This is a genomic window from Rhizobium pisi (assembly GCF_003938655.1).
GTDB classification, from domain to species: domain Bacteria; phylum Pseudomonadota; class Alphaproteobacteria; order Rhizobiales; family Rhizobiaceae; genus Rhizobium; species Rhizobium pisi.
Genome location: NZ_RJJT01000001.1, coordinates 53843 through 509519, shown reverse-complemented (window position 1 = coordinate 509519; position 455677 = coordinate 53843). Strand labels below are relative to the sequence as shown.

434 protein-coding genes, 5 tRNA genes, 13 pseudogenes and 1 riboswitch (2 of these 453 cut by a window edge) are annotated in these 455677 nt (G+C 61.4%); of the genes and pseudogenes, 212 read left to right on the top strand and 240 right to left on the bottom strand.

Going from position 1 to position 455677, the window contains the following annotated elements; translation table 11 throughout:
* Positions 1–623, top strand: partial view of an AsmA family protein gene (locus EFD55_RS02575; RefSeq protein ID WP_125842667.1) — the 3' portion only. Its footprint begins 1267 nt before the window's first position; 623 of the gene's 1890 nt are visible here — the last part of the coding sequence; the start codon falls outside the window, past its left edge; its stop codon occupies positions 621–623.
* 105 nt (positions 624–728) lie between these two features.
* Here the strand turns inward: EFD55_RS02575 and EFD55_RS02570 are convergent, their stop codons facing one another.
* The 5 genes from EFD55_RS02570 to EFD55_RS02550 all read right to left on the bottom strand — a co-directional run bounded on the left by EFD55_RS02570 (position 729) and on the right by EFD55_RS02550 (position 6334).
* Positions 729–1547: an ABC transporter permease gene (locus tag EFD55_RS02570; protein WP_125842665.1), complete on the bottom strand. Its 819-nt coding sequence runs from the start codon at positions 1545–1547 to the stop codon at positions 729–731.
* 3 nt (positions 1548–1550) lie between these two features.
* Positions 1551–2462, bottom strand: a complete 912-nt coding sequence (locus EFD55_RS02565) for an ABC transporter permease subunit (RefSeq protein ID WP_125842663.1) — start codon at positions 2460–2462, stop codon at positions 1551–1553.
* A 4-nt stretch (positions 2463–2466) separates the two neighbouring features.
* Positions 2467–3609 carry an ABC transporter ATP-binding protein gene (locus EFD55_RS02560; protein WP_125842661.1) on the bottom strand — a complete coding sequence of 381 codons (1143 nt, stop codon included), beginning with the start codon at positions 3607–3609 and terminating at the stop codon, positions 2467–2469.
* Positions 3610–3700: 91 nt separating this feature from the next.
* On the bottom strand, positions 3701–4798 hold the full coding sequence (locus tag EFD55_RS02555) for a polyamine ABC transporter substrate-binding protein (RefSeq protein WP_125842659.1): 1098 nt from the start codon (positions 4796–4798) through the stop codon (positions 3701–3703).
* A 126-nt stretch (positions 4799–4924) separates the two neighbouring features.
* Positions 4925–6334 (bottom strand): helix-turn-helix domain-containing protein, encoded by a 1410-nt coding sequence (locus EFD55_RS02550; protein WP_125842657.1) that lies wholly within the window; start codon positions 6332–6334, stop codon positions 4925–4927.
* A 190-nt stretch (positions 6335–6524) separates the two neighbouring features.
* Between EFD55_RS02550 and aceA the strand changes: the two genes are divergently transcribed.
* The 3 genes from aceA to EFD55_RS02535 all read left to right on the top strand — a co-directional run bounded on the left by aceA (position 6525) and on the right by EFD55_RS02535 (position 9342).
* Positions 6525–7814: an isocitrate lyase gene (aceA, locus tag EFD55_RS02545; RefSeq protein WP_125842655.1), complete on the top strand. Its 1290-nt coding sequence runs from the start codon at positions 6525–6527 to the stop codon at positions 7812–7814.
* Between the two features lie 21 nt (positions 7815–7835).
* Positions 7836–8072, top strand: a complete 237-nt coding sequence (locus EFD55_RS02540) for an SMc00767 family acetate metabolism repressor (protein WP_039617955.1) — start codon at positions 7836–7838, stop codon at positions 8070–8072.
* A 166-nt stretch (positions 8073–8238) separates the two neighbouring features.
* Positions 8239–9342: a helix-turn-helix transcriptional regulator gene (locus EFD55_RS02535; RefSeq protein WP_125842653.1), complete on the top strand. Its 1104-nt coding sequence runs from the start codon at positions 8239–8241 to the stop codon at positions 9340–9342.
* Between the two features lie 16 nt (positions 9343–9358).
* Here the strand turns inward: EFD55_RS02535 and EFD55_RS02530 are convergent, their stop codons facing one another.
* The gene (locus tag EFD55_RS02530; protein ID WP_125842651.1) at positions 9359–10228 is read right to left on the bottom strand and encodes a LysR family transcriptional regulator; all 870 of its coding nucleotides are present in this window, start codon (positions 10226–10228) and stop codon (positions 9359–9361) included.
* A gap of 89 nt (positions 10229–10317) precedes the next feature.
* On the opposite strand from EFD55_RS02530, the gene EFD55_RS33585 reads away from it, so the two are divergent.
* Positions 10318–10551: a hypothetical protein gene (locus EFD55_RS33585; RefSeq protein WP_164737617.1), complete on the top strand. Its 234-nt coding sequence runs from the start codon at positions 10318–10320 to the stop codon at positions 10549–10551.
* On the opposite strand, the gene EFD55_RS02520 is transcribed toward EFD55_RS33585, so the two are convergent.
* The 4 genes and pseudogenes from EFD55_RS02520 to EFD55_RS02510 form a co-directional block, all read right to left on the bottom strand.
* Positions 10524–12371, bottom strand: coding sequence for a methyl-accepting chemotaxis protein (locus tag EFD55_RS02520; protein ID WP_125842649.1), 1848 nt, complete (start codon positions 12369–12371; stop codon positions 10524–10526). The genes EFD55_RS33585 and EFD55_RS02520 overlap by 28 nt on opposite strands.
* Positions 12372–12606: 235 nt before the next feature.
* Positions 12607–15138 carry a methyl-accepting chemotaxis protein gene (locus EFD55_RS02515; protein WP_125842647.1) on the bottom strand — a complete coding sequence of 844 codons (2532 nt, stop codon included), beginning with the start codon at positions 15136–15138 and terminating at the stop codon, positions 12607–12609.
* 309 nt (positions 15139–15447) lie between these two features.
* Positions 15448–15591: a hypothetical protein gene (locus EFD55_RS33000; protein ID WP_164737618.1), complete on the bottom strand. Its 144-nt coding sequence runs from the start codon at positions 15589–15591 to the stop codon at positions 15448–15450.
* Positions 15592–15788: 197 nt separating this feature from the next.
* Positions 15789–17010: pseudogene (locus EFD55_RS02510) on the bottom strand (BaiN/RdsA family NAD(P)/FAD-dependent oxidoreductase).
* Between the two features lie 88 nt (positions 17011–17098).
* Here EFD55_RS02510 and EFD55_RS02505 point away from each other — a divergent pair.
* The 5 genes from EFD55_RS02505 (at position 17099) to edd (ending at position 24053) form a co-directional block, all read left to right on the top strand.
* Positions 17099–18535 (top strand): glutamine synthetase family protein, encoded by a 1437-nt coding sequence (locus EFD55_RS02505; RefSeq protein ID WP_125842643.1) that lies wholly within the window; start codon positions 17099–17101, stop codon positions 18533–18535.
* Positions 18536–18545: 10 nt separating this feature from the next.
* Positions 18546–19844, top strand: coding sequence for an NAD(P)/FAD-dependent oxidoreductase (locus EFD55_RS02500; protein WP_125842641.1), 1299 nt, complete (start codon positions 18546–18548; stop codon positions 19842–19844).
* A gap of 135 nt (positions 19845–19979) precedes the next feature.
* Complete coding sequence (gene zwf / locus EFD55_RS02495) at positions 19980–21455, top strand: glucose-6-phosphate dehydrogenase (RefSeq protein WP_125842639.1); 1476 nt, start codon at positions 19980–19982, stop codon at positions 21453–21455.
* A gap of 10 nt (positions 21456–21465) precedes the next feature.
* Positions 21466–22164 (top strand): 6-phosphogluconolactonase, encoded by a 699-nt coding sequence (gene pgl / locus EFD55_RS02490; protein ID WP_125842636.1) that lies wholly within the window; start codon positions 21466–21468, stop codon positions 22162–22164.
* A 68-nt stretch (positions 22165–22232) separates the two neighbouring features.
* Entirely contained in the window at positions 22233–24053 is a 1821-nt protein-coding gene (gene edd / locus EFD55_RS02485; protein ID WP_125842634.1) for a phosphogluconate dehydratase, read from the top strand.
* A gap of 85 nt (positions 24054–24138) precedes the next feature.
* Here the strand turns inward: edd and EFD55_RS02480 are convergent, their stop codons facing one another.
* From EFD55_RS02480 to EFD55_RS02455, 6 genes are all read right to left on the bottom strand, one after another.
* A complete protein-coding gene (locus EFD55_RS02480) occupies positions 24139–24492 on the bottom strand; it encodes a hypothetical protein (protein ID WP_008523602.1) in 354 nt (117 codons plus the stop codon).
* Between the two features lie 176 nt (positions 24493–24668).
* Positions 24669–25757 carry an ABC transporter ATP-binding protein gene (locus tag EFD55_RS02475; protein WP_125842632.1) on the bottom strand — a complete coding sequence of 363 codons (1089 nt, stop codon included), beginning with the start codon at positions 25755–25757 and terminating at the stop codon, positions 24669–24671.
* Positions 25758–25806: 49 nt separating this feature from the next.
* The gene (gene bglA, locus EFD55_RS02470) at positions 25807–27459 is read right to left on the bottom strand and encodes a beta-galactosidase BglA (RefSeq protein WP_125842630.1); all 1653 of its coding nucleotides are present in this window, start codon (positions 27457–27459) and stop codon (positions 25807–25809) included.
* A 34-nt stretch (positions 27460–27493) separates the two neighbouring features.
* On the bottom strand, positions 27494–28657 hold the full coding sequence (locus EFD55_RS02465) for a carbohydrate ABC transporter permease (protein WP_125842628.1): 1164 nt from the start codon (positions 28655–28657) through the stop codon (positions 27494–27496).
* A 1-nt stretch (position 28658) separates the two neighbouring features.
* The gene (locus tag EFD55_RS02460; RefSeq protein ID WP_125842626.1) at positions 28659–29672 is read right to left on the bottom strand and encodes a carbohydrate ABC transporter permease; all 1014 of its coding nucleotides are present in this window, start codon (positions 29670–29672) and stop codon (positions 28659–28661) included.
* Between the two features lie 186 nt (positions 29673–29858).
* The gene (locus tag EFD55_RS02455) at positions 29859–31220 is read right to left on the bottom strand and encodes an ABC transporter substrate-binding protein (protein ID WP_125842624.1); all 1362 of its coding nucleotides are present in this window, start codon (positions 31218–31220) and stop codon (positions 29859–29861) included.
* 390 nt (positions 31221–31610) lie between these two features.
* On the opposite strand from EFD55_RS02455, the gene EFD55_RS02450 reads away from it, so the two are divergent.
* A complete protein-coding gene (locus EFD55_RS02450) occupies positions 31611–32639 on the top strand; it encodes a LacI family DNA-binding transcriptional regulator (protein WP_125842622.1) in 1029 nt (342 codons plus the stop codon).
* On the opposite strand, the gene folD is transcribed toward EFD55_RS02450, so the two are convergent.
* The 26 genes from folD to EFD55_RS02315 all read right to left on the bottom strand — a co-directional run bounded on the left by folD (position 32640) and on the right by EFD55_RS02315 (position 58223).
* Positions 32640–33539: a bifunctional methylenetetrahydrofolate dehydrogenase/methenyltetrahydrofolate cyclohydrolase FolD gene (gene folD / locus EFD55_RS02445; protein WP_125842620.1), complete on the bottom strand. Its 900-nt coding sequence runs from the start codon at positions 33537–33539 to the stop codon at positions 32640–32642.
* Between the two features lie 120 nt (positions 33540–33659).
* Positions 33660–35426: a GumC domain-containing protein gene (locus EFD55_RS02440; protein ID WP_125842618.1), complete on the bottom strand. Its 1767-nt coding sequence runs from the start codon at positions 35424–35426 to the stop codon at positions 33660–33662.
* A 249-nt stretch (positions 35427–35675) separates the two neighbouring features.
* Positions 35676–36518, bottom strand: coding sequence for a WecB/TagA/CpsF family glycosyltransferase (locus EFD55_RS02435; RefSeq protein ID WP_125842615.1), 843 nt, complete (start codon positions 36516–36518; stop codon positions 35676–35678).
* A gap of 384 nt (positions 36519–36902) precedes the next feature.
* Positions 36903–37442, bottom strand: coding sequence for a hypothetical protein (locus EFD55_RS02425; protein WP_125842613.1), 540 nt, complete (start codon positions 37440–37442; stop codon positions 36903–36905).
* On the bottom strand, positions 37442–37807 hold the full coding sequence (locus tag EFD55_RS02420) for a hypothetical protein (protein WP_097619885.1): 366 nt from the start codon (positions 37805–37807) through the stop codon (positions 37442–37444). The genes EFD55_RS02425 and EFD55_RS02420 overlap by 1 nt, the downstream gene beginning before the upstream one ends.
* 11 nt (positions 37808–37818) lie before the next feature.
* Positions 37819–38382, bottom strand: coding sequence for a rod-binding protein (locus tag EFD55_RS02415; protein ID WP_125842611.1), 564 nt, complete (start codon positions 38380–38382; stop codon positions 37819–37821).
* 31 nt (positions 38383–38413) lie between these two features.
* Positions 38414–38827 carry a hypothetical protein gene (locus EFD55_RS02410; protein WP_125842609.1) on the bottom strand — a complete coding sequence of 138 codons (414 nt, stop codon included), beginning with the start codon at positions 38825–38827 and terminating at the stop codon, positions 38414–38416.
* Between the two features lie 7 nt (positions 38828–38834).
* Positions 38835–39587, bottom strand: a complete 753-nt coding sequence (gene fliR / locus EFD55_RS02405) for a flagellar biosynthetic protein FliR (RefSeq protein ID WP_125842607.1) — start codon at positions 39585–39587, stop codon at positions 38835–38837.
* The gene (gene flhA / locus EFD55_RS02400) at positions 39584–41671 is read right to left on the bottom strand and encodes a flagellar biosynthesis protein FlhA (protein ID WP_125842605.1); all 2088 of its coding nucleotides are present in this window, start codon (positions 41669–41671) and stop codon (positions 39584–39586) included. Before flhA ends, fliR begins: the two co-directional genes overlap by 4 nt.
* A gap of 89 nt (positions 41672–41760) precedes the next feature.
* Positions 41761–42027, bottom strand: coding sequence for a flagellar biosynthesis protein FliQ (gene fliQ, locus EFD55_RS02395; RefSeq protein WP_125842603.1), 267 nt, complete (start codon positions 42025–42027; stop codon positions 41761–41763).
* Between the two features lie 90 nt (positions 42028–42117).
* The gene (gene flgD, locus EFD55_RS02390; RefSeq protein WP_125842601.1) at positions 42118–42546 is read right to left on the bottom strand and encodes a flagellar hook assembly protein FlgD; all 429 of its coding nucleotides are present in this window, start codon (positions 42544–42546) and stop codon (positions 42118–42120) included.
* Positions 42537–42986, bottom strand: a complete 450-nt coding sequence (gene flbT, locus EFD55_RS02385; protein WP_012482697.1) for a flagellar biosynthesis repressor FlbT — start codon at positions 42984–42986, stop codon at positions 42537–42539. The genes flgD and flbT overlap by 10 nt, the downstream gene beginning before the upstream one ends.
* Entirely contained in the window at positions 42983–43330 is a 348-nt protein-coding gene (gene flaF / locus EFD55_RS02380; protein ID WP_125842599.1) for a flagellar biosynthesis regulator FlaF, read from the bottom strand. Before flaF ends, flbT begins: the two co-directional genes overlap by 4 nt.
* Positions 43331–43366: 36 nt before the next feature.
* Complete coding sequence (locus EFD55_RS02375) at positions 43367–44413, bottom strand: flagellar hook-associated family protein (RefSeq protein ID WP_125842597.1); 1047 nt, start codon at positions 44411–44413, stop codon at positions 43367–43369.
* A gap of 3 nt (positions 44414–44416) precedes the next feature.
* Positions 44417–45901: a flagellar hook-associated protein FlgK gene (flgK, locus tag EFD55_RS02370; RefSeq protein WP_125842595.1), complete on the bottom strand. Its 1485-nt coding sequence runs from the start codon at positions 45899–45901 to the stop codon at positions 44417–44419.
* Positions 45902–45920: 19 nt separating this feature from the next.
* A complete protein-coding gene (locus EFD55_RS02365) occupies positions 45921–47225 on the bottom strand; it encodes a flagellar hook protein FlgE (protein WP_125842593.1) in 1305 nt (434 codons plus the stop codon).
* A 127-nt stretch (positions 47226–47352) separates the two neighbouring features.
* The gene (gene rem, locus EFD55_RS02360) at positions 47353–48024 is read right to left on the bottom strand and encodes a transcriptional activator Rem (RefSeq protein ID WP_125842591.1); all 672 of its coding nucleotides are present in this window, start codon (positions 48022–48024) and stop codon (positions 47353–47355) included.
* Positions 48025–48304: 280 nt separating this feature from the next.
* Positions 48305–48868: a lytic transglycosylase domain-containing protein gene (locus EFD55_RS02355; RefSeq protein WP_125842589.1), complete on the bottom strand. Its 564-nt coding sequence runs from the start codon at positions 48866–48868 to the stop codon at positions 48305–48307.
* Positions 48810–50255 carry a flagellar hook-length control protein FliK gene (fliK, locus tag EFD55_RS02350; RefSeq protein ID WP_125842587.1) on the bottom strand — a complete coding sequence of 482 codons (1446 nt, stop codon included), beginning with the start codon at positions 50253–50255 and terminating at the stop codon, positions 48810–48812. The genes EFD55_RS02355 and fliK overlap by 59 nt, the downstream gene beginning before the upstream one ends.
* A 1-nt stretch (position 50256) precedes the next feature.
* Complete coding sequence (gene motC / locus EFD55_RS02345; RefSeq protein ID WP_125842585.1) at positions 50257–51546, bottom strand: chemotaxis protein MotC; 1290 nt, start codon at positions 51544–51546, stop codon at positions 50257–50259.
* Positions 51547–51550: 4 nt separating this feature from the next.
* Positions 51551–52879 (bottom strand): MotB family protein, encoded by a 1329-nt coding sequence (locus EFD55_RS02340; protein WP_125842583.1) that lies wholly within the window; start codon positions 52877–52879, stop codon positions 51551–51553.
* A complete protein-coding gene (locus EFD55_RS02335) occupies positions 52876–53505 on the bottom strand; it encodes a hypothetical protein (RefSeq protein WP_125842581.1) in 630 nt (209 codons plus the stop codon). Before EFD55_RS02335 ends, EFD55_RS02340 begins: the two co-directional genes overlap by 4 nt.
* 201 nt (positions 53506–53706) lie before the next feature.
* Positions 53707–54669, bottom strand: coding sequence for a flagellin N-terminal helical domain-containing protein (locus EFD55_RS02330; RefSeq protein WP_125842579.1), 963 nt, complete (start codon positions 54667–54669; stop codon positions 53707–53709).
* Between the two features lie 299 nt (positions 54670–54968).
* On the bottom strand, positions 54969–55880 hold the full coding sequence (locus EFD55_RS02325; protein ID WP_125842577.1) for a flagellin N-terminal helical domain-containing protein: 912 nt from the start codon (positions 55878–55880) through the stop codon (positions 54969–54971).
* A 247-nt stretch (positions 55881–56127) separates the two neighbouring features.
* Complete coding sequence (locus EFD55_RS02320; protein ID WP_125842575.1) at positions 56128–57036, bottom strand: flagellin N-terminal helical domain-containing protein; 909 nt, start codon at positions 57034–57036, stop codon at positions 56128–56130.
* 281 nt (positions 57037–57317) lie between these two features.
* Positions 57318–58223 carry a flagellin N-terminal helical domain-containing protein gene (locus tag EFD55_RS02315; protein ID WP_125842573.1) on the bottom strand — a complete coding sequence of 302 codons (906 nt, stop codon included), beginning with the start codon at positions 58221–58223 and terminating at the stop codon, positions 57318–57320.
* Between the two features lie 389 nt (positions 58224–58612).
* On the opposite strand from EFD55_RS02315, the gene EFD55_RS02305 reads away from it, so the two are divergent.
* Positions 58613–60586, top strand: a complete 1974-nt coding sequence (locus EFD55_RS02305; protein WP_183605224.1) for an O-linked N-acetylglucosamine transferase, SPINDLY family protein — start codon at positions 58613–58615, stop codon at positions 60584–60586.
* A 189-nt stretch (positions 60587–60775) separates the two neighbouring features.
* On the opposite strand, the gene fliP is transcribed toward EFD55_RS02305, so the two are convergent.
* The 13 genes from fliP to flgF all read right to left on the bottom strand — a co-directional run bounded on the left by fliP (position 60776) and on the right by flgF (position 69788).
* Positions 60776–61513, bottom strand: coding sequence for a flagellar type III secretion system pore protein FliP (fliP, locus tag EFD55_RS02300; protein WP_125842569.1), 738 nt, complete (start codon positions 61511–61513; stop codon positions 60776–60778).
* A complete protein-coding gene (locus EFD55_RS02295) occupies positions 61510–62013 on the bottom strand; it encodes a flagellar basal body-associated FliL family protein (RefSeq protein WP_125842567.1) in 504 nt (167 codons plus the stop codon). The genes fliP and EFD55_RS02295 overlap by 4 nt, the downstream gene beginning before the upstream one ends.
* 12 nt (positions 62014–62025) lie before the next feature.
* Positions 62026–62742, bottom strand: a complete 717-nt coding sequence (flgH, locus tag EFD55_RS02290) for a flagellar basal body L-ring protein FlgH (RefSeq protein WP_125842565.1) — start codon at positions 62740–62742, stop codon at positions 62026–62028.
* Entirely contained in the window at positions 62739–63278 is a 540-nt protein-coding gene (locus EFD55_RS02285; protein ID WP_125842563.1) for a MotE family protein, read from the bottom strand. The genes flgH and EFD55_RS02285 overlap by 4 nt, the downstream gene beginning before the upstream one ends.
* Positions 63275–64396, bottom strand: coding sequence for a flagellar basal body P-ring protein FlgI (locus tag EFD55_RS02280; protein ID WP_125842561.1), 1122 nt, complete (start codon positions 64394–64396; stop codon positions 63275–63277). The genes EFD55_RS02285 and EFD55_RS02280 overlap by 4 nt, the downstream gene beginning before the upstream one ends.
* A complete protein-coding gene (flgA, locus tag EFD55_RS02275; protein ID WP_125842559.1) occupies positions 64393–64875 on the bottom strand; it encodes a flagellar basal body P-ring formation chaperone FlgA in 483 nt (160 codons plus the stop codon). The genes EFD55_RS02280 and flgA overlap by 4 nt, the downstream gene beginning before the upstream one ends.
* Positions 64876–64891: 16 nt before the next feature.
* A complete protein-coding gene (gene flgG, locus EFD55_RS02270) occupies positions 64892–65680 on the bottom strand; it encodes a flagellar basal-body rod protein FlgG (protein ID WP_125842557.1) in 789 nt (262 codons plus the stop codon).
* 19 nt (positions 65681–65699) lie between these two features.
* Positions 65700–66041: a flagellar hook-basal body complex protein FliE gene (gene fliE / locus EFD55_RS02265; protein WP_125842555.1), complete on the bottom strand. Its 342-nt coding sequence runs from the start codon at positions 66039–66041 to the stop codon at positions 65700–65702.
* Between the two features lie 3 nt (positions 66042–66044).
* On the bottom strand, positions 66045–66461 hold the full coding sequence (gene flgC, locus EFD55_RS02260) for a flagellar basal body rod protein FlgC (protein ID WP_125842553.1): 417 nt from the start codon (positions 66459–66461) through the stop codon (positions 66045–66047).
* Positions 66462–66466: 5 nt separating this feature from the next.
* On the bottom strand, positions 66467–66859 hold the full coding sequence (gene flgB / locus EFD55_RS02255) for a flagellar basal body rod protein FlgB (RefSeq protein ID WP_125842551.1): 393 nt from the start codon (positions 66857–66859) through the stop codon (positions 66467–66469).
* A 172-nt stretch (positions 66860–67031) separates the two neighbouring features.
* Complete coding sequence (locus tag EFD55_RS02250; protein ID WP_125842550.1) at positions 67032–67571, bottom strand: flagellar protein; 540 nt, start codon at positions 67569–67571, stop codon at positions 67032–67034.
* A gap of 2 nt (positions 67572–67573) precedes the next feature.
* Positions 67574–68971 (bottom strand): flagellar protein export ATPase FliI, encoded by a 1398-nt coding sequence (gene fliI / locus EFD55_RS02245; RefSeq protein ID WP_125842548.1) that lies wholly within the window; start codon positions 68969–68971, stop codon positions 67574–67576.
* Between the two features lie 82 nt (positions 68972–69053).
* Positions 69054–69788, bottom strand: a complete 735-nt coding sequence (flgF, locus tag EFD55_RS02240; protein ID WP_125842546.1) for a flagellar basal-body rod protein FlgF — start codon at positions 69786–69788, stop codon at positions 69054–69056.
* 252 nt (positions 69789–70040) lie between these two features.
* On the opposite strand from flgF, the gene motA reads away from it, so the two are divergent.
* From motA to EFD55_RS02210, 6 genes are all read left to right on the top strand, one after another.
* Positions 70041–70913 (top strand): flagellar motor stator protein MotA, encoded by an 873-nt coding sequence (gene motA, locus EFD55_RS02235; protein ID WP_125842544.1) that lies wholly within the window; start codon positions 70041–70043, stop codon positions 70911–70913.
* Positions 70914–71864, top strand: a complete 951-nt coding sequence (locus EFD55_RS02230) for a FliM/FliN family flagellar motor switch protein (RefSeq protein ID WP_125842542.1) — start codon at positions 70914–70916, stop codon at positions 71862–71864.
* A 65-nt stretch (positions 71865–71929) separates the two neighbouring features.
* Complete coding sequence (gene fliN, locus EFD55_RS02225) at positions 71930–72517, top strand: flagellar motor switch protein FliN (RefSeq protein WP_125842540.1); 588 nt, start codon at positions 71930–71932, stop codon at positions 72515–72517.
* A 28-nt stretch (positions 72518–72545) separates the two neighbouring features.
* The gene (fliG, locus tag EFD55_RS02220; protein WP_125842538.1) at positions 72546–73586 is read left to right on the top strand and encodes a flagellar motor switch protein FliG; all 1041 of its coding nucleotides are present in this window, start codon (positions 72546–72548) and stop codon (positions 73584–73586) included.
* A gap of 227 nt (positions 73587–73813) precedes the next feature.
* Positions 73814–74893 (top strand): flagellar biosynthesis protein FlhB, encoded by a 1080-nt coding sequence (gene flhB / locus EFD55_RS02215; RefSeq protein ID WP_125842536.1) that lies wholly within the window; start codon positions 73814–73816, stop codon positions 74891–74893.
* A gap of 5 nt (positions 74894–74898) precedes the next feature.
* The gene (locus EFD55_RS02210; protein WP_125842534.1) at positions 74899–75342 is read left to right on the top strand and encodes a BspJ family T4SS effector nucleomodulin; all 444 of its coding nucleotides are present in this window, start codon (positions 74899–74901) and stop codon (positions 75340–75342) included.
* Between the two features lie 59 nt (positions 75343–75401).
* On the opposite strand, the gene visR is transcribed toward EFD55_RS02210, so the two are convergent.
* The 13 genes from visR to EFD55_RS02145 form a co-directional block, all read right to left on the bottom strand.
* A complete protein-coding gene (visR, locus tag EFD55_RS02205; RefSeq protein ID WP_125842532.1) occupies positions 75402–76148 on the bottom strand; it encodes a transcriptional regulator VisR in 747 nt (248 codons plus the stop codon).
* A 9-nt stretch (positions 76149–76157) separates the two neighbouring features.
* Complete coding sequence (visN, locus tag EFD55_RS02200; RefSeq protein WP_125842530.1) at positions 76158–76904, bottom strand: transcriptional regulator VisN; 747 nt, start codon at positions 76902–76904, stop codon at positions 76158–76160.
* A 570-nt stretch (positions 76905–77474) separates the two neighbouring features.
* Positions 77475–79163 carry a flagellar basal-body MS-ring/collar protein FliF gene (gene fliF, locus EFD55_RS02195; protein WP_125842528.1) on the bottom strand — a complete coding sequence of 563 codons (1689 nt, stop codon included), beginning with the start codon at positions 79161–79163 and terminating at the stop codon, positions 77475–77477.
* A gap of 108 nt (positions 79164–79271) precedes the next feature.
* The gene (cheT, locus tag EFD55_RS02190) at positions 79272–79664 is read right to left on the bottom strand and encodes a chemotaxis protein CheT (RefSeq protein ID WP_008523780.1); all 393 of its coding nucleotides are present in this window, start codon (positions 79662–79664) and stop codon (positions 79272–79274) included.
* Between the two features lie 16 nt (positions 79665–79680).
* Complete coding sequence (gene cheD, locus EFD55_RS02185; RefSeq protein ID WP_125842526.1) at positions 79681–80235, bottom strand: chemoreceptor glutamine deamidase CheD; 555 nt, start codon at positions 80233–80235, stop codon at positions 79681–79683.
* Entirely contained in the window at positions 80232–80621 is a 390-nt protein-coding gene (locus EFD55_RS02180; RefSeq protein WP_003556488.1) for a response regulator, read from the bottom strand. Before EFD55_RS02180 ends, cheD begins: the two co-directional genes overlap by 4 nt.
* A complete protein-coding gene (gene cheB, locus EFD55_RS02175) occupies positions 80621–81664 on the bottom strand; it encodes a protein-glutamate O-methylesterase CheB (protein WP_125842524.1) in 1044 nt (347 codons plus the stop codon). The genes EFD55_RS02180 and cheB overlap by 1 nt, the downstream gene beginning before the upstream one ends.
* Positions 81661–82569 (bottom strand): protein-glutamate O-methyltransferase CheR, encoded by a 909-nt coding sequence (cheR, locus tag EFD55_RS02170; RefSeq protein ID WP_125842522.1) that lies wholly within the window; start codon positions 82567–82569, stop codon positions 81661–81663. Before cheR ends, cheB begins: the two co-directional genes overlap by 4 nt.
* Entirely contained in the window at positions 82566–83033 is a 468-nt protein-coding gene (locus EFD55_RS02165; protein WP_125842520.1) for a chemotaxis protein CheW, read from the bottom strand. Before EFD55_RS02165 ends, cheR begins: the two co-directional genes overlap by 4 nt.
* A gap of 4 nt (positions 83034–83037) precedes the next feature.
* A complete protein-coding gene (locus EFD55_RS02160; RefSeq protein ID WP_125842518.1) occupies positions 83038–85338 on the bottom strand; it encodes a chemotaxis protein CheA in 2301 nt (766 codons plus the stop codon).
* Positions 85339–85355: 17 nt separating this feature from the next.
* On the bottom strand, positions 85356–85721 hold the full coding sequence (gene cheY1, locus EFD55_RS02155; protein ID WP_003570362.1) for a chemotaxis response regulator CheY1: 366 nt from the start codon (positions 85719–85721) through the stop codon (positions 85356–85358).
* Entirely contained in the window at positions 85718–86014 is a 297-nt protein-coding gene (locus EFD55_RS02150; RefSeq protein WP_088680415.1) for an STAS domain-containing protein, read from the bottom strand. The genes cheY1 and EFD55_RS02150 overlap by 4 nt, the downstream gene beginning before the upstream one ends.
* 63 nt (positions 86015–86077) lie before the next feature.
* Positions 86078–87712 (bottom strand): globin-coupled sensor protein, encoded by a 1635-nt coding sequence (locus tag EFD55_RS02145; RefSeq protein ID WP_125842516.1) that lies wholly within the window; start codon positions 87710–87712, stop codon positions 86078–86080.
* Between the two features lie 636 nt (positions 87713–88348).
* Between EFD55_RS02145 and EFD55_RS02140 the strand changes: the two genes are divergently transcribed.
* The gene (locus EFD55_RS02140; protein ID WP_125842514.1) at positions 88349–89770 is read left to right on the top strand and encodes an ArnT family glycosyltransferase; all 1422 of its coding nucleotides are present in this window, start codon (positions 88349–88351) and stop codon (positions 89768–89770) included.
* 6 nt (positions 89771–89776) lie between these two features.
* On the opposite strand, the gene EFD55_RS02135 is transcribed toward EFD55_RS02140, so the two are convergent.
* Positions 89777–90037, bottom strand: coding sequence for a helix-turn-helix domain-containing protein (locus EFD55_RS02135; protein WP_125842512.1), 261 nt, complete (start codon positions 90035–90037; stop codon positions 89777–89779).
* Positions 90038–90116: 79 nt separating this feature from the next.
* On the opposite strand from EFD55_RS02135, the gene ybaL reads away from it, so the two are divergent.
* The 4 genes from ybaL to EFD55_RS02115 all read left to right on the top strand — a co-directional run bounded on the left by ybaL (position 90117) and on the right by EFD55_RS02115 (position 95810).
* Positions 90117–91937, top strand: a complete 1821-nt coding sequence (gene ybaL / locus EFD55_RS02130) for a YbaL family putative K(+) efflux transporter (protein ID WP_125842511.1) — start codon at positions 90117–90119, stop codon at positions 91935–91937.
* Between the two features lie 54 nt (positions 91938–91991).
* Positions 91992–92372: a hypothetical protein gene (locus EFD55_RS02125; RefSeq protein WP_125842509.1), complete on the top strand. Its 381-nt coding sequence runs from the start codon at positions 91992–91994 to the stop codon at positions 92370–92372.
* 84 nt (positions 92373–92456) lie between these two features.
* Positions 92457–95000, top strand: coding sequence for a protein translocase subunit SecD (secD, locus tag EFD55_RS02120; RefSeq protein ID WP_125842507.1), 2544 nt, complete (start codon positions 92457–92459; stop codon positions 94998–95000).
* Positions 95001–95093: 93 nt separating this feature from the next.
* Positions 95094–95810 (top strand): sensor histidine kinase, encoded by a 717-nt coding sequence (locus EFD55_RS02115; protein ID WP_125842505.1) that lies wholly within the window; start codon positions 95094–95096, stop codon positions 95808–95810.
* A 49-nt stretch (positions 95811–95859) separates the two neighbouring features.
* Here EFD55_RS02115 and EFD55_RS02110 read toward each other — a convergent pair whose 3' ends face one another.
* From EFD55_RS02110 to EFD55_RS02100, 3 genes are all read right to left on the bottom strand, one after another.
* Positions 95860–96297 (bottom strand): response regulator, encoded by a 438-nt coding sequence (locus EFD55_RS02110; protein ID WP_125842503.1) that lies wholly within the window; start codon positions 96295–96297, stop codon positions 95860–95862.
* Positions 96298–96328: 31 nt separating this feature from the next.
* Entirely contained in the window at positions 96329–97033 is a 705-nt protein-coding gene (locus EFD55_RS02105) for a helix-turn-helix transcriptional regulator (protein ID WP_125842501.1), read from the bottom strand.
* Between the two features lie 480 nt (positions 97034–97513).
* Entirely contained in the window at positions 97514–97891 is a 378-nt protein-coding gene (locus EFD55_RS02100; RefSeq protein ID WP_125842499.1) for a response regulator, read from the bottom strand.
* Positions 97892–98053: 162 nt separating this feature from the next.
* Here EFD55_RS02100 and EFD55_RS02095 point away from each other — a divergent pair, with 162 nt between their 5' ends.
* Genes EFD55_RS02095 through EFD55_RS02080 form a run of 4 tightly spaced genes read left to right on the top strand, consistent with a single transcriptional unit; the run spans position 98054 to position 103878 of the window.
* Complete coding sequence (locus EFD55_RS02095; protein WP_210276027.1) at positions 98054–100228, top strand: PAS domain S-box protein; 2175 nt, start codon at positions 98054–98056, stop codon at positions 100226–100228.
* On the top strand, positions 100215–100640 hold the full coding sequence (locus EFD55_RS02090; RefSeq protein ID WP_125842497.1) for a response regulator: 426 nt from the start codon (positions 100215–100217) through the stop codon (positions 100638–100640). Before EFD55_RS02095 ends, EFD55_RS02090 begins: the two co-directional genes overlap by 14 nt.
* 4 nt (positions 100641–100644) lie before the next feature.
* A complete protein-coding gene (locus tag EFD55_RS02085; RefSeq protein ID WP_125842495.1) occupies positions 100645–102240 on the top strand; it encodes a response regulator in 1596 nt (531 codons plus the stop codon).
* Between the two features lie 21 nt (positions 102241–102261).
* Positions 102262–103878, top strand: coding sequence for a VOC family protein (locus EFD55_RS02080; protein ID WP_183736645.1), 1617 nt, complete (start codon positions 102262–102264; stop codon positions 103876–103878).
* A gap of 31 nt (positions 103879–103909) precedes the next feature.
* Here the strand turns inward: EFD55_RS02080 and EFD55_RS02075 are convergent, their stop codons facing one another.
* The 3 genes from EFD55_RS02075 to EFD55_RS02065 all read right to left on the bottom strand — a co-directional run bounded on the left by EFD55_RS02075 (position 103910) and on the right by EFD55_RS02065 (position 106893).
* Positions 103910–104815, bottom strand: coding sequence for a DMT family transporter (locus tag EFD55_RS02075; RefSeq protein WP_125842491.1), 906 nt, complete (start codon positions 104813–104815; stop codon positions 103910–103912).
* Positions 104816–104924: 109 nt separating this feature from the next.
* Entirely contained in the window at positions 104925–106409 is a 1485-nt protein-coding gene (locus EFD55_RS02070) for an FAD/NAD(P)-binding protein (protein ID WP_125842489.1), read from the bottom strand.
* Positions 106410–106464: 55 nt separating this feature from the next.
* Entirely contained in the window at positions 106465–106893 is a 429-nt protein-coding gene (locus EFD55_RS02065) for an OsmC family protein (protein ID WP_125842487.1), read from the bottom strand.
* Positions 106894–107038: 145 nt separating this feature from the next.
* On the opposite strand from EFD55_RS02065, the gene EFD55_RS02060 reads away from it, so the two are divergent.
* Genes EFD55_RS02060 through ligD form a run of 4 tightly spaced genes read left to right on the top strand, consistent with a single transcriptional unit; the run spans position 107039 to position 110918 of the window.
* The gene (locus tag EFD55_RS02060; protein ID WP_125842485.1) at positions 107039–107299 is read left to right on the top strand and encodes a hypothetical protein; all 261 of its coding nucleotides are present in this window, start codon (positions 107039–107041) and stop codon (positions 107297–107299) included.
* Between the two features lie 15 nt (positions 107300–107314).
* The gene (locus EFD55_RS02055; RefSeq protein ID WP_125842483.1) at positions 107315–107545 is read left to right on the top strand and encodes a DUF2188 domain-containing protein; all 231 of its coding nucleotides are present in this window, start codon (positions 107315–107317) and stop codon (positions 107543–107545) included.
* A gap of 18 nt (positions 107546–107563) precedes the next feature.
* A complete protein-coding gene (gene ku / locus EFD55_RS02050; protein ID WP_125842481.1) occupies positions 107564–108400 on the top strand; it encodes a non-homologous end joining protein Ku in 837 nt (278 codons plus the stop codon).
* A 1-nt stretch (position 108401) separates the two neighbouring features.
* Positions 108402–110918 carry a DNA ligase D gene (ligD, locus tag EFD55_RS02045; protein WP_125842479.1) on the top strand — a complete coding sequence of 839 codons (2517 nt, stop codon included), beginning with the start codon at positions 108402–108404 and terminating at the stop codon, positions 110916–110918.
* A 5-nt stretch (positions 110919–110923) separates the two neighbouring features.
* Here ligD and ku (EFD55_RS02040) read toward each other — a convergent pair whose 3' ends face one another.
* The gene (ku, locus tag EFD55_RS02040) at positions 110924–111727 is read right to left on the bottom strand and encodes a non-homologous end joining protein Ku (RefSeq protein WP_125842477.1); all 804 of its coding nucleotides are present in this window, start codon (positions 111725–111727) and stop codon (positions 110924–110926) included.
* A 272-nt stretch (positions 111728–111999) separates the two neighbouring features.
* On the opposite strand from ku (EFD55_RS02040), the gene EFD55_RS02035 reads away from it, so the two are divergent.
* Positions 112000–112197, top strand: a complete 198-nt coding sequence (locus tag EFD55_RS02035) for a hypothetical protein (RefSeq protein WP_125842475.1) — start codon at positions 112000–112002, stop codon at positions 112195–112197.
* A gap of 20 nt (positions 112198–112217) precedes the next feature.
* Here the strand turns inward: EFD55_RS02035 and EFD55_RS02030 are convergent, their stop codons facing one another.
* Together EFD55_RS02030 and EFD55_RS02025 are read right to left on the bottom strand one after the other, a co-directional pair.
* Positions 112218–113363, bottom strand: a complete 1146-nt coding sequence (locus tag EFD55_RS02030; RefSeq protein ID WP_125842473.1) for a right-handed parallel beta-helix repeat-containing protein — start codon at positions 113361–113363, stop codon at positions 112218–112220.
* Between the two features lie 221 nt (positions 113364–113584).
* Positions 113585–114646: an AraC family transcriptional regulator gene (locus EFD55_RS02025; protein WP_125842471.1), complete on the bottom strand. Its 1062-nt coding sequence runs from the start codon at positions 114644–114646 to the stop codon at positions 113585–113587.
* Positions 114647–114874: 228 nt separating this feature from the next.
* Here EFD55_RS02025 and EFD55_RS02020 point away from each other — a divergent pair, with 228 nt between their 5' ends.
* Both EFD55_RS02020 and EFD55_RS02015 read left to right on the top strand, forming a co-directional pair.
* Positions 114875–116026: an ROK family transcriptional regulator gene (locus EFD55_RS02020; protein WP_125842470.1), complete on the top strand. Its 1152-nt coding sequence runs from the start codon at positions 114875–114877 to the stop codon at positions 116024–116026.
* 435 nt (positions 116027–116461) lie between these two features.
* Complete coding sequence (locus EFD55_RS02015; protein WP_125842468.1) at positions 116462–118507, top strand: SPFH domain-containing protein; 2046 nt, start codon at positions 116462–116464, stop codon at positions 118505–118507.
* A 48-nt stretch (positions 118508–118555) separates the two neighbouring features.
* On the opposite strand, the gene EFD55_RS02010 is transcribed toward EFD55_RS02015, so the two are convergent.
* From EFD55_RS02010 to EFD55_RS01985, 6 genes are all read right to left on the bottom strand, one after another.
* Complete coding sequence (locus tag EFD55_RS02010) at positions 118556–119488, bottom strand: ribokinase (protein ID WP_125842466.1); 933 nt, start codon at positions 119486–119488, stop codon at positions 118556–118558.
* Entirely contained in the window at positions 119485–119946 is a 462-nt protein-coding gene (locus EFD55_RS02005; protein ID WP_125842464.1) for an RbsD/FucU family protein, read from the bottom strand. The genes EFD55_RS02010 and EFD55_RS02005 overlap by 4 nt, the downstream gene beginning before the upstream one ends.
* A gap of 55 nt (positions 119947–120001) precedes the next feature.
* The gene (locus tag EFD55_RS02000) at positions 120002–121018 is read right to left on the bottom strand and encodes a LacI family DNA-binding transcriptional regulator (protein ID WP_125842462.1); all 1017 of its coding nucleotides are present in this window, start codon (positions 121016–121018) and stop codon (positions 120002–120004) included.
* 17 nt (positions 121019–121035) lie between these two features.
* Positions 121036–121947: a carbohydrate ABC transporter permease gene (locus EFD55_RS01995; RefSeq protein WP_125842460.1), complete on the bottom strand. Its 912-nt coding sequence runs from the start codon at positions 121945–121947 to the stop codon at positions 121036–121038.
* Positions 121947–123065 (bottom strand): carbohydrate ABC transporter permease, encoded by a 1119-nt coding sequence (locus EFD55_RS01990; protein ID WP_125842458.1) that lies wholly within the window; start codon positions 123063–123065, stop codon positions 121947–121949. Before EFD55_RS01990 ends, EFD55_RS01995 begins: the two co-directional genes overlap by 1 nt.
* A gap of 72 nt (positions 123066–123137) precedes the next feature.
* The gene (locus tag EFD55_RS01985) at positions 123138–124778 is read right to left on the bottom strand and encodes an extracellular solute-binding protein (protein WP_125842456.1); all 1641 of its coding nucleotides are present in this window, start codon (positions 124776–124778) and stop codon (positions 123138–123140) included.
* A 335-nt stretch (positions 124779–125113) separates the two neighbouring features.
* On the opposite strand from EFD55_RS01985, the gene EFD55_RS01980 reads away from it, so the two are divergent.
* A complete protein-coding gene (locus EFD55_RS01980) occupies positions 125114–126181 on the top strand; it encodes an ABC transporter ATP-binding protein (protein WP_125842454.1) in 1068 nt (355 codons plus the stop codon).
* Between the two features lie 193 nt (positions 126182–126374).
* Here EFD55_RS01980 and EFD55_RS01975 read toward each other — a convergent pair whose 3' ends face one another.
* From EFD55_RS01975 to msuE, 8 genes are all read right to left on the bottom strand, one after another.
* Positions 126375–127613, bottom strand: coding sequence for an SfnB family sulfur acquisition oxidoreductase (locus tag EFD55_RS01975; protein WP_125842451.1), 1239 nt, complete (start codon positions 127611–127613; stop codon positions 126375–126377).
* 36 nt (positions 127614–127649) lie between these two features.
* On the bottom strand, positions 127650–128429 hold the full coding sequence (locus tag EFD55_RS01970; RefSeq protein ID WP_125842449.1) for an ABC transporter ATP-binding protein: 780 nt from the start codon (positions 128427–128429) through the stop codon (positions 127650–127652).
* Between the two features lie 108 nt (positions 128430–128537).
* Positions 128538–129881 (bottom strand): ABC transporter substrate-binding protein, encoded by a 1344-nt coding sequence (locus EFD55_RS01965; RefSeq protein ID WP_125842447.1) that lies wholly within the window; start codon positions 129879–129881, stop codon positions 128538–128540.
* 70 nt (positions 129882–129951) lie between these two features.
* Positions 129952–130998 (bottom strand): branched-chain amino acid ABC transporter permease, encoded by a 1047-nt coding sequence (locus tag EFD55_RS01960; RefSeq protein WP_125842445.1) that lies wholly within the window; start codon positions 130996–130998, stop codon positions 129952–129954.
* 3 nt (positions 130999–131001) lie between these two features.
* Complete coding sequence (locus EFD55_RS01955) at positions 131002–131898, bottom strand: branched-chain amino acid ABC transporter permease (protein WP_125842443.1); 897 nt, start codon at positions 131896–131898, stop codon at positions 131002–131004.
* The gene (locus tag EFD55_RS01950; RefSeq protein ID WP_125842440.1) at positions 131898–132809 is read right to left on the bottom strand and encodes an ABC transporter ATP-binding protein; all 912 of its coding nucleotides are present in this window, start codon (positions 132807–132809) and stop codon (positions 131898–131900) included. The genes EFD55_RS01955 and EFD55_RS01950 overlap by 1 nt, the downstream gene beginning before the upstream one ends.
* Positions 132810–132919: 110 nt before the next feature.
* Positions 132920–134029 carry a dimethylsulfone monooxygenase SfnG gene (sfnG, locus tag EFD55_RS01945; RefSeq protein WP_125842438.1) on the bottom strand — a complete coding sequence of 370 codons (1110 nt, stop codon included), beginning with the start codon at positions 134027–134029 and terminating at the stop codon, positions 132920–132922.
* Between the two features lie 27 nt (positions 134030–134056).
* Positions 134057–134641 carry an FMN reductase gene (gene msuE / locus EFD55_RS01940; protein WP_125842436.1) on the bottom strand — a complete coding sequence of 195 codons (585 nt, stop codon included), beginning with the start codon at positions 134639–134641 and terminating at the stop codon, positions 134057–134059.
* Positions 134642–135104: 463 nt separating this feature from the next.
* Here msuE and EFD55_RS01935 point away from each other — a divergent pair, with 463 nt between their 5' ends.
* The gene (locus EFD55_RS01935; protein WP_245438371.1) at positions 135105–136379 is read left to right on the top strand and encodes an epoxide hydrolase family protein; all 1275 of its coding nucleotides are present in this window, start codon (positions 135105–135107) and stop codon (positions 136377–136379) included.
* 140 nt (positions 136380–136519) lie between these two features.
* Here the strand turns inward: EFD55_RS01935 and EFD55_RS01930 are convergent, their stop codons facing one another.
* The 3 genes and pseudogenes from EFD55_RS01930 to EFD55_RS01920 form a co-directional block, all read right to left on the bottom strand.
* Positions 136520–137497, bottom strand: a complete 978-nt coding sequence (locus tag EFD55_RS01930; RefSeq protein ID WP_125842434.1) for a phosphodiester glycosidase family protein — start codon at positions 137495–137497, stop codon at positions 136520–136522.
* A gap of 96 nt (positions 137498–137593) precedes the next feature.
* Positions 137594–138751 (bottom strand): annotated as a pseudogene (locus EFD55_RS01925) (CaiB/BaiF CoA transferase family protein).
* Positions 138751–139974, bottom strand: a complete 1224-nt coding sequence (locus tag EFD55_RS01920) for an acyl-CoA dehydrogenase (RefSeq protein WP_125842432.1) — start codon at positions 139972–139974, stop codon at positions 138751–138753. Before EFD55_RS01920 ends, EFD55_RS01925 begins: the two are co-directional and overlap by 1 nt.
* Before the next feature lie 108 nt (positions 139975–140082).
* On the opposite strand from EFD55_RS01920, the gene EFD55_RS01915 reads away from it, so the two are divergent.
* Positions 140083–140979, top strand: a complete 897-nt coding sequence (locus EFD55_RS01915) for a LysR family transcriptional regulator (protein WP_165504782.1) — start codon at positions 140083–140085, stop codon at positions 140977–140979.
* A 28-nt stretch (positions 140980–141007) separates the two neighbouring features.
* Here EFD55_RS01915 and EFD55_RS33580 read toward each other — a convergent pair.
* A pseudogene (locus tag EFD55_RS33580) lies at positions 141008–141166 on the bottom strand (4-aminobutyrate--2-oxoglutarate transaminase); the annotation flags it as partial.
* Positions 141167–141261: 95 nt separating this feature from the next.
* Positions 141262–142194, bottom strand: coding sequence for a VOC family protein (locus tag EFD55_RS01905; protein WP_125842426.1), 933 nt, complete (start codon positions 142192–142194; stop codon positions 141262–141264).
* Positions 142195–142308: 114 nt separating this feature from the next.
* Between EFD55_RS01905 and EFD55_RS01900 the strand changes: the two genes are divergently transcribed.
* On the top strand, positions 142309–143208 hold the full coding sequence (locus EFD55_RS01900; RefSeq protein WP_125842424.1) for a LysR family transcriptional regulator: 900 nt from the start codon (positions 142309–142311) through the stop codon (positions 143206–143208).
* A 9-nt stretch (positions 143209–143217) separates the two neighbouring features.
* On the opposite strand, the gene EFD55_RS01895 is transcribed toward EFD55_RS01900, so the two are convergent.
* The gene (locus EFD55_RS01895) at positions 143218–143934 is read right to left on the bottom strand and encodes a gamma-glutamylcyclotransferase (protein ID WP_125842701.1); all 717 of its coding nucleotides are present in this window, start codon (positions 143932–143934) and stop codon (positions 143218–143220) included.
* 77 nt (positions 143935–144011) lie between these two features.
* Positions 144012–144848, bottom strand: coding sequence for an alpha/beta fold hydrolase (locus tag EFD55_RS01890; protein WP_125842422.1), 837 nt, complete (start codon positions 144846–144848; stop codon positions 144012–144014).
* A 422-nt stretch (positions 144849–145270) separates the two neighbouring features.
* Here EFD55_RS01890 and EFD55_RS01885 point away from each other — a divergent pair, with 422 nt between their 5' ends.
* A complete protein-coding gene (locus EFD55_RS01885) occupies positions 145271–146455 on the top strand; it encodes an MFS transporter (RefSeq protein WP_125842420.1) in 1185 nt (394 codons plus the stop codon).
* 58 nt (positions 146456–146513) lie between these two features.
* On the opposite strand, the gene EFD55_RS01880 is transcribed toward EFD55_RS01885, so the two are convergent.
* Positions 146514–147536 (bottom strand): class I SAM-dependent methyltransferase, encoded by a 1023-nt coding sequence (locus tag EFD55_RS01880; RefSeq protein ID WP_125842418.1) that lies wholly within the window; start codon positions 147534–147536, stop codon positions 146514–146516.
* Positions 147537–148039: 503 nt separating this feature from the next.
* Between EFD55_RS01880 and EFD55_RS33575 the strand changes: the two genes are divergently transcribed.
* The 3 genes from EFD55_RS33575 (at position 148040) to EFD55_RS01860 (ending at position 151867) form a co-directional block, all read left to right on the top strand.
* Complete coding sequence (locus EFD55_RS33575) at positions 148040–148303, top strand: hypothetical protein (protein ID WP_245438367.1); 264 nt, start codon at positions 148040–148042, stop codon at positions 148301–148303.
* A 355-nt stretch (positions 148304–148658) separates the two neighbouring features.
* On the top strand, positions 148659–149891 hold the full coding sequence (locus EFD55_RS01865) for an HlyD family secretion protein (protein WP_125842414.1): 1233 nt from the start codon (positions 148659–148661) through the stop codon (positions 149889–149891).
* Positions 149873–151867, top strand: coding sequence for a glycosyltransferase (locus tag EFD55_RS01860; RefSeq protein WP_125842412.1), 1995 nt, complete (start codon positions 149873–149875; stop codon positions 151865–151867). Before EFD55_RS01865 ends, EFD55_RS01860 begins: the two co-directional genes overlap by 19 nt.
* A gap of 18 nt (positions 151868–151885) precedes the next feature.
* On the opposite strand, the gene EFD55_RS01855 is transcribed toward EFD55_RS01860, so the two are convergent.
* The 6 genes from EFD55_RS01855 to EFD55_RS01830 all read right to left on the bottom strand — a co-directional run bounded on the left by EFD55_RS01855 (position 151886) and on the right by EFD55_RS01830 (position 158360).
* Positions 151886–152635, bottom strand: a complete 750-nt coding sequence (locus EFD55_RS01855; RefSeq protein ID WP_125842410.1) for a ribonuclease activity regulator RraA — start codon at positions 152633–152635, stop codon at positions 151886–151888.
* 21 nt (positions 152636–152656) lie between these two features.
* Positions 152657–153820, bottom strand: a complete 1164-nt coding sequence (locus EFD55_RS01850; RefSeq protein WP_125842409.1) for a mandelate racemase/muconate lactonizing enzyme family protein — start codon at positions 153818–153820, stop codon at positions 152657–152659.
* Between the two features lie 33 nt (positions 153821–153853).
* Positions 153854–154951 carry an ABC transporter ATP-binding protein gene (locus tag EFD55_RS01845; RefSeq protein ID WP_125842406.1) on the bottom strand — a complete coding sequence of 366 codons (1098 nt, stop codon included), beginning with the start codon at positions 154949–154951 and terminating at the stop codon, positions 153854–153856.
* Between the two features lie 10 nt (positions 154952–154961).
* Positions 154962–155852: a carbohydrate ABC transporter permease gene (locus EFD55_RS01840; RefSeq protein WP_125842405.1), complete on the bottom strand. Its 891-nt coding sequence runs from the start codon at positions 155850–155852 to the stop codon at positions 154962–154964.
* Positions 155849–156808 (bottom strand): carbohydrate ABC transporter permease, encoded by a 960-nt coding sequence (locus tag EFD55_RS01835; protein ID WP_125842403.1) that lies wholly within the window; start codon positions 156806–156808, stop codon positions 155849–155851. The genes EFD55_RS01840 and EFD55_RS01835 overlap by 4 nt, the downstream gene beginning before the upstream one ends.
* Positions 156809–156881: 73 nt before the next feature.
* Positions 156882–158360: an ABC transporter substrate-binding protein gene (locus tag EFD55_RS01830; protein ID WP_125842401.1), complete on the bottom strand. Its 1479-nt coding sequence runs from the start codon at positions 158358–158360 to the stop codon at positions 156882–156884.
* Positions 158361–158568: 208 nt separating this feature from the next.
* On the opposite strand from EFD55_RS01830, the gene EFD55_RS01825 reads away from it, so the two are divergent.
* From EFD55_RS01825 to EFD55_RS01800, 6 genes are all read left to right on the top strand, one after another.
* Positions 158569–159279 (top strand): GntR family transcriptional regulator, encoded by a 711-nt coding sequence (locus EFD55_RS01825; RefSeq protein WP_125842399.1) that lies wholly within the window; start codon positions 158569–158571, stop codon positions 159277–159279.
* A gap of 53 nt (positions 159280–159332) precedes the next feature.
* Entirely contained in the window at positions 159333–160499 is a 1167-nt protein-coding gene (locus EFD55_RS01820) for a mandelate racemase/muconate lactonizing enzyme family protein (protein WP_125842397.1), read from the top strand.
* A gap of 64 nt (positions 160500–160563) precedes the next feature.
* Positions 160564–161925, top strand: a complete 1362-nt coding sequence (locus EFD55_RS01815; RefSeq protein ID WP_125842395.1) for a mandelate racemase/muconate lactonizing enzyme family protein — start codon at positions 160564–160566, stop codon at positions 161923–161925.
* A gap of 17 nt (positions 161926–161942) precedes the next feature.
* Positions 161943–163142: a mandelate racemase/muconate lactonizing enzyme family protein gene (locus EFD55_RS01810; protein ID WP_125842393.1), complete on the top strand. Its 1200-nt coding sequence runs from the start codon at positions 161943–161945 to the stop codon at positions 163140–163142.
* 205 nt (positions 163143–163347) lie between these two features.
* Positions 163348–164766, top strand: a complete 1419-nt coding sequence (locus EFD55_RS01805) for an NfeD family protein (RefSeq protein WP_125842699.1) — start codon at positions 163348–163350, stop codon at positions 164764–164766.
* Positions 164763–165536 carry a slipin family protein gene (locus EFD55_RS01800; RefSeq protein WP_125842392.1) on the top strand — a complete coding sequence of 258 codons (774 nt, stop codon included), beginning with the start codon at positions 164763–164765 and terminating at the stop codon, positions 165534–165536. The genes EFD55_RS01805 and EFD55_RS01800 overlap by 4 nt, the downstream gene beginning before the upstream one ends.
* An 83-nt stretch (positions 165537–165619) precedes the next feature.
* Here EFD55_RS01800 and EFD55_RS01795 read toward each other — a convergent pair.
* Positions 165620–166156, bottom strand: a pseudogene (locus EFD55_RS01795) (hypothetical protein).
* Here EFD55_RS01795 and EFD55_RS33570 point away from each other — a divergent pair.
* The gene (locus EFD55_RS33570) at positions 166038–166361 is read left to right on the top strand and encodes a hypothetical protein (RefSeq protein ID WP_245438241.1); all 324 of its coding nucleotides are present in this window, start codon (positions 166038–166040) and stop codon (positions 166359–166361) included. The pseudogene EFD55_RS01795 and the gene EFD55_RS33570 overlap by 119 nt on opposite strands.
* Positions 166362–166784: 423 nt before the next feature.
* On the opposite strand, the gene EFD55_RS01790 is transcribed toward EFD55_RS33570, so the two are convergent.
* Complete coding sequence (locus EFD55_RS01790) at positions 166785–167459, bottom strand: GntR family transcriptional regulator (RefSeq protein WP_125842390.1); 675 nt, start codon at positions 167457–167459, stop codon at positions 166785–166787.
* A 338-nt stretch (positions 167460–167797) separates the two neighbouring features.
* On the opposite strand from EFD55_RS01790, the gene EFD55_RS01785 reads away from it, so the two are divergent.
* Genes EFD55_RS01785 through EFD55_RS01750 form a run of 8 tightly spaced genes read left to right on the top strand, consistent with a single transcriptional unit; the run spans position 167798 to position 175305 of the window.
* Entirely contained in the window at positions 167798–168925 is a 1128-nt protein-coding gene (locus tag EFD55_RS01785) for a BMP family ABC transporter substrate-binding protein (protein WP_125842388.1), read from the top strand.
* Between the two features lie 20 nt (positions 168926–168945).
* Positions 168946–170076 (top strand): ABC transporter permease, encoded by a 1131-nt coding sequence (locus EFD55_RS01780; protein ID WP_125842386.1) that lies wholly within the window; start codon positions 168946–168948, stop codon positions 170074–170076.
* Positions 170076–171002, top strand: a complete 927-nt coding sequence (locus EFD55_RS01775) for an ABC transporter permease (protein ID WP_125842384.1) — start codon at positions 170076–170078, stop codon at positions 171000–171002. Before EFD55_RS01780 ends, EFD55_RS01775 begins: the two co-directional genes overlap by 1 nt.
* Before the next feature lie 12 nt (positions 171003–171014).
* Entirely contained in the window at positions 171015–172031 is a 1017-nt protein-coding gene (locus EFD55_RS01770; RefSeq protein ID WP_125842382.1) for a formamidase, read from the top strand.
* An 11-nt stretch (positions 172032–172042) separates the two neighbouring features.
* Entirely contained in the window at positions 172043–172744 is a 702-nt protein-coding gene (gene biuH / locus EFD55_RS01765) for a biuret amidohydrolase (RefSeq protein ID WP_125842697.1), read from the top strand.
* On the top strand, positions 172741–174291 hold the full coding sequence (locus EFD55_RS01760; protein WP_125842379.1) for an ABC transporter ATP-binding protein: 1551 nt from the start codon (positions 172741–172743) through the stop codon (positions 174289–174291). The genes biuH and EFD55_RS01760 overlap by 4 nt, the downstream gene beginning before the upstream one ends.
* Positions 174291–174959 carry a cysteine hydrolase family protein gene (locus EFD55_RS01755; RefSeq protein WP_125842377.1) on the top strand — a complete coding sequence of 223 codons (669 nt, stop codon included), beginning with the start codon at positions 174291–174293 and terminating at the stop codon, positions 174957–174959. The genes EFD55_RS01760 and EFD55_RS01755 overlap by 1 nt, the downstream gene beginning before the upstream one ends.
* Positions 174952–175305, top strand: a complete 354-nt coding sequence (locus EFD55_RS01750) for a cupin domain-containing protein (RefSeq protein ID WP_125842375.1) — start codon at positions 174952–174954, stop codon at positions 175303–175305. Before EFD55_RS01755 ends, EFD55_RS01750 begins: the two co-directional genes overlap by 8 nt.
* Before the next feature lie 51 nt (positions 175306–175356).
* Here EFD55_RS01750 and EFD55_RS01745 read toward each other — a convergent pair.
* A pseudogene (locus EFD55_RS01745) lies at positions 175357–175918 on the bottom strand (ATP-binding cassette domain-containing protein); the annotation flags it as partial.
* On the opposite strand from EFD55_RS01745, the pseudogene EFD55_RS01740 reads away from it, so the two are divergent.
* The 15 genes and pseudogenes from EFD55_RS01740 to nuoG form a co-directional block, all read left to right on the top strand.
* A pseudogene (locus EFD55_RS01740) lies at positions 175919–176165 on the top strand (nucleotidyltransferase domain-containing protein); the annotation flags it as partial.
* 185 nt (positions 176166–176350) lie between these two features.
* Complete coding sequence (locus EFD55_RS01735; RefSeq protein WP_125842373.1) at positions 176351–176851, top strand: NADH-quinone oxidoreductase subunit J; 501 nt, start codon at positions 176351–176353, stop codon at positions 176849–176851.
* Positions 176851–177153: an NADH-quinone oxidoreductase subunit NuoK gene (nuoK, locus tag EFD55_RS01730; RefSeq protein WP_007819572.1), complete on the top strand. Its 303-nt coding sequence runs from the start codon at positions 176851–176853 to the stop codon at positions 177151–177153. Before EFD55_RS01735 ends, nuoK begins: the two co-directional genes overlap by 1 nt.
* Positions 177154–177158: 5 nt before the next feature.
* Positions 177159–178622 carry a monovalent cation/H+ antiporter subunit D family protein gene (locus EFD55_RS01725; RefSeq protein WP_125842371.1) on the top strand — a complete coding sequence of 488 codons (1464 nt, stop codon included), beginning with the start codon at positions 177159–177161 and terminating at the stop codon, positions 178620–178622.
* A complete protein-coding gene (locus EFD55_RS01720; RefSeq protein WP_125842369.1) occupies positions 178619–178873 on the top strand; it encodes a hypothetical protein in 255 nt (84 codons plus the stop codon). The genes EFD55_RS01725 and EFD55_RS01720 overlap by 4 nt, the downstream gene beginning before the upstream one ends.
* The gene (locus tag EFD55_RS01715) at positions 178866–180641 is read left to right on the top strand and encodes a Na(+)/H(+) antiporter subunit D (RefSeq protein WP_125842367.1); all 1776 of its coding nucleotides are present in this window, start codon (positions 178866–178868) and stop codon (positions 180639–180641) included. The genes EFD55_RS01720 and EFD55_RS01715 overlap by 8 nt, the downstream gene beginning before the upstream one ends.
* 9 nt (positions 180642–180650) lie before the next feature.
* Complete coding sequence (locus EFD55_RS01710) at positions 180651–182126, top strand: NADH-quinone oxidoreductase subunit M (RefSeq protein WP_125842365.1); 1476 nt, start codon at positions 180651–180653, stop codon at positions 182124–182126.
* Complete coding sequence (locus tag EFD55_RS01705; protein WP_125842363.1) at positions 182123–183562, top strand: NADH-quinone oxidoreductase subunit N; 1440 nt, start codon at positions 182123–182125, stop codon at positions 183560–183562. Before EFD55_RS01710 ends, EFD55_RS01705 begins: the two co-directional genes overlap by 4 nt.
* Before the next feature lie 128 nt (positions 183563–183690).
* Positions 183691–184056 (top strand): NADH-quinone oxidoreductase subunit A, encoded by a 366-nt coding sequence (locus tag EFD55_RS01700; protein WP_125842694.1) that lies wholly within the window; start codon positions 183691–183693, stop codon positions 184054–184056.
* Positions 184044–184547, top strand: a complete 504-nt coding sequence (nuoB, locus tag EFD55_RS01695) for an NADH-quinone oxidoreductase subunit NuoB (protein ID WP_125842361.1) — start codon at positions 184044–184046, stop codon at positions 184545–184547. Before EFD55_RS01700 ends, nuoB begins: the two co-directional genes overlap by 13 nt.
* Positions 184544–185080: an NADH-quinone oxidoreductase subunit C gene (locus EFD55_RS01690; protein ID WP_125842359.1), complete on the top strand. Its 537-nt coding sequence runs from the start codon at positions 184544–184546 to the stop codon at positions 185078–185080. The genes nuoB and EFD55_RS01690 overlap by 4 nt, the downstream gene beginning before the upstream one ends.
* A 29-nt stretch (positions 185081–185109) precedes the next feature.
* Positions 185110–186324 (top strand): NADH dehydrogenase (quinone) subunit D, encoded by a 1215-nt coding sequence (gene nuoD, locus EFD55_RS01685; protein ID WP_125842357.1) that lies wholly within the window; start codon positions 185110–185112, stop codon positions 186322–186324.
* 16 nt (positions 186325–186340) lie between these two features.
* Positions 186341–186850: an NADH-quinone oxidoreductase subunit NuoE gene (gene nuoE, locus EFD55_RS01680; RefSeq protein WP_125842355.1), complete on the top strand. Its 510-nt coding sequence runs from the start codon at positions 186341–186343 to the stop codon at positions 186848–186850.
* A 4-nt stretch (positions 186851–186854) separates the two neighbouring features.
* Positions 186855–188120 carry an NADH-quinone oxidoreductase subunit NuoF gene (gene nuoF, locus EFD55_RS01675; protein ID WP_125842353.1) on the top strand — a complete coding sequence of 422 codons (1266 nt, stop codon included), beginning with the start codon at positions 186855–186857 and terminating at the stop codon, positions 188118–188120.
* Between the two features lie 32 nt (positions 188121–188152).
* The gene (nuoG, locus tag EFD55_RS01670) at positions 188153–190732 is read left to right on the top strand and encodes an NADH-quinone oxidoreductase subunit NuoG (RefSeq protein ID WP_125842351.1); all 2580 of its coding nucleotides are present in this window, start codon (positions 188153–188155) and stop codon (positions 190730–190732) included.
* A 72-nt stretch (positions 190733–190804) separates the two neighbouring features.
* Here the strand turns inward: nuoG and EFD55_RS01665 are convergent, their stop codons facing one another.
* From EFD55_RS01665 to EFD55_RS01605, 13 genes are all read right to left on the bottom strand, one after another.
* Positions 190805–191245: a CBS domain-containing protein gene (locus tag EFD55_RS01665; RefSeq protein ID WP_125842349.1), complete on the bottom strand. Its 441-nt coding sequence runs from the start codon at positions 191243–191245 to the stop codon at positions 190805–190807.
* A gap of 45 nt (positions 191246–191290) precedes the next feature.
* A complete protein-coding gene (locus EFD55_RS01660) occupies positions 191291–191857 on the bottom strand; it encodes an NADH-quinone oxidoreductase subunit I (RefSeq protein WP_125842347.1) in 567 nt (188 codons plus the stop codon).
* A 10-nt stretch (positions 191858–191867) separates the two neighbouring features.
* A complete protein-coding gene (nuoH, locus tag EFD55_RS01655; RefSeq protein WP_125842345.1) occupies positions 191868–192869 on the bottom strand; it encodes an NADH-quinone oxidoreductase subunit NuoH in 1002 nt (333 codons plus the stop codon).
* Positions 192870–193606: 737 nt separating this feature from the next.
* Positions 193607–193682: transfer RNA gene (locus EFD55_RS01650), tRNA-Phe, on the bottom strand.
* 281 nt (positions 193683–193963) lie between these two features.
* Positions 193964–194176: a DNA gyrase inhibitor YacG gene (yacG, locus tag EFD55_RS01645; RefSeq protein WP_125842343.1), complete on the bottom strand. Its 213-nt coding sequence runs from the start codon at positions 194174–194176 to the stop codon at positions 193964–193966.
* A 31-nt stretch (positions 194177–194207) separates the two neighbouring features.
* The gene (locus tag EFD55_RS01640; RefSeq protein WP_125842341.1) at positions 194208–194828 is read right to left on the bottom strand and encodes a Maf-like protein; all 621 of its coding nucleotides are present in this window, start codon (positions 194826–194828) and stop codon (positions 194208–194210) included.
* Positions 194829–194883: 55 nt separating this feature from the next.
* Positions 194884–195102 (bottom strand): translation initiation factor IF-1, encoded by a 219-nt coding sequence (gene infA, locus EFD55_RS01635; protein ID WP_003545338.1) that lies wholly within the window; start codon positions 195100–195102, stop codon positions 194884–194886.
* 124 nt (positions 195103–195226) lie between these two features.
* Positions 195227–195703: an arsenate-mycothiol transferase ArsC gene (locus EFD55_RS01630; protein WP_125842339.1), complete on the bottom strand. Its 477-nt coding sequence runs from the start codon at positions 195701–195703 to the stop codon at positions 195227–195229.
* Between the two features lie 5 nt (positions 195704–195708).
* Positions 195709–196182: a UPF0262 family protein gene (locus tag EFD55_RS01625; RefSeq protein ID WP_125842337.1), complete on the bottom strand. Its 474-nt coding sequence runs from the start codon at positions 196180–196182 to the stop codon at positions 195709–195711.
* Positions 196183–196186: 4 nt separating this feature from the next.
* Positions 196187–197485, bottom strand: coding sequence for a histidinol dehydrogenase (hisD, locus tag EFD55_RS01620; protein ID WP_125842335.1), 1299 nt, complete (start codon positions 197483–197485; stop codon positions 196187–196189).
* A gap of 59 nt (positions 197486–197544) precedes the next feature.
* Positions 197545–197976 (bottom strand): DUF2948 family protein, encoded by a 432-nt coding sequence (locus EFD55_RS01615; RefSeq protein WP_125842333.1) that lies wholly within the window; start codon positions 197974–197976, stop codon positions 197545–197547.
* Between the two features lie 109 nt (positions 197977–198085).
* Positions 198086–199378: a UDP-N-acetylglucosamine 1-carboxyvinyltransferase gene (gene murA, locus EFD55_RS01610; protein WP_125842331.1), complete on the bottom strand. Its 1293-nt coding sequence runs from the start codon at positions 199376–199378 to the stop codon at positions 198086–198088.
* Positions 199379–199485: 107 nt separating this feature from the next.
* Positions 199486–199680: a hypothetical protein gene (locus EFD55_RS01605; protein ID WP_125842329.1), complete on the bottom strand. Its 195-nt coding sequence runs from the start codon at positions 199678–199680 to the stop codon at positions 199486–199488.
* 155 nt (positions 199681–199835) lie between these two features.
* On the opposite strand from EFD55_RS01605, the gene EFD55_RS01600 reads away from it, so the two are divergent.
* The 3 genes from EFD55_RS01600 to EFD55_RS01590 all read left to right on the top strand — a co-directional run bounded on the left by EFD55_RS01600 (position 199836) and on the right by EFD55_RS01590 (position 201723).
* Positions 199836–199910: transfer RNA gene (locus tag EFD55_RS01600), tRNA-Thr, on the top strand.
* Between the two features lie 229 nt (positions 199911–200139).
* On the top strand, positions 200140–201237 hold the full coding sequence (locus EFD55_RS01595; protein WP_125842327.1) for an acyltransferase family protein: 1098 nt from the start codon (positions 200140–200142) through the stop codon (positions 201235–201237).
* A 243-nt stretch (positions 201238–201480) separates the two neighbouring features.
* On the top strand, positions 201481–201723 hold the full coding sequence (locus tag EFD55_RS01590; RefSeq protein WP_125842325.1) for a DUF982 domain-containing protein: 243 nt from the start codon (positions 201481–201483) through the stop codon (positions 201721–201723).
* 240 nt (positions 201724–201963) lie between these two features.
* Here the strand turns inward: EFD55_RS01590 and EFD55_RS01585 are convergent, their stop codons facing one another.
* The gene (locus EFD55_RS01585; protein WP_125842323.1) at positions 201964–202227 is read right to left on the bottom strand and encodes a hypothetical protein; all 264 of its coding nucleotides are present in this window, start codon (positions 202225–202227) and stop codon (positions 201964–201966) included.
* 113 nt (positions 202228–202340) lie between these two features.
* On the bottom strand, positions 202341–202601 hold the full coding sequence (locus tag EFD55_RS01580) for a BON domain-containing protein (RefSeq protein WP_125842692.1): 261 nt from the start codon (positions 202599–202601) through the stop codon (positions 202341–202343).
* Positions 202602–202734: 133 nt separating this feature from the next.
* Between EFD55_RS01580 and EFD55_RS01575 the strand changes: the two genes are divergently transcribed.
* Positions 202735–203001: a hypothetical protein gene (locus EFD55_RS01575; protein ID WP_125842321.1), complete on the top strand. Its 267-nt coding sequence runs from the start codon at positions 202735–202737 to the stop codon at positions 202999–203001.
* 97 nt (positions 203002–203098) lie between these two features.
* Positions 203099–205159, top strand: coding sequence for an ATP-dependent helicase (locus tag EFD55_RS01570; protein WP_125842319.1), 2061 nt, complete (start codon positions 203099–203101; stop codon positions 205157–205159).
* Between the two features lie 11 nt (positions 205160–205170).
* Here EFD55_RS01570 and EFD55_RS01565 read toward each other — a convergent pair whose 3' ends face one another.
* The 5 genes from EFD55_RS01565 to mscL form a co-directional block, all read right to left on the bottom strand.
* Positions 205171–206235 carry an enoyl-CoA hydratase/isomerase family protein gene (locus tag EFD55_RS01565; protein ID WP_125842317.1) on the bottom strand — a complete coding sequence of 355 codons (1065 nt, stop codon included), beginning with the start codon at positions 206233–206235 and terminating at the stop codon, positions 205171–205173.
* An 82-nt stretch (positions 206236–206317) separates the two neighbouring features.
* Positions 206318–208279: a putative bifunctional diguanylate cyclase/phosphodiesterase gene (locus EFD55_RS01560; protein WP_125842315.1), complete on the bottom strand. Its 1962-nt coding sequence runs from the start codon at positions 208277–208279 to the stop codon at positions 206318–206320.
* Between the two features lie 119 nt (positions 208280–208398).
* Positions 208399–209433: a UDP-glucose 4-epimerase GalE gene (gene galE, locus EFD55_RS01555; protein ID WP_125842313.1), complete on the bottom strand. Its 1035-nt coding sequence runs from the start codon at positions 209431–209433 to the stop codon at positions 208399–208401.
* A gap of 219 nt (positions 209434–209652) precedes the next feature.
* Entirely contained in the window at positions 209653–210819 is a 1167-nt protein-coding gene (locus EFD55_RS01550; RefSeq protein ID WP_125842311.1) for a pyridoxal phosphate-dependent aminotransferase, read from the bottom strand.
* 97 nt (positions 210820–210916) lie between these two features.
* Entirely contained in the window at positions 210917–211354 is a 438-nt protein-coding gene (gene mscL, locus EFD55_RS01545; RefSeq protein WP_125842309.1) for a large conductance mechanosensitive channel protein MscL, read from the bottom strand.
* A 218-nt stretch (positions 211355–211572) separates the two neighbouring features.
* Here mscL and EFD55_RS01540 point away from each other — a divergent pair, with 218 nt between their 5' ends.
* Positions 211573–215091: a PAS domain-containing hybrid sensor histidine kinase/response regulator gene (locus tag EFD55_RS01540; protein ID WP_125842306.1), complete on the top strand. Its 3519-nt coding sequence runs from the start codon at positions 211573–211575 to the stop codon at positions 215089–215091.
* Positions 215092–215100: 9 nt separating this feature from the next.
* Here EFD55_RS01540 and EFD55_RS01535 read toward each other — a convergent pair whose 3' ends face one another.
* The gene (locus tag EFD55_RS01535) at positions 215101–215658 is read right to left on the bottom strand and encodes a TetR/AcrR family transcriptional regulator (RefSeq protein ID WP_125842304.1); all 558 of its coding nucleotides are present in this window, start codon (positions 215656–215658) and stop codon (positions 215101–215103) included.
* A gap of 252 nt (positions 215659–215910) precedes the next feature.
* Here EFD55_RS01535 and EFD55_RS01530 point away from each other — a divergent pair, with 252 nt between their 5' ends.
* On the top strand, positions 215911–217113 hold the full coding sequence (locus tag EFD55_RS01530; protein WP_125842302.1) for an MFS transporter: 1203 nt from the start codon (positions 215911–215913) through the stop codon (positions 217111–217113).
* 13 nt (positions 217114–217126) lie between these two features.
* On the opposite strand, the gene EFD55_RS01525 is transcribed toward EFD55_RS01530, so the two are convergent.
* Both EFD55_RS01525 and EFD55_RS01520 read right to left on the bottom strand, forming a co-directional pair.
* The gene (locus EFD55_RS01525) at positions 217127–217570 is read right to left on the bottom strand and encodes a YybH family protein (RefSeq protein WP_125842300.1); all 444 of its coding nucleotides are present in this window, start codon (positions 217568–217570) and stop codon (positions 217127–217129) included.
* Positions 217571–217691: 121 nt separating this feature from the next.
* On the bottom strand, positions 217692–218096 hold the full coding sequence (locus tag EFD55_RS01520) for a GFA family protein (protein WP_125842298.1): 405 nt from the start codon (positions 218094–218096) through the stop codon (positions 217692–217694).
* 58 nt (positions 218097–218154) lie between these two features.
* Here EFD55_RS01520 and EFD55_RS01515 point away from each other — a divergent pair, with 58 nt between their 5' ends.
* Entirely contained in the window at positions 218155–218655 is a 501-nt protein-coding gene (locus EFD55_RS01515) for a MarR family winged helix-turn-helix transcriptional regulator (protein WP_125842296.1), read from the top strand.
* A gap of 158 nt (positions 218656–218813) precedes the next feature.
* On the opposite strand, the gene EFD55_RS01510 is transcribed toward EFD55_RS01515, so the two are convergent.
* The 5 genes from EFD55_RS01510 to EFD55_RS01490 all read right to left on the bottom strand — a co-directional run bounded on the left by EFD55_RS01510 (position 218814) and on the right by EFD55_RS01490 (position 225128).
* Positions 218814–219023 (bottom strand): cold-shock protein, encoded by a 210-nt coding sequence (locus EFD55_RS01510; RefSeq protein WP_003545273.1) that lies wholly within the window; start codon positions 219021–219023, stop codon positions 218814–218816.
* A gap of 281 nt (positions 219024–219304) precedes the next feature.
* The gene (locus tag EFD55_RS01505; protein WP_125842294.1) at positions 219305–221515 is read right to left on the bottom strand and encodes a 3-hydroxyacyl-CoA dehydrogenase NAD-binding domain-containing protein; all 2211 of its coding nucleotides are present in this window, start codon (positions 221513–221515) and stop codon (positions 219305–219307) included.
* 16 nt (positions 221516–221531) lie between these two features.
* On the bottom strand, positions 221532–221915 hold the full coding sequence (locus EFD55_RS01500) for a cupin domain-containing protein (protein ID WP_125842292.1): 384 nt from the start codon (positions 221913–221915) through the stop codon (positions 221532–221534).
* A gap of 2 nt (positions 221916–221917) precedes the next feature.
* Positions 221918–223126 (bottom strand): acetyl-CoA C-acetyltransferase, encoded by a 1209-nt coding sequence (locus tag EFD55_RS01495; RefSeq protein WP_125842290.1) that lies wholly within the window; start codon positions 223124–223126, stop codon positions 221918–221920.
* Between the two features lie 205 nt (positions 223127–223331).
* On the bottom strand, positions 223332–225128 hold the full coding sequence (locus EFD55_RS01490; protein WP_125842288.1) for an acyl-CoA dehydrogenase C-terminal domain-containing protein: 1797 nt from the start codon (positions 225126–225128) through the stop codon (positions 223332–223334).
* A gap of 251 nt (positions 225129–225379) precedes the next feature.
* Here EFD55_RS01490 and EFD55_RS01485 point away from each other — a divergent pair, with 251 nt between their 5' ends.
* The 7 genes from EFD55_RS01485 (at position 225380) to EFD55_RS01455 (ending at position 234150) form a co-directional block, all read left to right on the top strand.
* On the top strand, positions 225380–226063 hold the full coding sequence (locus tag EFD55_RS01485) for a DNA-3-methyladenine glycosylase I (RefSeq protein WP_125842286.1): 684 nt from the start codon (positions 225380–225382) through the stop codon (positions 226061–226063).
* Positions 226064–226135: 72 nt separating this feature from the next.
* Positions 226136–226837 carry an SDR family NAD(P)-dependent oxidoreductase gene (locus EFD55_RS01480; RefSeq protein ID WP_125842284.1) on the top strand — a complete coding sequence of 234 codons (702 nt, stop codon included), beginning with the start codon at positions 226136–226138 and terminating at the stop codon, positions 226835–226837.
* Between the two features lie 78 nt (positions 226838–226915).
* The gene (locus EFD55_RS01475) at positions 226916–227281 is read left to right on the top strand and encodes a VOC family protein (protein ID WP_125842282.1); all 366 of its coding nucleotides are present in this window, start codon (positions 226916–226918) and stop codon (positions 227279–227281) included.
* 310 nt (positions 227282–227591) lie between these two features.
* Positions 227592–231377: a peptidoglycan-binding protein gene (locus EFD55_RS01470; protein WP_125842280.1), complete on the top strand. Its 3786-nt coding sequence runs from the start codon at positions 227592–227594 to the stop codon at positions 231375–231377.
* Positions 231378–231623: 246 nt separating this feature from the next.
* Positions 231624–232547 (top strand): sulfite exporter TauE/SafE family protein, encoded by a 924-nt coding sequence (locus EFD55_RS01465; RefSeq protein WP_125842278.1) that lies wholly within the window; start codon positions 231624–231626, stop codon positions 232545–232547.
* Positions 232547–233347, top strand: a complete 801-nt coding sequence (locus tag EFD55_RS01460; protein ID WP_125842276.1) for a TIGR02186 family protein — start codon at positions 232547–232549, stop codon at positions 233345–233347. Before EFD55_RS01465 ends, EFD55_RS01460 begins: the two co-directional genes overlap by 1 nt.
* Before the next feature lie 221 nt (positions 233348–233568).
* Positions 233569–234150, top strand: coding sequence for a transglycosylase SLT domain-containing protein (locus EFD55_RS01455; RefSeq protein WP_125842274.1), 582 nt, complete (start codon positions 233569–233571; stop codon positions 234148–234150).
* 46 nt (positions 234151–234196) lie between these two features.
* Here the strand turns inward: EFD55_RS01455 and pdeM are convergent, their stop codons facing one another.
* The 3 genes from pdeM to EFD55_RS01440 are packed head-to-tail and all read right to left on the bottom strand — an operon-like array spanning position 234197 to position 238139.
* Complete coding sequence (pdeM, locus tag EFD55_RS01450) at positions 234197–234922, bottom strand: ligase-associated DNA damage response endonuclease PdeM (protein WP_125842690.1); 726 nt, start codon at positions 234920–234922, stop codon at positions 234197–234199.
* A 25-nt stretch (positions 234923–234947) separates the two neighbouring features.
* A complete protein-coding gene (locus tag EFD55_RS01445) occupies positions 234948–237458 on the bottom strand; it encodes a ligase-associated DNA damage response DEXH box helicase (RefSeq protein WP_125842271.1) in 2511 nt (836 codons plus the stop codon).
* Positions 237459–237506: 48 nt separating this feature from the next.
* Positions 237507–238139: a YitT family protein gene (locus EFD55_RS01440; RefSeq protein WP_125842269.1), complete on the bottom strand. Its 633-nt coding sequence runs from the start codon at positions 238137–238139 to the stop codon at positions 237507–237509.
* 134 nt (positions 238140–238273) lie between these two features.
* Here EFD55_RS01440 and EFD55_RS01435 point away from each other — a divergent pair, with 134 nt between their 5' ends.
* Entirely contained in the window at positions 238274–238774 is a 501-nt protein-coding gene (locus EFD55_RS01435; protein ID WP_125842267.1) for an RrF2 family transcriptional regulator, read from the top strand.
* Positions 238775–238796: 22 nt separating this feature from the next.
* A complete protein-coding gene (locus tag EFD55_RS01430; protein WP_125842265.1) occupies positions 238797–239258 on the top strand; it encodes a carboxymuconolactone decarboxylase family protein in 462 nt (153 codons plus the stop codon).
* Between the two features lie 341 nt (positions 239259–239599).
* On the opposite strand, the gene EFD55_RS01425 is transcribed toward EFD55_RS01430, so the two are convergent.
* Together EFD55_RS01425 and EFD55_RS01420 are read right to left on the bottom strand one after the other, a co-directional pair.
* The gene (locus EFD55_RS01425) at positions 239600–240235 is read right to left on the bottom strand and encodes a YitT family protein (protein WP_125842263.1); all 636 of its coding nucleotides are present in this window, start codon (positions 240233–240235) and stop codon (positions 239600–239602) included.
* Between the two features lie 207 nt (positions 240236–240442).
* Positions 240443–241375: a class I SAM-dependent DNA methyltransferase gene (locus EFD55_RS01420; protein WP_125842261.1), complete on the bottom strand. Its 933-nt coding sequence runs from the start codon at positions 241373–241375 to the stop codon at positions 240443–240445.
* A 141-nt stretch (positions 241376–241516) separates the two neighbouring features.
* Between EFD55_RS01420 and EFD55_RS01415 the strand changes: the two genes are divergently transcribed.
* The 3 genes and pseudogenes from EFD55_RS01415 to EFD55_RS01405 all read left to right on the top strand — a co-directional run bounded on the left by EFD55_RS01415 (position 241517) and on the right by EFD55_RS01405 (position 243656).
* On the top strand, positions 241517–241783 hold the full coding sequence (locus tag EFD55_RS01415) for a DUF6460 domain-containing protein (RefSeq protein ID WP_125842259.1): 267 nt from the start codon (positions 241517–241519) through the stop codon (positions 241781–241783).
* 1 nt (position 241784) lies between these two features.
* Positions 241785–242303, top strand: a complete 519-nt coding sequence (locus tag EFD55_RS01410) for a CAP domain-containing protein (protein ID WP_125842257.1) — start codon at positions 241785–241787, stop codon at positions 242301–242303.
* A gap of 7 nt (positions 242304–242310) precedes the next feature.
* Positions 242311–243656: pseudogene (locus EFD55_RS01405) on the top strand (MATE family efflux transporter).
* Here EFD55_RS01405 and EFD55_RS01400 read toward each other — a convergent pair.
* Positions 243632–244720, bottom strand: a complete 1089-nt coding sequence (locus EFD55_RS01400; RefSeq protein WP_125842255.1) for a quinone-dependent dihydroorotate dehydrogenase — start codon at positions 244718–244720, stop codon at positions 243632–243634. The pseudogene EFD55_RS01405 and the gene EFD55_RS01400 sit on opposite strands and share 25 nt — an antisense overlap.
* Positions 244717–245070, bottom strand: a complete 354-nt coding sequence (locus EFD55_RS01395; RefSeq protein ID WP_125842253.1) for a DUF952 domain-containing protein — start codon at positions 245068–245070, stop codon at positions 244717–244719. The genes EFD55_RS01400 and EFD55_RS01395 overlap by 4 nt, the downstream gene beginning before the upstream one ends.
* Before the next feature lie 118 nt (positions 245071–245188).
* On the opposite strand from EFD55_RS01395, the gene EFD55_RS01390 reads away from it, so the two are divergent.
* The 5 genes from EFD55_RS01390 to EFD55_RS01370 all read left to right on the top strand — a co-directional run bounded on the left by EFD55_RS01390 (position 245189) and on the right by EFD55_RS01370 (position 248334).
* Positions 245189–245584 carry a hypothetical protein gene (locus EFD55_RS01390; RefSeq protein WP_125842251.1) on the top strand — a complete coding sequence of 132 codons (396 nt, stop codon included), beginning with the start codon at positions 245189–245191 and terminating at the stop codon, positions 245582–245584.
* A 90-nt stretch (positions 245585–245674) separates the two neighbouring features.
* Positions 245675–246322, top strand: a complete 648-nt coding sequence (locus EFD55_RS01385) for a response regulator (RefSeq protein WP_125842249.1) — start codon at positions 245675–245677, stop codon at positions 246320–246322.
* 120 nt (positions 246323–246442) lie between these two features.
* Complete coding sequence (locus tag EFD55_RS01380) at positions 246443–247108, top strand: S24 family peptidase (protein ID WP_125842247.1); 666 nt, start codon at positions 246443–246445, stop codon at positions 247106–247108.
* Positions 247109–247119: 11 nt separating this feature from the next.
* Entirely contained in the window at positions 247120–247872 is a 753-nt protein-coding gene (locus tag EFD55_RS01375; RefSeq protein ID WP_125842245.1) for a thermonuclease family protein, read from the top strand.
* A 48-nt stretch (positions 247873–247920) separates the two neighbouring features.
* Entirely contained in the window at positions 247921–248334 is a 414-nt protein-coding gene (locus EFD55_RS01370; protein ID WP_008524223.1) for a tellurite resistance TerB family protein, read from the top strand.
* Between the two features lie 15 nt (positions 248335–248349).
* On the opposite strand, the gene EFD55_RS01365 is transcribed toward EFD55_RS01370, so the two are convergent.
* Complete coding sequence (locus EFD55_RS01365) at positions 248350–249225, bottom strand: transporter substrate-binding domain-containing protein (protein WP_125842243.1); 876 nt, start codon at positions 249223–249225, stop codon at positions 248350–248352.
* A 418-nt stretch (positions 249226–249643) separates the two neighbouring features.
* Here EFD55_RS01365 and EFD55_RS01360 point away from each other — a divergent pair, with 418 nt between their 5' ends.
* Positions 249644–251647 carry a methyl-accepting chemotaxis protein gene (locus EFD55_RS01360; RefSeq protein ID WP_125842241.1) on the top strand — a complete coding sequence of 668 codons (2004 nt, stop codon included), beginning with the start codon at positions 249644–249646 and terminating at the stop codon, positions 251645–251647.
* 45 nt (positions 251648–251692) lie between these two features.
* Here EFD55_RS01360 and EFD55_RS01355 read toward each other — a convergent pair whose 3' ends face one another.
* Complete coding sequence (locus tag EFD55_RS01355) at positions 251693–252085, bottom strand: VOC family protein (RefSeq protein WP_125842239.1); 393 nt, start codon at positions 252083–252085, stop codon at positions 251693–251695.
* 426 nt (positions 252086–252511) lie between these two features.
* Here EFD55_RS01355 and EFD55_RS01345 point away from each other — a divergent pair, with 426 nt between their 5' ends.
* A complete protein-coding gene (locus EFD55_RS01345) occupies positions 252512–252790 on the top strand; it encodes a hypothetical protein (protein ID WP_125842236.1) in 279 nt (92 codons plus the stop codon).
* 22 nt (positions 252791–252812) lie between these two features.
* On the opposite strand, the gene EFD55_RS01340 is transcribed toward EFD55_RS01345, so the two are convergent.
* Together EFD55_RS01340 and EFD55_RS01335 are read right to left on the bottom strand one after the other, a co-directional pair.
* A tRNA-Gly gene (locus EFD55_RS01340) sits at positions 252813–252886 on the bottom strand.
* 59 nt (positions 252887–252945) lie between these two features.
* Positions 252946–254040: a 2'-deoxycytidine 5'-triphosphate deaminase gene (locus EFD55_RS01335; RefSeq protein ID WP_164737521.1), complete on the bottom strand. Its 1095-nt coding sequence runs from the start codon at positions 254038–254040 to the stop codon at positions 252946–252948.
* Positions 254041–254113: 73 nt separating this feature from the next.
* Positions 254114–254192: riboswitch (SAM riboswitch) on the top strand.
* 43 nt (positions 254193–254235) lie between these two features.
* Between EFD55_RS01335 and EFD55_RS01330 the strand changes: the two genes are divergently transcribed.
* The gene (locus tag EFD55_RS01330) at positions 254236–255420 is read left to right on the top strand and encodes an O-succinylhomoserine sulfhydrylase (protein ID WP_125842234.1); all 1185 of its coding nucleotides are present in this window, start codon (positions 254236–254238) and stop codon (positions 255418–255420) included.
* A gap of 278 nt (positions 255421–255698) precedes the next feature.
* The gene (apaG, locus tag EFD55_RS01325; RefSeq protein WP_125842686.1) at positions 255699–256091 is read left to right on the top strand and encodes a Co2+/Mg2+ efflux facilitator ApaG/CorD; all 393 of its coding nucleotides are present in this window, start codon (positions 255699–255701) and stop codon (positions 256089–256091) included.
* A 100-nt stretch (positions 256092–256191) separates the two neighbouring features.
* On the opposite strand, the gene EFD55_RS01320 is transcribed toward apaG, so the two are convergent.
* The 3 genes from EFD55_RS01320 to EFD55_RS01310 all read right to left on the bottom strand — a co-directional run bounded on the left by EFD55_RS01320 (position 256192) and on the right by EFD55_RS01310 (position 259441).
* Positions 256192–257193 carry an Hsp33 family molecular chaperone gene (locus EFD55_RS01320; RefSeq protein ID WP_125842232.1) on the bottom strand — a complete coding sequence of 334 codons (1002 nt, stop codon included), beginning with the start codon at positions 257191–257193 and terminating at the stop codon, positions 256192–256194.
* A gap of 91 nt (positions 257194–257284) precedes the next feature.
* Complete coding sequence (argF, locus tag EFD55_RS01315) at positions 257285–258199, bottom strand: ornithine carbamoyltransferase (protein WP_028756221.1); 915 nt, start codon at positions 258197–258199, stop codon at positions 257285–257287.
* 42 nt (positions 258200–258241) lie between these two features.
* On the bottom strand, positions 258242–259441 hold the full coding sequence (locus EFD55_RS01310) for an aspartate aminotransferase family protein (protein WP_125842230.1): 1200 nt from the start codon (positions 259439–259441) through the stop codon (positions 258242–258244).
* Between the two features lie 424 nt (positions 259442–259865).
* On the opposite strand from EFD55_RS01310, the gene EFD55_RS01305 reads away from it, so the two are divergent.
* Entirely contained in the window at positions 259866–260399 is a 534-nt protein-coding gene (locus tag EFD55_RS01305) for a GcrA family cell cycle regulator (protein ID WP_125842228.1), read from the top strand.
* A gap of 70 nt (positions 260400–260469) precedes the next feature.
* On the opposite strand, the gene phoB is transcribed toward EFD55_RS01305, so the two are convergent.
* The 7 genes from phoB to phoR form a co-directional block, all read right to left on the bottom strand.
* Complete coding sequence (gene phoB, locus EFD55_RS01300) at positions 260470–261153, bottom strand: phosphate regulon transcriptional regulator PhoB (protein WP_003570612.1); 684 nt, start codon at positions 261151–261153, stop codon at positions 260470–260472.
* A gap of 135 nt (positions 261154–261288) precedes the next feature.
* Complete coding sequence (gene phoU, locus EFD55_RS01295) at positions 261289–262002, bottom strand: phosphate signaling complex protein PhoU (RefSeq protein ID WP_062944924.1); 714 nt, start codon at positions 262000–262002, stop codon at positions 261289–261291.
* Between the two features lie 44 nt (positions 262003–262046).
* The gene (gene pstB, locus EFD55_RS01290) at positions 262047–262862 is read right to left on the bottom strand and encodes a phosphate ABC transporter ATP-binding protein PstB (RefSeq protein WP_125842226.1); all 816 of its coding nucleotides are present in this window, start codon (positions 262860–262862) and stop codon (positions 262047–262049) included.
* A 15-nt stretch (positions 262863–262877) separates the two neighbouring features.
* Positions 262878–264197: a phosphate ABC transporter permease PstA gene (pstA, locus tag EFD55_RS01285; protein ID WP_125842224.1), complete on the bottom strand. Its 1320-nt coding sequence runs from the start codon at positions 264195–264197 to the stop codon at positions 262878–262880.
* Entirely contained in the window at positions 264194–265675 is a 1482-nt protein-coding gene (pstC, locus tag EFD55_RS01280; protein ID WP_125842222.1) for a phosphate ABC transporter permease subunit PstC, read from the bottom strand. Before pstC ends, pstA begins: the two co-directional genes overlap by 4 nt.
* 162 nt (positions 265676–265837) lie before the next feature.
* A complete protein-coding gene (locus tag EFD55_RS01275; RefSeq protein ID WP_125842219.1) occupies positions 265838–266872 on the bottom strand; it encodes a substrate-binding domain-containing protein in 1035 nt (344 codons plus the stop codon).
* 281 nt (positions 266873–267153) lie between these two features.
* Positions 267154–268377 (bottom strand): phosphate regulon sensor histidine kinase PhoR, encoded by a 1224-nt coding sequence (gene phoR / locus EFD55_RS01270; protein WP_125842217.1) that lies wholly within the window; start codon positions 268375–268377, stop codon positions 267154–267156.
* Between the two features lie 242 nt (positions 268378–268619).
* On the opposite strand from phoR, the gene ppk2 reads away from it, so the two are divergent.
* On the top strand, positions 268620–269501 hold the full coding sequence (gene ppk2 / locus EFD55_RS01265) for a polyphosphate kinase 2 (RefSeq protein ID WP_125842215.1): 882 nt from the start codon (positions 268620–268622) through the stop codon (positions 269499–269501).
* Between the two features lie 40 nt (positions 269502–269541).
* Here the strand turns inward: ppk2 and EFD55_RS01260 are convergent, their stop codons facing one another.
* The gene (locus EFD55_RS01260) at positions 269542–270744 is read right to left on the bottom strand and encodes a regulator (RefSeq protein WP_125842213.1); all 1203 of its coding nucleotides are present in this window, start codon (positions 270742–270744) and stop codon (positions 269542–269544) included.
* Between the two features lie 287 nt (positions 270745–271031).
* On the opposite strand from EFD55_RS01260, the gene EFD55_RS01255 reads away from it, so the two are divergent.
* From EFD55_RS01255 to EFD55_RS01245, 3 genes are all read left to right on the top strand, one after another.
* Positions 271032–271991 (top strand): NAD(P)H-dependent flavin oxidoreductase, encoded by a 960-nt coding sequence (locus EFD55_RS01255; RefSeq protein ID WP_125842211.1) that lies wholly within the window; start codon positions 271032–271034, stop codon positions 271989–271991.
* A gap of 119 nt (positions 271992–272110) precedes the next feature.
* Positions 272111–272186: transfer RNA gene (locus EFD55_RS01250), tRNA-Thr, on the top strand.
* An 842-nt stretch (positions 272187–273028) separates the two neighbouring features.
* Positions 273029–273664, top strand: a complete 636-nt coding sequence (locus EFD55_RS01245) for a hypothetical protein (RefSeq protein WP_125842209.1) — start codon at positions 273029–273031, stop codon at positions 273662–273664.
* A 309-nt stretch (positions 273665–273973) separates the two neighbouring features.
* On the opposite strand, the gene EFD55_RS01240 is transcribed toward EFD55_RS01245, so the two are convergent.
* A complete protein-coding gene (locus EFD55_RS01240) occupies positions 273974–274480 on the bottom strand; it encodes a hypothetical protein (RefSeq protein WP_125842207.1) in 507 nt (168 codons plus the stop codon).
* Positions 274481–275026: 546 nt separating this feature from the next.
* Between EFD55_RS01240 and EFD55_RS01230 the strand changes: the two genes are divergently transcribed.
* Together EFD55_RS01230 and EFD55_RS01225 are read left to right on the top strand one after the other, a co-directional pair.
* A complete protein-coding gene (locus tag EFD55_RS01230) occupies positions 275027–275392 on the top strand; it encodes a hypothetical protein (RefSeq protein ID WP_125842205.1) in 366 nt (121 codons plus the stop codon).
* Positions 275393–275626: 234 nt separating this feature from the next.
* Positions 275627–277120 (top strand): MDR family MFS transporter, encoded by a 1494-nt coding sequence (locus EFD55_RS01225; protein ID WP_125842203.1) that lies wholly within the window; start codon positions 275627–275629, stop codon positions 277118–277120.
* A gap of 187 nt (positions 277121–277307) precedes the next feature.
* Here the strand turns inward: EFD55_RS01225 and EFD55_RS01220 are convergent, their stop codons facing one another.
* Positions 277308–278054, bottom strand: a complete 747-nt coding sequence (locus EFD55_RS01220) for a glucose 1-dehydrogenase (protein WP_125842200.1) — start codon at positions 278052–278054, stop codon at positions 277308–277310.
* Positions 278055–278161: 107 nt separating this feature from the next.
* On the opposite strand from EFD55_RS01220, the gene EFD55_RS01215 reads away from it, so the two are divergent.
* Positions 278162–278503, top strand: coding sequence for an ArsR/SmtB family transcription factor (locus tag EFD55_RS01215; protein ID WP_125842684.1), 342 nt, complete (start codon positions 278162–278164; stop codon positions 278501–278503).
* 9 nt (positions 278504–278512) lie between these two features.
* Here the strand turns inward: EFD55_RS01215 and EFD55_RS01210 are convergent, their stop codons facing one another.
* A complete protein-coding gene (locus EFD55_RS01210) occupies positions 278513–279409 on the bottom strand; it encodes a GntR family transcriptional regulator (RefSeq protein ID WP_125842198.1) in 897 nt (298 codons plus the stop codon).
* A gap of 237 nt (positions 279410–279646) precedes the next feature.
* Between EFD55_RS01210 and EFD55_RS01205 the strand changes: the two genes are divergently transcribed.
* From EFD55_RS01205 to EFD55_RS01175, 7 genes are all read left to right on the top strand, one after another.
* Positions 279647–281149: a UxaA family hydrolase gene (locus EFD55_RS01205; protein ID WP_125842196.1), complete on the top strand. Its 1503-nt coding sequence runs from the start codon at positions 279647–279649 to the stop codon at positions 281147–281149.
* A 93-nt stretch (positions 281150–281242) separates the two neighbouring features.
* Entirely contained in the window at positions 281243–282262 is a 1020-nt protein-coding gene (locus tag EFD55_RS01200) for an aldo/keto reductase (protein WP_125842194.1), read from the top strand.
* 9 nt (positions 282263–282271) lie between these two features.
* Positions 282272–282718, top strand: coding sequence for an RbsD/FucU family protein (locus EFD55_RS01195; RefSeq protein ID WP_125842192.1), 447 nt, complete (start codon positions 282272–282274; stop codon positions 282716–282718).
* A 210-nt stretch (positions 282719–282928) separates the two neighbouring features.
* Entirely contained in the window at positions 282929–283918 is a 990-nt protein-coding gene (locus EFD55_RS01190) for an ABC transporter substrate-binding protein (RefSeq protein ID WP_125842190.1), read from the top strand.
* Between the two features lie 104 nt (positions 283919–284022).
* Entirely contained in the window at positions 284023–285576 is a 1554-nt protein-coding gene (locus EFD55_RS01185; protein WP_125842188.1) for a sugar ABC transporter ATP-binding protein, read from the top strand.
* Positions 285577–285603: 27 nt separating this feature from the next.
* Positions 285604–286578, top strand: a complete 975-nt coding sequence (locus EFD55_RS01180) for an ABC transporter permease (RefSeq protein ID WP_125842186.1) — start codon at positions 285604–285606, stop codon at positions 286576–286578.
* Positions 286579–286645: 67 nt separating this feature from the next.
* Positions 286646–287662: a zinc-binding alcohol dehydrogenase family protein gene (locus EFD55_RS01175; RefSeq protein WP_125842184.1), complete on the top strand. Its 1017-nt coding sequence runs from the start codon at positions 286646–286648 to the stop codon at positions 287660–287662.
* Here the strand turns inward: EFD55_RS01175 and EFD55_RS01170 are convergent.
* Together EFD55_RS01170 and EFD55_RS01165 are read right to left on the bottom strand one after the other, a co-directional pair.
* Positions 287659–288384, bottom strand: coding sequence for a copper homeostasis protein CutC (locus EFD55_RS01170; protein WP_125842182.1), 726 nt, complete (start codon positions 288382–288384; stop codon positions 287659–287661). The genes EFD55_RS01175 and EFD55_RS01170 overlap by 4 nt on opposite strands.
* A 50-nt stretch (positions 288385–288434) precedes the next feature.
* Entirely contained in the window at positions 288435–289640 is a 1206-nt protein-coding gene (locus tag EFD55_RS01165; RefSeq protein WP_125842682.1) for a LysR family transcriptional regulator, read from the bottom strand.
* A gap of 49 nt (positions 289641–289689) precedes the next feature.
* Between EFD55_RS01165 and EFD55_RS01160 the strand changes: the two genes are divergently transcribed.
* The 7 genes from EFD55_RS01160 (at position 289690) to EFD55_RS01130 (ending at position 296897) form a co-directional block, all read left to right on the top strand.
* Complete coding sequence (locus EFD55_RS01160; RefSeq protein WP_125842180.1) at positions 289690–289962, top strand: hypothetical protein; 273 nt, start codon at positions 289690–289692, stop codon at positions 289960–289962.
* Positions 289963–290158: 196 nt separating this feature from the next.
* Positions 290159–291067 carry a glycine betaine ABC transporter substrate-binding protein OsmF gene (gene osmF / locus EFD55_RS01155; RefSeq protein ID WP_125842178.1) on the top strand — a complete coding sequence of 303 codons (909 nt, stop codon included), beginning with the start codon at positions 290159–290161 and terminating at the stop codon, positions 291065–291067.
* Positions 291068–291136: 69 nt separating this feature from the next.
* Positions 291137–292303 (top strand): ABC transporter permease, encoded by a 1167-nt coding sequence (locus EFD55_RS01150; protein ID WP_125842176.1) that lies wholly within the window; start codon positions 291137–291139, stop codon positions 292301–292303.
* Positions 292300–293244, top strand: coding sequence for an ABC transporter ATP-binding protein (locus EFD55_RS01145; RefSeq protein ID WP_125842174.1), 945 nt, complete (start codon positions 292300–292302; stop codon positions 293242–293244). Before EFD55_RS01150 ends, EFD55_RS01145 begins: the two co-directional genes overlap by 4 nt.
* Positions 293241–293990, top strand: coding sequence for an ABC transporter permease (locus EFD55_RS01140; RefSeq protein ID WP_125842172.1), 750 nt, complete (start codon positions 293241–293243; stop codon positions 293988–293990). The genes EFD55_RS01145 and EFD55_RS01140 overlap by 4 nt, the downstream gene beginning before the upstream one ends.
* Before the next feature lie 47 nt (positions 293991–294037).
* A complete protein-coding gene (locus EFD55_RS01135) occupies positions 294038–294433 on the top strand; it encodes a VOC family protein (RefSeq protein WP_125842170.1) in 396 nt (131 codons plus the stop codon).
* Positions 294434–294443: 10 nt separating this feature from the next.
* Complete coding sequence (locus tag EFD55_RS01130; protein WP_125842168.1) at positions 294444–296897, top strand: glycoside hydrolase family 2 protein; 2454 nt, start codon at positions 294444–294446, stop codon at positions 296895–296897.
* A gap of 51 nt (positions 296898–296948) precedes the next feature.
* Here the strand turns inward: EFD55_RS01130 and EFD55_RS01125 are convergent, their stop codons facing one another.
* Positions 296949–297341 carry a PRC-barrel domain-containing protein gene (locus tag EFD55_RS01125; RefSeq protein WP_125842166.1) on the bottom strand — a complete coding sequence of 131 codons (393 nt, stop codon included), beginning with the start codon at positions 297339–297341 and terminating at the stop codon, positions 296949–296951.
* Between the two features lie 250 nt (positions 297342–297591).
* Here EFD55_RS01125 and EFD55_RS01120 point away from each other — a divergent pair, with 250 nt between their 5' ends.
* Positions 297592–299292, top strand: a complete 1701-nt coding sequence (locus tag EFD55_RS01120; RefSeq protein ID WP_125842164.1) for a long-chain fatty acid--CoA ligase — start codon at positions 297592–297594, stop codon at positions 299290–299292.
* A 140-nt stretch (positions 299293–299432) separates the two neighbouring features.
* On the top strand, positions 299433–301058 hold the full coding sequence (gene pgi, locus EFD55_RS01115) for a glucose-6-phosphate isomerase (RefSeq protein WP_125842162.1): 1626 nt from the start codon (positions 299433–299435) through the stop codon (positions 301056–301058).
* A gap of 212 nt (positions 301059–301270) precedes the next feature.
* Here pgi and EFD55_RS01110 read toward each other — a convergent pair whose 3' ends face one another.
* The 3 genes from EFD55_RS01110 to EFD55_RS01100 form a co-directional block, all read right to left on the bottom strand.
* Positions 301271–302197, bottom strand: a complete 927-nt coding sequence (locus EFD55_RS01110) for a carbohydrate kinase family protein (protein WP_125842160.1) — start codon at positions 302195–302197, stop codon at positions 301271–301273.
* A 62-nt stretch (positions 302198–302259) separates the two neighbouring features.
* Positions 302260–302955, bottom strand: coding sequence for an orotate phosphoribosyltransferase (locus EFD55_RS01105; protein ID WP_125842158.1), 696 nt, complete (start codon positions 302953–302955; stop codon positions 302260–302262).
* 73 nt (positions 302956–303028) lie between these two features.
* The gene (locus tag EFD55_RS01100; protein WP_125842156.1) at positions 303029–303682 is read right to left on the bottom strand and encodes a TetR/AcrR family transcriptional regulator; all 654 of its coding nucleotides are present in this window, start codon (positions 303680–303682) and stop codon (positions 303029–303031) included.
* A gap of 101 nt (positions 303683–303783) precedes the next feature.
* Here EFD55_RS01100 and EFD55_RS01095 point away from each other — a divergent pair, with 101 nt between their 5' ends.
* Together EFD55_RS01095 and EFD55_RS01090 are read left to right on the top strand one after the other, a co-directional pair.
* Positions 303784–304608 carry an NmrA family NAD(P)-binding protein gene (locus tag EFD55_RS01095; RefSeq protein ID WP_125842154.1) on the top strand — a complete coding sequence of 275 codons (825 nt, stop codon included), beginning with the start codon at positions 303784–303786 and terminating at the stop codon, positions 304606–304608.
* Entirely contained in the window at positions 304596–305093 is a 498-nt protein-coding gene (locus tag EFD55_RS01090; RefSeq protein ID WP_376774084.1) for an anthrone oxygenase family protein, read from the top strand. The genes EFD55_RS01095 and EFD55_RS01090 overlap by 13 nt, the downstream gene beginning before the upstream one ends.
* Positions 305094–305180: 87 nt before the next feature.
* On the opposite strand, the gene EFD55_RS01085 is transcribed toward EFD55_RS01090, so the two are convergent.
* The 7 genes from EFD55_RS01085 to EFD55_RS01055 all read right to left on the bottom strand — a co-directional run bounded on the left by EFD55_RS01085 (position 305181) and on the right by EFD55_RS01055 (position 312169).
* Positions 305181–305717 (bottom strand): glyoxalase superfamily protein, encoded by a 537-nt coding sequence (locus tag EFD55_RS01085; RefSeq protein WP_125842150.1) that lies wholly within the window; start codon positions 305715–305717, stop codon positions 305181–305183.
* Positions 305718–305906: 189 nt separating this feature from the next.
* Positions 305907–307085 (bottom strand): GGDEF domain-containing protein, encoded by a 1179-nt coding sequence (locus tag EFD55_RS01080; RefSeq protein WP_125842148.1) that lies wholly within the window; start codon positions 307083–307085, stop codon positions 305907–305909.
* 216 nt (positions 307086–307301) lie between these two features.
* Positions 307302–308342 (bottom strand): dihydroorotase, encoded by a 1041-nt coding sequence (pyrC, locus tag EFD55_RS01075; RefSeq protein WP_125842145.1) that lies wholly within the window; start codon positions 308340–308342, stop codon positions 307302–307304.
* A gap of 176 nt (positions 308343–308518) precedes the next feature.
* Positions 308519–309151, bottom strand: a complete 633-nt coding sequence (locus tag EFD55_RS01070; RefSeq protein ID WP_125842143.1) for a nucleoside triphosphate hydrolase — start codon at positions 309149–309151, stop codon at positions 308519–308521.
* Positions 309148–309930, bottom strand: a complete 783-nt coding sequence (locus EFD55_RS01065) for an ATP-binding cassette domain-containing protein (RefSeq protein ID WP_125842141.1) — start codon at positions 309928–309930, stop codon at positions 309148–309150. Before EFD55_RS01065 ends, EFD55_RS01070 begins: the two co-directional genes overlap by 4 nt.
* Positions 309931–309932: 2 nt before the next feature.
* Positions 309933–310997 (bottom strand): ABC transporter permease, encoded by a 1065-nt coding sequence (locus EFD55_RS01060; RefSeq protein WP_125842139.1) that lies wholly within the window; start codon positions 310995–310997, stop codon positions 309933–309935.
* 152 nt (positions 310998–311149) lie between these two features.
* Positions 311150–312169: a sugar ABC transporter substrate-binding protein gene (locus tag EFD55_RS01055; RefSeq protein ID WP_125842137.1), complete on the bottom strand. Its 1020-nt coding sequence runs from the start codon at positions 312167–312169 to the stop codon at positions 311150–311152.
* Between the two features lie 228 nt (positions 312170–312397).
* On the opposite strand from EFD55_RS01055, the gene EFD55_RS01050 reads away from it, so the two are divergent.
* The 5 genes and pseudogenes from EFD55_RS01050 (at position 312398) to EFD55_RS01030 (ending at position 315690) form a co-directional block, all read left to right on the top strand.
* On the top strand, positions 312398–313645 hold the full coding sequence (locus EFD55_RS01050) for an ROK family transcriptional regulator (protein ID WP_125842135.1): 1248 nt from the start codon (positions 312398–312400) through the stop codon (positions 313643–313645).
* Entirely contained in the window at positions 313629–314096 is a 468-nt protein-coding gene (locus EFD55_RS01045; RefSeq protein ID WP_125842133.1) for an RbsD/FucU family protein, read from the top strand. The genes EFD55_RS01050 and EFD55_RS01045 overlap by 17 nt, the downstream gene beginning before the upstream one ends.
* A gap of 281 nt (positions 314097–314377) precedes the next feature.
* Positions 314378–314959: a TetR/AcrR family transcriptional regulator gene (locus EFD55_RS01040; protein ID WP_125842131.1), complete on the top strand. Its 582-nt coding sequence runs from the start codon at positions 314378–314380 to the stop codon at positions 314957–314959.
* Positions 314956–315318 carry a nuclear transport factor 2 family protein gene (locus tag EFD55_RS01035; protein ID WP_125842129.1) on the top strand — a complete coding sequence of 121 codons (363 nt, stop codon included), beginning with the start codon at positions 314956–314958 and terminating at the stop codon, positions 315316–315318. The genes EFD55_RS01040 and EFD55_RS01035 overlap by 4 nt, the downstream gene beginning before the upstream one ends.
* A pseudogene (locus EFD55_RS01030) lies at positions 315311–315690 on the top strand (TfoX/Sxy family protein). Before EFD55_RS01035 ends, EFD55_RS01030 begins: the two are co-directional and overlap by 8 nt.
* Positions 315691–315731: 41 nt before the next feature.
* Here the strand turns inward: EFD55_RS01030 and EFD55_RS01025 are convergent.
* The 9 genes from EFD55_RS01025 to EFD55_RS00985 form a co-directional block, all read right to left on the bottom strand.
* A complete protein-coding gene (locus tag EFD55_RS01025) occupies positions 315732–316769 on the bottom strand; it encodes a 4-hydroxyproline epimerase (protein ID WP_125842125.1) in 1038 nt (345 codons plus the stop codon).
* Between the two features lie 60 nt (positions 316770–316829).
* Positions 316830–318080: an NAD(P)/FAD-dependent oxidoreductase gene (locus EFD55_RS01020; RefSeq protein ID WP_125842123.1), complete on the bottom strand. Its 1251-nt coding sequence runs from the start codon at positions 318078–318080 to the stop codon at positions 316830–316832.
* Between the two features lie 79 nt (positions 318081–318159).
* Positions 318160–319437: an alpha/beta hydrolase gene (locus tag EFD55_RS01015; protein ID WP_125842121.1), complete on the bottom strand. Its 1278-nt coding sequence runs from the start codon at positions 319435–319437 to the stop codon at positions 318160–318162.
* A 503-nt stretch (positions 319438–319940) separates the two neighbouring features.
* A complete protein-coding gene (locus EFD55_RS01010; RefSeq protein WP_125842119.1) occupies positions 319941–320822 on the bottom strand; it encodes an aldo/keto reductase in 882 nt (293 codons plus the stop codon).
* Positions 320823–321133: 311 nt separating this feature from the next.
* On the bottom strand, positions 321134–321769 hold the full coding sequence (locus tag EFD55_RS01005; protein WP_125842117.1) for a TetR family transcriptional regulator: 636 nt from the start codon (positions 321767–321769) through the stop codon (positions 321134–321136).
* A 19-nt stretch (positions 321770–321788) separates the two neighbouring features.
* Positions 321789–322460, bottom strand: coding sequence for a class I SAM-dependent methyltransferase (locus EFD55_RS01000; RefSeq protein WP_125842115.1), 672 nt, complete (start codon positions 322458–322460; stop codon positions 321789–321791).
* Between the two features lie 381 nt (positions 322461–322841).
* On the bottom strand, positions 322842–323147 hold the full coding sequence (locus EFD55_RS00995) for a hypothetical protein (RefSeq protein ID WP_125842113.1): 306 nt from the start codon (positions 323145–323147) through the stop codon (positions 322842–322844).
* Positions 323148–323301: 154 nt separating this feature from the next.
* Positions 323302–323673: a cell surface protein gene (locus EFD55_RS00990; protein ID WP_125842111.1), complete on the bottom strand. Its 372-nt coding sequence runs from the start codon at positions 323671–323673 to the stop codon at positions 323302–323304.
* A gap of 201 nt (positions 323674–323874) precedes the next feature.
* Positions 323875–324195, bottom strand: a complete 321-nt coding sequence (locus EFD55_RS00985; RefSeq protein ID WP_125842109.1) for a hypothetical protein — start codon at positions 324193–324195, stop codon at positions 323875–323877.
* Between the two features lie 220 nt (positions 324196–324415).
* Between EFD55_RS00985 and EFD55_RS00980 the strand changes: the two genes are divergently transcribed.
* Positions 324416–324955, top strand: a complete 540-nt coding sequence (locus EFD55_RS00980; RefSeq protein ID WP_125842107.1) for a hypothetical protein — start codon at positions 324416–324418, stop codon at positions 324953–324955.
* 230 nt (positions 324956–325185) lie between these two features.
* On the opposite strand, the gene EFD55_RS00975 is transcribed toward EFD55_RS00980, so the two are convergent.
* From EFD55_RS00975 to EFD55_RS00965, 3 genes are all read right to left on the bottom strand, one after another.
* Positions 325186–325262 (bottom strand) — tRNA-Arg (locus tag EFD55_RS00975).
* A 124-nt stretch (positions 325263–325386) separates the two neighbouring features.
* Positions 325387–326907 carry an ATP-binding protein gene (locus tag EFD55_RS00970; RefSeq protein WP_125842105.1) on the bottom strand — a complete coding sequence of 507 codons (1521 nt, stop codon included), beginning with the start codon at positions 326905–326907 and terminating at the stop codon, positions 325387–325389.
* A gap of 159 nt (positions 326908–327066) precedes the next feature.
* The gene (locus EFD55_RS00965) at positions 327067–329061 is read right to left on the bottom strand and encodes a methyl-accepting chemotaxis protein (RefSeq protein WP_125842103.1); all 1995 of its coding nucleotides are present in this window, start codon (positions 329059–329061) and stop codon (positions 327067–327069) included.
* Positions 329062–329493: 432 nt separating this feature from the next.
* Between EFD55_RS00965 and rpmH the strand changes: the two genes are divergently transcribed.
* The 7 genes from rpmH to EFD55_RS00930 all read left to right on the top strand — a co-directional run bounded on the left by rpmH (position 329494) and on the right by EFD55_RS00930 (position 334912).
* Complete coding sequence (gene rpmH, locus EFD55_RS00960; RefSeq protein WP_008524438.1) at positions 329494–329628, top strand: 50S ribosomal protein L34; 135 nt, start codon at positions 329494–329496, stop codon at positions 329626–329628.
* Positions 329629–329649: 21 nt separating this feature from the next.
* Positions 329650–330051: a ribonuclease P protein component gene (gene rnpA / locus EFD55_RS00955; protein ID WP_125842101.1), complete on the top strand. Its 402-nt coding sequence runs from the start codon at positions 329650–329652 to the stop codon at positions 330049–330051.
* A complete protein-coding gene (yidC, locus tag EFD55_RS00950) occupies positions 330051–331844 on the top strand; it encodes a membrane protein insertase YidC (RefSeq protein ID WP_125842099.1) in 1794 nt (597 codons plus the stop codon). The genes rnpA and yidC overlap by 1 nt, the downstream gene beginning before the upstream one ends.
* Positions 331845–332002: 158 nt before the next feature.
* A complete protein-coding gene (gene yihA, locus EFD55_RS00945) occupies positions 332003–332656 on the top strand; it encodes a ribosome biogenesis GTP-binding protein YihA/YsxC (protein WP_125842097.1) in 654 nt (217 codons plus the stop codon).
* Between the two features lie 314 nt (positions 332657–332970).
* Positions 332971–333180, top strand: a complete 210-nt coding sequence (locus tag EFD55_RS00940) for a cold-shock protein (protein WP_164737522.1) — start codon at positions 332971–332973, stop codon at positions 333178–333180.
* Between the two features lie 237 nt (positions 333181–333417).
* Positions 333418–333693, top strand: coding sequence for a hypothetical protein (locus EFD55_RS00935; protein ID WP_125842093.1), 276 nt, complete (start codon positions 333418–333420; stop codon positions 333691–333693).
* Positions 333694–333835: 142 nt separating this feature from the next.
* The gene (locus EFD55_RS00930; protein WP_125842091.1) at positions 333836–334912 is read left to right on the top strand and encodes a sensor histidine kinase; all 1077 of its coding nucleotides are present in this window, start codon (positions 333836–333838) and stop codon (positions 334910–334912) included.
* 117 nt (positions 334913–335029) lie between these two features.
* On the opposite strand, the gene EFD55_RS00925 is transcribed toward EFD55_RS00930, so the two are convergent.
* From EFD55_RS00925 to EFD55_RS00915, 3 genes are all read right to left on the bottom strand, one after another.
* Positions 335030–335587, bottom strand: coding sequence for a fasciclin domain-containing protein (locus EFD55_RS00925; protein WP_125842089.1), 558 nt, complete (start codon positions 335585–335587; stop codon positions 335030–335032).
* A gap of 128 nt (positions 335588–335715) precedes the next feature.
* On the bottom strand, positions 335716–336435 hold the full coding sequence (locus EFD55_RS00920) for an anti-sigma factor (RefSeq protein ID WP_125842087.1): 720 nt from the start codon (positions 336433–336435) through the stop codon (positions 335716–335718).
* A complete protein-coding gene (locus EFD55_RS00915; RefSeq protein ID WP_125842085.1) occupies positions 336432–336971 on the bottom strand; it encodes a sigma-70 family RNA polymerase sigma factor in 540 nt (179 codons plus the stop codon). The genes EFD55_RS00920 and EFD55_RS00915 overlap by 4 nt, the downstream gene beginning before the upstream one ends.
* A gap of 145 nt (positions 336972–337116) precedes the next feature.
* Between EFD55_RS00915 and argB the strand changes: the two genes are divergently transcribed.
* Positions 337117–338004, top strand: coding sequence for an acetylglutamate kinase (gene argB, locus EFD55_RS00910; protein ID WP_125842083.1), 888 nt, complete (start codon positions 337117–337119; stop codon positions 338002–338004).
* A gap of 70 nt (positions 338005–338074) precedes the next feature.
* Here argB and EFD55_RS00905 read toward each other — a convergent pair whose 3' ends face one another.
* Both EFD55_RS00905 and EFD55_RS00900 read right to left on the bottom strand, forming a co-directional pair.
* A complete protein-coding gene (locus EFD55_RS00905; RefSeq protein ID WP_125842081.1) occupies positions 338075–338845 on the bottom strand; it encodes an isocitrate lyase/PEP mutase family protein in 771 nt (256 codons plus the stop codon).
* On the bottom strand, positions 338842–339915 hold the full coding sequence (locus EFD55_RS00900; RefSeq protein WP_125842079.1) for a bifunctional transcriptional activator/DNA repair enzyme AdaA: 1074 nt from the start codon (positions 339913–339915) through the stop codon (positions 338842–338844). The genes EFD55_RS00905 and EFD55_RS00900 overlap by 4 nt, the downstream gene beginning before the upstream one ends.
* Positions 339916–340017: 102 nt before the next feature.
* On the opposite strand from EFD55_RS00900, the gene EFD55_RS00895 reads away from it, so the two are divergent.
* A complete protein-coding gene (locus EFD55_RS00895; RefSeq protein ID WP_125842077.1) occupies positions 340018–340725 on the top strand; it encodes a pyrimidine 5'-nucleotidase in 708 nt (235 codons plus the stop codon).
* Between the two features lie 104 nt (positions 340726–340829).
* A complete protein-coding gene (locus tag EFD55_RS00890) occupies positions 340830–341456 on the top strand; it encodes an EF-hand domain-containing protein (protein WP_125842075.1) in 627 nt (208 codons plus the stop codon).
* A gap of 93 nt (positions 341457–341549) precedes the next feature.
* Here the strand turns inward: EFD55_RS00890 and EFD55_RS00885 are convergent, their stop codons facing one another.
* Positions 341550–342416, bottom strand: a complete 867-nt coding sequence (locus EFD55_RS00885) for an LOG family protein (RefSeq protein WP_125842073.1) — start codon at positions 342414–342416, stop codon at positions 341550–341552.
* Positions 342417–342607: 191 nt separating this feature from the next.
* On the opposite strand from EFD55_RS00885, the gene dapD reads away from it, so the two are divergent.
* From dapD to EFD55_RS00870, 3 genes are all read left to right on the top strand, one after another.
* Positions 342608–343468 (top strand): 2,3,4,5-tetrahydropyridine-2,6-dicarboxylate N-succinyltransferase, encoded by an 861-nt coding sequence (gene dapD, locus EFD55_RS00880; protein WP_125842072.1) that lies wholly within the window; start codon positions 342608–342610, stop codon positions 343466–343468.
* Positions 343469–343570: 102 nt separating this feature from the next.
* Positions 343571–344764 (top strand): succinyl-diaminopimelate desuccinylase, encoded by a 1194-nt coding sequence (gene dapE, locus EFD55_RS00875; RefSeq protein WP_125842070.1) that lies wholly within the window; start codon positions 343571–343573, stop codon positions 344762–344764.
* Positions 344751–345347, top strand: a complete 597-nt coding sequence (locus EFD55_RS00870) for a hypothetical protein (RefSeq protein WP_125842069.1) — start codon at positions 344751–344753, stop codon at positions 345345–345347. Before dapE ends, EFD55_RS00870 begins: the two co-directional genes overlap by 14 nt.
* 5 nt (positions 345348–345352) lie before the next feature.
* Here the strand turns inward: EFD55_RS00870 and truA are convergent, their stop codons facing one another.
* The 6 genes from truA to EFD55_RS00840 form a co-directional block, all read right to left on the bottom strand.
* A complete protein-coding gene (truA, locus tag EFD55_RS00865) occupies positions 345353–346165 on the bottom strand; it encodes a tRNA pseudouridine(38-40) synthase TruA (RefSeq protein WP_125842067.1) in 813 nt (270 codons plus the stop codon).
* Entirely contained in the window at positions 346165–347100 is a 936-nt protein-coding gene (gene fmt, locus EFD55_RS00860; protein WP_125842065.1) for a methionyl-tRNA formyltransferase, read from the bottom strand. The genes truA and fmt overlap by 1 nt, the downstream gene beginning before the upstream one ends.
* 20 nt (positions 347101–347120) lie before the next feature.
* Positions 347121–347540: a type II toxin-antitoxin system VapC family toxin gene (locus EFD55_RS00855; protein ID WP_125842063.1), complete on the bottom strand. Its 420-nt coding sequence runs from the start codon at positions 347538–347540 to the stop codon at positions 347121–347123.
* A complete protein-coding gene (locus EFD55_RS00850; RefSeq protein ID WP_125842061.1) occupies positions 347537–347797 on the bottom strand; it encodes a FitA-like ribbon-helix-helix domain-containing protein in 261 nt (86 codons plus the stop codon). The genes EFD55_RS00855 and EFD55_RS00850 overlap by 4 nt, the downstream gene beginning before the upstream one ends.
* A 64-nt stretch (positions 347798–347861) precedes the next feature.
* The gene (def, locus tag EFD55_RS00845; protein ID WP_125842059.1) at positions 347862–348377 is read right to left on the bottom strand and encodes a peptide deformylase; all 516 of its coding nucleotides are present in this window, start codon (positions 348375–348377) and stop codon (positions 347862–347864) included.
* A 96-nt stretch (positions 348378–348473) separates the two neighbouring features.
* On the bottom strand, positions 348474–349970 hold the full coding sequence (locus EFD55_RS00840; protein WP_125842057.1) for a globin-coupled sensor protein: 1497 nt from the start codon (positions 349968–349970) through the stop codon (positions 348474–348476).
* Positions 349971–350173: 203 nt separating this feature from the next.
* On the opposite strand from EFD55_RS00840, the gene EFD55_RS00835 reads away from it, so the two are divergent.
* The 3 genes from EFD55_RS00835 to EFD55_RS00825 all read left to right on the top strand — a co-directional run bounded on the left by EFD55_RS00835 (position 350174) and on the right by EFD55_RS00825 (position 354962).
* Positions 350174–351394, top strand: a complete 1221-nt coding sequence (locus tag EFD55_RS00835; protein ID WP_125842055.1) for a DNA recombination protein RmuC — start codon at positions 350174–350176, stop codon at positions 351392–351394.
* Between the two features lie 85 nt (positions 351395–351479).
* On the top strand, positions 351480–352379 hold the full coding sequence (locus tag EFD55_RS00830) for a ribokinase (RefSeq protein ID WP_125842053.1): 900 nt from the start codon (positions 351480–351482) through the stop codon (positions 352377–352379).
* A gap of 243 nt (positions 352380–352622) precedes the next feature.
* Positions 352623–354962 (top strand): methyl-accepting chemotaxis protein, encoded by a 2340-nt coding sequence (locus tag EFD55_RS00825; protein WP_125842051.1) that lies wholly within the window; start codon positions 352623–352625, stop codon positions 354960–354962.
* Between the two features lie 112 nt (positions 354963–355074).
* Here EFD55_RS00825 and ptsN read toward each other — a convergent pair whose 3' ends face one another.
* From ptsN to lptC, 7 genes are all read right to left on the bottom strand, one after another.
* On the bottom strand, positions 355075–355539 hold the full coding sequence (gene ptsN / locus EFD55_RS00820) for a PTS IIA-like nitrogen regulatory protein PtsN (protein WP_125842049.1): 465 nt from the start codon (positions 355537–355539) through the stop codon (positions 355075–355077).
* A 70-nt stretch (positions 355540–355609) separates the two neighbouring features.
* The gene (gene hpf / locus EFD55_RS00815; RefSeq protein WP_003570772.1) at positions 355610–356185 is read right to left on the bottom strand and encodes a ribosome hibernation-promoting factor, HPF/YfiA family; all 576 of its coding nucleotides are present in this window, start codon (positions 356183–356185) and stop codon (positions 355610–355612) included.
* Positions 356186–356415: 230 nt separating this feature from the next.
* Positions 356416–357339, bottom strand: coding sequence for a DMT family transporter (locus tag EFD55_RS00810; protein WP_125842047.1), 924 nt, complete (start codon positions 357337–357339; stop codon positions 356416–356418).
* An 88-nt stretch (positions 357340–357427) separates the two neighbouring features.
* Positions 357428–358987 (bottom strand): RNA polymerase factor sigma-54, encoded by a 1560-nt coding sequence (rpoN, locus tag EFD55_RS00805; protein ID WP_125842045.1) that lies wholly within the window; start codon positions 358985–358987, stop codon positions 357428–357430.
* A gap of 258 nt (positions 358988–359245) precedes the next feature.
* On the bottom strand, positions 359246–360022 hold the full coding sequence (gene lptB, locus EFD55_RS00800) for an LPS export ABC transporter ATP-binding protein (RefSeq protein WP_008524521.1): 777 nt from the start codon (positions 360020–360022) through the stop codon (positions 359246–359248).
* Between the two features lie 40 nt (positions 360023–360062).
* Positions 360063–360704, bottom strand: coding sequence for an LptA/OstA family protein (locus tag EFD55_RS00795; RefSeq protein ID WP_125842043.1), 642 nt, complete (start codon positions 360702–360704; stop codon positions 360063–360065).
* Positions 360705–360719: 15 nt separating this feature from the next.
* A complete protein-coding gene (gene lptC / locus EFD55_RS00790; RefSeq protein WP_125842041.1) occupies positions 360720–361385 on the bottom strand; it encodes an LPS export ABC transporter periplasmic protein LptC in 666 nt (221 codons plus the stop codon).
* A 228-nt stretch (positions 361386–361613) separates the two neighbouring features.
* On the opposite strand from lptC, the gene sppA reads away from it, so the two are divergent.
* The 3 genes from sppA (at position 361614) to EFD55_RS00775 (ending at position 363442) form a co-directional block, all read left to right on the top strand.
* The gene (gene sppA, locus EFD55_RS00785; RefSeq protein WP_125842039.1) at positions 361614–362564 is read left to right on the top strand and encodes a signal peptide peptidase SppA; all 951 of its coding nucleotides are present in this window, start codon (positions 361614–361616) and stop codon (positions 362562–362564) included.
* Between the two features lie 29 nt (positions 362565–362593).
* On the top strand, positions 362594–362893 hold the full coding sequence (locus EFD55_RS00780; protein WP_003544934.1) for an integration host factor subunit beta: 300 nt from the start codon (positions 362594–362596) through the stop codon (positions 362891–362893).
* 216 nt (positions 362894–363109) lie between these two features.
* Positions 363110–363442 (top strand): LapA family protein, encoded by a 333-nt coding sequence (locus tag EFD55_RS00775; RefSeq protein ID WP_125842037.1) that lies wholly within the window; start codon positions 363110–363112, stop codon positions 363440–363442.
* Positions 363443–363481: 39 nt separating this feature from the next.
* On the opposite strand, the gene EFD55_RS00770 is transcribed toward EFD55_RS00775, so the two are convergent.
* Together EFD55_RS00770 and EFD55_RS00765 are read right to left on the bottom strand one after the other, a co-directional pair.
* Positions 363482–363916, bottom strand: a complete 435-nt coding sequence (locus tag EFD55_RS00770; RefSeq protein WP_125842035.1) for a GNAT family N-acetyltransferase — start codon at positions 363914–363916, stop codon at positions 363482–363484.
* 61 nt (positions 363917–363977) lie between these two features.
* Entirely contained in the window at positions 363978–364433 is a 456-nt protein-coding gene (locus EFD55_RS00765; protein ID WP_125842034.1) for an SRPBCC family protein, read from the bottom strand.
* A gap of 109 nt (positions 364434–364542) precedes the next feature.
* On the opposite strand from EFD55_RS00765, the gene EFD55_RS00760 reads away from it, so the two are divergent.
* The 6 genes from EFD55_RS00760 to olsB all read left to right on the top strand — a co-directional run bounded on the left by EFD55_RS00760 (position 364543) and on the right by olsB (position 371038).
* Positions 364543–365133, top strand: a complete 591-nt coding sequence (locus EFD55_RS00760) for an NUDIX hydrolase (RefSeq protein WP_125842032.1) — start codon at positions 364543–364545, stop codon at positions 365131–365133.
* A gap of 124 nt (positions 365134–365257) precedes the next feature.
* Entirely contained in the window at positions 365258–366355 is a 1098-nt protein-coding gene (locus EFD55_RS00755) for a class I SAM-dependent methyltransferase (protein WP_125842030.1), read from the top strand.
* Positions 366352–367212, top strand: a complete 861-nt coding sequence (locus EFD55_RS00750) for a TrmH family RNA methyltransferase (RefSeq protein WP_125842028.1) — start codon at positions 366352–366354, stop codon at positions 367210–367212. The genes EFD55_RS00755 and EFD55_RS00750 overlap by 4 nt, the downstream gene beginning before the upstream one ends.
* Positions 367209–367712 (top strand): signal peptidase II, encoded by a 504-nt coding sequence (gene lspA, locus EFD55_RS00745; protein WP_125842026.1) that lies wholly within the window; start codon positions 367209–367211, stop codon positions 367710–367712. The genes EFD55_RS00750 and lspA overlap by 4 nt, the downstream gene beginning before the upstream one ends.
* A 55-nt stretch (positions 367713–367767) precedes the next feature.
* Positions 367768–370050 carry a PAS domain-containing hybrid sensor histidine kinase/response regulator gene (locus tag EFD55_RS00740; protein ID WP_125842025.1) on the top strand — a complete coding sequence of 761 codons (2283 nt, stop codon included), beginning with the start codon at positions 367768–367770 and terminating at the stop codon, positions 370048–370050.
* A gap of 109 nt (positions 370051–370159) precedes the next feature.
* Complete coding sequence (gene olsB / locus EFD55_RS00735; protein WP_125842023.1) at positions 370160–371038, top strand: l-ornithine N(alpha)-acyltransferase; 879 nt, start codon at positions 370160–370162, stop codon at positions 371036–371038.
* A 69-nt stretch (positions 371039–371107) separates the two neighbouring features.
* Here olsB and EFD55_RS00730 read toward each other — a convergent pair.
* Positions 371108–371897, bottom strand: a pseudogene (locus tag EFD55_RS00730) (cupin domain-containing protein).
* Between the two features lie 324 nt (positions 371898–372221).
* Entirely contained in the window at positions 372222–374507 is a 2286-nt protein-coding gene (locus EFD55_RS00725; protein WP_125842021.1) for an NADP-dependent malic enzyme, read from the bottom strand.
* 113 nt (positions 374508–374620) lie between these two features.
* Between EFD55_RS00725 and mutS the strand changes: the two genes are divergently transcribed.
* From mutS to murJ, 4 genes are all read left to right on the top strand, one after another.
* Positions 374621–377347: a DNA mismatch repair protein MutS gene (gene mutS / locus EFD55_RS00720; RefSeq protein WP_125842019.1), complete on the top strand. Its 2727-nt coding sequence runs from the start codon at positions 374621–374623 to the stop codon at positions 377345–377347.
* An 11-nt stretch (positions 377348–377358) separates the two neighbouring features.
* Entirely contained in the window at positions 377359–377634 is a 276-nt protein-coding gene (locus tag EFD55_RS00715) for a hypothetical protein (RefSeq protein ID WP_125842017.1), read from the top strand.
* 125 nt (positions 377635–377759) lie between these two features.
* On the top strand, positions 377760–380666 hold the full coding sequence (locus tag EFD55_RS00710; protein ID WP_125842015.1) for a [protein-PII] uridylyltransferase: 2907 nt from the start codon (positions 377760–377762) through the stop codon (positions 380664–380666).
* Positions 380667–380676: 10 nt separating this feature from the next.
* Entirely contained in the window at positions 380677–382257 is a 1581-nt protein-coding gene (gene murJ / locus EFD55_RS00705) for a murein biosynthesis integral membrane protein MurJ (protein WP_125842013.1), read from the top strand.
* A 3-nt stretch (positions 382258–382260) separates the two neighbouring features.
* Here the strand turns inward: murJ and EFD55_RS00700 are convergent, their stop codons facing one another.
* Positions 382261–382689 carry a YcbK family protein gene (locus EFD55_RS00700; protein WP_125842011.1) on the bottom strand — a complete coding sequence of 143 codons (429 nt, stop codon included), beginning with the start codon at positions 382687–382689 and terminating at the stop codon, positions 382261–382263.
* Positions 382690–382876: 187 nt separating this feature from the next.
* Between EFD55_RS00700 and EFD55_RS00695 the strand changes: the two genes are divergently transcribed.
* The 16 genes from EFD55_RS00695 (at position 382877) to trmB (ending at position 397016) form a co-directional block, all read left to right on the top strand.
* Entirely contained in the window at positions 382877–383275 is a 399-nt protein-coding gene (locus EFD55_RS00695) for a VOC family protein (protein ID WP_125842009.1), read from the top strand.
* Positions 383276–383468: 193 nt separating this feature from the next.
* Positions 383469–384533 (top strand): tryptophan--tRNA ligase, encoded by a 1065-nt coding sequence (trpS, locus tag EFD55_RS00690; RefSeq protein WP_125842007.1) that lies wholly within the window; start codon positions 383469–383471, stop codon positions 384531–384533.
* Positions 384534–384618: 85 nt separating this feature from the next.
* A complete protein-coding gene (locus EFD55_RS00685) occupies positions 384619–385110 on the top strand; it encodes a universal stress protein (RefSeq protein ID WP_125842005.1) in 492 nt (163 codons plus the stop codon).
* A gap of 220 nt (positions 385111–385330) precedes the next feature.
* Positions 385331–385897, top strand: coding sequence for a NifU family protein (locus EFD55_RS00680; protein ID WP_125842003.1), 567 nt, complete (start codon positions 385331–385333; stop codon positions 385895–385897).
* Positions 385898–385986: 89 nt separating this feature from the next.
* The gene (gene tsaB, locus EFD55_RS00675; protein WP_125842001.1) at positions 385987–386649 is read left to right on the top strand and encodes a tRNA (adenosine(37)-N6)-threonylcarbamoyltransferase complex dimerization subunit type 1 TsaB; all 663 of its coding nucleotides are present in this window, start codon (positions 385987–385989) and stop codon (positions 386647–386649) included.
* Positions 386646–387146 carry a GNAT family N-acetyltransferase gene (locus tag EFD55_RS00670; RefSeq protein WP_183604887.1) on the top strand — a complete coding sequence of 167 codons (501 nt, stop codon included), beginning with the start codon at positions 386646–386648 and terminating at the stop codon, positions 387144–387146. The genes tsaB and EFD55_RS00670 overlap by 4 nt, the downstream gene beginning before the upstream one ends.
* Positions 387147–387185: 39 nt before the next feature.
* A complete protein-coding gene (locus EFD55_RS00665) occupies positions 387186–387614 on the top strand; it encodes a Fur family transcriptional regulator (protein ID WP_125841997.1) in 429 nt (142 codons plus the stop codon).
* 27 nt (positions 387615–387641) lie between these two features.
* On the top strand, positions 387642–388439 hold the full coding sequence (olsA, locus tag EFD55_RS00660) for a lyso-ornithine lipid O-acyltransferase (RefSeq protein ID WP_125841996.1): 798 nt from the start codon (positions 387642–387644) through the stop codon (positions 388437–388439).
* Positions 388440–388488: 49 nt separating this feature from the next.
* Positions 388489–389922: a tRNA (N6-isopentenyl adenosine(37)-C2)-methylthiotransferase MiaB gene (miaB, locus tag EFD55_RS00655; protein WP_125841994.1), complete on the top strand. Its 1434-nt coding sequence runs from the start codon at positions 388489–388491 to the stop codon at positions 389920–389922.
* 18 nt (positions 389923–389940) lie between these two features.
* Positions 389941–390987 carry a PhoH family protein gene (locus EFD55_RS00650; protein WP_125841993.1) on the top strand — a complete coding sequence of 349 codons (1047 nt, stop codon included), beginning with the start codon at positions 389941–389943 and terminating at the stop codon, positions 390985–390987.
* Positions 390987–391502, top strand: coding sequence for an rRNA maturation RNase YbeY (ybeY, locus tag EFD55_RS00645; RefSeq protein ID WP_125841991.1), 516 nt, complete (start codon positions 390987–390989; stop codon positions 391500–391502). Before EFD55_RS00650 ends, ybeY begins: the two co-directional genes overlap by 1 nt.
* The gene (locus EFD55_RS00640; RefSeq protein ID WP_125841989.1) at positions 391499–392644 is read left to right on the top strand and encodes a hemolysin family protein; all 1146 of its coding nucleotides are present in this window, start codon (positions 391499–391501) and stop codon (positions 392642–392644) included. The genes ybeY and EFD55_RS00640 overlap by 4 nt, the downstream gene beginning before the upstream one ends.
* 66 nt (positions 392645–392710) lie before the next feature.
* The gene (gene lnt, locus EFD55_RS00635; RefSeq protein ID WP_125841987.1) at positions 392711–394315 is read left to right on the top strand and encodes an apolipoprotein N-acyltransferase; all 1605 of its coding nucleotides are present in this window, start codon (positions 392711–392713) and stop codon (positions 394313–394315) included.
* A gap of 151 nt (positions 394316–394466) precedes the next feature.
* Positions 394467–394886: a helix-turn-helix domain-containing protein gene (locus tag EFD55_RS00630; RefSeq protein WP_125841985.1), complete on the top strand. Its 420-nt coding sequence runs from the start codon at positions 394467–394469 to the stop codon at positions 394884–394886.
* Positions 394887–395064: 178 nt separating this feature from the next.
* Entirely contained in the window at positions 395065–396318 is a 1254-nt protein-coding gene (gene metK, locus EFD55_RS00625; RefSeq protein ID WP_125841983.1) for a methionine adenosyltransferase, read from the top strand.
* The gene (gene trmB, locus EFD55_RS00620) at positions 396315–397016 is read left to right on the top strand and encodes a tRNA (guanine(46)-N(7))-methyltransferase TrmB (RefSeq protein WP_125841981.1); all 702 of its coding nucleotides are present in this window, start codon (positions 396315–396317) and stop codon (positions 397014–397016) included. The genes metK and trmB overlap by 4 nt, the downstream gene beginning before the upstream one ends.
* A 166-nt stretch (positions 397017–397182) precedes the next feature.
* On the opposite strand, the gene EFD55_RS00615 is transcribed toward trmB, so the two are convergent.
* Together EFD55_RS00615 and EFD55_RS00610 are read right to left on the bottom strand one after the other, a co-directional pair.
* Complete coding sequence (locus EFD55_RS00615) at positions 397183–397440, bottom strand: BQ00720 family protein (RefSeq protein WP_008524631.1); 258 nt, start codon at positions 397438–397440, stop codon at positions 397183–397185.
* Positions 397441–397487: 47 nt separating this feature from the next.
* Complete coding sequence (locus EFD55_RS00610; RefSeq protein ID WP_125841979.1) at positions 397488–397913, bottom strand: Hsp20 family protein; 426 nt, start codon at positions 397911–397913, stop codon at positions 397488–397490.
* Between the two features lie 280 nt (positions 397914–398193).
* On the opposite strand from EFD55_RS00610, the gene EFD55_RS00605 reads away from it, so the two are divergent.
* Entirely contained in the window at positions 398194–399138 is a 945-nt protein-coding gene (locus EFD55_RS00605; protein ID WP_125841977.1) for a nucleoside hydrolase, read from the top strand.
* A 37-nt stretch (positions 399139–399175) separates the two neighbouring features.
* On the opposite strand, the gene grpE is transcribed toward EFD55_RS00605, so the two are convergent.
* Positions 399176–399811, bottom strand: coding sequence for a nucleotide exchange factor GrpE (grpE, locus tag EFD55_RS00600; protein WP_125841975.1), 636 nt, complete (start codon positions 399809–399811; stop codon positions 399176–399178).
* Positions 399812–399922: 111 nt separating this feature from the next.
* Positions 399923–401011, bottom strand: a complete 1089-nt coding sequence (gene hrcA / locus EFD55_RS00595) for a heat-inducible transcriptional repressor HrcA (RefSeq protein WP_125841973.1) — start codon at positions 401009–401011, stop codon at positions 399923–399925.
* Between the two features lie 126 nt (positions 401012–401137).
* Between hrcA and rph the strand changes: the two genes are divergently transcribed.
* The 4 genes from rph to hemW are packed head-to-tail and all read left to right on the top strand — an operon-like array spanning position 401138 to position 404136.
* Positions 401138–401857: a ribonuclease PH gene (rph, locus tag EFD55_RS00590; RefSeq protein ID WP_125841971.1), complete on the top strand. Its 720-nt coding sequence runs from the start codon at positions 401138–401140 to the stop codon at positions 401855–401857.
* Positions 401854–402279 carry a VOC family protein gene (locus tag EFD55_RS00585; protein WP_125841969.1) on the top strand — a complete coding sequence of 142 codons (426 nt, stop codon included), beginning with the start codon at positions 401854–401856 and terminating at the stop codon, positions 402277–402279. The genes rph and EFD55_RS00585 overlap by 4 nt, the downstream gene beginning before the upstream one ends.
* Positions 402280–402924: an RdgB/HAM1 family non-canonical purine NTP pyrophosphatase gene (gene rdgB / locus EFD55_RS00580; protein WP_125841967.1), complete on the top strand. Its 645-nt coding sequence runs from the start codon at positions 402280–402282 to the stop codon at positions 402922–402924.
* Positions 402925–402948: 24 nt separating this feature from the next.
* Complete coding sequence (hemW, locus tag EFD55_RS00575) at positions 402949–404136, top strand: radical SAM family heme chaperone HemW (protein WP_210276029.1); 1188 nt, start codon at positions 402949–402951, stop codon at positions 404134–404136.
* 66 nt (positions 404137–404202) lie between these two features.
* On the opposite strand, the gene EFD55_RS00570 is transcribed toward hemW, so the two are convergent.
* The 5 genes from EFD55_RS00570 to mutM form a co-directional block, all read right to left on the bottom strand.
* A complete protein-coding gene (locus EFD55_RS00570) occupies positions 404203–405285 on the bottom strand; it encodes a saccharopine dehydrogenase family protein (protein WP_125841963.1) in 1083 nt (360 codons plus the stop codon).
* Between the two features lie 179 nt (positions 405286–405464).
* The gene (gene dnaA, locus EFD55_RS00565; protein WP_125841961.1) at positions 405465–407015 is read right to left on the bottom strand and encodes a chromosomal replication initiator protein DnaA; all 1551 of its coding nucleotides are present in this window, start codon (positions 407013–407015) and stop codon (positions 405465–405467) included.
* Between the two features lie 855 nt (positions 407016–407870).
* Positions 407871–408149 (bottom strand): 30S ribosomal protein S20, encoded by a 279-nt coding sequence (rpsT, locus tag EFD55_RS00560; protein ID WP_125841958.1) that lies wholly within the window; start codon positions 408147–408149, stop codon positions 407871–407873.
* A 191-nt stretch (positions 408150–408340) separates the two neighbouring features.
* Positions 408341–409114, bottom strand: coding sequence for an enoyl-CoA hydratase (locus tag EFD55_RS00555; protein WP_125841956.1), 774 nt, complete (start codon positions 409112–409114; stop codon positions 408341–408343).
* Positions 409115–409136: 22 nt separating this feature from the next.
* Positions 409137–410027 (bottom strand): bifunctional DNA-formamidopyrimidine glycosylase/DNA-(apurinic or apyrimidinic site) lyase, encoded by an 891-nt coding sequence (mutM, locus tag EFD55_RS00550; protein ID WP_125841954.1) that lies wholly within the window; start codon positions 410025–410027, stop codon positions 409137–409139.
* A 149-nt stretch (positions 410028–410176) separates the two neighbouring features.
* On the opposite strand from mutM, the gene ubiE reads away from it, so the two are divergent.
* The 8 genes from ubiE to ertB all read left to right on the top strand — a co-directional run bounded on the left by ubiE (position 410177) and on the right by ertB (position 420151).
* Complete coding sequence (gene ubiE, locus EFD55_RS00545) at positions 410177–410953, top strand: bifunctional demethylmenaquinone methyltransferase/2-methoxy-6-polyprenyl-1,4-benzoquinol methylase UbiE (RefSeq protein ID WP_125841952.1); 777 nt, start codon at positions 410177–410179, stop codon at positions 410951–410953.
* A 62-nt stretch (positions 410954–411015) separates the two neighbouring features.
* Complete coding sequence (ubiB, locus tag EFD55_RS00540; RefSeq protein WP_125841950.1) at positions 411016–412590, top strand: 2-polyprenylphenol 6-hydroxylase; 1575 nt, start codon at positions 411016–411018, stop codon at positions 412588–412590.
* Positions 412591–412792: 202 nt separating this feature from the next.
* Positions 412793–414379, top strand: a complete 1587-nt coding sequence (locus tag EFD55_RS00535; protein ID WP_125841948.1) for an aromatic amino acid lyase — start codon at positions 412793–412795, stop codon at positions 414377–414379.
* Positions 414380–414398: 19 nt separating this feature from the next.
* Complete coding sequence (gene ertD / locus EFD55_RS00530) at positions 414399–415778, top strand: hydantoin-5-propionate amidohydrolase (protein WP_125841946.1); 1380 nt, start codon at positions 414399–414401, stop codon at positions 415776–415778.
* The gene (locus EFD55_RS00525) at positions 415775–417055 is read left to right on the top strand and encodes a Zn-dependent hydrolase (RefSeq protein ID WP_125841944.1); all 1281 of its coding nucleotides are present in this window, start codon (positions 415775–415777) and stop codon (positions 417053–417055) included. The genes ertD and EFD55_RS00525 overlap by 4 nt, the downstream gene beginning before the upstream one ends.
* Entirely contained in the window at positions 417036–418133 is a 1098-nt protein-coding gene (gene ertC / locus EFD55_RS00520; protein ID WP_125841942.1) for a thiohydantoin desulfurase, read from the top strand. Before EFD55_RS00525 ends, ertC begins: the two co-directional genes overlap by 20 nt.
* A gap of 3 nt (positions 418134–418136) precedes the next feature.
* Positions 418137–418466, top strand: coding sequence for a TfoX/Sxy family protein (locus EFD55_RS00515; protein WP_125841940.1), 330 nt, complete (start codon positions 418137–418139; stop codon positions 418464–418466).
* Positions 418467–418489: 23 nt separating this feature from the next.
* Positions 418490–420151, top strand: a complete 1662-nt coding sequence (ertB, locus tag EFD55_RS00510) for a thiourocanate hydratase (protein WP_125841938.1) — start codon at positions 418490–418492, stop codon at positions 420149–420151.
* 24 nt (positions 420152–420175) lie between these two features.
* Here ertB and EFD55_RS00505 read toward each other — a convergent pair whose 3' ends face one another.
* The 6 genes and pseudogenes from EFD55_RS00505 to EFD55_RS00480 all read right to left on the bottom strand — a co-directional run bounded on the left by EFD55_RS00505 (position 420176) and on the right by EFD55_RS00480 (position 422987).
* Positions 420176–420577, bottom strand: coding sequence for a GFA family protein (locus EFD55_RS00505; RefSeq protein ID WP_125841936.1), 402 nt, complete (start codon positions 420575–420577; stop codon positions 420176–420178).
* A complete protein-coding gene (locus tag EFD55_RS00500; RefSeq protein WP_125841934.1) occupies positions 420577–421062 on the bottom strand; it encodes an SRPBCC family protein in 486 nt (161 codons plus the stop codon). Before EFD55_RS00500 ends, EFD55_RS00505 begins: the two co-directional genes overlap by 1 nt.
* Entirely contained in the window at positions 421046–421396 is a 351-nt protein-coding gene (locus EFD55_RS00495; protein ID WP_125841932.1) for an ArsR/SmtB family transcription factor, read from the bottom strand. Before EFD55_RS00495 ends, EFD55_RS00500 begins: the two co-directional genes overlap by 17 nt.
* A 91-nt stretch (positions 421397–421487) precedes the next feature.
* Positions 421488–421874 (bottom strand): VOC family protein, encoded by a 387-nt coding sequence (locus tag EFD55_RS00490; protein WP_125841930.1) that lies wholly within the window; start codon positions 421872–421874, stop codon positions 421488–421490.
* Positions 421871–422011, bottom strand: a pseudogene (locus EFD55_RS00485) (MFS transporter); the annotation flags it as partial. The pseudogene EFD55_RS00485 and the gene EFD55_RS00490, both read right to left, overlap by 4 nt.
* A 70-nt stretch (positions 422012–422081) precedes the next feature.
* Positions 422082–422987, bottom strand: a complete 906-nt coding sequence (locus EFD55_RS00480; RefSeq protein ID WP_125841928.1) for a LysR family transcriptional regulator — start codon at positions 422985–422987, stop codon at positions 422082–422084.
* 126 nt (positions 422988–423113) lie between these two features.
* On the opposite strand from EFD55_RS00480, the gene EFD55_RS00475 reads away from it, so the two are divergent.
* The 3 genes from EFD55_RS00475 (at position 423114) to coaBC (ending at position 426045) form a co-directional block, all read left to right on the top strand.
* A complete protein-coding gene (locus EFD55_RS00475; RefSeq protein ID WP_125841926.1) occupies positions 423114–423878 on the top strand; it encodes an SDR family oxidoreductase in 765 nt (254 codons plus the stop codon).
* 75 nt (positions 423879–423953) lie between these two features.
* A complete protein-coding gene (locus EFD55_RS00470) occupies positions 423954–424703 on the top strand; it encodes an SDR family oxidoreductase (protein ID WP_125841924.1) in 750 nt (249 codons plus the stop codon).
* Between the two features lie 136 nt (positions 424704–424839).
* The gene (gene coaBC / locus EFD55_RS00465; RefSeq protein ID WP_125841922.1) at positions 424840–426045 is read left to right on the top strand and encodes a bifunctional phosphopantothenoylcysteine decarboxylase/phosphopantothenate--cysteine ligase CoaBC; all 1206 of its coding nucleotides are present in this window, start codon (positions 424840–424842) and stop codon (positions 426043–426045) included.
* 30 nt (positions 426046–426075) lie between these two features.
* On the opposite strand, the gene EFD55_RS00460 is transcribed toward coaBC, so the two are convergent.
* On the bottom strand, positions 426076–426888 hold the full coding sequence (locus EFD55_RS00460) for a class II glutamine amidotransferase (protein ID WP_125841920.1): 813 nt from the start codon (positions 426886–426888) through the stop codon (positions 426076–426078).
* A 257-nt stretch (positions 426889–427145) separates the two neighbouring features.
* On the opposite strand from EFD55_RS00460, the gene EFD55_RS00455 reads away from it, so the two are divergent.
* The 5 genes from EFD55_RS00455 to EFD55_RS00435 all read left to right on the top strand — a co-directional run bounded on the left by EFD55_RS00455 (position 427146) and on the right by EFD55_RS00435 (position 432411).
* Positions 427146–428057 (top strand): pirin family protein, encoded by a 912-nt coding sequence (locus tag EFD55_RS00455; protein WP_125841918.1) that lies wholly within the window; start codon positions 427146–427148, stop codon positions 428055–428057.
* Between the two features lie 317 nt (positions 428058–428374).
* Positions 428375–429052: a FadR/GntR family transcriptional regulator gene (locus EFD55_RS00450; protein WP_125841916.1), complete on the top strand. Its 678-nt coding sequence runs from the start codon at positions 428375–428377 to the stop codon at positions 429050–429052.
* Complete coding sequence (locus EFD55_RS00445; RefSeq protein WP_125841914.1) at positions 429049–430332, top strand: CynX/NimT family MFS transporter; 1284 nt, start codon at positions 429049–429051, stop codon at positions 430330–430332. The genes EFD55_RS00450 and EFD55_RS00445 overlap by 4 nt, the downstream gene beginning before the upstream one ends.
* 134 nt (positions 430333–430466) lie before the next feature.
* On the top strand, positions 430467–431999 hold the full coding sequence (locus tag EFD55_RS00440; protein ID WP_125841913.1) for a S10 family peptidase: 1533 nt from the start codon (positions 430467–430469) through the stop codon (positions 431997–431999).
* Between the two features lie 10 nt (positions 432000–432009).
* A complete protein-coding gene (locus EFD55_RS00435; protein ID WP_125841911.1) occupies positions 432010–432411 on the top strand; it encodes a GFA family protein in 402 nt (133 codons plus the stop codon).
* Between the two features lie 47 nt (positions 432412–432458).
* Here the strand turns inward: EFD55_RS00435 and EFD55_RS00430 are convergent, their stop codons facing one another.
* A complete protein-coding gene (locus EFD55_RS00430) occupies positions 432459–432986 on the bottom strand; it encodes an Lrp/AsnC family transcriptional regulator (protein WP_125841909.1) in 528 nt (175 codons plus the stop codon).
* An 83-nt stretch (positions 432987–433069) separates the two neighbouring features.
* On the opposite strand from EFD55_RS00430, the pseudogene EFD55_RS00425 reads away from it, so the two are divergent.
* Positions 433070–433455, top strand: a pseudogene (locus tag EFD55_RS00425) (RidA family protein).
* 46 nt (positions 433456–433501) lie between these two features.
* On the opposite strand, the gene EFD55_RS00420 reads toward EFD55_RS00425, so the two are convergent.
* Complete coding sequence (locus tag EFD55_RS00420) at positions 433502–434209, bottom strand: glutathione S-transferase family protein (protein WP_125841907.1); 708 nt, start codon at positions 434207–434209, stop codon at positions 433502–433504.
* Between the two features lie 114 nt (positions 434210–434323).
* Here EFD55_RS00420 and EFD55_RS00415 point away from each other — a divergent pair, with 114 nt between their 5' ends.
* Positions 434324–435220 carry a LysR substrate-binding domain-containing protein gene (locus EFD55_RS00415; protein ID WP_125841905.1) on the top strand — a complete coding sequence of 299 codons (897 nt, stop codon included), beginning with the start codon at positions 434324–434326 and terminating at the stop codon, positions 435218–435220.
* On the opposite strand, the gene EFD55_RS00410 is transcribed toward EFD55_RS00415, so the two are convergent.
* Entirely contained in the window at positions 435221–436804 is a 1584-nt protein-coding gene (locus tag EFD55_RS00410; RefSeq protein WP_125841903.1) for a peptide chain release factor 3, read from the bottom strand.
* A gap of 90 nt (positions 436805–436894) precedes the next feature.
* On the opposite strand from EFD55_RS00410, the gene dut reads away from it, so the two are divergent.
* Complete coding sequence (dut, locus tag EFD55_RS00405) at positions 436895–437365, top strand: dUTP diphosphatase (protein WP_125841901.1); 471 nt, start codon at positions 436895–436897, stop codon at positions 437363–437365.
* A 95-nt stretch (positions 437366–437460) separates the two neighbouring features.
* Here dut and EFD55_RS00400 read toward each other — a convergent pair whose 3' ends face one another.
* On the bottom strand, positions 437461–437925 hold the full coding sequence (locus EFD55_RS00400) for an Lrp/AsnC family transcriptional regulator (RefSeq protein ID WP_125841899.1): 465 nt from the start codon (positions 437923–437925) through the stop codon (positions 437461–437463).
* Positions 437926–438037: 112 nt separating this feature from the next.
* Here EFD55_RS00400 and EFD55_RS00395 point away from each other — a divergent pair, with 112 nt between their 5' ends.
* Entirely contained in the window at positions 438038–438937 is a 900-nt protein-coding gene (locus EFD55_RS00395) for a DMT family transporter (protein WP_125841897.1), read from the top strand.
* A gap of 34 nt (positions 438938–438971) precedes the next feature.
* On the opposite strand, the gene EFD55_RS00390 is transcribed toward EFD55_RS00395, so the two are convergent.
* A complete protein-coding gene (locus tag EFD55_RS00390) occupies positions 438972–439490 on the bottom strand; it encodes a Dps family protein (RefSeq protein WP_125841895.1) in 519 nt (172 codons plus the stop codon).
* 227 nt (positions 439491–439717) lie between these two features.
* Here EFD55_RS00390 and EFD55_RS00385 point away from each other — a divergent pair, with 227 nt between their 5' ends.
* On the top strand, positions 439718–440335 hold the full coding sequence (locus tag EFD55_RS00385; protein ID WP_125841893.1) for a LysE family translocator: 618 nt from the start codon (positions 439718–439720) through the stop codon (positions 440333–440335).
* A gap of 144 nt (positions 440336–440479) precedes the next feature.
* Positions 440480–441442 (top strand): cysteine synthase A, encoded by a 963-nt coding sequence (gene cysK, locus EFD55_RS00380; protein ID WP_125841891.1) that lies wholly within the window; start codon positions 440480–440482, stop codon positions 441440–441442.
* A 200-nt stretch (positions 441443–441642) separates the two neighbouring features.
* Here the strand turns inward: cysK and EFD55_RS00375 are convergent.
* From EFD55_RS00375 to EFD55_RS00355, 5 genes and pseudogenes are all read right to left on the bottom strand, one after another.
* Positions 441643–443170 (bottom strand): annotated as a pseudogene (locus EFD55_RS00375) (YifB family Mg chelatase-like AAA ATPase).
* A 167-nt stretch (positions 443171–443337) separates the two neighbouring features.
* A complete protein-coding gene (gene gshB / locus EFD55_RS00370) occupies positions 443338–444285 on the bottom strand; it encodes a glutathione synthase (protein ID WP_125841889.1) in 948 nt (315 codons plus the stop codon).
* Positions 444286–444440: 155 nt separating this feature from the next.
* Positions 444441–445463: an ABC transporter permease gene (locus EFD55_RS00365; protein ID WP_125841887.1), complete on the bottom strand. Its 1023-nt coding sequence runs from the start codon at positions 445461–445463 to the stop codon at positions 444441–444443.
* Positions 445447–446982, bottom strand: coding sequence for a sugar ABC transporter ATP-binding protein (locus EFD55_RS00360; RefSeq protein WP_125841885.1), 1536 nt, complete (start codon positions 446980–446982; stop codon positions 445447–445449). Before EFD55_RS00360 ends, EFD55_RS00365 begins: the two co-directional genes overlap by 17 nt.
* Before the next feature lie 167 nt (positions 446983–447149).
* Positions 447150–448136, bottom strand: coding sequence for a sugar ABC transporter substrate-binding protein (locus tag EFD55_RS00355; RefSeq protein WP_125841883.1), 987 nt, complete (start codon positions 448134–448136; stop codon positions 447150–447152).
* A gap of 337 nt (positions 448137–448473) precedes the next feature.
* On the opposite strand from EFD55_RS00355, the gene EFD55_RS00350 reads away from it, so the two are divergent.
* A complete protein-coding gene (locus EFD55_RS00350) occupies positions 448474–449484 on the top strand; it encodes a LacI family DNA-binding transcriptional regulator (RefSeq protein ID WP_125841881.1) in 1011 nt (336 codons plus the stop codon).
* A gap of 29 nt (positions 449485–449513) precedes the next feature.
* Here EFD55_RS00350 and EFD55_RS00345 read toward each other — a convergent pair whose 3' ends face one another.
* The 3 genes and pseudogenes from EFD55_RS00345 to rsmI form a co-directional block, all read right to left on the bottom strand.
* On the bottom strand, positions 449514–450017 hold the full coding sequence (locus EFD55_RS00345; RefSeq protein WP_125841879.1) for a cupin domain-containing protein: 504 nt from the start codon (positions 450015–450017) through the stop codon (positions 449514–449516).
* A 117-nt stretch (positions 450018–450134) separates the two neighbouring features.
* A pseudogene (locus EFD55_RS00340) lies at positions 450135–450502 on the bottom strand (YraN family protein).
* Positions 450492–451409, bottom strand: coding sequence for a 16S rRNA (cytidine(1402)-2'-O)-methyltransferase (gene rsmI, locus EFD55_RS00335; RefSeq protein WP_125841876.1), 918 nt, complete (start codon positions 451407–451409; stop codon positions 450492–450494). The pseudogene EFD55_RS00340 and the gene rsmI overlap by 11 nt, the downstream one beginning before the upstream one ends.
* 261 nt (positions 451410–451670) lie before the next feature.
* Here rsmI and dnaN point away from each other — a divergent pair, with 261 nt between their 5' ends.
* The 6 genes from dnaN to EFD55_RS00300 all read left to right on the top strand — a co-directional run.
* Positions 451671–452789: a DNA polymerase III subunit beta gene (gene dnaN / locus EFD55_RS00325; protein ID WP_125841872.1), complete on the top strand. Its 1119-nt coding sequence runs from the start codon at positions 451671–451673 to the stop codon at positions 452787–452789.
* Between the two features lie 191 nt (positions 452790–452980).
* Positions 452981–453580 carry a phospholipid N-methyltransferase PmtA gene (gene pmtA, locus EFD55_RS00320; RefSeq protein WP_125841821.1) on the top strand — a complete coding sequence of 200 codons (600 nt, stop codon included), beginning with the start codon at positions 452981–452983 and terminating at the stop codon, positions 453578–453580.
* 1 nt (position 453581) lies between these two features.
* Positions 453582–454163, top strand: a complete 582-nt coding sequence (locus EFD55_RS00315; RefSeq protein WP_125841819.1) for a histidine phosphatase family protein — start codon at positions 453582–453584, stop codon at positions 454161–454163.
* Between the two features lie 6 nt (positions 454164–454169).
* Complete coding sequence (gene pyrF, locus EFD55_RS00310; protein WP_125841817.1) at positions 454170–454877, top strand: orotidine-5'-phosphate decarboxylase; 708 nt, start codon at positions 454170–454172, stop codon at positions 454875–454877.
* A gap of 24 nt (positions 454878–454901) precedes the next feature.
* Positions 454902–455189 carry a DUF1330 domain-containing protein gene (locus EFD55_RS00305; RefSeq protein ID WP_125841815.1) on the top strand — a complete coding sequence of 96 codons (288 nt, stop codon included), beginning with the start codon at positions 454902–454904 and terminating at the stop codon, positions 455187–455189.
* Between the two features lie 112 nt (positions 455190–455301).
* Positions 455302–455677 carry the 5' portion of a complex I NDUFA9 subunit family protein gene (locus EFD55_RS00300; protein WP_125841813.1) on the top strand. The gene runs 605 nt beyond the window's last position, so only the first 376 of its 981 coding nucleotides appear in the window; its start codon is at positions 455302–455304; the stop codon falls past the right edge of the window.

Here is a 455677-nt window from a genome sequence, read left to right as displayed (position 1 = left end):
AATTCGACATTGGCGACAGCCAGTTTGAGGGCGGCGAGATGACCGCGCATCTGGAGGCGACAAAGCGTAACTTCGACGGCGGCGGCAAGCTGCAGCTGTCGATCCGCGATGCCGATTTCGCAGCGCTCGCCGAGCGCCTGCACCTCAAGGGACCGCTGCCGCTTGCGACAGGATCGCTCGATCTCGACCTGCAATCGTCGAAGGCGATCTGGACGGCCGGTCTCGGCGACGTCACGGGCAAGCTGCGTTTCTGGACCAGGGAGGGCACGATTCCTGGCATCGATGCGGGAGCGCTGCGGACCCAAGCAGCCGAAAAGCCGTTCTTTCCGCTGAGCGCGGCGGCAAGCGGCGCCTTCAGCTTCGACAGGCTAAACCTTCAAGCCAATTTCGCCAACGGTTCCGCCGAAATCCACGACGCTCATATTACCGGCGCAACGCAGACGTTGACGCTTTCCGGCGTGATCACCTATCAGTCGAACGGGCTGGCGCTTTCCGGATCGCTGGAGGCAACCGATCCGGCCAAGGCGGCGGAGCTGCCGCCCTTGCCATTCTTCGTCGGCGGCTCCTGGCCGAACCCCGTCATCTCCCCGGTTCCGCTGCTCAACGCACCGGCGAAACCCTAAAGCGCATCGCGATCTTTCGGATTCGCCTGCCACGCTTTAGGTCTTTGGTTGTCCGCAGGATATCATCCGAAAACCGCTCACGCTTTTCGCCTACATGCCGTGACCTCAAGCGGTCGCAGCCGCGGCCCGCTCGTCCCGCTCGCGCTGCACTTCGCGGCGCTTGGTGACGAGAGATGCGCAGATGACGCCGATCGCCACGATGGCGATCAGAATGGTGCAGACTGCGTTGATCTCAGGCGTCACGCCGAGACGCACTTGGCTATAGATCTTCATCGGCAGCGTGGTTGCGCCCGGTCCTGATGTGAAGCTCGCAATCACGAGGTCGTCGAGCGACAGGGTGAAGGCGAGGATCCAGCCGGAAAATACGGCAGGTGAGATGATCGGCAGCGTCACCTCGAAGAAGGTCCTGACCGGCGGGGCGCCGAGATCCTGAGCTGCCTCCTCGATCGACTGGTCGAAGCTCAGAAGCCGCGACTGCACGACGACGGCCACGAAGCACATGGTCAGCGTCGTATGCGCCAGCGTGATGGTCCAGAAGCCGCGGTCAAGGCCGATGGCCACGAAGAGGAGCAGCAGCGACAGGCCGGTGATGACTTCAGGCATGACGAGCGGCGCATAGACCAGCCCGGAAAAGATGATGCGGCCACGGAAGCGCGTGAAGCGCACCAGGGTGATCGCCGCCATGGTCCCGAGGATTGTCGCGAATGTCGCCGACAGCAGGCCGACGCGGACCGTCACCCAGGCCGCATCGAGCAGGGCCTGATTGGAGAGCAGCGAGACATACCATTTCGTCGAGAAGCCGCCCCAGACGGTGACGAGCTTCGATTCATTGAAAGAGAAGATCACCAGAAGCACGATCGGCAGGTAGAGAAAGGCGAAGCCGAGCACGACGGAGGTGATGTTAAAACGGGTCCATCTCAGCATGGCTTATTTCCCTGCCTCATCGGCTTTCGCCTGCACATTCTGGAAGAAGACGATCGGGATCACGAGAATGAGAAGCAGGATCGTCGCCACCGCCGAAGAAACGGGCCAGTCACGATTGGAATTGAATTCGTTCCAGATCGTCTTGCCGATCATCAGCGTCTGCGAACCGCCAAGCAGGTCGGGGATAACGAATTCGCCGACGGCAGGAATGAAGACCAGCATGCAGCCGGCGATGACGCCCGGAATCGACAGCGGGAAGGTGACGCGCCAGAAAGCCCGGATCGGCGTGCAGCCGAGATCCTGCGCCGCCTCGATCAGCGTGCCATCCATCTTCTCCAGTGCCGAATAGAGGGGCAGTACCATGAAGGGCAGATAGGAATAGACGATGCCGATATAGACGGCGGTATTGGTGTTGAGGATGATCAGCGGGCTATCGATAAGATGCAGCGACAGGAGAAGCTGGTTCAGCAACCCTTCTGGCTTCAGGATGGCAATCCACGCATAGACGCGAATCAAGAAGCTCGTCCAGAAGGGCAGGATCACCAGCATCAGCAAGGTCGGGCGGACGCTGCGAGGCGCCTGCGCCATGCCATAGGCGATCGGATAGGCGATCAGAAGCGTCAGGAAAGTGGAGAGCCCGGCGATCACCACACTCGAGATATAGGCGTTGAAATAGAGCGGATCGTCGGTCAGGTAGCCGTAATTGTCGAGGGAGAAGCTCGAGACCTTATCCCAGAAACCGCCCCAGCCATCGGCGAGAGCGAAGACCGGCTCATAAGGCGGCATGGCGATCGCCGTCGCCGATAGCGAGATGCGGAAGACGATGAAGAACGGCGCCAGGAAAAAGAGCAGCAGCCAAGCATAAGGAATGATGATGACGAGGCGATTGTAGAAGCGTGAAGCCAAGGTTCCCATGGTTTCAATCCCTCAGCAGCACGCCGCTGTCCTCGTCGAAAGAGACCCAGACTTCCTGATCGTAGGTGAAGGGGTCATCGACGGTGCGCTGTGCGTTGAGGGAAGACGCCTTGACGACATTGCCGTTCGGCAGTCTGACGTGGAAAACTGTCATGTCGCCGAGATAGCCGATGTCCCAGAGCTCGCCCTTGGTGGCATTGATCGAGGCATTCGCGGGTGCCGCGCGGGTGACGCGGAGCTTTTCCGGGCGGATCGCGAAACCGAGCGCGCTACCAACGGCCGGCGCGCCTGATGAGGCCGTGCGGACCGTGAAGCCGCTGTCGACGGCGATTTCGACCGCGCCATTTGAGGCCGTTGTCACCTTGCCGTCGAAAATGTTCACGTCGCCGATGAAATCCGCGACGAAGCGGCAATTCGGCGCCTCGTAGATCTCGGCCGGTGTTGCCACCTGCACCACCTTGCCGTGGCTCATGACGGCGATGCGGTCGGCCATGGTCATCGCTTCTTCCTGGTCGTGGGTGACGACGACGAAGGTCAAACCGAGGCTCTGCTGCAGGTCCATCAGTTCGAACTGGGTTTCCTCGCGCAGCTTCTTGTCGAGCGCGCCGAGCGGCTCGTCGAGCAGCAGCACCTTGGGGCGCTTGGCGAGGGAACGGGCAAGCGCCACGCGCTGGCGCTGACCGCCGGAAAGCTGGTTGGGCTTGCGGGAAGCGAACTGTTCGAGCTTCACGAGCTTCAGCATCTGCGAGACACGCTCGACCATTTCGTCCTTCGGCATGCCATCCTGCTTGAGGCCGAAGGCAATGTTCTTCTCGACCGTCATGTGCGGGAAAAGAGCGTAGGACTGGAACATCATGTTAACAGGCCGCTTGTAGGGCGGTGTGCCCGAGAGATCGGTGCCGTCGAGAATAATTTCGCCCGATGTCGGCTGTTCGAAACCAGCCAGCATGCGCAAGAGCGTGGACTTGCCGCAGCCGGACGCGCCGAGCAGCGCGAAGAATTCGCGGTGATAGATATTCAGCGACAGATCGTTGACGGCGGTAAAATGGCCGAAGCGCTTGGTGACATTCTTGAAGGCAATGAATGGTTTTGCTGACGGATCGGACCAAGGTGCGAATGCGCGGCGGATATTGCCAAGAGATTTCATATTATTCCCCGAAAATATAAGGTTTCAGCCAGCCTCCACCCGGGCCGGAAATGGAAAGGCCCGGACGTTTCCGTCCGGGCCGAAATCTCGATTACTGGCCGGTGACGACCTTGGTCCAGATTCGTGTCACCAGACGCTGCGTCTTCGGATCGAGCGGCGGCACCGTGAAGAGCTTGGCCATGATCTCCGGCGTCGGATAGATCGCCGTGTCGTCGATCACGTCCTTGTTGAGAAACTGCTGCGAGGCCTTGTTGCCGTTTGCGTAGAAGACGAAGTTGGATGCTTTGGCGACGACCTCCGGCTTCATCATGTAGTTGATGAATTCATGCGCCTCCGCGACATGCGGCGCATCCTTCGGAATGCCGAAGACATCGAAGAAGATCTGCGCGCCCTGGCTCGGAACCGAATAGTCGACATTGACGCCGGCCTTTGCCTCTGTTGCGCGATCCCGCGCCTGGAAGACGTCGCCCGAAAAGCCGAGTGCGATGCAAATATCGCCGTTGGCAAGCGCGCTGATATATTCAGAGGAATGGAACTTGCGAACGAAGGGACGAACGGCAAGCAGGACCTCTTGCGCCTTGTTCAGGTCGTCCGGCTTCTTGCTGTTCGGATCGAGGCCGAGATAGGCAAGAACGGACGGAATGACGTCCGTCGGTGAATCCAGCATATAGATGCCGCAATCCTTGAGCTTGGCAGCCTTGGCCGGATCGAAAAGCGCATCCCAATTCGGCTTTTCATCCGTGCCGAGTGCAGCCTTCACCTTGTCGACGTTATAGCCGATCCCTGTTGTGCCCCACATGTAGTCGACGGAGTATTCGTTGCCCGGATCGAAGGTGGCGACGCCCTTCATCACGATGTCCCACATGTTCGACAGGTTCGGCAGCTTGGACTTGTCGAGCTTCTGATAAACGCCGGCTGCGATCTGGCGCTGCATGAAGGACACGGTGGGAACGACGACGTCATAACCTGTGCCGCCGGCAAGCAGCTTGGTTTCCAAAGTCTCGTTGGAATCGAAGGTGTCGTAGACGACCTTGATGCCGGTTTCCTTGGTGAAGTCCTCGAGAATGGAACTGTCGATATAATCCGACCAGTTGTAGACGTTGACCACTCGCTCCTGCGCAAAAGCCGGCGCGGCAGCAAGGAGTGCGGTAACGGCGGCCGCCGTCACACCTAGGATGGTTGACCTCATGACTTCTCCTGTTTGTTCAAAGATTCCGCACCCCCGGACATCTTTTCCCTCTGGTTTTTCACGCAGACTAAGAAGGATTTTAACAGCCCACAAGCGCAAAATCCTGCGCCCTCAATGATTTCACAATCACTGGAAGTCGAAGGCGCTGAGCCCCGCCACCATCTCGTCGAGCGCCAGCGGTCTCGTCACCGGCGGCTCGGCACGGGAAAGACAGCCACGCCGCTCGCAGAGGCGACAGGCCGGACCGACCGCAACCGGATCGAGCGCCGTCGCCTGCCCATAGACAAGGCCTTCGCCAACAGCGGCGTCACAACCGATTAGAATCGCGGTGCGCCTTATCCGTTCGCCGAATTCGACGCTCGGCCCCTCCAGGGTGCGGGCGATCGTCAGGAAGGATGCGCCGTCCGGCATGACGACCGTTTCGGCGAGGATCTGGCCCGGCTGCAGGAAGGCGGCGTGGATGTTGAGCTTCGGGCAGCCGCCGCCGAAACGGGCCTGCGGGAAGCCCTGCGCGCCCACCCTGCGCAGCCGGTGGCCGGCAGTATCGATCTCGATCAGGAAGAAGGGGATGGCCGCCGCCCCGGGGCGCTGCAGCATGGCAAGACGCGCGGCCGCGTGGCCGAAGGAGACGCCGAAGCGCGCACGAAGAATATCGATGTCGTAGCGCGTCGATTTTGCCGCCGACAGGAAGGCCTCGTAGGGCATTGCAAGCGCCAGCGCGGCGACACGGGCAAGCTCGAAACGGGCGATGCGGCGCGCCTCGGCGGAAGATAGCGAGAGATCGTCGAGTTCGGCATCGATGGCCGGCAGCAGCGCGAGCGTTGCGGCCTCGATGGCGATCTCATGCGCCCGGTCGGCCTGCGACAGGCGTTCCGAGATGAAAAGCCGCATCGAATGACGATCGAAACGGCGGCGCAGATCCGGCATGACATGCACGGGAAGCACACGCACGGCGATGCCGCGCTCGGCGCGCAGCCAGTCCTTGAGCCCGGCGGCAAGATCGAGACCGCCGGAAAGCGTCGCGGCGAAGGCTTCCGCCGCCGTCTCGATCCGTGCGAAATAGGCGGATCTGCGCTCCAGCGTCTCGCGCACCTCGTCCAGCGGCAAACGGCCGGCGGCGACTGGCGCATGCCCTTCGGCAGCCATCAGCGCCGTCAGATCGGAAAGCCTTGCCGCCTGCTCACTATAGGCGCGGTAGAGCTTGATCATGCCGCTTGCGGCATTGGGGGCGGCCTCCGCGACCTCCACCAGTTCCTGATCGCCGGGCAACTCGCCCGAAAGCAGCGGATCGGCAAAGACTTCCTTGAGCTGGCCGAGACTGCCGCCGGTCTGGCCCCGCAGCTCCTCGAGATCGACCCTGTAGACGGCCGCAAGCTTGAGCAGGAGCTGCACCGTCAAAGGCCGCTGGTTGCGCTCAATGAGGTTGAGATAGGAGGGAGAGATTTCCAGCGCCTCGGCCATGGCGGTCTGCGTCAGCGACAGCGCATTGCGGATGCGCCTCACTTTCGGGCCTGCGAATATCTTCCGTTCCGCCATGTCACACCCTTTGACAAGCAAGGCGGGCTATATTTACAATAATTTACAATTTCACAGCGCCGCTCTGTCAATCCTCCTCATCTTAACTCCTTTCTGGCCCCGAAATCAAAGGTTTTTCTGGTCATTCCGCGCGATATTGTCAATCTTGTCATGGAGCATTTTGAAACAGACTTCCAGTGAGGAGAGCAGCATGACCGATTTTTACAAACTAGTCCCAAACGCACCCACGGACCGTTTCGACGGCATCGAGAGGCCCTACTCGGCCGATGATGTGGCCCGGCTCAGGGGCTCGGTCGCGCTACGCCATACGCTTGCCGAAATGGGAGCAGATCGGTTGTGGCGGCTTCTGCACCAGGAGGATTTCGTCAATGCGCTCGGTGCGCTTTCCGGCAACCAGGCCATGCAGATGGTGCGCGCCGGGCTGAAGGCGATCTACCTCTCCGGCTGGCAGGTGGCGGCCGACGCCAACACGGCATCGGCGATGTATCCCGATCAGTCTCTCTATCCGGCCAATGCCGGGCCGGAGCTTGCCAAGCGTATCAATCGCACGCTGCAGCGCGCCGATCAGATCGAGACGTCGGAAGGCCAGGGACTTTCCGTCGACACCTGGTTCGCGCCGATCGTCGCCGATGCGGAGGCCGGCTTCGGCGGGCCGCTCAATGCCTTCGAGATCATGAAGGCCTATATCGAGGCGGGTGCTGCCGGCGTCCACTTCGAGGACCAGCTTGCCTCGGAGAAGAAATGCGGCCATCTCGGCGGCAAGGTGCTGATCCCGACGGCCGCCCATATCCGCAATCTCGACGCCGCCCGGCTGGCCGCCGACGTCATGGGCGTTGCGACGCTCGTCATCGCCCGCACCGATGCGGAGGCGGCAAAGCTCCTGACATCCGATATCGACGAGCGCGACCAACCTTTCGTCGATTATGATGCTGGGCGCACCGTCGAAGGCTTCTACCAGGTCAGAAACGGCATCGAGCCGTGTATCGCTAGGGCCGTGGCCTATGCGCCGCATTGCGATCTCATTTGGTGCGAGACCTCGAAGCCGGATCTGGAACAGGCGCGGCGCTTTGCCGAAGGCGTGCACAAGATCCATCCCGGCAAGCTGCTCGCCTATAATTGCTCGCCTTCCTTCAACTGGAAGAAGAACCTCGACGAGGCGACGATTGCAAAGTTCCAGCGCGAGCTCGGCGCGATGGGCTACAAGTTCCAGTTCATTACGCTCGCCGGCTTCCATCAGCTGAACTACGGCATGTACGAACTGGCGCGCGGCTACCGGCAGCGGCAGATGTCGGCCTATTCCGAGCTGCAGCAGGCGGAATTCGCCGCCGAGGCCAACGGCTATACCGCCACCAAGCATCAGCGCGAGGTCGGCACCGGCTATTTCGACGCAGTGTCGCTCGCCATCACCGGCGGTCGGTCTTCGACCACGGCGATGCACGATTCCACCGAACATGCGCAGTTCAAGCCGGCTGCGGAATAACCCGAAGAGGAGGAGAAGACCATGGCATCCATTTCACGCGTCAGAGAACGGGCCGAGGAGCAGACATCAAGCATGAGCGAGGATCAGCAGACGACGATCCGCATGCTTGCCAACGACCTGCATCGGCTGAACCAATCGGTAATGAAAGCCGTCGAGGCCGGCGTCTCGGTCGAGCTGGTCCGTTCGGCCCGCCATCATGGTGGCGACGGCAACTGGGGCGATCTGCTCATTCCAGTCGTCGTCACCAACCGGCATTGACGAAAGGCGGTCGACGATTTCGGCCCTGTTCCCAATCAGGGCACCCGCGCATCCCAGAAGATGCGCGGGCGCCCTATCCGCGCGCGACGCACGGCCGTCACATTTGCCGCAATTGTCAGTGCCGCGAAGCCGAGCCATAATGGGTCATCTTCGAACGGAATTGCCCATGCCCGGCGCGCCGCACCCCAGACTCGAAGCCTTGACCGATCTGATCTACGCCGCGCTCTTCGGTGAGACGACATGGCAGGCTTTTCTCGACGCGCTGAACGAGACGATGCCGGATGGGAAATCCACGCTGTTCTTTCATGATTCTATCGCTCGCACCGGTGGCCTGTCACTTGCCTCCGGCATTCAGGATGCGGAAGTCGAGGCCTACAATCGCTACTATGCAAAGATCAATCCCTGGATGCCCAAAGCCGCTGTCCGGCCGGTCGGGCTCGGCGTCATCGCCGAACAGATGCTGCCGCGCAGCGACCTCCTCAAGACCGAATTCTACAACGACTTCATCCGCACGATCGGCTGCGAAAGCAGCGTCGGCGTCACCATCATGCGGGAGAACGGCCGGTCCTTCAACCTGTCGACGCTGACCTCTTCGGCCGATCCCGATCGCAACCGGGCGAATGCCGATCTGCTGAGCGATCTTGCGCCGCATCTCAAGCGCGCCTTCGAGTTCGTTCGACGCGACCGTCGCGATTCCCAGAACGATGAAAGCCGGCTGGTGCTCTTCGACGCCATCGGCGTCGGCATCGTTTACCTCGGCGAGGACCGGCAGATCCGCTCGTTTAACAAGGCCGCGGAACGGATGCTTGCCGAGGGTGTCGGGATCGGCATCGGCGTGTCCGGACGGATCGTCATCGGCGATACGGCGCTGAGCGCCCAGTTCGACATGCTGAGCCACCATCATGCGTTGGCCAGCGCGCCGCCGTCGTCGTCGCTCGTCAAGACGAAAGACGGCAGCGTCAAATGCACGCTCGTCAGGCTGCAATCGGATTTCATCACCACCTTCCTGGAAGGCCCGACGATAGCGCTCATCATCGAGCGGACAGGCGCGGCGCTAAGGGCCGATATCAATGAAGCGCTGACACGCGACAAACAACTGACGGCCGCCGAGATGCGCATCGCGTCTGCGATCGCCGACGGGCTTTCCCTGCGGGAGGCGGCCACGACACACGATGTCAGCTATGAGACGGCCCGCTCGCACCTGAAGAGCATCTATTCCAAGCTGGGAGTGAACAGCCAGGTGGCGCTGGTGCGCCGGCTGATGCCGTAGCTTTTGCTGGAATTGCCTAACCGCGGCGCGGTCGTTTTCCGGCGAAGAGATCGGCATAACTTCTGATGAGCTTGGTCATGCGGTCGGCGACGGTGCGGATCTCCGGGCGATGACGGTCTTCGGCATTCATGACGATCCATTGCCGGTGGCGCAATTCCGGCAGATCGCCGCCCTGCCGCTGCAATTCCGGATGGAGATCGCCGACGAAACAGGGAAGTACTGTTTTGCCGGCGCCGGCGCGCACGAGATCCGGCAGCGAACGCGGTCGGTTGACGGTGGCGACGATGCCTGCCGCGGCGTTGGCGTGCGGCCAGCGCAGATAGGCCGATATCGCCTCCTCCTCAGCGACCGCAATCCAGCGGTCGTCGGTCTCGGCGGCATTGCGTCTGGTATAGACGGCGTAGGCCACGTCTCCGAGCAGACGGGCTGCAAGATTGGTTTCCTCCGGCTCGAAGGCGCGAATGCCGATATCGCTCTCGCGATAGGCAAGGCTTGCGCGCGCTTCGCCGATGGTCAGCGAAATGGCGAAAGCATCGCCCGGCATGCGGATCGCGGCAAAATTCTCCGTCAGCAGCCAGGCGACCCAGGTACCGGCGGCGATCCTGACGGTCGCGCCGCCCTCACCGGATTGCCGCCACGCCTCCACCTTACGGGCGGCGGCTTCCATCTCATGAAGATGATCGAGCAGCGCCTGGCCGTCCGGCGTCAGACGGTAGCCGGTCTGGCTGCGCGAAAACAATCCGCGGCCGATCTCCTGTTCGAGATCGAGCATGCGCCGGCCGACCGTTGCCGGGCTGAGCCCGCTTGCGGTGCTTGCCCCCGTCAATCCGCCGAGCCGGGCGACCTGCAGGAAAAGCTGATAGGAATCCCAATTCGCGTTTTTCATCAATGAAAAACATAGCGGGGTTTTGTCCGTTTATGAAGAGAAATTCGATGCCTACATCAGTGATGTCTTCTACAGGAAAGGACATTACCATGATCGACATGATCACCCTCGCAGGTGTCCAGGGATATCGGCACTATCGCCCGCCATGCGCCAGCAAGGCGGCGGAGGATAGATTCTATGCCGAGTTCGGAGATAGCAGCCTCATTCGCTTCGCCGCCTGGCTGACATCGCCCAAGTTCAACTGGGGAAAGCGCCCCACAGCGGCGCGCTTTCGCGGCAGTTGCAACTGTGGGGCTCAGGCGACTTTTCTGCTTCCGAGATGAGAAGGTGCCGATTCTGCGACGATGCGGAAGCGCTCGATCAGCGCCATCAGCGTATCGGCTTCGCCGGCGAGCAGGCGGCTTGCCTGCGTCGTCTCGGCGACCATCGATGCGTTCTTCTGGGTCATCTGGTCCATCGCGTTGACCGAACCGTTGACCTCCTGCAACGCGGCCGACTGATCCCGGCTTGCGGTCGCGATGGTCTCGACATGGCCGCTGATCGCGATGATCTCGTGGCTGATCGAGGCAAGGACGCTGCCGGTCTTCTGGACCAGCTCGGAGCCTGCCGTCACCTCGCGGCTGGATGTCTCGATCAGCGACTTGATCTCACGCGCGGCGTCGGCTGAACGTTGGGCGAGTTCGCGGACCTCCTGGGCGACGACGGCAAAACCCTTGCCCGCCTCGCCGGCGCGCGCCGCCTCGATGCCGGCGTTGAGCGCCAGGAGATTGGTCTGGAAGGCGATGTCGTCGATCACTTCGATGATCTGCTCGATGCGCTGCGAAGCCTGCTCGATACGCTCCATGGCGGCGACGGCATCGCCGACGACGGCGCCGGAATTGTCGGCCGTGCGCTTGGTCGCAGCCACGACATTGTTCGCCTCGCGTGCACGTTCCGCCGAGGAGCGCACCGTCACGGTAATCTGCTCAACCGCAGCCGCGGTCTCTTCAAGGCTGGCGGCCTGCGCCTCGGTGCGTTTGGAAAGCTCACCGGTGGAGGCCGAGACGGCGCCGCTGTTGCGCTGGATCGTCGAGGCGCTGTCGCGGATACCGGAGAGCGTATCCTGGAGCCGCAGGAGGGAGGCGTTGAAATCAACGCGCAACTGCTCGAGCCTGCCGACGAAGGGCGTGCCGATCGTCTGAGAGACATCGCCCTGCGACAGGCGCCCGAGGCCGGCCGCAAGCTGGTTGACGGCAAAGTCGATCTGGCTGTCGAGCGAGCGCTTGTCGGCATCGTTTCTTGCGCGTTCGGCATCGCTCAAAGCACGCTGTTCGGCGGCCTGCATTTCCAGGTCGCGCCTGGCGCGGGCGCTGTCACTGAAAAGCGCCAGGGCTCGGCCGATGTCGCCAAACTCGTTCTTCTTATCGACACAAGGGATCGCCCCCTCCAGATCGCCCGAGGAAATCGAGCGGACGCTCGCCGTCAACGCCTGCAAAGGCTTCACCGACAAGCGGATCGCATAGAAGGCGAGAACCCCGACGATGAGCATGACGATGAGGCCGGCGCCGAGAACCAGCATCTGCAGATGATACATGTGCTGGTAATAGACCTCCATCGGAATGCCGATGAAAAGAATGCCGACATTGGCGCTCGATGCGTTCTTGATGGAGAAATAGCCGGTCATGAACTTGCGGCCGAAGAGCTCCGCCGGACCATAATAGGCCTCCCCCCTGGCGAGAACCGGTTGGGCGGGGTGATCTGCCACGAGCTTGGTGCCGACGGCGCGATCACCGTTTTCCTTCTTGACGTTTGTAGAGATGCGGACGTAGTCGCCGCCCTGTTTCTGGAAGATGGTCGCAACACCCGCGATCGACTGAGCAGTCCGGTCGACCAGCGAATGATCGGCCAGAGTCGGAATGGCGTCTTCCGTGACGGTGGAGAGCTGGTTGTCCTTCAGCTCGATCTTTGCAGCCTGATCGGCCGCCGCATAAAGGACGGCCATGGAGCGGGTGGCGTCCCTCGCGTCGGAGACGGCCCCGTCCATGACGTAGCGGCTCAGATTGTAGTAGGTCACGCCGACGATGGCGGCTGTGCTGATCGCCAGCAGAAACAGCGTGATCGCAACGATCTGGCGTACGATCGACGAAGAGAAAAGGCGCAGCATCAAAACCCCCGGAGATAAATCGAGGCTAAATTAAGCCAAAAGCATTAAGGAAAATTTTCCGTAAATCAGGGTCGCCCGAGATATTACTCCGTGTCATTTCCATGCAATGGATGCCCGGCATTCGGCCGATCCCTCCACCGCTCCAATCTCCTCCATCTTCGCGTTCTTGCACGATAAACAAAAACGGCCCCGGAAAACCTGGGGCCGTTCGAAGGAAGACAGGATCGATCGACGATCAGGCGGCGCGGTAGACCGGCGCTTCGCTTGCCTCGCCGTCGATCTTGAACTGCTGGATGAGACGGCGCAATGAATCCGCCTCGTCGGCGAGTTCGCGGCTGGCGGCGGTTGTCTCCTCCACCATGGCGGCGTTCTGCTGGGTCATCTGGTCCATCTGGTTGACGGTCGCGTTGACGCTCTGGAGCGCATTGGACTGGTCGTGGCTGGCGCGGGCGATCATCTCGACATGCTGGCTGATCGTGACGATCTGGGCGCTGATCTTGGCAAGCACCGTGCCGGTTTCCTGCACGAACTGCGAGCCGGAGCTGACCTCGTTGGTCGACTTGTTGATCAGCCCCTTGATCTCCTGCGCCGCGGCTGCGGAGCGCTGGGCAAGTTCGCGGACTTCCATGGCGACGACCGCAAAGCCCTTGCCGGCTTCGCCGGCGCGCGCCGCCTCGATGCCGGCATTCAGCGCCAAGAGGTTGGTCTGGAAGGCAATCTCGTCGATGACGCCGATGATCTGCTCGATCTGGCGCGCGGCGTCCTCGATGCGGCCCATCGCGTCGATCGCGTTGCTGACGACGACGGCGGAATCGTCGGCGCTGCGCTTGGCCTGGCGGACGATCTGGTCGGCATCCTTGGCGCGTTCTGCCGACGAGCGGACCGTGACGGTGATCTCGTCGACGGCTGCCGCAGTCTCTTCAAGCGAGGCGGCCTGCTGTTCGGTGCGCTTGGAAAGATCTTCGGCCGATTGGGCCATCTGGTTGCCGTTGCCCTGGATCAGTTCGACATTGTCGCGGATCTGGCTCATCGTGGCCTGCAGGCGCATCATCGAACCGTTGAAATCCTGGCGCAGCTGTTCGAGACGGCCGATGAAGGGCGTTTCGATGGTCGTCGAGATATCACCCTGCGACATCCGCTCGAGGCCGGCGGCAAGCTGATTGACCGCGAATTCGATCTGACGATCCATCTCGCGCTTTTCGGCGTCGTTGCGCTGGCGCTCGTGTTCGGCGGCGGCGCGCTCCTCGTCGCTTTGCTCCTCGATGCGGATCTTCGAGATGGCATTTTCCTTGAAGATGCCGAGCGCGCGGGCCATGTCGCCGATTTCGTCGTAGCGCTGTTCGCCGGTGATGCTGGTATCCAGCGCGCCTTCCGCGATGCGGCGCATGGCGCCGGTGATCTGGCTGATCGGGCGCTGCAGCGTCAACACCAAGGCGATACCGCCGAGGATCGACAGGAGAATGCCGAGACCAGTGGTCATTACAGAGATGCTGTTTGCCTGGGTCCGCTCAGTGCCGGCCGTCTGTTTCTGCAACTCGGCGAAATCGGTGAGTTTCGTCCAGATTTGATCGAGCTCCTGGCGGGCGGCTGCATAGGCCGTGACGCGCTCGCCGATCGTCTCCACGATCTTCGAGCCACCGCCGGAGATGGCGTCAAGCGCCGGCTGGATCGCACCTGATATGCCTTCGGCGAAGCCCATGCCCTTGGCGCTGGTGGTCAGCACCTGCATGTCCTTGCCAAGCGTGCCGGTCTGCTGCTGCAGGCGAACGAGATTGTCCTTGCTGGAATTGGCGAGGAAATCAGAAAGGACGATCTGCAGCGAGTAGACGGAATTTTCGAGACGCCGGGTATCCTGAAGTACTGAGTTGGTCTGGGCGATACGGCCCTCGAGTTCGGCAAAGCGCTGCGTCGCCTCGCGCATTTTCTGCGTTGCAGTCAGCTGCGTATAGGTCGAGGTCTGGCGGAAGCGCGAAACGAGGCGGCCGAGTTCGGCGATGTTATCGTCGGTCGGGCTGGGCATCTGGGCGATCGCCTTGATGCTGTCGATGGTCGCTGCCAGCGCGTCGATGACGTTCTTCTGATTGGTTGGAACCGAAATGGCGATGAGGCGCTGGGATTTGATGATCTCAGGCATCTGTTCGTTGATGAAGGCGATCTTGTCTTGCGGCGTCTGCGGCTTGCTGTAGCCGCTGGCGACGGTGCCGAGGAAATCGCCGCCCTTCAGCAGGCGGTCGGCGGTGCGAAGGGTGATGGTGGCGTCGCCTTCGTCGCGCTGGAGCGCGGTCTGCAGTTCCTCGGCCTGATAGGAGACCGTGAAACGGGTGCTGATCAGGCTCTTCTGCGCCGCATCGATCTGCTGGTGCAGCGCCTGCTCCTGCTCATGCAGAGCCCAGAGCTTGTCGACGACGCCCGATATGTCCTTGGTGCGGCTGGACGCTTCGGCAAGGCTGTCGCGGCCGGCTGCCTCATCACCGACCTGATGCAGCGTCGCATCGAGCACGCCTTGCTGGGTCTTCAGATCGGCGGTCAGCTTGTCGCGCGCCTCAGGACTGGTGACGCGCAGGAAATCGTCCATCGAGCCGTAAAGATCTTTGAAGCCGCTCAGCGACTGCAGCACGCTGTTGGAGATTTCCATGCGGCCCTGCAGAAGTCCCGAAGCGTAGAGGCCCGTGAGGCCCACTGCCGAAATGGTGACCACGAAGGGCAGAACGAAGATCAGGACTTTCGTCTTGATCCTGAAGCGGGAAAGAATCTTGTCAATCAACATTGCGTTCCGGGCCTTTCATACACCACTCCTCCCGCAGGCGGCCACATGGCGCCAGCCGGGTGCACATCGAGCTGTTCTTGATTACATTGGGAAACCCGGAGGCCAGGCGGCAGTCATTGCCAGTTCATTTCCAAACAACTTGGAGATGCCCAAATATTCGCGGACAATTGTGTCAGATTAGATATTAATTTTCGGATAAGCAGAGATGGCGGCTTAAGCCAAGGTGGTGAAATAGTTGTAAATTGTGGGGCGCAGCACTGCTATGCGACAATCACATCCGTCAGGGACGTCACCGGTCTCGGGAAAGGATCAGATGAAGTGCGACAGCAGCAATGCGAGGCTGGCGGCGGTGGCGCCGGCGGCAAGCATCAGATAACGCAGGGCGACCATCCTGGCATTCGGCTTTGCCTGCGCAATTGCGATGGCACGGGCGCGTCGTGTGTTTCTGGTCATCGTCGAAACCTCACTTCTAACTGACACAACAATCCAACAAAACGGCTTGCTGGTAAAGCTTAATCTAGGAAGACCTTTGCAAACCGCCAATTGAGACAGGATGGCGCACCTCTATTAAGAAGTCTTGAATCGCTATTGCTAATACATGCCCCATGGAAGGGTACTGCCCTCCTGAATAACGGCTGAGGTAAGGAGCGTCAGGCGTATTCACCGGCGGCAAATCCCGATGCCCATGCCCATTGGAAATTATAGCCGCCGAGCCAGCCGGTGACGTCGACGCATTCGCCGATGAAATAGAGGCCGGGCACGGCTTTTGCTTCCATACTGCGCGAGTCGAGTGCAGCCGTATCGATACCGCCGAGCGTCACTTCGGCTGTGCGGTAGCCTTCCGAGCCAGAAGGCTTGATCGACCAGCTCTGCGCTGCGGCGGCAAGGCGCAGCAGCGCCTTGTCGGGCAGGTCGGCCATGTTGCCGGCGATTTTTTCGCGTTCCGCCAGAAATTGCGCCAGCCGTTTCGGCAGGATCTCGCCGAGTGCCGTCTGTGGCGACTGGCGGCCGCTGCGCTGCTTTGCCGACTTCAGATGCGCCGCGATGTCGATATCCGGTTCGATCGCCACGGCGATCTCGTCACCTTCGCGCCAATAGGAGGAGATCTGCAGGATGGCGGGTCCGCTCAATCCCCGATGGGTAAAAAGCAAAGCCTCGCGGAACGCGTTCCTGCCGTGGCGGATTTCGGCCGGGGCGGAAATGCCGGCAAGCGGCGCGATGCTTTCGAGCAGGCCGGGATCAAGCGTCAGCGGCACGAGGCCGGGGCGGGTTTCGAGCACGGCCAGGCCGAACTGCTCCGCAAGGCGATAGGCAAAGCCGGTGGCGCCCATTTTCGGGATCGACTTGCCGCCGGTCGCAACGATCAGCGAGGTCGCTTCGTAGACGCCCTGGCCGGTGGAGACGCGGAAGCCCTCGCCTGCCCTTTCGACGCCTGATATCTCGGTGCCGAGATGCAGCACCGCGCCGGCTGTGCGCATCTCCTCCAGCAGCATGCGGATGATGTCTTTGGCGCTATCGTCGCAGAAAAGCTGGCCCAGCGTCTTTTCGTGCCAGGCAATACCGTGGCGATCGACCATCGCGATGAAGTCGGCCGGCGTAAAACGGGCGAGCGCGGATTTGCAGAAATGCGGATTGGCGGAAAGGAAGCTCTTCGGCCCTGCATGGATATTGGTGAAATTGCAACGCCCGCCGCCGGATATGCGGATCTTCTCGCCGGGCGCCCTTGCATGGTCGAGGACCACGACTGAGCGGCCGCGCTTTCCCGCGCGGATGGCCGCCATCATGCCTGCCGCCCCGGCGCCGATGACGATGACGTCGCTTTTGCGCTGCAAACCCGTTTCCCCGATGAAAAATCGCGTCTTCTTTTTCCATCAAAGGGCGAAAGTCAACGTGTGCCACCCCTCGCCAATTGGCAAAGTCTGGTTATGATGGCGCCACGATCAACGCAAACCGGTGTGTCATGTCCCCAAAAAAGACGACGCTGAAGCCTGCCAGAAACGTACCCGCCTCGACGAAAGCTCCCCCGGACCCCGGATCCCTGCGCGGCGTTGCGAACTGGAAGGAAGCAGCGCGGTGGCTGCGGGACAGGGGCATCGAAGACATCGAATGCATCACGCCGGACCTTGCCGGCGTTCCGCGCGGCAAGATGATGCCGAGCTCGAAATTCACCTCGAACACCTCGCTGGCGCTGCCTTCGGCGATCTACCGGCATACGATTTCGGGTGAATATCCCGACGAGACGGAAAGCTTCCGATACGAGCCGCGCGACAGCGACCTGAAGCTGATGCCGGACCTTTCGACGCTGTCGGTCGTGCCCTGGGAAACCGACCCGACGGCGCAGGTGATCTGCGACATCGTCGATTCGGACGGCGGAGAAGTGCCCTATACGCCGCGTAACGTGCTGAAGCGCATCATGAGCCTCTATCATGACCGCGGCTGGAAGCCGATCGTCGCGCCCGAGATCGAATTCTACCTGGTCGCCAAAAACGACGATCCAGACTATCCGCTGCACCCGCCGAAAGGCCGGTCCGGCCGCTCGATCCTTGGGGGCCAGGGCTATTCGATCGCCGGCATCAACGAATTCGACGAATTGATCGACGACATTTACCATTTCTCGGAGAAGCAGGGGCTGGAGATCGATACGCTGATCCATGAAGAGGGACCGGCGCAGCTCGAGATCAACCTGCGCCACGGCAATCCGATCGAGCTTGCCGACCAGGTGTTCCTGTTCAAGCGCACGATCCGCGAGGCGGCGCTGAAGCACGATATCTACGCCACCTTCATGGCCAAGCCGATGCAGGGCCAGCCGGGTTCGGCGATGCATATCCACCAGTCGGTGGTGAACATCGACACGGGCAAGAACGTCTTCTCCAATGCGGATGGTTCGGCTTCGAAGGAGTTCTTCCATTTCATCGGCGGCATGCAGAAATACGTGCCGAGCGCGCTTGCGATGCTCGCCCCCTACGTGAATTCCTATCGCCGCCTGCAGCCGGATATGTCCTGCCCAGTCAACAATGCCTGGGGTTACGACAATCGCACGACGGCCTTCCGCGTTCCGGTTTCCGATCCGCAGGCGCGGCGCGTGGAAAACCGGCTGCCGAGCTCGGACGCCAATCCGTATCTGGCGCTCGCCGCTTCGCTTGCTGCCGGTCTGCTCGGCATCATGAAGGAGATCGAACCGACCGCGCCGACCGAGGATTCGGCCAATGAAGGCTCGATCGACCTGCCGCGCGGCCTGCTGGAAGCGGTGGCGCTGCTGGAAGACGAGCCTGCCTTCGAGGAAATCTTCGGCGCGCAGTTCATCGGCCTTTATGCCGGTGTCAAACGCGGCGAGTTCGAGACTTTCATGCAGGTGATCAGCCCCTGGGAGCGGGAATTCCTTCTGCTCAACGTGTGAGGGGATTGTCATGGCATCGAACGAGATGTGGCAGAGCCCGATCGCGCCGGGATTATCCTGGTATCAGGCAACCGTCGGCGAGCGGCCCACCTATCCCGCTCTCGACGGTTCTAGGACATGCGATGTCGCCATCGTCGGCGGCGGATATACCGGCCTGCAGGCCGCCTACAATCTGGCCAGATCAGGTGTCTCGGTAGTCCTGATCGAGGCCTGCCGCTTCGGCGACGGGGCCTCAGGTCGCAATGGCGGCCAACTCGGCACCGGCCAGCGATGGTGGCCGGAAGAACTCGAAAGGAAGATTGGCTACGAACGCTCGAGAGCGCTGTTCGATCTTGCCGAGGCGGCCAAGCGCCATCTCATCGATTTCTCCCGCGAGCATCAGATCGAGATTGACTATGTGCCCGGTCAGCTCAACGTCGCGCACAAGGCGAGCTACAAACGCGACTATTACGAAAATGCCGAGATTGCGGCACTGCGCTACGGCTATCCGCACATCAGTTTCATGGACGAGAAGGAAACGCAGGATAGGCTGGGTTCGAAGCGTTTCCACTGCGGCGTGCGTGACGTCGGCACCGGCCATATCCATCCGCTGAAGCTGCTGGTCGGGCTGGCGCGGGTCGCCGCCAACGCCGGTGCCGCGATCTTCGAGATGAGCAAGGCAACGGCGATCCGCCAGAGCGGCGGCAAGGTGACGATCGAAACCGAAAGAGGGACGATCACCGCCGAGCGCGCGCTGATCGCCTGCGACGGCTATATCGATGGCCTCGAACCGGTGACGGCAAGCCATGTCATGCCGATCCGCTCCTTCATCGGCGCGACCGCCCCACTCGACGGCCATCCCGATGTACTGCCGGGCAGCGAGGCCGTGGCCGATTCGCGCTTCGTCGTGCGCTATTTCCGCAAATTCGGAGACGGCCGCCTGCTGTTCGGCGGACGGGAGGCCTATACCGCAGACAATCCGCGAGACATTTCGCAGCACATCCGCCGGCAGATCGCCGAGATCTATCCCGCACTCGAGAATATCGAAATCACCCATGCGTGGGGCGGCAGCGTCGGCATCACCATGCCGCGCCAGCCTTTCGTGCGCGAGGTCATGCCGGGTGTCACCTCAATCGGCGGTTATTCCGGCCATGGCGTCATGCTGTCAAACTACTGTGGCAAGCTCTATGCGGAAGCGGTGCTTGGAAAGTCCGGCGATCTCGATCTTTTCAAGTCGCTCGATATTCCGGCCTTTCCAGGCGGTGCCCGAATGCGGGCGCCGTTGCTTTTCCTTGCCTTGTCGTGGTTTGCGCTTCGCGACAAGTTTTAGTCCGTTTGCGGATTTCCTCTTCCGGAAATTCGCTCTAAAACCGGTGCCTGACAGATTCATTGCACTGCACACTGGCTTTTTTAAATCGATTAGATTAAAAGAGCCGTCAACCAAGCCTGATTGAGAGACAAGCTCATGAGCAGCCAAATCATTCCCGTTGAGCCTTTTGATTACGTCGTCTTCGGCGGCAGCGGCGACCTTGCAGAACGCAAGTTGCTGCCCGCCCTCTATCATCGCCAGATCGAAGGCCAGTTCGGCGAACCGACCCGCGTGATCGGCGCCTCTCGCAGCCCGCTGACAGACGAGGAATACCGCAAATTCGCCCGTGATGCGCTGAAGGAACACCTGAAGAAGGGCGAATATGACGACAAGGAAGTGGAGAAGTTCTGCGCCCGTCTCTACTACGTCTCGGTCGATGCCCGCACCGACAGCGGCTGGGATCAGCTGAAGAAGCTGCTCGATGAAGGCAAGGATCGCGTGCGCGCCTTTTATCTCGCCGTCGCGCCCGGCATCTTCGGCGATATCTCGCAGAAGATCCACGAGCACAAGCTGATCACCAAGTCGACCCGCATCGTCGTCGAAAAGCCGATCGGCCGCGACCTTGCTTCGGCGCTGCAGCTCAACGACACGATCGGCCGTGTTTTCAAGGAAGAGCAGATCTTCCGTATCGACCACTATCTCGGCAAGGAAACCGTGCAGAACCTGATGGCCCTGCGCTTTGCCAATGCGCTCTATGAGCCGCTGTGGAACGCCAATTACATCGACCACGTGCAGATTACCGTGGCTGAATCGGTCGGCCTCGAGGGCCGCGCAGGCTATTACGATACCGCCGGCGCGCTGCGCGACATGGTGCAGAACCACATCCTGCAGCTGCTCTGCCTAACAGCGATGGAGGTGCCCTCGTCGATGGATTCGGAAGCGGTGCGCGACGAGAAGCTGAAGGTGCTGCGCGCGCTGAAGCCGCTCGACGCCTCCAATGTCGAGCAGGCGACGGTCCGCGGCCAGTATCGCGCCGGCGCATCGGGCAGCGGGCCGGTCAAGGGCTACCTTGAAGAGCTCGAAGGCGGCGTCTCGAACACCGAAACCTTCGTCGCCATCAAGGCCGAGATCAACAACTGGCGCTGGGCGGGCGTTCCCTTCTACATCAGAACCGGCAAGCGCCTTGCCGGGCGCATGTCGGAGATCGTCATTACCTTCAAGCCGATCCCGCATGCGATCTTCGACCAGGCGGCCGGGCGCATCGTCGCCAACCAGCTGATCATCCGCCTGCAGCCGGATGAGGGCGTCAAGCAGTCGCTGATGATCAAGGATCCAGGCCCGGGCGGGATGCGCCTGCGCAACGTGTCGCTCGACATGAGCTTCGCCCAGGCCTTCAACGTCCGCAATCCCGACGCCTACGAGCGCCTGCTGATGGACGTGATCCGCTCCAACCAGACGTTGTTCATGCGTCGCGACGAAGTGGAGGCGGCATGGAGATGGGTCGACCCGATCCTCAAGGGTTGGGAAACGACCGGCCAGCAGGTACAGGGCTATACGGCCGGTACCTGGGGCCCGAGCCAGGCCATCGCGCTGATCGAGCGTGACGGCCGCACCTGGCATGACGATATCTAGGAGGAAATCGATGGCATCGACCCTGCATTCCTTCGCCAGCGCCGCAGACCTCGCCGACAGCCTCGCCGACAAGGTCGCCACCACGCTTTCGGCAGCGATTGCCGCCCGCGGAGCTGCATCCATCGCCGTTTCCGGCGGCTCCACGCCGAAAGTCTTCTTCCAGGTGCTGTCGACACACGACATCGCCTGGGACAAGGTGACGATCACCCTTGTCGACGAACGCTTCGTTCCGGCCGACAATGCGCGCTCGAACCACCTGCTGGTCGATGCCAATCTGTTGCAGAACAAGGCGAAGGCGGCGCGTTTTGTGCCGCTTTACCAGCCAGCGGCCTCTGTCGAGGAGGCCGCACGGCTTGCGACGGTAAAGAGCGCAGAGATTGGCATCCCCTTCGACGTGGTCATCCTCGGCATGGGCGGCGACGGCCACACCGCCTCGTTCTTTCCCGGCGGCAGCAATCTTGCCGAGGCGCTCGACGCTTCGACGCCGCGTGGCATCATCACCATGGAAGCGGAGGGGGCCGGCGAGCCGCGCCTGACCTTCACCTTCTCCAGTCTTCAGGATGCCGCACTCCTGGTTCTCCATATTGAGGGCGAAGGCAAAAAAGACGTTCTCGCCAAGGCGGAAGGCAGCGGTGACGAGGCAGAAATGCCGATCCGCGCCATCCTGCGCCGGGCCACTTCCCCGGTCGAGATTTACTGGGCTCCCTGATACGGCCTGACAGGCCGCCGGAGCCGGCGAACAAACAGAGACGAACCAGAACAAGGCAGGGATATTCCATGTCCGCTCACGCACGCATTGCTGCGATCACCAACCGCATTGTCGAACGCTCGAAGCCCACTCGCGAGCGCTATCTGGAACGCCTGCGCGCCGCGGCGTCCAAGGGTGTCGCGCGCTCTGTGCTCGGCTGCGCCAACCTGGCCCATGGTTTTGCGGTCTGTTCCCCCACCGAGAAGGATGCGCTCGCCGGCGACCGCATACCCAATCTCGGCATCATCACCGCCTATAACGACATGCTCTCGGCTCACCAGCCGTTCGAGACCTATCCTGCGATCATCCGCGAGGCGGCCGCCAAGGCCGGCGGCGTCGCGCAGGTGGCAGGTGGCGTGCCTGCCATGTGCGACGGCGTCACCCAGGGACAGCCGGGCATGGAGCTGTCGCTCTTCTCGCGCGACCTGATTGCAATGTCTGCGGGCGTCGGCCTGTCGCACAACATGTTCGATGCCGCCCTCTTCCTCGGCGTCTGCGACAAGATCGTGCCGGGCCTCGTCATCGCGGCGCTCTCCTTCGGGCACCTGCCGTCGATCTTCGTTCCGGCCGGTCCGATGACGACAGGCCTACCGAACGACGAGAAGTCGCGCGTGCGCCAGCTCTTTGCCGAGGGCAAGGTCGGCCGCGACGAACTGCTGGAGGCGGAATCGAAATCCTATCACGGCCCAGGCACCTGCACCTTCTACGGCACTGCCAATTCCAACCAGATGCTGATGGAGATCATGGGCTTCCATATGCCCGGCTCCTCTTTCATCAATCCAGGCACGCCCTTACGCGAGGCACTGACACGGGAGGCCGCCAAACGGGCGCTGGCGATCACCGCGCTCGGCAATGAATTCACCCCGGCGGGCGAGATGATCGACGAGCGTTCGATCGTCAACGGCGTCGTCGGCCTGCATGCCACCGGCGGCTCGACCAACCACACGCTGCACCTTGTCGCCATGGCGCGGGCAGCCGGCATCCAGCTCACCTGGCAGGACATCGCCGAGCTTTCAGAGATCGTTCCGCTGCTGGCCCGTGTCTATCCGAACGGACTTGCAGACGTGAACCATTTCCAGGCCGCCGGCGGGATGGGCTTCCTCATCAAGGAACTCCTGAAGCACGGCCTCGTGCATGACGACGTCCGCACCGTCTTCGGCCAAGGTCTCGAAGCCTATACAATCGATGCCCTGCTCGGCGACAACGGTGCGGTCATGCGCCAGCGCTCGCCGGAAAAGAGCCACGATCCGAAGGTGCTCTCCAGCATCGAGACGCCCTTCCAGGCGAATGGCGGGCTGAAGATGCTGCGCGGCAACCTCGGCAAGGCCGTCATCAAGATTTCTGCCGTCAAGCCGGAACGCCACGTGATCGAGGCGCCAGCGATCATCTTCCACAGCCAGCAGGAACTGCAGGACGCCTTCAAGGAAGGCAAGCTCAACCGCGATTTCGTCGCCGTCGTGCGCTTCCAGGGCCCGAAGGCGAACGGCATGCCGGAACTTCACAAGCTGACCCCGCCGCTCGGCGTGCTGCAGGACCGCGGTTTCCGCGTGGCGCTCCTGACCGACGGGCGCATGTCCGGCGCATCAGGCAAGGTGCCGGCGGCGATCCACGTCACGCCGGAGGCAGTCGACGGCGGCCCGATCGCCCGCATCAAGGACGGCGACATCATTCGCCTGGACGCGATCAAGGGCACGCTAGAAGTGCTCGTCGATGCGGCCGACATGGCCGAGCGTGAACCGGTGACGATCGATCTTTCCGACAATGAATTCGGCATGGGCCGCGAACTCTTCGCGCCGTTCCGCCGCGCCGTTGGAGCTTCGGATCAGGGCGCCAGCGTGCTCTTCCACTGAGCCCAGACGCTCGGGGCAAATGAAAAACCGCGGCGCGCGCGAAGCACCCCGCGGTTTTTTAATTTCGTCGGTCCGGTGCTATCCGTCAGGCGCGGATATCGAGGACGTAGTCGCGATGCGCCGGATGGGTGCTGTAGACGAAGATCTTGTTCAGTTCCTTCTGCGTCAGCAGGCGCAGGAAGCGAACTTCCACGGTATTGTTGGCGTTGACCTTCATCAGCAGGCAACCGACCTTGGTGATGCGAGCATCCGGAATATCCAGATAGAACTGCTTCGGCAGGTTGAACTGGGTCAGAATCGCGAGCGTCGCGCTGCTCATCGAGATCCGGACGATATCGCAGCGGCGCGAAGCCGCGTGCATAACGCCCTTTTCCGTATATTCGATGCGCGCGGCGTTCATGGTGTCCTCCATCTTGAACCGCGCCTCGCGGTCATACATGAAGGATTCTTCCTTGCTCAGGAAATGAGATTTTGGCTGTGACGGATTGGAAGCGGCCACTTGCTTATCCCCCTCATAAATTGACTGGGAAAAGGTAGCAGCCGATCTTTAACAGAAAGTGAGAATTCGGCCCGTCCCGCACAATTTCTGGTATTATTACCCCAAAAATGGCTGCCTCATTTCCGATAGGTGTGGCCGCTTGCATCAAAGAGATGCAGCTTCTGCCTGTCGGCGGCAAATCGCATCCTCTGGCCCTTCTTCACATCATAGATGCCGGGCAGCTTGACGACGATGGGCTCACCGGGAACTAGACCCTCGATATAGAGCAGCGTCACTTCGCCGAGCGCTTCGACGATGGAGACTTCGCCCTCGAAAACATAGTCGGCGCCATCGGCGATCCTGAGATCTTCAGGACGAACGCCGAAGCTCGCCTGCTTGCCCTTCTCGGACGCGTTGGTCGCCACATCGAGCGTCACCGACATGCCGCCGGTCAGCGTCACCGTCGTCTCGCTCCCGGTTCCGACGATCGTCGCGGGGATGATGTTCATGGCCGGCGAGCCGATGAATTTCGCGACGAAGAGGTTGGCGGGGCGTTCGTAGAGCTCCAGCGGCGCGCCGACCTGCTCGATGTTGCCGGCGGAGAGAACGACGATGCGGTCGGCGAGCGTCATCGCCTCGACCTGGTCGTGGGTCACGTAGATCATCGTCGTATCGGCCATCTGCTCGTTCAGGCGGGCAATCTCGATGCGGGTCGCGACGCGCAGCGCGGCATCGAGGTTGGACAGCGGCTCGTCGAACAGGAAGACCTTCGGATCGCGGCAGATGGCGCGGCCGATCGCCACGCGCTGGCGCTGGCCGCCGGAAAGCGCCTTCGGCAGACGGTCGAGATATTTGGTCAACTGCAGGCTCTCGGCCGCCGCCCGGACGCGGCGATCGATTTCCTGCTTGCTTTCGCCGGCGATCTTCATGCCGAAAGCCATATTGTCGAACACGGTCATGTGCGGGTAGAGGGCGTAGGACTGGAAGACCATGGCGATGCCGCGCTTGGAGGGCGGCACGTCGTTGACGAGATGGCCGTCGATATACATCTCGCCGCCGGTGATCGCCTCAAGACCGGCGATCATGCGCAGAAGTGTGGACTTGCCGCAGCCGGACGGACCGACGAAGACGATGAATTCACCTTGCTTGATATCGAGGTCTATCCCATGGAGAACGTCCACGGAACCGTAGGATTTGCGGATATCCTTCAGCGTCAGTCCAGTCATTTCTCTCTCCCTGTGTTCCCTGGGCCTGTATTCCCTAGGCCTGCGTTCCTTAGGCAAGACGGGCGAAATACGCCCCCCAGGCCGGAATATCGATCTTGTCGCCATAGTTGTTGCTGGTAAAGCCATGGCCCGTCAATGCCTGCCATTCTCCTGCAGGCAGCGTGACGCCGGCTTCGACCGGGCTCATGTTGAAGATGCAGAGCAGCTTCTCATTGCCGTATTCGCGGGTGAAGACCAGGGTATCGCCCTGCTGCTCCTCGAATTCGATCTCGCCCTTGGCAAAAGCCGGATGCAGCTTGCGGAAGGCGATGAAGCGACGATAGTGCTCCAGCACCGAAGTCTCGTCACCCTGCTGGACGCTGACGGCGCGCAGGATATGCTCGACCGGCACCGGCAGCCACGGCTTGACGCTGGAGAAGCCGCCCTGGGCGACCTGGCTGTCCCAGACCATCGGCGTGCGGCAGCCGTCGCGGCCCTTGAATTCCGGCCAGAACTGGATGCCGTAAGGGTCCTGGAGATCCTGATAGGCGAGATCAGCCTCGGTGAGGCCCAGTTCCTCGCCCTGATAGAGGCAGACGGAGCCGCGCAGCGTCATCAGCAGCGAAGCATAGAGCTTGGCGAAGGCGTCGTGATCGGCGACCAGCCCACCCCAGCGGCTGACATGGCGTACCACATCGTGGTTGGAGAAGGCCCAGCAGGCCCAGCCATCGGGTGCTGCGGCTTCAAAATCCTGCATGACTTCCTCGACGCGCTCCGGCGACAGCGGATCGGGCGCCAGGAACTCGAAGGCATAACACATGTGCATCTTGTCGTTGCCGGAGGTGTATTCGCCGACGATTTCAAGACCGCGCTGGCTGTCGCCAACCTCACCGACGGCGGCGATTGCCGGGAATTCCTCGAGAACGGCGCGGAAGCGCTTCAGGAAGGCGAGGTTTTCGGGGCGGTTCTTGTCGTAGAGATGTTCCTGGAAATTATAGGGATTGACCGCCGGCGCCGTCGAAGCGTTGCGCCGTTCGGGCGCGAGCGCCGGATTGTCGCGCAGCAGCGGGTCGTGGAAATAGAAGTTGATGGTATCGAGGCGGAAGCCGTCGACCCCGCGATTGAGCCAGAAGCGCACGACATCCAGCAGACGGTCCTGCACTTCCCGGTTATGCAGGTTCATATCCGGCTGCGAGGTCAGGAAATTGTGCAGGTAATATTGCATACGCGTCGGATCCCACGCCCATGCCGAGCCGCCGAAGATCGACAGCCAGTTGTTCGGCGGCGTGCCGTCCGGCTTGGCATCGGCCCAGACATACCAGTCGGCCTTGGCGTTGGTCTTGCTGGAACGGCTCTGGACGAACCAGGGATGCTGGTCCGAGCTGTGGGAGATGACGAGGTCGATCATCACACGGATGCCGAGGCGATGGGCTTCGGCGATCAGCGTGTCGAAATCCACCAGCGTACCGAAGATGGAATCGACATTCTCATAGTCGGAGACGTCATAACCGAAATCGCGCATCGGCGAGGTGAAGAAGGGCGAGATCCAGATCGCATCGGCGCCGAGGCTTGCCACATGCGGCAGGCGGGCGGTGATGCCCTTGAGGTCGCCGATGCCGTCGCCGTTCGAGTCCTGGTAGGAGCGCGGATAGATCTGGTAGATCACCGCGCCACGCCACCAGTCCTTGTCAACTGTCGAGATCGATGGGGAAGCCACGTTCATGGAATATCCTGTCTGAAGTCACGTTCGAAAATGGTCAGCCTCCCTTGACCGAGCCCGCCAGCAGACCGCGCACCAGATAACGCTGAAGGCCGAAGAAGACGAGCAGCGGCACGACGATAGTGACGAAGGCCGACGCCGTCAAAATCTCCCAGTTGCCGCCGCGCGAACCGAGCAGCGCGTTCAGGCTGCCGGTCAGCACGAGGTGATCCTTGTCGGTGCCGAGGAAGACCATGGCGACGAGCAGGTCGTTCCACACCCACAGGAACTGGAAGATGGCGAAGGAGGCGAGTGCTGGAAAGGACAGAGGCAAAACGATGCGGACGAAGATCTCGAAATCGCTCGCGCCATCGACGCGGGCGGATTCGATGATCTCCTTCGGCAGGCCGGCAATGTAGGCCCGCAAGAGGTAGATGGCGAGCGGCATGCCGAAGGCGGTATGGGCCAGCCAGATGCCGGGATAGGTCTTTGACGGTTGACCCAGCAGGTTGCCGATCTCGTTGTAAAGGCGCAGCAGCGGGATCAGCGACATCTGCAATGGCACGACGATGAGGCCGACGACAAGCGCGATCATCAGCGCACGGCCGGGGAATTCCATCCAGCTCAAGGCGTAGGCGGCGAAAGCGGCGATCAGGATCGGGATGATCGTCGCCGGGATCGTCACCGTCAGCGAGTTGATGAAGGACTGGCCGATGCCCTCGCCTGTTAGAACCGTGTTGTAGTTCTGCATCGTGAATTGAGGCGGCGCGGAGACGGATGCATAGATGCGCTTCGGGCGTTCGTCGGGCGAGAAGGCCGCGTTTTTCATGTAGCGGTAGCTGCCATCGCTGTTGATCTGCAGCGTTTCCCCGTCGCCGAGATCGGCAGTCTCGCCGGCCTTGAAGGCCGCCGGCTGCTGCACGCGGTTGCCGAAGGCCTTCACAGAGCGGCCGGTCTGGCCTTCCAGCACATTGCCTGAAATGACGTAGGTGACGCCTTCCTGTTGCTGCTGATCTGAAGTGCCGAGGCGGACGGCGACGGTCTGCGTCGAACCGACGAAGGCTGTCCACCAGCCGGACACGACGATCTGGTCCTTGTCGCGCAGCGCGCTGACGAAGATGCCGAGCGTCGGGATCAGCCAGAGGATGACGATCAGCAGGACGGCGGCGTGAACGAAGAGACGGGCGGGGCCGATCTTGAAGTAGCTTCCGACAGCAGTCATCTCAATGCCCCTTCAGTTCGCGATTGGCGCGGCGCACGTTCCACACCATGATCGGCGTGACGGCGAGCATGATGATGATGGCGATAACGGCGCTTCGGCCGGAATCGCCGCCGCCGCGGAACAACCAGTTGAACATCAGGTTCGCCAGCACCATCGTCTGCCACTGGCCGTTTGTCATGGTCAGCACGATATCGAAGACCTTGAGGACGAGAATGGTGATCGTCGTCCAGACGACGGCGATGGTGCCCCAGACCTGCGGCACCATGATGCGCCAGAAGATCTGCCAGCCATTGGCGCCGTCGATGACGGCGGCTTCGATCGTCTCCTCGGGAATGCCGCGAAGTGCAGCCGACAGGATGACCATGGCAAAACCGGTCTGGATCCAGATCAGGATGATCATCAGGAAGAAGTTGTTCCAGAAGGGAACGGAGATCCACACCTCGGGCGTACCGCCGAAAAGCTGGACGATGGCGTTCAGCAGGCCGATCTGGACGTCGTTGCCGCCGCGATATTCATAGATGAATTTCCAGATGACCGAGGCGCCGACGAAGGAGATCGCCATCGGCATGAAGACGATGCTCTTGGCGATATTGCCCCACCAGATGCGGTCGGTCATCACGGCGATGACGAGGCCGAAGAAGGTGCAGGCGGCCGGAACGACGGCGAGCCAAAGGATGTTGTTGAAGATCGACTGGCGGAATTCGCGGTCGCCGAGCGCCCATTGATAATTGGCGAGGCCGACGAACTGCAGGCCCGACCGGTCGTAGAAGGAAAGGACGACGGTCGCGATAACGGGATAGACGAGGTAGACGATGAGAAGAAAGAGCGCCGGACCGACAAACAGCCAGGGCCGGACGAGCGCACGACGGTTGAGATTGCGCGATGCGGCACGAATGTCGCCATCCTTCACCGGCAGAGCGAGATCCAGAATCTTGTTCGAAAAATAGAAATAGGCCGAGCACGCGATAACGGCCCCGACCACGACGCCCAAAGCGGACACAATCTGCAACAGCATTTCGTCCCTCCCCTGCTTCCCCTGATCTTATTCCGACCGGTTCTTATTCTGACGGGTCAACGCCGGTCATCGTCAATCTCTTTGTATTGCCCGACCACAATATATCCTGCGATGGCCGGGCTGTTTGCGAGCCCGGCCAGTCATGCAAGCCATGCCGCCGGCAAGCCGGCGGCATAATTTGAAGGATTACTTGATGCCATCCCAGGCGCTCTGGATCTCGCCAGCAGCATCTTGTGCAGACTTGCCGCCGACGAAATCGACCATGCCCGTCCAGAAGGCGCCGGCGCCGATCTTGCCCGGCATCAGGTCGGAGCCGTCGAAGCGGAAGGTCGTGGCCGAAGTCAGGATTTCGCCTTCCTTCTTCATCTGCGGGTTGGCATAGGCATCGACGTTGACGCCCTTATAAGGCGTCAGGAAGCTCGACTGCGCCATCCAGACTTCATGCGCGATCGGCGTCTTCAGGAAGTCGATGAAGGCACGAGCCGCCTTCGAGTCCTTGGTGATCGAGACGAGCGTACCGGCGCCGAGCACCGGCTTGCCGAGTTCGGGATGCGAAGCATAGGTCGGCATGTAGAAGAAGTCGGCATCCTGACCGAGCTTCGTGCCTTCAGGGAAGAAGGACGGGATGAACGAGGCCTGATGGTGCATGTAGCACTTCGGCGGAACCGAGAAGAGCCCCTTCGGGCTGTCGCGGAAGTCGGTCGATGCCACAGCCGCGACACCGCCATTGACGTATTTCTCGTTCTTGGCGAACTTGCCGAATTCGTCGATCGCGGCAACGACGGCCGGGTCGGTGAACTTCAGCTCGTTGGTCGTCCACTTGTCATAGGCTTCCGGCGGCTGGGTCCGCAGCATGATGTCTTCGACCCAGTCCGTCGCCGGCCAGCCGGTGGCGCCGCCCGAACCGAGGCCGATGCACCAGGGAACGCCACCATCCTTAACGATCTGGTCGGTCAGGGCATGCAGCTCTTCCATGGTCGTCGGGATCTTGTAGCCGGCTTCCTCGAAATTCTCCGGAACGTACCAGACGAGCGACTTCACGTCGGCCTTGAAGGGGAAAGCGTAGAAGGCGTCCTTGCCGTCCTTGCCCTTGTAGGTGCCGTAACCGACCCAGCTGTCGCCGGCGCCGTAATTGTCCTTGAGCCACTTGGAGTTTTCATCGCCGAGCGGCGTCAGGAAACCCTTGCTGGCGAGGTCGGCAAGGAGGCCAGGCTGCGGCAGAACGGCGATATTCGGCGGCGAGCCGGCCTGCGTGTCGATGACGATCTGCTGTTCGTAGTTTTCGGAAGAGGAATATTTGGCGTCGACGCCGGTCGCTTCGGTGAAATAGGCGAGAACACTCAGGAAGAAGGCCTCGTCCTCGCCGCGCCACGGCCCGAAGATCGCCAGCGGCTGACCCTTCAGATCGGCATGGGCAGCCTTGAATTCGTCATAGCTCTTCCAGTTGAATTTGGCATCCTGTCCCGGCGCAAATTTCAGATCGGCGGCGGACGCAGCACCTGCAAAAAGCGCCGCCACGGCAACGCCCATTAAAAATGACTTTTTCATGTGATCAACCTCCCATCACAATCCCAACCCACGCCGAATTCCTTCAAACGGAATTTCAAAGCGCTTTGACAGCTTCACTCATTCCACTTTCGGTGGAATGGAGTCAAGTCATTTCATGAAAACTCGATATAAACATGCAGCTCAGAGCGCCCCGCATCCTCCCGGACGCACAAAGAACGCTCTAACTCCTTGAATCTACGCACCGGGGCTTCCGAAAATCGAATTCGATTTTCAGATCGATGCGCCAGCACCGCTGAGCAGCGCCTATTGGGGAATATGGAGCGATTTTTCTTGAGTCAAGCGCACCAAATGATACATAATTGAAAGCGCTTTGGGCACTGGGAGGCAGCTGGCCCCCAAGCTCAGGCGAGCCGGGAGGAAGCATAGCAGGTGAATCTCAAACAGCTATCGGAATTGCTGGGACTGTCGCAGACGACGGTGAGCCGGGCGCTCAACGGCTATCCCGAGGTCAATGAGGCGACCCGCGAGCGTGTGCTCCAGGCCGTCAAGGAGACCGGGTACCGGCCGAACAAGGCTGCGCAGCGGCTTGCGACCGGCAAGGCAGGCTCGATCGGCCTCGTCATGCCGACAGCGCCCGGCCACCAGTCCGACGTGCATTTCGGCGAATTTCTGGCCGGGCTCGGCGAGGAGGCCGTGCGCCACGACTTCCACTTCGTCATCATGCCGGCCGATCCCGACGACGAAGTGGCCGCGCTCCGGCGCCTCGCCGTCAGCGGCAATGTCGACGCGCTGTTCGTCGCCTATATGCGTGGCCACGACCCCCGGCTCGCCATGCTGAAATCGCTTTCCATGCCCTATGTCGTGCATGGCCGCTCCTTCGGGTCGGAGCCGGACTATCCCTTTCTCGACATCGACAATGAGGGGGCCTTCTACGATGCGACGCGGCTGCTGCTGCAGCTCGGCCATAAGCGCTTTGCGCTGATGAATGGGCCAATGCATCTCGATTTCGCTATCCGCAGGAGGAACGGCGTCATGTCAGCCCTTGCCGAACGTGGACTGGCGCTCGACGAGGACTGCGCGAGCCACGCGCTGATGACCGATGAGCAAGGCCTGCTGGCGATGGAACGCTTCCTGCAGCTGCCGGACCGGCCGACGGCGATCCTCTGCTCCAGCACCGTGCTGGCGCTCGGCGCAATCCGCGCCGTCAACCAGGCGGGATTGCGGCTCGGAGAGGATATTTCTCTGATTGCCCACGACGACGTGCTGCCCCTGCTGAAGCCGGAAAACTTCTCCGTGCCGTTGACGACGACGCGCTCTTCCTTGCGGGCGGCAGGTGTGCGCATCGCCCAGCGGCTGATCGGAACGGTGAAACAGGCCGGGCCCTTCCCCGACCAGGAGCTCTGGAAGACCGAGCTGATCGTCAGGGCCTCGACCGGCCCTGCCCCGCAGCAGCGATAATCAAAACTTCGGCGGCACCTGCCCTGCGGTGCGGTGAGCGGCGATGACGGTGTTGGCCATCAGCATGGCGATGGTCATCGGTCCGACACCGCCGGGAACCGGGGTGATGGTGCTGGCGACCGCAGAGACCTCGGCGAAGGCGACGTCGCCGACCAGCCGGGTCTTGCCCTCGCCCCGCTCGGGTGCTGCAATACGGTTGATGCCGACGTCGATGACCGTCGCACCCGGCTTGACCCAATCGGCCTTCACCATCTCCGGCCGGCCGACGGCAGCCACCAGAATATCGGCATTGCGGCAGACCTCGGCGAGGTTCTTGGTCCTGGAGTGAGCGATCGTCACCGTCGCATTGGCATTGAGCAGCAGCTGCGCCATCGGCTTGCCGAACAGGTTGGAGCGGCCGATGACGACGGCACTGAGGCCGGAGAGATCCTCGCCGTGGGTGCGGCGGACGAAGACCATGGCGCCGGCCGGCGTGCAGGACACCAGCCCGGTCTTCAGATCGCCGGTGGCAAGCTTGCCGGCATTGACGACGCTCAAGCCGTCGACATCCTTCTCCGGCAGGATCGACTGGATGATCGGCTCGCTGTCGAGCGGCTTCGGCAACGGCAGCTGCACCAGGATGCCGTGGATCGACGGATCGGCGTTGAGGCTGGCGACGAGGGCAGCCAGTTCCTCCTGCTTCGTCTCGGCCGGCAGCGTGTGCTGGACCGACTTGAAGCCGCATTCCTTGGCCATACGGCTCTTGGAGCCGACATAGGCGTGGCTTGCCGGATCATCGCCGACGATGATGACCGCAAGACCAGTGGTGACGCCGCTGCTTTTCTCCAGCGCGGCCGTCGCAGCCTTCACTGTCTCGATTACGGATGCGGCTACGTTCTTGCCATCGATTACTGTCGTCACGCGTCTCTCCGCCCTGTTTCGCGTCAATCTATGAATAGTCGGCGAGCGTCAATTGCTCACCAACGCCCTATCTTGTCCGAAAGCGGCAACGCAATAGCAAACTTGCAAGGAAATGTTCGGTCAGCGCAGCGGCTGCCGCGCTTCGAGCGCATGGACACGCAGCCGGTCACGCAGACCGGAGATTTCGGAGCGCAACACCTCCATCTCATCGACCGGCGCGGGATCCTGCGCAGGCATCGATGGCAACGGCGCCTGCGGCCGCGATAGCGGCACCTCTCCTCGTACCGGAGCGGCGACAGGCCTGCGCAGCCGCAGCAGGAAAGCCCCGGCAAGGCCTATCGCAAGGCCCACCGCTGCGCCGGCCAGCGAGCGGCCGGTCAAGCCATCCGTTTCCGTTACCCCGGTCGCCAGCGCGGGCTTCAGAAGAACGATGCGACCGTCAGTGGCTGTTCCCGCTGATGCGGACGTCGCGTCTTCCAGGCGCGAGCGGGCGGCATTCGCCTTTTCACGCAGCTCAGTCAGTCGTGACAAATCGACGCCGGTATCCCGGCTCTGGGCGATCAGCGTGTTACGACGATCATTGAGGCCCTTGCGTGCATCGACGGAGGTCTTGGCGGCGGTATTGGCGGCCTGGGCAAGACGGACAAGCTCCTTGCCCATATTTTCCTTCAAGCCGTCGGCTTCGGCCTGCTGCTGCAGCAGGCGCGGATGGCGCGGGCCGAGTTCGGCGGAAAGTTGCGCAAGCGCCGTCTTGGCGACGGCATATTTGTCGCGCCAGTCCTGCAGCGCCGGCGACAGCATATCGGAGGGCAGCGAACCGTCGAGCACATCGGCGAGTTTTGCGGCCTTCAGCCGGTCCGCCTGCGTCTTGGCAGTGAGGATGTTCTGGTCAGCCTCTTTGAGATCGGCATCGAGCCCGTCGATCTGGCGGCGTAGATCGATCGCCACCTTGACGTTGCCCTCGCCGCTTTTTGCCGTGAAGGCGGCAAGCTCGGCCTTGGCGTCGTCGTAGGTCTTGCGCAAGGCGCCGCCGGTTTCAGCGCTCCCGCCAGGCCCATCCCCTGCGGCAACCGCTTCGGCCAGCCTTGCGGCGATACGCATGGACTTGCCGCTCTCGCCGGTTGTCACCCTCACGAGGATCGTGCCGGCGGCTGCATCGGGCAATATCTCCACCGCGTGCTTCAGCGTCGCCTCAGCATGGGAAGCGGGATCGGCGGCAGCACCTGTCGCCGAAAGCAGGTCAAGCGCGACGCCAAGCGCATTGGCGCCGGCACCGGCAAATTCGGCATCGCGATCGAGCTTCAGGGCGGCGACCGTCGAAGCGACCACCCGCGCCGACAGCAATCCCTTCGCCGCAACCTGGGTGAAGGCCGCACGGCTTGCAGCATCCGTCTTTATCGCGAGCGTCGTCTCCGCGCGGTAGAGAGCCGGCGAAGCCGGCATCAAAATCGGTAAGCCGGCGCCGACGATCGTCGCCACGGAGACCATTGCCACAAGACCGATCCCGCGCGCGCTGCGCTGCGACGCTGCGGGCCCGCGCGGGGCGGGTTCTTGATGAATTGCGGCCAGCGGTTCGATCGCCGGTTCAGCGGCTGGTGCGATCAGCTCTTCATTCCGCAGGGGCTCCGGCGAAAGACGAGAACCGATATCGTTGGCAGCGAGCAGGCGATTGCCGAGGATGGTTTCGATACGGTCGACCAGCGGCGCCGTGCGCGCTGCCTTTTCGCGTTGCTCTTCCAGCGCGCGGCCGATGGCGCGCAGCAGTTCGGCCTCGGGCAGCGCGACATCAGGCCGGTTCGATCGGGGCAATCGATCGGAATCGCCAAGGGTGCGCGGCGCCGCGGCTGCGCGATGGTGAAAGCTGCTTCTGGCCCTGATATCGTACATTTGCGCCACATCTCATGCACATGATGGCCGGGTTCGCTCATCCGCACGACGCAGATGATTAAGCGACTTTAAATATTCATGGCAAAGAAATGGTTAACCGCGGCCGGCAAGAAACTGCTACGCCGCGCGTCTTTTCAGGCGCAGCGGACGCTGTGGCACTTCAATCGTCACATGGCGCGTTCCGAAAATAGATCCCGATTTTTCGACCGGTCGCAAACGCTGCACGCTTTTGCGCAACATACGTCGGGATCAGCTTGCCTTCTTACGATCCGCCCGCGGCGGCTGCAGCGCGGCGGTGTGCTCTTCGGGATGGCTGAGCATCCTTTCGCGCCGGCGGAAGCGATAGCGCAGGACATGATAGAGGAAGACCGGGATACCGATGATGTAACGGCGCCAGAGGCGCGTCGGCTCCTGCATCAGACGATAGGCCCATTCCATGCGCATCATCCGCACCGTCTTCGGGGCGCGGGGAACGGCGCCCGAGACGAAGTCGAAGAGCGCGCCTACCGTCAGCACCAGGCGCGCATGGTCGGCGCGGATGTTGTCGTGGACCCATTTCTCCTGAAGCGGCGTTCCCATGCCGACAATCAGGATATCAAGCTTCTGGCGCTCTATCTCTTCGACGACGGGGGCGGAGTTGACCTTGTCGAAGTAACCGTCGGATACGACGACGAATTCGTGCCAGGGCGTGTGCTTGCGAAAACTTTCCGCAGCCGCTTCGACGACCGAACGCGTGCCGCCGATAAGGCCGATGCGGCGCGGAGCCTCCATGAAGGTGAGGAAGGCCGGCACGAAATCGGTGCCGTTCAGGTTGGCGGGAAACGGCCCGCCATGGGCGATCTGCGATGCGATGTTGAGGCCGATACCGTCAGGCAGCACCAGATTGTGCGACATGATCCGGTAATATTCATCGTCGCGCAGCGCCGTCAGCATATTGTGGGCGTTGACGAAGCAAACCACGGTTTGGCCGACCGGGATGGAGGCCAACTCGTTGATAAAAACGAGGGCGTCGTCCCAGCCGAGGTCGCAGACCGGCAGATCGAAAATCGTCCGCCGCGATGCGAGCACCGCGAAGTTAGCAATCAGATTCATTCCAACCTCCTGCCGTGGGTGCTTCATGCCCCGACATCCCGGAAAACGAGCCCATATTTCCGCACCGGAGGTCTCGAAAGGACCGGTCGCGTCGCGCCGGGACGGCGCCGCTCCGATCCCCGGATGCGGCACATGCCCAGCTGTGAGGCCGGTTATATCAGGCGGGTTTCAAACAACCCTTAGGAAAATAATTTGAATTTCAATGCTCGTATAAGTGGTTTATTAACCACACGCGCCCACGACAAACGGCGCCCTCTGGCGCCGTTTGTCATCCTAACTCGCCGAAAGCGTCGCGATCTTTCAGAGTCGCTTGCCACGCTTCAGGTTTTTGATTGCTCGTATGTCGTGATCGCAAAATTGCTACGCACTTTTGCGCGACATGCCTTAATGGGCGGCTGGCACCGGCGCTTCGCCGGCCGGTACGGTCTCGACGATCTTGACCGGCGTGCCCACCTTCGTCGGCTTGCCGGAGGAGTTTTCCTTGACGTCTTCCTTGGAGAGATAGTCGAGCTGCTCCAGCATCACTTCGGCGACGTATTCACCGCCGAGGCGCTCGTTCATGCCCTTCTTGACCTCCTCGCGGAAAGCCTTCGGGTCGAAGGCTTTGACGTGGGCGATATCGACCATCTTGTTGCCGACGAGCAGGCTGAAGAGTTCGTCCGTCGTCATCTCGGCGAGCGGCAGCGTCACACCTTTCAGCATGTCCTTGTTCATCATGAAGGAAACGCGGCCGAGGAAATAACCGGTGACCGCACCGTCGCCGATAATCGGCACCGTGATCGTTTCACCCTTCACCAGTTCGAGCGCGCCCTGCTTGGAGTCCGTTGCCGCAGGCGCCGGCGCGGTCGCCAGGTACACCGAAAAATAGACCGACGCCAAGGTGATGGCACATACCCAGATACCGGTGAGGACGAGCTTGATCATCAGTTTCCACGCGAGGCGAATTGTTCCTGGGAATAAGTGCCGTCGGCATCGGCGTCCTGAACCGCATTCTTCAGGAGGTCGGCCACGGCGCGAACCGCTTCGAGATGCGCCTCGACGCGGCGGGCATTGAGAACCAGCTTCTTCTTCAAGCCATGCAGCTGATCGAGATGAGCAGCGGCAAGCTCGGCCGGATCGGTGTCGCGAAACAGCATCGACAGCTCGTAGAGGCAGCGGCTCTTGTGCGCGTTGGACACCTTCAGATCGAACTGCGGATCGCTGCCGATCCGGGTGTTCTCATTGTCGATGATCATTTCGAGGCGTCCGAGAACGGATTTGATCCTGTATTCGTTCGAAACTATTTCCATTGTACCCTCGGTTATGCGTCGCTTGCGGACTTGGCTTCGGCGGTCGGCGTGCCAAAGGTCTTGCGCTGGAAGTCGTCGATCATGCTGAGCGCCGTGTTACGGTCGCGATCATCAGTCGAAGCGTTGACGATCTTGCCTTCCTGCCGGCGCAGCTGCTCACTGTACATCTGCTTGGCGATGCCGATGCCGTCACCCTTGGACATGACGTTGCCGAGCTGCTCGGCCATCATGCCCTTCCAGATATCACCGGTCGCGCCCTTGCCGTAGACGTCGTCGCTTTCGCTTGGCAGCATGGACTTGACGAAATTCTGCAGAACCATGGCCTCGAACTTCCGGTAGCTTTCCGGAACGTCCTCGGTCTTGGTGCGGTTCTGGATGTTGGAGAGGCCGCTCTTCTGGCCGATATGGTCGAGAACATCGACCGTATTGGAGAAGCCCTTGCCATTCTCGGCGAGGCTCGTTGCGGCAAAGGCCGCACGATTTGCCTTCAATTTTTCCTGGGCCGCCTGAACCTCTGTGGGGTCGGCAGCTTTGACAACGTCCAGGACCAGATCACTGGGGGGCGAAATAGCCACGTTACAATCCTCTAAATTAAGATCGTAGCGACTATGGTTTTTGAAGCTTGCTGGAGGCTGGCGTTGCGAATTGTTGATCGATCACATCGTAGACGGCATTGTCGTCGGCCTCGCGACGCTCGGCCTCCAGGGCGTCTTTCATGCCTTCTTCCAGGCGATCAGCCTTGGCGCGCTCGCGCATCAGCCGCATCTCGTGAACCTGCTGCATGCCGGTCAGCTGCTGGTCCTTGATGGTGAGTCTGCCGAATCGATCGGCGTAATTCTGCGAGAAGGCATGATGGACGGGATCCATCGAGCCGAGCGCGAGGATGACGTCGTCCATCGCCACATTGACTTCGGCGCGCTGGCGGCTGGTTTCGGCCAGATCGTTCTCGGCCATCCTTTCGATATGCCGCTGCACCGAAAGGATACGCTTGAGTTTCTGAGAGCGGTTCTTCTCGATCATATCTGCCTCATCGCCCGATATAGATCGAATCGAAGGATTGAGCGAACTGGCTGACCATCGCCGCTATCGAGAAATAGATCAGGAAAAGCCCGCCGAGCAGCAGATAAGGCGTGGAAATGAAGTAGACCGGGATCTGCGGCGCCAGCTTGTTGATGAAGCCGATCGAGACGTTGAAGATCAGGCCGTAAATCAGGAAGGGGCTCGACAGCCGCAGCATGATGTAGGTGGTCTGTTCCAGCGTGTCGGTGAAGGAGATCAGTGTCGAGCGCATATGCACGAGGCCACCGAAGGGCATGGTGGTGTAGGAATCGATCAGCGCGCGAAAGACGATGTGATGAAAATCCATGATGAAGAGAATCATGATGCCGGCGAAGGTGACAAAGCTCGAAAGGCTGGTCTCCGGCGTGTCTTCGATGATGTCGGCTGAGCCCGGCTGGGTGTAGCCGACCATCGTGGCCAAGATCGAAGCGGCGAACTGCATGCCGAGCGTATAGATTCTCGCCAGCATCCCGTACATCACGCCGATCAGTGATTCGCTGAAGATCAGGCCGATATAAGTTCCGGCGCCCGTATGGACGGCCGGGTAGACGGTATCCCAGAGCAGCGGCATGACGGCGATCGAGAGAGCGGCGGCGATGAAGACGCGCAGCTGTTCGGGCACGCGCGCCGAGGAAAAACCCGGAAGAGCCAGCACACAGCCGCCGATCCGGCAGAAAACCAGAAACAGCGCGAGAACGGTCCCTTGCGGGTCTGTTATCATGAAATGGAGCCCAAAATCTTTATCTCGATGCCCTTGGCCAGTTCGACATGCGACAGGACCGGCAGCGTGGCGAACAGCCGTTCGATGATCATGCGCACATAGGAACGTGTTTCCGGCGACGTGACAAGGGCGAATGGCAGGCCGCGATCCATGAACTCACGGATAACTTTGGTCGCCTGCTCGCTGAACTCCTCCAGGCTGCGGGGATCGATGTCGAATTCGATCACCTCGCCCTTGGCGTCGCGCTTCAGCGCCTGATGGAAGGCAAGATCCCACTTGCTGCCGAGTCTCAGCACGCGCAGCACGCCGTTGTCGGCGAGGTCCCCGCACAGCTGCTGGGCCATGCGGATGCGAACGTGTTCGACGATCTGCTCGGTCTTCCTGACATGCGGAGCGAGTTCGGCCACTGCTTCGAGAATGAGGTGCAGGTTGCGGATCGAGACGCGCTCGGCAAGCAAGAGCTTCAGCACCGCCTGCAGGCCGGAATAGGACATGTGCGACGAGCAGATCTCGTCGGCGAGCTTCTTGTATTCGGGGTCGAGGCGATCGATCAGCACCTTGACGTCTTTGTAGGACAGAAGCTGCGGCAGGTTGTTGCGGATGACCTCGCTCATATGGGTAAGCACAACGGAAACGTTGTCGATCGGTTGGAAGCCTTCGCGCTTCAGATCGTCGGCGAAGTTTTCGAGGATCGAGACGGCAGGCATGCCGAAAGCGGGTTCGCGTATTTCATCTCCTGGAATGCTCGGCCGACGGCCGGCGCCGGTGACGACGAGGACTTCGCCGACGCGCAGCAGGTTGGAGGCGACCGTCGTGCCGTGGATGCGGATCTGGTAGGACTTCTCGGCGATGGCGATGTCGTCTGTCACCTTGATTTCGGGCACGACGAAACCGTATTGCGTGGCGAATTTCTTGCGCATCTTGCCGACGCGGAAGGCGAGTTCCTGATGGGCGCCGAGCAGGCGCGTCGAAACCATCTTGCCGAGCGCAAGCTCGATCTCCGAGGTGCGGAGCACCGATTTGACCGAGTCCTTCTCCAGCTCCTTGCTCTGGACGACCTTCTTTTCCTCCTGTTCGCGGCGAAGCTTGTTTTCAGCTTCGACCTGACGCGGGATGAACCAGGCGCCGAAGGCGAGAAGACCGCCGAGGAACACGAAGGGGACAAATGGCAGACCCGGCATCAAGCCGAGAACGAACATCAGCACGGCCGAGACGGAGAGCGCGCGGGGATAGCCGCTCAACTGGTTGACAACGGCCTGGTCGGTGGAGCCGAGCGTGCCGCCGCGCGAGACGAGAAGGCCGGCGGCGAGCGAGACGATGAGGGCCGGCATCTGCGAGACAAGGCCATCGCCGACGGAGAGCTTGACGAAGACGTCGGCCGCTTCGCCGATCGGCATGCCGTGGCGGAAATAGCCGATGATGATGCCGCCGAAAATGTTGATGCAGGTGATGATGAGGCCGGCCACGGCATCGCCGCGGACGAACTTCGACGCACCGTCCATCGCACCGAAGAAGGAGCTTTCCTCTTCGAGTTCCTTGCGCCGGCGCTGGGCTTCCTTCTCGTCGATGATGCCGGCCGAAAGATCGGCGTCGATCGACATCTGCTTACCGGGGATGGCATCCAGGGTGAAGCGCGCGCCGACTTCGGCAATACGCGTGGCGCCCTTGGTGATGACGATGAAGTTGATGGTGATGAGGATCAGGAAGACGATCAGACCGATGACGAAATCGCCGGACATGACAAGACTTGCGAAGCCGGCGATGACGCCGCCCGCCGCATCGTGGCCTTCATTGCCGTGGGACAGGATGACGCGCGTCGTCGCGATGTTCAGCGCCAGGCGGGTCATCGTCGCGATCAGCAGAATGGTCGGAAAGGACGAGAAATCGAGCGGCTTCTGGATCCACAGCGCGACCATCAGGATCAGCACCGAAAGGGCGATCGAAAAGGCCAGTCCCATATCGATAAGGAACGGCGGGATCGGCAGGAAGAGAATGCAGATGATGACGATGATGCCGAGAGCAAAACCGACATCGCGCAGACTCGGGGCGACTTTAGGAAGGGGTAGTGCAGGTGGTTGCGCCATAACGATTCCGTCTCTTCATGAGAGGAGGCGGACATGAATCCGCCCAATTCGGATCGAGGGTTAAATGGCGAAGCTTGCGCGAAGGTGGCTCAGAAGCCTGACTGGATGCGCGAGAAGACCAGATTTGTAAAAATCGAGATCTGCGAGCCTACAAAGGGGGCGGTGACACCGACCGTGATCAGCACCGCGACGATCTTCGGCACGAAGGTCAGCGTTGCTTCCTGCACCTGGGTCAGTGCCTGGATCAGGGCAATAACGAGGCCGACCACCATCGCGGCGACGACGGCAGGACCGGTGGCGACCAGGACGGTCCAGATCGCGGCCTGGAACAGATCCAATGCATCAGCTTCATTCATCCGAAGGCAACCTCATATCGCCTTGAAGCAGCCCCGCTACAGCCGGGCCGCAATTGGTTGACATCAAACCGGCGCGCCGCGCCGTTCGCATCAGGAGCTGCCGCTCGGAGCCTTGTCGGCGACGGTGATTCCCGTCTGCACGAGTATCTTATCGCCATTCGCGGTCGTCGCAATAATGCCGTCGGAATAAACCTTGACGGAATCGATAACGCCTTTGACGGTGCCGTCGGCGCTTTCCATGTACTTCCCGACGTAGCTGCTGGCCTGGGTGAGGCTCGAGTTTGCCAGAAGCGTGTCCAACTTGGTGTTGGTCTGAATCGTCTGCTCGACCTGCGAGAAGGTCGCAAGCTGCGCCACCTGCTGGCTGGCATCCATCGGAGAGGTCGGATCCTGGTTCTTCATCTGCGCGATGAGCAGCTTGAGGAAGTTGTCGTAGTTCAGCGTCGCCTTTTTCTGGGACGAGCTTGTCGAATCTGTCGAGGTCGACGTGGTCACCTTCGACGTTGCATCTACCGCCATGGTGCGATCTCCCTGCGAATCTGCTCGACCATCGTCGGCGGCAGTTCGTGGTTGTTGAGGATATTGTCTTCGATCGCGTAGAGGCCGCGAATGGCCTTGAGCGCGTCAAAGGCGCGGCCGGTCGAAACGAGCGCATCGATGCGCTTCAGTTCAGCGAGGATCTCTTCATTCTTGAAGCAGGTGAGCAGCATGGTGATCGACTTGCGGAACATCGCCGTCGAGTGATCCTTGCCCTCGGGGTTGATGAGGATCATCTGCGCGATGAAATAGAGCTGTCGAAGCGGCGTCGTGGCGCCTTCCGGCTGGAGCACATGGTTTTCGAGAAGGAACGTCACATCATTCAGGAATTCCAGCGCGACCTTGCGATCGACGCGCAGGACGGCGCCGTTGATGAAGATTCTTTCTCCGGCTTTCAGAGAAATGCGAAGTGTACTTTTCATTTAAGTCCATCCCTGATGATGGTGGTAACGTCGATGATGCCCTGGTAGTTGTTAGACAGACGTTTTCTGATCCTGTCGCATTCCTTCAAGATCCAGATTGCGATCGAGATGAGGTTGGCCCTAAGCTCAATCTCCAGCTGGTTGTCGGGATTTTTCAGATCCTCGATGAAGCTGATCCATACCCGGCGCGTATAAAACAGGGCTTCAATGGCTTCCCGGCCGTATTTTTCCTTGTCGCGCGCCAACGACAGCAGGTCTATGGACCGGTCAAGGACCTGCCATTCCCGCTCTTTCGCGTCGGCCACCGAGTCCTGCATGACTTCGGCATACGAGAACTGATACATTCATGCATCCTTCTTTATATTGCGCGCCTTTGCTCATCAAAGGTAGTTTACGAGACTCAACTGCTGGATCTTCGAAACGATCGTGTAAGCGGTTTCAAGCTGCGTTTCCAAAGTCTTGACGAGGGTCGAAGCTTCATAAGGGTCGACGCCCTGGAGATCGACGAGCTTGTTCTTGATGATGTTAGACTGAGCATCGAGAGCGTCGTTGGATTTCTTGACGCGCTCCTGCGAAAGGCCGAGCTGGCTTGCCTGTGTTACCAGGCCGGTGGTCGCCTTCGTCGTGTAGCTGATCGCCTTGCTGGAGACCTTGCTCATCGCGTCGGCGCTGAGATTCTGCCCGAGCAGTGCCGAGGTCATGACCGAGGCGAGAGCGAAATAGCGCATGCCTTCGGAATTGGCGTTGGTCGAGGATTCGATCACTTCCGAGTTGCTGATGCGGCTCGTCATGTTCTGGTTCGACGCCTGCGACCAGCCGGTCGTCGGGTCGGTCCAGTTGGCCTGGCTGAACATCGGCTCGACCTGCGTGGTGATGAAGGTGTCCATTTCGGCGCCGGTCAACTGGTTGACCGGCTTCGTCAGGCCTGCCGCATAGGCATTCAGCTTCGTCACGATGTCCGCGCTTGTCGCGGCCGTCTTGTCGGTCAGCGGCTGCACATCTGTATTGATACCGGAGAAGAGATATTCGCCGTTCACCATGGTGTTGGCCGTATCCATCATGGTGGACAGGGCGCTGGTCGCCGACTGGATGGCGACGGTGATGCTGCCGGGATCCTTGCTGCCCTGAAGCGCCGTCAGCTTCGAAACGAGGCCGTCGCCGACGTCCTTCATTTTGGAAAGCCCGAGCTGCGAGGACTCCATGCGCGCGTTGACGAGCGAATTGCTTGATTTGATCGAGTCTATCCTGTCGACCTCGCGATTGAAGTCCACGCTCCTGGCAGCGTTGCCGCCAAGGGAGACACCGATATCCGCGTAGACCCCCGTCGTCGCTTCCGTCGAGGCCTTCGTCATCTGGTTCTGCGCCTGACGGATCGTCAACCGCATTGCATTCTGGATGGCCGAACTTGAAATAAATGAGCTCTTCATGGCTTAACTCGCAATATCCAGCAATGACTTTAACATCTCGTCGACGGCGTTCAGGATCTTGGTCGCCGCCTTGTAGGACTGCTCGATGTCGAGAAGCAGGGTCAGTTCCTCGTCAAGGTTGACGCCCGTCTCGTTGGAATAAGCCTCGTCGGAACGCGACAGCGCCGCCGAGGTATTCTCCGCCGCCGTCGTGGCGTTGCTGCGGTACTGCTCGAGCCAACCCAAGGAATTGGTGGCGTATTCCATGATGCTGACGTTGGAATCGATGCCCGTCGAGGCGTCGAAGCCAACCACCGGCGCCGCCGGATCGAAGTCGATGTCGGAACCCAATGCAGTATAGAGACGATCGAGGTCCGTCGTATACCCGCTAAGGTGGGTGGGATTGTTGACGACGCCGGTGGCGTTGACGCCGCCATCACGCAAGCGCATCGGGTCACCGCCCTGCGAGGTGATCACGCTGCTGCTGACGGTGATGGTCGCCGCCATACCGGCAACGGCGGTGGCACCGGTATTGACAGTGCCGCCGCTCCAGGTGAAGAGGCCGGGCACATAGGCCGGACCGGCTGCCGTGTTCTGCTCCTTGAAGAGCGAGACCAGGCCGCGGGCGATTTCGTCGAGCTGCTTCTGGAAATTGGGGGCGATCTCGTCGCGGACCTGGAGGAGCGATTGAAGGCTCCCCTGCCCTGTCGTCGTCGATCCGCTGCCGCGCGGAAGCGCCACGCCGTCGACATAGACCGAATTGCCGGTAATGGTGGCATTGTAAACGTCTTGAGACTTGAACGTCACCTTGCGCGGGACCGTCTCGAAGAGGATCGTCCCGTCAGATGTGCTCAGCACCATGTCGTTGTTGGCGCGTGTCGTCGTGTTGACGCCGACGATCTGCGAAATCTGCTTGAGGGCCTTCTCACGCTCATCGAGAGCGCTCGACGCGTCCGCGCCCGAAGCCGTGGCGGTCTTCACCGCATTGTTGGCATTTTCGAACTGGCTGAGGAGCGTATTCAGGCTATCGACCGCCGTGGCGATCTGCTTGTCGGCGCTAGCGCGAACGTCCTGAACAGAATTCGATGCGTTGTTCAGGGAGTTGGCGACATCCTGGGCGGCGGTGATGGCGCCCTGAGCCGCGACCGTGCTGCCCGGCGAGGTTCTGAAAGCCTGCAGTTTTTGCTGGAAAACACCGAGATAGGTGGACGGCGCCGTTTCATAGTCGTTGCCGCCCATGATCGACTTCAGATCCCCGAGACCGCTCAGCAGCGTCTGTTGGGCGCTGTCCTGCGAGGACGACTTCAGATATTGGCGCAGCAGGGCATCTTCCTGCGCCCGGTCTATCTTGACGACCTGCGCGCCATTCAGGGACGTGGTGAGCATCGCCTGCCGGCGCACATAATCTTTGTTGCCGGCATTGGAAATATTGTTCGATACAACACTGCTCTGAGTGCCGGTATTGTTGAATATTCCCTGCGCGGTATTAAGTGCGGATGTGAGCGACATGGCTTACCCGTTACCCTACTTATCTCTTGAGATTGACGAGAACGTCCATGATGTCGGAACCCGTCTGGAACACCTTGGAATTGGCGGTATAGCTGCGTTGCGCTTCGATCATCTCGGTCAGCTCGCCGGCAAGATCGACGTTCGAACCTTCGAGAGCGCCCGATTTGATCGTGCCGAGGCCGTTGGTCTGCGGGAAGCCGGTGACAGTGACGCCCGACTGACCGTTGGCGCTGTAGACATTGCCGCTCATCAGCGTCAGCTTGTCAGGGCTTGCGACGTTGGCGAGCGGAATACGGTAGAGCGGCTTGGTGCTGCCGTCTTCATACTTGGCATAGACGATGCCATCGCCATTGATCGTGACATCCTGGACCGGGGTCGCCGCCTGGCCGTTCGGCGTGCCGGTACCGGAGAAGGCGGCGCCGAGCTGCGTGAAGCCAGAGAAGTCCATGGCGATCGTCTGGCCAGTCACCCCATCAGTGATGTTGATGGCACCTGTCGAAGTCATCTTACCGTTGGCGTCGAAGGTGAGCGATCCCGTGCCGACCGCGCCACCAGCGCTATAGGGGAACGAGGTGGTGCCGCCCGTCGCTGCATTGGCGTTGCGGAACATCGCCACTTCCCAGGTAGCCGCAGTGGCGGGAGGCGCCGGCGGCGGCGCTGCCGCGACGGCGGTTTTCGTAAAGTAGAAGTCGTACATCACCTTGTTGCCGAGGCGGTCGTAGGCAACCATCGAGACCTTTTTGGTATCGGTCGTCGTGGTGGCCAGGTTGGCGCTCGGCAACGTCGCGGGAGCGACCGGAGCCACTTTAGCGTTCGAATCTAGGTTGCCTTTGAAGGACCCGGATGTCGAAGCGATGGCGGTCAGGCCATCCTGGCTGACGTTGACCGGAACGAGACCGTCGAAGCCGTTGACGACGACAGCAGGCGCGCCGGAGTTGTAGGAATAGCCCATCAGCTGGAAACCGGCGGAATTGACGAGGTTGCCTAGGTCATCCTTGGTGAAGTCGCCGGCGCGGGTCAGGACCGGCGTGCCGTCAGGACCCTGGACGATGAAGAAGCCGTCGCCCGAGATCGCAAGGTCGGTGCCCGATGTGGTGTAGGAAATGTCGCCCTGGTCGGAGACGGCCTGGCGGACGGAGGTCTGAACGCCGCCGGAATTGTAGTTACCGCCCGAGGAGGGCAGAACCAGCGACGAAAAGCTCGTCGACACGGCCTTGTAGCCGGTGGTGTTCACGTTGGCAATGTTGTCGCCGACGGTGCTGAGGCGGTTCGCCTGTGCGTTCATCCCCGATACTGCCGTCTTCATGCTGCCGAAAATGCTCATCTGAAAACCTCGTTCTACCTGTTATGCTCGAGAGTATTTGGCGGGCCTTGCGTGAAGCTGTCTGTGATGGCGAGTTGCGAGGCCGAATATCCAGGTTCAGCCGAGCGCTTCCGCCCGGCTGAGAAAATCAAGCCCAATCAATGCAGTACCCAAGGAAGCGTTTGGAATCGACCGGATCGACGCCGAGTTTCTTGCGCAGCTTCTTGCGCAGCTTCGAGATGTGGCTTTCGACGACGTTTTCCTCGACCTCTTCATCGAAGATGCCGTAGATGGCGTTGAAGATCTGGGTCTTGGTGACCCGGCGGCCGCGATTGGCGATCAAATATTCGAGGATGCGGCGCTCTCGCCGGGGAAGCGCGAAGACCTCGCCGTTGATCTCGGGATCGCGACCATCCGAGAAGACGCGGATCGCGCCGACATCGGTGTAGTTAGTAATCGCCTTCAGCCGGCGCCGGATCGCAGCCGCCCTTGCGAGGATTTCGCGAGGATGAACCGGCTTGCGCACCACGTCGTCGACACCGCAATCGAAAAGCGCAAGGGTGTTTTCGAGCGAGGGCTGATCGCTGACCGCAATCACCGGCGCCATCGACCGATCCCGGATCGCCCGGGGCAGTTCCAGATTGCGCTGGCCCTGGCCGATCAGAAAAGCCTCGACTGCCGCAATATCGGAATCCGCGGCGGTCTGTACCCACTCGCCGAATTCCGCAGGATCAAAGCCGGTAGAGGGAATGCCCTCACGGCCAAACAGAGATGTGTATCCATCTTTCACGAGCTCACGCTCATCAACCACTACGATCATTCGTCCGCCTCCGAATCAGTGTGGCACTTCGATGATCTATGGGTACGAATCGCGCGAATCGGCGACAACTCGTTAAAGTTAATGGCAGAAACTAATAATTGATTAAGATCCGGGTGGCGATTTGATCTACATCTAGTAGCCACCCCTGATTATGCACACAAAAATTTCGTGGAAAAGTTAACAGTCTCTTAATTATGACTTGCGCAGGGGATTCATGCCGGATTCCTGCCATATTGTGACACAGTTTCGTCACAATATGCCGCCTCAATTTTTGATTGTATCAATTTCCACAAAAGTTACTCGCATTAGGAGTCCACTTGCCGTAGCCCGTGGCGACCAGATTGGCGATGACGCGACAGACATATTGCTTTTGTGCGGGGTCGTTGTTCGGGCCAGCATGGTATCTGGCTACCGCCATCGTCCACGTCTCATGACGGTCATGCAGATTGCGGAGGAACTTCGCCGCATATTCCACGTTGCGATGCGGGTCAAACATGTCCTCGGCGGAGCTGAAATTTTCGCCGTGATAATAGTGGTTGATCTGCATGCATCCGATGTCGATGAGCTTCGCGCCGCTTCTGCGGGCGACATCGAACTGTTTCATGGCGTCCTGTTCAGAAGGCGGAAAGATCGCTTTGCCTTCGACATTCATGGCGTAAGGATAGAGCGAACCCTTGCGGCCGGTCTCCGTCAGACCGACCGAATAGAGGATACCTTCCGGAATTCCATATTTGGCGGCCGCCGACTGAATTTCGCGCTCACAAGCGCCTGTGGAGGCTGATGCCTCAGAGGTAAACCCCGCCAGCACTACCGCTACCAGTCCTGCCAGCAGAAGCGTCTTCAATACCGGTCTCGCCTGCGCCATTGATGCCTCCATTCGTCCGCTGCGCCGTCTGATTGTGGCGCTCCCGCGCCTCGCCGCCCTGTCCTTGCTGGGCGAGCGACTGCTGCTGGGAGGTCTGGCTCTGGCTGCCTGCCTGGTTGCCTGCGTCGGAATGGTCGACCGGCGCCATGCTGATAGTGACGTTGTCGACCGCGTAGCCCTGACTGCGCAGCGCTTCGAGAATCTTGCCGTGATCCTCCTTCAATTGCCGGTAGGCCGCGCCGGTTTCGACCTTGAGGTCGACGTTCAGCGCGTCGCCCGACAGGCGCATGGTCGCCGTCACGAGGCCGAGATCGATCGGGTTCATCTGGATCTTCAGCGTATTGACCACCTTGCCGGTGCTCGTCCATTCCGCGGCGTTAGAGAGCGCCGAGCTCGGCTCCATGGCGCGCGCCCATTCGGAATCGCCGGAGAGAGCAGCGGTGACGGCAGCGGAATTCGAATTCTGCGCCAGGCCGATATAGCGGCGTGATTCGAGCACCGAGACATTTTCGACATCGGCCTTCTTCGAGCCTTCCTTCGGCCCAGCCTGATCGGCACCGATGTGAACGTCCATCGACACGCCGCGGCCATCGGCACGGCTGATCCTGAACGTCTTGCCGTCGGCGGCGTCGACATTCTCCGTTCCGGGAACCGTGACATCGTCGGGCTTGCCGCTGACGGCCGCCAGGGCATCGGACGCATTGCCGCCCGCCTTGGCGTTGACGCCATCGACTTTCTTGTCGGCCGTTTGCGCCTCACCAGTCTTGGCGGAGGCGAGATGGGTGGCTGCCGCTGCCGGCAAGGCTGCAGTCCCGTCGGCGGGCCCTTGCTTCAGCAGGCCGAGCACATCGGAAACTCCGCCGTCATCGTCCTTGCTGTCTTCCTTGTCGGTGTGGGTTTCCAATGCGTCGGTCTTGGCGTGCTTGACGCCTTTGGCTGCCTGCGCGACCTCCTCAGTGGAGCGGTCCTTCGGATCAAATTTCCCGAAACCGAGATCGGCCGGCATCTTTACCTGATTCTTTGCGGGCTTCCCGGCGACCTTCTCAGCATTCGCGAGATCGGCGATGGTTTCCGGCTGTGCGTCTGCCTGCGCCTTCAACGTGGCATCGCTGAGATCGATCAGTGGTTTCGCGCGGTTGCGGAGCGCCCGCGCCGACTTCTCGGCGCCGTTTTCGACAATCCCGCCCTGACCCGGCTGCCCATCATCGGCCTCGTCGTTGGCGGTGGCGCCGCCCGCCTTGGCGAGCGCATCGAAGAACTCGTTCTTTTGACCGGCGGCATCACCGTTTCCAGTCTGACGTGCCGATTTTGCAACCGCAGCCGTCTCCGCACCAGAGGCTCCGCCCGAGACGCTCATATCCATCATTTTAGTTGCCTTCTTGCGCCAGAAGACCGTCGATCTCGTCGAGCTTGGACCGATTGGTCGTCACAAATGCGTTGAATGAGGGGTCGGTATCCTGGCCCTGGCCAGCCGATGCCACACCTCTCGGAACAGGCTCGGGAAGCGCACCTGGCGCTCCCGGTTGCATGGCTATCGCCGCGGCCTTTTCAGAAGTGATTTCTTGATGATCAGTGTTAGGATTGGAGGCTTGCGTCAGGCTTGCCGGATCGGGAGCGCGCAGGATTTGATCGGCGACGGATCTCGCCGCCTCCTGCAACGCCTGATCCCGCGGCGAAAGCACATTACCGTCGATGCCGCTGACATTCTTCGCCGCCTGGTCGATATTCTCTGTGGGAAGACCGGCCATGCCGCCATAGAAATCCGCGAGCGGGCCGAAGGCATTGTCTGTGCCGGCGCCGAGAGACCGCACGCGTTCGACCGCCATGCGCGCCAACTCCGGCTTGCCGGCGATTGCGGCCGCGCGCGCGATGCGCAGATAGACCTCGCGCTGGCGCGGCGCGTCCATGAAAGACAGGATGTCGACGACATCCTGCGGCTTCACGTCGTGATCGTGACCGACGACGAGCTTGACGAAGAGATCGGCGAACTGGCTGGCATAAGGCGAATGCAGGAAGCGCCTGATATAACGCTGCGAATAGGCCATCCCCCTATCGAGCATGCCCTTGTCGAGGCAGATGGCGACGGAGCGACGCAACGCCGCCTCTTCGACGATTGTGCCCGGCGCGGCGAGCCGCGCCTGGTCGTAGAGATCGAGCGCGTCCGTCGGCTTCGTCGCGATCAGCACGTTGCCGCCGATCAGCGCCAGATAGGGGCCGATCTTCTTGTCGCGATATTCGCTGGCCGTTTCCACCAGCGTCTTTGCGACGAGAAGACCCTTGCCGCTCAGATATTTGCGCAGCACATCGGTGACGCGGTTGTCGAAATAGCCGTTGACGTCGTGAGCAACCAGATATTCGAGCGTCTGGGGATTGCCGCCGCTCATCGCATAGATCAGTGCCGCATCGACGTTGCGGTCGTCGTCGAAAATCGAGGGATCGACGGTGCGCAGCCGCTCGTCGATGGTGCCCAGCATGAAGCGCTGCATCTCACCGGCCGAATGATCGCCGGTTACGACGGAATCCTGCACGAATTGCAGCGACCGCAACATCTTGTACGGCGCGAGGTCGTCCGGATCCTGCGCATTGCCTGCAGCAGGCGAAAGCATCGCCATGCCGAGGGCCACAAATCTGACGTAGCGATGCTGCCGACGCGCCATCCGACTATCCTTGATCCGCCTGCACCAGGATCTCGATCCGGCGGTTGGCCGCGTTGAACGGATCGGACGGCAGCTTCAGCCGGCGGTCGGCGAAGCCTGAGACCTGGGAAATACGGTTTTCATCAAGCCCACCGTGTACGAGCATGTAATAGGCGCTCTGGGCGCGGTCCATCGAAAGCCGCCAGTTCTCATTCTGCGCACCCTTGTACTGGCGCCCATCCGTATGGCCGCGAATGGCGACCGCCCCGCCCCTCTCCTTGAGGATCGCGCCGATCTTTTCCATGGCGAGCACCATCTCCTGGCGCGGCACCGCAGAGCCGACATTGAACATCGAATCGTCGTTCTGGTCTGATATGCTGACCAGCAACCCGCCTTCCGATGCCGTCACGGTCAGACCCTCGGCGAGCTTGCCGGCAACGCCGCCGATCTGCTGAGCGATCTGCTGCTGCAACTGCTCCGCCTCTTTCTTCTGCTGCTGCTCGGCTTCCTTCTGCTGCTCTTCGGTCTTGTCCGCATCCTTCTGATGATCGGCGTCCTTCTGAGCTTCGGCTTTCTTTTCGTCAGGCGATTTGCCGGCCGCCACCTTGCCATCCTTGGCCTCGACCGCGCCCTTGGTTTCCTTGGCGGTTTTCTGCTCGGTGGGCAGCGGCTTGATATCCTCGGGCTTCACATTCTCTGCCTTGGCGATCTCGGTCGTCTCGCTCTCCGCCGGCTGGTCGCTCTTGCCCGGAGGCTGCGCTTTGCCCGCAGTCGTGACCTCAACCTGCTTCGTCCAGAAATCCGGATCGAAAGGATCACGATAGGCCTCGCCGCCATCGGCACCCGTGGCCGGTCCGGAATCGGCGGCGCCGCCATCGCCCTTGGCGCTGACATTGGCCTGCTGGCCGACTTCCTGGGCGATCTCGGCGAGAACCGAATAGGGGTTCTCGAAGAAATCAGCTTCGGAATAATTGGTGTGATCGCCTGAAGTCGAAGTCTGGTCGTCACCATCCGCAGCGGATTTGCCCTCAGTCGGATTTTCTTCCTTCTGCTTCGACTTTTCCTTCTTCTCCTCGCCCTCCGCACTGTCGACGGGCTTCTTCACGCCCTTCTCGGTCGGTTTTTCGTCGGCAAGCTTGATCGGGTTGAAATAGGTCGCGACCGAGGCCTTGGTCTCCTCGTTGGCGGCATTGACCAGCCACATGACGAGGAAGAACGCCATCATCGCCGTCATGAAGTCGGCGTAGGCAATTTTCCACGCACCGCCATGGGCGCCATCGTGATCACCACCGCCATGCCTTTTGACGATGATGATCTCGTTCTTGCCGTGGTGATGGTTTTCGCCTTCGCTCATTCGAGAACTTTCTTCAAGCTGGCCGCCCAGGCAGACATACGGGTGACGATCACGGATTCATCGATTTCGACGGCAAGATCGATATCGTCGGTCTCAAAGTGGCGAACCGCGTCGGCATGTTCGCCGAGCTCGGCTTTCAATCTGTCGAAGAGCCGCGCCGGCCCCCTGACGACGATCGGTGCGGCCGCGCCTTCGAGGATGGCGTCGCGCAACAGAGCGGCGAGGCTTTCGGTAGCCTTGGCGGCAAGCGCTTCCGTCATGACGGGTGCGATGACCGCGGCTGCGCCGGCGCTGACCAGCGCGGCGACCTCTTCGGCGATATCATGGATGCGGGATGCAATGACCGACGCCGCCTCGACTTCGTAGCGAAGCTTCAGCTCCTCGATCTCGCGCGTATGGACCTCAGTCAGCATCTGCGACTCGAGTTCGTATTTCTCGGTCAATTCCGCGGTCGCTGCGGCATGGCCTCGCACATAGGCTTCACGGCGCTCCGCCTCGACGTCGATTGCCGGTTCGCTCGAGATTTCGGGAAAACCATCGCCGGCAAAATCATCCATGTCGATCATCGGTGCCGATGGTTCCGGCTCACCGAAATCCTTCAAATACCGGGAAAGCGAAATGCTCATAAAAACCATCCAGTATTCGGGGACATGCAACATGCCCGCCCCGCTCAAAACGACCTTGCGCTCCGGCATGCCCTTTCGAATCGCGCAAGGGCTTGACCTTGCGCCGGCACGGATTCGGGCGATGCCTTCATGCCGGAAACTAGGAAGTCAAACTTGCGCGAGGATGAATGGCGCCGCCGCCATTCGTGATCGCGCCCACCTTTACTCCAGCAGAATGAGGATCTTGCTTGAAGCCGTGTTGAGGATCGAGATTGCTTCGACGGCCATCTGCTTCTGGGTCTCGATCGCCTTCTGGCGGATGGAAGCCTCGTCCATGTCGGTATCGACCAGGGCGCCGACGCTCTTGTCGATCGAATCCGACAGATCGGCGGTGTAGTCGATCTGACCGTCGATACGCGCTTTCATCACACCGATGGAAGCGGCCGTCGTCGTCAGCGAGGAGAGCAGCGAGTCGGTCACATCGAGCATGTCCGTGAGCTGGGCATCGGTCGTATTCTTGCCGATGGCAACCTCCGTACCCGTCGCCGGCGTGGTCGAGTTGGCGTTCAGCAGGTAATAGTTGCGCGGGCCCGTACCGCTCTTGTTGATCGCCTGGGCATCGACCGATTTGGTCAACAGGCCGCCGCTGGCATTGTTCTTATCGATAAGGATGGTCTGCGACGACGGGAAATCGATGGTCCGCGCCTGGTACTCCCCTGTCGGAACGCGCACGAAGCTTGATATGACCGACCATGTCGGCGGCACGGCGGCGTCACCATTCAACAGCCAGTTCTCGCCTGCAAAGGACGTCGACTCGACGACCGTCTGCAGCTGCTGCTTGTATTGGCTGATCTCGGCGTTGACCTTGTCCTTGTCGGTGCCGGGCTCTTTTGCCGAAACCAGCTTGGTGCGGATCTGGGTAATGAGATCGATCGCCGAGGTCATCGCCGTATAGGTCGCATCCACCTTGGCGGCGCCGAGGCCGAGCGCATCTCCGATGGTGCCGAGATTGGTGCTGTCCGAGCGCATGACGGTCGCGATCGACCAGTAGGACGCATCGTCGGCGGCCGTCTCGATACGATATCCCGAGGAAACTTGCTGTTGGGTCTGGTTGGCTTCTTTATTGATGCTGCGCAACACTGCAAGCGCACTCACCGCGGCCGCGCTGGTAATCTTTACGGTCATCGACAGGGTCTCGGAAAGGTGAAAGGGCAGGCCGGATTGCCGGCGGCGACTGAAGTGGCGTCATGCCTCCGGCGATTTCCGCCGGCGCGTCGCAAAAAAAGCAAATCAACTCAATGCAAGGTTAACTCGATATCAACCTTTTGGGCAAGAGCGGAGGAGCGAGCATCGCACGGCAGGCATAGAACCGATCAAGCCATTGATATAAAAAGAAGAACCGCGCCGTTTCGGGCGCGGTCCGGGAGGCTTTTCGGTTGCTGGTGGACGATGACGCAAGATTCGGTCCAGCTTCAACGCCTGATTTAGCTGCGGAAGAGCGTCAGGATGTTCTGGGCGCTGGAGTTGGCAATGGACAGCGACTGGATGGCCAACTGCTGCTGTGTTTGCAACGCCGTCAGCTTGCTCGATTCCTCTTCCATGTTGGCATCCACGAGGCGCCCGACACCTGAGTCAATGGAATCGCTTAGCGAACCGACGAAATTTTCCTGGAGTTCGATGCGGGTCGAAATCGAACCAAGCTGGGATGCCGCCTTGGTCATCGCCTCCAGTCCGGCCTCGATTGACGTCAGCGCCATAGAGATCTCAGGCGAACCGAAGGTGCTGATGTTCATCGAATAGATCGAGCCGATGGTGCCGTTGGAGGTGCCGATGATGCCGGAGGTCGTCTCGATTGCACCGACCGAAGTCATGCCAAAGAGGACGTTGCCCATGGAGCCCGTGCTCAGGACGTAGTCCGTCGTCTTGACCGAGACATTGCCGTTGCCGTCGCGGACGAAGGTTGAAACGACGCTCTTGGTGCCGTCAGCGCCGGCAACCCAGTTTTCGCCGGAGAAGGAAGCCGATTGAGCAATGCTCAAGAGCTGCTGCTGGAGTTGGCCGATTTCTTCCTGAATTTTGGTCTTGTCGACACCCTTTTCCGTGGCGGCGACGATCTTTGCCTTGATTTCGCTGATGACGTTGATGGCGCTGTCCATGGCCGAGTAAGCGGTGTCGACCTTAGCGGCGCCGAGGCCGAGAGCGTCCGAAACGGCCGAGAGGGCCTTATTGTCCGAGCGCATGGTCGTCGCGATCGACCAGTAGGCAGCGTTGTCGGAAGCCTTTTCGACGCGGTAACCCGACGATACGCGGTTCTGCGTGTCCTCAAGGCTATTGTTGATGCCGCGGAGTGTCTGAAGAGCGGCCATCGCCGCGACATTCGTCAAAATGCTGGTCATGAAATGATTGCCCCTAGTTGGCAGATGGAAAAAAGGGACATTCCGGAAGGCTACCGGGAACGGGAAATCAGCCTCATGCCTGTTAACCGGTTTTTAAATTTGGTTAACTCGCCGTCTCGTTAGCGGCAGAAGACAGCATTATGGTTAATCAACAGTTAACGAAAATAAAAAAGCCGCGCTCCATCGGACCGCGGCTCGATTCCTGGATGCCCGCCGGAGGCCGGCGGGCCGATGTTTGCGCGGGCTATTAGCCGCGGAACAGCGTGAGGATGGTCTGCGAAGAGGAATTCGCAATCGACAGCGACTGGACCGCCAGCTGCTGCTGGGTCTGCAGGGCGCTGAGCTTGGAGGATTCTTCTTCCATGTTGGCGTCGACGAGACGGCCGACACCGGAGTCGATCGAGTCGCTAAGAGCGTTGACGAAGTCTTCCTGCAGTTCGATGCGCTTGGAGATCGAGCCGAGAGCGGCGCCGGCACTCGTCATGGACTTCAGAGCCGATTCAACGTTGGTCAGAGCCGTCTGGATCTGGCCGAGCGTGAAGGTGGTGATGTTCATCGAGAAGACAGAGCCGACCGTACCGTTCGAGGTGCCGAGGATACCCGTGGAGGTTTCAACCGCGCCGCCGCTCATGCCGAACAGGACGTTGCCCATGGAGCCGTTCGAGAGAACGTAGTCGGTCATCACGACCGACACGGCGTTAGAACCGTCGCGAACGAAGGAGGCAACGACGTTCTTCGTGCCGGAAGCGCCGGCAACCCAGTTTTCGCCGGAGAAGGACGCCGACTGAGCGACGCTCAGGAGCTGCTGCTGCAGCTGGCCGATTTCTTCCTGGACCTTGGCCTTGTCGACACCGTTTTCAGTCGCGGCAACCAGCTTGGCCTTGATGTCGCCGACGACGTCGATGGCGCTGGACATGGCGGAGTAGGCGGTATCGACCTTAGCGGCGCCGAGGCCGAGAGCGTCGGAAACGGCGGAAAGTGCCTTGTTGTCCGAACGCATGGTCGTCGCGATCGACCAGTAAGCAGCGTTGTCGGATGCCTTGCCGACGCGGAAACCAGAAGAAACATGAGCCTGAGTCGTCTGGAGACCCTGGTTGATGCCACGGAGAGTCTGGAGGGCTGCCATTGCAGCGTTATTGGTGTTGATGCTCGTCATAGTTTTCTTGCCCCTTGTTGGCAGATTTTAAACAGGGACATTCCGGATTTTCGGCCGGCCCACAGCGATCAGCATCATGCCTGTTAACCATCTCTGTTAAGGTTAACTCGCCGTTTCGATGGGCCTAGAAAACAGCAAGATGGTTAAGGAAGGCTAAATTCGAAATGGAAATAGTGTAAAAATATCCGACACTTAGAGCCGTTTTTGTTAACCTTATTTTAAAACATTTCGCGGCCGGGGATGACCCGGCCGCGAAACTTGGAAGACTGTAGTGACTGGTCTTAGCGGAACAGCGACAGGATGTTCTGCGAAGAGGAGTTCGCGATCGACAGCGACTGGATCGCCAGCTGCTGCTGGGTCTGCAGGGCGCTGAGCTTGGAGGATTCTTCTTCCATGTTGGCGTCGACGAGACGGCCGATACCGGAGTCGATCGAGTCGCTCAGAGCGTTGACGAAGTCGTCCTGGTTGTCGATGCGCTTGGAGAGCGAACCGAGAGCCGCGCCGGCGCTGGTCATGGACTTCAGAGCCGATTCAACGTTGGTCAGAGCCGTCTGGATCTGGCCGGCGGTGAAGTTGGTGATGCTCATCGAGAAGATCGAACCGACCGTACCGTTCGAGGTGCCGAGGATACCCGTGGAGGTTTCAACCTGGCCACCGCTCATGCCGAACAGGACGTTGCCCATGGAGCCGCTGGAGAGAACATAGTCGGTCGTGGTGACCGAAACGGCGTTGGAGCCGTCACGGACGAAGGAGGAGACGACGCTCTTGGTGCCGGTAGCGCCAGCAACCCAGTTTTCGCCGTTGAAGGAAGCGGACTGAGCGATGCTCAGGAGCTGCTGCTGCAGCTGGCCGATTTCTTCCTGCACCTTGGCCTTGTCAACCCCGTTTTCAGTGGCGGCAACGAGCTTGGCCTTGATGTCGCCGACGACGTCGATGGCGCTGGACATGGCGGTGTAAGCGGTGTCGACCTTGGCAGCGCCTACGCCGAGAGCGTCGGAGACAGCCGAGAGAGCCTTGTTATCAGAACGCATGGTCGTTGCGATCGACCAGTAAGCCGCGTTGTCGGAAGCCTTTTCAACGCGGTAACCCGAAGAAACGTGGTTCTGCGTCTGGTTGAGGCCCTGGTTAACGCTGCGCAGCGTCTGGAGAGCGGCCTGTGCGGAAGTGTTCGTGTTAATGCTTGTCATAAGTCTGTCCCCTGGAAACTAGATACAAAAAAGGAGGACATACCGGACTGTAATACCGGCGATGACGGACCAGCTTCATGCTACTCGGCGCCCGCTTGTTTTGGCCCAAACCCGTCATGTCCAGGGCAATCTCGCAGCCAATGCTTGCCAACTCCTTAAAAATACAGGCCCTTTGGCGGCCCCTCACCTCGCATAGTTAATGCCTCCTCACAGTGCATAGTTAATGTTTTCCCTCGCATTCAAATTCGGCGGAAAAAGCGAGCTTTCAAGCTGCCCCGGAGAGCAGACTTCAGCGAGCCACCGGTTTCAAGCAAGCTTCGAATGCCAGTGTGGCAGGAGCCGGGATAGCATCTTCGGGCCGATCCACCCATTTTCGGGAAGGACGGCCCGTGCGCGCGTCGGCGATCGATAGTTATGCCAGAACATTTCCTTCACGGAGTTGGGTTTTGAACAGCAAAGTTTCGTTCTCTGCGGCGTCCAAGGATTACCAGATGGGCCGCTACACACAGTCCCTGGCGACGCTCAACCAGCTCATGGATATCCAGCAGGACGCCAAGACTTACGCGCTGCTCGCCAAGAACCTCGTGCAGCTCGGCTTCAAGAGCGATGCGGCGAAGGCCTATGGCCTCGCCGCCGGCTGCGAAGGGCCCAACTCCTACGAATACGCCAAGCAGGCAGCTAAGCTGCATTACGAGACCGGCAACGAGGACGACGCGCTGCTGATCGGCATGCGAAACCTTGCCAAGGCCCAGGAAGATGCTGACCTCGCCTTCATCATCACGGCAATCTATCTGAAGCGCCAGCAGCGCGATATCATTCGCCCGTTCAAGACGGTGCTGTCGCAGAGCATGAATCCCGATCATCTCAGGCTGGCGGCCATGCTGCTCAGCGACGATCTCAACGACGCAACCAACCAGAAGCTCGCGCGTAACCTCTTCAAGCGCTTTCCGGGCAATCTCGCTTTCCGTTTCCTCCACCTGGTCTTCGCCCGCGAATTCAACGAGTTCGACGAAGCGAGCAAACATCAAGCAATCATCGACGACACGCTTGCTAAAGGCGATATCGAGATCCTGCACAAGGATAACCCGTTCTATCATTTGCATTGGTGCGGCAATGAGGATTTCAACCGGTATGCCACGATCGGCACGACGCCGCTCAACCACGAACGCGTGGCCTTCCGCCGCAACCAGCCGCACAGTTGGTCGGACAAGATTCGGATTGGCTACATGTCGTCGGACTTCTGGGACCGCCACGCGACCATGAAGCTCCTGCAGCGCATCCTCGAACTGCACGACAAGAACCGGTTTGAGGTCACGCTCTTCTGCCATACGGGCCCGGAATTCCTGAAACACAACAATACGGACCGCAGCAGCTGGGGCAGGATCGTCGATGTTCACGGCTTCTCCGACCAGGCGATACTGGAAGCGGTGCGAGAGCACAATATCGACATCATGGTCGACCTGAAGGGCCATACCTCGGGCAGCCGCGCGACGGCCTTCAACCTGCCCCTTGCACCGGTGCATGTCGCCTGGCTCGGCTTTCCCGGTAGCACCGTCAACATCGACCTCGACTACGTCATCGGCGACCACTACGTCCTGCCCGATGTGGCAAAGCCCTTTTACCACGAGAAATTCTGCCGGCTACCGGAGAGCTACCAGCCGAACGACCCGATGCATCGCCCAAAGCCGCGTCCTGTCACGCGCGAAAAGCTCGGACTGCCGGAGGATGCGTTCATCTTCGCCTCGTTCAACGGTAACCGCAAGATTACGCCGGAAACGATCGACAGCTGGTGCCGGATCCTCAAGCGGGCGCCGAACAGCGTACTCTGGCTGATGGCGAATTCTCCTCGCAACCAGGCGAACCTCTTGAAGCAGTTCCAGGCGGCAGGCATTTCCCCGAAGCGGATCATCTTCTGCCCGCGCGCGCCCTACGAGGAACATATCGACCGCCAGCAGGCAGCCGACCTCGGCATCGACACCTTCCCCGTCAACGGCCACACGACCACCTCGGAGCAGCTCTGGGGTGGCCTGCCGGTCCTGACCGTCAAGGGCACCAACTTCGCCTCACGCGTCAGCGAGAGCCTGCTACGCGCGATCGACCTGCCCGATCTCGTCGCGGCCGATCTGCAGGCCTATGAGGATATGGCCGTCGAGCTCGCACAGAACCCCGCACGGATTGCCGAATACAAGGCGCACCTGAAGGAGAAGCGCTATATCGCGCCGCTCTTCGACGCCGAACGCTTCTGCCACCATCTGGAACAGGCCTATGAAATCATGGCCGAGCGCGCCAAACAACGTCTCGCACCCGACCATATGGACATTGCGGCGCTGCCGCCGCGCGCTGAGCCCTTCGCGGCCGAGTGAGGCTGTCACCCCGCATACAAAAAACCATCGAAGCGATCCGGCGGTTTTTCTTATTGGGCAAAGGGTGGAGGGCAGCTAAAGCGCGTCGCGATCTTTCAGATTCGCTCGCGACGCTTCAGGTCTCTGCCGTTGCGATCACAAAACTGCTGCGCACTTTGCGCGATATGCTCAAGCGCATCCGCGCTTTCATCAGCTGAACGAACGCACCAGGCTGCCGACGAGCAGATTCCAGCCGTCGATCAGCACGAAGAAGAGAATCTTGAAAGGCAGCGAGATCGAGGTCGGCGGCAGCATCATCATGCCCATCGCCATAGTGATGGTCGCGACGATGAGGTCGATGACGAGGAACGGCAGCACGACGAGAAAGCCGATCTCGAAGCCTCGGCGAATCTCGGAAATCATGAAGGCCGGGATCAGCACACGATAATCGATCGGATTGGTCGTCTGGATGGTCTGCCCGCGTTCACGCGCCAGATCGACAAAGAGCGCCAGGTCCTTGTCGCGAGTATTGGCCGACATGAAGGTGCGGAAGGGTTCGGCGATGCGCTGGACGGCCTCGGTCTCGTTGATCTGGTTGGCAAGCAGCGGCTGCACGCCGTTCTGCCAGGCCTGATCGAAGGTCGGAGACATGACGTAGAAGGTCATGAACAGCGACAGCGACAGGAGGATCATGTTGGAGGGCGTCGAGGACAGGCCCATGCCCGAACGCAGGATCGAGAAGGCGATGATGAAACGAGGAAAACTCGTCACCATCATCAGGATGCCCGGCGCGACCGAAAGAACGGTCAGCAGGCCGAAAGTGCGGATGATCCAGGCGGCGACCGAGCCATCGACCGGCACGTTCAATAAATTGGTCGGCAGCTGCTGGGCGACCGCCAGCTCCGGTACCGCCATCATGACGGCAAGGAAAACTATGAATCGAATCATTCGATGACAAATGTCCTGAACATCACCTTCGATACTCGCCCTTTCGAGCGAAGGTCAACACGTTCCTGTATGTCATCCTTGAGATATTGAAAGCCCCGCGGCCCCTCGATCTGCTGAAGGGAAACGGTTCTGATATAGGCGAGGATATCCTGATGAATGTCCTCGGAAATCTTGACATCCGGCGGCCCGTTGAAAAGCAGCGCGACTTCGAGTCGGACCCAGTTCTCTGAGGGATAGGCGAGGTTCGAGGTGATCGGCTCGAGCTGGACGACGTTGTTCTCCTTGGTCGAGATACGCGCCAGGCCTTCCTCGGCCTTCTTCTTGGCTTCAGCGTCCTTGGCCTGCTCGGCCTCCTTGGCACCCTTGATGCTGGGCGCGACGATCGTGCCGACCGCCCAGCCTCCGCCGGCGCCGACGAGGGTTAGCACCGCGATGCCGATGATGGTCATCAGCGAGCCGGATTTCTTCGTTTGACCTGCGGCTGCGTCTAGATCTGCCATCGTCGTTCAGCCTCAAAGCGGCGAGAAAAGATCGACGGCCTGTTGGCCGCGCGGAGGCTGCTGCACTTCCATCAGGCGGCCGCGGCCGCCGTAGGAGATGCGGGCTTCGGCGATCTTGTCGTAGGAGATCTGGTTCTCGGCGTTGACGTCCTGCGGACGCACGATGCCGGCAACGTTCAGGATGCGCAGTTCCTGGTTCAGGCGCACTTCCTGCGAGCCCGAGATGACCAGGTTGCCGTTTTCGAGAATGCCGGTAACGACGGCCGCGACCAGAAGGGTCAGCTTATCGGTGCGCTCGATCTTGCCCTTGCCGTCGGTGCTGGTGTCGGAGCCATAGGTCAGGTCGGTCTTGGACTGGGGCGTCCAACCGAAGATCTGGGCGTTGACGTCCCAGTTCATGCCACTCGAATTCTTGCGGCTGCGGTTGGTCTCGTTGTCGAAGGAGCCTTTGTCGTTGATCTGGATATCGACGGTCAGGATGTCGCCCACGTTGAGAGCGCGCGCGTCCTTGAAGAGAGCGGCCTGAGAATCGCTCCACAGCGAATAACCTTGCGCGACAGCGCGCGGCTGCTTCGGATAAAGCGCCATCTGCGGCGTCTGGCCGTAGGCAAGGCCGCTGCCGATCGGGCTCATGGCGGGCGCGCGGCCGATCTCGCTGACTGCCGTCGGAGTCTGGCAGCCTGCAAGGAGTGCGAGGGCGGCGATCGCGGCCGGGAAACGCATATTCATGAAGGATCCTTCGACGTATTGGGATCGGACGCACTGGCGATGACACTGGCGATGGCCGCCGCCTTCTGCGGGTCCATCTCGTTGAGGATGAGGCTCGACTGGCGCGGGCCGAGACGCATGATCACGGCGGAGGCTACCTCGATCTTCATGTCCTGCAGCTGGATTGCGGCCGCGTCCGGCTTCATCTTCCTGTAGATCTCGGTGAGGCCGGCTTCCGCTTGCTTCAGGAAATCGTCGCGCCGCTTCAGCCAGTCCTGGTATTCGGCCTTGCGCTTGTCCATCTCGGCCATGCGGGCGTCGATATCGGCGCGAAGCTTTTCCAGCTCCTGCTTCTGCAGGAGGTAACGCTGGTCGCGGGCGGGATCGGCGATATTGGTGCAGAACTGCTTGATCTCGTCCTGGGACGTGATGTCGCCCTCCGGGTGCTCCTGCGCGAAGGCGCCGGGGATCGACAGCAGGACAAGGCCTGCCGCCGGCAGCGCCAGCCGGCGCAGGAATTTCAGGACCGTCATATCTGCATTCATGATCGTCTTCATTGCAGTACAAGCTCCGCCTGCAGGGCGCCCGCCGACTTGATGCCCTGCAGAATGGCGATGATCCCATCCGGTTTCACGCCGATGTTGTTGAGACCGGCGACGAGGGTCCTGAGGTCGGGACCGTCTATGATGGCGACGCGCCCTCCGGTCTGCTGGGCCGCGATATCGGTCTGCGGCTGGACGGCGGTCCTGCCTTGCGAGAAGGGTTCGGGCTGGATGATCTGCGGTGTCTCGGTGACCTGGACCGTCAGGGTGCCGTAGCTGACGGCGACCGGCGAAACGCGGACGTCCGAGCCGATGACGATCGTTCCCGTGCGCTCGTTGATGACAACCTTGGCCGGGGTGTCGGTTTCGACGATGAGATTTTCGATATCGGCCATCAGCCGGGTGAGATCGGCCGTGCGCGGCTTCTGGATCACCACCTCCTGCGAATCCTTGGCTTCAGCGACCGGTCCGCCGAAACGCTGCGAGGCGTAACCGTTGACGATGTCGGCAATGCGGGTCGCCGTGGAGAAATCGGGATTGCGCAGTTGCAGGACGAGATTGACCGAGTCCTTGAAGCGGGACGGCAGTTCACGTTCGATGATCGCGCCGCCAGGCACCCGGCCGGCGGTGGTGACACCTTCGGTCACGGTCGCCGCCTGGCCCTGCGCCTGAAAACCGGAAACGATGGCGGCTCCCTGCGCAACGGCATAGATCTGGCCGTCGGCGCCCGAGAGCGAGGTCATGACGAGCGTGCCGCCGCGCAGCGACGTCGCATCGCCGAGCGAGCTCACGGTCACGTCGATACGGCTGCCGGGGCTTGCGAAAGGCGGCAGGTTGGCGGTGACCATCACGGCCGCCGTGTTCTTGGCGTTGGATTGGCCGCCCTGGGTCGAGATGCCGAGATTCTGCAACATCGCCCGCATCGACTGCTCGGTGAAGGGCGAGGAGCGGAAGCCATCGCCGGTCCCTTGCAGGCCGACGATGAGACCGTAGCCGATCAGCTGGTTGTCGCGGCCGGCCTGAAGGGAAGCGATATCCTTGATGCGGGAGGTCAGCGCCCAGGCGGGCGCGACATCAGCCAAACTCATGGCGAGAACCGCGACAAGGGTCAAGAAACGGAAGAACAATTTCATTTTGCCCTCACATGGACCGTGCCGTCCGCAAGCACCGTGCCGCTGACGATGACACCGGAATCCATATTGCGCGCGCGGATGAGCTGCCCCGTCGCGCCGTCTTCAAGCGGTGTGCCGGCCGCCGAGATCGTCATTGGGCCAAGAGAGACGACCAGGCGAATCGAGGAGCCGCGCGTCACCGTATAGGGCTCGCGCAAGGCCGAGACATCAATCGTGCGGCCCGGCAGCAGCGTGCGCTTGGAGACGAGGCCTTCGACCTGCGAAATCGATTTGGCGTAATCTCCGGCAAGGTTGGGGTTGGTGACCTCGACCTCCTGAAGCTGGCTGCCCGACAATGTGTCGCCGGGGTAGATGATCGTCGTCGGGACGACGGCATAGCCCATGCCGGCGTCCGCGCCCGCGGGCAAAACAATGCCCGCGATTGCGATCGTGGCTGCCGCCACCCATCCTGAGATGCGTCCTGCCCGGCAAAACATCATGTTTCGGCCCTTCCCTTTACTTCAGGTTCTTGCTGACGATGGAGGCCATTTCATCAGCGGTGGTGATCACCTTGGAATTCATTTCGTAAGCGCGCTGGGCCGATATCAGCTCGGTGATTTCCTTCACCGGGTCGACGTTCGAGGATTCCAGGTAACCCTGCTTCATGTAGGCGAAGCCTTCCTCATCAGGGTTGCCGATGACGGCCTCACCGGATGCCGGGGTCTGCTGGAAAAGGTTGTCGCCGATCGGCTGGAGACCCGCCTCGTTGACGAAGTCGGCAACCGTCAGCTGGCCGAGCGTGGTCGGAGTGGTCTGGCCGGGCAGCTTGGCGGACACCTGGCCGGAGCGGCTGATCGTCAGTTCGGTGGAGCCCTGCGGGATGGTAATACCTGGAAGGACTTCATAGCCGTCGATGGTGACGAGCTGGCCCTTGTCGTTCTTGTTGAAGGCGCCGGCGCGGGTATAGAGCGTGGTGCCATCGGTCGACTGGATCTGGAAGAAGCCCTTGCCGATCAGCGCCACGTCGAGGTCGTTGCCGGTCTGGGTGAGTTCGCCCTGGAGATGCAGGTTGCGGACCGCCGCGGTCTGGACGCCGAGGCCGATATTGGCGCCTTCCGGAACGACGGCCTGGTTGGCGCGGTTGGCGACGCCCTTGGCGCGTTCGGTCTGGTAGAGAAGGTCGGTGAACTCGGCGCGGGCGCGTTTGAAGCCCGTCGTATTGATGTTCGCGATGTTGTTCGCGATGACTTCCAGATTGGTCTGCTGGGCATCCATGCCCGTTGCTGCGATGGCGAGCGCTCTCATGTGTTCGTCCTCAAATCAGTTACATCTGCATCTTGGTGACATCGAGAAAGGCCGAGACGACCTTGTCGCGGATGGCGATCGCGGTCTGCAGCGTCTGCTCGGCCTGGAGCATGGAATCAACGACTTCTCGCGTCGTCGCCGTGCCCTTGATGCCGGCAAAGGACATGCTTTCCGCGCCTTTCAGGCTGTTGACCGCGTCGGTCGCCATGTTGCCCATGACCGAGGCGAAGCTCAGGCCGTTCGTGGCGCCCGCCGTGCCCGGCATGGTGGCCGCAGACGACGAGGCGGAATTTTCGGTGTCGACGGCGCCAAGCGCACGGGTCATCGAAAGATTGCTGACATTCTGGACGCTGCTGATCATTTATTATTGGCTCTTCAGAAGATCGATGGTGGACGAAATGAGGTCGCGGGTCTGCTTGATGGTCTGCAGGTTGGCGTCATACGAGCGGTTGGCCTCGCGCATGTCGGCCATCTCCACCAGGATGTTGACGTTCGGCAGCTTGACGACGCCCTTTTCGTTCGCGGCCGGATTGCTGGGGTCGAATTCGGTGCTGAATTCGCCTTCGTCGACGCCGACCTTCTTGACGTCGACGGTCTCGACGCCGCTCGTGCGGTCCATCTGCTGGCCGAAGGTGATCGTCTTGCGGCGATAGGGATCGGCGCCGGGCGTGTCGCCGGTCGAGCGGGCGTTGGCGATGTTTTCCGAGACGATGCGCAGGCGCGTCGATTGCGCCTCAAGCCCCGAACCGGCGATTTTCATAGCTGCTGAAAGCGGATCCATGACAATTACTTCCTGACGGTCATCAACATCATTCGATTGAAGGAACTGACCAGCGAGGTGTTGAGATCGTACTGGCGCTTGATATCACCCGACTTGGAGAGCTCTTCGGCCACACCGACCGTGTTGCCGGATTCCTGGATGCCGATTTCCTGGTCGAGGGCAGCGTCCTTGACGTCGATATCGCCGCTCTCGCTGAAATCGTTGCCGCTGAGATGGGCCGGATTGGTGCGCGCCATGGTGATGTCGGACTTGTCGAGCACCGCGTCGAAGGGCGTGACATCCTTGGCATGGAACTTCGGGGTATTGGCATTCGCGATGTTGCCGGCAACAACCTGCTGACGGATCGTCAGCCATTCCGCCTGCCGCGAAGCCAAGTCGAAAAGTTGGATCGGTTGCATGAGAACTCTCCGTTTTTACTGTCCCGAACCTAGTGAGGTAATCTTGCGTGGGACTTACGGGAATTCAGGCTTTGAGACGCTTTTCGGCGAATGCCGCAGACCGCTAAAAAAACCGGGGGCTCCAGCCGGTTCGCGGCGGAGCCCCTGTGGTCTTCGTTACCTGCGAGCAGGTTCAATTGTTCTGGTAGGTGTCGCCCTTGGAGGTAACGATCACCCATTTTCCGTCGCGTTGCTCAAGAGCCGCAAGGCGGCTTTCGTCGGGCAGGATCGAGCCGATGCGGACCACATACATGCCCGAGGGATCCTCGATCAGCGCCCGGCCATTGGAGACGTGCAGCAGGCGGAAGGGAGACTTGCCCGGGAAGGGCTGATCTTCTATCGCGCCGCCGTCGCGCTCCTTGCCGAGATCGGAGACCGTCGCGGTCGTCAGCGGATCGATCGGTGGAGCCTTTTTGTCTCCTTCGTTCTTGTTGACCATGGCAAGCGGCGAGACGCTGAAGACGTTGCGGGCCGGCCAATCCGGCAATTCGCGCGAATTGCCGCTCGCGGCGACATGGATGCCGAACTTGTCCTCGTTGAAGAAGACGTACCAGGGGAAGAAGGCGGAGGCGCCGGCGAGCGCCAGGCCTGCAAAGGTCAGAAACCGATCCAGCACGGCAGTCTTCCTGCGCTGCTTCAGGGAAGCGATGCGTTCGTCGTCGAATTCAGCCACGTCTATCTCCTCTGGATGGGTCCGCCCGGATTGCCCATACCGGCTGCGGCCTTGAGCGCGCCGGCGAGATCGGCAAAGGCATCGGGCGCGTCGCGGTCGCCCGGCGACTGTTTCAGGACGTCGTAAATGATCGGCACCTGCTTGATCGCCATGTCGAGATCGGGATCGGCGCCCTGGCGGTACCCGCCGATCATGCGCAGGTCACGCGTTTCCTCGAAGCGGTGGATCAGCACCTTTAGCCGCGACACCAGTTTTTCCTGATCCGGTGTCCAGGCCTTGCGGGCAAGACGCGAGATCGAGGCGAGCGGATCGATCGGCGGATAACGCCCTTCTTCGGCGAGACTGCGCTGCAGGACGATATGACCATCGAGAATGCCGCGCGTCGAATCGGCGATCGGATCGTTGTGGTTGTCGCCGTCGACGAGGATCGAGATGATCGCCGTGATGGTGCCGGCACCCTCGGGACCAGGACCTGCGCGTTCCAGAAGACGCGGCAGCTCGGTGAAGACAGAAGCGGGATAACCGCGCGCGATCGGCGGCTCGCCGGAGGCGGTCGCCACTTCGCGGATCGCATGGGCGAAACGCGTGACGCTGTCGACGATGAAGAGGACGTTTTCGCCCTTGTCGCGGAAATGCTCGGCGATGGTGACGGCCGTCAGCGGCGCCATCTTGCGCAGCATCGGGCTCTCGTCGCTGGTGGCGACGACGGCGATCGCCTTCTTCATGTTGCTGCCGAGCGTGTCCTCGATGAATTCGCGCACCTCGCGGCCGCGTTCGCCGACAAGGGCGATCACCACCTTGTCGAAGGCATCGGCACGGGCGAGCATGGACAACAGCGTCGACTTGCCGACCCCGGAACCGGCGAAGATGCCGAGGCGCTGCCCGAGGCAGAGCGGCGAGAAGATGTCGATTGCGCGCACGCCGGTCTTGAAGCCGGTCTCGACCCGCTTGCGGGTCATCGAGGGCGGCGCGGTATTGGAAATCGAGCGGCGATCGAGCCCCTCGGTGATAGGACCCAGCCCGTCGATCGGCTCGCAGAGCGAGTTGAGGGTGCGTCCGCACCAGCTATCCGACGGTGAAATGCGGAAGGCGCCCTTACGAATGACCGTATCGTGGATGCCGATCGGCTCGCCCGGCTCGATCGGGCAGACATAGATCAATTCCGGCTCGACGCGTACGACTTCGCCGAGATGGATGCCGGTGGCCGATTTATGAGCCACGAACTCTCCGAGGCGAACGTGGCGGGATAGGCCGCGGACGGTATAGTGACCGGCGGCGATGGTCTGCACGCGGCCGCCATGGGCAACGGCAAACTCCGGTGAGACGTATCGGTCGACGAGGTCTGCCAGATGCGCGAGCTTCGGGGAAAGGCTATCCTCGGACAGCAGCGTGGTGTTCATGCTTCAAATCCCGCCCTAAACACATCGCGTGCGGCATCATGCCGTTCTCGCAAACCCGCCGGACATTTTTGGGCGAGATGCATTAGCGGCTGCCCCCGAGCGTCTGGACGGCTTCCTTGAATGAATCCTCGCTATCACGCATCAGCGACGAGACGCTTTCGAAGGCGCGGTTGACTTCGATCAGCTGGGTGATCTCCCGCATCGCGTTGACGTTCGAATTTTCGAGATAGCCCTGTTCGACACCGACATTGAAGCGGTCGACCACGGCCCGCGGCTGCTCGGTGGTCATGATGCCGCTGTTTTCGTAACGCAGGTAACCCTTGCTGACATCCGCTTCGAACAGGCCGAGGGAGGCGACCTGACGGCCGTCCTGATAGATGATGCCGTCGGTGCCGACGGCCGGTTCGCCACCTTTGGTGTTGAGCTGAATAGGCGCGCCGCCGGCGTCGAGAACGGGATATCCCCTGATCGAGACGAGCTCGCCGGTGTCCTTGAGCGTGAAGCGGCCGTCCCGCGTCAGTACCTGGCCGGCTGGCGTATCGAGCGAAAACCAGGCATCGCCCTTGATGGCGAAATCGAGCATGTTGCCGGTGTGCTGCAGTTCGCCGTTCTGCTCGTTGAGGTAGTCGTTGCCCTGCGAAACGAAAGCGACCTTGGTGTTCAGCTTGTTCTTGGTGTTTGCCACCATCTCGTCGAACTTCACCTCGGTGGCGCGAAATCCGGTCGTGTTCACGTTCGCCATGTTGTCTGCGATGGTGTTCAGGCGCTTTTCCAGAGCCATCTGCGACGACAGAGAAACATAAAGACCGGATTGCATGTCGGTAAGCTCCAAGCATTGGCGATGAACGGAACGAAAAGCCGGGCTCGTTTGTCTGGTTCGGCCGGAATTTCGCTGAGGCGGCATCTCAGAAACGGGCGCGGACGCCCATTCGTCTCCTTTAGACTGACGGCAGATGCTTGCGCGAAGCTGGCACGGGCAAATGCCCCGCGACCGGCCTTTTCATCAGCCTCACGCAAGGCAGAAACCTTATCCGTCTCAAAGAAAAGCAACGTTCGGATTGGGCTGACGATGAATATTATTATCGGATTTATTGTTGTCTGCGGCTGTATCGTCGGCAGCTTCATGGCAATGGGCGGCGAGGTGAACGCGCTGTTCCAGCCCTTCGAATTCCTCATCATCGGCGGCGCTGGTCTCGGCAGCTTCATCATGGCGAACCCGATGAAGGTCGTGAAGGACTCCGGCAAGGCGCTCGGCGAAGCCTTCAAGCACGCCGTGCCGAAGGAACGCAATTATCTCGATACGCTCGGCGTGCTCTATTCGCTGATGCGCGACCTGCGCACCAAGTCACGAAACGAAATCGAAGCCCATATCGACAATCCGGCCGAATCGACCATCTTTCAGCTGGCTCCGACCGTTCTGAAGAACAAGGAACTGACCGCGTTCATTTGCGACTACGTGCGCCTGATAATCATCGGCAACGCCCGCAGCCATGAGATCGAGGCGCTGATGGACGAAGAGCTCAACACCATCATGCACGACAAGATGAAGCCCTATCACGCGATCCAGATCATGGGCGATTCCTTCCCGGCGATCGGTATCGTCGCGGCCGTTCTCGGCGTCATCAAGGCGATGGCTCATATCAACGATTCGCCCGAAGTGCTCGGCCACCTGATCGGCTCGGCGCTCGTCGGCACCTTCCTCGGTATTCTCTTGTCTTACTGCGTCTGCTCGCCGCTGGTCTCCCAGATCAAGGTCGTGCGCGGCAAGCAGCATCGCCTTTACGTCATCGTCAAACAGACGCTGCTTGCCTACATGAATGGGTCGGTGCCGCAGGTCGCTCTCGAATACGGCCGCAAGACGATCTCGGCTTACGAGCGTCCTTCCATCGATGCTGTCGAACAGGAAATGATGAACCCAGGCGGCGAAAACAAGGCGGCTTAAATGACCATGAGCAAAGCTTCGCACGACAAACCGGCAATGGATCCTGCCCTTCTCGCCAAGCTGACGGGCGGTCTCGGCGACAGAGGCAGGGTCGCCAAGATCTGCAGTTCCTTCGGCGATATCTACAGCGAATTCTTTCCCGACGTCATCAAGAGCGAAACCGGGCTCGACGTGACGGTCAACTATATCGGCTGCGAGATCGGCTACAAAAACCACTTGATCGACGACCTCAGCCCGAACGTCACGCTCGTCGATGCGACGCTGCGCAACTGGTCGCAGAACATCACCGTCGCCTGCGGCAACGGTTTCGTCATCACGCTGATGGAGCATCTGCTCGGCGCCACAGCCGATACGATCGAGGAGCCGGCCGACCGGCTGCTGTCGATCATCGAACTCGACCTGGCGGTCATGGTCTTCGACAAGATCGCCAAGGTGCTGCGCTCGGCCGTCAACGCGCCTGGCGGTTTCGAACCGAGCCTTTCGGCCCCGCACGCCCATGAGGCACGCACCCGACCGCCGGAAGACCGTCCGGACGAATTCGCCGCTGCCATCAACATGTCGATCACGCTTGCCGGCATCGTTTCGGAATTTTCCCTGATCGTTCCGCAGACGGCGCTGCTCAAGACGACGGTGACGCCGCCGAAGCCGAAGCGCCAAGCCAGCGGCAAATCACAGGAATGGACCGAACAGCTCGGCGACCAGGTCCGCCGCTCGCATGTCACGCTGGAAGCCAAGATCAGGCTGCAGGATCTGACGCTGCGCACGATATCGAAGCTGATGGTCGGCGATGTCATTCCGTTCCGCGACCGCGGCGACGTGCGCGTCGAGGTCAGCGCCAACAGCAAGGAATTGTATGTGTGCGAGTTCGGGCGTTCAGGCGAAAACTACATGGTCCGCGTCAAGGATACGATGAACTCGGATGACGAACTCATCCGTCATTTAATGAATTAATCGGTTCTCTGGCTTTCGGGCTGCAAAGGCAGTTTGAGGCAAGTTTCAACTGGAATAGTGATTTCATGGCTACGAAGAAAACACAGCAGAACAGTGACTTCCCCCTGGACGTTCCGGGCAGCGAGGCCGATCTCGACCAGGCGATCGACGATCTGCGCGGCGTCCTGAAGAAGGATGTCGACGGCGACCTGCCGCAGTTTGGCGACGACCTGCAGAACGACGCCTTCGCAGCAGGAACGGACCTGTCGCCGTTCGGCGGCGATACCTCGGAAAGCCCTTTCGGCAGCGACGATTTCGGCGGCGATTTCGGCGGCGGCGATCCCAGCCCGGCTGCGGGCATGGATTTCGGCAGCAGCCCCTCCTTCGAGGCCTCGCCGGCTCCGCTCGGCAGCGCCCTGACCTCCAATCTCGACCTGATCATGGACATCCCGATCGATGTCCAGATCATGCTCGGCACCAGCCGCATGCAGGTCTCCGGCCTGATGAATCTCAATGAAGGGGCGACGATCGCCCTCGACAAGAAGATCGGCGAACCGGTCGAGATCATGGTGAACGGCCGCAGGATTGCACGCGGCGAGATTACGGTGCTTGATAACGATGACACCCGATTCGGTGTGAAACTGATAGAAGTTTTGAGTACGAAAAAAGCCTGATCCCTGTGTGGGACGGAGAGGTTAGACCATGATGGACTTTGACGATTTCGGCGGCGCGCTAGCCGGGAAACCGTTGACCCAGGCTGAAAAGGCGGCGGCTGTTCTTCTCGCGATGGGAAAGGGAGTCGCCGGCCGGCTGTTGAAATATTTCACCCAGGCCGAACTGCAGACCATTATCTCATCCGCCCAGTCGCTGCGCGCCATTCCCCCGGACGAACTCCTGTCGCTCGTCGGCGAGTTCGAGGACCTCTTCACCGAGGGCGCCGGCCTGATGGACAACGCCAAGGCGATCGAAGCCATTCTGGAAGAAGGCCTGACGCCTGACGAGGTCGACAGCCTGCTTGGCCGCCGCACCGCATTCCAGGCCTACGAGACCTCGATCTGGGATCGCCTCAGCGAGGCGGAGCCGGCATTCGTCGCCCAGTTCCTGCTGCGCGAACACCCGCAGACCGTTGCCTATATTCTTTCGATGATGCCCTCGTCCTTCGGCGCCAAGGTGCTGCTGCAGCTTCCCGACAATCGTCGCGCCGACATCATGAACCGTACGGTCAACATGAAGACCGTCAGCCCGAAGGCCGCGCAGATCATCGAGAACCAGGTCATGACGCTGCTTGCCGAAGTCGAGGCAGAGCGCAACGCGGCCGGCTCGACGAAGGTCGCCGACCTCATGAACGAGCTCGACAAGCCGCAGGTCGACACGCTGCTCACCTCGCTCGAATCGATCAGCCGCGAATCGGTCAACAAGGTCCGCCCGAAGATCTTCCTCTTCGAGGACCTCATGTACATGCCGCAGCGCAGCCGCGTCATGCTGCTCAACGACATCTCGACGGATGTGCTCACCGTCGCGTTGCGCGGTGCGCCTGCCGAGATCCGCGAATCGGTTCTCTCCGCCATCAGTCCTCGCCAGCGCCGCATGATCGAATCGGATCTGCAGAACGGCATGGGCGGCATCAATCCGCGCGAGATCGCCATTGCGCGGCGCGCCGTGGCACAGGAAGCCATTCGCCTGGCCAATTCAGGCCAGATCGAGCTTAAGGAGAAGGCCGGCGACGCCTCGGCGGCGGCCTAATTCTCCGAGACTGTTGACAAATCAGGCCCGGCGAAAGGCAGCGGTTGATCGCCGTCCGACAGGCGACTACCCTTCTCATAATAGGCTGCGCTCTAGAGCGCGTCGCATGGAACTCGGTTCCGCGACGCGCTTTAGGTTTTTGTTTTGATGCATGTCGCCCAAAACCGCTGCATATTTTGGGCGACATGCATTAGCTGCCGCCTCTTTCTTTGACGGAGGGCCGCGACTTGGCAGATGATGACAAGGACAGCAAAACAGAAGCCCCGACCGCGAAAAAGCGAACCGATGCTGCTGAGAAAGGCAACACCCCGTTTTCGCGCGAACTGTCGATCTTCGCGACCATCCTCGCCACATTCATCTATCTGGTGTTCTTCCTTCCGGAGAGCGTCGGGCGCATGACCGAGACGCTGCGCGATATCTTCGAGCAGCCCGACCAGTGGAAGATCGAAACGGGGCCGGATATTCTGGCGCTCTTCGTTCGGCTCGGCTGGGCAAGTGCGGCGCTGCTTGCGCCTGCCTTCATCCTGTTCATGGTGTTCGGCATCGCCTCCTCCGTCTTCCAGAACCTGCCGACGCCGGTGCTCGAACGCATCCGGCCGCAGGCCTCGCGCATCTCTCCGGTCAAGGGCTGGACGCGGCTATTCAGCCTGCCCGGCCTCATCGAATTCGCAAAATCGCTGTTCAAGGTCGTCGTCGTCGGGGTTATCCTGTTCTTCGTGCTGAGGAGCGAATATTTCAGCTCGATCGATGCGATGTTCTCCGATCCGCAGACGATCCTCGTGCGGATGATGACGGCGATGCGCAAGATCATCATCGTCATGCTGATCGCCACCGCGATCGTCGCCATCGCCGATCTTTTCTGGACGCGCCATCACTGGTTCACCGAGCTGAAGATGACGCGGCACGAGGTGAAGGAAGAAAACAAGCAGGCGCAGGGCGATCCCTTCGTCAAGAGCCGGCAGCGCTCGCTGATGCGCGACCGCGCACGACGGCGCATGATCGCCAACGTGCACCGCGCGACGCTCGTCATCGCCAACCCGACGCACTATGCGGTGGCGCTGCGCTACGCGCGCGAAGAAAACGACGCACCTGTCGTGCTGGCCAAGGGGCAGGACCTGATTGCGCTCAAGATCAGGGAGATCGCCGAGCAAAACGGCATACCGGTGTTCGAGGATCCGCCGCTCGCGCGCTCCATGTTTGCGCAAGTCTCGGTCGATAGTGTCATACCGTCAGTCTTCTATAAGGCCGTTGCGGAGCTGATCCATCGGGTCTACGCCGCAGACGCCAAGAACAAACGGGTAAGATAAGCCTAATGAAAAAATGCCCTCACTCTACCCAGCGTGAAAAGATCCTCGCAGATGCGATCAGCCCGGTCGCCACGGAACTGCGCCTTCTGGATGCCTCTGACCTTATTTCGCTGCTGCGCTTCGAGTATTACGGCAATCTTTCCGATCTCGTCGCTTCGGCCGCCGAACTTTTCTTTCACCCGGGCACCGTGAATTTCGGTCTGGGCGGAAACTATACGCTGGAATGGGGCGGCAAGCCCGAAGTCGTTCTCGATCTCGAAATCAAGCCGCGCGGCGTCACCATCTATGCGCAGCTCACCCTTGCCGAAGATCACGCCGGCATCGAGATCAACCACATCGCCTTCCAGGATCCCTCGGCCGATCCCGACGCAAATACCGTCTTCCTGGAAAAGAGCCTTCGGGAATCACGCTACAGTTTGAACCAGCCGCCGCAGGCGCTGGCGGGCTGACCTTCTTTCACGACAATGAAAATTTGTGCGCCCTTCGACAACGGAGGACGCACATGGTTTCAGCTGATATAGCCGAGCCGGATCGCCTTGGCGATCGCCTGGATGCGATTGACGGAATCGAGCTTGATGGTCGCCGAGCCGAGATAGGCGTTCACGGTGTGCACGGACAAGCCGAGCTTGTCGGCGATTTCTTCGCTGATGCGGCCGTCGCCGGCAAGCTGCAGACAGGCGATCTCGCGTTCGCTGAGCGCCTCGGCGGCAGCCGCGCGGCGCTCGTCGAGCGAGAGCAGATCCATCATGATGTGACAGCAGCGGCCGTGCAGCTCGACGATCGTATCGCTCGAGGGATCGAGATCATCGCCGGTAAAAAGGATGAAACCGTTGCCGACGGCACCGAGCCGCACTGGAAAGGCGAGGCCGGAGAAAGGCAGGATGCCATCCTTCAGCCGCGTCATGAACGGCGAGAAGTCCGCCGGGCCGGGTGCGGCACGGTCGTAACCGCCGGCCCATGAAAGCGGCAGCAGCGATTTTTCGATATGGTCGAGGAGGATATCGCCATAGGCATCCGTGAAGGCCTTGCCGAAACCGGCATTGGACGAACCCCAGTTCTCGAGCTCGCAGACCAGGCGCTGCTTTGCCGGCAGGCCGGAGCCGCTGACACGATAGATCGCGAACCCCTGAGCATCGGCGAGCTTCTGCATCGCGATCAGCCGCGGAAAGAGATCGGACCGGCTGGAAATCCTGTTCACACGCACCATGCGCAGCTGCTCCGCACCGCTCATCGTCCTGGCTGATGGATGCGCCATGGATCCTCCTTATACGAGATTGTTGCGGACGGCGAAGGCAATGGCCTCGGACCGGGTCTTGGTCGCCGTCTTGCGCATCACGCTGGTGATGTAGTTGTTGATCGTATTGCGGGAGATTCCGAGGATCATCGCGATCTCGTCGCTGGTCTTGCCCTCGGCGATCCAGAACAGGCATTCGAGCTCGCGGTCCGTCAATTCGAAATCGCGGTCGACCTTTGTGCCGCCGCAGCGAAGGAAGCTCGCGACATAGCCTGCCAACAGGCCCACATCCCGCAGACGCTCCGGCGAAAGGATGAACCCCTCACCGAACAGGAACATCAGGGCGAGCCGCGACCGGCCGACATTGAAGGTCAACGAACAATATTGGCGGCTGGCACCATCGGGCACCTCGGCATTGTCGGGCAGAAGACCGAAATTCGGCTGGAAGACCTGCATGCATTTTTCCAGCTCGGTGGAACGAGCATAGCCGCTGACCAGTTCGTTGGCGATGTCCTTGACCAGATCGAAGGGCCAGTCCGAGGAAACGATGAAGTCGAGACCGCTTTCCTGGATCAGGTCGCAGCGCGCCAGCAGGTAGTGAGAAGCACCGACATATTCCGTCAATGCCCGCAGCCCGGACTGCAACCTGCCAGTGTCGGCGACACCGTGCAGGCGCTGGATCAGCTCATCGCGCGGCAATAGAGCCGGCGCTGCCACGCTCATAAAATTCGCCATTTGCCCCTCGCCCCTGCTCGCCTGAAATATGTTCATATCCATTGGCAATTTCCTGCGACTGAGGAACGATCTAACTCGGTGCAACAGCAGTTTTTGTGTAAAGGAATTCAAGTCCCGCTCGAATCCTACTTCGAATCACCTAAGGGTAAGCCAGCCGATGTAAATCACCATCTCCGACTTCTAGGGATTTACTTTCGCTGCTGCCCATGCATTGATTCGAGCACCAATTGCGCCCCTCAAGATACAGGGGAGGCTAAGATGATTCTGGCTGTACCGCAACTTGATTCGCGTTTTACGCGAGTGCCCCTCAACAAGCTTATCCGTCTTTTCTACAGCGCAACGTCAATGCAACTGACATTATATTCCTATTCATGTTCCCGGCATTGGCTATATCGGAAGAGAGCCGTGTAATGTCGCCACGATGTGGCCTCGGCATTTTTCCCGACAATGCGGAACCGCAGTTTTCAACTGGGCAATACTCGTGACTGCGCGACAGACTTTGCATCTATATTCTCGGGACTTCGATTGGGGCAACGCGATGGGTCCTGCTTGCTTCACGGAGGCCGATAACATTCTCGTGACATGAAAAAAGGCCGGTTGCCCGGCCTTTTCTTATGCTGCGTCGTCGATCGCCCATTTCCTGAGGATTTTCGCGGCGCGTTCCTCGTTGATCTCAACCATGCGGGCAAGCTTGCGTTCCGGGCCTTCCTTGACGCGACGGTTGAAGTTGCCGTCGTCGTCGCCGAGACTGAGAAGATCCTCGGTGCTGTCGAAGCCGAAGTCGGAGCCGAAGCCATCCATGAGAGCCCCTCCGGGCACCCCGGCCGCTGGCGCAAAGTCGGGAAGCTCGAGGCCGGCCGCTTCCGGCGTGGCGTCGCCGAGAACCGCAGTGGAGTTGCCGTTGACGCTGCGAACCAGAGGCCGCAGCCCCATCCAGACGACCACGAAGGCGACCGCGACGAAGGCAAGCGAATTGATGATGCCGGCAAGGTTGCGGCTCAGCATATCCATGACATGGACGCCGCCGCTGGCCTCTTCGAGCAGCTGGTTCTCGAGGAAGTCCATCGCCGTGACGGTGACGACGTCGCCGCGCTTGGCGTCGATGCCTGCCGCCGAAGCGACGATCTTCTGCATTTCAGCAAGATAGGCGTCGATCTTGGCCTGGTCGGCAGGTTCGCCGACCATCTTGGCGATACGGCCCTTGTTGACAACCACCGCGATCGAAAGCTTCTCGACCTTGTAGCTGTTGCGGGTCGTCGCCGTCGTCTTGCTGTTAATTTCGTAGTTGGTCTGCTCTTCGCGCTTGTCGGACTTATCCTGCGATTCGGGTCCTGCTGAGCCACCGGCCTGGGGAGCCGCCTGCGGAATGTTCTGCTCGACGGTCGTCGCGCTGTCGGACTGTTTCTGCTGGGACTGCTGGGCTTCTTTGGTCGAGCGGACCGAGCGTTCGACCTTGGATTCCGGATCGTAGGTGGTTTCCTGGATCTGCTGGGCGTCGGTGTTGAGATTGGCGGTGACGCTGGAGCGGAAGTTGTCCATGCCGAGGAAGGGTGCGAGCGCCTTGTCGATGTTGGATTCGACTTCCTGCTGGACGTTCTGGACGATGTTGAGCGAGCGGTTCAGCGAGCTGTTGCTCGCATCGTCGCCGGAAGCGAGCAGCTGACCGGCGGAATCGAGGATCGTCACGTCATCGACGTCAAGCCCCGGCACGGCCGAGGCGACGAGGTGGCGGATCGAGGTGGCGGCGCTGCGGCCGGTGGCCGCGCTTGCGCGAATCATCACCGAGGCGGTCGGCTTCTGCTCCGCCTTCCGGAAGTTTCCGACCTCCGGCATGACGATATGGACGCGGGCGGCTGTGATGCCCGAGATCGACTGGATGGTGCGTGCGATTTCGCCTTCCAGCGCCCGAACCCGCGTCACCTCTTGCATGAAGGAGGTCAGGCCGAGGGAACCGACATTGTCGAAGAGTTCGTAACCGGCGTTGGCGCTGTTCGGCAGGCCGCGCTCGGCAAGCATCAGGCGGGCCTTGCCCGTCATCCCCGCGGGAACGGTGATGCTTGAGCCATCCGTGCCGACCTGAAAATTGATGTTGGCTTCCGCAAGCGCCATGCTGATCTGGTTCAGATCAGGGTTATCAAGACCGACATAAAGCGTTTCTTGCGCCGGTTTGTTGACGAAAAGGGCAGCCGCAAGGACGATTGCGATGGAAACGGCGCCGACGCCTCCCAGAATCATCAGGCGTGTTCGGCCTAGGGCGCCAAAGTTCTTAAAAATCTGAACTAATTGATTTAACAGATTCATTCTGTTCTCGCACGATCCGTCAAAGACAAAGCAGGCTTATTGCCCATCTGACGAATAATCGGCGAAACTTGTGCGAGCGTTTCGTGAAGAGTGCGGAGCGAAAAGCTCCTAGAAGAAATCGAAGTCGCCGGCGGCCTTGCTCAGCGGCTGTGAATGGCCGTGGCGCGTGGCGCCGCCCAGCGCCTTCTGCATCTCCGCCAGCTTGACAAGGCTGAGGGCGGTGGCGACGTCCACCGTCCAGCCGTGCGGGATTTCGCCGGTAATGGTGTCGATGAATTCGGCAAGGCCGCGCGACTTCTGCACAGCCAGATCGATACCCTGCATCACCTTCATGGCATCCGGCGAATTCAGCACGTCGGCGCCGCCGCCGAGTTCGAGAAGCTGCGGCTCGATACGCTCGATGAGGTAGGCGACGTCGTGCAGTTCGGAAACGATGCGCATCAGGATATCGCTCAGCGCTTCGACAGGCGCCGGCGGCTCCATCACAGGGGTAAATGTCATATGAAAATCCTCGCCATCAAAAAAATTCGATACTGGTTTCGACGGGCTTCTGCGGAGCGGCGGGACGCTGCTCGAGAGCGACGGTTCTCTGTGTTTCGGCGCCGGTCAGGGGGTATTGCCGGGCACGACCGGAGACCGGCCAATATTCAAGCTTGCGTCCATGCTCGCCGCCGGTGGAGGAGCCGACCACCGGAATGCCTTCATCCCTGAGGAACTGCACGGCGAAGGCCGCGTTCTGCTCACCGACATTGGAGAATGTCGAGATCGTCTTCGCCCCGCCGAAGATCTTTGCCTCCAGCCGGTCGCGCCGGGCGCCCTGCTTCAGGAGACCGTTGATCAGCAGTTCCATCAGATGCACGCCGTAGCGCGTGGCATCGCCGCCGGTCATCGGCGAGTTCGCCGTACCGGGCAGCAGGAAGTGGTTCATACCGCCGACGCCGGCGATGGGATCTCGGAGGCACGCAGCCACGCACGAGCCGAGAATGGTCGAGAGCACCGCATTCGGATCGCTCAGAACCTTGTACTCGCCCTGAATGATGTGCACGCGGCGGGCTGCCCCCTCAGTGATCATTTCAAGGCTCCAAACACGGCTTCGATAGCAGCTTTCATCTTTTCGATCGTGAACGGCTTTGCCAGCACGTTGTTGGCGCCGAGCTGGGCCGCCTTCTGCACCAGCGCGCGGTCACCCTGGGCGGTGAGGATGATGAACGCCGCTTTCTTGGTGTTCGGATTGGTGCGCACGGCCTGAAGGAAGCCGATGCCATCCATCTTCGGCATGTTGAAGTCCGAGATCACCAGGTGGTGCGGTTGCTCGGCCATGATCTTCATGCCCTGCTCGCCGTCGCCTGCGGACGTGATCTGCTTGAAACCGAGCTGGGTCAGCGCATCGCTGAGCAGCAACCGGCTCGTTACCTGATCATCAACGATCAGAACTTTGATTTTCTCCGCGATCGACATTATTCGGTCCCTTCCTTTCGGGCGGCTGTCATTTTCAATATTTCTTCACCGATGGCAGACAGTGGCAGCTGCTGCTCAACGGCGCCAAGTTCGTGGGCAACCCTTGGCATTCCGTAAACGACACAGGTTTTTTCGTTCTGGCCGAGTGTTCTGGCGCCGGCGTGGCGCATTTTCAACAATCCGGCCGCACCATCGCGGCCCATTCCAGTCAGGATCACGCCGACGGCGTTGCGGCCGGCCAGTTCCGCGACCGAATCAAACAGCACATCGACCGACGGACGATGACCGTTGACCGGAGGGCGGTCGACGAGACGGCAACAGGGTGCGGAGGCGCTGCTGACCTGAAGATGACGTTCGCCGCCGGGCGCCAGATAGATCTTGCCGATTTCGAGACGGGCGCCATCGGTCGCTTCCTGCACCACGGGCGCGCAGAGGCGGTTCAGCCGCTCGGCGAAGCTCTTGGTGAAAGTCGGCGGCATATGCTGGGTGATGACGGTTGGCGGGCAATTCGCCGGAAACTTCTGCAGCACGGCGATCAGCGCCTCGACGCCGCCGGTCGACGAGCCGATCGCGACGATCTTGCGGCCGACGCGGAAGTCGGCGACGGCGGGCGGCGGCGCGGGGGCGGCCACGCGTTGGGAGAACTGGCGCTGCGTGCGCGCGGCGGCCTTCACCTTCTCTGCGAGGTCGCCGAAGGGCCTGGGTTCGCCCGGCGTCGGCTTGCCGACGCAGTCAAAGGCGCCGATCTCAAGCGCCGCAAGCGTCGCCTCGGCGCCGCGATGCGTCATGGTGGAAACCATGATCACCGGCATCGGACGCAGCGTCATGATCTTTTCGAGGAAATCGAGACCGTTCATATTCGGCATCTCGATGTCGAGCGTCACGACGTCCGGGTTCAGCCGCTTGATCGCCTCGCGCGCTTCCAGCGCATCGCCGGCCTGGCCGATGACGTTGACTTCGGGGTCCGAACTCAGGACGGCAGTGATCAGGCCGCGCATCGTCGGCGAGTCGTCAACAACAAGAACCCTTGCCGGCGCGCTCATGCCTTCCTCCCGGGACCCTTGGCGGTGTAGCGATAGGTCGTGATGCCGATATTGTCGAAGACGTGTTTCGCCTCGCCCGAAACACGCTCGGAATGGCCGATATAGAGATGGCCGCCTTCCGGCAGCAGGCCGGCGAAACGTTGCCATATCTTCATCTGCGTCGGCTCGTCGAAATAGATGACGACGTTGCGGCAGAAGATGACGTCGAACTTGCCCTTGAACGGCCACTGCGCCATCAGGTTCAGCTCGTTATAGGTGATCAGCCGCTTGACGCGGTCGTCGACCTGGAACTTCCGGCGCCCCTGCACCTCGACTTCGCTGAACCATTGCTTGCGCATGGCGGGCGACACGGTTTCCAGCGCGCTTTCGTCATAGGCACCGGCCCGGGCGATCGCGAGGATCTTCGGATCGATGTCGGTCGCCAGGATCTTGAAGTCGTAATCGGCGACATTCGGCATCAGGGACAGCACGGTCAGCGCGATCGAATAGGGTTCCTGCCCGTCGGAGGAGGCAGCCGACCAGATGCGCACCCTGCCGCCCGATCTCGCGCGCTGCAGGAGCTCGGGCAGGACATGATCGCGCAGATGATCGAAATGATGATTTTCGCGAAAGAAGCGGGTGAAATTGGTGGTCAGATGCGAAAGCATTTCGCGGCGCGCCGCAGCACCGGCCGGCGAAGCGACGAGGGCACAATACTCCCGGAAGCCGGACAGGCCGAGATTGCGGATATGTTTCGACAGGCGCGAATAGACGAGCGAAGCCTTCGTCTCGTTGAGGAAGATGCCGGCATCTGAATAGATCATCGCGGCGATCTCCGTGAGGTCGCGGCGCGTCAGCGGGTATTCCCCGCTCGCCAGGACCTCGTCGGCGCCCTGCCTCTGATCTTTTGCGCCCATTGCATTCATGCGGCTTCGCTTTCGGTTTCGGAAATGAGGGCTTCAAGTTCGATCAGGCAGATCATGCGCTTCTCGATGGCGAGGATGCCGCGGGCAAACTGACGCTCGAGCTCGGAGGAGATCTCGGGCGTCGGCTGAACAACCTCGTCGGTGACCGTCAGGATGTCGGAAACGGCATCGACCAGCAGGCCGACGACCTTACGCCGGACCTGGGCGACGATGATGACATGACGGGCGGTCGGATCGGCCGGCTTCATGCCGAGCCGGGCCGAGAGGTCGATGATCGGCAACACCGCGCCGCGCAAGTTGATGACACCTAGCATATAGGTCGGCGAGTGCGGCATCGCGGTCGCCGGGGTCCAGCCCCGGATTTCGCGAACCGACATGATGTTCACGCAAAATTCCTGATCCCCGATGCGGAACGCGATCAGCTCGCGATCCCCCTGGTTCAGATTTTTTACAGTGTACGACATTGCCTTATCCCACCGCTGCTAACGACATTTCCGCTTTCAGCGATTGGCCGCGCGAGGCGCCGACAACCGCGTCGACATCGAGGATGAGAGCCACGCGGCCGTCGCCGAGAATGGTGGCGGCGGCTATGCCCGGCACGTGGGTGTAGTTCGCTTCCAGGCTCTTGATGACGACCTGACGCTGACCCTGAATGGCATCGACCATCAGGGCGCGCTGGCCACCGCCTTCGGATTCCACCAGAAGCGCGACACCTTCGACCGGATTGGCCTGGGTCGCACGGAAGTTCAGAATGCGGCCGACATCAACCAGCGGGCAGAAGCTGTTGCGGATCGAGATCAGCCGGTGGTTCGCACCGAAGGAGTGGATCGCGGAGGCTTCCGGTTGCAAGGTTTCGACGATCGCGGTCAACGGCACAACCAGCGTCTGGCCGGCGACAGTGACCACCATGCCGTCGAGGACGGCGAGCGTCAACGGCAGGCTCATGGTGAAGACCGAGCCGTGACCCGGCTTGGAGGTGATGTTGATGCGTCCGCCGAGCGCCTGGATCGAGCGCTTGACGACGTCCATGCCGACGCCGCGGCCGGAGATGTCAGAGATCTTGTCGGCTGTCGAGAAGCCCGGCAGGAAGATCAGGTTGTCGATCTCCTCGTCCGACAGGTTGGAGTCGGCCGGGATGAGGTCGTTGTCGATCGCCTTCTGGCGTACTTTCTCGCGGTTGATGCCGGCGCCGTCGTCGGCAAGCTCGATCAGGATGCGGCCCGAACGATGCTTGGCGGTGAGGCGAACCGTGCCTTCCGTGTTCTTGCCGGCAGCGGCGCGCTTTTCGGGCGTTTCGATGCCGTGGTCGACGGCATTGCGGATCATGTGGGTCAGCGGCTCGGCGAGCTTGTCGATAACAGTCTTGTCGACTTCGGTGTTTTCACCTTCCGTGATCAGGCGGATCGACTTGCCGGTCATGTCGGCGATTTCGCGGACGATACGCGACATGCGCTGGAAGACCGGCTTCACCGGCTGAGCGCGGATTGCCATGACCGAGTCCTGGATCTCGCGGGTGAGCTGCTGCAGCTCTTCCAGACCCATGTTGATCGAGGAGGTGCCGGTCGTGTCGTTTTCAATGACGCTCTGCGACAGCATCGCCTGGTTGATGACCAGTTCGCCGACGAGGTTGATGAGGCGGTCAACACGGTCGAGATCGACGCGGATCGTCTGGCCGGCACCGGCGGCATTGTTCTGGGCGGCAGCGTTTGCGGCTGCTGCCGCTGCTGCTGCGGCTGCCGATTCCTTCTTTTCAACACGGGCTGCGGCTGCGGCCATCTGCGTGACGTTGGAGGCGGTCTCGGCGGCGGCAACGGCTGCGGCCGTCTCGTTGGCCCTGTTGCCGGCGGAGCTCACTTCGGCTGCGCCCGTTTCATCCAGGATCGACAGGTCGAAGGGAACCGGCACCATCGGCAGTTCCTCGTTGGCGCTTGTATTACCAGCCGCTTCGTCGACCGGTTTCACCGTCAGGTCGCAATCCCACTCGGCGAATTCGAAGACGGTGCGGATGGCGTCTTCACCCTTGTCCGTCCTGATCGTCACGTTCCAGAAGAAATAGGCCCCTTCAGGATCGATCTCCTCGAGGCCCGGCAGGGCGTCTGTATTGCAATAGATTGTCATCTCGCCAAGACGCGAGAGGTCGCGCAGAAGCAGAGTGGCGTCGTTGCCCTTGGAATAGAGCTCGAAACGCGGTTTGAAGATGACTTCATAGGCCGGCAGGCCGGAGCCGACATCGCCCTCGCCGCCGAAATCGTCAAAAGAAAAAGGAACCGGCTGGAAGCCGCTGTCGTCGGTCGGCTTGGGAGTGGCAGCAGGCGCAGCCGATGCTGCCGGCTTTGCGGCGGCCTTCGGCGCAGGGGCTTCGGCGGCTGCGGAAGGAGACGGCAGTTCGCCGTTGGCCAGCGCTTCGAGCTCCTTGACGAGACCGCGGCTGCGGCTTTCATCGACGCTGCCGCCGTCGCGCGCAGCATTCGTCAGGTCGGCGAGCACGTCAGCCGACTTCAGCATGACCTTCAGGACGTCCTGGGTCGGCTCAAGCTTGTTGGAACGAACGCAATCGAGAGTGGTCTCGAAAACATGGGCGAAGGCTACCAGATCGTCAAGGCCGAAGGCGCCGGCGCCACCCTTGATCGAATGCACGGCACGGAACACCGCGTTGACGGTTTCCGGATCGCGATCGCCATCATTCATTTTCAGAAGACCGGATTCCAGCTCGGCGAGCTGTTCCTCGCACTCCTGGAAAAAGATCTCTTTGATTTCGTTCATATCCATAGGAGAAAATCCTGGGTTTAAGCGGTTACACGCTCAATGGCATCGATCAGTTTGGCCGGGTCGAAAGGCTTGACGATCCAGCCCGTGGCGCCGGCCTGGCGGGCGCGATTCTTTTTTTCCGCGTCGCTTTCGGTGGTCAGGACCAGGATCGGGATCGCCCGATATTTCTCGTTGCGGCGGACGCCTTCGATGAAACCGAAGCCGTCGAGACGCGGCATGTTGATGTCGGTCACGATGACGTCGGGATTGGACTCTTCGAGAACCTCGAGGCCCTCGACGCCATCCTCGGCCTGGATCGTCTCGAAGCCGGCATTGTTCAGCGTCACCAGAAGCATGTTCCGGATGGTGCGCGAGTCATCCACGGTAAGCACTTTTTTCTTCATTGCCGAATCTCCTTGGCGAGCAGGTGGTCAATATTGACGCCAACCAGCTGCATGGTTTTCTGAAATGCATCGGACACCTTGGAAAAGGTGAACGGCTGCTTGTCCTGCTCCCAGGTCTTCTCGGCGGACATCAGAACCTGAGCGCAAAGAGCACCAATCCGTTCGACGCCCGATGCGTCGATAGAAAGACCACTGCCCCGCAACGAGAGGAGTTTGTCGCGCAAGGCGGAAGCCTCGTTGAGGTCGAGCACCGCTGTCAAATTCAGCGTCTTGCCACTCTTCTTTGCTACCATCAGCTTTTCCTTGTCCCCTTGTCGCCGGCCCGAGAAGACGAGCTGAGGCGATAATCCGATAGGTTAGTAAACATTCCGCCCACCTCCGATGCTCGCGAGGGGCTGCGGAAAGCCAAAATCGTCATTTTCATAGTCGTCCTCGACCGCGGCCGGACGGGCAGCCGCCTCGATGGCGCGCGACGGCGGCACGCGAACCGGCGCCGGGCGGCCGGCATGGGCGTTTTCCCGGGCGATGCGGAATTCGCGAATCGTCTGGCCGAGTTCGAGAATGACCGTGTGGAGATGGTCGGCGCCTTGCGCCGAGCGCTCGGCAAGACCGGCGCTATCGGCCACCTCGGCGCCCAGGCCCTTGACGTCTAATGTGACGCCATCAAGGCTTGCGGCGTGCTCGCCGGTCTTTGTGGCGATGCCGGCGATGGCGGCGTTGATGTCGGTGACCTGGCGCACGATACTGCCGATCGAATCCTGTGTCCGGCCGACCATCTGCACGCCGGCGTCGACCTGCGCCTTGGTCGTCGTCACCAGCGTCTTGATTTCGCGGGCGGCTTCGGCCGAGCGCTGAGCAAGGGCGCGCACTTCCTGGGCAACGACGGCGAAACCACGGCCGGATTCGCCGGCGCGAGCAGCTTCGATGCCGGCATTCAGCGCGAGAAGATTGGTCTGGAAGGCGATCTCGTCGATCGCCCCGATGATCTGGCCGATCTTTTCGGCCGATTGCTCGATATCGGCCATGGCGCTGATCGCCCGGCCGACGACCTCGCCACTTTCCTCGACGGCGGCGCGCGTCGAAGCGGCCGCCTGTTCGGCGGCACGGCTCTCGGCCGCACCGTCGCGCACGCTGCCGGCGATGCCGGCAAGGGCAGCGGCGGAAAGCTGCAGCCGGTCGGCCTGGCCGGAAGCGGTGCCGGCAAACTGCCGCGACAGGCCGGCAAGCGAGCCGGTCGCCGCCTCGGCCTTGTCAGTGCGCTCGGTGATGGCGGTGAATTCGGCCTGCAGGCCATCCAGTGCACCGTTCAGCGCAGCGGCGATCCCGGCATAGGCGCCATCGCCTTCGACGGGCGCGCGCCGCGTCAGGTCGCGAGCAGAAAGGCCTTCGATGACATCGCCGAAGATCCTGGCGATCTCGGCTTCGCTGTCGGCGCGCTGATCGGCGAGCGCGCGGCTCTGGGTGGCGCGCAGCGCATTGAAGCGGAGCGAGACAGCGATTTCCACATCGACCATGACGATGCGGATGATCGCCGTCATCAGGTCGGAGATTTCGCGCGCGCGGCGCTTGGCCGACGGCAGCAAGGGACGGCCGGCGATCTCTTGCGCGAGGCCGGAAACCACATGCTCGAGCATGACGCCGTGACCGGCCACGTGCCAGCGCGGGTCGAGCCCCATCTTGCTTTCGGTATCGGAGAGAACCTTGACGCGCTCGGCATAGAGGCTGTCGAACCGCGCATCCGTCAGCACATCCCAATGCGAGGACTGCAGATCATGCAGGCGGTCGACCTGGCGCTCGCTCTCGAAATTGCGCGCGGCGTCGGGAAAGGACTGGAACCTGTGGAAGAGGTCGCGCAGGCCGGCTTTCAAATGCGCTTCAAGGGCCGGCCGGTTGCGGCGGACCAGTTCGCACTGGTCGGCATCGAGACCGGCAAAGCGCAGGCGGTCGCGCAAGCTGCCTGCCTGCGCTCCACGAGCCTGATCTGATGGCATATCCTGCCTCAACGCCTGTCCCCAACCACGTTCCGGGCGAATGCCCGGCCAAAAACTTTCGCAGCATCCGATGGACACAAAGCGTGGAGACCGTTCTCACCGCCAGTGACAACCGGCGGATCGAAGCCCCCTGATCAGCTATGTTTCGGAGCTGTCTGAAGAGATGGATACCGGATCAACCCGGTACGGCGGTACGGCGTCATGCCTGGTGGGAACGAGTGCATCTTCCCATTCCGACGTGTAAACCAATGTTTATGGTTAATTCCTTGCCTGAAGGTTAATAAGCCTTTCGCAGTGCGGGTTTTTGAAGCAATTCAAGGCAGTTCGCGAGAAATACTGCCGCGCAGTTGCATGGCTGCTACAAGGCACACGCAAGCTCCGTGTTATAGGCCGGTCGACAACCAAGACATGACGTCGACAAGGACAGAGCAATGATTGTTCTCGCATTGGGTTCCTGCTTGATCGCAATGACGGTGCTCGCAGCCGTCGCCCGCCTCGATTCCATCGCCGCAAACCGCGACATCCGCGCGCTTCGGGTGTTCTAAAAGGCGGCTCATCTCTCCCCTCCCCCGTTGGCAGTCCGGCACCTTTGGTGTATCGCACTCGCGCCTTTCATGTCAGCGGAACTATCGGTTCATGTCCCCCAGATCTGGTCTCCTCATCGTTCTTGGCTTCACGCTCTGGCGGGTCGTCACGCTTCATTTCGATGCGACGGACCTTTTCGTCGACGAGGCACAGTACTGGTTCTGGTCGCAGAACCTCGATCTCGGCTATTACTCGAAGCCGCCGATGATCGCCTGGGTGATCCGGGCGATGACCGAGCTTTCCGGCTCCAACGCCATCTATTGGATCAGGCTGCTCGGACCGCTGATCCACATGGCGGCGGCACTGGTGCTGATGAAGACGGCAAAGCGTTTCGTCGGGCCGGAGATCGAAGGGTGGACGGGAGTCACCTACATCACGCTTCCAGGTGTTGCGCTTTCCTCGGTGTTCTTCTCGACCGATGTGATCCTGCTGTTCTTCATCGCAATCGCCCTGCTTGCCTATTTCGGCCTGACGCAGCGACGCTCGGTCGGGCTGGCGCTTATCATGGGGCTCGGCGTCGGCCTTGCCTTCCTCACGAAATATGCGGTGCTCTTCGTCGTTCCCGGCGGTGCGCTTGCACTCCTGCTCATTCCGGCGGCGCGCATCGCCATTCGGGATTTTGTCATCGCGGTCGCGGTATCGGCGGTCGTCGCCCTGCCGAACCTCTGGTGGAACCTCAGGCACGACAATACGACGGTGCGGCATACGCAGGACATCGCCCATTGGAGCGAACCCGGCGTCAATATCCGCGGCGGGCTTGAATTCTTCGCCGCTCAGTTCGGCGTCGTCGGGCCAATCATCTTTTTCTCAATCCTCTGGGCGGTCTATCGCATGATCAAGGGCCGGAGCGACGACCGGGAAAAGATGCTGGTCTGGTTGTCGATGCCGGTGGTCCTGCTCATCACCCTGCAGGCAACGATCGCCAAGGCCTATGCCAATTGGGCCGTGACCGCCTATGTCGCGGGGACTGTCCTTGCCGTCTGGCTGCTCTATCGGCTGTGGCCGAAGGGGCTCAGGCTGTCGTTCACCATCAACGGCATCGCAAGCCTGCTCTTTCCGCTGGCGACGATTTTCCCGCAGCAGGTGCTGCTGCCGAACGGCGACGAGCTGATGAAGCGTTATCTCGGCCGCGCCGAGGTCAGCCGCGAGGCCGCGGCGCTTACAGGCCAGGCCGGCACCGACGTCATCGTCACCAACGATCGCGACATGGTCGCCGACCTGTTCTATACGCTGCGCGATGCACCCTACAGGATCTATGCGCGGGCTCCGGCGGGGCTTCCCGAAAGCTATTACGAGCAGGAATTCGCCCTGCCCGCCGATATCACCGGCAAGGTGCTTTTCCTGACCGACAGCCCCTTCACCTGCGCCACCGAAACGCCTGAGGTGCTAAAGAACTGGCGGCCGACAGAGGGCTATTACAAGGGCAAGGCGCTCTATATCTACAAGGTTTCCGCCGCCTGCCTGGCGCCCTGAGTAAGATCAATCCATCCGCTTGGGGAGGCAGAGACCGGTGCCGGCCCCTTCGATCTCCACGAATTTGACGCCGCCCTCCTCGAAGGCCAGGCGCAGCTGCGCCTCGGTCGCACGGTGGATGTCGTGGTGGCGTCCCTCGTAATCGCGGATCGTGCTGCGTGAGACGGCGGCCCTCTCGGCAAGGTCCGTCTGGGTCCAATCGAGCAGGCCACGTGCGGCCCGGCAGAGAGCGGGGCTCAGAATTGTTTCCCTGGCGGCTTGACCCATGATTTCAAGTTACCCATATTGGTCGATATAGACCATATATGTCATATTACGAACGGGATTTCCAGATCGGGAGACAGCGATGCCACACGATACGCCCTTGATTTCCACGATCGTCGGCGGCCTCGTGCTGGCTTTCATCTTCGGCGCCATCGCCCACCGGCTGCGCATGCCGCCGCTGGTGGGCTATCTGATCGCCGGCGTGCTGGTCGGCCCGCACACGCCGGGATACGTGGCAGACCAGAGCCTTGCGCCGGAGCTTGCCGAAATCGGCGTTATCCTGCTGATGTTCGGCGTCGGGCTGCATTTCTCCCTGAAGGATCTTCTGTCGGTGCGCGGCATTGCGGTACCTGGCGCGATCGTACAGATCGCCTTTGCCACACTGCTCGGCTGGGGGCTCGGCGCCTTCATGGGATGGCCGACCGGCGGCAGCCTGGTCTTCGGCCTGGCCTTGTCCGTCGCCTCCACCGTCGTGCTCCTGAAGGCGCTGCAGGAACGGCGGCTCGTCGAGACCGAGCGCGGCAGGATCGCCGTCGGCTGGCTGATCGTCGAGGATCTCGCCATGGTGCTGGCGCTGGTGCTGATCCCGGCCGCAGCCAGCATCGGCGGTGAAGGCCACGGCCCCGTCGAGCCGCTTTCGGCGGGGCTGAACCGCCTGCTCGGCCTCGATCTCGGCGTCGGCGGCATGATCGCCATGACCCTGGTGAAGGTGGTGCTGTTCGTGGCGCTGATGCTGGTCTTCGGCCGCAAGCTCATTCCCTGGACGATGCACCGAATCGCCCATACCGGCTCGCGCGAACTTTTCCGGCTGGGCGTGCTCGCGATCGCGCTCGGCGTCGCCTTCGGGGCGGCGAAGCTCTTCGGCGTATCGCTGGCGCTCGGCGCCTTCTTCGCCGGCATGGTGCTTGCCGAAAGCGAGCTCAGCCATCGCGCCGCGCAGGAAAGCCTGCCGCTGCGCGATGCCTTCGCCGTACTCTTCTTCGTCTCGGTCGGCATGCTGTTCGATCCGAACATCCTGATCGACAAGCCGCTGCCGATCCTTGCCACCATCTTCATCATCGTCATCGGCAAGTCCGTCGCCGCCCTTCTGATCGTACTCGCCTTCAAGAAGCCGCTCGGCACGGCGCTGACGATTTCAGCAAGCCTCGGCCAGATCGGCGAATTCTCCTTCATCCTCGCCGCCCTCGGCGTCGAACTCGGGTTGTTGCCGGAGGAGGGCCGCGATCTCATCCTTGCCGGCGCCATCATCTCGATCGTTCTCAATCCGCTGCTGTTCTTCCTCTGCGATCGTCTACGGCCGCTTCTCGAAGGGACAAAACGCGAGGAAGCCACAGCCGAGCCCGCTCCCGCGACGGATGCAGCCATCGCTCAGCAGCAACTGCCCGCCGAAGACGACGACGTGCATCCGACCGCCCTCAACGGCCACGCCATCCTCATCGGCTATGGGCGCGTCGGCAAGATCGTCGGGCAGAACCTCAAATCATCGGGTACGCCCTTCCTCGTCATCGAGGATTCCGACAAGCGCATCGGCGAGTTGAAGGCGCAGGGCATCGAAGCTTTCATGGGCAATGCGGTGGCGAGAGAAACGCTCGATCTTGCCAATCTTTCGACTGCGCGCAGCCTTGCCATCGCTATCCCGAACGCCTTCGAGGCCTGCCGCATCGCCGAGCAGGCGCGTAGCGTCAACCCGTCGATCCTCATCGTCGCCCGCGCCCATTCCGACGCCGAGGTCGACGAGTTGAAGCAATATGGCGCCGACACCGTCATCATGGGCGAACGTGAAATTGCGCTTGGCATGGTTGACCGGCTGGCTCAAGTGCATCATGAGAGTGTGCCCTATGAAGACAGACATGAGCCTGATACAATTATCCCGACGGGCACTGCTCCGCCGGAAAAAGAATGAGAGATTGGCGCGCTTTTGAGCCGATACGGGAGTGACATCGCCGGGACGGAGGAGATGGAGCTGGACCAGCACCGTCTGACCAATCGTGTCGCCGCTTCCCTGCTCGTCGCCATCCTTGCCTATCTCGGCCTGCTCTTCGGCGGCAATTTGCTCATTTCGCCTGCCGTCGCCGTCAACACGCTTTCTTCTTCCGGCCGGGATCCGCAGTCGCCGCAACTGACGGCGCGCGATGCCGTGCGGGGCGTGCTGGCCGCCGAGCGCAGGCTTGCGCCGAAACAGGCGGCGCACGACGTCGGAACGCCTGCCCTTGCCGCCGCCCCGGTTCTCGATTTCGCCGGCTGGAACATATCAGCCCCTCTTCCGGCATTCGAAGCGCCGCTTCATGCCGCAAATTTCAGGACCCATCAGCCGCGCGCACCGCCAGCCGCTGCCTGACGCCTGCGCCGAGCGGCGCTTCCTGCCATTGACGATATGCCGCCAGCGCCCGAGCGCCGGCCCCCGATTATCAAGGAATACAACATGCGTACTTCACCATGGCTGGTGTTCACCTATACGGTGATCATCGTGATCGGCCTATTGATCGCCCTGCCGAACGCCCTGCCGCAATCCGTCCTCCAGCGCGTGCCGGCATGGCTGCCGCATGACCAGGTGTCGCTCGGCCTCGACCTGCGCGGCGGCTCGCACCTCGTTCTGGAAGTCGACGAAGCCGATCTCACCAAGGAGCGGCTGCAATCGCTGCTTCAGGACGCGCGTCGCGTGCTGCGCGAAAAGGGCATCCAGCCGAAGGCCGTCGTCCGCAGCCAGAACCAGATCGTCGTGACGCTCGCCGATGCCTCGCAGAGCGATGCGGCCGTCACCGACCTCAAGACGCTCGCCAACCCGATCAGCACCGGCATCAGCGCCGGCCAGACGGATCTCGACGTCACGGCGAACGGAGCCACCATCACCGTCGGCTTCTCGCCGGCCGGAATCTCCGCCAATGTCGACAATGCCGTCCAGCAGAGCCTTGAAGTCATCCGCCAGCGCGTCGACCAGGTCGGCGTCTCCGAGCCGACCATTCAGCGCATCGGCGGCAATCGCGTGCTCGTCCAGCTTCCGGGCGCGCAGGATCCGTCGCGCCTGCGTGAACTTCTCGGCTCCACGGCGAAGATGTCGTTCCACATGCTTTCGCCGAACAACGCCCCTGGGCCCGGCGTCACCATGATGAACGACGCCGAGGGCAGGACCTATCCGGTCCTCGACCGCGTCGAGATCTCAGGTGACCGCCTCTCGGATGCCCGCGTCAGCTTCGACCCGAACACGCACGAGCCGGTCGTCAGCTTCCGCTTCGACAGCGCCGGCGCCACCCGCTTTGCCGAGATCACCCGCCAGAACGTCGGCAATCCCTTCGCCATCGTCCTCGACGACAAGGTGCTGAGCGCGCCCGTCATCCGCGAGCCGATCACCGGTGGCTCGGGCCAGATCTCCGGCAGCTTCTCAGCCGACAGCGCAACGACGCTTGCCGCCATGCTGCGCGCTGGCGCCCTGCCTGCCAAGCTGACGGTCATCGAAGAACGCACCGTGGGCGCCGACCTCGGCGCCGATGCCATCAAGATGGGCATCTATTCCGGCATCGTCGGCTTTATCCTGGTTGCAGCCTTCATTTTCGTTCTCTACGGCACCTGGGGTATCCTGGCGAACGTGGCGCTGCTGATCCACACGTTCCTGACCTTCTCGGCCCTGACGCTGGTCGGCGCAACGTTGACGCTGCCGGGCATCGCCGGCGTCGTTCTCGGTATCGGCCTTGCGGTCGACGCGAACGTTCTCATCAACGAGCGCATCCGCGAAGAAACGCGCAAGGGCAAGAGCGCCTTCGCCGCCATCGATACCGGCTTCCGCCGCGCTTATTCGACCATCATCGACGGCAACATGACGGCTCTGATCGCAGCAGCCATCCTGTTCTATTTCGGCTCGGGTCCGGTTCGCGGCTTTGCCGTGACCATGGCGCTCGGCCTCATCATCTCGATGTTCACCTCCGTCGCCTTCGTCCGCGTCGCGATGATCGAGATCACCCGCCGCCGCAAGCTCAAGGTGCTGAACATCCGGCCGCTGATCCCCTTCAGCCCCTATGACAAGCACATCCAGTTCATGAAGGCGCGCTTCTTCGGCGTCACCGTTTCGGCGCTGCTTTCGATCGCCTCCGTCGTGCTCTTCATCCATCCCGGCCTCAACTACGGCGTCGACTTCCGCGGCGGCATTCAGATGTCCGTCAGGACCCAGGGCGCGGCCGATCTTGCGAAGTTCCGCGAGGGCCTTGATAGTCTCGGTCTCGGCGAAATCACACTCCAGTCCTTCGGCGACAACAACAGCATTCTCGTTCGCGCCCAGCGGCAGGAAGGCGGCGAAGAGGCGCAGACGGCAGCAGTAACCAAGCTGAAGGCCGAAGTCGCCAAGATCGATCCGAGCGCAACGGTCGAAGGTACCGACGTCATCGGCCCGAAGGTCAGCGGCGAGCTTGCCTCGGCCGGTATCCTGTCGGTCGTGATCGCAAGCTTCGCGATGCTCATCTATATCTGGGCTCGGTTCGAATGGCCGTTCGCCGTCGGCGCCATCGTCACCCTGGTGCTCGACGTCACCAAAGCGATCGGCTTCTTCGCGATCACCGGCCTCGACTTCAACCTGACGGCCATCGCCGCCATCCTGACGCTCGTCGGTTACTCCGTGAACGACAAGGTCGTCGTCTACGACCGCATGCGCGAAAACATGCGGCTCTACAAGTCGATGCCGTTGCGCGAGATCATCGACAAATCGATCAACGAGACCCTGGCGCGAAGCCTCTACACCAATGCGACGGCCTTCCTCGCCCTGGTGCCGATGGCGATCTGGGGCGGCAGCGCCGTGTCGAGCTTCGCGATCCCGATGGTCTTCGGCATTCTCGTGGCCGGCGCCTCGTCGATCTTCATCGCAGCTCCGATCCTGCTCTTCCTCGGCGACTGGCGCCGCCGCCATGCCAAGGCGGCTCCGGCTAGCGATGTCGAAATCATCCCGCCGGAACAGGGTCGCCCGCGCAAGTCCGCGAGCTAACTGCGGTTGTTAACGCATCATTGTGGAGGGCGCCGGTTGCAGAACCTGCGCCCTTTTTCTATTGTCGGCTATCAGGATCGGGGAATTTGCCAAATGTCATCCAACCCGACGAGTCTGTCAGACAGCAATGCGGCCAGCGAGAGCGAGGAGCGGATCAAACGTTTTCTCGCGACAGCCTCGCACGACTTGCAATCGCCGCTGCGCCACATCGCGATGTATGCCGAGCTGCTTCTGGACGACCTGGAGGAGACGCTCGACGGCGAACAGCTTCAAAGTCTCAGGATGATCATGGAGAAGGCGCAGACGGCCCAGCGCCTCACCAAGTCATTGATGAGCCTTGCCGGCGGAGCACCTCAGGTGACGCCCGAAGAAGTCGATCTGCAGGCGCTGACCGAGACGATCTGGGGTGAACTCACAGATGAAACCGCGGTGCACGATGCCACGCTCGCGAGTGAAGGCCTGCCCTTGATCCGCACCGACCCCGCCCTGCTCAGCCTGGCGCTGCGGCATCTCCTGTCTAACGCGCTGACCTATCGTAGCGAATCGCCGCCGCAGGTGATCATGACGGCAGAGCGCGAGGGGGCGGACTGGTTTATCCGGATTTCCGACAACGGAACGGGTATCGATCCCGCTTATCGGGAACGGATATTCGAGCCTTTCTGGAAATTGCCGAAGGCAGGCGCCGTCCCCGGCGCCGGACTGGGGCTGACGACTGCGCGGGAGTTTCTCACGGCGCTTGGCGGCGATGTCAGCCTCGAGCATTCGGATGAAAGCGGCAGCCGCTTCACCATTCGCCTTCCCGTCGCCTGATAGTTATAACAGGATACCGAGGATCGCGACGCGCTTTTGCCGGAATCGCTTAGATGCTGTAGTCGTCCTTCCAGAAATCCGGAACGGCGTAGGTCACATATTCGCGGATGATATGCTGCAGCGCCTGGACGTCAATTTCGTCCTTACCGATGCGGAAATCGACGCCGTAATTCGGGAATTCCTGGAAATAGCCGCCTGAAATATCGGTCGAAACGACGCCGATCGGGCCGGTGTAGCCGATGCCGCGCAACTCCGGTACCGTGTCGCGGAAATCGGCATTGGGCATAAGGCGATTGTCGAGCAGGATGAGATCGAAGCGCGCCGCCCGGACCTTTTCCAAGGCGTCGCCGATCGATTGCGAATATTCGAGTTCGACGACAGGCTCCGAGAGATCGGCAATCTTCTTCTTGAGCGCGCGGAATTCAATGAATTCGTCGTCGACAAAGAGAACCTTTACTTGACCCTTTCGCGTTGCTTCGGCGATCATCGTCTTAATTTCCCCAATCCCGAAACCAATTTCACGAAACCAAGCCGTTTCTCAAGGCGATCGCCACCATATGAACGCGGTTCACGGCGTCAAGTTTACGCGCTGCCGCAGTGATGTGCGAATTGACCGTATGTTCAGACAGACCGAGGATGATGGCGATCTCAGCCGACGTCTTGCCTTCGCTCGTCCATTTGACGATTTCCGATTCGCGCTGGGTCAGCCGCCCCGACATTTCCGGCGTCAGGATCTCCTCGTAAAGCTTGTCGAAGATGCGCATGGCGTCGAGCAGCATGTCGGCGATCTCGCTCTGGTCGGGCTCCTGACGCTCGCCGCTGAGCACGAGGCAATATCGCCGCCCTTCCGGCGTGAACAACGGGATGAAGAGAAAGACGCCGCTGCGGAACTCGTTGAAAACGCGATCGGACGTAAAGCCTTCCGGCTGGGCGCTCCGGCCATGGACCGGCGTCGCCAGGAACTGGGCGGACTTTGCCCGCGCGGTTCCGAGCGCTTCCTTCAAACTCGTGATGAAAAGGCTGACGCGCCGCTCGGCGACATTGGTGATGACGATATCGCGTTCGCCGAAGGGAGCCGAAGCTTCGGAAATGCGGGCAAGCGCGAAATTTTCAAATTTATAGTGCTGCGCCGCCGCCTTCAGCAGACGGAAAAAATCGGTGCGGTTGATGGCCCGGCTGAGTTCCGGTCCGGCATGAAAGGGAATTGCCGGGGCATTGTTCATTCCCACTCTATCCTCTCCTCCCGCCAATCCCTCCGATCCCGAAATCTTGGGATATACGTCTTAAACGCGAAGAGCTACAAAAATTGCGAGACGGTTGATGACAAGTATCGAAACGGGGACTTTCGATATGCAAGGCGGATATCATCAATTATCTCAACTACAGGTGATGCACGGGCAGTTTTACTGAGGGCAGTAGTTCTTACCTGGGTATCGTAAATCTTCCTGCATTCAACATCCATGAATGCGAGAAGGCAGTGCCAGACGTAAGCGCGAGAGAGCCGATAGGCCCATTCAGCTAAGGGGTTGGCTGATGTTCGTGGCGGCGAACGCGGGTGGATCGGTTCTCTCAGCGCTTATTTTTGCGTTCCCTTGTCTTCGCTTCGGTTGCATCTTGGGATGCGTCCTCGACCTTGTCAATTGCGGTTTCTCGTATGACTCAGGCGAACGGCGGAGAATAGGCCTCGAAGCGTCCGCCGCTTCCTACACTTCAAGATTGAGAATAATGGCGGCAAGGTCAAGCGGCTTTTCCAGATAGAAATCGGCACCAGCCTCGAGCGCACGCGCGCGGTCCTCGTCGGCATCCGATCCGCTGCAGATGGCAAGCCGCATCGCCTCGAAGCGATTATCCCGGCGCAGCCGGTTCATCAGCTCTATGCCGCTGTCCAGCGGCATATAGAGATCGGCGATCAGCAGCTCGGGCACGGCCTTGTCGTCCGCCACGCGCCGCTCCAGCGCCTCGAACGCTGCCTCGGCGGCCGAAAAACAGAATAGATCGACGTCTATCTGCTGCTTCCTGCTGATATAGTCGAGATAGAAGAGGTCATCCCTGCTGTCGTCGACGTAAAATAAAGTAGGCATCCAGCACCGCAACCTAGATATTGTTCAGATGATCCTCGCTGTCCTTCTACATCACGATAACGCCGTTTTGCTAAAATTCGATATACCTCAGCGTGAATCACTTCGCAAAAAGCACGGCACGGCCTCCGCTTGCCTATTGAGTATTCCTCGATTTCGGAAAAAATGGCCGCGCGAACCGAGGAGGATACGCGGGTGCAGGATGGGAGCGATTTGAACCTGCAGGACCAGCCAAGGCGGTGGCGCTACCATGCCTTCGCGATTGCCGTCGGCTGCCTGATGGTTCTTCTCGGCGCAACCGTTCTTGCCGGCTGGCTGCTGCAGATCAAGCTGATCATTTCGGTCGTTCCAGACTTTCCCTCGATGGCCTTCAACACGGCGCTCTGCTTTATGCTTTCCGGCGCGGGGCTCGTCGCATCGACGCTCGCCGCCCGCCGCTTTCTGGCGACGGCGGCGATCACGACGGGATTGGCGGCGGCGATCGCCGCGGCACGGCTTGTCGAGATCATTACCCTCGGGCGGACCTTCCACAATGTCGATGTCTTGGTGTCGCAGTTCCTGATCCCGCCCGACTTCATGGCGCAGATCGGCGGCGGCATGGGACCGAATACGGCGCTGATCTTCCTGATCGCCAATCTTTCGCTGCTGCTCTCGCTTCGGGCCGGAAGGTCGAAAAGCCAGGTGGTGCAGGAGCTGACGAGCTACATCGTCATCACACTCGGCATGATCGCGCTGGCCGGCTATGTCACCGATGCCGAACAAGGCTATCGCTGGGGCGTCTATGCGGCGATGGCATTGCACACGGCGGTCGGCGTGGTCGCTTTCGGCTCGGGGCTTCTGGCAAGGTCCTGGCTGATGCAGCCGGCGAACCGGGCGCAGATCCCGCTCTGGGTCCCGGCTGCGGTCTGCTTCACCGGCCTTCTCGTCGATCTCTATACGCCGCTGGGTGTTGCCAACGGTATTCTCTACGTGCCGCTGGTGCTGACGGCGCTGTGGTTCGGCAACAGGAACGCGCCGCTTTTCTTCGCCTTTGCCTGCACCGTGCTGCTGATGCTCGGCTTCTTCGCCGTCAAGCACGACGAAGCGGCGTTCTGGCAGGAGATCGCCAACCGCGCCATCACGGCTGCCACGCTTTGGCTGATCGCCATTCTCATCTTTTACTTCATGCGCAACACCCATCACCTGGAAAACGAGCGCGTCCGCTTCGGCGCGCTGGTGCGCAGCACGCCCGATGCCGTCATCGTCATCGACGAGCGTGGAACGATCGCAAGCTTCAATCCAGCGGCCGAGAGCATGTTCGGTTATTCGCCGCAGGAGACGATCGGCCGAAACATCAAGATGCTGATGCCCGAACCCTACCATTCCGAGCATGACGGCTATCTCACCCATTACCTGCAAACCGGCGAGGAGCGAATCATCGGAAAGACGCGCATGGTCTCCGGACGACGCAAGAACGGCATCGTCTTTCCGATCGATGTTTCCATCAGCGCTGTCATCACCGGCTACACCAAGACCTTCGTCGGCATCGTGCGCGATATCAGCGAGCGTGTTCGGCAGGAAGAACGGATGAAGACGACGCTTGCCCAGCTCGAGGCCTATACGGCCGATCTCGAGCGCAGCAACCACGACCTCGACGAATTCGCCTATATCGCCTCGCATGATCTCAAGGAACCGCTACGCGGCCTGCACAATCACTCCCGTTTCCTGCTCGAAGACTACGAAGACAAGCTCGACCCGGACGGCGTGCGACGGCTGAACCGGCTCGTGCGCCTCAGCCAGCGCATGGAGAAGCTCGTCAACGACCTCCTCTATTTCTCCCGCCTCGGGCGGCAGCAGCTGGCGGTCAAACGCACCGATATCAGCCTGATCGTCAAGGACGTCGTCGCGACGATGGAGCTTCTGCTGGAGGAACGGCATGCCAAGGTCATCATCGACGGCCGACTGCCGGAGGTGATCTGTGACGCGCCGCGGCTGACCGAAGTGTTCCGCAACCTCATCACCAACGCGATCAAATACAACGACAAGCCTGCGCCGCTCGTCTCCATCGGCTATCTCGACCGGTATGTCGGCGAGGACGGCACGGTTGCCCGCAACGTGTTTTTCGTTAAGGATAACGGCAAGGGCATTCCGGAAGAATTCCACGAGGATATTTTCCGCATTTTCAAGCGCCTCGAAAAGTCGCAGGATTCCGAAGACGGAACCGGAGCAGGCCTCACCTTCGTCCGCAAGATCATCGCCCGGCACAATGGCGATATCTGGCTGGAATCGGAGGTCGGCGCCGGTACCACATTCTATTTCACCTTGGGGAAAAAGCGTGAGGGACAGAATGCAGCAGCGTGACACGCAACCGATCCTGATCGTCGAAGACAGCGAAGACGATTTCGAAGCGACGATGCGTGCGTTCAAACGCACCAATCTGCGCAACTCGATCCGCTGGGCGGCCTCCGGCCAGGAAGCGCTCGACATGCTCGGCACGATGGTGCCGAAGCCGGGGTTGATCCTGCTCGATCTCAACATGCCGGGCCTCGACGGCCGCAAAACGCTGGAGGCGATCAAATCGAACGACGGCTGGCGCAAGATCCCCGTCGTCATCCTCACAACCTCTGACGACGAGCGCGATATCGAAGGCTGTTATGCGCTCGGCGCCAATACCTATGTGCAGAAGCCGGTCGATCTCGACGGGCTGTTTGCCGCAATCCAGCGGCTGAAGGAATACTGGTTCGAAATCGCGATCCTGCCGCTCGAGGACTGACAGATTGGCGGAAGACTGCTGCATCCTCATCATCGACGACAATATCGACGATCGCGAGGTCTATCGCCGCATACTCGGGCGCGTCTCGAGCACGGCTTACAGGGTGGTCGAGGCTGAGACGGGCGAAGAAGGCCTTGCGCTGAACCACCGGAAACGGCCGAACTGCATCCTGCTCGACTATTCCCTGCCGGGGCGCGACGGGCTCGGCGTTCTTGCCGACATCCTGGAGGATGATCCCGCCGCCAACGTCATCATGCTGACCGGACAGGGCAGCGAAACCGTCGCCGTCGAGGTGATGAAGAGTGGCGCGCGCGACTATCTGACCAAGGATTCGCTGTCGCCTGAAACACTGCATCGCTGCATCCAGAACGCCATCATGCACGGCGTGCTGGAGGCAAAGCTGGAGCAGAAGCGCCAATCACTTGAAATCTTCACGCGCGCCATGGCCCACGATCTGAAGGAGCCGCTGCGGACGATCAAATCCTTCAGCCGCATCCTGCACGGTTCCGCAGCGCTTCCCGCCGAGGACCGGGAACTGCTCGACTATGTGCTGAGCGCTGCCGACCATATGGAAGACCTGATCGTCAAGGTCTCGGGCTTCACCAAGCTCGAGGCCTCCGGCGGGCCGCAGCTGAAGCCGGTGTCGCTGTCTGATGTGCTCAACCAGGTAGAGGACAATCTGCGCCAGCAGACCGAAAGCCGCGGCGCCGTCATCATCCGCGGGACGCTGCCCGAAGTCATGGGCGATGCGACGCTCCTGACCCAGCTCCTGCAGAACCTCGTGTCGAACGCCATCCGCTATTGCGAGCAGAAGGTCCCCGAGGTGACGATCTCGGGCGAACCGCAGGGCGATGTCTGTCGCCTCGGTGTGCGCGACAACGGGCCGGGCATCGATCCCCAGCACCGTGAGCTGATCTTCCAGCCGTTCAAGCGCCTTGTCGGCCGCGGCATCGAAGGCACCGGCCTCGGCCTTGCCATCTGCCGCCGTATCGCGCAGCTGCATGGCGGCTCGATCTGGTGCGAAGCAGAGGATGGGCCCGGGGCCACCTTCATCGTCGAAGTGCCGCTCGCCGAAGCGAGATCCGCACCGCCCGCCGCGTCAACTGTCTCGCACAGCGCCAAATCGGCCGAGCATTCCGGCGACGGCGCAGGCAGGCTCGCCGAAGTGCTGCTCGTGGAAGACAGCCCGGCGGACATCCAGATTCTGAAGATCAAGCTGATGCGGCGGGAGAAAGTGAACTTCAACCTGCATGTCGCGACCAACGGGCGCGAGGCGATGCGGCTGCTCGAAGAACGCGCCGGCATCGCCGATGTGCCGCAGATCGACCTGATGCTGCTCGACATCAACATGCCAATCATGGATGGTTTCGAGGTACTGCACGCGCTTTCGGCCGATGCCCGCCTCAAGCGGATTCCCGTCTGCATCCTCAGCACATCGAGCGACGAGACCGACATGCGGCGGGCCCGGGATCTCGGCGCGCTTGCCTATATGGTCAAGCCACCCACGCTTCAGCAGCTGGAAGAGGCGCTCGAAGATGTCGACCATCTGGAATTGCTGCAGCGCGGCGATTCGCTTGCGCTTTGTGCGGAACAAAACTAAGCGATGGTCATTGGCAACGGTATGACTGTCGCAGCTCTCATACTCGCGCTCCTGACGCCGCTTCAATCAGGACTGCTTACGATGGTATCCGGCATACACCACATCACCGCCGTCACCCGCAAAGTTCAGGCGAACGCGGACTTTTATGCGGGCTTTCTCGGCATGCGGCTCGTCAAGCAGACGGCCGGTTACGAGGATGCGACGCAGCTTCACCTCTTCTACGGCGATGCAGCGGGGACGCCGGGTTCGCTTCTCACCTTCCTCGTCTGGGAAGATGGTTCGCCCGGCCGGCCCGGCTACGGCCAGATCAGCGAAATATCGCTGTCAATCAACCCCGCAAGCATCGGCTATTGGCTGACGCGCGCCATGAGCTTCGGCCTGCGTTCCGAGGGACCGGCCGACGAATTCGGCGAGCCCGTCCTCCGGCTGAAGGACCCCGACAACATCATCCTCAAGCTCGCGGGCGCCAAGGATCTCACATCGCCGGCGGCCTGGGACGGTGCCTCGATCCCTATCGAGCATGCCGTCCAGCGTGTGCGCGGCGCAACCATGCTGACGGAGAAGCCCGCCGAAAGCCGCAGTTTCCTCGAGAACCATTTCGGTTATCGCTTCCAGGCGAGCCGTGGGACGATCGACAGACTGGTTTCGCAATCCGGCGACATCATCGACGTGCGCGACGCGCGCGGCTTCTGGTCCGGCGCGCCGGGCACCGGCACGATCGATCATGTCGCCTTCCGCGCCGCCGACGAGGAGACGCTGCTTTCCGTGCGCAAGGCGCTGGAGACGACCGAGGCGTTGCCGACCAACATGCATGACCGCAAATATTTCCGTTCGCTCTACGCCCGAGAGCCCGGCGGCACGCTTGTAGAGCTTGCGACCGACAAGCCGGGCATGATCGTGGACGAGGAGCAGGCAGCGCTCGGGAAGAAGCTTTTCGCGCCGCCCGACGCCATCACCAACCTTCACGACCTGAAAGTGGTACTGCCGCAGTTTTCGATGCCCGGCCAGCCGCGAATCAATTACCGCGAGCTGCCGTTCGTCCATCGCTTCTATACGCCCCCGGACCCCGACGGCAGCGTCTTCGTGCTGCTGCACGGCTCCGGCGGCAATGAGACGACGCTGATGCCGCTCTTGAACAGGGTAGCGCCGCGGGCGACGCTGCTTGGCGTACGCGGCCGGGCGACGGAGGAGGGTTTTCCCCGCTGGTACAAGCGCATTACCCCCTTCTCCTTCGACCAGAATGACATCAAGACCGAGGCGGGGGCTTTTGCAGCCTTCATCGAGGGCGCCGTCAAATCCTACGGGCTCGATCCCCAGAAGGTCGTCTATGTCGGCTATTCCAACGGCGCCAACCTCTTGAACTCGCTGCTGTACCTGCACCCGAACCTCGTACACAAGGCGGTTCTGCTGCGCTCGATGCCCGTTCTCAGCGACTATCCGCATGCCGATCTGAAGGGCACGGACCTCCTCGTCATCAGCGGCAAGACGGATGCCTACGGCAAATATGCGAGCGAGTTGGAAGAGAGGCTGAAGAGTTCGGGCGCCACCGTCGATTCCGACGTCATCCCCGGCGGCCACGATCTCGGCGATGCCGATGTGCCGATCATCCAGAAATGGCTTCTGCAGGAAAATCGCTGAGGATCAGCAGCACCCAAAGCGCATCTCTGCTCTATGTCTGAACGCGGGATGTCCGGGCAACCATGATGCCGGCAAGTACGACGGCGCCACCCAGCGCCTGCATCGTGCCGATCGCTTCGTTAAGCAGCGCCCAGGCCAAGATCGCGGCGACAACCGGCTGCAGCAGCAGCGTCAGCGAGGAAAAGGCCGGCGCCAGATAGGCGAGCGCATAGGTGATCGCCACCTGCCCGCCGGCATGGCTGATGAAGGCGAGGCCAAAGACCATCGACCAGCCGTAGACGGTCATCGGCAGCATGTGGCCCTCAAAGAAGAAGGCAACCGGAAAGATGCAGACAGCAGCGGACGCCGTGCTCCACAGCATGATTCGCATCGTATCGAAGCGGCTGCGCAGCCTGCCGAGCGCAAGGATGTAGCAGGCATAGAAGAAGGCGGCGATCATCGCCAGGCCGTCGCCGCGGAGGTCGCCATCGGCCAAGGCGGCTGGCCCGCCCTTCAGGATGACGACGCCGACGAGCGCCAGGGCAAGTCCAAGCATGAAGACACGGCTGATCTGCGCCTTGAAAAAGAGGAAGGCGATCACGGTGACGAAAACAGGCGCAAGATTGGCAAGCAGCGTCGCATTGGCGACCGAGGTCATGGTGATCGAAAGGTGCCAGGCGGCAAGGTCGAGCGACAGCATGACGCCCGGAAGGATCAGCATGCTGTAGTCGAAAAGGCTTTGCGGCTTTTGCCCCGCATCCTTCTTCAGCATCGAGACGATGAAGATCGGGATCAATGCCAGCGCCACGCGCCAGAAGGCGGTGGCCATCGGGCCGACCTCGGAGAGCCTGACGAAAATCGGCGAACCGCCGATCGCCGCGCCGCCGAGAAGGAGCACCGCAAGCGGGAAACGATTGGAAGGCGAAGCTTCGGAAACGGTAGAGGCAGCCTGCGACATGATCCTGATATTTTCTGCTCGGCTGAAAACCCGGGCGGTGGGATGCCGCCGGGTGATTATCAGAAGTCGGTCGCCCCCGACAGCCGGAGAACGACATTCGGATGGAAAATCAGGCCGGATGCGTAATTGTCGCGGGTGCATGCAGCTTCCCGGCGATTTCGGTCGCGACGAAGAAGGCATGCTCGGTCACCTGCGGCAGCCCCATCAGTTCACCGAAAGTGCCGCGCGCCAGCGGACCGGAGATCAGCAGTGAAGGGTCTGCCGTTCCGGATGAACCGATCGCCTCCGAACGCTCGGTGCAGGCAAGGCCGAGGCCGGTCGGATCGAGCATCAGGTGGCCGTTTGCCGCAAGGGCTGCGAGCCAGGGCTGGGTTTCGAGAATGCCGCCATGCGCCGGGCCGGTGGTGACGACGACAGCGTCATAGCGTTCCTCCAGCGGTTCGCGTTGATGACGCGGCTGCAGAGTGCAAAGGATGCGCTCGCCGTCGATGCGCGCATCGGCGACCGAGCCCGCAAGGATATTGAGGCGGCCCGTAGCAATCGCCTCGTCGAGAACGGCCTCGACCTGCGGCGCGATCCGGAAGCGGTGCACGTCCCAGTAGGGTCTGAGATGGCGCACGAGACGACGTCGTTCGGCAACCGGCAGCGCCTGCCAGAGATCATGTCCCTGTGCCCGCACCTGGTCGATCACGCCGTGCCAGCTGATCCCTTGCGCTTTCGCCGCCTCTATGGCGGTGCGGACCCTTGCCAGTAGAAAACCGGCGGAATGCGCCGCATCTAAACCGAAATCGCCGAATAGCGGCTGCGGCACCGGCGCATGCCCACGCGAACGCAAGCCCCGGCGCGAAATGGCGGTCATAGGCCCGACATGCCCGCGTTGCGCCAGCGAGGCGATGACATCGGCAGCCGTCAGGCCGTTGCCGATGACCAATACCCGGTCATGCGGACGGATGACGTTGAGCGCGCCCGGTTTCGTGGTATCGGCAACGAACCGCGGATGGGCTGCAAGGCTTGCTGCAAGCCGGCCGGGCGCTGCCGGCGGCGGATGGCTGGTGGCGATCGCAACGATATCGGCTTCGGTCACGCCGCCTTTATCATCCAGGATCGACCAGCGGCCGGCATGGCGCTCGACACCGGTTACCGTGGCGCGGCAATGACGCACGGTGCCATCTTCCAGCAGCGGTTTCAGCAGGGAGGCAACATAATCGCCGAAAAGCCGGCGCCGGGGGAAGAGCATGCCGTCGGACCGATTTGCCTCAGGATCGTCGGCGACGGCGTCGCGCGCCTCGATCCAGGCCTGGAATTCGCCCACATCGTCCGGCTGCAGGCTCATCTTGGCGGCAGGAACGTTGATGCGATGGGCTGGATCTGCCGTGTCATATGCAAGGCCGCGGCCGAGTTCGGCGCGAGGTTCGAAGACCATGATGACAGGGTGCTCGCGGCAATTCGCACTGGCAAGATGATAGGCAACGCCCGCGCCGGAAACGCCGCCGCCGATGATGGCGACGACGGGCCGCTTGGAATTCGAGATAGACTTGGATTGCATCATGGCCGGATCATTGCTTTCGATGCTCCGAGCATAGAAGCCGGGCATTGCCCGCGCAATCCTCCGCCCCCAATTGTCTATAATTATTATGGATATCTCAACGCTATCCCGATATTGTCGTCGAGAAATCGGGATTGCCGCGGATGGTGTTGCTGACGGTGCAGATCTCGTCTTCGGCGGCGTGGACGATTTTCCGGCGGGTTTCCTCGTCGATATCGCCCTTGATCGAGAAGGCGATATTGAACTTCCCAACACGCGAAAGCCCCTCCGTCGCCTTCTCGCCGGTGACGTCGGCGGTGATCTCGCTGATCCTGTCGAGAATGCCCATCTGGCTGGCGGCAATGCGGGCGCTGAGCACGAGGCAGGCCGAGAGCGAGGCATAGAGCAGATCGAGCGGGCTGAAACCCGGATGCGACGGTGCGGTGACGATGTCGAGTTCGCCCTTCGTGGTGGAGGTGACATGCGGAAAGCCGGTGCGGCCGAGAACCGCGGTGGCGCCGGTCGGACGGGGGCGAGCCTTGAGATCGGCCATGATGAAATCCTCTGACGAATATCCCTGCAGATGGTGATTTTCGTCCATAGCCGCAACAGGCGCGAGCGCCTATCGGATTCGGAACCTTTCCATCCGTCATCAGTTGATTACACCTGAACGAAATCAGTGACAAAGGTGTATTGGGATGCCTGATGTCCGCAGCATGGATCGCCGGGGCCGGCGGATGGATGCCCGCGATCGGCTGATCGTCGCGCTCTATGCGCAACTGAAAGCCGAGCGGGAAACGCGCGAGACACTGGAATGGGCAATCCGCAACGGCGCCATCTCTCAGGAAGTGCTGGAGGCGATCGCAGCCGATCCTGTTCCTGTCGTCACCAGCGAGGACATCGCCTCCCTGGAAAAGATCATCGCGCTCGATGCCAGGCGCAAACCAAATCGGAACTGAAAGAGGAGATCCGAAATGGCCGATATCACGTATCAGGTTGTGCCCCATGACAATGGCTGGGCCTATAAGCTTGGCAACACGCTTTCGGAAACCTATCCGACGGCGGATGAAGCGATCGTCCACGCCAAGGACGCTGCCTCGCGCCAGAAGATCGGCGACGGCGATGCGTTGCTTGCCTATCCTGCGCCCGACGGCGGCTGGGCATTCCAGGAGCTTGAAACCGACAAGAGCAACAGTCGGCTGTGATCTGCGACGGAGGATGGAATGGCCGCTCGGGCAAGCTGGAAAGGTCATCTGAGGGTGGGCGACCTTGCCTGCGCCGTCGGGCTCTATACCGCCGTTTCCTCTTCTGACCGCCTCTCCTTCAACATTATCAACCGCAGAACCGGCCATCGGGTGGAGCGGCAATTCGTAGATAGCGAAACCGGCAAACCGGTCGAGCGGGACGACCAGGTCAAGGGCTACCAGCTGGAGAATGGCGAGTACATCGTCATCGAGGGCGACGAGATCGCCGAAATCATGCCGGAAAGCGACAAGCTGCTGAATATCAAGGCTTTCATCGCCTACGACGACATCGACAAGCTCTATTTCGATCGGCCTTACTATCTCTCGCCCGTCGACGCGCATGACGAGGAGGCGCTGTCGCTGATCGCCAGGGGCATGCGCGACGGCAAGGTCGCAGCACTTGCCGAAGCCGTGCTTTTTCGACGTAACCGGCCGCTGCTGATCCGCCCCCATGACGACTGCATCGTCGCGACGATGCTGAATTTCGACTACGAGGTGCGCTCGGCCGATACGGTGTTCAAGGATATTCCCGACATCAAGTTTGACAAGGAGATGCTCGAACTCGCAGGCCATATCATCGGGACCAAGCACGGCAGCTTCGAACCCAGCGAATACAAAGATCGCTACGAGGCCGCCCTGGTCGAGCTGGTGAAGGCAAAGATCGAAGGCCGCGCACTGCCGAAGAAGAAACCGCTCCAGGAACGCAAGGTCGTCGACCTGATGGAGGCGCTGCGCCAGAGCGCGAAGATGGGCGGCAAGCCGCCTGCGAAGAAGACGCCGGCGCGCAGCGACAGCCGCGGGATGAAGGCAAGCTGAAATGGCCCTCGAAACCTATCAGGCGATGCGCAATTTCAAGCTGACCCCCGAGCCGCGCGGACGAAAAGGCACCAGCAGCGGCAACAGCTTTGTCATCCAGAAGCATGATGCGACCCGGCTGCACTACGATTTCCGGCTGGAGATGGACGGCGTGCTGAAGAGCTGGGCGGTGACGAAAGGTCCGAGCCTCAACCCGGAGGACAAGCGGCTCGCCGTGCACGTCGAGGATCACCCGCTTTCCTACGGGGATTTCGAGGGCATCATCCCCAAGGGACAATATGGCGGCGGCACTGTCATCGTCTGGGATCGCGGCACCTGGACGCCGCATGGCGATGCCCGCAAGGCCTATAAAAAAGGCCATATGGAATTCGAACTCGATGGCGAGAAGCTGAAAGGCCGCTGGCATCTGGTGCGCATGCACGGCCGGCCCGGCGAAAAACGAGAGAACTGGCTGCTGATCAAGGGAGATGACGCCGAGGCCCGTCATCATGGCGACATCCTCAAGGAGCGGCCGGAATCGGCCAAAACAGGCAGACAGCTCAAAGAGGTGGCGAAACACCCCGATGCGACCTGGAATTCCAACTCGAAGGACGGCAAGGCGGCTTCCGCTGACAAGCCGGCGCGAAAAACGAAAATCCAAGCCCCCCGGGAACGTGACTGGCCAAAAGGTGCGCGCAAGGCCGCGATGCCCGATTTCATCGAGCCGGCCCTCGCCAAGCTGAAGCCAAAGCCGCCGGCCGGCGATCACTGGATCCATGAGATCAAGTTCGACGGCTATCGCCTGCAGGTCAGGGTGGAGGACGGCGCAATCACGATGCTGACCCGCAGCGGGCTCGACTGGACGGCGAAATTCGGCAAGGAGGTGCTCGATGCCTTTGCAGCCCTACCGGTGCGATCGGCGGTAATCGACGGCGAAATCGTCGTCGAGCGCGATACCGGCGCCTCGGACTTCTCGGCGCTGCAGCACGATCTGAGCGAGGGCCGCGACGATCGTTTCGTCTTTTACGCCTTCGATCTGCTTTACCTCGACGGGCACAGTCTCCTGAACGTGACGCTCATCGACCGCAAGCATCTGCTTGAGACGCTGCTGCCCCGCGGTAACGATAAGCTGCGCTATAGCGTGCATTTCAACGAAAGCGGTGGATTGGTGCTCGACCATGCCTGCCGCCTCAGCCTCGAAGGCGTGATTTCCAAGCAGCGCGACAGCCAATACACCTCCGGGCGAAATGGCGATTGGATCAAATCGAAATGCTCGCATCGGCAGGAATTCGTCATCGGCGGCTATGTTCCGTCGACATCGATGAAGAATGCGATCGGCTCGCTGGCGATGGGTTATTACGAAAAGGGCAAGCTCAGGCTTGTCGGCCGCGTCGGCACCGGCTACACGGCGGCAACGGCCCAGATGCTCTACGAGAGACTGATGCAGCTGACGCAGACCAAGACATCGTTCGACGACAAGCTGACATCAGAGGAGCGGCGCGGGCTGATCTATGTGAAACCGCAATTGGTCGCCGAGGTGGAATTCAGCGCCTGGTCGGCCGACGGCAATCTGCGCCATGCCGCCTTTCGCGGCCTGCGCGAGGACAAGCCCGCGAAGGAGGTGACGCGCGAGACGGAAAAGACGACGGCGCGCAGCCTGCCGACATCGGCGGTGGCGCTCACCCATCCAGACCGTATCTACTGGCCTGATGAGGGAGTGACCAAAGAGGGGCTGGCGAACTACTACGCCGAGGTGTGGCCCTTCATGGCGCCTTATGTCGTCAACCGGCCTCTAGCACTGCTGCGCCTGCCCGACGGCATCAACGGACGTCAGCGATTCTTCCAGAAACACGCCTGGAAGGGCATGAACTCGCATATCGGGGAGATCATCGACCCGAAGGACAAGCAGGGAGAGAAGCTGCTGCGCATTACCGATTACGACGGCGTCGTGGCGCTGGTGCAATCGGCCGTGCTGGAAATCCATCCCTGGGGGGCGACGACCGACAACTGGGAAAAGCCCGATATGATCACCATGGATCTCGACCCCGGCGAGGGCGTGGAATGGGAGAATGTGATCGCCGCCGCTTACGAATTGAAGGAGCGGCTGGAAGCTGAAGGCCTCGCCGCCTTCGTCAAGACGACGGGCGGCAAAGGGTTGCATGTGGTGACGCCGCTGACCCCGAAGGCCAGCTGGGTAGGGGTGAAGGCCTTTGCTAAATGGCTTGCCGGCAGCATGTCGGCCGATGATCCCGACCGCTATCTTGCGACGGCGACGAAGGCCAAACGAGGGGGCAGAATTTTCATTGATTATCTTCGCAATGGCCGCGGCAATACGGCGGTCGCACCCTATTCGACACGGGCAAGGCCGGGAGCCGCGGTCTCGATGCCGCTGGAATGGAGCGAGCTCAGTGCCGATATCGGACCGGCCTATTTCACAGTGGACAATACGCCGACACGGCTCACTGCCTTGCCGAGAGATCCCTGGAACGAGTTCTTCGCGGCGGCGAAGCCGTTGGAAAAGAAGAAGGGGAAAGGATAGGGACCTTAACGCTGCTTCCCCCCACCTTCCCCAGCGAGGCTCTTTTTCAACGCATCCATGATATTGATGACATTGCCGGTCGATTTCACCGGCGCCTGTTTTTGAGCGGGTGCGGTCTTCTTCAAGCTCCTCTGCCTGCTGCGGATCATCGACTTCAGGCGTTTCTGGATCGGGTCCTGCACCATTTCAGGGCTCCAATCCTTCGTTTCCTCCTTCACCAGTTGTTTCATCAGCGTCAGCAGCTGGCTGTCGACCTCCGCCTTGCTGTCGAGTTCGGCCACCGGTTCGCGCACCTCGTCGCCAAACCGCAGTGTCCAGAGGATGATGCCTTTACCCAGTGGCTCCAGCAGCACGGCGCGCTCCCGACGATAGAGAACCAGGCGGGCAATGCCGACCACGTCGTTCGCCTTCATGGCCTCACGGATGACGCAGAAGGCTTCCACTCCGACCTTGTCCTCAGGCGCCAGAAAGTGCGGCTTGTCGTACCAGATCCAGTCGATCGAACCGCACGGCACGAAACTGTCGATGTCGATGGTGCGGGTGCTTTCGAGCCCGACCTCCTCGATTTCCTCGTCTTCGAGAAGAACATAGTCGTCCTCGCCGCGCGGATAACCCTTCACCTGGTCTCGTTCGGCGACCGGTTTATGGGTGACGCTGTCGACATAGCGGCTTTCGACGCGGTTCTTTGTCTGGCGATTGAGGACGTGGAAACGGACCTTGTTGCTTTCGGTCGTCGCCGGTGTCAGCGACACTGCCGCGGTGACGAGCGAAAGCTTGAGATAACCTTTCCAAAATGTCTGACGTGCCATATGCGTCTGCCGCCGGGTCGTTTTCCAGACATGGTCCAAGATATGGCAATCAACGGAAGGGGCCGCCTTTGGTTCCAGGTCCCGATACTTTTCCGGGGAAGCCCCCGGACGGACGCCGCCGTGATCCCGGAGCAATTCAAGGTTCTGCGAAGGTTTCACCTGGCGCCGCCCGATCGACAGTTCGCAGCCGCCACCTTCTTGACAAAATTGCATACCAAATGGTTCTGTAATTCTTCAGCGATGATGCAGAGCTCGTGGATATGGAGCGCCCAATGAAAAAAGAAGACGTGAGGCGGGCAACGCGCATCGCTTTTGGGCTCGTAATCGTTTTTGGCCTTATGGTCTCCTATGCGAAATTCGCAGGCTTTTTCCTGCCTCAAAGCTCACAAAACGAGTATGGCCCGCCGGGATGGTTTTCGAGCTTCGATCCGGGCCCGCCGCCACGGCTTCCGGGTGTCCAAGACGGGTGACGGGTCGCGGGCCACATTACTTAAATCGAGAGATAGCGCTTCTGCCAGGGCAGCATTTTCTCCTGCCAGGCGCGTGGCATGAACTGGTCATAGGCGGTCTCGGCGATCGCGATCATCCAATTCTGCTCCTTACGCGCCAGCAGGACGCATGACAATTCCATTCCGGGCTCGACCGCAATGGAGGGCCGATTGGCGCCGGGGATGTCGATCCCCTTGTTACGCCACTGGATGCGGATCTCGTCGGGTTCAGATGTCCATTCCCCGGAGGCCACGGATGCTTTTCCGTCGGGTCTGAAGCGAAGCGGCGGCGGGGTGACACTCAGGAAACTGCCGTCATTGACGTAGTTGTCCTCGACCTCTCCTGCAGTTGCCTCGCCCTTTGCCCTCAGGACGATGTCCTGCTTGCACCTCAGGAATATGTTGCGCCGAAAACTCCCCGACCATGGCCGATTGGCGAAGAACGCAATGTCGCATTCCTTGATCACATTGTCGTGGATGTCGACGTCTTTGCGAAAAGCCAGTCCTTGGTCCGAGAAACCGCTGAGGCTGACGCCACGATTGCTGTTTTCGATCCAGTTGTCGTAGACATGATGCCCGGCGTGATCGACCTTGTCGCCAATGCCGTAGCCGAAAGAATAGTCATTCATCCTGCCGTCGCGCATGATGTTGCTGCGCACCACGGCATCGTCGCCGACCGACGAGAAAGAGAAATTCTTCCCACCGATGTAGTTGTATTCAACGAGGTATTTTTGAGTTTTGTCGCAGACCAGGGCGCCCTTGTTCGATGTGCTGTCCGGCGACTGAAGGAAGAGATTGCCCCGGATGACGACATCGGAACTGATATTGTTGTCCTTGTTTTGATAGGCGAACTGGCAGCAGTCGGCGCCTTCTCCCGGTGCCGCCCCGACGCGGTTATTCTCCAGCAGCACGTTCGACGTCTTCGTCAAGTAGATGCCGTCGCCCACCACATTCTCGGTCTCGCAGCGCCTCACGACAAGGTTCTTGCCATTGTGAAATTTGAAGCCACGAGGAGAATTCTTGACAACGACATCCTCTACCACCGCGTCGGAGAACACCTGATAGGCAACGCCAATATCCGCGGCGCCGTCGACGACTTCTCCGCGTGTGGAAACGCCGTGAGCTTTCTTTCGCACGATTGCGGGCATCGGATCTCCATTCGAACGGTGGCAGCGCAAGAATTAATGAAGGACGTGTGGCAGGAATTTGACGATCTGAGCTTAGCCGAGCGCGCAGAGGTCGTCCCCCCGATCTTCATCCCATCCGTCAAGACCAAGGTCTTCAAGGCCCGCGGTCGAGACTTGGGAACCTCGTTATGTCAGAAGTTTTTCAGTGTTATGTGAAAAATGGGACGCATTCGCGGCCGGCATCACATTGACGCGCTGAGAGCGTGTGCCGTTACAGCGGAGCTGAAGGAAGCTCGCAAGCGCGTATCCCTCGGGCTTTCCCCAAAAGCGCTGCGGTAGATCGCAGAGAACCTGCCAGCATGGAAGAAGCCCCACGTGGTGCAGATGTCGCGAAGCGTTTGCTGGTTAAAGGGATCACGCAACTGGTCGTGAACGGCTTTCAGCCTGATCGTGCGTAGGTAAGCGCCCGGTGACGTTCCCCTGAAGGTCTTGAAGCCCGTTTGTAGCGCGCGGAGCGAAATTCCGACTTCATCCGCCACCATCGACATGGTGAAAGGCTCAGCAATGTTAGCGTGCATATAGTCGATGGCGCGCCGGACATGCCAAGGAGCGACCGCCGACACCTTCGTTTTTTGAAAATGGCAGGAAAGGCGATGCTGGGCAAATCGGATCACGAGATCAGCAAGCGTTTCGCTCATCGTCGATACGGCAAGCGGCGAGGACAGAAGCGGACCGCAATTGCGCATGCCCTGCACGATCGTCTGCGCCAGGTTGCCGATAAGCCGGCCGGACGGTGTTGCGAGATCCACGACGGGCTCGAGGTCAAGCGACTCCAGGGTCGGCGTTTCCAGCAGCGAAAAAAGCGTTCGCCTCACCACTTTCCAATCCAGGCAAAGCGCGTCCGAACAGTGGGGGTCACCCTGGACCAGTCGATCGCCAACCTCATGATTGTTGACCATGAGAATTCGTCCCGCGACACCTTCGACCGTTCTTTTGCCAACGGTCACTTGAACGGATCCCCTCTGCGGAATGTAGAACGCAAGGTGTTGCGGGGTCTCGTCGAGCGTTTGAACTTTCCAGGAGCTCTGAAAAACCGAATGAACCGCGGTCAGCGTCCCACTCGTTCTCAAATCTGCTGCCCAGGCAAAGGCCCGATCATCGCCCAGCGGCTTTGCACCAAAGGGGCCATAGCCTGCCGTAAAGGCTTGCACCATCGACTCGAAGTTGTCGCCTTCGTGCGTCGGTGCGAAGCCATAGTCACGCTCGCGAGTGCGCGCCGAACTCTGAGATCTCAACCATACCATGTTGCTCGGTTCTTTCTGCCTTCTACAACCCGCAGGTCTAACCGCCCTCTCCCATCCTGCACTCGGCCGGTCCCCTCGTCCCTGCGAAGCCCTCATCTCGGCTGGATTGGCCAGTCTCCATGAGATAAGCAGGACCTACAGGTCGGGGATCGATCCTTGATTTGACAGAAAGCAAAGCACTCCCTAAGCAGGTTTCACACCTGCAGTGTAAATCAAAACGATCGAGAAATGAAGTACGTTCCATTAGACCACGTTGCGACGCATTTCTTGCGAGAATTTCAACCTGCGCGAGTGGCTTCCCGCAATGAACGGGACCTTTTGCGGCTGATCTGGAAATCCCCGGGGATCGAACGCTCCGACCTGACAGAGCCGCTCGATCTCACCCAGCAATCGCTGCACAGGATCGTCCGGCAGCTTCACGATCGGGGAATGATTGTTTTTTCCACATCGGAAACCCGTCGCCCGGGACCGCCCAGCCCCGAACTCACACTTTGCAAGGATTGGTGTTTGACGCTCGGCATTTCCGTGAACGTCGGCTCGATCGGCCTCTGCCTCATGGGTTTCGGAGAGCCTTTGGAAAACATGGAAATTCCGCAGGAGGGATCCTCGCTCACCCTGGAGATGGAGCGGATTGATGTCGCCGTCGAAGAGCTTCTTGCCCGCCGCGGGGCCGAGCGGCGCGATGTGCTCGGGGTCGGCCTCGCAGTCAGTGGCCATCGCATGCTGGAAACGGCCTTCAACTGCCCTCTGCCGCTCGCCCATTGGTCATTGATCGATCTGGCGCCTCTGCTTGGGAAGCAACTAGGCCTACCGGTCTGGGCGGACAATGTGGCCAGAACCGCCGCTTTGGCCGAAGCCATTTTCGGTGTCGGCCGCGATGTCGCGGATTTCGCCTATATCGCCCATCTTCACGGATATGGCGGCGGCCTCGTCTGCGGAGGCATGCCGTTTCGCGGCAGTTTCGGCAATGCCGGTGAATACTCCGTTCTCTTCGGGCGCCAGGATTACGACGACCGCCCTGCCCTCAGCCTTCTGCTTCAACATCTTCGTGCCAAGGGGCGCGTGGACCTGACGCTGAAGGACTTGAAAAACGAAGCGCTGGCGGATTGGGACGGCGTTGCGGAGTGGGTCGATCGCGTGGCGCCGGCACACAATCGCGCCATCAATGCGATCTGCGCGGTCTTCGACCCGGCATTGATCGTGCTTGGCGGCGAGCTTCCGCATTCACTGGCAAGAATGCTCATCGAACGGACCGAGTTCAACAATCTGCCTCGACATGGCGTCCTGCGTGACGTCCCCGGCCTTACCGTGGCTCAGATCGTCGATGCCCCCGGTGCAATTGGCGCGGCTTTGATCCCGCTTTTCGAGACCGTTCTCTGAGGCCATCGGAAGATCACGAACTTCGATAGCAGACGCGCTGTCCGGGCTTGCGCGAATGACTGGCAAAGTAACGCTTGCCAAAACAATCGAGCGAAAAGACATAATTCAGTAGAATTGAATGCTCGAAATATCGAAATCGTTGGAAGTACTTGTCCGATTTCCGCATCACACATCTTTAAACCTATAGGCGCAATCCTTACGTCGTTCGTCGTCATGTCTATCAAGGCAACTCCGATGTGAGACACACACGACCACGCCGTCCCTCGGTGGGGACCAGGGACGCGCGGTCATTTTCCCAGACAATGAGCAGCCCAGGCGTTCGCGACCGACTTCGTGCGTCGTACGCATAGGCGCGCAATCTCCCCGTCTTATCAACCAGCAACCGACCGGGCGGCCGTCGGGTGGACGAACCCATGCGCCCATAGGAGAGAAAATATGGATACCGTACAATATCTGAGTCCGATGGAATGGCGGGCGATCGAATTCGCCGCCTTCATCATCGTATTGGCAATTCTGTTCTGGTGGAGCGGCGTCATCCGCTACATCCCGAACGACAGGCTCGGCATCCTCGAGAAGCTATGGAGCTTCCGTGGCTCCGTCGACAATGGCTTCATCGCGCTGAACGGCGAAGCAGGTTTCCAGCCGGAAGTCGTGCGCGGCGGCCTGCATTTCTTCATGCCGTTCCAATATTCGATGCATCGCGCCAACTTGGTGACCATTCCGCAGGGCCAGATCGGCTATGTCTTCGCCCGCGATGGCAACCCGCTGCCGCCCACCCAGACCTTAGCCTCAAATACCGAGGCTGGCGATTTCCAGGACGTGCGCGCCTTTTTGGAAAAGGGCGGCCAAAAGGGTCCGCAGCGCAAGATCCTGCGCGAAGGCACTTATGCCATCAATCTCGCGCAATTCATCGTGCTCACTGCGCAGTCGACCTATGCCGTGGCGCTCGGCGCCTCCGAACAGAAACTGTTTTCGGAAATGTCGCAGATGATCGCGGAGCGGGATGGTTTCGAGCCGGTCGTCATTCGTGACGCCGATGACATGATCGGCATCGTCACCGTCCATGATGGCCCGGCCCTGCCGGACGGCGAGATCATTGCGCCGACGGTCGCCAATGATCCCAGGGACCCGAACTTTCACAACAATTTCCAGGACCCCGAGAAATTCCTCAATGCCGGCGGCTATCGGGGCCGGCAGCTGCAGGTTCTCGCCGACGGCAGCTACTTCCTCAATCGCATTTTCGCGACCATCGAACTCGTGGAAAAGACGATCATCGACGTCGGCACCGTGGGTGTGGTCGTCTCCTATACCGGCCGCCGCAGCGCTGACATATCCGGCCAGTCCTACAGGCACGGCGAACTGGTCGAACGGGGTTCGCGCGGCGTCTGGTCGACACCGCTTCTGCCAGGCAAATACGCCTTCAACACCTATGCAGGCGGCATCGTTATCGTGCCGACGACCAACTTCGTGCTCAAGTGGACCAAGGAACAGTTCGGTGAACATCGCCTTGATGAGAACCTTTCGGAAGTGTCGTTGATCACCAGGGACGCATTCGAACCGGTTCTGCCGCTCTCGGTCGTCGTGCATATCGACTATATGAAGGCGCCGCTGGTGGTGCAGCGCTTCGGCGATATCAAGCGGCTCGTCGAGCAGACACTCGATCCGATGGTCTCGGCCTATTTCAAGAATATCGCCCAGACCAAGACCCTGATCGAACTGCTGCAGGAGCGCAGCGAAATCCAGCGCAAATCCGGCGACGAAATGCGCGAGAAGTTCGCCTCCTACAGTCTCGAACTGCAGGAGGTGCTGATCGGCACGCCGCGCGCCGCCAATGGCCAGAACAGCATCGAGCAGATCCTGATCCAGTTGCGCGAACGCCAGATCGCGGTCGAAAAGGTTGAGACCTACAAGCTGCAGGAAGCCGCGGCGGTCCAGGAGCGGACACTGCGCGAGAAGGAAGCGCTGGCCGAGCAACAGGCCAAGATCACAACGTCGGCGCTCGCCATCGAGATCAGCGAGAACGATGGTAAGGCACAGCTCGCCCGCACCCGCCAGCAGGCCGAGACCATTCAGGTCACCGCCAAGGCCGAAGCGGAAAAGGTCCGGCTCGCCGGCCTTGGCGAGGCCGACCGGATCAAGGCGATCGCACTTGCCGATGCAGAGCGTATCAAGGCGACCGGTCTTGCCGATGCCCAGAAGGTGCGCGCCATCGGTCTGGCGGAAGCCGAAGCCACCGAGAAGAAGGTGGCTGCCTTCGGCGGTCCGGACTACCAGCTCAATTCGCAGGTGCTGATGCGCTTTGCCGAAGCGATCGAGAACGGCAGGCTGCCGCTCGTGCCGCAGATCCAGGTCGGCGGTGGCGGCGGCGAGAAGGGCGGTGCAAACGGTCTGGTGGAAATGATGCTGTCGATGCTGGTCGCCGACCGGCTGGGACGGCAGGGTTCGCCGGCTGCGATACCGGCGCCGGTCGAGCAGAATTGATTGAGGATGGGCCGGCTCTGCCGGCCCATTTTGCATCTTGCCTATGCGCTACCGAGAGGAGCGCAGCAAGGCGGCAATCTCGGCGCGCGACGGCATGGCCGGGGCCGTACCCGGGCGTGTCACGGCGATTGCAGCGGTCGCGCAACCGAAACCGATGGCCTCGATCGGCGGCTGTCCTTCAGAAATCGCCGTCGCGAAACCGCCGAGGAAGGCGTCGCCGGCCCCGGTTGTGTCGACGACGCTACCCGCCGAAAACGCGGGTACGAATTCGCTCTGCCCGGCAGTGTGATAAAATGCGCCGCGTGCGCCGAGCGTGATGATCGCCGCTCGCGCTCCTCGATCCAGCAGCGTGCGGCCCGCCGCGCGGACCTGCTCATCGGTTTCGATCGCATGGCCCACCAATTCGGCCGCTTCCACCTCATTGGGTACGATGAAATCGCACAAGCCGTAGATGCTGTCCGGAATGGCGCGGGCAGGCGCAGGGTTGAAGATCGTCGTGGCCCCTGCCCTTTTCGCCATCGAAAGGCCGTGCATGGCCGCCTCGAGCGGTTGCTCGAGCTGGGTCATGAAAATGGCGGCGCTTTCGATCTCCGCCCGGTTCGCATCGACATCTTCGATGCCGATAAGGCCTGCAGCGCCGGGCGCGACGATGATGGCATTGTCGCCGCTCACTTCGTCGACGAAGATGAAGGCGGCGCCGGTGGAAACGCCCTCCATCGTCATCACATTGGCTTTGACGCCTGCCGCCGCATAGGCCGCAAGGGCCATCTCGCCGAACGGGTCATTGCCGACCCGAGAGATAAAGGTCACCTTGCCGCCGGCCTTGGCCGCGGCAATTGCCTGGTTGGAGCCCTTGCCTCCCGGCCCAAGCGTGAAGCCCGACCCCATCAGCGTCTCGGCAATATGGGGCAGGCGCTTTGCCTTGTAGGCGGTGTCGGCGGCAAAAATGCCCAGAATGACGATCCCGCTCCTCGCGCTCATCTCACAGCGTCCTCCGCCGGAATGACACCCTTGGTCAGAAGGAAGCATCCGTAGAACCGCAGCTCTCCCGTTGCGATGACGCAATAGGCCTTCTTGGCAATGTCATAAAACGCCATGCGTTCGACGGAATACATGGGCGATGGCTTGCCTTCGGCGCGGTCGACAATGGCCTGGACTTCTTGTTGGATCGGCGGAATTTCATCCGGCTTGCCAATCACTTCCATGCGACCCGCCGAAGGCTGGATTGGTGTATCCAGTGGGAAGACGGAAAGGATCGCATCGATCGCCTGCGGCGCGGAAATGTTTTCCATGGTCAGCAGCCTACCCAGGCGGGTCTGACGGGCTATCGAATCCGACGGAAAATTCGTGTCGGAAATGACGAGATAGTCACCGTGCCCCATGTTGCAAAGGGCTTGAAGAATGTCGCCGTTGAGTTCGGCTCTAATCCCCTTGAGCATTGATCTTCCATCCTTTTCTCGTGGCCGGAGCACCGGCCGTGCTTCAATTATTATATCAGGCGCGATCCGCCTTGGGTTGCGGACACGGGCCGCTGGAACCGCGCACGATCAGCGACCCATCAACCATTTCGTCTCCCGTGCCCGGTGGTTCACTGAGGAGAAGGGCGACCGCGCGCCGTGCCAGCATGTCGGCCGGCTGGCGTATGGTCGTCAGCCGCGGCACGACGAGATTGGCGAGCGAAATGTCATCGAAACCTGTGACCGACAGCTTTCGCGGCACGTCGATCTTGAGGTCGCGGGCAGCGCGCAGCGCGCCGATCGCCTGCTGGTCACTGGCTGCCGCAATGGCCGTAGGCCGGTCCTGTGGCGGGCGTGAAAGCAGCTCGCGGGCAATTCGTTCACCAGACTCGTAGTCGAACCTGCCATAGGCAATTTCCAGTTCAACCGGTTCGCCGGTCTCGGCGAACCGGTCGATGCGGCTGACGAAACCTTCCTTGCGCATGCGCCCCGCCTCGGTGTCGGGCGGTCCTGCGATATAGGCGATGCGGCGGTGCCCGAGCGCATGGAGATGATCGGCAATCAGCGCGGCCGCCTGCGCATGGTTGGTCGACACCAGCGGAAAGGTGCCAAAGCGCCGGTCCAGCGAGATGATCGGGACCGCCGCCTCCAGATGGAGGCCCGAACCGTCGCTTGAAGCCACCACGATGATGCCGCGCACCGACCGGTCGAGAAAGGCTGAAACGTGGCTCTGCTCCGCCGCCCGATCATCATGCGAACTTGCCAGCATCAGGCTATGCCCGCATTCGAGCGCGGCGTGCTCGACGCTTGCCGCAAGCTGCGCGAAGAATGGATTGGTAATGTCGGGAACGACGAGGCCGATGACATCGGTTCTGCTGGTGCGCAGCGCTCTCGCGGTCACATTGGGCCGGTAACCGAGCGCCGATATGGCATCGTTGACCTTTTCACGCAGCGCGGTCTTGACCGCGGCTTCACCCGACAGCACCCGCGAAACGGTGCCCACAGAGACGCCCGCATATTGGGCGACATCCTTGACTGTAGGCATCTTTGACATTTTTTGATATCCCGCAGCTACTTCACCGCGCCTGCGGTCATTCCGGCGATGATGTGTTTTTCCAGTACGACGCCGACGACAACAAGCGGAAGGATACCGGCGGTGGAAAGGGCAGCCATCGACCACCAATTGATGCCCTGGCTGCCTGTCTGGCTGGCAATCATCACCGGCAGCGTGTTGGTGTTGGTGGAGGTCAGCAGTGCCGCGAAGAAATATTCGTTCCAGCACAGGATCAGCGCCAGGAGGAACGCGGCAACCATGCCCGGCAGAACGAGCGGCACGATGATGCGGGCAAACGCGCCCCAGATCGACAGACCGTCGACGAGCGCAGCCTCCTCGAGCTCTACCGGTATGGTGGCGAACTGGTCGCGCATGATCCAGACGACAATCGGCAGGACCATCAGCGTATAGACCGCGATCATCCCCACATAAGTGTCCAGCAGCGCCAGCTCCTTGTAGAGAACCAAGAACGGCAGGGCGAGGACGACGGGCGGCATAATGAGCTGCGACAGGAAGAAAAAGGAAATGTCGGCGTTCCGCATATGGCCGAACTTATAGGAAAAGCGGCTGAGGCCATAGGCCGCGAGCGATCCGAGTAGGACCGCAAGGGCGGATGCCGTGACGGAAATGATGACGCTGTTCCAGAGCCTGCGCATGAACTCGTCACGCACCGTCGATATCTGAGAAATCGTATCCGGAGAGAGCCCCAGCGAACGCCATCCGAGCCAGTTGGGCGCAAAGTTGAACCAGGGGACCAGGTTGCCGCGCATGACATCCGCGGCGGTTTTGAACGAGGTCGAAACCGTCCAGAACAGCGGGAAGATGCAGACGAATGCCCAGATGACGAGCAGGCTGTAGACGGCGAAGCGCATGGCCCACCAGCGAATGCGCTGGCCGCGCGCGTATTTATCGAAATCGATCCGAACCATCAGAGCCTTCCTGTCATCCGCTTCACGATACGGTCGGAAATCTTCATCAGCACCGTCATACCAAGGACGATGATGACCAGATAGACAAGCGCGAGCAGGGTCCCATATCCGACATTCGAACGGTCGCGGTATTCGCGATAAATGAAACTAGTGACGGAATCGGTTGCCCCGCCGGGGCCGCCCGATGTCACCGTGATGATGATGTCGGCAAGCTTGAGCTTGAAGATGATGCGGATCATCACCGCCGTTACCGACACCGGTAGCATGAGCGGGAAGATCACCTGCCAAAAGCGTTGCCACTTGGTGGCGCCGTCGACTTCGGCCGCCTCCAGCACCTCCTTGGACAAGGCCTGCAATCCGGCAAGCAGCATGATCATCATGAAGGGAATGAAGGTCCAGGCATCCATGATCATGATCGAGAGCCGCGCCGTCAGCGGATCGCCGAAGAAGGAGGGATTTTCCCAGCCGAGCCAGCGGGCGAAGCGGGCGACCGGGCCGAAACGGGTCTCCATCATCGACTTGCCGACCATCCAGCTCACCGCCACCGGCGACAGCATCAAGGGCACCAGGAAGGTGACGCGCCAGAACTTGCGGGCAAGGATTTCCTGATTGAGCAGCAAGGCCAGACCGAAGGCGATCGCATATTCGACCACGATCGCCAGGCAATACAGGATCATATTGAGCAGGGCGTTGGCATAGAACGGGTCCGCGATCATCCGGCGAACATTGTCGAGGCCGTTGAACCGCCGTCCGGTCGAGGAGGCGAGGTTCCAATCGGAAAAGCCGATCCAGAGCGCGAAGAGCAGCGGAAATACCACCATCGACACGACGAAAAGCGCAGCCGGCAGAACAAAAAGCGCCTTCTTGCCCGTCTCGCCATAAATGACGACGCGGGTGACGCAAAGAACTACGGCCCAGAGAAAATAGGCATAAAGAACCGGACGCCAGTTCGCGAAGCCCCAATCGATCCAGGCCAGTTCATGGGCGCCCTGCAATCCAAACGATGTTATGAACCATATGGCGCTCAACCACAGAGCTAAGCGGCCCCAAAAACGACGGCTCGCGGAAATGGAGCCGGCTTCGACGGTGTGGAGCAGGTCGCCTTCGACTGTCGACATGATATTCCTCGCCCGGACAGAATGGACGCTGGCGGAATCGCTTCCGACCCGCCAGCGCGTTTAATCAAGTGATCAGAGCCCGAGGCTCGCCCGATAGAGTTTCAGCTGGCTATCGCGGCCAATCTGGTCGGTGATCTTTTCCCAGGCGGCCGCAATTGCATCTGCGGTTTCCTGTGCCGATTTGTACTGTCCGGCAAAACCCTTCGCCAGCTCATCCTCCGCAACGGAATAATATTGGAAGATACCGGGTATGCGCGGTTCGATGGCAGCGTTCGGATGGTTGTAGCTGTCGGCGTTCGAACCGAGATAGTCCTCGATATAGGCGCGGTCGTAACCTGCCTTTTCCCATTCGTCGTAGTTGAAGTTGGACTGGCGGTAGGGCTGGAAGCCGGAGGGATAGGCCGACGTCCAAAGAGACAGATCCTTGCCGCCGAGATGGGCGGCAGCAGACCAGGCCGCCTTGCGCTTCTTCTCGTCGCCGGAGACCTGCTTGGTGACATAGATGCCCCAGCCGAGATAGGCCATGTTGGGGGCTTCGTTATACTTGTCTTCCCATTGACCGGTCTTGCGGTTGTAGACGCGATTGGAACCGCGGTTGATGCCGAAGCCGACCACATCGCCCACGACCGAGGTATCAGAGGTGCGCGCGCTGGAGCCGACATCGCCCCACCACATCAGCATTGCACCGGTGCCCGCCAGGAATTGGGAAAAGGCCGTGGTGCCAGGGTCGGCATTGATCTGGTCGGCCGGATAGGCCTTGGCTGCGATCAGATCCAGGACGTCCTGGATCGCCTGGACCCAGGCGGGGTTGTTGACCAGCGGCTTCATGTTGTCAGGATCGAACAGCCAGGCCGGATCACCGGGATATTTGGCATAGGCCGTCGCGCGGTTTTCGATGAAATAGAAACCGAACCCGCCCCAGCCCTTGAGCGGGTCGAGATAGCCGTAGGCCGGCTGGCCGGTCAGCGGATCGGTCTTGCCGATCAAGGCCTTGGAAGCTTCGTTGACTTCCTGCCAGGTCTTCGGCGGCTCGGCCATGCCGCTGATCGAACCTGCGCCGAAGTAATCCTTGCGATAGGCGAAGGTGTGGCAGTCGCCATCGATTGTCACGCGATAGGTCTTGCCGCCCCAGGTGCCGACCGGCGGCTTCAGGTAGCTCACCAGATCGTCGGCCTCGATCTGCTTTGCCACCCAATCAGGCATCTCGTCCAGCAGTCCGCGCCCGGCGGTGTCGCCTTCGAAAGGAGCGCCCATTTCCAGGATGTCGAAATCAACCGTGCCGGTCGCGATCGACTGCTGAAGGCGGGCATTGTAGTCGGCCTGGGCAAGGTCGATCCAGTTGATCTTGGCGCCCGTATAGGCTTCCCACGGCTTCAGGAAACCGCGGAACAGGAAGTTATGCAGATTCTGGTTGTTGAGCCCCATGAAGGTCAGCTCGACACCAGCCAATTCGCCCTGCTTGACATTGGCCTTGGTCGGACCGAGGCAGAGCTCGCCCACCTTCTGCCAGTCTGCGTCCGTGGGCGAGCCCTTCCCTACCCCGGGAATTTTCAGGATCTGGGCGCGCAGATCATCGGCGGCAAATGCCATGCCGGGAATTCCGCCCATTGCGCCGGACAGGCCGAGCAGAGCCGCAGCGCTCGCCGTTCCGCGCAAGACATCACGGCGGCTTGCCTGACGGCGCATCAGTGCATCGTATATTTCGACTTTCATGGATTCCTCCTCCACGTTTGTTGCGCTGTGCCCAACCGGTCCTGCCGGGCTTACTCCAGTCCGATTTTAAAACTGGCCTGGTGCAAAACTATCTGGTAAACACGGAAATGAAACGTTTCATATCCTGCTTGAAACCGCTCCTCCCGGTCTCGTTTTCGAACATCAGGCGGCCAGCGGAAAAAGTCAACAAGAAATGAAACGTTTCATGGAGGAGGTTTGCCGGGTGCTTTCGAGCAGGCGCAAAGGGCGGTTTGCCCGACCGTAGGCTCGAAAATAGACGGCAAGACATGATGACCCCGAGACGGCTCGGGCGCTTTAAAGCAAGTGGGAGGCACATGGCTGAAGTCAATATTTCAGAGGCACGGAAGGCCTATGGCACCTTAAGTGTCCTGCATGGCGTAGATATCGAAATTCGCGATGGCGAGTTTGTGGTGCTTGTTGGGCCGTCCGGTTGCGGCAAGTCGACCCTCTTGCGCATGGTCGCGGGGCTCGAAAGCATCACGGGCGGCACCATTTCGATCGGCGGAAAGGTCGTTAACAATCTGCCGCCGAAGGACCGCGACATCGCGATGGTCTTCCAGAGCTATGCGCTCTATCCGCACAAGACCGTCGCCGAAAACATGGTCTTTGCACTGCGCCTCCAGAAGCAGCCGGCCGACGTCATCAAACAGCGCCTGCAGGCGGCGGCCGAGACACTCGACCTCGTGCCCTATCTGGACCGCTATCCGCGCCAGCTATCCGGTGGTCAGCGCCAGCGCGTCGCGATGGGTCGAGCCATCGTCAGATCGCCGCAAGTGTTCCTGTTCGACGAACCCCTGTCAAACCTCGATGCCAAGCTCCGCGTGCAGATGCGCAAGGAGATCAAGGAGCTGCACCAGCGGCTGAGGACCACGACTATCTATGTCACCCACGACCAGGTCGAAGCCATGACCATGGCTGACAAGATCGTGGTGATGCAGGGCGGCAAGACCGAACAAGTTGGCACGCCTCTGGAACTCTACGACCGCCCTAGCAACACGTTCGTGGCAACGTTCATCGGTTCGCCGTCGATGAATTTGCTGAAAGGCCGCTACAAGGCCGAAGGCGCGATCTTCGTCACGGAGACCGGCGACGAGATTGCGCTCGGTTTCACGCCAGAGGTCTCGGACGGGCAGCCCGTGCTCCTGGGCGTTCGGCCTGAACACCTGTCTCTCGCCGAAAGCGGGCTCAAGGCGACTGTCAACGTCACCGAACCCACCGGCCATGAGACGATGGTGTTCCTGCGCTACGGGCCTGGCGAGCTTGTCGCGGTGTTTTCCGAACGGCACGATTTTGAGCCGGGACAGGTCGTGACGATCGCCGCTCGGCCGGGGAAGCTTCATCTTTTTGATGCGGTATCGGGCAAGACCTTGCGACCGGATTAAGCCCTGCCTCTCGCCGATTGAAAGGTTTTGCGCCCAAAGCTTCGGCGGGCTTTCGACGGCGTTAAGCTCGACGACATCGGAAACATAGAACTCCGTTTCCGATCTCGGCATCGAGAACACCGAAATAGCAGGCAGTGGCGATCTCTCTCGCCACTCCTGTATCCCGGTTTCGGCGCCGAACGGCGGCCCCGCTTTAGCTCCAGGCGTGCAGCGGCGGCTTCTCTCCATTGAGGAAGTATTTGCCGAGGATCGAGTATTTCCACCGCACCGGATCGTGCAGCGTATGCGTCCGGGCATTGCGCCAATGTCGGTCGAGATTGTGCTCGGCAAGCGTCGAGCGCGTGCCCGCCAGTTCGAACAGCTTGTTGGTCGCCTCGATAGCGATCTCGGTCGAGAGGATCTTGGCCTCGGCGGTGAACACCTGGGCTTCCGCCACGGTGTCGGCATTGGGACTGGCAACCGCCCGGTCGATCGCATGTCCGGCTTTGTCGAGCAGTGCCTGCGCCGCGTGCAGGCGAAGCTGGAGGGCGCCGACCGCCTGGATCGTGTAAGGATCATCCCAGGCGTGGTCGAGACCACTGTCCACCCAGGCGCGGGACTTGGTCCGGACGAAGTCGATCGTCTCCTTGATCGCTGCCGATGCAATGCCGGTATCGACGGCAACCTGGATGATCTGGAAGATGGCGCCGTCCGCCGTCGGCTTGTCGTAGCCCTTGTATCCTGGCACCAGCCAGGCCTTTTCGACTTTGACGTTGTCGAGGATGACAGTGCCCGAGAGCGTGGTTCGCTGGCCGAAGCTCGACCAGTCGTCGATGACGGTCAAGCCCGGCGCATCGCGATCGGCGATCGCGTACCAGGCGCGGCCCTCGTCATCGAGCGCCACGATCGGTACCTTATGGGCAAGCAAGGCGCCGGACGAATAAAATTTCCGACCGGTCACCACGACGTGGTCGCCACGGTCGACAAACCTGGTTTCAAAATCGACCGCGCGTTTGGAACCGAATTCCGAAAAAGCATTGCCGAAGCGGGTGCCCTTGAGGATTTCGCCAAACAACAGTTCCTGTTGCGCTTTGTCTGAAACCGTACGGATTGCCGCTACGACGCCGAGATGATTCTGCGAGATCTGTCCGATCGACGAATCCGCCTCGGAGATGATCTCGACCACCTTTGCAAGCGTGACGTAGGAGACCTCCGGTCCGCCGAATGCCTTGGGCACATTGATCGACCAGAGCCCGCTCTGCGAGAAGGCATCCAGCTCTTCCGCCGGCCAGATCCGCTCGCGATCACGATCCGCGGAACCTTTGACGAACTCCGCGGCGAGCCGGTGGGCGACAGCGATCGCTTCTGCGTCGTCCTTGATGATGTGCGCAGGCTTTTCCGGCCGCTTGACGCCGGGTACGGCAACCCTGTCTGTTTTGGCAATGACGTTCATTCTGGTCTCCCTTCTGGGTGATGGATGTGAGTGGGATCAGGCCGCCGGCCTGTCATGGGCGAAGGCCGCGCCTTCGCCGAGATAAAAAGCCTTGATGTCGTCACGGCTGCGCAATTCGGCGGCGGAACCCGACAGCACGGCGAGGCCGTTTTCGATGACGGTGGCGTGGTCGGCGTATTGAAGCGCCACCGTCGAATTCTGTTCGGCAACCAGGATGGAAAGCCCGTCCTCGCGGTTCAGCGCCTTGAGCGAGTGAAAGATATCCTTGATCACGAGGGGTGCCAGACCCATAGAGGGCTCGTCGAGAACAAGCAGCCGTGGCCGCGACATCAGCGCGCGGCCGATCGCCGTCATCTGCTGCTCGCCGCCCGAAGTCAGCCCTGACGCCGTACGACGCTTCTCCTTGAGTCTGGGGAAAATGACATAGATCCGCTCGAGGTCGGCAGCGATCTCGCGCCTGGATGACGAACGCCCGAGGCCGCCGGAGACGAGATTTTCCTCGACCGACAGGCTCTTGAAGCAGTGCCGCCCTTCGAGCACCTGAACCAGGCCTGATCGAACCAGATTGGCAGGCTTCTCGCTCAGCACATCGCGGCCTTCGAAACGGATCGTGCCCGACGTCACCTGGCCTCGTTCGGCAGGCAGCAGGTTCGAGATGGCCTTCAGGGCCGTCGTCTTGCCCGCACCATTCGACCCGAGAAGGGCGAGGATTTCTCCGCGCCGCAACTGAAAGCTCACGCCATTCAGGGCCTTGATGGTCTTGCTGTAGACGGCATGCACGGACTTGATATCGAGAAGGATCGTTTCGTCGGACATGTCACTCGTTCCAAAATCAATCAGCAAGAGAGGCGCGGCGCAGGCAACCGGATCTGCCGCACCGGGTTATGGGATGAGGGATGGCGGCTTGCGCCATCCCTCAACTCGTCAGTTCGTGGTCGCAATGCCTTCAGCATCGGCCGCCGTGCGCAGCTTGATGCCCTTTTCCTTGGCGTAGGCTTCCGAGGATTTTTCGATGATCGGGCGCAGCAGCTTCCAGTCCGGCGCGATCCAGTCGGAGACGACGTTCCACTTCTTGCCGTCCCATTGCTGGAAGGTCACGTAACCATCGCCTTCGTGGTTGTCCCACGTGACGTTGATGGAGTGGAACAGGTCCTTGGCGCCGAGGGCTGCGACCTTGGCCTCGTCGAGCTTCAGGTGCTCGAAGCCCCAGCGCACTTCGTCGCCGGTTAGCGTACGCTTACCGAACTTTTCCTGTGCGGTGCGGATCGCCTCGACATTCAGGATGCCATTGACGATGCCGAGGTTGTGGTAGACCGAGCCGATGCGCTTCTTGTCTTCCAGATTGCCCTTGCCGTGATCGTAGAGTGTCTTCACAACTTCCTGCAGGACAGGATACTGCTCGCCCGAAGCCTGGGTGGTAATCGCGGTATAGCCGATCGCCGCCTCGCCTGCGGGGATGACGTCCTCTTCCGAATTCGACCAGACATTGCCGACGATCTTGGAGGCGGGGAAGCCGACTTTGGCCGCCGTCTTCAGCGCCACCGGGTTCATCACGCCCCAGCCGCGCAGAACGACATAATCCGGCTTGGCGCGGCGGATCGTCAGCCACTGCGACTGCTGCTCGTTGCCGGGATGGGGGACTTCGATCTGCTGAACGGTGAAGCCATACTTCTCGGCCAGCAATTCATAGATCGGAATGGTCTCCTTGCCATAAGGCGAACCGTGATAGAGGACGACGATCTTCTTGCCCTTGAGCTTGTCGAGGCCACCTTCCTTAGAGGCAAGGTAGTTCACGATGCCCGAGGTTTCCGAATAGGGGTTGAGTAGCAGCGGGAAGACATAGGGGAAGACGCGCCCGTCGGTGGAGTCGGTGCGGCCATGGTTCACCGTGATCAGTGGCACCTTGTCGCCGGTGATGCGGTCGATCATGGCGTAGGCGATGCCGACTGAAAGCGGATTCCACGCCGCCGCATTTGGATGGCTCTTCTGGCGCTCGTAGCATTCGACGCCGCGCTCGACCTCATACTGGGTTTCGCATTCGTCCCAGGTGAGCTTGACGCCGTTCACGCCGCCGTCGCGAGTGTTAATCAGGTTCAGGTAGTCGATGAAACCACCGAAAAAACCGGTGCCGCCAGCGGCATAAGGTCCGACGCGATAGCTCTGCAGCGGGAAATATTGCTCATCGGCATGGGCAGGCATCAAGCCGGCTCCACCGATGATGGCAAGCGCTGCGACCGCCGCCTTGAATGTGGTTTTCAGACTTTTCATTGGACAAACTCCCTCTGTTGACCGGCTCTGCCGGCGTCCCAATGCATTTTGAAGATGATGATGTGGCTGCTCAGCCGACGGGTTCGGGGATGCTGCGCCTGAACCGTCTGGTCAGCCGCCTTCCGAGCGCCGCGAGCCCATCGGGTTCGAGGATCAGGAAGGCGATGATGAGTGCGCCGATGACGATGCGCTGGCTCATGTCGAGCACGCCGGAATCGAACAGATCGCCCAGGAGGAACGATCCGACCCGCGACAGCACAACCGGAAAGACCACCATCAGCGCCGCGCCCAGGAAGGCGCCGCGGATCGTCGCCAGCCCGCCGATGATGACGATGAACAGGATCTGGAACGACCGGTCGAGATTGAAGCCGGCCGGCTCCACCGTGCGCAGGTAGGCAAAGGCCCAGAGCGCACCGGCGACCCCGATGATGAAGGACGAGAGCGCGAAGGCGAGCAGCTTGGTGCGCAGCACCGGCACCCCGATGATCCGGGCCGCCGTCTCATTGTCGCGAATGGCGATGAAATTGCGGCCGGTCTGCGAGGACGCGACGCGCCAGGCAAAGAGGGTGAGCGCGGTGACGATGATCAGCGAGAAATAGTAGCGCCCAATCGAACTGTCGAAATCGATGCCGGCGATGGTGAGCTTCGGCGCGTCGATCACGCCGGACGGGTTGTCGTTGGAGAACCAGCCGAACTTCGTCAGTGCCCATTGCACGAAGAACTGTGCTGCAAGCGTGGAAACCGCGAGATAGAAGCCGCGCAGGCGCAGGCTTGGCAGGCCGAAGACGATGCCGACCGCAGCCGCGATACCGCCGGCGAGCGCGATGGAGACGAGAAGTGGCAGACCTTCGAGACGCAGATTGAAATTGAAGGCGGCGAAGGCGCCGACCGCCATGAAGGCAGCACTGCCGAGCGATACCTGCCCGGCATAGCCGGTGAGCAGGTTGAGGCCGACGCCGGCCAGCGACAATGCCAGGAACGGCAGCAGCAGCGCTTCGTTCAGATAGCTCGAGCCGATTAAGGGCACAATGGCGAAGGCGATGATGAGGATGGCAAGCGGCGCGATCCAGGCTGGGAGGCTTGCCGAAGCAACGGGTTGGGTGGTGATGGCAGCCATGGCTCAGACCCTTTCCACTAGCTTCCGGCCGAACAGGCCGGAGGGGCGGATGAGCAGGAAGACCAGCGCAATCGTATAGGCGAACCAGCCCTCGATGCCGCCGCCGAAATATTCGCCGATATAGACTTCGGCGAGCTTTTCCGAGGCGCCGATCAGCAGGCCGCCGATGATGGCGCCGGCGATCGAATCGAAACCGCCGAGCACGAGCACCGGCAAGGCCTTCAGGACCACCAACGAGAGCGAGAACTGCACGCCGCTGCGCGCACCCCAGAGAAGGCCTGCGACCAGTGCGACGAGCCCCGAGGTTGCCCAAACCGTGGCCCAGATGCGCGGCAGGCGAAGCCCGACGGCGAGTGCCGCGAACTGGTCGTCCGCCACGGCGCGGAAGGTCAGGCCGACCCGGGTGTAACGAAAGAAGAGCGTCAGCCCGATGACCATGAGCGCTGCGACCGCCGAAGCGAAGAGATCGAACTGCGAGATGAAGACACCATAAAATTCGAAGGGCACGTCCTCGATGCCGAGTTCCAGGGCATGGACCTGCGTGCCCCAGAGAAGCTGGGCAGCTCCCTCGATGACGTAGGAAAGCCCGAGCGTCGCCATGAACAGCGTGATCGGCGGTTTGTTGACGAGCGGCCGGAGCACTGCGCGTTCGATACCGATGCCCAGCAGAACCATGATAGCGAAGGTGAGCACAAGCGCGAGATAGAAAGGCACTCCGCGCTCGACCAGCGAAACGAATGTGAGAGCAGCAAACAGGAGCAATGCGCCTTGCGCAAAATTCAAGACACCCGAGGTCTTGTAGATCAGCACGAAACCGATCGCGACGAGCGAATACATGACGCCGGACAGCAATCCGCCAGTCAGCACCTCGAAGAAGAAGAGGTAGTCGAAGCTTTCCATCAGACGTCCGCCTCTTCCTGGTCCTCGCGGGCAACGCCAAGATAGGCATCGATGACGGCCTGGTCGGCGCGCACTTCGGCCGGCGTGCCGTCGGCGATCTTGCGGCCGTAGTCGAGCACGGCGATCCGGTCGGAAAGTCCCATGACCACGCCGATATCGTGTTCGATCAGGATGATCGTCGTGCCGTAACCCTCCCGTGCAGCGCGGACGAAGCCTGCCATTTCCTGCTTTTCGGTGGCGGTCATGCCGGCCATCGGTTCGTCGAGCAGCAGGATCTGCGGATCGGGTACTAGCGCCCGGGCAAGTTCGACGCGCTTCTGCAGGCCATAGGGCAGCGAGCCGGCAAGCCGGTCATGGACATGGCCGAGATGCAGGAAGTCGATGACCTGCCGCGCCCGTTCACGCGCCTCGCGCTCCTCACGGCGGGCGCGGGGCGAACCGAACACCTGGCCGATGAAAGTCGAGCGGCGCTGGAATGTCAGGCCGGTCATGACGTTTTCAAGAACCGTCAGTCCCTTGAACAGGGCAAGGTTCTGGAAGGTGCGGGCGATGCCCAGCCGCGCGGCTTTCTGCGCCGGCACCTGCGCATAGGTCTTGCCATTGAGGCTGACATGGCCGGCATCCGGCCGGTATTGCCCTGAAATCACGTTGATCAGAGAGCTTTTGCCGGCGCCGTTCGGGCCGATGATCGCGCGGATCTCGCCTGGCTGGACCGCAAGATCGACATTGGCAATCGCCGTGACGCCGCCGAAGGAGAGCGTGATGCCCGAGAGCGCCAATATCGGCGGATGGCTCAGCGCATTGCTGTCGACATCCGCCGCCCGACGGCTCGATGGACCGGACACCGGCAGCGGGGAATATTCCCTCACCGTAGAGGTCTCATCGAGTGCCGTGTAATGCGCATTCACCATTGTCTGCTCCGTTGTGCGCGGGGACCGCAGGCCTTGCCTGAAGACACACGCCACCATCCGGCTCCCCTAGAATGGGGAGCCGTTCGCTTTTCAGTTTGGGAAGGAAGCCGTTACTCGGCGGCTTCCAGCCGCTGGTCTTCGATCGCTTCGAGTTCACGGACGATCGGCAGGACGTGCTTGCCGAAATATTCCACCTCTTCCTGGAAATGCAGGAAGCCGAGCAGAATGAGGTCCGCGCCCGCCCGTTTGTGACCGATGATGCGTTCGGCCACCTGTTCCGGCGTGCCGATCAGGTTTGAACGGAAACCGTCATTGTATTGCACCAGATCCTGGAAGGTGGATTTCGCCCAGTTGCCTTCGCGCTCCGGCGAGGAATTCCCGGCATTCTGAACCTCGTGGTGGAAACCCTTGACCGCCTCGGGGATGGCCTTGTCGAGGATCTCCTGGAGGACCTCCTGCGCTTCCTTCTCCGAAGAGCGGACGATGCCGAAGGCATTCATGCCGATCTTCGTGCGCCAGGTCTTGCCGAAAGCCTTTTCCTTGGTGCGGATGTCATCGACCTGGGCCTTCAGACCTTCCGGCGTGTTGCCATTGGTGAAGTACCAATCGGACACGCGGGCCGCCATGTCACGAGCCGCGCGCGAGGAACCGCCCTGGAACACCTGTGGAATGCCGCCGATCGGCTTCGGCTTCATCGAATAATCCGTGAAGCGATAGAAATCGCCGCGCAGGTTATAGACGTCTTCCGTCCAGATGCCGCGGATCGCACGGATGAACTCCTCGGAGCGGCGATAGCGTTCGTCATGGTCGAGCCAAGGCTCGCCAATGGCGGCTAACTCGCCGCGGAACCAGCCGGAGACGATGTTGACGTCGACACGGCCGTTGGTGAGGTGGCTGATGGTGGCGATCTGCTTGGCAAGCAGCGCCGGGTTCCACGGCCCGGGCAGGACGGCGGCAATGACACGGAGCTTCTCAGTGGCCGCAAGAAGGGCGTGGGAAAAGGAGACCGACTCGTGCTGGTTGTCGGCGCCATATCCGGCCGTGAAGCGAATCTGGCTCAAGGCAAACTCAAATCCCGACCGTTCAGCGATCTGGGCGAGCTTGCGATTGTAGTCGATGCCCCAATCGGTACGTTGCTCAACCGAGCTGATGACCAGACCGCCCGATACGTTCGGCACCCAGTAGGCAAACTTCAAAGGTTCTTTCTTCGATTGTGACATCGGTCTCTCCATGCTTATTCGTGTTTGTCAGGCGATCAGCCGCGATTGTTCTTCGGCACGGGCCAAGGCGAGTGCCCTGGCGTGCGGAACGATCAGTTCCAGTTCGCGCACGGCTGCCCTGATCCGTTTCTGGATGTCCGGACTTGCAACGGCGTATGAGTCGAACTCGCTTTCGAGCGCATAGACCGACGTCGGCAGCGGCAGCGCCTTGAAGAAGCTGAACAGCGGACGGAGCTGATGGTCGATCATCAAACCGTGCAATGGCGTTCCGCCCGTTGCGGCGAGAATCACGGGTTTGCCGATTAGTGACTCGTAGTGAACCAGGTCGAACAGGTGCTTGAGTGCTCCGCTATACGAAGCGCGATAAACCGGGGAACCGACGACCAGGACATCCGCGCTCTCTACCGAGCGCACGATCTCCGCGCCTTCCTCATCCAGCTGGTCGGCCCGCAAGGCTCGAAAGAGCGCCGGTGCAGATACAGCCAAATCGATGTGCCGCCCGGGCAAGCCAAGCTCGGACTCGATACGGCGAAGGACGGACGCGACCAGCGCCGATGTTCGGGACGGAGCCTTCACGTTTCCAGATATTCCAATGACACGCAGTTCCTGCATGGGCTCCTCCAATTTATATAAACCCTATAAATTAAGTAGATTACATGCAATGAGCGCGCCGTCCGATTTGACCCATGAATGGAACATCAAATTCCAAAGAACACCCATTTTAGAAAATATTTTCATCCGCCCGAACAGATGCTGCTCAGGTCATCGCCGAAAGCTTGCGCGCCACAGATCGCGCTACCTCGACGCCCCAATCCGGCTCCACAGGCGCAATCGCCAAATCGATCGCCGCACTGGCGGACGCTCCACCGTGCGCCCGCTGGAGTCAATGACCGGCAAAGCGAGCCTGCTAATACCCTCCTACGTTTTGATACACTTCCGGCAATTCTCCAAACATCTCAGATACATCGCCGCCATAACCTCCTTTGCGCAAACAGAGCGTAAGCAAAGGAGAGTACCTATGACTGAGACCGCAAAGGCTTCCCCGCAGAAATACGGCCGCTTCATCGCCGTGACGATGGTCGCCATTACCCTCGCTCCCGGCGGATATGTCGTTCAGGCAAACGCCGCCGACGTCGTTTCGGCCCCATCGTTGAATACGACCGATCGCGACGAGAGCATCCGCCCGTTCCAGGTTCACGTGCCACAATCTCAGCTAGACGATCTGCGCAGGCGCATTGCGGAGACGCGCTGGCCCGATAAGGAAACCGTTGGCGATTCATCCCAGGGCATTCAACTGGCGCAAGTCCAGGAGTTGGTGCGCTATTGGGGAACCGATTACGATTGGCGAAAGGCCGAGACGCAACTCAATGCGCTGCCGGAATTCATCACGACGATCGACGGCGTCGATATCCAGTTCATCCACGTTCGCTCTCGCCACCCCGATGCTCTCCCCATCATCCTGACACACGGCTGGCCCGGCTCGACATTCGAGTTCCTCAAGACGATCGGGCCTCTTACCGACCCCACGGCTTACGGCGGGCGGGCTCAGGATGCATTCGATGTCGTCGTCCCTTCCATCCCCGGCTACGGCTTTTCGGGGAAGCCCACGGATCTCGGCTGGGGGCCTGAGCGCACGGCGCGGGCGTGGGACACCCTGATGAAACGCCTTGGATATCAGCACTATGTTTCACAGGGCGGGGATCACGGCTCAGTCATCTCCGATGCGCTTGCTCGCCAGGCACCAAAGGGGCTTCTGGCAATACATCTCAATATGCCAGCGACAATCCCCGGCGACTTGACCAAGGCCATCAACAGCGGCGACCCCGCGCCGTCAAACCTGACGCCTCCCGAGCGGCAAGCCTTCCAGTCGCTCAGCACGTTTTTCGGACGAAATGCCGCCTACGGCGCCCTGATGGTGACGCGACCGCAGACGATCGGTTATTCGCTATCTGATTCGCCGGCCGGTCTTGCGGCATGGATGTATGAAAAGTTCGCGCAGTGGAGCGACAGCGATGGCGTCCCCGAGCGCGTTCTCTCCAGAGACGAAATGCTCAACGACATCACACTCTACTGGCTGACGAACACGGGAGCATCGTCCTCGCGTTTCTATTGGGAAAACAACAACAACAATTTCAGTGCCGAGACGCAGCACACCAAAGACATCAAGGTCCCCGTCGCCATCTCCGTATTCCCAAAGGAGATTTATCAAGCGCCCGAAAGCTGGAGCAAGCAGGCCTATCCGAGCCTGTTCTACTATAATCAAGTCGCGAGAGGCGGCCACTTTGCGGCATGGGAACAGCCTCAGCTTTTCACCGAAGAGCTTCGTGCGGCTTTCAAATCTGTCCGCTGATGAAAACGAATGCATGAATCGGCGGGGCGGCGCGGTGAACGCCGGCCCGCCATTGAGAACGCCTCGAAAGGATTCGAACTTGACACTCGCGACCAGAATGCCGGCGGAGTTCTCTCATCTCTGACTTGCTGTTCCTTTCGCTATCTATGCTCGACCGTCAAAACCATTGGCATGGCCCAGGTGGCCTGTGGAATCGGCCAGCGCAGCAATTTGACGTTGTCGTCGTCGACCTGCGCCTCCCATCGAGCATAGAACTTTTGACTATATCCGTTCAGTCGGACGCTGCGGCATGCGATGGGTCCGCCGTCGAGGTTGAGGGCAACCTTGAGATCCAGCGGAGACGCCTTGAGAAACTCCGCCAACCGATCGAGGGAAAAGAACGCTTCCTTTGTGGTGCCGATTACAATACGGCCGGAACCGTCCTTGGCAACAAAGGTGCGATTGGCCAGCCAGCGACTTTTCACGTTCACATGGGTTTTGCCATCGTCACCGATCAGGAGCGGATAGGAAACCATGGCATTCGTCGAAGCGGCAAAGGCGCTCTGCCAATCTTGATGGGTCAGGTCACGTATGTCGGCAGAGTTTGCATCCGCAATGAAGGCCCCGGCCTTCGCATCATACTGCTGGGGACCCAGCGCAATGCCCTCACTGATGAAGGGCGTGTCGGGCCGACCATGCGTATCGTAATAGCTGCCGTTGACGATCAGCACAGCCTTGGGCAAGGCATATTCCCACTCGTCAATACCCGTATCACCCTTGGGTGCATTATGGACGACGAAGCGGAAGCGCGCCGGATCAATCCTGCTCAGAAAAATGCGATCGACTTCGCGACCATCGGCTAGCACCGGCAGCTCCGCCACCTCGAAGCCAGGCTCCGGCTGTTGCCATGCCAGCGGCCCCGGCTGCACGGACGGGACAGGGCTCTTCAACGCCAATTGCATCGAGTCGGATAGCCGCTCGTCGTCAGGCTTCACGGTGATCCAATAGGTTCCGCCGCGACGCAATATCGAGTTGAACCCATAGGCGCCCGCGACTTGCCAGAGCCAACCAGCGCCTGCAACAATCACAATGACCAACGCTGCAGTCAGCCCGAGTAGGAGCTTGCGAACTACTGACATCAAAAAATCTCTAAAAGAAAATAGCTAGGTTCGGTATGCCGCGCGATGCGCTCGCCCTGCGCAAATGCAATTTCAAGTGAGGCTTTTCTACGACGGTCACCTTGAGGAAAAACTCCAATGTCCGTCACCCAATGTCGGTGAGGCTTTGTCGAGCGTCAGGGGGCTGCGCGACAAGCCGATCGGCGTTCTCAAACCCGGCAGGCCTTCCGGCGCGATCCTCAGCCCGCGTGCCTTGATCTGCGGCTCGTCGATAGCCTCGGCCACGCTGTTGATCGGCCCGCCCGGAACGCCTGCCCTCTCGAGGTCGGCAATCAGCGCCGCCTTTGGCCTGAGGCTGGTCTTTTCCGCTATCAAGGCGCAAAGCGTCTCGCGGTTCTCCACCCGTGCCGGATTGGTGGCAAAGGCCGGGTTGTCCGCAACCCCGTGAAGGCCCAGCAGGCTGCAGAGAGCTACGAATTGCCGGTCGTTGCCACAGGCGATGATGAGATGGCCGTCGGAGGCCGGAAAGACCTGGTAAGGCACGATATTGGGATGCGCATTGCCCATGCGCCGAGGTACGTTGCCGCCTGCGAGGTAGTTCATCGCCTGATTGGCCAGCACAGCGACGCCGACGTCGAAGAGCGCCAGATCGACCTGCTGGCCGAGGCCGGAGCGTTCGCGCTCTGCAAGTGCGGCCTAAATGCCGATGACACCGTAGAGCCCGGTGAAGACATCAATCCAAGCGACACCGACTTTTTGCGGCTCGCCGTCGGGCTCGCCGGTCAAGTCCATGATCCCGCACATGCCCTGTATCAGAAAATCGTAGCCCGGCTGTTGCGCGCGCGGACCAGTCTGGCCGAAGCCCGTGACGGATACATAGACAATGCGCGGATTGATCGCGGCGACGCTTTCATGGTCGAGCCCGAATTTCTTCAATCCGCCGACTTTGAAGTTTTCGACCACGACATCCGCTTGGCAGATCAAGGCCCTGACGCGGGCAAGATCCTCCGGATCGGCGAAATCGCAGGTGATTGAGGTCTTGCCCCTATTTGCCGCGTGAAAATAGGCTGCCACCTTCTCGGTACCGCCTTTGCCGTCCGGCCATTCGATGAAGGGTGGACCCCAGCTGCGGGTATCGTCGCCTTGCGGGCTTTCGATCTTGATGACCTCGGCACCGAGATCGGCAAGCGTCTGGCCGATCCAGGGGCCTGCCAGAATGCGGGCGAGTTCCACCACGTTCAGGCTGGCAAGCGGCGCGCTGTTTAGGCCGGCCATCAGAAGAACGCCTGGAGTCCGGTCTGTGCGCGGCCAAGGATCAGCGCATGGACGTCGTGCGTGCCCTCATAGGTGTTGACCGTTTCGAGGTTCTGGGCATGGCGCATGACATGATATTCGATCTGGATGCCATTGCCGCCGTGCATGTCGCGAGCGTGCCTGGCGATCTCGAGCGCCTTGCCGCAATTGTTGCGCTTGACGATCGAAACCATTTCAGGCGCGAACCGGCCCGCATCCATCAGGCGGCCGACGCGGAGGCTGCCTTGCAGCCCGAGCGCGATCTCCGTCTGCATGTCGGCGAGCTTCTTCTGGAAAAGCTGGGTACCGGCGAGCGGCTTGCCGAACTGAATACGATCGAGCCCATATTGCCGGGAGCGGAACCAGCAATCCTCAGCGGCGCCGAGCACACCCCAGGAAATGCCGTAGCGCGCGCAGTTAAGGCAGCCGAACGGTCCCTTGAGGCCCGCAACACTAGGCAGCAGCGCATCCTCGCCGACCTCAACGCCGTCGAGCACGATCTCACCAGTGATCGAAGCGCGCAGCGACAGCTTGCCGCCGATCTTCGGCGCGGACAGGCCTTTCATTCCCTTTTCGAGGATGAAGCCGCGAATCTGGCCACCATGCGCTTCCGATTTCGCCCAGACGACGAAGACATCGGCGATCGGCGCATTGGAGATCCACATCTTCGAGCCGCGCAAGCGGTAGCCGCCGTCGATCTTCTCTGCGCGGGTCTTCATGCCACCTGGATCGGAACCGGCATCCGGCTCGGTCAGGCCGAAGCAGCCGATCAATTCACCGGAAACGAGCCCCGGCAGGTATTTGTCCCGCTGCTCTTCGGAGCCGTAGGCATAGATCGGATAGATCACCAGCGAGGACTGCACGCTCATCATCGAGCGATAGCCGGAATCGATACGCTCGACTTCCCGGGCGACCAGACCGTAAGCAACATAATTGGCGCCGGCAGCACCATATTTCTCCGGCAAGGTCACGCCGAGAAGCCCGGCCTTGCCCATCAACCGGAACAACGCGGGATCGGTATGTTCGTCGAGGTAGGCATCCTGAACACGCGGCAGCAACTCGGCTTCGGAAAAAGCCCTGGCCGCATCGCGAATCATGCGTTCCTCTTCGGAAAGCTGGTCGTCGAGAAGGAAGGGATCGTCCCAGGCGAAGGCACTCGTTTGGGATGAAGCTTTGAAGGCGGTTGCGGTCCTATCGGCAGTCACGGATTTCCCCTCGAAATGGCGAAGCGGCTTCCTATGTAGATAACGATTGCGATAAGGGAGAAAAAACCCTATTTAGGCCTAACTTCATTCATGGAGTGCATAGGCTGTATGCGTCCGCGCCGCTTTTTGCCCTCGATAAGTCTCCTATCGGCTTTCGACGCCGTCCTTCGGACGGGTTCGACCACAGCGGCGGCGCGCGAACTCGACCTGACGCAGAGCACAGTGAGCCGCCTGGTCCAGAATCTGGAACAACAGCTCGGCCGTCCGCTTTTCGAACGGCACAGGCAGAAGCTTATCCCCACGCAAGCCGCCCATGCCTACGGGCGGGACGTGAGCCGGGCGCTCGATCTCATTCAGCGCAGCAGCATGGAATTTTCCGCCAATCCGAGCGGCGGTGCCCTGTCGCTCGCGATCCTGCCGGCCTTCGGCACGCGTTGGCTGGCGCCGCGGCTGGGCGAATTTCTCGTCAAACATCCCGGCATCACGATCAACCTGGCAACGCGGCTCAAACGCTTCAATTTCGCGGCCGAAGGTTTCGATGCCGCCATTCATTTCGGCGCGGACGATTGGCGCGATGCCGATCACATGCGACTGTTCGAGGAACGGCTGACGGCCTGCATTTCACCAGCGCTGCTTGCCGAACATCCAATCGCTTCGGCCGGCGACATGGCCGGCCTTCCGCTTCTGCAGCTGGAAACCAGGCCGAATGCGTGGAGACTGTGGTTTGCCGCCCAAGGCTCGGAACCAGCAATTGTGACGGGCATGCTCTTCGATCAGTTCGCGACGATGACACAGGCGGCGATTTCGGGGCTCGGCGTCGCCCTTCTTCCGAATTATCTCGCCGACAGTGAAATCGCCGAAGGACGGCTGGTGCCGGTCTTGAAGAGATCGGTGCCGGGGTCGGGATCCTACTGGCTGGTCTGGCCGCAATCGCGTGCCGATTACCCGCCGCTGGAGGCTTTCCGCGCCTGGCTCGGCGCGGAACTGCGTTCCGGAGTCTCCTGAGTTCTCAGGACAGTTCTCGCTTGCGAAGCTATACCGCCGCGGTGTCGGACGGCAGGGAAAATGCCGCCTCGATGGCCGCCTCCAGGATATCCAGGCCTTCCGAGAGGACGTCCCATTCAATCGTCAGGGGCGGTAGCAGACGGATCACGTTCAGGCGCGTGCCACATGAGAGAAGGATGAGGCCGCGCGCCTCGGCTTCGGCGACACGGCTGCCTGCATCAGGCAGCCGTGTCGAAAGGCAAGGACGTGTTTGATCTGGTGATGAGGTTAGAAACCTCAATCTTAGGCTGCGAGCGACTCGAGATTGGCCTCGATCTGTTCGCGGAAGTTTTCGTAGCGGCTCGGCAACTTGAGTGCTTCGCCGAGGTGAGCGGTATCCTCGTCCCGATCGAAACCTGGCTCGTTGGTGGCGATTTCGAACAGGATCCCGCCCGGCGTGCGGAAGTAGATCGCCCAGAAATAATCGCGGTCGATGACCGGGGTGACCTGATAGCCGGTATCCATCAGCGCCTTGCGCACCTCGAGCTGTTTTTCGCGGTTTTCTACGGCAAAGGCGATGTGATGGACAGACCCGGCACCCTGGCGGGCAAACGGCGTCTTCGGGAGCAAAGCCAGATCGATCGTGTCGGCGCCATTGCCACCTGGAATGATGAACCGGGTGACGTCGCCTTCGGCCTCTGCGCGTTCATAGCCCATGAAGCGAAGGAGTTCTTCGGTGGCTGCTGTGTCATGAAGGTTGAAGCGCGCTCCCGAAAAGCCGCGGATGGCAACATCTTCTGACATACCCTCGCCGATCCAGGCCGCGCGGTTATCATCGGCGGTCTCGACCAATGCGAAACCATCGCCGTCAGGACCGATGAAGCGCAGGCGTTTAGCGCCGAATACCGTGTCGGCTTCTACCCCGCCGACGCCCTGTATAGCGAAGCGGTCCTTCCAAAAAGAAAGCGCACCCTTGGGAATGGCGAACTGGGTTTCGCCGACTTCACCGACGCCCGGGCGGCCAAGCATCATGTTGGGAAAGGGGAAGTAGGTCATGACGGTGCCAGGCGTGCCGTTTTCATCGCCGTAGTAGAGGTGGTAGACGCTCGGGTCATCGAAGTTGACGGTCTTCTTGACGCGGCGCAGGCCGAGCGTGTCGGTGAAGAACCTGTTGTTCTGCTTTGCATCCGACGCCATGGAGGTGACGTGATGCAGTCCCTTGATATCCTTAATCATGACCTGTGCCTTTCTGCTCTGGCCTTGTTCGTTACGTTCGATTTAACCGGGTTGATCGCATCGCGAAATTGCAATATTTCTTTCGAATGAATTGCCGTTTTTGAAATAATCGAGATGAATGACTATAAAGCCCTGAAAACCTTCCTGCTGGCGGCCGAGAAGCGGAATTTCGCCCAGGTCGCGCGCGAGCTCGACATGACCCCGGCTGCTGTAACGAGAGCGATTGCGGCCCTTGAAGACGATCTCGGGGTTCAGCTGTTCGTGCGCACGACGCGCCAGGTGTCGCTGACGACCGATGGTGCGGTCTTTGCCGCACAGATACAGCCGGCCGTCGATGCACTCGAAAACGCCCGCAAGGATGTCCGGAACGCACATAAGGCCGATCAGGGACGCCTGAGGATTAGTGCGCCGACCTGGTTCGGCAAGGCAGTCCTGCCGCCAATCCTTTCGGGCTTCCGGGAACTCTATCCGAAGATGAGCTTCGAGATCTCGCTCTCAGACGGACTCGTGAATATCGTCGGTGACGATTACGACCTTGCCATACGCATCTCGTCCCAACCATCGGACAAGTTCACGATCTGGCGCAAGATCCGTGTCGTTCCGCGCATTCTCGTTGCGGCACCCGGCAGCCGGTTCGCCGAGATGCAGCACCCGAGCGAGCTCACACCCGACGATTGCCTTGCCTATAGCGGCGAAAGCCGACGGGAGAACTGGGTGCTGTCGGATGGCGGATCGACCATGACGATCTCGGCCGGCCGGGCGTTCAGCGCCAACAATGGCGAAGTGCTTGCCGACATGGCCGCCGATGGCGCCGGCGTTGCGATGCTGCCTGGATTTCATATCGCAGAACATTTGAGAGCCGGACGCCTCGTCCACGTCCTGCGGGGGTGGTCGCCGCCGGATCTCTGGCTGACGCTCTATTACCCGCCCTATCAGACCCTGCCACCCCGCATCGCTTCGTTCTCGAAATTCTTCGAAGAGCAGGTCGTATCCCATATGGTGATGCTCGACTGAGTACCAAATTCACTGATCGGCGGGCGGAGTGCTCGCCAGCGTGCCGCCCAGCATGTTCTGGCGGCCGATGATTTCCGCAGCAACCAGAGCCTGCAAACGCCACAAATTGCGGTCACGGATACCCTCCGCGTCCAGATCGACAATCGTATTGTGCAGATACTCGGCGCAGGATCCGCCTTGGCCACAGGCTCCTGCGATCAGCGAAGATGCCTGCTCGGGGGGCAGTGGTGTCGTGAGCCCAGACCGCTTGGTGCTTGCCCAAAATGTCAGAGCCTTGCGAACACCGTTTTGGGTTCGCACGGGAAGCCACCGCACCATGTCGATGACCTCGCGATACTTGATCTCGCGAGCAACGAGGGCGCGAAGATCTTGACGCCGCCGATCGGCCGATAGCTCGAAAACAATACCGTCGCACTGGCCACCCCGCTCAAGGGCCATCATCAGACCCGGCTGGTCGCTGGTGGCCCGCCAACGCTTGATTTTCAGGGAAAAGGACCTGTGCCAACCGTGAGCGGTGGCACGCTGGCGGCTGACTGGTTGAAATTCCGGATTCCAGATCAGGGACCCGTAGGCAAAGACAAAAACGGGATCGCTGCCCGCATCGCTTTCGATCCTGTCGACGAGACGATCGAGCTCTGCTTCCGAAAGCAGTGTCCAGCCCGGCTCCGGACCGTCGTCGCAGACGTCTCTGATGGTCAGGGCAACAAGTTCGGGCGTTAACAGCATCATCGTCTCAATCAGTGTTTCGTCGAGGATTTGGCCGAGCGGCCACGGCAGGGTTCCGCCGCGGCCACCCATTTGGGTCAAGACTGAACGAATGCGAGAAGATCGGCGTTCAGCACGTCGGCATTGACAGTCAGCATGCCGTGCGAGAAACCGGGATAAGTCTTCAGCGAGCCGTTCTTCAAGAGCTTGACCGACTTCAGCGCCGAGTCAGCGATCGGCACGATCTGGTCGTCTTCGCCGTGCAGAACCAGCGTCGGAACGGTGATTGCCTGCAGGTCTTCCGTCTGGTCGGTTTCAGAGAAAGCCTTGATACCGTCGTAATGAGCCTTGGCGCCGCCCATCATGCCCTGGCGCCACCAATTCTGGATCACGCCTTCCTGAACCTTGGCACCGTCGCGGTTGAAGCCGTAAAACGGACCGGCCGGAACATCGCGGAAGAACTGTGCGCGGTTGGCAGCAAGCGCAGAACGGAAACCATCGAAGACGCCGATCGGCAGGCCTTCCGGGTTGCTATCTGTTTTCAGCATCAGCGGCGGGACGGCGGAAACGAGAACAGCCTTGGCGACGCGGCCGGCCGGCTGGCCATACTTGGCCACATAGCGAGCGACTTCCCCGCCGCCGGTGGAGTGGCCAATATGGATGGCGTTCTTCAGATCGAGGTGTTCGACGACGGCGAAGGCGTCGGCAGCGTAGTGATCCATATCATGACCGTCTGCGACCTGGGCGGAACGGCCATGGCCACGGCGGTCATGGGCGACGACGCGATAGCCCTTGGACAGGAAGAAAAGCATCTGCGCGTCCCAGTCGTCCGAAGACAGTGGCCAGCCGTGATGGAAGACGATCGGCTGGCCGTCTTTCGGACCCCAGTCCTTGTAGAAGATTTCGACGCCGTCCTTAGTGGTGACAATATTCATAGTCTTGTTTCCTTCGATTGAATTGGCGGTGGAAGAGGAGTTAGCTGCAAAGCTCAAAAGGGGTAGAGAGCGCCATCGTTGTGACGACGGCTCCGGAGAGCAGTGACGCGGCGTGTCAAAAAGAAAGAATTGGTCATGTTCGCGCCCTGCGACCTTCGTTGTTTCGTCTTCAGCCGACGCTGTGTTCGTCTGATGAAGAGAAGTTGCCATCACTGGGCCACGACAACAATTGCATCAATTATTTCGATTTAATTGCTGCTTTTGCAACAATGCGCAATGAGGCGTGATTTGGGTCTGGTGGCGGGCGGTTGGAAGAGGCCCGCCCTCAGAAACAAGTTTTGATCTCCGGGCCCCGTGAGGTATTCATCACAGATTCAAAAGCGCGTGTTCTGCTTCGACGCGTCAATCCCCGGAGTTACATCATGAAAATTGCGCAGCAGCAGCGGATCTATGTCTGCTTCTTTCTCTTCGCCGTGTCGCTAGGGGCGCTGCTGTCGAGGATGCCGGATTTGCAGGTTGCGCTTGGCGTCGATAAGTCCGAGCTTGGGTTGACCTTGATAGGTGCTGCGATCGGCGCCTTGATTTCGTTGACTTTGTCTTCACCCTTGATCGCCCGGCTCGGCGCGCGGACGACGGCGTTCATAACAGTTCTCGGCACGTCTGCGCTGCTGTCGCTTGTGCCATGGATCGGTGCTGCGCCGGCCGTGTTCTGTTTGCTTTTCGTCGAGGGGCTGCTCGCCGGGGCGCTGGAGATCAATCTCAATGTCGAGATCGACCGCATCGAAGCGCAGCTGGGACGTGGCGTGATGAACAGGGCCCATGGTTTCTGGAGCCTCGGCTTCTTCGTAACGGCGCTTGTTTCCTCGGTTGTCCGCCAAGCCGGTATTTCAATGCAGCTACATCTCGCCGTCACCTTTGTCACGGTCCTTGTCATAGGCATCTGGACGATCGCCGGGATGCGCAATGCGCCGGCGCGGATCACATTGGATGAAGGCAAGGCGCCGCCGGTAGCGCTTCCTACCTGGGGGCTAATGCCGCTCTGCGTAATCGGCATCGCCGCCTTTCTCGTCGAAGGTGCCGGGATCGATTGGTCGGCGATCTATATGCGCGACGTGTTTTCAGTCGAGCCCTTCATCGGCGGACTCGGATTGACATTCTTTACCTTTTGCATGGCGCTGGCGCGCCTGTTCGTCGATCCGCTGGTCGATCGGTTTGGCGCGCGGGCCGTCGCCACGATGCTGCTTGTGCTTTCGGCAATCGGCATCTGCGCCGTCTGGGGCGCACCGCATGCCTATGTCGCACTGGCCGGCTTCGCCTTGATGGGCGCCGGCTGCAGCGCGGTCTATCCTCTCGCCGTCTCGGCAGCAGCCCAGCGCACTGATCGCGCGGCGTATCTCAACGTCGCCGCTCTCGGCCAGATGACCTTCGTCGTCTTCTTCCTGGCGCCGCCGCTACTCGGTTTAATTGCCGAACATGCAGGCATCAGGACATCCTATCTCGCCTGCCTTCCGCTGATTATCTACGCGCTCTTTTCGGTCAAGGCGCTCGCCACGCGCCGGGCTGCCGGCGGCGGTAGCGTTGCAACTGTTCGGAGCGTCAACGGATGACGGCTTGATGGTCTAACCAACCCGGTGTCAGCCAGGCGACGCAGCGACGGCCGGTCGGCTATTCAAAGACAATGAGGCTTGCCGGAGTTGGCGGCATCGGTTTGACCATGACGCCGGAAAGGCCAGCCAGTCTTGCCATCTCAGTCAACTCACTTTGGGTATAAGCCTGTCCCGCCGGCGTGCTGGCGAGCATCTCCCAGGAGAAGGCCGCGGGAAAAGGTGGCGACACGCCATCTTCGTCCGGCACGAAATCGACCGCGACGATCCGACCATCCTTTGCAAGGCTCGCGATGATCTTTCGTAACAGCTGGGCACATGTCGGCAAATCGAAGTGGTGCAGAAAATTCGGAAGCAGCACGAGATCATAACCCGTGCCCCAATCCACATCAAAGGCACTACCGGCGATCGTCCGGTACCGGTCAACCACGCCGGCTTTTTCCGCATTCTGCCTCGATAGCTCCAATACGGCGGCCCAGTCGACGGCGACGATCTCCGCCAACGGAAGGGCCTTCGCAATTTCGATCCCGAAAACGCCTGGACCTGCAGCGATGTCCAAGACCCTTTTGGGAGACCTCGGCCAGCCGGAGATCTCGCCGGCCAGTATCTTGGCACTGAGCCCAGTAAAGGAGCCCATGCCGCGGGCAAATTTCAACCAGACGGGATTGTCTGCAGACATGTTGGCAAGCCCGGCCGAGCCGCCGTTTCGCACGATGGCGGCCGGATCACGCAGAAAATTATCCAATATCTCGGGTGCGGCGACGAACTCGACGGCAGAGCCCATATAGGCGGGCGAATTGCGATCGAGGAACATTCTGGTCGAGGGCGTCATTCGGTACCGTCCACTCTCCTTTGTCAGGAAACCATGGACCACGAGGTAGTCGCAAAGGATGCGCACCCCTCGCTCCGAGGCGCGTGTTGCCGACGCCAGCAATGTTGCCGTTTCGCCGTCGCCGATGTGAGTAAAGAGATCAAGCTCGATGGCCGCCCTGATTGCCGCCGTCTTTCGGCATGCAAACAGTGCATCGACCACGAGTTCGGGTGACACGACGCCGGCAGGAGCGTCCTCGACGATTGTTTCCATGGTATCCCCGGGGCTCTCGGCCGTTTTTGCCGGGCAGCGCCAGACGCGGAAATTATTCTATATTCGCATATTCTACAATACGCACCGCGCTAACCCTATCGGATGCCTCGCCTCAATGCCCGCGCGCTGTCCTGCCGCCCGCCGCCGACGCAATTCGAGTTGTTCCACCTCGCCGGCAGACTGCAGATCGAACCGCCCTCTCGGCGTTATCCTACGGGATGGTCTCGCCTTGCGGCAATTTTGGAAGGAAACCCGCCCATTGGATTTCAAAAACCGACGGGTGACGCCGCCAGTTAGTTGACTATGCTGGTGCGCGGGCCTTGCCGATAATGCGGCGCGGCGGATCGCTCTGACGACGATTGCTGCGGCTGTGCTTGGTTATCTCGCCTTCTGGGAAACGGTTTGGATACGACGATCAAATATCTGACGATCTTCGCCCACTTCTTACCCTTCTTTATCTGCCGCGGATTCGCTTGCCCGTATGGCTAGGCCGTTTGGTAACAATGATCGCAGTCTCTGCCTTCCCCATCTACCTGCTGCATCGCTTTGTACAGGAACTGCTGATGGCGCCGGCAGCTGGCGCCTTGCCAGTCCCAGCGTTTCACCTGCTGGCAATCGCCGGCGGCCTGGCGATTGGCATCGTGCCCAACAAAATGGTGGCAGATTTCCGCAACCTGCTTGGTGGAATGGCAACATCCCCAGACACCGATTTTCCCGAGCCGGCCCTGTTGCTGCAGCGACCGTTCGTCATGCGGCGTAATCGTTGATTGCGACCGAAGCAACGGTCGCTTTGCTTCGGTTAGAAAGACCAGCCGGCAGCCAGGATCGATTTTGAGGTGAATGATTGTCGCAGGCGGGATCACGTTCTGAGCCGCCCCCCTTCAGGTTCGTAGCCTCCCGCTGCAGGGCATACACTCTGTTGGCCGGAACAAGCCCCTGATCGAACAGGCGCTGTAGGCCTTCAAAGCGGTGCTTCGTCCAGGGCTGACCGGTTTCTCCCGAACATACGACCATCACTTGTCTATTAGTTTTTGCTGCATTAGATTATGCAATATTTAGTTGCATTCGTTGTATCAGATCGACAGGTCAATGGACACTAAAGCGATACCTTCGGATGACACCATGATCTGGAACCATCGCATCACACGCATTACCGTTGGTTTGCTGCTGCTGGCAATCATCGCTGTCGTCTCATTGCCAGCGATAACCGGCTTTACGAGCCTTGATGGCATCGTCAATGCGCGGTTCGCTATTGTTAATGCTCCTATCGACGGCACGATTGCGGAAGAACCCCTCAAGGTCGGTAGCCCGGTCAGAGAGGGACAATCCCTCGCGGAAATCAGAAATACGCGCGTTAATCGCGCAATTCTCGCTTCGCTCGAGGCAGATCGCAACACGGCGCTCGACCGCGTCGCGGCACTTAAAAAGGAACGGGAGGAGCTTTCCGCGCTTCGCGAAGAATTATCTGCCAGATTGGAAGTCTACAAGCAGACGACCATTGCCAATCTCGAACGCGAAGTCGAAATCCTGCGGAAGAAAGTCGAGGTGTCGCAAGCGCAGGATCTGGTCGCACAGGTCGACCTGAACCGTCGGATGGAGCTCGAGTCAAAAGGCATACTTACGCAGAAGCTGGTTGAGGCCGCGCGCGCCGCGGGAGCTGCGACCGGCGGCGAAGTCGAAATCAGCAATCTAACCGTCGATCAATTGCAACAAAGGCTCAATGCGGTCCGCCAGGGAATTTTTGTCTTCGGCGACGGACAGAATGACGTGCCTTATTCGCGACAGCGCGAGGACGAGGTTGTCGTTCGCATCAACGACTTGAACTCACGCATAGCGGAAAATGAGACAAAAGCTACTGAAGTTCAAAAGCAGTTGGTCGAAGAGGGAAACCGTGTCGGCAGCCTTGAATCCGCAACTGCGATAGCGCCGTTCGACGGCGTTGTTTGGAGCAGGAGTATCGTCCACGGTTCGAACGTCGTGCTGAACGACGAGCTGATGCGCCTCCTCGACTGTCGAGAGCTGTTTGTGGATATCCTTGTTCCCGAGGTCAATTATGACGAGATCTATCCTGGGCTTGTCGCGCAGGTGCGCTTGTTCGGCCGCAGCGATGTCTTCAAGGGCACGGTCACTTCTGTCAGAGGCAGTTCGGCTTCGGTCGAGACCGATTCCTTTGCCGCCAGTTTGCCGCCGTCGACACAGCGCAATGCCCGTATTCGGGTTCGCCTTGATCTATCCGTCATGAACGACGATTTTGCGAATTCCTGCCAAGTGGGGCGTACAGTGCAGGTACGGTTCTCGAAGCATGGGATCGACGTGTCCAACTGGGTCAAAAGCCTGTGGTTCAGTATCTTGTAGCGCTGGTTCCGACTTTCCTCGTTTTAGCCTTCTTTTTCCTGGGGCCATTCAATTGGTCGCGCCAGCACACCTGGACACGGGCGGTGACCTGCGCGTTTGTCGCAGTAGTCGCATTGCGATACATGTTCTGGCGCTTGACGGAGACAGTGCTCCCCTATCCCAACGACGGTGCGAGTTTCTACTGGGTTTGGATCCTCTTCGTCGTGGAGATTCTGGCGTGCTTCGAGGTCATCCTTTTTCTGGTATTGATGAGCCGCTACGTCGACCGGAGCGCAGAAGCGGACAGGCTGGCTCGCGTTTTCTTTGCGCAAGAGCAGTCTGAACTTCCGACTGTCGATGTTTTCATTCCCACCTATAATGAGCCGCTCGACGTGCTCGAGCGAACCATCATCGGCGCGCTCTCGCTGGATTATCCTTCCGACAAGTTGAAGGTGTATGTGCTCGACGATCAACGCCGAGACTGGCTGAAGGCCTATTGCGAAGAGAAGAACGCCATCCACGTCACTCGCGGCGACAACACACACGCCAAAGCAGGCAATATGAACAATGGGCTGCAGGTCAGTTCGGGCGAGTTTGTTGCAGTCTTCGACGCCGATTTCGTTCCCTATCGACATTTCCTTCGCCGGACTCTGCCCTTCTTCAGCGATGAAAGCATCGGCATCGTCCAGACACCTCAACATTTCTTCAATGTCGATCCGGTGCAATCGAACCTGGGTTTGGAGAATATCTGGCCGGACGAACAGCGCTTGTTCTTCGACGAGATCGCGCCCAGCAGAGACGCCTGGGACGTCAGCTTCTGCTGCGGGTCATGCTCGATTGCCCGCCGCAAGGCCGTTGACGCGATAGGAGGGTTTCCGACGGAGTCGATCACGGAAGACCTGCTGACAACTCTTTCAATGCTCAACAAAGGCTACAAAACGCGCTACCTGAACGAACGGCTGTCGATGGGATTGGCTGCCGAAAACCTGACCGGTTATTTTGTGCAGCGCGAACGGTGGTGTCAGGGAGGAATTCAAACCCTTTACCTTTATAATGGCCCGCTGCGCGGCCCGGGATTGACGCTCTTTCAACGGATCATGTTCCTGCCAGCATCATGGCTCGTGCAATATCTGGTCCGCTTCATGATATTGCTCGTTCCCATCGTCTATCTCTGGCTCGGGCTGATCCCGCTTTATTTCACCGATATAGCCGATTATGTGGCCCATCAGGTGCCGCTGCTGGCGGCGTATTTTCTGCTTATGCTGTGGATCACCCCGACGCGCTATCTGCCTGTGATTTCCAGTGCAGTCGGGACCTTTGCGACATTTCGCATGTTGCCTACTGTGGTCTCCAGCCTCGTGCGGCCATTTGGCAAGCCGTTCAGGGTGACGCCAAAGGGCAGTGGCAACGAGTCGAACCAGTTCGACCGTTACAGCTTAGCCTGGATCGCAAGCATGATTGCGGTCACCGTCCTTGGTCTGGTGGTCAACATCGTGCCGGAAACGTCGCACGTACAAGGCCAGTTTTCACCGGTCGCGGCCTGGTGGTCAGGTATCAATATCGTCGTCTTGCTCATCGCGTCACTCATCTGCTTTGAGAAACCCCGGCGCCTGTTTCATGCGTTCAAGCTCGATGAACCCGCAATCGTAGACGATGTCCCTGGCCAAATCGTAAGTTTGGCACTGGACAAGGCGGTCGTTGCAGTCCCCACCATGGCCCGATTTCAATCCAAATCCGTCGTGCTTAAACTGCCCGGCTTTGCTCCGTTCAAATCAGAGCTAAGACAGGTCACCCAACGACGCAGGAGCATAAGTCGCGTCGGTGACAAGCAATCTTACTACCTGCATCTGTATTTCGAACTCAGTGGCTCCGCTCGCGACAGCATGATTGTGAAACTCTACACAGGTCAATATTCGCAGGACATTCGCGACATCGATAAAGTCGCGGTCTCTCTTAATCTTCTTCTGCGGTCGTTCGGGCGGACACGCACGTTGTAGCCTCGGGTAACCCATAGGCTAACTTCGGTTCCCCAAGCGGTTTGTTTTGCGCCACTCTTCGTACTCTCCGCGGGCATCGTCATGCAGCGGATAGTAGCGCTGCAACGACCCGCCCTCCATAAGCTTCGCTCGCGAGAACTCCTCCCAATCGTGATGCTTTTGCGACTCTTCGATTACCTTTGAGGCCATTGCGACTGGAAGCACCACCACCCCGTCGTCGTCGGCGACGATGATGTCGCCGGGGATTACCGTGACACCGCCGCAGGCAATCGGAACGTTGACGGCATTGGGATAGATGCTGGTCTGCACATGGTAGTTGGGCGTCCAGCCACGCAGCCATAAGGGGAGATCTAGCTTCTCGACATTGGGCCGATCGCGCATGCACCCGTCGACTACGATGCCAGCGCCGCCTCTGCCTTTGAAATAGGTCGACATCATATCGCCGAAGACGCCCGAGCTCATGTCGCCGCGCGCGTCGACCACGACCACATCGCCCTCCTGCGCGTGATAGAGCACGTGCCGGTGCAACTGCGTCTCCGGATCAGCATATTCTCCCTCGGTGAAGAGATCCGGCCGCTGCGGCAGGAATTGAAGCGTCAGCGCCGGCCCGACGATCGATTTCCCACGATTCTGCGCCACGGGACCGACCATGTGCGGATTGCGGAAGCCCATGTGGCCAAGTGTGCCGGAAACCGTAGCGGCGCCGATTTCCTTCAGTGCGTCGATCAGCTCTTTGGGCGGTCGCGTAATGTCGGGCGTGTGCGTCATTTTAGGCTCCGGTGAATGAAACTACCAGTTTGTGACAGAACCGTCGCGGCGCTTCAGGTGAGGCGCTTCCCAGAAACGAAAGCTCTCCGCCTTAACCGCCTCTTCGTTGACCTCGACGCCGAGCCCCGGCAGATCGCTGACCGGATAGTCGGGACCGTCGAGCCGTGGTTGTACGGGGAAGAAGTCGGAATTATCGAAGCCCAGCTTTGCTTCGGGCGCCCTTGTCTCGAGCCAAGCGAAATTCGGCGCCGCCGCGGCGAGATGGATGGTCGCGGCCGTGCAGACTGGGCCGAGGGGATTGTGCGGCATCAGGTCCACATAATGCGCCTCGCTCCAGCCAGCCACCTTCATCGCTTCAGTGAGCCCGCCAACATTGCAAACATCGAGCCGGTTGAACTGATGGATGCCGCGCTCGATGTAGGGCAGGAACTGCCATTTGCTGGCAAATTCCTCGCCGATCGCGAACGGGATGTCGGTCATCGTTCGCAGGGATTCGTAGGCCTCGGGTGTCTCGTCTCGTATCGGCTCCTCGAGGAAATCAAGCACGCCACGGCCGAGCTTGTTGCAGAAGCTCGCCGCCTCTGCCACCGACAGCCGATGATGATAGTCGATGCCGAGGACGACGTCGTCGTCCAGCGCTTCACGCGCCTTGTTCAGCATTCGTGCGGTCGGCCCGATCGATTCCCGCGGCTCAAAGATATCCCTGCTGTTTTGCCCGATGGGGAAGAAGCGGATCGCCTGCCACCCTTGTGCGCGTAGTTCGCGGGCCCGTTCGATGGCAACATCGCCCTCGGCCTCGTCACCGGTCGAGGCGAAGGTCGGAATGCGGTCGCGCTGCTTGCCGCCCAACAGATCGTAGGCCGGCACCCCCAGCGCCTTGCCCTTGATGTCGTGAAGGGCAATGTCGATCGCGGAAATCGCCGCCTGCAGAACGCGCCCGCCTTCGAAGTATTGGCTGCGATAAACTTCTTGCCAGATCCGACCAATCTGCATCGGGTCGCGGCCGATGAGAAATTCGCGATAGTGCTCGATCGCGCCCGCCACGGCCTTCTCGCGCCCGCTCAAGCCGCTCTCACCCCAGCCGAAGATGCCATCGTCGGTCTCGACCTTGACCAGCATCTGGTTGCGGGTTCCTACCCATACTGGATAGGGCTTGATCGCCGTGATCTTAAGCTTTGCAGTCATCCACGCCCTCGTTTCACACGCATCCGCCTGGTCTTAGTTGGCCTTGAGTGCCATTTCTGTTTCGCCGTCGAACAGATGCATCCGCTCCTGATCGAACTCGAGCCAAATTTGTTCGTCGGGCGCCACGGCAATGGTCGGCGGCACGCTGACATTGACGATGGCGCCTGACAGGAACGCCTGCACGAAAGTGACGTCTCCGGTCGGCTCCACCGTGTAGGCCTTGGCAGGGACGCTTCCAGGTATCGCACTCTTATGCAGCCTGATCGTCGAGTGTCGTGCGCCGAGCACGACTTTCCTGGTTGTTGCCCTCGAGACCTTCTGAGCGTTTTCTGGCGAGAGTTCGAGGCGCCAGCCCTCCGCGCTCGTCAACACAGTGCTGCCGTTTGCCGTTGATGCCTCCAGCGGAACAAGGCTCATCGCCGGGCTGCCGACGAAGCTGGCGACGAACATGTTCACAGGATGGGCAAAGACCTGCGCCGGCGTATCGTATTGCTGCAGGTAGCCGCCGTTCATCACCGCCATCCTGTCGGCCATGGTTACCGCTTCGAGCTGGTCGTGCGTCACGTAGATGATCGTCGCGTTGAGGTCCTGGTGGAAACGCTTGATCTCCGACCGCATCTGCACGCGCAGCTTTGCGTCGAGGTTGGAGAGTGGTTCATCCATCAGGAAGACCGCCGGATCTCGAACGAGGGCACGGCCCAGCGCCACGCGCTGCTGTTGCCCGCCCGAAAGTTCACGCGGCTTGCGCTCGAGCAGCTGCGTCATGTCGAGCACGCGCGCTGCTTCCTTGACCTTCCTGTCGATCTCGTCCCTTGGCAGTTTGCGCATCTGCAGCGGGAACGCCAGATTTTTGTAGACCGATTTCTGCGGATAGAGCGCGTAGTTCTGGAACACCATTGCGATGTCCCGGTCCTTGGGGTCGAGGTCGTTGACCACCCTGTCGCCGATGACGATGTCGCCAGATGTGATGGGGATGAGCCCCGCCACTAGATTGAGCGTGGTTGTCTTGCCGCAGCCTGAAGGGCCGACGAGTGCAACGAATTCGCCGTCGTTGACCGTCAGCGAAACATTGTTGACAGCTTTGAAGCTGCCATAGGTCTTGACCAGATCTTTGAGGACCACGTGGGCCACCGGCAGCTCCCTAGTGCTTGACTGCGCCTTCCGTAAGGGCGCGTACGAAGTATCGTTGCAGGACGAGGAACAGGACCACGACGGGCACACTCATCATGAAGCTCGCCGCCATCAGCCCTGGAAAGTCCGTCGTGTTTTCCGAGAAGAAGCGCTGGATGCCGACCGGCAGCGTCAACTGCTCGTTCTTGGAGAGGAAGGTGTAGGCATAGATGTACTCGTTCCACGCGCCGATGAAGGAATAGATCGCCGTGGCGATGATCCCCGGCGCCGAGAGCGGCATTACGATCAGGATAAAGGCCTGGAACCGTGTTGCTCCGTCGATGCGTGCGGCCTGCTCGAGTTGCACCGGGATGTTGTCGTAGAAGCCCTTGAGCAGCCAGATTGCCAGCGGCAGGCCGAATGTGAGGTAGGTGAGGACGAGCGACCCATGCGTGTTCACCAGCCCGATCGCGCGCATCAGGATGAAGAGCGGCACGAGAAAGATCACCGCCGGGAACATGTTGCGAAGCAGGACGGCAAAGAACAGAAAGTTACGGCCCGGGAAGGTGAAGCGCGAAAACGCGTAGGCCGCAGGAACTGCCACGATCACCGAAAGGATGGTGGTGGCAGTGGAGACGAAAAGGCTGTTCCAGAAGAAGCGCAGGAAGTCCTGACCGACGCTGTTTTGCGGATCGAGCAGCTTCTGGTAACTGGCGAGGGTGGGTTGGTCCGGCCACCATTGCGGTGGGAATTGCATGGCCGCGAAGCCGGACTTGATCGAGGTGATCAGCATCCAGATCATCGGTAATGCGGTGTAAAGCAGCATGAACACAAGGAAGATGCGTCCACCCCACCGCCATCCATCGATGCGGGTACGGCGACGCGCTTGGCTTCGACGAGCAGTCTCGGCAATCGCGCTCATTCGTTTCCATCCTTCCGTTCATTGCCGCTCAACGCACGGACGTAGAAATAGCCGAGCGACATCAGGATCAGGAACAGCAGCACCGAATAGGCTGATGCCACGCCCCAGCGCTGGCGGCCGAAGGCGAGTTCATAAATGTGGGTGATCCAGATATGCGATGCGTTCGACGGCCCGCCGCCGGTCATGATCCAGGGGATGATGAAAGAATTGAAGTTTGCCACTGCCAGCAGAAGGATCGTCACCGTCGAGACGTTTCTCAAGTGCGGAAAGGTGACGTGCCAGAACCGCTGCCATGCATTGGCTCCGTCGACCTTTGCGGCGCGCAGCAACTGATCGGGAACCGTTTGCAGCCCAGCCATCATCATGATCATGGCAAACGGAAACTCTCGCCAAATATTGACGACGATCAGCGAGGGCAGCACCGTGCTGACGCTGTCGATGAAATTCGGCGGCCGGTCGGCCAATCCGAGGCCGACCAACACCGCGCCGATGATCCCAAAGTCCGAATGGTAGATCCACTTCCAGATATAAGACGCGGCGACCGCGCTGATGACCCAGGGAATGATAAGGATGGCCCGCAGGATGCCGCGGCCGATAAAGTCTCGATGGAGCGCCAAGGCGCAGGCAAATCCCAGGACAAATGAGACAAAAGTGGATGCCAGTGTCCAGATAAGAGTATTCGAGGTGACCCTCCAGAACACCGGACTTGTGAGGATGGCGATGTAGTTGTCGAGGCCGACGAAAATCTTGTCCCGGAGTTGTAGGCCAGGCGGTGTATTAAAGAACGACAGCTCGATCGTGTAGTAGATCGGATAGGCAATGACGATGAGCATCACGGCGATCGCAGGAAGCACGTATGCGTAGTCAGCGCGATGCTCCCAAATCCTTCGCAGCACGCCGGACCTATCGGGTTGCAGTCTTCGGCGTGCCTCGGCCTTGCCACTCAAGATTGTCACTGTGCCCTGCCCTTATTCTTCGGGAGAAACCGGCTGCAATCGAGGCGCAGCCGGTCAGATCGGCAGGCTTGGACTAGAGTCCGCCGTCCGTCAGGTCTTTTACCTTCTTGGCTGCGTCGTCCGCTGCTTGGTCGACGGTCATGGCTCCAGTCAGGGCATTCTGCAGCATGTCGGGGACGATGATGTTCATGATCTCGGGCGCCTGTGGCAGCGCCGGGAACGGGATGCCGTACGGCAGCATCGAGGTCGTGACATCAAGGAACTTGATGTTATCAAGACGTTCCTTCATCCATTTGGTCTTGAAGCCGTTAAGGTTTCCCGGGTTCGAGCCGGCATAGGCCATCTTCAGCGACCATTCGGGGCTCGTCCACATGCAGATGATAGCCTTTGCAGCCGGCTCGTCTACCTTGCCGCCCTCCACATATTCGGGCTTCAGGATGTGAATGTTGGAGCCGCCAAACACGACGGCACGTTTGCCGTCGGGGCCGGTCGGAATCAGACCGTAGCGCATGTTGTCGATGACGGTCTGCGCCTTGTCCTTGTCGCTGCCCGTCGTCTTCTTCTGGAGGTCGAGCATGACGTTGTAGTCGGACGGGTGCGAGATCATCATGCCGAGCTGGCCAGCGAGGAAGAGGGGCTGGTTGTCGGCCTGCTGGTTGGTGAGCGCCGAAACGGGAACCGACTTGTCGCGAACATACATATCGTAGGAGGCTTGCAATGCCGCCTTGCTCTGCGGGCTATTGAGCTCGACCTTCTTATAGGTCGGGTTGGCGGTGGCTTCATCGAAGACGCCGCCGCCATAGGCCCACAGCTGCGGCATGAAGCGGTACGGCGTATTGCCGGCATTCTTGCGAGCCACGAGGCCGTAACCGGCAATGCCGAGTTTGTCGTGGATCTGCTTGGAATACTTGACGACGTCGTCCCAGGTTGCCGGAGCCTTTTCCGGATCGAGGCCTGCACGCTTAAAGATGTCGGCGTTCCAGATAAACGCCATCGTCTCATTGTTGGTGGGAATGCCGTAGGTCACCCCCTCCCAGGTTACAGCCTTCATTGCGCCGGGCCAGAAATCCTCGGTCGAATACCCTACATCCTCGGGTTTGAGCGGCTGCAAATAGCCCTTTGAGGCGAACTCGGTGCCGCCCAGGATCTGCAGGCGGACCGCCATGGGCGCTGCATTGCCAAGGAGTGCGGTCCGGAACTTATCCAGCAGGTCGTTATAGGTGAGGGCTTGTTCCTCAAGCTGGATGTTTGGATAGGTTTTGCGGAAGGTCTCGAAGAACTCCTTGTAATATTGGCGCAGGAGGTCGGGGTCGCCCTCGAACACGCCCTGATACCAGAAAGTCAGTCGCCCCTTGTAGTCGAGCGGCGTGACCTTGGCGCAATCGGCCGCGGTGTCAAAATCCTGTGTGCCGGCAATGGAGCGCACATATTGCGGCGACCACTTGCTCAAGTCGACCGGCGCACCCAGCGCAGACGCGGACATCAACGATACCATCAAAACAGTGGAGACAGTGCCGCGCAGGACGGCACCACCGAGTGAAATCCTCGTCATAGGTATCCTCCAGGTTCTCTCCCATGCCGCTCTGCGTCGAGGCGAGCGGTCTTTGCTCGTGGCCGCGGGACGTTTCCGGCCAAATGTATTTTTTCGAGCTCATCATACGTTTTCAGATCAGAGATTGCCTGTCAACTAGCAAAATCGTACATTGTTTGTAGCAACATCGCGTGATATCCGAGCAATATGTGTATTCATGGGGACAGCCTTGGCCGAAACAAGCGATTTTAAAGCACAGCCACCCGAAGGGATCGACGCTATCGGGGCCTCCAGCGAGGGTGCCTCGCTTTATCAACTGATCAGGGAAGACATCATTGAAGGGCGGCTCGCTGCCAACGAACGGCTTGTGGTCACCGATCTCGCCCGGCGCCATGGCACTTCGACCAACCCCGTGCGCGAGGCTCTGCAACTGTTGCGCGGGGAGGGCTTTGTCACCCTCGTTCCCAACCGCGGAGCGCGCGTCCGGCCCATCGATCAGGATTTCGTTCGGGACATCTACGAGATCGGAGTCTTGATCGAGCCGGCACTGACCCGATGGTTCGTGAATATGGCCACCGTCGAGGACATTGCTGAACTCGAACGCATCCAAGGCCTGATTGAAGAGAACGACTTCGTCGACACGTTGAGGCACAGCGAGCTGGACACCGCCTTTCACACCGTCATGTATCAAAAGCACTACAACCGCCATGCCGCCGAGCTTTGGTGGAAGCATCGCGAAGTGCTTCGAGCCGTGAGCCGGCGCTTCAACTTCACGCTCGCCCGGCGTGCCGCGATCCTGAGCGAGCATCGCGAGCTCATCGCGCATGTAAAAGCTGGAAATGCGAACGAGGCTGCCGAACTCATTGCACGCCATGTCGAAGGCTCCGGCCGGCACATCCTCGAACACATGCGTGCGCGTAACGCCGCTCGGGCAGGATAGAATACAGGACCTGGAATACCGTTATCCCGACCACTTCAGATAAGGCAGTTGAGATGAAAATCACCAGCGTTCGGCCGTGGCTCATCAAATCCGATGCTTCTTATTGGGGAGAGTATCTGTTCGTTGAGGTGACAACCGACGAGGGGCTGAGCGGCTGGGGAGAGATCACCACCACGACAAGGCTCGCCAATCGCGCGCTCTGCACGATCCTGCGGCAGATCGGTGCCGCTGTGACAGGCGAGGACCCGGCGCGTATCGAGTATCTGTGGCACAAGATATTCCGCAGCTTCACCTACATGGGCAGTCGCGGCGCCGCAGTCGAATGCGTGAGCGCCATCGACATAGCCCTTTGGGACATCCGAGGCAAAGTCCTTGGCAAGCCAATTTACGAGCTGTTGGGTGGACCGGTACGCGATGAAATTGCGCTCTACACCCACCCCAACCAGGCCAAGTTTACCAGCAAGGAGGCTGTGGTCCGGGAAATTCGAGACATCGTCGAGTCAGGCCACACTGCGCTCAAGTTCGATCCTTTCCCCTACCAAGGCCACACCGCGGATGGTCAACCTCGCGAACAGCGGGACGGTTACCTCGATGGCAGCATGAGCCGCAAGGATGAGCGCGAAGCTGCCGAACTGACGGCTCTGATCCGCGAAACGGCAGGCCCTGATGTCGACATCCTCATCGATGCGCATGGCCGGTTTGACGTTCCCACTGCCATTCGCCTTTGTCGAAGCCTCGAGGAGGCTGGTCAGATCGACTGGTTCGAGGAGCCCTGTCCACCGGAGAGCCTCAGCGCTCTCAGACAGGTCCGTGAGAAGGTCAGCGCCGCGATCTCATGGGGCGAGCGTGGCCACACGAAGTGGGATTTCGTGCCGGTGCTCGAAAACAGGCTCGCCGACTACATCATGCCTGATGTCACCTGGACCGGCGGCATTACCGAACTCAAGAAGATTTCCGCCTTATGCGAAGCCTACTACATCCCGGTCTCGCCGCACGACGCCGCAGGACCGATCAACGTGGTTGCGGGAGCGCAGGTGATGATGACCGTTCCTAACTTCTACAAACTCGAAACGTCAGAGTGGAACCTGGGCAAATACGATCACCTCATCGACAGGCCGCTCGATGTTTCGAACGGCAGCCTCAAGCTTACGCCCAAGCCTGGTCTGGGCGTCGAAATGAACCGCGACTACCTTCAAAGCCACGAGATAGAGTTGGACTAGCAACGCTCCATGCCGCCGCAGCCGTGCGCGGCGACGAACCCCGCCGACAGAACGAGGATAAATCATGCCAGAAGCAGAGGAAGCCGACGAGGCGCTCAATCGGGTGAACACGCATTCCAAGCCGTCCGACCTTCGCATTACCGACATGCGGGTCGCCGAAATTGTCGGCGCGCCGTTCACCTCGGTGCTGCTCAAGATTTACACGAACCAGGGCATCGTCGGACTTGGCGAGGTGCGCGACGGCGCCAGCGCCACCTACGCGCTAATGCTGAAAAGTCGGTTGCTCGGCGAGAATCCTTGCAACATCGACCGCCTGTTTCGCCGGATCAAGCAGTTCGGCGGGCACGGCCGGCAAGGCGGCGGCGTATCGGCGGTCGAAATCGCGTTGTGGGATCTTGCCGGCAAGGCCTATGGTGTCCCTATCTACCAGATGCTCGGCGGCCGGTTTCGGGAGAAAGTGCGCGTCTACTGTGATACCGACGCCACCGTGCCGAGCGGTACCGAGACCGGCAAGCGCCTCAAGCAGCGCATGGAGCTAGGATTCACCTTCCTCAAGATGGATCTGGGATTGATGCAGATCGCGGATGTGCCCGGCGCGGTCGTGTTTCCTGCCGGCTCACTGGAAGGGTACCGGGACAGTCCGGGCCGCGGACCGCTGAAGACCCTTGAAGAGCGGCGCGTCCGCAACGCTGCCTACGATTTGCATAATGTCCCGCACCCGTTTACCGGCCTGCACTTTTCCGACAAGGGCCTCGACCTGCTTGAGCAATACATCGCCGAGGTTCGTGAGGTCATCGGCATGGATGTGCCGCTGGCGATCGACCATATCGGCCATATCTCCATGCAGAACGGCATTCGCCTTGCCAGGCGAATTGAAAAATACGTCCCGGCCTGGCTCGAGGATGTGATCCCCTGGCAGTATACCGAGCAGTACCGACAACTGCAGGACGCCACCACGGTGCCGATCTGCACTGGCGAGGACATATACCTCAAGGAGGGCTTCGAGCCTCTGCTGAAGAGTGGCGGCGTCTCGGTTATCCATCCGGACCTGCTTACCAGCGGGGGCATCCTCGAGACCAAGAAGATCGGCGATATGGCGCAGGACCATGGTGTCGCCATGGCCATCCACATGGCAGAAAGTCCAATCGCCGCAATGGCCGCCGCACACGTGGCGACCGCGACCGAAAATTTCATGGCGCTCGAATACCATTCCGCCGATGTCGACTGGTGGGACGATATCGTCACCGGCCTTCCCAAGCCGCTGGTGAAGGACGGCTTCATCACTGTTCCGGACAAGCCTGGCCTGGGGATTGACGACGTCGTCGACGAGGTGATCGCGCAACATCTGCAGCCGGGTGTCACCGGCATCTGGCGCCCCACGGATCACTGGGACGATGAATATTCCTGGGATCGCACCTGGAGCTGAGGCGAAAAGGAACAAAGATGAAGATCACCGATCTGCGCTGCGCCGTTATCGGCAAACACCCGATCGTGCGCATCGTCACGGACGAGGGCCTCTATGGCTTGGGCGAAGTCGAGTTCACCAAGTCCTACCTCAAGCCCTTTGTGCTGCATTTCCGCGAGGCGCTGATCGGCGAAGACCCGACCGACGTCGAGAGAGTCATGCTGAAGATCCGCCAACGCGGCTCTTTCAAGCCGTACGGCGCGGCAGTGAGCGCTATTGAGCATGCGCTGTGGGATATTGCCGGCAAGGCCGCGGGCGTGCCCGTCTATAAGCTGCTCGGCGGGAAGGTGCGGGACAAGGTGCGGGTCTACAACGGCTCGATCCGCCGGAAACGCACGGGCGACCGGCCGGAAGATTACGCGGCTGACGCCAAATGGATGATGGAGCAGCCGCAGAACTTCTTCATGGTCAAGCAAGGAATCTCGTTCCACTCCAACATGAAGGACACCATCGAGGACTTCCACTACGGCGTGACGCAGAAGAAGGCCGGCTATCACGGCGCCATGGATCAGGGCGTGATCAGCGAGCGCGGTTTCAATCACATGCTCGACTGCGTGATCGCGATGAAGGAAGTGCTGGGCGACAAAGTCAGCCTGGCGCTCGACTGCGGCCCGGGCTGGATGCTGCCCGATGCGATCAAGTTCGCTCGCGCGGTCGAGAAGTACAATTTGATGTGGCTCGAGGACATGCTGACTGGCGACTACGTGCCGTGGGTCAATCCGCAGGCCTATCGGGAACTGACCATCTCCACGTCCACGCCAATCCACACTGGCGAGCAGATCTACCTGCGGCACAATTTCAAGGAACTGATCGAGACGCAGGCGGTGCGCGTCATCGGCCCCGATCCGGCCGATATTGGCGGTATTGCCGAACTCAAATGGGTCTCCGAGCACGCCTACATGCACTCGATCCTGATGGCGCCGCACGGGACCGCCAACGGCCTGCTAGGCCTCGGCGCGTTGATCAATGTCTGCGCCACCTTGCCTGCAAATTACATCGCGTTCGAATATCCGAGCGCCTCCGACCCCTGGTGGGAGGATCTGGTAGTCGGCTTGCCGCCGCAGATCGTGAAGGACAGTATGGTGGACCTGCTGGAAGCGCCGGGGCTCGGCCTCGATATCGACACCGCAGCGGCCAGGCGATATCTCAGGGAAGAGGATGCGGGCTTCTTCGACTGAACCCATTAAGGGGCTATTGCCCCACGGGCCGCATGATGTCCGCAATGTCCTTGCCACCCACATTCTGAAGCAGACCGGTTCGTATGAACAGGCGAGCTACGCGATCCAAGATACGCGGGCAACGCGGGTCCTGCCAACCCCATGGAAACGAAGCGCCAGAAACTTCTGCCTTATCTTTTGGCAAATCTGGCGTATATTTGAGTGTATGAATATAGATCGGGTGACCGTGCGGCCCCGGAGGTATTGCCGAGAGGCAATCCGTATTTTCGCTTTGGCATTGGTCTGGGGTTCAGCATTCCTGTTTTCCGTCGCCCCGACAGCGGGCTCGGAACGCGTCGCTTTACTGCTGCGATTGAATGGCGCCGTCAGCCCGGCGTCCGCCGACTATCTGATACGCGGCATCCAGCTTGCCAACGAACGTAAAGTGGCGTTGGTCGTCCTGCAAATGGATACGCCCGGCGGTCTCGATACGTCGATGCGGGACATCGTTCGCGCAATCCTTGCCTCGTCTGTGCCGGTCGCGAGCTACGTGGCTCCAAGCGGCGCCCGTGCGGCCAGCGCCGGCACATACATCCTCTATGCCAGTCATATCGCCGCCATGGCGCCGGGGACTAATCTGGGCGCCGCAACGCCCATTGCTCTCGGTGGGAGCGGACAAGACAACGGCCAGAACGGCGACAGCAAGGAGCGACAGTCGCCCAACGCTGCAGAGGCAAAGGCAGTGAACGACGCGGCTGCCTATCTTCGGGGGCTGGCCGAGTTACGCAATCGCAACGCCGACTGGGCGGAAAAGGCGGTACGGGACGCAGCCAGCCTCTCATCGACTGCGGCCGAACGCGAAAAGGTCATCGATTTCGTCGCGCTCTCCGTCGACGAGCTGATGGCGAAAGCCAATGGTCGCACGGTACGGGCAGGAGGAGTGGACATCCGGCTTGATACGACGGGCCTCGCTGTCCAGAGCATCGAGCCTGACTGGAGAACACGCCTGCTTTCGGTCATCGCCGACCCGAATGTCGCTCTCATGCTGATGGTCATCGGCATTTACGGCCTGATATTCGAGTTTCTCACGCCCGGAGCGGTTATCCCGGGAACAGTCGGCGGCATATGCCTGCTGCTCGGTCTCTACGCCCTGGCACTGCTACCGGTCAGCTATGCCGGCGTCGGCCTTATCGTGCTTGCGGTTGCTCTCTTTGTCGTGGAGGCGCATGCACCGACATTCGGCATCCTCGGCCTTAGCGGTGCGGTCGCCCTCGTCCTGGGCGCAACCATTCTCTTCGATACGGATGTGCCCGATCTGGAAGTGAGCCGGCAGGTCCTGGTTGGTATCGGTGTTTCGGCCCTCGCCTTCAGCCTCATTGTCGTTCGCCTTGCATTCGGCGCGCGCCGGCGTGCCGTGGCGACCGGTGCGGAGCAGATGATCGGCATTTCGGGGAAAGTCTCCAGTTGGACGGGCACGACCGGCTACATTGTCACGCATGGAGAGCGCTGGAGCGCCGCCTCCGCCGAACCGCTCACGGACGGAGACGACGTGACGGTCATTGCGAGAGATGGGTTAACCCTCGAGGTCACCCGTGATCCCCACAAGAATAGGGGACCTCAAGAAAGCAAGGAGAAGCGCAGATGACCATGATTGGAGGTTTCATCTTCTATATCGTCGCAGTCGTCCTGTTGCTGATCACCCTGGCGAGCGCGATCAAGATCTTGCGCGAGTATCAGCGGGCCGTCGTCTTTACACTTGGCCGATTTACCGGCGTGAAAGGCCCCGGATTGATCCTGCTTGTTCCCTACGTACAACAAATGGTGCGGGTCGACCTGCGCACGCGCGTGCTCGACGTACCCAGCCAGGACGTCATCTCCCATGACAACGTTTCGGTTCGAGTCAGCGCGGTGATTTACTTCAGGGTCATCGATCCGGAGAAGTCAGTGATTCAGGTCGAGGATTTCATGGCAGCCACGAGCCAGCTTGCCCAAACGACGCTGCGCTCGGTGCTCGGCAAGCACGATCTCGACGAGATGCTCGCGGAACGCGACAGGCTCAACGAAGATATCCAGAGAATGCTCGACGCCCAAACGGATGCGTGGGGCATCAAGGTGGCCAATGTTGAGATCAAGCATGTTGACATCAACGAGTCGATGATCCGTGCGATTGCAAGGCAAGCTGAGGCAGAACGCGAGCGGCGTGCAAAAATCATAAACGCCGAGGGCGAGCAGCAGGCTGCGGCAAAGCTGGTGGAAGCGGCTGAAATGCTGGCCAGACAACCGTTGTCAATGCAACTGCGCTACCTGAGCACGCTGAACGTTATTGCCGGGGAAAACAGTTCGACGATCATATTCCCGTTCCCCATGGAACTCATCCATCTCCTGGGCGGCAAAGCAGACAAGCCAACTGAATGAGCAACGGCATGTCCTCGGCGACAAGCCGGAGGCATTGTGTTGCCTGCCTAGCCGTTTACTTGCTCAAACGCTTCGGCGAAGATTCACAACGCGTCCTGCGGTGACGGGACATCGACGCGAATGGCCCGCGAGAAATTCGGCGAAAGACCGTCGTCGTGCGCCCTTGCAGCGATGTGTGCGGCTGAGCGCAGTTGCGACAGGGGAACCGAGATGTCCAGCGCGCCCCGGGTCATAGGCGTATTCCGGCAGGTATCCGTTGACGACGAGGCGCCAGTCTGTCGGCACGGCGTCGCCTGCGACGCGCATCATCTTGACGATGGTCATCGTGGAGTTGGTCGTCAGCGAATTGTAGAAGACGGGCGTGGCCGCTGACGAGCGACGTCCGGAGCCCACGCGCCATTTGCCGGCGGTTCGATCGTGCTCCACCAGACGAGGACAAGGACGAACGCGGCCGCAAACGCGAGGACTGCACGAAAGCGCCTTCTGCCAAAGAGGGCCACGATGACCCAGGCGCCAAAAAGCCCGAACAAGATGGCGCTGGCGTGCCTGCCGATCTCGGGCAACGGCAAGCGGTACCAAAGCGCGAGCGACGACCAGGCCAATGCAAAGGCGACAAGCAACAGGAGCACTGCAATGATGATCGCACGGATCGGTCAAACCATTTTTGCTTTTCCAAACGAGTTTGAAGCATCTGTCCTGATCATTGGACCCTATCGGTTTCCCGACTCGAAGCCCAGAACCTATCCGAGGCGACGGGGCACCGGATCCTCCATTTTGGTATGGCTGGAATTCCGTTGGCGTGACCGACGTTGCCAACAGGCGTGACAAGACCGAGAATTCCTCCGCGACCCTATTCCTCTCCCTTCAGAGCGTCGGGGGACTAAGGGAAAGGCCGCCAACACGACGAATTCTCGCAGCTATCCGTCTTCGAATTTTCAATGTGGGGTGCGGCCGCCATCAACTGGCCGGCCCGGTTTGTCTCCAGCTTGGATCCGGCTAAACGCTGCTTTTCTTTGATTTTCTCCGGAAGAAAAGGAAGGCCACTATAATGACACACGTGAACCTGGATATCGCGCTGATCTTCCGGCCCTACCTCGATGAGGCGTAGCGCGCTTCTCCTATTTGCATCCCAAGGTGACCGTCACCACCACGGAGGGCGCCGTCGAGGTGAGCAGTTCCGACGCGAAACGACGGGGCGTTCTTCGTAAGAGGGTTAGTGGGGCCTGATTTTAGGCGTCTCGCATCCCTCTACTCTCCGGCCGTTGCAAATACCGCGCTGGCATCGCTGACAATTTCCACATGAGAATATGCCGCCTGCCCCGCGGCCGCGGCGTCCGCGCGCATGATCGCAGTCACGATCCGGCCGTGCTCCTCATAGGATTTTGCCAGACGCCCGGGCAAACGGAATTGTGCCCGCCGAAAAGGTGCCAGTCGCGCCCGCGTCTGCATCACCATCTCGAATACATGATCATTATGCGCGCCGCGATAAAGCCGGGTGTGGAATTCGGTATTGTGAGCAGAGTATTCCTCTTCGGCCCCGGCATGCACCAGCCTCATCGATGCCCGATGCTCCAACTCCAGCGCGCGCCGCTCGTCGACCGTCATGCGCTCGGCCGAGAGCCTGGCGCAGATTGCTTCAAGCTCCGCCATCGCCTCAAACATCGAATGCAGGTAGGACTCGGTGACATTGGTAACGAGGGCACTGCGGTTTGGCTCACGCACGACCAATCCCATGGCGCCCAGCTCACGCAAGGCCTCGCGTACCGGCGTGCGCGAAACGTCGAAACGAACCGCAAGCGATACCTCGTCCAGCTTCGCGCCCGGCAGGATCTCGCCTGTGACGATCATGTCGGAAATCGCCCGCACCATCTGTTCGACGGTGGTTCCGGTGCGGATCACTTCTCTGCGTCTGGTCTGCTTCACAATACGAATCTGCTCACATCAACACTCTGCATACAGATGCAGCTCGAGGTCCGATAAGTCAAATAAGGAGTGAAGCTGTTGTTAAATTTCCGCTTTCTGATGAATAAGGGAGCTTTAGTAGCACAGTGTAGCAGCAATTACGCGGACAATATGAGCAAAAAATACCTGTTGCTTACTTTTTACTCAACTGATCAGACAATCTGCATGCACTTTTGCAGTGCGCGAGTTTTGCAAATAAAATAAATAATAAAAAACAATAGATTGGTTTATGGCACGCTCATTGCATGCACTTTTCTGTACTCGTTCACAACCGGCCCAACGCCGCAAGGAGCATTCCGATGACCAAACTCCTTTCCATGAACCGCCGCAATTTCCTCCAGGCTTCCGCTGCCGGTGCGCTCGCCGGCGCCATGCCGGGCCTTATCGGCTCTCCCGCTGCAGCCCAGACCGCGCTGACCGTCGGCTTCATCTATGTCGGCCCCAAGGACGACTACGGCTACAACCAAGCGCATGCGGAAGGTGCCGCCGTGGTCAAGGCGCTGCCGGGCGTGACCCTGGTCGAAGAAGAGAATGTTCCTGAAACCGTCGATGTCCAGAAGACGATGGAGTCGATGATCAATCTCGATGGCGCGACCCTGCTGTTTCCGACCTCCTTCGGCTATTTCGATCCCCACATGCTGGCCATGGCCGCCAAATATCCCGATATCCAGTTCCGCCATTGCGGCGGCCTCTGGCAGGAAGGCAAGAATCCCGCCAATACTGGGTCCTATTTCGGCTATATCTTCCAGGGCCAGTATCTGAACGGCATCGCCGCTGGTCATGCGACGAAGAGCAAGAAGATCGGCTTCGTCGCCGCCAAGCCGATCCCGCAAGTTCTGCAGAACATCAACGCCTTCCTGCTTGGCGCGCGCACAGTGGATCCTGGTATCACCTGCCAGGTGATCTTCACCGGTGAATGGTCGCTCGCCGTCAAGGAGGCCGAAGCCACCAATGCGCTGGTCGACCAGGGCGCCGACGTCATCACCTGCCACGTCGATAGTCCCAAAGTGGTCGTCGAGACGGCGGCCGGCCGCGGCGCCTTCGTCTGCGGTTATCACGCCAACCAGAGCCCGCTTGCTCCCGAAAAGTACCTCACCGGCGCCGAATGGGCCTGGGGCAACGTCTACAGCGGCTTCGTCAAGAAGGCGCAGGCCGGCGAAAAGCTCGGCAACTTCGTGCGCGGCGGCCTGAAGGACGGCTTCGTCAAGATGAGCACGCTTGGCCCCGCCGTGTCCGCCGAGGGCCGCAAGGCTTTCGAAGTCACGCAGGCGGAGATGATGAAGGGCGGCTTCTCGGTCTTCAAGGGACCGTTGAAGGACAATAAGGGCGACACTGTCGTTGCCGCCGACAAGAGCTACGCCGAAGACGCGATCGAGCTCGAAAGCATGAATTATCTGGTTGAGGGCGTCGTCGGGTCCACGGCGTAAACCGCGAAGGGAGAAGCGCCATGACCATCGAGGCCAATGATCCCGCACTATCGATCGCTTCGGAAAAGCCTACTTCGCTACGCCCCATCCTCGAATGGATCGCGCGGCGCGCCGAACCTGTTGTCATCGCCCTTGCGGCCATCCTGATCGGTCTTGCGCTCTTCTCCCTCTTCATCCTGGCGGTCGGTAAGTCGCCGGTCACCCTCTTCCAACTGATGTATACCGGCGGCTTCGGCAGCTGGTTTTCGGTGCAGAACAGCTTAAGCCGCGCCGCACCCCTTCTCCTGACGGCGCTCTGCGTCGCCCTGCCCGCCCGTCTCGGCCTCGTCATCATCGGCGGGGAAGGAGCGGTCGTGCTGGGCGGCGTTGCTGCCGCAGCCATGGCTCTGCCGCTCGCCGGCACTGCGCCCGTTTTCCTCACCCTCATTCTGATGGCGATCGCTGCCATGGCGGTCGGCGGCATCTGGATCGGCCTTGCCGGCTTCCTGCGCCACTATCGCGGCGTCAACGAAACCATATCATCGCTGCTGCTCTCCTATATCGCCATTGCCCTGATGAACCAGTTCGTCGAAGGGATGCTCCGCGATCCTGCAAGCCTCAACAAGCCGTCGACCAGGCCGCTGCCGGCGGAATATATGCTTGGCAAGATTCCCGGCATGGACGTGCATTGGGGTCTCGTCATCGGCATCCTCGCCTGCATTGTGTCCTGGATCTTGATGGAGGCGACGAGCTACGGTTTTGCCGCCCGCATTGCCGGCGGCAACGTGCGCGCCGCCCAGATCCAGGGACTGCCTGTGGGAAAACTGATCGCGGGATTTACGGCACTCGCCGGCAGCTTTGCCGGTCTGGCGGGCATGATTGAAGTGGCGGCGGTGCAGGGAAGCGCAAATGCCTCGCTTGCCGCCGGCTACGGTTATACCGGCATCCTCGTCGCCTTCCTCGCCAGGCACAATCCGCTGGCGATCATTCCGGTCGCGATCCTGCTCGGTGGCATCGACGCCTCGGGCGGCCTCATCCAGCGGCGCATGGGCCTGCCGGATGCGACCGTTCTGGTGCTGCAGGGGACTCTTTTCATCGTCATTCTGTTCTGCGAGACCTTCTACGGCCGCTTCAAGATCTTCAATCCCGACCTCTGGAAAAGGAGCCTCTGATGGAAGAGACAGGCATCGGCATCTGGGGCGTGCCGCTGGCGATCTTCGCGGGCGCCATCCGCGTTTCCACCCCATTCATCTTCGTCAGCCTCGGCGAGACGATCACCGAACGCTCCGGTCGAATCAATCTCGGCCTGGAAGGCACGCTGGTCTTCGGCGCCATGACGGCCTATGCGGTGGCCGTCATGACCGGCTCGCCGACCCTCGGCGTGCTGGCTGCCATGATGGCCGGCGCAGTCTTCGGCCTCATCCACGGCTGGATCTGCAAATTCCCCAAGGTCAACGACATCGCCATCGGCATCGCCATGATGCAGTTCGGTCTCGGCATGGCGTTTTTCCTCGGCAAATCCTTCATCCAGCCGGTGGCGCCGAAACTGCCCTCGATCCCGCTCGGTGGCTGGTCGAGCACTCCGCAGATCCAGGCGGCGCTGAATATCAACGTGCTGTTCTTCATCGGCGCAGCCCTTGCCCTCTTCCTGTTCTGGGCCTTCAAGAACACCCGCATCGGCCTGATCCTGCGCGTTGTCGGCGACAGTACCGACGCGGCCCGGGCCATGGGCGTCCACCCGGACCGGGTTCGCCTGCTGGCGACGGCCGCCGGCGGCTCGCTGGCGGCGATCGGCGGCGCTTACCTCTCGCTCTACTATCCGGGCTCGTGGAACGAAGGCATCTCGTCGGGCCAGGGCCTGATGGCCGTGGCTCTCGTGATCTTCGCTCGCTGGAACCCGATCGGCTGCTTTCTCGCTGCCCTGCTTTTCGGCGGTGCCGGCGCGCTCGGCCCGGCGCTGCAGTCGGTCGGCGTCACGCAAGGCTACTACCTCTTCTACGCCGCTCCTTACGTCCTCACCCTCGTCATCCTGATCGCCACGTCCTCGCCCACCCGCTCGCTCGCCGGTGCGCCGGGTGCCCTGTCGCTCACGAAGTAACGGAGCTTGCCGATGAATGGACTTGGCGGTCTCAACAAATCCGAACATGGCGTCGGCATCGGCCTGGTACAGCTCCAACTGCCGGTGACCCTCACCAAAGCGGATCTGGCAAAACAGACGCATGTGATCGTCGATCTGGTGGCCAAAGCACGGCGCAACCAGCCGGGCATGGACCTGGTCGTCTTTCCCGAGTATGCGCTGCACGGCCTCTCCATGGACATCAATCCGGAGATCATGTGCAAGCTCGACGGGCCGGAGGTCGCGGCCTTCAGGAGGGCCTGCAGGGACAACGCGATCTGGGGCTGCTTCTCGATCATGGAGCTGAACCCTGGCGGCATGCCCTACAATTCCGGCATCGTCATCGACGACCAAGGCGAGTTGAAGCTCTATTATCGCAAGATGCATCCCTGGATCCCCGTCGAGCCCTGGGAGCCCGGCGATCTTGGCATCCCTGTCATCGAAGGCCCGCGAGGCGCCAAGCTCGCACTGATCATCTGCCATGACGGCATGTTCCCGGAGATGGCGCGCGAATGCGCCTATAAGGGCGCCGAAATCATGATTCGTACAGCCGGCTACACGGCGCCGATCCGCGATGCCTGGCGTTTTACCAACCAGGCCAATGCCTTCTGTAATCTGATGGTCACGGCCAACGTTTGCATGTGCGGCTCGGACGGAACGTTCGATTCCATGGGTGAAGGCATGATCTGCAATTTCGACGGCACGATCATCGCCCACGGCACCTCCGGCCGCGTCAACGAGATCATCAACGCCGAGGTGCGTCCCGACTTAGTGCGCGAGGCCCGGCTCGGCTGGGGCGTGGAGAACAATATCTATCAGTTCGGCCATCGCGGCTATGTCGCCGTCGCCGGCGGCGCGCAGGATGCGCCCTACACCTACATGCACGACCTCGTCGCCGGCAAATACCGCCTACCTTGGGAAGACGAGATAAAGGTCAAGGACGGCACGTCCTGCGGATTTGACAAGCCAATGCGCCGTTACGGCGAACCCCTCAAACCTGCCGCGGAATAGGAGAGAGAATGATGGACGCGATGGTCGAAAGCGAAGGGCATTTTATCGACGCCGATCCCTATCCGTGGCCCTATAACGGCGCTCTGAGACCGGACAATACCGCCCTCATCATCATCGACATGCAGACCGATTTCTGCGGCAAGGGCGGTTATGTCGACCATATGGGCTACGACCTGTCGCTGGTGCAGGCGCCGATCGAACCCATCAAACGTGTGCTTGCCGCCATGCGGGCCAAGGGCTACCACATCATCCACACCCGCGAGGGCCATCGCCCCGATCTTGCCGATCTGCCGGCCAACAAACGCTGGCGCTCGCAGCGGATCGGCGCCGGCATCGGCGATCCCGGCCCCTGCGGTCGCATCCTGACGCGGGGCGAACCTGGCTGGGACATCATCCCCGAACTCTACCCGATCGAAGGCGAGACGATCATCGACAAGCCCGGCAAGGGTTCGTTCTGTGCCACCGACTTCGAACTCATCCTCAACCAGAAGCGCATCGAGAACATCATCCTCACCGGGATCACCACCGATGTCTGCGTTTCGACGACGATGCGCGAGGCAAACGACCGCGGCTACGAATGCCTGCTTCTGGAGGACTGCTGCGGTGCGACCGACTACGGAAACCACCTCGCCGCCATCAAGATGGTGAAGATGCAGGGTGGCGTATTCGGTTCCGTCTCCAATTCCGAAACCTTTGTGAGCCAGTTGCCATGAGTACCGTTCGCGACACGCCCCTCCCCAAGACCGGCAAGGCGGTCGGCATCGATACGCTCGGGATGACCATGCGCTTCGGCTCGTTCACTGCGCTCGACAACGTCTCGCTTGCCGTTCCGGCCGGCTCCTTTCACGCGCTTCTCGGCGAAAACGGCGCCGGCAAGTCGACGCTCGTCAAATGCATCATGGGCTTCTATCACGCCACGTCAGGCTCGCTGTCGGTCGACGGCCGCGAGGTGTCGGTCGCCTCCCCCAAGGACGCCGCCACCTATGGGCTCGGCATGGTCTACCAGCATTTCACCCTGGTTCCCTCTCTAACCGGTGCGGAAAACCTGGTCATCAGCCGCACCGAGGTCCCCGCGGTGATCAACTGGGCCAGGGAACGCAAGGATCTAGCGGATTTCATGGAGCGCATGCCGTTCAAGATCCCGCTCGACAGGCCGGTAAGCGAGCTTGCCGCCGGCGAAAAGCAGAAGCTCGAAATCGTCAAGCAGCTCTATCTCGGCCGCTCCTTCCTCGTGCTCGACGAGCCGACCTCGGTGCTGACGCCGGCCGAAGCCGACGAGATGCTCGGCATCGTGCGCGGAATGACCGAGCGCGGCGAACTCACCGTGCTGATGATTTCCCACAAGTTCCATGAGGTGACGAAGTTCGCCGATGCCGTCTCGATCCTGCGGCGCGGCAAGCTGGTCGGTACCGGCAAGGTTGGCGAACTCTCCACTGTCGAGATGGCGGCGATGATGATCGGCGACGTCAAGCTCGCCGAGCTCGACAGCCGTCTGCCGGTGGCCGAAGCGGCAAGACCGGTGTTGACCGTAAGCCAAGTAAAGGCCCCCGATCGCTCCGGCCTGAAGACGATCGAGATCGACGCGCTGACAGTCCGCTCCGGCGAGATCGTCGGCATCGCCGGCATATCGGGCAACGGCCAGAAGGAGCTGACGGAGATTCTCGCCGGCCAGCGCCCGACCGATGCCGGTAAGGTCATGGTCAATGGCGAGGCTTACGGCGCCACCCGCGATGAGACGCGCAAGAACAAGGTGCGTTTCATTCCCGAAGAACCGTTGCAGAATGCCTGCGCGCCCAAGATGACCGTGAGCGAGAACCTTGCGTTCCGCACCTTCGACTTGAAGTCGGACGGCAAGGACGCGATCTGGCTGAACAAGGGCAGTATGAAGAAGCGTGCCTCGGCGCTGATCTCCGACTTCAAGGTCAAGACCGCCTCTTCCTCCTCGCCGATCGCAGCGCTTTCGGGCGGCAACGTGCAGCGGGCGGTGCTCGCCCGCGAACTGACCGGCGATGTCGATCTGCTGATCGTATCGAACCCCTGTTTCGGTCTCGATTTCTCGGCCGTTGCCGAAATCCGTGCCCGTATCATGAAGGCGCGCAATTTGGGTGCCGCCGTGTTGCTGCTGTCGGAAGACCTCGACGAACTGCTCGAGATGTCCGACCGCATCATGGTCATTTCGGAAGGCAAGCTAGTTTACGAGACACCGGCACGCTCGGCCGATATCGGCGTGATCGGCGCCCACATGGCGGGACATCATTGATGGCGAAGATCAAAGCCGAACCTTTCGCCTTTCCGGTGAAGCATGATGAACTTGCCCTCATCGTCATCGACATGCAGCGCGATTTCGCCGAGCCCGGCGGCTTCGGTGCAAGCCTCGGCAATGATGTCAGCCGCATCACCAGGATCGTGCCTGATGTCAAACGCCTCATCCAAGGCTTCCGCAATGCCGGTCTGCCTGTGATCCATACGATGGAGTGCCATCGGCCGGACCTTTCTGACCTGCCACCGGCAAAACGCGACCGCGGCAATCCTTCGCTCAGGATCGGCGACGAAGGCCCGATGGGCCGCATTCTGATCTCCGGCGAACCCGGCACGGCAATCCTGCCGGAACTCGCTCCTGTGAAGGGCGAAGTCGTCATCGAAAAACCCGGCAAGGGTGCCTTCTACGCCACAGACCTCGGCACGGTGTTGCAGGAGAAGGGTATCAGTCAGCTCGTCTTTGCCGGCGTCACCACCGAAGTCTGTGTGCAGACGACGATGCGCGAAGCAAACGACCGCGGCTATGAGTGCCTGCTTGCCGAGGAGGCGACGGAAAGCTATTTCCCGGAATTCAAAGCCGCAGCCATCGCCATGATCCGCGCTCAGGGCGCGATCGTCGGCTGGACCGCCCATGTCGACGACATTCTGGAAAGCATCGCCCATGCCTGAAACGACCCGCGAACTGCTGAGCCCAGGCGGCTGGAAGGCGCTGGAATTCGGCCCTTTTCGCGACGCTGTCACCATTCACTGGATCCGCCCATTCGAGGGCGATCAGCCGGGTGTGGCGCTGTTGAAATATGAGCCCGGCGCCTCCGTTCCCCGCCATCGCCACGAAGGACTCGAGACCATTCTGGTGCTCGATGGCGTTCAATCCGACGAGACGGGCGATTACAGCAGCGGCAGTTATATCGTCAATGCGCCGGGCAGCGAACACTCGGTCTGGAGCGATACCGGCTGTGTCGTGCTCATCCAGTGGGACCGGCCCGTGAAAATACTCGAAGGCGAAATTGCCTGAACCCGATATCTCCCGAGGTCTGCCCGATGATCCGGAAGGACATGAGCGTCGGAGCAGCATCGAGGCGCCGCGATCGATATAGGTGTCCAGGAATTGTTCGAGCCGGAGGTTTCTCGGCCGCTTGAAGACATCCTGCGGTGGGCCGGTGAACAGCACCTTGCCGTGATCGAGAAAGATGATCTGCTGGCCGACTGTCGCGGCAAATCCGATCTCGTCGGAGGCGTCGACCATCGCATGACGTTCAGCACCTCGCCGGTCAACTCGGGATCAGTGACTAAGTCAATTCGTCAAAGAGCATGATCTTCGAGTTGAGGGCAAGGGCGCGGACGATGGCAACGCGCTGCTGCTGCCCTCCCGAAAGCTGCGAGGGATAGGGCCCTGCCCTCGAGACCGACCTTGGCGAGCCGGGCCATTGACCGCTCCTCTGCATCCCTACGGTTCATCTTGTGAGAACCGTCTTCAGCGCTTCGCTGACATTGCCCAGCGCCGTCATATGTGACCAGAGATTGAACTGCTGAAACATCATCCCGATCTGCCGGTTCACAGCCGCCGGCATCCGCTCACGTGCGACCTTAGCGTTTTCCGCAAAGCCAAGCACCTCGCCGTTGACGGTATGAAATCATCCCTCAACCATATGCCACTTCGCAAGCAGCGAGATTGGCCGCGTTCTGGAAATTCTCCACGAGGAATTCGAGGACGCGTTGAAGGATGGTACGGCAGAATTCAAGAAGCGCGGCAGGATCTTGAAGATCATCCTGTTCGGCTCCTACGCCAAGGGTGGGTGGGTCGATGAACCCTTCACGATGAAGGGATATCGCTCCGATTTCGATCTCTTGATCATCGTCAACAACCGCAAGCTCTTGCCTATCCCTTCCAGCGGCCTTCGCCACATCCGGACTGGCCTGATTTTGCTCCGCCGATGACAATAATCTTGTGTAAAATCCGATACTAGGGCACAATTTGCGAAGGCATCTGAAGTTGCGGCGCAATCTCAAATCCGGCCATCTCGCGCCGAGTGACAGTTCGCGCCGGAGGGTCGGCGTCGATGGATCAGGGGTTCTTTCTTCTGTTCGCTACGGTATCCGTGATCACGGCCCTGACGATGGTCCTGGTGCGCAATCCGGTTCACAGCGCATTGGCGCTGATGGCGTGTTTCCTGCAGGTCTCGGCAATCTTCGTCTTGCTCGAGGCACCGTTGCTCGCGGTCATCCAGATCTTCGTTTATGTCGGCGCGATCATGGTCCTGTTCCTGTTCGTGATCATGATGATCGATGTGCGCGAAGCGGTGTTGCAGCGGTTCTTGCCGGGCGGAAACCTCCCGGCACTGGTACTGCTCGTCCTGCTCGGGGTCGAGATGCTCGTGCTGGTGCTCTGGAGCGACCGTTTTTCGGTCATGGAGCCCGTCGCCATGGGCGGCGGCGATGACGTCAGGCAGCTTGGCACAGCACTTTTTGCCGACTATCTCCTGCCGTTTGAAACCGCCTCCGTAATCCTGCTGGCGGCCTTGGTCGGTGCCATCATGCTGGCGCGGAAGGAGCAGGGGTGATGGTTCCGCTCTGGTGGTATATTGTGCTCGGCGTGGTCCTCTTCGTGATCGGAGCGGCGGGCGTGCTGCTCAGGCGCAATATTCTCGTCGTCCTGATGTCGCTGGAGCTGCTGCTCAACTCGGTCAACATCAATTTTATCGCTTTCGGGCGTTACCACGCCGATTTCCGCGGGCAGATCTTCGCGATCTTCGTCATCGCAATCACCGCGGCAGAGGTTGCCGTCGCCCTCGGTATCCTGGTCGCCCTCGTGAGGAACAAATCCACCCTCAAGGTCGACGACGTGACGGTGATGAAAGGATAGCGGCTTTGGACCCGGTTGTATCGATCCGGCCGTTGCTTGCCATCACCGTCGCCGGTCTGGCGGCCCTTGCAGTTCTCCTTTTGCACAACCGCGAGAGACTTCGCGATTTGGTCTCGCCGTTGGCCGCGATCGCCATGTTCGCGATTGTCGTGTCGATGGCGCCCACGGTGCTGGCGGGCGGGACGGTCGAATTGCGTCTGTTCGAGATTCTGCCGGGGATTGACTTTGCTTTCCGGGTCGATGCGCTCGGCATGGTGTTTGCCACCGTTTCGTCGCTGCTGTGGATCGTGGCGGCTATCTATTCCATCGGCTACATGCGGCATTTGAACGAGCATGCGCAGACCCGGTTCTTCGCCTGCTTCGCCAGCAGTCTTGCGGCGGCAGCCGGGGGCGCCTTCGCCGCCAATCTATTTACGCTGGTGATCTTCTACGAAGTGCTCAGCCTCGTTACCTATCCGCTCGTCTACCACCACGAAGACGAAGCGGGATGGAGGGGCAGCCACAAGTACCTCGTCTATCTGATGGGCGCGTCGAAAAGCGCGCTGCTCGCCGCACTGGCGCTGACCTACCATATTGCGGGGTCGCTCGACTTTGTCACGGGAGGACTGCTGGCCGGGAGCGACGCCTCGGCGGCGCTGCTGACGGTCGTCTATTTCTGCTATCTTTTCGGCTTCGCCAAGGCCGCTGTGATGCCGATGCACGCCTGGCTGCCCGCCGCGATGGTCGCGCCGACACCGGTCAGCGCGCTTTTGCATGCAGTGGCAGTGGTCAAGATGGGCGTGTTCTGCGTCCTGCGGGTGGTGTTCCAAGTCTTCGGCACGGGGCTAGTGGGCGGGCTGGGCCTCGGCATCGCCACGGCCTATCTGGCTTCGTTCACGATCCTGATGGCGTCGGTTTACGCCCTGACGCGGGACGACCTGAAGGCCAGGCTCGCCTATTCGACGGTCAGCCAGCTCTCCTACATCGTGCTGGGCGCGGCTCTGTTGTCGCCGGTCGCTATGGTCGGCGGGATCATCCACATCGCAGCGCACGCATTCTCCAAGATCACGCTCTTTTTCTGTGCCGGGTCGATCTATTGCGCGTCCGGCAAGCGTAACATCAGCGACATGGCCGGTATCGGCCGCAGGCTGCCCTGGACGATGGGGGCATTCTTCGTCGCCTCGCTCAGTATGATCGGGATACCGCCAACCGCAGGCTTCGTCAGCAAGTGGTATCTGGCGGAGGGCGCCGTGGCGGCGAGAGAGACCGTGTTCCTGGTCGTGCTCCTGGTGAGCTCGATCCTGAACGCCGCCTATTTCCTGCCGATCAGCTATGCCGCCTTCTTCCAGGCTGAGAGGCAGGAGAGCCGGACGACGGTCCGTGAAATTCCGTTGGTCACGATTCCGCTGGTCGCGACGGCGATCCTGTCGGTGCTGATGGGCATTTTCCCGGGCTATTTTCTCACCCTGGCAGACGGAGTGATCCGATGATCAAGCCTATCGTCCACTTCTTTGGTGACGAGCAATATGCGAGACCGCGCCGCCGACTATTCTACCTTGTGCTCGTCCTGATCGTCGTCGCCGACTTTCTGGTTTCTCGCGAACACGCCGAATATCTGTGGGACAGCCTGCCGGGCTGGTCCGCCGTCTACGGCTTCGTCTCCTGCGTCCTGCTTATCTTCGTTTCCAAGTTTCTCGGCCATCGGGTCAGGCTGATGCGGCGCGAGGACTATTATGACTGACTTCATCCATCCGGCTCTGCTCTTTATTCTTGGCGCCCTACCGATCCCGTTCCTCAGCGGGTCGGTCCGCAAGGCCTATCTGCTTCTGATCCCTGCGCTGGCGATCCTTGCCGTGCTTGCGATGGAGCCGGGCAGCTATGGCGAAGCGCGGTTCATCGGGCAGGAGATCCTGATAGCGAAGGTGGACAAGCTCAGCATCGTCTTCGCCACCGTTTTCACCATCATGGCGCTGATCGGCATGGTCTACGCGCTGCATCTGACGGATGCCGGCCAGCACATGGCGGCATTCGTCTATGTCGGCAGCGCGCTTGGCGTGGTGTTTGCCGGTGACTACCTGACCCTCTTCCTGTTCTGGGAGGGCATGGCATTCGCTTCCGCCTATCTGGTCTTCGCGCAGCGTGGCGGGCCGGCGATCCGGGCCGGCTTCCGCTATCTCATGGTCCATATCACCGGCGGCGTGGTCCTGCTCGGCGGCATCATTTCCCACGGGCTCGCCACCGGTTCACTGCTTTTCGGCCCGATCGCGGGGGGGCTCACTAACGGGGGAATGGGGGTCGGCGACTACCTGATCCTCGCCGGCTTCATCCTCAACGCGGCCGTGCCGCCGCTCAATGCCTGGCTGACCGATGCCTATCCGGAGGCGACCGTCACCGGGGCGGTGTTCATGAGCGCGTTTACCACCAAAACTGCCGTCTATGTGCTGGCGCGAGCGTTTCCGGGGACCGAACTCCTGGTCTGGCTCGGCACTATCATGGCGCTCTACGGCGTCATCTACGCGGTGCTGGAGAACGATTGCCGACGGCTTCTCGCCTATCACATCGTCAGCCAGGTGGGTTATATGATCGCGGGTATCGGCATCGGGACCGAGATGGCGGTGAACGGAGCCGCCAGCCACGCCTTCGCGCATATCCTCTACAAGGCGCTGCTGTTCATGGGTGCCGGGGCGGTCATCTACGTCACCGGCCGACGCAAACTCACCGAGCTCGGTGGGCTTTACAAGACCATGCCACTGACCGTGGCGCTTTACATGGTTGGCGCCTTGGCGATCTCGGCGTTCCCGTTCTTCTCGGGTTTCGTTACCAAATCGATGGTGATAGCGGCCGCAGGAGCGGATCACCGCGCGCTGGTGGTGCTGGCGCTGACGATGGCATCGTCCGGGACGTTCCTGCACACTGGCCTCAAGCTTCCCTATTACATGTTCTTCGGGACGGACCGGAAACTGGAGGCGCGGGAGCCGCCGCGCAACATGCTGATTGCCATGGGCATGGCGGCGGTGCTCTGCATTGCGATCGGGGTGTTCCCCCAGCCGCTTTATGCGCTTCTGCCCTATCCGGTGGATTTCGAACCCTATACGGGCCTGCATGTCATGGAGAGCCTCGGGCTGCTGATGTTCACCGCCTTGGGGTTCGTGCTGTTCCTCTGGGCGCTCGATCCCGAGCAGACGATCAGCCTCGACACCGACTGGTTTTATCGCAAGGGTGCGCGGGCCTTCATGTGGCTCGCCGAAAGGCCGCTGGCGCGCTATGAGCAGGCGGTGAGCAACGTCTCCGAGACCGCGGCGCTGCCCTTGCTGCACGGCGCGGCGCGGGCAGGACTCCGGCTCGATCTTGCCGGCGTGGATGCCGTCGTGAATGGCATTGCCCACTCGATCCTGCACAGCGGCGGGCGGCTCAGGCGGCTCCAGACGGGTGTTGTGACCCATTACGTGTTGGCGATGGTCGTCGGTCTGATCGCAGCCACCGTCGTCTTCGTCGTGGCGTGGCGGTAGAGGCGCGCCATGGGCATCCCGCTGCTCAGCTTCATCATATTCACACCCGTCGCCGGTGCCGCGGTTCTGATGCTCCTGCGCGGTGACGATGCGGCGCGGTGGACTGCGCTCTCTTTCACCGTCCTCGACCTTGCTCTCTGCATCGCCATGCTGGTCGGCTTCGACACCACGACCCATGCCATGCAGTTCACCGAGATGCGCTCGTGGGTGCCCGCGCTCGGGATCAATTATGCGCTCGGCATCGACGGAATCAGCGCGCTCTTCGTGTTCCTGACCGCATTGTTGGGGTCGATCTGTGTGCTCGCCTCTTGGGTTGCGATCGACCGCAAGGTGAAGGAATTCATGATCTGCCTGCTCTCGATGCAGGCGCTGATGCTCGGGGTCTTCTGCGCGCTCGATCTGTTCCTCTTCTACGTCTTTTGGGAGGCGATGCTGATCCCGATGTACCTCATCATCGGCGTCTGGGGCGGCGAGGGTCGGGTCTATGCGGCGATCAAGTTTTTCCTCTACACGCTTGCTGGCAGCCTCCTGTTCCTGATCGGTGTCATCGTGCTCTATTTCTACGGTGGCAGGAGCTTCGATATCCTCGCTTTGACAGAGCAGGACTTGCCGTTCCGGATCCAGTCTTGGCTGTTCTTCGCCTTCCTGATCGCTTTTGCGGTCAAGGTGCCGATGGTGCCGGTTCATACCTGGCTGCCGGACGCCCATGTGCAGGCGCCGACGGCGGGCAGCATTATCCTCGCCGGCGTGCTCCTGAAGATGGGCGCCTACGGATTCCTACGGTTCTCGCTGCCGATGCTGCCGGAGGCATCGATGCACTATTCGACGCTGATGCTGGCGCTTTCGGTGCTTGCGATCGTCTATGGCGGGTTACTCGCGCTGGCGCAGGACGATCTGAAGAAGCTGGTGGCCTATTCCAGCATCAGCCACATGGGCTTCGTGACGCTGGGGATTTTTGCGCTGAACCTCCGCGGGCTCGAGGGCGGTATCCTGCAGATGTTCAATCATGGCGTGACGACAGGCGCCCTGTTCCTGTTCGTCGGGCTGATTTACGAGCGGACCCATACCCGCAGCATCGCCGACTATGGCGGGTTGATGAAGGTGGCGCCGGTCTACACCACGTTTCTGGCACTGTTTACCCTGTCGTCGATGGCGCTGCCGGGAACGAATTCGTTCGTCGGCGAGTTGCTGGTGCTGTCAGGCGGGTTTGCGGCCAATCTGGTCGCCGGCTCGGCCGCCGTTTTGGGCGCATTGCTGGGGGCTGCCTATCTGCTTGGCATGTATGGGAAAGTCGCGCTCGGCCCGGCCAACGTCGGCGTCCAGTTGAAGATACGCGATCTGAACGCCCGCGAGATGGCTGCGATCCTGCCGCTGGCCGTCTTCGTGCTCTGGGTTGGGTTCTATCCAAAACCCTTTCTCAACATCATCGATGCCTCGGTGAAGCATCTGCTGACGCAGGTGCAAAGTAAGGAGAGCGGCCCATGACCGCCGCCACGCTTTTCCAGTCGGCCCTAGCGAGCCTGCCCGAGATCGTGGTGATCACAGGCGCCTGCATTCTGCTGATCCTGGGACAGTTTGTGCGAAAGGGACAGGAACATTTCCTTGTCTGGGCGTCGGTGGCGGTCGTGTTGATTGCCGCCTTGGCGACACTCATGCTGGCGAGCGAGGTCCGGCCGGTCTACACGGGCATGTTCATCGCCGACCGCTTCGCGGTCTTCTTCAAGTTCATTTTCTACTTGGCCACCGTTCTGACATTCCTCCTATCGCGAAAATATGCCGATATCGAAGGGATCGGGAGCAGCGAATACTATGTCCTGCTGCTCTTCGCGCTTTTGGGCATGATGATCATGGCCTCGGCGACCGATCTCCTGTCGATCTATGTGGGCCTCGAACTGATGGTGATTTGCACCTATGTGCTGACCGGCTTCCTGCGGCGTGAGCGACGGTCGAACGAAGCAGCACTGAAATACGTGATCCTTGGCGCGGTCTCGACCGGAATTTTCCTTTACGGCGTGTCGTTGATCTACGGGCTTGCCGGCACGACGCAACTGGACGGGATGGCTGCGGCGCTGACCGGCGATCCGCTCGATTCCGGATTGTTGCTGGCGGTGGTCTTTATCGTCGCGGGGCTGGTCTTCAAGGTCGGCGCGGTTCCCTTCCATATGTGGCTGCCGGACGTCTATGAAGGCGCGCCGACGACGATCACCGCCTTCATGTCGGTTGGCCCCAAGGCGGCGGGGTTCGCGGTGATCCTGCGGGTGTTCCTCAACCCTCTGGTTGCAGCCTCGGACGTCTGGATCATCCTCGCCGTCATTGCGGTGGTGACGATGGCACTCGGCAGTTTCGTGGCGCTGGTCCAGGATAATTTCAAGCGTCTCCTGGCCTATTCCAGCATCGCCCACGCCGGCTTCGCCATTTTCGGCGTGGCCGCTGGCGGTGCTGATGGGATCGCCAGCGTGATGCTTTACCTACTGATCTACGCTTTCACGAATCTCGGCATTTTCGCCGCCGTCATCATGATGCGGAACGGCGATTTCTCAGGCGAGGTTATCGAAGACTATGCGGGTTTCGCCAAGTCACATCCGGGGCTGGCGCTTCTGATGCTGCTCTTTCTCTTCTCGCTGGCCGGCATTCCGCCGACGGCCGGGTTCTTCGCCAAGTTTTACGTGCTGGTCGCTCTCGTCGAGCGTGGTTTCGTCATGCTGGCGGTAATTGCAGTGCTGCTCAGCGCAGTCGCCGCCTATTTCTACATCCGCATCGTCATGGTGATGTACATGCGCGAGCCGAAGAGGGCGTTCGCCCCGGCGCTGACGCCCCTGGTGCGCGCCACGCTGGTCGTCACCGCCGCCGGCACCATCGGCATCGGCCTATTTCCGTCGTGGTTTCTTAAGCTTGCCCAGGATTCGGTCTTTGGCGGGTGAGCGATTGGATTTGCAATGATCACACCGACGGAATAGACTTGAAACCGGAGAAAGGATTGCCCAAGTCGCGCCGCGGCGGACCGATTTATCGGTTCGCGACGAGGTCGGTGGGCAACCGGTGCAGTGATATGACTGCAATGGAATTCTTGCCCGTTCTTTTCATGATCGCCGGAGTCGTTCTGGTGGTGGGGGTGACGTTGTTCGTTTCCTCGCTGCTGCGCCCATCCAATCCCTATCCCGCCAAGAACATGCCCTATGAATGCGGCATGGATGCAGCGGGCGAAGCGGCGGCGGGCCGCTTCAGAGTGCCGTTCTTTATCCTCGCGATCCTGCTGGTCGTTTTCGATGTCGAAGCGATGTTCCTCTTTCCCTGGGCCGTCGTCCTGAAAGAGATCGGGCTGGTCGGCTATATCGAGATGTTCATCTTCATGGTGCTGCTTCTCGTGGGCTTCGCCTACGCCTGGCTGAAAGGAGCGCTGGAATGGGAGACGTAAACAACGCGATCCGCGACAGCGTGCTGTTCACCACGGCCGACAGCATCATCAGTTGGAGCCGGAGGTCGGCGCTGTGGCCGGAGACCTTCGGCATTGCCTGCTGCGCCATCGAGATGATCTCGGCCGGTTGCGCCCGCTACGATCTCGACCGGTTCGGTGTGGTGTTCCGCCCTTCGCCGAGACAATCCGACGTCATGATCATCGCCGGCACCGTGACCCGGAAATTCGCGCCCGTCGTGCGGCGGCTCTATGACCAGATGCCGGAACCGCGCTGGGTGATCGCCATGGGCACCTGTGCTATTTCGGGCGGGGTCTACAACACCTATGCCGTGGTGCAGGGATCGGAAACCTTCGTGCCCGTCGATGTGCATGTGCCCGGCTGTCCGCCCCGGCCCGAGGCGCTGATGCACGGCTTCCTCCTACTTCAAGAAAAGATCAAGAGGTCGCGGGCGCTCGCCGGCACCCCCCTGGAAAGGGTTATAGCGTCATGAGTACGCAGCCCTCCCTCAATCGCGCTCCGATCATGGAGCGCTTCGGAGAAACAATCGAGGACCTCGGCATCGCGCACGGTATCGACGCCTTTGCCGTTCCGCCTGAGAGGATCGTCGAGTTCTGCCGGTTCCTGAAAGAGCATCCGGCGCTGCAATTCAACTTCCTCTCGGACATTTGCGGGGTTGATCACTATCCCGAAATGCCTCGGTTCGAGGCGGTCTACCATCTTTATTCACTGCCCAACAGATGGCGGGTCCGCATCAAATGCCGGCTTGGTGATCCTCCTGAAGTGGCTTCGGTCACGGGAGTCTGGCGCACCGCCAATTGGCATGAGCGTGAGGCCTGGGACATGTATGGCATCCGGTTCGAGGGGCATCCCGATCTGCGCCGGATCTACATGTGGGAAGGCTTCGAGGGCTTTCCCCAGCGCAAGGATTTCCCTCTCAAGGGCTATAAGGACAAGTTGAATCCCTTCGGTGCCGAAGGTCCGCCGCCAACGCAGCCCGACCTTGCCACCAGGGACATTCCGTAAGGGAGGCCGTTCTACGCCGGAACGTTGAGATGACCGAAGTCACCGAGCTCAGCAGGCCTGAGGGTGAAGCGCTCAATACCAGGGAAGTGCTTCTCAACCTCGGTCCGCAGCACCCCAGCACGCATGGGGTTCTTCGGCTCGTCCTCGAACTGGACGGCGAGTTCGTCGAGCGCATCGATCCGCATATTGGCTACCTCCATCGCGGCACCGAAAAACTGGCGGAGAGTTTCACCTATACGCAGATTTTCCCGCTGACGGACCGGCTCGACTATCTCTGTCCGCCCTCGAACAACCTCGCCTTCGCGCTGGCGGTGGAGAAACTCCTCGGCATAGAAGCACCGATCCGGGCGCAATATATCCGCGTGATGATGGCCGAGCTGGCACGGATCTCCGGTCACCTCCTGATCACCGGCGCGCTGCCGATGGATCTCGGCGCCATGACCGCGCTGCTTTACGTCATGCGCGAGCGCGAAATGATCATGGACCTCCTGGAAATGATCACCGGTGCGCGCATGCACACATCCTTCTGCAGGGTCGGCGGGGTGCGCGAGGACCTGCCTGACGGGTTCTTCCCCAAGATCAGGGAGTTTTGCGACATCTTCCCGAACCGGATCCGAGACTATGAGCGACTGCTCGAAGATAACCGGGTGTTTCTCAATCGCACGAAGGGGATCGGCGTGATCTCCGCCGAGGATGCCGTCGATCTCGGCCTCAGCGGCCCGAACCTGCGTGCTTCCGGTGTCGACTGGGACATCCGGCGCGATGAGCCCTACGAGATCTACGACCGGCTCGATTTCAACGTCATCACCCGTAATGAGGGCGATTGCTATGCACGCTGGCGATGCCGCGTCGACGAGATGCGCGAAAGCATGAGGATCATCGAACAATGCATCGACCAGATACCAGAGGGCCCGTTCCAGATCGACAATCCGACAATCGCCTTCCCGCTCAACAAGGATCGGGTGCACTGCTCGATGGAGACGCTGATCCAGCATTTCGACCTGTCGGCCTACGGCTTCAAGGTGCCGAAGGGCGAGGTCTATTCGGCGATCGAGGCGCCAAAGGGCGAGCTTGGCTTCTACATCATCAGCGACGGGTCGCCAAAACCGTTCCGAATGAAGGTGCGGGCACCCTCGTTCGTCAATCTTCAGGCCCTCTTCGGGGTCACGAACGCCCGCTATCTGGCGGACATGATCGCCGTGCTCGGCAGCCTCGACCCTGTGATGGCGGAGGTGGACAAGTAGCAAGGATTTGAATGCGATGACCATGCGCGAAAAGATCGAAGAGGCGGCGGCGCGGTATCCCGACCAGCGCTCTGCGATCATGCCTGCGCTCCTCATTGCGCAGAAAGAACATGGCCATCTGCCCGGGCCGGTGTTGGAAGAGGTCGCCGACATTCTCGGAGTCGAGCGGATCCGGGTCTACGAGTTGGCGACTTTCTACACCCTCTTCCACACCGAGCCGGTGGGGATGTTCCACCTGCAACTCTGTGACAATGTTTCCTGCATGCTGTGCGGATCAGAGGACCTGCTAAACCATCTGGAAACGGCGCTGGGGATCGGGAAAGGCGACACCACCCCGGACGGGCTGTTCACGCTTTCGACCGTCGAATGCCTCGGCGCCTGCGAGATGGCTCCGGTGATGCAGGTCGGCGACGATTACCACGGCGACCTTGATGTGGCGCGGATAAACGCACTGCTGGACAGACTGCGGGCGACAGTGGGAGCCGCGAGCTTCGAGCACGCCTCTGGGCGGCTGCCGGGGGAGTAGCGCCATGTTCGAGCCGGTTCTTCTCAAAAATGTCGATGTGGCGGACGGTCACTTGGTGTCAACTTACGAGGCTGGCGGCGGCTACCAGGCGCTGGCGAAGGCGCTGCGCGAGTACACGCCCGACGAGGTTATCGACCTCGTCAAACGATCCAACCTGCGCGGTCGCGGCGGTGCCGGATTCCCGACGGGCATGAAATGGGGTTTCGTGCCGAAGCGCACTGGCAAGCCGACATATCTGTGCTGCAACGCCGATGAGGGCGAACCGGGCACGTTCAAGGACCGGATCATCATGGAGCGCCACCCGCATCAACTGATCGAGGGGCTGGCGGTCAGTGCATACGCGATCGGGGCCGAAACCGCCTATGTCTACATTCGCGGAGAATATGTGACGGCGATCCGTCGTCTGGAGCAGGCGATCGCCGAGGCCCACGCAAAGGGCTATCTCGGAAAGCGCATTCTGGGCTCGGATTTCAATTTCGCCGTACACATCCACTGCGGCGCCGGCGCCTATATCTGCGGCGAGGAGACTGCGATGCTCGAGTCGCTCGAGGGCAAGCGGGCGCAGCCGCGATTGAAGCCACCATTTCCGGCCGTGGCCGGGCTCTACGCCAGCCCGACAGTGATCAACAATGTCGAGACGCTCGCTTGCGTGCCGCATATCGTCGTGCGGGGGGCGGACTGGTTTCGGGGCATCGGCCCGGACAAGAGCCCCGGTCCGAAGCTCTACTGCCTCAGTGGGCAGGTGCGCAAACCCGGTCTCTATGAGTTGCCGATGGGCATACCGCTGCGCGAACTGGTCGAGAACCACGCCGGCGGCGCGCTGCCGGGACGCAGAATCAAGGCGGTGATCCCCGGCGGGGTCTCAGCGCCGGTCATACCGGAGCACGGGCTGGAGGTGAGGATGGATTTCGACTCGCTGGCTGCCGCCGGCTCGATGCTCGGTTCGGCTGGCGTTATCGTGATCGACGACTCGACCTGTATGGTCAAGGTCGCCACCCGGATTATCGAGTTCTTCCATCATGAGTCCTGCGGCAAGTGCACGCCATGCCGGGAGGGACTGAACTGGGTCGTGAAGGTCCTGCGCCGGATCGAGGCCGGCGAAGGTGCTGCCGGCGATCTGGAGCAGCTGGAGATGCTCTGCAAAGGCATTTTCGGCAATACGTTTTGTGCCTTGGGTGACGGGGCGGCGATGGGGTTGCGGGCGGCACTCGGCCATTTTCGCAATGAGTTCGTTGCCCATATCGAGGACCGCGGGTGTCCCTTTCACTGAAGGCGTGCGCTGCGACAGGACTGCGAGGAAGTATGGTTAGCATTACGATCGATGGACAAACGCTGGAAGTTGAGGCTGGCTCGACAGTGCTGCAGGCCGCCCAGCGTTTGGGTATCGAGATCCCGACCTTCTGCTATCTGAAGCGTCTGCCGCCGCTGGCCTCCTGCCGCATGTGCCTGGTGGAGATCGAGGGGCAGCGGCGGCTGCAGCCGTCCTGCGCCACTGCTGTCACCGAGGGTATGGTGGTGCGGGCGAACACAGCTCTGATCGAGGAAACGCGCTCTTCCATGCTCGATATGCTGCTCGCCAACCACCCCCTCGATTGTCCGATCTGCGACAAGGGCGGCGAATGCGAGCTTCAGAACATGGTGATGGCCTACGGGCCCCGCGAGAGCAGATTCCGCGATGACAAGCGTGTGTTCCACTCCGAGGACATTCGTCTGAGCCCGGTCATCATCATGAACGTCAACCGCTGCATCCAGTGCCAGCGCTGTGTCCGGATGTGTGAGGAGGTCGTCGGCGCGGTCGCCCTCGGCACCATCGAAAAAGGCATGGATACCGCCGTCACCGGCTTCGAGGGCAGTCTCGCGGCTTGTGACCAGTGCGGCAATTGCGTCGAGGTCTGCCCGGTCGGCGCGCTGATGAGTTTCCCCTATCGCTACAAGGCGCGGCCCTGGGATCTCACCGAGACTGACACGGTCTGCCCGCATTGTGGCACCGGTTGCCAGCTGACCGTGGGCACACGTAAGGGCGAGTTCATGCGGGTGCGCTCGAAGTGGGACGAGGGGGTCAACCGCGAAACGCTCTGCGTTCGGGGACGCTTCGGTCTCGATTTCGTCGCGAGCCGGGACCGGATCAAGCGACCGATGATCCGTCGTGATGGCGCCCTGGTTCCGGTTTCCTGGGATGAGGCTGGGGACTATCTGCGCCGGCGGCTATCGGCCGTCGAGGGCAAGGCTGCCGGCGGACTGGCCTCGCCTCGCCTCCCCAACGAGACGCTCTATCAGTTTCAGAAGCTGATGCGGACGGCTTTCCGGACCAACAACATTGATTGCTCGTCACGCTGGTGCACGCCCTTCGACACGCTCGGCCCGCTACTGGCAGCCTTCAACAGCCGCGCACCGCTGGACGACGTGATCGGCAACGACTGCGTGCTCGTCGTCGGCGGCAACGTCACCGAGGAGAACCCGGTCACCGAATACCTGCTGCGGGATGGCGTGCGGCGGCGGCAGACCGGATTGCTCATGCTCTCGGCGCGGCCATCCCGTCTGGATGCCGATGCCAGGGTGGTGGTTCGCGTGCTGCCGGGCGGAGAAGCGGCGAGCCTTGCGGCCGTGGTGGCCGGTCTCGTATCGGCAGCTGGTCAGGCCTTGCCGGACGACGTTCTTGCAGGCATCGCCGCGACAATCGGCAAGCCGGCGGCGGAAACCGGCACTGACGGGCCGGATCGTCTGGCCGCGGCACTCAAGGAGGGCCGCAGAGTCACCGTGCTTGTCAGCGTCGACCTCCTGAGATCACTCGAAGCGCGCGCGACGCTGCAGCAGATCAATAACCTGCTGCAAGTTCTGCGCCTGCTCGGCAAGGGCCCGGCGATGCAGTTCCTCTTCGACCGTGCCAACCAGATGGGCGCCTGGGACATGGGAGTTCTGCCGGCCGCTCTGCCGGGACTGCGGGCGGTCGCCGACGATGTGGCGCGCACGAGTCTTGCGCGGGACTGGGGCGCCGAAATTCCGTCTGAACCCGGCGCGAGTCTCGACGCCATTCTGGAGCTCTGCGTCGGCGGGCGGATGGGCGCTCTCTACATCGTCGGAACCGACCCCCTGATCGCCTATCCCGACAGGGATTTCGTGACGCGGGCGCTTGGCGCCGCCGATCTCCTGATCGTGCAGGACGCCTTCCTCACGGATACGGCAGGCCTTGCCGAGGTCGTTCTGCCCGCGGCAGGTTACGGCGAGGAAACCGGCACGTTCACCAACAACGAGGGCCGAACCCAGACGGTCCGCAAATTCCGCGAACCCGCCTTCGAGGCGCGGAGCAATCTGGCGATCTTCGACTTCGTCGCGGCGCTCCGCAACCAGGCACTGCGGCCGTCGACGCAAGGTGAAATTTTCGACGAGATTGCGCGGCTGGTTCCAGCCTATCAGGGGTTGACGCTGGGCGGACTTGGCGCCGACGGCGCATTTACCAAGGCGGTGCCGACGCCACCTGTGGCCAGGTTCTTTGCGCCACCGCCCGTCCCGGCAGCAGCCGACCGGCTCATGCTGATCACCGGCGACTGCCTGTTCCACAACGGATATCTTTCCGAACGGTCGGACGTCCTGAACACGGTCGCCAATGATCCCTATGTCGCGATGAGCGCGCACGATACCGCACAGCTTGGCCTGTCGGATGGCGATCAGGTCATTGTGCGTTCCGCCCAGGGCGAACTGATGGCGCAACTCAAGGTCGACAGGCGGTTTCCCAAGGGCCTCGTCTTCGTCCCGGAAAACTATAGAGCCTTGCGTCTCAACGGCTTGATGCGACGGGGCGAATACCCATGCCCGGTGGAGGTCCACAAGGTGCATGCCATTCTTGAGGTCGACCGGACGGGCCGGATCTGGCGTGGGGTCTGAAGATTTGGGATCAGGGCGCCGCGGGCCGGGCAAGCTGCCCTGCCCCAGCGTCTTCACATCAAGCTGGCGACTTCAGTGATACCTGGTCCCGCAGATGTAATCCTGCAGATCCTGCTCTGTGCGCTGCGCTTCGTCGAGCCTGTGTTTAACCACGTCGCCGATACTGACCACGCCGACAACGTCGCCTCCATCCATGACCAGCACATGACGCGTACGCCGCTGGGTCATGATCCCCATCGCTACGGGTAGCAAGTCCCGTGTCGAACAGGTCGCCACATTGCGGTTCATGATATCCGCGACCCGCATCATCGCCGCCTCGGCCCCGTATTCCGCCACCGCATTGCAGCAATCCCGCTCCGATAGCGAACCCAGGTATTCGTCGTTCGATTGGCCGACGACGACGAAGCCGATATTGTTGTCGCGAAACAGCCTCAAGACTTCCACCATCGTCTGATCGGGAGTGACCGCGATGACACCGACACCCTTGTTCTTCATGATTTCGCCGACAAGCATCTGAGCCTCCTGTCTGCGCGCTCCGGCTTGACGGATGGCGCGCGTTCACGTTCGCCGGATATTCCGCCACCAGTTGTAGCCCTGCATCTCTTTCGTCTCGACGAGCACGTCCTTTTGCGTATTCAGGCGCGCGGCGACCACGCCGCCGCCGGTTGCCGCCTTGCCCGGCTTGGCGAGCAGGTCGTCGCGCCCGATCACCAGGTCACGCGAGGAAAAACTCGAAAATTCGTACTGCTGGCCGAGCGCGATTGCATCCGCTGGGCAGGCGTCCTCGCACAGCCCGCAGAACAGGCAGCGAGCCGTGTCGATCTCGAATTTGGCCGGGTGCCGGTTGCCCTTCTCGTCCTCGTAGGGGACGACTTCGATGCAGTCGCAGGGGCAGATCCGCGCGCAGAGTTCGCAGGCCACGCACTTGATCTCGCCCTCTTCATCACGCGTCAGGAAGTGATGCCCGCGATAGCGTGAGTAGGGTAGCCATTTTTCCTTGTCCGGATACTGCATGGTCACGGTTCTGGAGAACAAGTAACCGAAGGTCAGAGCCAACGCACTCGCCAGGTCGGCGAAGAACGCCCAGCCAATCCATGTTCCAACTCTGTCCTGCGCGCGCGACATCGCCGCCTCGCTACGGAGCCGCCACGGCCCCTAAAAGTACACCGGTTATAATTATGTTCGCCATCGACAGAGGAAGCAAGACTTTCCATCCGATCGCCATCAGTTGGTCGTAGCGGTAGCGGGGGAAAGTGAAGCGGAACCAGATAAACACATAGACGAAGAATGCGACCTTGAGCACAAACCAGAGGAGTGGTGGCAAGGGGATTAGTACACCGTTCCAGCCGCCGAAAAACAGGATCACCACCAGGACCGACACCAGCAACACGATGGCATATTCGCTGACCATGAAAAACGCAAAGCGGATACCGCTGTATTCGGTATGGAAGCCGGCACCCAGATCGCCTTCCGCTTCCGAAAGATCGAAGGGAATACGCTGCGCTTCGGCCAATCCAGCGACGAAGAACACGAAGAAGCCGACCGGTTGGTAGACGATGTTCCAGACGTCGGTTTGGGCCCGCACGATGTCGAGCAGGCTCATGGATTGCGCCAACATGACCACCCCGATCACCGCGAACCCCATCGGAATCTCGTAGCTGATCATCTGCGCACAGGTCCTGAGGCTGCCGAGGACCGCGTATTTGCTGTTGGCGGCCCAGCCACCGAAGATGACGCCATAGACCTCGATCCCGATCACCGCAAAGACGAAGAGTAACGCCACATTCGTGTTGGAGACGTGGAGCGTGATATCGGCGCCGAGGACCGAGATGCTTTCGCCGAAGGGGATCGCGACGAACACCACAAAGGGCGGGGTGAGCGCCAGGATTGGCGCCAGTTTGAACAGGAAACGATCGGCCTCGGCCGGGATGTGGTCCTCTTTGGTTAAGAGCTTTATTCCGTCCGCCACCGGCTGCAGCAGCCCGTGCCACCCGACACGCATCGGCCCCATCCGCTGCTGGATGTGCCCGGCGATCTTGCGTTCCAGCCAGGTCAGCGGCAACGGCAGCAGCAGCAGGATCGCGATCAGAAACGCGACCTTTAAGACAATCAGGCCAAGGGCGACGACAAGTTCCATGATCCACGGTCACTTATTCATCGGGTTGAGACGTGCGACCGGACTTTGGCTCCGGCTATAGACCTGGCACTTTGCGCAACCGTCAGGCTACATGGTACAACGGCGACGCACCTCATACAATGCCATCACAGTTATGTCGTCGCTGGCTATGATGTGTCCGGCTCAGGATGTTTGAGACAAGTGGTTTGATGCGCGTCTCTGGCTTTGCGCCATTTGCGGACAAAGCGGTGGTTGTTTGTGAACCATCCGACGCTTGCTGACATCAACCGCATCTTGCCTATGGCGTTTCTATCGCCGAGAATCACCGAAGCGATCCTCACAGGGCAGCAGCCACCGATTTCGCCATCGCGAAGCTCAAGCGGGTTGTCGATCTTCCCGCGCTGTGGATAGAGCAACATGACCTTCTGATGCGCCCTCATCACTGACAGCCGTCACAGATCATCAGCCAAGCACAACAGCCCGCGGATCGAAGCGGGCCTGTAGCTTACTCCGGCGAATGAATGCATGCGCCGTGCACTCGACGAGGCTGCGAACCGGCCTCGGGAAAACGTCGGCCAATACTCAAAATCTATTGGCTGCCGGGAAAAGGCTTCTGAGACGGGCAGCTGTAATGCATACGAAAGGGGTGCAAAGACCTAAAAAAATAGAGTCGAGCGGGGCACAGGCATCCGGTAAGCCTATGAATTTACGCAGCAATTCCAACAACACACATATGAGATTAATTTGGGTAAACTGAATGGTGCCCAGGACCGGAATCGAACCAGTGACACGCGGATTTTCAATCCGCTGCTCTACCAACTGAGCTACCTGGGCTAACCTGCTTCCACTGGCGCTTTCGAAGAAAGCACCTCGGGGCCTTGGTTCGCCCCGGAAGCGAGCGGGGTTATAGCATCTTGTTCGCCCATGGCAAGCGTCAAATGACTCTTTTTTGACGGTCTTACCAGTTTTCCGGATTCATGAGGAAAAATAAGAGCTTCGCGGGTGGAACTCTCTGAAGCGCGTCACAATCCTTCAGATTGCTGCTCGTGCTTCAGGTCTTGATTTCCATGCATGTCGTCATCCCAAAACCGCTGCACACTTTTGGGCGACAGGCATTAGTTTTCGTCATCCGGATATTCGGCCTTGGTCTCGTCGTCGGCAACGGGAATGGCGTAGGCGCCGGTCAGCCAGCGGGAGAGATCGACCTCGCGGCAGCGGTTGGAGCAGAAGGGGTAATGTTCGCGGTGGGAAGGTTTGCCGCATTCGGGGCAAGGGCGCGTCTTGCGCAGCGGCTCGACCTTGGCGGCTGCTTTCTTTTCTTCAGGCATATCGGTTCGTCCTATCGATCGGCCGTCGGGCTCAGCCCTCGGGCCACCGGCTATGCACGTCGAAGCCTTCGCCGGTCAAAAGCAGAACGGTTTCATAAAGCGGCAGGCCGACTACATTCGTGTAGGAGCCCACCATTTTCTGCACGAAAGTGCCGGCAAGGCCCTGGATGCCGTAGGCACCCGCCTTGCCGCGCCACTGGCCGGAGGCCAGATAGTTCTCGATCTCGAAGCCTGAAAGACGCTTGAAGCGCACCTTGGTTTCGACGATCTTCTGACGGATCTTGCGATCCGGCGTCACCAGGCAAACGCCGGTGTAGACCATATGGTTGCGCCCCGACAGGAGATGCAGCGAGCTCAACGCCTCGTCGGCGAACTCAGCCTTGCCGAGAATGCGCCGGCCGACAGCGACCACCGTATCGGCAGAGAGGATATAGCTGCCCTTCCAGGTGATATCGCTCTTGATGGCGGCAAGGGCAGCTTCCGCCTTTTCCGCCGAAAGCCTCCGGGCGAGCGAACGCGGATGCTCCGACTTCTTCGGCGCCTCGTCGATATCCATCGGCATCAGGCGCGAGGGCTCGATGCCGGCCTGGTTGAGCAGGTCGACGCGGCGGGGCGAGCCCGAGGCCAGAATGAGCTTGTATTTCAGCGCCATGGAACCTCGAGCATCGGCAGGCAGGAGAAAAACCCTTGCAGGACCTTGGGCAGGCTTACTTGAAACGGTAGGTGATGCGGCCCTTGGTCAGATCGTAGGGCGTCATTTCCACAAGCACCTTGTCGCCTGCGAGAACGCGGATGCGATTCTTGCGCATGCGGCCGGCGGTGTGGGCAATGATCTCGTGTTCGTTTTCGAGCTTCACGCGGAACGTCGCATTCGGCAGAAGTTCGGTGACGATTCCGGGGAATTCGAGGACTTCTTCTTTCGGCATATAGTGGTTTTCTTCCTGTGGGTTGAATAGGCAGCGCAGCGCGCGCCTTTAAAAATTTGGGCGGAAACTACACAATCAACGCAGGTTTGTGAACCTTGTTGATCGGGCTTTCTTTTATTTGTTTTCATGCCGATTGCGCGGCAACGCCTTTCCTTTTGAGTAGCCGGCTTTCGATGAGACTGATCAGGTGATTGCGGACCTCGCGGTAGCTCTCCAGAATCTGCTCGCGCGTTCCGCTGACGACCGTCGGATCCATCGTCGGCCAATAGACGACATCGACCGCACTTGACCGGGTGAGCTCAAGCGCCGCGTGGTGAGCCTGCGGCGAAAGGGTGATGATCAGATCGAAATAATCATCCTCCAGCTCCTCCAGCGTCTGCGGCTGGCGGCGCCCGAGTGAAAGCCCGATCTCTTCGAGCACGACATCTACGAAGGGATCGCGCTCGCCGGCGCGAACCCCGGCGGAGCGTATATAAGTATTGGACGGCAGAATGCTACGGGCAATCATTTCCGCCATCGGCGAGCGGATGGCATTCAGCCCGCACATGAAGAGAATGGCGCCCGGCCTCTTTCCTTCCTCGGCATCGGCGGCGAGCTCCATGGCCGTCACCCACGCCAGTAGAGCACGCAGACCAGCGTGAAAAGGCGCCGGGCGGTGTCGAAATCGACCTCGATCTTGCCGGCCAGCCTGTCTTTCAGCGTCTGCGAACCTTCATTGTGAATACCGCGCCGCCCCATGTCTATCGCCTCGATGCGGCTCGGCGTCGCCGACCGGATCGCTTCGTAATAGCTCTCGCAGATCATGAAGTAATCCTTCACGATCCGTCGAAAGGGCGTCAGCGACAGGATATGGGTGGCGACGTCGCGGCCTTCTTCCGTGGTGATGGCGAAGACCAGCTTCGAATCGACCAGGGAGATGTTCAGCCGGTAAGGCCCGCCGGCATGGCCGAGCGGCTCGAAGCTGTTCTCCTCGATGAGATCGAAGATGGCGACGGCGCGTTCGTGCTCGACATCGGGCGTCGAACGGCCGATCGTATCGTCAAGGACGACGTCGCAAAGCCGAAAATCGCCCTTCGCCATGCCCTCACCTTTCGAGGTTGAGGCGGATCGCGACCGATCGCGCATGGGCATCGAGGCCCTCGGAAACGGCAAGCGCGATCGCCGCCGGGCCGAGGGTACGCAGCTGCTGCGGACCGAGGCGCAGGATCGAGGTGCGCTTGACGAAATCGAGGACTGAAAGACCCGATGAGAAGCGCGCCGAACGCGCCGTCGGCAGCACATGGTTCGAACCGCCGACATAATCGCCGATCACCTCGGGTGTGTGGGAGCCGATGAAAATCGCTCCAGCATTGCGGATGCCGTCGAGCAGCCGGTCCGGATTGACGACCGCAAGTTCCAGATGCTCGGCGGCGATACGGTTTGCCAGGGGAATGGCCTGTTTCAGATCGGCAACCAGGATGATTGCGCCGAAATCGCGCCAGCTGGCCGCAGCCGTCTCGGCGCGGTTCAGCGTCTTCAGCTGGCGTTCGACCGCCTGCTCCACCGCCTTGCCGAATTCGGCATCGTCGGTGATCAGGATCGCCTGGGCGCTGACATCGTGCTCGGCCTGTGCCAGCAGGTCGGCAGCGATCCAATCGGGATTGTTGTCCTTGTCTGCGATGACGAGCACTTCGGAGGGGCCGGCGATCATGTCGATGCCGACGGTGCCGAAGACATGGCGTTTGGCGGCAGCGACATAGGCATTGCCGGGGCCAGTGATCTTGGCAACCGGGGCGATCGTCTCAGTGCCGTAGGCGAGTGCCGCGATCGCCTGGGCGCCGCCGAGACGATAAATCTCCGTGACGCCCACAAGCTTGGCGGCGGCAAGCACCGCCGGATTGACAGCGCCGCCTGTGGCGGGAACGGCGATGGCGATGCGATCAACGCCGGCGACCTTGGCCGGCACGGCATTCATCAGCACCGAACTCGGATAGCTGGCCGTGCCACCCGGAACATAGAGCCCGACCGCCTCGATCGCTGTCCAGCGCGAGCCGAGACCGACGCCCATGTCGTCCTCGTAGATATCGTCCTTCGGCAGTTGCCGGCGATGGTGGGATTCGATGCGCAGTGTCGCAAGCTTCAGCGCGCCCAGCACTTCCGATGGCACCGCCTCGACGGCGGCGTCGATCTCCTCTGATGTGACGCGCATCGGGACGGTGGCGAAATCGATGCCGTCGAACTTCAGCGAATATTCGGCCAGCGCTGCGTCGCCGCGGGCGCGCACGTCATCAATGATGGCGCGAACCACGACGTTCACATCTTCGGAGACTTCACGCTTCGTCGTCAGAAAGGCGGCAAAATGCTGCTCGAAACCTTCCGATGCCTGATCCAGCCAGATTGCCAAGACCGATATTCCTTCTCAACTCGAAACCGCGATGTTCAAACGTTCACGCGACAGGCGTTTCAGGGATGGCGAGGCTTTGAAGCCGCCTCCCAGGCACCGCCGATATCGGCCAGCTGGATCTCGATGCATTCAACATCGAGCGCGATCGAGGCTGTGCCTGACAGCGACAGTTCGATCGTACCGTCCGGCCCCTCGCCCTTCTTCTCGAAGCGCAGTGCAAGCAGCGACAGCACCTCGTCGCGCTTCCCACGGTCGATGCCGAGCGAACGGACGGCAAGCACACGCTTGAAGACCAGCGCCGCACGGCGGCGCTCAAAACCCCTACGCTTGCGCGCGGCACTTTCCCAGACGAAACGATTGACGGCAAGGGCGAACTGCGCGTCGCGCGGCGACCAGTCGATATCGCCGACCTTGAAGACGCTGTCCTGCATATGCGCGGAAATGATCGCAAGATCCTCGTCATCGAGCGCAACAAGCTTCAGGTCGGTCATTCAGCCTCAATCCCATTACTTCAGGTGCCGGGCACCGCCGGAATGGCGATGCGTCAGACAAGGGAAATAAGATGCTGCGGCCAATTACGCAACCGGGGTGAAGGTCGCTTTACTCGCTGATGCGCTCGACCACTGCGCCGCAGCGGGTCAGCTTCTCCTCAAGCCGCTCGAAACCGCGGTCGAGGTGATAGACGCGGGACACCGTGGTTTCGCCCTCGGCGGCGAGGCCGGCGATGACGAGCGAAACGGAGGCGCGCAGATCGGTCGCCATGACGGGGGCGCCGCGCAGGCGCTCGACACCCTCGATCTTCGCCGTCTGGCCGGAGAGCGAGATCCTAGCGCCGAGGCGGGCAAGCTCCTGCACATGCATGAAACGGTTTTCGAAGATGGTCTCGGTGACATGCGAAATGCCCGAAGAGCGGGTCATCAGCGCCATGAACTGCGCCTGCAGGTCCGTGGGGAAGCCCGGGAAAGGATCGGTGACGATATCGACCGGCTTGATGCCGGCGCCGTTGCGCCTGATGCGCATGCCGTTGTTGGTCGACGAGATTTCCGCGCCGGCCCGACGCAGCGTTTCCAGCGCGGTTTCGAGCAGCGACGTATCGGTATTCTCGAGCACGACGTCGCCGCCGGCCATGGCGACGGCCATGGCGTAGGTGCCGGTCTCGATGCGATCCGGCAGGACGCGGTGGCGGGCGCCGGAGAGCGAGGTAACGCCTTCGATGGTGATCGTTGCCGTGCCGGCGCCAGTGATCTTGGCGCCCATGGCGTTCAGGCAGTTGGCGAGGTCGACGACCTCAGGCTCGCGGGCGGCATTGCCGATGACAGTCGTGCCGCGGGCAAGCGTTGCCGCCATCATCATCACATGGGTGGCGCCGACGGAGACCTTCGGGAAGGTGTAGCGTGCTCCGATCAGGCCGCCGGCAGGCGCCTTGGCGTTGATGTATCCGGCATCGATCTCCATGGTCGCGCCGAGCGCCGTCAGGCCCTCGATGAAGAGATCGACAGGGCGCGTGCCGATGGCGCAGCCTCCCGGCAGCGAAACCCTGCAATGGCCTTCGCGTGCCAAAAGCGGTCCGATAACCCAGAAGGAGGCGCGCATCTTGGAGACCAGTTCGTAAGATGCAGTGGTGTCGACGATGGTGCGGCAGGTGAAATGGATCGTGCGCGCATAGGAATCTTCCTGGCGCTCGCGGCGGCCGTTGACGGCGACGTCGACGCCGTGATTGCCGAGGATGCGCATCAGCAGCTCGACGTCGGCCAGATGCGGCACGTTTTCGAGCGTCAGCGTATCGCTGGTCAGAAGCGAGGCGATCATCAGCGGCAGTGCGGCATTCTTGGCGCCGGAAATCGGAATGATGCCATTCAGCTCATTACCGCCGACGATTCTGATACGATCCATGTGCGCTTACGGGCCGCGCCCGCCTTTCCTGAAAGTTCTGCCTTGGAATAAGGAGTGGAGTGTTTAGGGGATTTCTCGGGACGCTTCAATTCGTCACGGACGGAACATTACGATTCGTCCATTTTTGCGGCGGGCAGTCCATCTGTCTCGTCGGCCTGGCCCGAACGGCGGGCGCGCACCTGCTGTTTGCGTCGCCCTAGATTTTCCCTGAGCTTTTCGGCGGCGCGCTCGCGGCGCAGTTTCGCCTGGGCCTCGATCGCCTCTTTGCGGCTCTTTTGGCCGGTTTCGGTCTTGTCGTTCATGTGAACAGGATTAGCCGAATTTGCGCCGATCCAAAAGTCCCTTGCATCCCAATCCACGCGAAGTTGGAATTTGCTGCTTGCGCTTGTCGCCAAGCTGTGGCAATAGCCGCCCCGTTCCCGCAATTGAGCCCCCGGCTCGCACGGGTACTGGTCCTGCTGCCGTAGCTCAGTGGTAGAGCACACCCTTGGTAAGGGTGAGGTCGGTGGTTCAATCCCACTCGGCAGCACCAGTTTTCTCTCAAAAAACTACTATTGAAAATCAGGCAGCGCGCAGGATCACACGCGAAACCGCCCCGGGTGAGGCTCATCATCTTTCCCGATTGCTAAATATCAAACGCCGCCCCAGGCGGCTATTGGCCGTAGGTTTCCCTATCGCTGAAGTTGACCTGAGCTGCACCCTAACTTACAACCCACGACCGGTAGTGATATTTGGGCCAAACTCCAGCCAGGGAATAGATCTTGCGCCACATCAAAGAATATGACGGCTTGCGAGGACTGATGGCCCTCTGGGTGCTTATCGGACATTGGGCCGCGACAATCTATATGCAGTTTCCGTGGCCCGCGAACTTGGGAAATGCCTACGCCGTCGATGTTTTTGTAATCTTGAGCGGATTTGCTATTGCAACGCTCGTCGAGCGGAAGCGAGAGACTTACGGCATTTACATCATTCGTCGAGTATTGCGGATATTTCCTGTGTACTGGTTCTATCTCGCGATCTCCATTGCCTTGGCGTGGGTTAGCGTCGACGTATGGACCAATGCAGCAGGCGGCGAGGCAACGCCCAATCGACTGCAGATCTCACTTGCCGCGCTCGATAATTTTTGGCCGAACGTCGTCAGCCACATCGTCGCCTTGCATGGTGTCGTCCCAAGAAACATGGTCCCGAATGGAGAGTATGCTTTTCTCGGGCAGGCATGGAGCATTTCGCTCGAATGGCAGTTTTATCTGATTGCACCATTGGTGATCGCCTTGGGCGTGCGCGCCGCAGGCAATTTCAAAGCTTGCCTAATCCTCGTTATCGGGCTGTTTGTGCTTTCGTATGTCAGCCCTCGGTTCCCCTATAGCTTCATCGGCCGATATTCCGCGTTCTTTGCGATCGGCATTGCGACATACTTCCTGCTAAATGTTGGCATCCCTCTCTTGGCTCACCGCAGGATTGCCATAGCGCCAATTGCGCTGCTCATAGTTACGGCATTGATATTGTTTGAATTGCCGTCAGTGCTGCCCGTCTCGATCTGGATTGTCGCCACCGCTGCTGTTCTGGCCCCAAGCCAATTTGGTCTTTCAGCAGTTGGCGGACTCCTCAGATGGAAGCCCATCCAGGCGCTGGGGCAGATGTCCTATTCCGTTTATCTCTCGCACATGGCTGTGCTCGTCTTGGGGATGCTGGCTCTTGAAAAAGCCGGGATCACATCGCCCTATCTTCATGCCGCCCTGTTGCTGATCATGACATTGGCTGGCACGCTCGCCATATCGATAGCCTCCTATAATTTCATCGAAGTTCCATTTCAGCGGCTGGGTCGAAATCTCGCGACACGGCCCCAAGCAGCTGAATGAAATCCCTGCCAGTTTAGCTGTGGCGGAACCGTCGCCATGGCATTCATCGTCGAACTTGCCCTCGTTCCCGGTTGAAGGACCTTTAGGCAGAGCGAACGCCTGAGCTCATTCCGCCTCACCAGCCGGAATCCATCCACCATTGCTGCCCGCGAAAATCGCGCTAGAATATTAACTATCGCGGAGTCTCCCGGAGGAATTGGGAGATGTTACATCTGGTCAATCGAAAACCCTGGAGGAGCATCGATGGCAACTGAACGATGGAACAGCCCGGTCACGGTCGGTTTCGAAGGCGCCGACGCGCGAACGGTCAATGGTCCGTTCGATGCGCTGAAATGCCTGGCGGATCTGTGGCCGAGTTCGCGCGGGCTTCATTACATCAAGGCTCGCAGCACCTGCCGGGCAGCGCTCGACGGGCGCAAGAGCGTGGAAGAAGCAAGAGCCGAGTTCCTGGCAGCGGCCGAAGAGGCAAAGCTGAAGCTGCATTAGCAGTTCGGTAAGGTTTTTGGGCCGTTTGCCGGCTTTTTGCCGAAGGAAGCGTGTCGGAACGGTACAATGCTTGATTTTCACTTAACCCTGCATCGAGCTTGTGCCGGGTTTTGACGCAAGAGGCGTTGCGCCCAGGACAGGTGCATCAATAGAAGATGCTCAGCCATCATGATGATGGTCAGAGGCTCGTCACCTCTGCGGGAACGCAGGCGAGCCTCGTCCGAGCAAGCCCGGATGTTTTCAGCAGGCTGCGCCCCCTTCACTCTCCACCTCGACATAACCGACGCCGATGATCGTGCCGTCCGCCGTGCGGATGAAAGAGGGGAGATACCGGGGTTCCGCCAGCGTGCAAGCGGCAGTTCCCGTATATTCGTTGAGGGCGATCTGGTCCTTCGGCAGAGCGGAATAGTTCGTGCCGGTTTCGAGCGAGGCATGGGCGGAGCCGGCAAAGACGCCCCAACCCGAAATCAGGGTCGCTGCCCAGAGGCGAGAAAGCAACTGCATGATGGTCTCCAGCTTTTAGATCCGGCATTTCAACACCCGGGATGGCCTTTGGTTCCGCTGCTCAACACCGGGATAGGAGCGCGTGGCCGACGCGGCGCCCCATTCGCCGCACCTCAGCGGTGCAGCATCCGGCTGCGCACGTAGCCTCGACCGACAATGCTCTCGGCGATCTCGACCGCTCGCTCGACGTCACCCCGCCGGCGCACGAAACCTTCCAGGATCACGTATGAGCCCAGCATGCTGACGATGACCTCCCCGGCTTCGATATTATCGGCAGCATGAATGGCGCTCTCCACCGAAGCGCGCGTCGCCGCATCGCGGTGTCCCTGTCGGCCGATTTCCTCATGGCCCGTGAATGTCAGAAAGCCGGGCATCGTGACCGTCCCTTGATGTTGACTGATCTTGATAAACGCCGGAGCGAGGCGTTTCGTTGCTGCAGGCGGCCAGCCCTTGGCGAAAGACGCGGCGATTTCCATATCTGCCGGCAACGGAAGAAGGATGACGACGATGAAAGCGTTTCTGCCCGCATTGTTTGCCGGGGCATTGCTGGCCGGCTGCTCCTCAGCCGATGGGCCGGCGCTGGAACCCATTCCGGGCAGCATCACCTATGGCGGCCAGCCGCGAACGAAGCTCACCAAGTCGCCGGTCGGCAGCGCTGTTTACAACCAGTTCTACAATCAGACGGGCCAACGGGTGGAGGAGACCTATATTCTTCAGCCGGACCGCAGCCTGAAACTGGTACGGCGTGTGGTCGGCCCGGATTTCCCCGACTGAGGTTCTCGCGCCGCTTGACAGAGGCGGCAATCGCGAACATTCAAGGAACATCTAATCTCTCCGCGGTGATTCTGCGGGAGCCCGACCGGACGGCTGGATGTACCTCGAAAAGCTCAATCCACAGCAGCGCATGGCCGTCGAGCACGGCACGCTCACCGACGGCAATCATATTGCCGGGCCGCTGCTGGTCATTGCCGGCGCCGGCTCCGGCAAGACGAATACCTTGGCGCATCGGGTCGCCCATCTCATCGTCAAGGGCGCCGACCCCCGCCGCATACTGCTGATGACCTTCTCGCGCCGGGCGGCGGCCGAGATGGCGCGGCGCGTCGAGCGCATCTGCCGCGATGTGCTTGGCGCCAATGCCGGCGTCATGGCGGACGCGCTTTCCTGGTCCGGCACCTTCCACGGCATCGGCGCGCGGCTACTGCGAGATTACGCCCAGCAGATCGGTCTCGATCCTGACTTCACCATCCACGACCGCGAAGACAGCGCCGATCTGATGAACCTGATCCGGCATGACCTAGGCTTCTCAAAGACGGAAAGCCGCTTCCCCACAAAGGGCACCTGCCTTGCCATCTATTCCCGAGCGGTGAATTCGGAAACCGCGCTCGACCTCGTGCTGCGCGACGCCTTTCCCTGGTGCGCGACATGGGAGAAACAGCTGCGCGAACTTTTCGCCTGCTATGTGGAGGCGAAGCAGACCCAGAATGTGCTCGATTATGACGATCTGCTGCTCTATTGGGCGCAGATGGTCGGCGAGGCTGTCATTGCCGAGGACATCGGCAGCCGCTTCGACCATGTGCTCGTCGACGAATATCAGGACACCAACCGGCTGCAGGCTTCGATCCTGCTCGCACTAAAACCCGAAGGCCGGGGGCTGACCGTCGTCGGCGACGATGCGCAGTCGATCTATTCCTTCCGCGCCGCGACGGTGCGCAATATCCTCGACTTTCCCGCCGCCTTCAGCCCGGCGGCCAACATCGTGACACTCGACCGCAATTACCGCTCGACGCAGCCGATCCTGGCAGCGGCCAACGCCGTCATCGATCTCGCCTCGGAGCGCTTCACCAAGAACCTCTGGACCGAGCGGCAATCGTCTGAGCGGCCGCGTCTCGTCACGGTTCGAGATGAGGCCGAACAGGCGCGCTACATCGCCGACAAGGTGCTCGACAATCGCGAGGAAGGCCTCAAGCTCAAGCAGCAGGCCGTGCTCTTCCGCGCCTCGCATCACAGCGGGCCGCTGGAGGTCGAATTGACCCGGCGCAACATTCCCTTCGTCAAGTTCGGCGGGCTGAAGTTTCTCGACAGCGCGCATGTGAAGGACATGCTGGCCACCCTTCGCTTCGCGCAGAACCCGCGCGACCGCGTGGCGGGGTTCCGGCTGATGCAGATCCTGCCGGGTGTCGGCCCCTCGACAGCGCAGAAGGCGCTCGACCTGATGGCGGAGGATGTGAGCCCGCTGTCTGCCCTTGCCGCCATGCCGGCGCCGCCGCGCTCGGGCGAAGACTGGACATCCTTCGTTTCGATGCTGCAGGAGATGAAGTCCGGGAAGGCCGGCTGGCCGGCGGAAATCGGGCTGGTGCGAGAATGGTATGCGCCGCATCTGGAACGGCTGCATGAGGACGCCGCGACCCGGCAGGCCGACCTGCTGCAGCTCGAACAGATCGCCAGCGGTTATGCCTCACGCGAGCGCTTCCTCACCGAGCTTACCCTCGATCCGCCGGATGCGACCAGCGACCAGGCGGGCGTGCCGCTTCTCGACGACGACTATCTCATCCTGTCGACCATCCATTCCGCAAAGGGCCAGGAGTGGACGAGGGTTTTCATACTGAATGTCGTCGACGGCTGCATTCCGAACGATCTCGCCGTCGGCACCACGGCCGAAATCGAAGAGGAACGTCGCCTGCTCTACGTGGCGATGACGCGCGCAAGAGACGGTCTCGACCTCGTCGTGCCGCAACGCTTCTTTACTTATGGGCAGAATTCGCAGGGCGACCGCCACGTCTATGCCTCGCGCAGCCGTTTCATCCCTGCGACGCTGCTGCAGTTCTTCGAGGCGTGCAGCTGGCCGCAGGTGAAATCGGACGCCGCCGCCCAAGCGCAGGCCCGGCAGGTGCGCATCGATGTCGGCGCCCGCATGCGCGGCATGTGGCGATAGGCCGGGACGGTTTAGAGCAAAAGCGGCGGTTCGGCCGGTTTCAGGAAATGTTCGACCGATGCCGCCTCCACGGCTTCGACTGATGAGGGCGACCATTTCGGATTGCGGTCCTTGTCGATGACGGCGGCGCGGATGCCCTCGAAAAAATCGGGATTGTGCAACATCTGCAGGCAGGCGCCGAGTTCGCGGCGAAGGCATTCGGCGAGCGAGATGCTGCGGCGGCCGTCCCTGAGCAGCCGCAAGGCGAGCTTCAGACTGGTTGGCGAACGCGTCAGCAATACCCGGCGCGTCTCGGCGGGGAAGTCGCCCTCCTCCACTGCGAGAGCGGCCAGGATCGCCTCGACGCTGTCAAACCGAAATGCGCGATCAATCGTTGCCGCGTTCCGCTGCAGCTGGCCTTCTGCCGGAGGCTCGGAAAGCGCCTGCAACACGGCATCGACATCGCTTGGCGCGCTGCCGAGCGGCAAGATCGACAAAACCTCGATCACCTCTCCAAGCCGCGACGAAGCGATTTGAAGATCGGCAAGGCGGGCGTGGATCGCGTCGGCGGCACCAATATCGAGCCCTGTTAGGCCGAGCCATGTTCCCGCCTCGCCGGGGGCGTGTGGCAACAGCCAGGTGGCGCCGATATCCGGGACATAGCCGATGCCGGTTTCGGGCATGGCAAGGCGCGTGCGCTCGGTGACGATGCGATGGCGACCGTGCGACGACAGGCCGACGCCGCCGCCCATGGTGATGCCATCCATGAGCGCGACATAGGGTTTGGGATAGAAGGCGATCATATGGTTGAGGCGGAATTCCTCGCGCCAGAAGGCGCCCGCAAGGCCGTCGCCGGCGCGGGCGCTCTCATGCAAGGCGCGGATATCGCCTCCGGCGCAGAAGCCGCGCTCACCCTCCCCCGTCACCACGACGCTCGCCACCGCGGCATCACCGGCGAAAGCGTCGAGGGCCTCGGTGATCGCGCGGATCATCGGCAGCGTCAGGCTGTTCAGCGCCCGCGGCCGGTTGAGCCGGATAATGCCGGCAGTGCCTCGCCGCTCGATGATGACTTCGCTTGGCCGTTCGCCGTCCTGCATGCTTCACCTCCACTGTTGCGACCATGAATAGACGACGAGGCGGCGTCGCTCCAGTCGATTTGCGGCCGGCCGCGATCGATTGTCAGGCAGAGAGTGAATTGCGGGCGGAAACGGCGCCGTCGCATCTGGCCGCATATTCGATGGCAAGTTCCAGCGGCAGCGGCCGCGAGAAATAATAGCCTTGGGCCAGACGGACGCCCATTGCTTTCAATCCCTCGGCGATCTGCTCGCTTTCGACGCCTTCGGCAACGGAGGCGATGCCGAGATTCTGGCAGAGATTGGCGACCGAGCGGGTGATGTTCATGCAGCGGGCGTCGCGATCGAAATTCATCACGAAACCCTTGTCGATCTTCAGCTTGTCGAAGGCGAGACGATGGATATGGCTGAGGCTCGAAAAGCCGGTGCCGAAATCGTCGAGCGCGATTGATATGCCGGCGGCGCGCAGCATTGATATCACCCGGTCGGCAGCGTCGAAATCGGAAAGCAGCGCCGTTTCGGTAATCTCGAATTCGATGCGCTTCGGATCGACGCCGGAGCGGGTGATCATGGCGAGCAGGGCCATCGAGGTCTCGTGATCGCAAATATCGCGGGCCGAGAGGTTGAAGGATAGCCTGAGATGTTTCGGCATGATCGCCAGCGCTTCGAGCGCCTGGGCAAAGAGGATGCGCGTCATTCGGCCGATGACGGCCGTGCGTTCGGCGGCGGGGATGAAGGCCTCAGGGCTGATGCGGCCGAAGCGGGCGCTGTCCCAGCGGGCGAGCGCCTCGTAACCGACGACGCGGCCGCTCTTCAATTCGACGATCGGCTGATAATCGAGCTTCAATTCCTGGGCGAAGTCGTTCGCCTGCAGTTCGAGTTCGATCAGGTGGCGCTGCGTCAGGATTTTTTCGTGGTCGGCTGAGAAGAATTCGACGCCGCTGCTGCGCTTGCTCTTGACCTGGTAGAGGGCGAAATCCGCCTTCTCGTAGAGATCCTCGGCCGTGTATTGGCCGATATCGGGATAGACGATGCCGCAGGAACCGAAAACACGAACCGAGCCGTCGGGGATTTCATAGGGCTCGCGGACGGCCGCGCAGAGCGCCTGGCCGAGATCGGCGATCGCGTTGCGCGTCATCGAACAGGGGAAGATGATGCCGAATTCATCGCCGCCGAGGCGGGAGACGATGCCCTCGTTGCCGACCAGCGCGGTGAAGCGGCGGGCCGTCTCCTTGAGCACGAGATCGCCCGCGGCATGGCCGAAGACGTCGTTGACGGGCTTGAACCCGTCGAGATCGATAATGCCGAGGACGGGCGGCGAGGATGGTTTCTCCCGCAGCCGTTTTTCCAGCGAGAGAAAGAAGCTGCGGCGGTTGGCAAGGCTGGTCAATTGGTCCTGCAGGGCGTTGCGGCTGTTGACGAGATTGAGCTCCTCAGCCTCCGCCTGCTTCTGCTTCAATTCCTCGGTCAATTGCACAAGGCCGACGAAATTCTGGAAATAGCTGTTGATTACCCTCAAAAAGGGCAGAATCAGGAAAAGGCCGCTGACGGCGGTCGCCACGAAAACGGGATTGCCCGAGAACATGAAGGTCGCGATCATGGCCGAGAAGGTGATGACAGTGGTGATCGCCGCCGCCATCGGCAGATGCATCAGGCAGAAGATGCAGGAAATGCCCGTCACGACGAGGAAATAGGCGATCTGGCCCTGCTGGGAGGCATCGCCGTACTGATAAAGCGCGATCGCCCAGCCGCCGAAGGCGGCGGCCAGGATGCAGGCGCCTGATATGGTGACCTTCATCAGCCGGTAAGCCCGCTCGGCGGTGACGTTTTCCTTGCCCCTGGTCGCCCACCAGCAGAGGCGGAACACGCAGACGATGCTGAGACCGACAGGGATATAGAGCGCGAGCCAGAGAGGAGCGGATTTAACGTGCGTAACCGCCACCGCAAGGGCGTTGATGATCAGGAGGACATAAAGAATAGGGATCTGGGACGACAGGGCCTGGAACTGCGCCACCAGAAACGTCGGGTTGTCTTTTTGCAGCCGCAGCGCGGCCAGAAAGTTCTTCATGTCTCTTTTCCGTCGGCCCCGAGCCACCAGAGAAAGCTTGATGTTTCCTTATTCCAGTCATGTCATGCGGACCCCGCCGGGACGGGGATGGTAAAAAGGCCGTTGCGTCGAAACGCCGTTCAGAAAGAAGCGGCGGCGAGCGCCCGATGGATGCTGTGCAGATCGTCGACGTTCTTGTTCGACAGGAAGAGTTCCCAATCGAGCGAGCTCTGGACGATGGTTTCCAGCGAATCGTAGCGAGGTTTCCAGTCGAGCACCTGCCGGGCGAGCGAAGCGTCTGCGACGACGCTTGCCGAATCCCCGGCGCGGCGCGGCGCCATGTGGATCTTGAATGAATGTCCGTGGAGGCGGGTCACCATGTTCAGCACGTCGAGCACGGAATAGCCGCTGCCATAGCCGCAATTGGCAACGAGCGAGCCCTTGTCCTTGCGCAGGTGCTGCAGCGCTTTCAGGTGTGCATCGACAAGATCCGTGACGTGGATGTAGTCCCGCACGCCGGTGCCGTCATGCGTGGGATAGTCGATGCCATAGACATGCACGCCGTCGCGCGTGCCGAGTGCGGCCTCGCAGGCAACCTTGATGAGATGCGTGGCGCCTGAAGTCGACTGGCCGGTGCGGTGGTGCGGGTCGGCGCCGGCGACGTTGAAATAGCGAAGCGCGACATAGTTGAAGTCATAGGCGGCTGCGGCATCGCGCAGCATGAATTCGGTCATCAGCTTGGATTGGCCGTAAGGATTTTCCGGGTTGAGGGAAGCTGTCTCCTTCACGGGCAGGTCCGTCTTCTGCTGACCGTAGACGGCTGCCGTCGAGGAGAAGACGAAATTGCGGATGCCAGCCTTGATCGAAGCGCTCAGAAGCGCGCGGGTCTTACCGGAATTGTTGTCGTAATAGGAAAGCGGATCAGCGACCGAGACCGGGACGACGGCGGACCCGGCGAAATGGATGATCGTCTCGATGTCGTTCTCGATGAAGATCTTCTTCAATATATCGGGGTCGGCAATGTCGCCGAGATAGAAACGCGCCGCCGGCGCCACGGCCCATCGAAAACCCGTGGAGAGGCGGTCGAGCACGACCACATCCTCGCCTGAATCGAGCAACAACCAAACCATGTGACTGCCGATATATCCGGCCCCGCCCGTCACCAAAACCGCCATGTCACGCATCCCTGCTTTCGTTTTTATAGGCAGAGGCATCAGGCGCCGGTTTTTCTTTCCAATGTTCTTATCGGATGGCCGTTTGGCAGCCTTTGAACGGGTATGTTTGGAGTCGTGGTTAGAGGCCGATTTCGGGCTTTGCTAGAGTTTTATCGATCTTGCGATTTCGCACAAAATCGGCCGGGCTGGGAGCCGCCACGCGTCTTGCCGCCGAGGTTCTCAGAGCTTGAGGATATAATCGCAGAGACGTTCAGCGGCGATTGCCACCTGGGCCGGGTCGCGCAGGAAACAGGCGCGCAGGAAGAGTTCGCCGCCGGCGCCGAAGGCGGTTCCGGGAGCAAGTCCGACACCTGTCTTGTCGACGATATCGATGGCAGCGCTACGGCTATCGGTGACGCCGTCGATCTTCAGGAAAGCATAGAGCGCGCCGTCCGGCTTCAGCGTCTCGACACGATTGGTGGCGATCAGCGCATCGCAGAGAATATCGCGCGAGCGGGCGGCCTTGGCGATATTGGCGCGCACAAAATCATCGCCGTCATCGAGGGCCGCGACGGCGCCCTTCTGCATGAACTGCGCCACGCCCGACGTCGAATACTGAATGAGGTTTTCGAGCACCTGCCCCATTTCGGGGGGTGCTACGATCCAGCCGACGCGCCAGCCGGTCATCGACCAGTTCTTCGAGAAGGAATTGACGAAGATGATCTTGTCATCCGGTTCCATTACGTTGAGGAAGGAGGGCGCGCGGCCGCCGGCAAAATAATAGAGGGCGTAGATTTCATCCGCCATGATCCAGAGGTCGTACTTGCGGGCGAGCACCAGGATGTCGGCGAGATCCTTCTTCGTCGCCGTCCAACCCGTCGGGTTCGACGGCGTATTGATGAAGATGCCCCTGGTCTTTTGCGTGATCGCGGCTTCGATGCGGTCGAGATCGACCGTCCATCGACCGCCTTCGAACTGCAGCTCGACGCCGACGGAGCGCGCGCCCGCTATTTCGAGGGCCGCGGCGATATTCGGCCAGGCGGGCGTGAGGTAGACGAATTCGTCGCCCGGCGAGGTCAGCGCCTGTACTGCGATCTGGATCGCCTGCATGCCGGAGCCGGCGACATAGAAATGCTCGACCGGCAGCCGGACGGCGAAATGCCTGGCGTAATAATCCGAAAGCGCCCGGCGAAGCTCGGGAATGCCACGCTGCCAGGTGTAGAAGGTCTCGCCGGCCGCAAGCGCGTCCATCGCCGCCCTGCTGATGAAATCGGGCGTCGGCAGATCGCCTTCCCCCACCCAGAGCGGTAATAGGCCGTCACGGCCACGAGCATAATTTACGACTTCGACAATCCCGCTTTCGGGCGCCGCCAAGGCGCGCGGGCTAAGGCTGGTGACGATCGACATGCATATCTCCGGTTTCCGCCTTCATAGAGGATTTGCGCCGGCAAATCCCATGATATCCAGTGATGGCATATCGATTTTCGTGATGAATGAGCCCGGCTCAAGCCGTCGGGCGCTTGGCGAGAAGATCGCGGATCTCGGTCAGCAGCTGAACGTCTGCCGGCGGCGGAGGCAGCTCTTCCGGTGCGGCCTTTTCCTTGCGCTCGACCTGCTCGCGCAGCGTATTCACACCCTTGACCATCAGGAAGATGATCCAGGCGAGAATGAGGAAGTTGATCAGAACGGTGAGGAAGCTGCCATAGGCAAACACCGCTCCCTGCGCACGGGCGGCGGCGAGCGACGTCTCGGTGACCTTCGACGACAGCGGAATGAAATAATTCGAGAAATCGAAGCCGCCGAAGACGGCGCCGACGATCGGCATAATGATGTCGTCGACCAGCGATTTGACGATGCCGCCAAAGGCGCCGCCGATGATGACGCCGACTGCAAGATCCATGACATTGCCGCGGGCGATAAAGGCCTTGAACTCGTTGAGCATCGGATCCGTCTCCCTTCGATGCACTTCAAAGTTATGCAACTGATTTTATTAGCTACATCTTCATTGCAATTAATCAATCGGCAATCGCAATTAATCGACGATACCCCCGCGGTCTTTGACTTAAGGCCTAGACGGCCAGGAATTTTCAAAGCGCCTGAAATAACTTAAGCTGATCCACTTGCGGGAGATCCCGGCGAGTTTCCGCCGGCGGAGGGTCAATGCTTCCAGGCTGGGTTATATTCGCGTCTGCCTTCGGCTATCTGCTCCTGCTTTTCGCCGTGGCAAGCTATGGCGACCGCAAGAACCGCAGGCGGGGCACTCTCGGCCCGGGCAGGCTGGAAGGCGGATGGCCGGTGGTCTATGCGCTGAGCCTTGCGATCTACTGCACCTCCTGGACCTATTTCGGCAGCGTCGGGCTTGCCGCGCAGCGCGGCCTGGAATTTGCCGGCATCTATATCGGTCCCATCCTTGTCTTTACGCTCGGCATGCCGCTGCTTCGCCGCATCATCGAGCTCGCCAAGGCCGAAAAACTCACCTCGGTCGCCGATTTCGTCGCCGCGCGCTACGGCAAGAACCCGACGGTCGCGACGATCGTGGCGCTGATTTCGCTGATCGGCACCATTCCTTATATCGCGCTGCAGCTCAAGGCGATCTCGAGCACCGTCAGCGCCATGGTCAACCCCTCCGATTACGGCATCGGCAGCGGCAATCTCTATTTTCTCGACCTGCCGCTCGTCGCGACGCTGGTGCTCGCCTGCTTCGCCATCATGTTCGGCACGCGGCATACGGATGCAACGGAGCATCAGGACGGCCTCATCCTCGCCGTCTCGATGGAATCTGTGGTCAAGCTCGTCGCCTTCCTGACGGCCGGCATCTGCGTCATCTGGTTTCTCTTCGACGGCCCGACCGATCTCTGGCAGAAGACCGTCGACAACGAGCTGGTCATGTCAGCTCTGAACTACCACACGCCGATCAGCCGCTGGATCACCCTGATCGTCCTGTCGGCCTTCGCAATCATCATGCTGCCACGGCAATTCCACGTCACGGTCGTCGAAAACCGGACGCCGAAACAGCTGAAGCTCGCGGGTTTTCTCTTTCCCACCTACCTCATATCAATCAATCTCTTCGTGCTGCCGGTGGCGATCGGCGGCCTCCTGACCTTCGGCGGCACCGGCAATGCCGATTTCTATATGCTGTCGCTGCCACTTGCCCGCCAGATGCCCGTGGTTTCCCTGATCACCTTCATCGGTGGCTTCTCCGCTGCAACGGCGATGGTCATCGTCGATTCCGTGGCGCTGTCGATCATGGTGTCGAACGACATCATCATGCCGATCTTCCTCAGGCGCAAACTCGCCGGCCGCGCCAGCCAGCGCGACGATTTCGCCAAGACCCTGCTCAACATCCGCCGCAGCGCCATCTTCGCCGTGCTGCTTTTCGGCTATGCTTATTATCGCTCGACGGACAGCACCGCCGGCCTTGCCTCGATCGGCCTTCTTTCCTTCGCCGCGATCGCGCAGATCGCCCCTGCCCTGATCGGCGGGCTGATTTGGCGGCGCGCGAATGCGCGCGGCGCGATCCTCGGGCTGACCACCGGCTTCGTCACCTGGATCTATCTGCTGTTCCTGCCCTCGCTCGGCGGCCCCGATTATTCGCATGTGGCAAGTGCTGTGCTCGGTTTCATCTTTCCCGGCTCGACAATGTTCACTGCGCCCGACGCCGATCCGCTGGTCAATGCGACGGTCATGAGCCTGCTCGTCAACACAGCCTTCTTCGTCGTCGGCTCGCTCACCCGCAATGCCAGACCGCTGGAACGCATCCAGGCCGGCATCTTCGTCAAGCGGCATTCGCGCTCGCAATTCGCTACGCGCGGCTGGAAGACCCGCATCAGCGTCGGCGATCTCAAGGCGGCGATCTCGCGCTATCTCGGGGAAGAGCGCATGCAACGCTCGCTGACGACCTACGAGCAAAGCTCCGGCCGCAAGCTGGAGGACGAGCAGCCGGCCGACATGGCGCTCATCCATTTCAGCGAGCAGTTGCTCGGCAGTGCCATCGGCTCCTCCTCGGCCAGGCTCGTGCTCTCCTTGATCCTGCAGAAGATCGAGGATGCCTCTTCCGATACCGCCTGGCTGCTCGACCAGGCGAGCGAAGCGCTGCAATATAACCAGGACATGCTGCAGACCGCCCTTTCGCAGATGGACCAGGGCATTGCGGTCTTCGACAGTTCCAACCGGCTGACGATCTGGAACCGGCGCTTCCGGCAATTGCTGGACCTGCCGGAAAATGCCGGCCAGGTCGGTTTTCCCTTGTCCGACATCGTCACCATCCTCAGCCGGCGCGGCGACATTGCGCCCGGCGACCTCAATCAGACGGTGCGGCATTTCCTGACGCTCGACAAACCCTTCGCGCTGGTGCTCGGCGGCGGAGAGCGGATCATCGAGGTGCGCTCCAACGCCATGCCGGACAAGGGCATCGTCGCGACTTTCACCGACATTACGCAGCGCGTGAGCGCCGACCAGGCGCTGAAACAGGCAAATGAGACGCTGGAGCAGCGTGTGGCCGAACGGACGGCCGAACTGACCCGCGTCAACCATGAGCTTGCCGAAGCGCGCGCTGCCGCCGACGAGGCGAACATCGGCAAGACGCGCTTTTTCGCCGCCGCCGGCCACGATATTCTGCAGCCGCTCAACGCCGCCAGGCTCTATTCCTCCGCATTGGTCGAGCGCATGGCGCAATCCGACAACAGCCCGATCGTGCGCAACATCGATTCCGCACTGGAATCGGTCGAGACTATTCTCGGGGCGGTGCTCGATATTTCCCGCCTCGATACCGGCGCCATGCGGCCGCGGCTTGCCGCCGTCGCGCTCTCCGACCTGTTGGAGCGCATCGAGACCGATTTCGCGCCGATCGCCCGCGAAAAGCAGCTGAAGCTGGTGGTCATGCCGACGTCGCTGCGCGTGCGCTCCGATCCCAACCTTCTGCGACGACTAGTGCAGAACCTCGTTTCCAACGCCATCAAATACACGATCACCGGCAAGGTGCTGGTTGGCGCGCGGCGACGCGGTAATCAGGTGATCATCCAGGTGATGGATTCGGGCATCGGCATTCCGCCATCGAAATTCCGCACCGTGTTCAAGGAATTCGCGCGGCTGGACGAAGGGGCGAAAACTGCTTCCGGCCTCGGGCTTGGCCTGTCGATCGTCGATCGCATCGCCCGCGTGCTGAACCATCCGGTCGAACTGCACTCGACGCATGGCAGGGGCACGGAGTTCCGCATCACCATGCCCCTCGAAGTTTCCCGCCCCGCCGGGACAGCAGCGGCGATCGCGCCCGCCGACCGGCCGGGACAACCGCTGAAAGGGCTGAAGATCCTCTGCATCGACAACGAGCCGAATATCCTCGAAGGCATGCGGCTTCTGATCAGCGGCTGGGGCTGCGAGGTGGAGGCGCTGGATCGCCTCGCCGACGTCATGGCTATCGACGGGCACGGCGGGCTGCCGGATCTCATCATCGCCGATTATCATCTCGGCGACGGCACCGGCATTGCCGCGATCCTGCATCTGCGCCGGCAGATCGGCGCCGATATCCCGGCTTTGCTGGTCACGGCCGACCGCACGCCGGAGGTGCGCAGCGAGGCCGAGCGGCACGGCATCGCCGTCCAGCACAAGCCGGTGCGGCCGGCGGCGCTGCGTGCCTATATCACCCAGATTTCCGGCCTCAAGCGAGCTGCCGCAGAGTAGGAAGCAAGCTCAGTCGGTCGTGCTCATGACGCGCGTAACAAGGTCGCGTACACGTGTGGTGTCGGGCACATCGCCGAACAGGATGCGGTACATGATCGGTGCCACGACCTGGTCCATGACGAGATCGACATCAGGAAAGGCTGCACCGCGCGCCTTTGCCCTCCCGGCAATGACGTCGATCTGCTGGCGCGTATATTCGGCGCATTTGCAGGCATTCACGCCCGCCTGTGCCGCCAGCACGTCGCGGATCATCTCGCGGCCGGGGCCGGAAGACATTTCCTCGGCATATTGCTCGGCCCAGGCTTGAAGATCGGCCTGGCCGTTGCCTGTATCGACAGGCTGCATATCCGGCCGCAACCGCTCGACGGCGACATCGGCGAGAAGCTCCTGCAGGTCGCCCCAGCGGCGATAAATCGTCGATGGCGTCACCCCCGCCTTGCCGGCGATCATCGGGATGGTGACCTCGGCCCGGTTCATCGCGGCCAGTAGCTCGCGAACCGCCTTATGAACCGATGCCTGAACCCGGGCGCTTCTGCCGCCCGGACGGAGATTCTCTTTTACTGCCATGCGACCCAACCTTCGCCCTAGAGCATTTCCGCTTTTCTCCGAATCGCGGAAATGCTCTATCTCTTTGCTTTCACGCAATTCTCGGCAAAAGCGTTTCACGCTTTGCCTGGCAAAACCGTTACACACTTTTGCTGGAATTGCTCCAATGGTTCAAAATCTTTGACAGACCTATTAATGCAAATAATTTGCTTTTATAGAATGCCCGCTCTACATACAGCTAACGCAACGACTTAGCTTTAAGAGGGCTTATACATGTTTGCCGCAGCCAAATCCACAGCGAATTCGCCGCGCCCCTCGACCGGCTTCCATGCGCTGACGCTCGCCACCTTTTTTGGAGCCTCCTCGGTACCAACGCCGCTCTACCGGATCTATCAGGAGAATTTTTCCATCTCGCCGGTGCTGATCACCGTCATCTTTGCAGTCTATGCCTTCGCACTGCTGGCGGCCCTGCTGACCGCCGGTTCGATCTCCGATCATCTCGGCCGCAAGCCGGTGATCTTTTTCGCTCTCATCGTCGAAATCGTCGCCATGGGCCTCTTCGTCGTCGCAAGCGGTCCCGGCTGGCTGATCGCGGCGCGGATTGTGCAGGGTCTTGCCACCGGGATCGCCGGCGCCTCACTCGGAGCGGCTCTCGTCGATATCGACCGGGCGAAGGGGCAGATCGTCAATTCGATCGCACCGCTTACCGGCATGGCGGTGGGCGCGGTCGGCACCAGTGCACTGATTCAATACGCCCCCTTCCCGATGCATCTGGTCTACGCGCTGCTACTCGTCGCCTTCTCGCTGCTGGCAGCCGCCATCTGGCTGACGCGCGAGACCGGCAGCAGGCGGCACGGAGCGCTGGGCTCGCTGGTGCCGCGGGTCGCTATTCCGCCGCAGGCAAAGCGACCGCTCGCGCTGGTAACACCGATCAATATCGCCAACTGGACGCTCGGCGGTTTTTATCTTTCGCTGGTGCCTTCATTGGTCGCCAGCACGACGGGTAGCGGAGCCCCGATGACGGGCGGAGCCGTCGTGGCGGCGCTGACCGCGAGCGGAGCGATCGCCGTCTACCTCAGGCGCAACAAGACGGTAACGGCCAATCTCGGCTTTGGCGTATCGGCCAAGACGCTCGGCATTCTGACGGTCGTTGCCGGCGTTCATCTCGCCAATGTGCCGTTGCTTCTCATCGGCACCGTCTTCACCGGCGCCGGCTTCGGCACCAATTTCCTCGGTTCGATCGGCACGATCATGCCACTCGCCAAGCCAGACGAGCGCGCCGGGCTGCTGTCCGCCTTCTACATCCAGAGCTACCTCGCCTTCAGCCTGCCGGCGATCCTTGCGGGATTCCTGGCAAAATCGGCCGGCTATGCGCTGACGACGGATATTTTCGCAACGTCGATCCTGCTTTTGATGGGCGTCGGGATCATGGCTGTTCGCGACGGCAGGGGGAAGACGGCGGAGAATGCGGCCTGACATCCGAGGGAGTTCATGGCTGGAGATCGACCAGCGCGCGGGTGCTGCCATCCATGGAAAAGGGTACGGAGGCATGCTGATGGGCCACCAGCCATCGACCGCCTCGCTTTACGAGACCGAGGGTCTGGCGGAACCAGAGATCGACCTCGGCGCCATCGGTCTTGGTTCCCGTCATGCGCGTGAGGCCGCTCCAGAAGGCGACGTCCTCGCCAACTGTCAGTTTGGCATCGCGCACTTCGCCGCCGATGGGACCTTCCCAAGTGTCGAACCAGGCCTGAAGGCTCGCCCCGTCCTTGCCGTTGCTGACGAGCGGCGGCGCCAGTGAAAACTCGACCGAATCCTCGGCCTCGTAGGAAAGCGCGTCCTCGGCGTTCTTTTCCCCCAGCGCCCTGGCCCGCATCATCAGCATGGCGATGATCGCCTCTTCCTCGAGCTTGGCATTCGCTTCGTTATTCACGGCCGTTCTCCTTTGCTGTTACAGACTGAGGACGAACGGAAGGAGGACGATCCGACAATGATGCATTTCCGTTTGCGCAATTCCGGAGGCAAAACTGCTGCGGACTCTTGCTGGAATTGCTTCAGAGATAACTCGTCACTTCAGGCTCGTTCCACCAGGCATCGTGCCTCCCGTCGTAATAACGGACAGGCAAGGCCGCCAGTTCCTCAGGGGTGATATCGTCGAGGCAGGCGATATTGATCGAAACATAGGCGCCGCCGATCGCTTCGACATAACCATTGCCGTAAGCGGCCACGCCACAGGTGCGGCAAAAGCGGGGATGGCCGCTCATCGTGTTGAACTGGTAGTCGGTCGTTTCCGCCTCATCGCACATCAGCCGGAAATCGGCCGGCTTGACGTTGGCGCCCCAATAGCGTCGCTTGGAGCAGATCGAACAATTGCAGCGACCGGTACCTTCTTCGAGGTCCACATCAACCTCGTAACGAACATTGCCGCAATGGCAGCTTCCCCTGTAGGTCTTTTTCATGGTGCTCTCCTCCTTCGGCGTTGCATCAGGTGTTTGAATATGACAATATGTTGTCACGATGGATGAGATACACAATCGACAACATGTTGTCAAACTAAATCGGCCGGAACGGACAATGGAGGGTGATGTCTTTTCCAGTTTCGCGATTACGGCGCTACGCCTCGCCGGCCATCTGACGGCGGCCGGAGACCGGCTGGCGAAGCCCGAAGGGCAAACGAGCGCGCGCTGGCAGGTGCTGGCCGCCGCGCGACGCAGCGACATGTCTGTGGCACAGATCGCCCGCGCGCTCGGCCTCGCCCGCCAAGGCGTGCAGCGGCTTGCCGACGTGCTGGAGCGCGAAGGGCTGATCGCCTATGCCGACAACCCACAGCACCAGCGCGCCAAGTTGGTGCGACTGACGGCGGAAGGGGCGGCACGGCTCGGGGCGATCGAGATCGCCCAGGCGGGGTGGGCGAACGAATTGGGCGCCGCGTTCACGTCAGCCGAGCTTGACGCGGCACGCGTTGTGATGGCGCGGGTCATGGAAATGCTGGAGGCCGACGAGGTGCCGGTCGACTAAGCAATTCGCAGTGCTTGGGGAACAAATGGAAAGGGCACGGCATCAGCCGGCCAGAAACGAAAAAGGCCGGGGCTAACCCGACCTTCCCTGCCATCTCGACGGACCGTGCCAGTACATCCGTGGTCACGATCGGGAGATGATTTTCAAGCCTTAAAGGCTCAGGCCGCCTGGAGGCGGTCTGCCGACATCTTGCCCGACTTGTTGTCGCGCACGAGTTCGTAGGACAGCTTCTGGCCATCCTTGAGATCGCGCATGCCAGCGCGTTCGACGGCGGAGATGTGGACGAAAACGTCGGCTGCGCCGTCATCCGGCTGAATGAAGCCGAAGCCCTTGGTTGCGTTGAACCACTTTACGGTACCTGTGCTCATGACGATATCCTTTTCGAATCGCTCATAGAAGATTGCAGCGCGGGCAGAGGCCCGAGCGGCGATGAAAACCGATTTTGGAGGAAGTTCGCCAGGAACGACGCGAGCGCCGTTTCAAAGTTCATCTAGCAAGATCGATGCGCAGATATGTAAGCGGAAATTGTGTCCGTGGCAAGGCGTCCGCAAGGAAAAGTCGAATTCAACTTGGCTGGGTGTTCTATACGTCCTGCCGCAGCGCCCTCTGGCCTGCCGGCCAAGGGGCGCTGCGGTACGGCAGAGACGACCTACGCCGCCTTCGCCCGCGCATAGGGATCAAACCGCCCGTAGAAGGTCTCGCCCTTGGCGGCCATGTCCTTCAAAAGTGGCGTCGGTTTGAAATGATCCCCGTAAGCGGTAGCTAACTTCTCAGCCAGTTCCACGAAAGCCTTCGCGCCCATACCGTCAATATAACTCAGTGCCCCGCCGGTATAAGGCGCGAAGCCGAAGCCGAGAATCGAGCCGACATCCGCCTCACGTGGATCGGTGACGATGCCTTCTTCCACGGTGCGGGCGGCCTCCAGCGCGACGGTGACGAGGAAGCGTTGCTTCAGGACGTTGACGTCGACCTCATCCGCCGGCTTCTGCGGGTAGAGGGTCTTGAGGTCAGGCCAGAGCGACTTCTTGGCCGGTTTCGGCGGGTAATCGTAAAAACCCTTGGAATTCTTGCGGCCGAAGCGGCCCTCCTTTTCGACCATGCGCGAGATGAGCTCCATGTGCCTGGGATCGATGGCCTTCTCACCGAGATCAGCGACGGTGGCCTTGAGGATCTTCAGCGAGAGGTCGATGGCGACCTCGTCGTTGAGCGCCAAGGGGCCGACCGGCATGCCGGCCATCTTGGCGGCATTCTCGATCATGGCGGGCGGCACGCCTTCGATCAGCATGTCATAGCTTTCCGACATGTAGCGCAGCACGCAGCGATTGACGAAGAAGCCACGGGTGTCGTTGACGACGATCGGCGTCTTCTTGATGGCGGCGACATAATCCAAAGCAACGGCCAACGCCTTGTCGCCGGTTTCGACTCCGAGGATAACCTCGGTCAGCATCATCTTTTCGACGGGCGAGAAGAAGTGGATGCCGATGAAATCGGTAGGCCGCTTCGAATTCTTCGCGAGTCCCGAGATCGGCAGGGTCGAGGTATTGGAGGCGAAGATCGCGCCTTCCGGCAGCACGGCTTCGACGGCCTCGATGACCGCTTTCTTCACCTCGCGATCCTCGAATACCGCCTCGATGACGAGGTCGGCATTGGCGAGATCGGCATAGTCGGCCGAGGGCGCGATGCGGGAGAGCAGCGCGGCTCCGTCATCCTGCGTAAGACGTCCCTTACCGATAGAATCCTTGACGAGCCCTTCCGAGACGGTCTTGCCCTTGGTCGCCGCTTCGATATCGCGATCGATCAGCGTAACCGGGATGCCGGCGGCAGCCGTGACATAGGCGATCGAGGCGCCCATGAAACCGGCACCGACGACGCCGACATGTTTCAGCTCGGTCTTGGGGATGCCGGCCGGGCGGCGGGCGCCCTTGCCGAGTTCCTGCATGGAGATGAACAGCGAGCGGATCATCGAGAAGGCTTCACGGGTCTGCAGCACCTCGGTGAAATAACGCTGCTCGATCTTCAGGCCCGTGTCGAACGGCACCTGCAAGCCTTCGTAGACGCATTTCAGGATGGCAAGCGCTGCCGGATAATTGCCCGATGTTTCCCTGCGCAGGATTGCAGGCGCTGCCGGCCAGAGTTGGGCCGAAGCCGGCGTCCAGATGCCGCCGCCGGGCGCCTTGAAGCCCTTCTCGTCCCAGGGGGCGACCGGCTTCAGGCCATCCTTGATCATCTGCTTGGCGGCGGGAATGAGCTGATCCGGCTCGACCACCTGATGCACGAGGTTCATCGCCTTGGCGCGAGAACCGGTTAACGACTGGCCCGTCGTCATCATCTGCAGCGCATCCTGGGCGTTCGCCAACCGCGGCACACGCTGCGTGCCGCCGGCGCCGGGGAAGATACCGACCTTCACCTCGGGCAGCGCGATCTTCACGCTCTTGGCATTGGAGGCAACGCGGCCGTGGCAGGCGAGCGACAGTTCGAAGGCGCCGCCCATGCAGGTGCCGTTGATGGCGGACACCCAGGGCTTGCCCGATGTTTCGAGCTTACGGAACAGGCCGCTCATGCGCCCGACCAGGCCGAAGAGGGTCTGCACGGCCGTCTCCGGGCTCTTTGTCTTCCCCTCCTGATAGGAACTGAACATCGATTTGATCATCGACAGATCGGCGCCGCCGGAGAAGGAGGATTTGCCGGAGGTAAAGACGACACCCTTCACAGCAGCGTCAGCGGTCGTGACATCGATGATGGAGTCGAGTTCGGCCATAACCTCGGCGGTGAAAACGTTCATCGATTTGCCGGGCATGTCCCAGGTGACGAGAGCGATACCGTCGGCGTCGGTTTCGAGCGTGAAATTGGTGTAGGTCATTAGGTTTCCTCCCCGATCAAGCCGGCAAATGGCTGCGTTGCGCGTCTACGGTCTTCGTCTTTTCGGTGAGGACATCGCCGGTATGCTTGGTCTGCGACGGCTCGAAAAGCACGATCCAGCATTCCTCCGCCGCCACCGGGTTATGCTCGACACCCCTCGGCACGACATGAAAATCACCGGCCTTCAGATGCACATGCGGACGGTCGCGATATTCGATGGTAAGCGCTCCCTTCCAGATCAGAAAAAGCTCGTCCTCGTCTCGGTGAGAATGCCAGGCGAGCTGCCCCTGGACCTTGGCGAGCTTGACGCTCTGGCCGTTGAGATCGGCGATGACGCGGGGCGACCAGTGCTCGGTCACTTCGGCATACTCGGTTTCGATGGTGCCGGTGTTGAAGCCCATTGTCAGACCCTTTCGATAACCGTTGCCGTGCCCATGCCGGCGCCGATGCAGAGCGTCACCAGCGCGGTGTTGAGGTCGCGGCGCTCCAACTCGTCCAGCACGGTGCCGAGGATCATCGCGCCGGTGGCGCCGAGCGGATGGCCCATGGCGATGGCCCCGCCATTGACGTTGATTCTGGCGTGGTCGATGTCGAAGGCCTGCATGTAGCGCAACACCACGGCGGCGAAGGCTTCATTGAGCTCGAAGAGGTCGATATCGGAAAGGCTCATCCCCGTGCGCTTCAACAGCTTCTCAGTGACATCGACGGGGCCGGTCAGCATCAGGGCCGGATCGGAGCCGATATTGGCGAAGGCTTTTATGCGGGCGCGCGGCTTCAGCCCCATGCTCTGACCTCCGGCCTTGGAGCCGAGCAGGACGGCACCGGCGCCATCGACGATGCCGGAGGAGTTGCCGGCATGATGGACATAGTTGATGCGCTCGATCTCAGGATGGGCCTGGATGCCGACCGCCTCGAAGCCGCCCATCTCGCCGGGCATCTGGAAGGAAGGATTGAGAGAGGCAAGCGCCTGCATATCCGTGCCGGGGCGCATGTGCTCGTCCTTATCAAGGATCGTCAGGCCGTTCTGGTCCTTGACCGGAATGACCGACTTGTCGAACCAGCCCTGCTCCCAGGCATAGGCGGCACGCTTCTGACTCTCGACCGCGTAAGCGTCGACATCGGTTCTGCTGAAGCCGTATTTAGTGGCGATGAGATCGGCCGAGACGCCCTGCGGCATGAAATAGGCCGGGAAGTTCACCGAAGGGTCCATGAACCAGGCGCCGCCCGACATGCCGAGGCCGACGCGGGACATGCTTTCCACACCGCCTGCGATGACGATGTCGTCGGCCCCTTGCGCGATCTTGCCGGCGGCGAAATTGACGGCATCGAGGCCGGAAGCACAGAAACGGGAGATCTGCATGCCCGGCGCGCGGGTGGAATAGCCAGCTTCGAAGGCTGCCGCCTTCGGAATGACCGCGCCGGCATCCATGACGGGATCGACGCAGCCCATAATGATGTCGTCGACCGTTTCCGTATCGAGCCCGTTGCGGTCACGGATCGCTTCCAGCGTCTTTGCCGCTAGACGGACGGAGGGCACCTCATGCAGGGCCCCGTCCTTCTTGCCGCGGCCGCGTGGCGTGCGGACGTGATCGTAAATGAAAACCTCGGTCATTGTTTCATCTCCCTGGCGGCGCTGAGGCCGGTGAATTTCAACTCCCCTTCTCCCCAGCGGGGAGAAGGCGGCCGAAGGTCGGATGAGGGGGCGCTTGCGGCAAACTCGACCTTGCTTGCGCGCGGTCGTTCGCTCCTTTGTCGCTCACCCCCTCATCTGCCCTAACGGGCATCTTCTCCCCGCTGGGGAGAAGAGGGAATTCGTCTCAAAACGCTTCCGCAGCCAGCTCCATCATCGTGTCGGCGCCGGTTTCGATGCGGGCCTTGCGAAGCGCGGTTTCGGGCATGATCCGCTCCATGAAGAATTTCGCCGTGATCAGCTTGTTCTTCAGGTAATCCTGGCGGGCCGCATCGCCCGAAGCAAGGCCATCCTCGGCGGCTTTCGCCATCTTCGCCCACATGTAACCAAGAACGACGAGGCCGAAGAGATGCATATAATCAGTCGAGCCGGCGCCGGCATTGTCGGGCTTGGCCATGGCATTCTGCATGAACCACATGGTCGCACCCTGGACGTCGTTCAAGCCCTTCTTCAGATGCTTGGTGAAGAAGGAGAGTTTTTCGTTGTTGCGGTTCTCCTCGCAGAAATCGCCGATCTCCTTGAAGAGAGCCATGGCGGCGCGGCCGCCGTTCAAAGCGAGCTTGCGGCCGACGAGATCGAGCGCCTGAATGCCGTTGGCGCCTTCATAGATCATGGCGATGCGGGCATCGCGCACATACTGGCTCATGCCGTGCTCTTCGATATAGCCGTGGCCGCCGAAGACCTGCTGGGCCATGACGGTGTGATCGAAGCCCTTGTCGGTCATCACGCCCTTGAGGATCGGGGTGACGAGGCCGAGAATATCGTCGGCCGTCTGGCGCTCCTTCTCGTCGGTGGAGCGGTGAGCGATATCAGACTTGAGCGCGGTCCACAGCAGGAAGGCACGGCCGGCCTCGTTGAAGGCGCGGATGGTCATCAGCGAGCGGCGGATATCGGGATGGACGATGATCGGATCGGCCTTCTTGTCAGGCGCCTTGGGGCCGGAGAGCGAGCGGCCCTGGATGCGGTCGCGGGCGTAGCTCGCGGCATTCTGATAGGCGATCTCGGAAATGGCGATGCCCTGCAGGCCGACCATCAGGCGGGCCTCGTTCATCATCACGAACATGGCGTTGAGGCCACGGTTTTCGGCGCCGATCAGGAAGCCGGTCGCCTCGTCGTAATTCATCACGCAGGTGGCGTTGCCGTGAATGCCCATCTTGTGCTCGATCGCACCGCAGGAGACAGCGTTGCGGGCGCCGAGCGTGCCGTCCTGGCCGACCAGGAATTTTGGGACGATGAAGAGCGAGATGCCCTTGGTGCCCTCCGGAGCGCCTTCGATGCGGGCCAGCACCAGATGGACGATATTGTCGGTCAGGTCGTGTTCGCCGGCAGAGATAAAGATCTTTTGACCCGAGATTTTGTAGCTGCCGTCAGCCTGCGGCACCGCCTTGGTGCGCAGCATGCCGAGATCGGTGCCGCAATGCGGCTCGGTGAGGTTCATGGTGCCGGACCAGCTGCCGTCCACCATCTTCGGGAGATAAGTGTCCTTCTGCTCCTGTGTGCCGTGGACGAGGATCGCGGCGATCGCGCCCTGCGTCAGGCCGGGATACATCATCAGCGACATGTTGGCGGCGGAGGTATATTCGCCGACGGCGGTATGCAACGTATAGGGAAGCCCCTGCCCGCCGAATTCCTCCGGCACCGCAAGACCGATCCAGCCACCTTCGCGATAGGCTTTATAAGCTTCCTTGAAGCCCTTCGGCGTTGAGACGCTAGCATCGTCGTGGCGAGCGCAGCCTTCCTGATCGCCGGAATAGTTCACCGGAAAGAGCACTTCTTCGGCGACCTTGGCCGCCTCGCCGAGGATCGCTTCGATCATGTCGGGCGTCGCATCGACAAAACCCGGCAGATTGTTGTAGCGTTCGAGGCCCAGCACGTCGTTCAGGACGAAGAGCGTATCGTTCACCGGGGCCTTGTAGACTGGCATCTCTCGAATTCCTCCCATTCGGCTGACCGGATCGCGCCGGCCTCGCGCACTGTCTTACAAAATATTGACGTTTGCGTAAACGTCAAATTCTGCGCTTGCGGTCGGTTTCGTGAAAAATTTCGAAAGCCCGAATCCCGGGCCGGAAAACGCCGAGAGGAGACGCCATCTCATCTTCCTTGTCCATCTTGGAAGAGCGTATAAACGGAAGCGTCTTCCAAGCCGCAATTGGGCAATTCAAGAGGGCCTCCGGCATGATCAGTTTCGCAGTGATAAGGCAGCGTGCGGAGGAACGAAAAGGCGGGCCGGCCGCACTGCAGGCATTGCTGGAGAAATACCGGCCGGATCACGACCGGCTGCGCGCCATGCCCGACGACCGCGTCCTGGCCGATAAGACCCGCCGCGTCTTCTACAGCGGTTTCGTCCAGAAAGTGATCGACAACAAATGGCCGGGTTTCGAGGCGGCGTTTTCCGGTTTCGATACGGCAACGCTGAACATTGCGCCGGACGACTATTGGCATGAACTGACGTCGGATGAGCGGATCATCCGGAACGGCGCAAAGATCATGTCGGTTCGGACCAATGCCGCCTTCGTCAGGGAGCTGGCGAAGGAACATGGCAGCGCGGGCGCCTTCTTCGCCGACTGGCCGCGGGATGACCAGATCGGCCTTCTCGACATGTTGAGCAAACGCGGCAGCCGGCTCGGCGGCAGGACCGGCCAGTATTTCCTGAGGGGCATCGGCCGCGACAGCTTCGTCGGAACGATTGATGTCCTCGCCTGCCTCAGATCGGCCGGCGTGCCGCTCTCCTCCTCCGGCACGACGAAGAAGGACCAGCAGATGATCCAGCAGGCCTTCAATGAATGGGCCGAAGAGACAGGCCTCTCGTTCATCCATCTCTCGCGCATCAGCGCCTATTCGATCGATGCGGCGCACTGAAATTCGGCCGGGCAGTGGCGCAAGCCGTTGCCGCTTCCTACGTCATCAGGACAACCCATCGAGGACGATATCATGAGCGATTTTCCCTATGAGAGTGCCCTCATCGTCGGCGCAGGCTCCGGCATCAGCGCATCGCTCGCTCGGCAATTGTCGGCGCAGGGCGTCAGGGTCGGGCTCGCCGCCCGTAATATCGAAAAGCTGCAGACGCTGGTCGAAGAAACAGGCGCCAGTGCCTTTACGACTGACGTCTCGCAGCCTGCGAGCGTTGCCGCGCTGTTCGAAGAGGCTGCCGCCGTGATCGGCGGACCTGATGTGGTCATCTTCAATGCCAGCGCCCGCTTGCGAGGACCGCTCACCGAACTCAATCCGGCCGAAGTGGAGAAGGCGATCGCGACCACCGCTTTCGGCGGCTTCCTGGTGGTGCAGCAGGCGGCGCGGCGGATGATCCCGCGCGGCCACGGCGCCATCCTCATCACCGGCGCCTCGGCAAGCGTGAAAGGCTTTGCGCAATCGGCGCCGTTCGCGATGGGCAAGTTCGCACTGCGTGGCCTTGCCCAGAGTGCTGCCCGCGAGCTCGGGCCGATGGGCATCCATGTCGCGCATTTTGTCATCGACGGCGCTGTGCGTTCGCAGACCCGACCAGATCAGGCGGAGAAGCCTGACGGCACGCTCTCACCGGATGCGATCGCCCAGACCTATATCGACGTGCTTCGCCAGCACCGCAGCGCATGGTCGCTGGAGGTCGAGGTCCGGCCATGGACCGAGAGTTTTTGAGCCTCAGCGGGGCGGCAACTTTCGCAGCCGCGTCAAACGGACTATGTTTCTTCGCCCAAACTGGCTGGGAGGAAACCGATGCCGCGACTGGACCACGTCACCATCGAAACACGCGATGCCCCTGGCATGATCCGCTTCCTGGAAGCCCTTCTCGGCGTCAAGGAAGGCTATCGGCCGCCCTTCGCCTCGCGCGGCCACTGGCTCTATCTCGACGAGCGGCCGGTCATCCATCTCAGCCTGACGTCGCGCAGCACCGATTTTCCGCCCGGCATCGTCAATCATTTCGCCTTCAGCCTCTACGAATTCGAGCCGGCGTTGGAGCGTATCAAGGCGAGCGGCTATCGCTACGAATATTACGATATTCCCGACACGGATCTCGGCCAGATTTTTGTCTACGGCCCGGAGGGCGTGAAGATCGAGCTGCAATATCCGCGGCCGGCCTGAGTGACGAATTCAACGGCAATTACTGTCAAAAACGGCTTTTGGAACACAAACGTTAAAAAATTCTCATCAACATTAACGGCTTGTTTACCACGTTTCGTGAAAGGTGCGGATTGAGCAGTAGTGATCCGCATTCCTTTTCCCAGTCTCGCGTTTCCCAAGGATGCCGCTACACCGTTCCAGCTTGAGGAAAGTCTAATTGACTATCTTCTTACGAATGGTGCGCTCCGGTCCGCGCGAAGGCGCGGCAGCAGACGGAAAAGCCAAGAATCGAGCTCTGGCGAGAGATCGAGCAGTCGAAGCGAGCAAGAAGATGAACGGATCGCGATCAAATCCTTCCCGACAGTCCGACAGGACCTCGCTCGATGCGCTGAACCGCACGATCGAAGGGCTGGAGGCGCGTATCGAAGGGCTGATGGGCGGCGGGCGCGAACAGCGGCCCCGCACGGCAACGCCCGAGCACGACCCCTACGCGGCCTCCAATGCTTCCCGTCCCGCAAGAGCACCGCTCGAGCCGCGGCCGGATCCGCTCGCTGAAATCCGCCAGCGCCAACGCACGCTCGAAGCCGGCCGCGAGCGTCCCTATGCGCGCGAGCAGGCCCCACATTTGCGCGAGCCTGCGCCCCGCGCCGTCGTGCCGCCCACAACACCCGCCTTCCGGGCAGGCGACGACACGATGACGGAAATTGCCCAGGCGCTGGTCAACCTGCGCCAGGACCTGAAGCGCGACATTTCCGAGGGCGTCACCCGCGAGATGAACGCACTGCGCGCCGAACTGCGCGAGATCAAGGCCAATGCCGGAGACGGCCGTTTCGCCGACGACATGCGCGCCGACATGGGCCGCCTTGCCCAGAGCATCACACAGCTGACCGGCCGCTCCGCCGCGCCGGAGGCCGCAGGCCTGCGCGAGGACTTCGAGGAACTGCGCTCGCTGATGGATGGACTGGCGCGCGAGGATTCGCTGCGCCATATGGAAAACCGCTGGGACGGATTCGAGAACCGGCTTGCGGCGCTCGATACCGAGGGGCTGCAGGAAGAGCTCGTTTCGCTCGCCTACCGGCTCGACGACATCAAGCGCCATATCGGCGGCATGGGCGAAAGCCCGGCCGTTCGGGCGCTGGAAGACAAGCTCATCTCCATTGCCACGGCGATGGAGCATTTCGGCAACATGATCCAGCCGCACGACCGCGTCATGTCCGAACAGTTCGCCGCCATGGACATGCGGCTCGACGAGATCAGCCGGGCGATCGCGGCCAGTGGACGCGCCGCTGCCACCAGTGATCCGGCGCTGATGCAGCGGCTGGAAAACCGGCTTTCGGCGCTTGCCGACCAGATCGACCTGATGAGCCATGACGCGGCGAACCGCGTGAACCCAGCCGACGAGCTGGCGATACGCCTGGAGGCGCTGACGGGACGCGTCGAGGAACTGACCAAGGCGGAAGCGACGTCGCGGCTCGACGAACGGCTGGAGCATCTTTCCTTCCTGTTGGAGCGCACGCAGAAGGCAGCACCCCAGCCCGACCTCACCGGCGCGCTTTCCGACATTTCCCGCAAGATCGACGCGCTTGAGAATGGCGCCGTCAACGACGTGCTGGCACAGCGGCTCGACTATCTCGCCCGGCGCATCGATGAGATGGCGCATCAGCAGCAAGTGCCGGCGCCCGCCGCCGTGGTCGACGACGGCGCCTTCCGGCGTCTCGAAGGACGGCTGAGCGACATCGCCGCCCGGCTGGAAGAGAGCACATCGGCGCCGCCGACCGATCCCCGCGCCCTGAAGAACCTCGAAGACCAGATCGCCAATCTTTCGGCGCTGATGAACGAGCCGCGCGAAAGCGCCGCGATACCCTCCGAATTCGACCGTCGCATGGGCGCGATCGAAGATTACATGGCGACGAGCGACGAATATATCATCGAGGCGGCTCGCCAGGCGGCGGAAGCCGTCGTCGAAGCCTATTCGCGCCATGGCAGCCTGCAGGGCGCCGTGCCCGCCGCCGACATGTCGGCGCTGACGGCACTGGCCGAAGATCTGCGCCATCTCGAGGATATCAGCCGCGACAGCGAGGAGCGCACGCACAAGACCTTCAAGGCGCTGCACGAGACGCTGGTGCATATTGCCGACCGCCTCGACGGCATGGAAGAGCGCGGGCGGCCGATCACCCAGATGCCGGTGGCCGACGTCGATTTCGATGTCGATCCCTACGCGCTGATGGTGACCGAAGCCGAAGCGGGCCGGGCACCCGCCGCTGCCCCAGCCGCAAAGGCCTCTCCCGTCATTCGCACGGCTGAGGTCGCTGCGGACCCCGCCGTCCCGACGCAGGCCACGGCCATGAGCGGAGCGAGCGCGATCGCCATCGAAGCCGCAACCCGGTCACCGGAGGCCGCAGTGCAGGCGCCGGCAAAGGCCGGTCTGCTCGTCAGCCTCGGCAAACGGCTGCTGCCCGGCAAGAAAGCAGAAGCCAAGGCGACCGAACGCGCGGTCATCGACCCGGCGCCGTCGATCGATCCCACAGACGTGGTGCCGACGGATGCAGCAAACGAACTGCTCGAGCCGGGTTCCGGCACGCCTGACGTGAAGAAGATCCTCGAGCGGGTACGCGCAAGTCAGAGCGCGGCGCGGGGCAAACCTGCCGGTGAAACCGATCGCGCCGACTACATCGCCGCCGCCCGCCGCGCGGCACAGGCGGCCGCCATGGAGGTGGACGCCAATCCGAAGCAGGCGACTGTCAAGCCTGAGAAGAAGAACGTCAACATCGACAAGGCTGGCAGGGCTTCTGACAAGACGGGCAAGACCAGCGCCTTTTCGCGCTACCGCCGGCCCATCCTTCTGGCGGTCGGCGCCGTGCTGCTCGCCATCATGGCCTTTCCGCTCGCCCGCACGCTGACGAGGGGCGAGCGCGCGCCGCAACCGCCGGCGGAAATCTCGGCGCTGACGGGAGCGACGGAAAACCCTGCACCGGCCGGGCCTGAAGCAGCGCCCGCGCAGCCGGACGCTGGCGCTGCGAAGACGACTGCGCCCGCAGCAGAGGCAACACCTCCCGCCGCCGAGCAGGGGCAGCCGGGCGCAGCCTCGCCGGTCGCCGGCGATCACCTGACCGATGCGATGCCGCTCGACGGTGAGGGTGCCGCGACATTTGCCCCGTCCGGTTCGGCTGGCGCAACGCAGGAGACATCGGGCTTCGTTCCGAACGCCCCGGCCACGGACGCACCTCAGCCCCAGGCCGCAATCACCATTCCCGATGCTGTGCAGCCGAAATCGCTCGCCGATGCTGCGCGCAGCGGCGATGCGCTGGCGCTGTTCGAGATCGGTGCGCGCTATTCGGACGGCCGAAACGGCGTGGCGGTCGACCAGAAGCAGGCGGCAAGCTGGTATCAGCTTTCGGCTGACAAGGGCTTTGCACCGGCCCAATACCGGCTCGGCAGCATGTACGAGAAGGGCAACGGCGTCGAACGCGACATCAACAAGGCGAAGGGCTTCTACGAACAGGCGGCGAACCAGGGCAATGCCAGCGCGATGCACAATCTCGCCGTTCTCTACGCCTCCGGTGCCCTCGGTCAGCAGGATTATGCAACCGCTGCCTCGTGGTTCACAAAAGCCGCGAACCTCGGCATCACCGACAGCCAGTTCAACCTGGCGATCCTCTGCGCGCGCGGCAACGGGGTTCCGGCAGATCTCGAAGAATCCTACAAGTGGTTCGCGATCGCCGCCAAGGCCGGCGACAAGGACGCAGCGCAGAAGCGCGACGAAGTGGCCAACGCCATGAAACCCGACCAGCTCGAACGGGCGCGCGCCAAGGCCGATCTCTGGAAGCCGGAACCGCTCGACAACCGCACGAACGGTATCGACATTCCCGACGAATGGGCGGGCACGGGCGCAAAGACGGCGACCGTCGACATGAAGAAGGCGATCCGCAACATCCAGGCGATCCTCAACAACAACGGCTTCGACGCCGGAGTGCCGGACGGCGAGATGGGCGCGAAGACCGTTGCCGCGATCAAGAGCTTCCAGAAATCGGTCGGCCAGGATCCGGACGGCAAGGTGACCGACGCGACCGTGAAGGCATTGCTCGAACGCAATAAACAGGGCACCAAGGCAATCTAGGAAGCACCGCAGCGGCTATGCTGCGGCCTTTTTTCAATTTTGCCGCCGCCTGTCACAATACCTGAAAAAAGCCGGATTATGCGGGACATATCGATCCGCGCATCCGGCGAATCCTCTGCCGGAATCTCCATCGCTCATCAGGGGCCGATCGAAAGCCTCTGGCAACGATTTCACGGTATGGTGCGCATTCGAACGGGGACGTGACGGAAACCGGCCGACAGGCGCGGTCATCATTCGGGGTCGGTTGTGACAATCTATCTGCCCATCGCAGAATTGTCGGTGAACATCTTCATCATTCTCGGCATGGGAGCGGCCGTCGGATTCCTGTCTGGAATGTTCGGCGTTGGCGGCGGCTTTCTCATCACCCCCCTGCTGATCTTCTACAACATCCCGCCCGTCGTCGCGGTCGCGACCGGCGCCAACCAGGTTGTGGCGTCGTCGATATCGGGCGCGATCACCCATTTCCGGCGCGGCACGCTCGACGTCAAGCTCGGGACCGTGCTGCTCGTCGGCGGTCTCTCCGGCGCCACGGTCGGTATCTGGATCTTCTCGCTTTTGCGCCGGGTCGGTCAGCTCGATCTCATCATCTCGCTGATGTATGTCATTTTCCTCGGCACCGTCGGCGGGCTGATGCTGCTCGAAAGCATCAACGCCATGCGGCGGGCGGCGCGCAACGAACCGCCGGCGCCGCGCAAGCCGGGCCACCAGCACTGGGTGCACAAGCTGCCGCTCAAGGTGCGCTTCAAGAAATCGAAGATCTATCTCAGCGTCATCCCGATCGTCGCGCTGGGCTTTGCAATCGGCATCCTCACCTCGATCATGGGCGTGGGCGGCGGCTTCATCATGGTGCCGGCGATGATCTACCTCCTGCGCATACCGACCAATGTCGTCGTCGGCACCTCGCTGTTCCAGATCATCTTCGTGACCGCCTATACGACGATCGTGCAGGCGGCGACGAATTTTTCCGTCGATATCGTGCTCGCCTTCATCCTGATGGTGGCGGGCGTGATCGGGGCACAATACGGCGTGCGCGTCGGGCAGAAGCTGCGCGGCGAACAGCTGCGCGCGCTGCTCGGGCTGCTGGTGCTTGCCGTCGGCCTGCGCCTTGCCATCGCGCTGGTGGTGACGCCGGCCGACGTCTATTCGGTGGTGATGGGAGCGGGCAACTGATGCGCCTGCTCGCCGCCGTCATTGCATTCCTTTGCCTGCTGCCGGTCGCTGCCGGAGCGCAGTGGCTGCCCGGACAGGCGACGGAAACGGTGCGCGAAGGATTGGAGATCGGCACGTCGACCAGCGAAATCGCCATTACATCCGATTTCCGCGGCGCGGACCTGACGATCTTCGGGGCCTTGTCGAATACCGACCAGCTGCTGCTCGCCATCGGCCAATATGATGTAGTCGTGGTGCTGGAAGGGCCGCGCGAGGATGCGACGGTGCGCAAGAAGGAACGCGTCTTCGGCATCTGGGTGAACAGGCGCTCGATGACCTTCGAAGCGGTGCCGCATTCCTATTCGATGTCGAGTTCGCGCGGGATCGAAGACCTGACGACCCCGCTTGACCTGACCGATCGGGGGATCGGCATTGATCACATTCCGCTGACGCCTGTCGGCTTCGTCGGCGACGGCAGCAATCTCAGCGAATTCCGCCAGGCTTTCCTGCGGCTGCAGCAGGCAGGCGCGCTTTACGACCGCAACACGAGCGGAGTGCGGTTCGTTTCCTCCAACCTCTTCAAGGCGAGCCTGCGCCTGCCGGCGAACATTCCGAACGGCGTACACACGGTGCGCGCCTATCTCTTCAAAAGCGGCAATTTCGTCACCGAAAAATCGCTGCCGCTACGCGTTATCAAAACCGGCATCGAACAGACGATCACCGATGCGGCTCACGGGCAGCCGATCCTTTACGGCTGCGCCGCCGTGGCTCTCGCCGTCATCACCGGCTGGGGCGCCAGCCTGATTTTCCGCAAGGACTGATCCGCCCGCAAGGGCGGCCTGGGCGGATTTTCTTTCCGACAACAGTCCCGAGCGGGACATAACGTCTGAGATCATGGGATGATCGGCGGTCGCGTCCACGGCCGCCCCCGCATCTTCGCCTCGGATCCGGCCAAGAAACATCCTGAGAAGTTCGAATTCGACTAAAAACCGGTTTTTAACATTTACGAGTTAGTAATCTCTCGGAAACGAGAGGTTTTGTCATGCGTACTCGTATCGTTCTGACGGCCGTGTGCCTTGCGCTCCTTGCCGGCTGCGCGACGGCGCCGAAGCAGACGAGAAACATCTGTGCGGTCTTCGACCAGCGTGAGGGGCTCTTTTCCAGCTGGCAGAGTGCGGCCGAGCGGACGGAGAAGAAATATGGCGTACCCGTGCCGATCCTGATGGCGACGATGTACACCGAATCCGGCTTCCAGCCCTATGCGCGGCCGCCGCGCACCAGACTGTTCGGCTTCATTCCCTGGACCCGGCCATCGACCGCCTACGGCTATTCACAAGCGCTTGACGGGACATGGGATCATTATCAGTCACAAACGGGGAACTGGGCGGCGCGGCGAACGAACTTTTCCGACGCGATCGATTTCATCGGCTGGTATCACTACCAGAACAGCGTCGATACCGGCATTCCGCTGAACGATGCCTATAATCTCTATCTCGCCTATTATTCCGGACCGACAGGCTACAAGCGCGGCGACTGGCGCTCGAACGGGCAATTGCAGCAGACGGCGCAACGGTTCGCGCGGATGGCCGGGACCTATCAGCAGCAGTTGCAAGGGTGCAATTGACGCTTCCTAACGTGCCCGAAAGGCCTTGAAGGGCAAGGCGGTGCGATCAGCCGAGCAGGCTTGAGAATCTCACCGAGTAGATCCGGTCCCTGCCGAGCAGATGGGCTATCAGCGCGCCTTTGTCGAACAGGCCGTGCATCGCCTTGTGGCGAAGGTCGAGACCGCCGCTCATGACACCGAAGGCCGGCATGAGGAGGCGGGCGCCGTCGGTGGCAAAGCAGGGGCGACGGATGGATCTTTCGCGCCGGCGCACGGTCGCCGACGGGTGCAGGTGTCCTGATATTTCGCCCTTTTGCAGGCCGTTCTTCGGCTCATGCCGGAAAGTCAGGCCGGCATAATGGATCTCGTCGGAGGAAACGCCCGGCAGATCGACGATGCCGTCAGGATCATGATTGCCATTGATCCAGATCCATTCACGACCGCGCGCCATCTCGACGATCAACGCGCGGAAATTTTCGGGCAGATGCCTTGAGCCGATGCGGTCGTGGAAATTGTCGCCGAGCGAGACCACGAGCTTCGGATCATAACGCGAGATAACGGCGGCAAGCACGGTCAGCGTCGCCAGCGTATCGTAAGGCGGCAGCATCATGCCGCGGCGCGCGAAGGCCGCCCCTTTTTCGAGATGCAGGTCGGAGACGACGAGCAGGCCGGCATCCGGCAGATAGAGGGCGCCGAGTGGATCGCAGACCGCGGCGGTGCCGTTCACCGATGTCTCGACGCCCGGTATCGCGGCCAGTCCCGATATATCGCGCGCCAGCGCCAGGCGGTTCATCACTCTCGTCGTTTCCAAATCATCGTCAGGCCAGAGCTTCGGCGATCAGATCGTCCGCCGCTTCGGCCAGCAGCGCGTCGTGGGCCTCGCCCGGCACCGCTTCTCGTCCGATCTCCAGCATCACCGGCACGGCGAGCGGGGAAATATGGTCGAGGGCGCGGTGGGTGATGTGGCCCCTGATTCGTCTCAGCATATCGCCAAGACGGCCAATATCCAAAAGTCCCGTCGCCGCATCCTGGCGCGTTGCCTGCAGCAGGATATGATCCGGCTCGTGGCTGCGCAGCACATCGTAGATCAGATCGGCGGAGACGGTGATCTGGCGGCCGCTCTTTTCCTTGCCCGGATGACGGCGCTCGATCAAGCCTGCAATCACGGCGCAATTGCGGAAGGTGCGCTTCAGTAGGAAGGATTCGTCGAGCCAGGCCTCCAGATCATCGCCGAGCATATCCTCGTCGAAGAGGTCGGAGAGGCTGAGCCGGCCATTGCGGATCATCAGCCCCATATCCTCGAGACCCCAGATCGCAAGGGAATAATCGGTGGCGACGAAGCCGAGCGGCTTGGCGCCGGCCCGCTCCAGCCGGCGGGTCAGCAGCATGCCGAGCGTCTGGTGGGCGAGACGGCCTTCGAAGGGATAGGCGACCATATAGCCGCGGCTGCCGCGCGGGAACGTCTCGATCAGGAACTCGTCGCGCTTCGGCAGCATCGACTTGTCCTTTTGCAGCGACAGCCAGTCGCGCACCTGATCCGGCAGGCGCCTCCAGCGGTCGGGATCGGCGATCATCGCCCGGACCTGCTCGGCGAGATAGGTCGACAGCGGAAACTTGCCGCCATTGTAGGACGGGATCTTCGGATCGAGCGAGAAGGCCTGCGACGCCAGGCATTCGTTTTCGCGAATCCCCTCGAAGCGCAGCACCTTGCCTGAGAAGATGAAGGTATCGCCCTGCGACATCTGCTCGAGGAAATATTCCTCGACCTTGCCGAGGGTAGCTCCGCCGCGGCCGATCCTGCCGCCCTCCCCGCGCTTGACCATGCGGATGTTCAGCATCGGGCTTTCGACGATGGTGCCGAGGTTGAGGCGATATTGCTGGGCGACGGCAGGATTGGAGACGCGCCAGCGCCCCTCCTTGGTCTTGCGGATGCGGGCGTATCGCTCGTAGGTTCTGAGCGCGTAGCCGCCGGTCGCGACGAAATCGACGATGCGCTCGAAGGTTTCCCACGTCAGATGGGCATAGGGCGAGGCACTGGTGACCTCATCATAGAGTTCCAGCATGTCGAAGGGCTCGGCGCAGGCCATACCGAGCACGTGCTGGGCGAGCACGTCGAGCGCGCCGCGGCCGACGGGCGGGGTATCCTGTGCGCCGATATAATTGGCGTCGAGTGCGGCCTGACACTCCATGACCTCGAAACGGTTGGCAGGCACGAGGATCGCCTTCGAGGGCTCGTCCATGCGGTGATTGGCGCGGCCGATGCGCTGGGCGAGACGCGAGGCGCCTTTCGGGGCGCCGACATGAATGACGAGATCGACATCGCCCCAGTCGATGCCGAGATCGAGGGTGGAGGTGGCGACAACGGCGCGCAGTCGGTTTTCCGCCATGGCCGCCTCGACCTTGCGGCGCTGAGCGACATCGAGCGAGCCGTGGTGAAGCGCGATCGGCAGGTTGTCGTCATTGATCGTCCAGAGCGCCTGGAAGAGCATTTCAGCCTGGCTGCGGGTATTGACGAAGAGCAGCGTCGTTTGGTGTTCGACAAGCTGCTTGTAGACATCGGGAATGGCGTATCGGGCGGAATGGCCGGACCAGGGGATATGCTCCTCGGTCGAAAGGATCGAGATATCGGGCTTGGCGCCCCCTTCGACGACGACGAGGCCAGCGTGATGCTCGCTCCCCTCCTCCTGTCCGACCAGCCATTTCTGCAGGTCCATCGGTTCGGCGACGGTTGCTGACAGGCCGATGGTCTTCAGGCCGGGAGCAAGGCGGCGCAGGCGGGCGAGGCCGAGCGAAAGCATGTGGCCGCGCTTGGAGGTGACTAGCGAATGCAGCTCGTCGAGGACGACATATTTCAGGTCCTTGAAGAAGCGTTCGGCCTCCCTGTTCGCCAGAAGCAGGGCGACCTGTTCCGGCGTCGTCAGCAGAATATCAGGAGGGTTGAGCTTCTGGCGCTGGCGCTTGGCATTCGGTGTGTCGCCGGTGCGGTTTTCGACGGTGACGGGCAGACCCATCTCCTCGACCGGCTTCATCAGGTTGCGCTCGATATCGATGGCAAGCGCCTTCAGCGGCGAGACATAAAGCGTATGGATGCCGGTAAAGGCGGAGCCGGGCGGGATCCTGCCGCGGCGGGTGAGATCGGTGAGCGAGGGCAGAAAACCGGCGAGCGTCTTGCCGGCACCGGTCGGGGCAATCAGCAAGGTGCTTTCGCCGGCCTCGGCGCGGGCAAGCAGTTCCAGCTGATGGGTGCGCGGACGCCAGCCCTTTTCCGCAAACCAGCGGGTAAAGGCGGCAGGAAGTGAGGCGCGGGCTTCGGAATCGATCTGGTCCACGCCCTGAAGGTAGTGAAAAGCCGGGGAAAAAGAAGAGCGTCCTGCCGTTCACATAGCGATATAGCGGTCCTTGCGGTGGTTGATCGCGAGCGTGAGGTTGAGAACCAGCGCGCCGAGCACAGAGCAGGCAATGATGAAAGGGCTGGCGACGAAAAAGGAGAGCGCCAGGACGATGCCGTCGAAGCCGAGCTGGACGAGGCCGGCGCGCCAGCCGAAGCGATCCTGCAGATAGAGGGCAAGGATGCCGATACCGCCGAGGCTGGCGCGGTGACGGAAGAGCGCCAACATGCCGGCGGCGATAACGAGGCCACCGAACAGCGCACCGGCGACCGGATCGACATGCGCAATGGTGATGAAGCCGGAGACAAATTCGGACAGGGCCGACGTAAGCGCGATTGCCGCAAAGGTCTTGATGGTGAAGGCAAGGCCTAAACGGCGGAAAGCAAAATAATAGAAGGGCAGGTTCACGGCGAAGAAGCAGAGGCCGAAGCTGAAGCCCGTGGCATAATGGGCGAGGAAGGCAAGGCCCGCCGTGCCGCCGGCTAGCAGCCCGGCGCCGGAGAGAAGCGATACGCCGAGCACGGCGAGCATGCTTCCGGCGACAATGCCCTGGGCGTCGTCCAAGGGCGAGTGACGATCGGCGCTGGAATTCAGAAGATCTGCGAAGATGGTGGATGCCATGATGTTCCCCTGTCGGCTTTTCCGCCTTCTATCCCGCGCGGGAATAAAGGCAAGCGGTAAGCATGGAGGATGCCCCTCTTGACATCCGGGATAATCGTGGATATTTTTTATCCACGAACTGAGGAGCCGCTTTCATGAAGATGAGCGATGGCGTCGAGCAAGCCATTCACAGCGTTGCAATGCTTTCCGGCCTTTCCGAAGGCGGGGTGCTTTCGGCGGCTGCGCTGGCAGAATTCCACGGCGTTTCGACAAGTTATCTCTTGAAGCATCTGCAGGCGCTGTCGGGCGCCGGCATCCTCGATACCGTGCCGGGGCCAAAGGGCGGATATCGGCTGGGCAAGGCGCCGGAGGAGATTTCGCTGCTCGACATCCTGCTCGCAGTCGAAGGGCCGGCACCGGCCTTCCGCTGCGCCGAAATCCGCCAGCGTGGACCGCACCCGGTCTCCGATCGCTTCTTCGCCAAGCCCTGCAACATCAGTGCGGCGATGCTGCGAGCCGAACGGGTCTACCGGGCGGAACTTGCCAAGACGAGCATTGCCGATCTTGGCATCGAATTGAATGCTCTCGACGACGGATCGATCGCAGCCCGAGGCTGCGCCTTCCTTGAAATCCACGAACGCAAGACGGCTCGCTGAGCCCTAACCAAGGAGAAAGACCATGCAACCGCGTTTCAACTTCGCAAAAGCCGCTCCCGACGCCTACAAGGCCGTTGCCGCGCTCGAGCAATATGTCCAGTCTTCCGGACTGGAGCGCCGCTTCATCCACCTGATCAAGCTGCGCGCCTCGCAGATCAACGGCTGCGCCTATTGCGTCGATATGCATGTGAAGGAAGCCCGCCATGATGGGCTCAGCGAGCAATGGATCAACCTGATGTGCGTCTGGCGGGAATCGCCGATCTATGATGCCCGCGAACGCGCGCTGTTCGCCTGGGTCGACGCTGTCACGAACATCGCCAAGACAGGCGCGCCGGATGCCGACTACGAGGAGTTGAAGGCGCATTTCTCCGAGGAGGAGATGACCAAGATCACGGTGGCAATCGGTGCGATCAATGTCTGGAACCGGCTCGCGGTCGGCTTCCGCTCGCAGCATCCCATCGACAAGGTCACGAAGGCTGCGTGATAGATATCTGCTTGCAGAGAATTCATCCCGAAGACCGACCCGAAAAATCTCGGGTCGGTTGATATTTGGTCATTCGCGATCGGTCGTGGCTCGCACGGCGACGGCGTCAAACCTATTGCTTGAGAGGTCGATGCTGTTGAATAGGTCGCGGACGACTTTCGCGACTTCCTCCGCGGAAGCGCCTTTGGCGTATTCTTCCTGCATGCGGCGTCTCACAAGCTTTTCCAAATCTGACATAACTCACCTCATCAAATCCGGCGCGAGAGGAAGTGTCGCGCCGAGAAGCGTCACAGGCAAGTTACGTTTTGTTTAGAATGGCTTACCGTTCTGTAAGGTTAGGGCTAAAGCGCGATGTAGCGGTCGGCGCGATGGTTGATGGCGACGAAGAGGTTGAGAACGACGGCGCCGAGCACCGAATAGAAGACGACAGGCGGCGTGGCGACAAAGACGGCCACGGCAAGCACGCATAAATCGATGATGAGCTGGACGAGGCCGGCGCGGATGCCGAAACGATCCTGCAGGTAGATGCCGAGAATGCCGACGCCGCCGAGGCTCGCGCGGTGGCGATAGAGCGCCAGCAGGCCGAAGCCGAGCAGCAAGCCGCCAAGAAGGGCCGCCCAGGCCGGATGGATGCTCGAAATGGAAAAGAAGCGTGACTGCACATCGGCAATCACCGACGTCAGGCCGATCGCAATGAAGGTCTTGACCGTGAAGGCCATGCCGAGACGCTTCCACGAGAGATAGAAGAACGGCAGGTTGAGCAGGAAGAAAGCGAGGCCGAAATTGACGCCGAAGGCATAATGCAGGAGGAAGGCCACACCGGCCGTGCTGCCGGTCAGCAGACCGGCGCTGGCAAGCACGTAGAGGCCGAGGGCTGCGACGAGGCTGCCGGAAAATATCCCCTGCACATCCTCAACGGTGGAGTGGCGCGTCGCGCTTGTGTTCCAGACGCCAAGGGCATTGATGAGCTGTGTCATGTCGCCAGTCTCCAACGGCAGACGAATTCGGGAGCGTCCGGCGAAGGTCCGGCGCGATGGAAATTTTCATCATGAAATGAGTCGGAGCACCGGCGTTTATCGCCGCGCTCGCTGCAGATATCTGTGCAATATCAGTCTTTTCGTATTTCGATCAAGCGGAATAGGTAAGCAATGTTGACCTATTCAAAAAACGCAAGAAATATTCGCTCATGCCGGCTTGCGCGCAAGGAACAGAATACCGGAAACCGGTTTTCCGCCATCTTTGCGAATGATCGTCTTGACGATTTTGAGGACTTCCAGGCCGTGCCGGGCGAGCAGCATCCTCACATAGGCCTCCGAATGGGCATAACGCAGCGAAGGGGCCAGATGGAAGCCTTCGCCTTCGCCTGCATCCTCGACTGAGAAGGCGATGTCGGCGCCTGAGGCGGCCAGTTCTCCGATGATGGCAAAGACGCTCTCGAGATTGCCGAGATACATCAGCACGTCAGCCGCCGTCACCAGATCGGCGCGATGACGCGCCGCATCGACAAAGACGCCGGAGAGATCGGGCGCGAGCGAAAGATCGGCCTGGGCGAGACTGTCATAGACATGTTTCTCGGCGGCCTTCGCCAGCATGTTCTGCGAGAGGTCGAAACCCACTAGGCGGCCGACGCCGGCGCGGATTTCCGGGCCGAGCAGACCGGTGCCGCAGCCGAGATCGACGACGCATTCATAACGCCTGCCGGTGGAGGCCACGAGCGCTGCAAGCTTCTGCGGGACGCTGTAGTCGAGTTTTTCGACAAGGGCTGATTCGAAACGGTCGGCATAGTCGTCGAAAAGGCGCTCGACATAGCGGCTCGGCGGCCGGTCGGGTATCGCACCATCGCCGAGAAGCGCGAGCTTGAGGGCGGCGCCGAAAATATCGTCGGGATCGAGCGCAAGCGTCCTGCGATAGGCCTCAATTGCTGCCTCACCCCCGCCCGCCTTTTCGCGATAGGTGGCCAGGCGATACCAGCCCGCGGCCCAGGCGGGCACGAGCTCAAGCGCCTGCTCCAGCAGCTCGGCAGCCGCTTCCGGCTCGCCGCCCTCTTCGAGCATCCTGGCATAATCGGCGCGGCGGTCGGCGATAACGTCGCCTGAGGAAAGCTGGTGGGGCTGCATAAGTTGACCTTGGTTCGCCCGCATTTGGGGGCGGCCACAAAAAAACTCAAGTCCTATTTCAGAGGCGAAGCAGCCAATTCCGGAAAGGGCTTGCGGGCGGCGCGCCGCAACCTTATTCCAAGGGCAAACAGGAGATGGCGCATGTCCGATCAGGTGAACAAGTTCCTCGGCGATTCACTCGGCCGCACATTGGTAAAACTTATCGTGGTGTCGCTGATCGTCGGTTTCGTCATGACCGTTTTCGGCCTGACGCCGTGGAGCATCATCGATGGGGTCCGCGACTTCATCCTGGAGATCTGGCATCGGGGCTTCTCCGCACTCGGACGCGTCGGCGACTATCTCATCCTCGGCGCAACGATCGTCATCCCGCTCTTCGTCATCCTTCGCCTTTTCAGCTATCACAGGTAATATGACATCCATCGCTTTTTCCAGGCGCAGCCTGTTGCGTCTTTCCGGACTCGCGTTCGCCGCCGGCATTGCCGGCTGCACGACAACCCCGCGGATCGCCGGCACGCCGTCTGACGGCGAGGACGAAACGTCGAGCGTATTGCCGCTCGTCAACCAGTTGAGGGCGAAGAACGGCCTGCCGCCGCTTGCCGCCGATCCGGCGGCGCAGACCGCCGCCCTCTTCCAGGCGAAACGCATGGCGAGCGCCGGCAAGATGGCGCATCTGATGGGCATGACCGACAGTTTTGGCGCACGTGTGAAAGCAAGTGGTGTCCGGCTGCCGGCGGCAGAGAATATCGCCTCCGGCCAGCAGAGCGTCGATGCGGTGGTGACGGCCTGGATCAACTCGCCCCATCACCTGGAGAATATGCTCGGACGTTATGACGGCCTCGGCGTCGCCGTCGCTCATAATACATCTTCCAGGAACCTGCCCTATTGGGCCATGGTGCTTTCCAGCCGAGGCGATTCCGCCTCGATATGAGGCAGGCATGGACACGCGCAGCAATAACCACACGCTGGCATTCGACGTAACGCACCGGCTGGTGCTCTCAATCGCCATTCCGATGACGCTCGGCTTCATGACGACGCCGTTGCTTGGGCTGACGAACACCGCCGTCGTCGGCCATATGGGCGATCCCGACGCACTCGCAGGGCTTGCGATCGGCGCGATGCTCTTCGATCTCATCATGGGGAGCTTCAACTTCCTGCGCGCCTCGACGACAGGATTGACGGCGCAGGCCTATGGCCGGCGGGACCAGCACGAACAGCAGGCGGTCTTCTGGCGGGCGCTCATATCAGCGCTCGGCTGCGGGCTGGCGCTACTCTTTCTCTCACCGCTGCTGATTGCAGCGGGGTTGAGGCTGATGGGCGCGGAAGGATCAATCGCCGAGGCGACCAGCACCTATTTCTCCATCCGCATTCTCGCCGCACCGGCGGCGCTGGCGAACTATGCCATCCTAGGCTTCGTGCTCGGGCGCGGACAGGGCAATGTGGGCCTCCTGCTGCAGGCGATCATCAACGGCATCAACATCCTGCTTTCCATCTATCTCGGCCTGTCGCTCGGCTGGGGTGTCGCAGGGGTTGCCTGGGGAACGATGGCCGGCGAAACGGCCGGCGCACTGGCCGGACTCTTCATCGTGCTGCGCGGCTTCGGCAAGGCAGAGCGGCCGGCACGGGCGGAGATCTTTTCCAGGCATCGGCTGCCGAGCTTTTTGCCCTCAACCGCGACATCCTTATCCGCACTTTCGTGCTGATCGGCGCCTTCACGATCATGACGCGGATCGGCACCAGCTTCGGTGCGGTGACGCTTGCCGCCAATGCCGTGCTGATGAATTTCTTCCTGCTGTCAGGTTATTATCTCGACGGGCTTGCCAACGCCGCCGAGCAGATCACCGGCCGGGCGGTCGGCGCACGATACCGGCCGGCCTTCGACCGAGGGCTGAAGCTTACGATCTTTTGGTCCTTCGGACTGGCGGCGCTTGCTTCCGCCTTCTTCTTTTTCGCCGGACCCTGGCTGATCTCAGTGCTGACGACATCGCCCGAGGTGCAGCATGCGGCCGAAACCTATCTGCCCTGGGCAGCGGTGACGGGGTTGACGGGCGCGCTTGCCTTTTTGATGGACGGAGTTTTCATCGGCGCGACATGGTCGGTCGATATGCGCAACCGCATGCTCATGTCCTTTGCCGGCTATCTCCTGATGCTCGCCGTTTTCGTGCCGCTCTTCGGCAATCACGGCCTTTGGCTGGCGATGAACGCCTTCCTGCTCTTCCGCGGCTTTTTCTTGGCCATGCTGGTGCAGCCGCGAGCCGATCAGACCTTCCGCGCCGCCCAGTAATCCAGCCTGGTGTCGCGCAGTTCGCGGATCGAGCCGGCCTTTTCACGGTCCAGGAGCGCGGAGAGGGCGCGGACAATATCGCCGGGCAGGCCCGGGCCCTCATAGACCATGCAGGAATAGAGCTGGACGAGATCGGCGCCCGCCCTGATCTTTTCCAGCGCGGTCTCGGCCGAGGAGACGCCGCCGACGCCGATGATCGGCAGACCAGGGCCGACGCGCTTGCGCATCCTGGCGAGCACGGAAGTCGACCTTTCGAAAAGCGGCACGCCGGAGAGGCCGCCCGCTTCCTTCGCCTGGCGCTCATCCTTGAGACCGTCGCGCGACAGCGTGGTGTTGGAGACGATCAGGCCATCCAGCGCATGCGACAGCGCTTCGGCGGCGATATCGTCCATGCCTTCCTCAGTCAAATCAGGGGCGATCTTCAGAAAGACCGGGATCTTCCGGCCGGATTTCTCCGCCATCTCGTCGCGGGCTGCCAGCACGGCTGACAGCAGCGCCGCAAGGCTTTCGCGCGCCTGCAGATCGCGCAGGCCAGGCGTGTTCGGCGAGGAGATGTTGGCGGTGAAATAGCGCGCGACGGAATGGAAGCGGCGGATGCCGGCGACGTAATCGGCGATGCGATCCTCGCTGTCCTTGTTGGCGCCGATATTGACGCCGATGATGCCATTGCCCTTCAGCGCGGCGAGGCGCCCGAATGCGGCATCATGGCCTTCATTGTTGAAGCCGAGGCGATTGATGACGCCTTCATCCTCCACCAGGCGGAAGATGCGCGGACGCGGATTGCCGGATTGCGGTTTCGGCGTCACCGTACCGATCTCGGTAAAACCGAAACCGAGTTTCAGCAGCGCTTCCGGCACTTCGGCATTCTTGTCGTAGCCTGCAGCCATACCGATCGGGTTTTCGAAGACAAGCCCGGCGACGGTCTGGCGCAGGCGTGGATCGGGAGCGATGTGGCAGGCCGGCACGAGACCGGATTTCAGCGCGGCGATCGACATGCCGTGCGCCGTTTCCGGATCGAACAGGAAAAGACCCTTGCGGGCGAAACGCTTGAAATGATCGATCATGGCTGCAGCTCCGGAAAGATGTGGGCTCCTGCTTCATCGAGCGGCAGCGGCGCCTCCCAGAGCACGGCCGCAAGCGGCAGATCGGCGTAAAGATGCGGGAAGAGATCGCCACCGCGCGAGGGCTCGAAAATGAGCTTATCGCCGAAACCCTCGCCATTGACCGCAATGAGCAGCAGGCCGGACTGGCCGGCAAAATGCAGGGCCGCGGTCTGCTTCACTTGGCCTGCCGTCGAGAAATGGATGAAGCCATCCTTGAGATCGATGCCGGCGCCATGAAAAATGCCGGTTTGTCTGGCTTCCTGCCAGAGCGCTTCCGTCACGATCTTGTAAAGGGTCGGTGTCACGGTCATCATGGCCTCACGATACGCTGGTCCTCAGTCATGAGCGCTTTGCCGGAAAGAGGCGGCGATGTCCACGCCCCGGCGCTTAAAACGGGGCCGCCACAAGCAAAATCCGGAGGATGAGACGATGAAAATATTGGTTCTCACGCTTGGCGTTAGTCTCCTGCCATTTGCGGCCATGGCGGCCGAACCCGATGCCAGCCGCTTCCAGCTGGAAAGGAGCGGCGATCATTTCGTCCGGCTCGACCGGCAGACCGGCGCGATGTCGATCTGCCAGGACAAGGACGGCGCTCTCGTCTGCCGCATGGCGGCCGACGAGAGGGCGGCCTATGAAGACGAGCTCGACCGGCTTTCAAAACGGGTGACGGCGCTGGAGCAAAACACCGCCCAGCGCGCACTGCCGAGCGATGCAGAGGTCGACCGCTCGATCAGCATCATGGAGCGGATGATGAAGAGTTTCATGGGGATGGTGAAGGAGTTCCAGGCCGAGGAAAACGCCAATCCCCTTCCGCAGAAGACGTGATCTGATATAGTCACGTCAGCGAGCATGCATGCACCGCTGAGGGGATGGCGGCGCATGCGGCATGATCGGACTCTTGGGAGGGAGTTTTCGATGCACGAACAGACCATCATCATTGCGGACGATCATCCGCTTTTCCGGGATGCGCTGCGCCAGGCGGTGATCGGCATGGAAGGCCGGCAGTCGATCGTCGAAGCCGGTGATTTCGCCGCCGCGCGCAAGGCGGCAGGCGCCCATGCGGACGCCGACCTGATGCTTCTCGACCTCGCGATGCCTGGTGTCAGCGGCTTTTCCGGCCTGATGGCATTGCGCTCCGAGTTCGCTAGCCTGCCGATCATCATCGTCTCGGCAACAGACGATGCAACGACGATCCGTCGGGCGCTGGAACTCGGCGCTTCCGGCTTCATCTCCAAATCCTCCGGCATCGAGGACATTCGCCGCAGCATACAGACGGTGCTTGCCGGCGATATCGCCACGCCGGAGAGCTACCGCGATGGACAGGAACAGGATCCCGACGTCGCCGACCTGATCCACCGTCTCCATACGCTGACGCCGCAGCAGAGCCGGGTGCTGACCATGCTTGCCGAAGGGCTGCTGAACAAGCAGATCGCTTACGAACTCGGCGTCTCCGAGGCGACGATTAAGGCGCATGTCTCGGCGATCCTGCTGAAACTCGATGTCGACAGCCGGACACAGGCGGTCATCCAGCTCGGCAAGATCAATATGGCGATGGTGGCCTGAAGCAAACCGTCCGAAACAGGATTTTATTCCTTTCCTGTCTTTACTCGGGCGGAACGGTCGGTTAATATTCCGCTCGGTTGAAGCGCGGCATTGGATGAGCCGCACGGGATCGGGCGCATCATGCTGTCACACGAGCAGATCTGGGGAGCGATCGACAGGCTTGCCGAACGGCACGACCTGACGCCGTCTGGTCTTGCGCGGCGCGCAGGGCTCGACCCGACATCCTTCAATAAATCGAAACGGCTTTCCGCAGACGGGCGGCTGCGCTGGCCCTCGACGGAATCGATCTCCAAGGTGCTCGATGCGACGGGGGCGAGCATGGAGCAGTTTCTCGCCTTCATGCGACCGGGCGGCAACCCTTCCGGGCTACCGGACGCGACGTTTGCGCCTCCCGGCAGCTCGATCCCCCTGCTCGGCTTTGCGCAGGCGGGCGCTGGCGGCTTTTTCGACGATGGCGGTTTTCCGGCCGGCCAGGGCTGGGACGTGGTGGAATTTCCAGCAGCGCCATCACAGAAGGCCGGCGTCTATGCGCTGGAGGTGCAGGGCGAGAGCATGATGCCGCTCTACCGCGACGGCGATGTGCTGATCGTCGAGCCGGGGGCGCAGGTGCGCCGCAACGACCGCGTGGTCGTGCGGACACGCGAGGGCGAAGTGATGGCCAAGGTGCTGCTGCGTCAGAGCCCGCGGTCGATCGAGCTCATGTCGCTCAATCCCGAACATCCCAACCGCACCCTCGATCTTTCCGACGTCGACTGGATCGCTCGCATCATCTGGGCCAGCCAATAGGAAGATATTCCATGCCCCCTGCAGCCTTGTTCACAGGTATCACAGGGATTGCGGTGGTGGCCGGCCTGCTGATGGCGGGCCAAGCAAAGCTCGGCGGCGTGGGCCAAGAAGAGATCGCGCCTGCAGAAGAGATGACGACCGCAACGGCGGATGCTGCTCCTGAGACCGCCGGACGGCCGGCGGCAATATCGGATGAACACGCCGAAATGATCGCCCGCTCGGCCGAACCGGCGGTTCCGCCCTCCCCGGCCGCATCTGGCGGCGCTGCGCCCAAAGCCGCCGGTGTCAAACAACAAGCGCAGACGATGCAGCACGACACGGCCGGTCCCGGCACGAAGAAGGCGATGGAGTTGTTGCGGCCGGTGGTTGAAAATGCAGGCATTCTTTCCTTCGGCGAACGCAGGCTTCTGCTTGCCGGCATCGTCTCGACACCGGTCGACAAGATATGCGGACCGGCAAGCCGGCAATGGCCCTGCGGCATGATGGCGAAAACGGCGTTGCGCCTGCTATTGCGCAATCGCAGCGTCACTTGCGATCTCGAGACGGCGGAATGGCAGGGAACGGCGATCGCTACCTGCCGCCTCGGCACAGAGGATCTCGGCTCATGGCTCGCCGAAAACGGCTGGGCGGAAGCAGCACCGGGTTCGCCGCTTGCAGCCGCCGCCGAGAAGGCCAAGCAGGCGGGAAAGGGACTTTACGGCGACGATCCACGCCGCAAACAGCCAGCGGCCCGGCAGCCGCGGAATGCTGCCGATCCCTTGTAAAGGCAGCCGCCAGTTCCTAATCTGGACCGATCGAAAAAGGAATCAGAAATGAACAAGCCGCTTTCCGCCCATGATGCTCTGATCTACGTGATGGTGATGGCATCCGCCGTCGACAGCACGATGAACGACAGGGAGCTGGAAAGGATCGGACAGTTGATCGGATTCCTGCCTGTTTTCAGGGATTTCGATGACGACAACCTGATTTCCGTGGCGCGCGACTGCGCCTCGCTGCTTGCGGGGCCGGAAGGCCTCGACGTCGTTCTGGAAACCGTGCGCGACACCCTGCCTGCAAAGCTCTACGACACGGCCTATGCACTCGCCGTCGAGGTCGCCTCCGCCGATCTCTCGGTCAAGGCGGAGGAACTCCGGCTGCTCAGCCTGCTGCGCGATCGGCTCGGCCTCGACAAGCTCACCTGCGCTGCCATCGAGCGCAGCGCGATTGCCCGTTTCCGCAAGGGCTAAAGTCCGGTTGCGGCGTCAATAGAGCCCGTAGGGAAAATAGCGCAGATAGATTTCCTGAAGACGGCCGTTGCGCGATAGCGCGGCGAGCGCGTGATCGATGGCCGATGTCAGGACGCTATCCTTCTGCCGCAGCATGATCGTCATGCCCTCGCCGAGGAAATGTTCGGAGAGATAAGGGCCGTCGAAGAGCGCACAGCATTTGGCCGAGGCCGGCGAAGAGACCCAGAAGGAAAGCTGCAGCGCATCGGCAAAGGCGGCATCGACTTTGCGCTCCTTGAGCGCGGCAAGCAGGGCTTCCTTCGTATCGAACGGCTCGGCCTTGAGGGCCGGGAAGAAAGCGGCCAGCATCGTTTCGTGCACCGTGCCCCTGACGACGCCGACCGGCCGGCCCGAAAGCGCGGCAGCCGTCTTTCCATCGATCGGCGCCGCCAGATTGCGCACGAAGCGCGCCGGCAGCATCAGATAGGGCCTGGAAAAGACGAATTGCCGGCGCAGCTCCGGCGTCACGGCAAGCCCGGCAATGACGGCATCGCCCTGCGAGGCAGCGAGCGCATCCTTGAGATCGGCAAAGGGGATCGCCTGGATCTCGCACTTGTCCGATATCTCAAGTTCGCCGCAGATTTCGCGGGCAAGGTCGACGTCGAAACCGGAAAGCTTGCCGTTCTGATCGGTGAAGTTGAAGGGCGGAAAATCGACCGACGTCAGGAAGCGCAGGCGAACCAGCGAGGAAAGGTCCGGTTTGGCCAGGCGCTCGCGTGCATCGAAGAGCAGCGGCAGCGAGGGTGCCGCCTGCTGGGCGGATGCGGCAAAACTCAAAAGGAGCGCACCGAGAAACAGCCCGCACGCGAGAACACCCTTCAGGGCCATGGATGCCAGCTTGGATTGCATCATCGTGATCGAGACTCGGGTTAATCGGGAAGCGTTGCCGCGGCGGCGAGATGTATCAGAGTCATCCGCGGCGGGGAATATGCGGGGAGTGCGGATGGCTTCGGTTTCAGACCTCAAGGGATATGCCGCAATGCCTCGATTCCCTCTTCGCCCGAGGAGAGAAGAGACTTGAGACGCCGTCCGAGGATAACAATTCAGCCCCTAAAAATTGCGGGCATCCGCCGTCCGCTGTTAGCGCAGAATTAAAGAATATCGCCTTTTATTTGTGGCGACGACATCGGACCCCGCCAGCCGATCGCATGATGCACGCGTCAGTCCAAACGTATCCTTGAACCGCGATATTGAAGCAGCGTTTTTTCTGCAGCAATTGATTTCAAAAGCACCGGGCGCGCGACGTGCCCGTCAATCGGGTGACATTTCCATGTTGAAGCATCTGAAAATCCGCACGAAAATCATTTCGGTCGTAGCGCTGCTCGGGCTGATCACGATGGCCGGGCTGACCTATGTCATCTCCGAGTTCCATCGCGCGGACGCCGCCTACAGCGCCTTCATCGATCATGAGGCGCAGGCCTCGATGCTGAGCGCGCGCGCCAGCGCATCGGCGGTTGCCTCGGTGCTGCAGGTAACGCTGCTTGCCGACATGAAACCCGATACGCCGGAATTCCAGACGGCACTCGCCACACCGAGCAAGCTGCCGCAGGCCCGAGATCGCATGAAGCAGGCGCTGGCACTGGTGCCCAGCCGCAAGCCGGCGATCGATGAGATCCAGGCCGGCATCGATGAAATCGAGACCCTGGCGAACAAGATCATCGAGCAGAGCAAGGCTAAGGACAGCGCCGGCGCGCTTTCGAATGTTGCCCTGATCAATGCCAAGCTCAATGCGCTGACGCCGAAAATGATCGCCAACAATGATGCGATGATGGCGATGCTCACCGATGGTGGCGACGCGCTCTCGGCCTCGATCAACGGGCGGATCGTCTTCTGTTTTGTGCTGATCGGCGTCGCCGTGCTCGCCGCGGTCGGCTTCAGCGTTGTTGTGGCCCAGATCGGCATCGCCGGTCCCATGACGCAACTGCGCCAGCGCATGACCCGGCTTGCCGAGGGCGATACCACAAGCGATGTCGGCGGCCTCGACCGCCGTGACGAAGTCGGCCAGATGGCAAAGGCCGTTTCGACCTTCCGCGACAACGCGATCGAGCGCGTCCAGATCGAGGCGCGTGCCGAAGCCGACCGCAACGTCAGCGACAGCGAGCGCCGTGAAAGCGAGGCGCAGAAGGCACGCGAGGCATCCGAACTCGAACGCGCCGTCGCGGCACTCGGCGACGGCCTGCGCCGCCTTGCCGCTGGCGATCTCGCCTCGCATATCAATGAGCCCTTCGTCGCGCATCTCGATGCGCTGCGTGAGGATTTCAACAATTCGGTCGAGAAACTCAACGAGACCATGCATACGGTCGGCGCCAACGCCCGGGCGATCAGTGCCGGCGCCAACGAGATCCGCTCTTCTGCTGACGAGCTTTCCAAGCGGACCGAACAACAATCGGCCTCCGTCGAAGAGACGGCGGCGGCGCTGGAGGAGATCACCACGACAGTGCGCGACGCCGCCAAGCGTGCGGAGGAAGCGAGCCAGCTCGTCGCCCATACCCGCCTCGGCGCTGAAAAATCAGGCGATGTCGTCCGCAAGGCCGTCTCCGCCATGCAGCAGATCGAGAAGTCCTCGGGCGAAATCTCCAACATCATCGGAGTCATCGACGACATCGCCTTCCAGACCAACCTGCTTGCTCTCAACGCGGGCGTGGAAGCTGCCCGCGCCGGCGATGCCGGCAAGGGTTTTGCGGTCGTCGCCCAGGAAGTGCGCGAACTCGCCCAGCGCTCGGCCAAGGCCGCCAAGGAGATCAAGGCGCTGATCAGTACCTCCGGCACGCATGTGCAGACCGGCGTTTCGCTGGTCGGCGAGACCGGCAAGGCGCTCGACGCGATCGTCCATGAGGTGCAGGAAATCAACCAGCACGTTCACGCAATCGCCGAAGCCTCCCGCGAACAGTCGATCGGGCTGCAGGAGATCAACACCGCCGTCAACACCATGGACCAGGGTACGCAGCAGAATGCGGCAATGGTCGAGGAATCGACGGCCGCCAGCCACAACCTCGCCACTGAGGCAGCAGCGCTCAACAATCTGCTCGGCCAGTTCAGGCTGACGGGCACCGGCGGCTTCGCCGCCGCCGCACCGATCACGTCGGCCCGGCCACCGGCCGCAGCGCCGCGCGCCACCGCGCGCCCGGCTGCCAAGGCACCAGTGCGTGTTGCCGAAAGCACGGCACGCCCGAAGGCTTCGCCGGCCCGTGCCCTCGGCCAAAAGCTCGCCAACGCCTTCGGCGCAGGCGGCAGCACACCGTCCAGCAAGGATGCTGATTGGACCGAGTTCTGAGGCGATCGAAACAGCTATTGGCAAGGGCGGCTGCGGCCGCCCTTTCTATTTGGCGATCTCCCCCGGCCGCCAGCCGATCTCGACGAGGATCTTTCCGGGCGCCGTGCAATAAAACAGCCAGCCGCCACGCATCGCGGCCGGTGGGCCGGACAGATCAGCACCGGCTGCAACGAGCCCGGCATGGACCGCATCGACATCCGCCCTTTCGGGCAGGATGAAGCCGACATGATAGGTCTGGCGCTGCAGTTCGACCTGATCGGCAGTGCCGAACTTCGCAATCGCGTGGCTAAGGACGATTTCGAGCCCGGCGTCATCCTCCAGGATGGCGAGGCCGTTCAGGCCGCGCATGTCCTTGAGCCGCAGCCCGAAATGGCGGATGAAGAAATCCGCCGTGGCAGCGATATCGGGCACATGGAAATCGAGATGGTTCAGGCGCATAACAGTCTCCGTTCGAAAAAATCCCGGGACTGCCTTTTGCCGTCTCCGCACGCCGCCGGGATCCCGCATCTTCATGCGGATCACGTCGCGGGTTCTCGTGCCATGGCACGGAGCAGAGCTTCTTGAGAGCGCTGTTAACGCTCCAACGGAAGGGATCGGGCTTACCTCAACCGATCCTGCCTTTTTCGACGATGCCGATCTAGCAGACGGCGCCGGCTTCGACAATGGATGGGTTTGCCACACGACTGGTGGAACGTGATTTTCACCCTAGCATCAATAGGTGGATGTCCGGCCGTCCGGCAGAGCGATCACGGCGCTCCCGGCGACGCTTCCCGAAGGATTGAAGAGCGGCATGGGCATTTGTGTCGTGAACTCTCTCCGGCAAGGCGTAAAGTGATGGCGTTCACGGTATTGGGAGGGATGGATATGAAAGCTGCAATCATCTGCCTCGTCGGCACTCTCGCTCTTTCGGGATGCGACACCGTCAGCTACGGCGGACCGGGCCTCGAACCCATCCCCGGAAGCATCACCTATAACGGCCAGCCGCGCACCAAGCTCACCAAATCACCTGTTGGCTCTGCCTTTCCGCATAATTTCATCGACCAATACGGCCGGCAGGTGGAGGAAACCTACATCATCCAGCCGGACCGAAGCCTGATCATCGCACATCGCCAATACAAGCCGATCCGGTTCTTCGGGGATTAGGCGCATCAGTCATCGTGGGAATTGGAGCGGGTGAAGGGAATCGAACCCTCGTATTCAGCTTGGGAAGCTGCTGCTCTACCATTGAGCTACACCCGCGACGAAGCGAGATTTCCAACAGATGGGGGCGGCTGTCAAGTCGCGCCCGCCGGGAAGGTTCAGATGCGGAAGTGCTTCGAGAGTTTAAGGCCCTGGGCTTGGTAGTTGGAGCCGAGGCCGGAGCCGTAGAGGCTGGCGGGCTTTTCCTGCATGTGTTCGTAGACGAGGCGGCCGACGATCTGGCCGTCTTCGAGGATGAACGGCACTTCGTGGCTGCGCACTTCGAGCACGGCGCGGCTGCCGCGCCCGCCGGCCGGCGCATGGCCGAAGCCCGGATCGAAAAAGCCCGCATAATGGACGCGGAATTCGCCGACCAGCGGGTCGAAGGGGGTCATCTCGGCCGCATAATCCGGCGGCACGTGCACCGCCTCGCGCGAGACGAGGATATAGAACTCGTCGGGATCGAGGATCAGTTCGTTGCGGCCGCGGCTGTAGAGCGGCTCCCAGAAATCGAAGATATCGTGTTGGGCCTTCTTGTCGACGTCGACGACAGCGGTGTGGTGCTTGCCGCGATAGCCGATCAGGCCGTCCTTGTCTCCGGCGAGGTCGATCGACAGTGCGATGCCCCCGCCGGACACGTTTGGCAGCTTGCTGGCGACCAGCGTCTCGCTTTCATGCAGCTTCAGGAGTTCCGGCTCGCCGAGCAGGGCCTGGCCGACGCGGAAGCGGATCTGCGATAGGCGCGAGCCGCGGCGCACGACGATCGGGAAGGTGCGCGGGCTGATCTCGAGATAGAGCGGGCCGGAATAACCGGCCGGGATCTTGTCGAACTCCTGGGCGTAATCGGTGATGACGCGGGTGAAGATATCCAGCCTGCCGGTCGAGCTCTTCGGGTTGGCCGAGGCCGACATGTCGGCGGGAAGAGCAAGGCTCTCCATCAGCGGCACGATGTAGACGCAGCCGGTTTCGAGCACCGCGCCTTCCGACAGGTCGATCACATGCAGGCTCAGCCGGTCGAGCTTGTCGGACACCAGATGCGAGGGGCCGGGCATGAAGCTGGCACGCACGCGAAAAGCCTTGGCGCCAAGGCGCAGGTCGAGGCTTGCCGGCTGGATCTGGTCGCGGTCCAGCTCCCGTTCGGAGATCAGACGCTCCGTTTCGAACAGCGCTGATATCGCGCGATCCGCCAGAATTCCCGTTTCACGAGCCATCATGCCTCATCCATCATTTGCCGCCGACAAAACCAAACTCGGGGAATTGACGCAAGCAGCTAACAGCAGTATTGCAGAATTATCCCGTGGTGATTTGGCCGGTCGGCTTGCAGCCACGTTAAACAAGTGGCTAAAAAGACCGGGTTGAAACCGGTCTGCTGTTGCGACCGGTTTTTTTTGTTATGTGAAGGTGATGGCATGAGCAAGACCTGGCGCCCGGCAACCCAACTCGTCCATGGCGGCACGCTGCGTTCGCAATATGGCGAAACGTCCGAGGCAATCTATCTCACGCAGGGTTTCGTCTACGATACGTCGGAGGCGGCCGAAGCCCGTTTCAAGGGCGAGACGGACGGCTTTATCTATGCCCGCTACGGCAGCCCGACCAACGACATGTTCGAAAAGCGCATGTGCATGCTGGAAGGCGCCGAAGACGCCCGCGCCACGGCCTCCGGCATGGCCGCCGTCACCGCCGCCATCCTCTGCCAGCTGAAGGCCGGCGATCATATCGTCGCTGCGCGCGCTCTGTTCGGCTCCTGCCGCTGGGTTGTGGAAACGTTGGCGCCGAAATACGGCATCGACTTCACGCTGGTCGACGGTCGTTACCTCGAGAACTGGGAAAAGGCGATCACGCCGAAGACCAAGGTGTTCTTCCTGGAAAGCCCGACCAACCCGACACTCGAGGTGATCGACATCGCCGGCGTCGCTAAGCTCGCCAACCAGGTCGGCGCCAAGGTCGTCGTTGACAACGTCTTTGCAACGCCGCTCTTCCAGAAACCCTTGGAACTCGGCGCCCATATCGTCGTCTATTCCGCGACCAAGCATATTGACGGCCAAGGCCGGTGCCTTGGCGGCGTGGTGCTTTCCGACAAGGAATGGATCGACGAGAACCTGCACGACTATTTCCGCCATACCGGCCCGGCCATGTCGCCGTTCAATGCCTGGACGCTTCTGAAGGGCATCGAGACGCTGCCGCTGCGCGTCAAGCAGCAGACGCAGAATGCGGCGAAGATCGCTGATTTCCTGGCCGAGCAGGGCAAGGTCGCCAAAGTGATCTATCCCGGCCGCAAGGACCATCCGCAGGCCGATATCATCGCCAAGCAGATGACGGGCGGCTCGACGCTGGTCTGCTTCGAGCTGAAAGGCGGCAAAGAGGCTGCCTTCGCGCTGCAGAACGCGCTCGATGTCGTCAAGATCTCCAACAATCTCGGCGACAGCAAGAGCCTGATCACGCATCCGGCAACGACGACGCACAAGAACCTGACGGAAGAGGCGCGTGCCGAACTCGGCATCTCGCCCGGCACGGTGCGCTTTTCGGCCGGCATCGAGGATACGGACGACCTGATCGAGGATTTCGCGAAGGCGCTCTCCAAGGTCTCGGCCTGATCCGGAGCATGATGCCGAAAAGCGTGAGCGGTTTTCGGACGACATCATGCTCTATATCTAAGACAAGGACGGCCGAACCTCACCCGGGTTCGGCCGGACCGGCGGCGGAACAAGTTTACCCGTGCCGGCGTTCCGAAGCAGAATTAACACTGACAATTAGGCTTAACGATCGAAAACCCTTCGATCATGACTGTTTCATCAATGATCAACGTTCCGTTCCTTGACGGACAGGGCCTCTTATAAGATACGGGTAACATATCTTGACTAAGGTGCAAGGCATGTATCGCGCCCTCACAAGAGATATCGAAGTTGTAGTCGAACCGTTCTATCTGGAGGAGCAATCCGATCCGGAAGACGACCGCTATGTCTGGGGTTACCGGATTGTCATCAGCAACAATTCCGGCATAGCCGTTCGCCTGGTCAACCGCTACTGGAATATCACCGACCAGAACGGACAGGTGGACGAGGTGACCGGTCCCGGTGTCGTCGGCGAACAGCCACGGCTTAGCCCGGGCGACACCTACGAATATTCCTCCGGGTGCCCGCTCGATACGCCCTCCGGGCTGATGTTCGGCCATTACCAGATGGAAACGGACGAAGGCGAGCTGTTCGATGTCGACATACCCGCCTTCTCGCTGGATTCACCGGGGCTGCTGCGCGTCCTCAACTAAAGCGCGTCGCGATCTTTCAGATTCGCTCCTCGCGCTTTAGGTCTTTGTTTTTACGCATGTCGTTATCGCAAAACCGCCGCACACTTTTGCGCGACATGCTCTAGGCTTTTTGCTCGACCGGCTGAAGCTCGGCCGGATCGAAGCGATAGGTGGTCGAGCAGAATTCGCAGGTAACAGCGATCTCGCCATTTTCCTGGCTGGCTTCGATTTCCTCGGCGCTGAAACCCTTCAGCACGTTGCCGATCTTTTCACGCGAGCAGCTGCAGCGGTCGAAGACCGCGCGCGGTTCGTAGACGCGGACACCGCGCTCATGGAACAGACGGAACAGCAGCCGCTCCGTGCCAACAAGCGGATCGGTGAGTTCATCGGCGTCGATGGTTTCGACCAGCGAACGGGCTTCGACCCAGGCATCGTCCTCGCCATGCGGGCGGTTGCCGGTGTCGCCGTCGCCGCCGTGGAGATCCGGCTGGCGCATGCGCTCCGGCGCCTCCGGCAGGAACTGAGCGACAAGGCCGCCTGCCCGCCAGCGATGGCGGGGCTTGCCGGCATCGTCGCGATCGAAGAGTTCGGCGGCTGCAAGACGCACACGCGTCGGGATCTGCTCCGACTGGCGGAAATAGACGCCGGCGATGTCCTCGAGCGAGGTGCCGTCGAGCGCGACGATGCCCTGATAGGGCTGGCTGAACTTGCCCTGATCGATGGTGAAGGCGAGCACGCCCTTGCCGAGCAATTGCTCCGGCTCGGTCTCGCCTGCTGCAACCGCCTTGGCGAGCAGCGCCTGATCGAAACGCGCATAGGCGCGGACGTTTTCCGGCGTCGAGAAATCGGCAACGAGAAGATCGACCGGACCATCGCCCTTTGTCTGCACCGTAAACTTGCCGTCGAACTTCAACGAGGTGCCAAGCAGCACCGTCAGCACGACGACTTCGGCAAGCAGCCGGGCAACGGGCGCGGGATAATGATGGCGCTCGAGGATCGCATCGAGCATCGGGCCGAGTTGGACGGCGCGGCCGCGCACATCCAGACCCTCCACCTGAAAGGGGACGACATGATCATCGCCGGCGAAATCGAACTGGCCGAGGGCGGCTGCAGCTTCTGCCATGGCTTTCACTCCTAGTTTTCAGAGCGATGGGCCAGCGTGCCCGCCGCTCGCGCGGTCGCGAGTTTTTGACTCGGCGACACCAGATTATGGTTCAGATCGCGCCCAGGCACCAAGCAAGAATCGACTTCTGCGCATGAAGACGGTTTTCCGCTTCATCGAAGACCACGGATTGCGGGCCGTCGATCACTTCATCCGTCACTTCCTCACCGCGATGAGCGGGCAGGCAATGCATGAACAATGCATCATTGCCGGCCTTCGCCATCAAGGCCGCATTGACCTGATAAGGCTGGAAGACATTGTGACCCCGGGCCCGATGTTCCTGATTCATGGAGACCCAGGTATCGGTCACCACGCAATCGACGCCGGCGACCGCACGGTCGGCATCATGGCAGAGCATGATTTCGGCGCCCTCATTGCGGGCCCAGTTCAGATAGTGATCCTTGGGCTCGGAACCAAGAGGCACCGCCATGTTCATGCGATAGCCGAAGCGGGCAGCGCCCTCGACCAGCGAATGCAGCACGTTGTTGCCGTCGCCGGTCCAGGCGATGGTCTTGCCCTTGATCGGGCCGCGATGCTCCTCGAAGGTCATGATATCGGCCATGATCTGGCAGGGATGGGTGTCATCCGTCAGCGCATTGATCACAGGTACGGTCGCATGCTCGGCAAGCTCCAGCAGCCGCGAATGCTCGGTCGTGCGGATCATGATCGCATCGACATAGCGCGAGAGCACCTTGGCGGTGTCGCCGATCGTCTCGGCGCGGCCGAGCTGCATCTCGGTGCCGGAGAGGAACAGCGTTTCGCCGCCGAGCTGGCGCATGCCGACATCGAAGGAAACGCGGGTGCGCGTCGACGGCTTCTCGAAGATCATCGCCAGCATCTTGCCGGCGAGCGGCTTGTCGCCTGTGCCGGCCTTGAAGGCCTGCTTGCGGGCGAGCGCATCGTTCATGATGGTTCTGAGATCGGCTGATGTGACCGCCGAAAGGTCGAGGAAATGTTTAGGAGCCATATCGTGTTCTTACCTGTCGTGCGCCCGTAGGCGGCAATCCGTTCAAGCCGTCTTCTTGACCTTGGAGGCGCGAATGCTCTCGGCGGCGCGCTCGATGCGGACGAGGCCCTCGCGGGCCTCCTCGGCGGTGACGACGAGCGGGGGGAGAAGGCGGATGACGTTATCCCCGGCGGGCACGCCGAGCAGATGGGCGGCGCGGATCGCCTGCAGCAGTTCGGCGGAAGGAATAGCAGCCTTGATGCCGAGCAGAAGCCCCTCGCCTCTGATATCCTCGATCACGTCGGGATAACGATCCTTCAACGAGGCGAGACCCTGGCGGAAGACCAGCGCGACGTCACACACCTGCTGGAGGAAGCCTTCGGCGAGGATGATGTCGAGCACGGCACTGCCGACGGCCATGGCGAGCGGATTGCCGCCATAGGTCGAACCATGCGTGCCGGCCTTCATGCCGGAGGCGGCCTCGGCGGTGGCAAGGCAGGCGCCGAGCGGGAAACCGCCGCCGATGCCCTTGGCGACAGCCATGATATCGGGGGTGATACCCGACCATTCATGGGCGAAGAGCTTGCCGGTACGGCCAACGCCGGTCTGAACCTCGTCGAGGATCAGCAGCAGGCCCTTCTCGTCACAGATCTGGCGAAGCGCCTTCATGAATTCGGTGGTGGCGGGACGGACGCCGCCCTCGCCCTGCACCGGCTCGATGAGAATTGCGGCCGTGGCATCGGTGACCGCGGCGCGGACAGCTTCGATGTCGCCGAACGGCACCTGGTCGAAGCCCGGCGCCTTGGGGCCGAAGCCTTCGAGATATTTTTCCTGGCCGCCGGCAGCGATCGTCGCCAGCGTCCGCCCGTGGAAGGCGCCTTCAAAGGTGATGATATGGAAACGCTCGGGATGGCCCTTGGAATACTGGTAGCGACGCGCCGTCTTGATCGCGCATTCCAGCGCTTCCGCGCCCGAGTTGGTAAAGAACACCTTGTCTGCGAAGGTAGCATCCGTCAGGCGCTTTGCCAGGCGCTCCTGGCCGGGAATTTCATAAATGTTCGAGAGGTGCCAGACCTTGTCGGCCTGCTCCTTCAGCGCATTGACCACATGCGGGTTGCTATGGCCGACTGAGGTGACGGCAACGCCGGCGCCGAAATCGAGATATCGCTCGCCGCTTTCGGTGACCAGCCACACGCCCTCGCCTCGCTCGAACCGCAGCGGGGCACGAGAATAGGTGTCATAAAGCGGCGCGGCTTCAGCCATAGCGCGATCTCCCGTCAATGTTATCAAGGCGCTGGACTCCGGCTAAGGAAACCAGGTCCGAAAAATCAAAAATGCCGCCTTGCGGCGGCGAGTGGCACTATTTCCTTTTCGCGCTGCAATGTCAACAAAACTGCGCCCTTAGCGTATGCAGCAAGCTTGTACAGCGGCATTTTCGACCTTCAACAGGCATTATTGCAGAAATGACACGCAGGGGCAGCAAGTTGGGGAAAACTCCGAATTCGATTCATCCGGATTCATGCGACTCTTGTCACGGAGTCAGCCTCACACTAGGTTAAAGTTCAATTACTAGACTGCATGCGGCGGAACTAGTCACCAAAATTGATCAGGCGTTTCTTGTTTCGGAGACTTCCGGGACAACGGTGAGGGATTCTGCCATCACCAACGCAAAAGGTGGAGACAGGGCATGAACTGGACAGACGAGCGGGTCGAGAAACTCAAGAAGCTTTGGGCCGAAGGACTGAGCGCCAGCCAGATCGCTGCGCAGCTCGGCGGGGTCAGCAGAAACGCGGTCATCGGCAAGGTGCACAGGCTCAGCCTTCCCGGCCGCGCCAAGGCCGGCGGCACGGCCACCACGGCGCGAACGCCCAAGCGCGCGACATCGGCGCCGCGCGCACCGAACTATGCCTCGCGCATCGCTACCCGCACCGTTACCCGCCAGCAGGGCGCAACGATGCTGAAGGAAGAGATCGAGATCGAAACGATCGAGGAAATGGAATACGTGCCGGCCGGCAACGTGGTCGTGCCGATTTCCCGCCGCCTCGGCCTGACGGAACTCACCGAACGCACCTGCAAGTGGCCGGTCGGCGATCCGCTGAAGGACGACTTCCACTTCTGCGGCTGCGAATCCCCGGACAATTCGCCCTATTGCGGCTATCACCAGAAGCTGGCCTACCAGCCGGTCAATGAGCGCCGCAGGGCGGCCGCGCGCATCAGCTAAGCGAGCGAACATTGTCACATGAGAAACGGGCCAAGCGGCCCGTTTTTTTATGCGATTGGAATGGAAGCCGTCAAGCTTCCATCGAATAACCGGCGCCGCGGACGGTGCGGATGACGTCCTGCATGTTGGAAAAGTTCAGCGCCTTGCGCAAGCGGCCGACATGGACATCGACGGTGCGCTCGTCGACGTAGATATCGTGACCCCAGACGCCGTCCAGAAGCTGCGAGCGGGAGAAAACCCGGCCCGGCGACGACATCAGGAATTCCAGCAGGCGGAATTCCGTGGGGCCGAGGCGGACTTCGCGGCTCTTGCGATGGACGCGATGGGTTTCGCGGTCGAGTTCGATATCGCCGCATTTCAGCACCGTGGACAGAACTTCCGGACGGGCGCGGCGCAGCATCGCCTTGACGCGGGCGACGAGCTCGGGCGTCGAGAAGGGCTTGACGACGTAATCGTCGGCACCCGTCGAAAGCCCGCGCACGCGCTCGCTCTCTTCGCCGCGCGCCGTCAGCATGATGATCGGCAGGCGCTCGGTTTCCGGCCGCATGCGCAGGCGCCGGCAGAGCTCGATGCCGGAGACGCCGGGCAGCATCCAATCGAGGATGAGAAGATCGGGCGTGCGCTCCTGAAGCCTGATTTCGGCCTCGTCGCCACGAAGGATGGTATCGACCTCGAAGCCTTCTGCTTCGAGATTGTAGCGAAGAAGCACGCTGAGGGCTTCCTCGTCTTCAACAACTGCAACTCTCGGGATCATGCGTGTTGGTCTCCTCGCGCACGATCCTTAAACCGGGGGTGATTTAAGCACGGGATCTTGCGCAAAATCAGAAAGTGGCTGCGACCTCTTTGCGCGCCCGGATGGGCGCGCACGCAATCGGCAGGTCCGGAACCGTTATTCCGTCACAGCGCCAACGGTGTTGGCGCTGTCGTCCTTTGGACGATCGCCTTCCGGCTGCGCACCTGTCGCCATGTAGAAGATCGTCTCGGCGATGTTGGTGGCGTGGTCGCCAATGCGCTCGATGTTCTTGGCACAGAAGAGGAGATGCGTGCAGCTCGTAATGTTGCGCGGATCTTCCATCATGTAGGTCAGGAGTTCGCGGAACAGCGAGGTGTACATCGCGTCGATCTCGTTGTCGCGTTCGCGGATCGCGTTCGCCTTGTCGGCGGAGCGATTGGTGTAGACATCGAGCACTTCCTTGAGCTGGACGAGCGCCAGTTCGGAGAGATGCTCGAGACCGCGGGCGAGCTTGCGGGGAACGCCGGTGCTCTGCACGGCGATGACGCGCTTGGCGGTGTTCTTGCCGAGATCGCCGACACGTTCGAGATCGGCGGCGATCCGGATCGAACCCATGATTTCACGCAGGTCCGAGGCCATCGGCTGACGGCGGGCGATCGTGACGATCGCCTTGTCGCCGATTTCGCGTTCGGCGTGATCGAGGATCACATCGTCGGAGATGACCTTCTGCGCCAGCGCGGTATCGCCGTTGACCAGCGCCCGGACGGATTCGCTGACCATCTGCTCGGCCAGGCCGCCCATCTCGGAAATCCGCCTGGACAGGAACTTCAGATCATCATCATAGGCAGAAAAAATATGTGTCGATGCCATGGGGCTTTATCCTCGAATAACGGGAAGGCTTGCTGTCGCCAAAATCAGCCGAAGCGACCCATGATGTAGTCCTGGGTGCGCGGATCGTCGGGATTGGTGAACATCTTGTCGGTGTCGTTCTCCTCGACGAGGTTGCCGAGGTGGAACATGGCGGTGCGCTGCGAGACACGCGCGGCCTGCTGCATGGAGTGGGTGACGATGACGATCGTGTAGTTCTCGCGCAGTTCGTGGATCAGTTCCTCAACCTTGGCGGTGGCGATCGGGTCGAGCGCCGAGCAGGGCTCGTCCATCAGGATGACTTCGGGGCTGACAGCGACGGCGCGGGCAATGCAGAGGCCCTGCTGCTGACCGCCGAAGAGGCCGGTGCCGGATTCGTGCACGCGGTCCTTGACTTCGTTCCAGAGGCCGGCACGCTGCAGGCTGGTCTCGACGATCTGGTCGAGATCGGCCTTCGACTTGGCAAGGCCGTGGATGCGCGGGCCGTAGGAGACGTTTTCATAGATCGTCTTCGGGAACGGGTTCGGCTTCTGGAAGACCATGCCGACGCGGGCGCGAAGTTCGACGACGTCGATATCGGGATCATAGATATCGTCGGTGTCGAGCGTGATCTTGCCGGTGACGCGGCAGCCGTCGATCGTATCGTTCATGCGGTTGAGGCTCCGCAGGAAGGTCGACTTGCCACAGCCCGAGGGGCCGATCAGCGCGGTTACGGTGTTTTCGCGGATGTTCAGGTTCACATCGAAAAGCGCGCGCTTCTCGCCGTAGTAAACCGAGACATCCTGTCCGATCATCTTATACGGGACGTTGCTCATCTTCTGATCCAGCGCCTTTTCAACTGCTGCTTCCGTCAACATGTTCATGATGTTTAACTCCGTTTACCAGCGGCGCTCGAAGCGACGACGCAAGAGGATGGCGCCCATGTTCATGACGATCAGGAACAGGAGCAGGACGATGATGGCACCCGAAGTACGCTCCACGAAGGCACGTTCGGCCTCGTTTGCCCACATATAGACCTGCACGGGCAGGGCCGTCGAGGGTTCGAGCGGCGTCGCGGGTGCATTGGCGACGAAGGCGACCATACCGATGAGGAGCAGCGGCGCGGTCTCGCCGAGCGCGTGCGCCAGGCCGATGATCGTGCCGGTGAGGATACCGGGCATGGCGAGCGGCAGAACATGGTGGAACACCATCTGCATCTTCGAGGCGCCGAGGCCGAGCGCTGCAGCGCGGATCGACGGCGGCACAGCGCGGAGGGCGGCGCGTGTCGCGATGATGATCGTCGGCAGGGTCATCAGCGTCAGCACCAGACCGCCGACCAGCGAAGCCGAGCGCGGCAGGCCGACGAAGTTGATGAAGACGGAAAGACCGAGCAGACCGTAAACGATAGAGGGAACAGCGGCGAGGTTGTTGATGTTGACCTCGATCAGGTCCGTCAGCTTGTTCTTCGGCGCGAACTCCTCGAGATAGATCGAGGCGGCGACGCCGATCGGCAGGGCAAGCACGAGCACGATCAGCATCAGGTAGAGCGAGCCGATCAGGGCGACGCCGAGGCCCGCGGCCTCCGGACGGCTGGAATTGCCGTTGACGAAGAGGCCGGTGTTGAACTGCTTGTGGAGAGCGCCGCTCGCCTTCAGCTCGTTCATCCAGGCAACCTGCTTGTCGTTGACCTTGCGGTTCTTCTCATCGACCGAAAGGTCGATCTGGCCCTTGTTGGCACTGTCGACATTGGCGTCGGCGAGCACCGTGACGTTGACCGTCTTGCCGATGATCGAAGGATCGGCAACGACCATGTCGCGCAGCTGGATCGGCGCACCCTTGGAGAGCATGGCGGTCGCATCGCGCACATCGGGACGGCTCGAAGCATTGATGTTCAGCTGCTTGACGATCGAGTCACGCAGGAGAACCGGATAGTTGGCGGCGACCAGAACCGAAGGGTCGGTGGCGCGCTTGTTGTCCGGGTCGATCGTCTTCTCAACAAACTCGATCGGCAGAGTGATCGCGGTCTGCTGGAAGGCGGTGTAGCCTTTGCCGATCACCGTCCACAGCAGGATGAAGAGGAAGACCAGACCGAAGGTGATGGCGGCGATGCCATAGGCCTGGAACCGGCGTTCGGCGGCGTAACGGCGCTTGATGCCGATATCGCGGCGCGCAGGCGCTTTGGAAACGGTGACGCCGGCGGGAGAAACAATATCCGTCATTCGTACTGCTCCCGGTATTTTCGCACGATGTAGAGCGCATAGATGTTGAGGCAAAGCGTGATGCAGAACAGCGTGATGCCAAGGGCGAAGGCAACCAGCGTCTGCGGCGAGGTGAACTCAAGGTCGCCGGTCAGCTGGTTGACGATCTTGACGGTCACCGTCGTCATCGGCTCGAAGGGATTGATCTGGATGCGGGCGGCCACACCGGCGGCCAGCACGACGATCATGGTTTCACCGATGGCGCGCGAGGCGGTCATCAGCAATGCGCCGACGATGCCTGGAAGGGCTGCGGGCAGAACCACTTTCTTGATGGTTTCCGAGCGCGTGGCACCGAGACCGAGCGAACCGTCACGCAGCGCCCGCGGCACGGCGGTGATGATATCGTCCGACAGCGAAGACACGTAAGGGATCAGCATGATGCCCATGACGATGCCGGCCGTCAGAACGCTCTGCGCCTGAATGAAGTTGGTGTAGCTGCCGGAGAGCAGGCCGCTGATCTGGGCGGAGAAATCGCGCAGGAACGGGCCTACGGTAACGAGCGCAAAGAAGCCGTAGACGATCGTCGGAATGCCGGCGAGCACTTCGAGCAACGGCTTTGAAATCGCGCGCACTTTCGGCGAGGCGTATTCGGCCATGTAGATGGCGGCGAAGAGACCGACCGGCACGGCAACCAGCATGGCGACCAGACCGATATAGAGCGTGCCGAGCAGCAGCGGGATGAGGCCGAACTGGCCGAAGGACGAGCCGCCGGCGCCGGCGAAGCGCGGATCCCAGACGGTGCCGAAGAAGAAATCGACGGCCGGAACGACCGCAAAGAAACGCGCGGCTTCCGACAGCATCGAAAGCACGATGCCTATCGTCGTCAGGATGGCGATCGACGAGGCGAGCAGCAGGCCCCAGAGCATGACGCGCTCGACACGGTTGCGGGCACGGAAACGCGGAGCAATGACGCGCAGCGCATAGAAGGCGCCGGCAATGGCGAGAGCGAGGACGATCACCGTCATAGCGAGACGGCTCGTCATGCTCATGGCGTTGAGCTTCTTGGCGGCATCAACCATGTAAGGCTGCGGCTGACCGGCGAGCGGCACACCCTTTTCGCTGAGCTTGGCCTGCAGGGCGGCCGGATCGGTCGCCACTGCCGCCGCTTCGTCGGCGGTCAGCATCGTCAGGCCTCGTGCGACCGTCGCCACCATCGAATAGCTCAGATCCAGCTCGACGGCGGCTTGGGCCTTGACGTCGTCAGGGAAAGCGCCACGAACGGAGGACTGGATGATGCCGGGGCTGACGGAAAGCCAGACGCAGAGGACGAGGAGGGCAGGAAGAAGCGCCCAGATCGCCGCATAGGCGCCGTAATAGGCCGGCCGTGAATGCAATGCAGAGGATCTGCCTCCGGCAAGCGCCGTGGCACGGCTGCGCGCGACCAGATAGGCGGCGGCGCCGATCACCACAAGGCACAAAAGTAGGATGGATGTGCTCATTCGTTACGTCCCCAGGCTCACAGCCCCAAGCCCGGCAGCTTCATCAGCCTGCCTTCGGCTTACAATCATGCGGAATGAATTCAATCCTGCGACGGACATGCCGGCGGCAGGGAGATAAAGCAATGCCGGCGCGGGCCTGAAGGCGCCGCGCCGGCATTGTCATTACATGGACTTGCCGGCTTCGACGTCCTTGCGGATCGCTTCGCGCTCAGCATCCGGAGCGGCAACGAGGCCGTATTCAGCGAGCGGGCCGTCGGGGCCGATCATCTTGTCGGATACGAAGAAGTTGACGTATTCCTTCAGGCCCGGAACGGCGCCGAGATGTGCCTTCTTGACATAGAAGAACAGCGGGCGGGAAACCGGATAGGTGCCGTTGGCGATCGTTTCGGTCGACGGAACGATGCCGCTCATGCTCGCAACCTTGAGCTTGTCGGCGTTGTTTTCATAGAAGGAAAGGCCGAATACGCCGACGCCGGTCTTGTTGGCGGCGATGCGTGCGAGGGTTTCCGGATAGTCGCCGTCGATGTCGACTGCAGCGCCGTCCTTGCGGACTGCAACGCATGCCTTGCCCTGGGCGGCCTTGTCGGAGATTTCCTTGGCGATGACGTCAAGAGCGCCCGAAGCCTTGCAGCCGGCGGCGAGAACGTTCTGTTCGAAGACTTCGCGCGTGCCGTGCTTTTCGCCCGGGATGTAGGCAGCGATATCAACAGCCGGGAGCTTCGGGTTGACTTCCGACCACTTCTTGTAGGGGTTGGCGACGAGCTTGCCGTCAACGACGACCTGGGCTGCGAGGGCCTTGTAGATGTCGGCCGGAACGTAAGCAACGTCGGGGTTGGACGAGTCGGTTGCGAAGACGATGCCGTCATAACCGATCTTGACTTCCTGGATGTCGGTTACGCCGGCAGCCTTGCAGGCTTCGGCTTCATTCTTGTTGATCGGACGCGAAGCGTTCGCAACGTCGATGGTGTCTTCGCCAACGCCCTTGCAGAATTCCTTCAGACCAGCGCCCGTGCCGCCGGATTCAACGACCGGCGTTTTGAAGTTGGTGAAGGTTTCGCCGAAGGACTCGGCGACGATCTTTGCGTAAGGCAGGACGGTGGACGAACCAGCAACCTGAATCTGGTCGCGGGCGACGGCAGCGCCAGCGAAAGCAGCAGTTGCAGCGAGCGCGGCAACGGTGAGCTTGAAGGTGTTCATGTAAATCTCCCGGCATTTGGGCTTGTGTGAGTGCGGCCTATGAGAGGCCCTCGCAGTGCCTTTTTTCATCGGCGGGACTCTCTTAGCGCTTTAAGCCTCGTCCTTTTATGTCAAACTGATGAAACATTTGTGACAGTTTAAGCTATTGATTTATAATTGAAAATTATAACTCGGCCGATTAATCGTGTCAGCGAGCAGAAAAGTTCGGCGGTCAATCTACCTCGCGTTGTATAAACCGGCTGCATATTGGCGACGAGAGGAGGACGACTGCCAACACATTGTCAGAAGCGAACTGTAAAATCCGTGCCCTTGCCGACTTCCGATTTTACGATCAGCCGCGCCCGGTGGCGTGTGAGGATATGCTTGACGATCGCAAGGCCGAGGCCGGTGCCTTTCTTGGACCGGCTATCCTCGATACTGACGCGATAGAAACGCTCGGTCAGGCGCGGCACGTGCTCGGCCGGTATGCCGGGGCCTTTGTCGACGATGCTGACCTCCACCGGGTTGCCCGCGCCGTTCTTCAGCCAGACATCGACGATTTCGCCCTCCTGGCCGTATTTGCAGGCATTTTCCATCAGGTTCTCGAAGACCTGGACAAGCTCGTCGCGGTCTCCAAGCACCTCCACCTTGCCGTCGGGCAAATGCAGGTTGATGTCGACGCCGACGTCCCTGGCGAGCGGCACCAGCGAGTCCCTGACATGGCCGAGCAGCGGCACCAGATCGATCTTCTCGTCAGGCGCGATATGCGATTTCAGCTCCAGGCGGGAGAGCGACAAAAGGTCGTCGACCAGCCTGCTCATGCGCGTCGTCTGATCGAGCATGATGTTGAGAAATTGCGCCTGCGCCTTCGGATCGTTCTTGGCCGGCCCCTGGATGGTCTCGATGAAACCGCGCAGCGATGCGAGCGGCGTGCGCAGCTCATGGCTGGCATTGGCGACGAAATCGGACCGCATGCGGTCGATGCGGCGGACCTCTGAAATATCGCGGAAGGAGAGGATGAAATAACGCTCGCGCAACCCCTCCTCGGCCTCGAATTCGACGGGGGCGCTGCGCACGATATAGACCCGCTCGGAGGGCAACCGCTCGGAATGCTCGATCTGGTTCGGCGCATTGGTGGCGATGGTTTCACGAACCATGTCGAGAACGCCGGGCGAGCGCAGGCGGGCGGAAATGTGGGCGCCGAGCGTCACCTCGCCGAAGGCTTTTTCGGCGGCGCGGTTCTGGAAGAGCACCGAGGCATCGTCGGACAGCACCATGACGGGGATATCGAGGCCAGCGAGCGTGGCCGACACCTCGGCCAGGCGGCTCGGCGGCGCCTCCGGCTCGATCTCCACCGGTTCGACGGCTTCGGCCTTGATCACCGGCGCCTCGTTGAAAAGCGCGGTCAGGATCATGGCGAGGAGCAGGATGAGCACGGCCCATTTGTTCATGCCGGCGGCGAGAGCCACGAGGGCGCTCAGGATCGCCGCGAGCAGCACCGGCCGTTCGCGCCGGATGCGCGCCAACAGGCTCTTTGTCCACGATGTTTCGTCTTGCTAGTGCCCTCGCGGCGTCGATTCGTTTATCGTCATATTGAACTCTGCCTGATAGCGGCAATTCATGACAGAAGTTTTCGGACAGTGTCTCCGATGCGAAAGGCCGCAGCAAAAATCCGCAAAAAACTCCAGGCCAAAAGCGAAAGATTTGATTTTCAACGGTAAATATGTTCGCCTGCGGCAGGAGAAACAAGCAGGCGCAGGAGGACCATATGGACGAGGACGTCGAAAACAGAGCCGTGGAGCTGGATATCCGGGACAAGAAACGCGTCTTCGATGTCGACGATCCCATCCTGCCGGACTGGGTGGAGGAAAAAGCGCTGGCATCCGGCGATTTTCCCTACAAAAAGAAGCTTGCGGAAGAGGACTATCTGGAGCAGCTGGAAAAGCTGCAGGTGGAACTCGTCAAGGTGCAGTTCTGGCTGCAGGCGACCGGCAAGCGGGTGATGGCGCTGTTCGAGGGACGCGACGCGGCCGGCAAGGGCGGCGCGATCTCAGCTTCCTCGGCGCATATGAACCCACGCCTTGCGCGTGTCGTGGCACTGACCAAGCCCACCGAACGCGAGCAGGGACAATGGTATTTCCAGCGCTATATCGCGCAGTTTCCGACATCAGGCGAGTTCGTGCTCTTCGACCGCTCCTGGTACAACCGCGCCGGCGTCGAGCCGGTCATGGGCTTCTGCACGCCGCAGCAATATGAAGACTTCCTCAAACAGGCGCCGCAGCTCGAAAAGATCATCGCCCTTGAAGGCATCTTCTTCTTCAAATTTTATCTCGATATCGGCCGCGAGATGCAGCTCAAGCGCTTCCACGACCGCAGACACGATCCGCTGAAAGTCTGGAAGCTGTCCTCGATGGATATCGCGGCGCTGACGAAATGGGGCGACTACAGCGCCAAGCGCGACCGGATGCTGAAGGAAACCCACGCGGATTTCGCGCCCTGGACTGTCATCCGCGCCAACGACAAGCGGCGAGCGCGCCTGGAACTGATCCGCCACATGCTGAACAGGATGGATTATGACGGCAAGGACAAAAAGGCGCTCGGCACAGTCGACGAGGAGATCATCGGCTCCGGGCCTGGCTTTCTGAAATAACGCCTTCCGAAATAGACCGGGTGCTTGGCGGAAAGCCGCATCACTGCCCCGGCAGGATGCGGACCGCGAAGAGGTTGATGCCACGCGCCTTGCCGTCGAGATCACTGTTGATCGTCAGCGTGCCCGGCGAATTCGGCGCCAACGACCGGTCGAACTTCACCTGCAGCAGCGCATCCGACTTTTCGCGGGTGACGCTGAAGCGATGGCGGGCGCAATTTCCGAGCGATTGAAAATTGCATTCGACGGTGACTTGCGTCGGCTCGTCGCTGGTCGACTGCAGGGTCAGCGCGATCGTCGAGGATTTGCCGGCGAGCTGCTGCAGCACCGACGCCGGCACGTTGATCGAGATATTGCCGTCGGCCGCACCGCTCTCGGAAATCAGGCGGACGGCGGGGCCGTCATTCTCGGTGATTTTTTCGGTGCGCGCCCGCCGACCGTTCTGGATTTTGTCGGCCTCATCAGGCTTGAACACGGGGATCCAGTCCGCCGAAAAACTGTTCTGCGGGTCGATGGTCACGGGTTCGTCGGTGTGGGAGCCGGTGTTTGCGGCGCCATCGTTCTTGGCGCTATCGTCATTGCCGGTGAAATCCTCGGGCTGCGTGCTTGCCGGCGGATTGGCGACGCTGGTGTCGCGCTCGGCCGCCGTCAGGAGCAGCCCCGACGTATGCGCCCACCAGGCGCCGATGCCGATGAAGGCAAGCAGCACGCACCAGACGAGAAGCCTTGAAAAGAACTTGCGCGGCTTGCGCCGGCCGGCAGCCCGCTCCGGGCGGAAATCCATGTCTTTGGCGCGTTGGCCGCGTTGCAGCCGCTCCTCGCCGACTGGGGCGGCGGCCAGATGATCGGTATTGCTCGCATGCACGTCATCGAGGCTCGAATCGTCGCCGCGACGCATGATCACGTCGGGGGCGCGTGTCTCGCCGGAGATCATGGGGCTGTCGATATCGTCCACGTCAGGCCGGTGAACCGGAGCCGGCGGCATTTCGACGACCGGCGGCACAGGCACTTCCGGCGGCCTCTGGCGGGGGTGGAGGCGATCCCGCTCCTCGCCTTCGATGGCGTGAATGGTGCTTTCCAGGCGATGGCGGTGATGGGCGACGACCTCGGCATCGGTGATATCCTGCTTGCGCAGGCCGGCTTCCAGCGCCTGGCGGGCGGACTGATAGATCCTCGCTCGAACCTCCGGATTGTCGCGTTCGGAATTCTCGAGCGCTGTTCTGATGGCCGTTTCTAATCCGCTCACGTCAAGTCCTTCACTGTGAATCCGGCATCCGACTGCAATCCCCGCCGTTCTCCATCAAAATTCGGTAGCGGCAAGCGCGGCAAACCGCAAGCCTCGCGGGCTTGGCCGCAATTGATCGGCGGGGGATAATGAGTGGCTTTCACGGCTTGCGGATCTCATTTTATGACTCTCTTCGGACTATATATTCGTCGTGAAATCGTCGAAGGCGTGGCGGCCGCTCTTTAATCACCTTTTCATCTCTGTTATGAGATTGACGTTTTCGTAAACGTCAATCGAAGCGGTGAAGCATGGCCCTGCCCCCGATCCTTACGGACAAACTCAGACTGCCGGTCATCGGCTCGCCGCTCTTCATCATCTCGCATCCTGCGCTGACGCTGGCGCAATGCAAGGCGGGCGTCGTCGGCGCCTTTCCGGCCCTGAACGCCCGGCCGGAAAGCCAGCTCGACGAATGGCTGGCCGAGATCACCGAGGAACTCGCCCGCCACGATGCCGCCCATCCCGAGCGGCCGGCAGCGCCCTTTGCCGTCAACCAGATCGTGCACATGTCGAACAAGCGGCTGGAGCACGACCTCTCGCTCTGCGTCAAATATAAGGTGCCGATCGTCATCTCCTCGCTCGGCGCCGTGCCCGAGGTCAATGCGGCTGTGCATTCCTATGGCGGCATTGTGCTGCACGACATTATCAACAACCGCCACGCCCATTCGGCGATCCGCAAGGGGGCCGACGGGCTGATCGCAGTGGCGGCCGGCGCCGGCGGCCATGCCGGCACGCTTTCGCCCTTCGCGCTGACCCAAGAAGTCCGCGAATGGTTCGACGGGCCGCTGCTGCTGGCCGGCGCGATTTCCACCGGCGGCGCAATCTTGGCCGCCCAGGCGATGGGCGCCGACATGGCCTATATCGGCTCGCCCTTCATCGCGACGCAAGAAGCGCGCGCCGCGGACGCCTACAAGCAGGCGATCGTCGCGGGCGCGGCCGCCGATATCGTCTATTCCAACTATTTCACCGGCGTGCACGGCAACTACCTCAAGCCCTCGATCGTCGCCGCAGGCATGGACCCCGACAACCTGCCGATCGCCGACCCTTCCAAGATGGATTTCGAGCAGGCGACCGGCGGCGCCAAGGCCTGGAAGGATATCTGGGGCAGCGGCCAGGGCATCAGCGCCATCAAGGCGGTCGAGCCTGTGGCAAACCTCGTCGACCGGCTGGAGGCCGAATACAAGGCGGCGCGTGCCCGGCTGGCGCTCTGAGGCGTTGCCTTGCCGCGCCCCTCTTTTTTGCCAAAGGCATGACAGGGTGCTTGAAATCTTCAAACAATGCCTGTATCAGCGCCATGCAAATCGCGGGCCGCATGTTTCGGCCGTGAAACGCCGCTTTAGCTCAGGTGGTAGAGCACATCATTCGTAATGATGGGGTCGCAGGTTCGAGTCCTGCAAGCGGCACCATTTTTCTCATGAAATTCAGCAAGCTAGGCCCCGGGACGTCCATATCGGGCGCCTTTATGCCTTCTATTTTCGGTCTGTGTAATCACCGAATAATCACGGGGATCAATGAGCGCCGTGCGGAATGCGTCCGCCGTGAGGCACTGTGCAATGATGGAAAGAGCCCAATCTCGGCAGCGATACGCGGTTGCCCCCGGACCACCCGCGCGTCTTGCATGCCTGATCGAAGCCGAAGCGAGGCGTTGCGCGGGTATGTTCCGGATGCGATTGACCGGCGCGTCATCGGTCGTCCGGGGTGGCCAGTCTTGCCACTCGTCGCCGGCCAAGACTATCGAAGCAAACGGCGACCGGAAGCCGGCAGGGCTGATCCGCGCCGTTACCCAGTTGGCCCACTTGATTGCGGCGACAAGCTCGATGGGCAACGATTTGAGGCGTCCAAACACCCGGCTCACGCTGATGGATCACGGCGTCTTCCCTCTGTTGAAAGGAAGACCCGTTATAGCGCAATGCAGGAACATTATCCTCACAGGCCGACGAGATTGCAGGACACTATTTCTCTTCCGTTCTTGATCGATCGGTTGCGGTTCGTCCCGCGTTGAAACCTGTGGTCAAGGGGTGGATCAATAAGCGAGAGGCGTGCGCCGGCATTGAATTCGTCTCAAATTCTGTTGTCTCCTGTCGCGGTCACCGGAAAGGCAGGTTCGGAATGTATGATTGGGCTATATGGCTTGTCGCGCAAATCCCTTTGGCTGCGGTCCTTGCGGTCGCCTACTTCTTCAAGGACGCTCTAGCTTCCTGGGTCAATGCGCGAACGAAGCATTCCTTCGACGCGAAGTTAAGAGGAGTTGAAGGCCGATCTCGCGGTCAAGGCAAGAGAGATCGATACGCTCAGGACAGTGCCGTTTTCTGCACGATCAGCGCGGCAAGCATTAGTCGATAAGCGAAAGCTTGAGGCGATTGACCAGATTTGGGCGGCATTAAAGGTCATGCGGCAGGGCAAGTCCACAACCGCCCTTCTCGCAGTCATCAAGTGGGATGCGGTTGCCGACTTGACCGAAAAAGACGGCAACGCCCGAGAGATGTTCAAGACTATGCTGGACAGCGCCAAAATAACTGAGCTTTTCAATCACAATGCTCATGCCGCAATGCCGTACGTTTCGCCAATAGCTGCAGCGCTGTTCAGCGCATATGCTACGGTGATCACTTTCACCCAGGCTCAGCTAGTAGTTCTGCAAACCGGTCTCGGAAAGAATGCCCTTTCGTCACCTGATGCGGTTTACAAGGTTCTTTCGGCAGCTTTGCCTGACTGGTCGGAATCAACAAAGTGGGCGCTTTTGGTTTCGCTCAGGTTCTGGACGAGCTTGAGAAGCGGCTGTTGGCGGAGCTTCAGCGTAACATCGAGGGTAGAGGCGATGACGAGGCTCAGGTCACCATTGCGGCGGGGATTTTGGAGCTTGTCCGGGATGCCGAGCGTAAGATGAGCGAGCGAAAGGTACCCGCCCAATTTTCACAATAGATCGCGACCAGATGCCCCATAACTGGTCGTTGCTTGGCCGAATATCGAGCCCATCCGCGATTGCGCTGGCGATCGACTGCTGAACTCCTCGTCCGTCATCTTTTTCCCTGGCGCCCGCGGTTTCGACGGCATCGGCTTGCCGGCCTTTTTCTCATATCCAGTCGTCTGTCGTTTCCGCGAAAAACTTCAGCAAGACTTCCGGTAAAGCTCTTGCGCAAGTGCAAATGACCGAGGAGGGTATGGCCCGTCCGGCGGCGCAGGCATAACCCCGTCATCATTTGATAACTCGCTTGAAAAACCGCCTCAAAACTTCATGGAGAGTCGGGATGGAGCACATGATGATCCACCCACCCCAAAGGCTGATTAGATAAAACGCGGCAAACCGGAAATGACCAAATAGCTCGGTCCCGCCTCGGCACTTCGCGTTGGTGCATGCGGTGATTTGGGCCATGCCATAGGCAGCTAGCGCAACTAGAGCTAGCCCTGAAAGGGCAACGCCTAACGCCTTGGCGGTTGAAATCTGCGGGTCAGGTTTGCGTTTAATCTGGCGTGAGTAAAAGAAATAGATTGCTAAACAGGCGCACGGAAGAGCCGTCGCCAGTGAGGCCGACAGCATCGAAACGGGCGTCTGATCTACCAGGACCGAGAAGATGTTCGCCCAAATATAAGCAAAAATAGGGACGCAAAGCAGTGAAGTCTCCCAGCTTTTTGGGCCAGGTTTATAGAACTCTTGGAAAACAACGACGAAATGGCACGCCAGCGCGAAGAGCGCTGGAAACAATGGGAACTCCCATCGTAGAAGAAGCAATCTCAACAATCTGAAACCTACCCGGCGCTCGATACTGCGTTACGCTTCATCTAGAAGAAGCAACCCCTCCGCAGTCCAGGAGCCACCTTGAATTCCGGCTTAACCAGACCGTATGAGGCGAGGACCTCGACCGCGATTTCCCCGGCATATATAGCCTTGTGATCCAGCCATCCATTACCTCGGCTCAGGTATTCTTCACACATGCACGCAAGGGCTCCTAAGATCCTTTTCTCTTCGGGGGTCACAGCTGTTGCTCCATAACACTTAGAAAATACACGAGTGATAATCGGGTCTTTAGATCGGATCGGTGATCCCTACCACCCATCATTATCATCAGGTGATGGAATTTTTCTCGCTTTGCTTTCAGAGGCGGTCAGGTGCAATCGTCACCGGCAGCATGAAATCTTCATCATCGACGCCCAACGACGGCGGGCCCCGGCTGTGAGATCGCAACCACGGCAGGAACAATGCCCCGGTCGGGCAGGTTTTCCTCCTCGAACCAACAACATGGAGAAAATCATGTCCTGCAAATTCATCGCGATATCGCCTCTTTTGATCGGCCTTGCCGGCTCGGCCGTGGCGCAAACGGCGGGTGGAGCGAATTCCAGCGGGCGGCTTTCGGTGGCGCCTGTTATCGGCGGGTCGGGCAGTTCGGGCGCAGGTTCGGCTGGAACAGGCTCTGCCGGCACAGGGTCGGCGGGCACGGGTTCTGTCGGCACTGATCCCGGGACCACAGGCAGCACCACCGGCAATGACGGGGTCGATCTCAATAGCGGACGCAGCACGATCAATCCCGGTGGGGTCAATCCGAACCTACAGCCGACGCCCGGTTGCACCGGGGCAAGCGCGGATACCGGCTCGCTTGGCGAGGCATGCCCGCAATAGGGTGGCGCCCTTCCCTTCCGACCATATGAAGGCCCGGGGGGAACGGCGCTGCGCCTTCATTTCGGCTGTCACTATCCTGAACCGGCCCAAAAACGATGGCTGCCGTCAGAATTGCTTTACCGGCCGTCGTCTAGGTCGTAAAAGAACAGCATTCCTCCGCAAGCGGCGCATCATCGCCCTTCCAGCCAGTCTGCCGACATTCCCGGCCATGCGGAGCTCCCGAAGAGGATCGTCATGTCGAATGCAGCGCATCGCTCAAACCGCGTGCTTGTCGTCGCCACCATCATGCTCGCAACCTTCATGGTGGCGATCGAGGCGACGATCGTGGCGACTGCGATGCCGCGCATCGTCGGGCAGCTCGGCGGCTTTTCCTATTATAGCTGGGTGTTTTCGGCTTTCCTGCTGGCGCAGTCGACGACGACTGTCATCTACGGCAAGCTTTCCGACATCTTCGGGCGCAAGCCGGTGCTGATCGGTGGCATCGTCATCTTCCTCGCCGGCTCGTTGCTCTGCGGATTCGCGTGGTCGATGATGTCGCTGGTGCTCTTCCGGCTGCTGCAGGGGCTTGGCGCCGGCGCGATCCAGCCGGTGACGATGACCATTATCGGCGATCTCTTCACGCTCGAAGAGCGCGGCCGCGTGCAGGGCTTCATGGCAACCGTCTGGGCGACATCGGCCGTCGTCGGGCCGCTGGCCGGCGGCATCATCGTCGATAACATCTCCTGGGCCTGGATCTTCTGGATCAACCTGCCGATCGGCATCGTCTCGATCGTCGCCTTCATGGCCTTCCTGAAGGAGGATGTGGCGCATAAGCAGGCAAAGATCGATTATCTCGGCGCGGTGCTGTTTTCGATCTCGATTGTCGCACTGCTGATCATGCTGACGGAAACGGACGCGAGCGTCTGGATTCTGCTGTCGCTCTTCGCCGTCTTCGTGGTCGCGGGCCTACTCTTCCTCGCACAGGAGAAGCGGGCGCCGGAGCCGATCATCTCGATCGCGCTCTGGAGCCGCAGGCTGATCGCAACCAGCAATGCGGCGACGCTGCTTGCCGGCATGGCGCTGATCGGGCTTTCGACAATCCTGCCGATCTATGTGCAGGGCGTGCTCGGCCGTTCGCCGATCGTTGCCGGATTCACGCTCACCATGCTTGTCGTCGGCTGGCCGATGGCGGTGATGCTCTCCAGCCGCTTCTACAAGGCCTTCGGCATCCGTCGGACCTTGCGCGTCGGCAGTCTGCTGTTTCCGTTCGGCGCCTGTTTCCTTTTGTTCCTCACCCCAGAAAGCTCGCCGGCGCTTGCCGGCGCCGGCTCCTTTTTCATGGGCTTCGGCATGGGTCTCATCAGCCTCACCAGCATCGTGCTGGTGCAGGACAGCGTCGAATGGTCGATGCGTGGCAGCGCCACAGCCTCGATCATTTTTGCCCGCAGCCTCGGCAACACGCTCGGCGCCACCGTGCTCGGCGCGATCCTCAATGCCGGCATCAACCACTATGCGAGCGGCGAGGCGGCGGCCGGCCTGCACGAGGCGCTGAACCAGCCGACCGGGCTTTCGGCGCTCGCCGCCGATCCGGCGATCCGCTCGGTCTTCAATGCGGCGCTGCACTGGAGCTTCTGGGGCGTGGTCGTCGTTGCGGTGCTGACCTTCTTCACCACCTGGCTGATCCCGGTCGGCCATAACAGGCGTGAAGAGCCGGCCGCAGGAACGGCAAGCGAGGCGGCCTCGCAATAGCGATCCCTAGAGAATTTCCGTTTTTCTCCGAATCACGGAAATTCTCTATCTCTTTGTTCTCACGCAATTCCGGACGCAAAACCGCTACGCACTTTTGCTGGAATTGCTCTAGCGGAACAGCTTCGGGCATCTCCGGACTGCGGTGGCGTACGTCTCCCGTCAAGGGGCACATACGCCACCACAACTGTCAGCGGAAACCGCCGCTGGCGGCCAAGCGCTCGCCGGTCAGCCAGCGGGCATCGTCGGAAGCGAGGAAGACCGCGACACCGGCGATATCGTCCGGCTGGCCGGTGCGGCCGAGCGGCGTCTGGGCCACCAAAACCTGCTCGAAATCCGAGCCGATGACGCCGGCGGTGTGCGTGCCTTCGGTCTCGACGATACCCGGGAGAATGGCGTTGACCCGGATCTTGCGCGGCCCCAGCTCCTTGGCAAGTACGCTGTTGATGCCCTCCACAGCACCCTTCGTGCCCGTATAGACGGAAGAGTCAGGCGGAGCCAGGCTGGTGACAACAGACGAAATGTTGATGACGCTGCTGCCCTCGCCAAGATGCTTGACCGCTGCCTGGGTGGTCAGCAGAACGCCCAGAACATTCACGTCGAAGATGCGACGATACTGTTCCTCGGTCACCTGCTCGATCGGCGCGAATTCATAGACGCCTGAGTTGTTGACCAGCACGTCGAGCTTGCCGAACTCCTTGACCGCGGCATCAACCAAGCCCTGTGCCTGTGCCGCCTTGGAAACATCGCCCTGGACCGCAATGGCTTTGCCGCCGGCCGCGCTGATCGCCTCAACCACGGCATCCGCTCCCGCCTTGCTCGACGCGTAATTCACCACCACCTTCGCGCCCTCCGCCGCAAGTGCCTTGGCAATCGCAGCACCGATCCCTTTGGAGGCCCCCGTTACGATTGCGACCTTTCCTGTCAGCTTAGCCATCTTCCATTCCTTCTGATCCGGACTGCCGTCGAGATTGGCGGCTTTGTTCCTTAGTTCGGAAATTCGGAACTATTGATCCTGATGTCAAGGGGCGCTATATGAAATTCATGAGACCGCTCTTTCACCCAGCAATAGAGGACATCCGGCCTGAGGCGATCCTGTACGCGCTCTCCGACCCGGAACGCGTGGCCATATTTACGCAGCTTGCCGCCGGCTGTGGAGTGACGTGTTCTGCGCTTGCCGATCTGGGTGAGCGCACCATTCCGAAGTCCTCGCTATCGAACCATTTCAAGGTGTTGCGCGAATCCGGGCTGATCCGGAGCGAGCGCCAGGGTGTGGAGATGCGCAACCAGAGCCGCTGCGCAGAGCTGGATGAGCGCTTCCCGGGCCTGATCGAGGCCATTCTGACTGCTTACAGACAGCGTCCCGGCCAGCCGAAAGCGGATTGACCTGAAGGCTCAAGCGCTCTCGGCGGTCGGCGGCAGAGACTGCAGCAGGGTCTGGCGCGCGGAGCGCAGATGTGCACGGCAGGCCTTTTCGATTGCCGCCTGGTCGCCGGAATCGAGTGCTGCGATATAATCCAGATGTTCGTAGATCGCTCGCTCGTTGCGCTCGCGCGCGGCGGTCTTGTTCCACTGGTAGTGATAGTGGAAGATGATGGCGATCGCATCGTAGAAATCGGCGATGAAGCGGTTCTTCGAGGCGCGGTGGATCAACAGGTGGAAGCGCTCGTCGAGGACGGAGAAATCCTTGAAACGCTGGTTGATGTCGGCAAGCATGGCGAGATGTTCCTCGCGCATGGCGGCAAGATCGATCCAGGCCTGGTTGTCGCGGGGAAGCCGGCCGAATTCGGCGGCGGAATGCAGCTCGAACATCTCGCGCACATCGGCAAGCTCAAGGGCGAATTCGCGCGTGAAGCCCTTCAGCGTCCAGTGGCTGTTCGGACGTTTTTCGATAAGGCCGAAGCGGGAGAAGCGGATCAGGAATTCGCGTACGCTCGTCGTGCCGGTGCCGATTTCGCGGGCAAGCTCCAGTTCGTTGATCTGCATGCCGGGCGCTGCATCATCGGCAAGGATGCGCTGCATGAAGCTGCGCTCGATGATGTCATGCAGCGAATCCGTCTCTTCGGAAGGGAAGAGGTCGCGGTCCGTCGGCTGGCGCAGCACGATCTTCTGGCGCTTGTTCCAGCGGATGATGCCTTCTTCGCTCAGCCTGGTGAGGATGGCGCGCGCCGTGCTGCGGCTAACGCCGAGCTGGGCGGCGATCTCCGGCTCCGAGGGCAGCGCCGTATCGGTGCGCAGCGCGACGGCATAGCGATTATATGCCTCCTTGAAGACCGTGTTCTGCCTTGCCATCAGACCCCCGCTTTTCCGCCCGCGTGCCGCGACCGCCGTTCCCGCTCAAAAGCAGGAAGGCGCCGGACCAAGGGCCTGTCCAAATGACCCTTAGCTCATTTCTGGCCGCCTGCGGCTCATTGCCTCCCTCGTCCACAGGATCAATATTCCCGTTGACTTGAAAATGTTTATTGTAGATAAAAAACAAAATCAATGCGCATTCGCCGATGCAGCGGGCGTTTCCTCAGGGAGAAAAGATTGGACAAACAGCCTTGGATCATCCTCTCGGCCGGAGACAATGTCGCGGTCGCAACGGCGGTTATCGCGCCGGGTTCGACGGTTGCCGGCATTCAGGCTCGCCAGAAGATCGACCCCGGCCATAAGGTCGCGATCGCGGATATTCCGCTCGGCGCGGCGGTGGTGAAATACGGACAGGCAATCGGCCGCACCACTGAAGAGGTCAAGGCCGGCGACCATGTGCACAGCCATAACCTGCATTTCGAAAACGACCGGCTCGCCGCGACCGCCAATTCGGCGCCGGAAACGGCGATGGCGGACGATAAGGCGCGGACCTTCATGGGATATCGCCGCGCCGACGGGCGGGCGGCGACACGCAATTATATCGGCATCATCGCCAGCGTGAACTGTTCCACCACGGTCTGCCGGGCCATCGCCGACGAGGCGAACCGGACGATCCTGCCGCATTACGAAGGCATCGATGGCTTCGTGCCGATCGTGCACGACCAGGGCTGCGGCATGAGCTCGACCGGCGACGGCATGAACGTGCTGCACCGGACGCTTGCCGGTTACACCCGGCATGTGAATTTCGGCGGCGTGCTGATGATCGGCCTCGGCTGCGAGGTCAACCAGCTGACGCTGTACGGCCAGAGCGGTGCGGGCGCCTCCAAGCGGCACTTCAACATCCAGGACGCAGGCGGTTCACGCCGCGCGGTCGAGCGCGCCATGGGCGTGCTGCGCGAAATCGCCGCCGATGTCGGCAAGGAGCGGCGCGTGCCGATCTCGATCGGCGAGATCATCATCGGCCTGCAATGCGGCGGCTCGGACGGCTTTTCCGGCATCACCGCCAATCCGGCGCTCGGGGTGGCGGCCGATCTGCTGGCTTCAGCCGGCGGCACGGCGATCCTTTCGGAAACCTCGGAAATCTACGGTGCCGAACACCTGCTGCGCAGCCGCGCCGTCAGCGACGAGGTGGCAAAGAAACTCGACGAGAAGATCGCCTGGTGGGAGCAATACGTCGCCCTTCACGGCGCTTCGCTCGACAACAACCCCTCGCCCGGCAACAAGCGCGGCGGGCTCACCACCATTCTGGAAAAGTCGCTCGGCGCAGTCGCCAAGGGCGGCCGCTCACCGCTGACGGCGGTCTATGGTTATGCCGAGCGGGTTACGGCGCCCGGCCTCGTCTTCATGGACACGCCCGGCTACGATCCGGTCTCGGCGACCGGCCAGGTGGCCGGCGGGGCGAACATGATCGCGTTCACCACAGGCCGCGGCAGCTGCTTCGGCTGCCGGCCGGCGCCGTCGCTGAAGCTTTCCAGCAATTCGGCACTCTATGCCTCGATGGAGGAAGACATGGACATCGATTGCGGCACGATTGCCACCGGCGATGCGACGATCAGCGGCAAGGGCCGCGAGATCTTCGATCTCATCGTCGATACCGCGTCTGGCAAGAAGACGAAGAGCGAGATCTTCGGCTATGGCGATAACGAATTCGTGCCCTGGCATCTGGGCGCAACGCTCTAATCTTTGTTTTATGCAATTCCCGGGAAACCCGCTTCGCACTTTTCCCGGGATTGCTCCAAATAAACAGTTTCAGCTTCTTCGCGAGGAGGAATGATGAAGACGAGACGGATCGGCAAGACCAAGCTTGAGGTGACCGAAATCAGTTTCGGCGCGGCGGCTCTTGGCGGCCTCTACCGGGAATGCCCGCGCGAGCAGGCGATGGACACGCTGCAGGCGGCTTGGGATAGCGGCATCCGCTATTTCGACGTCGCGCCCTGGTACGGGCTCGGCCTTGCAGAACGGCGCGTCGGCGACTTCCTGCGCGACAAGCCCGAAGGCGATTACGTGCTGTCGACCAAGGTGGGCCGGCTGATGCGGCCGGTGCCGACCGGAACCGTGCCCAATTACGGCTATGTCAATCCGCTCTCCTTCGATGCCGATTACGACTATTCTTATGACGGCATCATGCGCTCGGTCGAGTTCAGCTATGCCCGCCTCGGCCTCAACAGCATCGACATTCTCTACGTGCACGATATCGGCGGTTATACGCATGGCGCGGCGAAAAACGCGGTCCACCTGAAACAGTTCCTCGATTCCGGCGTAAAGGCATTGGAAGAGCTGCGCTCCTCGGGAGCAATCTCCGCTTTCGGTCTCGGCGTCAACGAAGTGCCGGTCTGCCTCGATGTCATGCGCCATACCGATCTCGACTGCATCCTGCTCGCCGGCCGCTATACGCTGCTCGACCGTTCGGCCGTCGACGAACTCCTGCCGCTCTGCCGGCAGAAGGGCACGTCACTCGTCGTCGGTGGTGTCTTCAACTCCGGCATACTCGCCACCGGCCCTGTGCCGGGTTCCCATTTCGACTATCTTCCGGCAGATGACGACGTGCTCGCCAAGGTCGGTGCGATGGAGGCGATCGCCAAACGGCACGGGGTGCCGCTCGCGGCTGCCGCCATGCAGTTTCCGTTGCGGGAGGCGATCGTCGCATCCGTGCTGATCGGCACGGCGAAGCCTTCAAGCCTGACGCGCAATATGGAGATCGTCGAGCCGCAGCTTGACGACGGCATCTATGCCGAATTCGAACCCTATACGCTGGTCGCGCCGCCGCTCGGCGCCGAAGCAGTCCGAGTCTAAGGAGACAACATGCTCAAGGGTATCCATCCGTTGCTCGGCCCCGACCTGCTCCATGCTCTGAAGACCATGGGACACGGCGACGACATCGTCATCGCGGACGCCAACTTTCCCTCGGGCTCGATGGGCCCGCCTGTCATTCGTGCCGATGGCGTCAGCGCCACTGATATGGCCGAAGCGATCCTGACCCATATGCCGCTCGACACCTTCGTGCCGGAAACGGCATGGCGGATGGAGGTGGTCGGCGATCCCCACGCGGTGCCGGAAGTCTGCGCCGAGTTCCAGGAGATCGTCACCAGCCGCGCCGGCGATTTCCGTATCGTGCCGGTGGAGCGCTTCGCCTTCTATGCGATGGCCCGCAAGGCTGCCTATATCGTCGCGACGACCGAATTCCGGCTGTACGGCAACCTGATTCTAAAAAAGGGTGTGGTGCATCCACACGAAGTCGACATGGCTTGACACCGTATTTTAGGCTATCGTGGTATTGAAATAAAATCAGTTGCTTGGGGGAATTTTTCCAGAGAAAAAAAGCGAGATTGGCGTACTTGCAATTTGAATGCGCCTCGGCTAGCTTCTCCCGGCAAATGTTTTTTATCGATAAAAACCCTCCGCCAGCGTTCAGCGGTCCGGTTTAATTGGAGGAGAACGCATTTTGAGAGGAGAACCCTTATGAACATCGTAAAATCCCTTCTGTCGCGCCGCGCCTTTGCAGCGCTTGCAGGCGTTGCCGTCATCGCCACGGCAGTGCCGGCAACGTCCTTTGCTGCCGAGGTGACGATCCCGATCATCGTCAAGGACACGACGTCCTTCTACTGGCAGATCGTTCTGGCCGGCGCGCGCAAGGCCGGCAAGGATCTCGGCGTCAAGGTGCCGGAACTCGGCGCTCAGGCCGAATCCGACATCAACGGTCAGATCAGCATTCTTGAGAACGCCGTTGCCGGCAAGCCGGCCGCCGTCGTCATCTCGCCGACCGAGTTCAAGGCGCTCGGCAAGCCGATCGATGAAGCCGCCAAGTCGGTTCCGATCATCGGCATCGACTCCGGCGCCGACTCCAAGGCGTTCAAGTCGTTCCTGACGACCGACAACGTCCAGGGCGGCCGTATCGCTGCTGACGGTCTTGCCGCCGCCATCAAGGGCGCCACTGGCAAGGAAGAGGGCGAAGTCGTCATCCTGACCAACCTTCCCGGCGTCGGCTCGCTGGAACAGCGCCGCGAAGGCTTCCTGGATCAGGTGAAGACCAAGCATCCCGGCCTGAAGGTGATTGCCGACAAGTACGGCGATGGTCAGGCAACGACCGGCCTCAACATGATGACCGACCTGATCACGGCAAACCCGAAGCTCGTCGGCGTCTTCGCCTCGAACCTCATCATGGCGCAGGGCGTCGGCCAGGCGATCGCCGAAAACAAGCTCGGCGACAAGATCAAGGTCATCGGCTTCGACAGCGACGACAAAACGGTCGGCTTCCTCAAGGATGGTGCGATCGCCGGCCTCGTCGTTCAGGACCCCTATCGCATGGGCTATGACGGCATCAAGACCGCTCTTGCCGTCTCCAAGGGCGAAAAGGTCGAGAAGAACGTCGACACCGGCGCAAACCTCGTCACCAAGGCGAACATGGCCGAGCCGAAGATCGACGCTCTGCTGAACCCGAAGATCAAGTAAAACGGCAGGCAGGCCGCGCCGGTTTCAAAAACCGGCGCGGCCTTTCTCATCCATGGTATGGTTCACCAGGGATGGAGCAGACGTGAGAAGAGGAGGAGAGGTCCATGATCGGACTCGAAGAGATCAGTCATCGCCACGATGACAGCGCGACGCTGAAAGAAGCCAATCGAATTGCCGCCGGATCGCCCATCCTCGAACTGAAAGGCCTGCAGAAGAATTACGGTCACGTACAGGCGCTGAAGCCTGCGACGCTGACCTTCCTTGCCGGCGAAATCCACGCCATCGTCGGCGAAAACGGCGCCGGCAAATCCACCCTCATCAAATTGCTCACCGGCGTCATCCCCCGCACGGCCGGTGAGGTCCTGTGGTGCGGCCATCCGGTGGGGCTGTCGACGCCGAACGAGGCAATCGCCCGCGGCATCAACGCCGTCCACCAGGAGGTCGTGCTCTGCCGGCATCTGACTGTTGCCGCCAATCTCTTCCTCGGCGACGAGGTCAACCGTTTCGGGCTGATGCGCAAGAAGCAGATGGAGAAGATGGCGCAGGCCGTTCTCGACGATCTTGGCTTCGGCCTGCCGGCCGGTGCGCTTCTGAGCTCGCTGACGATCGGTCAGCAGCAGCTCGTCGCCACCGCGCGCGCAGCCATGCGCGGCACGCAGTTCCTGATCTTCGACGAACCCACGGCCTATCTCACCCGCCAGGAGTCCGCGCAGCTCTTCAAGCTGATCCGCCGTCTGCAGGGCGAAGGCGTCACCATCGTCTATATCAGCCACCGCATGGAGGAAGTTTTCGAGCTTGCCGACCGTGTCTCGGTGCTGCGCGACGGCACGCATGTCGGCACGCGCCTCATCGGCGAAACCAATGACGCCGAACTGATCGCGCTGATGATCAATCGCTCGATCGAGCAGATCTACCACAAGGAAGACATTCCGATCGGCGAGACGATCCTCGACGTCAGGGGGCTTACCGGTCCGGGCTTCGAAGATGTGTCGCTGAGCGTCAAGGCAGGACAGATCGTCGGGCTCTATGGCCTGATCGGCGCCGGGCGCAGCGAATTTGCTCTCGGGCTCTACGGGCGCCAGCCGACAACTGCGGGCGAAATCCACTGGATGGGCAAGCGCGTCGACATCAAGAACGAACGCACCGCGATGGAGCTCGGCATTGCGCTCGCGCCCGAAAGCCGGCGCGACCAGGGGCTCTGCCTCAACCTGCCGATCGGTCTCAACATCAACCTGCCGGTGTTCGGACGCCTCAGCCACGGCGCGGTCATCAATCACGCGCGCGAATCGGCGAATGCCGACAAGCAGATCCGCGATCTCAGCATCAAGACGCCGAGCCGGCGCGTTCCGGCCTCCAGCATGTCGGGCGGCAACCAGCAGAAGATCGTCATCGGCAAGTGGCTGAGCCACGGCGCTCGGCTTTTCATTTTCGACGAGCCGACCGTTGGCGTCGACGTCGGCACCAAGGCAGAAATCTACCGGCTCTTCGCCAAGCTTCTGAAGGAGGGGGCAGGCATTATCCTGATCTCCTCGTACCTGCCTGAGGTCTACGAACTGGCCGACCGGCTGCATGTCTTCCGCAGCGGCAAGCTCGTCGCGAGCCATGATTTCCATACGGCGACGCATGAAGAAGTGCTCAGCGAAGCGATCGGCGTCTGAGCTAGAAGAATAAGAGGGAGAAAACCTATGACTGCCACCCCCACCGAAATCGTCGCGCCGCCGCCGCGCCGGAAGATGAACATCCTGTTCGGCCTGACCCTGATCGGGTTGCTGATCTTCCTCTGGGTCGTGCTCGGCTTCTCGACAGACAGCTTTTGGACGCCGCTCAACATCTCCAACCTGCTGCGCCAAGGCGCGATGACGGCGATCCTGGCGCTCGGCCAGACCTTCGTCATCATCACGGCTGGTATCGACCTTTCCGTCGGCGCCATCGTCGGCTTCTGCACCGTCATCATCGCCTGGCTGCTACAGGCGGGCATCCCGCTCTGGGCGGCGATCATACTGACGCTGGCAATCGGTGTTGCGATCGGCGCCTTCCATGGCTTCGGCATCGTGCATATGGGCCTGCCGCCATTCATCATCACGCTGGCGACGCTGACATCGCTGCGCGGCATTGGCCTCTTGATCACCAACGGTTCGACGATCAGCATCACCGACGAGAGCTTCAGCAACTTCGCCCGCGCCGATTTCCTTGGCGTTCCAAGCCTGTTCTGGATGGTCATCCTGGTGGCGATCCCCTCCTTCGTCTTCCTGCATCTGAGCCGTTGGGGCCGCTATCTCTTCGCCGTCGGTTCGAATGCCGAGGCAGCGCGCCTTTCCGGCGTCAACGTCAAGTGGATGATCTACCTCGCCTATATTCTTTCGGCATCGTTCGCGGCTTTTGTCGGCGTGCTGCTCGCCTCGCGTATCGCAATCGGTAACGCGACACAGGCCGACGGCTGGGAACTGCAGGCGATCGCCTCCTCCGTCATCGGCGGCACCAGCCTGTTCGGCGCGGTGGGTTCCGTGCATGGACCGCTGATTGGCGCCTTCATTCTCGCCACCATCAACAACGGCGCGAACCTTCTGAACGTCAACTCCTTCTGGCAGCGCATCATCACCGGTCTGCTGATCATCGTGATCGTGTTCTTCGATCAGCTGCGCCGCCGCCGGAGCAATTGAGCGACAAAGGGACAGCCGGCCTGCCTGTCAGGCCGGCATCCTCAATTCCAGCAATGCGAGACCCGTCATGAAAGCAGTTCTTTGCCGGGAGCCCGGCGTGCTCGATATCGTCGAGCGTCCTTCGCCTGCGGAACCGGCAGCGGGCTGGGTGCGCCTTGCCGTCAGCCATGTCGGCATTTGCGGCACGGACTATCATATTTTCGAGGGCAAACATCCCTTCCTCGAATATCCCCGGGTGATGGGCCATGAGGTCTCGGCGACGGTGCTGGAAGCGGGCGACGGTGTGGCCCTCGCGGTCGGCACGCCGGTCATCGTCAACCCCTATCTCTCTTGCGGGCAATGCGTCGCCTGCCGTCAGGGCAAGCCGAACTGCTGCACAAACATCAAGGTGCTCGGCGTCCATACGGACGGCGCTTTCTGCGAGGAAATCTCGGTTCCGGCCGAGAACCTCTATCCCGCCAAGGGCTTAAGCCTCGAGGCCGCGGCAACCGTCGAGTTCCTGGCGATTGGCGCTCATGCGGTGCGCCGATCGATGGCGGCTGCTGGCGCACGGGCGCTTGTCATCGGAGCCGGACCGATTGGGCTTGGGGCAGCGCTCTTCTCGCGCATCGCAGGTCATGAGGTGACGCTGCTCGATACCAGCGCCGAACGATTGCAGATGGCATCGGAGCGTTTCGGCTTCACCTCCGGCATCGTTGCCAACGAACAAACGGCTGATGCCGTGCGGGAAAAGACCAATGGCGACGGTTTCGACGTGGTCTTCGACGCGACGGGTTACGGCCCGTCGATGGAGAAGGCCTTCTCCTTCGTTGCCCATGGCGGCGCGCTGGTGCTGGTCAGCGTCGTCAAGGACGATATCCGCTTCTCCGATCCCGAATTCCACAAGCGCGAAATGATGCTGATCGGCAGCCGAAACGCTACCCGAGCCGATTTCGAACATGTCGCAGATTCGATCGCCAAAGGCCTGGTGCCGGTGGAGAAGCTCATTACCCACCGCACAACGCTTGCCGACGCGCCGCGCGATCTCGCGCGCTGGGCGCATGAGAAGAATGGACTGATCAAGGCGGTGATTAGTGTTACCTAAAGGGTCGCCGCGATCGCGCGGCGCATCTCCCTGACCACCGTGACATCCGTCTTATTTGTGCTTTTCGCCTCGAAGCCAAACGCGACCGCTCGCGGGTCTGCACTTTCGACAGGCGAACTGCAGGAGCCGTGGACCTCGCGGGCGCCGGTCGCCCGCAATATTTCGCCGACATTTGCCGGGCGAATGCCGCTGCCCGGCATGATCGCGATGCGGCCGGCGGCCTTTGCAGACATGCGCTTCAGCGTTTCCAGACCATCGGCCGCCTTTAACGCGCAGCCGGAGGTGAGAATGCGTTCGCAGCCGAGTTCGACCGCCTGCTCCAGCGCCTGATCGGCATCCGGCACCAGATCGAAAGCGCGATGCAGCGTCGAGCCGAGGCCGGCCGCATGCGCCTTCAAGCGGTGGATCAGCGGCATGTCGAGCGTACCATCCCGCCGGTTGGCGCCGATGACGACGCCGGCAAGGCCTTCTGTGCGCACGGCATCGATATCGATCATCATCGCTTCCTCGTCCGTCCCGTCGAAGATGAAGGGACCGGCATGGGGGCGGATCATTGCGTAGACCGGGATGGGCGCCCTGGCGGCGATCCTCATCAGGCTCGGCAGCGGTGTCAGGCCGCCGAGCTCGAGGGCTGAGCAGAGCTCAATGCGGCCGGCGCCGCCCTCGATCGCGGCGGCAAGGCCTTCGGCGCTGTCCACGCATACTTCCAGCAGAATGGTCACGTGCAATCTCCCTCGTTCCGCCTGTGCATTCCTTAAACCAGGGCGCCTGATTAGGCGACGGGTTGCGATGTAATCCTCGCCGCCGCGTCGATGATGACAGCGCAGGCATCGGCGGCTGCTTTACGATGGTTGAAGGCGACGTGATAGGACATCGGCACACGCACGTCGAGATCGACGATGCGCACCTTGTTGGCAATCGGCATGGCACTGACGCGGCCGAGGAAAGAGACGTAGCCGTGATTGGCGACGAGGTCGACAATCACGGGGAGCGAATCCGCCGCGGTGATGTCCTGACTGCGCAAACGCCGGTTGGGCGTGCGCGCATCGCTGAAGGCCATAGCCGCGTGGCCGAGGCCCGTTCGCGGGCTCGGCATGCAGATCGCATGGCCGGCGACGAGATCGGCGACGCTGGTTTCGATGCTATTCGGCGGCGCGATCACCACCATATCGGTCTGCAGCAGTTCACGATGCCGGAAGTTTTCGAGGCCGAAGACCGAATCCAGGATGGCGACATCGATACGGCCGTTCTTCAGCGCCTCGCGCAGATCGTCGGCGGTCATCGAGACCAGCGAGATCGCATTGTTGTTGCGGCGCGCATTCCATTCCGAAACCAGCACACCCAGGCAGCGCGCCACCCAGCTTTCCGATCCAGTCGGAATGATCGAGCCGATGCGCAGCGAACGGGCGGTGCGCCGATAGCGCTCGTCAGCCGAAGATTTCAGATCGTTCCACGCCTGGCTGATCCCCATGAAGATCTGGTAGGCGCGCCTGCCCTCCTCCGTCAGCACCGACCCCTGCGCCTGCCGCTCGAATAGGCGGTGGCCGAAAAATTTCTCGAGATTGGCAAGCTGAAGCGAAAGCTGCGGCTGACCGAGTCGAAGGCGGCGGGCGGCGCGGTTGATGCTGCCTTGGTCGGCGACTTCGAGAAAGCGCTCCATCGTAACGATCTTGATGGGAATGCGGGATGCCCAGGCCTCGTAGACCTCTGCGGCGGCCACGCTGTCGTGACCGCTCACTTGGCCGACCTCACCGATCGCGGCCGTGATCGGCTCCAGGCCTTCCAGCACCCGGCCGCTTGCGAGCAGCATCACCAGCTCGCCGGAGGTGCGTTCCGTCAGCTTGATCGCCAGTTCGATCTCGAGATTATGGATTGCGGTCGAGACGGTGGAAGGCGACAGCTGGAAGCGCCGCGCTGTCTCGCGGACGGACCCTGTTGTCAGGACATGGCTTGCAATGAACAGGGCACCGAGATGCAAACGGCTACCTCCGGAAAGCGCTGGAAAAACCGGACGATATGATGTGTTCATGAAAAAAGATATCCCTGCCTCGGGATCGGCAGTCTATCGTTTGCTGCATAAAAATCCGGGCGGTGGAAACCCACGAGAGAGCACCGGAACACCGTGGAAACACGCAAGGGGACAAAAACAAATCACGCCGGCCCTGGAAATGGGAATGTGTTTCCGCGCGCGGAGGCGCATTCCCCGCCATAATCTCGGCGCGACCGCAAATACTGGAGGGGCTTGCATCGATTTTTCGGGCATGCACGCTATTTCCATGACGCACGCAATTCCGGCATGATGGCGGCCTCGTCGCCCTCGCCGGCGGATTTCCTGAGCGCAAGTCCTACCAAGGGCTTGGGCACTGCATGATTCCTGAAATCGGAGCCGACTTCAGGATAAATTATGCGGCTATTCAAAGTGCTGCAGCGTCCTTTGCACGTCTGAAAGACGTGCGCCGCTGCAGGGTCAACGGTGTTTAAACAAGGGGATATTCCATGCTGAAGAAACTCGCACTTGCCGTTTCGCTCTCCGCCTTTGCGGTGGGTGCGGCCCAGGCCGCCGACGTCGTCGTGTCGTCGAAGATCGACACCGAAGGCACGTTGCTCGGCAACGTCATCGCGCTCGCTCTCGAAGCGAACGGCATCAAGACGCAGGACCGCATCGCGCTCGGCGCCACGCCTGTCGTGCGCAAGGCGATCACCGCAGGCGAAATCGACATCTATCCGGAATATACCGGCAATGCCGGCTTCTTCTTCAACAAGGCCGACGATGCTGCCTGGAAGAATATCGACCAGGGCTATGAACTGGCGAAGAAGCTCGACTACGACGCCAACAAGATCGTCTGGCTGACGCCCTCGCCGGCGAACAACACCTGGGCGCTCGCCGTGCGCAACGACGTCGCCGGCCCGAACAAGCTGAAGAGCCTTACGGACTTCGGCAAATGGGTTGCCGGCGGCGGTGCCGCCAAGCTTGCGGCTTCGGCCGAATTCGTCAATTCGGCCGGCGCGCTTCCTGCCTTCCAGACGACCTACGGCTTCCAGCTGAAGCCCGACCAGATGGTCGTTCTCTCCGGCGGCGACACGGCGGCGACAATCAAGGCGGCCGCCGACCAGACGAACGGCGTCAACACCGCCATGGTCTACGGCACGGACGGCGCGATCGAGGCGGCCGAACTTACCGTTCTCGAAGACGACAAGGGCGTGCAGCAGGTCTATGCGCCGACGCCGATCATCCGCGAAGAGGTGCTGAAGGCCAACCCGAAGATCGAGGAAGTTCTCTCGCCGATCTTCAAGGGCCTGACCGCCGACGAACTGCGCAAGCTCAACGCCAAGATCCAGGTCGATGGCGAGCCGGCGAAATCCGTCGCCGAGGCCTATCTCAAGGAAAAAGGCTTTCTGAAGTAGTCGCCCCCTGCTCCGCCCGGCTGCGGGCGGAGCCTCCCTTTGCTGACAGGGCCAGACGGGATTGAATTGATGGAAGAAACCTCAGCGGTCCGCAGGCTGGACCGGCTCGGAGTGGTTCTGGTGGCCGGCGGCATTGCGGCCACGGCATTGATGCCCTTCATCTATGTGAAGGCGAACCGCATCGCCGCCGGCAAGCCGATGCTGCTCACGCAGCTCTTTCCCCAGCCCTCCGTCATCATCCTGACCGCCCTTCTGCTTCACACCGCCTTCGCCACGCTGTTTCTCCGCAATGCGCTGGCCCGGCTTGCGATCGCCACACTCTGCCTTGCGGCTCTGATTGCTGCGATCGGCCTCGTTTCGACGGCGGCGACGCCGCCGGGCAGCACGGTGGCGCGCATGACGCCCGGCGGCGGCTTCTGGGTCCTGTTCGCCGTGATCGGTCTCATCATATCCGATGCACTCGTCAAAATCAGGCTGGCGCCCTGGATGCGGGTTGCAGTCCTTGCGGCCTATACGGCGCTGCTCTTCCTTTCGCTCTCGTCAGGCCTGCTCGACAGCCTCTCGATCATGAAGGAATTTTCCACGCGGGCGCCACAGTTCCGGACGGAGGCAATCTCGCATCTGCTGCTGGCGCTCGGCTCCCTTGCCATCGCCATCGTTCTCGGCCTGCCACTCGGCATCCTCTGCTTCTGGGTGCCAAAGCTGCGCGCCGTCGTGCTGCAGGGCTTGAGCCTCATCCAGACGATCCCGAGCCTCGCCCTCTTCGGCCTATTGATGCTGCCGCTCGGCTATCTCGCCACCCATGTGCCGCTGGCGGCCGATATCGGCGTCCGCGGTATCGGCACGGCACCTTCGCTGATCGCGCTCGTGCTCTATTCGCTGCTGCCGATCGTCGCCAACACCGTCGTCGGCCTTCAGGGCGTCGATCCCTCGGTGCGTGATGCCGCCGCCGGCATGGGGCTGACGCGCCGGCAGATCCTGACCGGCATCGACATGCCGCTTGCCTTTCCCGTCATCCTCACCGGCATTCGTATCGTGCTGGTGCAGGCGATCGGCATGGTGACGATCGCGGCGCTCATCGGCGGCGGCGGCTTTGGCATCTTCATCTTCCAGGGGCTCGGCCAGACAGCCATGGACCTCGTCCTGCTCGGCGCCGTGCCGACCGTCTTCTTCGCCTTCTCATCGGCCGTCATCCTCGATGCGGTCATCGACAGCATTCGGGGATCCGCTGCATGACCATGATCGAGATCAGGAACGTCACCAAGCGCTATGGCGCGGCCACCGTCGTCGACAAAGTCTCGATGTGTGTCGAGAAGGGTTCGATCACCGTCATCGTCGGCACGTCGGGCTCTGGCAAGTCGACGCTGATGCGGATGATCAATCGGTTGGTGCCGATCACCGAAGGCGAGATCTTCGTCGGCGGCCAGAATGTGATCGATGTCCCGGTGACCGAGCTTCGCCGCAAGATCGGCTATGCGATCCAGGGCCACGGTCTCTTTCCACACCGGACGGTGGCGCAGAATATCGCGACCGTTCCCCAGCTTCTCGACTGGGATTCCGTGCGCATCGCCAAACGGGTCGAGGAACTGCTCGGGCTCTTCAATCTCGACCCGGCGACCTTCGCCGACAAATATCCGCATCAGCTCTCCGGCGGCCAACAGCAGCGTGTCGGCGTGGCCCGGGCGCTTGCGGCCGAACCGGAACTGCTTTTGATGGACGAGCCGTTCGGCGCACTCGATCCGGTCATCCGCGGCAAGGCGCACGACGACCTTCTGGCGATCCAGAAACAGTTCGGCACGACTGTCATTCTCGTCACCCACGACATGGACGAGGCTTTCCATCTCGGCAACCACATTGCCGTGATGAGCCAGGGCAAATTGTTGCAATGCTCGACGCCGGAGAAGATCCTGACCGAGCCAGCTGATCCCTTCGTGCAGCAATTGACCGGCACCTCCGACCGGGCGCTGAAGCTGATGTCGCTGCTGCCGCTGAAGGAAAGCATGGAGCCTGCAAAGAGCGGCCTCGCCTATGCCCTGCCGCAGTCCCTCAGCCTGCGCGATGCACTCGCCGAAATGATCTGGCAGGGGGTCGACGAGGCGGCGGTGCAGGACGGAGAGAAGGCGCCCGTGGGATCGATCTCGATGAGCCGGCTTCTCGAGCTGGGCCGCAAGGCATGAAACTCCTCGTCGCCAATCTCTTCCGTATGGCGGCGCTCGCCCTGCTGCTGATCCTGCTGTTCAGGACGGAGTGGCTGTCCTTCATGCTGGTGCCGCTGACGAACAACAATGCGCCTGCGGTCTACACCCAGAACAGCCTTGCCTCCCTTGCCGCCGGGCATCTGCAGCTGGTTGTGGGATCGATCGTCTGCAGCGCCGTGCTTGCCGTTCTCGGCGGCATCTTCGTGACGCGGGAGAGCGGGGCTGACTTCCTGCCGCTATCGCGCGCGATCGCCAATGCGGGGCAGACCTTTCCGCCGGTCGCAGTGCTGGCGCTCGCCGTTCCCGCCACCGGGTTCGGCGCCATGCCGACGCTGATTGCGCTCTTTCTCTACGGCCTGTTGCCGATCTTCGAAAACACCGTCGCTGGATTGAAGCAGGTTTCGCCGCAGGTGCTCGACGCCGCCGATGGCATGGGCATGAACGGCACGCAGCGGCTGTTTCGCGTCGAGTTGCCACTTGCCCTGCCGCTGATCCTCGAAGGATTGAAGGTCGCGACCGTCATCAATATCGGCACGGCGACGATCGGCTCGACGGTTGCGGCAAAGGGCCTTGGCGAGGTGATCATCGCCGGGCTGATTTCCGACAACACCGCCTTCATCCTGCAGGGAGGGCTGATCGTCGGCCTGATGGCGGTGCTGATCTATGACGCCATGGGCCTCATCGAAGGAGCGATCACGCGAAGAATCGGCTTGCGCACTGCGTAAGAGGACCGCTACCAAGATTGCGGTGATCGATGCAATGGGAGGCCGCCTTGGCGAAGATGATCCACTCCATGATCCGCGTTCTCGACGAGGCGCGTTCCGTCGAATTCTACAGCAAGGCATTCGGCCTTTCGGTCGCCGACCGCGTCGATTTCGATACCTTTACGCTGATCTATTTGAGCAATGCCGAGACTGGCTTTGAGCTGGAACTGACCGTCAACAAGGGCCGGACCGAGCCTTATGGCCTCGGCAATGCCTATGGCCATCTCGCGCTCTCCGTCGAAGAGGTGGCGGTCGAACGCGAGCGGCTGTCGAAACTTGGGCTCAAGCCGGGCGAGCTGGTCGAACTCAACCGAGACGGCAAGCTCTTCGGCCTGTTCTTCTTCGTCAGCGATCCCGACGGGTACAAGATCGAGGTGCTGCAGCGCCACGGCCGGTTTCTCTGAGGCACCCGGCATGATCGAGAAGACCGCGCTCAATTCCGGCTGGATGCTTTCCTGCAACGATACAGCAAGGCCCAGCCTGCCCTCCGCCATTCCCGCGACGGTGCCAGGTTGCGTGCATCTCGACCTTCTCGCCAACCGGCAGATCCCCGATCCCTACATCGACGTTAACGAGATCACCAATGACTGGATCGGCAGGACGGACTGGACCTATCGCTGCAGCTTCGAGGCGGTGCCTGACGATGGCAGGGTGCAGGAATTCGTCTTCGACGGGCTCGATACGATCGCGATCATTACCCTCAACGGCGAAGAGATCGGCCGCACCTTCAACATGCATCGCACCTACCGCTTCGACGTGTCGGGACTGCTGAGGGCCGGGGCAAACGAACTCGCGGTGATCTTCCACTCGGCCTACGCCTATGGCGCCGAGATGGAGAAATATTACGGCTACCGTCCCAACAACTATCCGGGACCAGGCAATCTGATGCGCAAGATGGCCTGCAATTTCGGCTGGGACTGGGGCCCGACGCTGGTGACGGCAGGCCTCTGGAAGCCCGTGCGGCTGGAAAGCTGGGATCGGGCGCGGCTTGCGGAAACACGGGTATCGGCAACGCTTGCCGGCGGCGACGGGTTGGTGACGGTGCATGCCCGGTTGGCGCGGCATGGCGACAGGACGCCGTGCCGGCTGGTCGCCGAGATCGGCGGCGTGACGACGACGGTGGCGATTGGCGGTGACGAGGACGAGGTCGCCTTCGAGCTTGCCCTCCCCTCGCCGCAGCTCTGGTGGCCGCACCATCTCGGTGCACAGCCGCTCTATCCGATGACGCTGAGGCTGATCGACGAGGCCAGCGGAGATCTGCTCGACAGCTTCAAGCGCGAACTCGGTTTCCGCTCGTTGCGGCTCGATACCTCGCCCGACGCGCATGGCTCCGCCTTCACCTTCATCATCAACGACGTGCCGCTCTTCATCTGCGGAGCGAACTGGATCCCCGACGATTGCTTCCCCTCGCGCGTGACGGCCGAGCGCTATGCCGCGCGGATCGAGGAGGCGAAGAACGCCAATATCCACATGCTGCGCGTCTGGGGCGGCGGTATCTTCGAGCGCGACGAATTCTACGAGGCCTGCGACCGGGCCGGCATGCTGGTCTGGCAGGATTTCCTCTTTGCCTGCGCCGCCTACCCAGAGGAGGAGCCGCTCAGAAGCGAGGTCGAGGCGGAAGTGCGCGACAATGTCGTGCGGCTGATGCCGCACGCCTCGCTGGTCCTCTGGAACGGCAACAACGAAAACATCTGGGGCTTCGACGAATGGGGTTGGCGGCCGATCATCAAGGCGGGCGAAAGCTGGGGGCTCGGCTACTATCTCGACCTGCTGCCCCAGCTCTGCGCTGAGCTCGACCCCGACCGGCCCTATTATCCCGGCAGTCCCTATTCCGGCTCGATGGAGATCGAACCGAATGCCGACGCGCATGGCTGCAAACATATCTGGGACGTGTGGAACGATGTCGGCTACGAAGTCTACCGCAATTATATTCCACGCTTCTGCTCCGAATTCGGCTGGCAGGCGCCGGCCGCCTGGGCGACGATCACTGAAAGCGTGCATGATGCGCCGCTGACGCCGCAATCGAACGGCGTCTTCCACCATCAGAAGGCAACGCAGGGCAATGACAAGCTGATCCGCGGCCTGTCCGGGCATCTGCCGGAGCCGCAAACGATGGACGACTGGCACTTCGCCACCCAGCTCAATCAGGCCCGCGCCATCCGCTTCGGCGTCGAGCACATGCGCTCGCATCGGGATATCTGCAAAGGGGCGGTGGTCTGGCAGTTCAACGATTGCTGGCCGGTGACCTCATGGGCCGCCCTCGATTCGGCCGGGCGCCGCAAGCCGCTCTGGTATGCGCTGAAGGCAGCCTATGATCCGCGCCTGCTGACGATCCAGCCGCGCAACGGCGGGCTTGCGGCGGTGGCGGTCAACGAGAGGACGCTGTTCTGGCGGGCGAAGATCAGCGGCAGGCGCATGAAGCTTGATGGCACCATGCTTGCGGAGTTCGAATTCTGGAGACTGCTCTGCGACCGTTTCGAGGCAAAGGAATTTCCGCTGCCCGAGGATATCGTAAACCCTGACTTACCAAGGGATGAGGTGATCGTCGTCCAGATGCTGGACAGGCGCGCCTTCCATTATTTCGTCGAGGATATCGAACTCAATCTGCCGGCGCCGCGGCTGATGATCGATGTCACGGAGATCGATGGCGGGTATGCGGTCGAGGTGACGGCCCAGAATTTCCTCAAGGAGCTTTGCCTGATGGCGGATCGACTCGACCCGGATGCCGTCGTCGATTCAATGCTGGTGACGCTGTTGCCGGGAGATAGCCATGTCTTCGAGATCAAGACGACAAAGGCGATCGTCGTACAAGACATTACCATCGGCACCGTGCTGCGATCGGCCAACGATCTCGTCGCCAAACACTAAAAAGGCCCCGCATCCAGCGGGGCCCTTCCAGCTCGGTCCATCGGACGATGGTTACATCCAGTAGGGCGGCACGCCGTAGTAATCATAGACCCGGCGGCCATTATCGTTGTACCAGGTGTCATCATCGTCCGAATAGCTCGGGGCGCCTTCGATCTGCTCCTTGGTAAGGTCGATGCGATAGCCGTCCAGCTTGGTGTCGTAATTTAGCTTTTCCCAAGGCAGCGGATAGTGATCGTGCCCGATGCCGAGGAAGCCGCCGAAGCTCAGCACGGCATAGGCTACGCGGCCGTCGCGTTTGCCAATGATCAGGCGTTCGATCGAGCCGATATGCCTGCCATCGGACCCATAAACGCGGGTGCCCTCGACGCGGTCGCTGGCGATCAGCGAATGCTTGCCCTTGACATCCTCGTCGCGGCGGGTGGCGTCGGTATCCTCGTTCAACATTGTGCACCTCCTTTTTGGTGTTCCTCATAGCTGGTATGGATGATCAACTCCATGGCAGACTCAAAGTTCCCTGCCCTCGCCACTATCGTGCGGCGGCGAATGTTGACGTTTACGTCAAGGTTAGTATAGCTTCAATCTCGGCTTGAACCGTTCAGGCAAAGGCATAAGCTGCCGGACTGAAAGATGGAGGATCCTTCAGTCGATTCCCGGCAACGCGCCGGTGCGGCGGCCTCAAGGGAGAGAGGACACGATGAACAGCATTTCCGTCCATCCGCACGGAGACAAGCCGGGCAAACCTTGGCTTGCCAGCTATCCCGACATCATTCCGGCCGAGCTCCCGCCGCTGGAACATGCCTCGCTTGCCGAACTCCTCGAAAAATCCTGCGCCCGTTACGCCGACCGCACCGCCTTTTCCAGCATGGGCAAGGCGATGAGCTACCGCGAACTGGAGTGCCAGACGCGCAAGATCGCCGCCTGGCTGCAAAGCATCGGCCTTGAGAAGGGCGACCGTGTCGCGGTGATGATGCCGAATGTGCTGCAGAACCCGGTTGCGACCTATGCCATCCTGCGCGCAGGCCTTGTCGTCGTCAACGTCAACCCGCTCTATACGCGGCGCGAGCTCGAACACCAGTTGCGGGATTCCGGCGCCAAGGCGATCTTCGTGCTGGAGAATTTCGCCCGCACGGTGGAGCAGGTCCTCAACAAGACGGACCTGCGTCATGTGGTCGTCACCTCGCTCGGTGAAATGCTGGGACCAAAAGGGCTGATCGTCAATTTCGCCGTGCGTAAGGTGAAAAAACTCGTTCCCTCCTGGTCGATCCCTCAGCATAAGAGCTTCGGCCGGGTGCTGCGCGAAGGTGCTGCAAAGAAGCTCCAGCCGGTCGCGCTTGCAGGCGGCGACATCGCGTTCCTGCAATATACCGGCGGCACGACAGGCGTTGCCAAGGGCGCGGTGCTGACGCATCGCAACCTGCTCGCCAACAAGATGCAGCTGTCGCTCTGGCTCCGATCGGCTTTCGGGCGCAAGAAAGAGCCGGAGGTACTGAATTTCCTCTGCGCCCTGCCGCTCTACCACATCTTCGCGCTGACGGTGAATTCGCTGATGGGCATGTCGCTCGGGGCGCATAACATCCTGATCGCCAATCCGCGCGACATTCCCGGCCTCGTCAAGGAGTTCGGAAAGTCCGATGTGCATATCTTCCCCGGCCTCAACACGCTGTTCAATGCGCTGATGAACAATGCCGATTTCGCCAAGCTCGACTTCTCCCCGCTCATCATGTCGCTCGGCGGCGGCATGGCTGTGCAGCGCCCGGTCGCCGACCGTTGGCTAAAGATAACAGGCACGGCGATAACGGAGGGCTACGGCCTGTCCGAGACATCGCCTGTCGCCACCGCCAACCGCTTCGATTCACCCGAGTTCACCGGCACGATCGGCTTGCCAATACCCTCCACCGAACTCGATATCCGCGACGAGAATGGCAATTCGCTGCCATCAGGCGAGGTTGGCGAGATCTGCATCCGCGGGCCGCAGGTGATGGCCGGCTATTGGCAGAAGCCGGAGGAAACCGCGTGCGTGATGACGGCCGACGGCTATTTCCGCTCGGGCGACATGGGCTTCATGGACGAACGCGGCTATACCAAGATCGTCGACCGTAAGAAGGACATGATCCTCGTCTCGGGCTTCAACGTCTATCCGAACGAAATCGAGGAAGTCGCCGCAATGCATGCCGGCATCCTCGAAGCCGCCGCGATCGGCGTGCCGGATGGGCATTCCGGCGAGGCTGTGAAGCTCTTCGTCGTCAGGAAGGATCCGAACCTGACGGAAGCGGAGGTGAAAGCCCATTGCATCGCCAACCTCACCAATTACAAGCGCCCGCGCTTCATCGAGTTTCGCACCGAACTGCCGAAGTCGCCTGTTGGTAAGATCCTGCGCAAGGACCTGCGCGGCTGAATTTGACGGTCTCATGAAATTGACAGCCATCCGCTTGCCGCGGGTGGCTTTTTTCATATTTCGATTGGCAGCTGAACTTGATTTGCCCCCGATAAAGCGAATAGTTTCCGCAACCCTTTCCGCCTCCAGAGGAGCCTCCCATGAACGCCATCGTCGAACAGCTGAAAAGCACCGCTGATGCCACCAAGGCGACCGATATCCGCGCCGCATTCGCGGCCGATCCGCAGCGCTTCTCGCGTTTCTCGGTCTCGCTTGACGACCTGTTGATGGATTTTTCCAAGACGGCCGTGAATGACGACATCCTCAAGCTCCTGGTGAAACTCGCCGAAGACGGCGGTGTCGAGAAGAAGCGCGAGGAGATGTTCTCCGGCAAGGCGATCAATTTCACCGAGGATCGCGCCGTTTTGCACACCGCGCTGCGCAACCGGTCCAACACGCCGGTTCTGGTCGACGGCAAGGATGTCATGCCCGACGTCAATGCGGTGCTTGCCGCTATGGGCAAGTTCGCCGACGACATCCGCTCCGGCTCGCTGAAGGGCGCCACCGGCAAGGCGATTACTGATGTCATCAACATCGGCATCGGCGGCTCGGATCTCGGCCCTGTCATGGCGACGCTGGCGCTTGCTCCCTTCCATGACGGACCGCGCGCGCATTTCGTCTCCAATATCGACGGCGCCCATATCGCCGATATTCTGAAACTCGTTCAGCCCGAGACGACACTCTTCATCGTCGCCTCGAAGACCTTCACGACCGTTGAGACGATGACCAATGCGCAGACGGCGCGCAATTTCATCGCCAAGGCGCTCGGCGAAGCGGCCGTGCAGCACCATTTTGCCGCCGTCTCGACGGCGCTCGACAAGGTTGCCACCTTCGGCATCGACAGCGCCCGCGTCTTCGGCTTCTGGGACTGGGTCGGCGGCCGCTACTCGATCTGGTCGGCGATCGGCCTGCCGCTGATGATCGCGGTCGGCCCGGAGAATTTCGGCAAGTTCCTCGATGGCGCACATGCCGTCGACAATCATTTCCGTAAGGCGCCGATTACCGAAAACCTGCCGATGCTGCTCGGCCTGATTGGCTTCTACCATCGCAATGTGCTGGGTTATCCCACCCGCGCCATCCTGCCCTATGACCAGCGCCTGTCGCGCTTCCCGGCCTATCTGCAGCAGCTCGACATGGAATCGAACGGCAAGGGTGTCACCATCGACGGCACGCCGGTCGAAGGCAATTCCGGCCCCGTCGTCTGGGGCGAACCCGGCACCAATGGCCAGCATGCCTTCTACCAGCTGATTCATCAGGGCACGAGCATCATCCCGGCCGAATTCATGATCGCTGCCAACGCCTTCGAGCCGGAGCTTCGCCACCAGCACCAGCTTTTGATCTCCAACGTTCTCGCCCAGTCGGAAGCGCTGATGAAGGGCCGCACCTTCGCGGAAGCCAAGAAGCAGCTGACCGACAAGGGCATGGACGACAAGAAGGCCGATTTCATCGCGCCGCATCGCGTCTTTACCGGCAACCGCCCGTCGATCACCTTCGTCTACGACAAGCTGACGCCCTATGCTCTCGGCCGCCTGATCGCGCTTTATGAGCACCGAGTCTTCGTCGAAGGCGTGCTCTTCCGCATCAACTCCTTCGACCAGTGGGGCGTCGAACTCGGCAAGGAACTGGCGACGGGCCTGCTGCCCGTTGTCGAAGGCAAGCAGAGTGCGGCTTCGCATGACTCTTCGACGCAGGGCCTGGTAGCTGCGCTGGCGAAGCTTGCGAAATAGGCGTTGAGGAATTGGCTCGCTTGCCCCTCACCCTAACCCTCTCCCCGTAAACGGGGCGAGGGGACTTGCCACACGAGACGCAGGCTGGGGACGGAAAGGGCGCGGCATGTCCCTTCTCCCCGCAAGCGGGGGTCCGAAGGACGGGTCGAGACACGTGGCTCCACCTCGGTCGGTGGCGGCAGCCGGATGAGGGGCAGGAGCTGACTTAAGTCTTAAAGCCCAATCTCTTTTGCCCAAGGCGGGTTGGCGCCAGCACGCGACACGGTGACGGCCGCAGCCTTCGCCCCAAGTGCCAAAGCATTGCGCAATGCCTTCTCGTCGAGCGAGGCGACCTGAGCCTTGGTCAGCAGACCATCGATCTTCAGCGAGGCCAGCACGCCGGCATCGAAGGTATCGCCGGCGCCGACCGTATCGACGACCACGACGCGCTGGCTCGGTACCGTCACCTTACGGTCTTTCGTGTAGCCGGAGGCGCCTTCGGCACCCTTGGTGATGACGACGAGCTTGGCGCCGTGGGCCAGCCAGTGGGCGGCCAGCGCATCATGGTCGCCTTCCAGGCCGAACCATTCGAGGTCCTCGTCGGAGAATTTCACGATGTCGGACTTGGCGGCCATGCGCTTGATGCGGGCCATGTGCGCCGGCTTGTCCTTGATGAAGCCGGGGCGGATGTTCGGATCAAGCGAGATGACGCGGCTTGCGGCTTCGCGGTCGAGAAGCGCTTCGTAAGTTTCGCCGCAGGGGCTCGGGATCAGGCTGATCGCCCCGAAATGCAGCGCCTCGCAATCGTCACCGAGATCAGGCAGGTCGGCCTCGGTGATCATGCGGCCGGCCGTACCCTCATCGTAAAAGGCATAGGTCGCCTGGCCGTTCACCAGCTTGACGAAGGCGATGGTCGAGGGACGCTGCGTGATGGCGCAATAGCTGTAATTGACATTGCTTGCCTTCAGCGTCTCGAGCAGGATTTCGCCCATCATGTCATCGGCAATGCCGGTGAAGAAAGCCGTGGGAATGCCGAGACGGCCGAGCGCGATGGCCGTGTTGAAGATCGCGCCGCCGGCATAGGGCGCAAAGCCCTTTTCGCCTGACGTCGTTTCCCTCGGCAGCATGTCGATCAACGCTTCGCCGCAGCACAAAATCATCGAATTCCTCCCAACAGCACTGACATGTTCTTCAATCGATTAAGCGAGCTTTTGTCAAAAGGCTAGAGCGAAAGCTCACTTACGCCCCCATTCCTTCCCGACCAGGCAAGAGGAGCATCGAGGAAGGCTTCGACTTCAGACAGCGTCTTGTCGTCGAAGAGCTTCCGCTCCTTGGCGATCGCAAGAACTTCGCGCCAGGTGGCGATATGATGGAACTGGACCTTGCCGTTGGCGAAGCGCTGTTGGGCTTCCGCGAAAATACCGTAGAAGAAAAGCGCGATGCCGTGGTCGACGATGCCGCCGGCGGCGCGGACGGCATCGATGAACTTGAACATGCTGCCGCCGGCCGTCGTCAAATCCTCGATGACCAGCACGCGCGAGCCTTCCTTCATCTCGCCCTCGATCTGCGCGTTGCGGCCATGGCCTTTCGGCTGCTTGCGGACATAGATCATCGGCAGGCCGAGGCGATCGGCAAGCAGTGCCGCGAAGGGAATGCCCGCGGTTTCGCCGCCGGCGATACAATCGAACTGTTCGAAGCCAGCGTCGCGCAAGAGGGTGCTGGCGGCAAAATCCATCACGGTCGAGCGGATCCGCGGGAAGGACAGAAGCTTGCGGCAGTCGATATAAACCGGGCTGATGATGCCTGAGGCATATTTGTAGGGCGTCTCGGCGTTGAAGTGCACCGCCTTGATCTCCCAAAGCATCCTTGCCAGCAGCTCTGCCATGACGGCGCGGTCGGGAAACGTGGTCTGGATCATGCGGCTCTCCTTCGGCTGACGTTAAAGCGGCAATAGCAGCAAGAGCGCCCGGTTTCCAGACGGAAGACGGATGTCAGCCCAGCAGCCGATCGATATCGGCAACCTGCATCTTCTTGAAGAGCGCGATTGCCCGCGCGCCTTCTTCCTCGTCAAGCGAAACCGCATAGCGGACGGCGGCCGCAAGCAGCTGCATCGTCAGCCGGGCGATGGCCAGAAGCTCGGCCTCGGCCCGGGCCGGCCACAACCGTTGTAACACCGAAAGCAGTGCCTGTGCGTGGAATTCCATGTCCTCGGCATCTACCTCCTGAAGAAGCTTGTCCGTATGGGTCGCATGCCAAATATCACGCATGACGGGTTCGCGGCGAAAGAAGGCATAATATTCATCGGCGATGACGCAGAGTGCGGTGCGCAGATTTTCAGTGTCCCTCACCTTCTCCAATTCCGCCTCCACGCATTGCCTGCCCTGCTCGTTGAAGCGGTCGGCCAATGTCCGGATGATCGAGGTCTTGTCGGGAAAATATTGGTAGAGCGCACCGAAGGAGAGGCCGGCCTTTTCGACGATCTCGCTCATTTTCAAGCCGTCACTGCCATTGCTTTCTATCAGCTCGGCGGCGACGGCGAGGATTTTTTCGAAACGCTCACGGCCACGTTTCTGGCTGGGAATGCGGCGCGGCTGGCCGATATTCTCCTGATTGCGCCTGCGCGTTGCGACCGGCTGTTCCGACACTGTCTGCTCCTTTGGCGGTTGACAAACAAAATAAGAGAGATTATCGCATTTTGCAAATAAGAGACTTTCTCTTGTTTTGAACCCAAGGAAGGAGCTTCGACATGCAGAATTCCGAAATCGTCCTCGTCGGTGGATCGGGAAAGACCGGCGGCCGCATCATGAAACGCCTGGAGGAGCGTGGCCTCGCCGTTCGCGCCGCATCGCGCTCCAGCGCACGTCCCTTCGACTGGGAGGAGAGATCGACCTGGCGCGGCGCGCTCGAGGGCGCATCGAGCGCGTATGTCGCCTTCCAGCCGGATCTCTCCGTCGCATGGGCTGCGGAGGCGATTGGAGCAGTCGCCAGGGTCGCAATGGAATGCCACCTTGACCACATCGTCCTGCTCTCCGGACGCGGCGAAGAGGGCGCTCAGCGGAGCGAGGCGGCCCTGAAAGCGTCCGGCATCGGCCACACCATCCTGCGCGCCTCCTGGTTCTGCCAGAACTTCAGCGAGGGCGCGTTTCTGGAAGAGATCCTTGCCGGCCGGCTGCAATTGCCGGCAGGCGAGATCAAGGAACCCTTCATCGATGCCGAGGACATTGCCGATGCCGCCGTCGCGGCCTTGACCGATCCCAGCCATCGCAACAGGACGTATGAACTGACCGGCCCCCGGGCACTGACATTCCGCGAAGCGGTCGCCGAAATCGCCGCGGCATCGGGACGACCGATCGAATACGAGCAGGTCTCAATGGCTGAATTCACCGCGGGGCTCGCCGCCGCGGGCTTACCCCGCGGACTGATCGACCTTCTGGAGGAGCTTTTCGGCCAAGTGCTCGACGGGCGAAATTCCGGCACCATGAGCGGCATCACCGATATTCTCGGCCGTCCCGCCACCGATTTCAGCCACTATGCCCGCCGCACCGCGGCAACCGGAATATGGAGCGCCTGACCATGCAGATCCTTCTCGTCATATGCCTCGCCGCTGCCGCTGTCGGCAGCGGCCTCGTGGCCGGCATTTTCTTCGCCTTCTCGACCTTCGTCATGACCGCCTTTTCGAGGATTCCGGCGGAACAGGGTATTGCCGCGATGAACTCGATCAATGTGACGATCGTCCGCTCGCCCTTCATGGTGCTCTTCGTGCCGACGGCGATCCTCTGCATCGTCATCGCCGTGCTGTCGACCATCAACTGGCGCGGCGGGGCATCTTCGCTGATGTTGGGAGGCGCGGCACTCTATGTCGTCGCCTCGTTCCTCTCGACCATCGTCTTCAACGTGCCGATGAACGATGCGCTCGCGAAGGTGAGCGGCAACGCGCCGGAAACGGTGGCACTCTGGACCACCTATCTCAGGGACTGGACTTGGTGGAACCATGTGAGGACCATCGCCTCGCTGCTCTCCTCGGTCGCCTTCGTTCGTGCGCTGATGCTGATCTGAAAAGGGCGGAGGGAATGCCCTCCGCCCTTCCTTTGTTTTCATGCAATTTCGGACGCAGAACCGCTGCACAGTTTTGCTGGAATTGCTTTAGTCCTGCTCGCAGAAAGTAATGCGGTTGTTGAAGGGGTCAATGACGCCCATTTCGAAGCCCCAGGGCGCTTCCTCGATACCCGGGTTCATATAGCGGTAGTTCTTGGCGGCGAGTTCGGCCTGGTAGGCGCGCACATCCTTCACCCGCACGAAAATGCCGGCGCCGGGGCTGGCATCGCCGGAATGCTCGCTCAGATGTAATTGCATGCTTTCACGCGAGACCTGACAATAAAGCGGGGAGTTCTCGCCGAAACGGTGCTCCCAATCGAGCGTGAAGCCCAGGAAGCCGCAATAAAATTCCATGGCTTTTTCGACCGAGAAGATGCGGAAGATCGGCACGGGTGGGTCGATGCCTATAGCCGATTTTACGCCTTCGGCATCATTCAGTTTTGCGGAGAGAATATTCCACTGATCGAAGCCGAATTGTCTGGCGACAATCTCCAGGGTTTCGCTGTGGGTGAGGGAAATATCGCGGTCAGCAAGCGCCTGACGCAGGGTTTTTGCCATAAGCTTGGCGTCGCGAAAATCGCGCATGATGTCATCCTTCCGTTGGCGGCAAACAGGACGATCAGTGCCCGCGTCTGCTGACCCGTTCGCCATCAATCGCCAAACGGCAAGGGATGTGAAGGATATTCCTGGATGCATTCACCATAACGCCTGGGCGTCGCGGGGCGGCTGGCTGCATCCGGCCGATGGTGACGTTAAGAGAGGATCCGCCGGGAATCAAGATGCCGTGCGCGATGCCGCGGCTGGGATCGCCTGCAGGTGGCCGGCAAGCTCGACGCGATTACGGCCGGCGCGCTTGGCGGCGTAGAGCGCCTTGTCGGCGGCACTCAGCATTGCCTCGAAATCCAGGGGCTTCGAGCGGCCGGGCGCCACGCCGACGCTGACCGTGCATGTCAGCACCTCGTCGTCGATATGGATCTCGCGGGATTCGAACGCCCTGCGGATGCGCTCGGCCGCAAGTTCGGCACGGCCGGGCATGATCTCCTTTAGCACCAGAGCGAATTCCTCGCCGCCGAGCCGGGCGGCGGTATCGCCAGTGCGGCAATGGGTGGCAAGCTCGCCGGCGAAGACCTTGAGCACGCCGTCACCGGCAGCATGGCCAAAGCGGTCATTGACGGATTTGAAATGATCGATATCGAAGACAATAACGGCGGTCGTTGTCCCCATCGGGCGTGTGCCGTATTCGTCGAAGAGCGCCCGGCGGTTGAGCAGGCCGGTCAGCGAATCCGTGATCGCCTCGAGGCGATGGCGGGCGGCGAGCCGCCACTGATGCAGCGCCAGCGACAGCGCGCCGATCCCGGTCATCCCGGCGATGCAGACGGCAAGGCTCAGATCCTCCGCCCAGTTGCTCGGTGCCTTTCCCAGCACCAGCTTTCCGTCTGATATCAATACGGCGGCGCACAGGACAAAGGAGATCGCGGTCAGCGTATAAAGCGCGGTGATGCCAAGCAGCGGCGCCGGCGCCTCGGCACGGGCGAGCCAATATTGCCGGGCGGTGGCAAAGAGCAGAAGAGCGATGGCCAGATTGTCGGCGATGAACGCCAGACCGTCATAACCTGACAGCATCGGCACGATGGAGAAGACCATCGCTGCAAGCGCGCGGATCGCAATGGCCGGCACCGACAGGCGGCCGGCGAGGAACTGTTTGCCGGCGCCCCAGATGGTGGCGAAACCGGCATGAAATAGCACGAAATTGGCCACACCCAGCCATGTCTCCGGGCTATTCACGTAGGCGCTATAGACGAAAATGCCGCTGACGACGAGGACAAGGCCGATGGTGGCGGTCAGCAGCACCGTTTCATCGCGGCGGACCAGCCAACTGCCCATCAACGTCACGGCGAGGCATGCCGCCGAAACGCCGAGCGCCAATAAGAGGGAGTTATAGTCAAGCATCATGCTTTTCAGTCTCCGCAGCAATTCAAAGTGCTGCAGCGTCCTGTGCGTGTCTGAAAAGACGCGCGGGATGCTGGCAGCTTATGGGGCCCGCACAAGGAATGTCTTATGCATCCGTTAAAAAATGATGCACCGCACAACGCAAATGTTACGCGTTTAACGTCGCGCCGGGACTTAAGATGAATATTCTATTTAAAATTGAAAACGCTGAAGTGATACCTATCCCACCACCCGCCAATGCAAGGGAAACATCGGATCGAAGACCGTCACCGGCCCGGCCCCGGTTTCTATCTTGGCGGGAAAGACGACCAGCTCGGCCTGCCTTGTCAGCGTGATGCGTTCCTCGTTCGGCGGCAGGCCATACCAGGCCGGTCCATTCAGCGAGGCGAAGGCTTCGAGCCTGTCCAGTGCACCCTCTTGCTCAAACACATGAGCAAGGCAGCTCATCGTATTGATCGACGTGTAAATGCCGGCGCAGCCGCAGGCGCATTCCTTCAGCGGATCGACGTGCGGAGCGGAATCGGTGCCGAGGAAGAAACGAGCGTCGCCGCTGGTCGCGGCTGCGCGCAAGGCCAGCCGGTGGCTCTCACGCTTGGCGACCGGCAGGCAGTAATAATGCGGGCGTATGCCGCCGACGAGAATGGCGTTGCGGTTGATGATCAGATGATGGGTGGTGATGGAGCCGGCGAGATTGCCCTTGGCAGCCTTGATGTAATCGATACCATCCGATGTCGTCACATGCTCCATCGTCACCTTCAGCTCGGGCAGGCGCTGCCGCAGCGGATCGAGCACGGTCTCGATGAAGACGGCCTCGCGGTCGAAGATATCGACTTCAGGCGTCGTCACCTCGCCGTGGACGCAGAGCGGCAGGCCGATCTCAGCCATGCGCTCCAGCACCGGCATCGCCTTTTCCATGTCGCGCACTCCGCCATGCGAATTGGTCGTGGCGCCGGCGGGATAAAGCTTGACGGCGGTGATGAGGCCGCTCCTTGCGCCCTCCTCCACATCGTCGGGGCTCGTATGCTCGGTGAGATAAAGCGTCATCAGCGGCTGGAAGCGATGACCGTTCGGCAAAGCCTTTAGGATGCGGTCGCGATAGGCCGTCGCGTCGGCTGACGTGACGACGGGCGGCACGAGATTGGGCATGATGATGGCGCGGGCGAAGGTGCGGCTCGTATCGGCGATCACGCCTTCCAGCATGGCGCCGTCGCGCAGATGCAGGTGCCAGTCGTCGGGACGGCGGATGGTGATCGATTGCATGGCAGGCCTCCGAAGCGATGCGTCTGCGGCCTCGATAGCACTAAAGCGCACCGCATTGAAATTGATTCATGCGACGCGCTTTAGGTCTTTGTTTGACGCATGTCGTCATCCCAAAACCGCTGCACACTTTTGGGCGACATTCATTATCTCTGTGTGTGAAAACTATCGCCGCGGCATCACGCCAGCGCGATCTCCAGCGTCATATCGGCCGGGCGGCGATTTTCGAGGATCAAACGGCCATTCGGCAGATCGTTGCCGTAGACCTTGGCGCTCGCCTCTTCCTCGCTGAGCTTATAGCCGCGCCAGCGATCCCAGAGACGCTCTTCCAGCACCTCCAACGGCGGGGCAAGCATGATCGTGTAATCGAAAATGCCGTCGAGTTCCGCCCATTTGCCCTGGGTGAAGAGCAGATAGTTACCCTCGATGATGATGAAACGATCCCTGGGATCGATCGGCCGGGCCGAGGCGATCGCGAGTTCGCGCGACCGGTCGAAGACCGGAACGAGGACTTCCTGGTCGGCGGGACGGACGGCGCGGACGATATCGAGGAAGCCGCGGACGTCGAAGGTCTCGGGAATACCCTTGCGGGCAAGCAGACCGCGTTCGATCAGGATGGCGTTGTCCATGTGGAAGCCGTCCATAGGCAGCACGGCGGCAGTCTCGCCCTTCGCCTTCAGCGCCGTTGCCAGATTATCGGCCATGGTCGATTTGCCGGAACCCGGCGGCCCGGCGATGGCAATCAGGAAACGCCTGGCACCGCCGGCGCGGTCAAGCACCTCGCCGGCGATTTCGTCGATGCGTGCGCTCATGCAGCGACGGGCTCCGTCGGCACCGCCTTGGCGCCGGTCATGAAGGCGACCGCGTCGGACATGGTGTATTCCTTCGGATCGATCACCGTCAGCCGCCGGCCGAGACGGTGAATATGGATCCGGTCGGCCACCTCGAAGACATGCGGCATGTTGTGGGAGATCAGCACGATCGGCAGGCCGCGGGCGCGCACGTCGAGGATCAGTTCCAGCACGCGGCGGCTTTCCTTGACGCCGAGCGCCGCCGTCGGTTCGTCCATGATGATGACCTTCGACCCGAAGGCGGCGGCGCGAGCCACCGCAACACCCTGGCGCTGACCGCCGGAGAGCGTCTCCACGGCCTGGTTGATGTTCTGGATGGTCATCAGGCCGAGTTCGGAAAGCTTGTCGCGCGCCAGCTTTTCCATAGCCGGCCGATCGAGCATGCGGAACAACGAACCCAAGGGACCGGGTTTGCGGATCTCGCGGCCGAGGAACATGTTGTCGGCAATCGACAGCGCCGGCGAAAGGGCGAGGTTCTGGTAAACCGTTTCGATGCCGGCCTCGCGGGCCTCCATCGGCGACCTGAACTGTACCTGCCGGCCCTCCAGCGTGATCACCCCTTCATCAGGAGTGACAGCGCCGGAGATCGCCTTGATGAGCGAGGACTTGCCGGCGCCGTTATCGCCGATGACGGCGAGGATTTCACCCGGATAGAGGTCGAAATCGGCATTATCGAGCGCGGTCACGCGGCCATACCGCTTAACGAGACCGCGGGCGGTGAGAAGGGGTTCGCGAGCCATGGTTACACCGAAACCTTTCTGATCCACTGGTCGATGCCGACGGCGGCGATGATCAGCACGCCCGTCAAAAGGACTTTCCATTGCGGGTCGGCGCCAAGCATGTTGAGGCCCATCGACACAACGCCGACGATCATCGCGCCGAAGAGGGTGCCGAGAATCGAGCCGCGGCCGCCGAAGAGCGAGATGCCGCCGATCACGGTCGCAGTGATCGCCTGGAGGTTATAATCGGTGACCGCAGAGGACGGCGAGATCGAGCCGTTGCGGCCGATGGAGACCCAGGCGGCGAAGGCAGCGATCACTCCCGATATGGTGTAGACGGTCAGCAGCACCTTCTTGGTCTGAATACCGGAGAGCTTGGCCGCCTCCGGATCGTCGCCGACCGCATAGACATGCCGACCCCAGGCCGTGTGATTGAGGACGTACCAGAGCAAGAGGACGAGCAACACCATGGCAACCACGCCGAGCGTCAGAACGGCGCTGCCGAGCTTGAAGTTCGCGGCGAAAAGATGCAGCAGCGGCGCCTGTTCGTCGACGTCGGTGTCGCGGATCGTCTCGTTGGCGGAATAAATGAAATTCGTCGCCATGACGATATTCCAGGTGCCGAGCGTGACGATGAAGGGCGGCAGCTTCATGAAGGCGACGAGGGCGCCGTTCAGCAATCCGCAAAGGCCACCGACGACAAGCCCGGCGACCACTGCGATCGGCGTCGGTATGCCGTAGGTGATGGCGACATTGCCCATGATGACGGCCGAGATCACCATGATGACGCCGATCGAAAGATCGATGCCGGCGGTCAGGATGACCAGTGTCTGGGCAGCGCCTAGAATACCGACGACAGCGATCTGCTGCAGGATCAGCGTCAGCGTGTATGAAGAGAAGAAGCGCCCGGGAAGCGCGATCCCGAAGATGATGATCGCCAGCAGCAGCACGATCAGCGGCACGGCGGCCGGCGTCGAGTGCAGAAAATGCTGAATCCGCTTTATCAGCGAGACTTTCTGGTGCTCGAAGGACGCGACATTCTTGTCGCTGCCGTCGAGGACGCGTTCGAATTCCTGTGCTCCGGTCATTGTTCCTCCTCCGCATCCGCGCGCCGAACTCGCGCGGAGGCCGTCACCCTTGTTGATCCGTTCGTTGCTTAGCCGGTGGGGCGACGACACATCGTCCGTCCAAAACGGCCGGGGATCAAGCCCCGGCCGTTCTCTCTTTCAAAAGATTGGGCTCAGCCCCAGCACTTGGCAGTGCCTTCCTTGGTATCGATCGACTTGAGGCCGGAGACCGGCTTGTCGGTGACGAGCGAGACACCGGTGTCGAAGAAGGACTTGCCTTCAGTCGGCTTCGGCTTTTCGCCGCTATCGGCGAACTTCTTGATCGCCTCGATACCGAGCGACGCCATCAGCAGCGGATACTGCTGCGAGGTGGCGCCGATGACGCCTTCCTTGACCGACTTGACGCCCGGGCAACCGCCGTCGACCGAGACGATCAGCACGTTCTTTTCCATGCCGACGGCCTTCAGCGCCTGATAGGCGCCGACGGCGGCCGGCTCGTTGATCGTGTGGATGACGTTGATGCTCGGATCCTTCTGCAGAAGGTTTTCCATGGCCTTGCGGCCCCCTTCCTCGTTGCCGTTGGTCACGTCATGGCCGACGATGCGCTTGTCGTCTTCGTCGCCGATCTTGTTCGGGTTCTTCGGGTCGATGCCGAAGCCGATCATGAAGCCCTGGTCGCGCAGAACGTCGACCGTCGGCTGCGACGGCGTCAGGTCGAGGAAGCCGACCTTGGCGTCCTTGGCCTTGTCGCCGAGCGTTTCCTTGGCCCACTGGCCGATCAGCTTGCCGGCGAGCAGGTTGTCGGTGGCGAAGGTGGCGTCGGCGGCATCTGCCGGCTCGAGCGGCGTGTCGAGAGCGATGACCAGCACACCGGCATCACGTGCCTTCTTGACCGAAGAGACGATGCCCTTGGTGTCGGAAGCTGTGAGCAGGATGCCCTTTGCGCCGTCGGCAATGCAGCTTTCGATCGCCGCAACCTGGCTTTCGCTGTCACCATCGACCTTGCCAGCATAGGACTTCAGCGAAACGCCGAGTTCCTTGGCCTTGGCCGTCGCACCTTCCTTCATCTTGACGAAGAAAGGGTTGGTGTCGGTCTTGGTGATGAGGCAGGCGGAAACGTCAGCCGCCATCGCCGGAGCGGAAAAAGCGACACCGAGCGCGAGCGCGCCGAAAGCGAGAACTGATTTCTTCATGGACTCCTCCCAGAGTTTGCCGGCACCGCCCCTGCGGTCCGGAACTGCTAAAATGACACTTCGCTGTGGAGTGCCCAAGGCCCCCACAAGCCGTCCCGTGCCCTTGACGATGGCAATTAAGAGCGAAAAGAAATCGGCTTGTCAATAAATAAATCCGATTGAATTATTAATTCCATATGGCATGCTCGGCGAAAATCAGGCATAGGCCAACGATCGGGAGGAGCGGCCATGTCGTCCTTGGATGGACCGGAGAACACACCGGGCCCGCCGCCAATTCTAAATCCGGCCGGAGGTGCGAACCAGGTCAGGGTGCGGGCCTATAACGAACGGCTCGTGCTGTCGCTGGTGCGCCTTTACGGCGCGCTGTCGAAGGCCGATATCGCACGCCGCAGCGGGCTTTCGGCGCAGACCGTCTCCGTCATCATGCGGGTCCTGGAAAAGGAAGGGCTGCTTTCTCGGGGCGCGCCGGTGCGCGGCCGGGTCGGCCAGCCGTCGATCCCGATGCATCTCAATCCCGACGCCGTCTATTCCTTCGGCCTAAAGATGGGCCGGCGCAGCGCCGATCTGGTGCTGATGGATTTCGTCGGCCGCATCCGCATGCAGCTGCATCGGACCTATGCCTATCCGCTGCCGAACGAAATCCTGGCCTTCGTCACCTCGGGCATCCGGGAGATCGAGGACCGGCTCGATGAAAAGCAGCGAGGCCGCATCGCCGGCCTCGGTATCGCCGCACCTTTCGAACTCTGGAACTGGGCAGACGAGGTGGGCGCGCCGCCCGGCGCCATGGAGGTCTGGCGGGACGTCGATCTGCAGGCGGATGTCGCCACGCGCGTCTCCCATCCGGTCTTCCTGCAGAACGATGCGACCAGCGCCTGCGGCGCCGAACTCGTCTTCGGCGTCGGGCCGTCCTACCCGGACTTCGTCTATTTCTTCATCGGCTCCTTCATCGGCGGCGGCATCGTGCTGAATTCAGCAATCTTTTCCGGCCGCACCGGCACGGCGGGCGCGATCGGACCGCTGCCCGTGCGCGGCAAGAACGGCGAAACGAAGCAGTTGCTCGAAATCGCCTCGATCTTCGTGCTTGAAAACATGCTGCGCGAGCGCGGCATCGATCCGGAGCCGCTCTGGTATTCGGCCGACGACTGGGTGGATTTCGGCGAGCCCATGGAAACGTGGATCCAGGATACCGCCAAGGCGCTGGCGCAGGCGATCGTGGCAGCCGCCTCGATCGTCGATTTCAGCGCAGCGGTGATCGACGGCGGCTTTCCCAACTGGGTGCGCAGCCGCATCGTGCAGGCGACGATCAATGAAGCCGCCAAGCTCGACCTGCAGGGCGTCGTCATGCCTGATATCATCGAGGGCGCGGTCGGCGCCCAAGCGCGCGCCATCGGCGGCGCCAGCCTGCCGATTTTCGCGCGCTATCTCACCGACCAAAACGTACTCTTCAAGGAGATTGACCATGCTGAAGGAACTTGATCCGCTCTTAAGCCCGGAGCTGCTTTTTACGCTTCGCGCCATGGGTCACGGCGACGAGATCGCCATCGTCGACGGCAATTATCCAGGTGTCGAACATGCACGCCGCCTGATCCGGCTCGACGGCCACCACCTCATCCCGGTTCTGAACGCCGTCCTCAGCGTGCTGCCGATCGACGATTTCGTCCCCGAGGCAATCTTCCGCTCGACCGTCAAGGCAGAGCGCGACAGGCTCGACCCCGTGCACGAGGAGATGATCGCCTGCTGCGCGAAGCACGAACCGCACCGGCAGGTGGTGCCGCTCGTCGGCCAGGATTTCTACGGCCGGGTCAAGGCCGCCCACGCACTGATCCAGACCAGCGAGCCCCGACTCTACGCCAATATCATCCTGCGCAAGGGCGTGATCTATCCGAAGGAGAACGCCCACACCGAGGTTGATCCCTTCGTCTATTGACGCTCAGACCTCGCCGGCCGACGGCCTCAGACATCCGTCAGGGCGAAGCCGGCGAAATCAGTTACGGGAAGGTCTTCGTCACCTCGAGCGTCGAGGTATCTCTTCTCAGTTGAAACTTCGTACGAAGTCCTGAGCCGCTCCTGGCCACATTCCAGTCCCGCGCTATCGCCTGGCACGACCGAGGTCGACCAGGCGAGAATTTCCGAAAAGTCATGGGAGGCGATTGCATCTTTATTCTTTATCATTCATTCTAGAACAATTGATAAAGAATCGGAGCGACTATGGGCCGGACGCGGGAATTCGACGAGGAGGCGGTGCTGACGGGGGCGATGCACATCTTTCGCAAGCAGGGCTATCAAGGTGCGTCCATCCGAGATCTCGAGGAGGCGACGGGCCTCAAAGGCGGAAGCATCTATCACTCCTTCGGCGACAAGGCCGGCCTCTTCGACGCAGCGTTCGGACATTACCACCGGATCGTCCTGGAAGGGCGGATCAAGCGGTATGCGCCGCCAGGGAGCGGGCTTCAAGGCTTGCGCGAACTCTTCCTCTCACTCCTGCACGAGCCCGATAATGGCTCGCTCGGCTGTCTGATCACCAACACGGCGGTGGAATTCGGAGGTGATGTCGAACCACATCCCCGTGTCGAGGCAGCGCTCAGCCTCCTTCGCACCACATTCCGCTCGAGGCTCACCGAGGCGTCGGCCTTTGCTCGGGACGCCGATGGAGCCAAGGCGACGTGGACAGCCATCCGTCTTCTTGCCCTCTATCAGGGCCTCCTCGTGCTCATTCGCGGCGGCGAAGACAAGACCGGCCTGCGGCAGGCGATACAAGACGAATTCAATCAACTGGAGACTCTACTATGACACCTGAGGCCTTATGGAATCGATATGCGGCCATCTGGTCGCTGGATGCCGACGCTCGCGAGCCGGAAATGTTGGCTTGCCTCGCTGACGATGTGACCTATTGCGATCCTCATGGAGCGATCGCGGGACGAGCCGGTCTCTCGGCCTACATGGCCGGATTTCAGGAGAGTGTACCGGGAGGCCGGTTCAAGATACTGAGCGTTCTCCATCATAATGAACGGTCGCTGGCGCGCTGGGCGCTGCGCCGGGAAGACGAGAGGGTCTTGCAAACGGGCACGAGCTTCGGGGTGATTTCCGATGGCCGGCTCGGCGCGATCACCGGCTTCTTCGATCCCCTGGCGGAGCAGTCGCATGAGTAGCGAGACGACACGCAGACTGGCGCTCGACTTTGCGAGCCAGCTCGCCCCGGCCGGCTCCGTCGATGTCCGACGCTTCTTCTGCGGATCCGCCCTGGTCCGAAACGGCGCACAATTCGGATTCGTCATGAAAGGCACGTTGTATCTCCGCGTCGACGATGCGATGCGCGCGGAGTTCGAGGCAGATGGTTCCGAGCCGTTCAGCTACCGTGCTGCCGGCCGGGAGGTGACGGTTCGCCGCTACTACGCAGTCCCTGCGCATGTGGTCGACGATCCCGCGTTGCTGCACGCATACTCGGAGCGAGCATTGCACGCGACCCCGCGGCCCGCCACAGACTCTCCTACACGATCCCGGCCGTGACCCCGTCTGGCTAATGCCGATGCCCAGGCCGCCCCGCGGGATCACGCCTGAGCGGTCAAATCTCGCCGGCCGAGGGTCCCCAGACATCCGTCAGCGCGAAGCCGCCTGGATGCGGATCGAAGGGGTCGAGGGCCACTTGGGTCAGGCCGAAGGTGAAGCCGCGGCCGGTGATGGTGGGGATAACCGCAGGGCGGCCGGCGACTTCGGTCACCGCCTGGAGGCCGACCTCGAATTCCGAGCCGATGATCGATTTCGAGGTGAAGGTTTCGCCGACCTTGGCCTTGCCGCGGGCATAAAGCGTGGCGAGATTGGCGGAATTGCCGGTGCCGCAGGGCGAGCGGTCAGCCCGGCCCGGCCACATGGTGGTGCAGGTGCGCACCGTGCCGTCCGCCTCGGTGTCGCGGAACATGACATAGGCGATGCCTGAGATTGCCGGGATCTCGGGATGGACGACCTTGATGTCGCGGTTGATCAGCTCCTTGAGGATCATGCCGGCCTGCACGAGGCCGGCAGCGTTGGCCTTCTCGATCGTAAGATTGATCTGGCCGACATCGACCAGCGCGTAAAAGATGCCGCCGTAGCAGATGTCGGCCCTGATCTTTCCCCAATGCGGCGTGTCGATCTCGACGTCGAGCTCATGGACGAAGGAAGGCACCATGGTGAGCCTGACCTTCTCGCAGCGACCGTCGCGGCAGGTTGCCGTCGCCTTGACGAGGCCGGCCGCGGTTTCGAGGGTAACAACCGTCTCCGGCTCCTTCATCTCGACGATGCCGGATTCGAGCAGTGCCGTCGTGACGCAGATCGAGTTCGAGCCGGAGCTCGCATGCGCCTGGTCAGGCTGCAGGATGATGAAGGCGGCATCCGCTTCCGGGTGGCGCGCCGGCAGCAGCAGGTTGACGGAGCCGATCGGAGCGCCGCGCGGCTCCAGGCAGAGGAAGCGGCGGAGCTCATCGCCCTTCGGATCGGTGTTCAGCCAATGCAGCTGGGCGGCGATGGTATCGCCGGGGATTTTCGGGACGCCGCCGATTGCGACGCGGCCGATTTCGCCTTCGGCGTGGACATCGAGAAGCTGGATCGTGCGCTTCCATCTCATATCGAAAACTCCAGATCAGCCGTGGCGGGTAACGCCGCCATCGACGCGGATCGTTCCAAGTTAATACCGGTCGATGCGGAACGGGGTGATATCGACTGATGGTTTCACCCCGGTCACCATATCGGCGATCACGAGCGCTGTCGTCGCCGAAAAGGTCAGCCCCAGGTGGCCGTGGCCGGTCGCGTAGAAAACGCCGGGCATCTTCGCCGAAGGCGAAATGATCGGGATCGTATCGGGCAACGCCGGGCGATGCCCCATCCATTCCGTCGCCTCCTCGACCTTCAGCCCCGGCAGCGCACGCTGGGCATGGCGCACCAGCACCCTGGGGCGGCGGAAATCGGGAGCGGCGTCGAGACCAGCGAGCTCGACATTGCCGCCGACGCGGATGCCGCCCGCCGTCGGCGTCACCATGAAGGCGCGATGCGGCCAGATCACCGAATAGCGCATGGAGATGCCGGGCCTCATGATCTGAGTGTGATAGCCGCGCTCGGTTTCAAGCGGGATCGGTTCGCCGAGCTTTTCTGCAAGGAACCGGGTGTGGACGCCGGCGGCCAGCACCACCGAACCGGCCTCGATGCGTCTGCCATCCTCGAGAAGAACGACGGCGGTGCCATCGCCCTTGCGCTCGATATTCCGGACGGTGCCGGAGACGAAGGCTGCCCCCGCGGCCATGGCGGCGTCGGCCAGCTTCACCACCAGCTTGTAGGGATCGCGGATCGACTTGTTGTCGGCCAGCAGCACAGCGCGGGCAATCGCCGGCGACAGCGCTGGCTCGTAATACTGGATGGCGCCGTTGCTTAACACCTCGAACTCGAGACCGTAGCGCTGCATCATGGCGAGATGGGCACGATCGGCGGCAAATTCCGCCTCCGTCTCGTAGATCGCGAGACAGCCCTCCTCCGTCATCAACTCGGGCGCGCCGATCGCCTGCAGCATTTCCCTGAAATCGCCGAGCGCCCGATGCGACAGGCTCATGCCGGCATCTTCGATTTCTCTCAGGCGGGAGGGTCGGCCGGCGGCGAGGAAGCGCAGGAACCAGGGCAGCATCCTGGCGGCATAGGACGGCCGCAGCCAGACCGGGCCTTCCGGATCGAGCAGCCAGCCGGGGATCTTCTTCCAGGTCGAAGGGCCGGAACCGGCGGCAAAATCGAGCGCGATGCTCGCCATGTTGCCGAAAGAGGTGCCGCGTCCCGGCTCGCCCTTGTCGATCAGCGTCACCGCGAGGCCACGCCGCTGCAGCTCGAGGGCGATCGAGGCGCCGATCACGCCTGCGCCGACGACAACCACGCTCTTCTTCGTCTCATCCGCCATGAATCAACCCATCGCACGGCAGACAGGATTGCCGTTGCGACTCTGATATATCAGATCGGTGACGATGCATATGGAATTTTTACTGGCTTTCGGGAAGGCCCGCGCCGACGCTATCGCCAACCGAACCGACGGTATTGTCCATCGACTGGCCGAGACGCTTCAGTTGGGCATCGTAGTTACGCCGGGTGCGCGGATCGAAGATTGCGATCGGCGTGCTGACGGCGACGCTGACCGCACTTCCGGCAGTCTGGGCAGCCCCCATCGCCACGGCGCCGACCGCCTCGCCGAGACCGACCTCAGAATCGGTGATCGTCTGGCCTGCAATCAGCCGGTCGCCGATCAGCTTCACCACCTCGGGGCTTTCGGCGAACTTGCCGTGGTTCAACCGGTCGCCGCCCTTGAGCTTGGTGAGATCGAGCACGGTGATGCCCGCCGCCTCGAGCTTGCTGCGGTAGGGTTCGACCGAAGGATCGATCTGACCGAGCCGGTCGACATTGCCCGAGATACGTCGCGACAGGGCCAAGGCCCGGTCATCCCTGGAGACGAAGATGGTGAAATGCGGCTTTTCCTTCCCGAGGCTCATGAACTGCCGGCCGAAGACATCGACGTCGAGATCCGGCGAGGCAAGGATGACGTTGTTGATCTTCGAGGCGACTTGCCCGTTGCGGATTGCCATCTGCCTGAGCGCTTCGACGGTCAGCCAGGTGCCCATCGAATGCGCCATGACGGTGACGTCGCTGACGGCAGGATTGGCGGCGGTGCGGGTGAGCAATTCCTCCAGCGCGTCGCGGGAATAGTTGGTGCTTTCCTTGTCGTAATTATAATCGAAGATGCTGGCACGCGAAGGCCATGTGAAGACGACGGGGGCAACGTCGGCATGAGAATCGTGGACGATCTGCGCGAAGCGGTAGACGGCATCCTCGTAGCGATTGTTGAAGCCGTGCACGAAAACCAGCACGCGGCGGCTTTTCGGCATATGGCTCTTCAGCCAAGTCTCGCCCGCCCGCTCGCCTTCCAGCGGATCGACGGAAACGGTGACGAAATCGCGCAGCGGATCGGCCGGCAGACGTTTTGGCCACTGTACCTGGCCGACCTTGCGGTTGGCTTCCGGCGGAATGGAGACATCGACGGCATTGACGGTCAGCCCCGTGCCGCGTTCGCCGGAGAAAAGCACGGCAGGATTGTCGTCGGCAGCACGCGTCGTCGCCACGAGAAGATCGACCTTCGACGTGCCCGGGGGCACGCTGCCGGCCGCCTGCATCACACCGATGGGCCTGCCGCCGCAACCAGCGAGCGCAAAGGCCGCAACCAGAAGAGCTGCCAAAGCTGAACGCGAGGCGCGCCATTTGCCGATCATGACCAAACTCCAACCGGTTCACGCGCCAGACAGACGGCACGCGCGCAAATTGTCCGATGGCGCTTGCCGAGTCAAACGATGCTGTGGAAAAGCCTGAGCAAAAAGGAAAAAAGCCCGACGCGGGAGGAGGTGCGCCGGGCTCTTGATCCTGACTGACAACTGGGAGGAGGAGTGTTGTCAGTCCGATGTAAGAGCGCTGGGAGGAGGAGTGCGCTGCTTACGAAGATAGTAATACCCAATTCATTCGATGGAGAACAGAGAAAATACCGCAATGCAGCAATGCGCTGAGCGCAAGGCTTGCCGCAAAAATAACAGATCGACGCCTCATTTTGCAGCATGTTTGACCGGATGGTCAAAATTGTGCGGAAAAATGTAGCCGCGGGAATGTCTGCGCCCGCCCCTCATCAGGCTGCCGCCACCCTTGCCGGGGTCAAGCCACTGGTCTCGACCCCGGTAGGTCAGGGGCGGCCACTAGCGCAAACCGAACTGCGTTCGGGCTTCCATCAAGCAGCCTTGAAGAGCTTCCGGCCCTCGGCATCGAGAGCCGAGAATTCTCCGTCTGACAGCGTGATATCAACCGCCGCAACATTTTCCTCGAGATGCTTGACCTTTGAGGTGCCGGGGATCGGCAGCATCACCGGGCTACGCTTCAGCACCCAGGCAAGCGCGATCTGGCTCGGCGCGGCACCATGCTTCCTGGCGATCGTATCGAGCAACGAGCCCGGCTTGGCGAGATCGCCGGCGGCGAGCGGATACCACGGGATGAAGCCGATATTGTGCTTGGCGCAATAATCGAGCACGTCCTCGCTGGTGCGATCGACGAGGTTGTAGCGGTTCTGGACGGTCGCGACCTTAAAATGCTTCGAGGCGGTCTCGATGTCGGCAACGGACACTTCGCTCAGGCCCGCATGGCGGATGAGGCCGGCATCGAGCAGCGATTTGATCGCGTCGAATTGCTCCTTGGCCGGTACCTTCGGATCGATGCGGTGAAGCTGCCAGAGATCGATCTGCTCGACGCCGAGATTGCGCAGGCTCTTATGCGCCTGCTGTATCAGATATTCGGGCCGGCCGACCGGCAGCCAGATATCAGGACCGTGACGGGTCAGGCCGCCCTTCGTGGCGATGACGGACTTGCCGCCATAGGGATGCAGCGCTACCCTAATTAGCCATTCGGAGACATCGGGACCGTAAGAATCGGCCGTATCGATGAAGTTGACGCCGAGTTCCGGCAGGCGCTTCAGCGTGCGGATGGATTCGTCGTGATCGGCAGGCTCGCCCCAGATGCCCTTACCGGTGACGCGCATGGCGCCGAAACCGAGACGGTTGATCTCGAGATCGCCGCCGATCTTGAAGGTGCCTGACTTGGCTGCGTTGTAACTGGACATGGTCTTTTCCTCTCTCGGTCAATGAAATCGTTCAAAATCGGCGAAACTGCCGGAAGCGGGACATGCCTCCGCGCGCGAACTTTCCGCCCTGACCGGCGGCGGCGCCCGGCTGGTGATGCCCCGCCCATCGAGTTGATATCGAGAAATGTGGCTATGACGCTTGGAATATAGGAAGGCGTCGACCGGATAACAGTGACGGCACTGAAAATTGCCGTCGGCCTGACGCCACCGTTTACGGGAGAGCCGGATAGCGCCTACGCCTTCAGCCGGCGGCGTTGCATAGGATCATGTCAATACCCAGCTGATATGCGTCAGGACCGGCTCTTCGCCTCGTCGCCGAATTCCGCCAGCATCTTCCAGAGCTCGGCGAAAGTCTCGCGAGCGAAATCCTGCAGCGAAGCGCCTGGCGGGCGTTGCTGCCAGAGTTCTCCGCCGACCCGCGTCGCGCCGATGATGATCGCGGCGAGCATGCGCATGCGGGACTGCTCTTCCGGATCGTTCCCCTTGCGCAGAAGCAGCGCCTCGGTGAGTTTCTGCTCGAGCTTGGCATATTTCAGCTGATCGCGGGCCTTGAGCGCCGGGGTGCGATGAATGAGCTCATGCAGCGCCAAGCCGCTTTCATCTATCGAATCGATTACCGCTGCCGTGATCGCCGCCTCCACCGCCGTGACGGAGGATTCTTCGGCGGGCCTCGCTGCGACTGCCGCCATCAGGCGATCGGCAAAAGAATCCTGCCAGGCGAAAACGACCTCTTCCTTGGACGGGAAATAATCGAAGAAACTGCGCTTGGAGACATCGGCCGCCTCGGTGATGTCCTCAATCGTCGTGGCGTCAAAGCCATGCTCGAGGAAGAGAGCCATGGCGGCCTGCTCGATGCGCTCACGCGTCTGGCGGCGCTTGCGTTCCCGCCGGCCTTCCGTCGTCTTCGTCCGCTTATTCTCAGCCATTCCTGCCCGGCAATATTAGTCAGCCGCCCGTTTCGTTGGAGAAGGCGGTGATATCATCGGCCTCGGCTTCGTTCTCGCGATATCTGACGCGGTCGCGCGAAAGTTCCAGCGGCTCGCTGCGTGAAATCCTGTAAACGGAGGCCGGCGGCAGGTTGCGTACCGTGCCGCCGATGCGCACCGCCGTCAGGCCGAGACGATCGAGGATCGGCCGAGGCACCGGGCAACGCGGGCCGTAGGTAAACTGATAGACGGCCCCGCCCGGCCGCATATAGGCAAAGGCGCCGGCAATGATCGAGGCGATCTTGTCTGGCGACATGGACAGCAGCGGCAGGCCGCTAACGACAGCGCCCACCGGTTCGCCCTCGAAAATACCGGCCTCGGCGAGATGAGCCGCATCCATCTGCAGGACGCGCGCGTCCGGAAAGCGTGCCTGCAGCGCGCCGATGAATTCCGGGCCGTATTCGATCAGCGTCAGATCGGCCTCACTGACCCCGCGCGCTAGCAGGGCACGGGTGAAGACGCCCGTTCCCGGGCCGAGTTCGATGATCGGCCCGTCCAACGCTGCAATTTCACTCGTCATGATCCTGGCAAGCGAATCACCCGACGGCGCGATGGCGGCGACCCGAAGGGGATTGCTGATCCAGGAGCGGAAAAAATGCAGGAAATCGGAGCGTGCAGTCTTTGCGATCATGATTGTCCCACCTGTTTGAAATTCGATTGATTATGAATGCGACCATCGCGGCGAGCATGGCAATTCCAAGGCGGAAGCGTCAATCGCTCTTTATATTTGCTTCCTGTGATCGCCCCTCATCAGCATTCAGTGCATTTTTATATCTATTGTATTTTTGCATCGCGTGCAATTGTTCGTTCGAGCTGACCGTGAACCGGCGGATTTCCATAGAGGCAAAGGCTCGCCGAAACTCGCGAGGATCGTTCCCGCCCGGCTGGACGAGCCGGCCTGGTGCCAGTTGTGGGATGTTCGAAACAGCCGCGCCTGGCCGCCGAACTTTCGGCAGAAGCGGAACGAAAAAGGCGACCCGAAGGCCGCCTTTCGCGAAACGCCGCGGCGTCCTCAGTAGTTGCAGCTGGAGCTGCTCGTCGGATTGAAGCGGAGCTTGCAATCCATATTCAGCGGCTTCGTCGGCCTCATCATATAAGGCATGGTCGAACCCGTGGTGTCCGCGCTGCGCTGGCCGATCGAACCGGTCGTGCGTCTGTCGTGCTGCAGCTTGGCTCCGTCCTGAGCGATCGGGCGCTCGGCTGCGGGCTGTTCGACAGCGCTTGACTGAAGGGGAGCCGCCCCGGCCGAGAAAGCCGAGAGGCCGAGGATCGCGCCGAAGGCAGCGGCCACGAGGCCGTTCTTGAAGGTGGTGGTCATTGTCGTCTCCTTGGGAGGATTCAGGGAAGTTACGCCAAGGAGCTAGGAAGCGGATCTGTCACATTCTACGGCGCCACAAGGGAGGTCACAGATATGTGAGCGGCGCCCCGACCATGAAAAAGGCGGCTGGTGGCCGCCTTTTTCATTTGCCGGCTCAATAGCCGTTATCACACGGCATACTTCCGGAGCCGATCGATCCTGAAAACGTAGGGTTGCACATTGTCGCCGGCGCCGGCCTGTTCACCGGCTGACGGACGATGGAGCCTGTGGTGCCGGCCTCGACGCCGAACGCGGCAAGCGGATACCAGTAGCCATCGGAATGGCGGCGGGTACCGGGGCGCTCAGTGCGGAAGCCCTGGTACCCATGCCAGGTGCCGGCATGTGCTTCATTCTGCACCATTTTCACGTTCGAAACGGCGGGTACGTGAATCGATTGAACGGGCGCGGCTCGCGCGGGAACCATCGCCGTGAGAGGGAGGAGAGCGCCGAGCGCAACGGTGGAAGAGGCAAGACGTGGCATTTTCATGATAAACCCTCCTTACTGGATTTATCTCGGGAAAATGCCTTCTCCGCATGCGGAGTTCCGTCTCGCGACGCAACTTCTAAAACTCGTGATTGCAGGCGATCCGGCGTGACTGAATCGCCTAAAAACGTGAACAGTCGCGATTTTGAGACGTGGCCGAAGGGAGCTCAGGCAGCGCTGTGGCGAAACGTGAATTCTCTGTTCTCAATTCGCGTATAATGGCCGGTAACCCTGGCCGGAGATGCAGGCCACATATTGCCTGTGGGCGGCCGCACGCGCGGTCGTTTCCGCGTCCAGCGCGTCGGCCTGTGCATATCCCGTCAGTTGCGCGCGCAGCTGATACTGCTTCCTCGCCTCGTCATACATGGCGTTGCCGTCGGTCACGCAAAGGCTGTTCGCAACCTCAGGCGGATTGACCGGAACGCCGATCGCCAGGAGCACGGGCTCGTTCGCATGGTCGATGCAGCCGGCGAGAGCCGCCACTATGGCCGCGACACCCAAAGCCCGAAAAATTCCCACCACCACATTCCTCCGGCCGACACGCCTCTGAGATCATCGGACCCGCAATACATCAGGAAGGTTGCGCGAAGCTAGGCTGGCGGCGAAGCCATATTGCCGCCAAGCGATTTCTGAACGGCATGCCTTTCGAAACAACAATGGGTTGCATGGCGGCAGGAAGCGTCTAAAGTTTCCACCACTGATCCTGATCGAACAGGAGCAGAGCTTCATCATCAAGGATATTGTGATGAGCAAGGACGAAGGCCAGGCACCGAAGAAATCGTTTCTGGAGCGCATGACGGGGACGACCGCCCAGATCACGGCGCTGCTGATTGCCGTGACCGCATTGCTCACCCAAATTCCAAATCTCACCAAGACGGGCCGCGACGCCGTCTGCGCCGTGCTTTCCTGTTCCGAGGAATACGCGCAGCAATCGTCGAACAACGCCCCCGGCGAAACGCAGCCATCGGGGGATCCCAGCAGCAAGCTACAGGCGCTGGAAGCGGCGGGGATCGGCCGCGGCGCTATTCAGGCGGACTGGCTGAACAACGAGTATAGTCCCTACCCGTTCATCGGTGACGCGCTCTTGAAGCTGGTGGACGGCAAGCGCCTCGTCCGACCTGTCCCGATAGACACCGTCGTCGGTACCTACGAATACCAGACCGCGTCGCCGCGCAGCGCCGCCGAAGTCGATCTCGAACATCTGAAGGCGTCCGTGGTCGCTACCTACAACGAGACCTATGGCGAAACGCAAAGCGATTTTCAGGCGCTGCTTCGCGCGCGTTAGGAAAAGCCGCGCTGCTCGCCTACGGCCGGATAATGTCATTGTTCGGGAAGGCATGATCTGCAGGAGGCATCCTGCACCTATTGCAATGTCGATAGCGGCATCGCCGTGACCATACAGGCAGACGCGGACCATACAGGCAGACGCGGACCATACAGGCAGACGCGCGCAATATCCAACGGCGCTGGGCTTCCGTGGATAGCCGAGCAATCAGATCAAGTAATTGAAGGAAATGGCGCACCCGAAGAGATTCGAACTCCTGACCCCCAGATTCGTAGTCTGGTGCTCTATCCAGCTGAGCTACGGGTGCGCTTGCAGAAGCGGCCGTGCCGCTTGCGTGGGCGGTTCTCTAAAGGGTCCTTTCGGACAATGCAAGAGCATTTCTGAAAAAATCGCGTGTTTGTCTGCGAGTAGCCGCACAGTTGGAAATCATGTCACTTTTCCAAGTGCGTGCGGCTGCGGTAATCCTCCAGCGAAACCGGGCGATCGGGGATCTCGATGCGAAACTGCGTGCCGACCGTCGGTTTTTCCACCAGCGCAATCGTGCCGCTATGCGCGAGCACCAGCTCGCGGGCGATCGTCAGGCCGAGGCCGGTCCCGCCGGAGCGGGCGGAACCGCGGAAAGCGGCAAAGAGGTTCTGGCGCGCCTTGAGCGGCATGCCGGGGCCGGTGTCATCCACGGTGATGCTGACGACGCTGCCGACGCGCTGGGCCGACACGGTGATGCGCCTGACAGAACCCGGGCCGCCCTCGCCCGGCGACATCAGCGCCTGCAGCGCATTGCGGCAGAGATTGTGGATGACGCGGAAAAGCTGCTCGCTATCGGCATCGACTTCGAGATCGGCGCCGATCTGCTCGACGAATTCGATACCGCTCTGCGGCTCGATCGCCAGAATATCTTTGACCTCCTGGGTCAGTTCCAACAGGGGGATGCGGCGGCGGCGCGGCGCCGATTCGCTCGCCTTGCCGTAGGACAGCACCTCGGTGGTGTAGCCGACGGCGCGATCGATGGTGCGCAGGAGCTTCGGGGCGAAACTCTTGACCATGGGATCGTCGACATCGACCAGCCGGTCCGACATCAGCTGCGCGGAAGCGAGAATATTGCGCATGTCGTGATTGATCTTGGAGACGGCAAGCCCGAGTGCCGCAAGGTTCTTCTGCTGCTTCAGCGTCTTCTGCAGCTCCATCTGCATCGAGGTGAGGTTGCGCCCGGCGACCGCCAGCTCATCGCGGCCGCCGTCTCCGATATAGATATGAGCCGGGTTCTCCGGGTCGGAGGAAAATTGCTGCATGCTGCCGGTCAGCCGGCGGATCGGGCCGATAAGGATGCGGTTGATCGCGAAAAAGATCAGCGTCGCCGTGAACAGCGAGATCAGCACCGACAGGAGGAGGACGTTGCGGGAATAGAAGAACATCGCCGTGCGCAGCGGCCTGTCCTTCATCACCACCTCGACGCCGGTGTTCGTGTCGCCGACAGGCCCATAGACGCGGATCATCCTGTTGCCGCCGAAGACCAGGGTGTCGAGCGCATCTTCGATCGCCGTCAGCGGCGGCACGTCGGTCAGGTCGTAGGATTCGTCGACCGAGGTCGGCATGTCAGTCGTCGCAAGCAGCCGCGAGGTGCCCTCTTTGCGCAGCACGATCGCCTTGGTGCCCGTCGCTTCCAGCGTTTCCTTCTGCAGGGCGCGCGGCAGCTCGATCGGCTGCAGCCCGTCGATGACGATGGCGGCGGCGGCGGCCGTGTTCAGCCTCTCCTGCAGCCAGCGCAGGCGCATGCTGGCGACCGAAGGGAAGAAGATCAGGATTTCGGCGAGCATGATAAAGAAGACGGTGAGCCAGAGCAGCTTGCCGGATAGTCCGCCGAACAATCCGGCGGACGGGCACCCTCCCCTTGCGGCCTCGCCGGCCGCCGGGATTTCCGCCGAAGGATTGTCGCCCTGGTCTCGCACCGGCATTCTGCTCTCGCCCGATCGGCGACGCGCGGCCGCCCTCACCATTAGAGCTCTATATTAGACCAATACGCTCCGCTTTCAAATCTTTGCGATCAACGTCACGTCGTCACAAAGAAAACGCCGCCCGGAGGCGGCGTTCGAAGGTGTGTGGTGGGCGAAAGATCAGAACTCTTCCCAGCTCTGTTCGGCTGCAGCCGCATTGCCGCCGAAGGCGCGGGCGACCTTGCCCATCGCCCGGCGGGCGGGCGAAGTGACGGGCCTGTGCGCCTCGTTTCGAACAAGCGCCACGGGTGCCGGCGCATTCGACAGCTTGAAGCGGGCGATGAGGTGCACCAGACCGTCGGCTTCGGCAGACAGCTTGTGCGTGGCGGCAGAGGTTTCCTCCACCATGGCAGCGTTCTGCTGCGTCACCTGGTCCATCTGGTTGACGGCGGTATTGACCTCCTTGAGGCCAGTCGCCTGTTCGCGGGCTGCCGTCGCAATCGAATGGATATGGTCGTTGATGGCGATGACGCGGGTGCCGATTTCAGACAGAGCCTCGCCGGTCGCCTGAACGAGCTTGACGCCGACCTGCACCTCGTCACCGGATTTGGTGATCAGCGCCTTGATGTCCTTGGCGGCCGTCGCCGAACGCTGCGCCAGTTCGCGCACTTCCTGCGCCACTACCGCGAAGCCCTTGCCGGCTTCGCCGGCGCGTGCGGCCTCGACGCCTGCATTCAGCGCCAGGAGGTTGGTCTGGAAGGCGATCTCGTCGATGACGTTGATGATCTGGCTGATTTCGCGCGAGGCCTGCTCGATGCGGCCCATGGCCTCGACGGCATTGCCCACGACAACGCCGGAGCGGCCGGCATTCTCCTTGGCTTCGGACACCATGATGGTTGCCTCATGCGCCCGCTCTGTGGAATTCTGGACAACGGCGGTGATCTCGTCGAGCGCCGCCGAAGTCTGCTCAAGGGCGGCCGCCTGCTGCTCGGTGCGCTTCGAAAGGTCGTCGCTCGCATTGCGCAGCTCGGCCGTGTTGCCGTTCATCGCTTCCGTCGTCTCGCGCACCTCGCGCATCGTCGCCTGCAGCGTTGCGAAAGTATTGTTGACGTTCTGCTGCAGTTCGGCGAAGGCGCCCTGGAAGTTGCCGTTCATCGTCTGGGTGAGATCGCCCTCGGCAAGGCTTGCGACGACGCGGCGGGTCTCGCCGATGCCAGCGTCGACGCTCGACAGCAGCGTGTTGATGTTGCCGGCGAACTGGTTGAGGCTTTCGTCCTGGTAATCCTTGTTGATGCGATGGCTGAAATCACCCGCCGCAGCCGCGGCCACGACGACCGACATGCTCGACTGCAGGTCGTCGCTCTTGGCGCGCATCGCCGTTTCTTGGGCGTTCAGGCGCTTGACGGCAAGGCCGTTCGCCTTGAAGACCGCAACCGCCGCGGCCATTTCGCCGATTTCGTCCTGACGGCCGGCAAAGGGAACCTCGGCTTCGAAATTGCCGTCCGCGACCTGCTTGATCGCCTGGGTGACGCGCTTGATCGGGCGGCTCAGATGGCTGGTGCCGATATAGAAGCCCATGCCGATGCCGGCTGAGATGCCGATGCCGGTGATGCTGAGGACGAGCATCAGCACCCATGTGCGGAAACTCTCGATCTCGGCATTGACCGTCTCAAGTGCAGCCTTGTCGGTGGCGACGACCGCGTCGATTTCCGCCTGGAACGCCTTGCGGTTGGCGCGGTTGGCCTCATTGTTGCCCTGCTGGCTGGCGGCCTCGGGGCCGACTTCCGTGCCGAGGCGGGCCGTTTCCGCGCGGAAGGTGCGGAATTCCGCGGCGCGAGCAACAAGCTTGGCAAAATCGTCCTTCTCGCTATCGGGAACAAGCGGCGCCCAGCCCGAGATGACCTTGTCGATCTCGTCGAGGCCGGCCAACAGGCCCTTGGCGAAGTTCGGCGTATCCTTGATCGTCTTGGCGGCATAAATGCCGCGCGATTCCATGACCACGGCCGTGACGAAACGATTGAGGCGCTCGCCCGCATAGGCGCGTTCGGCGGCCTCCTCATAAGCCGTCAGGTTGCGACTGTATTCGTGCATGGCAGACAATGCCGTTGCGCCGATCAAAAGCGCCACCGCCCCCATGACGCAAACCAGCAGATTAATTTTGCCGCGGATCTTCAATGCAATGCCTCCTAGCTGCACCCGTGCCTGGAAAGCAAATTCCCAGCCGATGAAGTTAGATATCGGCTAAATTTCTTAAAGTTACATTTCTAATGTTTACGATTATCGCTACCGAAAATTAGCCATGCCGGTCCCGCTCGGCGGCCTCCAGCTCCTTGAAAAAGCAGGCCGGCCGCCGAAAAATCACCGGCCGTGACGGTGGCTTGCAACCTCTCGGAGTGCATCGAAATTCTTAACACCAAAGTGCGATAAATTACACTGATGCGACACCTTCTTGAAATTCTCCGGTATAATTGACTTTTACAGGCTTCATCCGTATAAGCCGCCGCACGTCCGGTCACTCAAGCCTTTTATGGCCTCGCCCGTTCGAAAAACAACGCTCCTTGCACTATGCAAATTCAAGAAGGGCCGCACTCCGCGGTGTTTAAATAAATGAAGCGTACCTACCAACCATCCAAGCTTGTTCGCAAGCGTCGCCACGGCTTCCGTGCGCGCATGTCTACGAAGGGTGGCCGCAAGGTCATCGCTGCCCGCCGCGCGCAGGGTCGCAAGCGTCTCTCGGCCTAAGGCCGGGTTGCCCGATAAGAGATGGCGGGCGAATTGACGACCACAAAAGAAAAACACGCTGTCGGGCGGCTGAAAAGCCGCCCGCAGTTTCTTGCGGTTCGCGAAGGCGAAAAACGCCGGGGCGGCCTCTTCCTTCTCGAAGTCCTCGACCGGAAGGAACCCGACAGCCAAGCCCGTGTCGGTTTTACAGTCACAAAAAAACATGGCAACGCGGTCGAACGGAACCGCATGCGCCGCCGCCTGAAAGAGGCGGTGCGGCTTCATGCGGGGTTTGCAATGCAGCCCGGACACGACTATGTGGTTGTCGCGCGCAGGGACGTGCTTGAGGCGTCCTTCAAAGAATTGGCTGCGGAACTGAAATTTCGCGTGGAAACCAAGCCGAAACACCGGCGCTCCGGAGACGGGCGCCCCAGGAACGTATGATGGAAAACAACCGCAATTATTTCATTGCGATCGCTCTCTCGGTGCTGATCGTCCTCGGCTGGCAGTTTCTCTATATGAATCCGCGCATCGAGGCTCAGCGCAAGGCTCAGGAAGCCCAGAAGGCGCAGCAGCAGACCGAACAGGTTCAGCAGCCCGCCGCAGGCGGCCAGGCACCGGCCCAGACGAGCGGCGCGGCACCTTCCGGTCAGGCAGAAGCGACGGCGACGCGCGAGCAGGCGCTTGAGAAGAGCCCGCGCGTTGTCATCGACACTTCCGCGCTTTCCGGCTCGATCAATCTCGCCGGCGCCCGCCTCGACGACCTGAAGCTCAAGGGCTATCACGAGACCGTCGACGACTCGAGCCCGATCATCACGCTGTTCAGCCCGGCCGAAACCAAGGACGGCTATTTCACCGAACTCGGCTATATCGGCGGCGACACGACGGGCGCCGTTCCCGGTCCCTCGACGCTCTGGACCGCGCCCGAAGGCGCCAAGCTCACCGAAAAGACGCCGGTGACGCTCTCCTACACCAACGACAAGGGCCTGACGTTTACCCGCACCATCTCCGTCGACGAACGCTATATGTTCACCGTCGTCGACAAGATCGAAAATACCGGCCAGGCTCCCGCCTCGCTCTCCTCCTACGGCCGCGTGACGCGTTACAACAAGCCGACGACGCCGTCTGCCTACGTCCTGCATGAGGGCTTCATCGGCGTCATCGGCGACGATGGCCTCGTCGAAACCAAATATACCGCCGCCGAGAAGGAGCCCGTAACGCCGGCGAAATCCACCGGCGGCTGGCTCGGCATCACCGACAAATACTGGGCTGCGACGATCGTTCCGCCGCAGAGCGCCGCCTATGAGGCCCGCTTCTCGCATTTCAGCGACGGCCAGCCCCGCTATCAGGCCGACTATAAGGACGATGCCTTCACGGTTGCGCCGGGCCAATCGATCGAGCTCAAGAACCTCGTCTTCGCCGGCGCCAAGGAAGTGCCCGTCATCGACGGCTACGAGACATCCTACTCGATCCCGAAGTTCGACCGCCTGATCGACTGGGGCTGGTTCTATTTCATCACCAAGCCGATGTTCAAGCTGATGGACTTCTTCTTCCGCTTCTTCGGCAATTTCGGCGTGGCGATCCTGTGCACCACCATCGTCGTCAAGGCATTGTTCTTCCCGCTTGCCAGCAAGCAGTACGCTTCGATGGCGAACATGAAGCGCATGCAGCCCAAGATGGAAGAGCTGAAGGCGAAATTCGGCGACGACCGGATGGGATTGCAACAGGCGACGATGCAGCTCTACAAGGAGGAAAAGATCAATCCGATCGCCGGCTGCTGGCCGGTAGCGCTGCAGATCCCGATCTTCTTCTCGCTCTACAAAGTGATCTACATCACCATCGAGATGCGGCACGCGCCCTTCTTCGGCTGGATCAAGGACCTTTCGGCGCCCGACCCGACATCGATCGTCAATCTGTTCGGCCTTTTGCCCTTCGAGGCGCCGACAATGCTGCATCTCGGCGTCTGGCCGCTGATCATGGGCGTCACCATGTTCGTGCAGATGCGCATGAACCCGACACCGCCCGATCCGACGCAGGCGATGATCTTCAACTGGATGCCGCTCGTATTCATGTTCATGCTGGCAAGCTTCCCGGCCGGTCTGGTCATCTACTGGGCCTGGAACAACACGCTCTCGGTGCTGCAGCAGTCGGTGATCATGAAGCGCCACGGCGTCAAGATCGAGCTCTTCAACAATCTGAAGGGCCTGTTCCGACGAAAAACGGCGCCATCGAAATGACGGCGCAGTCGTCAAGCCCCGCTTCGGCGGGGTTTTTCGTTTCCAACTGGCGGGTGAGGGAAAGAAGACATCGCCTTAGGGTCGCCTGCAAGCTTGACATCTCCTTGCAAAACCACGAAGCCCGATAGAAGACCAAACCCGGAGATTACCGAGGCCGCATGCCCGAAACCGAAAAGCCGCTCTTCGGCCACCCCTGGATCTTCATCCGCGGCGTACCGTCGCTCAACTTCCTGCCACCGGAAGGGCCGCTGGAAATCGCCTTTGCCGGGCGCTCGAATGTCGGCAAGTCGTCGCTGATCAACGCGCTGGTCGGCCAGAAGGGTCTGGCGCGCACGTCGAACACGCCGGGGCGCACACAGGAACTCAACTATTTCGTCCCGGACGGTTATTCCGGCGAAGGCAATGACCTGCCGCCGATGGCGATCGTCGACATGCCGGGCTATGGCTATGCGCAGGCGCCGAAGGAGCAGGTCGACAAATGGACCAAACTCGTCTTCGATTATCTGCGCGGCCGTGCGACGCTCAAGCGCGTCTATGTTCTGATAGACAGCCGTCACGGCATCAAGAAGAACGACGAGGACGTGCTGACGCTGCTCGACAAGGCCGCCGTCTCCTATCAGCTGGTCCTGACCAAGACCGACAAGATCAAGGCACCCGCTGTGCCGAAGCTGCTTTCCGAAACGGCAGAAAGGATCCGCAAGCGCCCGGCCGCCTATCCCGCCGTGCTGTCCACCTCGTCCGAAAAGGGCGACGGGCTGGACGACCTGCGCCAGGCGATCGCCGAAACCGTCGGCATCGCCAACTGGAAATAGAGGCCTCCTAATGCCTCGCTCGTTTCCTAAGCTCGCTTCCGCATGTCACGGCTCGATGGTTTTTCCGGAAGCGGCCTCCTCTTTAGTGCAAAGATTGCCGTAGCACCTAGAGGTTGAATAGTGCGCCACCAGAAAACTATTGGTTGACGACGCACATTTGCTGAGCTACATAGCGGCCATCGAATTTTGCTTGCTGGCTTGGTTATCGCGCGATTAGCACCGCGCCCTGAACGAACTTCCTTTCAAAAATCGCTATCACCATCCGCATCGCCGTGGCGCTGCGGTTCTTCAATATTGCTATGAAAGGGTTCATCATGACCACTGGCACAGTTAAATGGTTCAACTCCACCAAAGGCTTCGGCTTCATTCAACCTGACAATGGCGACGCTGACGCCTTCGTTCACATCTCCGCCGTCGAGCGCGCCGGAATGCGCGATCTCGTCGAAGGCCAGAAGATCGGCTTCGAACTCGAGCGTGACAGCAAGTCGGGCAAGATGTCCGCTTGCAATCTCCAGAACGCTTAAATCGATATCTGCTTTCCTTTGACCACGGATGTACTGGCACTGCCGGAAGCACGTTATCAATTCAAGGCCAGGCGATTTGCCTGGCCTTTTTGTTTTCCAACCACAAGGCAAGCCAGCGTGGTTGATTCGCCGTCGCCGGGAGATCGCGTCCGGCACATGGACTTCACCGCATCGCCATCTCCGGAACATCGCGAAATCAGGTGATGTCACGGTTCAATTGCACCCAAGGAAGCATCGATGACAAAGGATACGAAGGAACTTCAGGCGATCAACACGGCTTGGCAGATCGCTATTCAGGAGATCTTACGCATGGTTATCCGGGACATGTATCACGGCGGCGGCGAGGAATCGTTCAAGACGCATATCAAGCGTATCGAAGAGGCGGCCGTGGACAGCATTTACACGGATTTGCGGCTGCGCGGGACAGATGAATGGACTGAAGTCCTGGTCAAAGAAAAAGCCAGTAATTTCGTCACCATGCTGCTAACGTCCTTTACATATGACCGAGCCTAGATCACGGCCCGGAATAATCGTCGCACAACAGAACTGTCTGCATGAATGACCGGCGTTGATTGCGCTTGCCTCCCCGCAGCTTTTAAAGCAACCCTTCACTCTCATGCTGCGCAAGAGCAGCCGCGCCCGCGAGTAATATTTGATGACCGACAGCAAGGACCAGCCCCTTTCGCCCGAAGGCGTCGGCAATATGCCTCATCTTGCCGAAGCCCTCGATGACGACCGGTTTCGACATTTTCTCGATCATGTTCCATTCGCGGTGGCTGTCTCCGAACTCGGCGGCAACGAGGCACTGATTTACGTCAACCTCGAATTCGAGCGGCTGACGGCGCTGGCGGCAACGCAGGTCCAGGGAAAACGCTGGTCGGAAATCGAATTAAATTCAACCGCAGTCTCAGGAGAAGCGACACTCACCGCCGCTGTGACCTCTGCGGAGGAGTATGTTGGTGCCTTCTCGCTGGCAGCCGAAGCTGAGAGCACGGCGATTATCGATGTCTGGTCGAATACCATCATCGACGACGACGACACTCCGCTTTTCCGATTGGTGGCCTTTGCGGCTCGCAATGAGGCGGCAGCTGATCAGCGCTTCAACGAGTTGCTGACGGAGAAAGATGTCCTTCTGCGCGAACTTCAGCACCGCGTGAAGAACAATCTTCAGATGATCACGGCGCTCATCCGGATGGAGGCGCGCAATGCTCAACAGAGTGAGGAAAGCGAAAGATTTGCCCGCCTTGCTGGGCGGATTGAAGCCTTGGCTCTCCTCTATCGCTCGCTATCAGACGAAGAAAAGGGCGGGACAATCGATCTTGGCACCTATGTAAGCCAGATCGCCGCCTCGGTGATGGCGGCCCACGCAGTGGAAGGTATCCGGCTGGACATGAAGGTCGATACCTGGCCAGTCTCGGTCAACGTGGCCATGCCGGCCGGCCTTGTCATCAACGAACTCCTCACCAATACGCTCAAACACGCCTTCGTCGGGCGTGATGGCGGGGAGGTCACGCTCCGCTGTGTCGTCAGCGATACCGGGTGCAGGATCACCGTCGCCGATAACGGGATCGGTCTTCCCCAAGATGTGAATTGGCCGCACCCGGGAAAGCTGAGCGCGATGATCGTACAGTCCCTGAAACAAAACGCCCGCGCCGAAGTGGAAGTGACCTCGTCGCCGGATACCGGCATGAGTGTCTCACTCGTCTTCCCGAGAGCCGAAGCGGCCCAATAGCCTCAGCGGCGGTTATCGCGCCCTCTTCTGGAAGCTTTAGATTGCACGACAGCACACATCATTCTCGCTCGCATTAGGGGGCGCCCCGAAGAGCGCCCCATGTGATCGCACGCCGGCTTACATCTTCGGCAGCAGCACCGTGTCGACGACGTGGATGACGCCGTTGGATTGCTTGACGTCGGCGATCGTCACATGGGCGACATCGCCGTTTTCATCGGTCAGCGTGATCTTGCCCATGCTTTCCCTGGCTTTCAGCACGCAGCCGCCGACAGTCTTGATGTCGTGTTCACCGCCGTCATCCTTGATCATCTTGGCAACGGTCTTGGCCATCGCGTCGGCCGCAACGACGTGGCAGGTCAGGACCTTGGTCAGCTTTGCCTTGTTTTCGGGCTTCAGCAGCGCTTCGACGGTGCCTTCCGGCAGAGCGGCAAAGGCTTCGTTGGTCGGCGCGAAGACGGTGAAGGGGCCTTTGCCCTCGAGCGTGCCGACGAGGCCGGCGGCCTTGACGGCTGCGACCAGCGTCGTGTGATCCTTGGAATTCATGGCGTTTTCGACGATGTTCTTCTTTTCGAACATCGCTGCGCCACCGACCGTGGGGTTCTTCGCGTGAGCGACGAAGGCGACGACTGACATGGCGGTGGCGAGCGCGGCAACGCGCAGTGCAGACTTGATCATGATTTTCTCCTCTGGCCGGGTATCGACCGCCGGCTTTATGCCTCAAGCGTCGTCCGGACATTTCGAACTACGGAGGGCCGTGCCGAAGAGTTTCAGGAAGGAGAAAACGATTTATGGCCGGTGCCGATTTATGGCCGGCGCAGGGGGCCGCTTGCGATGATAGGGCCTGTCGCCTGCCCGGTCGGCGAGCCGCCGAAAGGTTCGAGGCTGACGGCAAGCGTGGCGCCGTCGCCGACATGACTGCGCAAATCGGCGGGAATGAGAAGTTCACCGTCTTCGCCCGGCTTGAAGATGCCGAGCGATTTCGGCACGCCGCTGCCAGGCACTAGCCAGAGCTCCAGCGACTTCTCCTCCGGCTTGCCGGCGGCAACCGGCACGATCTTCAACCGGCCGCTCTGCACCTCGTATGAGGCGCGCAGATTGATGACGTTGTTTTCGCCCGAAAGCTCGGCCACCAACGGTGTCGGTCCATGCGGCTGCGGCACCATGCCGGAGGCGAAGATGACGGCGCTGACGGCGACGACGATGCAGGCAAAGGCCAGCGAGCGCCAGAAGACGGCGGAATTCCAGAGCCCTTGCGAAAAGGACGGGCTCCTTTCGCCATCGCCGAAAAGCCGCGCCTCGATCTGCTTGAAGGTTTCCCGATTCGGCGCGACGCCTTCATACTCGTCGTTGAAGGAGGAAAGGTTGGCTTCCCAGCGGCTGACGATCGCAGCGAATGTCCGATCGTGGCGCATGCGCTCTTCCACCACCCGGCGATCCTGCTGCGACAGAACCCCAAGCACGTATTCGCCGGCGAGAACCTCGTCGCGGGAGCGGTTTCCCTTGCTTTTGTCGGGCGATGTCATCGTTCCATGCACTCTCTCAGTTTCAAGAGGCTGCGCCTGAGCCAGGTCCGCATCGTGTTCAGCGGGACACCAAACTGATCGGCCAGTTCCTGATAGCTCAGCCCTTCGACATAAGCCCGTTTCACCGCGACCGCACGATCAGCTTCCAACTCTTCCATGCAGGTGTCAATCCGCCTTCCTTCATCCTTTGTGACCGTCTGCTTTTCCGGGTCGGGTGCGGAATCGGCAAGATCATAGGCACTGTCCAGTTCGTCGGCGATGGGCTTGCGCGCCCGCAGCATATCGATCGCACGGTTGCGTGCGATCGCCGCGAGCCAGACCGACGGCGCACCCGATGCTACAGAGAAGCTCCCGGCGCGCTGCCAGATGCTGATATAGACCTCCTGCAGGGCTTCCTCGGCTTCCGCGCGATCCTTCAAGATACGCAGGCAGATCGACAAAAGTTTCGGTCCTGTCTGGTTGTAAAGGGCAACGAACGCCCTGCGGTCGCCGAGCGCGACGCGGCCGATCAGGTCTGCGATCCCATCGCCTTGCATGCCGTTCCTCATATTGTGCCTGCGTTTGCGCCGGACAGAGAAATCCGCCGGCTCCGCGTCACATACGAAAAACTATTACCTGCTGGATTATTCCCTCTGTCAGAAACTTGGGATAAAAGGCCGCGATCAATTCTGCGGGGTCCCCATGAACGAGTCCGAAAGCGAAATGCAGGCACGGCTTCTGGCCAAGGCGCTGCCTTTCATGCAACGCTACGAGAACAAGACGATTGTCGTGAAATATGGCGGCCACGCCATGGGCAATCCCGAGCTCGGCAAGGCCTTTGCCAGCGACATCGCGCTCCTGAAGCAATCGGGTGTCAACCCGATCGTCGTTCACGGCGGCGGTCCGCAGATCGGCGCCATGCTGAACAAGATGGGCATCGAATCGAAATTCGAGGGCGGTCTTCGCGTCACCGACCAGAAGACGGTCGAGATCGTCGAGATGGTGCTCGCCGGCTCGATCAACAAGGAGATCGTGGCCCTCATCAACCAGACCGGCGAGTGGGCGATCGGCCTTTGCGGCAAGGACGGCAACATGGTCTTCGCCGAAAAGGCGCGCAAGACCGTGAAGGATCCGGATTCGAACATCGAGCGCGTGCTCGATCTCGGCTTCGTCGGCGAAGTGGTCGAGGTCGACCGCACGCTGCTCGATCTGCTCGCCCGCTCCGAGATGATCCCCGTCATTGCGCCGGTCGCTCCCGGTCGTGACGGCGCGACCTACAATATCAATGCCGATACCTTCGCCGGCGCCATTGCCGGTGCGCTCAACGCCACTCGCCTGCTTTTCCTGACCGATGTGCCCGGCGTTCTCGACAAGAACGGCCAGCTCATCAAGGAGCTTTCCGTTGCCGAAGCGCGTGCGCTGATCGCCGACGGCACGATATCAGGCGGCATGATCCCGAAGGTCGAGACCTGTATCGATGCGATCAAGGCCGGCGTGCAGGGCGTCGTCATCCTGAACGGCAAGACCGCCCATTCCGTCCTGCTCGAGATCTTCACCGAGCATGGCATCGGCACACTGATCGTTCCCTGATCGAAGGCTGCGCCCTTCACCGATATGAAGGGCGCATCTTTTTTCGCCGCCTGCAAGGCGGGGATCGGCATCAAAGCCGGCTATAGATCGCCGCCGCGTCCTGCTTCAGCTTTTCCATCATCGACCGGTAAGGTCCCGGACCATAGCTGATGCGGCCGACGCCGAGCTTCGCCAGCGCCGTCAGATCGGGGGCGCCAGTCCTCATCATGATGTTGACCGGCAGCGGCGATGCCGCGCAGATCTTCTCGATCAGGGCAGGCTCGATCAGGCCCGGCACGAAGAAGCCGCTGCCGCCGGCCGCCGCATAGGCCCTGCCTCGCTCGATCGCCTCGTCCACCAGACCGGCATGTTTCGAAAGATCGCTCTCAGCGAGGAAGAGGTCGGTGCGGGCATTGATGAAGAACGGGATATTTTTGCCCTCCGCCATCTCACGAATGGCGCGGATGCGGGCCGTCTGCTTCTCGACCGGATAGAGCCCATCGCCCTCCACCACCCGATCCTCGAAATTGATGCCGATCGCGCCGACATCAACCAGCTTGGCGACGTTGGCAGCCGCTCCAGCGGGTTCGGTCGAATAGGCGCCCTCGAAGTCGACCGAAAGCGGCAGGTCGATCACAGCGGTGATGGATCTCGCCGTCTCTACCAGCACCGACATCGGCAGTTTCTCGCCGTCAGGATAGCCGTGGGCGGCGGCAACCGACCAGCTGCCCGTCGCCAGCGCCTTGGCGCCCGCATCGGCGACGGCCTTCGCCGTGCCTGCGTCCCAGATATTGTAGAGAACAACAGGATCGCCCTTCCGGTGCAATGCGCCGAATGCCTTAGCCTTTTCGTTCTGGTTCATACTGTCTCCTCCATCTTTGCCCGTAGGCTGATCTTCTCTTCATGCCGTAGCAGCCATTGCTTGCGCCACAGCCCGCCGCCATATCCCGTCAGCGATCCGTCCGCGCCGAGGATGCGATGACAGGGTACGATGATGGCAAGCTGGTTGGCGCCATTGGCGCGGCCGACGGCGCGCACGACTTCGGGGCGCTCCATCTCCCTGGCAAGATCGCCGTAGGCGCGCGTCTGGCCGATGGGGATTTCGATAAGCTTTGCCCAGACATGTTTTTCGAAGGGCGTGCCTCCAAGCGCCAGTGGCGTCTTGAAGGTTGTCAGCCGTCCATCGAAATAATCCCGGATTTCCGCCTCGATCTGGTCTATCCCCGGCGTGCGGCCGATCGCGACCGAGGAGCGGACGCGTTTCTGCAGAGCCTCGAGCTCGGTCGGCAGCGCCTTACGGTCGTGAAATTCGAGAAGATGCAAATGCGTCTTGTCGGCGACCGCGATCATCGGCCCGAGCGGCGTGTCGAACCCGCCGGCAAAGAGCAGTTCGCGGTTCTGCGAGAGCGCCGGCGCTTTGCCGACGAGCCGCTGGAAAGCCGTCCGGAAGCCACTCGGGGATTCATACCCCGCGTCAAGCTGCGCATCGATGACGCGCGCGCCATCGGCGAGCTGCCGAGCTGCCTCGCCCAGCCTGATATAGCGGACGAGATCATGGAAGGTCATGCCGAGCGCCCGTTTGAAGGCGCGGCGCACGGTCGATGGATCATGGCCTCTGCGCACAAGCTCATCCTCGGTCCAGCGAACCTCCGGCTCGCTGTCGAGCCGCGCCAGCAGCTCGTCGACGATCGGCTCCCTTCCCGGCTGCTCAAGCGGCCTGCAACGCTGGCACGGGCGAAAGCCGGAATGCATGCAGGCGGCGATCGTGTCGAAGAAGATGGTATTTTCCCGCTTCGGCTTGCGCGCCGGGCAGGTCAGACGGCAGAAGATACCCGTCGTTTTGACGCAGACATAGGCCTGGCCCTCATAATCGGCGCTGCGCGCGATCAGGGCGTCATAGAGCGTATCGTCATCAGGGCGTTCGAAAAGCATGTCGGCTTTCTAGCATCCTCGGCCCTGGCCGTCCGCCGAAAATCGGGCGTCTATTTTTTCTTCTCGATTTCCTTGGCGGAGAAGCCGTGCCATAAGACCGCCATGACAAAGTTCGACCGCACGCCTGATAAAGCCGATTTCGCGCACGTTACAGACTGGGTCTTCGACCTCGACAACACGCTCTATCCGCATCATGTCAATCTCTTCGCGCAGATCGACAAGAACATGACCGCCTATGTCGCCGCACTCTTACAGATGGAGCGGGAAGAGGCGCGCAAGCTGCAGAAGCAATATTATCTCGACCATGGCACGACCCTGCAGGGCTTGATGATCCATCATGGCATCGACCCGAACGATTTCCTCGAAAAGGCCCATGCGATCGACTATTCGGCGCTGACGCCGCAGCCGGAACTCGGCGAGGCGATCAAGGCGCTGCCGGGGCGTAAGTTCATCTTCACCAACGGCAGCGTCAAACATGCCGAAATGACGGCCGGCGCGCTCGGCATTCTCGAGCATTTCGACGATATCTTCGACATTGTCGCCGCCGACTACGTGCCGAAACCCGCGCAGGCGACCTACGACAAATTCACCGCGCTGAAGCGCGTCGAAACCGGCAAGGCCGCCATGTTCGAGGATCTGCCGCGCAACCTGACGGTGCCGAAGGCGCTCGGCATGCAGACCGTGCTGCTGGTGCCGCGGAATCTGGAAGAGACGGTCGTCGAATGGTGGGAAAAGACCAGCGGCGAGGAGGATCATATCGATTTCGTCACCGACGACCTCGCTGCCTTCCTCGGCAAGATTACCGGCTGAAGCATTACGAAGTTTTCATTCAGCTTACCGATGTTTAACTGGGTCTTTCGGGCCTGCTGCCATAGCTTCTTTCGTGAGGGGACACCTTACGAAAGGCAAACACGATGTACCGCAACAAGCTGATACTGGCAGCGCTTTCCTCCACCCTCATCTTCGGCGCAGCCGCCGGGGCAGGTTTTGCCGCACCCGGTGACGGGCCGCGTCAGCACCCCGGCATGCACGGCGCGGGGCCTGCCGCCTTCCGCGAAATCACCTATGTCTGGATGCTCAAGCAGTTCGACACCAACAAGGATGGAAAGGTCTCCAAGGACGAGGCGACAGCCGGCGTCGACAAGCTTTTCGCCGCGATCGACACCAACAAGGACGGCTCACTGACCCCGGGCGAAATCCGCGAGTACCGGAAAACGCAACTGCAGGCGATGAGAGATCAGCGCAAGCAGGAGGCCGGCGACGACAAGGATGCAAACGCCGCAGTCGCGACGCCGGATAATGACGACCAGGGAGGGCCGCCGCGCGGCGGTCACGAGGGTCGTGACGGGCATCGCTGGATGCACCACGGCGGCAACATGATGCATGCCTCGATCATGATGCAGCGGATCGACACCGACGAGAACGGCCAGATTTCCAAGCAGGAAGCCGAAGCCGCCATGGACAAGCTGTTTGCGCGGATGGACCGCAACAAGGACGGCGTCATCTCGATCGACGATATGCCGGACCGGCCGTTCCTGTAAGGCCGGACATACCATTGACTCCGCTCTTTCCCTGCCGCCGCAGGGAAAGAGATCTCCTATGTCTCTTGCAATAGAAATGCTGCACGCGAACCGTCATTCGCGGCGTTCGTAGAAATCCTGCACGATCTTCCACGCGGCTTCGGCCGTCTCGACGAAGCTGATCAGCTTGACGTCGTCAGGCGCGATCGTGCCGAATTCGGCCAATGCGTCGAAATTGATGATGCTCTTCCAGAATGCCTCCCCGAAGAGGATTAGGGGCAGACGCTCCATGCGGCCGGTCTGGATCAATGTCAGGCATTCGAAAAATTCGTCGAGCGTGCCGAAGCCGCCGGGGAAGACCGCGATCGCCTTGGCGCGCACCATGAAATGCATCTTGCGGATAGCGAAATAGTGGAAGTTGAAGCTGAGCTCCGGCGTGACATAGACGTTCGGCGCCTGCTCATGCGGCAAGACGATGTTGAGGCCGATCGAAGGCGCGCCCTCATCGGCCGCGCCGCGATTGCCCGCCTCCATCACGCCGGGGCCGCCGCCGGTAACGATGACATATTCGTGGAAGTTAAAGGTCGCCGAATATTTCGAGCACAACCGGGCAAACTTGCGCGCCTCGTCATAATAGACGGAAGCTGCCTCCAGATTGGCGCGCTGGATTTCGTTGCGGGCGGCCCAGGCGCTCTGGCCCGGGGCGGGAATGCGGGCGCCACCGAACATGACGACGGTTGACTTGATGCCGCGTTCGGTCAGCATCATTTCCGTCTTCATCAATTCCAACTGCAGCCGGATCGGCCGCAGTTCCTCGCGGCAGAGGAAATCCTCGTCGACATAGGCAAGGCGATACGCGGGCGACAGCGTCTGCGGCGTTTTCGGCACCGCTTCGGCGCGCTGCCGGTCGATCGAACTGCTCTTCAGCGGGTCCCAGACACCATCCTTGCGCCGCGAACCGCCGTTTCGTCCCTTCGCCATATCGAAATGCCTTTCAGTATTGCCGGCCGTGAAACCGGATATGTCGCTACAACGCCTTGAATCCAGATATGATCTTGTCCGAAAAATCATTCCGTTCTACGGGTGCATGCTGTAGAGCAGGACACACCGCCGATCGCAATTCTAGAGACTCCGCCGTCTCCACGATAAAGATCGAAGTTTAAGGAATTCTCATGAGCGCCACCGACCTCGCATCCCTCGAAAAGACCATCGAAGCCGCCTTCGACAATCGCGATAATGTGAACACGTCGACAAAGGGCGAGGTTCGCGACGCGGTCGAAGCAGCGCTCGATCTGCTCGACGCCGGCAAGGCCCGCGTGGCCGAACGCGGCGCCGACGGCGCCTGGACGGTGAACCAGTGGCTGAAGAAGGCCGTGCTGCTTTCCTTCCGCCTGAACGACATGGACGTGGTCAAAGGCGGCTCGGGCAATTCCACCTGGTGGGACAAGGTTCCTTCGAAATTCGAGGGCTGGGGCGAGAATCATTTCCGCGCCGCCGGCTTCCGCGCCGTGCCCAACTGCGTCGTGCGCCGCTCGGCCTATATCGCGCCCAACGCGATCCTGATGCCGTCCTTCGTCAATCTTGGCGCCTATGTCGGCGAAGGCACGATGGTCGACACCTGGGCAACGGTCGGTTCCTGCGCGCAGATCGGCAAGCATGTGCACCTGTCCGGCGGCGTCGGCATCGGCGGCGTGCTGGAACCGATGCAGGCCGGCCCGACGATCATCGAGGACAATTGCTTCATCGGCGCCCGTTCCGAGGTGGTCGAAGGCTGCATCATCCGCGAAGGCTCCGTACTCGGCATGGGCGTCTTCATCGGCAAGTCGACCAAGATCGTCGATCGCGCCACCGGCGAGGTGATGTACGGCGAAGTGCCGCCCTACTCGGTCGTCGTCGCCGGCTCGATGCCGTCTGGCAATGCGACGATGGCAAATGGCCTGCAGGCGCCGCATCTCTACTGCGCCGTCATCGTCAAGCGCGTCGATGAAAAGACCCGCTCCAAAACCGGCATCAACGAGCTGCTCAGAGATTGATGACATCTGGACGTTGATCCGGTAAACAGACGGCGTCCTTTTAGGCGAGGCGGCTCCCGCCTTGCCATGTCTTTGCCATTCCCGCCGGATAGTTCGACCGCCATGACCGCTACCGACCCCGTCGTCAATCTGCAGGCGCTGATTCGCTGCCCCTCCGTGACACCAGCCGAAGGCGGCGCGCTCTCAGCGCTCGACGCAATGCTTTCGCCGCTCGGCTTCAAGATCGACAGGGTGAAGGCGAGCGAGGCCGGCACGCCTGATATCGAGAACCTCTATGCGCGCCTCGACGGCGACGGCCCGCACCTGATGTTTGCCGGCCATACCGATGTCGTACCCGTCGGCGACGAAGCCGCCTGGACGCATCCGCCCTTTGCCGCCGAGATTTCGAAGGGCGAGCTTTTTGGTCGGGGCGCAGTCGACATGAAGGGCGGCATCGCCTGCTTCGTCGCCGCCGTCGCCCGCCACATCGAAAAGAACGGACCGCCCAAGGGCTCGATTTCCTTCCTGATCACCGGCGACGAAGAAGGCCCGGCGATCAACGGCACGATCAAGCTCCTGCAATGGGCGGCCGAACGCGGCGAGCGCTGGGATGCCTGCCTCGTCGGCGAGCCGACCAATCCGGATCACCTCGGCGACATGATCAAGCTCGGCCGGCGCGGCTCGATGTCCGGCAAAATCACCGTGCATGGCGTACAGGGCCATGCGGCCTATCCGCACCTTGCCGACAATCCGGTGCGCGGCATGCTGCAGCTGACGCATGCGCTGATGGATCCACCCTTCGATGGCGGCACCAACGATTTCCAGCCGTCGAACCTCGAGGTGACCACGATCGATGTCGGTAATCCCGCGACGAACGTCATTCCGGCGAAGGCATCAGCAAGTTTCAACATCCGCTTCAACGACAGCTGGACGGTGGAGACGCTGCGGGCGGAGATCCTGCGCCGTCTCGATACTGCCGCCAAGGACGGCGCGCTCAGGCCGGGCCGGGAGCCAGTGAAATACGACATCGTCTGGGCCGACCGGCCAAGCCATGTCTTCCTCACGCGCAACAACGGCCTGATTGCCTCGCTGTCATCAGCCATTGAGAGCGTGACCGGCCGGTCGCCGGCGCTTTCCACCACCGGCGGCACGTCGGATGCGCGCTTCATCAAGGATTATTGCCCCGTGGTCGAGTTCGGTCTCGTCGGCCAGACGATGCACATGGTCGACGAGCGCGTCGCGGTGTCCGATCTGGAAATGCTGACGGCGATCTACGAAACCTTCATCGCGCGCTGGTTCGCCAATGCCGGGTCTTAGGGAAGTTCAATACTATCTGGCCGGCCTTTGGCTGCTGATCCGGTTGGACCCCCGCGGCTTCCGCTTCCTCGACATATCGGAGCGCGGCGTCAACCGCTCGTTCTGGGCAATAGCCTGGTGCCTGCCGCCGATGGGTATTTCCTGGCTCTGGCTGCGCCAGGCCTTCCTGCGCTTGATGCCGCCGAACGCCGATGTCGGCTTCGCTTTCTACTTCCGGCTCGGCCTCGTCGAAGTCGCCAACTGGTTCGTGCCGCTGGTCTTTGCCGGGCTGCTGATGCTTGCCTTCCGCATGGGCGAGCGCTTCGCGCCTGTCGTCGTCAGCGTCAACTGGCTCTGGGTGCCGCTCTCCTATATTGACGGGCTGCTGCTGGCGCTTGTGTTTTTCCTGCCCGGTGCCGTCGGCTTTGTCTCCCTGCTGGGGCTCGCCTTCATGCTTGCGCGGGTTTTCGTGCTGGCGCGCATTCTCCGGATGATCTGCCAAGGCCACGCGCTGATGGTCGGCGCTCTGACGCTGGTGCTGCTTGTGCCGTCGATGATCCTTTCGGAATATCTACAGCACTTCCTCGGCATCTTTCCCATCTGATCAAGCTACGGCAAATCGTCATTCTCATCGGCATCGGTATCGCTGACCGGTCTGCGGCGGTCGGTGATCACCTCGGGATAATCCACCTGCATGAAGTAAAGGCCTTCCGGCGGCGCCACCGGGCCGCAAGCCTTGCGATTCTGCGCCTCGAGCGCTGCCTGCACATCCTCCGGCGTCCATTTGCCCTCGCCGGCGAGTTTCAGCGTGCCGGCGAAGGACCGGATCTGATTGTGGAGGAAGCTCTGCGCCGTGGCGCGGATCTCGATCAGCTCGCCGTTGCGCGTCACATCCAGCCGGTCGAGCGTACGCACGGGGCTGTGCGCCTGGCAATGGGCGGAACGGAACGTGGAGAAGTCGTGCCTGCCGACGAGTTTCTGCGCGGCGGCATGCATGACTGCGTGGTCGAGCGCCTTCGGCACCCACCAGGCCTTGCCGGCTTCGAGCGCCAGCGGCGCCCGGCGGCTGACGATGCGGTAGAGGTAATGGCGTCTCATTGCGGAGAAGCGAGCGTCGAAGAATTCGGGAACCGCCTCGACGTCAAGAATGGAGACGAGCTCGCCGGCGAGCCTCAGATGTGCGTTCAAGGCGTTCTGCAGCTTGTAGGGCGACCAATCCTTCGAAAGATCGGCATGGATCACCTGTCCTATGGCGTGGACGCCGGAATCGGTGCGTCCGGCGCCGCGGACAGACACCGTCTCGCCGGTCAGCGACAGCACCGCCGCTTCGATCGCGCCTTGTACCGAGGGACCGTTCTCCTGCCGCTGCCAGCCGACATAGGGGCCGCCGTCATATTCGACGGTCATGCGAAACCGCGGCATCAGGAAAGCCTCATGCCCGCTGCAAGCGGCGTGCCCCTGAGAAAATCGGCCGCAGCCAGCGCCTTGCCGCCCGCCTTCTGCAGCCTGGTCAACCGCACCGCGCCCGAGCCGCAGGCAACCACGAGATCATACGTCAGCAATTGCCCGGCAGCACCCTGCCCTTCTGCCAGCTCGGAAGCCAGCACCTTCACCCGCTCCGGCTTGCCACCGATCTCAAGCTCGAACCAGGCACCGGGAAATGGCGCGAGGCCACGGATATGATAGTGCACTTCCCTGGCGTTCCTGGAAAAATCGATGCGGGTCTCGGCCTTGTCGATCTTGGCGGCATAAAGCACGCCCTCTTCCGGCTGCGGCGTCAGCGGCAGATCATTCATCTCCAGCTTCACCATGGCTTCCGCCATCGCCTTGGCGCCGGTGAGCATCAGCCGGTCGTGCAATTCGCCAGCAGTCATATTGGGGCCTATCTCGACTTCGCGGGTGAGTGCCACGGCGCCGGTATCGAGACCCTTGTCCATTTTCATCACCATCATGCCGGTCTTCGTGTCACCCGCCATGATCGCCCGCTGGATGGGAGCAGCACCCCGCCAGCGCGGCAGCAGCGAGGCATGGCCGTTATAGCAGCCATCCCGAGTACCGTTCAAAATCGCCTCCGGCAGCAACAGCCCGTAGGCAACGACGACGCCGACATCGGCATTGAAGGCGCGAAATCTGTCGCGCTCCTCGGGGTCCTTGAAATTGACCGGCGTGAAGACTGGAAGACCAAGCAATTCAGCTGCCTGATGCACCGGCGATTTCTGCAAATCGAGTCCGCGCCGGCCGCCTGGCCGCGGCGGCTGGGTATAGACGGCGACGATGCTGTGCCCGGCGTCGACGAGCAGGCGCAAGGTCGGAACCGAGAACTCCGGCGTTCCCATGAAGATGATGCGAAGAGACATTCTATCTCACTAAATGAAGATCAGCCGTCTTCAAACGGGTTTACGAGCTTGAGATCAAGCCCCTCGAAATCTCTGGTGTTGCGAGTGGCGAGCGTCGCGCCGTTTGCAAGGCAGATGGCGGCAATCATGGCATCCTTCGTTTCCATCGGCCGCCCCGCCTTTCTACGCTCCGCGGCCACCAGGCCATAGCGGTTCGCCGCGCTCAGGGAGAAGCCGAGTATACGGCCTGAAAATTCCGACTCGATCCGATTGAAGTCGGAGATCAACGCCGTCTTTCGCCTGCCATCGTCAAGGAGTTCAAGACCGTAACGCATTTCTGCGACGACGATCGTCGTCAGGAAAAGCGTCTCAACGTCGTAAGCGTCCAGCCAGTTCAATATCCGCTCGCTGTGGGTTTTCCCCTGCAATTCGGAAATCACATTCGTATCGAGAACGATCATGTCTCGAAACGCGGCGGTTCGCGGTCGAGTTCATGGCGAGATGCGGCGATTGCTTCCACTTCTTCATCGCTCAGTCTCTCTTCGCCCATGAGAAAGCGCAGGCGCTGTCCGGCGGAAACGCCTGCGCGCTTCACCGCAATCTGCTGACGGATGATTTCGATCGCCTCTTCCGAAAGGCTGCGACCGTTGCGCTGTGCGCTTTCCTGAAGCTGCCGCTTCATCGCATCCGGAACGTCTCGAATAAGCAGGTCACCCATTCGGCACCTCCATCATGATATCGGTGATATCATAGTGCCTCGCCGGTGATTTTTCAACGACCACTCAGAGCGCCTTCGACTTTGCCGCTTTGCTGAATTTCTTGATCACCATTTCCCGCTTCAGCCGCGAGATGTGATCGATGAACAGCACGCCGTTCAGGTGGTCGATCTCGTGCTGCAGGCAGGTGGCGAGCAGGCCGTCAGCCTCTACCGTCTGTTCCTTGCCGTTCCGGTCGAGATATTTGACCGAGACGACTGCCGGGCGCTCGACCTCGGCATAATAATCCGGAATCGACAGGCAGCCTTCCTCGTAGACGGAGCGCTCGTCGGAGGATTTGACGATCTCCGGGTTGATGAAAACCTGCGGCTGTTTTTCCTCGCCCTCGCGCGACACGTCGATGACGAGCATGCGGCGCGGCACGCCGATCTGGATTGCGGCAAGGCCGATGCCCGGCGCGTCGTACATGGTTTCCAGCATGTCGTCGGCAAGGCGTTGCAGGTCGGCATCCACCCGCTCGATCGGCTTGGATAGCTGGCGGAGAACGGGATCGGGAAGAATGATGAGTGGCTTGATGGTCATGGCGTTCCCATAACCCATCTTTTCCGACTATGGAATTATCCGGCAGGCGGGGATTGCGCTTTTTTGCATCCCCACCTGGAATTTCGCCATATTCGCTTAGGCGGCCCGGCGGACAGCGACCGCGGAACGGCCATCCGCCCGGGCGCGGAAGCGCCGCAGAAGCTCGATCAGGTTCTCCACCTCGTCCTTGAGACGGCGGGTTTCGGCCGAGGTGTGCTCGACCATGCCTGAATTCTGCTGGGTGATTTCGCCCATGCTGCGGATCGCCACGCTGACCTCGTTGACGCCGGTCGCCTGATCGCGGGCGGCGGCGGCAATATCGGCGACGAACCGGTTGATGATGTCGATGCGGCTGATCATGTCGTTCAGCGCCTCGCCGGTGCTGGAGACGATGCCGACACCCTGGTTGACCTGGGTTGAGCTCTGCGAGATCAGGTTCTTGATCTCCTTGGCGGCGTCGGCCGTGCGCTGGGCGAGTTGGCGGACTTCTTGGGCGACGACCGCAAAACCCTTGCCGGCATCGCCGGCGCGCGCCGCCTCGACGCCGGCATTCAGAGCCAGAAGATTGGTCTGGAAGGCAATCTCGTCGATGACCCCGATGATCTTGGAGATCTCGGTCGAGGATTTTTCGATGCCGGCCATCGCCGAGACGGCGCTGGTGACGAGTTCGCCTGAGTTCTTTGCCTTCTGCTGCGTCTCGCGCACGGCGCCCGAAGCCTTCTCGGCATTGGCGGCTGTCTGGCCGACGCTGACGGAAAGCTGCTGCAGGGCCGCCGAACTCTCCTCGACGCCCGCCGCCTGCTGGGCGGTGCGCAGCGCCAGATCGTTGGTCGCGTTAGAAATGACGTCGGCGCCGCTCATAATATGGCCCGAGGTCTCGCGCACGGACGCGAAGGACTGTCGAAGGGCGCTGACGGCGCGATTATAGTCCTCGGCCATCTGCTTGAAATTGCCCGGCAGGTCGGTCGGCAGCGTGGCTTCGAGATCACCGTTCGAGAGCGCTTCCAGACCACGGCGCAATTGCTCCAGCGCCATCGCCTGGTCGGATTCGGCCTGTGTGCGCTCCTCCTCCAATGCACGGCGCTTGGCTTCGAGCGTTTCCAGGTAGACCGAGATGGAATAATCCATGTCGAGCATGCCGGCCTTGATGACCGCCGACAACTTCTCGGCCAGCAGCTTGCCCTGCTTGCGCGCGAAGACCGAAGGCCACTGCTTCTCCATGATGCCTTTGACGAGTTCCGACATGACGATGGCGTAGCCCCCGATATACCAGCGCGGCTCCAGCCCGATGCGGGCATGCGTGCGGCCGACGGCGGTCACACCTGCGACATAGCTCTCGTCGAAGGTGCCGCCGGCGAGATTGGCCCAATGATCCTGCTGGCGCTTCTTGGCATGGCCCATATGAGACTTGTCGGCAAAAAAGCCGGCAACGGCGGAGGTCCTGGCGATCTTGGCGTAGAATTTGTCGAGGGCGTCGCCAATCAGCTCCGATATGACAGGGCGCAGATCCCGCATCGACTTGCGCGCCGCCTCATCCAGTTCGATGAAATCGAGGCGCTGCCTGAGGGCATTGTCGGTCTGCTGGGACGTCATGGGGATCTCTATACTTGGCGCAAGCGCGCGGGAGGGAATTTCTGCGCCACAGGTTTTGGCGAATATAGTTGAGCAATCGTTAAACTAGGCGGCGATTTCTTCCGATGAACGAGGAATCACTGCTGCTTGCGAAGATATTGGGGAGCGCCAATTCTGTTCACGTTTTGATCTAGATATCGCCATTTCTTCTGTTATGGTTTGGAATGACTAGTCATTCCGATTCGCTCACTCTTTCCCTTGCGTCGATCAGCCCGGCCATGCTGGCGCTTGCCGGCGGGGTTCTCGCTGCCCTCGTCCTGCTGGTGATCGTCCTTCTCCTGCGCGGTGCCAGCCTTCGCCGCGAGCAGGCGGAAGAGGCAAGCTTTCGCGCTGGGGAAAGCGAGGCGCGCATGGCCGAGCTTTTGAAGATCCAGGCGGAAATGCAGGGCCGCATCGCGGCGATGACCGAGGTTTTCGGTGCGCGGCAGAGCGAACTCAACCAGACGATCAACCAACGCCTCGACGGCATGACGCAGCGCGTCAGTTCGACGATCACCGAGCAGACAAAATCGACGCACGAGAACCTGCAGCGGTTGCAGGAGCGGCTGGCGGTCATCGATGCCGCGCAGAACAATATCCAGACGCTCGCCAAGGATGTCGTCGGGCTGCAGGCCATTCTCTCCAACAAGCAAACGCGCGGCGCCTTCGGCCAGTCGCGCATGGAAACCATCATCGCCGACGGCCTGCCGAGGGGCGCCTATTCCTTCCAGCCGACGCTTTCCAACGGCTCGCGGCCGGACTGCACGATCCGCATGCCGAACGACGCGCCGTCGCTGGTGATCGACGCGAAATTCCCGCTCGAAGCCTGGAACGCGATTCGTGATGCGGGCAGCCCCGAGGCCGGCAAGATCGCAAGCCAGCAGTTCCGCCGCGACATGGAAGTCCATATCCGGGATATTTCCGAGAAATATCTGATCCAGGGCGAAACCCAGGATACGGCTTTTCTCTTCGTGCCGTCGGAATCGATCTTCGCCGAGGTCCACGAAAACTTCGAGCCGGTGGTGCAGAAGGCGCATCGTTCACGCATCGTCATCGTCTCGCCGTCGCTGCTGATGCTGTCGATCCAGGTCATCCAGGCCGTTCTCAAGGATCAGCGCATGCGGGCGCAGGCACATCTGATCCAGGGTGAGGTGGCCCTGCTGATGGATGATCTCGGCCGTCTCGACGAGCGGGTGCGCAAGCTGCAGGGCCATTTCGCCATGGCGCAGAAGGATATCGACATGGTGGTCACGTCAGCCGACAAGCTTACCAAGCGCGGTGCCAAGATCGAAGGGCTGGAATTCGAGGCGAGCGATGGCAAGCCGGCCCGCGACAGCGAGCCTGCAGCCAAATCAATGGAAAGCCGCACCGGCCTCCTCAAGCTGCGGGTGGTTGACGAGGAGTGACCGCTTCGGGCAGTGTCGCGCCTGCAATTCTATCGAAGAGTTGGAGCATGCTGTCGCCCGCAAGCTCCAGATGACGAGGCATCTCATGATTACAGTTTTCGGGTCCATCAACATGGATCTCATCGCCACGACCGAGCGCCTGCCGAAGCCCGGCGAAACCGTGGCCGGCAATGGCTTTGCCACGGCCGCCGGCGGTAAGGGCGCCAACCAGGCGCTGGCGGCGCGCCGCGCCGGCTGCACTGTGCATATGGCCGGCGCCGTCGGCAAGGATGCCTTCGCCGCAGATGCCCTTGCCCTGCTCGATGATGCGGGAACCGACCTTTCTCTCGTCAGCCATGTCGATGGTCCCACGGGCACGGCGCTGATCCTTGTCGGCGGCGACGGGGAAAACATGATTGCCGTCGTTCCCGGCGCCAACGGCCTCGTAACACCCGCCGATGCCGAAACGGCGGTCGGCGGCATGAAGGGAGGCGATATCCTGATGCTGCAGCTTGAAGTGCCCGTTACGGCCGTCGAGCGCGCACTGTCGGCCGCCCGCGCCAAAGGGGTCACCAGCATTCTCAACCTCGCTCCGCTGATCCCCGATGCGCCGCGTCTTGGCCGGCTGGCCGATATCGTCATTGCCAATGAGACCGAATTCGAGCGGCTTGCAGGACAGAACGGTATGGACGCAGCCGCGCGCGAGGTAGCGCTGATCCGCCTGCATCAGGAGACCGGCCAGACGCTGATCGTGACGCTTGGCGGCGACGGGGTCATCGCCATTCGCGACGGGGCGATTTCAAGAGCTCAGGGCTTGGTGATCGAACCTGTCGATACGGTCGGCGCGGGAGACACCTTCTGCGGCTATTTCGCCGCGAGCCTCGATGACGGGCTCGATTTCGCCTCGGCGCTGCGCCGCGCGGCCGTTGCAGGTTCGCTCGCCTGCCTCAAGGCCGGAGCGCAGCCTTCGATCCCCTCGAGCAAGGACGTCGCAGACAGGATATAGCTCCGTCTCTTTTGCGAAGCCGCAAAATGGGGCCCTTAATTTTAAGGGAATTCCTGTGATTTTCCCTGGGCAAGCTACTAAAGTTTCATTCAAATTTAAGAGATCTCTGGCGATGTTGCCCGTGGTCGCCGGCTACTCCTGCTTTTGAGATCCGGCCATCCACGCGGCTACTCCATGACGGAGCGAGGCCTTTGCTCCTGCGCCGGAGAATGCCCATTCGGCGCATCCCTGCCCGAGGACCCTATGTTCATTTTTCGTATGAAATCGCTTGCGGCGAAGCTCATCGTCATCACAGGCATCGCCATCGCGCTTGTTCTCATCGTTTCGAACTTTTTCCTCATCGGCCAGACCCGGGATCGCGTCCAGACGCTGACGATGGACCAGGCCAATCTCGAGGCAAAATCGATCGCCAATGAAATCGCTGCCAATGTCGGCGAACTCGCCAGCGCCGCACGCACTATGTCCGGCGTCATCGGCCGTGGCCACGAAGGCAAATCGCTCGATCGCAAGGGCACGATCAACGTGCTGAAGGCCAACCTCGAACAGAATGCCTTCGCCTTCGGCAGTTGGTTCTGCGAACAGCTCGGCGCGCTCGACGGCAAGACCACGGAGATCGCCAACAATAATAACGAAGGTACCAACAAGAACGGCGCCTTCACGCCCTACTGGTCGAAGACCAAGGATGGCGGCATCCAGTATTCGACCTTCGACAACGATTATACGTCCGAATGGTGGAAGCTTGCCGCCGACAGCGGCAAGGGCGCAATCACGACGCCTTATCTGGCCCAAGGGACTGACGTGCCGACGTTGCTGACCTCGATCGCCTATCCGGTCATGTCGGGCGGCAAGATGATCGGCGTCGGCGGCGTGGACATCTCGCTGAAATCGCTGACCGACAAGCTGCAAGCGCTACACCCTTTCGGCTCCGGCCGCGTGACGCTGCTGGCGCAGAACGGCACCTGGGTCGTCGCACCTGTCGCCGACCTTATGAGCAAGGAATATGGCGGCGAGGGCGCTGACGTCGTCAAATCGGCTTTGTCGGGCAAGCAGCCCGGCCTTATCCGCGACCTCACCAATGACGGCAGCGATCCCTTCGACCGCGTCGTCTATCCATTCGCGGTTCCGGGCGTCAACGCCACCTGGGTCGTGCTCGTCGACGTGCCGCATACGGCGATCAATGCGCCAGTGCGAGACCAGACCTATATGATGATCGTCAACGGCCTCATCGTGCTCGGCGCCGTGATGCTCGCGCTCTATTTCGCCGTCCGTTCGTTCGTACAGCGGCCGCTCGGCGGCCTCGTCGCCAGCGTCAAGGCGCTCAGCGCCGGAGAATATTCCGAACCGGTCGCAGCCCAGGATCGCACCGACGAAATCGGTTCGGTCGCCAAGGCGCTTGAAGGCTTCCGCTTCAAACTCGCCGACTCCAGGCGCCTCGAAAGCGAGGCCGCCGACCAGCGGCAGGCCGCCGAGGCCGAGCGCGGCCGTTCGGAATCGGAGCGCCAGGAATCGGTATCGCTGCAGCGCCGTATCGTCTCGATCGTCGGCGCCGGGCTTTCTGAGCTGTCGCAGGGCAATCTGGGTTACCGCATCGCCGACGACTTCCCCGGCGAATACGGCAAGCTGAAGCAGGATTTCAACGCCGCCCTTGCCAGCCTCGAAGAGACCATCAACACGATGACCTTCAGCGTCGCCAATATCGGCTCCGGCACCGGCGAAATCAGCAACAGCGCTTCCGACCTCGCCAAGCGCACTGAACAGCAGGCGGCAAGCCTGGAAGAGACGGCGGCTGCACTCAACGAGCTCACCGCGCAGGTCGATTCCAGCGCCGAGAATGCCCGCACGGCCGCCGACAACGTCAATCTCGCCTGCCAGGATGCCGAGAGATCAGGCGAAGTGGTGCAGAAGGCGATCGCCTCGATGCAGGGGATCGAACAGTCCTCGACCGAGGTTTCGCGGATCATCGGCGTCATCGACGAGATCGCCTTCCAGACGAACCTGCTGGCGCTGAATGCCGGCGTCGAGGCCGCCCGCGCAGGCGAAGCCGGCAAGGGCTTTGCGGTCGTCGCCCAGGAGGTGCGGGAACTCGCGCAGCGTTCGGCCAATGCCGCCAAGGAGATCAAGACGCTGATCAACACCTCGGCCGTCCAGGTCAAGGAAGGCGTCGATCTCGTCGGGCGCGCCGGCGGCACTCTGCACAAGATCGCCGAACAGGTAATGGGCATCAACGGCCTCATCCGGCAGATTTCCGCATCGGCCAGCGAACAGGCCGTCGGCCTGAAGGAAATCAACCAGGCCATGAACCAGATGGACCAGGTGACGCAGCAGAACGCGGCGATGGTGGAGGAAGCGACGGCCGCAAGCGTGGCCCTCAACGACGAGGCGCAGACACTGAAGGCACTCGCCACCCGCTTCAGGGTCTCGGGTTCCAGCAACGCCACAGCTCTCGCCTCGGTCGCGCAGCAGATGCGTACGCCTGTTGCCGCAGCGCCTTCGTATCGAGCTGCCCCGCCGGCTCCCCGTCGCGCGGCTGCCGCATCCCGTGGCTCGACCGCCGTGGCGCAGGACAGCTGGGAAGAGTTCTGAGCGCTCAACCGCTTACAGTAAAAAAGGCGCCTGAGAGATCGGGCGCCTTTCGCATTCGGGGTGATGAGGCAGGTCTTATCGCAAACCGCTGCACAGATTTGCGCGATCCGCATCAGGCGGCGTTCGACGTCTGCTCTTCGTTGAGGAAAGCGTAGATCGCCGAGGCGGAATCGGTCGCGCGCAATTTTGCGACCAGATCATGATCGCGCAGAACGCGGGCGATACGCGACAAGGCCTTGAGATGATCGGCGCCGGCACCCTCGGGCGCAAGCAGCAGGAACACCAGATCGACCGGCTGGTCGTCGAGCGCCTCGAAATCGACCGGCTGATCCAGCCGGGCGAAAATGCCGACGATCGAATGGATGTTCACCAGCTTACCGTGGGGAATGGCGATGCCGTTGCCGACGCCCGTTGAGCCCAGGCGCTCGCGCTGCAGGATGACGTCAAAGATCTCCCGCTCGGAAAGCCCCGTGATTCTGGAGGCTCTTGCTGCCAATTCCTGAAGCAACTGTTTCTTGGAATTTACTCTGAGGGCGGGAATGATCGCATCCTGATGGAGCAAATCTGCCAATGCCATTTCTTTTTCCTTCTGTCACCGGGATCAGATGAAGGAGCGGCGGCAATCACCGCCGCTCATCGTCCTGATCTCAGCCTTTGATATTGGCTGAATCGATCCAGCCAATATTTCCGTCGTGCCGACGGTAAACAATGTTCAAATGTTCCTTGCCGGGGCTGCGGAACAGGAGAAGCGGCTCGTCGGTCATGTCGAGCGCCATCACGGCGGTGGCGACCGACATGGTCTTCAGCTGCTTCGTGCTTTCAGCGACGATCGCTGGGGCGAAATCGTCGGGAATTTCATCTTCGTGATCAGGAACGGAATCCATGACCGTGTAGGAGACTTCTGCAAAACCGTTCAGATGGTTTCCGGCGTGATGGTCCTTCAGCTTCCGCTTGTAGCGGCGCAGACGCTTTTCGATGCGCTCCGAAGCGGCGTCGAAAGCAAGCTGAGGATCAGTCGCTTCGCCGGCAGCATGCAACACGACGCCACTGTCGAGATGAAGCTTGCAATCTGCGGAAAAACGGGAACTCGCCTTTTCCACGGTGACCTGGCCGGAATACCCCCCGTCGAAGTATTTCGTGATGGCCATACCAATTTGGTCCTCGATCTTTTGACGGAACGATTCACCAATTTCCATATGTTTCCCGGATACACGCACACTCATGGAGTTTCCCTTCTTATGGTCGTTTGCGGGTATCAGTTTACGCCAAGCCTCAGGTTCATCCAAGCACTTCGCGCAATCTCAAGCAAGATCGCTTAAGCCTGAGGGTCCTTGGCGCCCTTGGGATGATGGGGATAACTCCAGACGCCGTTCGCGGCATCGATTGCGGCGGGCTTCTAGCCAGAGGTTACCGAAAAGTCAATAGGGCCACAGAATCTCCGCGAATCGTGCCCTCATCGATGTCCGGCGCTTTGCACCGCGCCGTATTCGCCCCTGCGGGGTATCGTCATGGCGGCGACGCCTGAAATGACGCAGACAAGTCCGATCCAGGCCGTCGAACTCAGTCTTTCACCGAGAAAGACGATGCCAATCGCAACACCGATCGGCACTCTGAGATAGGCTTGCGAGGTGGTTCCGACAGAACCCAGCGTCTGGACGAGACGGAAATAGATCGTAAAGGCAAGGGCCGTCGAAAAGGCGGAGAGAGCGAGCAGCGCCAGCATCGATGCCGCCGACGGGGCGAGTTCCCACGGCCGATCGACGACAAGGCTCACGGGCAGAAGAATGAGGGCGCCTGAGATCAGCGAACCGGCGGCCGGCACGGCGGGATCGAGCCCCTTGAAGTTCTTGCCGAAAATCGCGGCACCTGCATAGCAGACGGTCGCCGCGATGATGGCGAGCTGCGCCATCAGGCTTCCGCCGAGACCACCCAGCGCCTCGACGCCGATGATCAGGCAGATGCCGGCAAGTCCGGCCATCACGCCGAAGAGCTTTCGCGCCGTCGCCCGTTCATGGCGAGTTATCAGCACGGTCAGCAGGAAGGTGAAGATCGGCGTTGCCGAATTGAGGATCGCCGCCAGTCCGGCGTCGACGGACTGTTCGGCCCAAGCGATCAGCGTGAAGGGAATGACGCTGTTCAGACAGGCCTGGAGGAAGAACCGGCGCCATGTCTCCCGATCGCGCGGCAGACGGACATGCCGATGTCGGAGGACGGCAAGCAGAATGCCGCCGGCAATCAGCGTGCGCGCGGCGATCAAGGTCACCGGCGGAACCGTCTCGACGCCGATCTTGATGAAGGTGTAGGAGGAACCCCAGAGGGTCGCCAGCGCCAGCAGCAAGGAAAGCTCCCTGGCAAGGTTCGGATTTTGCGGTGTCATGGTTTGCACTTCGCTGTTCGCTCAAAACATCTGAGAGATAGCGGGATTTATGGGAGGATGCTTCGATCACGGCCGAAGCATTACCGCGTCAGAAGCCGGCGACCTTGGCAAGCGCCCGCTTCTCGCGGCGGCGCTGGACGGAGGAAGCGATGTTCATCGCCTCCCTGTATTTGGCAACCGTGCGGCGAGCGAGATCGACACCGCCCTTCTTCAGCATGTCGACGATATCGTCGTCGGAGAGCACTGCGTCCGGGCTCTCCTGCATGATCAGGGCGCGAATCTTGTGACGCACGGCCTCGGCCGAATGACTATCGCCGCCCTCGACGGCGCTGATCGAAACGGTGAAGAAATATTTGAGCTCGAAGAGACCGCGCGGGGTCAACATGTATTTGTTCGAGGTGACGCGGCTGACGGTGGATTCATGCATCTTGATCGCTTCGGCGACCGTCTTCAGATTGAGCGGGCGCAGGTGGTCGACGCCGTGCAGCAGGAAGGCATCCTGCTGGCGGACGATCTCGCTCGCCACCTTCATGATAGTCTTTGCCCGCTGATCGAGGCTGCGCGTCAGCCAATTGGCGCTCTGCAGACACTCGGAGAGAAAAGCATGATCCTCTCCATTCCTGGTCACACGGGAAAAATAAGACTGATTAACAAGCACGCGCGGCAGCGTATCCGGATTGAGCTCGACCAACCAACCGGTATCCGAGGAGGGCCTGACGACGACGTCAGGCATGATCGCTTCGGAAACGCCTGTCTCGAAACCGCTGCCGGGCTTCGGATTGAGCTGGCGGATCTCGCCGAGCATGTCGAGAAGGTCTTCCTCGTCGACGCCGCAGAGCCGCTTCAGCGTGGCGAAATCGCGCCGTGCCAGGAGTTCGAGATTTTCGACCAGCGCCTGCATGGCGGGGTCGTAACGATCCTTCTGCTTGAGCTGGATCGCCAGGCATTCGGCGAGGCTGCGGGCAAAAACACCCGGCGGATCAAGCGTCTGAAGGGCGGCGAGCACGCGTTCGGTCTGCGCAAGACTCGTGCCCAGCCTCTCGCCGGTTTCGACGATATCGGTCTGCAGATAACCGCAATCATCGAGCTGATCGACGAAGTTCTGCGCGATCAGCCGGTCGGCCATATCAGGTAGCACGAACGGAATCTGCTGGGCGAGATGATCGCGCAGCGATACCTGACCGGCGACGAAATCGTCAAGATCGTAATCGGCGACCTCGCCGCTGCCCGGCATCGACTTCCACTGGCTGACGAGTTCTGGCGCATCGAGGCGCTGCGGCCCACCGTCATCAGGATAAACATTGGTATAATTGGCGTCGAGTTCGTCGCTCAGCCGGCTCGTGCTGGCGCTGCCGCCGTTATCGTACCAGTCGCTGGAAAGCGCCTCGGTGCGGTTGTCGTAGCCGTCGTCCGAAGCGGCGTCCTCCGGCTGATGGCTATATTCTCCGTCCTCGGCTTCGCCGCGCTCACTGCCCGCCTCGCCGTCATTCGACGGAAATTCGAGCAGCGGATTCTTCTCCACTTCTTGGGCGATGAACTGGGTGAGCTCGAAATGCGTCATCTGCAGCAACTGGATGGATTGCATCAGTTGCGGAGTCATCACCAGGGACTGGTTCTGGCGCAGGAAAAGGTTGGCCGACAGTGCCATGACGAACGCAAAACTCCCCACGATTCCTTGGGAAACCGCGTCCGATCAACGCTTCAGGCCACGGAATTCCAACTTGGCCCAAAAATTGCTTTTTTATTGGATTTGGTCAAGTGGAACTATGCCGCAAGGTGAATTTCTCCAACTGGAGCATCATGCCGAAAACTGTGTGCGGTTTTCGGACGACATCAGGCCCTCATTCCTTGATTGAGATCCGGATGATTTCAGGCCGATGCGGCCTGAAATCATCCAGATCTGGCGTCAAAGGCTGAAATTATCGCCGAGATAGAGTCGGCGCACTTCGGGATTGTTGACGATGTCGTTTGCACGGCCGTGGGTCAGCACCTCGCCGGCGTGGATGATGTAGGCGCGGTCGATGAGGCCCAGCGTCTCGCGCACATTGTGGTCGGTGATGAGAACGCCGATGCCGCGCGCCGTCAGGTGGTGAACGAGATTCTGGATGTCGGCGACCGAGATCGGGTCGACGCCCGCAAAGGGCTCATCGAGCAGCATGAAGGTCGGGTCGGTCGCAAGGGCGCGGGCGATTTCGAGGCGGCGACGCTCACCACCGGAAAGGGCGACGGCAGCGCTCTTGCGCAGCTTCTGGATATGGAATTCCTCGAGGAGCTCGTTCAGCTTTTGCTCGCGCTCGGCCTTGTCCTTCACATGCACTTCGAGGACGGCGCGAATATTTTCTTCCACCGTCAGCCCGCGAAAGATCGAGGCTTCCTGGGGAAGATAACCGACGCCGAGGCGTGAGCGGCGATACATCGGCATGGTCGTGACATCGTTTCCGTCGATCTCGATCGTGCCTTCGTCCACCGGCACAAGGCCGGTGATCATGTAAAAACAGGTCGTCTTGCCGGCGCCGTTCGGACCGAGCAGCCCGACGGCCTCGCCACGGCGCACCACCAGCGAGACGCCGTTGACGACACGACGCGTCGCATAGGTCTTCGTCAGACCACGTGCGATCAGCGTTCCCTGATAGCGGCTCTTGTCGGCGGCACCCGCAGCTTGCGGCTCGGGCTTGCCGAACATGGTGGATAGCGATGTTAATTTCACGTGGGAGGCCGGCTTCTCAGTTCTGCTTCTGCTGCGATGTAGACGGCTGCGACTTCGGATCGAGCTGAATCTGGACACGCCCGCCGCAGCTTTCAAGCTCCGCCTGGCCGGTTTGCATGTGAACGGTCAGTTTGCAGCCAGTAAAGACGTTCGGCCCATCCGACAGAATAACCTTATTTCCGTCATTCGCCGTGAGGATGAATGTCTGCGAGGCCATGTCGAAGTTGCCGTCATCGGCAGTCGCCGTCTGCGTGCCAGAAACCAGGTAGACCTTGTCCGTCACGAGGATCTTGTCGATATCTGCACTTCCAGACGCAAGCGAGCCAGACTGTTGCGGCTTTGCCTCAGGTTGAGCCGCCGCCGTAGCGGAGCCCGCCTTTGCCGCCTTGTCTTTGTAATAGACGGTCATCTTGCCGGACTGCAACGTCGTCGTGCCCTGGACGACCTTGACGTTGCCGGTGAAAAGGGCCGTGTGTTCCTGATCGTGGATTTCCAGCTTGTCGCTTTCGATCTGGATCGGCTGGTCGTTGGAAAGCTTCATGCCCGACATGGTGGTCGACTGCGCGCCCGCGCCCGATGCCGTCAAAATAAGGGCAAATGCGCCGGCAATGAAAGCAATGCCAGTCTTGCAAGTGGAAATGCGACAATCTTTTGTCATGGATGACCCGGCTGGTTAGGTGCCCTGTTTATGGATGGTGGATGGATCGACATTCATGCGAACATTCCCCTCGAATGTGATCACGCGCCCCTTATCGGTTATCTCCATCGACCGCGCAACAATGGAAGCGTTGTCCTTGGTGATGGTGACAGGGTCGTCGCTCCGCATGTTTCCGCCCTTGATCTCGAGCCGGGCGGACTGGAAATTCGCGTTGAGGCCGCTGCTCAGCACCAGAGTGAAGGGGGCCGTCATGTGCAGGTTGTCGGTGGAGCGGTTGTAATCGGCGGTCGAGGCGACGACGCGGGCGATCAGGCCGTCATTCATCGGCACGGCAGCCTTGATGGTCTCGAGCGTGATGAGATCGGGATTGCGGATATCCTGCAGCGCCCTTTCGGCAAGCATCGAATAGTTGATGCCGTCGGAATTGCGTCCCGAGATCGCCGGCTTTTCCATCACGACCTTGCCGTTTTCGATCTTGGCGCCTTCGATCTTGATGTTTTCCGGCAGATAGGTGCGGATCACCGACACGGCGATAAAGACCGCCGAGACGACAAGGGCCGCCGCCGGCAGCAGAATCTTCAGCCGCCGCACGCGAGCGGAATGGAACAACGCATCGCCATAGGGGGTCTTGCCGGACCCCGCAAAAGCGGCATTTCCGTTGTTCTTCAGGGTATCGAGCATAGGCCTCGTCCATGTGCGGTGATCGCCGCGCCTTCATAACAAAGCCCGGCCGCCAATCACAGTTCGTTTCGCATTATTACATTGGCTTGCCAATATGGAATTTTTTCTGCAACAAGCAACAAAACGGAAAAACATCAAAAAGTGGCATTCGTACGCACTGTTGCCACCCTAATTTTGCATGGGTTCCTCGGCCACCTGCCGGAACCGGAGCCAGCGCTGGAGGTTTTTATGGACAGTTCGATCATCGCGGATCGCCGGCGGCTGCGCCGCAAGCTCGGCTTCTGGCGCATCGTGGCAGTGGCGCTCGTCGTGGCGCTCGGTTTCGCCTTCTACGCCTTCACCTTCGGCGATGGCGGGACGGCGCGCCCGCATATCGCCCATGTGACGATATCGGGGCTGATCGTCGACGACGACGAGCTTCTGGAGCGGTTGAAGAAGATCGAGATCGACAAACAGGTGAAGGCGGTCGTGATTTCGATCTCCTCGCCCGGCGGCACGACCTATGGCGGGGAAAAGATCTTCAAGGCGATCCGGGCGATATCAGCCAAGAAGCCCGTCGTCTCCGACGTGCGCACGCTTGCCGCCTCCGCCGGCTACATGATTGCCACCGCCGGCGATACGATCATCGCCGGCGACAGCTCGATCACCGGCTCGATCGGCGTCATTTTCCAATATCCGCAAATCCAGCCATTGCTCGACAAGATCGGCGTGTCGCTGCAGGAGATCAAATCCTCGCCGCTGAAGGCCGAACCCTCGCCCTTCCACGAGGCGAGCGAGGAAGCCAAGGCGATGATCCGCAACATGGTGGTCGACAGCTACAACTGGTTCGTCGACCTCGTCGCCGACCGGCGCAAGCTGCCGCGCGAGGACGTGCTGAAGCTGGCCGACGGCACGATCTACACCGGCCGGCAGGCGCTGAAGGTAAAACTCGTCGATACGATCGGCGGCGAACCGGAAATCCGCGCCTATCTCAAATCGCGCGGCATCGACAGCGAATTGCCGATGGTGGACTGGGACAAGAAGAGCAATACGCCTTTCCTGCTCGCTGGAGCTGTTTCGCGGTTGATTACGATCTTCGGTTATGATGATCTCATGAAAGGCCAGGATATCAATGGAATCCTGCCCCCAAAGTTGCTTCTTGACGGGCTGCTTTCAGTTTGGCAGGTTGGCCACGATTGATAAGAAATCAATAATTTAAGGGGGCGACTGTGATCAAGTCTGAATTGGTGCAGATAGTTGCGGCACGCAACCCGCATCTCTATCATCGCGACGTCGAAAATATCGTCAACGCGGTTCTCGACGAGATCACGGATGCACTGGCTGCGGGTAACCGAGTCGAATTGCGCGGCTTTGGCGCCTTTTCGGTCAAGAACCGCCCTTCCCGCTCCGGCCGCAACCCGCGGACGGGCGATACCGTGTTCGTCGAGGAGAAGTGGGTTCCCTTCTTCAAAACAGGCAAGGAACTGCGTGAGCGGCTCAATCCCGGCCAGGCCGACGAAGAGGATTGAGCGGCATAAGCCGCCTGCGGCGAAACCGCACTTGAACTCGATGGCCGTTTTCCTATTCTGCTAGCGCATCGGCCCGAAAATCGGAATCGATTTTCGGGCCGATGCGTAGATTTTAAGTGTTGCAGCGTCCATTGCGCATTTGAAAAAATGCGCTGCGCTGTAAGATGAAACGCGCCCTCACAAAAATCGGCGCAATCCGGCATGTGGAGACCTCAAATGGCCAAGAAGATCATCAACCTTTTGATTCTGCTGCCGCTCGGCGTCATCCTCATCGTCTTCTGCGTCGCCAACCGGCAGAGCGTCACGCTCGCCTTCAACCCGTTCCGGCCTGATGATCAGGTGCTTGCGGTTTCCGCACCCCTTTTCGTCTTCCTCTTCATCGCGCTGATCTCAGGCATGCTGATCGGCTCGGCCGCCACCTGGTTCAGCCAGGGCAAACACCGCAAACGTGCCCGCACCGAGGCCAAGGAGGCCATCCGCTGGCAAAGCGAGGCCGACCGCCACAAGACGCGCGCCGAGGAAATCGCCGGGCAGCTGCCGTCGCGATAAAACTCGTTCGATATTTCTGCGACCGGCTTCGGCAGCCGGTCAGGCCGGGAAAAAGCTCAATTCCTCATAATCGCCTTCCGGCGACGCGCCATTGCCGGTGACGTTGAAACCGTGGGAGAGGTAGAAGGCCTTTGCTCGCCGGTTCTTCACCAGGCATTTCAGCCGGTATCTGTGTTGCGGCCATTCCGGCAGCGCCCGCAGAAGCGCCGTCCCGGCGCCGCGGCCCTGGAATTCCGGGCGTATGTACAGCATGTGAATGAAATCATCCGCCGGCCAGAGCGAGAGGAAGCCTGCCACGCCGCCATCCGCATGCGCGCAGACGAAGATCGTCTCGCCATTGGTGTGGGCGGCGAAATCCTCGCGATGGAATTTGCCGGGATCGACCCAGACGAATGTTTCCCGGCGCACGGAAAGATAGATCTCCGCGAGCACTTCCTGATCTTCCGCCTTCGGCGGCCTGATGATCCATGTCATGTCGCCGACTTAAAGCAAGCCCCTGCCCTCGCCAAGTCCCAAGCTGGGCACCGGCAGGAGATCAGCCGGCCTCCATCTTCGCGACGACGGCGGCGTTGAAATCCGAAAAGAAACCCTCGGAGAGCTTCTGCGAGGTCGAATCGAGCAGGCGGGCGCCGAGCTGAGCGAGCCGGCCGCCAAGTTCGGCCTTCGCCCGGTAATGCAGGATGGTCTCCGCGCCTCTTTCCTCGAGCACGATATCGGCGCTGCCCCTGGCGAAGCCGGCAAGACCACCCTTGCCTTCGGCCGACAGCGTATAGCTGTTCGGCGCATGGACATTGGAGAGTGTCAGCAGCCCGTGGAAGGTGGCGGACAGCAGGCTGAACTTCACCTTGATCGTCGCCTCGAACGTGCCCGGCGATAGTCTCTCGATGCTCTGACAGCCCGGAATGCAGCCGCGCATGATCTCGGGATCGTTGAGCGCCGCCCAGACGACGTCCCGCGGCGCGGCGATGCGTTCTTCGCCGGTGAAATCCATTCGACAGCCCCATCTCCGATTCGCCCCTCTTATCCCAGCGGGAAAGCGCTTTGCCAAGGCGGAGCGGAATGTTATCTGCCGGGCTCGATCGGGAGCAAGGAATTGGCCAATGAACGACGACTTGAAGCCCTGGAGCGTGACGGCAAGCCGCATCACCTATGAGGATCGCTGGATCCGGCTCAGGAGCGACGATTGCCTCACCGCCGACGGCACTGTCGTCGCGCCGTTCCACGTGCTTGACTATCCTGATTGGATCAACGTCGTCCCGCTGATGCCTGACGGGCGCGTGCTGCTGACGCGGGAATACCGGCACGGCCGCAACGAGATCGTGCTCGGTCTCGTTGGCGGCGGCGTCGAACCAAGCGACATCGAGGCCGGCGACGCGGCGATGGCGGCAGCACGGCGTGAACTCAGGGAAGAGACCGGATATGAAGCCTCGACCTTCGTCAAGCTGCTCGCCTCCTATCCGAATGCATCAAGCCACAGCAATATGGTGACGAGCTGGCTGGCGCTCGGCCTGAGCAGGGCTGGTGAGCCGTGTTTCGACCCCGGCGAGAAGGTCGAGCTGCTGTTTACCGATCTCGCCGTTATTCTCGACGACATCAAGTCAGGCACCGTCATCATGCAGTCGATGCATGTCGCCGCCCTCTATGCGGCGGAAAGTTGGCTTCGCACGCGAGACGTCGAGGGCTTGAAATAAACGCCGTGCCGGGAGAACCTGTCCTTTTGCGGGGCAAGGTTCGGCGCGCAGTTGATCCCGCGCGGTCTTCTGGGCTAGAGGTCGCAAACCATAAAAACATCCGACAGAGACGCGGAAGAGCACGTTGAAACAAAGAGAACGCCGGCCGGGCCAGAAGAAGACATCAGGTCCCTCCGGTGAAAACCGCAGGGACGATCGCGCGGATCGGTCATCGAAGCCGGTCGCGCGGCCCGCGGTCGCACGCGAGGCGGTGCGCGAGACCCCGGCCCCGGTCGCGGCCGGGCGCCCTCTGATGGCGCGCAGCGGCGAGCGTCCGACCGAGCGCGTGCCCGTCATTCTCGAATCGCTCGGCGCCGGTGATTTCCACCTGATCGACAGCGGCAATGGCGAAAAGCTAGAGCAATATGGCCCCTATCGCATCATCCGCCCGGAGGCACAGGCGCTGTGGCAGCCTTCGCTGGCGCCCCAGATCTGGGAAAAGGTCGATGCCGTCTTCACCGGCGATACCGACGAGGAAGGCACCGGCCGCTGGCGTTTCCCGAAGGAGGCGCTCGGAGAAACCTGGCCGCTCAACCTGCTCGGCGTCGATTTCCTCGGCCGCTTCACCTCCTTCCGTCACGTCGGCGTCTTTCCCGAACAGATCGTACACTGGAGCTGGATGAAGGATCAGGTCGAAAAGGCGGGCCGGCCGCTGAAGGTTCTGAACCTCTTCGGCTATACCGGTGTCGCCTCGCTGGTCGCGGCCGCGGCGGGCGCCGAGGTCACCCATGTCGACGCGTCGAAGAAGGCGATCGGCTGGGCGCGCGAAAACCAGGCGCTCGGGCGCATGGAGAAACTGCCGATCCGGTGGATCTGCGAGGATGCGATGAAATTCATCCTGCGCGAGGAACGCCGCGGCAGCCAGTACGACATCATCCTCACCGATCCGCCGAAATTCGGCCGCGGCCCCAATGGCGAAGTCTGGCATCTCTTCGAACATCTGCCATTGATGCTCGACATCTGCCGCGAGATCCTGTCGCCGAAGGCGGCCGGCCTCGTGCTGACGGCCTATTCGATCCGCGCCAGCTTCTATTCGATCCACGAGCTGATGCGCGAGACGATGCGCGGCGCCGGCGGTGTGGTCGAATCCGGCGAGCTGGTGATCCGCGAGGCAGGCACCGACGGCAAGACGCAGGGTCGGGCGCTTTCCACCTCCCTCTTTTCCCGCTGGGTGCCGAAATGAGCAAGGACTTCCACGATCAGGGACCGCGCAGGGTCGGGCAGGTGAAGGAAGTCACCTCGCTTGCCAATCCCATCATCAAGGACATCAAGGCGCTGACGAACAAGAAGTCGCGGGAGGAAAGCGGCACTTTCCTGGCCGAGGGACTGAAGCTCGTCATCGACGCGATCGAACTCGGCTGGACGATCCGCACGCTGGTCTATGCCAAGGCCGCCAAGGGTAAGCCGCTGGTCGAGCAGATGGCGGCAAGGACCGTCGCTGCGGGCGGGCTCGTGCTCGAAGTCAGCGAAAAGGTGATTGCCTCGATCACCCGCCGCGACAATCCGCAGATGGTCGTCGGCATCTTCGAGCAGCGCTGGAAGCCGCTGCGGGATATCCGGCCGAGGGACGGCGAGACCTGGGTGGCGCTCGACCGCGTGCGCGACCCCGGCAATCTCGGCACCATCATCCGCACGGCGGATGCGGCCGGCGCTTCCGGCGTCATTCTGGTCGGAGAGGCGACCGATCCCTTCTCGCTCGAAACCGTGCGCGCCACCATGGGCTCGGTCTTCGCCGTTCCGGTCGCACGAGCGACACCGGAGGAATTCATCGCCTGGCGGAAATCCGCCGGCGTGTCCGTCGTCGCGACGCATCTTGCCGGCGCGGTCGACTACCGCACGATCGACTACCGGAAAAAGCCGGTCGTGCTCTTGATGGGCAACGAACAATCGGGCCTGCCGGATCAACTCGCCAAGGAAGCCGACGCGCTTGCCCGCATTCCGCAGCAGGGCCGCGCCGATTCCCTGAACCTTGCCGTTGCCACCGCCGTCATGCTTTTCGAGGCGCGCCGCCATCTCCTCTCACTTGCCGAGGGCAAATGACCGAACAGACGCACGCACGCCCCGCGCTGTTTTCGCGCCCGGCGCCGATCCTCCTCTTCATCGTCGTCGCCGTCCTCATCGACCAGGTCGTCAAGATCGCCGTCGATCATTACCTGCCGTTGCAGGAAGCCGTTCCCGTCATTCCGATGCTGGCGCTCTACCGCACCTACAATCTCGGCGTCGCCTTTTCCATGTTGTCTGGCATGGACGGCTGGTTCATCGTCGGCATGCGGCTCGTCATCGTCGCCTTCGTCATCTGGCTGTGGTACCGCACGGCGAAGGACCGCTGGCTCGCCCATCTCGGTTATGCGCTGATCATCGCGGGCGCGATCGGCAATCTCGTCGACCGCTTCGCCTACGGCCACGTGATCGATTACATCCTGTTCCACACCGAAAGCTGGTCCTTCGCGGTCTTCAATCTCGCCGACAGCTTCATCACGATCGGGGCCGGCTGCGTCATCCTCGACGAGCTTCTGCTGCCGAAAAAGGCCGGCCGCTAAAATCTTATCGAATTCCTGAAGGCATTCGGAAGGAGCCTCATGTTAGCTAGATACCATGCACAACCTGGGACAGTTGCAGGAAAGATTGTCCGCCGCCTTCGGGGGACCCGCCGCCAAGCCGCTTGAGATGCGGACGGAGGCTTCTCCCTCGCGACTTGGCGCATCGCCACGTCGGCAAGCCGATGAGGACAAGAGGGGGGCCGCAGCCACGAGGCTCCTGCTGGTCTATTGGCTTGGCGGAGCCGGCCTTCTTGCCGCAACGATCCTGACGCTGCTTGCCCATGCCAGCGATCCGCTGCTCCTTTCGGGCGGCCTCGTCGTTCTCGGCCTTGCCGTCATCGCGAGTTACGCCGTCCTCATGGTTCGGCGGCGCCGAACCGGGCAGCCCGCCGGCAAATCGATGCCGGAGTGGAACGACGGGGCGAAACTGTTTGCCGATGTGCACGACGTCCTCGGCGACATCACCGCCAGCCGCACCATGGACCGGCGCATCATCAGCGCCAACGACACGTTTCGCCGCCTCACCGGACGGCCACGCCCCGAGGGACGCACCTGCGAGGAGATCGGGCTTGCGTTCCGCCCCGGCCCCGTACCGCACTGCTACGACGTCGAGATTTCGACCCCGGAAGGCCAGCGCATCTTCCTCTGGCGCGACGTCGTCACCCGCGATCCGGCGGATGGACGCCTGCTGCTGCAGAGCGTTGCCCGCGATGTGACCGAGGAGCGGCTCGTTGCGCAGGCCCGCGAGGAGGCGCGGCAGAAGGCCGAATATAACAGCGCCGCAAAATCCAGGCTGCTTGCGACCGTCAGCCATGAGGTGCGCACACCGCTTTCCGGCATTCTCGGCATGACGCATCTGATCGCGGAGACGCGGCTGACGCAGGAACAGCAGAACTATCTCGCCAGCATCCGCCAGTCCGGCCACGCATTGACGCAGCTCGTCGAGGATCTGCTCGATTTCTCCACCATCGAGGTCGGCCGCTTCGAGTTGCATCCACGCTCGGAATCGCTGCGCAAGCTTCTGGAAAGCGTCGTCGAGATGCTCGCCCACCGCGCGCATGAAAAGGGCATCGAAATCGGCGCCACGGTGTCATCAGACCTGCCGGAGAACATGAACTTCGACCCGGCGCGACTGCGCCAGGTGCTCTTCAACGTCATCGGTAATGCCGTAAAATTCACCCAGGCCGGCGGCGTCTTCATCCGCGTGGCGCTTGATGTCAGCGACTTGCTGATCACCGTGACGGATACCGGTCCCGGTATGACACCGGAGGAGCAGGCGCGGGTCTTCGGCGAATTCGAGCAGGGCGGGACCGTTGCCGACAAGAGCAGCGGCACCGGGCTCGGCCTTGCCATCTCAGCCCGCATCATGCGCGAATTCGGCGGCGCGCTGACCGTTGCCAGCGAAAAGGGCAAAGGCAGCGAATTCACCATCCGCTTCCCCGTCGAGATCGGCAGCGAGCGGGCTGACCGGCGAAACACGCTGCTTGCCGGCAACAGCGTCGTGTTGCTGGCGCCGGCAGGGGCCGCGCGCACCGCGATCGCCGAGACCATCACCGCGCTCGGCGGCCTCTGCCATCTCGTCGGCGACGGCGAGAGCGCGCGCACGACACTGCTCGGCATGGCCGGCGGCGGACGGCGGCCGACCGATATTATCGTCGACCATCGCATGTCGGCGGAGTTTTCCACGCATCTGGCCGACCGCGTCGAAATTGCAGCCCTCGGGCTGCGCAAGGTTCTCCTCGTCAATCCGGAAGAGCGCAGCGCCCACCCGCTCGACCTGTTCGATGCCTGGCTTATCCGGCCGCTGCGCGAACAGTCGCTCATCGACGTGCTGCGCGGGCGCATGCGCGGCATGGAGAAACGCGACGCGCTGAACGACAACCAGCCCGGCTTCGGCCTTTCGGTGGCGGAGACGATGGTTGCGGCGAGTGGGCTCAGCATCCTGCTCGGTGAGGACGATCCGATCAATGCCATGCTGGTGCGCGTCATCCTGGAAAAGGGCGGGCATAAAGTGCGCCATGTCGAGGATTTCGAGACGCTGCTCGATTGTGCCCTTGGCGAGGCGAATGCCCGGCCCGACATCATCATCAGCGATCTCTCGATGCCTGGAGGCAACGGCATCGACATGCTGGGACGCCTGCGCGGCCACGAAAGGCGGCTCGATCTCGCCCCGGTGCCGGTGATCGTATTGACCGCTGACAAGAGCGACGACTCACGCCGCCAAGTGCTGCTCAACGGCGCCAACCGCGTCATGATAAAGCCGATGGACCCGGTGCGGCTTCTGACCGAAGTTCAGGCGGTGGCCGCACTTTCGGCCCGCCGGGCAAAGGCCCGATGAGGCGTTGTGGGAACCGGCACGCTTCTTGCGTCGTGAAATGCATTATGTCACTTTCCTGTCGTATAGAAGTGTTTTATGGCGTCGATAAGCCGGCAACGGGAGAATCGCCATGTCCTCCATCGACATCCTGAATCATGACACCACCGCAGAGGCTCCACGGCCCTCGACGGCTGCTGTGCAGAAGGACGGCGATATTCTCGGCCGCATCGGCAATCTGGAAACTCGCCTTGCCCGCACGGCACGCGAGATCGATGCCGCCCAGGCCGTGCGCTACCGCGTTTTCGTCGACGAGATGAAGGCGCAGCTACCGCCGGACGCAATGCGCCGCCAGCGTGATGTCGATGCCTATGATGCCTTCTGCGATCATCTGCTCGTTCTCGACCGCTCGCTGGAGGGCGATCCCGAAGACCAGATCGTCGGCACCTATCGGCTGTTGCGCCAGGATGTCGCCATCGCCAACGGCGGATTTTACTCGGCTTCCGAATTCGAGATCGATGGCCTCATCACCAAACATCCGGATAAGCGTTTCATGGAACTCGGCCGTTCCTGCGTCCTGCCGGAGTACCGCACCAAGCGCACGGTCGAGCTTCTGTGGCAGGGCAACTGGGCCTATGCGCTGAAGCACGGCGTCAGCGCCATGTTCGGCTGCGCGTCGTTCCCCGGCGTCTATCTCGAAAGCCATGCGCTGGCGCTGTCCTTCCTTTATCACACCGTGCTCGCGAAGAATGAATGGGCGGTCGGCGCCTTGCCGCATCTCGCCCGCAACATGGACCTGATGCCGGTCGAGGCGGTCAACCCGAAGCGGGCGCTGATGTCCCTGCCGCCGCTGATCAAGGGCTATATGCGCCTCGGCGCGATGGTCGGCTCCAGCGCCGTCGTCGATCATGCTTTCAACACGACAGACGTGCTGATCGTGCTGCCGATCTCCAGCATTTCGGACCGCTACCTGAATTACTACGGCGCCGACGCCGGCCGCTTCGCGAGCTAATCGACGCGAGCGACGATCGTCTTCGCCTGCCTATGAAAAGCCGATGCCAGCTTGGCCGATGGCGTGGCCTCATCCACCGGATCGTCTTCTCGTGTCCGACGGGTTCTCTCCATACGCCGCCCGATAGGTTGCCGCGAAACGGCCTGGCTGGGCGATGTTTGCGTGCATGAATTCAATGGCGCGACGGACATACCGCGGTGCGGTCAGATGGATTTTCTTGTCGAGCAGATGCGAGAGCCGATGCGGAATCAGGCGCACCACGAGATCGGCAAGCGCCTGGGTCAGGTTCAACATGGCGATTGGCGATTGAAGCAGCGGCCCGTTGTTGCGCATGCCGATGATGATCGTTTGGGCGAGGCTGCCGAATAACCGTCCCGCTGCCGTTGAAAAATCAATGATCGGTGCCAAGCCCATCGTCCCGATCAGGGGCGTCTCCAGTACGGAGGCGACGACCTGCGCTATGATTGTCCAGTTCAGATTGAGCGTATCTGACCGGTGAGGCGCTGCTTGTACGGAAATCCAGTCCGGCTCGATATTGTTCATCAATAGCAGCCGCCCAGGTGTGGCTTCCGCCACAGTCCGACCAAGCGCTACATTAAGAGCGCCAGTGCGCGGAACGACAATTGCCAGAGATTGCGACCCATGTGCCGTTCTTGCACCCCAGTTGCCGGAATCCTGGTTTGCTGACCAGCGACAACCTTTCGTCACCCCAAAACCCGACCTTCCAGTCGAGTGGTTTCTCTCGGCCATTGCGCCATGCGTGGAACAAACCAAACCCCTTGGTCAGGGCTTCAACCATATCGTCGAAAGTCGTTCCCTGAAATCGGGGGGTGAAATTGAGGGACGCATTTCCTGGCATGGGAACCCAAACGGCTGATGAAATATTAAAACAATCGAGCAGCAAAACCGTCTATTGCCCATTGCTTTTTTCAAGGTCCATGCGGGCAAATTTATGCCGCGCGTATAAGGTTATTGCATCAAAAGTATGACTTATCGAATGAACAATGCGCTGCGCAGCACCGCCAGCATGTATGCGTGACGGTGATCGGCAATTCGGAACAATCGTTGTCGATGAGGGCGCAGCAGAAGAGTGGCGAAGCCGGGTAAGATAACCCACAAACCTGTGCCCGGTCGACGCGCTGTCGGCCGGGCACAGAATGCCGTCATATCGAACTGGGCGAGTTTACGAACCCGCGCCATAGGCGGCGATCGCCGCCATGTTGACGATGTCGGAATCCTTGGCGCCCATCGAGGTGATCTGCACCGCCTTGTCGACACCGACCAGGATCGGGCCGATCACCGTGGAGCCGCCGAGTTCCTGCAGCATTTTGGTGGAGATCGAGGCCGAGTGGAAGGCCGGCATGACGAGCACATTCGCCGGACCTGAGAGGCGGCAGAAGGGATACTGCTCCATCACCTTGCGGTTCAGCGCGACATCGGCCGCCATTTCGCCGTCATATTCGAAATCTACGCGGCGCTTGTCGAGGATCTTCACCGCCTCGCGCACCCGCTCCGAGCGTTCGCCCGAGGGATGGCCGAAGGTGGAGTAGGCCAGCATGGCGACGCGCGGCTGATAGCCCATGCGGCGCGCGAGACCGGCTGCCTCCTCGGCGATATCGGCAAGCTGCTCGGCGGTCGGCATGTCGTGCACCGCGGTATCGGCAACGAAGACCGTACGGCCGCGGCAGAGCGCCAGCGACACGCCGATGATGCGATGGCCGGGTTTTGCGTCGATGCAGCGGCGCACATCCTCGAGCGCCGTGGAATAGTTGCGGGTGATCCCCGTCACCATGCCGTCGGCGTCGCCGAGCGCCACCATGGTGGCGGCAAAGTGGTTACGGTCGTTGTGGATCAATCGCTGGGCATCGCGGTAGAGATAACCGTGTCGCTGCAGTCTGGCATAGAGATAGTCGATATAGGCCTCGACGCGGGTCGAGATGCGGGCGTTGACGATCTCGAGGCCGGGCCGGTTGAGATCGATCCCGGCGCGCTCCGCCGTTGCCCGGATCAGGTCCTCGCGGCCGAGCAGGACGGCGGTGCCGAGCTGCTGGTTGGCGTAGGACAGTGCTGCGCGCAGGACCTGCTCTTCCTCGGCTTCGGCAAAGACGATCCGCTTCGGGCGGCGGCGGACACGCTCGTAGAGGCTGGCGAGCGTCGAGGCGATCGGATCGCGGCGCGCCGAAAGCTCGCGGGCATAACCCGCCATGTCATTGATGACCTTGCGGGCTACACCGCTTTCGATCGCGGCTTCGGCAACCGCGACCGGGATCGCCGAGATCAGACGCGGATCGAAGGGCACGGGAATGATGTATTGCGCGCCGAAACGCGGCCGGTTGCCCTGATAGGCGGCGACCACGTCGTCTGGCACGTCCTCGCGGGCAAGGTTTGCCAGCGCCTTGACGGCGGCGATCTTCATCGCGTCGTTGATTGTGGAAGCACGGACATCGAGAGCGCCGCGGAAGATGTAGGGAAAGCCGAGGACGTTGTTGACCTGGTTCGGATAGTCCGAGCGGCCTGTCGCCATGATGGCGTCGTCGCGGATGCGGGCGACTTCTTCCGGCGTGATCTCGGGGTCGGGATTGGCCATGGCGAAGATGATCGGCCGATCCGCCATCGAGCGAATCATCTCGGCTGAAAACGCGCCCTTCTGCGACAGGCCGAAAACGACATCGGCACCTTTCATCGCCTCTTCCAGCGTGCGCGTGTCGGTCTTGGCCGCGTGCGCCGATTTCCACTGGTTCATGCCCTCGGTGCGGCCTTGGTAGATGACGCCCTTGGTATCGCAGAGAATGATGTTCTCAGAGGCAAAGCCCATCGCCTTGATGAGTTCGACGCAGGCGATTGCTGCAGCACCCGCGCCGTTGCAGACGAGCTTCGTCGTCTTCAGGTCGCGGCCGGTCAGCTCCAGCGCATTGATCAAGCCGGCGGCAGCGATGATCGCCGTGCCATGCTGATCGTCGTGGAAGACGGGAATGTCCATCAGTTCGCGCAGCCGGCTTTCGATCACGAAGCAATCAGGCGCCTTGATATCCTCGAGATTGATGCCGCCGAAGGAAGGGCCGAGGAAACGCACGCAATTGATGAATTCATCGACATTTTCGGTGTCGATCTCGAGATCGATGGAATCGACGTCGGCGAAGCGCTTGAAGAGCACCGCCTTGCCTTCCATCACGGGCTTGGAGGCCAGCGCGCCGAGATTGCCGAGGCCGAGAATGGCAGTGCCGTTGGAAATGACGGCGACCATGTTGCCGCGCGCCGTGTAGTCGTAGGCGGTCTGCGGATCGGCCGCGATCGCCTTGACGGGAACGGCAACGCCCGGCGAATAGGCAAGCGACAGGTCCCGCTGCGTCGCCATCGGCTTGGTCGGATTGATCTCCAGCTTGCCGGGCCGGCCCATGGCGTGAAATTCGAGCGCCTCCTGGTCGGTCACCGAGGTCACTGGCCGGTCCTTCTTATCGATATCGGGCATAAATCCTCCAACGTCCTGTGGGCGACGCTTCGCTCTTCCTCAAATGCTGTTGTCATCTATAGCGGCGCGCGGATAGGGTTGGCACCTGTTTTTTTGGGAAAAACTGCACCTCCGTGAACGCACGAATAGACACCGGGAATGAAGCCTTTTCGGCTGCCGAGCTCGCCACGGCGGAAAGCCGTGCCTCGGCGACGCCGATGATGGAGCAATATATCGAGATCAAGGCGAACAATCCGGATTCGCTTCTCTTCTATCGCATGGGCGACTTCTACGAGCTGTTCTTCGAGGATGCGCTGGAAGCCGCCCGCGCGCTCGGCATCACGCTGACGAAACGCGGCCAGCACATGGGCCAGGATATCCCGATGTGCGGCGTTCCGGTCCATGCGGCCGACGACTATCTGCAGAAGCTGATTGCGCTCGGCTTTCGCGTCGCCGTCTGCGAGCAGATCGAGGATCCGGCCGAGGCGAAGAAGCGCGGCGCGAAATCGGTCGTCAAGCGCGACGTCGTTCGCCTGGTCACACCGGGCACGATCACCGAGGAAAAGCTTCTTTCGCCCTCGGAATCCAACTACCTGATGGCGCTCACCCGCATTCGCGGCGGAGCCGAACCGGCGCTGGCGCTTGCCTGGATCGATATTTCCACCGGCGTCTTCCGGCTCGCTGAAACCGAAGCCTCGCGGCTGCTTGCCGACATTCTGCGCATCGATCCGCGCGAACTCATCCTGCCCGACACGATCTTCCACGATCCCGAACTCAAGCCCGTATTCGACGTGCTCGGCCGCACCGCCGTGCCGCAGCCGGCGGTGCTCTTCGACAGCGCGAGCGCCGAAGGCCGGATTGCGCGTTATTTCTCGGTCGCGACGCTCGACGGCTTCGGCACGTTCTCGCGCGCGGAACTTGCAGCAGCGGCAGCCGCCGTCGCCTATGTCGAGAAGACCCAAATCGCAGAGCGTCCGCCGCTCGGAAAGCCGGAACGAGAGAGTGCAGCTTCGACGCTCTTCATCGATCCCGCCACCCGCGCCAATCTGGAGCTTGCCCGCACGCTTTCGGGCGATCGCAATGGCTCGCTCTTGAAAGCGATCGACCGCACCGTCACCGGCGGCGGCGCGCGGCTTCTCGCCGAGCGCCTGATGTCGCCGCTGACCGACCCCGCCCGCATCAACGCACGGCTCGATTCGATCGGCTTCCTGATCGACGAGCCTTTGCTCTGCGGCAATCTGCGCGACACGCTGAAACATGTGCCCGACATGCCGCGGGCACTGTCCCGGCTGGCGCTCGACCGCGGCGGGCCGCGCGATCTCTCTGCGATCCGCCAGGGCCTCGAGGCAGCCGCCGGGCTTGCCGGCCTGCTTGGCACGGCCATGCTGCCGGAAGAGCTCGGCCAGGCGCTGTCGGGGCTGCAAGCCCTTCCCGCGAGCCTGGAAAAGCTGCTTGCCGAAACACTTGCCGACGAATTGCCGCTCCTGAAACGCGACGGCGGTTTCCTGCGCGACGGCGCCAGCGCCGAACTCGACGAGGTCCGGGCGCTGCGCGACCAATCGCGCCGTGTCATTGCCGGCCTGCAGCTGCAATATGCCGAGGAAACCGGCATCCGGTCGCTGAAAATCAAGCACAACAATATCCTCGGCTATTTCATCGAGGTGACCGCCGGCAACGCCGGACCGATGACTGATACGGCGGAGGCCAAGGCGCGCTTCATCCATCGCCAGACGATGGCTAGCGCCATGCGCTTCACGACGACAGAGCTTGCCGATCTCGAAAGCCGTATCGCCAACGCCGCCGACCGGGCGCTTTCGATCGAACTCGAAGCCTTCGACAGGATGACGGCTGCCGTCGTCGCGGAGGCCGAGGCGATCAAATCAGGCGCAAGGGCGCTTGCCGTCATCGACGTCGCGGCGGGTCTCGCGCTACTCGCCGAGGAGCAGGCCTATTGCCGGCCGCAGGTCGACGGGTCGAAGATGTTTGCCATCGAGGGCGGGCGCCATCCCGTCGTCGAACAGGCGCTGCGACGGCAGGCGGGTGGCCCCTTCGTCGCCAACAATTGCGACCTCTCGCCGACGACCGGCGATCGCGACGGCGCGATCTGGCTGCTGACCGGCCCTAACATGGGCGGTAAGTCGACCTTCCTGCGCCAGAACGCGCTGATATCAATCCTGGCGCAGATGGGCTCCTTCGTGCCCGCAACATCAGCCCATATCGGCATCGTCGACCGGCTTTTCTCGCGCGTCGGCGCCTCCGACGATCTCGCGCGCGGGCGCTCGACCTTTATGGTCGAGATGGTGGAAACGGCTGCCATCCTCAACCAGGCAAGCGACCGCTCCCTCGTTATCCTCGACGAGATCGGCCGCGGCACCGCCACCTTCGACGGTCTTTCGATTGCCTGGGCGGCCGTCGAGCATCTGCATGAGGCCAACCGATGCCGCGGCCTCTTCGCCACGCATTTCCACGAGCTGACCGTGCTTTCGGAAAAGCTTGGCCGGCTATCGAACGCCACGATGCGCGTCAAGGAATGGGACGGCGACGTCATCTTCCTGCACGAGGTCGGACCGGGTGCGGCGGACCGCTCCTATGGCATCCAGGTCGCCCGCCTTGCCGGGCTTCCGGTCTCGGTCGTGGCGCGCGCCCGCGATGTGCTGACGCGCCTCGAAGATGCCGACCGCAAGAACCCGGCAAGCCAGCTGATCGATGACCTGCCGCTTTTCCAGGTGGCAGTGCGCCGCGAGGAAACGGCCCGTGGCCCGTCCAAGGTCGAAGAGACGTTGAAGGCGATGAGCCTCGACGACATGACGCCGCGCGAGGCGCTAGATGCGCTTTACGACCTCAAGAAGAAGCTGAAATAGGAGTGCGACCCATGTTCATGGAAAAGCTGGTTCGCGAAACCGAGCGCCTGTCTCTCATCTGCTCCATGCTCGACACGATGCGGCGCACAGACAAGGACCGCAATGCGCGCGGCTGGACCTCGCCGATCGGCATGCTGAAAATTACCCGATGCTGCGCTATGATCTGCGAACTCGGAACTTCGATCGCCAAGGCGGGCTATCGCGAATGCGACAGGCAGACGCTTGAGGAGATCATGCGCGAAACGCGGCAGGTGTTGCATTTGCTAAATGCGCGAGCCGCCTCCTGAGCTTTTCGGGAGAAGCCCGGCGCTGCCCAAGCCGCTCTGTGGCTTACCAACACCATTTCGCCAAATTTAAAGGTTCTTGCAGTATGAAGGCCCGTGTCAATCGCCGGGCAAAGAGGTTATAGCGCATGCAGACGAAACGTGAGGCGAGCCTCGATCAGGCAGCCCGGCATGAACAGGAAGCCGCCCCGGCGACAGCGATGCGCGACCTCGATTTCTCCAATATCCTTGACGTCGAGCTCTTGCACAAGCAATGCGACGCCATTGCCGAAGCCAACCGCAACCGGCCCGACGTCATGCGTGCCGATCTCCTGGCGGCGCTGAAAAAAGCAAGCACGGAAGGCCGGCAGAAGGCTCGCGCCGCACTGTTGGCCGACGGCGGCGGGCTCAATTGCGCCTATCGGATATCCTGGCTGCAGGACCAGATCATCACCGTCCTCTACAATTTCGCCACCGCCCATATCTTTCCGCACCAGAAGGACAAGTTCGCAGTCACCGCCGTCGGCGGCTACGGCCGTGACACGCTGGCGCCCGGCTCGGATATCGACCTGCTCTTCCTCTTCCTGCCGCGACCGGCGGAAGAGACGCACAAGGCGGTCGAATTCATGCTCTACGTGCTCTGGGACATGGGCTTCAAGGTCGGTCACGCCACCCGCACGGTGGAGGAATGCATCGCGCTTTCCAAATCCGACATGACGATCCGCACCGCCATCCTGGAGATGCGCTACATCTGCGGCCTGCAGCGGCTGGAAACCGAACTCGAGGCCCGCTTCGACAAGGAAATCGTCACCGGCACCGGCCCGGAATTCATCGCCGCCAAGCTTGCCGAGCGCGACGAGCGCCACCGCAAGGCCGGCGATACGCGTTACCTCGTCGAACCGAACGTCAAGGAAGGCAAAGGCGGGCTTCGCGACCTGCACACGCTGTTCTGGATCTCGAAATATTATTATCACGTGCGCGACCAGGCGGAACTGGTCAAGCTCGGCGTGCTGTCGAAGCACGAATACCGCCTCCTTGAGAAAGCCGACGACTTTCTCTGGGCGGTGCGCTGCCATATGCACTTCCTCACAGGCAAGGCCGAGGAGCGCCTGTCCTTCGACATCCAGCGCGAGATCGCCGAAGCCTTCGGCTATCACACCCGCCCGGGCCTCTCGGCCGTCGAGCGCTTCATGAAACACTATTTCCTCGTCGCCAAGGATGTCGGCGATCTCACCCGCATCCTCTGCGCCGCCCTTGAAGACCAGCAGGCGAAGTCGATCCCCGGCCTCACCGGCGTCATCAGCCGCTTTACCCATCGCAATCGCAAGATCGCCGGCAGCGTCGAATTCGTCGAAGACCGCGGCCGCATCGCGCTCGCCGACCCCGAGGTCTTCAAGCGCGATCCCGTCAGCATCATCCGGCTCTTCCACGTCGCCGACATCAACGGACTGGAATTCCATCCCGATGCGCTGAAGCGCGTCACCCGTTCGCTTACGCTGATCGACAACAGCCTCAGGGAAAACGACGAGGCGAACCGCCTCTTCATGTCGATCCTGACGTCGAAGCGCGATCCGGCGCTGATCCTTCGCCGCATGAACGAGGCCGGCGTGCTCGGCCGCTTCATCCCGGAATTCGGCAAGATCGTCGCCATGATGCAGTTCAACATGTATCACCACTATACGGTCGACGAACATCTGATCCGTACCGTCGACGTTCTCTCGGAGATCGACAAGTCGCGCGCCGAAGAGTTGCATCCGCTCGCCAACAAGCTGATCTCAGGCATCGAGGATCGCGAGGCGCTTTATGTCGCCGTTCTCCTCCACGATATCGCCAAGGGCCGCCAGGAGGATCACTCGATCGCCGGCGCCCGCGTCGCCCGCAAGCTTTGCACCCGCTTCGGGCTGTCACAGAAGCAGACGGAGATCGTCGTCTGGCTGATCGAGGAACATCTGACGATGTCGATGGTGGCGCAGACCCGCGACCTCACCGACCGCAAGACGATCACCGATTTCGCCGACCGCGTTCAGTCGCTCGAACGGCTGAAGATGCTGCTGATCCTGACGATCTGCGACATCCGCGCCGTCGGTCCCGGTGTCTGGAACGGCTGGAAGGGCCAGCTCCTGCGCACGCTCTATTATGAAACCGAACTGCTGCTCGCCGGCGGCTTTTCGGAGGTCTCCCGCAAGGAGCGGGCCAATGCCGCGGCCGAGGCGCTGCATGCAGCCCTTACCGACTGGAGCCAGAAGGACCGCAACACCTATACCAAGCTGCACTACCAGCCCTATCTGCTCTCCGTGCCGCTGGAAGACCAGATCCGCCACGCCCATTTCATCCGTCAGGCCGACAAGGCCGGCCAGGCGCTCGCCACGACGGTGCGCACCGACAGTTTCCACGCGATCACCGAGATCACCGTACTCTCTCCCGACCATCCGCGACTGCTCGCCGTCATCGCCGGGGCCTGTGCGGCGGCCGGCGCCAACATCGTCGACGCGCAGATCTTCACGACGTCGGACGGGCGGGCGCTCGACACGATCCATGTCAGCCGCGAATTTGCAGACGATGCCGACGAGCTGCGCCGTGCCGCCACGATCGGACGGATGATCGAGGACGTGCTATCCGGCCGCAAGCGGCTGCCCGAGGTCATCGCCACGCGCGCGCGCAACCGCAAGAAAAGCAAGGCCTTCGTCATTCCGCCGTCGGTCAACATCACCAACAGCCTGTCAAACAAGTTCACGGTCATCGAGGTCGAATGCCTCGACCGGCCGGGACTGCTGTCGGAGATCACCGCCGTGCTCTCCGATCTGTCGCTCGACATTCAGTCGGCCCGCATCACCACCTTCGGCGAGAAGGTGATCGACACCTTCTACGTCACCGATCTGGTCGGCCAGAAGATATCGGGCGACAGCAAACGCGCCAACATCACCGCCCGGCTGAAGGCCGTCATGGCCGAGGAGGAGGACGAACTGCGCGAGCGCATGCCCTCCGGCATCATCGCGCCCGCCGCCACCGCCCGGACCTCGACCTCCACCGACAAGAAAGCCGGTTCTCCCGTATGAGCCTACACGCATGAGTCTCGTCAAGAAATTTGCGACCGTCGGCGGCGCAACCCTCGGCAGCCGCATCTTCGGCTTCGCCCGCGAAACGCTGATGGCGGCTGCCCTCGGCACCGGGCCGATGGCCGACGTCTTCTACGCCGCCTTCCGCTTTCCGAACCTCTTCCGCCGGCTATTCGCCGAAGGCGCCTTCAACGCCGCCTTCGTGCCGCTGTTTGCCAAGGAGATCGAGGCGAACGGCACGGATGGCGCCAAGCGCTTTTCGGAAGAAGTCTTCGGCGTCTTGTTTTCTGTGCTGCTTCTCATCACCATCGTGATGGAGCTTGCCATGCCGCTCCTGGTGCGCTTCGTCATCGCGCCAGGCTTTGCCGACGATCCCGACAAGTTCTCGATCACGATCCGCATGGCGGCCGTGATGTTTCCCTATCTCATGTGCATGTCGCTGACGGCGATGATGAGCGGCATGCTGAATTCGCTGCATCATTTCTTCGCCGCCGCCATCGCCCCCGTTTTTCTCAACGTAGTGATGATCGGGGCGCTGTTCTATTCGCTCTATACCGGCGCCGATCCACTGGCGACGGCCTGGTATCTTTCCTGGGGCGTTCTTGCCGCTGGCGTGCTGCAGCTCGCCGTCGTCTATGTCGGCGTGCTTGCGGCCGGCATGAGCATCGGCTTGCGTTTCCCCAAGATGACGCCGAACGTCAAACGGCTGCTGATCCTTGCAGTGCCGGCCGCTGTGACGGGCGGCATCACCCAGATCAACCAGCTGATCGGCCAGGCGATCGCCTCCTCCCGGGACGGCGCGATCGCAGCACTCCAATATGCCGACCGCATCTACCAGCTACCGCTCGGCGTCGTCGGTGTGGCCGTCGGCGTGGTGCTGTTGCCGGAACTTGCCCGGGCGTTGAAGGGCGGCAACCTGCGCGAGGCCGGAAATCTGCAGAACCGCTCGATCGAATTCGTGCTGTTTCTGACGATCCCCGCCGCCTTCGCGCTCTGGATTCTTTCTGACGAAATCATCCGCGTGCTCTACGAGCGCGGCGCCTTCCATCAGGAAAACACCGCCGTCGTCGGCTCGATCCTGGCGATCTACGGCATTGGCCTGCCGGCCTTCGTGCTTATCAAGGCACTCCAGCCCGGCTTTTATGCCCGCGAAGACACCAAGACGCCGATGCGCTTTTCGGCGATTGCGGTAGCCACCAACTGTGCCACCGCGCTCACCCTCTTTCCCTACATGGGCGCGCCGGGTATCGCCGTTGCCGAAGCCACCGCCGGCTGGATCAGCACCGTGCTGCTGTTCACCACGCTTTTGCGCCGCGGCCACCTGAGATGGGAATGGGCGCTGGCAAAACGCGCCGCCCTTTTGATCGTCTCCGCGGCCGTGATGGGCGCCGCGATCGTTTTCCTCAAGCAATACTGGGCGCCCTGGCTTGCTTCTGGCTCGCCGCTCCTCACCAAGATCGGTACGCTCGGCCTGTTGATTGCGATTTCCATGCTGGTCTATTTCGCCGCCGCCTTCCTGATCGGCGGCGCGGATCTCGGCATGATAAGGCGCAATCTGAACCGCAAGCCGGTTTCGGCAAAGGACGTGTAAACTTTAACAGTCGACCCATCGCCTCTGCGGTCCGACGTCGACATGGACGATGCCGTTGCAATAGCTGCCGATACCGCCGATGCCGGGGGCGCTTTTTGCGGCGGCAATGATTGCTCGTTCGGAAAGGCCCGGCATCCTGATGTCGGCCGCCAGGCATTTTCCATGCAGGGAACCATGACGGCTAGGGTGCGGCCGGTGACCGGACGTTACGATCGGGCGCCGCCCGGTCTTTGCGGCGATATGCGACAGGATCGCCCGCAGGCGCGGGGGAAAACAGCCGGCGCGAACACTGACGGTCTGGACCGCGTAGGCGAGGCGCGCCTCATGTCTGGGAAGATAAACGGCATGCATTTTGGCGTCTTGACCGGCAGCACCGGTTGCTGATTGTAGAGCGAAAAGGCCTGCCATGGCGAGCAACGTGGCGTTCTGCATGGTCCCTCCGATCGGCTGTCACGGCGACCCTTCAAGCCGCCAACGCGAACGAGGATTCTCAGTTCAATAAAAGCTTTTCTGTGAAATTTTATACTCAATTGTAACTACATCATCTGATCAATTTGGCTTAAAATATGAGCTTTACTCGTCAGAAGATGGAATAAACATCCAAAACACAGGAGATCACATGACGACCCGGTCCCTTTTCCTCGTCACCCTCGTCATCGACGACTACGACCGCGCCAAGGCCTTTTATTGCGATGCCCTCGGTTTCGATTGTCTTCAGGACGAGCAGCAGCCGGAGGGAAAGCGCTGGGTGGTCGTGAAGCCCGGCGGCGGGGATGGCGCCGCATTTCTGCTGGCCCAGGCGACGAACGAGGCGCAGCGGGCGGCAATCGGCAATCAGACCGGCGGTCGCGTCGGCTTCTTCCTGAAGACCGACGATTTCGCACGCGATCACGCCGCAATGCGCGCGGCCGGGGTCCGCTTTCTCGAAGAGCCGCGACATGAGGTTTACGGCACGGTCGCGGTCTTTGCGGATCCCTACGGCAACACCTTCGACCTGATCCAGCATGCAGCAGCTTGAAACACTTGATTGCAATCGGCTGCCCGTGCATAAGCCGCCGCGTTAGCAACATGGGCAACTGGCCCACTGCATAATTCCTTAAGTCGGAATCGACTTAAGGAATTATGCAGCGATTTAGAATGTTACAGCGTCCTTTGCGCGTCTGAAAAGACGCGCGGCGCTGTAGGCCCTCCACCAGCCTATTGAGGACGACATGAGCGAATTCAAGAAACTCGTATTCTCCGGCGTGCAGCCGACCGGCAACCTGCATCTCGGCAATTATCTCGGCGCGATCCGCAGGTTTGTGGCGTTGCAGGAAGGCAATGACTGCATCTACTGCGTCGTCGACATGCATGCGCTCACCGCCCAGCTCGTCCACGACGATATGCCGAGCCAGACGCGCTCGATCGCCGCCGCCTTCATTGCCGCCGGCATCGATCCGGAAAAACATATCGTCTTCAACCAGTCGGCCGTGCCGCAGCATGCCGAACTCGCCTGGATCTTCAATTGCGTCGCCCGCATCGGCTGGATGAACCGCATGACGCAGTTCAAGGACAAGGCCGGCAAGGACCGCGAGCAGGCCTCGCTCGGCCTTTACGCCTATCCGAGCCTGATGGCTGCCGACATTCTCGCCTATCGCGCCACCCATGTGCCTGTTGGCGAGGACCAGAAGCAGCATCTGGAGCTAACTCGCGATATCGCGATGAAGTTCAACCTCGATTATGCCGAACATATCCGCAGGTCGGGTTACGGCATCGACATCACCGTCGGCGACGAGCCGGTGCATGCCTATTTCCCGATGGTCGAGCCATTGATCGGCGGGCCGGCGCCGCGCGTCATGTCGTTGCGCGACGGCACCAAGAAAATGTCGAAATCGGACCCCTCCGACCTCTCGCGCATCAATCTGATGGACGACGAGGATGCGATTTCGAAGAAGATCCGCAAGGCGAAGACCGATCCGGAGGGCTTGCCGAGCGAAATCGACGGGCTGCAGGGCCGGCCGGAAGCCGACAATCTGGTGGCGATCTATGCGGCGCTCGCCGACAAATCGAAGATCGAGGTGCTCGCCGAATTCGGTGGCCAACAGTTCTCCGTCTTCAAGCCGGCGCTGGTCGATCTGGCGATCCACGTGCTTGCGCCGATCACCGGAGAGATGCGCCGGCTGATGGACGATACCAGCCATATCGACGCGATCTTGCGCAAGGGCGGCGAACGCGCGAGGGCTCGCGCCGAGGTGACGATGAAGCAGGTCCGCGACGTCATCGGCTTCCTTTATTGAGGCATGTCCCCTCTTCCCTGCGTCGGGGAAGAGGGGCAAAAACTCAGCTTGCAATTTTTCGGCTTCGGGTGTCAGAGTCCGCGCCATGGTATCGAAGCGACTCTCACGGCTCGAAGGTCATCGCCGCAAGTTCATGGCGGTGATCGACGGTACGCCTGAATGCCAGCGCGCCGTTCATTATGCCGGCCGGCGCGCGAAGAATTCCAATGGCGGCCTGGTGCTCCTCTACGTGATCCCCGACGGCGACTTCCAGCAATGGCTCGGCGTCGAGGAGATTATGCGGGCCGAGGCGCGCGAGGAAGCCGAAGCTGTCGTTGCCAAAATCGCGCAGATCGTGCGCGAGACGATCGGCATCGAGCCCGAAATCGTCATCCGTGAGGGCGGCGCTGCCGAGCAGATCAACGCCGTGATCGAGGAAGACCGCGATGTGGCGATCCTCGTTCTTGCCGCGGGTTCGGCGAAAGAAGGTCCGGGGCCGCTGGTCTCGTCGGTTGCCGGTCGCGCGGCGGCGTTTCCGATCCCGGTCACCGTGTTGCCGGATACGCTGACGAATGAGGAAATCGACGCCCTCTGCTAGAGTACGATGCCGAAAAGTGTGAGCGGCTTTCGAGCCGATATCGTGGTCTAACTATTTAAATTAGAACGGGATTCATATTTTAGGCCGACCAGGCCGGAAATCATCCTGCTCCAGCATTTCTTGAGTACAAGTCTCTTGAATAGCGCCCGCTTTGGGCTTATTTTCTTTTGAAGAATTCTAAAGACGGCCGAGGTCACGGGCCTGCCGCATGGAGAGCCAGATGTTCATTCAGACCGAAGCCACGCCGAACCCCGCCACGCAGAAGTTCCTGCCGGGTAAAGTGGTCATGGAAACCGGCACGGCCGAGTTTCGCAGCGCCGAAGAGGCCGAGGCCTCACCGCTTGCCGCCCGCCTGTTCGATATCCCTGGCGTGACCGGCGTCTATTTCGGCTATGATTTCATTTCTGTCTCGAAGGACAGTGCCGAATGGCAGCATCTGAAGCCCGCCATCCTCGGCTCGATCATGGAGCATTTCATGTCCGGCAAGCCGGTCATGGGCGATGCCTCGATCCTCTCCGAGGACGTTGATGCCGGTGACGAATTCTTCGACGAAGGCGATGAATCGATCGTGCTGACCATCAAGGAGCTTCTGGAGACCCGCGTGCGCCCGGCCGTTGCCCAGGACGGCGGCGACATCACCTTCCGCGGTTTCAAGGACGGCAAGGTCTATCTGAACATGAAGGGTTCCTGCTCCGGCTGCCCGTCCTCGACGGCAACGTTGAAGCACGGCGTCCAGAACCTGCTGCGCCATTTCGTTCCGGAAGTACAGGAAGTGATTGCCGCTTAAAAAGCTCGAATTCGCACCGGCCGTTCATCTCAGGTTCGGCCGGGCGGATTTATGAATAGGCGACAATAGTTTATTCGGAAATTGATGGCATGATCGTTCTGGCGCTCGACACGGCAGGTGTGGATTGCGCTGCCGCCGTCTATGACAGCGGCAGGAATACGATGCTGGGGGAGGCATCGGACATGATCGGCAAGGGGCATGCTGAACATTTGATTGGTATCGTCGACCGCGCGCTGGATCAGGCGGGAATGACGCTTTCTCATATCGACCGCCTTGCCGTCACCATCGGCCCCGGCTCCTTTACCGGCATCCGCGTCGGCGTTGCCGCGGCCCGCGGTTTTGCGCTCTCCCTCGATGTGCCTGCCGTCGGCGTAACCACGCTCGAAGTCATGGCCGCTGCCCAGCGCGAGAAGACGCCTGGTCGCGCCGTGCTGGCGGCGATGGACGCCAAGCGGGATGAAATCTACCTTCAGCCCTTCGCCGCCGACGGCTCCCCGCTCGATGCGCCGCGGGCGTTGAGCGTCGCGCAAGCCCAGGCTTTTGCCGCCGACTTCGAGGGCGAGATCACGGGCTCCGCAACGCCGCTTCTCCGGCCCGATGCCGGCGGCGATCATGCCAACATATTCCCGATCTCCATTGTGGCGCGCCTCGGTGCTGCCGCCTCCCCCGATGCCGGAAAGCCGAAGCCCCTTTATCTGCGCGGACCCGATGCCAAACCGCAGGCCGGGTATGCGATTGCGCGACGAGTATGACGATGTTGGAAGCCTATCTGACGCTGAAGCCCGAATTCGAAATCGTCGCCATGGAACGCGAGGATTGCCGCGATGTCGCCGTCCTGCACGGCGAACGCTTCGCCCGTCCCTGGGGTGACGGCGAATTCCACAGCCTGCTGTCGCAGGAGACCGTGTTCGGCTTCGTCGCACGCCAGACCAACGCCATCCTGAAAAAGCCGCTTCCGGGGTTCATCCTGGCTCGCCATGTCGCCGGCGAGGCGGAAATCCTGACTGTCGCCGTGCAGGCGAAGGTCGCGCGCTGCGGGCTCGGCTGGCGGCTGATGCAGGCGGCGATGCGGGAAGCACGCGCCCGCGGCGGCGAGAGCATGTTTCTCGAGGTCGACAACGGCAATACGGCAGCGCTTGGCCTTTACCGCAAGCTCGGCTTCGAAAAGGTCGGCGAACGCCAGGGCTACTACAAGCAGGAAAACGGCGCCCTCTCCACGGCGCTTGTCATGAAGCGCGTTCTTCGGTAGTTCCCTGTCGCAATACGAATATCTTTCTAAAGGCGGGCCATGACGGACGTAGCCAAGACCCTTGAGGAGCTTTGCACCGAACGCGGCATGCGAATGACCGAGCAGCGCCGCGTGATTGCGCGTATCCTGGAAGACTCGCAGGACCACCCCGACGTCGAAGAACTCTACCGCCGCTCGGTGAAGGTCGATGCGAAGATCTCGATCTCGACGGTCTATCGCACTGTGAAGCTATTCGAAGACGCCGGCATCATCGCCCGTCACGATTTCCGCGACGGGCGCTCGCGCTACGAAACGGTGCCGGAAGAGCATCACGACCACCTTATCGACCTGAAGACCGGCACGGTCATCGAATTCCGTTCGGCGGAGATCGAGGCGCTGCAGGAGCGTATCGCTCGCGAGCATGGCTTCCGGCTGGTCGATCACCGCCTGGAGCTCTACGGCATTCCGCTGAAGAACGAAGATCTCTGACGCAATGGCAGCCCGGGAGACCCGCCTTTGATCGCCTGGCTGCGCATCGCCTCCGCTGCGGTCGTCATCCTTGCCGTCAGCATCGTGCTCATACCGCTGCAGGTGCTGGCCCTGCGTTTCGACTGGCGGCTGCGCCGCCGGCTTCCGCGTGTCTGGCACCGCATCATCTGCTATTGCCTCGGCATCCGCATCCGGGTGACGGGCAAGCTCGAAGACCGCCGGCCGCTGATGCTCTGCTCCAACCATTCGTCCTGGATGGACATCATGGTGATGTCGGCTGTTGCCGACGTCGCCTTCATCGCCAAGATGGAGGTGCGGGACTGGCCGATTTTCGGCACGCTCGCCAAGCTGCAGAAAAGTGTCTTTGTCGTGCGCGAGGAGAGGCGCAAGACCGGCCATCAGGCAAACGAGATCGCCGGGCGCATGGCCGACGGCGAGATCGTGGTGCTTTTCCCCGAGGGGACGACGTCTGATGGTAACCGGTTGCTGGAGGTCAAGTCCTCGCTGTTCGGCGCCGCCGCAATGGCGGTGCCCACCTCGCCGACGGGAACGGTCGTGGTGCAGCCGGTGGCCGTCGCCTATACCAAGGTGCACGGCATCGCCATGGGGCGCTATCACAGGCCGCTCGCCGCCTGGCCGGGTGATATCGAACTCCTGCCGCATCTCATCGATATCATGCGCTGCGGCGCTATCGACGCCGAGATTTCCTTCGGCGAGGCGGTGGAATATCGCGCCGATACCAATCGCAAGGAGGTGAGCGCGACGATCGCCTTCCGCATCCGCAACCTCCTGAACAGCCGCTTGCGCGGGCGGGAAATCTTCTAAAGCAAGATTTCGATTTTCTCGGGCGGCAAAAACCACTAAATAGCGCGCCATGACACAGGACAGCGCCCTTCTTCAGTCCCCAGAGGCAATCCTCCACGAAGGCCCCAACGAGGCCCTCCGCGACGGCAGCAACAGCCGCAAGGTCTTCATCAAGACCTACGGCTGCCAGATGAACGTCTACGATTCCACGCGCATGAGCGATGCGCTCGCCCGTGACGGTTACGAGCCGACGGAAGTTATGGAAGAGGCCGACCTCGTCCTTCTCAACACCTGCCATATAAGAGAGAAGGCGGCCGAGAAGGTTTATTCGGCCCTCGGGCGGCTGCGCGAGATGAAAAAGAAGAGGGCCGCGGACGGCCGGGAGATGATGATCGGCGTGGCCGGCTGCGTCGCCCAGGCGGAAGGCGAAGAGATCCTGCGCCGGGCGCCGGCAGTCGACGTCGTCATCGGCCCGCAGACCTATCACCGCCTGCCGGAGGCACTCCGGCAGGCCAAGCTGGGCCGTCGCGTGGTCGACACCGAATATGCGATCGAGGACAAGTTCGAGCATCTGCCGATCGCCGAAAGCCAAAAGATCCGCGCCCGTGGCGTCACCGCCTTCCTGACGGTGCAGGAAGGCTGCGACAAGTTCTGCACCTTCTGCGTGGTGCCCTATACGCGCGGCTCGGAAGTGTCGCGGCCGGTTTCCCAGATCGTCGAGGAAGCCGAGAAACTCGTCGAAGGCGGGGTGCGGGAGATCACCCTGCTCGGCCAGAACGTCAATGCCTGGCACGGCGCCGGGCCGGGCGGCGAAGCATGGAGCCTCGGCGACCTGCTCTACCGTCTTGCCGAGATCCCGGGCCTTGCGCGGCTACGCTATACCACAAGCCATCCGCGCGACATGGACGACCGGCTGATCAACGCCCATCGCGACCTCAGGACGCTGATGCCCTACCTGCATTTGCCGGTGCAATCGGGCTCGGACCGCATCCTGAAGGCGATGAACCGGCGCCACACGGCCGCCGAATATCTGACGCTGATCGAGCGCATTCGCGCCGTGCGTCCTGACATTGCGCTGTCGGGCGATTTCATCACCGGCTTTCCGGGGGAGACAGACGAAGATTTTGAGGATACACTGAGACTTGTAGAGGAGGTGCGTTACGCGCAGGCCTTCTCGTTCAAATACTCGACACGGCCGGGCACACCCGGCGCGGAACTGAAGGACCAGGTGCCGGAAGAAATCAAGGCAGAACGGCTGGAACGCCTGCAGGCGCTTCTCCTGAAGCAGCAGCAGGAATTTGCCGAATCCTGCATCGGCAAGGAGATTGATCTGTTGCTCGAAAAGCCCGGCCGCATGCCGGGACAGCTGATCGGACGATCTCCCTGGCTTCAATCAGTGAATGTTGATGCAAAAGCATCGCAAATCGGTGACATTATCAAAGTGCGAATCACCGGAACCGGAACCAACAGCCTGTTTGCCGAACGCGCAGAGGCTGCGGTTTAACCTAAGGAGCCCGACCGCTTGAACGGACAAGAATTGGTTTCTTCTTCACCGCGCCACCCCCGCACGCCGAGCGATACCAATCACTTCGTCCTGACGTTCGAGAACAACCGGTTCGCCAGCGAGCTCTTCGGCCAATTCGACCAGAACCTCAAGCTGCTCGAGGAACGGCTCAGTATCGATGCGCGGGCGCGGGGCAATTCCGTCGTCATCACGGGCGATGTCGTGACCACAAACCAGGCGCGGCGCACACTCGACTATCTCTATGAAAAGCTCCAGAAAGGTGGCAGCGTGGAACGATCCGACGTCGAGGGCGCAATCCGCATGGCGGTCGCCGCCGATGATCAGCTCAGCCTTCCCACCATGGAGCGCAAGGCCAAGCTGACCATGGCGCAGGTTTCCACCCGCAAGAAGACGATCATCGCCCGCACGCCGACCCAGGACGCCTATATCAGGGCGCTGGAGCGCTCCGAACTTGTCTTTGGCGTCGGCCCGGCCGGCACCGGCAAGACCTATCTCGCCGTCGCACATGCCGCCCAGTTGCTGGAGCGTGGCGCGGTCGAAAAGATCATCCTGTCGCGTCCCGCCGTCGAAGCGGGCGAGCGTCTCGGCTTTCTGCCCGGCGACATGAAGGAAAAGGTCGATCCCTATCTTCGCCCGCTCTATGATGCGCTTTACGACATGATCCCCGCCGACAAGGTCGATCGGGCGATCACCGCCGGCGTCATCGAAATCGCGCCGCTCGCCTTTATGCGCGGCCGCACGCTCGCCAACGCCGCCATCATCCTCGACGAAGCGCAGAACACGACATCGATGCAGATGAAAATGTTCCTGACCCGTCTCGGCGAAAACGCCCGCATGATCGTTACCGGCGACCCGAGCCAGATCGACTTGCCGCGCGGCGTCAAATCCGGCCTCGTCGAGGCGCTGCAGCTTCTGAACGGCGTCGAGGGCATCTCGATCGTGCGCTTCAAGGATACCGACGTCGTCCGTCACCCGCTGGTCGGGCGCATCGTCAGGGCCTATGATTCCACTTATGCCTCCGAAGACGTCAGCCGGCAGGACTGATGGCCGAACTCGATATCCAGATCAGCATCGAGGACATCGGCTGGCCCACCGAGGAGGCGCTGCTGGCGTTTTGCGAGCGCGTGCTCGGCGCCGCCGCGGTCTATCTCAGCGACAGCGAGAAGCAGCCCTTTCCTAAAATGCCGCCCGAGGTTTCGCTGGTCTTTACCGACGATGCCTCGATCCAGGACATCAACGCCGAATGGCGCGGCAAGGATAAGGCGACCAACGTGCTTTCCTTTCCGGCCTTTCCCGTCAAGCCCGGCAAGATGCCCGGTCCGATGCTTGGCGACATCATCATCGCCAAGGAGACCGTGGAGCGGGAAGCCCGCGAGCTCGAAAAGAGCTTCGACGACCACCTGACGCATCTTCTGGTCCATGGTTTCTTGCATCTTCTCGGCTACGACCATATGAATAGTGACGAAGCCGAAATTATGGAGGGGCTGGAGACTCGCATTTTGGCGCAGCTCGGCCTATCTGATCCCTACGAGGGTCAAGACCTTAAAATGGAACCATGAGCGACTTTACGACGAAGCCGGCGGCAGACGCCAAGGACTCCGAGCCATCCTCTTCTTCGGACGAGGTAGGCAGTAGTAGTCGGCCATCCGGCCGATCCCAATCCTTCTGGTCGCGCGCCGCGCGCATTCTACGCCCGCAGCAGGGCTCGCGGCTGCGCGAGGATCTCGCCGACGCGCTGATGACCGATGCGGCCGGCGACGATGCCTTCTCGCCCGACGAGCGGGCGATGCTGCATAACATCCTGCGCTTTCGCGAGGTGCGCGTCGCCGACGTGATGGTGCCGCGCGCAGATATCGAGGCGGTAGATCAGAACATCACCATCGGCGAACTGATGATCCTCTTTGAGGAATCCGGCCGCTCGCGCATGCCCGTCTATGCCGATACGCTCGACGATCCGCGCGGCATGGTGCACATCCGCGATCTGCTCTCCTATGTCGCCAAGCAGGCGCGCAACAAGCGCCGCGGACCGACGAAGCCGGCCGCTGCCGCGCCGGCGATCGAAGTTGCGCCCGAAAACATCCAGAAGCCCACGCGTTCAGCAAAGCCGAATTTCGATCTCGCCCGCGTCGACCTGCAGAAGACGCTGGCTGAGGCCGGCATCATCCGCAAGATCCTGTTCGTGCCGCCGTCGATGCTGGCGTCCGACCTGTTGCGCCGCATGCAGGTGAACCGTACGCAGATGGCGCTCGTCATCGACGAATATGGCGGCACCGATGGGCTCGCCTCGCATGAAGACATCGTCGAAATGGTGGTCGGCGACATCGACGACGAGCATGATGACGAAGAGGTGATGTTCAAGCGCGTCGCCGAAGACGTTTTCGTTGCCGATGCCCGCGTCGAACTGGAAGAGATCGCCGAAGCGATCGGCCCGGATTTCGACATCAGCGAGCAGGTCGACGAGGTCGATACGCTGGGAGGCCTGATCTTCTCCGCGCTCGGCCGCATCCCGGTGCGCGGCGAGGTCGTCCAGGCGCTGCCCGGCTTTGAATTCCATATTCTCGACGCCGATCCGCGCCGCATCAAGCGGCTGCGCATCACCCGCAAGCGCCACGCCATCCGCCGCCGCGCCAAAGCCGACGGCGACGCCACCCCCGGCTCCGAGGCCGGCGACGACCGGCCGGCCGAATCAACCGCCAACTGACACGACAAAGTGCCGCTTTTTTGAAAGACTGCGGACGGGTTGATTCGCAGCTTGATGGGAGTGCGCATGGAGCGGCTTGCGGACAGGGTTATCCTCGTCTGGGGGTTCAAACGGTCGTTGCTGACCATCGCTGCCGGAGCGCTCGCCGTGCTGGCGCTGCCGCCCTTCGGCCTTTTCGCGGCGATGTTCGTTTCCTTCACGCTGCTCGTCTGGCTGATCGACGGGGCGGCGGCTTCGCCTGAGAGTGGGCTGGTCGGCAGGCTGTGGCCGGCATTCACCGTCGGCTGGCTGTTCGGCTTCGGCTATTTCGTCGCCGGTCTCTGGTGGCTCGGCCACGCGCTGCTGGTCGATCAGGAGGAATTCGCCTGGGCGCTGCCGCTCGCCATCCTCGGGTTGCCGGCCTGTCTTGCGATCTTCTATGGCCTGGCGGCCGCGCTTGCCCGCGTCTTCTGGTCTGATGGCATGGGGCGGATCGCCGCACTTGCGGCAAGCTTCGGGCTCCTGGAATGGCTTCGCAGCGTCATCTTCACCGGCTTTCCCTGGAACGCCATCGGCTATGGCATGATGCCAGTCCCGCTGATGATGCAATCCGCGCATGTGATCGGGGCGATGGGAGTGACGGCCCTCTCCGTCTTCGTCTTTTCCGCCCCTGCCCTTGCCGGCACGCGGCAAGGCGCCCGGCCGGGGATCGCGCTCGCGGTCGCACTGTTTGCCGCCCATCTCGGTTACGGCGCCTATGCCCTCTATCTCGCGCCGCAGCCTGAGGCCTTGCCTGAGGACAAGCGGCCGGTGGTACGGCTGGTGCAGCCTGATATCGACCAGGCGGCGAAGATGGACAACGACGCCGACCGCAACGCAATCTTCGAGACGCATCTGAAGCTTTCGGCCGAAGCGCCGAAAAACGGCGGGCGCAAGCCTGACATCATCGTCTGGCCGGAAACCTCGATCCCCTTCATCCTGACCGATAATCAGGATGCGCTCACGCGGATCGCCGATACGCTCGACGACAACCAGATCCTGATCGCCGGCGCCGTGCGGGCCGAGGAGATGGGGCCCGGCACGCCGGTGCGCTATTATAATTCCATCTATGTGATCGACGGTCGCGGCCAGATCATCGCCGCCTCCGACAAGGTGCATCTGGTGCCCTTCGGCGAATATCTGCCCTTCGAGGACGTGCTCACCGAATTCGGCATCCAGAACGTCGTCGAAATACCGGGAGGGTTTTCCGCCGCCGCAAGCCGGCACCTCTTGGCGCTGCCCGGCGGGCTCAATCTCTTTCCGCTGATCTGTTACGAGATCATCTTCCCCGGCGAAATGACCGGCGACATAAAAGACGCCAACGCGATCCTCAATATCACCAACGACGCCTGGTTTGGGACGACGCCCGGCCCCTATCAGCATTTCCAGCAGGCGCGGGTGCGGGCGGTCGAGACCGGCTTGCCGCTGATTCGCGATGCCAATAGCGGCATTTCAGCGCTGGTAAACGCACATGGTGAAATTGTCGCGGGTCTCGATCTTGGGGAAACCGGGTTCATTGATGCAACCGTCGATAGGATCGGCGATGGGTTCGGAACTACATACCCCCATCAAACATACTTCTGGTTGACTGAGGCATTGCTGATTTTGATTGCGCTAATTTCTCGCGCAGGTTTTATTTTAGGGTTGAATTGACCAAAAACCCCTAAAATTGCATAGTAGTGACAATCGGCGTTCTTAACGTATGTTAATGAGTGGGTTCCCACTCCTTGCAACGTGGCGTTTTGGGATGGATCAGGGGCATGCCGGTTAGAAACAAGTTGAAATTCTTAGCTAGGGCACGACCATGATTGAAAACAAGAAGAAGCCGAACCCGATCGACATCCATGTCGGCAGCCGTATTCGCCTTCGCCGTACGATGCTGGGCATGAGCCAGGAAAAGCTGGGCGAAAGCCTCGGCATTACCTTCCAACAGATCCAGAAATACGAAAAGGGAACCAACCGCGTCGGCGCAAGCCGTCTGCAGAACATCTCGAACATTCTCAATGTTCCGGTTTCCTTTTTCTTCGAGGATGCGCCCGGCGAACATTCCGGCAGCATGGGCGGCATGGCCGAAGCCTCCAGCTCGAATTACGTCGTCGATTTCCTCTCCTCCTCGGAGGGCCTGCAGCTCAATCGCGCCTTCGTCAAGATTTCCGATCCCAAGGTTCGCCGCAAGGTCGTGGAACTGGTGAAAGCGCTGGCCGCCGAAGCCGACGCCGACTGAAGCGTTCTTCATCGCAGAATTCGAAAAGCGGTCGAAAGGCCGCTTTTTTGCGTTTTTGGGGCAAAATTTGTCACTTTGCCGTAGATATAAAGATATATTTATGTCCTTCTGCGCTTGTCATCAGGCCGCGAACTGAGTACCTACTAGCTAGCTTTTGTTCTTTGAGGGGAATCCCGGAATGCGCGCGAATTATCTCTTTACCAGCGAATCTGTTGCCGAAGGTCATCCGGACAAGGTGTGTGACCGCATCTCCGACGAGATCGTCGATCTGGTCTACCGCGAAGCGGCCAAGACCGGTGTCAATCCGTGGGGCGTGCGCATTGCCTGCGAAACGCTGGCAACGACCAACCGCGTCGTCATCGCCGGCGAAGTTCGCCTGCCGCCGAGCCTGATGAAGAAGGATAAGGACGGCAAGGACGTCATCAACCCGTCGAAGTTCAAGGCCGCCGCCCGCCGCGCCATCAAGGATATCGGCTACGAGCAGGACGGCTTCCACTGGAAGAAGGCCAAGATTGACGTGCTGCTGCACTCGCAGTCGGCCGACATCGCGCAGGGCGTCGACAGCGCCGCCGACCAGCAGGGCGACGAAGGTGCGGGCGACCAGGGCATCATGTTCGGTTACGCCTGCCGCGAAACGCCCGACCTGATGCCGGCGCCGATCTACTATTCTCACAAGATCCTGCAGCTGCTGGCAGTCGCCCGCAAGAAGGGTGACGGCGAAGTCGCCAAGCTCGGCCCCGACGCCAAGAGCCAGGTGACCGTGCGTTACGTCGACGGCAAGCCCTCGGAAGCAACTTCGATCGTGCTTTCGACCCAGCATCTCGACGAGAGCTGGGACTCCAACAAGGTCCGCGCCGTCGTCGAGCCCTATATCCGCGAAGCGCTCGGCGAGCTGAAGATCGCTGAAGACTGCAAGTGGTACATCAACCCGACCGGCAAGTTCGTCATCGGCGGACCGGACGGCGATGCAGGCCTCACCGGCCGCAAGATCATCGTCGACACCTACGGCGGCGCGGCTCCGCATGGCGGCGGCGCATTCTCCGGCAAGGACACGACGAAGGTCGACCGTTCGGCCGCCTATGCCGCCCGCTACCTCGCCAAGAACGTCGTTGCCGCCGGTCTTGCCGACCGCTGCACGATCCAGCTCTCCTACGCTATCGGCGTCGCCCAGCCGCTGTCGATCTATGTCGACCTGCACGGCACCGGCAAGGGTGTTTCGGAAGACCAGGTCGAAGCTGCGATCCGCCAGAACATGGATCTGTCGCCGTCGGGCATCCGCCGCCACCTCGACCTCAACAAGCCGATCTACGCCAAGACCTCGGCTTACGGCCATTTCGGCCGCAAGGCCGGCCGCGACGGCTCGTTCTCCTGGGAGCGCACGGACCTCGTGAAGGCACTCAAGGAAGCCGTCAAGACCAAGGCTGCTGCATGACGGATATGGAACGCCGGGGCCGGGCGACCGAAGCTTTCTTCGGTCGCCGCAAGGGAAAAGCCCTGCGCGAACAACAGGCCGAAACGCTGAACAGCCTGCTGCCGGCATTCCTCATCGATCTCTCGGCGGCTCCCCAGGAGCCGCCGAAATCGCTCTTCCCGGTTCCCGTCGAAACATTGCGGCTGGAAATCGGTTTTGGCGGTGGCGAGCACCTGATCCACCGCGCCCTGGAAAGGCCTTCGACCGGCTTCATCGGCGTCGAGCCCTTCGTCAATTCAATGCAGAAGCTGCTGTCGCGCATCCGTGAGACGGGCGCGCACAATATCCGCGTCTACAACGACGACGCCACGCAACTGCTCGACTGGCTGCCGGACGCCTCGTTCGATCAGATCGACCTGCTCTATCCAGATCCGTGGCCAAAGCGGAGGCACTGGAAGCGGCGCTTCGTCTCGAAAACCAATCTCGACCGCTTTCACCGCGTGCTGAAGCCGGGCGGACTTTTCTGCTTCGCCTCCGACATCGACACCTATGTGAACTGGACGCTGATCAAGTGCCGCGACCATGGCGGCTTCGACTGGATCGCCGAAAATGCGGCAGACTGGCTGACGCCCTATGAAGGCTGGCCGAGCACCCGCTACGAAGCCAAGGCTCGGCGCGAGGGCCGGTCTTCGGCATATCTGACGTTCAGGAAGATCTGAGCCCCGGAGGCAGTGGGCCGGCACGACATCCTCGGCCGGCTGAGAGACGCGCTGCCCTGTAAAGGGAGGCTGCGCGCAATGTCGGGACATTAGTCCCGACCGCAGCAAAATCGAAAGCATCCGTGCACCGGAAGAGCGGCGAAACGCAGCAGACGCTATGTGACGGTCAGTGCAGGCTGACCGTCTTCAATTCGTCCTCAGCAGCCTTGAAGAACGTGCTGGAGCGGTTGTCCGTCAAGAGGATCGGCGTGCCGTCGGCGCCAAAGAGTGCCCAGAGATCAACGTTCGGATCGATATCCGGCGCCTCCGGAAAGCACTTGGCGACCTCTTCGGTCCGCATCTTTCTGATATAGGCGACCTCGCCGTTGCCGATGTGGGCAAGCTCGGATTTGGTCAAGTGAGACGTGGCTTCTTTCATCAACATTCCTGTTCCTCCGGGAGAAGGGACCAACGGTTCGACAAACCGTTGTGCTACTGTGAGACCGAAATGTTAATTTTCTTGACCATGCGGGCGGGTTCCGGACGAATTAGATCGACGGAGAGCAGACCGTTCTTCAGGCCGGCGCCAAGCACTTGCATGCCATCGGCAAGAACGAAGGTCCGCTGGAATTGGCGGGCGGCAATGCCGCGATAAAGATAGTCCCGCTCGCCCTGTTCCACCTGGCGGCCGCGGATCAGAAGCTGGTTCTCCTCAATGGAAACATCGAGTTCTTCCTCGCTGAAACCGGCGACGGCAAGGGTGATGCGCAAGCGCTCCGGCGCGCCGCTATCGGCGGCGATGCGTTCGATATTGTAGGGTGGATATCCATCACTTGCCTTGGAAATGCGCTCCAGCGTCTTTTCCATGGCGTCGAAGCCCAGAAGCAGCGGGCTGGCGAAAGGGGTAATGCGGCTCATCTCTTTTCAAGTCCTTGATGCAAGCGACCATCCCGGACCTCACAGGCAGCATCCGGATGATGCTAATATGGGGACAGGACCCCGCCCCTGCAAGGCACAGGCGAGCGGCTGGCGTCGCCTCCTTGATTTAAGGTAACCCGGCGCCCTCCTCCTTGCTTGACAAAGCGCCTGCTGCCTCGCATCAAAACGTGCCGGCGCGGAATGTGCTGATTTGCAACGGAAGATGAAGAAAATGGTGCATGCCGAGACAGTGCGCACCCACGAGGATGGAACGATCGGAATGGCAAGCGCAAGAAAGATCATCATCGACACGGATCCCGGCCAGGACGACGCGGCCGCCATCATGCTTGCCTTCGGCAGCCCGGACGAGCTTGAGGTGTTGGGGATCACGACGGTTGCCGGCAATGTGCCGCTTTCGCTCACCAGCCGCAATGCGCGCATCATCTGCGAACTCTGCGGCCGGCCGGAGACAAAGGTTTTCGCCGGCGCCGACAGGCCGATAGCCCGCAAGCTGGTGACCGCCGAACATGTGCACGGCAAGACCGGCCTTGACGGCCCGGAGCTTGACGAGCCGACAATGGCGCTGCAGCCCGGCCATTCCGTCGACTTCATCATCGAAACACTGCGGCGCGAACCGGAAGGCGCGGTGACGCTCTGCACGCTCGGGCCGCTCACCAATGTCGGCATGGCCTTCCAGAAGGCGCCCGACATCATCCCTCGCATCCGCGAGCTGGTGATGATGGGCGGTGGCTTCTTCGAGGGCGGCAACATCACGCCGGCAGCCGAATTCAACATCTATGTCGACCCGGAGGCCGCCGACATCGTCTTCCGCTCGGGCGTTCCGATCGTGATGATGCCGCTCGACGTGACGCATCAGTTGCTGACCCGCAAGGACCGGGTGAAGCGCATGGCCGAGATCGGCACGGCGCCGGCTAAGGCGATGGTCGAGATGCTGGAATTCTTCGAGCGCTTCGATATCGAGAAATACGGTTCCGACGGCGGCCCGCTGCACGACCCGACTGTCGTCGCCTATCTGCTGAAGCCGGAGCTTTTCAAGGGCCGGGACTGCAATGTCGAAATCGAGATCCGGTCCGAGCTTACCGTCGGCATGACCGTCGTCGACTGGTGGCATGTGACCGAGCGCAAGCGCAATGCGAAAGTCATGCGCTTCGTTGATGCGGACGGCTTCTTCGATCTCCTGATCGAACGCTTCGCCCGCATCTGACCTTTCGGCTTCCTCCCCTTCAAGGGAGGAAGCGGTCTCAGGCGTCCTTCTCGTCGAAGACGGAATTGGCTTCGGCTTCGACCGGCTTCGGGCCACCCTTGGCGACGCCGACCATGGCAGGACGCAGCACGCGTTCGCCGATGGTGAAGCCTGCCTGCACGACCTGGACGACCGTATTGTTCGGCACCTCGGGGTTCGGCACTTCGAACATTGCCTGGTGGAAGTTCGGATCGAACTTCTGGCCGACCGGCTCCAGCTTGCGGACGCCATGGCGCTCAAGGGCCGAGAGCATGGCGCGCTCGGTCATCTCGACGCCCTCGATCAGTGTGGTCAGGCCGGCATCAGCCACGGCCTTGACCTCGGGCGGGATGGCATCGAGGGCGCGGCGCAGATTGTCCGACACGGCGAGCATATCGCGCGCGAAACCGGCGACGGAATAGGATTTGGCGTCCTTCACCTCCCGCTCGGTCCGGCGGCGCAGATTGTCCATCTCGGCGGCCAGGCGAAGATAGCGGTCGCGCAGCTCGGAATTCTCGGCTTTCAGAAGCTCGAGCGGATCCGGCTGGCTCGCCTCCCCACGCTCGGCAGTATCAGTCTCGACGTTGGCGGCGGCGTCGGCTGCGGCGTCGGCCGCAGTTGCGTCAGGTCCGTTTTTCGTCGTTTCATCGGTCATGACGGTCTCCGGTTGGTGTCTTCAGATGCGCCCGATATCGAGGTTTGACCGAAAAAAATCAAGTCTGCGTGACAAAGAACCGAAAATTCCGCGTCTTTAACAACGGCGGGGTCACAGCGGATTGCGCGAAAGGCGGGAAACGAGCTGGGCGGTGTAATCCACCATGGGCACGATGCGGGAATAATTGAGCCGCGTCGGGCCGATGACGCCGACGGCGCCGACGATCCGATCGTCCTCGTCACGATAGGGTGCAACGATGAGCGATGAGCCGGAAAGCGAGAAGAGCTTGTTTTCCGAGCCGATGAAGATGCGCACGCCCGAACCGCTCTCAGCCAGGTTAAGGATCTCTATCAGACTGTCCTTCTTCTCAAGGTCGTCGAACAGCAGGCGCAGCCGGTCCAGATCCTCGGCGCCGGCAAGGCCTTCCAGCAGGTTGGCGCGGCCGCGGATGATCAGTTGAGCGGGCTTGCCCTCGTCCGGGCTGCCGGCCCACACGGCGATGCCGCGTTCGACGAGATCGCGCGACAGCGCATCGAGCTCGTGGCGGACGTCGTCCTTCAGCCGGCTCAATTGCTTGCGCAGCTCCGGCAGGGTCTGGCCGGACATATGGGCATTGAGGAAATTCGCCGCCTCCGCCAGCTGCGAGGAAGTGACGCCCGCCGGCAGCTCGATGATACGATTTTCCACCTGATCGTGATCGCCGACGAGCACGGCCAGCGCCTTGGTCGGTTCGAGGCGGATGAACTCGACATGTTTCAGCACCGGATCGCTTTTCGAGGTGATGACGAGGCCCGCGCCGCGCGAGATGCCCGACAGCATGCGACTGGCTTCGTTCATCATCGATTCAACAGGATTGCCGCCGCTTTCGGCCCGCACCTGGCGATCGATATTGGCACGCTCCTCGGCCGAGAGATCGCCGATCTGCATGAAGGCATCGACGAAGAAGCGCAGGCCTATCTGGGTCGGCAGCCGGCCGGCGCTGACATGCGGGGAATAGATCAGGCCGAGCTCTTCGAGATCGCTCATGACGTTGCGCACGGAGGCTGGCGAGAGCGACATCGGCAGAAGGCGTGACAGATTGCGCGAGCCGAGCGGTTCGCCGCTTTCGAGATAACCTTCGACGATGCGGCGAAAAATCTCCCTGGATCGCTCATCCAGCGCAGCAACGGCATCCGAAACCGACGTCGACCTGATGCCCATGAACTTCCCGAACCCACGCTGATGATGCTTTTCAAAATATAGTCAAACTCGCACCCGTGGCAAAAGGGAATTTGCAAATGGGCGCGGCCAATCGTAGAAGCGGTCCAGCAACTCCAGGAGATAGTAATGCGGCCTTCAGGCAGAAAAACCGACCAGATGCGCAAGGTCTCGTTCGAGCGCAACTTTTCCAAGCATGCGGAAGGCTCCTGCCTGGTGAAATTCGGCGATACGCATGTGCTCTGCACGGCAAGCCTCGAAGAAAAGACGCCGCCGTGGCTGCGGAATACCGGCAAGGGCTGGGTCACGGCCGAATACGGCATGCTGCCGCGGGCGACCGGCGAGCGGATGAAGCGCGAAGCCGCAGCCGGCAAGCAGGGCGGCCGCACCCAGGAAATCCAGCGGCTGATCGGCCGGTCGCTCCGCGCTGTCGTCGATCTGCAGGCGCTCGGCGAACGGCAGATCACGCTCGATTGTGACGTCATCCAGGCCGATGGCGGCACGCGAACGGCCTCGATCACCGGCGGCTGGATCGCGCTTTACGACTGCCTGAAATGGATGGAAAGCCGCAATATGATCAAGGTCGACCGGGTCCTGAAGGATCATGTCGCCGCCATCTCCTGCGGCATCTTCGCCAGCCAGCCGGTGATCGATCTCGACTATCTCGAGGATTCCTCGGCCGAGACTGATGCGAACTTCGTGATGACCGGCGCTGGCGGGATCGTCGAGATCCAGGGTACGGCGGAAGGCACGCCATTCAGCGAAGAAGAATTCACCTCGCTGATGCATCTTGCCAAGAACGGCATCGGCGAACTCGTCGCCCTGCAGAAAGAGGCCGTCACGGGATGAAGCCCATGCTGGAAGGCATGTTGGAAACGGCGCTCTATGCGCGGAATCTCGATGAGGCCGAGACGTTCTACGAAAACGTTCTCGGGCTCGAAAAGATCACGCGCGCCGGCAACCGGCATGTTTTCTTCCTCTGCGGGCCTGGCGTTCTGCTGATCTTCAATCCTGAGGAAACGGTAAAGCCGCCGGCGCCGGACGCGCTGCAGGTACCGCCACACGGCATGACCGGCGAGGGCCATGCCTGTTTCCGGGTCTCCGGCCGCAATATCGACGCCATCGCCGCCAGGCTGACAGCGGCCGGTGTGGCGATCGAATCCGAAGTGCGCTGGCCGAACGGCGGTCGCTCGATCTATTTCCGCGATCCGGCCGGCAACAGCCTGGAATGCGCGGAGCCTAAAATCTGGGGCATCGAACAGGATATCTGAATGCGCAAGCTCGAAACCAAGACCATCGTCGTCGCCAGCCACAATGCCGGCAAGATCCGCGAGATCCAGGAGTTGATCGGGCCGCTCGGCTTCACCGCCAAATCGGCGGCGGAGCTGAATTTCGTCGAACCTGACGAGACCGGCACCACCTTCGAGGAGAATGCGACGATCAAGGCGGTCGCCTCGGCCAATGCCGCCGGCATGCCGGCGCTTTCGGATGATTCCGGGCTGGTGATCGACGCACTCGGCGGCGATCCCGGTGTCTATACCGCCAACTGGGCGGAGACATCAGACGGCACGCGCGATTTCGACATGGCGATGGCAAAGGTGGAAAAGGCGCTGCAGGGTGCGGGTGCGACGAAGCCGGAACAGCGCACGGCGCGTTTCGTCAGCGTGCTCTGCCTCGCCTGGCCTGATGGCCACACGGAACTGTTCCGCGGCGAGGTGGAAGGCAGCGTCGCCTGGCCGCCGCGCGGGACCCAGGGCTTCGGTTACGACCCCGTCTTCCAGCCCAAGGGTTACGACATCACCTTCGGCGAGATGAGCGGCGAGGAAAAACACGGCTGGAAAATCGGCGAGCCGCAGGCGCTGTCGCACCGGGCGCGCGCCTTCAAACTCTTTGTCGAAACCTGCCTGGAAGCGTAAGGTCGGTTCGTGGACGATATCGAGATGCCAAGCCTCTTGCGCGATGCGGCCCTTTTGCCCGATACCGGTGAGCCCGGCTTCGGCGTCTACGTGCATTGGCCCTTCTGCGCGGCGAAATGCCCCTACTGCGACTTCAACAGCCATGTGCGCCATCAGCCGGTGGACCAGGAGCGCTTCGCGGCTGCCTTCCTGAAAGAAATGGCGGCGATCAGGGCGATGAGCGGACCGAAGACGGTGACGAGCATCTTCCTCGGCGGCGGCACACCCTCGCTGATGAAGCCGGAAACGGTTTCCGCCGTTCTCGACGGCATTGCGCGGCATTGGCATGTGCCCGACGGCATCGAGATTACCATGGAGGCCAACCCTTCGAGCGTCGAGGCCGATCGCTTCCGCAGCTATCGGGCAGCCGGCGTCAATCGCGTCTCGCTCGGCGTGCAGGCGCTGAACGACCGGGATCTCAAATTCCTCGGCCGACTGCATGACGTTGCCGATGCGTTGAAGGCGATCCGGCTGGCGCGCGAGATCTTCCCGCGCATGTCCTTCGACCTGATCTATGCCCGGCCGAATCAGACGGTCGAGGATTGGGAAAGGGAACTGAAGGAGGCGATCTCCTATGCAGTCGACCATCTCTCCCTCTATCAGTTGACCATCGAGGAAGGCACGCCCTTCTACGGCCTGCACAAAGCCGGCAAGCTCGTGGTGCCGGACGGCGAGCAGTCGGCGCTGCTCTACGAGGCGACGCAGGAGATTACGGCGCGTGAGGGCATGCCGGCCTACGAGGTCTCCAACCACGCCCGGCCGGGTGCCGAAAGCCGGCACAACCTGACCTATTGGCGCTACGGTGATTATGCCGGCATCGGCCCGGGCGCGCACGGCCGGCTGACACGCGGCCCCGAGAAGATCGCGACCGCCACCGAGCGCAAACCAGAAGCCTGGCTCGACATGGTCGAGCTCGACGGCCACGGCATTCTCGACGAAGAGCGGCTCGGCTACGAGGAACAGTCCGACGAGCTGCTGCTGATGGGGCTGCGGCTCCGGGAAGGCGTCGATCTTGCCCGCTGGCAGCAGCTTTCGGGCCGAGAGCTCGACCCGAAACGCGAAGAATTCCTGCTCGAACACAAGTTCATCGAGCGGATCGGCAATTCACGCCTGCGCTGCACGCCATCCGGCATGCTGATCCTCGATTCCGTCGTTGCCGATCTCGCCTGCTGACATCCATATGATGAGTTCATTCCCGCGCGGCGTGATCGACATCACTGCCGCGCGGGAAATCGTTTCTCAGCGGTGGCTAGTGGCGCCCGCCTTGAAGAGGCTGCCGGTCGGCGTCTTCAGGAACATATCGAGCGGAATATGCTCCTGGTGCAGGAAGCCGGTTGCCGGCAGCAGGCCGTCGCGGACCATCTCGATGACGGCGACGACGGAAGCCGACGTCGTCCAAGCAATTGCCGTGCGGCGCGCACCGGCGATCTCGATCGGATAATAGGCGCGCACGAACTCCTTGCGGCGCAGGCTGCCATTCTCGGTGCCTTCGGCTGCGACATGGACATAGACGACATCGTCTTCGACCGGCGGCTTGGCATTGGTCAGGATCTCGCCGGCGAGCTTGCGCTTGTCGCGCATCAAGAGCTCATGGAAGAAGAAATTCATCAACTCCATATGTCCGGGATAGCGCATCGTCTTGTAGTCAAGATTATCGATCTTGCCGAGCATGGTGTCGCACATGGTGCCAAGGCCGCCCGACGTCGTGAAGGCTTCGAGCTTGACGCCGCCGACATAGACGGTCTCGTGCCATTCCATCGGCGAGACAAGCTTGCGCACGCCGCCCTCGATGACTTCGCAATCGTTCAGGTATTCGTTGACGACGCCTTCCGGCGACCAGTTGAAGGCATAGCCGAGAAGTCCGGTCGGATGCTGCGGCAAAGCGCCGACGCGCATGCGGATCGAGCGGCAGCGATCGAAGCCGTCGGCAAGGCTTGCACCGACGATGCCGACGAAACCGGGCGCCAGGCCGCATTGCGGCGCCATCAGGCCCCGGGCGGTCTTCGACAGCTCGATGATGAAATTGGTGGTGGGAACGTCTTCCGTCAGGTCGAAATAATGAATGCCGGCAAGATGGGCGGCGCGCGCCAACTCGATGTTCAGATGATAGGGCAGGCAGGACAGCACTGCCTCGACATTCGAGAGCAGTTCGCCGATCACCTGATGATCGGAAATATCGGCTCTGCGGCACTTGAAGGGAAGCTCGCCCAAAGGCAGTTGCGCATCGACGCCGATGACCTCGAAGCCGCCTTCATGCAAAAGCGTTGCCGCCAGCCGTCCGACCTTACCCAGGCCGAGAACGGCGATCTTTTCAAAACTCATTCATTACCTCCCATGCGCCCTCTTCGGCGCTTTCGTCCTTGTCCGCCGCATCTGGCCCGAAATCGATGAGCGCTTTCGGGCGGCATGCTTCGGATGTGCCGGAGGTATAGAATAAAAAGCTTATAAAGGAAAACGGCCGGAATCGCTCCGGCCGTCAAATTTCCTGCCAGGTCCGCCGATTATTCGTTGATCAGCCGCTTCAGAAGCTCGACTTCGTGCGAAAGCTTGGTGTCTCCCGCAATCAGCTCCTCGATCTTGCGCACGGCATGCAGCACGGTGGTGTGATCGCGCCCGCCGAAACGGCGGCCGATCTCAGGGAAGGAGCGCGGCGTCAGCGTCTTCGACAGATACATGGCGATCTGGCGCGGCTTGACGATCACGCGGGTGCGGCGGTTCGAGACCAGTTCCTGGCGCGAGACGTTGTAGTGCCTTGCGACGATGCGCTGGATATCCTCGATACGCACGCGGCGCGGCTCGCCGGAGCCGACGAGATGGGCGAGCAACTCGTCCACGCGCTCGATCGACAGGTTCGGCTCGAAGGAGCGGCGGAAGATCAGCTGGTTAAAGGCGCCTTCGAGTTCGCGGCCGCTGGCCGTGACGTTACGGGCGACGTGCTGCAGCAGTTCGGCGGGAATTTCCAGCGACGGATCTTCGAGCCGGGCCGCGGCAAGGCGGCGCTTGAGGATTTCGAGGCGCATCTCGTAATCCGGCGCGTCGAATTCGATCGCGACACCGCCCTGCAGGCGCGAGCGGACGCGGGGGTCGAGCGACTCCAGTTCCCAGGGCGCGCGGTCGGCGGCGACGACCACCTGCTTGGCGCTGTCGAGCAGCATGTTCAGGAGATGACAGAATTCATGCTGGATCATCTTGCCCTGCAGGAACTGCATGTCGTCGATTATCAGCAGGTCGATGTTGCGCAGGGAATCCTTCAGCGTCAGCGCATCATTGTCGCGGATCGCGGTGGCGAAACGCCACATGAAATATTCGGCCGTCAGATAGACGACACGCAGGGCCCGCGGGTTCTGCACCGCGGCATTGGCAATCGCCTGCAGCAGGTGGGTCTTGCCGAGACCGACCGCCGAATGGATGAAGAGCGGATTGAAGCGCACAGCGCCGGAACCGGCCTCCGCGATCGTCTTTGCAGCCGCAAGGGCGACGCGGTTCGAGCTGCCTTCCACGAAAGTGTCGAAGGTGAAGCGGCTATCGAGCGGCGAACCGAAGAGCGGTGAACCGAAGCTTGCGGGCCTTGCCGCGGCTACGGCCGACACCGCCTGCTGAATGGCCTGACCGGCCGGCTGAGCGGTTGCTGGGCGGCGCATCTGCGAGGGAGCGACGGGCTCGGGCGTTGCCACCTCGTCGAGTGCCTTCACGCCGCTGCGCGTTGCCGTGCGAACCAGGATTTCGATTTTGAGAATTTCCGGATCTTCGGCCTGGAACAGGCCGGTGATGAGATCGAGATAACGATTGTTGATCCACGACTTCAGGAAGGTCGTGGGAACCGAAAGGCGAACCACGCTCTTCGATACCGAATGCAGCTTCAGCCTTGCAAACCAGCTGGCATAGACGTCGGGACCGACTTGAGCCTTCAAGCGCGCACTGACGCGCTCAAACAATACGTTTTGCTTCATTTCCGCCTTTGCTTCTCCTGCTTCCAGGCGAATGGAGCCGAACGCCTGCGGTGCCGCATCCCCATTGTCGAGCCCGCCCGTCGTCATCGTATTCATCTGCATAATGCCGCCTTTCAATTCCATCGGGCGGCAACCGCTAACAGCCGCCCGACTATTCCCCGCTTTGGCGGGCTGACGGCATCCTCATGAGCCGCTCACCTGCCGGTTCACTCAAACAATGTCCCCAAAAGGGACCGGCGCAGAATTCCGTTGCAGGCACCGCGCTCATGCAGCAACCTTCATCGGCTTTCCGTGCCAGGCTGGCAGTCGATCCTCGTTTTCGGCCGACCAGCCCGAACGCAATATTACTTATCCCTCTCCGGCGACCTCGCCTTAAACGTGTGGCCGCTGAAGGCACAAAACATCCCCGTTCCGTAACAGCCACGTTACGGCCCAAATCCGTCAAGTGCTTGAAAAAACGGAAGCGCATGGCTCCGTAACAAAGGTTACAGACGTATCGCCCTGCCGACGTGGCAGTTAAGACCGAGCCTCTGCAGGTGATGTCCGCGCCCTTTGTTGGAAGCCATTTAGGCAGGATCAAAAGGCAAGATCAACGATGAATTTTACGCAAAATTAAGAAGCGGGCATTGACTCCACCCGCCCTTTTCGGGCGTCACACCAGCGTCAAAAAAGAATCGCTGTTGAATCAAGGAGATTCCCCTTTCGGGCTATTTCGACACGCATGGAAAGAAAAAAAATAAAAATCTTCTTGACTCGCCCATGGCCCCGGAAGCTCGGGGCAGAGTCGCGCGGCGTGAAAGCATCCTTGCGCAAGTCATTGTTTTTAAAAAATATTTCCTGTCATGGCACTGACACGAAACAGTCGTGAGATTAACCATGCCAAGGCCTGTCGGCGGAATCGAAAAAGCCCGGTAAAATTACCGGGCTAATCATAACGAAGCGGTCGTTAATGAAATATTACGCGGTCGCGGAGACCGAAAGCGCCTTCACACGAGCAGCCAGGCGCGAGACCTTGCGCGATGCCGTGTTGGAGTGAAGTACACCCTTGCTCGCGGCGCGAGCAAGTTCCGGCTGAGCTGCCAGGAAAGCTGCCTTCGCCTTGGCGGCGTCACCGGATGCGATAGCCTCTTCGACCTGGCGAACGAAAGTACGAACGCGCGAGCGACGAGCCTTATTGACGTCGGTACGGCGGGCGATCTTGCGGGTCGCTTTTTTCGCCGAAGTTGTATTGGCCATGGATGCCTCTCTCAAGAATTCGAATAAACTCCGCCATCACCGCGGGCCCTGCGGCCACCAAATCCAGCAATGCGGGAGCAATCGCGGAAAACCAGACCGGCTTTCCGAACCGTGGGCGGGCATATAACTCTAAAGCCGGCCCACGTCAACGCGGATTTTCAAGCTTTCCAGCCGGAAGCGCCTAAAAGCTTTCAACGATGCGTAAAGGCAGGTTTGCGCTTCTCGACGAAGGCAGCCATCCCTTCCTTCTGGTCGTCGGTGGCAAAGAGACTGTGAAACAGGCGGCGCTCGAACCGCAGCCCCTCTTCCAGCGTCGTCTCGAATGCGCGATTGACCGCCTCCTTGGCCATCATGACTGAGGGGCGCGAAAGCGAAGCGATCTTTTCGGCAGCCGCCAGCGCCTCGTCGATGAGACGCTCCGGCGGCACCACACGCGAAACGAGTCCCGATCGTTCGGCCTCGGCCGCATCCATCATGCGGCCGGTCAGGATAAGATCCATCGCCTTCGCCTTGCCGACGGCACGCGTCAGCCGCTGCGAGCCGCCCATGCCGGGAATGACGCCGAGGGTGATTTCCGGCTGGCCGAATTTCGCCGTCTCCGAGGCGATGATGAAATCGCACATCATGGCGAGCTCGCAGCCGCCGCCGAGCGCAAAACCGCTGACGGCGGCGATGACAGGCTTGCGCACCTTGGCGACATCATCCCAACCACTGATGAAATCACTCTTATAGATATCGGCGAACTGAAGCGACTGCATCTCCTTGATATCGGCGCCGGCGGCGAAAGCGCGCTCGGAGCCGGTGAGCACGATGGCGCCGATCGCCTCGTCGGCGTGGAAAGCGGCATAGGCCTCCTTCAATTCCTTCAGCACGGTGGAGTTCAGTGCGTTCAGCGCCTGCGGACGGTTCAGCGTGACGAGGCCGACATTGCCTCGGGTTTCGACGATCAGGGTCTTGTAGGCCATGCTGTTCTCCCGGTTCTCACTGTTACTTCTGGCAGGTGGCGCAATAGAAGGTGGAGCGGCCCGCCTGAACGATGCGGGCAACCGTACCGCCGCAGCCTGACGTGCCGCAAGCCTGACCTTCGCGATCATAGACGGAGAAGGAATGCTGGAAATATCCGAGCGATCCGTCTGTCTGGATATGGTCGCGCAGCGACGATCCACCAGCAGCGATCGCATCGGCGATAACGTCGCGGATCGAGGCAACGAGCAGGTTCAGCTGTTCCCTTGGCCTGCCGCCCGTTGTCACCAGCGTACCGGCGGCGCGGATCGGCGACAGGTGCGAACGCCACAGCGCCTCGCACACATATATATTGCCGAGGCCGGCAATATTCTTCTGGTCGAGAAGCGCGCTCTTCAGCGGCTGCGCCTTGTCGCGGAAGCGTTCGGCGAGGTAGGCGGCGCCAAGTTCGTTTCCCGTCGGCTCCGGGCCGAGATCGCGGAAGAAGGGGTGGGCGGCGAGCTCGGCGCGGCTCACCATGTCCATGAAGCCAAATCGGCGTGGATCGTTATAGACGACGCGGCGCGGGCCGCCCGGGCCTTCGAGATGAAAGACAACGTGATCGTGCTTCTCGTCCTTCGAACGGGCATGGTGAAATTGCCCCGGCGTGCCGGAGGCCGCCCCTTCCTCGACGCGGAAGGAGCCGGACATGCCGAGATGGGAAACCAGCGTGTTGCCGTCGTCGAGATCGACCAGCAGATATTTGGCGCGGCGGCCGAGGCCGACGATGGTGCGGCCGGAAACTTTTTCCGCCAAAGCATCCGGAAAGGGAAAGCGCAGGTCCTTGCGGCGCAGCTCCAGCCTGGCGACGCGAGCGCCCTCCATTGCCGGCGCCAGGCCGCGTTTGACCGTTTCGACTTCTGGCAATTCCGGCATCTTAACCCATCTATATCTAACGTGTTTCAACCGACGACGATGTGCGCTATAGCGCCAGTGTGCCGCGGAGAACGCGGCCCATAGATAACGTCGCGCGCGGTCTTTCGCTATGGCCGCTGCGCCCGAATCTTTAGGAACGGAGCAGTCTGATGTCAGAAAGCCGCACTTCCGCCGATGGCGGCATGGAGACCTCCTACGGCTTCCGCCAGGTGGCTGACGGCGAGAAACAGGGCCTCGTCAATCAGGTGTTCCATAAGGTCGCCAAGCGCTACGACATCATGAACGACGTCATGTCGATGGGCATGCACCGCGCCTGGAAGGATGCGATGATCTCCGCGCTGAACCCGCGCAGGGAGCCGGGCTACAAGGTGCTCGACGTTGCCGGCGGCACGGGCGATATCGCTTTCCGCATCGTCGAGGCCTCCGGCCGGCAGGCGCATGCGACCGTGCTCGACATCAACGGTTCGATGCTCGGCGTCGGCGCCGAGCGGGCGGAAAAGAAGAAGCTTTCCGGCAATCTTACCTTCGTCGAGGCCAATGCAGAGGAACTGCCTTTCGAGGCCGGCAGCTTCGACGCCTATACGATCGCTTTCGGTATTCGCAACGTGCCGAGGATCGATGTCGCGCTGTCTGAGGCCTATCGCGTGTTGAAGCGCGGCGGACGACTGCTGGTGCTGGAATTTTCCGAAGTCGAAATGCCGCTTCTCGACAAGATCTACGACGCCTGGTCGTTCAATGCCATTCCGCAATTCGGCAAGGCGATCACCGGCGATGCCGAACCCTACCAATATCTGGTGGAATCGATCCGCAAATTCCCGAACCAGGAGAATTTCGCGGCGATGATCCGCCAGGCCGGCTTTTCCCGCGTCACCTATACCAATTATACAGGCGGCATCGCCGCACTGCATTCCGGCTGGAAGCTCTGACGCATGGCGCCGAAAAATGTAGAGCGGTTTTCGGATAGCGTCGCGCGAGAATCAAACAGGACATGAGCACTTTCGGGGCATATTTCAGGCTCGTTCGGGTCGGCTGGATTCTTGTGCGCGAAGGGGTGATCTCGGCGTTGCCGTCCGAGGGTCTGCCGCCTTCGATCAGCCTTGCCAAATCCTTCGTCGGCCTGTTTGCGCGCAGCCGCGCCATGGCAATTGCGCGCAGCGACCGGTTGGCGCAGGCCGTCGAGCGGCTCGGCCCCTCCTATGTGAAGATCGGGCAGTTCCTGGCGACGCGGCCGGATGTCGTCGGCGTCGAATTCGCCAACGACCTGTCGCAGCTTCAGGACCGTATGGCCTTCTTTCCCGTGGCCGCCGCCAAGGCCAATATCGAAGGCTCGCTTGGCCGCCCGATCGGCGAGCTCTATGCGAGCTTCGGCGATCCGATCGCCGCCGCCTCGATCGCCCAGGTGCATCCGGCTGAAGTCGAGACATCAGAGGGCCGCAACAAGGTGGCCGTCAAGATCGTGCGGCCCGGCGTGCGCCAGCGTTTTGCCCATGACATCGAGGCGATGTATCTCGTTGCCCATATGCAGGAGCGTTTCCTGCCGTTCAGCCGGCGGCTGCGGCCGGTCGAGGTGACGAAGACGCTGGAGCAGACGACGAAGGTGGAGATGGATCTTCGCCTCGAAGCGGCAGCGCTTTCGGAGATCGCCGAGAATACCGAAAAGGATCCGGGCTTTCGCGTACCGAAGGTCGACTGGGAACGCACCGGGCGCGACGTCATCACCATGGAGTGGATCGACGGCACAAGAATGTCCGATGTCGAGGGACTGCGCGCGGCGGGTCACAACCTCAATCTGCTTGCCGATACGCTGATCCAGTCGTTCCTGCGCCATACGCTGCGGGACGGCTTCTTCCATGCCGACATGCATCCGGGCAACCTCTTCGTCGATGCGGACGGCATGATCGTCGCCGTCGACATGGGCATCGTCGGACGGCTGGGCAAGAAGGAGCGGCGGTTCCTTGCCGAAATCCTCTACGGCTTCATCACCCGCGACTATATCCGCGTCGCCGAGGTGCATTTCGAAGCGGGTTACGTACCCGGCCACCACAATGTCGACAGTTTCGCCCAGGCAATCCGGGCAATCGGCGAGCCAATCCATGGGCAGCCGGCCGAGACGATCTCGATGGGCAAGCTCCTGACACTGCTGTTCGAAGTGACCGAACTCTTCGACATGGCGACGCGGCCGGAGCTGGTGATGCTGCAGAAGACCATGGTCGTCGTCGAGGGCGTGTCGCGCATGCTCAATCCCCGTTTCAACATGTGGAAGGCCTCCGAGCCCGTCGTCGGCGACTGGATCCGCACGAATCTCGGGCCGAAGCGGATCGTTACCGATCTCCAGGACGGGCTGAAGGCGGCGGTCAAGCTCGCCGAAGCCGTGCCGGAAATCGCGGCGAAGACCGAAAAATTCCACCACCAGCTTCTGCATATGAGCGAACACGGGCTGCGTTTCGACACGCAGACGGCGGATGCGATCGGCAAGGCCGAAGCGCGACATAACCGCTCGGCCAGGATTGCGCTTTGGGTCATCGCATTGACGCTTTTCTATATTGCCTGGATGCTGAGCTGATCGGCTTGCCGAAAGCATGCAGTGTTCGACATTTGGGATATCCCATGCGAGGGAGGGCTCGCTTAGTCTCGCGTTCGGAGCTTGATGCCGAAAAAGCGTGAGCGGTTTCGGGCGACATCGCGCTCTGACTCTTTAATTTAGAACAGGATTCAGATCTTGCGCCGACCCGGCCTAAAGTCATCCTGTTCTAGGAGATAGGCACATGCAGCACGAACGCCCCGGCATCGAACTTTCCGGACGACCGCTCGGTTTTGCCGAAATGGTGACGATCGGTGCGGGCAAAGCGGCGATTTCAGCTTCGCCGACCGGCATGGCCCGCATCGCGATCGCCCGCGAGATCGTCGAGGATGCGATCGCTTCCGGCATGCCCGTCTACGGCGCGACCACCGGCGTCGGCGCGATGAAGGACGTGGAATGGTCGGCCGACGAACTCGACACCTTCAATCTCGGCCTCGTGCGCGCCCATCATTTCGGCACAGGCACGCCCTTCTCCTGCAATGTCGTGCGCAACGCCATGGCAATTCGCGTCAATACGGCGCTGACCGGCCAGGTCGGCTGCACGCCGGAGCTGGTCCACGCCTATATGAGGATGCTCGAAGCCGATCTCATTCCGGTCGTGCGCCGCACCGGCTCGATCGGCTGCGCCGATATCGGCCTCATGGGTCAGATCGGCGCGGTGCTGACCGGCGTCGGCGAAGCGATCTATCGCGGCAACCGGATGCAGGCGGCCGAGGCCTTCCGGGCGGCTGGGCTGGAACCGGTGCGGATGGCGCCGCGCGACAGCCTCGCCTCGCTCAGCGTCAACGCGGTGAGCTTTGCGGCGGCCGCGGAAACGACGCGCAGCGCCGCGGCCTCGATCCGCGTTCTGCTCGCGACGGCCATGATGGCGGCCGGCGCACTCGGCGCATCGCGCGATCCCTGGAAGGCGGTCCGGCATGTCGGCACGGCGCGCGAGGCGTTGATCGGCGCGTGGCTCTGCAATGCCTCCGACGACTGGGATTGGCCGGTCGCGACACATGTGCAGGATCCGCTCAGCCTGCGCATGATCGCCCAGGTGTTCGGCGCGGTGATCGAAAATCTGCTGTCAACAGGCCACAAGATCCTTGCCGCCACCGGACGTTCGGACGACAATCCAGTCGTGGTCGAAGGCCGGGTGATGACGTCGGGCGGCTCTCTTCCACTAGATGTGACGATCCTGCTCGAATCGGCAGCGCTCTGCATGGCGCATGCGGCGCGCAACGCCTTCAACCGCTGCGTCATTCTCGGTAACGGCCAGCGGCGCGACCTGCCGGTCAATCTCGTGCCGCCGGGACGGATCGCCACCGGTTTCGGGCCGATCATCAAGCTTGCCGGCGAGATCTTCTCGCGCGTGTTGTCGATGTCCAATCCGGTTTCCGCCCAGTCGCTGGTGGTGGCGGCCGGGCTGGAGGACGAGGCGGCCTTCCTGCCGCTCGTCATCGAGCGCTTCGACCGGCAGATGCGGGCATTGAAGCGCCTCGCCGCGCTCGAAGCCCTGCTCTCCGCCCAGGCGATCGACATTCTGGGCGACAAGCCCAAAGGCGTGGCGGCCATGCTCTATGAGGTCGTGCGCAAACATGCGGATTTCTATACCGTCGACCGGCCGCTTTCGGCGGAGGTGGAGGCAATCGAAGAGGAACTCGGTTCGGATGCCTTCCTCTCGAAACTGACCGAACAGGTTCCGATCGCCTCCTTCGACGATTTTTTCGCGCTCGGCTCGCTGGAGCGCATCGAGGAGCGGCTCATCCGCCACGAGCCGGTAGCGATCTGATTCTACAGGAGGAAGCGGCATGGACTTCGATCTCGTTCTGCAGGGCACGGTGGTGCTGCCTGACCGCATTCTCGAACAGGGCTATGTCGCCGTGCGCGACGGCAGGATCGCCGAAGCTGGCCTCGGCGTGCCGCCTGCGGCGCGCGAACGGCATCTGCTCGGCAAAGCGCTGATCCTGCCCGGGGCGATCGACGCGCAGGTACATTCGCTCTCCCAGAAGGACCAGGAGGATTTCATCTGGTCGACGCGCTCGGCGGCGGCCGGCGGCGTGACAACGATCGTCGACATGCCCTACGACGAGGGCAATCTCGTCTGCTCGGCAGCGGCGGTGAAGCGGAAGATCGACCATGCGAGCCCACAGGCGCGCGTCGACTTTGCGCTTTACGGCACGGTCGATCCGGAGGAAGGCGCGGCGCGGATCCGCGAAATGGTGGAAGCGGGCGTTGCGGCCTTCAAGTTTTCGACCTTCGGCACCGATCCCAAGCGTTTTCCGCGCATCCCGCCGGCCCTGCTCGACGCCTGCTTCGCGGCGATCGCCCCGACGGGGCTGACAGCAGGCGTCCATAACGAGGACGACGAGGCGGTGCGCACCTATATGGAGCAGGTGAAGGCGAGCGGCATCACCGACTGGCGGGCGCACGGGCTGTCGCGGCCTGCGATTACCGAACTCCTGGCCATGCACACGATCTTCGAGACGGGCGCCAATACCGGCTGCCCCTCGCATGTGGTGCACTGCTCGCTCGGGCGCGGCTACGATATCGCCCGCGCCTATCGCCGCGACGGTTTTGAGGCCACTGTCGAATGCTGCATCCATTATTTGACGCTCGACGAGGAAAGCGACGTGAAGCGACTGGGCGGCAAGGCGAAGATCAATCCGCCCATACGGCCGCGCGCCGAGGTGGAGAGACTCTGGCGAAAGGTGGCCGAGGGCGATGTCTGGCTGGTCTCGACCGATCATGTCAGCTGGTCAGAAAACCGCAAAACCAATCCCGATATGCTCGCCAACGCATCCGGTGTTCCCGGCCTCGAGGTGATGGTGCCGCTTTTCGTGAAGGGGGCCATCGAACGCGGCATTCCGCTGACCTGGGCAGCAAGGCTGATGGCGGAGAATCCGGCGCGGCATTTCCGGCTCGACCACATCAAGGGGGCGCTGACGCCGGGTAGGGATGCCGACATCACCGTGCTGGAGCCGCACGAGAGCGTCTATGAGGCCTCCGCGAGTGGCAACAACGTCGTCGGCTGGAGCCCCTATAACGGCATCCGCCTGCCTTGGACCGTTTCCGCCACCTATCTGCGCGGCGAAAAGATCGCCCAAGGCGCAAAGGTGCTGGCCGAGCCCGGCATCGGTCGTTTCGTGCGGCCGCTGGCGCGGCAGGCCATTGCAGGAGCCACCGCATGAGCCGCAATCTTCCCGTCAATGCTGACATGATCGCTGGGGATATCGAGGCGCTGGCCGGGATTACCGAGCCGGGGCATCCCTGGACGCGGCGGGCCTTCTCGCCGCTTTTTATGAAAGGCCGGGCCTATATCGAAGCGCGGATGAAGGCGGCGGGGCTTGAAACGCGGATCGATGCGGCCGGCAATCTGATCGGCCGGCGCACGGGCCGCAAACCGTGGCTCGGCACGATCATGCTCGGCTCGCATTCCGACACGGTGCCGGACGGCGGCCGCTTCGACGGCATTGCCGGGGTGACTTCGGCGCTGGAAGTGGCGCGCGCGCTTGGTGATCAGAACATCGAGCTCGACCACGACCTTGAGATCGTCGACTTCCTTGCCGAGGAGGTGAGCATCTTCGGTGTGTCCTGCATCGGCAGCCGCGGCATGACCGGGCAGTTGCCGGAGGCCTGGCTTTCACGCGTCAGCGACGGGCGCGACCTGGCCGAGGGCATCGCGCAGGTGGGCGGCCGACCGGATGTGCTGATGCAACAAAACAGACCCGATATCGCAGGCTTTCTCGAGCTTCATATCGAGCAGGGGCCGGTGCTCGAAGCCGAGAAGGAGGATATCGGCATCGTGACCGCGATCTCAGGCATTACCCGCATCGAGATCACTGTCGAGGGGCGGGCCGACCATGCCGGCACGACGCCGATGGACCGGCGGGCGGATGCGCTGGTGGCGGCATCGCAGCTGGTGCTCGATATCCGCAATGCCGCCGCCGAGCTGGCCAAAACGCCGGGGCACTTCGCGGCGACGGTGGGCGAATTCCGGATCGAGCCGAATGCCGCCAATGTCGTGCCGTCGAAGGTGGCGCTCCTGATCGACGGGCGGGCCGAGATCCGCGCCGATATGGACGCTTTCTGCCGCTGGCTCGACGGCCATGTCGAAAAGCTCGCCACCGCCTGCGACGTCACGATCCGTCCGCCGAACCGGGTTTCAGACAATCTGCCGACGCCTGGCGATGCCGGGCTGCTCTCGACCCTGGAGGCTGCCTGCGAGCGTGTCGGCGCAAAACATCGGCGGATGGCCTCCGGCGCGGGGCACGACACGGCCTGGATCGCCAAGGTGGCGCCGGCAGCGATGATCTTCGTGCCCTGCCGGGAAGGCCGCAGCCATTCCGCCGATGAATGGGCTGACAATGACGATATCGCGCTCGGCGCCGCTGTGCTTTTCGAGGCGGTGCGCGAGATGGACAAAAGCTCGAACCGGGAGACGCCGAATGGGACGCATACTAGTTGAAAAAGACGTGGAAGCTGCGGTTAAAGGCGGCTCCGTCTATGCCGCCGGCGGCGGCGGCTGGGCCGATCACGGACGGATGCTTGGGCTTGCGGCCGTCAATGTCGGCAAGCCCGAATTGGTGTCGATCGACGAGTTGCGGGACGAGGAGTGGATCGCCACCGCAGCCGCGATCGGCGCGCCGGCCTCCACCACCCCTTGGGAAATGCAGGGCATCGACTATGTGAAGGCCGTGCAATTGCTACAGGATGCGCTGGGCGAGAAACTCTCCGGACTGATCATCGGCCAGAACGGCAAATCCTCGACGCTGAACGGCTGGCTGCCATCGGCGATCCTTGGCACCAAAGTGGTCGACGCGGTCGGCGATATCCGCGCGCATCCCACGGGCGACATGGGATCGATCGGCATGGCCGGTTCGCCCGAGCCGATGATCCAGACGGCTGTCGGCGGTAATCGGGCGGAGAACCGTTATATCGAACTGGTGGTGAAGGGCGCGACGGCGAAGATCTCGCCGGTGCTGCGCGCCGCTGCCGACCAATCCGGCGGCTTCATCGCCAGCTGCCGCAATCCGCTCCGAGCCTCCTATGTCCGCAGCCATGCAGCACTCGGCGGCATCTCGATGGCGCTTACGCTCGGCGAGGCGATCATCGCCGCGCAGAAGCGCGGCGGATCTGCCGTTATCGACGCGATCTGCAAGACGACGGGCGGACATATCCTCGCCGAAGGCATCATCACCCGGAAGGAGGTCGTCTACACCAAGGAAGCCTTCGACATCGGCACGATCACCGTCGGCTCGGGCGGAAAATCGGTGATGCTGCATGTGATGAACGAATACATGGCGGTGGACGATGCGGATGGCGGGCGGCTTGCGACCTTCCCGGCCGTGATCACTACGCTTTCCCAGGAGGGCGAGCCACTCAGCGTCGGCCAGCTCCGGGAAGGCATGTATGTCTTCATCCTGCATGTGCCGATGGATATTATTCCGCTCTCGGCAAGCGTGCTCGATCCGACCGTTTATCCCGTCGTCGAAAAGGCGATGGGGATCGAGATCGCACGCTATGCGCTGGCAACGAAGGCCTGAGCCATGGCGCGCGATCACGGTCTCGAAGAACTGCTGCGCGAAGAACTCGGCGACCGGCCAGGCCTTGCCGAGAAATCCATGTTCGGCGGCTGGGCTTTCATGCTGAATGGCAACCTTCTCTGCGGCGCGCGCAATGACGGCATGCTGGTCCGTCTCGGCAAGGGCAATGATGGCTGGGCGCTGGCGCTGCCGGGCGTGATCCAGATGCTATCAGGCGAACGTGTCATGCATGGCTGGGTGCGGGCCAATGCCGAGGTTTACGGCGACGACGCCCTGAGACGGCGCTTGCTTGATGCTGCGCTCGCTCATGTGGAAAGCCTGCCGGCAAAATAACGAGAGATCGAGGAGGATATCCCATGCCGAAGGCCAATCCGCGTCATCCGAAATTTCCCATCCCCGGCGGACCGGAGCTGCGCGCCAAGGGCTGGCGGCAGGAGGCGCTGCTGCGGCTTCTGGAAAACGTGCTGTCGGTCGGTGAAGATCCTGACAATCTCGTGGTCTATGCCGCGCTCGGCAAGGCGGCCCGGAACTGGGCGGCGCATGAGGGCATCGTCAAGGCACTGACCGAGATGGAAGAAGATCAGACGCTGCTCATCCAGTCCGGCAAGCCGATCGGGCTGGTGCGGACCCATGCCAAGGCGCCGCTCGTCATCATGGCAAACTGCAATATCGTCGGGCAATGGGCAAAGGCCGAGGTGTTCTACGAGTTGCAGCGCAAGGGACTGATCTGCTGGGGCGGACTGACTGCCGGCGCCTGGCAATATATCGGCAGCCAGGGCGTCATCCAGGGCACCTACGAGATCTTCATGCGTATCGCCGAGCGTCGCTTCGGCGGCGACCTCCGCGGCAGGTTCGTGCTGACGGCCGGCCTCGGCGGCATGGGCGGAGCGCAGCCGCTCGCCGGCCGCATGGCGGGGGCCGCCATCCTTTGCGTCGACATCGACCCGGAGCGGGCGCGTAAGCGCCAGCAGATCGGCTATCTCCAGGAGATCGCACCCGATCTCGACACCGCGCTTGAAATGATCGGCGCCGCGGTGAAGGAAAAGCGGGCGCTTTCCGTCGGCCTCGTCGGCAATGCGGCGGAGGTCTATCCCGAGATTGCGCGACGCGGGATCGTACCCGACATCGTCACCGACCAGACTTCGGCGCACGATCTCGTCTATGGCTACGTGCCGAAGGGCATGAACCTCGACCAGGTCAAGGGTCTGCGGGACGACGGCCAGGGACAATTGATGGCGGCAAGCCGCGCCTCGATCGTCGAACATGTGACGGCAATGCTGGAATTCCAGAAGAAGGGTTCCGAAGTCTTCGACAACGGCAATCTGATCCGCACGCAGGCCCGCGAAGGCGGCGTCGCCAATGCCTTCGATATCCCGATCTTCACCGAAGCCTATTTGAGGCCGTTGTTCGCCCGGGCGATCGGCCCGTTCCGCTGGATGGCGCTGTCGGGCGAGGAGAGCGATATCGCCCGCATCGACGACCTGCTGCTTGAGATGTTCCCCGACAACAAGATCATCACCAACTGGATCCGGCTGGCGCGCGAACACGTGCCCTTCGAGGGGCTGCCGGCACGCATCGCCTGGCTCGGCCATGGCGAACGCACAGCGCTGGCCCGACGTGTCAACGCGCTGGTCGCAGACGGCACGCTCAAAGGCCCGGTCGCCTTCTCCCGCGATCATCTCGACGCCGGCGCCATGGCGCATCCCAACATCATGACCGAGCGGATGAAGGACGGCTCCGACGCGATTGCCGACTGGCCGCTGATCGATGCGATGATGCTCTGCTCCTCGATGGCCGATCTCGTCGTCGTCCATTCCGGCGGCGGCGGCTATGCCGGCTACATGACGAGCTGCGGCGTCACCGTCATCGCCGACGGCACCGATAACGCCGACGAACGGCTCGACCATGCGCTGACCAACGATACGGCACTCGGCGTCATGCGGTATGCCGATGCCGGTTACGAGGAGGCGCTGGATGAGGTCGCGAAGAAGGACGTGCCCTATATCCGGCTTGGCTGACGCGGGGAAGAATAGCTCCCCGCATCAAAGATGCCGCGTCTCCTCTGGTGAGGCGTCGTAGCAGTCGTGGAGACCATCGACGAAGGCGATCGGAGCTTCGATCAATTCGTCGGGGCTGGCATCATCCAGGCAATTGACCGAAACAGCGTAGAAGGTGCCGATCTTCTCGTTTTCGCCCCAGGCATAGGAACTGATGCCGCAGGTCTTGCAGAAGAGATGATGCAGCTTGCGGGAGGCGAACTGGTATTCGCCGATATTGTCGGCGCCGCCGGTGAGGTGGAAATCCTCGGGTGCTGCGACGGCGAGCCAGTTCCGTTTCTTTCTGCAGATCGAGCAGTTGCAGCGGAAGGTACCTGCCGAGAGATCGAGGCTCGCCTCGTAGGTGACGGCGCCGCAGTGGCAGCTTCCGTGATAGATCTTCTTCATCACATGCTCCCTTTGGCTTGCGCCTCGGCATAGGCGGCAACTTTCTCCAGCGCCTCGACCCAGCCCTCCGACTGCAGCTTGAATTCAGTATCACTCGGCAGTTCGCGCTTGCGGAAGACGAGGCGCGTGCCTTCGCCGCTTTCCGCCAATTCGATGGTCACGTGCATCTCGTGCCCGGACTTTCCATCTTCATTTTCCCAGGCGAAGGTGAAGACCAGCCGTTCGGGCGGGCTGATCTCGAGATAGGTGCCCCGGCTCCAATATTCCTTGCCGTCGGCACCGAGAATGCAGTGCCGCCAGGCGCCGCCTTCACGCAGATCGACGGAGACGGAGGGGGCCGAACAATTATGCGGGCCCCACCAGTGGAGCAGGTGCTTCGGCTCCGTCCAGAGGCTGAAGACGAGATCACGCGGGGCGTCGATATCCCTGACGAGCAGGATCTCGCGGCTCAGGCCGGAAGCTTTTGCTTCACTCGTCACGTTCATTGTCATTCCTCCTTTGTTTTAGGTTTGCTGCATAGGATTCCAGCTTGTCGAGGCTTTCGCTCCAGAAGCGCCGGTAGGTCTCCAGCCAGTCGTCGAGTTCCTTCAGAGGCATTGCCTCCAATCGGCAGCGGCGCCATTGCGCCTCCCTGCCCTTCGAGATCAGGCCGGCTCCCTCAAGCACCTTCAGATGTTTCGACACGGCGACCAGCGACATATCGAAGGGTTCGGCGAGTTCCGAGACCGAGGCTTCGCCCAAAACCAAACGCGCCATGATCGCCCGGCGGGTCGGATCGGCAAGCGCTGAAAAGGTCCGGCTGAGTACATCATCTTGCATTTTATTAACCGGCAAGTTAATTAACTTATAGGTTAAATAATGGACGCGTAATCGTCCGTCAAGCGGCTATGCTGAAAATTCTCGAACGCGGTCAGACAATAGGATTGGAGATTTCGACGAGATTGCCGTCGGGGTCCCTGATGTAGACGGAGCGCAAGCGCCCTGTCGCGCCGGTGCGCTCGGCCGGTCCGGCTTCTATCGGGATGCCGGAGGCCCTGAGATGAGCGATGATTTCGTTTAGCGGCGTCACTGCAATGAAGCAAAGATCGCCGGAACCCGGTATTGGATGTTTCGCCTTGGGATCGAATTCGTGGCCGGCCCGGTGCAGGTTGATCTTCTGCGTGCCGAATTTTAGCGCCTTGCGGCCTTCCGCAAAGGTTTCGACCGACATGCCGAGGACACTGGCATAAAAATCGCAGGTGGTCGCGATATCGGCGACGGTCAACACCAGATGGTCAAGGCGGTCGATGCGGATCATGCTTTTCTCCTCGCGAAATGCTGGGCAAAACATGCGGAGGCAAAGGCCAGCGCCAGCAGGGCAAGCGTGAAGATAACGACGGCGGCCCAGTCTTCAACCGCGAAGAACCAGCCGCCCCCCGAACCCATGAGGCTGGAGAGAAGCTGCGGGCCGTGGCGCATCGCTCGCCGGTCACCGAGAACCTGATGAGCCTGCTCGGTTCATGAATTAACCCGCCGGATCCCAATAGGGTGGATCGCCGAAACTCTTCTTCAGGTGATCGGCGATGGCGCGAAGCTTGGCGGAAGGATTTCGGCCCTCGGGACGGGCCATATAGATGAACTCGGCCTCCGGTCTGTGGCCGACATCGATTTCGGCAAGCCGGCCCTCGCGAATGGCCGGGCCGGCGATGAAGGCCGGCAGCAGCGCGATGCCCAACCCCGCAATCGCGGCATCGCGGAGCATATCGCCATTGTTCATACCGAGCGCCAGTTTCGCGCGAACGACGATCGCACCCTCCGGCGTCTGGAAGCGCCAGTCGGCAACGCCGCGATTGGTGTAGAAGAGACCGCGATGACCGTTCAGGTCGGCCAGCGACGAGGGAATTCCCTCGCGGGCGAGATAATCCGGCGAAGCGCAGAGAAGACGGCGGCTCTCCGCGAGTTTCCAGGCGACCAGCCGGCTGTCGGCGATCGGGCCATTGCGGATGACGGCGTCGTAGCCGTCCGAGGATGCGTCGACGCGCCGGTCATCGATATCGAGCGTCAGTTCGATATCGGGATGCTCCGCAAGAAAAGGATAGAGCGCCGGACCGAGATGCATGCGGCCGAAGGTGACGGGGGCGGCGATGCGGATCGGGCCGGAGAGCGTTCCGCGCCGCTCCGCCATGTCGGCCGCGGCTTCCTCGATCTCGCGCACGATGCGCGTGGCACGCTCCAGAAAGACCGTGCCATCCTCCGTCAAGGTGAGCTTGCGCGTCGTTCGGTGCAGCAGCATGCCGCCGAGCGATTTCTCCAGTTCCGCCAGCCTTTCGCTGACGACGGATTTGGACAGCCGCAACCGTCGGGCCGCCTCGCTGACCGAGCCTGCCTCGACCACGGCGACGAAAGCCGCAATACCTTCGATCCTGATCATCGTTCGGCTTTTCCGAATTCGAGTTCCCCGATCAGGAGACTAATCCGAACGAATGGAAAATGCCATCTTCCCTTCATCGAAAAGGGCGGCAAGGGCCGCCTCACCTCAAACGCAGGAGATGGAACCATGGACCGCTTGAACAACAAGGTCGCGATCGTCACCGGCGCAAGCTCCGGCATTGGCCGCGCCACGGCAAAGCTCTTCGCCGCCGAAGGCGCCAAGGTCGTCGTCGGCGCCCGCCGCGAGCGCGAACTCGAGAGCCTCGTCGCGGAGATAAAGGCAGAGGGCAGCGACGCCATCGCCATTGCCGGTGACGTGCGCTCGGAAGATTATCACAAGGCGCTGGTCGCCGCCGCCGTGACGAACTACGGCAAGCTCGACATCGCCTTCAACAATGCCGGCACGCTTGGCGAAGCCGGTCCAAGCACCGCTGTCTCGGAAGCAGGCTTCAGCGAGGCACTGGCGATCAATCTCACCGCCTCCTTCCTCGCCGCCAAGCACCAGATCGGTGAAATGGTGAAGAATGGCGGCGGCTCGGTGATCTTCACCTCGACCTTCGTGGGCTATAGCTTCGCCTTTCCCGGCGTCGCCGCCTATGCCGCCAGCAAAGCCGGCCTGATCGGCCTGACGCAGGCGCTCGCCGCCGAATTCGGCCAGCAAGGCGTGCGCGTCAATGCCGTCCTGCCGGGTGCCGTCGATACCGATATGTATCGGGACATGAACGATACGCCTGATAAGCAGGCCTTCGTGACGAACCTGCATGCGCTGAAACGCGTCGCAACCCCGGAAGAGCTTGCCCGCTCGGTTCTCTACCTCGCCTCGGACGATGCGAGCTTCGTCACCGGCACGGCATCGCTGGTCGACGGTGGCGCTTCGATTACCCGCACCTGACAAAGGCCCGGCGCGATTCCTCCCATTGATCAACAACGGGGCTGCGGCCCACTATCCCATCGAAGGAGCTTCATCATGTCACGTCTTCAGAACAAGACAGCCCTCATCACCGGCGGCACCAGCGGCATTGGCATCGAAACCGCCCGCCAATTCATCGCCGAGGGCGCCCGTGTCGTCGTTACCGGCAGCAGTGCCACAAGCGTCGAAGCAGCCCGTCGCGAACTCGGCGACAAAGCGATCGTCATCCAGGCCGATGCCGGCAATGCGGCCGGCCAGAAGGCCGTCGCCGACACGGTGAAAGAAGCTTTCGGCACGCTCGATATCCTCTTCGTCAATGCCGGTGTCGCCGAATTCGGGCCGCTGGAACAGTGGAGCGAAGCCGCCTTCGACAAGTCGGTTGATATCAACGTCAAGGGGCCGTTCTTCCTGATCCAGTCGCTGCTGCCGATCTTTTCTAAACAGGCCTCAATCGTGCTCAACACCTCGATCAACGCTCATATCGGCATGCCGAACTCCAGCGTCTATTCCCTAACGAAGGGTGCGTTGCTGACACTTGCCAAGACGCTGTCGGGCGAACTCATTGGCCGCGGCATCCGCGTCAACGCCGTCAGCCCAGGGCCGATCGCCACGCCGCTCTACAGCAAGCTCGGCGCATCGGAAGCCGATTCCAAGGCGATGACCGCGCAGATCCAAGCCCAGATCCCCGTCGGCCGCTTCGGAACCCCCGGCGAAGTCGCCAAGACGATCGTCTTTCTCGCCTCCGATGAGGCCGCCTATATCGTCGGCAGCGAACTGATCATCGACGGCGGGATGAGCAATCTCTGAGCCCAGGAAACTGACAGCGACATGAATGGAGCGGCACCCGCCGGCTACGGCCGATGGGTGCCGTTCCCGCGATTGCATGTTCTCCGCCAAAGCCTTAGGGTCAGGGCCAGTCAATAAGGCGACGGGTAGAAAAGCCATGGCTCTCAGCGGCAAACGCATCCTCCTCATCATCTCCGGCGGCATCGCCGCCTATAAAAGCCTGGATCTGATCCGCCGGCTGCGCGAGCGCGGCGCGAGCGTGCGCCCTGTCATGACCAAGGGCGCTCAGGAATTCGTCACGCCGCTTGCGGTCGGTGCGCTGGCGGCGGACCACGTCTTCCTCGATCTGTTTTCGCGGCAGGACGAACAGGATGTCGGCCATATCAGGCTGGCGCGCGACTGCGACCTCGTGCTCATCGCGCCCGCCACGGCCGACCTGATGGCGAAGATGGCGAACGGGCTTGCCGACGATCTCGCCTCGACGGTGCTGTTGGCGACCAACAGGCCGGTGCTTGCCGCACCGGCGATGAATCCGGCCATGTGGGCGCATCCGGCGACCCGGCGCAATGCGGCAACACTCAAGGCGGACGGCATTCGTTTCGTCGGGCCAATGGCCGGCGAGATGGCGGAAGGCGGCGAAGCCGGGCTCGGCCGCATGGCGGAACCGCTCGAAATCGTGGCGGCCGCCGAAACACTGCTCGACGACGGAGCAGAGCCGCTCAAGGGACGAAAGGCGATCGTTACGTCGGGACCGACGCACGAGCCGATCGATCCGGTGCGCTATATCGCCAACCGCTCCTCCGGCCGGCAGGGGCATGCTATCGCCGCGGCCCTTGCAAAGCTCGGGGCGGAGGTGACGCTGGTATCGGGGCCGGTGACGATCGCCGATCCCTTCGGCGTCAGCGTTGTGCATGTCGAGCGGGCGGAAGAAATGCGCGATGCCGTGCTTGCGGCACTGCCGGCCGACATCGCCGTGATGGTCGCCGCGGTGGCTGACTGGCGCGTCGCTTCGGCAGCCGACCAGAAGCTGAAGAAGCATCCCGGCGAATCCATTCCGACGTTGGCGCTGACCGAAAATCCCGACATCCTGAAGACCGTCGGCCATCATACGATGCGGCCGAAACTGGTGATCGGCTTTGCCGCCGAGACGCAGGATGTGGAAAGCAATGCGAAGGCGAAACTCGAGAGGAAGGGCGCCGACATGATCGTCGCCAATGACGTCTCTCCCGCAACCGGCATCATGGGCGGCAGCCGCAACAGCGTTAAACTCGTTCGCCACGACGGCGTCGAGCAATGGCCTGACCTCACGAAGGAAGAGGTTGCCGAAAGGCTCGCGGCGCTGATCGCCAGGCAGCTCGACTAGTCCCGAGCGGCTCAGCCGATCGCGAGCGGCTCAGGCAGGAATAGCCACGCGCTGCGGTTTCGCGGCACTGCGTTTTTCCGGTCGGAAGTCCGCGACATCGATGCCGTTCTTGCCGACGGTGACGGCGCTGCCGTCCGGAATTTCCGCCCAGGCATCGACATCGTCGTTCAACGGCTCGGACACGAGGCAATAGCCAGCGCCGACAGGCGAGGCATAGAGCGTCGGCGCCTTGCGATCGGTGGCATAGCGGACCGCATAAAGCGATTTGCCGTCGGAGAAGGCAGCGGTGAAGCGCAGCAGGATCGAGCCGATGATGCTTTCGGCCAGATCCTCGACGACACCAATCATCTCAGCCATCGCGGCGATCGGGGCCTCGCGCAGGCCGAACTGCAGCGCCAGCAGGAACATCAACTCGGAATCGGTCGTGCCGCAGCGGGCATTGAACAGCTCGTCGTCGAGCATCGCCTCCATCGGCCGGCGCAGGCGCTCGAAGCCGGAGATCTGGCCATTGTGCATGAAGGACCAGGTGTCATGGGTGAAGGGGTGGCAATTGTCGCGTCGCGTACCGCCGCCGGTCGCGGCCCGGACATGGGCGAGAAAGAGCGGCGAACGGATCTGTCGCGCCAGGCTCTTCAGATTGCAATCCGACCAAGCCGGCAGGATATCGCGGTAGCGGCCGGGCTCGGGCCTGTCGCCATACCAGGCGATGCCGAAGCCGTCGCCATTCGTCGAGGTCTTGGCGCGGGTGGCGCAATGGGACTGCTCGATCAGGGAATGGGCGGGCGAAGATACCAGCTCTTCGAGATAGAGGGGGTCTCCGCGATAGGCTGCCCAGCGACACATGGCTTTCTTGCTCCGGAACCCGCCTCAGGGCGGGAAATGCTGAAAACGCAACTGAATTGTCGAATGTCGTCGCTAATAACAGCTTAACGCCCGGCCGGTTTGCAAGTGAAACATGACGATTTCTTGACGCCTGGCCTCTTCAAATTCAGCGAACCGCTGTGTTCTTTTGTGAACACTGCGTTGCCCGCGCCGCGGACTTCGCGCCCGGCGGCCTGACGGCTATACTCGACGCCAAGTTGAACCTTTGAGAGGACGCCATGTCGATCCGCCCCGTCAAATATGAGAGTACCGCCACCCCAACCATGGAAGGCGCCGGTGTGAAGCTGCACCGCGTCTTCGGCTTCGGCGATCCCGCGATGACCGATCCCTTCCTGATGATGGATGATTTCCGCAACGACAATCCGGCGGAATATATCCGCGGTTTTCCCTGGCACCCGCATCGCGGCATCGAAACGATCACCTACGTGCTCGCCGGCACCGTCGAGCACGGCGACAGCCTCGGCAATCGCGGCCTGCTCGGCGCCGGCGACATCCAGTGGATGACGGCCGGCAGCGGCATCATGCACCAGGAAATGCCGAAGGGCGATTTCGCCGGCCGCATGCACGGCTTCCAGCTCTGGGCGAACCTGCCCTCCTCGCTGAAGATGACGGCGCCGCGCTATCAGGACGTCAAATCCGCCGACATTCCTGTCGTCGTCGATGATGACGGCACGGCCGTGCGAGTGATCTGCGGCGATTTCTGGGGCAAGGCCGGTCCCGTGGACGGTGTGGCCGCCGAGCCGATCTATCTCGACGTCTCGGTACCACCAGGCAAGAAGAAACGCCTGCCGGTTGATACCTACCGCAACGCCTTCGCCTATATCTTCGCCGGCTCCGGCACCTTTCGCGATGCATCGAAACCCTTCGGCGTGCGCGTTGAGAAGGAAGTCAACGGCGAAGAGCTGAACATCCGTGACATGTCCGGCAACCGCACGCTCGTGGTCTTCGACAGCGGCGACGAAGTGACGGTGCAGGCAGGCGACCAGGGCATCCGCTTCCTTCTTGTCTCAGGCAAGCCGATCGAGGAGCCCGTCGCCTGGCACGGCCCGATTGTAATGAACTCACGCGAGGAAATCATGAAGGCCATGCATGAGTTGCAGAACGGCACCTTCATCAAGGCGGCACATTGAGCGCATTTTTTCTTGCATCTGCGAAGAATCGGCCTACCTTTGGCCTATCAGCAACAGAACGAAAGGAAGGTGATCCAATGTCTAATGAGATTTCGGACCTCGTAACGGGCATGGAAGAGGTGATGAAGGCGAGGCAGCCCTCGCTCTAAAACCCGCCTTCCTAGGGCTGCATCGACAGTCCAGGCCAGTTCGAGGCCAAACTCATGGAAAGGGTCGCTGAGGCGGCCCTTTTTATTTATTGCCTGGATTTCAGCCGTTGACGGAAGATCGTAATCCCATTACTCATTAAGTCATCTGATGACTTAATGAGTAATGGGATGCGAGCGCTCAGCAAGACCAATCTCGCGGACGAGGCAATCGAGGCGATCCGCAGCGACATTCTCGGCAAACGCTGGGCGGTCGGCGAGAAATTGCCGAACGAAGCCTCGCTTTCGGCCATGCTTTCCATCAGCCGAGGCACGGTGCGCGAGGCGGTGCGGGTTCTCGTCTCTCAGGGTTATCTCGAAACACGGCAGGGCTCGGGAACCTATGTCCGCTCGACCCGCGATGCCGGCCGGCCATTGACGATGGCGCGGCGCGCCAGCCTGCGCGACCAGTTCGAGGCCCGCCTGGCGCTCGACGTCGAGGCCGCCCGGCTCTCGGCGATGCGCAAGACACCGGAGATGATTGCCGGGCTTCGCAGGCTGCTTGCGGAACGTGGCACTTATGATGGCGGCAATCGGGCAGCCTTCATCGAACGCGACCTTGCCTTCCACAAGGCCGTTATTGCCGCTTCCGGCAACCGGGCGATGATCGAGATCTACGATTTCTTCTCCACCTCGATCGCCGATACCATCGCCGCGACGCTTGGCAACGACATTCCCGAACCTGACATGCAGGCGCATGCCGATATCGTCGATGCGATCGAAACCGGCGATCCCAACAAGGCGGATGCGGCGGTGCGCCGTTTCATGGCGCCGGTGCTTGCCGCGCTTGAGCGGATGCTCCTCTCATGAACACGCCTTCCAACCATGCCACCAGCATGCTTGAGGCGGCCGACGAACTGCTTGTAGACGCAGAGGCCGGCAGCCTTCCGCAGCCGCAGGCAACGTCGGTGCGGGGTGGGGCAGATCGTTTCCTGCTCGGCGCGAGCCTCGTGCTGATCGCCTTCAATCTGCGCCCGGTCTTCTCGAGCGCCTCCGCATTGTTGCCGGAAATCCGTTCCGAACTCGGCCTCGGCGCGCTTGGCGCCAGCCTGCTGACGACTCTCCCGGTCGTCTGCCTCGGCGCTTTCTCGCCGCTTGCGCCTCGCCTTGCCCAGCGCATCGGTTCGGAACGCACGCTGCTTTGTGTTCTCCTGCTGCTCGCGCTCGGCACTGCTTTGCGCGGGCTTTCCTCCGTGCCGCTGCTCTTCATCGGCACGGCGCTTGCCGGCGCCTGCATCGCCGTCGCCAACGTGCTGCTGCCGGGGCTGGTGAAGCGGGACTTCCCAACGCGTGCCGCGCTGATGACCGGCTTCTACACGATGGCGCTCTGCGCCGGCGCGGCAAGTGCGGCCGGGCTGACGCTGCCGATCGAATACGCACTCGGCGGCTCCCTTGAAGGCGCGCTCGCTGCCTGGGCCTTGCCGGCGCTGATCGTCGGCCTCATCTGGCTGCCTCAGGTTCTTCGTAGCGGCAGCCAGACAAGGCGAAACGGCTTTCGTGTCGAAGGCCTCTGGCGGGACCGGCTCGCCTGGCAGGTGACGCTTTTCATGGGGCTACAATCCGCGCTTGCCTATTGCGTTTTCGGCTGGCTAGTTCCGATCTTACGCGAACGCGGGATCGACGGCGTCACCGCCGGTGCGATAGTTTCGCTGTCGGTGATGGTGCAGGCAGCGTCCTGCCTTATCGTGCCGCATATCGCCGTGCGCGGCCGGGACCAGCGGCTGATCAATGCAAGCCTCTGCGGCGTTGCCGTCACCGCGCTGCTCGGCCTGCTCTTCGCACCGCTTTCGATGGTCTGGCTGTGGGCGGTGCTGCAGGGCATCGGCCAGGGCGGGCTGATCGCCGCCGCCATGACGACGATCGTGCTGCGCTCGCGCGATCCCGATGTCGCCGCCCATCTTTCCGGTATGGCGCAATGCGTTGGTTATCTCCTCGCCGCCGTCGGCCCGCTCATCGTTGGCCTTATCAGGGGCTGGACCGGAAGCTTTTCCTGGTGCGCGGTTCTCTTCGTCGCGCTCGGGCTCGGGGCGGCGATCAACGGCTGGAAAGCCGGCCGGGCGCTGGAGGTGAGTGTGCGCGCGGTCAAGTAAGCGGACTGAGCCACCCGCTCAGCGGATCGCACCCTTCCCCACTCACTGGCCCATCACCATCTCTTGATGCCCGTCGCCGGCCGCCGATGCTACGCTATCTCAGCCTCTCATACCCCACCGCCGGAGGAGACATCTTGCGCTTCCGATCCCTGTTTCTGCTTGCCGCGCTTGCGGCGTCGCTCACACCGGCCCTCTCCCATGCGCAAGAAAGCACGCCCGCCCGCGCGAATGTTGAAAACGGCGCACGCGACGGCGTGCTCAAGCTGCTGCCGGCCGATTCCGTTACCGATCATGAGCTGACGATCGACGACCGGAAGATCGCCTATACCGCGACCGCCGGCACGCTGGATCTTTTCGGCCAGGACGGCGCCCAGACCGGCGCGATCTTCTACACCGCCTATGTCGCGCGGGATGGCGCGCCGGGCCGGCCGCTGACTTTTGCCTTCAACGGCGGGCCGGGTGCCGCTTCCGCCTTCTTGCATCTGGGGCTGGTCGGCCCGAAGGTGCTCGATTTCGGACCCGATGGACGCGACGGAGCCAATGCGGAGCTTATCGACAATAAGCAAAGCTGGCTCGATTTCACCGATCTCGTGCTGATCGATCCGATCGGCACCGGCTGGAGCCGGACGGTGAAGACAGACGACGCCTCCAACTATTACAGCGTCAACGCCGACGCCCAGAGCATCGCCAAGGCGATCGCCCTTTATGTCGCGCACAACAATCGCTCTGGCTCGCCAAAATATCTCCTCGGCGAAAGTTATGGCGGCTTCCGCGCCGCCAAAGTCGCTTCGACGCTGCAGGAAAGCCAGGGCATCATTGTGGCCGGTGCGGTGATGCTTTCCCCTCTGCTTGAAGGCCAGCTGATGTTCAATGCCGATCAGTTCGCGCTCGGCGCCGCGCTGGAGCTACCGTCGCTGGCCGCAGCCCAGCTCGACCGGGAGAACGCCTTCGACGAGCAGAAGCAGAGGGAGGCCGAGACCTTCGCGCTCGGAGACTATCTGACGACGCTGGCCGGGCCGCCGCCAATCGGCGCCGCTGCCGACGCCTTCTATGGCAGGATTTCCCGGCTGACCGGCATTCCTGAGGATATCGTCACCCGCAACCGCGGCTTCCTCGGCAATTCCTTCGTCAAGCATGCGGACGCCGGCAAGGGTGAGGTGACGAGCCCTTACGACGCCGCTTTTGCCGCCCCCGATCCCTATCCGGAATCCGATTACGACCGCGGAGACGACGCCATCCTCGATGGCTTCACCCGCGCCTATGGCGGCGCCTTTGCCGACTATGCCCGCAACGAACTCGGCTTCAAGACGGAGATGACCTATACGCTGCTCGACGGCGATATCAGCCGGCGCTGGGAGTGGGGCGGCGGGCGTGGCGGCGGATCGCGCCTGCAAGCCAGCGCCACTGATGACATCCGACAGCTGCTCGCCTCGAACTCGGCTTTCCGTCTGCTGATCGCGCATGGCTACAGCGATCTGGTGACGCCCTACAGCGTCAGCCGCTATGTGGTCGACCATCTGCCGTCTTCGCTCGCCGGCGCCCGCGTCGGGCTCAAGCTTTATCGAGGCGGGCATATGTTCTATACGAGAGCCGATCAGCGAGCCGCCTTCACGGCGGATGCGAAGGCCTTCTACACCGCGCGCCCGGCCGCGCAGCCGGCGGATTGAGGAATTGCCGATGCATATCACGGGAGGATGCCATTGCGGCGCGGTCCGCTATCAGGCGGAGATCGATCCGGAGGGAATCTCGATCTGCCACTGCACCGATTGCCAACGGCTGACGGGCTCTGCCTATCGCGTCACCGCGCCGGCGCGACAGGAAAGTTTCAGCCTCGTCGCCGGCGAGCCGAAAGGCTACGGGAAATATGGCGACAGCGGCGGTCTCAGCCGGCAATTCTTCTGCCCGAATTGCGGATCGCCGCTCTATCGCACGGACGGCGACGGCGGCGCGATCGGCATTCGCGTCGGCAGCATCGACCAACGGCGGGAACTGACGCCGAAGAAACAGATATGGTGCCGATCGGCTTTGTCTTGGGTGGAGACTATCGAGCCGCTGCCGCGGTTCGATGGCGAGGACTGAGGAGACAACTGTGCCTGGAACGCAGTAACGAACGCCCCGCAGTCCGACTATTCCGGCAAAGGCATATCCGGCCAGATCTCGGTAACGCCGGCCTGCACGGGACGCTCCAGATAGGTAGAAAGCGCGATGTAGCTGCGGGTGCCGGTGACGCCGGGAACCGCGTGGATCTGCGAGAGAAAAGCCTCCAGCGCCTGGGGACTGGCGGTGCGCACCTTGAAGAGCACACTGGCGTCGCCGGCGACCGAATGCATCTCCTCGACTTCGGGAAAACGCAGCACCTGCATCAGCCGTTCGCTCTTGCCCCAGCCGGCCGCTTCCACATGCACAAAGGCGAGCAGCGGCTTGCCGAGGGCCGATCCATCCAGCGCGGCATGCACGCCCTTGATGGCGCCCGATTGCCGGAGGCGGCGCACGCGTTCATGCACGGCCGGCGCCGAGAGCCCGACCGCTTCGCCCAGCCTGGCATAGCTCTGACCGCTGTCGCCAGCGAGTTCGGCTAATATCTTTCGGTCGAAAGCATCCATGATCGGCTGCTGCCGACGCTTCTGCCGAAGATCGTCTGTATTTTTTCCCATTCGACCCCCTACCCTTCCCGCCGAAGAATAATCGTCCATACTGGCCTGATCTCATAGAAAATTCGGCGGAGGGAAGAAATCTCATGGAGATGATCGCGCATGATCCCGCAACAGGGGTCTATCCGGCGAGCCCTGACTACATTCATGCGCTGGAGGTCCGGCATCCATCCCGCCTGCTCTTCGTCAGCGGCACGATGGGTCTCGATGAGCAGGGAACGGCGGCGCCCGATCTGGAAGGGCAGCTCGAACTCATCTGGTCCAATCTGCGCGCCATCCTCGCCTCCGCCGGGATGACGGTCGACAATGTCGTGCGGCTGACGAGCTATCTGCGCGACGGCGCCTTTGTGGAGGCGAACCAGAATGCCCGCTCCAAGCGCTCGGCGGCCGCGCCGTGCCGACCACGGCCATCGTCGTCGAAACGCTGCGCGACGACTGGCTCGTAGAGATCGAAATCATCGCCGCCGGATGACAGGCAAGCCGGCGGCCGCACTGCAGGGGTGCGGCCGCCACGATGTTCAGGCAGCCTGTTTCAACAAGCCGAGCGCCTCGGCCAGATCGACTTCACCGCGGAAACCGCCGCTGCTTTTTGCCTCGAGCCGATGCTCGATCGCATGGGCGAAACGGACGGCCGCCTCCTGCTGCATGCGCTCATAGAGGCGATCGAGGCCAGGGAACTGCCGGCGATCGACGACCTTGTGGAAATCGTTCCAGCGGGCGATCCCGACGAAATAGGCGTCCGCAAGGCTCGGACCCTTGCCAAAAAGCCATTCGCGACCGCCGAGCAGACGCTCCAGCGTATGGTGCGCTTTTTCGACGCCGGCGATGCCATAGGCCATAAGAGCCTGCTTCTCCTCCGGCGCCAGCGGATGCTCGAACGCATACCAGAGCGGGCCGAAGGCCTTGAAGAATGAGGTGTTGAGAAAGGCGAGCATCTGGTTCAGACGATCGAAATCCGCAGACCCTTGCGCAAAGCCCAGACCGTTTCCGATCGCGCGGGCGCCGATATGGTGAAGGATTGCCATGCTTTCGCTGATTGTCCTGCCGTCTTCGAGCAGCAGAGATGGCGTTTCCCCGACGGTATTGATCCTGGCGTAGTCCGCACCGGAGACTGCCTCCGGCATCTCGACGCGGCAGAGGCGGTAGGGCACGCCGGACCATTCCAGTGCAACGATGGAGCCGAAGGAGCAGCCCTCCGGCACGCCGTAAAACAATATGGGTGACATCAATCGTTCCTTTCAGAATTGAACCCTGTTGAACGTGATCAATGTGCACACGTAGACAATCATGCGGTAGACGCTACAAATGCACCGCAATGTCTACATATATGGAAGATGACGATGGCGCTCTTCAACCTCAATGACCTCCATCTCTTCGTGCAGGCCGTCGACAGCGGCAGCTTCACGGGCGCGGCGAGACATCTCGGCATTCCGAAATCGACGGTCAGCAAACGGGTCGCAGAGTTGGAGGGACGGCTCGGCGTCCGGCTGATCCAGCGCACATCGCGAAGCTTTGCGCTGACGGAACTCGGCCGTGAATTCTTTCAGCACGCCCAGGCCTCGATCATCGAAGCGGAGATGGCAGAAGGCATCGTCCGGCGGCATCTGGCCGAACCCGCCGGTACCGTTCGCCTCACGGCTTCGGTGCCGACGGCGCAGTTCGTGCTGACGGAGCATTTGCCGGCACTGGTGGCGAGATACCCGAAGCTCAAGCTCTCCATCCACGTGACCGATCGCTTCGTCGATATCGTGCAGGAAGGGTTCGACATCGCACTGCGCAGTCATCGGGCGCCGCTGCCGGATTCCGCGCTGGTGCAGCGGAGGCTTGCCAATCACCCGTTCTTCGTTCTTGCTTCGCCGGATTATATCCGCTCACACGGGCAACCGCAGCGGCCGGAAGAACTGGCGCAGCATGCGACGATCATGACCAGCCTGACGGAAAACCAGTGGCGGCTCTTCTCCGACAACGGCGATGAGGCTCTCATCACGCTGCATTCCGTCATGGCGGCGGACGAGCCGCATATGCTGATGGAGATGGCCGCTGCCGGACTCGGCATCACCTGCCTACCGACATCTGTCTGCCGGAAGGCGCTGGCAGCCGGGCGGCTGGTGAGGCTCCTGCCCGATTGGACGGCGGGTAGGATCGAAACGACGATCCTGATGCCGCACCGGCGCGGCCAGTTGCCGGCGGTGCGCGCCGTCGTCGATTTTCTGGCGGAACAGCTGGCCGAGCGATGATCACGCCGCCTTGGCGGCGTGATATTCCTTGATGGCGACCATCTTGATTGCCGGATGGCGTTCCGCCTCGTAGCGCAACGAGAAACCATCCTGGGCGAGGAAGACCGGATCGCCGTCGAGATCGCGGGCGATATCGCCGCGTTTGACGGTGAGGAATTTCTCGAGATCGGCCGGCTGATCGGCAGAGATCCAGCGGCAGACGGAGAAACGCGACATTTCGAAAGAGACAGGCAGGCCGTATTCGGCCATCAGCCGCTCCTTCAAGACGTCGAGCTGCAGGGCGCCGACGACGCCGACGATCGCCGGCGAGCCGTCTTCCGGCGAGAACAGCTGGACCACGCCTTCTTCGGCCATCTGCTGCAGGGCTTCCTTGAGCTTCTTCGCCTTCATCGCATCTTCCAGCCGCACGCGGCGCAGAATTTCCGGCGAGAAATTCGGCACACCCTGGAAGACCAGCGATTCACCCTCGGTCAGCGTATCGCCGATCCTCAGCGTGCCGTGGTTGGGAATGCCGACGACATCGCCGGCATAGGCGGTATCGGCGAGCTGGCGCTGCGAGGCGAAGAAGAATTGCGGCGCCGTCAGGCCGAGCTGCTTGCCGGTGCGGGCAAGCCTTGCCTTCATGCCGCGCTCGAGCTTGCCGGAGCAGATGCGGGCAAAGGCGATGCGGTCGCGGTGGTTGGGGTCCATATTGGCCTGGATCTTGAAGACGAAGGCCGTCATCTTGTCGTCTGTGGCGTGCACGGTCCTGGTATCGGCTACCTGGTCACGCGGCGGCGGCGCGAACTCGCCGAGCGCGTTGATGAGGTCGCGAACGCCGTAATTGCGCAGCGCCGAACCGAAGAAGACAGGCGTCATATGGCCTTCCAGGAAGGCTTGGCGGTCGAACGGGCGGCAGGCCTCGATCGCCAGCTCGGTCTCGTCGACGAAAGCCTGGCGCTCGTTTTCCGGCAGCCTGCCGGCAACGCTTTGCGGACCGTTGACCGGCGTTCCCTCGACCTCTGTATCCGACCCGCGCACCGTGTTGGCGGCAATATTGTAGGAACCGCAAAAGGTCTTCGAGCGGCCGATCGGCCAGGTAATCGGCGCCGTATCCAGCGCCAGCTTCTCTTCCACCTCGTCGAGGATCTCGAAGGGATCGCGGCTTTCACGGTCCATCTTGTTGATGAAGGTGATGATCGGGATATCGCGCATGCGGCAGACTTCGAAGAGCTTCAGCGTGCGCGGCTCGATACCCTTGGCGGCGTCGATGACCATGACGGCGGCGTCGACTGCCGTCAGCGTGCGATAGGTGTCGTCGGCGAAATCCTCGTGGCCAGGTGTGTCGAGGATGTTGAAGACATTGTCGTTATATTCGAAGGTCATCACCGAGGTGACGACGGAGATGCCGCGTTCGCGCTCGATCTTCATCCAGTCGGAGCGCGTCTGCATGCGATCCTTTTTCGCCTTGACTTCGCCGGCCAGCTGAATGGCGCCGCCGAACAGCAACAGCTTTTCGGTGAGCGTCGTCTTACCCGCGTCCGGGTGGGCGATAATAGCGAATGTGCGGCGGCGGGAGACCGCCTCGGCGAGACTTTCGGCCATAGTGTGAATCCTGTGGAATTGCCGCTTAACTAGCGACTAAAGGCCGGCTTTGCAATTGACCTCGGGCATTCGGGCGCAAAGTAATGGGCGATGACCATTCATCACGACACGCGCCCGACGCTGAACCTCATCCGCCTGCCGAACGGCGAAGGCCTCGACCTGCCTGGCTATGAAAGCAAGGGAGCGGCGGGCATGGACCTGCGCGCCGCCGTTGACGACGCGGCCCCGCTGACGCTTCTGCCCGGCAAACGGGCCTTGGTGCCGACCGGCTTCATCTTCGAGATCCCGGAGGGTTTCGAAGGACAGGTGCGGCCGCGCTCCGGCCTTGCCTTCAAGAACGGCATCACCTGCCTGAATTCACCGGGCACCGTCGACAGCGACTATCGCGGCGAGGTGAAGGTACTGCTCGTCAATCTCGGCGAGGAACCCTTCGTCATCGAGCGCGGCATGCGCATCGCCCAGATGGTGATCGCGCCCGTGACCCAGGCTCGGGTGGCGGAGATTGCCGAGGCCAGCGAAACAGTGCGCGGCGCAGGCGGCTTCGGCTCCACCGGCGTCTGATGGCACAGCGCCTCGCGCTTGAGCGAGGCTTCGATCAATTTCCCCGCGATGCCGCCGCCGATGGTGGCTTCACCAGCAGTTCGCTCAGCCAAGATTTACGTTTTCCGTGAAAGCGGCGGCAGGCGACGCTTGACGGGCGAGGCCTTGATCATCGAGGTGTTGGTCTCCGCCCTTTCGGCAACCCGGTCGAGGAGGCCGTCTAGTTCCGCCATCGAGCGGATGACCAGGCGGGCAATGAAGCAATCCTCACCCGTCACCTTGTCGCATTCGACGATTTCGGGAATTTCCTGGATGATGCGCTCGACAATGTGCAGCTGTCCCGGCAGCGGACGGACGCGCACGATCGCCTGCAGGGGATAGCCGACGGCAGCTGGATCAAGATCGATCGTGAAGGCCTTGATGACGCGGCGCTCTTCCAGCCGGCGCAAGCGCTCGGCGGCGCTCGGCGAGGACAGGCCCACCTGCTGTGCCAGCTCCTTCAGCGATATCCGCGCATTGCCGGCCAGCGCCTCCAGAATGGCCTGATCGATTTCGTCGAGCGACAGCACATCATTAGCCACGGTGATCTATTTTCCTCTTATGATTAGGCAATATCGATCATGCTCCTTCTTATACCTATATAAAACCGCCTCGCTCCGCAATATTCTTATGCCATCAAAGGCGGAGGTAATCATGAACAGTGACATCAGACAAGGCACGGCGGAAATGACGGCAGCGATGCTGATCTCGGGGACGATCGGCTGGTTCGTCGTCATGTCGGGACAGCCCGTCAGCGGCGTGGTCTTCTGGCGCTGCCTGTTCGGCGCGCTGACCCTGCTTGTCATCTGCGGCGCTCTCGGGCTGCTGCGGCCCGGCATCATCACGCTGCGCGCCTTCGGCATTGCCATCTTCGGGGGCATCGCCATCGTCTTGAACTGGCTGCTGCTCTTTGCCTCCTACTCGCATGCGACGATCTCGATCGCCACAACAGTCTATAACACGCAGCCTTTCATGCTGCTCGCGCTCGGCGCGCTGTTTCTCGGCGAGAAGATCACCGCCGCCAAGCTGTTCTGGCTGACACTCGCCTTCGCCGGGATGATGGCGATCGTTCAGGCGAAACCCCAGACGGGCGGCGTATCGGGTGACTACGGCTTCGGCATCCTGATGGCGCTGGGTGCGGCCTTCTTCTACGCGCTCGCAGCCCTTGCCACGAAATGGCTGAAAGTCACGCCGCCGCATCTGATCGCGCTCATCCAGGTCGCGACCGGCATGCTGATGCTGGCGCCGATAACAGACTTTTCCCACCCGCCCGGTGATATCGGGGGCTGGGCGATCCTCGTGACCGTCGGCGTCGTCCATACCGGGCTGATGTATGTGCTGCTCTACGGCGCGATCCAGAGGCTGCCGACACATCTGACCGGCGCCCTGTCCTTCATCTATCCGATCGCCGCATTCCTCGTCGACCGGCTGGCCTTCGGCCACGCGCTGCAGCCGATGCAGATCGCAGGTGCTGTTATCATCCTGTTTGCCGCAGCCGGCATGAATCTCGGCTGGACACCGCGCTGGCTGCGTCCGCGGGCGCTGGAGAGCTGAGAACCGGGCGTTCTGAAGCGCCCGGTTGCCGACACTACCTCTGCGGGCGCGTCATTTCGAACAGGAACCAGGTGCGGCGCTCGCCTTCGTCGATCCAGTTCTCGATCAGGCTGGCGGTCGCGACATCGTTGTGCTCGTCGCAGAGACCGTGCACTTCGCGGAGCAGCGAAACGAGCTGAACATTGTCCTCGCGCAGTTCGGACAACATGTCCTCCGGTGTGACGAAGTCCGCGTCATTGTCCAGAATGCGCTGCTGGCGGGCGATATGGCCGATGGAGCGCAGCGTCGTGCCGCCGATCTTGCGGGCACGCTCGGCAATGTCGTCGGTCATAGCGAAGATCTGCTCAGCCTGTTCGTCGAGCAGCAGATGATAATCGCGGAAATGCGGGCCGGACATGTGCCAGTGGAAATTCTTGGTTTTTATATAAAGCGCGAAGACATCGGCGAGCAGCGCGGTCAGCGCCGCCGAAATATCGGTGACGGCGTTGGTCGACAGGCTGGAAGGCGTCTTGAGCGGCGAAAGCCTGCGGGTTTCGGCTGGGGTATGGGACATTCATTTGCTCCTTGGCGATGAAAAATCTTTAATGCCGCCGGCCGGGAAGCCGCGACGCGCCGCACTGATGGCACGCGTAAGAGAGATAGTGGGGCCGGCTCGCTTTCCAACTGGATCATGGTTCAGCGGACCTATTCTTTATGGTTATGGACCGATCAGCGCCGGCGCATTGATGAGGCCGCGGCTCGCGCCTATAGAAAGGTCGTGCAGACCTTATGGATATGAAGATGAGCCTCACCGCCCTGATCACCTATGCCGGAGCGCTATTCATCGCCGCGGCCATTCCAGGCCCCGGGATCACCGCGATCGTCGCACGCGCGCTCGGCTCAAATTTCCGCGAGACCTTCTTCATGGGCCTCGGCCTGGTGCTCGGCGACATGACCTATCTCACAGCGGTCATTCTCGGCCTTGCCTTCGTGGCGCAGACCTTCACCGAGGTCTTCATCGTCATCAAGATCGCCGGCGCTCTGTATCTCGCCTACATCGCCTGGAAACTCTGGACAGCGGGGCTGCTGCCGCAGGATATCGCGGCGCGCAAATCCACCAATATCGGCATGTCCTTCCTCTCCGGCCTGCTGGTGACGCTCGGCAATCCGAAGACGATGCTCTTCTATGTCGCCCTGGCGCCGACACTGATCGATATCGGCAATATCGGCCTGCGAGACTATGCGCTCCTGCTCGCCGTGACCTTCGTGGTGCTGATCGTCGTGCTGGTGCCTTACATGCTGCTTGCCTCTCGGGCTCGCACGATGCTGAAGCAGCCGCGCGCCCTACAGGCGCTGAACCGGGTTGCGGCCGGCATCCTCGCTGGCACGGCGGCCTTCATCGCCACGCGGGCGGCCTGAAATAAACATTCGGCAAGAACCGGTTTTCAAAGCTTATTTTCTCCCCGAACCGCTTTGCCGGGATGAACGCGGACTGGTCTCCTTCAACCTTTGACCCTATTCTCCTCCCCGATTCAGGGTCAGGATTTCAAAGGGAGAACACCCATGTCGCACAAGCCCGGCCGCGGCCGCATCTATTCCTCGATCACCGAGACCATCGGCGACACGCCGCTCGTACGCTTCGACAAGCTGGCGCGGGAAAAGGGCGTGGTGGCGAACCTGATCGGCAAGCTCGAATTCTTCAACCCGATCGCCTCCGTCAAGGACCGCATCGGTGTCGCGATGATCGAAAGCCTTGAAGCGCAGGGCAAGATCACGCCCGGCAAGACGGTGCTGATCGAGCCGACCTCCGGCAATACCGGCATCGCGCTCGCCTTTGCGGCTGCCGCCAAGGGTTATCGGCTGATCCTCACCATGCCGGAAACCATGTCGGTCGAACGCCGCAAGATGCTGGCGCTGCTCGGCGCCGAGCTGGTGCTGACCGAGGGACCAAAGGGCATGAAGGGCGCCATCGCCAAGGCCGAGGAACTGGCATCCTCCCTTCCCGATGCCGTCATTCCGCAGCAGTTCGAAAACCCGGCCAATCCCGAAATCCACCGCAAGACGACGGCCGAGGAAATCTGGAACGACACCGACGGCACGGTCGACATCGTCGTCTCCGGCATCGGCACCGGCGGCACGATCACCGGCGTCGGCCAGGTGCTGAAGAGCCGCAAGCCCGAGATCAAGATCATCGCCGTCGAACCCGCCGACTCGCCGATCCTGTCCGGCGGCAATCCCGGCCCGCACAAGATCCAGGGCATCGGCGCCGGCTTCGCACCGAAGATCCTCGACACCGGCATCTATGACGAAGTCGTCACCGTGACCAACGACGAGGCCTTCGAACAGGCGCGCCTCGTCGCCCGGCTCGAAGGCGTGCCGGTCGGCATCTCCTCGGGTGCGGCGCTGACCGCCGCGATCAAGGTCGGCAGCCGCCCCGAAAATGCCGGCAAGAATATCGTCATCATCATTCCGTCCTTCGCCGAGCGCTATCTTTCGACGGCGCTGTTCGAGGGGCTGGGGAGCTGAGGCAGGGTTTGGCCGAGTGTCTCCCGGTCGCTCATCTTCGTAGGGTATCGGGGCGCTTCGGCGCCCCAGTTTGTTGACGAACCTCGCTCCTCATTCGGCGTCATCCTCGGCCTTGTGCCGAAGATCTGCTGCACCTGATGCAGATACTCGGGACAAGCCCGAGCATGACGATAGAGGAGGCGCTTGGACGCCCCCATCTCTTACGCCGCCGTCAGCCCTTCACCGGCAATGCGATAGGAAATCGCTTCAGCGAGATGCATTCGGCCGACCGTCGGCTTGCCATCGAGATCGGCCAGGGTTCGGGCGACCTTGAGGACGCGGTGGTAACCGCGGGCGGAGAATTTCATCTTTTCGGCGGCGTCGCGCAGCAGCTGCAGGCCGCTGGCGTCGGGCTCGGCCATTTTCTCGATCATCGCGGTGGAGCAACGGGCATTGGTGCCGATGCCTTTTGCGCCTGTGCTCTCGAAGCGTCCCTGCTGGATCTCGCGGGCGCGGGCGACGCGGCGAGCGACGTCGGCGCTGGCCTCGGTGGCCATCGGCCGGATGAGATCGGCGGCAGAGACGGCCGGCACGTCGATGCGGATATCGATGCGGTCCATCAGCGGGCCGGAGATGCGGGCCTGGTAATCGCTCATGCAGCGCGGGCCGCGGGCGCAGGTGTGGCCCGGCTCGCCCGCCATGCCGCAGCGGCAGGGTTCATCGCCGCGATCAGCTGGAATTTCGCCGGATAGGAGACGCGGTGATTGGCGCGCGCAATGACACATTCGCCGTCTTCGAGCGGCTGGCGCAGCGCGTCCAGCGCCTGCGGCGTGAACTCGGGAAACTCGTCGAGAAAGAGTACGCCGTGATGAGCAAGCGAGGCTTCGCCCGGACGGGCGCGCAGGCCGCCGCCGACGAGGGCGGCCATGGTGGCGGAATGATGCGGGGTGCGGAAGGGCCGGCGATCGGAAAGCTTGCCGCCCGTGAGCTGGCCGGCGATGGAATGAACCATCGAGACCTCCAGCAGCTCGGCCGCCGAAAGTGGCAGCAGGATGGACGGCAGTCTTGCCGCCAGCATCGACTTGCCGGAACCGGGAGGCCCGACCATCAGAAGATTATGGCCGCCGGCGGCGGCAACTTCGAGCGCGCGCTTGGCGCTTTCCTGGCCCTTGATCTCGGCAAGATCCGGCAGGATTGCGGCATTGGCGCGGATCGACGGCTCCGGCCTGGATAGGACCTGCGTACCGCGGAAATGATTGGCGAGGGCCATCAGGCTGCGGGGGCGAGGATATCGACGCCCGAGCCTGCCCAGGCCGCTTCGGCGCCGCTCTCGGCCGGGCAGATCAGCCCCTTGCCGAGCGCATTGGCGCCGATTGCGGCCGGCAGCGCGCCTGATATGGCGGCGATCGTTCCATCGAGATTGAGCTCGCCGACGACGACATAATCCGTCAGCGCATCGGCGGGAATTGCGCCGAGAGCCGCCATCAAAGCTAGCGCGATCGCGAGATCGAAATGCGAGCCCTCTTTCGGCAGGTCGGCAGGCGCCAGATTGACGGTCACGCGCTTGGCCGGCAGCGCCAGGCCGGAGGCGTGGAGGGCCGCCTGCACGCGCTCACGGCTTTCGGCAACCGCCTTGTCGGGCAGACCGACGATCTGCATTCCGACCTTGCCGGGAGCGACCATGACCTGGACCTCGACCGGCACGCCTTCGATGCCCTGGAATGCCACCGTACCGACACCCGCGACCATATCGCCCCCTGTCCCGCAAACTCTTATACCGCCCCCGGCCCTCGGGCCAGCGGTTGCAATCTGGCATGGAAATAAGAATAAAACAAGAACGATAAAGGAACGTATTCGGATACTCACCGCGACCAGGTTGTACCCGGTCGCAGGCGACGCGACGCAAGGCGGCAGGCTCAGCCGCGCTTGCGCTCGATCGCATCCCAAAGCAGGCTCGCGATGTCCGCGCCGCCGAACTTCCTGACCTCACGGAGACCCGTGGGAGAGGTGACGTTGATCTCGGTCATGTAGTCGCCGATCACATCGATGCCGACGAGCAGGAAGCCGCGCTCCCTCAGTGCCGGGCCGATGCGGTTGCAGATTTCCTGTTCGCGCGCCGTCAGCTCGGTCGCCTCGGCGCGGCCGCCGACATGCATGTTGGAGCGGCTGTCGTGCTCGGCCGGCACGCGGTTGATGGCGCCAGCGAATTCGCCGTCGACCAGGATGATGCGCTTGTCGCCCTTGCGCACGTCAGGCAGATATTGCTGGGCGATGAAGGGCTCGCGGAAGAGCTGGCCGAACATCTCCAGCAGCGAAGAGAGGTTGCGGTCGTCGCGGGTCGAATGGAAGACGCCGGCGCCGCCATTGCCGTAGAGCGGCTTCAGGATGATATCGCCCATCTCGTCGCGGAAGCGGCGAATCTCGGCGGCATCCTTGGTGATCAGCGTCTTCGGCATCAGATCGGCAAATTCGGTGACGAAGATCTTCTCCGGCGAATTGCGCACCCAGGCCGGATCGTTGACGACGAGCGTCTTCGGGTGGATACGCTCGAGCAGATGCGTCGAGGTGATGTAAGCCATGTCGAAGGGCGGGTCCTGGCGCAGCAGCACGACATCCATGGTCGAGAGATCAACACGCTCGGGCGCCCCGAGTTCGTAGTGATCGCCCTTGACGTCGCGCAGCACCATCGGCTCGACGCTGGCAAAGAGCTTGCCGTCACGAAAGCTCAGGCGATCGGGTGTGTAATGGAAAAGCCTGTAGCCGCGCGCCTGGGCTTCCAGGCTCATGGCGAAGGTGGAATCGCCTGCGATAGTGATGCCTGCGACATGGTCCATCTGGACCGCTACATTGGTGATCTTGGCCATTTCCGTCCCTCGCTGAGTGCCGGACAGATGTAGGTCGGGCAGGCGTCAAACGCAACGGCCAATCAAGGGCCGCATCGCATCGAAATTGGCTCGTGCGACGCGCTTTAGCTCTTTGTTTTCATGCATGTCGGCGCCTCCGAACATGCATTCGCCGATCAGCGTGTTTCGAGGATCCGCATCAACCGGCCACGATAGCTGTCGAGAATGACGGCGAGCACGATGACAGCGCCGATAACGATCGGCTTGATATTGTCGTCGGCGCCCAGAAGCTGCAATCCCGTCGACAGAACCTGCAGAATGCAAGCGCCGACCAGCGTGCCGATGATCGAGCCCTTGCCGCCCGAGAGGCTGGTCCCGCCGATAATGACGGCGGCGATGGCGTTCAGCTCATAGCCGATGCCGGCGACCGGGCTGCCGACATTGAGGCGGAGCAGATAGACCATGGCGGCAATGCCGGCGGTCAGCCCTGAGATCGTGAAGACCGCGATCTTGTATCTTTTCGGCTGATGACCCGACAGGCGGACAGCCTCTTCATTGGTGCCGATCGCGAAGACGAAGCGCCCGAAGACAGTGTAGCGCAACACGAACCAGCCGATGAGGACGACGACGATCGCAATCATGAAGATCGAGGGGAAGATGCCCCAGAAGATCAGGTTGCCGAAATCGACGAAAGGCTGAGGCAGGCCTGTTATCGTGGAATTGTCGCTCACCACGCGCGCCAGGCCGCTTGCAACGTTCAGCATGCCGAGGGTGACGATAAAGGACGGAAGCTTCCACTTCTCGCAAATCCAGCCGTTGATGGCGCCGAGGGCGGCGCCCGTGCCCATCGACGCCAGACATGCCAGAACAATCGCCTGCCACGGAGAAAACTGCGGATCAATCATGATCGTCGCACCAATGACAGTGCAAAGGGCAAGCAGAGACCCGACAGAAAGATCAATGCCACCAATGAGGATGACGAAGGTCATGCCCGCAGCAAGCACGGTGTTGATGGCAATCTGCACGAAGATCTTCAGGAAGTTCTCCGGTGTCGCGAAATACGGCGCCGTCGCCGAGAAAAACGCCAGGATCAGAACAAGGGCAATGGCGACGCCCGCTTCCTTCATCGAGATCCGGATCAGCTTGTCCCAGAAGCTCAACGCTTTCGCCTCGGTCTGTTTTTCAATGTTGGCGGACACGGCTGTACTCCTTGTAGGCGAGCGAAAGGATCCTGCTCTCGTCAAATTGTTCCCGAGTTATTTCGCCGGCTATCTTGCCGTCGGAAAAAACGATGATGCGATGGCAAATGCCGATGAGCTCCGGCAGATCCGAAGAGACGACCAGAACGCCTTTTCCCTCGGCCGCGAATTTCCACAGCAGCTCGTAAATCTCGGCCTTCGCGCCCACGTCGATCCCGCGGGTCGGCTCGTCGAAAATCAAGACCTTTGGACCGCGGAACAGCCATTTTGCAATGACGACCTTCTGCTGGTTGCCGCCGGAAAAAGTCCTGACCGCCTGACGGATGGAGGGGGTCTTGATCCGCAGCTCACGCACGAGGCGCTGAGCGTGATCATCCTCCGCCTTCCCCATGATCAGACCGTTGCGGGAAATCTTGGCGAGATCGGTTATGGTGGTGTTTTCAGCGCAGCTCATGTCGAGCATCAAGCCCTGCATCTTGCGGTCTTCGGTTGCCAGGCACAGACCGGCGGCAACGGCATCTTTGGGCGAATTGATCTCGACCGGCTCGCCATTCAGGCGGATTTCGCCAGCAGCCTTGGCATCGGCGCCGAATATGGCGCGCACCGCCTCCGTTCGGCCGCTGCCCACAAGGCCGGCAATGCCGACAATTTCGCCCTTTGCAACGGAAAATGACAGTTCCGCGCTATTGCGTGTCACCTTCAAGCCGGAAACACCGAGCGCCTCTCCCGACACCGCGCTGTCGCCGCGGAATAGGCCATGATCCGAAAGTTTGCGCCCGACCATGAGTTCGACGATATCAGGAATACCAAGTCCGGATAGCGGCCGCGTTATCACATGCTGGCCGTCGCGCAGCACCGTCACATCGTCACCGACTTCGAAGATCTCCTCCAGCCTGTGAGAGATATAGAGCGTGGTCACGCCACGCTGCTTCAGGCGCTTCAGAATTTCGAAGAGGCGATCGACCTCCTTGGAGGTCAGGGTGGCTGTCGGTTCGTCGAGAACGAGAAGTTTGCTTTCGTAGCAGAGCGCCTTGGCGATCTCGACCAACTGAAGCTGCGCGACGCTGAGGCGGCTCGCCAGCATTGTCGGAGGCACGTCAAGGCCGACCTCTTCCAGGAGTTCGGCCGCCCTGCTGTTCATTTCCTTGTAGTTCACCAGGCCATATCGGCGGGGCAGATGCTCGAAGAGCAGGTTTTCGGCAACCGTCAGATTGGAAAGCGGATGCAGCTCCTGGTGAATGACGCGGATGCCGGCCTTGAAGGCCTCCAACGGCGAGCCCGGATGGTAAGGCTGGCCATCAAACAGGATGTGACCATCATCCGGCCTGAAGACGCCGCCGAGCAGATTGATCAGGGTCGACTTTCCGGCACCGTTTTCGCCAAGAAGGACGTGCCCCTTGCCGCGGCCGATCCGTATCGAAACATCCTTGAGCGCCACGACGCCAGGGAAGCGCTTGCCGATCCCTTCCAGTCTCAGGATATCGTCATCTGGTGCGTCTGACACGTTGGCCTCATGCATGATCTATTCAATTCGAAATATTGCAGCGTTCTTTGCGCGCCTTAAAGCGCGCATCCCGGAGCCGCGAGAACGAGCCTCATCTGGAGCGATCAACGCCTAAATCGGTTGCAGCGGTTGGCGCCGGCCCATGGCCGGCGCCTCCTTTGCCTTGCTGTCGGCAATATCGACTACTTGAGGTCGGCTTTCGTGACGAGCTTGACGTCGGTCTTGACCCAGCCGGTGAATTTTTCGCCGGCTAGTTCGCGCATGCCATAGTCGATGCCCATGACCGCCATCTGCGCGCCATACTGCTCGACCGTCGCCAGCATCTTGCCGTCCTTGATCAGCGGCTGCACCGGCGGGATGTTGTCGAAGCCGACAACCTTGATCTTGCCGGCCTGGCCGGCCGCATCGAGAGCCTTGACGACGCCGAGGGCCATGGAGTCGTTGGCGGCCATGACGCCCTGAATATCCTTATACTTCGTCAGGAAGTTCGTCATGACGGTATTGGCTTCTTCCGTCTCCCAATGGGCGGTCTTGCTGTCGAGAAGCTCAAGCTTGCCTGCCTTTACGGAATCCACGAAGCCTTCCTTGCGCTCCTTGGCGTTGTCAGCCTCGGGGTTGCCCTCGAGGATGACGACCTTGGCGCCAGGTCCGAGATCCTTGGCCAGCGCATCGCCCGCAAGCTTCGCACCTTCCTTATTATCAGGACCGAAGAAAGCGAGATCGATCCCGGCCTTCTTCTTCGCATCGGCATCGAGCGGCACGTCGATATTGATGACCTTGACGCCGGCCTTCACAGCCTTTGCCAGAGGCGTTGCCATCGCCTTGGAATCGGCGGGTGCTACGACGATGATATCGTATTTCTGCGTCACGAAGTTTTCGACAGCATCGACCTGCGAAGCGAAGTCACGTTCATCCTTCATGCCGACGGCCTTGAAGTCGAACTTGTCCTTGTTTTCGGCCGCATATTTGTCGGCACCCGCCTTCATCTGCTTGAAGAACTCATTGGACAGAGACTTCATGATAAGGCCGACCTTCGGCTTGCTGGCTGCAAAGGCGGGCGACACGCCGCAGGAGAGCGCAAGCACCAAAGTGCCGGCAAGCCCGAGCTTCAGTGCCGCGCGACGCGGCGCGCTGATCAAGACGGATTCATGCTTCATAGAATTGGACATTTTTTCCTCCCGAACGGCTCTGGGCTCAGTTTCATCTGAGTTGCCCTCGGCAATGAACCGTTTCCAACACCATCTGGGTAGCACGCCTTCAAAAATTGTCAAGCTGGCGATGAAGCGCCAAACCGCCGCCGAAATCGCCATATCCGGCATGTACGGAAAAGATGCTCGATGAACCGTTTCCATTGAGCCTCCTGCCGTGCTCATGCTATGAAAGACCGGCGGCCAAATTGAATGCGACCCTTTGACTAGGGCTGCGGAGGCCGTTAGCTGGAGCTTGGACAAGGCACCCCCCTAGGGTGTCTTCCGAAGGCAAAAATGAAGGGCATATGTTTCTGTTATGTCGAAGGTCGGAATTAGAGACGTTGCCAAGCTTGCGGGAGTTTCCACAGGAACCGTTTCAAGGGTTCTGAACGATCATCCCTCCGTGACGAAGGAATTGAGGGCGCGCGTCGGCGGGATCATCACGGAACTCGGCTATATGCCGGATCCCTCCGCGAGAAGCATGCGCAGCAAAGTCAGCCGCCTCATAGGCATTGTCATTCCCGATCTGACCAATCCGTTCTTTGCGGAACTGGTCCAATCCGCGGAACAGGCGGCGGCAAATCACGGCTGCAACATCATCGTCATGACTTCCTTCGATCATGCGGCCAAGGAGGCTGACCGAATCAGACAGCTGACAAGCCGGAAGGTGGACGGCATCATTCTCGTTCCCAGCAACGATTTCCATACGCTGAAGCTGCCGAAAGGATTGCCGATCGTCGTCGTCGACCGCCTTATGCCGGGATATTCCGGCATTGCCGCCGATCACCGCCGCGGCGTTCGTCTTGGCGTCGAGCATCTTCTGAAGCTCGGCCATCGCCGCATCGGCTTCATTTCGGGGCCCAAACACTCCGTCCCCGCCAATGATCGCCTGAGGGGCTACCTCGACGCCATGGAGCAGACGGACGGCGGCACCCGAGCGGCGGAAGCGCCGCTGATTGCCGAGGCGGCTTTCGATTACGAGAGCGGCCGCTCCGCGGGAAATTATCTTCTGGCGCGGGCGCGCAGCGAGCGGCCGACGGCGATATTTGCAAGTTCGGACCAGCAGGCGATCGGCTGCATGCGGGCGGCGCATGATCTGGGAATCCCCATCCCCGCGGCCCTTTCCATCGTCGGCTTCGATGGTATCCCGCTTGCAAGCATGACAACGCCACGCCTGGCGACGGTAAAGCAGCCGATTGAGGAGATGGCCGCGGCTGCAGTGGCGATCCTGTTGAACAAGCAGACTGCGCCCGAACTCGACAAGCCAATCCTGTTCGCCTGCGAGTTTTTAACGGGGGAAACAACCGCTCCGCCCCAGCCCGATTAGCAGATGACGATCGATATCGGCGGCAATTTTCAGGCGGCGATGCCCTGGTTGCCGCCGTTGCGCAGCATGTTTCGGAGACGATAGGCGATCGCCAAGGGCTTGGGGAAAGGCTTGCGCAGGAAAGCAACCTTGCGGACGTAGTTGTCGACCCGCCAGCTCGCCCAGGTTCCGCCGGCGAAAAAGGCGACGTCACCGACGCCGAGGGTTCGTTTCGTGCCGTCCTCGGCGGTAATATGCACCTCGCCTTCGAGGATCATCACCGTCTCGTCCCAGCCGAAGTACCAGCGAAATTCGCCAGCCGTGCAATCCCAGATCGCCGTCAGCGATGCCTCGTCATGACCGCGCGAATGTTCGGCAGTGCGCGCCTGCGGATTGCCGCTGATGATCCAATCCGGATTGATGGGCGTGGATTTGAGCGGTAGGCGGTCGCTTGCATGCGCGACGAAGGATTTTCCGGCCGGCTTCAGCGCGACATAAGGCACAGAGCGCGCAGCCATGGCGACCGCGCTTGCAAGCATCAGCTTCCAGGCCATGAAACAACCCCCAATTTCTATCCCTACCAAGCCGGTGGATAACAGAGAGTCGTAAGGAGCTCGTTCAAGCCGGAACTAAAATCTTAACGATCCGAAACGGGCCAGATCGCAAATATATCAGAAGGCATCCGGAAAATGCCGCGGCAAACGGCCGGGCATGATCGCCACGATATCGTAGCGCTGGGAAAGGCGTGCCCGATCCGCCTGGCGGGCGAGCCACAGATCGCTGCCGCCCGTATCCGCTTCTGTGCCATGGCGGACACGGCATCAACGGCCGCAGCCTCGCCATGGCGGGCCTTGACCTCGACGAAGACAGCAAGATCGCCTTTGCGGGCAACGATATCGATCTCGCCGAGCCGGGTGCGGTGACGCAGCGCCAGGATGCGATAGCCCTTCAGCATCAGGAAGACGGCCGCGACATATTCCGATATGCGACCCCGGCGCTGCGCCTTTCTCCTGACGGCTGTAAGATCGCTATCGCCCATCGGCGCCCTTCATCTCCAGCAGACGCTGATAGAGCACTTTGCGTGGCAGGCCTGTAAGGCGGGCTGCCTCCGTTGCTGCCTTGGCCGTCGGCATTGATTTCGACAGATCGGCCAGCACGGCTTCGACATCGGCCTCATCAGTCTCCACCGGCTCCGGCGGACCGACGACGAGGACGATCTCGCCCTTGACGTTTTCCACTTGCTGATAATGCGCGGCAAGCTCCGCCAGTGTGCCGCGGCGGAATTCCTCATAGGTCTTGGTCAGCTCACGGCAGACGGAAGCCTGGCGCGTGGCCCCGAGCACATCGGCCGCGGCGAGAAGTGTTGCGCCGATGCGATGCGGCGATTCAAAGAAGATCAGCGTCGCGGGCGCGGCGGCCATTTCACCGAGACGGTCGCGGCGGGCCTTGTCCTTGACCGGCAGGAAGCCGGCGAAAAGAAAGGCATCATTCGGCAGGCCGGATCCGACCAGGGCTGCGAGCGGCGCCGAGGCGCCGGGAATGGGAACGACGCGATAACCCGCCACGATCGCCTGCTGCGCCAGACGATAGCCCGGATCGGAGACAAGCGGCGTACCGGCATCGGAAACCAGCGCCACCGACCGGCCTGCCTCCAGCGCCTGTATCAGCCGCGGACCGGCTTCGTCGGCATTGTATTCGTGATAGGAAAACGGGCGATTCTGGATGCCGTAGCGATCGAGCAGGACACGGGTGACGCGCGTATCCTCGCAGGCGAGCACGTCGGCGCCGGCGAGCGTTTCGAGCGCCCGCAGCGTGATGTCGCCGAGATTGCCGATGGGGGTTGCGACAAGATAGAGCGCCGGCTCGAGCGGCCGTGCCGGTATCGTTGCATTGTGCAGGCGAAAGCTTCGCCGGCCGGCGGTTTCCGCTGTCGTTTCCTCATTCATGCCATTTGCTTTCGTCCCGCCGGCGCCTCGCCGGTTCATCGGCCTTTATGGGCGAGCGATGCTGCTTCGGCAAGGGTTCGGATTTCTGTGAGGATTGCTCCGGAAAACCGCAAATGCGGACACTCGGCCATCCATGCCTCTTGCAATCCAATGCTGAAGTCTGCCATTTTGCCCGTCCACTCCTCCGATCTCAGGGTCGGGAACGCATTCTTCGGGTGCTCGATGCGCCCGGATAGTCACGGTCGAAAGCGGTAGCATCCCATGCGTATTACTATTGAGCGGTCAAACCTGTTGAAATCGCTGAACCACGTCCACCGCGTGGTCGAACGTCGTAACACGATCCCGATCCTGTCCAACGTACTGCTCAAGGCCGACGGCCAGAACCTCGACATGAAGGCCACCGACCTCGACCTCGAAATCACCGAGGCGACGCCTGCCAGCGTCGAGCAGGCCGGCGCCACCACTGTTCCTGCCCATCTTCTCTACGATATCGTGCGCAAGCTGCCCGACGGTTCGGAAGTGCTGCTTGCCACCAGCACCGACGGCGGCTCGATGACCGTGCAGTCCGGCCGCTCGAAATTCTCGCTGCAGTGCCTGCCGGAATCGGACTTCCCTGATCTGACCGCCGGCACCTTCACGCATTCCTTCAAGCTGAAGGCGACCGATCTGAAGATGCTGATCGACCGAACGCAGTTTGCGATCTCGACCGAAGAGACGCGTTATTATCTGAACGGCATCTTCTTCCATACGATCGAGAGCAAGGGCGACCTGAAACTCAGAGCGGTCGCCACCGACGGCCACCGTCTGGCGCGCGCCGATGTCGATGCGCCCTCCGGCTCCGAAGGCATGCCCGGCATCATCATTCCGCGCAAGACGGTCGGGGAGTTGCAGAAGCTGGTCGACAATCCGGAAGCGACTGTCACCCTCGAGGTTTCCGACGCCAAGATCCGCATGACGATCGGCTCGATCGTCCTGACTTCCAAGCTGATCGACGGCACTTTCCCCGATTACCAGCGCGTCATCCCCACAGGCAACGACAAGGAAATGCGCGTCGACTGCACGACTTTCGCCCAGGCCGTCGACCGCGTCTCTACAATCTCCTCCGAGCGCGGCCGCGCCGTGAAGCTGGCGCTTTCCGAGGGCCAGTTGATGCTGACCGTCAACAATCCCGATTCCGGCAGCGCGACGGAAGAAGTCGCCGTCGGCTACGACACTGATTCAATGGAAATCGGCTTCAACGCCAAATACCTGCTCGACATCACGGCGCAGCTTTCCGGCGAAGAAGCGATCTTCCTGCTTGCCGATGCCGGTTCGCCCACACTGATCCGCGACACCGCCGGCGACGATGCGCTCTACGTACTGATGCCGATGCGAGTCTAGCGGGAGCGAATGCTCCTGCTTTCCATTTTTCAGCGAAAAAACCGCACACGCCCATCGACCGCGATCTCAGGCCGCGTTCCGCCCGCGGCTGCATGAGCTGTTGATGTCGATGTTCTTATTGCGAAAAACCTTGTCCCGGGAGCGACAACGCGCATATTAAGACATTCGGTCAATATGCGGATGGGTGGAGAATGAGCTTACGTGTCAAGGTAAAGGAACGTCTGGGCAAGAGGTTCGACGACGAGATCCGCTTCTTCAGGGGTATGATGCAGGGGCCGAAGACGGTGGGCTCCATCGTACCGACCTCCTCGATCACCGCCAAGCGCATGGCAAGCGTCATCGACCTCCATTCCGGGCTGCCGGTGCTCGAACTCGGACCGGGTACGGGCGCCATCACCAAGGCGATCCTCGGCCGCGGTGTTCGGCCGGAAAATCTCGTCGCGATCGAATATTCGACGGATTTCCACGAACATCTCAAGCGGACCTATCCCGGCGTCCATTTCATCAACGGCGATGCCTTCGATCTTCAGACTACTCTTGGCAGCTTCAGCGATCTCATGTTCGATTCTGTCGTCTCGGGCATTCCGCTTTTGAATTTCCCGATGGCGAAGCGCGTCTCGCTGCTCGAAAGCCTGCTCGATCGTCTGCCGGCCGGCCGGCCGGTGATGCAGATCTCCTATGGCGCGATCTCACCGATCGCCGCCAATCCCGATCGCTACCATATTCAGCACTACGACTTCGTCATGCGCAACATTCCGCCGGCGCAGCTCTGGATCTACAGGCGCGGTTGAGATGTTCGGGCTCTATATCACCCATCCGCAGGTCAAGATCGACGCCAACGTGCCCGTGCCGAAATGGGGGCTTTCCGATATCGGCGCGGTACGCGCCCGCAAGGCGGCCGAGAGCGGCTGGGCCAGGCAGTTGCGGCGTATCGTCTCCAGCGACGAGACGAAAGCGATCGAAACGGCCGAAATCCTGGCGGACGCTTCCGGCGTGGCGATCGAGATCGTGCACGGCATGCATGAAAACGACCGCTCGGCCACCGGCTTCCTGCCGCCGCCGCAGTTCAAGGAGGCCGCCAACTGGTTCTTTGCCCATCCGGAGGAAAGCTTCAGGGGCTGGGAGCGCGCCATCGACGCGCAACGCCGTATCGTCGAGGCCGTCAACACAGTTCTTGCCACGCATGATCCGGCAGCGCCGATCGCTTTCGTCGGCCATGGCGGCGTCGGTACGCTGCTCAAATGCCATCTGGCGAGCGGGCCGATCACCCGCGACCGCGACCAGCCTGGCGGCGGCGGCAATCTTTATGCTTTCGGCCTTGCGGATCGCCGTCTATCGTGCGACTGGACACCCATCGAAGACTGGCAGGGGTGACTTGAGATGGACGCACGCGAGCGGTTGATCGTCGGCCTGGATGTTCCAACGATCGGCGAAGCGGAAAGACTGGTTTCCACGCTCGGCGACGACATTCTCTTCTATAAAATCGGCTATCAGCTGGTCTTTGCTGGCGGGCTGGAATTCGCCCGCGATCTTGCCGCAAGCGGCAAGAAAATCTTTCTCGACATGAAGCTGCTCGACATCGACAATACCGTTGCATCGGGTGTCGAGAACATCGCCAAGATGGGCATGTCGATGCTGACGCTGCATGCCTATCCGAAGGCGATGAAGGCGGCGGTCGCGGCGGCGGCCGGCTCCGGTCTCTGCCTGCTCGGCGTCACCGTGCTCACCTCGATGGATGCCGACGACCTCATCGACGCCGGCTATAGCCAAGATCCGCACAGCCTGGTGCTGCGCCGCGCCGAACAGGCGCGCGCTGCCGGCATGGGCGGCATCGTCTGCTCGGCGGCCGAAGCGGCCGAGGTGCGCGACATCATCGGACCCGACATGGCGATCGTCACGCCCGGCATTCGTCCGGCCGGCAGTGACAAGGGCGACCAGAAGCGGGTGATGACCCCTTTCGACGCGCTGAAGGCGGGAGCAACGCATCTCGTCGTTGCCCGGCCGATCGTCAAGGCGCCCGAGCCGCGGGATGCCGCCCGCGCGGTCCTCAACGAGATGGTGACGGCGCTCTGGCCGGCAAACCGCTGACAAGAATTCAACAGGGAGAAGAGCATGGCCAAGGGATACTGGATCGCCCGCGTCGACGTTCGCGATGCCGAACGCTACAAGGATTACGTGGCGGCGGCCAAGCCGGCCTTCGAAAAATACGGCGCTAATTTCCTGGCTCGCGGCGGCGCCTTCACCCAGCTCGAGGGCAAGGCGCGCGCCCGCAACGTCGTGATCGAATTTCCTTCGATGCAGCACGCCGTCGACTGCTACAATTCGCCGGAATACCAGATCGCCGCCAAAATCCGTCAGGAAGTGGCGGATGCGGAAATGGTCGTCGTCGAAGGCGCCTGAACGGTCTCACGTCCGACAAAACTGACGGCGCGATGGGCCTTCCCGTCGCGCCGTGATTGGGCTAAGACGAGTGCCGATACAGCATCCCCCAAAGCCTTTCGAGGAGCCTGCCATGACCCTTGCCAACCTGCCGCCGCTCGTCACCGTGTTCGGAGGGTCGGGCTTCGTGGGCAGGCACGTGGTTCGCGCCCTTGCCAAGCGCGGCTATAGCATCCGCGTCGCCGTGCGCCGTCCCGATCTCGCAGGCTTCCTGCAGCCGCTCGGCAATGTCGGCCAGATCTCCTTCGTGCAGGCGAACCTGCGCTACCGCAATTCGATCGACCGCGCCGTCGAGGGTGCAAGCTACGTCGTCAACTGCGTCGGTATTTTGCACGAAACCGGCCGCAACACCTTCGACGCCGTGCAGGAATTTGGCGGCCGCGCGGTCGCCGAGGCGGCACGCAACGCCGGCGCAGGGCTCGTCCATATTTCGGCGATCGGCGCCGACC

Bases quoted from the DNA above. Each gene is read 5' to 3' on its own strand.
- EFD55_RS02365 (WP_125842593.1), bottom strand. From the start codon at position 47,225: ATGAGCATTTTCGGCAGCATGAAGACGGCAGTATCGGGGATGAACGCA.
- def (WP_125842059.1), bottom strand. From the start codon at position 348,377: ATGACCATCAAGCCACTCATCATTCTTCCCGATCCCGTTCTCCGCCAG.
- EFD55_RS01505 (WP_125842294.1), bottom strand. From the start codon at position 221,515: ATGACCTACACCAATTTCACGCTCGAAACCGACGCCGACGGTATCGCT.
- pdeM (WP_125842690.1), bottom strand. From the start codon at position 234,922: ATGAACCGCCTGGCGCTGGCGCGCGATATATCGGGACTGGCCGCGATA.
- EFD55_RS00940 (WP_164737522.1), top strand. From the start codon at position 332,971: ATGACCACTGGCACAGTTAAATGGTTCAACTCCACCAAAGGCTTCGGC.
- EFD55_RS01495 (WP_125842290.1), bottom strand. From the start codon at position 223,126: ATGACCGAGGTTTTCATTTACGATCACGTCCGCACGCCACGCGGCCGC.
- EFD55_RS01690 (WP_125842359.1), top strand. From the start codon at position 184,544: ATGAGTACGCAGCCCTCCCTCAATCGCGCTCCGATCATGGAGCGCTTC.
- EFD55_RS00445 (WP_125841914.1), top strand. From the start codon at position 429,049: ATGAACACGCCTTCCAACCATGCCACCAGCATGCTTGAGGCGGCCGAC.
- ppk2 (WP_125842215.1), top strand. From the start codon at position 268,620: ATGGACGAGGACGTCGAAAACAGAGCCGTGGAGCTGGATATCCGGGAC.
- EFD55_RS01460 (WP_125842276.1), top strand. From the start codon at position 232,547: ATGCGCCTGCTCGCCGCCGTCATTGCATTCCTTTGCCTGCTGCCGGTC.
- yacG (WP_125842343.1), bottom strand. From the start codon at position 194,176: ATGCCTGAAGAAAAGAAAGCAGCCGCCAAGGTCGAGCCGCTGCGCAAG.
- EFD55_RS02110 (WP_125842503.1), bottom strand. From the start codon at position 96,297: ATGATCGCCGAAGCAACGCGAAAGGGTCAAGTAAAGGTTCTCTTTGTC.
- EFD55_RS01425 (WP_125842263.1), bottom strand. From the start codon at position 240,235: ATGACACAGCTCATCAATGCCCTTGGCGTCTGGAACACAAGCGCGACG.
- rdgB (WP_125841967.1), top strand. From the start codon at position 402,280: ATGCGCAAGCTCGAAACCAAGACCATCGTCGTCGCCAGCCACAATGCC.
- flgH (WP_125842565.1), bottom strand. From the start codon at position 62,742: ATGAATATGCGTTTCCCGGCCGCGATCGCCGCCCTCGCACTCCTTGCA.
- EFD55_RS01125 (WP_125842166.1), bottom strand. From the start codon at position 297,341: ATGTTGAACGAGGATACCGACGCCACCCGCCGCGACGAGGATGTCAAG.
- EFD55_RS00460 (WP_125841920.1), bottom strand. From the start codon at position 426,888: ATGTGTCGCTGGGCAGCCTATCGCGGAGACCCCCTCTATCTCGAAGAG.
- EFD55_RS01840 (WP_125842405.1), bottom strand. From the start codon at position 155,852: ATGAGCGCGATTGCCGAGACTGCTCGTCGAAGCCAAGCGCGTCGCCGT.
- EFD55_RS02555 (WP_125842659.1), bottom strand. From the start codon at position 4,798: ATGAGGTCAACCATCCTAGGTGTGACGGCGGCCGCCGTTACCGCACTC.
- EFD55_RS01810 (WP_125842393.1), top strand. From the start codon at position 161,943: ATGAAGATCACCGATCTGCGCTGCGCCGTTATCGGCAAACACCCGATC.
- EFD55_RS01025 (WP_125842125.1), bottom strand. From the start codon at position 316,769: ATGAGATGGAAGCGCACGATCCAGCTTCTCGATGTCCACGCCGAAGGC.
- EFD55_RS01805 (WP_125842699.1), top strand. From the start codon at position 163,348: ATGAATATAGATCGGGTGACCGTGCGGCCCCGGAGGTATTGCCGAGAG.
- flaF (WP_125842599.1), bottom strand. From the start codon at position 43,330: ATGTATCAGTTCTCGTATGCCGAAGTCATGCAGGACTCGGTGGCCGAC.
- motA (WP_125842544.1), top strand. From the start codon at position 70,041: ATGAATATTATTATCGGATTTATTGTTGTCTGCGGCTGTATCGTCGGC.
- EFD55_RS00385 (WP_125841893.1), top strand. From the start codon at position 439,718: ATGAGCCTCACCGCCCTGATCACCTATGCCGGAGCGCTATTCATCGCC.
- EFD55_RS00895 (WP_125842077.1), top strand. From the start codon at position 340,018: ATGACAAAGTTCGACCGCACGCCTGATAAAGCCGATTTCGCGCACGTT.
- dnaA (WP_125841961.1), bottom strand. From the start codon at position 407,015: ATGCAGATGAATACGATGACGACGGGCGGGCTCGACAATGGGGATGCG.
- pyrF (WP_125841817.1), top strand. From the start codon at position 454,170: ATGGACGCACGCGAGCGGTTGATCGTCGGCCTGGATGTTCCAACGATC.
- mutM (WP_125841954.1), bottom strand. From the start codon at position 410,027: ATGCCGGAATTGCCAGAAGTCGAAACGGTCAAACGCGGCCTGGCGCCG.
- EFD55_RS01105 (WP_125842158.1), bottom strand. From the start codon at position 302,955: ATGATCCAGACCACGTTTCCCGACCGCGCCGTCATGGCAGAGCTGCTG.
- EFD55_RS33575 (WP_245438367.1), top strand. From the start codon at position 148,040: ATGATCGCAGTCTCTGCCTTCCCCATCTACCTGCTGCATCGCTTTGTA.
- EFD55_RS00710 (WP_125842015.1), top strand. From the start codon at position 377,760: ATGCAGACGAAACGTGAGGCGAGCCTCGATCAGGCAGCCCGGCATGAA.
- EFD55_RS01880 (WP_125842418.1), bottom strand. From the start codon at position 147,536: ATGGAAACAATCGTCGAGGACGCTCCTGCCGGCGTCGTGTCACCCGAA.
- EFD55_RS00840 (WP_125842057.1), bottom strand. From the start codon at position 349,970: ATGACGTCCCAGCAGACCGACAATGCCCTCAGGCAGCGCCTCGATTTC.
- lptB (WP_008524521.1), bottom strand. From the start codon at position 360,022: ATGTTCGGCAAGCCCGAGCCGCAAGCTGCGGGTGCCGCCGACAAGAGC.
- dapE (WP_125842070.1), top strand. From the start codon at position 343,571: ATGACCGCTACCGACCCCGTCGTCAATCTGCAGGCGCTGATTCGCTGC.
- EFD55_RS01985 (WP_125842456.1), bottom strand. From the start codon at position 124,778: ATGAAAGTCGAAATATACGATGCACTGATGCGCCGTCAGGCAAGCCGC.
- EFD55_RS01275 (WP_125842219.1), bottom strand. From the start codon at position 266,872: ATGAACACCTTCAAGCTCACCGTTGCCGCGCTCGCTGCAACTGCTGCT.
- EFD55_RS01360 (WP_125842241.1), top strand. From the start codon at position 249,644: ATGTTGAAGCATCTGAAAATCCGCACGAAAATCATTTCGGTCGTAGCG.
- EFD55_RS00810 (WP_125842047.1), bottom strand. From the start codon at position 357,339: ATGACACCGCAAAATCCGAACCTTGCCAGGGAGCTTTCCTTGCTGCTG.
- EFD55_RS01530 (WP_125842302.1), top strand. From the start codon at position 215,911: ATGTTTGCCGCAGCCAAATCCACAGCGAATTCGCCGCGCCCCTCGACC.
- EFD55_RS02070 (WP_125842489.1), bottom strand. From the start codon at position 106,409: ATGCCCGGCTTCTATGCTCGGAGCATCGAAAGCAATGATCCGGCCATG.
- EFD55_RS01935 (WP_245438371.1), top strand. From the start codon at position 135,105: ATGGTCGCCATTACCCTCGCTCCCGGCGGATATGTCGTTCAGGCAAAC.
- EFD55_RS02500 (WP_125842641.1), top strand. From the start codon at position 18,546: ATGGCATCGAACGAGATGTGGCAGAGCCCGATCGCGCCGGGATTATCC.
- EFD55_RS02165 (WP_125842520.1), bottom strand. From the start codon at position 83,033: ATGTCGTACACTGTAAAAAATCTGAACCAGGGGGATCGCGAGCTGATC.
- flgF (WP_125842546.1), bottom strand. From the start codon at position 69,788: ATGCAATCCGGTCTTTATGTTTCTCTGTCGTCGCAGATGGCTCTGGAA.
- EFD55_RS02505 (WP_125842643.1), top strand. From the start codon at position 17,099: ATGTCCCCAAAAAAGACGACGCTGAAGCCTGCCAGAAACGTACCCGCC.
- EFD55_RS00775 (WP_125842037.1), top strand. From the start codon at position 363,110: ATGGCCAAGAAGATCATCAACCTTTTGATTCTGCTGCCGCTCGGCGTC.
- EFD55_RS00915 (WP_125842085.1), bottom strand. From the start codon at position 336,971: ATGCAAGGCGATGGGATCGCAGACCTGATCGGCCGCGTCGCGCTCGGC.
- rnpA (WP_125842101.1), top strand. From the start codon at position 329,650: ATGGCGGGCGAATTGACGACCACAAAAGAAAAACACGCTGTCGGGCGG.
- EFD55_RS01015 (WP_125842121.1), bottom strand. From the start codon at position 319,437: ATGATCGGCAAATGGCGCGCCTCGCGTTCAGCTTTGGCAGCTCTTCTG.
- rem (WP_125842591.1), bottom strand. From the start codon at position 48,024: ATGATCGTAGTGGTTGATGAGCGTGAGCTCGTGAAAGATGGATACACA.
- EFD55_RS01190 (WP_125842190.1), top strand. From the start codon at position 282,929: ATGAACATCGTAAAATCCCTTCTGTCGCGCCGCGCCTTTGCAGCGCTT.
- pstC (WP_125842222.1), bottom strand. From the start codon at position 265,675: ATGAGCACATCCATCCTACTTTTGTGCCTTGTGGTGATCGGCGCCGCC.
- ptsN (WP_125842049.1), bottom strand. From the start codon at position 355,539: ATGGCATTGGCAGATTTGCTCCATCAGGATGCGATCATTCCCGCCCTC.
- EFD55_RS00315 (WP_125841819.1), top strand. From the start codon at position 453,582: ATGTTCGGGCTCTATATCACCCATCCGCAGGTCAAGATCGACGCCAAC.
- EFD55_RS00410 (WP_125841903.1), bottom strand. From the start codon at position 436,804: ATGGCCGAAAGTCTCGCCGAGGCGGTCTCCCGCCGCCGCACATTCGCT.
- EFD55_RS02080 (WP_183736645.1), top strand. From the start codon at position 102,262: ATGACTGTCGCAGCTCTCATACTCGCGCTCCTGACGCCGCTTCAATCA.
- EFD55_RS02065 (WP_125842487.1), bottom strand. From the start codon at position 106,893: ATGGCCGATCTCAAGGCTCGCCCCCGTCCGACCGGCGCCACCGCGGTT.
- EFD55_RS01140 (WP_125842172.1), top strand. From the start codon at position 293,241: ATGAAACTCCTCGTCGCCAATCTCTTCCGTATGGCGGCGCTCGCCCTG.
- EFD55_RS00355 (WP_125841883.1), bottom strand. From the start codon at position 448,136: ATGTCCAATTCTATGAAGCATGAATCCGTCTTGATCAGCGCGCCGCGT.
- EFD55_RS00750 (WP_125842028.1), top strand. From the start codon at position 366,352: ATGAGCAAGGACTTCCACGATCAGGGACCGCGCAGGGTCGGGCAGGTG.
- EFD55_RS00760 (WP_125842032.1), top strand. From the start codon at position 364,543: ATGAACGACGACTTGAAGCCCTGGAGCGTGACGGCAAGCCGCATCACC.
- EFD55_RS02000 (WP_125842462.1), bottom strand. From the start codon at position 121,018: ATGTCAAAGATGCCTACAGTCAAGGATGTCGCCCAATATGCGGGCGTC.
- dnaN (WP_125841872.1), top strand. From the start codon at position 451,671: ATGCGTATTACTATTGAGCGGTCAAACCTGTTGAAATCGCTGAACCAC.
- EFD55_RS00725 (WP_125842021.1), bottom strand. From the start codon at position 374,507: ATGCCCGATATCGATAAGAAGGACCGGCCAGTGACCTCGGTGACCGAC.
- EFD55_RS01230 (WP_125842205.1), top strand. From the start codon at position 275,027: ATGTCCTGCAAATTCATCGCGATATCGCCTCTTTTGATCGGCCTTGCC.
- hrcA (WP_125841973.1), bottom strand. From the start codon at position 401,011: ATGGGCATCAGGTCGACGTCGGTTTCGGATGCCGTTGCTGCGCTGGAT.
- galE (WP_125842313.1), bottom strand. From the start codon at position 209,433: ATGGCGGTTTTGGTGACGGGCGGGGCCGGATATATCGGCAGTCACATG.
- EFD55_RS01055 (WP_125842137.1), bottom strand. From the start codon at position 312,169: ATGAAGAAATCAGTTCTCGCTTTCGGCGCGCTCGCGCTCGGTGTCGCT.
- nuoD (WP_125842357.1), top strand. From the start codon at position 185,110: ATGACCGAAGTCACCGAGCTCAGCAGGCCTGAGGGTGAAGCGCTCAAT.
- murJ (WP_125842013.1), top strand. From the start codon at position 380,677: ATGAGTCTCGTCAAGAAATTTGCGACCGTCGGCGGCGCAACCCTCGGC.
- ku (WP_125842477.1), bottom strand. From the start codon at position 111,727: ATGGCACGTCAGACATTTTGGAAAGGTTATCTCAAGCTTTCGCTCGTC.
- EFD55_RS00680 (WP_125842003.1), top strand. From the start codon at position 385,331: ATGTTCATTCAGACCGAAGCCACGCCGAACCCCGCCACGCAGAAGTTC.
- fliF (WP_125842528.1), bottom strand. From the start codon at position 79,163: ATGAATCTGTTAAATCAATTAGTTCAGATTTTTAAGAACTTTGGCGCC.
- EFD55_RS01090 (WP_376774084.1), top strand. From the start codon at position 304,596: ATGGAGCGCCTGACCATGCAGATCCTTCTCGTCATATGCCTCGCCGCT.
- EFD55_RS01785 (WP_125842388.1), top strand. From the start codon at position 167,798: ATGACCAAACTCCTTTCCATGAACCGCCGCAATTTCCTCCAGGCTTCC.
- EFD55_RS02135 (WP_125842512.1), bottom strand. From the start codon at position 90,037: ATGGGTCAAGCCGCCAGGGAAACAATTCTGAGCCCCGCTCTCTGCCGG.
- EFD55_RS01370 (WP_008524223.1), top strand. From the start codon at position 247,921: ATGAACAAGCCGCTTTCCGCCCATGATGCTCTGATCTACGTGATGGTG.
- EFD55_RS00630 (WP_125841985.1), top strand. From the start codon at position 394,467: ATGATTGAAAACAAGAAGAAGCCGAACCCGATCGACATCCATGTCGGC.
- EFD55_RS02095 (WP_210276027.1), top strand. From the start codon at position 98,054: ATGGCCGCGCGAACCGAGGAGGATACGCGGGTGCAGGATGGGAGCGAT.
- EFD55_RS00980 (WP_125842107.1), top strand. From the start codon at position 324,416: ATGAGCAAGGACGAAGGCCAGGCACCGAAGAAATCGTTTCTGGAGCGC.
- secD (WP_125842507.1), top strand. From the start codon at position 92,457: ATGCGTACTTCACCATGGCTGGTGTTCACCTATACGGTGATCATCGTG.
- EFD55_RS02325 (WP_125842577.1), bottom strand. From the start codon at position 55,880: ATGACCAGCATTTTGACGAATGTCGCGGCGATGGCCGCTCTTCAGACA.
- EFD55_RS01710 (WP_125842365.1), top strand. From the start codon at position 180,651: ATGGGCATCCCGCTGCTCAGCTTCATCATATTCACACCCGTCGCCGGT.
- EFD55_RS01415 (WP_125842259.1), top strand. From the start codon at position 241,517: ATGTCCGATCAGGTGAACAAGTTCCTCGGCGATTCACTCGGCCGCACA.
- EFD55_RS01915 (WP_165504782.1), top strand. From the start codon at position 140,083: ATGCGTCCGCGCCGCTTTTTGCCCTCGATAAGTCTCCTATCGGCTTTC.
- EFD55_RS02035 (WP_125842475.1), top strand. From the start codon at position 112,000: ATGAAAAAAGAAGACGTGAGGCGGGCAACGCGCATCGCTTTTGGGCTC.
- EFD55_RS00665 (WP_125841997.1), top strand. From the start codon at position 387,186: ATGACGGACGTAGCCAAGACCCTTGAGGAGCTTTGCACCGAACGCGGC.
- fliK (WP_125842587.1), bottom strand. From the start codon at position 50,255: ATGATGGATATGAGCGTCTCGGGCGGAGCCTCTGGTGCGGAGACGGCT.
- EFD55_RS01550 (WP_125842311.1), bottom strand. From the start codon at position 210,819: ATGTCGATCGTCACCAGCCTTAGCCCGCGCGCCTTGGCGGCGCCCGAA.
- argF (WP_028756221.1), bottom strand. From the start codon at position 258,199: ATGGCTCCTAAACATTTCCTCGACCTTTCGGCGGTCACATCAGCCGAT.
- EFD55_RS01150 (WP_125842176.1), top strand. From the start codon at position 291,137: ATGGAAGAAACCTCAGCGGTCCGCAGGCTGGACCGGCTCGGAGTGGTT.
- EFD55_RS00850 (WP_125842061.1), bottom strand. From the start codon at position 347,797: ATGGGTGACCTGCTTATTCGAGACGTTCCGGATGCGATGAAGCGGCAG.
- lspA (WP_125842026.1), top strand. From the start codon at position 367,209: ATGACCGAACAGACGCACGCACGCCCCGCGCTGTTTTCGCGCCCGGCG.
- EFD55_RS01380 (WP_125842247.1), top strand. From the start codon at position 246,443: ATGCTGTCACACGAGCAGATCTGGGGAGCGATCGACAGGCTTGCCGAA.
- EFD55_RS02150 (WP_088680415.1), bottom strand. From the start codon at position 86,014: ATGGTAGCAAAGAAGAGTGGCAAGACGCTGAATTTGACAGCGGTGCTC.
- EFD55_RS00740 (WP_125842025.1), top strand. From the start codon at position 367,768: ATGCACAACCTGGGACAGTTGCAGGAAAGATTGTCCGCCGCCTTCGGG.
- EFD55_RS01470 (WP_125842280.1), top strand. From the start codon at position 227,592: ATGAACGGATCGCGATCAAATCCTTCCCGACAGTCCGACAGGACCTCG.
- EFD55_RS01885 (WP_125842420.1), top strand. From the start codon at position 145,271: ATGAAAATTGCGCAGCAGCAGCGGATCTATGTCTGCTTCTTTCTCTTC.
- flbT (WP_012482697.1), bottom strand. From the start codon at position 42,986: ATGAAAAGTACACTTCGCATTTCTCTGAAAGCCGGAGAAAGAATCTTC.
- EFD55_RS00455 (WP_125841918.1), top strand. From the start codon at position 427,146: ATGTCGATCCGCCCCGTCAAATATGAGAGTACCGCCACCCCAACCATG.
- trmB (WP_125841981.1), top strand. From the start codon at position 396,315: ATGACGGATATGGAACGCCGGGGCCGGGCGACCGAAGCTTTCTTCGGT.
- EFD55_RS00715 (WP_125842017.1), top strand. From the start codon at position 377,359: ATGTTCATGGAAAAGCTGGTTCGCGAAACCGAGCGCCTGTCTCTCATC.
- EFD55_RS00890 (WP_125842075.1), top strand. From the start codon at position 340,830: ATGTACCGCAACAAGCTGATACTGGCAGCGCTTTCCTCCACCCTCATC.
- EFD55_RS00430 (WP_125841909.1), bottom strand. From the start codon at position 432,986: ATGGGAAAAAATACAGACGATCTTCGGCAGAAGCGTCGGCAGCAGCCG.
- EFD55_RS00610 (WP_125841979.1), bottom strand. From the start codon at position 397,913: ATGAGCCGCATTACCCCTTTCGCCAGCCCGCTGCTTCTGGGCTTCGAC.
- EFD55_RS02475 (WP_125842632.1), bottom strand. From the start codon at position 25,757: ATGACTGGACTGACGCTGAAGGATATCCGCAAATCCTACGGTTCCGTG.
- EFD55_RS01145 (WP_125842174.1), top strand. From the start codon at position 292,300: ATGACCATGATCGAGATCAGGAACGTCACCAAGCGCTATGGCGCGGCC.
- flgC (WP_125842553.1), bottom strand. From the start codon at position 66,461: ATGGATCCGCTTTCAGCAGCTATGAAAATCGCCGGTTCGGGGCTTGAG.
- EFD55_RS00490 (WP_125841930.1), bottom strand. From the start codon at position 421,874: ATGATCCGCATCGACCGCCTTGACCATCTGGTGTTGACCGTCGCCGAT.
- EFD55_RS01390 (WP_125842251.1), top strand. From the start codon at position 245,189: ATGAAAATATTGGTTCTCACGCTTGGCGTTAGTCTCCTGCCATTTGCG.
- EFD55_RS01775 (WP_125842384.1), top strand. From the start codon at position 170,076: ATGGAAGAGACAGGCATCGGCATCTGGGGCGTGCCGCTGGCGATCTTC.
- EFD55_RS02455 (WP_125842624.1), bottom strand. From the start codon at position 31,220: ATGAAAAAGTCATTTTTAATGGGCGTTGCCGTGGCGGCGCTTTTTGCA.
- flhA (WP_125842605.1), bottom strand. From the start codon at position 41,671: ATGGCGCAACCACCTGCACTACCCCTTCCTAAAGTCGCCCCGAGTCTG.
- argB (WP_125842083.1), top strand. From the start codon at position 337,117: ATGAACGAGTCCGAAAGCGAAATGCAGGCACGGCTTCTGGCCAAGGCG.
- nuoF (WP_125842353.1), top strand. From the start codon at position 186,855: ATGTTCGAGCCGGTTCTTCTCAAAAATGTCGATGTGGCGGACGGTCAC.
- EFD55_RS01490 (WP_125842288.1), bottom strand. From the start codon at position 225,128: ATGCCAGTCTACAAGGCCCCGGTGAACGATACGCTCTTCGTCCTGAAC.
- truA (WP_125842067.1), bottom strand. From the start codon at position 346,165: ATGCCGCGGTTTCGCATGACCGTCGAATATGACGGCGGCCCCTATGTC.
- EFD55_RS01045 (WP_125842133.1), top strand. From the start codon at position 313,629: ATGCTGAAGGAACTTGATCCGCTCTTAAGCCCGGAGCTGCTTTTTACG.
- rpoN (WP_125842045.1), bottom strand. From the start codon at position 358,987: ATGGCACTGTCGGCCAACCTTTTCCTGCGCCAGAACCAGTCCCTGGTG.
- EFD55_RS00900 (WP_125842079.1), bottom strand. From the start codon at position 339,915: ATGCTTTTCGAACGCCCTGATGACGATACGCTCTATGACGCCCTGATC.
- yidC (WP_125842099.1), top strand. From the start codon at position 330,051: ATGGAAAACAACCGCAATTATTTCATTGCGATCGCTCTCTCGGTGCTG.
- phoB (WP_003570612.1), bottom strand. From the start codon at position 261,153: ATGATCCCGAGAGTTGCAGTTGTTGAAGACGAGGAAGCCCTCAGCGTG.
- EFD55_RS01455 (WP_125842274.1), top strand. From the start codon at position 233,569: ATGCGTACTCGTATCGTTCTGACGGCCGTGTGCCTTGCGCTCCTTGCC.
- biuH (WP_125842697.1), top strand. From the start codon at position 172,043: ATGGACGCGATGGTCGAAAGCGAAGGGCATTTTATCGACGCCGATCCC.
- EFD55_RS00505 (WP_125841936.1), bottom strand. From the start codon at position 420,577: ATGAAGAAGATCTATCACGGAAGCTGCCACTGCGGCGCCGTCACCTAC.
- EFD55_RS01160 (WP_125842180.1), top strand. From the start codon at position 289,690: ATGAAAAAAGATATCCCTGCCTCGGGATCGGCAGTCTATCGTTTGCTG.
- EFD55_RS01640 (WP_125842341.1), bottom strand. From the start codon at position 194,828: ATGGCGCTGAAATACAAGCTCATTCTGGCCTCGGGCTCGCCCCGCCGC.
- EFD55_RS33570 (WP_245438241.1), top strand. From the start codon at position 166,038: ATGACCCAGGCGCCAAAAAGCCCGAACAAGATGGCGCTGGCGTGCCTG.
- EFD55_RS01330 (WP_125842234.1), top strand. From the start codon at position 254,236: ATGAGCAAGACCTGGCGCCCGGCAACCCAACTCGTCCATGGCGGCACG.
- flgB (WP_125842551.1), bottom strand. From the start codon at position 66,859: ATGCAACCGATCCAACTTTTCGACTTGGCTTCGCGGCAGGCGGAATGG.
- EFD55_RS00480 (WP_125841928.1), bottom strand. From the start codon at position 422,987: ATGATCAGGATCGAAGGTATTGCGGCTTTCGTCGCCGTGGTCGAGGCA.
- murA (WP_125842331.1), bottom strand. From the start codon at position 199,378: ATGGATCGTATCAGAATCGTCGGCGGTAATGAGCTGAATGGCATCATT.
- EFD55_RS01625 (WP_125842337.1), bottom strand. From the start codon at position 196,182: ATGGCGAAGGGCGATTTTCGGCTTTGCGACGTCGTCCTTGACGATACG.
- apaG (WP_125842686.1), top strand. From the start codon at position 255,699: ATGTATCGCGCCCTCACAAGAGATATCGAAGTTGTAGTCGAACCGTTC.
- EFD55_RS00450 (WP_125841916.1), top strand. From the start codon at position 428,375: ATGCGAGCGCTCAGCAAGACCAATCTCGCGGACGAGGCAATCGAGGCG.
- EFD55_RS00495 (WP_125841932.1), bottom strand. From the start codon at position 421,396: ATGCAAGATGATGTACTCAGCCGGACCTTTTCAGCGCTTGCCGATCCG.
- EFD55_RS00420 (WP_125841907.1), bottom strand. From the start codon at position 434,209: ATGTCACCCATATTGTTTTACGGCGTGCCGGAGGGCTGCTCCTTCGGC.
- EFD55_RS01580 (WP_125842692.1), bottom strand. From the start codon at position 202,601: ATGCCCGGCTTTCTGACATTCACGGGCCATGAGGAAATCGGCCGACAG.
- EFD55_RS00360 (WP_125841885.1), bottom strand. From the start codon at position 446,982: ATGCATGAGGCCAACGTGTCAGACGCACCAGATGACGATATCCTGAGA.
- EFD55_RS00795 (WP_125842043.1), bottom strand. From the start codon at position 360,704: ATGACAAAAGATTGTCGCATTTCCACTTGCAAGACTGGCATTGCTTTC.
- EFD55_RS01065 (WP_125842141.1), bottom strand. From the start codon at position 309,930: ATGGCTCGCGAACCCCTTCTCACCGCCCGCGGTCTCGTTAAGCGGTAT.
- EFD55_RS00855 (WP_125842063.1), bottom strand. From the start codon at position 347,540: ATGATCGTTCTCGATACGAATGTGATTTCCGAATTGCAGGGGAAAACC.
- EFD55_RS01335 (WP_164737521.1), bottom strand. From the start codon at position 254,040: ATGATGGCTCGTGAAACGGGAATTCTGGCGGATCGCGCGATATCAGCG.
- EFD55_RS01890 (WP_125842422.1), bottom strand. From the start codon at position 144,848: ATGAATATTGTCACCACTAAGGACGGCGTCGAAATCTTCTACAAGGAC.
- EFD55_RS01960 (WP_125842445.1), bottom strand. From the start codon at position 130,998: ATGGCTGCCATCACCACCCAACCCGTTGCTTCGGCAAGCCTCCCAGCC.
- EFD55_RS00990 (WP_125842111.1), bottom strand. From the start codon at position 323,673: ATGAAAATGCCACGTCTTGCCTCTTCCACCGTTGCGCTCGGCGCTCTC.
- aceA (WP_125842655.1), top strand. From the start codon at position 6,525: ATGACCGATTTTTACAAACTAGTCCCAAACGCACCCACGGACCGTTTC.
- grpE (WP_125841975.1), bottom strand. From the start codon at position 399,811: ATGACCGATGAAACGACGAAAAACGGACCTGACGCAACTGCGGCCGAC.
- EFD55_RS00970 (WP_125842105.1), bottom strand. From the start codon at position 326,907: ATGCCGGTGCGAGACCAGGGCGACAATCCTTCGGCGGAAATCCCGGCG.
- flgK (WP_125842595.1), bottom strand. From the start codon at position 45,901: ATGTCGCTCACATCCGCACTTAATACCGCGCAGGGAATATTCAACAAT.
- EFD55_RS01220 (WP_125842200.1), bottom strand. From the start codon at position 278,054: ATGGCTAAGCTGACAGGAAAGGTCGCAATCGTAACGGGGGCCTCCAAA.
- EFD55_RS02145 (WP_125842516.1), bottom strand. From the start codon at position 87,712: ATGCCATCAGATCAGGCTCGTGGAGCGCAGGCAGGCAGCTTGCGCGAC.
- EFD55_RS01980 (WP_125842454.1), top strand. From the start codon at position 125,114: ATGGCTGAAGTCAATATTTCAGAGGCACGGAAGGCCTATGGCACCTTA.
- EFD55_RS01110 (WP_125842160.1), bottom strand. From the start codon at position 302,197: ATGATTTTGTGCTGCGGCGAAGCGTTGATCGACATGCTGCCGAGGGAA.
- EFD55_RS01575 (WP_125842321.1), top strand. From the start codon at position 202,735: ATGAAAGCGTTTCTGCCCGCATTGTTTGCCGGGGCATTGCTGGCCGGC.
- EFD55_RS01560 (WP_125842315.1), bottom strand. From the start codon at position 208,279: ATGAAGAACTTTCTGGCCGCGCTGCGGCTGCAAAAAGACAACCCGACG.
- EFD55_RS02320 (WP_125842575.1), bottom strand. From the start codon at position 57,036: ATGACGAGCATCAACACCAATAACGCTGCAATGGCAGCCCTCCAGACT.
- EFD55_RS01770 (WP_125842382.1), top strand. From the start codon at position 171,015: ATGAATGGACTTGGCGGTCTCAACAAATCCGAACATGGCGTCGGCATC.
- sppA (WP_125842039.1), top strand. From the start codon at position 361,614: ATGGACAGTTCGATCATCGCGGATCGCCGGCGGCTGCGCCGCAAGCTC.
- visR (WP_125842532.1), bottom strand. From the start codon at position 76,148: ATGGCGCATCCATCAGCCAGGACGATGAGCGGTGCGGAGCAGCTGCGC.
- fliG (WP_125842538.1), top strand. From the start codon at position 72,546: ATGATGGACTTTGACGATTTCGGCGGCGCGCTAGCCGGGAAACCGTTG.
- EFD55_RS01755 (WP_125842377.1), top strand. From the start codon at position 174,291: ATGGCGAAGATCAAAGCCGAACCTTTCGCCTTTCCGGTGAAGCATGAT.
- fliE (WP_125842555.1), bottom strand. From the start codon at position 66,041: ATGATCAGCAGCGTCCAGAATGTCAGCAATCTTTCGATGACCCGTGCG.
- ku (WP_125842481.1), top strand. From the start codon at position 107,564: ATGGCCGCTCGGGCAAGCTGGAAAGGTCATCTGAGGGTGGGCGACCTT.
- EFD55_RS01410 (WP_125842257.1), top strand. From the start codon at position 241,785: ATGACATCCATCGCTTTTTCCAGGCGCAGCCTGTTGCGTCTTTCCGGA.
- EFD55_RS02030 (WP_125842473.1), bottom strand. From the start codon at position 113,363: ATGCCCGCAATCGTGCGAAAGAAAGCTCACGGCGTTTCCACACGCGGA.
- phoU (WP_062944924.1), bottom strand. From the start codon at position 262,002: ATGGCATCGACACATATTTTTTCTGCCTATGATGATGATCTGAAGTTC.
- EFD55_RS01095 (WP_125842154.1), top strand. From the start codon at position 303,784: ATGCAGAATTCCGAAATCGTCCTCGTCGGTGGATCGGGAAAGACCGGC.
- EFD55_RS00770 (WP_125842035.1), bottom strand. From the start codon at position 363,916: ATGACATGGATCATCAGGCCGCCGAAGGCGGAAGATCAGGAAGTGCTC.
- bglA (WP_125842630.1), bottom strand. From the start codon at position 27,459: ATGAACGTGGCTTCCCCATCGATCTCGACAGTTGACAAGGACTGGTGG.
- EFD55_RS33000 (WP_164737618.1), bottom strand. From the start codon at position 15,591: ATGACCAGAAACACACGACGCGCCCGTGCCATCGCAATTGCGCAGGCA.
- EFD55_RS01585 (WP_125842323.1), bottom strand. From the start codon at position 202,227: ATGCAGTTGCTTTCTCGCCTCTGGGCAGCGACCCTGATTTCGGGTTGG.
- flgA (WP_125842559.1), bottom strand. From the start codon at position 64,875: ATGATGTTTTGCCGGGCAGGACGCATCTCAGGATGGGTGGCGGCAGCC.
- motC (WP_125842585.1), bottom strand. From the start codon at position 51,546: ATGGCGCGTCGGCAGCATCGCTACGTCAGATTTGTGGCCCTCGGCATG.
- EFD55_RS01440 (WP_125842269.1), bottom strand. From the start codon at position 238,139: ATGGCATCCACCATCTTCGCAGATCTTCTGAATTCCAGCGCCGATCGT.
- EFD55_RS01255 (WP_125842211.1), top strand. From the start codon at position 271,032: ATGGCCCTGCCCCCGATCCTTACGGACAAACTCAGACTGCCGGTCATC.
- EFD55_RS00930 (WP_125842091.1), top strand. From the start codon at position 333,836: ATGACCGACAGCAAGGACCAGCCCCTTTCGCCCGAAGGCGTCGGCAAT.
- rsmI (WP_125841876.1), bottom strand. From the start codon at position 451,409: ATGAATGAGGAAACGACAGCGGAAACCGCCGGCCGGCGAAGCTTTCGC.
- EFD55_RS02530 (WP_125842651.1), bottom strand. From the start codon at position 10,228: ATGAAAAACGCGAATTGGGATTCCTATCAGCTTTTCCTGCAGGTCGCC.
- EFD55_RS00615 (WP_008524631.1), bottom strand. From the start codon at position 397,440: ATGTTGATGAAAGAAGCCACGTCTCACTTGACCAAATCCGAGCTTGCC.
- EFD55_RS01970 (WP_125842449.1), bottom strand. From the start codon at position 128,429: ATGTCCGACGAAACGATCCTTCTCGATATCAAGTCCGTGCATGCCGTC.
- EFD55_RS00825 (WP_125842051.1), top strand. From the start codon at position 352,623: ATGTTCATTTTTCGTATGAAATCGCTTGCGGCGAAGCTCATCGTCATC.
- EFD55_RS00435 (WP_125841911.1), top strand. From the start codon at position 432,010: ATGCATATCACGGGAGGATGCCATTGCGGCGCGGTCCGCTATCAGGCG.
- sfnG (WP_125842438.1), bottom strand. From the start codon at position 134,029: ATGTCACAATCGAAGAAAGAACCTTTGAAGTTTGCCTACTGGGTGCCG.
- EFD55_RS01955 (WP_125842443.1), bottom strand. From the start codon at position 131,898: ATGGAAAGCTTCGACTACCTCTTCTTCTTCGAGGTGCTGACTGGCGGA.
- EFD55_RS00700 (WP_125842011.1), bottom strand. From the start codon at position 382,689: ATGCAGAACGCCACGTTGCTCGCCATGGCAGGCCTTTTCGCTCTACAA.
- EFD55_RS00515 (WP_125841940.1), top strand. From the start codon at position 418,137: ATGGCGCGCGATCACGGTCTCGAAGAACTGCTGCGCGAAGAACTCGGC.
- EFD55_RS01800 (WP_125842392.1), top strand. From the start codon at position 164,763: ATGACCATGATTGGAGGTTTCATCTTCTATATCGTCGCAGTCGTCCTG.
- flgD (WP_125842601.1), bottom strand. From the start codon at position 42,546: ATGGCGGTAGATGCAACGTCGAAGGTGACCACGTCGACCTCGACAGAT.
- rph (WP_125841971.1), top strand. From the start codon at position 401,138: ATGCGGCCTTCAGGCAGAAAAACCGACCAGATGCGCAAGGTCTCGTTC.
- EFD55_RS00605 (WP_125841977.1), top strand. From the start codon at position 398,194: ATGGCAAGCGCAAGAAAGATCATCATCGACACGGATCCCGGCCAGGAC.
- EFD55_RS00925 (WP_125842089.1), bottom strand. From the start codon at position 335,587: ATGATCAAGTCTGCACTGCGCGTTGCCGCGCTCGCCACCGCCATGTCA.
- EFD55_RS01355 (WP_125842239.1), bottom strand. From the start codon at position 252,085: ATGCGCCTGAACCATCTCGATTTCCATGTGCCCGATATCGCTGCCACG.
- EFD55_RS01965 (WP_125842447.1), bottom strand. From the start codon at position 129,881: ATGAAAAGTCTGAAAACCACATTCAAGGCGGCGGTCGCAGCGCTTGCC.
- hpf (WP_003570772.1), bottom strand. From the start codon at position 356,185: ATGAGTGTGCGTGTATCCGGGAAACATATGGAAATTGGTGAATCGTTC.
- EFD55_RS01820 (WP_125842397.1), top strand. From the start codon at position 159,333: ATGAAAATCACCAGCGTTCGGCCGTGGCTCATCAAATCCGATGCTTCT.
- pmtA (WP_125841821.1), top strand. From the start codon at position 452,981: ATGAGCTTACGTGTCAAGGTAAAGGAACGTCTGGGCAAGAGGTTCGAC.
- nuoH (WP_125842345.1), bottom strand. From the start codon at position 192,869: ATGGAACTTGTCGTCGCCCTTGGCCTGATTGTCTTAAAGGTCGCGTTT.
- olsB (WP_125842023.1), top strand. From the start codon at position 370,160: ATGTCCTCCATCGACATCCTGAATCATGACACCACCGCAGAGGCTCCA.
- EFD55_RS01210 (WP_125842198.1), bottom strand. From the start codon at position 279,409: ATGGCAAGGCAGAACACGGTCTTCAAGGAGGCATATAATCGCTATGCC.
- EFD55_RS02520 (WP_125842649.1), bottom strand. From the start codon at position 12,371: ATGCTGCGCCTTTTCTCTTCGTCGATCGTACGCCAGATCGTTGCGATC.
- EFD55_RS01305 (WP_125842228.1), top strand. From the start codon at position 259,866: ATGAACTGGACAGACGAGCGGGTCGAGAAACTCAAGAAGCTTTGGGCC.
- EFD55_RS00670 (WP_183604887.1), top strand. From the start codon at position 386,646: ATGACGATGTTGGAAGCCTATCTGACGCTGAAGCCCGAATTCGAAATC.
- EFD55_RS01070 (WP_125842143.1), bottom strand. From the start codon at position 309,151: ATGAGCGCACGCATCGACGAAATCGCCGGCGAGGTGCTTGACCGCGCC.
- miaB (WP_125841994.1), top strand. From the start codon at position 388,489: ATGACACAGGACAGCGCCCTTCTTCAGTCCCCAGAGGCAATCCTCCAC.
- metK (WP_125841983.1), top strand. From the start codon at position 395,065: ATGCGCGCGAATTATCTCTTTACCAGCGAATCTGTTGCCGAAGGTCAT.
- EFD55_RS00535 (WP_125841948.1), top strand. From the start codon at position 412,793: ATGCAGCACGAACGCCCCGGCATCGAACTTTCCGGACGACCGCTCGGT.
- EFD55_RS00500 (WP_125841934.1), bottom strand. From the start codon at position 421,062: ATGAACGTGACGAGTGAAGCAAAAGCTTCCGGCCTGAGCCGCGAGATC.
- EFD55_RS01050 (WP_125842135.1), top strand. From the start codon at position 312,398: ATGTCGTCCTTGGATGGACCGGAGAACACACCGGGCCCGCCGCCAATT.
- EFD55_RS01850 (WP_125842409.1), bottom strand. From the start codon at position 153,820: ATGACTGCAAAGCTTAAGATCACGGCGATCAAGCCCTATCCAGTATGG.
- EFD55_RS01990 (WP_125842458.1), bottom strand. From the start codon at position 123,065: ATGTCGACAGTCGAAGGCGACCTGCTCCACACCGTCGAAGCCGGCTCC.
- EFD55_RS01570 (WP_125842319.1), top strand. From the start codon at position 203,099: ATGTACCTCGAAAAGCTCAATCCACAGCAGCGCATGGCCGTCGAGCAC.
- EFD55_RS01005 (WP_125842117.1), bottom strand. From the start codon at position 321,769: ATGGCTGAGAATAAGCGGACGAAGACGACGGAAGGCCGGCGGGAACGC.
- EFD55_RS01630 (WP_125842339.1), bottom strand. From the start codon at position 195,703: ATGGAGCTCGCCGCCGATGCCGAGGAAGGAAAGAGGCCGGGCGCCATT.
- EFD55_RS02105 (WP_125842501.1), bottom strand. From the start codon at position 97,033: ATGAACAATGCCCCGGCAATTCCCTTTCATGCCGGACCGGAACTCAGC.
- EFD55_RS01500 (WP_125842292.1), bottom strand. From the start codon at position 221,915: ATGGGCTTCAACACCGGCACCATCGAAACCGAGTATGCCGAAGTGACC.
- EFD55_RS01520 (WP_125842298.1), bottom strand. From the start codon at position 218,096: ATGAAAAAGACCTACAGGGGAAGCTGCCATTGCGGCAATGTTCGTTAC.
- EFD55_RS00350 (WP_125841881.1), top strand. From the start codon at position 448,474: ATGTCGAAGGTCGGAATTAGAGACGTTGCCAAGCTTGCGGGAGTTTCC.
- EFD55_RS01930 (WP_125842434.1), bottom strand. From the start codon at position 137,497: ATGTCAGTAGTTCGCAAGCTCCTACTCGGGCTGACTGCAGCGTTGGTC.
- ligD (WP_125842479.1), top strand. From the start codon at position 108,402: ATGGCCCTCGAAACCTATCAGGCGATGCGCAATTTCAAGCTGACCCCC.
- EFD55_RS01060 (WP_125842139.1), bottom strand. From the start codon at position 310,997: ATGACCGGAGCACAGGAATTCGAACGCGTCCTCGACGGCAGCGACAAG.
- fliR (WP_125842607.1), bottom strand. From the start codon at position 39,587: ATGATAACAGACCCGCAAGGGACCGTTCTCGCGCTGTTTCTGGTTTTC.
- pstB (WP_125842226.1), bottom strand. From the start codon at position 262,862: ATGAACATGTTGACGGAAGCAGCAGTTGAAAAGGCGCTGGATCAGAAG.
- visN (WP_125842530.1), bottom strand. From the start codon at position 76,904: ATGGATATGAACATATTTCAGGCGAGCAGGGGCGAGGGGCAAATGGCG.
- EFD55_RS00470 (WP_125841924.1), top strand. From the start codon at position 423,954: ATGTCACGTCTTCAGAACAAGACAGCCCTCATCACCGGCGGCACCAGC.
- EFD55_RS02560 (WP_125842661.1), bottom strand. From the start codon at position 3,609: ATGAAATCTCTTGGCAATATCCGCCGCGCATTCGCACCTTGGTCCGAT.
- EFD55_RS00685 (WP_125842005.1), top strand. From the start codon at position 384,619: ATGGTATCGAAGCGACTCTCACGGCTCGAAGGTCATCGCCGCAAGTTC.
- EFD55_RS01385 (WP_125842249.1), top strand. From the start codon at position 245,675: ATGCACGAACAGACCATCATCATTGCGGACGATCATCCGCTTTTCCGG.
- gshB (WP_125841889.1), bottom strand. From the start codon at position 444,285: ATGGCCAAGATCACCAATGTAGCGGTCCAGATGGACCATGTCGCAGGC.
- pgl (WP_125842636.1), top strand. From the start codon at position 21,466: ATGGCATCGACCCTGCATTCCTTCGCCAGCGCCGCAGACCTCGCCGAC.
- EFD55_RS02330 (WP_125842579.1), bottom strand. From the start codon at position 54,669: ATGACCGTAAAGATTACCAGCGCGGCCGCGGTGAGTGCGCTTGCAGTG.
- EFD55_RS01215 (WP_125842684.1), top strand. From the start codon at position 278,162: ATGAGACCGCTCTTTCACCCAGCAATAGAGGACATCCGGCCTGAGGCG.
- EFD55_RS01700 (WP_125842694.1), top strand. From the start codon at position 183,691: ATGACTGCAATGGAATTCTTGCCCGTTCTTTTCATGATCGCCGGAGTC.
- EFD55_RS00830 (WP_125842053.1), top strand. From the start codon at position 351,480: ATGATTACAGTTTTCGGGTCCATCAACATGGATCTCATCGCCACGACC.
- infA (WP_003545338.1), bottom strand. From the start codon at position 195,102: ATGCCGAAAGAAGAAGTCCTCGAATTCCCCGGAATCGTCACCGAACTT.
- EFD55_RS02280 (WP_125842561.1), bottom strand. From the start codon at position 64,396: ATGAAATTGTTCTTCCGTTTCTTGACCCTTGTCGCGGTTCTCGCCATG.
- EFD55_RS02100 (WP_125842499.1), bottom strand. From the start codon at position 97,891: ATGCCTACTTTATTTTACGTCGACGACAGCAGGGATGACCTCTTCTAT.
- cheB (WP_125842524.1), bottom strand. From the start codon at position 81,664: ATGAGCGCGCCGGCAAGGGTTCTTGTTGTTGACGACTCGCCGACGATG.
- EFD55_RS01975 (WP_125842451.1), bottom strand. From the start codon at position 127,613: ATGAACGTCATTGCCAAAACAGACAGGGTTGCCGTACCCGGCGTCAAG.
- cysK (WP_125841891.1), top strand. From the start codon at position 440,480: ATGTCGCACAAGCCCGGCCGCGGCCGCATCTATTCCTCGATCACCGAG.
- EFD55_RS01540 (WP_125842306.1), top strand. From the start codon at position 211,573: ATGCTTCCAGGCTGGGTTATATTCGCGTCTGCCTTCGGCTATCTGCTC.
- ertB (WP_125841938.1), top strand. From the start codon at position 418,490: ATGCCGAAGGCCAATCCGCGTCATCCGAAATTTCCCATCCCCGGCGGA.
- EFD55_RS01020 (WP_125842123.1), bottom strand. From the start codon at position 318,080: ATGGCGGATGAGACGAAGAAGAGCGTGGTTGTCGTCGGCGCAGGCGTG.
- EFD55_RS01900 (WP_125842424.1), top strand. From the start codon at position 142,309: ATGAATGACTATAAAGCCCTGAAAACCTTCCTGCTGGCGGCCGAGAAG.
- EFD55_RS01195 (WP_125842192.1), top strand. From the start codon at position 282,272: ATGCTCAAGGGTATCCATCCGTTGCTCGGCCCCGACCTGCTCCATGCT.
- EFD55_RS02295 (WP_125842567.1), bottom strand. From the start codon at position 62,013: ATGGCAGATCTAGACGCAGCCGCAGGTCAAACGAAGAAATCCGGCTCG.
- cheY1 (WP_003570362.1), bottom strand. From the start codon at position 85,721: ATGAAGAAAAAAGTGCTTACCGTGGATGACTCGCGCACCATCCGGAAC.
- EFD55_RS02435 (WP_125842615.1), bottom strand. From the start codon at position 36,518: ATGAATCTGATTGCTAACTTCGCGGTGCTCGCATCGCGGCGGACGATT.
- EFD55_RS01180 (WP_125842186.1), top strand. From the start codon at position 285,604: ATGACTGCCACCCCCACCGAAATCGTCGCGCCGCCGCCGCGCCGGAAG.
- EFD55_RS01750 (WP_125842375.1), top strand. From the start codon at position 174,952: ATGCCTGAAACGACCCGCGAACTGCTGAGCCCAGGCGGCTGGAAGGCG.
- EFD55_RS01345 (WP_125842236.1), top strand. From the start codon at position 252,512: ATGAAAGCTGCAATCATCTGCCTCGTCGGCACTCTCGCTCTTTCGGGA.
- EFD55_RS01950 (WP_125842440.1), bottom strand. From the start codon at position 132,809: ATGGTGAATGCGCATTACACGGCACTCGATGAGACCTCTACGGTGAGG.
- rpmH (WP_008524438.1), top strand. From the start codon at position 329,494: ATGAAGCGTACCTACCAACCATCCAAGCTTGTTCGCAAGCGTCGCCAC.
- pstA (WP_125842224.1), bottom strand. From the start codon at position 264,197: ATGACGGATATTGTTTCTCCCGCCGGCGTCACCGTTTCCAAAGCGCCT.
- EFD55_RS00525 (WP_125841944.1), top strand. From the start codon at position 415,775: ATGAGCCGCAATCTTCCCGTCAATGCTGACATGATCGCTGGGGATATC.
- EFD55_RS01735 (WP_125842373.1), top strand. From the start codon at position 176,351: ATGGATCAGGGGTTCTTTCTTCTGTTCGCTACGGTATCCGTGATCACG.
- EFD55_RS00695 (WP_125842009.1), top strand. From the start codon at position 382,877: ATGACGACCCGGTCCCTTTTCCTCGTCACCCTCGTCATCGACGACTAC.
- EFD55_RS01905 (WP_125842426.1), bottom strand. From the start codon at position 142,194: ATGATTAAGGATATCAAGGGACTGCATCACGTCACCTCCATGGCGTCG.
- EFD55_RS02535 (WP_125842653.1), top strand. From the start codon at position 8,239: ATGCCCGGCGCGCCGCACCCCAGACTCGAAGCCTTGACCGATCTGATC.
- EFD55_RS01830 (WP_125842401.1), bottom strand. From the start codon at position 158,360: ATGACGAGGATTTCACTCGGTGGTGCCGTCCTGCGCGGCACTGTCTCC.
- EFD55_RS00885 (WP_125842073.1), bottom strand. From the start codon at position 342,416: ATGGCGAAGGGACGAAACGGCGGTTCGCGGCGCAAGGATGGTGTCTGG.
- EFD55_RS01760 (WP_125842379.1), top strand. From the start codon at position 172,741: ATGAGTACCGTTCGCGACACGCCCCTCCCCAAGACCGGCAAGGCGGTC.
- EFD55_RS01040 (WP_125842131.1), top strand. From the start codon at position 314,378: ATGGGCCGGACGCGGGAATTCGACGAGGAGGCGGTGCTGACGGGGGCG.
- rpsT (WP_125841958.1), bottom strand. From the start codon at position 408,149: ATGGCCAATACAACTTCGGCGAAAAAAGCGACCCGCAAGATCGCCCGC.
- EFD55_RS01660 (WP_125842347.1), bottom strand. From the start codon at position 191,857: ATGTCGCGCGCGCAGGACAGAGTTGGAACATGGATTGGCTGGGCGTTC.
- nuoB (WP_125842361.1), top strand. From the start codon at position 184,044: ATGGGAGACGTAAACAACGCGATCCGCGACAGCGTGCTGTTCACCACG.
- EFD55_RS01310 (WP_125842230.1), bottom strand. From the start codon at position 259,441: ATGGCTGAAGCCGCGCCGCTTTATGACACCTATTCTCGTGCCCCGCTG.
- EFD55_RS01175 (WP_125842184.1), top strand. From the start codon at position 286,646: ATGAAAGCAGTTCTTTGCCGGGAGCCCGGCGTGCTCGATATCGTCGAG.
- yihA (WP_125842097.1), top strand. From the start codon at position 332,003: ATGCCCGAAACCGAAAAGCCGCTCTTCGGCCACCCCTGGATCTTCATC.
- EFD55_RS00870 (WP_125842069.1), top strand. From the start codon at position 344,751: ATGCCGGGTCTTAGGGAAGTTCAATACTATCTGGCCGGCCTTTGGCTG.
- pyrC (WP_125842145.1), bottom strand. From the start codon at position 308,342: ATGCAATCGATCACCATCCGCCGTCCCGACGACTGGCACCTGCATCTG.
- EFD55_RS02160 (WP_125842518.1), bottom strand. From the start codon at position 85,338: ATGGATATGAACGAAATCAAAGAGATCTTTTTCCAGGAGTGCGAGGAA.
- EFD55_RS00835 (WP_125842055.1), top strand. From the start codon at position 350,174: ATGACTAGTCATTCCGATTCGCTCACTCTTTCCCTTGCGTCGATCAGC.
- ertD (WP_125841946.1), top strand. From the start codon at position 414,399: ATGGACTTCGATCTCGTTCTGCAGGGCACGGTGGTGCTGCCTGACCGC.
- EFD55_RS01615 (WP_125842333.1), bottom strand. From the start codon at position 197,976: ATGACCGACCTGAAGCTTGTTGCGCTCGATGACGAGGATCTTGCGATC.
- EFD55_RS02115 (WP_125842505.1), top strand. From the start codon at position 95,094: ATGTCATCCAACCCGACGAGTCTGTCAGACAGCAATGCGGCCAGCGAG.
- msuE (WP_125842436.1), bottom strand. From the start codon at position 134,641: ATGCAGGAACTGCGTGTCATTGGAATATCTGGAAACGTGAAGGCTCCG.
- EFD55_RS01780 (WP_125842386.1), top strand. From the start codon at position 168,946: ATGACCATCGAGGCCAATGATCCCGCACTATCGATCGCTTCGGAAAAG.
- osmF (WP_125842178.1), top strand. From the start codon at position 290,159: ATGCTGAAGAAACTCGCACTTGCCGTTTCGCTCTCCGCCTTTGCGGTG.
- EFD55_RS00305 (WP_125841815.1), top strand. From the start codon at position 454,902: ATGGCCAAGGGATACTGGATCGCCCGCGTCGACGTTCGCGATGCCGAA.
- dut (WP_125841901.1), top strand. From the start codon at position 436,895: ATGACCATTCATCACGACACGCGCCCGACGCTGAACCTCATCCGCCTG.
- EFD55_RS02460 (WP_125842626.1), bottom strand. From the start codon at position 29,672: ATGCTGTTGCAGATTGTGTCCGCTTTGGGCGTCGTGGTCGGGGCCGTT.
- EFD55_RS02005 (WP_125842464.1), bottom strand. From the start codon at position 119,946: ATGCTCAAGGGGATTAGAGCCGAACTCAACGGCGACATTCTTCAAGCC.
- EFD55_RS01475 (WP_125842282.1), top strand. From the start codon at position 226,916: ATGCCGCGACTGGACCACGTCACCATCGAAACACGCGATGCCCCTGGC.
- ybaL (WP_125842511.1), top strand. From the start codon at position 90,117: ATGCCACACGATACGCCCTTGATTTCCACGATCGTCGGCGGCCTCGTG.
- lptC (WP_125842041.1), bottom strand. From the start codon at position 361,385: ATGCTCGATACCCTGAAGAACAACGGAAATGCCGCTTTTGCGGGGTCC.
- EFD55_RS00570 (WP_125841963.1), bottom strand. From the start codon at position 405,285: ATGAGTTTTGAAAAGATCGCCGTTCTCGGCCTGGGTAAGGTCGGACGG.
- EFD55_RS01605 (WP_125842329.1), bottom strand. From the start codon at position 199,680: ATGAACGACAAGACCGAAACCGGCCAAAAGAGCCGCAAAGAGGCGATC.
- fliN (WP_125842540.1), top strand. From the start codon at position 71,930: ATGGCTACGAAGAAAACACAGCAGAACAGTGACTTCCCCCTGGACGTT.
- EFD55_RS01375 (WP_125842245.1), top strand. From the start codon at position 247,120: ATGCCCCCTGCAGCCTTGTTCACAGGTATCACAGGGATTGCGGTGGTG.
- EFD55_RS02465 (WP_125842628.1), bottom strand. From the start codon at position 28,657: ATGACTGCTGTCGGAAGCTACTTCAAGATCGGCCCCGCCCGTCTCTTC.
- EFD55_RS01895 (WP_125842701.1), bottom strand. From the start codon at position 143,934: ATGCTGTTAACGCCCGAACTTGTTGCCCTGACCATCAGAGACGTCTGC.
- EFD55_RS02570 (WP_125842665.1), bottom strand. From the start codon at position 1,547: ATGCTGAGATGGACCCGTTTTAACATCACCTCCGTCGTGCTCGGCTTC.
- EFD55_RS01535 (WP_125842304.1), bottom strand. From the start codon at position 215,658: ATGGCAGTAAAAGAGAATCTCCGTCCGGGCGGCAGAAGCGCCCGGGTT.
- coaBC (WP_125841922.1), top strand. From the start codon at position 424,840: ATGGCTCTCAGCGGCAAACGCATCCTCCTCATCATCTCCGGCGGCATC.
- EFD55_RS02055 (WP_125842483.1), top strand. From the start codon at position 107,315: ATGGCCGATATCACGTATCAGGTTGTGCCCCATGACAATGGCTGGGCC.
- EFD55_RS01395 (WP_125842253.1), bottom strand. From the start codon at position 245,070: ATGACCGTGACACCGACCCTTTACAAGATCGTGACGGAAGCGCTCTGG.
- EFD55_RS02540 (WP_039617955.1), top strand. From the start codon at position 7,836: ATGGCATCCATTTCACGCGTCAGAGAACGGGCCGAGGAGCAGACATCA.
- EFD55_RS02410 (WP_125842609.1), bottom strand. From the start codon at position 38,827: ATGATCGAGAAGAACCGCTCTCAGAAACTCAAGCGTATCCTTTCGGTG.
- EFD55_RS01120 (WP_125842164.1), top strand. From the start codon at position 297,592: ATGAACAGCATTTCCGTCCATCCGCACGGAGACAAGCCGGGCAAACCT.
- EFD55_RS02420 (WP_097619885.1), bottom strand. From the start codon at position 37,807: ATGGAAATAGTTTCGAACGAATACAGGATCAAATCCGTTCTCGGACGC.
- EFD55_RS02550 (WP_125842657.1), bottom strand. From the start codon at position 6,334: ATGGCGGAACGGAAGATATTCGCAGGCCCGAAAGTGAGGCGCATCCGC.
- ubiB (WP_125841950.1), top strand. From the start codon at position 411,016: ATGAGCACTTTCGGGGCATATTTCAGGCTCGTTCGGGTCGGCTGGATT.
- EFD55_RS01185 (WP_125842188.1), top strand. From the start codon at position 284,023: ATGATCGGACTCGAAGAGATCAGTCATCGCCACGATGACAGCGCGACG.
- EFD55_RS02210 (WP_125842534.1), top strand. From the start codon at position 74,899: ATGAAAAAATGCCCTCACTCTACCCAGCGTGAAAAGATCCTCGCAGAT.
- EFD55_RS02075 (WP_125842491.1), bottom strand. From the start codon at position 104,815: ATGTCGCAGGCTGCCTCTACCGTTTCCGAAGCTTCGCCTTCCAATCGT.
- EFD55_RS01995 (WP_125842460.1), bottom strand. From the start codon at position 121,947: ATGGTTCGGATCGATTTCGATAAATACGCGCGCGGCCAGCGCATTCGC.
- edd (WP_125842634.1), top strand. From the start codon at position 22,233: ATGTCCGCTCACGCACGCATTGCTGCGATCACCAACCGCATTGTCGAA.
- EFD55_RS02015 (WP_125842468.1), top strand. From the start codon at position 116,462: ATGGATACCGTACAATATCTGAGTCCGATGGAATGGCGGGCGATCGAA.
- hemW (WP_210276029.1), top strand. From the start codon at position 402,949: ATGCCAAGCCTCTTGCGCGATGCGGCCCTTTTGCCCGATACCGGTGAG.
- EFD55_RS01000 (WP_125842115.1), bottom strand. From the start codon at position 322,460: ATGATCGCAAAGACTGCACGCTCCGATTTCCTGCATTTTTTCCGCTCC.
- EFD55_RS01515 (WP_125842296.1), top strand. From the start codon at position 218,155: ATGGATGAGATACACAATCGACAACATGTTGTCAAACTAAATCGGCCG.
- EFD55_RS02480 (WP_008523602.1), bottom strand. From the start codon at position 24,492: ATGTATGACCGCGAGGCGCGGTTCAAGATGGAGGACACCATGAACGCC.
- EFD55_RS01715 (WP_125842367.1), top strand. From the start codon at position 178,866: ATGACTGACTTCATCCATCCGGCTCTGCTCTTTATTCTTGGCGCCCTA.
- EFD55_RS02335 (WP_125842581.1), bottom strand. From the start codon at position 53,505: ATGAGCATTTCGCTTTCCCGGTATTTGAAGGATTTCGGTGAGCCGGAA.
- EFD55_RS01400 (WP_125842255.1), bottom strand. From the start codon at position 244,720: ATGATCGATCATTTCAAGCGTTTCGCCCGCAAGGGTCTTTTCCTGTTC.
- EFD55_RS00390 (WP_125841895.1), bottom strand. From the start codon at position 439,490: ATGTCCCATACCCCAGCCGAAACCCGCAGGCTTTCGCCGCTCAAGACG.
- dapD (WP_125842072.1), top strand. From the start codon at position 342,608: ATGAGCGCCACCGACCTCGCATCCCTCGAAAAGACCATCGAAGCCGCC.
- EFD55_RS01855 (WP_125842410.1), bottom strand. From the start codon at position 152,635: ATGACGCACACGCCCGACATTACGCGACCGCCCAAAGAGCTGATCGAC.
- pgi (WP_125842162.1), top strand. From the start codon at position 299,433: ATGAACGCCATCGTCGAACAGCTGAAAAGCACCGCTGATGCCACCAAG.
- EFD55_RS02425 (WP_125842613.1), bottom strand. From the start codon at position 37,442: ATGATCAAGCTCGTCCTCACCGGTATCTGGGTATGTGCCATCACCTTG.
- EFD55_RS00585 (WP_125841969.1), top strand. From the start codon at position 401,854: ATGAAGCCCATGCTGGAAGGCATGTTGGAAACGGCGCTCTATGCGCGG.
- ybeY (WP_125841991.1), top strand. From the start codon at position 390,987: ATGGCCGAACTCGATATCCAGATCAGCATCGAGGACATCGGCTGGCCC.
- EFD55_RS01480 (WP_125842284.1), top strand. From the start codon at position 226,136: ATGAGCGATTTTCCCTATGAGAGTGCCCTCATCGTCGGCGCAGGCTCC.
- nuoE (WP_125842355.1), top strand. From the start codon at position 186,341: ATGACCATGCGCGAAAAGATCGAAGAGGCGGCGGCGCGGTATCCCGAC.
- EFD55_RS01080 (WP_125842148.1), bottom strand. From the start codon at position 307,085: ATGATGCTTGACTATAACTCCCTCTTATTGGCGCTCGGCGTTTCGGCG.
- cheR (WP_125842522.1), bottom strand. From the start codon at position 82,569: ATGAATGCAATGGGCGCAAAAGATCAGAGGCAGGGCGCCGACGAGGTC.
- EFD55_RS00395 (WP_125841897.1), top strand. From the start codon at position 438,038: ATGAACAGTGACATCAGACAAGGCACGGCGGAAATGACGGCAGCGATG.
- cheD (WP_125842526.1), bottom strand. From the start codon at position 80,235: ATGATCACTGAGGGGGCAGCCCGCCGCGTGCACATCATTCAGGGCGAG.
- EFD55_RS02375 (WP_125842597.1), bottom strand. From the start codon at position 44,413: ATGAAGAGCTCATTTATTTCAAGTTCGGCCATCCAGAATGCAATGCGG.
- EFD55_RS01130 (WP_125842168.1), top strand. From the start codon at position 294,444: ATGATCGAGAAGACCGCGCTCAATTCCGGCTGGATGCTTTCCTGCAAC.
- EFD55_RS01225 (WP_125842203.1), top strand. From the start codon at position 275,627: ATGTCGAATGCAGCGCATCGCTCAAACCGCGTGCTTGTCGTCGCCACC.
- EFD55_RS02140 (WP_125842514.1), top strand. From the start codon at position 88,349: ATGTCCCCCAGATCTGGTCTCCTCATCGTTCTTGGCTTCACGCTCTGG.
- nuoK (WP_007819572.1), top strand. From the start codon at position 176,851: ATGGTTCCGCTCTGGTGGTATATTGTGCTCGGCGTGGTCCTCTTCGTG.
- fliP (WP_125842569.1), bottom strand. From the start codon at position 61,513: ATGATTCGATTCATAGTTTTCCTTGCCGTCATGATGGCGGTACCGGAG.
- EFD55_RS00935 (WP_125842093.1), top strand. From the start codon at position 333,418: ATGACAAAGGATACGAAGGAACTTCAGGCGATCAACACGGCTTGGCAG.
- EFD55_RS01720 (WP_125842369.1), top strand. From the start codon at position 178,619: ATGATCAAGCCTATCGTCCACTTCTTTGGTGACGAGCAATATGCGAGA.
- EFD55_RS01565 (WP_125842317.1), bottom strand. From the start codon at position 206,235: ATGCAGGACGGCGAACGGCCAAGCGAAGTCATCATCGAGCGGCGAGGC.
- EFD55_RS00905 (WP_125842081.1), bottom strand. From the start codon at position 338,845: ATGAACCAGAACGAAAAGGCTAAGGCATTCGGCGCATTGCACCGGAAG.
- EFD55_RS01365 (WP_125842243.1), bottom strand. From the start codon at position 249,225: ATGATGCAATCCAAGCTGGCATCCATGGCCCTGAAGGGTGTTCTCGCG.
- EFD55_RS01320 (WP_125842232.1), bottom strand. From the start codon at position 257,193: ATGGCAGAAGCTGCAGCCGCCCTCGGCCAGTTCGATTTCGCCGGCGAT.
- EFD55_RS02285 (WP_125842563.1), bottom strand. From the start codon at position 63,278: ATGAAGACGATCATGAATGCAGATATGACGGTCCTGAAATTCCTGCGC.
- EFD55_RS01420 (WP_125842261.1), bottom strand. From the start codon at position 241,375: ATGCAGCCCCACCAGCTTTCCTCAGGCGACGTTATCGCCGACCGCCGC.
- EFD55_RS02090 (WP_125842497.1), top strand. From the start codon at position 100,215: ATGCAGCAGCGTGACACGCAACCGATCCTGATCGTCGAAGACAGCGAA.
- lnt (WP_125841987.1), top strand. From the start codon at position 392,711: ATGGAGCGGCTTGCGGACAGGGTTATCCTCGTCTGGGGGTTCAAACGG.
- EFD55_RS02010 (WP_125842466.1), bottom strand. From the start codon at position 119,488: ATGAGCGCGAGGAGCGGGATCGTCATTCTGGGCATTTTTGCCGCCGAC.
- EFD55_RS00995 (WP_125842113.1), bottom strand. From the start codon at position 323,147: ATGACCACCACCTTCAAGAACGGCCTCGTGGCCGCTGCCTTCGGCGCG.
- EFD55_RS00475 (WP_125841926.1), top strand. From the start codon at position 423,114: ATGGACCGCTTGAACAACAAGGTCGCGATCGTCACCGGCGCAAGCTCC.
- EFD55_RS02125 (WP_125842509.1), top strand. From the start codon at position 91,992: ATGGAGCTGGACCAGCACCGTCTGACCAATCGTGTCGCCGCTTCCCTG.
- EFD55_RS02060 (WP_125842485.1), top strand. From the start codon at position 107,039: ATGCCTGATGTCCGCAGCATGGATCGCCGGGGCCGGCGGATGGATGCC.
- fliQ (WP_125842603.1), bottom strand. From the start codon at position 42,027: ATGAATGAAGCTGATGCATTGGATCTGTTCCAGGCCGCGATCTGGACC.
- EFD55_RS00415 (WP_125841905.1), top strand. From the start codon at position 434,324: ATGGCGCTCTTCAACCTCAATGACCTCCATCTCTTCGTGCAGGCCGTC.
- EFD55_RS01200 (WP_125842194.1), top strand. From the start codon at position 281,243: ATGAAGACGAGACGGATCGGCAAGACCAAGCTTGAGGTGACCGAAATC.
- EFD55_RS02230 (WP_125842542.1), top strand. From the start codon at position 70,914: ATGACCATGAGCAAAGCTTCGCACGACAAACCGGCAATGGATCCTGCC.
- EFD55_RS00640 (WP_125841989.1), top strand. From the start codon at position 391,499: ATGAGCGACTTTACGACGAAGCCGGCGGCAGACGCCAAGGACTCCGAG.
- nuoG (WP_125842351.1), top strand. From the start codon at position 188,153: ATGGTTAGCATTACGATCGATGGACAAACGCTGGAAGTTGAGGCTGGC.
- EFD55_RS02340 (WP_125842583.1), bottom strand. From the start codon at position 52,879: ATGAGCGAAGGCGAAAACCATCACCACGGCAAGAACGAGATCATCATC.
- EFD55_RS01010 (WP_125842119.1), bottom strand. From the start codon at position 320,822: ATGTCCAGTTACAACGCAGCCAAGTCAGGCACCTTCAAGATCGGCGGC.
- EFD55_RS00920 (WP_125842087.1), bottom strand. From the start codon at position 336,435: ATGACATCGCCCGACAAAAGCAAGGGAAACCGCTCCCGCGACGAGGTT.
- EFD55_RS01590 (WP_125842325.1), top strand. From the start codon at position 201,481: ATGGCAACTGAACGATGGAACAGCCCGGTCACGGTCGGTTTCGAAGGC.
- EFD55_RS01510 (WP_003545273.1), bottom strand. From the start codon at position 219,023: ATGAGCACAGGTACCGTAAAGTGGTTCAACGCAACCAAGGGCTTCGGC.
- EFD55_RS01665 (WP_125842349.1), bottom strand. From the start codon at position 191,245: ATGCTTGTCGGCGAAATCATGAAGAACAAGGGTGTCGGTGTCATCGCG.
- EFD55_RS00765 (WP_125842034.1), bottom strand. From the start codon at position 364,433: ATGGATTTCACCGGCGAAGAACGCATCGCCGCGCCGCGGGACGTCGTC.
- tsaB (WP_125842001.1), top strand. From the start codon at position 385,987: ATGATCGTTCTGGCGCTCGACACGGCAGGTGTGGATTGCGCTGCCGCC.
- EFD55_RS00345 (WP_125841879.1), bottom strand. From the start codon at position 450,017: ATGGCCTGGAAGCTGATGCTTGCAAGCGCGGTCGCCATGGCTGCGCGC.
- ubiE (WP_125841952.1), top strand. From the start codon at position 410,177: ATGTCAGAAAGCCGCACTTCCGCCGATGGCGGCATGGAGACCTCCTAC.
- EFD55_RS02315 (WP_125842573.1), bottom strand. From the start codon at position 58,223: ATGACAAGCATTAACACGAACACTTCCGCACAGGCCGCTCTCCAGACG.
- zwf (WP_125842639.1), top strand. From the start codon at position 19,980: ATGAGCAGCCAAATCATTCCCGTTGAGCCTTTTGATTACGTCGTCTTC.
- EFD55_RS00555 (WP_125841956.1), bottom strand. From the start codon at position 409,114: ATGGCCTACAAGACCCTGATCGTCGAAACCCGAGGCAATGTCGGCCTC.
- flgG (WP_125842557.1), bottom strand. From the start codon at position 65,680: ATGAGAGCGCTCGCCATCGCAGCAACGGGCATGGATGCCCAGCAGACC.
- EFD55_RS01035 (WP_125842129.1), top strand. From the start codon at position 314,956: ATGACACCTGAGGCCTTATGGAATCGATATGCGGCCATCTGGTCGCTG.
- trpS (WP_125842007.1), top strand. From the start codon at position 383,469: ATGAGCGAATTCAAGAAACTCGTATTCTCCGGCGTGCAGCCGACCGGC.
- fliI (WP_125842548.1), bottom strand. From the start codon at position 68,971: ATGAACACCACGCTGCTGTCCGAGGATAGCCTTTCCCCGAAGCTCGCG.
- EFD55_RS02440 (WP_125842618.1), bottom strand. From the start codon at position 35,426: ATGTACGATATCAGGGCCAGAAGCAGCTTTCACCATCGCGCAGCCGCG.
- EFD55_RS02565 (WP_125842663.1), bottom strand. From the start codon at position 2,462: ATGGGAACCTTGGCTTCACGCTTCTACAATCGCCTCGTCATCATCATT.
- cheT (WP_008523780.1), bottom strand. From the start codon at position 79,664: ATGACATTTACCCCTGTGATGGAGCCGCCGGCGCCTGTCGAAGCGCTG.
- EFD55_RS02025 (WP_125842471.1), bottom strand. From the start codon at position 114,646: ATGGTATGGTTGAGATCTCAGAGTTCGGCGCGCACTCGCGAGCGTGAC.
- EFD55_RS33585 (WP_164737617.1), top strand. From the start codon at position 10,318: ATGATCGACATGATCACCCTCGCAGGTGTCCAGGGATATCGGCACTAT.
- EFD55_RS02180 (WP_003556488.1), bottom strand. From the start codon at position 80,621: ATGTCGATCGCGGAGAAAATCAAAGTTCTGATCGTTGATGATCAGGTA.
- EFD55_RS01435 (WP_125842267.1), top strand. From the start codon at position 238,274: ATGAAGATGAGCGATGGCGTCGAGCAAGCCATTCACAGCGTTGCAATG.
- fmt (WP_125842065.1), bottom strand. From the start codon at position 347,100: ATGTCTCTTCGCATCATCTTCATGGGAACGCCGGAGTTCTCGGTTCCG.
- EFD55_RS02020 (WP_125842470.1), top strand. From the start codon at position 114,875: ATGAAGTACGTTCCATTAGACCACGTTGCGACGCATTTCTTGCGAGAA.
- EFD55_RS01815 (WP_125842395.1), top strand. From the start codon at position 160,564: ATGCCAGAAGCAGAGGAAGCCGACGAGGCGCTCAATCGGGTGAACACG.
- EFD55_RS01705 (WP_125842363.1), top strand. From the start codon at position 182,123: ATGACCGCCGCCACGCTTTTCCAGTCGGCCCTAGCGAGCCTGCCCGAG.
- mscL (WP_125842309.1), bottom strand. From the start codon at position 211,354: ATGCTCAACGAGTTCAAGGCCTTTATCGCCCGCGGCAATGTCATGGAT.
- EFD55_RS01085 (WP_125842150.1), bottom strand. From the start codon at position 305,717: ATGCGCGATTTTCGCGACGCCAAGCTTATGGCAAAAACCCTGCGTCAG.
- ertC (WP_125841942.1), top strand. From the start codon at position 417,036: ATGGGACGCATACTAGTTGAAAAAGACGTGGAAGCTGCGGTTAAAGGC.
- EFD55_RS01865 (WP_125842414.1), top strand. From the start codon at position 148,659: ATGATCTGGAACCATCGCATCACACGCATTACCGTTGGTTTGCTGCTG.
- EFD55_RS01485 (WP_125842286.1), top strand. From the start codon at position 225,380: ATGATCAGTTTCGCAGTGATAAGGCAGCGTGCGGAGGAACGAAAAGGC.
- EFD55_RS02515 (WP_125842647.1), bottom strand. From the start codon at position 15,138: ATGTTGATTGACAAGATTCTTTCCCGCTTCAGGATCAAGACGAAAGTC.
- EFD55_RS01430 (WP_125842265.1), top strand. From the start codon at position 238,797: ATGCAACCGCGTTTCAACTTCGCAAAAGCCGCTCCCGACGCCTACAAG.